This is a genomic window from Variovorax sp. Varisp41 (assembly GCF_047325085.1).
Lineage (GTDB): Bacteria > Pseudomonadota > Gammaproteobacteria > Burkholderiales > Burkholderiaceae_C > Variovorax.
The window spans coordinates 2,325,771-2,778,391 of record NZ_CP168540.1 but is presented as its reverse complement, the minus strand read 5'-3'; the positions used below and the strand labels follow the sequence as shown (position 1 = coordinate 2,778,391).

The window sequence follows — 452,621 nt, the reverse complement described above, 5'->3', positions numbered from 1 at the left end:
GACCATCTGGCCCAGGCTGTTGCGCACGCTCCAGCGGTCGATGTCCGAGGGCAGCATGCGGAAGTCGGTGTCGCCCTGCATGTAGACGCGCTTCACGCGGCCCTTGTCGAGGAAGTCGTTGATGTAGGTGCCGCCCATGGCGCTCGACAGCGTGCTGTCAATGTCGGCGGTCGCCAGGCTCAGCGCGCCGGCACGCGCGTCGTCGATGTCGACCGCGAACTCGGGCGTGTCGTCGAGGTTGTTGCTGCGCACGTTCGCCACCTCGGGCCGCTGGCCCAGCAGCTCGATGGCCTGGTCGCGCGCCTTCACCAGCGCGTCGTGGCCCAGGCCGTTGATGTCCTTCAGGTGGAAGTTGAAGCCGGCATTGGCGCCCAGGCCGCGCACGGCCGGCGGCAGCAGCACGAAGATGCGCGCATCGCGCACGGTCGACAGGTCCTTGTTGGCGCGGCGCGCGAGTTCGGCCGCCGACTGGCCCTTGCCGGTGCGCTCGGCCCAGTCCTTGAGCTTGACGAAGGCGCGCGCCGAGCTCTGGTCGCCGTTCTGGCCGGTGATGACGTTGACGCTCAGCACCTCGGGCTGCTTGGCGAAGTACTGCTGCACCTGCTGCGTCACGGGCTGCAGCCGCGCGTTCGAGGCGCCCGGCGGCAGCGTCACCTGCACCTGCAGGAAGGCCTGGTCCTCGTCGGGCAGGAAGGAGGTCGGCAGCCGCATGAAGAGCAGCGCCATCACCCCCGCGATCAGCAGGTAGACCACCAGGCTGCGCTTGCCGCGCCGCACGATGCCGCCGACCACGCCCTCATAGCGCGCGGCGTTGCGGTCGAAGCCGCGATTGAAGGCCGCGAAGAAGCGGTCGACCCGGCCCAGCAGGCCGGCGCGCGGCGCCGCGTGCCCGCCCTTGGCGACCGGCTTGAGCAGCGTGGCGCACAGCGCGGGCGTGAGCGTGAGCGCCACGAACACCGACAGCGCCATCGCCGAGACGATGGTGATCGAGAACTGGCGGTAGATCACGCCGGTGGAGCCGCCGAAGAAGGCCATCGGCACGAACACCGCCGACAGCACCAGCGCGATGCCCACCAGCGCGGGCGTGATCTCGGCCATCGACTTGCGCGTGGCCTCCTTCGGCGAGAGCCCTTCCTCGTGCATCACGCGCTCGACGTTCTCGACCACCACGATGGCGTCGTCCACCAGCAGGCCGATCGCCAGCACCATGCCGAACATGGTGAGCGTGTTGATCGAGTAGCCGGCCATCGACAGCACGCCGAAGGTGCCCAGCAGCACCACCGGCACGGCGATCGCGGGGATCAGCGTGGCGCGGAAGTTCTGCAGGAACACATACATCACCAGCACCACCAGCAGCATGGCCTCGAGCAGCGCCTTCACCACCTCGTCGATCGAGGCGCTGACGAAGGGCGTGGTGTCGTAGCTCACGAAGGTCTGCAGCTGGTTCGGGAACAGCGGCTTGAGCTCCTCGACCTTGGCCTTCACGGCCTCGGCCACCTGCACCGCGTTGGCGCCGTCGGCCAGCACCACGCCGAGGCCGGCGCCGGGCCGGCCGTCGAGCTGCGAGCGCACCGTGAGGTTCTCGGCGCCGAGCTCGACGCGCGCCACGTCCTTCAGCCGCACCACGGCGCCGTCGGGCGTCACGCGCAGCACCACGTTCTCGAACTGCTCCGCGGTCTGCAGCTTGCTGCGCGCGGTGATGGTGGCGTTGAGCTGCTGCTGCGCCGCCGCCGGCAGCGCGCCGAGCTGGCCGGCCGACACCTGCGCGTTCTGCGCGGTGATGGCGGCGTTCACGTCCGAGGGCATCAGCGCGTACTTGCGCAGCTTGTCGGGGTCGAGCCACAGCCGCATGGCGTAGCCGGTGCCCAGGGTCTGGACCTCGCCCACGCCGTCGATGCGGCTGATGACGTCGACCAGGTTGCTGCTGATGTAGTCGCCCACGTCCACGGCCGAGGCGCTGCCGTCGCCCGAGAACATCGAGACGATCATCAGGAAGTCGTTGCCGCCCTTGGTGACGGTGACGCCGCGGCTCTGCACCTGCTGCGGCAGCCGCGACATGGCCTGCTGCAGCTTGTTCTGCACCTGCATCTGCGCCACGTCGATGCTGGTGCCGGGGTTGAAGGTCAGCGACAGCCGGGCCACGCCCGAGGAGTTGCTGGTCGACTGCATGTACAGCAGGTTGTCCAGCCCCTTGAGCTGCTGCTCGATCACCTGCGTGACCGAGTCCTCGACCGTCTTGGCCGAGGCGCCGGTGTAGGTGGCGTTGATCGACACGCGCGGCGGCGCGATGTCGGGGTACTGCTCGAGCGGCAGCGTGCGGATCGCCATCAGGCCCGCGAGCATGACGACGATGGAGAGCACCCACGCGAAGATGGGTCGGTCGATGAAGAACTGCGCCATGGCCCGACCTCAGCGCGCCACGGGATCGGTGGCGGCGTCGGCCGCGTCGGGCGCGACGGCGGCCACCGGGCCGGCCGCGGCGCGGGCGCCGAGGTCGACCACCTTGACCTTGTCGCCGACCTTCACGCGCTGCGAGCCCTCGGTCATCACGCGGTCGCCGGGGGCGAGGCCCTCGAGCACCTGCCAGCGCGTGCCGATCGCGCGGCCGACCTGGATCGGGCGCTTCGCGACCTTGTTCTCGGCATCGATCACCAGCGCCGAGGCGCTGCCGTCGGGCGCGCGCGTCACGGCCTGCTGCGGCACCAGCAGCGCGGCGGCGTTCACGCCCTCCTGCAGCACGGCGCGCACGTACATGCCGGGCATCAACAGCCGGTCGGGGTTGGGCACCACCGCGCGCAGGGTCACGCTGCCGGTGCCGGCATCGACGGTGACGCCGCTGAAGGTCAGGCGACCGGGGTGCGGGTACTTGCTGCCGTCCTCGAGCACCAGCTGGATGCGCGCCTCGGCATCGCTGGCGCGCTGCAGCCGGCCGCTGGCGAGCTCGCGCTTCAGGCGCAGCAGCTCGCTGCTCGACTGGGTGACGTGCACGTGGATCGGGTCGAGCTGCTGCACCGTGGTCATCGCGGTGGCCTGGTTGGCCGTGACCAGCGCGCCCGGCGTGACGCTCGAGAGCTCGGCCCAGCCGCTGATCGGCGAGGTGATGCGGGTGTAGCCGAGCTGGATGCGCGCGGTCTGCTCGGCCGCGCGTGCCACGCCGAGGTCGGCCTCGGCCTGCTGCTCGGCGGCCTGCGATTCGTCGAACACCTGGCGGCTGATGGCGTCGATCTTCACCAGCTCGGCATTGCGGCGCGCCACGGTGCGCGCGGTGGCGAGCGCCGACTCGGCCTTGCGCACGCTGGCCTGCGCGCTGGCATGGGCCGCCTGCAGCGAGGCCGGGTCGAGCTGGTAGAGCACCTGGCCGGCCTTGACCTGCGAGCCTTCGGTGAACAGCCGCTCCTTGAGGATGCCGCCGACCTGCGGCCGGATCTCGGCGATGACCGGGGCCGCGGTGCGACCCGGCAGCTCGGTGCTCAGCGCCAGCGTCTCGTGCTTGAGCGTGACGGTGCCGACTTCCCGTTCGGGCGCCGCGGCCGCCACCGGCTTTGGTGCGGCGGCCTCGTTGCGCGAGCAGCCGGCGAGCGTGATGGCGGCGGCCAGTGCGAGGGCTGCGATGGGCAGCAGGAAGGGACGGCGTAGGTGATCGGGCATGGGCAGGGGGAAGTGACGAAGGCCCCAAATGGAGCGAACGGGCGCTCCCGAGTTCAATGCGGCGGGAGGCCGGAAGCGAGCTTTACAGAGAGGCCCTGCAAGTCCAGTGCCAAAGATTGACAAAGTCCTGTGACAGACGCTTTGCCGGAATGCAAAGTTAGATGTACTTGGGGCGCCTTCAGGCGCGCTTCATGCGCGTTGAAGCGCGCGCGTGACCATGTCGTCGGGCGCGAGCCGCAGCAGGTGCGGCAGCAGGCCCACGGCCTTGTCGCGCTCGCCCGCGTGCAGCAGGCCGTTGGCGCACACCGACAGCGTGTCGGCCAGCTCGGGATGGTCGGGCGCGGTCTTCAGCAGGATGGTGCAGAGCCGGCGCGCGTCCTCGAACTGGCGGATGCGCACGAAGCGGCGCGCGAGCCGCGCCGTGTCGTCGAGCTTGAGGCGCACGCCGGGTTTCGCCTGGTCGAGGTAGGTGGTGAAGCTCGCATGCTGCAGCGCGAGCGTGTCGGGGTCGGTGGCGTTCAGGCGGAAGATGCGCCGCGCCGCGGCATGGAAGTCGTCGCCGGCCGGCTGCAGCCGCGCGGTGTTGAACCAGGCGCGCAAGGTGTCGGCGTCGTTCGGGCGCAGCGCCGCGGCGGCGCGCCATTCGACGCTGGCCGACTCGAACTTCATCGCCGCGCCGAGCCGCCGTGCGTTGGCGACGCGGCGCTGGAACTCGCCGTCGCCGTCCCCATCACGGCCGCGCTCGGTCGCCAGCGCCTCGGGCGCCTTCACGCGCCCGAGCGCCAGCGCGAGCGTCATCAGTGCCGCACCGCTGAGCAGCCCGCCCAGGTGCGCCATGTAGGCGATGCCCTGGCCGCCCACCAGGTGCTGCAGCAGCTCGTTGGCGATCCAGGCCGGCAGCAGCAGCAGGGCCGGCGCCGTGACGTAGTTGAAGTAGAAGAACAGCTGGTAGAAGAAACGGATGCGCCGCAGCCGGTACATCACGGCATACATGCCCATCAGCGCCGACACCGCGCCCGAGGCGCCGAGGCCGTAGCTGCCCTTGCCCGCATAGGCCCAGTCGGCCAGCGCCGAGGCGCCGACGGCGCCCAGCAGGTAGAAGCTCAGGAAGGTGGTGCGTCCGAGCGCCAGTTCGACCGAGAAGCCGAACAGGAACAGGAACAGCATGTTGCCCAGCAGGTGGCCGGTGCTGCCGTGCAGGAAGGCGGCCGTGATCCAGGTCCAGGGCTTGAACTCGGCGTCCTTCGCGTAGTCCTGCGCCCAGCGCTCGGTGAAGGGCGCGGGCCACTGGGCATCGAACTCCCGGCGGTCGCGCTTCCATTCGTCGAAGCGCGGATGCGCGGGCGTGATCACCTCGTCGGCGCGCAGCTGGCGCAGGAAGACGCGCTCGTGCTGCAGGCCCTCGAGCAGCTCGCCGGTGCGCTTGCGCTCGAGCAGCTGCCGCGCGGCCTCGGCGCGCGGCGACCGGGTGCGCTCGAGCCAGTCGACGAAGGCCGGCAGCTCGAGCGCCGGCAGCGAACTCTTCGCGTAGTAGCGCGCGGCGCGCTCCTGCGCGTTCTCCTCGCTGCGCTGCGGGCCCCAGAACACCAGCATGTTCACGAGGATCAGCAGCACCGTCATCCACGGCGGGTTGCGCCAGCTCGGGCGGTTCTCGAGCGGGATGGCGTAGAACATGGCGGGGCCCCGCGGTGCCGAGGGCCGGTGCGGTCAGCCGAGGCGGGCGCGGTGGCGCGCGATCTGCGCCTTGACCTGCGCGGGCGCCGTGCCGCCGAGGATGTTGCGTGCGTTGAGCGAGCCGCGCAGGCTCAGCACGTCGTACACGTCCTTCTCGATCTTCGGGTTGAACTGCTGCAGCACCGCCAGCGGCAGCTCGGCCAGGTCGACCTTGTGCGAGGTCGCGGCCTTGACCGCGTGGGCCACGATCTCGTGCGCGTCGCGAAACGGCAGGCCCTTCTTCACCAGGTAGTCGGCCAGGTCGGTGGCGGTGGCGTAGCCGCGCAGCGCGGCCAGTTCCATCGCCTCGGGTTTGACCGTGATGCCGCCGATCATCTCGGCGAAGATGCGCAGCGTGTCCTTGAGCGTGTCGACGGTGTCGAACAGCGGCTCCTTGTCTTCCTGGTTGTCCTTGTTGTAGGCCAGCGGCTGGCCCTTCATCAGCGTGATCAGCGCCATCAGGTGGCCGACCACGCGGCCGGTCTTGCCGCGCGCCAGCTCGGGCACGTCGGGGTTCTTCTTCTGCGGCATGATCGACGAGCCCGTGGTGAAGCGGTCGGCGATCTGGATGAAGGCGAAGTTCTGGCTCATCCAGAGGATCAGCTCCTCGCTCATGCGGCTGATGTGCACCATGCACAGGCTGGCGGCGGCGCTGAACTCGATCGCGAAGTCGCGGTCGCTCACGGCGTCCAGGCTGTTCTGGCACACGCCTTCCATGTTCAGCGTCCTGGCGACCAGCTCGCGGTCGAGCGGGTAGCTGGTGCCGGCCAGCGCGGCGGCGCCCAGCGGCAGGCGGTTGACGCGGCGGCGCACGTCGGCCAGGCGCTCGGCGTCGCGGCTGAACATCTCGACGTAGGCCAGCATGTGGTGGCCGAAGCTCACGGGCTGCGCCACCTGCAGGTGGGTGAAGCCCGGCAGGATCACCTCGACGTTCTTCTCGGCGATGTCGACCAGCGACTTCTGCAGGGTGACCAGCAGCTCGGCGATCAGGTCGATCTCGCCGCGCAGCCACAGGCGCACGTCGGTCGCGACCTGGTCGTTGCGGCTGCGCCCGGTGTGCAGCCGCTTGCCGGCGTCGCCCACGAGCTGGGTCAGGCGGGCCTCGATGTTCAGGTGCACGTCTTCCAGGTCGAGCTTCCACTCGAAGGCGCCGGATTCGATCTCGGCGCGGATCTGCGCCATCCCACGCTCGATCTCGGCGTGGTCCTGCATGGTGATGATCCCCTGCGCGGCCAGCATGCCGGCATGGGCGAGCGAGCCTTCGATGTCGGCCTGCCACAGGCGCTTGTCGAAGAAGACGCTGGCGGTGTAGCGCTTCACGAGGTCGCTCATGGGTTCCGAGAACAGGGCGGACCAGGCTTCGGATTTCTTGTCGAGTTGGTTTTGGGTCATGGGAGCCGTTCGGGAGGCAATAATGGGCTGGTTACCCAATGTATCTGCGAATGCGCAAGCCGGCGATTTTATCGGCCACCCCATCCGCCGCGTCCTCCGACCGCACGCGCCCGTCCGCGCGCGCGCAGGCCGTGCTGTTCGACGCCTGCCAGATCGGCGTGGTGCTGCGCACCGTGGTCTTCGTCGAGGCGGTGGTGGGCGTGGCCGCGATGTTCGTCTCGGGCTCGCCCGGCGAGTGGCTGGTGCAGGCCGCCACCGTCACGGGCGGCGCGCTGCCGGCCACCCTGCTGTGGCTGGTCGCGGCCTGCGGGCTCAAGAAGCCGCTGCGGCGGCTGCCGGTTGCATGGCAGTACGCGGTGGGCGCGGTGCTGGGCGCCATCTCGGCGCTCTACGGCTGTGGGCTGCTGCGGCTCACGGGCGTGCTGGGCAGCGCGCCCTGGTTCGCGAGCGCGCTGGCCGGCGCCTTCTTCGCGGGCATGGTGATGGCGGCGATGGTGCTGCGCGCGCGCGGCCAGACACCGGCCGCCACCACCGCGCGGCTCGAGGAGCTGCAGTCGCGGATCCGGCCGCACTTCCTGTTCAACACGCTCAACAGCGCCATTGCGCTGGTGCGCGAGGAGCCCGCCAAGGCCGAGACCATGCTGGAGGACCTGAGCGAACTGTTCCGCCAGGCGCTGGCCGATCCCGGCGAATCGGGCACCCTGGCCGACGAGGTCGCGCTGGCCGAGCGCTACCTCGCGATCGAGCAGGTGCGCTTCGGCGAGCGGCTGCGCATCCGCTGGGACCTCGATGCCGCGGCCAGCGACGCGCGGCTGCCGCCGCTCTTGCTGCAGCCCCTGGTCGAGAATGCGATCAAGCACGGCGTGGAGCCGAGCCCGGACGGTGCCAGGCTGCGCATCCGCACCGAGCGGCGCGGCTCGATGGTGGTGATCGAGGTGGTCAACAGCCTGCCGCCGCTGCGCTGGGCCGACGAACCGCTGCCGCGCGGCCACGGCATCGCGCTGGCGAACGTGAGGGACCGGCTGCGGCTGCTGCACGACATGCGCATGCAGTTCAGCGCCGGCATGGACCAGAAGAGCTACCGGGTGCGCATCGCGATACCCGCCGAATCATGAACGCATGCCATTGCGTGGGGGGACATGAATGAGCCTGAGGACATTGATCGTCGACGATGAAGCGCTGGCCCGCTCGCGGCTGCGCACGCTGCTGCGCGACTGCAGCGCGCCCGCGGCCGAGGTGGTGGCCGAGGCCGCGCAGGGCGCCGAGGCGCAGGCGCAGCTGGCGTCGATGAAGCTCGACGTGGTGCTGCTCGACGTGCACATGCCCGGCATCGACGGCATCGAGGTGGCGCGTGCGCTGCGCGAGCGCGCCGACGCGCCGGCCGTGGTGTTCGTGACCGCCCATGCGGCGCATGCCGTCACCGCCTTCGAGCTCGACGCGGTCGACTACCTCACCAAGCCCGTGCGCGCCGAGCGGCTGCAGCAGGCGCTGCAGAAGGCCGAGCGCTACCTCAAGGAGCGCGCCAGCGACAAGGTGGCGCAGGAGAGCGTGCTGATCCAGGACCGCGGCCGCGCCGAGCGCGTGCCGCTGGCGGAGATCGTCTACCTGAAGTCCGAGTACAAGTACCTCACGGTGCGCACGGCCGCGCGCAGCCACATCCTCGACGGCTCGCTCAACGATTTCGAGGAGCGCTATCCCCAGCGTTTCCTGCGCGTGCACCGCAACGCGCTGGTGGCGCGCAGCGCGATCCGCGCGCTCGAGCGCTACGACGACGGCGAGGACGCCGAGGGCTGGGCGCTGCGCCTGTCGACCGTGCCCGAGCTGGTCGCGGTGTCGCGCCGGCAGCTGGCGGCGGTGCGCGAAGTCATCAAGGACGCACGATGAACGACAAGGCGCGCGAGGACGACGACGCCCCGCGGCCGCCGGCCGCGCCGGAGGAGGTGCCCGCGCCCGACCTTGCGCCGCAGCCCGAGGAGCCCGTGGTGGCCGCGGTTTCGCCCGCGCCCGCGCTGCGCCCCGAGCCGCCGCCCGCGCCGAAATCCGAGGCCGATGCCGAGCGCGACCTGCCGGTGCTGCGCGTGCCGGTCGACGTGCGCAGCTTCTCGCTGGTGGTGCTCGCGGTGCTGGCCAGCGTGTTCGCGCTGCAGTGGGCGCAGTCGGTGTTCATCCCGCTGATGCTGAGCCTGCTGCTGAGCTATGCGCTGTCGCCGCTGGTCGACCGGCTCGAGCGCTGGTGGCTGCCGCGCTGGATCGGCGCGGCCGTCATCCTGCTCGGGCTCAGCGGCGCCATCGGCTGGACCGGCTATTCGCTCTCGGGCAGCGCCTCGGCGCTGCTCGATTCGCTGCCGGCCGCGGCGCAGAAGCTGCGCCAGGCCACGCGCACCGACAAGAGCACCGGCGGCACGCTCGACAGCGTGCAGCAGGCGGCCTCGCAGCTCGAGCGCGCGGCCGAGGAGAACTCGCGCGCGCTGGCACGCCGCGGCGTCGCGCGCGTGGTGATCGAGCGGCCGCCGTTCAACGTGCGCGACTACCTCTGGACCGGCACGGTCGGCCTGCTCGGCGCGGCCGGGCAGCTCACGCTGGTGGCCTTCCTCACCTACTTCGCGCTCTGTTCGGGCTCCACCTTCCGGCGCAAGCTGATCAAGATCTCGGGCTCCAGCCTCGAGAAGAAGAAGATCACCGTGCACGTGCTCGACGACATCACGCGCAACATCGAGCGCTACCTGCTGGTGCAGATCTTCACCAGCGTGCTCGTGGGCGTGGCCACCGGCCTGGCCTTCTGGGCCATCGGGCTGCAGAACGCGGCCGTGTGGGGCATCGTGGCCGGCGTCACCAACCTCATTCCCTACATCGGCTCGGTGATCGTGCTCTCGGCCGCGGGCCTGGTGGCCTTCCTGCAGTTCAATACCCTCGAGATGGGCATCCTGGTGGCCGGCACCTCGCTGCTGATCCACACCCTGGTCGGCAACCTGCTGATGCCCTGGCTCACCAGCCGCACCAGCCGCATGAACCCGGTCGCGGTGTTCGTCGGCGTGATCTTCTGGGGCTGGCTCTGGGGCGTCTGGGGGCTGCTGCTGGGCATCCCGATCACCATGGTGATCAAGGCCATCTGCGACCGGGTCGAGGACCTGCAGCCGATCGGCGAATTGCTGGGCGAGTAGGCCGCGGGCAAGGCCGTCGAGGCCCTGTGATACAAGAGCCGGACACCTGATCTTCATCGTTTCTGTTCCGGGGTAGTTCAGTGGCAGAACGCTCGGCTTGTAACCGAGAAGGCGCTGGTTCAACCCCAGCCCCCGGACCCCACTCATTTCGCATGACCATGGAAGACGATCCGTCCCTGGCGGCCGGCGGTTACTCGGCTTTCCAGCTGGCCCGCGCGCTGGCCGCGACCGAGCATGCCGACGAGACGGTGCGCCGCAACGCCGCGAAGCGCGTGCGGCAGTGGACTGCCGTGATCGAGGGGCAGCGCGGCGGCGCGATCGCCACGGGCTCGCGCACGCCGCTCAAGGACATGCCCGCCTGGGTCACGCCCGAGGTGGCGACCGGCGGGTTCGCGACCGGCGCGCTGCTGGCGGGCGGGGCGTTCCAGGCGCATGAACGCACGTTGCGCGACGAACTCGCGCCGGGCGTGCCCGAGGCCGATGCACGAGGGGCACTGAACAGCTTCTTTCTCACGGACGCGGGCCTCGAGCGGCTCGGGCTGCTGCTCGATGCGGGACGCTTCGAGGTCGCGGTGCCCGAGGAGGGAGCCCTGCTCGCGGTGGCATGGCTGCTGCGCGCTGGCCATGTGGAGCAGGCCTGGGAACTGGTGGAGGCGATCGCGCCCTGGTTCTCGCGGCTGCGCTTCTACCCGGTCGAGCTGGCCGAGGCGCGCACGCAGGGCACGCTCCTGTGGGTCGACGATGTCGCCACCGTGATGCAGCGCTTGCGCGCGGTGAAGCCGAACGCGGCGATCCTGGCGCAGAAGGAAGCCGTCGAGGTCTGGGCTCCGCTGCATGACCGCATGGCGGCGCTGCTGTTCGAGACCGTGCGGGGCGATGCCCCCATCGCGCTGCGCACCGCCGATGGCGCCTGGCAGCGCGGCGAGGCGAACAGTTTCGTCGTGTCCGGAGGCTGGCCCTGTGCCCACTATCCCGAAGGCTGGCACGAGCGCGCCGCGATGCTGCTCGACCAGTACCGGCAGGCACGCGCGCTGCACGCGCGATGCGGGCGGCCGGAGCGCGAAGGTGACAGTTTCTTCACGCTTCGCGAAGGGTTGCGGCGCTGCGTCGAGAAGCCCGCGGCCTTGAGCGGTAGGGAGGTGGGGCGGCTGCGACTGGTTCTCGCGCGCTACCGCGCGACACACGGCCTGCCCGGCGCTGCCGAACGCCTGACGTTCAGGCAACGCCAGCGCGACGAAGCGGGCGCGCCTCCCTTCGAGCAGATCGGCCGCCAGGTTGCGCACCGGCTCGAGGCTGTGCCGCCCGAAGCGGGGCTCGACGACATCGAGCCCTTTCTGGCCCCTGTCGATGCATCGGAGGCCGCGGCGAGCGGCATCCGCGAAGGAACGACCATTCCGCACTCGGTTCGCCGCAAGCTTGCGCGCGCCCTCGAGGGAACCGCCGGCGAGCTCGTCGAGCGCGGCGCGATTCCCTCGGGCGAGGCGCTGGCCCGCGTGCTGCCTCGATGGACCGCCGCGCTGCGCGCCGCCGATATCGCCGACCCGGCGCTGCGGCGGCTCCAGGCCGCCATCGACCAGGCGTTTCGCCGTCGGCGCTCGCTGCTGCTGCTGAGTCTGGAACGACAGGTGCAGCTGGCGGAACTGCCCTGGGTGGCCGCGACCGCGCGTTTCCGCGCGCCGGGTTCGGCCTCGCGCGAGGCGGCGCGGCAGGCGCTGACCGAGATCGCGCGCCTGGCCCTGACGTCGTTCCCGCAGGCGATCCTGCCGAACAAGCTGCTGCAGGAGCTGGGGGCCCTGGCCGAGATGGCCGGGCTGCCACTGCCATTCGTCGAGGAGATCGCGGCCGACATCTTCATGGGTCGGTTCTCGCCGAAGTTCCTCGAGGCCGCCAGGCTGGCCGCGGATGTCGTGGAGGGCAGCCTCTATGCCCGCTACTACGGCATCGACGGCCCGGTGTTGCGGGCGCTGCGCGCGCCGCAGGACGCCGCATCCAAGCGAGGGGCGAAGGACGCGATCGATGTCCTGGCCCGCCTGGGCGCGTCGCGCGCGGGCATCGAGTGGCCGGCGCGGAACGTGGTGCGCAACGGCATGGTGATCGAGCAGGTGCAGGTGCTGACCACCCACAACCTGGCGCCCCTGCTTGCCGGGTCGGGCCTGCGCGAAAGCCTTGCCGCGCAACTGCCCGCGATGGCACGCCGATGCTTCGAATGGATCTGCGCGCAGCTCCAACTGCCCGCGGCGGACCGGCATGCGAGCCTGATCCGGATCAAGGGCTCGGCCTATGCCTGGCGCCAGATGGTCTTCTTCCTCTCGCAGTGCCGCGACGACGAAGTCATCGAGTTCCTGGGCTGGTCACGGGCGTGCCTGGGCGGGCAGGCGAAGGCCTTCAAGCGCCGCTTCGAGCCGATCCTCTCCGGATTGGTGGCCGCCACCACCACGGAGGACCCGCGCGTCCAGCCTTTCATGGGATGGACCGAAGGAACGCATTGGTTGATGCAGGACGACAACCCCGGCCGCTGACACGGATGCCGCCTAGGCGGTGCCGCGCGCGGCCTTCGGTTGCAGCTTTTTGACGAAGGTCGCCGCCGGCGCCAGCGGCTTCCCGTCGTGCGTGCGCAGATCGATGCGCTTCACCGGCTTGCCGCTCTCGCGCTCGACCAGCACCGAGTGCGGCTCGCCCTTGGCATAGAGGTGCTGCTCGCCCCAGTGGCGCAGCCCCACCACGACCGGGAAAAGCCCCTCGCCCCTGGGCGTCAGCAGGTACTCCTGGTAGAGCGAACCGTCGGAGGCCGGCGCCTGGCTCAGCACGCCTTCGTTCACCAGGTTCTTGAGCCGGTCCGCGAGGATGTTCTTCGCCACGCCCAGGCTCTGCTGGAACTCGCCGAAGCGCTTCATGCCGTCGAAGGCGTCGCGCACGATCAGCAGCGACCAGCGGTCGCCGAGGATGTCGAGCGTGCGCGCCATGGGACAGGCGTCTTCCTTGAGGCTTTTGCGGCGGGCCATGGCGATGCGTTGCGGGTGGATGTGGTTGCAGGATTAAACCATTTCGGCGCTGGCCGCATGCGCGCTGCCGCAAGACCTTGCGGCGTGGCGGGGCTGGCCGGCCCATCAGGTTGCAAACAAAAACCGATCTGCCTACGATCAATAAGGTTTCAAATAAAAACCAGATAGCCGATTCGATCCATCCCTTTGCCATTGCGCAGAAAGCCATCCATGACCGCTTCATCCGATACGCAACCGTCCCCCGCCGCCGGCATCGCCCGCGGCGCCGATGCCGTTCCCGGCCTGCGCGCCAGCCCCGTGCGCGTGGCCGTGGTGCAGTTCGACCCGCAGGTCGGCGTGGAGAACCTCGCGCGCAACAGCGCGGCGATCTACCAGCGGCTCGATGCCGCGGTCGCCAACGGCGCGCAGCTCGTGGTGCTGCCCGAGCTCGCGACCACCGGCTACTGCTTCAGCGGCCGCGCCGAGGCCTATGCCCATGCCGAGCCCGTGCCCGGCGGTGCCACGGTGCAGGGGTGGGTGTCGTATGCGGCGAAGCACGGCATCCACATCGTCGGCTGCCTGGTCGAGCAGGACGGGCTGCAGCTGTTCGACACCGCGGTGCTGGTCGGGCCCGAGGGCTACATCGGCCGCTACCGCAAGACCCATCTGTGGAACAACGAGAAGCTGTGGTTCACGCCCGGCGACGAGGGCTATCCGGTGTTCGAGACCCGGATCGGCCGCATCGGCCTGCTGGTGTGCTGGGACATCTGGTTTCCCGAGGTGCCGCGCATCCTCGCGCAGCTGGGCGCCGACATCGTCTGCGCGCCCACCAACTGGGTCTGGACGCCGCCGCCGCTGTACGACGCCAGCGGCACCTGCATGGCGGCCTACCTCACGATGACGGCGGCCCATGCCAACGGCATCTTCATCGCGACGGCCGACCGCATCGGCACCGAGCGCGGCGCGGGCTTCATGGGCAACTCGCTGATTGCGGGCACCAACGGCTGGCCGATCGGCCGCATCGCGGGCCCCGACGAGGACACCATCCTCCATGCCGACGTCGACATCGGCGCGGCGCGCTCGGCGCCGATCTGGACGCCGCTCAACGACCTGCACCGCGACCGCCGCACCGACCTCTACGACCCGCTGCTCGGCTACGTCGGTGCGCGGGCGCTGCCGCGATGAGCGAGACCTTCGGCTTCTTCGCGCGGCAGACGATCGCCGCGCTCGCGAACGACCTGCGCGCGGGCCGGCGCACCTCGGCGCAGCTGGTCGAGGCCTCGCTGGCCGCGATCGAGTCTCGGAACCCGCGGCTCAATGCCTTCGTGCGCGTGGATGCGCAGGGCGCGCGCGCCGCCGCCCTGCGTGCCGACGACGAGCTGCGGCAAGGCATCGACCGCGGTCCGCTGCACGGCATGCCGGTGGCGATCAAGGACCTGATCGACATCGCGGGCCAGCCCACCACGCAGGGCTCGGCGCTGTACCTCGAGCACGTGGCGCATGACGACGCGGCCTGCGTGCGGCAGTTGCGCGCGGCCGGCGCGGTGCCGGTGGGCAAGACCACGCTGCACGAGTTCGCCTACGGCGCCACCGGCGACCGCTCGGTGCAGGGCGCGGCGCGCAATCCGCATGCGAGCGCGCGCATGTCGGGCGGCAGCAGCGGCGGCAGCGCGGTCGCGGTGGCCGCGGGCATGGTGCCGCTGGCGCTGGGCACCGACACCGCGGGGTCGGTGCGCGTGCCCGCGGCGCTGTGCGGCGTGGCGGGCTTCAAGCCGGCCCATGGCGCGATCTCGTGCGAGGGCGTGCGGCCGCTGGCCGCGTCGCTCGACCACGTGGGGCTGTTCGCGCGCGACGCCGGGGACGTGGCGCTGGCCTATGGCTGCCTGGCATCCTTCGATACGGAGGTTGCGCCGGCGGCGCGCATCGGCTGGATCGTTCCTTCGCTGCTCGCGCGCACCGATCCACGCATCGCGCGCGCCGTGCGCGAACGCCTCGGTGCCGCCGGCCTGCCGGTCGACGAGGTGGACCTGCCCGTGCGGCTGCCGCAGGCGCACGAACTGTTCGAGCTCTTCTCCACGCTGCAGGCCAGCGAGGCCTTCGCCGTGCATGCGGACGATGTGGCGCGCGGCGCCGAGGCCATCGATGCCGAGGTGCTGCAGCGCCTGCGCCGCGGCGAGGCGATCCCGGCCTGGCGCTATGTGCGCGCGCTCGCGCAGCGCGAGGCCGTGGCGCGCGCCGTGGCCGAGCTGCTGCGGCGGCACGAGGTGCTGGCGCTGCCGACCGTGCCGATGCTGGCGCCCGCCATCGGCGAGCGAACGCCCCGCATCGATGGCGCGGCCGTCGAGGTGCGCGCCGCGCTGCTGTCGCTCACGAGCCCGTGGAACCTGGTCGGGCTGCCCGCGATCAGCGTGCCCGTGGGGCGCATCGACGGCCTGCCGATCGCGCTGCAACTGGTGGCCGCGGCCGGCAGGGAAGCCGTGCTGTTCCGCCTCGCTTCCACCCTCGAAGGAGTCGCCTGACATGCCCTATCTGCAACTCGACGTGAACGGCCGCCATGCGGCCACCGACAAGCGGCGGCTCGCGCAGCGCCTGTGCGAAACCTATGCCGCGATGATGAGCGTCGACATCCGGCGCATCAGCGTGGCGGTGCGCGAGGCGGGCGAGGGCGGCGTGTGGCGCATGGTCGATGGCCAGCCGGTCGAGGTCTCGGTGCTGATGTGCGACATCCGGCGCGGCCGTTCGGCCGAGCTGCGGCTCGCGGTCGCGAAGGCGCTGTGCCGCGACTGCGCGGAGATCCTCGGGCTGCGCGAGGACCGGCTCAACGTCGAGTTCACCCAGCATGCGGGCGACGAGATGTACCACCCGACGCTGGGCGGCTACAGCCCCGAGTGGGCGCAGGGCGAGGGCGGCTGAGGACGCTCAGCGCGGTGGCCTGGCCAGCCGCGCGAAGCGCGCGATCATCAGCGGCCCGAGCAGCGCGCCCAGTCCGACCGTGGTCCATGCCGCCACCCAGCCGTGGGTGCTGCCCACGCCGAAGCGCGCCTGCCCCCAGTCGAGCGCGAGGCCGAACACCCAGGGGCTGACCGCGCCCGCGCCGAAGCCCATCACCGAACGCACCGAATAGGCCACGCCCAGGCGATGCGGCGCCACCACGTCGGCCAGCGCGGTCGAGTAGACCGAGGAGTCGGCGATCGCGAACAGGTTGTAGAGCGCGGCCGCCGCCGCCAGCAGCCACAGCGGCCAGCTCCACATCCAGCCGAAGGCGAAGGACATGCACAGGCTCGCGAGGGTGGCGACCATCATCACGCGCGCGCGGCCCCAGCGGTCGGAGGCGGCACCGCCCGCGATGCTGCCGAACACGCTGACCAGGTGCGCCAGCGCCGCGAGCGCGATGCCCGCGCCCTTCCAGGCCGCGGGCACATCGCCCGACGCGGCCACGAGGTAGGCGGGCAGCCAGGCCCACAGCGCCATCAGCTCCCAGCAATGGAAGGCATAGGCCCAGTTGCCGGCCATCGCGGGCTTGTCGCGCACCGTCTCGGCCAGCGCGCGCAGCGTGCTTTCGCGCGCGGCCTGTGGCGGTGCCGTAGGCAGTTGCATGCGGCGCAGCGCGGGCACGGTGAGCAGCGCGCCCACCGCGGTGCACAGCGCCGCCGCGATCAGGCCATGGCGCCAGTGCGCGAGGCTCGCGAGCGCGGCCACCACCGCGAGCGAGAGCGCATAGCCGAGCGACGAGGCGCCGAGGAACAGCCCCATCGCGCGGCCGCGCACGGCGGGTTCGGCATTGCGCGCGAGCAGCTGCAGCCCCGGCGTGTACGAGGCACCGGCGCACAGCCCCGCGAGCCCGTACAGCAACAGCGCCGAGCGATGGCCGCTCGCGAACAGCGCGAAGCCCAGCGCCGCGATCGCGCTGACCGCGCTGCCGAGCAGGAACACGCGGTGCGCGCCGAAGCGGTCCGCGAGCAGGCCTACGGCGAACAGCGAACTCATGTAGCCCACGTGCCAGGCGCTCTGGATCGAGCCGGCCTGCGCGGCGCTCATCCGCCAGTCGACCATGGTGAAGGGCAGCACGCCGGCATAGGCCGTGACGATCATGGCCTGCAGCAGCCGGCTCGCGCAGAGCATCGCGAGCCAGCCCGGCGCGGGCAGGGATGGCTGTGCCGCCATCAGGCCAGCGCGCGCTGCATCAGCACGGTGTCGACCCAGCGGCCGAACTTGAAGCCCACGTCGCGCAGCACGCCGACCTGTTCGAAGCCCAGGCTCTCGTGCAGCCGCGTCGAGCCCGCGTTGCCGCTGTGGCCGACCACCGCGACCATCTGGCGCAGGCCCCGCGCGGCGCAGCGTTCGATCAGCGCCGCGAGCAGCGCCTTGCCGATGCCGCGGCCGTGTTCGCCCTGCGCGACGTAGATCGAATCCTCGACCGTGTGGCGGTAGGCGGAGCGCGCGCGGTAGGCGCCGGCATAGGCATAGCCGACCACGCGGCCCTCGCGCAGCGCGACCAGGTAGGGCAGGCCCAGGCGCAGCACCTCGAGGCGGCGCGACAGCATCTGCGCCACGGTCGGCACCTGTTCCTCGAAGGAACAGAGGTCGTGCAGCACGTAGTGGCTGTAGATGGCCTGGATCTGGTCCAGGTGCTGGGGCTCGGCGTCGGCGATCTCGAACGCGGCGGGAGCGGCGGAAGCGGAAGAAGGGTCGGAAGAAGGCATGGCGCGATCTTGACGCGCGGCGATCGATAAATGAAGCTTAGATCACCTATGCAAGCCATGAGAAAAACTTTGGACAAGCCGCTGCAGCGCTCGCTCAACCTCGACCAGCTGCGCGCCTTCGGCCTGGTGGTGGAGACCGGCAGCTTCTCGGCCGCGGCCGAACGCCTGGGCCTGACCCAGCCCGCGGTGAGCCTGCAGGTGCGCCAGCTCGAGCGCCGCCTCGCGGTGCGGCTGGTGGAGCGCGTGGGCCGGCGCGCGCGGGCCACGGCGGCCGGCAGCGAGCTGCTGCGGCATGCGCAGCACATCGATGCGGCGGTCGAGAACGCGATCGAGGCCTTGGGCGACCATGCGAGCGCGGTCGCGGGCCGCGTGCGGCTGGGCACCGGCGCCACGGCCTGCCTGCACCTGCTGCCGCCGCTGCTGCGCGCGCTGCGCGAGCAGTACCCCGCGCTCAGCGTGGTGGTGAGCACCGGCAACACCGACGACTGCGTGCGCAAGGTGGAGGAGAACAGCATCGACCTCGCGCTCGTCACCTTGCCGGCCACGGGGCGTTCGCTCGAGGTGATGCCGGTGCTCGACGACGAGTTCGTGGCCATCGGCCGCGCCGACCTCGCGCCGCTGAAGGCGCGCGTGGGACCGGCCGACCTGGCGCCGCTGCCGCTGGTGTTGTTCGAGCCCGCGGCCAACACGCGCCGGCTGGTCGACCGCTGGTTCGCGGCCGAAGGGCTGCAGCCGCAGCCGGTGATGGAACTCGGCAGCGTCGAGGCGATGAAGGAGATGGTGGCCGCGGGGTTGGGCTACGCCATCGTGCCCGGCATGGCGATGCGCGGGCGCGGCGCCCATCCCGAACTCAAGATCAGCCGGCTGGTGCCGCCGCTGTCGCGCAGCTTGGCGATCGTGCTGCGGCGCGACAAGCCGGTGGGCAAAGGCCTTCGCGTGGTGCTCGATGCGATCGCGCGGGCGGGGGCCGAAGGCAAACGGCCGGGCACGCCACGCGGGCGTCCCGGCCGTTGAAGGGAAGGCTGCCGCTCAGGCCGCCACGGCGGCGCCGCGCGCACGGCCCAGCGTGACCACGATCAGCGCCGCGACCAGCACCAGTCCGCCGCTCATCACCATGGTGCTCGAGATGCCCCAGCCGTCGACCACGCGACCGCCGAGCAGCGCGCCCGAGGCGATCGCCACCTGGAAGCCGCTGACCAGCAGCGCCTGGCCGGCCTCGGGTGCGTCGGGCACGGCCTCGAGCATCCAGCCCGTGAGCGCCACCGGGATCAGGCCGAAGGCCACGCCCCAGATCACGACCACCACCGCGCCGGCCACCAGGCCGGTGCCCAGCAGCGTCGACAGGATCAGCGCCGTGGCCAGCAGCAGCGCGGCCAGCAGGGTGGTGCCGCGCACGCTGCGCGCCACCATGCTGCCGCCCAGGAAGGTGCCGAAGAAGCCCACGGCGCCGTAGACCAGCAGCAGCGTGGTCACGCCGTTGGGGTCGAGGCCGAAGACCTGCTGCAGCAGCGGCTTGAGGTAGGTGTAGGCGGCGAAGTGGCCGGCGATGAAGAACAGCACCGCGAGCAGCCCGACCTGCGCCATGCGCCGCGTCAGCGGGATCAGCAGGTCGCGCGCGCCGATGGCCCGTGCCGAGGGCAGCGGCGGCAGCAGCCACAGCTGCACCAGCAGCACGGCCCCGGCCAGCGCGCCGGTGGCGGCGAAGGAGGCGCGCCAGCCGAAGGTGGTGCCGAGGAAGGCACCGGCCGGCACGCCGAGCACGGTGGCGGCCGACACGCCGGCCAGCACCAGCGACATCGCGCGCGCCTGCTGGGCCGGCGGCACCAGTTGCGTGGCGGCCGGCGGCGCGAAGGTCCAGAAGCCGCCCACGCACAGGCCGAGGATCAGCCGCGCGATCAGCATGGTGGCGAAGTTGGGCGCGAAGGCCGCGAGCAGGTTCGAGGCGATCAGCGCCACGGTGAGGCCGATCAGCAGGGTGCGGCGGTCGAGCCGGCCCGAGGCCACGATCAGGCCCGGCCCCGCGAAGGCCGCGAGGATGCCGGGCATGGTGATCATCAGGCCCGCCGTGCCGTTGGAGACGTTGAGGGTGCTGGCGATGTCGGTGAGCAGGCCGATCGGCATGAACTCGGTCGAGACCATGGCGAAGGAGCCGACCGAGAGCGAGCCGACCGCGAGCCAGGTCGAGCGCGAGGTCTTCGCGGAATCGGGCGGCAGCGCGTCGATGCAGGGGGCGCCGCTGGGTGCGTTCATCATGAGGAGGAAGTCCGGTGGGCATCGGCCGGCGCGGCGGTCGATGCTTGTTGCAAAGGGCTTCGCAGTGTGGTCGCACGGGCGCCCGCGACAAAGGGGCCGCGCGGCAGTTGTCAGTTTCCCGGGGGCGAACAATCGAGGGGTTTGCGTGTCCTCGACCGCACGCAGGCGGCGATTTGCCGCCAACCGAGGCAAATGCGCGCTCAGGGCTTCGGCGGCGCGCCTTCGGCGAACGAGGGCAGGTCCTCGCCGCAGGCCATCCATGGCACGTCGTGCGAGCGCCAGATGTGCTGGCTGGGCCGCACGCCGGGATCGTCGTCGAGCGAGCCCACGCGCAGGATCACCTGCGGCTGGGCCACCCACTCGGCCACGAGGTGGCTGCCGCAGCGGCGGCAGAAATGGCGCAGCTTGCCGGGCGTCGACTCGAAGGCCGCGAGCGCGTCGTCCTGGCCGCGCAGCCAGCGGAAGTCGGCGCGGTCCACGCGCGCCGTGCTCGCGAAGGCGGCCGCATGCGCCTTGCGGCAGGTCCGGCAGTGGCAGTGGCCGATCGGGCCCGCGAGCTTCGCGGCCTCGTAGGCCACGGCGCCGCAGAGACAGGAGCCTTGCATGCCGTGCCTCCTCAGCCGGTGTTGCGCAGGCCGGCGGCCACGCCGTTGATCGAGATGTGGATGCCGCGCTGCAGCCGCTCGCCGCCGTCGCCCGCGCGGTAGCGCCGCATCAGCTCGACCTGCAGGTGGTGCAGCGGGTCGATGTAGGGGAAGCGGTGGCGCACCGAGCGCTGCATCTCGGCATTGCCCTCGAGCCGCTGCTTGGCGCCGGTGATCAGCGTGAGCGCGTCCGAGGTGCGGTGCCATTCGGCATCGATCATCGAGAACACCTTCTGGCGCAGCTTGCGGTCGCTCACCAGTTCCGCATAGCGCGATGCCAGCGCGAGGTCGCTCTTGGCGAGCACCATGTCCATGTTCGACAGCAGCGTGCGGAAGAAGGGCCACTGCGCGTACATGCGCTGCAGCAGCGCCTGGCGCTCCTTGCGGCCCGCGGCATTGCCGGCGGCCGCGAGGAACTGCTCCACGCCCGAGCCGAAGCCGAACCAGCCCGGGATGGTGAGGCGGCACTGGCCCCAGCTGAAGCTCCAGGGCACGGCGCGCAGGTCGTCGATCTTGTGGCTGGGATTGCGCGAGGCGGGGCGCGAGCCGATGTTGAGCTCGGCGATCTCGCGGATCGGCGTGGCGCTGAAGAAGTACTCGCCGAAGCCCGGGGTCTCGTAGACCAGCTTGCGGTAGGCCGCCATGCTCGCGCTCGAGAGCTCGCCGGCCGCCGACAGAAAGGTGGCGGGCGCCGACTTGCCCTGCGGCAGCAGCGTGGCCTCGAGCGTGGCGGCCACCAGGGTCTCGAGGTTGCGCCGGCCGATCTCTCGGTTGGCGTACTTCGAGCCGATGACCTCGCCCTGTTCGGTCAGGCGGATCTGGCCGCGCACCGTGCCCGGGGGCTGTGCGAGGATCGCCTGGTAGCTCGGGCCGCCGCCGCGCCCCACGGTGCCGCCGCGGCCATGGAACATGCGCAGGCGGATGGGGTTGGCCTTCTTCCTGTTGAGCTCGTCGAACAGCGCCACCAGCGCGATGCCGGCGCGGTAGAGCTCCCAGTTGCTCGTGAAGATGCCGCCGTCCTTGTTGCTGTCGCTGTAGCCGAGCATCACGTCCTGCTCGGCGCCCGAGCGCTCGATCAGCGCCTGGATGTTCGGCAGCGCATAGAAGGCGCGCACGATCGGCGCGGCATTGCGCAGGTCCTCGATGGTCTCGAACAGCGGCACCACGATCAGGTCGCAGGTGGCGTCCTTGTCCATCGCGCCGCGCAGCAGGCCCACTTCCTTCTGCAGCAGCAGCGCCTCGAGCAGGTCGCTCACGGTCTCGGTGTGGCTGATGATGTAGTGGCGGATCGCCGCGTTGCCGTAGCGCGCGCGGGCCGCGCGCGCGGCCGCGAAGATCGCGAGTTCGCTGCGGGCGAGCGGCGAGTAGTCGGCATCGGGCACGCGCAGCGGGCGCGCGTCGTCGAGCAGCTTGAGCAGCAGCGTCTGCTTGGCTTCCTCGGCCAGCGAGGCATAGGCGGGCTCGATGCGCGCGGTGGCCAGCAGCTCGGCGATCACGGCCTCGTGCTTGTCGGAGCTCTGGCGCAGGTCGACCGTGGCGAGGTGGAAGCCGAACACCTCGACCGCGCGGATCAGCGGCTTGAGGCGCGGCGCGGCCAGCAGGCTGCCGTGTTTCTCGCCGAGCGAGTCCTCGATGGTGCGCAGGTCGGCGAGGAACTCCTCGGCCGTGGCATAGGGGTTCTGCGGTGCCACCGCGTGGCGCGCGGCCTCGCCGCCCGTGAGCTCGCGCAGCGTGGCCGCGAGCCGCGAGTACACGCCGGTCAGCGCGCGGCGGTAGGGCTCGTCCTTGCGGTGCTCGCTGGTGTCGGGCGAACGCTCGGCCAGCGCCTGCATCTCGACCGAGACATCGATCAGGGTGGCCGAGAGCGACAGTTCGCCGCCCAGGTAGTGCACCTCGGTGAGGTAGTGGCGCAGCGCCAGCTCGGCCTGGCGGCGCAGCGCGTACTCGAGCGTCTCGGCCGTGACGTTGGGGTTACCGTCGCGGTCGCCGCCGATCCACTGGCCCATGCGCAGGAAGGTCGCGACCGAGGGCGTCTGGCCGCCCTGCGCCAGTGCCTTCTCGAGGTCGGCGTAGACGCGCGGGATCTCGCGCAGGAAGGTGGCCTCGTAGTAGCTCAGCGCGTTCTCGATCTCGTCGGCCACGGTGAGCTTGGAGAAGCGCAGCAGGCGCGTCTGCCACAGCTGCGTGACGCGGATGCGGATCTGCGCCTCGTTGTCGGCGAATTCGAGCGGCGACAGCGCGTCGGTGCCGCCGGCATAGGCCTGCTGGCGCAGGCGGATCTCGTCGCGCGTGGTCAGCAGCAGCGCGATGGCGCGCTCGGCGTCGAGGATGCTCTTGCGCTGCACCTCGGTCGGGTGCGCGGTGAGCACCGGCGACAGGTAGCTGTGGGCCAGCGTGGCCACGATCTCGTCGGGCTTCACGCCGGCCTTGCGGATGCGCGCCAGCGCGGTCTGCAGGTCGCCGTCGGCGCTTTCGCCGGCGCGCTCGGCCTCGGTGCGGCGGCGGATCAGGTGGCGGTCTTCCGCCAGGTTGGCCAGGTGGCTGAAGTAGCTGAAGGCGCGGATCACGCGCACGGTCTCGGCCGCGGTCAGGCTCTTGAGCAGGTTCTTGAGCGCGCGGTCGGCAGTCTGGTCGGCATCGCGGCGGAAGGCCACCGACAGCGTGCGGATCTTCTCCACCAGTTCATAGCTCTCCTTGCCCTCCTGCTCCCGGATCACATCGCCGAGGATGCGGCCCAGCAGGCGGATGTCGTCGATCAGCGGCTGGTCTTCGGCTTGCCTGCGCTTCGGTGGGGCGACAGGGGTCTTGCTGGCTTTCATTCGATGTTGTTCCTGGAGACTTGGAGTGCTGTTGGAATGGAGCGTCGCCGCCGTTGCTGCGGCGCAACATGCTAGCATCCCGCCGGTTTCTGTTCATGTACTTTTCGGGGGCGGTTTTGAGCAATATCGTGATTGCCACGCGCGAAAGCCGGCTGGCCTTGTGGCAAGCCGAGCACGTGCAAGCGCTGTTGCAAGACAAGGGCCACACGGTCCGCCTGCTGGGCATGACCACGCGTGGCGACCAGATCCTCGACCGCACGCTGAGCAAGGTCGGCGGCAAGGGCCTGTTCGTGAAGGAGCTCGAGCTCGCGCTCGAGGAAGGGCGTGCCGACATCGCGGTCCATTCGCTCAAGGACGTGCCGATGGAACTGCCCGAGGGCTTCGTGCTGGCCTGCGTGCTCGAGCGCGAGGACCCGCGCGACGCGCTGGTGTCGCCGCGCTATGCCTCGCTCGACGAACTGCCGCAGGGCGCCGTGGTCGGCACCTCGAGCCTGCGCCGCGTGATGCTGCTGCGCGCGCGCCGGCCCGACCTGCGCATCGAACCGCTGCGCGGCAACCTCGACACCCGCCTGCGCAAGCTCGACGAGGGCCAGTACGACGCCATCGTGCTCGCCGCCGCGGGCCTCAAGCGCCTGGGCCTCGAGCAGCGTATCCGCATCGCCTTCGAGCCCGAGACCATGCTGCCGGCCGCGGGCCAGGGCGCGCTGGGCATCGAGGTGCGCGCCGACCGCGCCGACCTGATCGAACTGCTGGCGCCGCTCGCGCACCGCGGCGACTGGCTCGCCACCGCCGCCGAGCGCGCCGTGAGCCGCGCGATGGGCGGCAGCTGCTCGATGCCGCTGGCCGCGCATGCGCGCTGGCAGCCCGACGGCAGCCTGCGCATCGACGCCGCCTGGGGCGACCCCGAGGGCGCCGAGCCGATGCTGCAGGTGAGCGCGCGCGCCGAGGCCGGCGATCACGCGCAGGCCGATGCGCTCGGTTTGCACGCGGCCTCGCTGCTGCGCGACGCGGGCGCCCACTGAGGCGCGTGGGGACCGTGGCGACGACCGTCCTCGTGACACGGCCGGCGCGCGAGGCTCCCCCGTGGATCGATGCCCTGCGCGACGCGGGCTTCGACGCGCGTGCGCTGCCCTTGATCGAGATCGCGCCGGTCGCCGATGCCGCGCCGTTGCGCGCGGCCTGGAACGACGCCCATGCGGCGCGGATGTTCGTGAGCGCCGCGGCGGTCGACCGCTTCTTCGAGGCCAACGCCGGCGCCGCGCCGCCAGCCGGCTGCCGCTTCTGGGCCACCGGCCCCGGCACCGCGCGCGCGCTGCAACGCAACGGTGTTCCGCCCGAGGCCATCGACACGCCCGCGGCCGACGAAGGCCGCTTCGATTCCGAAGCCTTGTGGGCGATCGTGGGGCCGCGGCTCGTGCCCGGCATGCGCGTGCTGATCGTGCGCGGCGGCGACGCGCAGGGCCTTCCCGCGGGCCGCGACTGGCTCGCGCAGGCGCTCGACCATGCGGGCGCCCAGCGCGACACGGTGGTTGCCTACCGCCGGCTCGTGCCCGTGCTCGACGACGCCCAGCGCCGGCTGGCCGGGGAGGGCGCGGCGGGCCGCGCGCTCTGGCTCTTCAGCAGTTCCGAGGCGATCGCCAACCTGCGCGCCGCGCTGCCGGCCACCGATTGGCGAGCCGCGCGCGCCATCGCCACCCACCCGCGCATCGCGCAAGCCGCGCGTGGCGCGGGTTTCGGCACGGTGCGCGAGAGCGCGCCGCTGCTGGAGGCGCTGGTCGCGTCGATAGAATCCCTCGCATGAGCGCCGTGCCTCCGTCCGACGAGTCTTCTTCCGCCTCCGCCGCACCCCAGGCACCCGTGCCGGCTCCGCTGACGACTTCCTCCCAATCTCCCGCCGCCCTCGCCGCGGCCGCCACCACCCTCACGCGCATCGGTCTCGGCTTGCTGGCCCTGGTCTCGCTGGGCGCGCTGCTGACGTCGATCGCGCTGTGGCAGAAGGTCGGCAACATGAAGGAGCAGCTCGCGCGCCAGAGCAGCGAGGCGCTGATGCAGTCGCTCGAGGCGCGCACGCTGGCACGCGAGGCCAAGGACACGGTGCGCGACACCGCCGCGCGCGTGGCGCTCACCGAGACCCGGGTCGCCGAGGTCGCGCTGCAGCGCTCGCAGCTCGAGGAACTGATGCAGAGCCTCTCGCGTTCGCGCGACGAGAACCTGGTGGTCGACATCGAATCCACGCTGCGGCTCGCGCTGCAGCAGGCGCAGGTCACGGGCAGCGTCGAGCCGCTGCTGGCCGCGCTGAAGGCCGGCGACCTGCGCATCGCGCGCGCCGCCCAGCCACGGCTGGCGCCGTTGCAGCGCGCCATGCAGCGCGACGCCGACCGGCTGCGCAGCACCGCCAGCGCCGATGGCGGCGAGGCGCTGCAGAAGCTCGACGAACTGATGCGCGGCGTGGACGACCTGCCGCCGCTCAACGCGGTCGCGATGCGCGGCACCGGCCTCAATGCCTGGCAGTCCGACCCGGTGCCGGCCGACGCGCCCTGGTGGGAGCGCGCGCTGCTCACGGTGCGCAACGAGGCGCGCTCGCTGGTGCGCGTGGGCCGCATCGAGCGGCCCGAGGCGATCCTGCTGGCGCCCGACCAGACCTACTTCCTGCGCGAGAACCTCAAGCTCAAGCTGCTCAACGCGCGCCTGTCGCTGCTGTCGCGCCAGGTCGACGTCACGCGCAGCGAGCTCGCCACCGTGGCCGCCTCGCTCAACCGCTATTTCGATCCCGCGTCGCGCCGCACGCAGGCGGCCGCCACGCAGTTGCAGCAGCTGCAGGCGCTGGTGAAGACCACCGAGCCGCCGCGCATCGACGACACGCTCGCCGCCCTGGCCACCGCCGCGGCCGGACGCTGAGGAGGCAGGGCTTTCCATGCGCGCCGCACTCTGGCTCCTCGCGCTGTTCGCCGTCGCCGCGGCTGTCGCGCTGTTCGCCGGCAACAACCAGGGCACGATCACCGTGTTCTGGCCGCCCTGGCGGGTCGATCTCTCGCTCAACCTCGTGCTGGTGATCCTGCTGACGCTGTTCGTGCTGCTGCACGCGGCGCTGCGCGCGCTGGCCGCGCTGTTCTCGCTGCCAACGCAGGCGCGCCAGTGGCGCATGCAGCAGAAGGAACGCATGCTGCATTCGGCGCTGCTCGATGCGATGGTGCAGCTGATCTCGGGCCGCTTCTCGCGTGCGCGCAAGGCCGCACAGGCCGCGCTCACGCAGGAGAAGACCCTGGCCGCGCTCGGCGCCAGCCTGCCGCAGGCGCAGCAGGTGCGCGTGCTGTCGCACCTGCTCGCGGCCGAGAGCGCGCAGGCGCTGCAGGACCGCCCGGCGCGCGACGCCCACCTGCAGCAGGCGCTCAACGAGAGTGCCGACCGCAACCTGCTGGCCAGCCCCGAGACCCGCGAGGGCGTGCAACTGCGCGCCGCGCGCTGGGCGCTCGAAGACCGCGATCCAGCCGCCGCGCTCGCGCGGCTCGAGGAACTGCCGCAGGGCGCGCAGCGCCGCACGCTGGCGTTGCGGCTGCGGCTGAAGGCCGCGCGCCAGGACCGCCGCACGCTCGAGGCGCTCGAAACCGCGCGGCTGCTGGCCAAGCACCGTGCCTTCTCGGAGGCCGCCGCGCAGAGCATCGTGCGCGGGCTCGCGACCGAGCTGCTGACGGGTGCGCACGATCCGGCGCAGCTGCTGCGCGCCTGGTCCGAACTCGAGACGGCCGAACGCGAGATGCCCGAGGTCGCCATCCACGCCGCGCAGCGCATGGTGCTGCTCAAGGGCGACCTGCCGGTGGCGCGCGGCTGGCTGCTGCCGGTCTGGGAGCGCATGGTGTCGGTGCCGCGCGGTCTCGGCGACGCGCTGCGCGTCAAGCTCGCGCTGGCGCTCGAGGCGGGGCTCGATCCGGTCGATGCCGACTGGCTCGCACGCATCGAGAGCGCCCAGCGCAACAACCCGCGCGATGCCAACCTGCAGTACCTCGCGGGCATGGCCTGCATGAAGCGCCAGCTCTGGGGCAAGGCGCAGCAGCTGCTGTCGCAGGCCGGCATGGGGCTGCAGGATCCCGAGCTCTACCGTCGCGCCTGGCTCGCGCTCGCGCAGCTGGCCGAGGACCGCGGCGATGCCGAGCAGGCCGCGCTGGCCTGGCGCAACGCGGCGCAGATCGAGAACCACCCGGTTTCGTTGCGATAGCTCAGGGACGCGAGGCGCAGGCGACCGCCGGCCGCCTGCTTCCGCCGTGGAAGGCCAGCGCGCTCAGCGCCGCGAGCATCCACACGCCGAGCGCGCCGTAGAGCATCACCCCGCCGAAACCCCGCAGCAGTGCCGCGTGGGCGATGGTGCCCGAGGGGTCGAGCGCGGCAAGCGCCGGAAACTCCCGGTGCAGCGTCGCGAGGTGCCCGGCCGCGATCCGCTCGGCGAGCGCGGGCAGCGACACGGCCAGTTCCGGCAGCGCGCGGCGCAGCGCGTCGGCGATGCCCGCGAGCAGCAGGAAGCCCATCAGCGCGATGTTGACCGCCAGCGTGATGAGCCGCGCGCTCATGTCGATGCCCGAGGCCATGCCGGCGCGGCTCGCGGACACCGAGCCGGTGGTGGTGTTGGTCACCGGCGTGTTGATCACGCCCAGGCCGAGGCCCGCCAGCAGGCAGCCCGGCAGCAGCGTGAGCCAGCTCGCGTCGGCGGCGCCGCTGCCCCAGCGCCTCAGCAGGAAACCCGCGCCGATGGCGAACAGGCCGGCCGGGATCACGATGCCGGCGCGAAAGCGAGTGGCGAGCCGCTCGCCCAGCGGCGGCGCGAGCAGGGTCGGCAGCGTGTAGGCCAGCAGCGCCGTGCCGGCCTGCACCGCGTCGTAGCCCAGGCCGGCCTGGAAGTAGATCGGCAGGTAGATCATGAAGGGCCAGAAGCTGAAGTTCATGCCGACCGAGCCGAGGATCGCGCCCGAGAACGCGCGAATGCGGAACACCGAGAAGTCGAACATCGGATGGGTGCGGCTTCGCTCGATCGCCACGAAGGCCGCCAAGCTCGCGGCCGCGGCGCCGAGCAGGGCCAGAGCCGCCGCGCTCGCGAAGCCGAGCCCGGGCCCCTGCGTGATGTAGCCCGTGAGGCCGAGCACCGCGAGCGACAGCGTGACGATGCCCGCGAGGTCGAGCCGCTTCGCCTCGGGGTCGCGCGACTCGCCGATGCTGACGGCGGCCAGCAGCCAGGCGATGGCGGCCAGCGGCGCATGGACCAGGAACACCCATTCCCAGCGCCACAGCGCGGCGATCGCGCCGCCGACGATCGGCCCGAAGCCCAGGCCGACGCCGAACACCACGCCCCAGATCGCGAAGGCCCGGCTGCGCTCGCGGCCCTCCTGGAATTGATGCGAGAGGATGGCGATCTGGCAGATCAGCATGGTGCCGCCGCTCAGGCCCTGCAGGAAGCGCGCGCCGATCAGCAGCGGCGCGCTCGGCGCCAGCCCGCAGGTCAGCGAGGTGAGGCCGAACAGCAGCAGGCTGATCGCCAGCACGCGCTTGCGACCGTAGCGGTCGGCCAGCGTGCCGGCCGCCATCAGCACCGTGGTGCAGGCGATGGTGTAGGCATTCATGATCCATTGCATGGCCTCGAAGTCGGCGTGCAGCGTCTTCTCGAGCGTGGGCAGGATCACGGGAATGCTGGAGATCTCGAGGCCGAACATCGCGGCGACGAGGCAGAGGGCGACCAGCGCGAGGCGGTTGCGTGCGGTGGGTGAGAGGGTCATGGGGCGTCCGGTTGGCGCGGCGCGGCGAGGAGGCCGGCCGTGAGGAGCGCGATTCTGGGCAAAGGGTCTTCATGAGGGAAATGATTTAATTTCGTGAGATTCATTAATCTCCATCACTACTCGAACGACCCGCCCGCCCCGCCATGGACTTCGATCCCACCCTGCTGCGCGCCTTCGTGGCCGTGAAGGAGACCGGCAGCTTCACGCGCGCCGCGCAGCGCCTGCACCTGACGCAGTCGGCCATCAGCCACCAGATCCGCCGGCTCGAGGAGCAGGTGGGCCGCGCGCTGCTGCACCGCACGACGCGCCGCCTCACGGTGACGGAGGACGGCGAGGATTTCCTGCGCTATGCCGAGCAGATCCTGACGACGCTCGATGCCATGACGCAGCGCTTCCAGCCCTCGCCGATCTCGGGTGTGGTGCGTTTCGGCGCACCCGACAACTTCCTGGGCGAGCGCCTGGCGCCGCTGCTGTCGCAGTTCGCGCGCGCCTTTCCGTCGGTGCGCCTGGAGGTCTGCGTGAGCATGCACGTCGACCTGCGCGCGGCGATCAAGGCCGGCGAGCTCGACCTCGCGGTCGTGATGTCGCCGCCCGAGGTGGAGGAGGGCACGCGGCTGCGGCGCACGCAGCTGGTCTGGGCCGCGGCCGAGACCTTCGAGCCGCCCAGGGGTGGCTCGCTGCCGCTGGCCTTCTTTCCCAAGCCCTGCGTCTACCGGCAGGTGGCCGGCTCGGCGCTCGACCTCGCGCCGATCGACTGGCACGTGGTGTTCACCTCGGCCAGCCCGCAGGGCATTCGCGCGGCGGTGCTCGCGGGGCTCGCGGCAACGGTGATCACGCGCGAGGACGTGGAGCCGGGCATGAAGATCGTCGACGGCCGCTATGGGTTGCGGCCCTTGCCGAGCGTGGACTTCTCGCTGATCTGGAGCGAGAACGGCCGCACGCCCTGCGCCTGCCGCTTCGGAGAGCTGATCCTCGAGATGCCGGCCCCATGAAAAACGGCGCCCGAGGGCGCCGTCTTCATGGCAGTCGAGCGGATGCTCAGAGCGTGCGCTGCTCCGGCTGCGCTTCGCCAGCGGGCTGCTCGAACGGCAACGTCATCGCGGCCAGTTCGCGGCGGGTTTCGACCAGCACCAGCGGGCCTTCGTCGAGCACGATCACCGGCGGGCGCTCGCGCGGCACGTGGACCGGCTTCGGCTCGGCGGCGATCGCGGCGCGCGCCTGCGCGATGCGTTCGGCGTCGGAGTTGACCCACTGCAGGCCCGAGCTCTGAGCGATCTGCGCGAGCTCGTCGAGCGGCAGTTCGAAGGACTGGACCTTCGGCAGCGCGCGGCCGTTGGCGGCCGGCTGCGGAGCGCTCGCGCGTTCGACCACGATCGGTGCCGCGGGCGCCGCGGGTTGCTGCGGCTGCTCGAAGCGCGCTTGGGGTGCGGGCTCGCGCACCTGCGGCGCGGCGACCGGGGCTTCGGCGACGACCGCGACGCTGTCGGCGGCCTGGGCCACCGCTTGCTCCGCGAACGGCTGCGGCTGGCGCGCGACGGGCGCGTCCTGCAGGTTCTGCGCCTCGGCGGGCGCGCCGTCGAAGGCGGCCACGGGTTGCTGCGCTTCGCCTTCTTCGCGCGGGGCGCGTTCGCGGCGGTCACGACCGTAGCGGTCGCGCGAACGGCCGCGGCGCTCCTCGCCGTCGCGGCGCGGTGCCTGCTCGGCGCCGTCCTGCGGTGCGGCTTCGCGGCCGGCTTCGGCGTCGGCCGATGCGGTGGTGGCGGCTTCGCCTTCCTCGTTGAAGCGGGGCTGGCCGTCGTTGCGGCGCTCGCGGCGGCCGTCGTTGCGTTCGCCACGCGGGCCACGCTCTTCGCGGCCGTTGCGCGGCGCGCGCTCGGTGCGTTCGCCTTGCGCGGCGTTGCCGTCTTCGCCGGCGGCTGCTTCGCTGCGCGGCGCTTCGCCGTTCAGGTTGCGCTCGCCGCGGTCGCTGTTGCGTTCACCACGTTCACCACGCTCGCCGCCACGTTCACCCCGTTCGCGACGGGCGCGCGGTGCGCGTTCGCCGCCAGCCGTGCCTTCCTCGCCCGGCACCGCGTTCGGTGCGAGCTGCTGGGCTTCGAGGCTGACGCCTTCGAGCGCTTCGGCCGGCACGTTGCGACCTTCGCCCTCGCGGCGTTCGCCGCGACCGCGGCGCTGATCGCCCTCGCGCGGCGGACGGCCTTCGCGGTTGTTCTCGCGCGGCTGGCCATCGGCGCGCAGCTCGGCGCCGCGGTTGTCGCGACCTTCGCGACCTTCACGGCCCTCGCGACCGCCTTCGCGGCGCTCGCCATTGCGGCCGCCGCCACGGCGTTCGCCGTCGCGGTTGCCCGAACGGGCACCGTTCTCGCCACGGCCTTCGGCATTGCGGCCTTCGCCGCCGCGGCCGCCACGGCGCTGTTCGCCGTCGCGTGCGCCGCGCGCTTCGCCATCGCGGCCCGGACGGCCGTCACGGCCTTCGCGGCGCGCGGGCTTCGGCGGCTCGACCGGAATGGCCGAGGGCGTGGGTGCCGGCGCGGCCGCCGGCGTGCCGCCGCCGAACCAGCTCTTGATGCGGGCGAAGAAGCCCAGCTCGGCCGGCGCGGGCGCCACCGCCACGGGCGGTGCGACCGGCGCGGGTGCGGCGACGGGCGCGCGCACCGGCTCGGGCTTGACCGGCACCACGGGTGCCGGCGCGTCGGGCAGCACGCCCTTGATGACCGGCGTCTGCTTGTTGGTGGGTTCCTGCGAACGGCGCGTGACCGAGGTCGGATCCTCGATCTCGTCGGCCATCTTGTAGCTGGCCTCGATGTGGTCGAGGCGCGGGTCGTCGTGCTTCAGGCGTTCGAGCTTGTAGTTGGGCGTCTCGAGCGTCTTGTTCGGCACCATCAGCACGCTCACGCGCTGCTTGAGCTCGATCTTGGCGATCTCGGTGCGCTTCTCGTTGAGCAGGAAGGACGCGACTTCCACCGGCACCTGCACGTGCACGGCGGCGGTGTTGTCCTTCATCGACTCTTCCTGAATGATGCGCAGGATCTGCAGCGCGCTCGATTCGGTGTCGCGGATGTGGCCCGAGCCGCCGCAGCGGGGGCAGGGGATCGACGAGCCTTCGCTCAGCGCCGGCTTCAGGCGCTGGCGGCTCATTTCCATCAGGCCGAACTTGCTGATCGAGCCGAACTGCACGCGCGCGCGGTCCTGGCGCAGCGCGTCGCGCAGGCGGCTTTCGACCTCGCGGCGGTTCTTCGACTCGTCCATGTCGATGAAGTCGATGACGATCAGGCCGCCGAGGTCGCGCAGGCGCATCTGGCGCGCCACTTCGTCGGCGGCTTCGAGGTTGGTGCGGGTCGCGGTTTCCTCGATGTCGCCGCCCTTGATGGCGCGGGCCGAGTTCACGTCGACCGAGACCAGCGCCTCGGTGTGGTCGATCACGATGGCGCCGCCCGAGGGCAGTTGCACGGTGCGGGCGTAGGCCGATTCGATCTGGTGCTCGATCTGGAAGCGGCTGAACAGCGCGGCATCGTCGCGGTAGCGCTTCACGCGGGCGGCATGCTCGGGCATGACGTGCGCCATGAACTGCTGCGCCTGGTCGTAGATGTCGTCGGTGTCGATCAGGATGTCGCCGATGTCGTGATTGAAGTAGTCACGGATCGCGCGGATCACGAGCGAGGATTCCTGGTAGATCAGGAAGGCGCCCTTGCCGCCCTTGGCCGCGCCGTCGATGGCGCTCCAGAGCTTGAGCAGGTAGTTCAGGTCCCACTGGAGTTCGGGCGCCGAGCGGCCGATGCCGGCGGTGCGCGCGATGATGCTCATGCCCTTGGGGTACTCGAGCTGGTCCATCGCCTCCTTGAGCTCGGCGCGGTCGTCGCCCTCGATGCGGCGCGAGACGCCACCGCCGCGCGGGTTGTTCGGCATCAGCACGACGTAGCGGCCGGCCAGCGAGATGAAGGTGGTGAGGGCCGCGCCCTTGTTGCCGCGCTCTTCCTTCTCGACCTGGACGACCAGTTCCTGGCCTTCCTTGATGACGTCCTGGATCCGGGCCTGGCTGGCCGAGACGCCTTCGGCGAAGTATTGCTTGGAGATTTCCTTGAACGGCAGGAAACCGTGGCGGTCCTCGCCGTAGTCGACGAAACAGGCTTCGAGGCTGGGCTCGACGCGGGTCACGACGGCCTTGTAGATGTTGCCCTTGCGCTGTTCGCGTCCCTCGATCTCGATTTCGTAGTCGAGGAGCTTCTGCCCGTCGACGATGGCCAGGCGGCGTTCTTCGGCCTGCGTGGCATTGATCAGCATCCGCTTCATGATGCGTTGTCCTTATATGTATCGTTCTACCGGCCCTGGAGGGCCAACGATGCACGGACGACGCCCGCGAAACTTGGGGAATTGCCGCTTGGCTCCGGATGCTGGGTGCCGCGGCGCGCGAGCGCGAGCGGCCGTCTCGAGCGTCAGCTCGGTGACGACAGCCGGAGTGGGGGCGCGTGGATGGGGGCGAGCCCTTCGTGGTGCTGAGAAGCTGTCTGTTCGACAACTCGTTGCGCAAGGGTGGCGCGCGGTTCTGGCGATTCGATGCCCGAGGCCGCTGGTCGGGACCAGGTCAGCCAGCGCAGGCACATTTGAATCAGCAGCATCAGCACAAAGGGACTCGCTTCGATCCGCCGGCAGCTGAAGGCTGCAGGCTGGTATTCCGTATCGGTGTTTCGTGGGTGTCGGCTTGACTTGGGCGTCTGGCCTGCCACTTTGCGCAGTTGCGCGGGGTTTGCAGGCTCGTCGCCAAAGCGGCATCGACCTCGCAGCGCCGCCGGGGTGTTTGACAGCAGTGCTCTAAACTTCTGTCTAATCAAGCACTTACACGACCGCGCTGGTGAAAAACATTATAGGTGCGAAGCAAGCCCCCGCGGCTAAGGAGTTTGCCGGACAGCCGGCGGCCATCCGCTTGCTCACGATCGATGCCGAGTCGGCCGGGCAGCGCCTCGACAACTTCCTCTTCCGCCATCTGAAAGGCGTGCCGAAGACCCACGTCTACCGGATCATCCGGTCGGGCGAGGTGCGCATCAACAAGGGGCGGGTGCAGGCCGAGACCCGCGTCGAGGCCGGCGACGTGGTGCGGCTGCCGCCGATCCGCGTGGCCGAGCGCGCCGAGGAGGCCGCGAGCGCGGCGCCGGCGCGCGAATTCCCGCTGCTGCTCGAGGACGAGGCCGTGCTGGCCGTCGACAAGCCCGCCGGCGTGGCGGTGCATGGCGGCAGCGGCGTGAGCTTCGGCGTGATCGAGCAGCTGCGCACCGCGCGCCCGGGCGCGAAGTTCCTCGAGCTGGTGCACCGGCTCGACCGCGAGACCTCGGGCATCCTGCTGGTCGCCAAGAAGCGCAGCGCGCTGGTGGCGCTGCAGGAGCAGTTCCGCGAGCGCGAGACCGGCAAGACCTACCTGGCGCTGGTCGAGGGTGCCTGGCCCGCCAACAGGAAGGTGCTCGACGCGCCGCTCGCCAAGTACCTGCTGCCCGATGGCGGCACCGGCGCCGGCGAGCGCCGCGTGCGCGTGGTGGCCAAGGACCATCCCGACGCGATGCGCGCCGTGACGCTGGTGCGAGCGCTGGCCACGCTGTCGCTGCCCGGCGATGCCACGCCGATGTCATTGCTCGCCGTCACCATCAAGACCGGCCGCACGCACCAGATCCGCGTCCACCTGGCGTCGGCCGGCCATCCGATCGCCGGCGACGACAAGTACGGCGAATCCGAGCGCCGGCGCGCGCTGCAGAAGCTGGGCCTCAAGCGCATGTTCCTCCACGCCTGGCGGCTGCAGTTCAACCATCCCGCCACCGGCGAACGCGTCGCACTGCAGGCCGAGTTGCCGCCCGAGCTGCGCTCGCTGATGCCGCCCGCCGCGCTCGACGCGATGGCGCTCCACCCCACGCCCACGACCCCATGACCGAACCTCTCGCCAACGACCGTCCCCCGCGCTTCGACCTGATCGCCTTCGATTGGGACGGCACCCTCTACGACTCCACGCGCCTGATCGTGCGCTGCATCCAGGCCGCCGTGGTCGACGTCGGTGGCGCCAAGCCCAGTGAGGACGACGCCGCCTGGGTCATCGGCCTCGGGCTGGCCGAGGCGCTGGCGCGCGCCGCGCCCGACGTGCCCAAGGAGAAGTACCCCGAGCTCGGCGCCCGCTACCGCTATCACTACCTGCAGCACCAGGACGACATCGTGCTGTTCGACGGCGTGCTGCCGATGCTCGATGCGCTGCGCGCGCGCGGCCACAAGCTGGCCGTGGCCACGGGCAAGTCGCGCCGCGGCCTCAACGAGGCACTGAAGACGGTGGCGCTGCGCGACCGCTTCGACGCCTCGCGCACCGCCGACGAGACCTTCGGCAAGCCGCATCCGCGCATGCTGCTCGAGCTGATGGAGGAACTGGAGGTGCCCGCCGAACGCACGCTGATGATCGGCGACACCACCCACGACCTGCAGCTGGCGGTGAACGCGGGCTGCGCCGGCGTGGGCGTGAGCTACGGCGCGCACGAGCCCGACAGCTTCGCCGAGTTCAAGCCGCTGCACATCGCGCATTCGATCGCCGACCTGCGGGACTGGCTGCTGCGCAACGGCTGAATCGGGACAATGGGGTCATGAGCGACGACAGCATTCCACTGTGCAGTTCGGCCGACCTGGCCGAGGGCGGCCGGGCCGTGTCCTTCGACGTGGTCTACGGCGGCGAGACCTGCCGCGCCTTCGCGGTGCGCTTCGAGGGCCAGCCGCATGCCTACCTCAACCGTTGCAGCCATGTGGCGATGGAGATGGACTTCCAGCCCGACCGCTTTTTCGACGACACCGGCCAGTGGCTGCTGTGCGCCACCCACGGCGCCGTGTATCGGCCCGACACCGGCGAATGCGCGGGCGGCCCGTGCCGCGGCGGCCTGGTGAAGATCGCGCTGAGCGAACGCGACGGCGTGGTGCACTGGCATACTGCCTGGAACCTCCAACCCTTCAATTTCTAGCATGCGCCGCGCTTCGCGACTGCCTGTTCGCCCGCCGCTCCCATGAACGACCAGAACCGCACCGATCCCCAGGGTTTCGAGCCTTTCGAGCCGAGCCCGCCCTCGCTTTCGTCCTCGACCGACCCCCAACGCACCATGTCCAAAGATCCCACTCAGCGCGCCGGCTGGGAACGCGCCACGCTCGAGAAGCTGGCCTTCGCGGCCCTCAACGAGCAGAAGGCCACGCGGCGCTGGAAGACCTTCACGCGGCTGGCCTGGCTGGCCTTCTTCATCTTCCTGGCCTGGTTCGCGCTGTCGCGCGGCACGCCGAGCACCGCCAAGACCACGGCCCACACCGCGGTGGTCGAGATCAAGGGCGAGATCGCCAACGGCGGCGATGCCAGCGCCGAGTTCGTCGTGGCGGCCATGAAGTCCGCCTTCGAGGACGACGGTGCCAAGGGCGTGGTGCTGCTGATCAACTCCCCGGGCGGCAGCCCGGTGCAGGCCGGCATCATCAACGACGAGATCAAGCGCCTGAAGGCCAAGTACAAGAAGCCGGTCTACGCCGTGGTCGAGGAAACCTGCGCCTCGGCGGCCTACTACATCGCCGCCGGCGCCGACAAGATCTACGTCGACAAGGCCAGCATCGTGGGCAGCATCGGCGTGCTGATGGACGGCTTCGGCTTCACCGGCGCGATGGAGAAGGTCGGCGTCGAGCGCCGCCTGCTGACCTCGGGCGAGAACAAGGGCTTCCTCGACCCCTTCAGCCCGATGAACGACGCCCAGCGCGAGCACGCGCAGAAGATGCTCGACCAGATCCACGAGCAGTTCATCGGCGTGGTGAAGGCCGGCCGCGGCGACCGCCTCAAGCTCGACACCCCGGGCCTGTTCAGCGGCCTGTTCTGGAGTGGCGAACAGGCCGTGAGCTACGGCCTGGCCGACCAGCTCGGCAACGTCGACTACGTGGCGCGCGAGGTGATCAAGGCCGAGGAGGTCATCGACTACACCCGCCGCGACAACGTGGCCGAGAAGCTGGCCAAGAAGTTCGGCGCCGCCATGGGCGACGCCACGATCCGTTCGCTGAAGTCGGTGCCGGCGCTGCGCTGAGGCCTGCGCGGTCTCAGCGGGCCGGCTGGTCGGCCGCGGCGTAGCGCGCCGAGGCCGCCAGCGCGATCGCGAACACCACCACCACGTAGAGCGCCGCCGTCAGCGAGGTGGCGCGCGCGATCAGCCCGATGACCGCCGGGCCCGCCATGAAGCCCAGGTAGGCGATCGCCGAGACGGCCGCGATGCCGCGCGCCGGCTCCACGCCCGGCACCTTGGCCGAGGCCGCGAACAGGATCGGCACCACGTTCGCGAAGCCGATGCCCACGCCCGCGAAACCCACCAGCGCGAGCCAGGGCCAGTCGGTGAGCAGCGCGAGCGTCATCGCCGCCGCTGCCAGCAGGCCGCTGCCGCGCAGCAGCACCGCGGGCGCGAAACGCGCGCGCAGCGCGTCGCCGCCGAAACGCGCCGCCGCCATGGCGGCCGAGAAGCTCGCATAGGCGAGGGCGGCCTGCTTCTGCGGGCTGCCCAACTCCTGCTGCAGGTAGAGCACGCTCCAGTCGTAGATCGCGCCTTCGGCGATCAGCCCCAGTGCCGCGAGCACGCCCAGCACCGCGAGTGCGCCGCGCGGCAGGCGGAAGCCGTGATCGGCCTCGGCCGCTCCGGGCGTCGCGGGCGGCTTCGGCAGCATGCGCGTGGCCGAGAGCGCGACCAGCGCCACCATCGCGGCAGACACCAGCAGCAGATGGTTCTGCGGGGCCAGCCCGGCCGCGAGCGCCGCGCTGCCACTGGCCGCGCCGGCCATGCCGCCGAGGCTGAACATGCCGTGCATGCCGCTCATCAGCGGCTTGCCGTCGCGCAGCTCGCGCGGCGCGGCCTCGGTGTTGATCGCCACGTCGAACACGCTGGTGACCAGGCCGAACACCGCGAGCAGGCCCAGCAGGGCGGCGTAGCCCGGCATCGCGACCAGGCCGCAGAGCAGCAGCGCGTAGACGCAGCCGCACAGCGCGGCCATGCGGCGCGGCCCGTGGCGGCCGATCCAGCGGCCGGCGCTGGTCAGGCCGTACATCGCGCCGGCGCCGGCCGCGAGCATCGCGAGGCCGAGCTGGGCCTCGTCGATGCCGTAGTGCCCCTTGACCGTGGGCACGTGCACGCCCCAGGTCGCGAAGATGAAGCCCGAGGCGAAGAATTGCGCGCGCGAGGCCCAGCGCGTGGCGGCGGTCACGGCCATCGTCAGCGCCCGATCGCGAACACGGCGGGCAGGCGTTCGTCGACGCCGGCCGGCGGCTTGTTGGCGCGCCAGCCCTTGATGGTCTCGCTACGCAGGTTCGCCTCGGCCAGCGTGAGCCCGCGCGCCACCGCCAGCCGCGTGTTGTGCTGCAGCGTCTGCACCAGGGCCTGCAGCAGCGCGGCGTTGCGATAGGGCGTCTCGATGAACAACTGGGTCTGCCCGGTCTTGAGGGCCAGCGCCTCGAGCTCGCGGATGCGGCGCTGGCGCTCGTCGGCGTCCTGCGGCAGGTAGCCGACGAAGGCGAAGTTCTGGCCGTTGAGGCCACTGGCGGCCAGCGCCAGCAGCAGCGAGACCGGGCCGATCAGCGGCACCACCGAAATGCCCAGGTCGTGCGCCGCGCGGGCCACCGACGAGCCCGGATCGGCCACGGCCGGCATGCCGGCTTCGCTGAGCAGGCCGATGTCGTGGCCCTCGAGCGCCGCGGCCAGCAGCGGGCGGGCGTCGAACTGGCCGGCGTGGTCGCCTTTTTTGTGCACCTCGCGCGGCAGCTCCTGGATCGACTGCGCCTGCAGCGGCGCCGCCAGCGGGGCCACGGCGTCGATGCGCTTGAGGTAGGCGCGCGCGGACTTGGCGTTCTCGCAGATCCAGTGCGTGATGCCGGCGGCGGTCTGCAGCGTGCCGAGCGGCAGCGCGTCCTGCAGCGGGGCCTGGGTGTCGCAGCCGAAATCGAGCGGCGCCGGCACGAGGTAGAGCTTGCCGCGGCTCACAGCAGGTCGATCCCGGCGGCACGCAGCATGCGGGCGGTGCGGATCAGCGGCAAGCCCACCAGGGCGCTGGGATCGTCGCTGTCGATGGCCTCGAGCAACGCGATGCCCAGGCCTTCGCTCTTGGCGCTGCCCGCGCAGTCGTAGGGCTGCTCGGCCAGCAGGTACTGCTCGATCGCGGCGTCGCTGAGTTCGCGGAACACCACGCGCACGGGTGCCAGGTCGCGCTGGACGAAGCCGGTGGCCTGGCAGACCACCGCCACCGCGGTCTGGAAGACCAGCGTCTGGCCACGCATGCGCCGCAGCTGGGCGGTGGCGCGCGCATGGTCGCCGGGCTTGCCGAGCGATTCGCCGGCCAGGTCGGCCACCTGGTCGGAGCCGATCACCACGGCGTCGGGGAAGCGGGCGGCCACGGCGTTGGCCTTCTCGAGCGCGAGCCGCTGGGCCAGGGCCTGCGGGGCCTCGCCGGCCCGCGGCGTTTCGTCGACTTCGGGCGCATGCACCTCGAAGGGCAGGCGCAGGCGGGTGAGCAGCTCGCGGCGGTAGCGCGAGGTGGAGGCGAGGATCACGGTGCGTTGCATGCGGCGATTGTGAAGGAGGCGCCGCAACCCTTCGGGGTCGGCCCGACGGGCAAGCCGGCGTCGGCGCGCTAGACTGGGGCGGATGAAGAGAGAATTTGCCCCTGGCCGGCTCGATGTCGCCGGCTTTGCCGCCGCGGCGGCCACCCTGTCCGCCGACGATCCGGTGCGCAACTACACCCGGCTGGTCGACGAGATGGCGGCCGAAGCCCCCGATGCCGTGGTGCACTGGGAGGCCGACGGCGAGCAGCGCGTCGGCGCGGACGGCCGCGAGGAGCCCTGGCTGCATCTGACGGCCGAGGCCACGGTGCCGCTGGTCTGCCAGCGCTGCCTGTCGCCGGTCGACACGCCGGTGCAGGTCGACCGCTGGTTCCGCTTCGTGGCCGACGAGGAGACCGCGGCGGCCCAGGACGAGGACTCCGAGGAAGACCTGCTGGTCGCGAGCCGCGATTTCGACCTGCATGCGCTGATCGAGGACGAGCTGCTGATGGAGATTCCCGTCATGCCGGTGCACGAGGTGTGCCCCGCGCCGGTCCGGCTCTCGGCCGTCGACCCCGATTTCGAGTCGCCCGACAAGGAGCGCGAAAACCCCTTCGCCGTGCTCGGGGCGTTGCGTTCGCGCAAGCCCGGGCAGGGCGACTAGCCCGATCCGGGCAGTCTGGGCTATAATCATGGGCTTCGCGCGCGCCGCCGTACGCAGCAGTGCGGGTTCCGGTCAAGAACCTCGGAACCTGGGCATGTCCTTCATGCCGCCTCACTGCTTCAGCCTGAGCCCGCATCCTCTCACCCACCTTACCGTCCAGGAGCCATCATGGCCGTCCAGCAAAACAAGAAGTCGCCTTCCAAGCGCGGCATGCACCGTTCCCACAATGCCCTGGGCGTGCCCGGCATCGCCGTCGAGCCGACCACCGGCGAAACGCACCTGCGTCACCACATCAGCCCCAACGGTTTCTACCGTGGCCGTCAGGTGCTCAAGAACAAGTCCGAAGCCTGATTTCGCACTCCAAGGCCAAGGCCCGAAGCTACTTTTTTTGTAGCATCGGGCCTTTGTTTTGATGGCTACGCCTTCCTCTTCCCCGGCTTCCACTGCTGCGCCTTCGGCAATCACGCTCGCCGTCGATTGCATGGGGGGCGACCATGGCCCGCGCGTCACGCTCGCGGCCTGCCGTGCCTTTCTCGAGCGCCATCCCGAGGCCTCGTTGTTGCTGGTCGGCGCGCCCGCCGCGCTGGCCGGTTTTGCCGCGCATCCCCGCGCCCGGGTCGTTCCGGCCAGCGAGGTGGTCGGCATGGACGATCCGATCGAGATCGCGCTGCGCAAGAAGAAAGACTCGTCGATGCGGGTCGCGATCCAGCAGGTGAAGGACGGCGCGGCCCAGGCCGCGATTTCCGCCGGCAATACCGGCGCGCTGATGGCGATCGCGCGCTACCTGCTCAAGACGCTCGATGGCATCGACCGGCCCGCGATCGCGCCGCAGTTGCCCAACGCGAAGGGTGGCGCCACCACGGTGCTTGACCTTGGCGCCAACGTGGATTGCGATGCCGAGGACCTGCTTCAGTTCGCCGTGCTTGGCTCGGCGCTGGTGTCGGCGCTGACGGGCAACGAGTCGCCTTCCGTCGGCCTGCTCAATGTGGGCGAGGAAGCGATCAAGGGCAGCGAAACGATCAAGAAAGCCAGCCAATTGCTGCGTACGGCAGCCAACTCCAAGGATCTGAACTTCTACGGCAACGTGGAAGGCAACGACATCTTCAAGGGCACGACGGACATCGTGGTCTGCGATGGCTTTGTCGGCAACGTGGCGTTGAAGGCCAGCGAGGGCGTGGCTTCGATGATCGGCGAGTTCATCCGCGTCGAATTCTCGCGGAGCATTTTCACGAAGATTGCTGCTATCGTTGCTTATCCGGTTCTAAAAGCGTTCAAAAGCAGGTTGGATCACCGTCGTTACAACGGCGCGGCGCTGTTGGGCCTGCGTGGGCTGGTTTTCAAGAGCCATGGTTCGGCCGACGAGACGGCTTTCGGCCATGCGCTGGATCGCGCTTATGATGCCGCTCGCAACAACCTGCTCGACCGCGTTCGGGCCCGCATCGCCCACGCCGCGCCTTTGCTCGCGCGGCAGGAATCGGCGGCGACGGCCGACGCGGTCTAGCTTCACGTTTTGATGAGCCCATATTCACGCATCACCGGCACCGGCAGCTACCTGCCGCCGCGCCGGGTGACCAACGACGATCTCGCCAAGGAACTGGCGGCGCGCGGCATCGAGACCTCCGACCAGTGGATCGTCGAGCGCACCGGCATCCATGCGCGCCATTTCGCGGCGCCCGACGTGGGCAGCAGCGACCTTGGCCTGCATGCCGCCCGCCATGCCCTCGAGGCGGCCGGGCGCAAGGCCGGCGACGTCGACCTGATCATCGTCGCCACCTCGACCCCCGACATGGTGTTCCCCTCGTCGGCGGCCATCCTCCAGAACAAGCTCGGCATCGCCGGCTGCCCGGCTTTCGACGTGCAGGCCGTGTGCAGCGGTTTCGTCTATGCGCTGACCGTGGCCGACGCGATGATCCGCACCGGCAGCGCGCGCTGCGCGCTGGTGATCGGCGCCGAGGTGTTCTCGCGCATCCTCGATTTCAACGACCGCACCACCTGCGTGCTGTTCGGCGACGGCGCCGGCGCGGTGGTGCTGGAAGCCAGCGACGAGCCCGGCATCCTGGCGACCGACCTGCATGCCGATGGCAAGCACGTCGGCATTCTTTGCGTGCCCGGCCACGTGTCGGGCGGCAACGTGCTCGGCACGCCGCTGCTGCACATGGACGGCCAGGCGGTCTTCAAGCTCGCGGTGCGCGTGCTCGAGGAAGCCGCGCGCGCCACCCTGGCCAAGGCCGGCAAGACCGAGGCCGACATCGACTGGCTGATCCCGCACCAGGCCAACATCCGCATCATGGAAGGCACGGCCAAGAAGCTGAAGCTGCCGCGCGAGCGGCTGGTCGTCACGGTCAACGAGCACGGCAACACGTCCGCGGCCTCGATTCCGCTGGCGCTCGACGAAGCGGTGCGTTCCGGCAAGGTGAAGAAGGGCGAAACCCTCATGCTCGAAGGCGTGGGTGGCGGTTTCACCTGGGGCGCGGTGCTGCTGAATCTGTAGTTATTAGTGGGCGAGACAGCCGGTCCTGCCTTGGCGGGCCGCGCGACGTGACGCATACAACAATGAAATCCTTTGCTTTTGTCTTTCCGGGTCAGGGTTCGCAGGCGGTCGGCATGCTCGATGCCTGGGGCGATCACCCGGCCGTGGCCGAAACGCTGCGCGAAGCCTCCGAAGCGCTCGGCGAAGACATCGCCGCGCTGATCAAGACCGGCCCGAAGGAGGCGCTGGCGCTCACGACCAACACCCAGCCCGTGATGCTGGTGGCCGGTGTGGCCGCCTGGCGCGCCTGGCTGGCCGAAGGCGGCGCCACGCCGTCGGTGGTGGCCGGCCATTCGCTCGGCGAATATTCGGCGCTGGTGGCATCGGGCGTGCTGACGCTCGCGCAGGCAGCGCCGCTGGTGCGCTTTCGCGCCCAGGCGATGCAGCAGGCCGTGCCGGTCGGCACCGGCGCCATGGCCGCTATCCTCGGGATGGAAGCCGCCAAGGTCATCGCCAACTGCCAGGAAGTCACCGCCTCGTTCGGCGCCGGCAGCGCCGAAGTGGTGGAGGCCGTGAATTTCAACGACCCGATGCAGACCGTGATCGCTGGCAGCAAGGCGGCGGTCGAGAAGGCCTGCGAGACGCTCAAGGCCAACGGCGCCAAGCGTGCGCTGCCGCTGCCGGTGTCGGCCCCGTTCCATTCGAGCCTGATGAAGCCCGCGGCCGAGGCGCTGCGCGAGAAGCTGGCCTCGGTGACGCTGGCCGCGCCGCAGATTCCGGTGCTCAACAACATCGACGTGGCGGTCGAGACCGACGCCGACCGTATCCGCGACGCGCTGGTGCGCCAGGCCGCCGGCCCGGTTCGCTGGGTCGAAAGCGTGCAGGCCTTGAAACTGCGCGGTGTAGCCGCCATCATCGAGTGCGGTCCGGGCAAGGTGCTGGCCGGCATGGCCAAGCGCATCGCCCCCGAGCTCGAAGCCGCGTCGGTGTACGACCCGGCCACGCTCGCCGACGTTCGACAATCGCTCGCCGGCTGACCGGTGCCAGGCCCCAAGACCTTCTTCTTTTTATGAGCATTCCCAAATTCGAAGGGCAAGTCGCCCTGGTCACCGGCGCATCGCGCGGCATCGGCGCGGCCATCGCGCTGGAGCTCGCGCAGCGCGGCCTCAAGGTGGTCGGCACCGGCACCACGGAAGAGGGCGCGTCCAAGATCACCGCCATGCTCAGCGCCTACGACGGCCGCGGTCGCGCGCTGAACGTGAACGACGGCGCGGCCGTCGAGGCGCTGATCGACGAGATCGTGAAGGCCTACGGCGCGATCCACGTGCTGGTCAACAACGCCGGCATCACGCGCGACACGCTCGCGATGCGCATGAAGGACGACGACTGGGATGCGGTGCTCGACACCAACCTGAAGGCCGTCTTCGGCCTGTCGCGCGCCGTGATCCGTCCGATGATGAAGCAGCGCTACGGCCGCATCATCAGCATCACCAGCGTGGTCGGCGCCTCCGGCAATGCCGGCCAGGCCAACTACGCGGCCGCCAAGGCCGGCGTGGCCGGCATGACGCGCGCGCTGGCGCGCGAGCTCGGCAGCCGCAACATCACGGTCAACTGCGTCGCCCCCGGTTTCATCGAGACCGACATGACGGCCAGCCTGCCCGAAGCACAGCAGCAGGCGCTGCTGCAGCAAATCCCGCTGGGCCATCTGGGCAAGCCCGCCGACATCGCGCATGCGGTGGCGTACCTCGCATCTCCCCAGGCCGCCTACGTGACGGGGCAGGAACTGCACGTCAACGGCGGCATGCACATGTAAGCCGCAAGGCGCCAAGCTTTTCGTCGTGCCGGGCCTGCGGGGAAGCTCGCAATCCGCCCGGCTAAAATCCACCGGTTACCTACAACCCTCAGAGGGAATCAAATGAGCGATATCGAAGCACGTGTCAAGAAAATCATCGCCGAGCAGCTCGGCGTGGAAGAGTCCCAAGTGACGAACGAAAAGGCTTTCGTGGCCGACCTCGGCGCTGACTCGCTCGACACGGTCGAACTCGTGATGGCACTCGAAGACGAATTCGGCATCGAGATCCCCGACGAAGACGCCGAGAAGATCACCACGGTGCAAAACGCCGTCGACTACGCCACCAAGAATCAAAAGGCCTGATCGGCCCCAACTGACGACACTGCGGCGGCCGGCGGTCTTTTCCCAGACCCGCATGCGCCGAACGCACGTCGTCCAGCGCTTCCAGAAAGGTTTGCCGGCATGACCAAACGCCGCGTCGTCGTGACCGGACTCGGTTGCATCGCTCCCGTCGGAAACACGGTGGCCGATTCCTGGGCCAACCTGTTGGCGGGAAATTCGGGCATCGCGAACATCACCGCGTTCGATGCGAGCGCCTTCGCCTGCAAGTTCGCGGGCGAGGTGAAGGGTTTCGACATTGCCCAATACATCTCCGAGAAGGAAGCGCGCCACATGGACCGCTTCATCCACCTCGGGATGGCCGCCGCGATCCAGGCGGTGCAGGACAGCGGGCTCAAGACCGGCGAGGAACTGCCGTACGAGGAAGCGGTCCGCATCGGCTGCAACATCGGCTCGGGCATCGGCGGCCTGCCGATGATCGAGGCCACGCACGGCGAGCTGGTGAACCGCGGCCCGCGCCGCGTGTCGCCATTCTTCGTGCCGGCGTCGATCATCAACATGATCTCGGGCCACGTGTCGATCAAGTACGGCTTCAAGGGCCCGAACATCGCCGTGGTCACCGCCTGCACCACCGGCCTGCATGCCATCGGCACCTCGGCGCGCATGATCGAGTACGGCGACGCCGACGTGATGATCGCGGGCGGCGCCGAGTCGACCATCTCTCCGCTCGGCATCGGTGGCTTCACCGCGCCGCGCGCGCTCAGCACGCGCAACGACGATCCCGCCACGGCCTCGCGCCCGTGGGACAAGGACCGCGACGGCTTCGTGCTCGGCGAGGGTGCCGGCGTGGTCGTGCTCGAGGAGTACGAGCATGCCAAGGCGCGCGGCGCCAAGATCTACGCCGAAGTCGCGGGCTTCGGCCTGACGGGCGATGCGTACCACATGACGGCGCCCGACGTCGACGGCCCGCGCCGCTCGATGGTCATGGCGCTCGCCAATGCGGGCGTCAACCCCGATCAGGTGCAGTACCTCAATGCGCACGGCACCTCGACGCAGCTCGGCGACCTCAACGAGACGAACGCGATCAAGAACGCCTTCGGCGACCATGCGAAGAAGCTGGTCGTGAATTCGACCAAGTCCATGACCGGCCACCTGCTGGGCGGCGCGGGCGGCATCGAATCGGTGTTCACGGTGCTGGCCCTGCATCACCAGAAGAGCCCGCCGACGATCAACATCTTCAACCAGGATCCGGAGTGCGATCTCGACTACTGCGCCAACGAGGCGCGCGATCTGAAGATCGATGTCGCGGTCAAGAACAACTTCGGCTTCGGCGGCACCAACGGCACGCTGGTGTTCAAGCGCGCTTGAGTCTTCACCTCCCATGCACGGCGCACCGTCGGTGACCTATCCGGTGGGGCGCTCGCGTGGCGCTGCCCGCCTCCTGACCGTGGTCTGGGCCCTGGGCGCGCTTTGCGCCGGGGCGTCCTGCTACTTTTTCGATAGCATCGGCTGGCGCCACGCGCTGTTGTTGCTCAGCGTGCTGTTCGCGGGCGCGGCCGCAGGCATCGGCCTGCGCCGCGACGGAGCCGGTTTTCTTCATTTCGACGGCCGCGTCTGGTCGCTGGCGCCCGCGGCCTCCGACGCCGCGGACCCGGCGCGCTCGGTCCTGGCCGCGCGCGCTTTCGTCGCGCTCGACCTGCAATCGCTGCTGCTGTTGCGCCTGAGCGAGCCGGGCCGGCCGCAGCGCTGGCTCTGGGTCGAGCGGGAGGCGATGCCCGAGCGCTGGCGCGATCTGCGCCGTGCGGTATATTCGCGCCCCCCCGCTGCCGACACCGGCGGCGATGTCTGGCGCGCGACCGCACCCGCCGACGCACCTTGAAATCCCCCTCTCGATGACCACGTCCCCGCCGCCCGTGCCGCCGGATTCCGGCCTGACCGACGCCGCGGCGGCGCCGCGTCCGGGCGAGGTCGACTTCCAGCTCGTGCAGCGCACGGTGGCGGGCGACCAGAAGGCCTTCGAACTGCTGGTCATGAAGTACCAGCGCCGCATCGAGCGCCTGATCGGGCGCATGGTGCGCGACGTCGACCTGGTCGAGGACATCGCGCAGGAAACCTTCATCCGCGCCTATCGTGCACTGCACCAATTCCGCGGCGAGGCGCAGTTCTACACCTGGCTCTACCGGATCGCGGTGAATACGGCGAAGAAGGCGCTGGTCGACATGAAGCGCGACCCGACCATCTCGGAAAGCGCCCTGCGGCCGTCTTCCGAGGACGACGATGAAACTTACCGTCCGGGAAACGAACCAACCACCGACGAAACCCCCGAATCCGTCATGGCGGCCAACGAAATCGCGGCCGCGGTCGAGTCCGCCATGGAAGCGCTCCCCGCGGAGTTGCGCCAGGCAGTCACGCTGCGCGAGATCGAGGGCATGAGTTACGAAGAGATTGCCGAGGTCATGGATTGCCCCATCGGCACCGTGCGTTCCCGGATCTTCCGTGCGCGCGAGGCCATTTCGGCCAGGGTCAAACCGCTGCTCGACAACCAGTCGGGCAAGCGTTGGTAAGCAAAATCAGGTGAACGAAATGAATCAGACGATGACGGTTCGAGAACAGGTGTCGGCGCTCGCGGATGGTCATTTGCAGGGCGACGAGTTCGCGCAGGCCATCGACAAGGTCTGCGGCGACGAGGAATACCGCGCGGCGTGGCAGGCCTACCATGTGGTGGGCGACGTGCTGCGTTCGGGTTCCACCACGGCGTGCAGCGACGGCAATGCCTTCCTCGCGCGCTTCCAGCAGCGGCTGGCGGCCGAGCCGGTGGCGATCCGGCCCGTGGCGGCCGTTCCCGAAGCCCAGGCGGTGCCGCTCCAGCGCCGCGCCGACGCGGCCAACGAGCCGGTCTTTCGCTGGAAACTCGTGGCCGGTGCCGCCTCGCTGGTGGCCGTGGCCGCCATCAGCTGGAGCTGGGTCGGCAGCGGTGTCGTCAACGGCCCGGCCGGCGCCCAGCTCGCGCAGCAACAACCCGTGTCGGGCCCGGTGCTCGCATCGGCCGCGCCCAGCGGCGTGCAGCAGGCCTCGACGCTCACGCCCACGCGCGTGATCGTGGGCAACGGCAAGCCGCAGGTGATGCTGCGCGATCCGCGCCTGGACCAGTTGCTCGAGGCGCATCAGCAGGCCGGTGGGGCCTCGCAGATGCCTTCCGGTTTCCTGCGCAACGCCACCTTCGAAGGACCCACGCGCTGAGCGCGCGACACCGCCTCCTTCCCTGCCAATGACCGTTCAGATGCCGATCTCCGCACGCGCGTTCGTGCTCGTGCTTGCCGCCTTTTGCCTCGCGCAGATCGCCTCCGCGCAGACCCGTTCCAGCGCGGCGAACACCCGGGGCGCGGCATCGGCCCAGGCGGCGGGCGAGCCGCCCGGCATGAGCGTGACCGAGTGGCTGCAGCGCATGCACGCCGGCGCGCGCCAGCGCAACTACGTCGGCACCTTCGTGGTGTCCGCGCCCGGCGGCGACCTGTCGAGTGCGCGCATCTGGCATGTGCGCGACGGCGAGCAGCAGATCGAGCGCATCGAGGCGCTGAGCGGCCCGCAGCGCTCGACCTTCCGCCGCAACCAGAGCGTGATGACCTTCCTGCCCGAGGCGAAGGTGGTCAAGGTCGAGAAGCGCGAGAACCTGGATCTCTTTCCCAACCTGCCCGACAAGCAGGACTCGTCGATCGGCGAGTTCTACGACGTGCGGCCCATCGGCAAGGACCGCGTGGCCGGCTTCGATGCCGACGTGGTGCAGCTGAATCCGCACGACGGCCTGCGCTTCGGCTACCGCATCTGGAGCGAGCGCCGCACCGGCCTCGTCGTCAAGCTGCAGACGCTCGACGACCAGTCGCGCGTGGTCGAGCAGTCGGCGTTCTCCGAGCTGCAGCTCGACGTGCCCGTGAAGGCCCAGGCGCTGGCCCAGATGATGGCCAACACCGCGGGCTACCGCATCGAGAAGCTCGAGCTCGAGCGCACCAGCGCGCAGGACGAGGGCTGGACCCTGAGCGCGCCGGTGGCAGGCTTCAAGCCGCGCAGCTTCTTCCGGCGGCCCGCGGCCGACGGCGACAAGAATGCCGCGACGCAGGACCGCACCGTGCAATGGATCTTCTCCGACGGCCTCGCCTCGGTGTCGCTGTTCATCGAGCGCTACGACGCCAAGCGCGCGCCGCGCGACGGCGTGCTGACCATTGGCGCGACGAATGCGATCCGCAGGCGCCTGCCCGAGCCGGCCAACGACTGGTGGCTGACCGCCGTCGGCGAGGTACCGCAATCGACCCTCGACGCATTTGCCCAGAGCCTTGCACGCACGCGCTGACGGGCGCGAATTGCATGGAACCAAGTCCATGGTTCGACTCATAGTCTTTGTTGTTGCAACCGCTCTTTGATCTTTTGAAAGAAAACCCATGATGTTCAAAGTCGAGGGACACAAGCTCCGTTCCTGCCTCTTCGCATTCGGCCTGGCGTGTTCCGTCGCCGTGGGGTTCCTGCCGGCGGCGCCGGCCAGCGCGCAGACGCGCGGACTGCCCGATTTCGCCGACCTCGTGGAGCAGGTCGGTCCCGCGGTCGTCGGCATCCGCACCGTCGAGAAGGTGTCGACGCGCGGCAGCGGCGAGATGGACGAGGAGATGCAGGACTTCTTCCGTCGCTTCTTCGGCCAGCCCCTGCCGGGCAACCCGCGTCCGGGGCCGCGCCAGAACCGTCCGCAGCAGCAGCCTCAGGAAGAAGAGCGTCCTCGCGGCGTGGGCTCGGGCTTCATCCTCACGGCCGACGGCTATGTCATGACCAACGCGCACGTGATCGAGGACGCGTCCGAGATCATCGTCACGCTGACCGACAAGCGCGAGTTCAAGGCCAAGCTCGTCGGCGCGGACAAGCGCAGCGACGTCGCGGTCGTGAAGATCGAGGCCACGGGCCTGCCGGTGGTGAAGATCGGCGACATCTCGAAGCTGCGCGTGGGCGAATGGGTGATGGCGATCGGCTCGCCGTTCGGCCTCGAGAACACCGTGACCGCAGGCATCGTGAGCGCCAAGCAGCGCGACACCGGCGAGCTGGTGCCGCTGATCCAGACCGACGTCGCGATCAACCCGGGCAACTCGGGCGGCCCGCTGATCAACCTGCGCGGCGAAGTGATCGGCATCAACAGCCAGATCTACTCGCGCTCGGGCGGCTACATGGGCATCTCGTTCTCGATCCCGATCGACGAGGCGATCCGCGTCAGCGACCAGCTGCGCACCACCGGGCGCGTGTCGCGCGGCCTGATCGGCGTGTCCATCGGCTCGGTCTCGAAGGACGTGGCCGAGTCCATCGGCCTGGGCAAGGCGCGCGGCGCGCTCGTGAGCGCCGTGGTGCCGGGTTCGGCGGCCGAGAAGGCCGGCGTGCGCGAGGGCGACATCATCACCAAGTACGGCGACAAGGTCATCGAGACGCCGAGCGACCTGTCGCGCTCGGTGGCCAGCACCAAGCCGGGCGTCAAGAGCACGCTGACCGTGTTCCGCAACGGCGCCTCGCGCGAGCTTTCCATCACCGTGGCCGAGGGCGATGCCGAGGCCAAGCCCGCCAAGAAGCCGGCCGATCGCGAAGAGCCGCAGGCGAAGCCCTCCGCGGCGGGCAAGTCGCTCGGCCTCGCGGTCAGCGATCTGACCGAGGCGCAGAAGAAGGAGCTCAAGGTCCGCGGCGTGCGCATCGACGCCGCCACCGAGGCCGCCGCGAAGGCCGGCCTGCGCGAGGGCGACGTGATCCTGTCGATTGCCAACTCCGAGGTGGGCAGCGTCAAGGAATTCGAGGCCGCGGTGGCCAAGGCCGACAAGAGCAAGCCGGTCAGCGTGCTGTTCCGTCGCGGCGAATGGGCGCAGTACGCGCTCATCCGGCCCGCACGCTGATCCCGGCGGTGCCGTCAAGTGGCCCCACCCGTCAGTCGGGTTTGGGGCCATTTTTTTGAGCTGTTTGCGACGCTTCGGCGCGCCGCTTTAAAAAAATCTGCATCGATCCAAAGCCGTCGATTTGTCAGTATTTACTAACTTAAAGAAGGGCTAAGGACCATTTTCGGTAGAATAGCGGCCTCTCGGCGGCCAGTCGGCGCATAAGCGGGACAGTCTCCTCCACCATGCGAGATGTCAGGTGACAGTCCACCGACGCTCCACAGATCGCCCACAAGTTGTTCAGAGAGTGCTCCACCAAGCCTGTTGATAAGTTGTTTATAAGTTGCTTGTTGTTGACCCGCAACGACCCGTTTGGACCCTGTTCCTGGATGTACGCGCTTCCCTTTTTGCCTACAATGAAGTTCCAACTACTGCAGTTGCCATTGCTTGTTGGTTCAGGGCGCGTCTCCGGGAGACGCGCCCTTTTTTCTTGCCTGCTGCCCTCTGTGCACGAGCCAATTCAAGTACTTAAGCGTTCCCGTTGATGAATCACATCAGAAATTTTTCGATCATTGCGCACATCGACCATGGCAAGTCGACGCTCGCTGACCGTTTGATCCAACGCTGCGGCGGCCTCGCGGAACGCGAGATGGAAGCGCAGGTGCTCGACTCGATGGACATCGAGAAAGAGCGTGGGATAACCATCAAGGCGCAGACCGCCGCACTGCACTACAAGGCACGCGATGGACAGGTCTACAACCTCAATCTGATCGACACGCCGGGCCACGTCGACTTCTCGTATGAAGTGAGCCGTTCGCTGTCGGCATGCGAAGGCGCGCTGCTCGTCGTCGATGCATCGCAAGGCGTCGAAGCGCAGACGGTGGCCAACTGCTACACCGCGCTCGACCTCGGCGTCGAAGTGGTGCCCGTGCTCAACAAGATGGATCTGCCGAACGCCGATCCCGACAACGCGCGCACCGAGATCGAGGACGTGATCGGCATCGACGCGACCGATGCGATTCCATGCTCGGCGAAGACCGGCATGGGCATCGACGACATCCTCGAGGCGATCGTGCACAAGATGCCGGCGCCGCGCGGCAATCCCGACGCCGCGCTGCGCGCGATGATCGTCGACAGCTGGTTCGATCCGTACGTCGGCGTCGTGATGCTGGTGCGCGTGGTCGACGGCCGGCTCGCGAAGGGCGACCGCATCAAGATGATGGCCTCGGGCGCCAGCTACAACGCCGACAACGTCGGCGTCTTCACGCCGGCCAACGAGCCGCGCGCCTCGCTCGAGGCGGGCGAGGTGGGCTACATCATCGCGGGCATCAAGGAACTGCAGGCCGCGAAGGTCGGCGACACCGTCACGCTGATCAAGCCGGGCACGGGCGGCGCGGCCGCCACCGCGACCGAGGCGCTGCCGGGCTTCAAGGAGATCCAGCCGCAGGTGTTCGCCGGTCTCTATCCGACCGAGGCCAGCGAGTACGACTCGCTGCGCGATGCGCTCGAGAAGCTCAAGCTCAACGACTCCTCGCTGCGCTACGAGCCCGAGGTGAGCCAGGCGCTGGGCTTCGGCTTCCGCTGCGGCTTCCTCGGCCTGCTGCACATGGAGATCGTGCAGGAGCGCCTGGAGCGCGAGTTCGACCAGGACCTGATCACGACCGCGCCGAGCGTGGTCTACCAGGTGGTGCGCAGCGACGGCGAGGTCATCATGGTCGAGAACCCGTCCAAGATGCCCGAGGTCGGCCGGATGAGCGAGATCCGCGAGCCGATCGTGACCGTGCACCTGTACATGCCGCAGGAATACGTCGGCGCCGTCATGACGCTGGCCAACCAGAAGCGCGGCGTACAGATGAACATGGCCTACCACGGCCGCCAGGTCATGCTGACCTACGAGATGCCGCTCGGCGAGATCGTGCTCGACTTCTTCGACAAGCTGAAGTCGGTCAGCCGCGGCTATGCCTCCATGGACTACGAGTTCAAGGAGTACCGTGCCTCCGACGTGGTCAAGGTCGACATCCTTCTCAACGGCGAGAAGGTCGACGCGCTCTCGATCATCGTGCACCGCACGCAGTCGCAGTACCGCGGCCGCGCGGTGGTGTCGAAGATGCGCGAGATCATCTCGCGCCAGATGTTCGACGTGGCCATCCAGGCCGCCATCGGGGTCAACATCATTGCGCGTGAGACAATCAAGGCGCTGCGCAAGAACGTGCTGGCCAAGTGCTACGGCGGCGACATCACCCGCAAGAAGAAGCTGCTCGAGAAGCAGAAGGCGGGCAAGAAAAGAATGAAGCAGATCGGCTCGGTCGAGGTCCCGCAAGAGGCCTTCCTCGCGATCCTGCAAGTCGAAGACTGATCAACATGGCATTCATCACCTCCCTCATCCTCGCGGCATTCGCCGGCTACATCGGCGCCTGGTACTTCGGAGCGATCGAGGGCAACTTCGCCTTGCTGTTGTTCCTGGCCACGGTGGTCACCGGCCTCTATTGGCTGGCGGAGCGCTTCTACTTCCTGCCGCGGCGCGAGCGCGCGGCCGCCGAGCTCGAGAGCTCGCTGGCCGAGCGCAATGCACGGCTGGCCGGCCAGGGCATCAAGCAGGTCGACACCGCCGATGCCAAGGCCAGCGAGCGGCTGCTGATGCAGCCCTGGTGGCTCGACTGGACCGCCGGGCTGTTCCCCGTGATCCTGGTCGTGTTCCTGCTGCGCTCCTTCCTCTACGAGCCGTTCAAGATTCCCTCGGGCTCGATGATGCCCACGCTGCTCACCGGCGACCTGATCCTGGTCAACAAGTTCACCTACGGCCTGCGGCTGCCGGTGATCAACACCAAGATCACCGACGGCACGCCGCTGGCGCGCGGCGACGTGGTGGTGTTCCGCTACCCGCCCAAGCCGAGCCAGGACTACATCAAGCGCGTGGTCGGCATTCCCGGCGACGAGGTGGCCTACCTGAACAAGAAGCTCACGATCAACGGCCAGCCGGTCTCGAAGGAGGCCGCGCCCGACTACCTCGATGGCGAGTCGATGCGCCTGCTCAAGCAGTTCGACGAGAACCTCGCGGGCAAGCAGCACAAGATCCTCAACGACGACGCCGGCCCCGCCTTCGTGCCCGGCGCCAGCGACTTCCCCTTCCGCGAGAACTGCCGTTACTCGGTCGAGGGCGTCACCTGCAAGGTGCCGGCCGGCAACTATTTCATGATGGGCGACAACCGCGATAATTCGGCCGACTCCCGTTTCTGGGGCTTCGTGCCGGACAAGAACATCGTGGGCCGGGCCTTCTTCGTCTGGATGAACTTCGGCGACCTGGGACGCATCGGTCCATTCCAATAAGTCAGCAAATCGTTCGAGGGGTATGAGGGTATGAGAGCTGTTCGGTCGATCCGGAACAGTGCGGCGCGCCAGCGCGGCATCTCGTTCATCGGTCTCGTGTTCGTGGCCGTCGTGCTGGCCTGCGTGGGCGTCGTCGTCGCCCAGGTCATCCCGACGCTGATCGAGTACCAGGCGATCTACAAGGCCGCCAACAAGGCCAAGGAAGGCAGCACCGTGCCCGAGATCCGCGCCATCTTCGACCGCGCCCAGGCCATCGACGACTTCACGTCGGTCACGGGCAAGGACCTCGACATCAAGAAGGTCAACGACAAGGTCGTGGTGGCCTTTTCCTACGAGCGCGAGATCCCGCTGTTCGGCCCCGCCTACCTCGTGCTCAAGTACAAGGGCGAGACCAACTGAACGCCCAGGGAAGCAAGGTGGACGGCGGCCTCACGGCGCTCCAGTCGCGCCTGAAGTACACGTTCGCCGACCCGCGGCTGCTGCAGCTCGCGCTCACGCACCGCAGCTTCTCCGCCGACCACAACGAGCGCCTCGAGTTCCTCGGCGACTCGGTGCTGAACCTGGCGGTCTCGCACCTGCTCTACACGCGTCTCGCGGCCCTGCCCGAAGGCGACCTGTCGCGCGTGCGCGCCAACCTCGTGAAGCAGGACACCCTGCACCGGCTGGCCGTGGGCCTCGCGCTCTCGCCGCTGCTGCGGCTGGGCGAGGGCGAAGCCCGCTCGGGCGGTCCGAACCGGCCGTCGATCCTGGCCGATGCGCTCGAGGCGCTGATCGGCGCGGTCTACCTCGATGCCGGCTTCGCGGCCGCGCAGGCGCTGGTGCACCGGCTCTACGAGGCGGTCGAGATCAATCCGCGCATGGAGGCGGTGGGCAAGGACCCGAAGACCGAATTGCAGGAATGGCTGCAGGGTCACAAAATGAAGCTGCCCGTCTACCGCGTCGCGGGGACACTGGGGGCAGCGCACAAGCAGACCTTCGACGTCGAGTGCGAAGTGCCCGAGCTGGGCCTTCGCGAACGCGGCATCGGCGGTTCGCGCCGCGCCGGCGAGCAGGCGGCAGCCGCCGCCATGTTGATCCGCCTCAAGGCACGCGGCGGCGCGTGAAAACGAAATGAACGACGCTATCAAATCAGCAGCACAGCCCCAGGACCCAGCGGGCGAATCCAAACCGGCGGAAGCCACGGGCCCGCAGCACTGCGGCCTGGTGGCCATCGTCGGCAAGCCCAACGTGGGCAAGTCCACGCTGCTCAACGCGCTGGTCGGCCAGAAGATCAGCATCACCTCGCGCAAGGCGCAGACCACGCGCCATCGCATCACCGGCATGCGCACGATCGGTGCCACGCAGTTCGTGTTCGTCGACACGCCGGGCTTCCAGACCCTGCATGGCAACGCACTGAACAAATCGCTCAACAAGACCGTGCAGGGCGCGGTCGGCGACGTCGACCTGATCCTGTTCGTGGTCGAGGCCGGCAGCTTCACGCCGGCCGACGAGCGCGTGCTCAAGCTGCTCGGCAAGGGAATCCCGACGATCCTGCTGGCCAACAAGCTCGACAGCGTGGGGCGCCGCGCGGACGTCGCGCCCTGGCTGCAGCAGATGCAGGCCAAGCACGAGTTCGCCGAGTTCGTGCCGATGTCGGCCAAGAACGCGAAGGACGTCGAACGCCTGTTCGGCATCTGCGAGAAGTACCTGCCCGAGCAGCCCTGGTTCTACGACGAGGACGAGCTCACCGACCGCAGCGAGAAGTTCCTCGCCAGCGAGCTGGTGCGCGAGAAGCTGTTCCGCCTCACCGGCGACGAGCTGCCCTACACCTCGACCGTTGTCATCGACAAGTTCGAGGAAGAAGCGCCGCAGAAGAAGGGCCACAAGCGTCTGCTGCGCATCGCCGCCACCATCGTGGTCGAGCGCGACAGCCACAAGGCGATGGTGATCGGCGACAAGGGCGAGCGCATCAAGCGCATCGGCATGGAGACCCGCGTCGAGCTCGAGAAGCTGGCCGACGCCAAGGTGTTCCTCGAACTCTGGGTCAAGGTGCGTTCGGGCTGGGCCGACGACGAGGCCCGCGTGCGCTCGTTCGGCTACGAATGAAGTGGCCGCCGCCCATCGCGTTTCGCACGAACCGGCCTATGTGCTCCATCGCTACGACTGGAGCGAGTCGAGCCTGATCCTCGAGGTCTTCACCCGCCACCATGGGCGCATCGCGCTCGTGGCCAAGGGGGCGAAGCGGCCGAGCTCCAACTTCCGCCCGGTGCTGCTGCCGCTGCAGCCGCTGGAGATCAACTACGGCGGCGATGCCGAGATCCGCACCCTGAAGGGCGCCGAATGGATGGGCGGCCACGTCATGCCCACCGGCGATGCGCTGCTGTCGGGCTACTACCTCAACGAGCTGCTGCTGCGCCTCTTGGCGCGCGACGACGCGCACGAGGCCCTGTTCGACGCCTACGGCGGCGTGGTGCAGGTGCTGGCCGGCGACCACGGCGGCGCCCAGGCCACCACCCAGGCGGCCGCGTTGCGCGCCTTCGAGCTGCTGCTGCTGCGCGGGGTCGGCCTGCTGCCGCAGCTCGACGTGCAGACCCTGACGCTCGAGGCGCTCGAAGCCGGCACCCGCTATGCCCTGGTCGCCGAAGCCGGCCTGCGCGCGGCGGCCGACGACGAGGCCGCGCTGGCCGGTGCCGACTGGCAGCGGCTGCAGGCCGCGCTCGACGACCGCGCGCCGTTCACGGCCACGCTGCGGCTGGTCGCGACCCTGAGCAACGGCAGCAACAGCGCGCTGCGCAACCAACTGCGCGTGCTGCTCAACTACCATTGCGGCGTGTCCATGCTGCGTACGCGGCAGTTGATGAGAGATATCCAAGCACTATGAGCACTTCCTCCGTCTCGGCCGGCACCACCGCGCTGTCGGTCAATCTCAACAAGGTCGCGCTGGTGCGCAACACGCGGCACCTGGGCATCCCGAGCGTGACGAGGGCCGCCACCCTGTGCCTGCGGGCCGGCGCCCAGGGCATCACCGTGCATCCGCGCCCCGACGCGCGCCACATCCGCGCCCACGACGTGCACGACCTCTCGGCGCTGCTGGCGAAAGATTGGCCCGGCATCGAGTTCAACATCGAGGGCAACCCGTTCCAGAACCTGATGGACTTCGTGCGCGAGCTGCGCCCCCACCAGGCCACCTTCGTGCCCGACAGCGAGACCCAGTCCACCAGCGACCATGGCTGGACCTTCCCCGACGACGCCGAGCGCCTGCGCCCGCTGATCGCGGAAGCCAAGGCGCTGGGCGTGCGCGTCAGCCTCTTCATGGACCCGATCCCCGAGATGATGGCCGCGGCCAAGGCCGTCGGCGCCGACCGCGTCGAGCTCTACACCGAATCCTTCGCGGCCTCGCGCGGCACGCCCGACGAACAGGCCGTGCTCGAGCGCTACGCGGCCACGGCGCGCGCCGCGCTCGCCGCCGGCCTGGGCCTGAACGCCGGCCACGACCTGAGCCGCGACAACCTCACGCCCTTCCTGAAGGCGGTGCCCGGCGTGCAGGAGGTCTCGATCGGCCATGCCTTCGTGGCCGACGCGCTCGAGCTGGGCTACGAGGCCGCCACGCGCGACTACCTGCGCTGCATCGCCGAGGCCCACGCCGCCGCATGATCTACGGCATCGGCACCGACATCTGCGACGTCCGGCGCATCGCCGCGACCTTCGAGCGCCAGGGCGAGCGCTTCGCGCGCCGGGTGCTCAGCGACACCGAATTCGCGGTCTGGAAGGCCCGCAGCGAGCGCTGGCCCAAGCGCGGCCTCAGCTACCTCGCCACCCGCTTCTCGGCCAAGGAGGCCTTCAGCAAGGCCATCGGCATGGGCATGCGCATGCCGATGAGCTGGCGGCTGTGCGAGATCGCCAACCTGCGCAGCGGCAAGCCGGTGATCGTGCTGCACGGCGAGCTCAAGACCTGGTTCGAGGCGCAGAACCTCACGGCCCACGTCACCGTCACCGACGAAACCGAATACGCCGCGAGCTTCGTGGTGGTCGAACGCAAGGATGGGCCCGCGCCATGAGTGCGAAGACCGAAGACGTGCTCCTTTCGCCGCTGGTCGTCGACGTGGCCGGCATGGCGCTGACCGACGACGACCGCCGCCGCCTGGCGCATCCGCGCGTGGGCGGCGTGATCCACTTCGCGCGCAACTGGGAAAGCCGCGCGCAGATGACGGCGCTCAACGCCGAGATCAAGGCGATCCGGCCCGACCTGCTGATCTGCGTCGACCACGAGGGCGGGCGGGTGCAGCGCTTTCGCAGCGACGGCTTCACCCACCTGCCGACGATGCAGTCGCTGGGCGAACTCTGGATGCGCGACGCGATGCGCGCCACCCAGGTCGCGACCGCGGCGGGCCAGGTGCTGGCCGGCGAACTGCGCGCCTGCGGCGTCGACTTCAGCTTCGCGCCGGTGCTCGACCTCGACCATGGCCGCAGCACCGTGATCGGCACGCGCAGCTTCCACCGCGATCCGCGCGTGGTCGCGCTGCTGGCCAAGAGCCTGATGCACGGCATGCTGCTCGCGGGCATGCGCAACTGCGGCAAGCACTTTCCGGGACACGGCTGGGTCAATGCCGATTCGCATGTGGAGATCCCGGTCGACCGGCGCAGCCTCAAGGCCATCCTGGCCGACGACGCGCGGCCCTACGACTGGCTCGGCGGCGCGTTGGCGGCGGTCATGCCGGCGCACGTGATCTATCCGAAGGTCGACAGCCGGCCCGCGGGCTTCTCGCCGCGCTGGCTGCGCGAGATCCTGCGCGGCCGCTTCGGCTTCGACGGCGCCATCTTCAGCGACGACCTCAGCATGGAGGCCGGCCGCTACATCGACGGCGAACTGCTGAGCTTCGCCGACGCGGCGCTGGCCGCGCTGGGCGCCGGCTGCGATCTCGCGCTGCTGTGCAACCAGAGCATCGGCGAAGGCCGGCTGCTCGACGAGTTCCTCGACGGCTTCGAAGCCGCCGAACGTGCCGGCCGCTGGCAGCCCGGTGCCGAGGCGCGCGGCAGCGAGACACGGCGCCGAGGGCTGCTGCCGCAAGGCGAGCCGATCGACTGGCAGGCGCTCACGAGCTCGCGCGGGTACCTCTATGCGCGCCGCTTGCTCGACAGCTAGCGCCACGCCCTCGGCGCCGACGGCGATCCGTTGCTTGGAGTGACCCATGCCCCTGTGCCTCAGCCTGTTCCAGCGCGCGGACGAGGCGGTGCTGCGCAACCACGCGCACTACTGCCGTCTGTTCGGCTATCCGCACCAGTGGGTCGACACCGAGCGCATCGCCCATCCGGCACTGCGCGCGAGCGCCAGGTACAGCCAGATCCTGCGCCACCTGCGCACGCTGGCCGAGGGTGACTGGCTGCTGTTCCTCGACGGCGACTCGGTGGTGTTCCACCCGGTCGCGGTCGAGGCGCTGATGCAGGAGCGCGACCTCGTCGCGCTCGAGGGGCCATCGACCGGCGACCGCGCCGGTCCCGCCATGACCAACATGCTGGTGCTGCGCAACACGCCCGGCAACCGTGCGCTGCTGCATCAGCTGATCATCGATGCGGGCCACGTGGTCGCGCTCGAATCGCCGCGGCTCGACGAGACCGCACGCCTGGCGCCGGCGGGGCTGCTGCCCTGCAACAGCGTGCTGGCCGAGGCCTACGTCAACGTCTCGTGGCGCGTCCCGCAGTGGCACGACGCGCGGGTCTTCGTGGTGAACCTCGCCGCGCTGCCGGTGCCGCTGCCTGGCGGCGGCTGGCGCGACGAGATCCTGCACGACCTGAACCTGCAGGCGCTGCTGGTGCGCGAGGTCAACGGCGCCCTGATGCAGGGCCGGCCGGTGCTGCAGCCGCCCGCTTATCCAGCGCTGTCCGACGACGCACTCACGAGCTTCAATCCGCAGGCGCGCATCGCCTTCCTCACGCTCTACACGCACCATGTCGCGACCTACGCGCGCGTGTCGGAGCACAACGTGCGCCGCTACTGCGAGCGCCACGGCCATGCGTACCACGTGTACCGGGCGCTGCCCGAGGCGATCGGGCCCGGCATCAACGGCTCGTGGGTGCGCACCTGGCTGCTGCAGCGGCACCTGGCGCAGCACGACTGGGTGATCTGGATCGATGCCGACGTGATCTTTCGCAACCCCGCGCGTTCCATCGAACCCCTGCTACAGGGCCGCGACCTGCTGCTGGCCAAGGATGTCGGCGCCTGGCGCTTCAATTCGGGCGTCATGGGCTTTCGCAACACGCCGGCCAATCTCGCGCTGCTCGAACGCATCTGGGCGCGCATCGGCGAGGTGGCCGACAAATCCCAGGTCTACAGCAGCCTGGGCGACCAGCACTACACCAACGAGGTGCTGAAGGAGGAGGGCCTGCTCGGCGAGCACAGCGTGCTGGACAACCTCAGCCTCAACACGCCGCCGCTGCTGGCCGACGAGGACACGCTGCTGGTCCATTTCGTGAGCTTGTCCGAGCCCTACCGCTCGGTGTACATGGCGGCCATGGACGCGGCCTCGCAGAAGAGCCGCTAGCCACCAGCCGCGGCGGTCAAAGCCCGCGCAACCGTGCAGAACCTGACGCCGCGACGGCAGCCTCGCCGGGGTGTTCCTGTACAGTCGTACGCCCCAGAACAGCAGCGAAAAGCGGAGGGATTCCCATGGCGCACATAGGCTATTCCTGGCCGACCTTCGACACCCTGACGCAGGAGATCGTGCGGGCGATCGGCCCGCAGCGCATCCTCGACATCGGCGCCGGCGGGGGCAAGTACGGTGCGCTGCTCAAGGACATCGTTCCGGACTGCGAGCTCACCGCGCTCGAGTGCGACGAAGCCGCCTTCCCGGGCCTGCGCGAAACGGGCTACCACCACATCCTGCCGATCACCGCCGATGGGCTCTACAAGCGCAGCAGCGACCTGTACGACGTCGTCATCCTCGGCGATGTCATCGAGCACATGCTGCATTCGCAGGGCCGCGACCTGCTGGAGTTCCTCAACTACCGCTCGCGCTACATCCTCATCTCCACGCCCGAGTGCATGCCGATGAGCCGTCCCGTCTTCTTCGAGGGCCACAACTCGCTCTGGCGGCCCGACTCCTTCTCGTGGCACGACTACTGGGCGCACCAGCAGTGCGGCGTGATGCATTTCTACCTGCTGCGCGGCCACGACAATTGGGCCGGCCCCGGCCTGGCGGAAGTGGTCGAGAAGGTGAACGGCGCGGGCATCTTCAACCGCTACCAGGACGAGAAGACCCAGCCGGTGCAGCTCGAGGTCCGGGACACGCGCTTCAAGCAGCCCGCGGGCGACGACAACTTCATCCTCTACCGACCCTTCTGAGGGGAGCAGCGCCATGGCCGAAGCGACCAAGACCTCCCTGCGCGACATCGACATCATCGTGTCGTACCGCGAGGCCAACGAGGAGCGGCGCGAAAACCTCTACACCGTGCTCGCGCACCTGGCGCGCACCTACACCGACTACCGGCTGTGGCTGCTCGAGGCCGCGGCCATGCCGAGCTTCGACTGGAACCGGCTCGGCGATCCGAACATCCGGCATGTCTTCGTGCCGCACGACGGCCCGTTCCCCAAGTCGATGCTCTACAACACCGGCGTGCGGCTCGCGCGCAGCCCGGTGATCTGCTTCCACGATGCCGATTCGATCGCCATGCCTTGGGCGATGCGTGCCTGCGTCGATGCACTGCTGGAAGGTCCGGACAGCGATGCGCTGTGTCCCTACTGGTCGGTGATCAACATCGCCGGTGCGCTCAAGCAGGACTTCATGGCCGATCCGGACCATGCGCGTCTGGCCGCGATCGATCCGAAGAACCTGCCCGAGGACGCGATCGTGCTCTACCCCAATGCAAACGGCGGGATCGTGTTTTTCAAGCGCGGCGAATACATCCGCGTGGGCGGCTACAACGCGCGGCTCGAAGGCTGGGGCGGCGAAGACGACGAACTGCTGCGCCGCGCCTCGCGGCTCGGCGTGCGCTGGCATTCGATGGACGTGCCCCTGTTCCATCTGCACCACGATTCGGCATCGCGCCAGGAGCACAAGGAGAGTATTCGAGACACGCAGAACCAGCGCGCCCCGGAGGCGATCGTCGACATGTCGCAGGATGAAGTCGAGGCCTTGGCGCGCGAGTTGTCGGGATTCTTCGGCGGCAACTGATCAGGACGCTGCACCGGCCGCCAGAGTCCAGGCGCGCCACGCGAAGAAATCCGCGAGTGCGGGCCCCAGAACCGCGGTCTGCGGCCGCGCACGGAACGCCTCGAAGCCCAGATGCGCCAATCGTTGGCGCAATCCAGGGGCGCTGGTCAGCAGCAGCGCCATGTCCGCCAGTTCATCGAGGGCGACGCCGGCCACGGCATGCCGAAGCTCCGGATAAAAGATTTCGCTGTCCGGATAGAACTCGCACAGCACGGCTTTGCGACGTCTGAAGAGCATCGCGAGTCGGGGGATCTCCACGATGCGCGAGTTGTCGAAGAAATGCATGTTGAGGACCAGCTTGGCGCGCCGAATCATCTGGTCGCGATGCGCGCTGTCCCAGAGCATGTTCTCGTTGGAAACCACCCGCAGCCCCCTTCTGCGCATCGCATCGAGGACCTGGGCGCGTCTCTGATTGAGAGAGCCAAAGAAAAGCACGTCGATGTCCTGCAATGCTTCGGGGAGCAAGTCCTCGACGCTGACGTTGTCGCCGGCGTCTTCTTCGTAGCCCAGAGGGACGTGATGGCCGTTGGGAATGCCCAGCGCGGCATAGCGGGCGAGGTTGTGCCGGCTGTAGTCCCAGACGTAGTGATTGCGCAGCAGCGTCAGATAGGATTCGTTGAACGCCTGCGAGCCTGCGACGAGCTGCTCGAAGTTCAGCACGATGCAGTTGGTATCCATGCCCTGCAGAACTTCCGGCGCCAGGTGGTGCGCGAAGCACACCACGTTGATGGCGTCGTGGCGCACGGCGGCGTGCTCGGTGCTGACTTCGTAGCCCAGCTTCCTGGCGGCGGCGACGAACACATCGACCACGTCGCCGACCATATGCCGGTCCGCCAGCGAGGTGAAATGCAGCGGGACCGGCGCCGTCATCTCGTGTACCGTCCCGCGGGCTGCCGTCTACTGCAGGCCAAGAATGTTGCGCTTGTGGTAGTAGTCGGCCAGTGCGGCGCGCAGTTCGTTGGCCTTGTTCACCGTCTCGGCGGAGGCTCCCTTGCCCAGGCCGAAGAAGTAGAGGTCATGGCTCGTGTGGTCGTAGTAGAACGACCAGACCGAGAACCAGGCATCGCAGGGAATGATCGCCTTGAAGTCTTCCTCGACCAGGTTCTGGTAGTAGTTCTGCTGCTTTTCCATGGTCAGCGGCGAATCGGTCGGCGCGTATTCGACCGTGCCGTGCTGCCGCCGTCCCGTCGAGGCGCAGGTCATCACCACGAGACCGGAATCCTTGGTCAGCCGGAGCATGTTGAGCCAGGTCTTTCGCCAGCCGGGGTTGTGCTCCATCGCCTCGCAGGAGATCACCACGTCGAATTCGTTGGCCTTGCCGCCGTAGTCCTCGCCGTAGCAGACGAGATCGACTCCCTTGCCTTCGCCCACATCGAGGCCGATGTACTCGCAGTCCTCGAAGAAGCTGCGCACGGAGCCGTTGATATCCAGGCTGCCGATCTCCAGCACCTTGGTGCGTTGAAAAAGTTCACCCAGGAACTGCTTGATGCCACCGACAAAGAACAATTGCTGGGGATGCGACACGTCGGGCCTCCGGGGCGGAAAACTCGGCAGTGTAGGGTCGCGGCCATGTGGAATAGCGCGAAGCGAATTCAGCAACCCAGCGCTGGTGGGGAAAAGTTTACGATTTGCTCAGGGCTCGTTCCGAATTCTTGCCAGCAAGCTCCGCGCTCCAGAGCGGTGGGCCGTTCGACTCCAGGTGCGTCAGGTACAGCCGCAGATCGAACTCCAGCTGGTGGTAGTCCGGCTCCATGTGCGTGCACAGCGCATAGAAGGCCTTGTCGTGGTCGCGCTCCTTCATGTGCGCGAGCTCGTGCACGACGATCATGCGCAGCCAGGGTGCCGGCACGGCCTTGAACAGGTTCGCGACGCGGATCTCCTGCTTGGTCTTGAGCTTGCTGCCCTGCACGCGCGAGACGGTGGTGTGGGTGCCCAGCGCATGGCGGATCACGTGCAGCTTGCTGTCGAAGATCACCTTCGACAGCGGGCCGGCCTTGCGCATGAACTCGTTCTTGAGCCCGGTCGTGTAGAGGTAGAGCGCCTGGTCGGTCTGCACGGCATGCGCGCCCTCGGGATAGCGCTCGCGCAGCCAGGTGCCGAGGCGCTCTTCGTCGAGCAGCCGGCGCACCTGTGCCTGCAGCGTCGCCGGATAGGCCGAGAGGTACTTCATGCGCGATGGCGCGATCGATGAGGCAGGGCGCGCCGCTCAGCGCGCCGCGAAGGCCAGCCCCGAGGCGACGCCGCCGAACAGGTCGCCTTCGACCAGCGGCACGCCCGCGAAGCTCTTGCGCAAGGCCTGCTGGAAGGGCCGCAGCGCCGAGGAGCCGCCGGTGAGGTAGATGGCATCGAGCTCGTTGCTGCGCAGGCCGGCGCGCTTGACGCAGGCATGGGCGCAGGCGATCACGGCCTCGAACTGCGCCGCGAGCTGCTGCGCCATGTCGGCCGGCGACAGGGTGCTCGTGAGGCCGGGCTCGGCGCAGTCGAGGTCGATGGTGGCGGGTGCATCGCCGACCGAGGCGTCGATCTTGGCCTGCTCCACCGCGCCGAGCACGCGATGGCCGTGGCGTTCGTCGAGCACCGCCATGAGCCGGTCGTGCAGCCGCGTGTCGGCATAGCTGGTGCGCAGCTCGCGCGCCTGCCGGGTGGCTTTGGCGAGGTAGAGCCAGTTGATCAGGTGCCAGGACGACAGGTCGAAGAACACCTTGCTCGGCACCTCGCGGCCCTGCGGCCCGTGATGGCCGAAGCCCAGCAGCGGCATCACGCGGTCGAGGTTGAGCCGCTGGTCGTAGTCGGTGCCGCCGATGTGCACGCCGGTCGTGGCCAGCACGTCGTCGCCGCGCTCCTCGCGCGCGGCGCGCTCGGGGCCCAGGCGCACCACGGTGAAGTCGGAAGTGCCGCCGCCGATGTCGACGATCAGCACCAGCGATTCCTTGCGCACGCGCTGCTCGTAGTCGAAGGCGGCGGCGATCGGCTCGAGCTGGAAGGCGATGTCGCGGAATCCCGCGGCGCGCGCGGCGGCGCGCAGGCTCTGCTCGGCGCGCTCGTCGCGCTTGTTGTCGTCGTCGACGAAGTGCACCGGACGGCCGATCACCACGCGTTCGGGCAGGCGGCCCATCTCGCGCGCGGCCCGCTCCGCCATCTCGCGCAGGAAGCGCGCGATGATGTCCTCGAAGCTCACGAGGCCGTCGAAGATCGCGGTCTTCTCCTGCATCAGCGGGCTGCCCAGCAGGCTCTTGAGCGAGCGCATCAGCCGGCCTTCGACGCCGGCGAGGTAGAGCGCGATCGCGTCGCGGCCGAAGTGCGTGCTGCGGTCTTCGGCGTTGAAGAAGATCGCGGTGGGCAGGGTGGTGGCCGCGCCTTCGATCGGCAGCAGCCGGGTGGCGCCCGCGATGCGGCAGGCGACGGCCGAATTCGAGGTTCCGAAGTCGATGCCGATCGCGGTGGCGTTCGCGGCCGCGGTGCTCAAGATTCCCTGCGCAGCGCGGGGAACAGGATCACGTCGCGGATGCTCGGCGAGTCGGTCAGCAGCATCATCAGGCGGTCGATGCCGATGCCGCAGCCGCCGGTGGGCGGCATGCCGTACTCGAGCGCGCGCACGAAATCGTGGTCGTAGTACATGGCCTCGTCGTCGCCGCCGTCCTTGGCCGCCACCTGCGCGTTGAAGCGCGCGGCCTGGTCCTCGGCGTCGTTGAGCTCGCTGAAGCCGTTGCCGAACTCGCGGCCCGTGATGTAGAGCTCGAAGCGCTCGGTGACCTCGGGGCGCTCGTCGTTGGCGCGCGCCAGCGGCGAGATCTCGGTCGGGTGCTCCATGATGAAGGTCGGCTGCCAGAGCTTCTCTTCGACGGTCTCCTCGAAGTACATCACCTGCAGGCTGGCCAGGCTGCGCTGCGAGAGCCTGTCCTTCTCCTCGCTCAGGCCGAGCTTGCGCAGGGCGTTGACGAGCCAGGCGCTGTCGTCGACGCCGTCGCCCGCATCGGTGTACTTGAGGATCGCCTCGCGGATCGTCAGGCGCTCGAAGGGTTGCGTCAGGTCGACCGGCTTGCCCTGGTAGCTGAGCTGCAGCGTGCCCACGGCCTTGTCGGCGATGGTGCGGATCAGCGTCTCGGTGAAGTCCATCAGGTCGCGGTAGTTCCAGTAGGCCGCGTAGAACTCCATCATCGTGAACTCGGGGTTGTGCCGCACCGAGATGCCCTCGTTGCGGTAGCTCCGGTTGATCTCGAACACGCGCTCGAAGCCGCCCACGATCAGGCGCTTGAGGTAGAGCTCGGGCGCGATGCGCAGGAACATCTCCTGGTCGAGCGCGTTGTGGTGCGTCTTGAAGGGCTTGGCGTTGGCGCCGCCCGGAATGGGGTGCAGCATCGGCGTCTCGACCTCGAGGAAGTCGTTGGCCACCATGAATTCGCGCAGCGCGCTCACGGCCTTGCTGCGCGCGGTGAAGCGCACGCGCGCCGACTCGTCGGTGATCAGGTCGACGTAGCGCTGGCGGTACTTCTGCTCCTGGTCGGCCATGCCGTGGAACTTGTCGGGCAGCGGGCGCAGGCTCTTGGTCAGCAGGCGCAGCGCGGTGACCTTGACCGACAGCTCGCCGGTCTTGGTCTTCATCAGCGTGCCTTCGGCGCCGAGGATGTCGCCGAGGTCCCAGCGCTTGAACTCGGCATAGACCTCTTCGCCGACCGCGTCGCGCGTGACGTAGAGCTGGATGCGGCCGGTGGCGTCCTGCAGGGTCGCGAAGCTGGCCTTGCCCATCACGCGCTTGAGCATCATGCGGCCGGCCACGCTCACGGCGACGTTCTGCGCCTCGAGCGCTTCGGCTTCGACGGCGTCGTGCGCCTCGACCAGCGCGGCGGCGCGGTGGCCCGGCTTGAAGTCGTTGGGGAACGCGACGCCCTTGCCTTCGGTCTGCGCGGTGCGCAGCAGCTTGAGCTTCTCGCGGCGTTCGGCGATGAGCTGGTTGTCGTCGACGGCGGGCGTGGTCGCGGCCGGAGCAGGGGTGTGCGGCTGTTGTTCGGACATGGGGAGGCGGTGGGGGAGGCGCGCGCAGGAAGGAAGAATCGGCGCGAAAGGCGGGATTTTAACTGAGGCAAAGGCGAGCGAATCCCCGCCCGCACGTCGCCGCCCGTGCGCTGCCAGCTATCAAATCCGAAGCGCGAAACGAGGCTGGGCGTGCCTTCAGGCGATACCGGTGCGCGCCAGCAGATCGCTGACCAGCTCCAGCCGCATCAGCGGACTCTCGAGCTCCATCAATCGCTGCCGCAGCTCGAGCTGCATCGGCACCAGCTCGCACCAGCGGTTGGCGACCCAGCCGCAGTCGTCGTAGCGGTAGGGCGCGCCGATCGGCAGGCGCACCGGCGGCGAGCCGGTGGCGTCCTGCGCGCGCTTGCGTTCCTCGAGCGTGTCGACCAGCCGGCGCAGCGCGGTGGCGGTGTGCCGCAGGTCCTCGGGGATCTCGAGCGCGACGTCGTCGGCGAGGATCGCGACGTCGGCGATCCACAGGCCATGCTTCTGCAGCTCGCTGTGGCGCACGCGAAAGCGCTGCGTGCCCACGCACTCGATCTGCAGCAGGCCGCTTTGCGGCGATTCGAATTCGCGGATCACGGCCAGCGTGCCGACCTCGGCGAAGCGCTCGGCCTGCGCGCCAGCCTTGCGCACCTCGGTGCCGCTCGTGAGGTTCACCACGCCGAAGGGCACGCCGCCCTTGCGGCACTTGCCGATCATGTCGAGGTAGCGCACCTCGAAGATGCGCAGCGGCAGCAGGCCGCCGGGGAAGAGGACCGTGCCGAGCGGGAACAAAGGCAGGGAGTTCAGAAGGGGTTGTGTCGTCATCGAAGAGCCTTGCGTGGCTATCATCGCACTCCGCTTCACCTCGCGCGCCATGCTCTATCAGATCCCATCGTTCCTCCTCGACGTGATCGTCGGCCTGCTCGGCGGCGCCTGCCTGCTGCGGCTCTACATGCAGTACCACCGCGTGCCCTTCGGCAATCCGCTGGGCCGCTTCATCTTCGCCATCACCGACTGGATCGTGCTGCCGCTGCGGCGCCTGCTGCCGGCCGTCAAGAAGTGGGACCTCGCGAGCGCCGTGGCCGCCTGGCTGCTGGTGATCGCCAAGTTCCTCGTGCTGTGGCTCTTGATCGGCAACCTCGGGCGCATCGGCGCGCTGCCGCTGGTCTCGTTCATCGGCCTGCTGCAGCTCGCGGTGTCGGGCCTGACCGCGCTGCTGGTGGTGTACGCGGTGCTCTCGTGGGTGCCGGGCGCTTCGCCGATGCTGCTCGACCTGATCTCGCGCCTGGCCGAGCCGCTGGTGCGGCCGTTTCGCCGCGTCATTCCGCTGCTCGGCGGTGTCGACCTGTCGCCGCTGGCGGCGATCGTCGTGCTGCAGGTGATCGCGATCGTGCTGAACAACCTGCTGGTGCTGGCCTACCGGCTCTGACCGTTTGCAGTCCCCATGAAAAAAGCGCCCGGAACCGCGAGGTTCCGGGCGCTTCGTCTTTCGGGAAGCGGAGGCTTCAGCTCACCGCATCCGCCGGCTGGCGCAGCAGCATCGCGAGCGTGCTGGCGATGGTCTTGCGCAGTTCGCGGCGGTCGCTGATGAAGTCGATCGCGCCCTTGGTCTGCAGGAACTCGGCGCGCTGGAAGCCTTCGGGCAGGGTCACGCGCACGGTCGATTCGATCACGCGCGGGCCGGCGAAGCCGATCAGCGCCTTGGGCTCGGCGATCACCACGTCGCCCATGAAGGCGAAGCCGGCCGACACGCCGCCCATGGTCGGGTCGGTCAGCACGCTGATGTAGGGCAGGCCCTTCTTCGCGAGGCGCGTGAGCGCGGCATTGGTCTTGGCCATCTGCATCAGCGACAGCAGGCCTTCCTGCATGCGCGCGCCGCCGGTGGCGGTGAAGCAGATGAACGGCACCTTCTGCTCGATGGCGGTCTCGACGCCGCGCACGAAGCGCTCGCCGACCACGCTGCCCATGCTGCCGCCCATGAATTCGAACTCGAAGCAGGCGACCACCACGCTGATGCTGTGGACCGAGCCACCCATCACGACCAGCGCGTCGGTCTCGCCGGTGTTCTCCAGGGCTTCCTTCAGACGCTCGGGGTACTTGCGGCTGTCCTTGAACTTGAGCGCGTCGACCGGCAGCACTTCCTGGCCGATCTCGTAGCGGCCCTCGGCATCGAGAAAAGCGTCGAGGCGCGGACGCGCGCCGATGCGGTGGTGATGGCTGCAGCTCGGGCAGACGTTCTGGTTGTGCTCGAGGTCGGTCTTGTAGAGCACCGTCTCGCAGGCCGGGCACTTGATCCACAGGCCCTCGGGCACCTGGCGGCGCTCGGCGGGGTCGGTCTGGGCGATCTTGGCGGGTAGCAGTTTTTCAAGCCAGCTCATGGGCATTCCTAGGTTCGCGCGAAGGCGGGAGAGCCTTCGGGGCCGTCAGGGCCCCTTTCGTGCTTTTTCGCATGACGAAAGGGGCCTGACGAGGGCAGCGGCGATTATCGGCCAGCCGCATTCTTCGCGGTAGCCGCCGGCAAGGCATCGAGCGCCTCGCGGATGCCCGCGAGGAATTCATGCACCGCGGGCACCACCTGCTCGCGCGGCTGGCCGTCGATCAGCTGGATAATCTTGGTGCCGATCACGACCGCGTCGGCCGCCGAGCCCACCGCCTGCGCGGTGTTGGCGTCGCGGATGCCGAAGCCCACGCCGACCGGGATGCCCACGTGCTGACGGATGCGCGGGAGCATGCGGCCGACCGCCTCGGTGTCGAGGTGGCCGGCGCCGGTCACGCCCTTGAGCGACACGTAGTAGACGTAGCCGCTCGCGATGCGCGCGACCTGCGCCATGCGCTCGTCCGTGCTGGTGGGTGCCAGCAGGAAGATCAGGTCGATGCCGGCTTCGCGCAGCTCGGCGGCGAACTGCTCGCACTCCTCGGGCGGATAGTCGACCACCAGCAGGCCGTCGACGCCGGCCGCGGCCGCGTCGCGGATGAAGGCCTTCTTGCCGTGCACGAGGTCGTAGCGCTCGACCGGGTTGGCATAGCCCATCAGCACCACGGGCGTGCGCGTGTCCTTCGCGCGAAAGGCCGCGACCATCGCGAGCACCTGCTTCGTGCCGATGCCCAGCGCGAGCGCGGCTTCGCCGGCCTGCTGGATCACCGGGCCGTCGGCCATCGGGTCGGAGAAGGGCACGCCGAGCTCGATCACGTCGGCACCGGCCGCGACCATGCCGTGCATGAGCTCGGGCGTGATGTCGGCATAGGGGAAGCCGGCGGTGACGTAGGGGATGAGCGCGCGGCGCCCGTCCTTCTTCAGTGCCTCGAAGGTGGCTGCGATGCGGCTCATCACTTGCCTCCCTTCACGCTCAGGCCGCGCATCGACGGCCGGTCGTAGAAGTCGACGCCCGCGAGGTCGGCGACGGTGCCGATGTCCTTGTCGCCACGGCCCGAGAGGTTGACCAGGATCGACTGGTCGGGGCGCATGGTCTTCGCGAGCTTCAGCGCGTGGGCCACGGCGTGGCTGGATTCGAGCGCGGGAATGATGCCCTCCGTGCGGCACAGGTAGTGGAAGGCCTCGAGGGCCTCGATGTCGGTGACGCCCACGTACTCGGCGCGGCCGATGTCGGCCAGGTACGCATGCTCGGGGCCCACGCCGGGGTAGTCGAGGCCGGCGCTGACGCTGTGCGTCTCGGTGATCTGGCCGTCCTCGTTCTGCAGCAGGTAGGTGCGGTTGCCGTGCAGCACGCCCGGGCTGCCGCGCAGGATCGAGGCGGCGTGCTTGCCGCTGTCCAGGCCTTCGCCGGCGGCCTCGACGCCGATCAGCCGCGTGCCCGCGAACGGGATGTAGGGATGGAAGATGCCGATCGCATTGCTGCCGCCGCCCACGCAGGCGACCACCGCATCGGGCTGCTTGCCCTCGGCCTCGCCGGTGATGCCGTCGGCCGCCAGCATCGCGGGCATCTGCTCGATGCACTCGGTGCCGATCACGCTCTGGAAGTCGCGCACCATCATCGGGTAGGGGTGCGGGCCGGCGACGGTGCCGATGATGTAGAAGGTGTTCTCCACGTTCGTGACCCAGTCGCGCATCGCCTCGTTGAGCGCGTCCTTCAGCGTCTTGCTGCCCGATTCCACCGGCACCACCGTGGCGCCGAGCAGGTTCATGCGGTAGACGTTGGGGCTCTGGCGCTTCACGTCCTGGCTGCCCATGTAGACCACGCATTCGAGGCCGTAGCGCGCGCAGATGGTGGCCGTGGCCACGCCGTGCTGGCCGGCGCCGGTCTCGGCGATCACGCGCGGCTTGCCCATGCGGCGCGCGAGCATCGCCTGGCCGATCACGTTGTTGATCTTGTGGGCGCCGGTGTGGTTGAGGTCCTCGCGCTTGAGGTAGATCTGCGCGCCGCCCATCTCGCGGCTGGTGCGCGCGGCGTGGTAGATCGGCGAGGGCCGGCCGACGAAGTGCTTGAGCTCGTAGTGGAATTCGGCCAGGAAGGCCGGGTCTTCCTTGTACTTCGCGTACGCGTCGCGCAGCTCGTTGATCGCGTGGGTGAGCGTCTCGCTCGCGAAGGTGCCGCCGTAGTTGCCGAAATGGCCGGTGGCGTCGGGTTGCTGGTAAGTGCTTTGCATGGTTCTCGATCGTTGGGCCGCGGCCCGGTCGACAACCGGGTGCGGCGGCTAACTGGAGAAGGACGAGGCGTCGGCCGCTCTCACCGCGGCGACGAATTGCCGGATCTTGCCGGCGTCCTTCAGGCCCTTGTTCCCGGGACCGTCGATCTCGACGCCCGAGCTCACATCAACGGACAGCGTCTTGCAGCGTGTCCGCAACGTGCGAATGCCATCGCCCACGTTTGCAGGTGTGAGTCCACCACTCAAGACGAGGTGAGCGTCGACGGCGGGTGGAAGAAGTGACCAATCGAATGCCTTGCCGCCACCGCCATAACCGTCGACATGGGCGTCGAGCAGGATGGCCTGGGCGTTTGAGAAATCGGACGCGTATTTTACGAGGTCGAAGCCGGCACCGGCCTCGCCGAGGGGAATGCGCGCCGCGCGCATGAAGCGGAAGCGGCCGTTTCCGCTCGCCGCGATGCAGTCGGCGGGCGTTTCATCGCCATGGAACTGGGCGATGGCGCCCGGCACCCGGGCCAGGGCGGCGATGGCCTCGGCGGGTTGCGCATCGACGAACAGCAGCACCGGCGTGACGAAGGGCGGCAGGCGCGCGGCCAGCACGGCCGCGCGTTCGGGCGCGATGGCGCGCGGGCTCTTGGGGTAGAGCACGAAGCCGACGGCATCGGCGCCGGCTTCCACGGCGGCATCGAGGTCGGCTTCGCGCGTGAGGCCGCAGATCTTGATGCGGGTGCGCGGCGGGAGAAGGCTCATGGCGGGTCATCATAGGCCGCGCGGGCGGCCTGGAAGGTCGCCTCGGCCGGCAGGCCCCACTTGGCGTCGTACAACGGGCCGAGGAAGTACAGCCCGTCGGGCGAGAAGGTCGGTGCCGCCGCGTCGCGGCTGCGCGCGGCGAGCACCTCGCCGATCCACTCGGGCGACTCGGCGCCCCGGCCCACGCGCACCAGGCAGCCCATGAGGTTGCGGATCATGTGGTGCAGGAAGGCATCGGCCTCGAACTCGAACTGCCAGCGGCAGCGCTCGCCCTCGCCGTGGCGCGTGATCTCGATGCGCCGCAGGTTCTTGACCGGCGAGCGCGCCTGACAGGCCGAGGCGCGGAACGAGCTGAAATCGTGTTCGCCGATCAGCAGCGCGGCCGCGGCGCGCATCGCGTCGCCGTCGAGCAGGTTCATCGACCAGCCGACCCGGCCCGCATCGAGGCTGGGGCGCACCGGTGATTGCGAGAGCACGTAGACGTAGCGCCGCGCGAGGGCGCTGGCGCGGCAGTGGAATTCGGCCGGCACCGGGTGTGCCCACTGCACCGCGATGTCGTCGGGCAGGTAGCGGTTGGTGCCGCGCATCCAGGAGAAGGGTTCGCGCTGCACCTCGGTGTCGAAGTGGATCACCTGCATCAACGCATGCACGCCGGCGTCGGTGCGGCCGGCGCAGAGCGTGGAGATGCGCTGGGCGGCGAACTGGGACAGCGCCTTCTCGAGCTTGTCCTGCACCGTGCGGCCCGAGGACTGGCTCTGCCAGCCGTCATAGGCCTGGCCGTTGTAGCGGATGCCGAGCGCCAGCCTCACGAAACCAGAAACGAAGAGGCCGGCGCCGCGCGCTCAGCGCAGCTCGGCGAGCAGCTGCCGCGCCTGCGACTTGAGTTCGCCGGCGCTTTCGGCTTCGACTTCCTCGACCAGCGAACGCGCGCCCTCGACATCGCCGATGGCCTGCAGCTCGCGCGCCAGCGACAGCTTGACGGCATGCGGGCTCTCGTCGTCCTCGTGGGCCGAGGCCGACGGCGCGGCATGGTCGGCACCGTTGCCCGCGCGGGCGGGCAGGCCGGCCAGGGCGCTCATGTCGAACTCGATGAAGCCCGAGTCGGCCGGCAGGCCGGCACCGCCGCGCAGCACGGCCGGGCGGGTGTTGTCGGCGTCGTTGAGCGAGCCGGGCAGGGTGTCGAGCTGCAGCGCGCCGGGGGCGGTGTCGAAATCGTTCTCGAGATCGACCGTCGGCTGCACGCCGAGGCTGGCGGACGGGGGCGTCGTCGGCTGCGCGGCCGGGGCGGGCGCATAGGCCGACATCGGCAGGCTGGCGCCGACCGGTGCCAGCGGCGGTGGCGCGGGCGGCTGGCTCAGGTCCAGGTCGAAATCGAGCGGTGCCACCGAGGGCACGAAGGCAGGAGCGGCCGCCACCGGCGCGGGGGCGGGCGCGGGCTTGGCGGCGGCCGGCGGGCGGGCCGATGCGGCCGCCAGCGCGCTCGCGAGCGCGGCGCTCTCGGCGGGCGTGGCGCTGCGCGGCGTGCCCGATTCGTACAGCGGATTGCCCGGGTCGAGTTCCTTGCCCATGTCGACCACGCGGGTCCAGTCGGCACCATTGCCGCCGGTGAGCTTGTGCACTTCGGTGGCGAGGCTCTCGTAGGCGCGCAGGTCGCGGCGCTTGGCGTGGATCTCGAGCAGCTTCAGGTGGATCGCGGTGCGGTCGGGATTCACGCGCAGCGCTTCGCGCAGGATTTCCTCGGCCTGCAGGTCGCGGCCATACGCCAGGTAGACGTCGGCCTCGGCCACCGGGTCGACATCGCCGGCGTCGAGCTGGCTCGGCGAGTACGAGAGCGACGAGACGGTGGAATCGCCGCGGTTCTTGGTGTCGACCGACTCGCCGCCGCTGGCGCCGAAGAAGGAGTCCTTCGGGATGCGGCTCTCGAGGAACACGCTCTCGCTCATTTCCTCGCGCCGACGGCCCAGCACGCGGTAGAGCAGGAAGCCGATCAGCAGCGCGATCAGCGCGATACCGCCCAGCATCAGCGGGTTGTCGAGCAGTTCGTCGAGGAAGCTGCGTTCGGGCGGCGGTGGGGGCGGTGCCACGACCTTCTTGGGCGCCGGCTTGGGAGCAGGTGCCGCGGCGCTGGCCGCGGGACTCGGGGCGGGCGCACCGGTGGCTGCGGCGCCCTCGGCGGGAGTGGCGGCTGCGACGGCGGCCGCTGCTGCTGCTGGCGCGGCCTCGGCGGCGGGCGTCGTTGCGGCTGGGGCCGGCGCGGCCGCGGCCGCAGGCGTGGGCGCGGCAGCGGGAGCTGGTGCGGGGCTCGGAGCGGCGGGCGCCACGGTGGCGGCCGGGCCGGCGACGGGCACCGGAATGCCAGGCGTCGCGGCGGGCGCGGCCGCTGCGGGCGCAGGCGCTGCCGAAGGCGCCGCGGCGGTCGAGCCACCCGCGGCCTTGAGCTTGTTGAGCTCCTCGATGTTCTTCGACAGCTCGGCGACGCGGTTGCTGCGGTCTTGCGCCTGGCGGGTCTGCGCGACCTTTTCCTCGGCGGCGCGCGCGGTGGCGTTGCCTTGCGAGATGGTGAGCTTGTCGGGCGCCGTGGCCGCGGCATTGCGGTCCTCGACATTGGCCTGCACCCGGCCGCCGGCGCGGCGGCTGGCGGCGGCGACGTTCGAGGTCGGGGCGTTCTCGGCCAGCCGCTGGCGATAGGCGCTGAAGTCGCGGCTCTGGGCCGTGACCGTGCGGCGGGCTTCCGCGGCCGGCACCGCGCCGGCCTCGGTGGCGCTCGGCAGGTCGAGCACGGCACCGGCCCGGATACGGTTGACATTGCCGCCGATGAAGGCATCGGGATTGGCCATCAGCAGCGCGACCAGCATCTGGTCGAGCGAGATGTCGGCCGGCTTGTTGGCCGCGGCGATCTTGCCGGCGGTGTCGCCACGCTGCACCGTGACCTGTTCGCCGCTGCCCGCGGGGCGGGGCGAGCGGGCCGTGGGTGCGGGGGAGGAGGCTGCCGACGGCGCCGGTGCCACGGCGACCGGCGCGGGCGCTGCAGCGGGCTCGCGGCGCGTGCGCGCGACCACCGGGCCGGGGCGCTCGGCGGGCGCCGCAACCTGTGGCGCTACCGGAGCGATCGGCGTGCCGGCATCGGCCGCGGTGCGCGCGGTGGGCGGATCGAGCAGCACGGTGTAGTCGCGCACGATGTGGCCGGTGCTGCCGTTGGCCTCGAGCAGCAGGTCGATGAAGGGGTCGTTGAGCGGACGACTGCCGTTGAGGCGCACCACGTACTGGCCGCCGGCGCGGCGCTGCAGCGTCGCGCGCACGTCGCGCAGGGCCGGGTTGTAGGGAACGCCGGCCGTCTTGAAGGCGTCGGCGGTGGCCACGTTGATCTTGAGGCTGTCGGCCTCGGCCGCCGTGATCTCGGTCACGTCGATCTCTGCCCGCAGCGGTTCGCCCAGCGCCGACTGCACCTTCAGCGGACCCAGCGCCAGCGCGCTGGCATCGGTGCTGGCCAGACCCATCGCCACGGCCACCGCCGCACTCAGGACCGACAGACGAACGCCGTTCAGGGGAAGGGGGGAGCGAGCGGCCGATGGGCGGGCCGCGGGCAACAGATGTCTTGTCATGCTGATAGGGGGCGGCTCAGGCCCAGAAATTGTAAGAGGACGTTAGCATCATCACCCCCTACTGACAAGGCAATGCGCCCGTTCTACCCAGTGCGCGCATACTTACGAACACATCTTCTGTCGCCTTTCGACAACAAGGGGGTAGGCAACGGGCGCGAACTGCCCCCATCAGGCTTCCAGCAGGATGCGCAGCATGCGGCGCAGCGGTTCGGCGGCGCCCCAGAGGAGCTGGTCGCCGATGGTGAAGGCACCGACGTACTCCGGGCCCATCGCCAGCTTGCGGATGCGGCCGACCGGGATGCCCATGGTGCCGGTCACGGCCACGGGCGTCAGGTCCTGCAGGGTGGCTTCGCGGGTGTTCGGCACCACCTTCACCCAGGCGTTGTCGGCGGCGATCATGGCTTCGATGTCGGCCACCGGCACGTCCTTCTTGAGCTTGAAGGTCAATGCCTGGCTGTGGCAGCGCATGGCGCCGATGCGCACGCAGAAGCCGTCGACCGGCGTGGCCGCGGTACCGAAGCCCGCGCCCTGGCCGAGGATCTTGTTGGTCTCGGCGCCGCCCTTCCACTCTTCCTTCGACATGCCGTCGCCCAGGTCCTTGTCGATCCAGGGGATCAGCGAGCCGCCGAGCGGGGCGCCGAAATTGGCGGTCTCGGCCGCGCTGAGGTTCTGCTGCTTGTGCAGCACCTTGCGGTCGATCTCGAGGATGGCGGACTTGGGGTCGTCGAGCAGCGAGCGGACCTCGGCGTTGAGCGTGCCGAACTGCGTCAGCAGTTCGCGCATGTGCTGCGCGCCGCCGCCCGAGGCGGCCTGGTAGGTCATGCTGGTCATCCACTCGACCAGGCCGGCCTTGTAGAGCGCGCCCACGCCCATCAGCATGCAGCTCACGGTGCAGTTGCCGCCGATCCAGTTCTTGCCGCCGTTGGTCAGCGCGTTCTGGATCACGGGCAGGTTGACCGGGTCGAGCACGATGATCGCGTCGTCCTTCATGCGCAGCGTGGAGGCGGCGTCGATCCAGTGGCCGTTCCAGCCGGCGGCGCGCAGCTTGGGGAACACCTCGGTCGTGTAGTCGCCACCCTGGCAGGTGATGACGATGTCGCACTTCTTCAGGGCCTCGATGTCGTGCGCGTCCTTGAGGGCGGTCTCGTTCTTCGCCATCGCCGGGGCCTTGCCGCCGGCGTTGGAGGTCGAGAAGAAGACCGGCTCGATGAGGCCGAAGTCGTTTTCGGCCTGCATGCGGTCCATCAGGACCGAGCCGACCATGCCGCGCCAGCCTACGAGGCCGACCAGAGGTTGAGATGCGTTCGCCATTTGAGTGTGCCCTTTAAGAAAAAAGAAAGTCGCTGGTTTCTCTTTGCGCCCGACTCGTCAGGAGCCGGGTGGGCGTGACGAAGCGGGCTGCGGTTAGCCGGTAATCGTCTTTTTGGTGATCGAGGCCGAGAGTGCCGCCACCACGGCGTCGCCCATCTCGATGGTGCCGACCTTGCGGGTGCCCTCCGACCAGATGTCCCCCGTGCGCAGGCCGGAGGCCAGCACATGCTTGACCGCCGACTCGATCCGGTCGGCAGCTTCGGCTTGATTGAGGGAGAAACGGAGCATCATGGCAGCGGACAGTATTGTAGCCAGGGGATTGGCAACCCCTTTGCCGGCAATGTCGGGCGCGCTGCCGTGGCTGGGCTCGTACAGGCCCTGGTTGCTGGCATTGAGCGAGGCCGAGGGCAGCATGCCGATCGAGCCCGTGAGCATCGCGGCCTCGTCCGAGAGGATGTCGCCGAACATGTTGCCGGTGACCACCACGTCGAACTTCTTGGGCGCCTTCACGAGCTGCATGGCGGCGTTGTCGACGTACATGTGGTCGAGCTCGACGTCCGGATAGTCCTTGCCGACCTCGGTCACCACGTCCTTCCAGAACTGGAAGGTCTCGAGCACGTTGGCCTTGTCGACGCTGGTCACGCGCTTGCTGCGCTTGCGGGCGGCCTCGAAGGCCACGCGCGCGATGCGCTCGATCTCGGGGCGCGAGTAGCGCATCGTGTCGAAGGCTTCCTCGGCGCCCGGAAAGTGGCCGTCGGCCGCGGTGCGGCGGCCGCGCGGCTGGCCGAAGTAGATGTCGCCGGTCAGCTCGCGGATGATGAGGATGTCCAGGCCCGCGATCAGCTCGGGCTTGAGGCTCGAGGCGTCCACCAGCTGCTCGTAGCAGATGGCCGGGCGGAAGTTGGCGAACAGGCCGAGGTTCTTGCGCAGGCCCAGGATGGCCTGCTCGGGGCGCAGCGGCCGGTCGAGCTTGTCGTACTTCCAGTCGCCCACCGCGCCGAACAGCACCGCGTCGGACTCCTTGGCGAGCTTGAGCGTCGAATCGGGCAGCGGGTGGCCATGGGCCTCGTAGGCGGCGCCGCCGACCAGGGCGGTCTCCATCTCGAACTTCAGGTCGAGCGCCTGGAGCACCTTGACGGCTTCCGCCACGATTTCGGTGCCGATGCCGTCACCAGGGAGAACTGCGATTTTCATTGGGTGGTTGTCGAAGGAAGTGAAACGGAAAACGCCTCAGGCGTTGGCGAGCATCGTGTGCGCGAGCCAGGGCTTCTGCGCCAGCCGCTCGGCCTCGAAGGCCTTGATCTTGTCCTTGTGGCGCAGCGTGAGGCCGATGTCGTCCAGGCCGTTGAGCAGGCAGTACTTGCGGAAGGCCTGCACGTCGAAGGCGAACTCCTGGCCGTCGGGCTTCACCACCACCTGGCGCTCGAGGTCGATCGTCAGCGAGTAGCCCGGGAAGGCGAAGGTCTCGTCGAACAGCTGGGCCACCTGCGCCTCGGGCAGCACGATCGGCAGCAGGCCGTTCTTGAAGCTGTTGTTGAAGAAGATGTCGGCGTAGCTCGGCGCGATGATGGCGCGGAAGCCGTACTGGTCGAGCGCCCACGGCGCGTGTTCGCGCGAGGAGCCGCAGCCGAAGTTCTTGCGCGCCAGCAGCACCGAGGCGCCCGCGTAGCGCGGCTGGTTCAGCACGAAGTCGGGGTTCGGCTTGCGGCTGGCCGGGTCCTGGCCGGGCTCGCCCGGATCGAGGTAGCGCCATTCGTCGAACAGGTTCACGCCGAAGCCGGTGCGCTTGATCGACTTGAGGAACTGCTTCGGAATGATCGCGTCGGTGTCGACGTTCTCGCGGTCCATCGGGGCCACGAGACCCTTGTGCACGGTGAATTTCTGCATGTCTTGTTCTCCTGGTCAGGCGAAGGTGCGCACGTCGACGAAATGGCCGTGCACGGCGGCCGCGGCGGCCATGGCCGGGCTCACGAGGTGGGTGCGGCCACCCGCGCCCTGGCGGCCTTCGAAGTTGCGGTTGCTGGTCGAGGCACAGCGCTCGCCGGGCTCGAGGCGGTCGGCGTTCATCGCCAGGCACATCGAGCAGCCGGGCTCGCGCCACTCGAAGCCCGCGGCCTTGAAGATCTGGTCGAGCCCTTCGCGCTCGGCCTGTTCCTTCACCACGCCCGAGCCGGGCACCACGAGCGCCAGCTTCACGTTCTTGGCGACCTTCTGGCCGAGCTTCTTCACCACGGCCGCGGCCTCGCGCATGTCCTCGATGCGGCTGTTGGTGCACGAGCCGATGAACACCTTGTCGATGAAGATGTCGTTCATCGCCTTGTTCGGCTCCAGGCCCATGTAGACCAGCGCGCGCTCGATGGCGCCGCGCTTGCTGCCGTCCTTTTCCTTGTCGGGATCGGGCACGCGGCCGTCGATCGCCACCACCATCTCGGGCGAGGTGCCCCAGGTGACCTGCGGCTTGATCTGCGTCGCGTCGAGCTCGACCACGGTGTCGAACTTCGCGCCGGGGTCGGACTGCAGCGTGCGCCAGTAGGCCGCGGCCTGGTCCCATTCGACGCCGCTGGGCGCCATCGGGCGGCCCTTGATGTAGCCGATGGTCTTCTCGTCGACCGCCACCAGGCCCGCGCGCGCGCCGGCCTCGATCGCCATGTTGCACACCGTCATGCGGCCTTCCATGCTGAGGTCGCGGATCGCCGAGCCGGCGAACTCGATCGTGTAGCCGGTGCCGCCGGCGGTGCCGATCTTGCCGATGATGGCCAGCACGATGTCCTTGGCCGTGCAGCCCAGGGGCAGCTTGCCCTCGACCTTCACGAGCATGTTCTTCGCCTTCTTGCCCAGCAGCGTCTGCGTGGCCATCACGTGCTCGACCTCGCTGGTGCCGATGCCGTGCGCGAGCGCGCCGAAGGCGCCGTGCGTGGAGGTGTGCGAGTCGCCGCAGACCACCGTCATGCCCGGCAGCGTGGCGCCGGTCTCGGGGCCGATCACGTGCACGATGCCCTGGCGCTTGCTCAGGAACGGGAAGAACGCGGCGGCGCCGAACTCGGCGATGTTGTGGTCGAGCGTGGTGACCTGCTCCTTGCTGGTCGGGTCGGCAATGCCTTCGTAGCCGCGCTCCCAGCCGGTGGTCGGCGTGTTGTGGTCGGCCGTGGCCACCACCGAGCTGATGCGCCACAGCTTGCGGCCGGCTTCGCGCAGCCCTTCGAAGGCCTGCGGGCTGGTGACCTCGTGCACCAGGTGGCGGTCGATGTAGAGGATCGCGGTGCCGTCTTCCTCGGTGTGGACGACGTGTTCGTCCCAGATCTTGTCGTAGAGCGTGCGTGCCATGTCGGTCTCTTCTCTTTCGTGGGGAAATGGATTGTCTTGGGTTTCAGGCCGCGAGCCGGTCGGCGCCGGCTTCGGCCTCGGTGGAGGAGGCCGCGTGCAGGTGGTTCACCAGCGTGCGGGCCGCCACCGGCAGCGTGGAGAAATCGCGCGCCACCAGCCGGATCTCGCGCGCGGCCCAGGCGTCGGACAGCGCCACGCTGACCAGCCCGCGGCCGATGCCGTCCTGCATCAGCTCGAAGGCGCGCTGCGGCATCACGCCGATGCCCAGGCCGTTCTGGATCATCCGGCACATCGCATCGAGGCCGGTGACATGGATGCGCAGCTTGACGCTGCGGCCCGCGAGCAGCGCGGCCTCGTGCATCGCCACGTAGATCGAGCTGTTGGTGTGCAGGCCCACGTGGTCGTAGTCGAGCGCGGCGATGAACTCGATCGCGCCCTGCTCGGCCAGCGCATGGCCCGCGGGCACGATCAGCGCCAGGCGGTCGTGCCGGTAGGGCAGGCTCTGCAGCTCGCCCGCGCCGCCGGCCACGTGGCACACGCCGAGGTCGGCCGCGCCTTCCTGCACCGCGCGGATCACCTCGGTGCTCAGGTGCTCCTCGAGGTCGATCTTGATCGCCTCGTGGGCGCGCGTGAACACGCCCAGGTCTTCCGGCAGGAACTGCACGATGGCCGAGATGTTGGCGTGCACCCGCACGTGGCCGCGCACGCCGTCGGCGTACTCGCTGAGTTCGCCCTGCATCTTCTCGAGGCTGTAGAGCACCGAGCGGGCGTGGTGCAGCAGACTTTCGCCGGCCGGCGTCAGGTCGACGCCGCGCGCATGGCGGTAGAGCAGGGTGGTGCCGAGCGTGGCCTCGAGGTCCGACAGCCGCTTGCTGATGGCCGAGGCGGCGATGAATTCGCGCTCCGCGGCGCGGCCGATGCTGCCCAGCTCGCACACGGCCACGAACAACTGCAGCGACGTGAGGTCGATGCGGCGGGCAAAGTTGCGTTCGGACGTGCTCATGGGGCTGTGGGCATCGCGTCTGGCGATGAGTTGGCTATTTTCTTCCTGTTTTCATGCGGTTGCCATCGTGATATGAGATGGCATTGCTGCCCGAGCGCGAGGAGGGGCATGCCGAACGGGCAATAAAAAAAGCTGCCCGAAGGCAGCTTTTGCAGGGAGCGGTCGGAAGAGCCGATCAGCGGGCCGAGATCGGCTTCACGTCGCGCTTGGGCGAGCCTTCGAACAGCTGGCGCGGACGGCCGATCTTGTACTCGGGGTCGCCGATCATTTCGTTGAGCTGGGCGATCCAGCCGACGGTGCGGGCCAGCGCGAAGATCGCGGTGAACAGCGGCACCGGGATGCCGATGGCGCGCTGCACGATGCCCGAGTAGAAGTCGACGTTCGGGTAGAGCTTGCGCGACACGAAGTACTCGTCTTCGAGCGCGATCTTTTCCAGTTCCTTGGCGAGCTTGAACAGCGGGTCGTTTTCCAGGCCCAGCTCGGTCAGCACTTCGTTGCAGGTTTCCTGCATCAGCTTGGCGCGCGGGTCGTAGTTCTTGTACACGCGGTGGCCGAAGCCCATCAGCTTGACGTTCGAGTTCTTGTCCTTGACCTTCTTGATGAACTCGCCGATCTTCTCGACGCCACCTTCCTTCTGGATGTCGTAGAGCATGTTGAGCGCCGCTTCGTTGGCGCCGCCGTGGGCCGGGCCCCAGAGGCAGGCCACGCCGGCCGCGATGGCCGCGAAGGGGTTGGTGCCCGACGAGCCGCACAGGCGCACGGTCGAGGTCGAGGCGTTCTGCTCATGGTCGGCGTGCAGAATGAAGATGCGGTCGAGCGCGCGCTCGAGCACCGGGTTCACCTTGTACTCCTCGCAGGGCGTGGCGAACATCATGTGCAGGAAGTTGCCCGCATAGCTGAGTTCGTTCTTCGGGTACATGTACGGCTGGCCGATCGTGTACTTGTAGGCCATGGCCACGAGCGTGGGCATCTTCGCGATCAGGCGGATCGCGGCGATCTCGCGGTGCTCGGGATTGTTGATGTCCGTGCTGTCGTGATAGAAGGCCGACAGCGCGCCCACCAGGCCGGTCATGATGGCCATCGGGTGTGCGTCGCGGCGGAAGCCGCGCAGGAAGAACTGCATCTGCTCGTTGACCATCGTGTGGTTGGTCACGAGCTTGGTGAAGTTGGCCTTCTTGGCCGCGTCCGGCAGTTCACCGTACAGCAGCAGGTGGCAGGTCTCGAGGAAGTCGCAGTTGGTCGCGAGCTGCTCGATGGGATAGCCGCGATACAGCAGCTCGCCCTTGTCGCCGTCGATGTAGGTGATGGCCGACTGGCAGGCCGCGGTGGACATGAAACCCGGGTCGTAGGTGAACATGCCGGTCTGCGCGTACAGCTTGCGGATGTCGATCACGTCGGGACCGACGGTGCCCTTGTAGATCGGCAGTTCGACCTTGTCGGCACCGTTGCTGAACGATAGCGTGGCCTTGGTATCGGAGGCTTTCATTTCGGGTTTCTTTCAGAGGATTGTTCGGGAGGGCGAGGAGGAAGAGGTCGTGGAGGCTGCGGGCCGCTGCGCACCGTCGGCGCGCATCAGCTGCAGAAGCTCGACCACCTCGGCCCCGGCCCATGCGGGCTCGGGCTCCTTTCTGCGAAGGAGAAGATCGAGCAAATCGTTGTCCGAGAGGTCCATCAGAACCTCCATCGCGCCGGCCTGGCCGACGGTGATGCGAGATTCGTGCCGCTCGAAGAAGCGGGCGATGAACAAGTCGTTTTCGAGCAGGCCGCGCCGGCAGCGCCACTTGAGCTTGCTGAGCGCCCGTTCGTCGAGCGGCTCGGCCGCCGCGCTTCCCGAGGAAAGCGCCGAGGGCGATGGAGTGCCGGGCAAAGCAGCCATGTCGGGTCAGATGGCGCGACGCACCATCAGTTCCTTGATCTTGCCGATGGCCATGGTCGGGTTCAGGCTCTTCGGGCACACGTCGACGCAGTTCATGATCGTGTGGCAGCGGAACAGGCGGTACGGGTCCTCGAGGTTGTCGAGGCGCTCGGCGGTGGCTTCGTCGCGGCTGTCGGCGATGAAGCGGTAGGCCTGCAGCAGGCCGGCCGGGCCCACGAACTTGTCGGGGTTCCACCAGAAGCTCGGGCAGCTCGTCGAGCAGCTCGCGCACAGGATGCACTCGTACAGGCCGTTGAGCTCCTCGCGCTCTTCGGGCGACTGCAGGCGTTCCTTCTCGGGCGGCACGGTGTCGTTCTGCAGGTACGGCTTGATCGAGTTGTACTGCTTGAAGAACTGGGTCATGTCGACGATCAGGTCGCGGATCACCGGCAGGCCGGGCAGCGGCTTGAGCACCACGGTGCCCTTGAGCGTGTTCATGTTGGTCAGGCAGGCCAGACCGTTCTTGCCGTTGATGTTCATCGCGTCGGAACCGCAGACGCCTTCGCGGCACGAGCGGCGGAACGACAGCGTCGGATCCTGCGCCTTGAGCTTCATCAGGGCGTCGAGCAGCATGCGTTCGTGGCCGTCGAGTTCGATCTCGATGGTCTGCATGTAGGGCTTCGCGTCCTTGTCCGGGTCGTAGCGGTAGATCTGGAATGTGCGCTTCATCGTTGTGACCTTGTGAATGCTTTTACGTGGCTGATCTGAGCTGGCGCTTAGAAGGTGCGAACCTTCGGCGGAACCGAGGCGACCGTGAGCGGCTGCAGCTTGACGGGCTTGTAGGAGAGGCGGTTGTCGGCGCTGTACCAGAGCGTGTGCTTCATCCAGTTGGCATCGTCGCGGCCCAGCGGCGCGACCGGATCGTCGGCCGGGCGCTCATAGTCCTCGACGGTGTGGGCACCGCGGCATTCCTTGCGGGCCGCGGCCGAGACCATGGTGGCCTGCGCCACTTCGATCAGGTTGTCGACTTCCAGCGCCTCGATGCGCGCGGTGTTGAACACCTTGGACTTGTCCTTCAGGCCGATGGCCTTCACGCGCTCGCGCACTTCGGCGATCTTGACCACGCCTTCGTCCATCGAGGCCTGCTTGCGGAACACCGCGGCGTGCTGCTGCATGGTCGAGCGGATCTGGTTGGCCACGTCCTGCGCGTACTCGCCGCCGGTGGAGTTCTGCAACTCGTTGAGGCGCTCGAGCGTGCGGTCGGCGGCATTGGCCGGCAGCGGCTTGTGTTCCTTCAGCTTGTCGTTGAATTCGACGATGTGGTTGCCGGCCGCGCGGCCGAACACCAGCAGGTCGAGCAGCGAGTTGGTGCCCAGGCGGTTGGCGCCGTGCACGCTCACGCACGAGCATTCGCCCACGGCGTAGAGACCGTTGACGACGGAACTGTTGTCCTCGCCCTTCTGGATCACGACCTGACCGTTGATGTTGGTCGGGATGCCGCCCATCTGGTAGTGGATGGTGGGCACCACGGGGATCGGCTCCTTGGTGATGTCGACGTTGGCGAAGTTGACGCCGATCTCGTACACCGAAGGCAGGCGCTTGTGGATGGTCTCGGCACCGAGGTGGTCGAGCTTCAGCAGCACGTAGTCCTTGTTGGGACCGCAGCCGCGGCCTTCCTTGATCTCCTGGTCCATCGAGCGCGAGACGAAGTCGCGCGGTGCCAGGTCCTTCAGCGTGGGCGCGTAGCGCTCCATGAAGCGTTCGCCGTTGCTGTTGAGCAGGATCGCGCCTTCGCCGCGGCAGCCTTCGGTCAGCAGCACGCCCGCGCCGGCCACGCCGGTCGGGTGGAACTGCCAGAACTCCATGTCCTGCAGCGGGATGCCCGAGCGCGCGGCCATGCCGAGGCCGTCGCCGGTGTTGATGAAGGCGTTGGTCGAGGCCTGGAAGATGCGGCCCGCGCCGCCGGTGGCCAGCAGCACGGTCTTGGCCTGCAGGATGTGCAGGTCGCCGGTTTCCATCTCGAGCGCGGTCACGCCGACCACGTCGCCTTCGTCGTCGCGGATCAGGTCGAGTGCCATCCATTCGACGAAGAACTGGGTGCGCGCTTCCACGTTCTTCTGGTAGAGCGTGTGCAGCATCGCGTGGCCGGTGCGGTCGGCCGCGGCGCAGGCGCGCTGCACGGGCTTCTCGCCGTAGTTGGCTGTGTGGCCGCCGAACGGACGCTGGTAGATCGTGCCGTCGGGGTTGCGGTCGAAGGGCATGCCGAAGTGCTCGAGCTCGTACACGACCTTCGGTGCCTCGCGGCACATGAACTCGATCGCGTCCTGGTCGCCGAGCCAGTCGGAACCCTTGATCGTGTCGTAGAAGTGGTAGTGCCAGTTGTCCTCGCTCATGTTGCCGAGCGAGGCGCCCACGCCGCCTTGCGCAGCGACGGTGTGCGAACGGGTGGGGAACACCTTGGAGAGCACGGCCACGTTGAGGCCCGCGCGCGCCAGTTGCAGCGAGGCGCGCATGCCGGAACCGCCGGCACCGACGATCACGACGTCGAACTTGCGCTTGGTGATTTGTTCTTTTGTGTAGGTCATGGTGGGGATGGGGTCGTCAGATTTTCCAAAGCACTTGAATGGCCCAACCCGCACAACCGACCAGCCAGACGATGGTGAAGATCTGGAGCACGAGGCGGATCGCGACGGGCTGGATGTAGTCCATCCAGATGTCGCGCATGCCGACCCACACGTGATAGAGCAGCGACACGATGACGCAGAAGGTCAGGACCTTCATCCACTGGGCGGCGAAGATGCCGGCCCACAGGTCGTAGCCGATCGGGCCGCGCGTGAAGATCAGCTGCGCCAGCAGGATGATCGTGAAGAGCGCCATCAGGGCGCCCGTGACGCGCTGGCTGAGCCAGTCGCGCAGACCGTAGTGCGCGCCGACGACGATGCGCTTGGAGCCGTAGTTCACAGACATTTCAGGCTCCTTCTCAGTACAGGCCGAACAGCTTGGCGCCGAGCACGACGGTCAGCAGGACGCTCGCGGCCAGCGTGAAGATGGCCGAGCTCTTGCCGAACTCCTTGGTCACGGCCTTGTGGCTCACGTCCATCCAGAGGTGGCGCACGCCGGCGATGAAGTGGTGCAGGTAGGCCCAGATCAGCGCGAGCACCACGAGCTTGAAAAACCAGCCCGGAACGAAACCAAGGCCGCTGTTGAAGGCGGCCTTGAACTTGGCGAACGAATAGTCGGACGAGAGCGAGGTGTCGAACATCCAGATGATGAACGGCAGCAGCAGGAACATCAGCGCGCCGCTGACGCGGTGCAGGATCGACACGATGCCGGCCGGAGGCAGACGGTAGGTCGTGAGATCGGTGAAGGCGTTGATGTTGCGGAATTCGCGACGCCGTGGTGTGGAGGAGGATGCAAGCTCTGTCATGGAGGGGCTTTCGTGGCTTGTTGATTGACTTGTTCTGAGAGCGAACGCTTTTGTTTTCTCTTCGGGAAATGCAAACAACGCAAAATTCTATTGCAATGCACCATCGCGCATCGGTCGCGCTCGCGTCGACGCACCGCCGCAGTCGGATGCTCTTGACTTCATAGCGTGTTGCGCGCGCCGCACGGCGGCTCGAAGCGTATTCATTGCGTGGTCCATCGTGAGGCGCATTCAGCCGAGCTGGTTGCGATAGTGGTGCGTGTCGGTGCGATAGAGACCGCGGCGCAGTTCCATCGGCATGTCGTGGTACGTGTGGGCCACGCGTTCGACGCTCAGCAGCGGCATCTGCGGCGTGACGTCGAGCAGTTGCGCCTGCTCGGCATCGGGCAGCACCGCGCGAATCTTCTCTTCGGCGCGCACCATGCGCACGCCGAATTCGGTTTCGAACAGCGCATACATCGGACCGGGCCAGGCGCGCAGCCGCTCGGCCGTGAGGCCCTTGAACGGCGTGCCCGGCAGCCACAGGTCCTCGAGGATGGTCGGCACGCCGCCGTAGGCGAGCACGCGCCGCACCTGCAGCACGGCGTCGCCGGTGCGCAGGCCCAATGCGCGCGCCACGTCGGCCGAGGCGCGCAGGCGCTTGCAGTCGACGATGGTGCGTTCGGCCGGACCTTCCGCGTTCGGATGGCCGGTGTCGGGCACCAGCTTCAGGAAGCGGTACTGCACATGCTGCTCGGCATGCGTGGCGACGAAGGTGCCCTTGCCCTGGCGTCGCACCACGAGGTTCTCGGCCGCGAGCTCGTCGATCGCCTTGCGCACCGTGCCCTGGCTGACGCGAAAGCGCACGGCCAGGTCCATCTCGCTCGGGATCGGCTCGCCCGGCTTCCACTCGCCCGCCTGCAGGCTCTGCAGGATCAGGGTCTTGATCTGCTGGTAGAGCGGGCTGAACGAGGGCGTCGTGGGCTCGTCGAGGGTGGTGGTGGGGCTGTTCATGGCAGGGCGTGGGTAAGCGCCGTAGCGGAACCCGGAGGATATCTTATATAAGACATAAGACGGGGCTCATCGAATCGGCTTAAAATGCCCGCCGTTCCCGCGCCGCGGCCGTCCGGCCCGTTTCGGACCTTCCGGCCGCCCCGCGAGACTTCCGCCGCCGCGTCTCGCGCGTGCGTCGACACCGTCACATCACTTCTGGAGTCTTCCCATGAGCAAAAAGCCCGTCCGCGTTGCCGTCACCGGTGCCGCCGGTCAAATCGGTTATGCCCTGTTGTTCCGTATCGCGTCCGGCGAAATGCTCGGCAAGGACCAGCCGGTCATCCTGCAATTGCTCGAAATCCCCGACGAGAAGGCCCAGAAGGCGCTCAAGGGCGTGATCATGGAGCTCGAGGACTGCGCCTTCCCGCTGCTGGCCGGCGTGATCCCCAGCGGCGACCCGCTGGTGGCCTTCAAGGACGCCGACTACGCGCTGCTCGTGGGTGCCCGTCCGCGTGGCCCCGGCATGGAGCGCGCCGACCTGCTGGCCGCCAACGCGCAGATCTTCACGGCCCAGGGCAAGGCGCTCAACGCCGTCGCCAGCCGCGACGTCAAGGTGCTGGTGGTCGGCAACCCGGCCAACACCAACGCCTACATCGCCATGAAGAGCGCGCCGGACCTGCCGCGCAAGAACTTCACCGCCATGCTGCGCCTGGACCACAACCGTGCCGCCAGCCAGATCGCCGCCAAGACCGGCACCGCCGTGGGCGACATCGAGAAGCTCACCGTCTGGGGCAACCACTCGCCCACGATGTACGCTGACTACCGCTTCGCCACCGTCGGCGGCAAGAGCGTCAAGGACCTGATCAACGACCAGGTCTGGAATGCCGACACCTTCCTGCCCACCGTCGGCAAGCGCGGCGCCGCGATCATCGAAGCGCGCGGCCTGTCGTCGGCCGCCTCGGCCGCCAACGCCGCCATCGACCACATGCGCGACTGGGCCCTGGGCTCGAACGGCAAGTGGGTCACGATGGGCATCCCGTCGGACGGCCAGTACGGCATTCCGAAGGACGTGATCTTCGGCTTCCCGGTCACCACCGAAAACGGCGAATACAAGCTGGTCGAAGGCCTGGCCATCGACGAATTCAGCCAGGAACGCATCAACAAGACGCTGAAGGAACTGCAGGACGAGCAGGCCGGCGTCGCCCACCTGCTGTAAGCCAGGCACCGGCATGCTCGACTGGAACCCCGCGCTCTATCGTCGCTACGAGGACGAGCGCACCCGCCCCGCGCAGGAACTCCTGGCGCGGGTGCCTCTGGCGGAGGCGGCCCGCGTGGTCGACCTCGGCTGCGGTCCGGGCAACTCCACCGAGCTGCTGGTCCACCGGTTCCCGAAGGCCGAGGCCCTCGGGACCGACAACTCCGAAGCCATGCTGGTCAGCGCGCGCGAGCGCCTGCCCGGCGCGCGCTTCGAGCTGAGCGACATCGCGACCTGGGCGCCTTCCGCGGAAGCGGCGCCCGACCTCATCTATGCGAACGCGTCGCTGCAATGGGTGCCCGATCACGAAACGCTGATCCCGCGCCTGTTCGACGCGCTCGCCCCCGGCGGCGTGCTGGCCATCCAGATGCCCGACAACCGCCAGGAACCCACGCACCGCCTGATGCGCGCGCTCGCGGCCGAAGCGCCCTGGGCCGAGCCCATCGGCGATGCCGACCGGCTGCGCACCAGGCTGCTGCCGCTGGGCGGCTACTACGACCTGCTCGCGCCGCGCGCGGCCAACGTCGATGTCTGGCACACGATCTACCAGCACCGCATGGCCGATGCCGCCTCCATCGTCGAATGGGTGCGCGGCACGGGCCTGAAGCCCTTCGTCGACCGGCTGCCGCCCGACCTGCAGGCCAGCTACCTGGCCGAATACGAGCGCCGCGTGAACGAGGCCTACCCGGCACGCACCGACGGCAAGCGGCTGCTGGCCTTCCCGCGCATGTTCATCGTGGCGCAGAAGAAGGCGTGACCACCGTGAGCGAACGCGCCCCCGCCCATCCCGCCCAGGTGCTGCTCGGCGCGCAGGCCGGCGCCGTCAGCCTGCCGGTGTGCGACCACTACAGCGGCGTCGAGGCGCGCATGAAGAAGAGCCTCGCGCTCCAGGCCGAGATGGCCGAGGAGTTCGGCGCCTGCGTGTTCGACGTCACCCTCGACTGCGAGGACGGCGCCCCGGTGGGCGGCGAGGCCGAGCATGCCGCGCTGGTCACCGAGCTGGCGCTGGCCGCCAGGCCCGGCATGCGCGTCGGCGTGCGCGTGCATCCGGTCGACCACCCGGCCTTCGCGGGCGACGTGGTCACCATCGCGGGCCGTGCCGGCCAGCGGCTGAGCCACCTGATGGTGCCGAAGGTCGAGTCGGTGGCCGATGTCGAGCAGGCCGTGGCCGCGCTCGATGCCGCCGATGCGGAAACGCTGCCGCTGCACGTGCTGATCGAATCGCCCCTGGCCGTGCACAACGCCTTCGACATCGCCGCCCATCCGCGCGTGCAGTCGCTGAGCTTCGGCCTGATGGACTTCGTCTCGGCCCACGCCGGCGCCATCCCCGCCGAGGGCATGGGCGCCGCGGGCCAGTTCACGCATCCGCTGGTGGTGCGCGCCAAGCTGGCGATCGCCTCGGCCGCGCATGCGCACGGCAAGGTGCCCTCGCACTGCGTGGTGACCGAGTTCAACGACATGGACGCCATGCGCACCGCGGCCCGCAAGGCGGCCCGCGAATTCGGCTACACGCGCATGTGGAGCATCCATCCGAACCAGATCCGGCCGATCCTCGAGGCCTTCGCGCCCGACGAGGCGCAGATTCAAATTGCCACAAATATCCTGGTCAAGGCGGCGGCCGCGGATTGGGCGCCGACACAAATTGATGGCACATTGCACGACCGCGCGAGCTACCGTCATTTCTGGCAGGTACTGACGCGTGCCCACGCAACAGGGCGCGCGTTGCCGCCAGAGGCCCAGGCCTGGCTGACGCCCGCGGTCTCCTGAAACCTCCGAACCAGCCTCAAGGAAACCCTCACATGAAGAAAATCGCCCTGATCGCCGCAGTGGCCCTGGCTCTGCCGTTCGGTGCGCTGGCCCAGAGCAGCAGCACGCCCGCCAAGCCGGCCGCTGCCAAGCCCGCCGCCAAGTCCGCCGAAGCCAAGAAGGCACCGCCCAAGCGCCAGGTCACCCGCAAGGCCGCCAAGGCCGTCGAGGAAGTCACGCCGATCAGCGACGACACCAACATCGTGCTCACCGAGTCCGACCTCGAGGTCGCCAAGCGCGTGTCGACCGGCAAGGCCCAGTGCGAACTCGGCGCCGACGTGACCGTGACCGAGGACGAGAAGAAGCCCGGCTTCTTCACCGTGACCACCAAGGGCCTGCGCTACCGCATGCACCCGGTCGAAAGCCGCACCGGCGCCATCCGCCTCGAAGACCCCCGTGCCGGCGCCATGTGGCTGCAGCTGGGCAACAAGTCGATGCTGATGAACCAGAAGGCAGGCCTGCGCATCGCCGACGAATGCCAGACGCCGGCCCAGATCGCCTTTGCCGAAGAAATGAAGAAGAACCCGCCGAAGAGCCTTTTCGAAGGCGCTGACGGCGACAAGAAGTAAGTCGACCCCACGAGGGACGGCGCGGCTCTTGCTTGCCGACCGGCGAAAGCCGGACGGCGGGTCGAACACCGCGCCGCATGCCCTCCAGCCCCAAGTTTCCGGAGAAAAGAAGATGTTGCAAGCCTACGTTGACCATGTCGCCGAGCGCGCCGCGCTCGGTATCCCGCCGCTGCCCCTGAGCGCGAAGCAGACCTCTGAAGCGATCGAGCTCCTCAAGAGCGCGAACGAAAAGGACGGTGCCTTCCTGCTCGACCTGCTGACCCACCGCGTGCCCGCGGGCGTGGACGACGCTGCCAAGGTCAAGGCCAGCTATCTCGCGGCCGTGGCGCATGGCACCGAGAAGAGCGCGTTCATCACGCGCGCCCGTGCCACCGAACTGCTCGGCACGATGCTCGGCGGCTACAACATCAGCCCCATGATCGACCTGCTGGACGACGCCGAAGTCGGCGCCGTCGCGGCCGAGGGCCTCAAGAAGACGCTGCTGATGTTCGACCAGTTCCACGACGTCAAGGAAAAGGCCGACAAGGGCAATGCCAACGCCAAGGGCGTGCTGCAGAGCTGGGCCGATGCCGAGTGGTTCACCAGCCGCCCCGAAGTGCCGCAGAGCATCACCGTCAGCATCTTCAAGGTGGCCGGCGAGATCAACACCGACGACCTGTCGCCCGCGCCCGACGCGACCACGCGTCCCGACATCCCGATGCACGCCCTGGCGATGCACAAGAACGCGCGCCCCGGCATCGTTCCTGAGGAAGACGGCAAGCGCGGCCCGGTGAAGTTCATCGAGGACCTGCGCGCGCGCGGCCACCTCGTGGCCTACGCCGGCGACGTGGTCGGCACGGGTTCGTCGCGCAAGAGCGCCACCAACTCGGTGCTGTGGTTCACCGGCGAAGACATCCCGTTCGTGCCCAACAAGCGCTTCGGCGGCGTCTGCCTCGGCGGCAAGATCGCGCCGATCTTCTACAACACGATGGAAGACTCGGGCGCGCTGCCGATCGAGCTCGACGTGACGCAGATGAACATGGGCGACGTGGTCGAGCTGCGTCCCTACGAAGGCAAGGCCCTGAAGGACGGCCAGGTCATCGCCGAATTCACCGTGAAGAGCGATGTGCTGTTCGACGAAGTGCGCGCCGGCGGCCGCATTCCGCTGATCATCGGCCGCGGCCTCACGGCCAAGGCGCGCGAAGCGCTGGGCCTGCCGGTCTCCACGCTGTTCCGCCTGCCGCAAAGCCCGGTCGACACCAAGAAGGGCTTCTCGCTGGCACAGAAGATGGTCGGCCGCGCCTGCGGCCTGCCCGAAGGCCAGGGCGTGCGCCCGGGCACGTACTGCGAACCCAAGATGACCTCGGTCGGCTCGCAGGACACCACCGGCCCGATGACGCGCGACGAGCTGAAGGACCTGGCCTGCCTGGGCTTCTCGGCCGACCTCGTGATGCAGTCGTTCTGCCACACGGCGGCGTACCCGAAGAAGGTCGACGTCAAGATGCACCATGAACTCCCCGAGTTCATGGCCAACCGCGGCGGCGTTTCGCTGCGCCCGGGCGACGGCGTGATCCACAGCTGGCTCAACCGCCTGCTGACCCCCGATACCGTGGGCACCGGCGGCGACAGCCACACCCGCTTCCCGATCGGCATCAGCTTCCCGGCGGGCTCGGGCCTCGTGGCCTTCGCGGCCGCCACCGGCGTGATGCCGCTGGACATGCCCGAGTCGGTGCTGGTGCGCTTCAAGGGCAAGATGCAGCCCGGCGTCACGCTGCGCGACCTGGTCAACGCGATTCCCCTGTACGCCATCAAGTCGGGTCTGCTGACGGTGGCCAAGCAAGGCAAGAAGAACATCTTCTCGGGCCGCATCCTCGAGATCGAAGGCCTGCCCGACCTCAAGGTCGAACAAGCCTTCGAGCTCAGCGACGCCTCGGCCGAACGCTCGGCCGCCGGCTGCACGGTGCACCTGAACAAGGAACCGATCATCGAATACATCAACAGCAACATCACGCTGATGAAGTGGATGATTGCCGAAGGCTACGCGGATGCCCGCACGCTGGCACGCCGCATCGCCGCGCAGGAAGCCTGGCTCAAGGACCCGCAATTGCTCAAGGGCGATGCCGACGCCGACTATGCCGCCGTCATCGAGATCGACCTGGCGGAGATCCACGAACCGATCGTGGCCTGCCCGAACGACCCGGACGACGTGAAGACGCTGAGCGACGTGGCCGGTGCCGCGATCGACGAAGTGTTCATCGGCTCGTGCATGACCAACATCGGCCACTTCCGCGCCGCGTCGAAGCTGCTCGAAGGCAAGCGCGACATCCCGGTCAAGCTGTGGATCGCGCCGCCGACCAAGATGGACGCGCAGCAGCTGACCGAGGAAGGCCACTACGGCGTGTTCGGCAATGCCGGTGCCCGCACCGAGATGCCGGGCTGCTCGCTGTGCATGGGCAACCAGGCCCAGGTGCGCGAAGGCGCCACGGTCATGTCGACGAGCACCCGCAACTTCCCGAACCGCCTGGGCAAGAACACCAACGTGTACCTGGGTTCGGCCGAGCTGGCCGCCATCTGCTCGCGCCTCGGCCGCATTCCGACCAAGGAAGAGTACATGGCCAGCGCCGGCGTGCTCGATGCATCCAGCGCGCAGATCTACCAGTACCTGAACTTCGACAAGATCGAGGACTACAAGGGCGTGGCGGATTCGGTCACGGCCTGAGCCTGAGGACAGGCCGGACGGTCCCCGGGCCGGCCCGGCCCGCGTCGACGAAGCCCCGCATCCGCGGGGCTTTTTTCATGGCGCGCGCGCTGGCATTCAGAGCGCCGGGGGGCGGTTCGGGCTCAGGTACTGCGTGCCCTTGAGTTCCATCGCCGCGCCCGCGGGTCCGCCCACCGCGTGCGGCAGCGAGGTCGTGAGCGAGGTCGCGAAGTCGCCGCGGTAGAGCTTGGCGCCCTGGTGCGTGAGGTTGGAGTTGGCGTCGATGTGGATCGCCTCGCCCAGGCCCGACCAGAGGCGGCAGAAGCCGTAGTCCTCCGAGAGGTAGCGGCGCGTCACGGGGTCGACCATCACGTCGAAGAAGCGGTAGTGCAGGCCGAGGTCGGCCTCGCCGATGCTGTCGGGCACGTAGCTGAGCTCGGGATAGCTCGCCATCAGCCGCTCGAACACGCCGCGTTTGATCGCCATGAAGCCCGTGGGCGCCTCGGTCATCTTCATGAAGCCGTCGGGCTGCACCTCGAGCTCGACCTTGCCGCTGATCTCGGAGGCGTTGGCGTTGACGGTGTAGCGCGTGAACGTCGCTTCGAACTGCGCGCGCGTGGTGCCGGCCGCGACGCCTTCGTGCGGCCAGTCCTCGCGCTTGAGCGGATAGACGCCGGCCGCGATGTCGTAGTCCGAGAGCAGCAGCCGGAACGCCGCCTGCGCCGAAAAGCCGATGTCCGCGTCGATCCAGAACAGGTGGGTCCATTCGGGGTTGGCGAGGAACTGGGCCACGCAGTTGTTGCGCGCCCGGGTCACGAGGCTTTCGCCCTGGTGGAACAGCACCTGCATGCGCATGCCGGCGCGCTCGGCCTCGATGGCGAAGTTCATCATCGACATCACGTAGTTCTGGAAGAACTTGCCGTCGTGGCTCGGCGTGACGATCACGGGAAAGAAGCGCTGGAGGGCGGAGGGTTCGAGCATGGCGGCTCCGGTTATCGGGCGGGGCGCTGCATCAGGCCGAGCAGCAGCGTGTTGTACACCTCGGTGGCGGCCGCGTTGCCGGGCAGGTAGCGGTCGATCAGGCCGCGCTGGCGCTCGCGGTAGGCGAGCGACTGCGCATCGTGCGTGTCGATCGCCTCGAGCACGCGCGCGCTGCCCGCGGCCACGTCGTTGGCTTCGTAGTAGTAGCCGAGGTCCGCGCACAGGTGGGCGTTGTGCACCAGCGGATAGCCCTGCCAGCAGGTCTCGAGGTAGAAGTAGTTGAGCGGGTTCTCCCACTGGTGCGAGATCACGATGTCGGTGTTCTGCGCCAGGAAGGTCGGCGTGTCGTGCCGGCCCAGGAACACGGCCTTGTGCTCGCGCACCAGGTCGAGCTGGTTCATCAGGGTGATGAATTCCATGTTCTCGCGCGCCATCTTCTCGGCGTTGGCCACCTGCAGCAGCGCGATCGCCTCGCGCCGCGCGCGGTAGGCCAGTTCGGCGACCAGGATCGGGTAGAGGCAGAACTTCACCACGTTGATGTTCGGCTCCATCACGCTGAGGCGCCGCGGGCCGACGCGCGGCTGGTAGACGCCGCCCTCGGGCAATCCGCGCGTGCGCTCCTCGAGGAACACCGGGCTCCAGACGAAGGGCACGGCGCGCGCCTCGATCCGGCGCAGCACCTCGAAGTAGGGCTGGCTGATGTGCGCCACCTGCGGAACCATCCAGATGTCGTCGTAGCGCTGGTTGACGAACAGGTTACGGCCCCATAGCGGCTTGTTGAACAGCATCGATTCCATCGCGTGCACGTACTCGAAGCCGCAGCAGTACGACACCAGCCGGGCGCCGCGCTGTTTGAGGTAGTCGGTCTGCAGGTGGTCGATCTGGCCGCCCAGCTCGATCAGCACGTCGACGCTGTCCTTCGCTCCCTCGAAGTTCGTCGTGGGCCAGCGCGCCTGGTCCCAGGGCAGGGCCGACGTGATCGGCGTGGCCGTGGTGTTGACCAGCACCACCGAGGCCACGCCCGGGCAGTGCTTGAGCGCCTCGGCCAGAAACACGGCGTTCTGCTTGATGCCGTTGTTCCAGAGGGTTTCGGCTTCGTGGTGGAGGCCGATGGTGATGCCGATGCGGAGGCGGTTGGTTGAATTCACTTTTGTTGCCCAATTGTTAATTGATGCCGCCTGTGCTTTGTGGTGAGAAATAAATCACAGGTGAATAAGTTGTTATGTGAACAAGTTCCAAATTGGACTGGCATCGAGAGCGATTTCGCTCAATTCATCAAGCCATGCGCTGCGATGGCGATGTGAATTAATTCCATACGATTGAGAAAAAGTCCTTACGAAACATGGGCTTGCGGCGTGACTGTCACTGGTTTTGGCTGGCATCGAGATTCTATGTTTTCGCAGCCAAGAGACTATCAGGAGACAATTGTTAATCAGTGTGAATGTTAATTTCACGCTGTTCTGTGAACTAAATCATCGAAATTTTTCAAGCAATTTTTCTCGATGCATTTCGAATGTAAACAAGTATGTACATTCCACCGCTCTTGTGAACAGCGCGGTGATTGAGATCTCGGCGACGAGCGTCAAGCACGACCCTTTCACATTTTTTCCGGGACCTCCCGCGCCGGTCCCGAGATTCCACACGCAGTTGGCAGTCAATGAACAAGTCATATAGAAGTATCTGGAATGAGTCGCTCGGTGCATGGGTGGCTGCTTCGGAAATCACTTCCGCCCGAGGCAAGCGCAGCAGTTCGGCTGCCGTGATCTCGGGTGCCGTGCTGAGCGTCGCCCTGGCGTCCTTCGGTTTGATGGAGAGCGCGAACGCCTACATCGTCGGACCGCCGAACGGCGCCTGCAACACGGGTGCGAACACCGGCCCCGATGGCAAGGCCTACCCGGCGACGGTCGATCCGGTCGACGGCTCCGGCGTGTACTCGACGGTGGTGGGCGGGTGCTCGGCCAATGGCGGGGGCTTCCTGGGCGTCACGATGTTCGGGTCGTTCACGACCGCCCGGGGCAAGGGCTCGAGCATGTTCGGCATGGGGTCGACCGCGGGGCAGTACGCCGCGGCCTTCGGCCTCCAGGCCAATGCCTTCGGTATCGCCAGCATCGCGATGGGCCAGAACGCGCTCGCCGCGAGCAACAACAACATCGCCATCGGCGCGGGTGCCAACGCGGCTGCGGTCAGCGCGGGCACCGCCATCGCGATCGGTGCCAATTCCGTCGCCTCGTCCAGCACCACGGGCGGTGACCCGCTGGCTTTCGGCACCGGCGCCAAGGCCACGGCGCAGGACGCAGTGGCGATCGGCGGCCAGGCCAATGCGAGCGGCACCAATTCCCTGGCCATCGGCGGCAACGAGGGTGGCGCGACCGGCACCAATTCGTCGGCCATTGGCGTGGGCGCCAACGCAACGAGCAACTACGCGACGGCGGTGGGTGCCGGCGCGACCGCGAGCGGCGCCGGTTCGACGGCCATCGGTGCCAGCGGCACCGCCGCGGCCCGGGCCCTGGGTGCCAATGCGGTGGCGATCGGCGGCCAGGCCGTGGTCGGCAGCGCGGCCGACGCGGGTGTTGCCATCGGCCTCAACGCCAATGCGCAGTCGAACGCCACGCTCGCCCTGGGAAGCGGGGCAACGGTCGGCACCGGCGCGGATTCGAGCATCGCCATCGGCGCGAACGCGAGCGCGACCAGCAAGACCAACAACCTGGCGATCGGTGCCGGTGCCAAGGCGAACGGCGGCGGCGCGACGGCCGTCGGTGCCGGCGCCAACGCGGCCTTCGGCAACGACATGGCCTTCGGCACGAATGCGACGGCGCGTGGCGACGCCTCCAGCACGGCACCTTCGACGGCCTTCGGCAACAACGCCAACGCCTGGGGCGGCAGTTCCACGGCGTTTGGCGTGTTCGCGCAGGCCTGGGGCAAGACCTCGGTGGCCTTCGGTTACTCCTCGAACGCTGGCGCGGAGAACGCCCTGGCGGTCGGCACCCTGGCGAACGCCTTCGGCAATCGCAGCACCGCGATCGGTGCCGGTGCAACGGCCACGGGCGACTTCTCCTCGGCCCTGGGCCGCACGGCGAGCGCCACCGGCGCCGGTGCCCTGGCTGCCGGTACCAATTCCGTCGCGGGCGCCTCCGCAGCCGCCACCGATTCGATCGCGCTCGGCGGCCAGTCCAGCGTGGTGTCGGCGGCAACGTCGGGCATCGCGGTCGGCCGCGGTGCGATCGTCAACGGTGCCTTCGGCATCGCGCAGGGCGACGGCGTCGTCAGCGGCGCCACGGGACAGAACGTCGCGATCGGTTCGTCGGGCACGACCGCGAACTCCAGCACCGCCGCAGGCGGCGCGGTGGCCATCGGCCGCGGCCAGAAGGCCACGGGCGACGGCGCGGTCGCCATCGGCGATCCCAACGTCTCCAACGGCACCGGCGCCGTGACGATGGGTGCCAACAACACCGCCGCCGGCAGCCTGGACGGTACGACCGCGGCGAGCGGCGTGGTGGCCATCGGCAATTCCAACAATGCGATCGGGCAGGGCTCGGTCGCGCTGGGCAACAAGTCCAACGCCACCGCCGCCGGCACGCTCGCCTTCGGCGACGCGGCCAGCGCATCGGCCGCCAACGCCATCGGCTTCGGCACCGGCGCGAACGCCGCGGCCGCGGCCGCCGTCGCCATCGGGCAAAGCGCCCTGGCCTCGGGCAACGCCAGCGTCGCGCTGGGCTCCGGTGCACGCTCGATCGCGGATGGCGCCATCGCCATCGGCAAGAACGCCGCCATCGGCTCGAACACCGACGTCAACACCATCGCGATCGGGACCAACGCGAACAGCTGGGGCGGCAGCATCGCGCTGGGCACCGGCGCATCCGCCGACCAGATCGGGGTGGCGCCGCAGAACGCCTCGATCGCGATCGGCGGCAATGCAACGACCGACGACCGGACCACCCGCAGCATCGCGATCGGCAACGGTGCCGTCGTCAAGTCGGCGGACCTGTCGGTCACCGATGCGGCGATCGCCTTCGGCGCCAACGCGATCAGCCTGGGCTCGAATGCGGTGTCGATGGGCACGGGCGCCAACGCCGCCTATGCCAACAGCGTCGCGCTGGGCGCGGGCAGCGTGACGGGCGCCAAGGCGCCGACCGGCAACGGCTTCCTCACCGGCACCAACGCACCCGCCTCCGAAGTCTCGGTGGGCTCGTCGTCGGCCCTGCGGCGCATCACCAACGTGGCCGATGGTGCGGCGCTGCAGGACGCCGTGACGGTGGCGCAGCTGAGCACGGGCATGAGCACGACCGCCAGCAGCATCGGCAGCCTCTCGACCTCGACCTCGACCGGCCTGAGCACCGCGACCAGCAGCATCGGCAGCCTGTCGTCGGGCCTGAGCACGACGAACAGCCGGGTGTCGAGCCTGTCGACCTCGACATCGACGGGGCTGAGCACCGCCACCAGTTCCATCAGCAGCCTGTCGACCTCCACCTCGACGGGCCTGAGCACTGCGACGAGCAGCATCGGCAGCCTGTCGTCGGGTCTGAGTACGACGAACAGCAGCGTGTCGAGCCTGTCGACTTCGACGTCGACCGGGTTGAGCACGGCGACCAGTTCCATCGGCAGCCTGTCGACCTCGACCTCGACGGGCCTGAGCACGGCCACGAGCAGCATCGGCAGCCTGTCGTCGGGTCTGAGCACGACGAACAGCAGCGTTTCGAGCTTGTCGACTTCGACATCGACTGGATTGAGCACGGCGACCAGCGCCATCGGCAGCCTGTCGACCTCGACCTCGACGGGCCTGAGCACTGCGACGAGCAGCATCGGAAGCCTGTCGTCGGGTCTGAGCACGACGAACAGCAGCGTGTCGAGCCTGTCGACCTCGACGTCAACGGGGCTGAGCATCGCGACCAGCGCCATCGGCAGCCTGTCGACCTCGACCTCGACGGGCTTGAGCACGGCCACGAGCAGCATCGGCAGCTTGTCGTCGGGGCTGAGCACGACGAACAGCCGCGTGTCGAGCCTGTCGACCTCGACATCGACAGGGCTGAGCACGGCGACCAGTTCCATCGGCAGCCTCTCCACGTCGACTTCCACCGGCTTGAGTACGGCAAACAGCCGCATCGATGGCCTGTCGACCGGACTGAGCACCACGACCAGCAGCATCGGCAGCCTGTCGTCGGGCTTGAGCACGACGAACAGCAGCGTGTCGAGCTTGTCGACTTCGACGTCCACCGGCTTGAGCACGGCCACGAGCAGCATCGGCAGCCTGTCGACCTCGACTTCGACTGGCCTGAGCACTGCGGCGAGTTCGATCGGTAGCCTCTCGACGTCCACTTCGACAGGCCTGAGTACCGCGACCAGCTCCATCGGCAGCCTGTCGTCGGGTCTGAGCACGACGAACAGCAGTGTGTCCAGCTTGTCGACTTCGACATCCACGGGGCTTAGCACCGCCACGAGCTCCATCGGTAGCCTCTCGACGTCGACTTCGACGGGCCTGAGCACGGCCACCAGCAGCATCGGCAGCTTGTCATCGGGTTTGAGTACGACGAACAGCAGCGTGTCGAGTCTGTCGACATCGACATCGACGGGTCTCAGTACCGCGGCCAGCAGCATCGGTAGTCTGTCTACCTCGACTTCCACCGGCTTGAGCACGGCCACGAGCAGCATCGGCAGCCTGTCCACGTCGACCTCGACAGGCCTGAGCACTGCAACCAGCTCGATCGGCAGCCTGTCGACCTCGGCCTCCACCGGTCTGAGCACCGCCACGAGCTCAATCGGTAGCTTGTCGTCGGGTCTGAGCACGACGAACAGCAGCGTGTCGAGCCTGTCGACTTCGACGTCCACTGGCCTGAGCACTGCGACAAGTTCGATTGGCAGCCTGTCCACATCGACGTCGACCGGTCTGAGCACGGCAACGAGTTCGATCGGCAGCCTGTCGACCTCCACGTCGACGGGTCTGAGCACGGCCACGAGCAGCATTGGCAGCCTGTCCACATCGACGTCTACCGGCTTGAGCACGGCGAACAGCCGGATCGATGGCCTGTCGACAGGACTGAGCACCACGACCAGCAGCATCGGCAGCCTGTCGTCGGGCCTGAGCACGACGAACAGCAACGTGTCGAGCTTGTCGACTTCCAGTTCCACCGGTTTGAGCACGGCCACGAGCTCGATCGGTAGCCTCTCGACCTCGACGTCCACGGGCTTGAGCACCGCGACCAGCAGCATCGGCAGCCTGTCGACCTCCACCTCGACGGGTCTGAGCACGGCCACGAGTTCCATCGGCAGCCTGTCGACTTCGACCTCCACGGGTCTGAGCACTGCGACGAGCAGCATCGGTAGCCTCTCGACCTCCACGTCGACTGGCTTGAGTACGGCGACGAGTTCCATCGGTAGCCTGTCCACCTCGACCTCCACGGGCCTGAGTACCGCGACGAGCAGTATTGGCAGCCTCTCGACCTCGACGTCGACCGGTTTGAGCACGGCAACGAGTTCCATCGGCAGCCTGTCCACGTCGACCTCGACGGGGCTGAGCACCGCGGCAAGCAGCATCGACAGCCTGTCGACTTCTACCTCGACTGGGTTGAGCACGGCGACGAGCTCCATCGGTAGCCTGTCCACATCGACGTCTACCGGCTTGAGCACGGCGACCAGCAGCATCGACAGCCTCTCGACTTCGACGTCGACGGGCCTCAGCACGGCAACGAGTTCGATCGGCAGCCTGTCGACCTCCACGTCGACGGGTCTGAGCACGGCCACGAGCAGCATTGGCAGCCTGTCCACATCGACGTCTACCGGCTTGAGCACGGCGAACAGCCGGATCGATGGCCTGTCGACAGGACTGAGCACCACGACCAGCAGCATTGGAAGCCTGTCGTCGGGCTTGAGCACGACGAACAGCAGCGTGTCGAGCTTGTCGACTTCCAGTTCCACCGGTTTGAGCACGGCCACGAGCTCGATCGGTAGCCTCTCGACCTCGACGTCCACGGGTTTGAGCACTGCGACCAGCAGCATCGGCAGCCTCTCGACCTCGACGTCTACCGGCCTGAGCACCGCGACGAGTTCCATCGACAGCCTGTCGACCTCGACGTCGACCGGTTTGAGCACGGCCACGAGCTCCATCGGCAGCTTGTCGACGTCCACCTCGACGGGCTTGAGTACGGCAACGAGTTCCATCGGCAGTCTGTCCACGTCGACTTCGACGGGTCTGAGCACCGCCGCGAGCAGCATCGATAGCCTGTCTACCTCGACCTCCACGGGTCTGAGCACTGCAACGAGCTCTATCGGAAGCCTCTCGACGTCCACGTCGACGGGCCTGAGCACTGCGACGAGTTCCATCGGCAGCCTGTCCACGTCGACCTCCACGGGCCTGAGCACTGCAACCAGCAGCATCGACAGCCTCTCGACCTCGACGTCGACCGGTTTGAGCACGGCCACGAGTTCCATCGGCAGCCTGTCCACGTCGACTTCGACGGGTTTGAGCACCGCGACTAGCAGCATCGATAGCCTCTCGACTTCGACGTCGACTGGCCTCAGCACGGCAACGAGCTCCATTGGCAGCCTGTCGACCTCCACGTCGACGGGTCTGAGCACAGCGACGAGCAGTATCGATAGCCTCTCGACTTCGACGTCGACTGGCTTGAGCACCGCAACGAGCTCGATCGGCAGCCTGTCCACCTCGACCTCCACGGGCCTGAGCACAGCGACCAGCAGCATCGATAGCCTGTCGACCTCGACGTCGACTGGCTTGAGCACGGCAACGAGTTCGATCGGTAGCCTGTCGACCTCTACGTCGACGGGTCTGAGCACCGCGACAAGCAGCATCGATAGCCTCTCGACCTCGACGTCCACTGGCCTGAGCACGGCAACGAGCTCCATCGGCAGCTTGTCCACCTCGACCTCGACGGGTCTGAGCACCGCTACGAGCAGCATTGGCAGCCTGTCGACTTCGACCTCCACGGGTTTGAGCACGGCGACCAGCAGCATCGATAGCCTGTCGACATCCACTTCGACTGGCCTCAGCACTGCAACGAGCTCGATCGGTAGCCTGTCCACGTCGACGTCGACCGGCCTGAGCACCGCCACGAGCAGCATCGGCAGTCTCTCGACCTCGACGTCTACTGGCCTGAGCACTGCCACCAGCAGCATTGGTAGCCTGTCCACCTCGACGTCCACTGGCCTCAGCACTGCAGCGAGCTCCATTGACAGCCTGTCGACCTCCACGTCGACAGGTCTGAGCACGGCAACGAGCTCGATTGGCAGCCTGTCTACCTCGACCTCGACTGGCTTGAGCACTGCGACGAGTTCCATCGACAGCTTGTCGACCTCGACGTCCACCGGCCTCAGCACTGCAACGAGTTCCATCGGCAGCTTGTCCACCTCGACCTCGACGGGTCTGAGCACCGCGACGAGCAGCATCGACAGCTTGTCGACCTCGACGTCGACTGGCCTGAGTACGGCAACGAGCTCGATTGGCAGCCTGTCCACATCGACGTCGACCGGATTGAGCACGGCGACCAGTAGCATCGACAGCCTGTCGACCTCCACGTCGACGGGGCTGAGCACCGCGACGAGTTCCATCGGGAGCCTGTCCACCTCCACCTCCACGGGCCTGAGCACGGCGACCAGCAGCATCGGTAGCTTGTCGACCTCGACCTCGACTGGCTTGAGCACCGCGACGAGTTCGATCGGCAGCCTATCGACCTCCACGTCGACGGGTCTGAGCACGGCAACGAGCTCTATCGACAGCCTGTCGACTTCGACCTCCACGGGGTTGAGCACCGCGACGAGTTCGATCGGCAGCCTGTCGACGTCCACGTCGACCGGTCTGAGCACGGCCACGAGTTCCATCGGAAGTCTGTCCACGTCGACCTCGACGGGTCTGAGTACTGCGACGAGCAGCATTGGTAGCCTGTCCACCTCGACTTCCACGGGGCTGAGCACCGCAACCAGCAGCATCGATAGCCTGTCGACTTCGACCTCCACCGGCTTGAGCACTGCGACGAGTTCCATTGGTAGCTTGTCGACCTCGACGTCGACTGGTCTGAGCACGGCAACGAGTTCCATCGGTAGCCTGTCCACCTCGACCTCCACGGGCCTGAGCACCGCGACCAGCAGCATCGATAGCCTGTCGACCTCCACGTCGACTGGCCTGAGCACGGCAACGAGCTCGATCGGTAGCCTGTCCACCTCGACATCTACGGGCCTGAGCACCGCGACGAGCAGCATCGATAGCCTCTCGACTTCGACGTCGACTGGTCTGAGCACGGCAACGAGCTCGATCGGTAGCCTGTCCACCTCGACCTCTACGGGCCTGAGCACCGCGACCAGCAGCATCGATAGCCTGTCGACCTCCACGTCGACTGGCCTCAGCACAACAACGAGTTCGATCGGCAGCCTGTCCACGTCGACTTCGACGGGTCTGAGCACCGCGACGAGCAGCATCGATAGCCTGTCGACCTCCACGTCGACTGGTCTGAGCACGGCAACGAGCTCGATCGGGAGCCTGTCCACCTCGACCTCTACGGGCCTGAGTACCGCGACGAGCAGCATCGATAGCCTCTCGACTTCGACGTCGACCGGTTTGAGCACGGCGACGAGTTCCATCGGTAGCCTGTCGACCTCGACCTCCACGGGCCTGAGCACGGCAACGAGTTCCATCGGCAGCCTCTCGACCTCGACTTCGACGGGGCTGAGTACGGCGACCAGCAGCATCGATAGCTTGTCGACATCGACTTCGACTGGCCTCAGCACGGCAACGAGCTCGATCGGCAGCCTGTCGACCTCGACTTCCACGGGCTTGAGCACGGCCACGAGTTCCATCGGTAGCCTGTCCACCTCGACCTCCACCGGCTTGAGCACTGCGACGAGTTCCATTGGTAGCTTGTCGACATCGACTTCGACTGGCCTCAGCACAGCAACGAGTTCGATCGCAAGCCTGTCCACGTCGACTTCGACGGGTCTGAGCACCGCGACGAGCAGCATCGATAGCCTCTCGACTTCGACGTCGACTGGTCTGAGCACGGCAACGAGCTCGATCGGTAGCCTGTCCACCTCGACCTCTACGGGCCTGAGTACCGCGACGAGCAGCATCGATAGCCTCTCGACTTCGACGTCGACTGGTCTGAGCACGGCAACGAGTTCGATCGGCAGCCTGTCCACGTCGACTTCGACGGGTCTGAGCACCGCGACGAGCAGCATCGATAGCCTGTCGACCTCCACGTCGACTGGCTTGAGCACGGCAACGAGCTCCATCGGTAGCCTCTCGACGTCAACCTCGACAGGTCTGAGCACCGCCACGAGCAGCATTGGCAGCCTGTCCACGTCGACCTCGACGGGTCTGAGCACTGCCACCAGCAGCATCGATAGCCTGTCGACCTCGACGTCGACTGGCCTGAGCACGGCAACGAGCTCGATCGGTAGCCTGTCCACGTCGACTTCGACGGGTCTGAGCACCGCAACGAGCAGCATCGATAGCCTGTCGACCTCCACGTCGACTGGCCTGAGCACGGCAACGAGCTCGATCGGTAGCCTGTCCACGTCGACCTCGACTGGTCTCAGCACCGCCACGAGCAGCATTGGCAGTCTCTCGACCTCGACGTCTACTGGCCTGAGCACTGCCACCAGCAGCATCGATAGCCTGTCGACCTCGACGTCGACTGGCCTCAGCACGGCAACGAGCTCGATCGGCAGCCTGTCCACGTCCACTTCGACGGGTCTGAGCACGGCGACCAGTAGCATCGGCAGCCTTTCGACTTCCACGTCGACCGGCCTGAGCACCGCGACGAGCTCCATTGGCAGTTTGTCCACGTCGACCTCGACGGGCCTGAGCACGGCCACCAGCTCTATCGGCAGCTTGTCGACCTCGACGTCGACTGGCCTGAGCACCGCGACCAGTTCGATTGGCAGCCTGTCCACATCGACCTCGACCGGCCTGAGCACGGCCACGAGCAGCATTGGCAGCCTCTCGACCTCGACGTCCACTGGCTTGAGCACGGCAACGAGCTCTATCGACAGCCTGTCTACGTCGACCTCAACGGGCCTGAGTACGGCAACGAGCGGCATCGACAGCCTCTCGACTTCCACGTCGACCGGTTTGAGCACGGCAACGAGCTCTATCGGTAGCTTGTCCACGTCGACTTCGACGGGTCTGAGCACCGCCACGAGCAGCATCGGTAGCCTCTCGACCTCCACGTCGACTGGCTTGAGCACGGCGACCAGTTCTATCGGCAGCTTGTCGACCTCGACGTCCACGGGCTTGAGCACGGCAACGAGCTCCATCGGCAGTTTGTCGACCGGCCTCAGCACCGCCACCAGCAACATCGACAGCCTCTCGACCTCGACCTCCACCGGCCTGAGCACGGCGACCAGTTCCATCGGCAGCCTGTCGGTCGGCCTGAGCACCGTCAGCAGCGGCATCGGCAGCCTGTCGATCGGCCTGAGCACGACGAACAGCACCGTCAGCAGCCTGTCGACCTCCACGTCGAGCGGCCTGAGCACTGCGACGAGTGGCATCAACAGCCTGTCGACGTCCACCTCGAGCGGCCTGAGCACGGCGACGAGCAGCATCAACAGCTTGTCGACCTCGACGTCGACGGGCTTGAGCACGGCGACGAGCAGCATCAACAGCTTGTCGACCTCGACGTCGACGGGCTTGAGCACGGCGACCAGCAGCATCAACAGCCTGTCGACATCGACCTCGACCGGTCTGAGCACGGCCACGAGCAGCATCGGCAGCCTGTCGACCGGGCTGAGCACCGCGACCAGCAACATCGGCAGCCTGTCGACGGGCCTGAGCACGACGAACAGCAATGTCGCGAGCCTGTCGACCTCGACCTCGACCGGCCTGAGCACCGTCACCAGCGGCATCGGCAGCCTGTCGAGCGGGCTGAGCACGACGAACAGCAACCTCAACAGCCTTTCGACCGGCATCAGCAGTTCCGTCAGCGGCGTGAGCAGCCTGTCGACCGGCCTGAGCACCACCAACAGCACCGTCACCAACATCTACAACAACGGCACGAAGTACTTCCACGCCAACTCGACCGCAGGCGACTCGCAGGCCACCGGCCAGGAGTCGGTGGCGATCGGGCCGCAATCGGTGGCCAGCGGCGCGAACTCCTTTGCCGCGGGCAACGGCGCGAAGGCGACGGCCGACGGCGCGGTGGCGGTGGGCTTCGGGGCGCAGGCCACGGGCACGAACGCGATCGCGATCGGCAGCGGGGCACTGGCCACCGGTTCGCAGGCGATCGGTGCGGGCGCCAGCGCGGGCGGCAAGGGCGTGGCGATCGGCGACAGCGCGGACGCGGGCGGCACCTCGAGGAGCGCGGCGCCCAACGTCTCGAACGGCACGGCCGTCGGCTTCAACGCGGTGGTCCAGCAGACCGGCGGCGTGGCCCTGGGCTCGGGCTCGGTGGCCTCCAGGGGCGCGGGCGTGGCCGGCTACGTGCCAGGCAGCGCCACCGCGGCGCAGGAGGCGGCGATCAAGGCCACCACCAGCACGCAGGGCGCGGTGTCGGTCGGCGATGCGGCCAACGGCCAGTTCCGCCAGATCACCGGCGTGGCCGCGGGCTCGGCCGACAGCGACGCCACCAACGTGGCGCAGCTCAAGGCGGCCTCGGCGGCTTCGAAGGCCAGCAGCGTGCAGTACGAGACCAACCCCGACGGGTCGGTCAACTACAACCAGATCACGCTGGGCGCCGGCCAGGCGGCGGGCGGCACGCGCATCAGCAACGTGGCACCGGGCATCCTGCCGGGCGACGCGGTCAACGTGCAGCAGCTGAACGACGTGCGCAACCAGATCGGCGACGTGGCGCGCGTGGCCTACTCGGGCACGGCGATGGCGTTCGCGATGTCGGGCACCTACCTCCCGACCCTCTACCCCGGCGAGAAGACCGTGGGCGTGGGCTTCGGCAGCTACAAGGGCTACAGCGCGGTGGCGCTGACCTTCAAGGCGCTGTCGGACGACGGCAAGATGTCCTGGGGCGCGGGCCTCTCGACCACGGGCAAGGAATGGGGCATCAACGCCGGCATCGGCTGGAAGTGGAAGTAAGTCACAGGGAGAGAAAAGCCCCCGCGAAGGCTCCCGCGCCCCAGGGTGCGGGGGCCTTCCTTTTTTGAGGGACACTCATCGCCCATGCGCATCGGTATTTCAGTCCTCACCCACGCCGGTCAGAACATCTGGGAGAACGGCATGGGGCAGAACGTGCTGTTCCTGGCCCGGCTGCTGCAGCGGATCCCCTTCGTCGAGTCGGTCACGCTGATCGACGCGGGCGACCAGTCGGTGATGCCGCCGCAGGTCGACCTCGCGGCCCGCGGGCTCGCCATCGGCCGGGCGCGCGAGCTCACCGATGCGCTCGACGTGGTGTTCGAGATGGCGGGCGCGCTCGAGGTCTCGTGGCTGTCGTATTTCCGGGCCCGCGGCGGGCGCGTGGTGTTCCATTGCGTGGGCCAGCCCTTCGTGTCGCTGGCCGAGCCGATCGTGTTCTCCGACAAGGGGCACTTCAGCCGGCCCGACCGCTGCGACGAGGTCTGGCTGCTGCCCAAGGACGAAACCTTCGCGCCGATGATGCGCGTGTACAACCGCTGCCCGGTGCACGTGGTGCCCTACCTCTGGTCCCCCGAGTTCCTCGCGCAGCGCGTGGTCGAGGTCGAGGCGGCGGGCTTCCGCTTCGGCTACGTGCCGCGCACGGCCGAGCAGCCGGGTTTCCGGGTCGCGATCTTCGAACCCAACATCTCGGTGGTGAAGGCTGGCACCCTGCCGATGCTGATCTGCGACGGCGCCTACCGCGCCGATCCGAAGGCGGTGAGCTGGATGCATGCGCTCAACACGCTGCACATGAAGGACCACCCGACCATGCTCTACCTGGCGAACTCGCTCGACATCGTGCGCGAGCACAAGGCGATCTTCCATGGCCGGCACGACTTCGCGGGCTTCATGGTGCAGCATGCCGACGCGGTGGTGTCGCACCAGTGGCAGAACGACCAGAACTACAGCTACCTCGACGCGCTCTACGGCAACTACCCGCTGGTGCACAACTCGCCCTGGCTGCGCGACGCGGGCTACTACTACCCGGGCTTCGAGGTCGGCGCCGGCGTCGAGCAGCTGCTGAACGCGGCGCGCCATCACGACGCGCAACTCGACGACTACAGGGCCCGCTCGCAGCGCGTGTTCGACGCGCTCGATCCGCTGGCGAGCGCCAACGTCGAAGGCTATGCGCAGCGGCTGCTGCACCTCGTGGACGGCGATGAGAACTTCCGCGCCGGAGGTGCCGCGCGATGAACGCCATGCCCGGCAAGCTGCGCGTCGGCGTCTCGATCTTCATCCGCAAGGGCGAGCAGAGCCTGTGGGAGAACGGCGTCTACCAGAACTGCCTGTTCCTCGTGATGCTGCTGCTGCGCTCGCCGCGCGTGGCCAGCACGGTGCTCGTGGCCGGCGGCGGCGACGGCGCGCCGGCCGATGCGGCCGGTTTCCTGGCCGATTCGCCGGTGCCGATCATCGACATGGCGACCGCCGCGCAGGAACTCGACGTGATGATCGAGATGAGCGCCCAGCTCGGGCGCGACTGGGCCGTGGCCTTCCGCGAGCGCGGCGGCAAGATCGTGTCGATGCGCGTGGGCAACGACTACGTGATCGACATCGAGCGCATGATCTTCGACAAGCCGCACGGCCTGCTGCTGACGCTCGCGCCCTACCACGAGGTCTGGACGCTGCCCGAGTACGAGGCCACCTGCAAACCCTATTTCGAGGCCGCCTTCCGCACGCCGGTGCGCCTGATGCCGCATCTGTGGAGCCCGATGGTGCTCGAGCGCGCGCTGGCGCGCAGCGGCGGCGGCAAGCCCTTCGCCTACGAGCCCGGGCGCCGGCACTGGCGCGTGGCGATCTTCGAGCCCAACATCTGCATGGTGAAGACCAGCTTCATCCCTATGCTGGGCTGCGAGGCGGCGCACCGCGCGCAGCCCGACCTGATCGAGCGCCTGTGGGTCTACAACAGCTTCCACCTGCGCGAGAAGCCGCTGTTCGTCGGCTTCGCCCAGAGCCTGGACCTGGTGCAGCACGGGCTGGCCTCGTTCGAGGGGCGTTTCCCGGTCTACCAGGTGGTGCCGCCCAATGTCGACTGCGTGTTCGCGCACCATTGGGAGAATGGCCAGAACTACCTCTACTACGAGGCGCTGTACGGCGGCTATCCGCTGGTGCACAACTCGCACCTGATCGGCGACTGCGGCTACCGCTACCAGGGCTTCGACTGCGAGGACGGCGGCCGGGCGCTGCGGCGCGCCTTCGCCGAGCACGACGCCGACCTGCCCAACTACCGCGAGCGCGCGCGGGCGCTGCTCGAGCGGCTGGACCCCGAAGGCGAGGAGAACGTGCGCATCTACACCGCCGCGATCGAGGCGCTCTACGCCTGAACGCGGCCGACTTCGGAACGACCCCCATGACCCCGACATCGCTTCTCCTTCGTCTGCTGCCGTGCGCCGCGGCCTGCACCCTGGCGGCCACAGCCTTCGCGCAGGGCGTGCTCGTGCCCCAGGCACCGCCCGCGCCGCCGCAGGACACCCTCACGCGCGCGGCCACCAGCGTGGGCGTCAAGCGCTGCCTGCCGGCGATCACGCGGCTGTCCTCGCTGACCGTGCAGGGCAGCCGCAGCCACGACGTGCTGCTCGACTGGGACCGCAAGCGCCCCGACAGCGGCCCGGTGTTCTCGCTGATCGGCATCGAGTTCCCGAATGCCGGCGTGGCGGGTTCGATCACCGCGATCCCCGACGACAGCGGCGCCTGCACCGTGGCGGCCGAGCGCATCTCGGTGGCGCCCTTCACCTGCGCGAGCATCGCCCAGCAGGAACTGCCGAACTACCGCGCGACCAAGCTGCTGCCGGTCTACACGGTCTACACCGACGACAAGGAGCCGACCTCGTCGGTGTCGCTGATCGATTCGCCGCCGGGCTGCCTGGTGATCCGGCGCTATGTCGAATACGGCTGGCGTGATCCGGCGGCTGCTGCGGCCGCGCCGGCAGCGGCGCCCGCACCGGCGGCACCGGCCGGGCAGCAGGCGCCGAAGCGGCGCTGAGCCGCGCGGCGCCGCGCGCGCCGGCAATGCAAGCCCGTCTCCGACACGCGCGGTCGTCCTCGGCCGGCCGGGCCCGGGCCGCCCCGGTCGCACCATGGTAGAGCGCCGCGCGCCTGCCTCGCGGCGAAGGAGACACGCATGCCACTGGCCTCGTTGATCGGCCGCTGGGCCATGAAGCCTTTCTCGAAGGCGTTGCCGCCGTTGGGCGACACCGAACGCGCCGCGCTCGAAGCGGGCACCGTCGGTTTCGAAGGCCAGCTGTTCGCCGGCCGCCCCGATTTCGATGCGCTCGCCGCCTTCGGGCCCAACCGCCTGACCGAGCGCGAACAGGCCTTCATCGACCGCGAGGTGCGCACGCTGTGCGCGATGCTCGACGACCATGCGATCGACGAAGCGAAGGACCTGCCGCCCGAGGTGTGGCGCTACCTGCGCGAGCAGCGCTTCTTCGGAATGATCATTCCCGAGGAGTTCGGCGGCCTGGGCTTCGGCCACCATGCGCATGCCACGGTGGTGGCGCGCATCGCCACCGTCAACGTCGCGACGGCGGTCACGGTGATGGTGCCCAACTCGCTCGGCCCAGCCGAGCTGCTGCTGCGCTACGGCACCGACGGCCAGAAGCAGCACTACCTGCCGCGCCTGGCCGATGGCCGCGAGCTGCCGTGCTTCGGCCTGACCTCGCCCTACGCGGGCTCCGATGCCGCCTCGATCCCCGACCGCGGCGTGCTGGTGGAGCGCGAGTTCGAGGGCCGGCCAACGCGCGGCTTCCTGGTCGATTTCGACAAGCGCTACATCACGCTGGCGCCCGTGGCCACCGTGGTCGGCCTGGCCTTCCACGCGGTCGACGAGAGCCGGCCCGAGGGCCAGCGCGATCTCGGCATCACCTGCGCGCTGATCCCGGTGCCGCACGCGGGCATGGAGATCGGCCGGCGCCATCGCCCGATGGACAGCGCCTTCATGAACGGCCCGATCCACGGCCGCCAGGTCTTCGTGCCGATGGACTGGGTGATCGGCGGCGAGCCGCAGGTCGGCCAGGGCTGGCGCATGCTGATGGAGTGCCTGGCCGCGGGCCGCGCCATCTCGCTGCCGGCGCTCGGCTCGGCGATGCAGCAGACCGCGCTGTTCGTGAGCAACGGCTATGGCCGCATCCGCGAGCAGTTCGGCCTGCCGGTGGGCAAGTTCCACGCGGTGGCGGGGCTGGTGGCGCAGATGTCGGCCGAGCTCTATGCGAGCGACGCCGCGCGCCGCTTCACCGCCTGCGCGCTCGATGCCGGCGAGCGGCCCAGCGTGGCGAGCGCGATCCTCAAGGTGCAGCTGACCGAGGCCGGCCGGCGCGCGGTCAACCACGGCATGGACATCCTCGGCGGCAAGGGCATCATCTCCGGTCCCTCGAACCTGCTGGGCGTGGCCTATAGGCAGGCGCCGATCGCGATCACGGTGGAGGGCGCCAACATCCTCACGCGCGCGCTGATCGTGTTCGGCCAGGGCGCGGTGCGCTGCCATCCGCACGTGCTCGACGAGATGGCCGCGGTGCAGGCCAACGACGAGAGCGCGCTCGGCAAGGCGCTGATGGCGCATGGCGGGCACGTGGCGCGCAACCTCTGGCACAGCCTGTTCGGCGCGCCGGTGCTGGGCCGCCCGCCCGAGGCGCTGGCGCCCGAGGCCCGGTTGATCGCGCGCATGAGCGCCAAGTACGCGCTCACCGCCGACCTGGCCATGGGCATGCTCGGCGGCAAGCTCAAGCGCATGGAGCTGCTGTCGGCGCGGCTCGGCGACGTGCTGGCCCACCTCTATCTCGCCAGCGCCTGCGTGTGGCGCTATGGCGTGGAGGCGGCGCCCGAGATGCTGCCCTTCGCCCAGGCCGCGATACGCGTGCAGCTCGACCAGGCGGCGGCGATCCTGCACGACCTCTATGCCAACCTGCCCACGCCGGGCCGGCGCTTCATCGGCGCGCTGGTGCTGTGGCGCACTGCGCACCTGGCGCCGCTGCGCGACGTGCAGCTGCTGGCGCTGGCCGAGACGCTGCGCACCCGGCCCGAGGTGGTCGAGCGGCTGGTGCCCGATCTCAGCGAGCCCGCGGCTGGCGGCCTGCGCGACCTGATGAGCGCGCTGGAACTGGGCGACCGGCTCGGCGAGGAAACCGCGGCGCTCAACAAGGTGCTGCGGCGCACGAACTCGCTCGAGGCCGCGGCCCGCGCGGCCGCCGATCCGGCGCTCGCGCTGGCTTACCTGCGCGCGGCCGACAAGGTGATCCAGGTCGACGACGTGCCGGGGCCGAAGGCGCGCGACGAAGACAAGGCGGGGGAGGGCGCGCTCAGCCCGCCGCAGCCGCCTGCGCCTTCGCCTGCGCAGCCAGCGCCGTCAGGGCCGCCGCCGTCTGCGCATCGGCCGGAAAGAACGACTCCACCGCGAGTTCCTGCAACGTGATGTCGACCGGCGTGCCGAAGATGGTGGTGGTGCTGATGAAGCTCAGCACGCCGTTGGGCGTCACGAGCTGGAACGGCACCACCACGCCCGACAGCTCGCCACCCGCGGGCGGGGTGTCGTGGCCGACGTGGGGCACGGGGTAGGCCGCGAGCTCGTCGTGCAGCTCGACCAGCACGCGGTCGCCGGTGGCGGCGATCTGCTGCTGCAGCCGCTCGAGCAGGTGGGCGCGCCACTGCGCGAGGTTGGCGATGCGCGAGGCCAGCCCGTCGGGCCGCAGGCTCAGGCGCAGCACGTTGACCGGCGGCGTCACCAGCTCGGCCGACGCGCCTTCCATCAACAGCGGCACCAGTGCGTTGTAGGCCACCAGGTTCCAGTGGCGGTCCACCGCCAGCGCGGGGAAGGGTTCGTGGCCCTTGAGCACCAGGTCGACCGCGCGGCGCGCCGAAGCCATGGCCGGGTCGTCGAGCGAGCGCTGGCGGTACATGGGCGCGAAGCCCGCGGCCACCAGCAGCGCGTTGCGCTCGCGCAGCGGCACCTCCAGCCGCTCGGCCAGCCGCAGCACCATCTCGCGGCTGGGCGCGGCACGGCCGGTTTCCACGTAGCTCAGGTGCCGGGTCGAGACCTCGGCCTCCTGCGCCAGGTCGAGCTGGCTCAGGCGGCGGTGCGTGCGCCAGTGCCGCAGGTGCACGCCGAAGGGATCGCGCGCGCCCGGCTGGCCGGGCTTCGTGGGGTGGGGGCGGGGGGTGTTCATGGGGCCGCATTCTGGCGCGCGGGCCGCGCGTCGCCATGACCTGGCAGGTCATGGACGCTGTGCGCCGGTCCCGGAATCATCGACCCCAACGCAGCAGGACAGTCTTGCGGCGTACCACCCGAACCGAAGGAGAAACCTCATGACCGCACGTTCCACGCTCTTCGCCTCGCCGCGTTTCCTGCCCCGCGTGATGTGGGCCGACGCCGCCTCCTGCGCCGGCACCGGCGCGCTGCAGGTCGCTTTCACCGACACCCTGGCCCGCCTCACCGGCCTGCCGGCCGCGCTGCTGCTGGGCACCGGGGTGTTCCTGCTGGTCTATGCGGCGGCCGCCGCCTTCATGGCCAGCCGCGCCACCCCGCCGCGCACGCTGATCGGCGTGGTCATGCTCGGCAACCTGGGCTGGGCCGTGGGCTGCGCCGCCTTGCTGGCCGGCGGCCTGTTCCCGGTGACGGCCCTGGGCGTGGCCTGGGTGCTGGCGCAGGCGGTCTGCGTGCTGGTGCTGGCCGAGCTGCAATGGAGCGGACTGCGCGCGAGCCGGCCGGCGGCCCGGATGGCACTGGCCTGAACGCCTTCCGTCCGCATGCCGTCGAGGCGCCCGCGGGGCGCCTTTTTCATGGCCGCTCGAGAGGGCTTTTTGTCAATGGCGGCCATAGCCTTCGGTGGCCTTCCGAAGCGATGCCTGACTACAGCAATTGACATTCATCCCTGCTAACCTTTGAGGCGCTTCACGAACACATTCCCCAAGGAGTCCCACACATGGCCAAAGCACCGGCTCACGCCTTTGCGTCCACCCTCAAGACCTTCAAGACCGCATCGGGCAAGGCCGGCAAGTACTGGTCCCTCAAGGAACTGGCCAAGCAGCACCCGAGCGTCGAGCGGCTGCCGGTGTCGATCCGCATCGTGCTCGAGTCGGTGCTGCGCAACTGCGACGGCCAGAAGGTGTCGGCCAAGCATGTCGAGGAACTGGCCCACTGGGCGCCGAACGCCGAGCGCACCGACGAGATCCCCTTCGTCGTGACCCGCGTGGTGCTGCAGGACTTCACCGGCGTGCCGCTGCTGGCCGACCTGGCCGCCATGCGCAGCGTGGCCGCCAAGCTCGGCAAGTCGCCCAAGACCATCGAGCCGCTGGTGCCGGTCGATCTGGTGGTCGACCACTCGGTGATGGTCGACTACTACGGCACGCCCAAGGCGCTCGACCTCAACATGAAGCTCGAGTTCCAGCGCAACAACGAGCGCTACCAGTTCATGAAGTGGGGCATGCAGGCCTTCGACACCTTCCGTGTCGTGCCGCCCGGCTTCGGCATCGTGCACCAGGTCAACCTCGAGTACTTCGCGCGCGGCGTCTACTCGAACCCGAACGACAAGGGCGACGTCCCGGTCTACTACCCCGACTCGCTGGTCGGCACCGATAGCCACACGACCATGATCAACGGCGTGGGCGTGGTCGGCTGGGGCGTGGGCGGCATCGAGGCCGAGGCCGCGATGCTCGGCCAGCCGGTCTACATGCTCACGCCCGACGTGGTGGGCTTCGAGCTCACCGGCAAGCTGCGCGAGGGCGTGACCGCCACCGACCTGGTGCTCTACGTCACCTCGATCCTGCGCGCCGAGAAGGTGGTGGGCAAGTTCGTCGAGTTCTTCGGTCCGGGCGCCGCCTCGATCGCCGTGCCCGACCGCGCCACCATCGGCAACATGGCGCCCGAGTACGGCGCCACCATGGGCTTCTTCCCGGTCGACGAGATGACCGTCGCCTACTTCGAGGGCACGGGCCGCACCAAGGAGGAGGTCGAGCGCTTCGAGGCCTACTACAAGGCGCAGGGCCTGTTCGGCATGCCCAACCCCGGCGACATCGACTACACCAAGGTCGTGCGCCTGGACCTCGGCACCGTCTCGCCGAGCCTGGCGGGCCCGAAGCGGCCGCAGGACCGCATCGACCTGGGCCACCTGTCGACCAAGTTCTCGGAGCTCTACAGCAAGCCCAACGACGCCAACGGCTTCAACCAGCCGGCCGACAAGCTCAAGCTGCGCTATCCGCTCGCGCCGGCCGGTGCCGGCAACGACGAGGAAACCGCCGCGCCCGCCCCGGGCGCGCCGCGCGACCTGGTCGAGATGGTGGCCAACCGCACGACCAAGGCGGCCGCGCACGTGAGCGCCACCGCGCCGGCGGCGCCGTCCAAATCCAAGGGCGAGGTGACCATCGGCAACGGCGACGTGCTGATCGCCGCGATCACCTCGTGCACCAACACCTCGAACCCGAGCGTGATGCTGGCCGCGGGCCTGCTGGCCAAGAAGGCGGTGGAAGCCGGCCTCTCGGTCAAGCCGCACGTCAAGACCTCGCTGGCGCCCGGCTCGCGCATCGTGACCGAGTACCTCGAGAAGGCCGGCCTGCTGCCCTACCTCGAGAAGCTGGGCTTCTATCTCGCGGGTTACGGCTGCACCACCTGCATCGGCAACGCGGGCGACCTCACGCCCGAGATCAACGAGATCATCACGAAGAACGACCTGATCGGCGCGGCCGTGCTCTCGGGCAACCGCAACTTCGAGGCGCGCATCCATCCGAACCTCAAGGCCAACTTCCTGGCCTCGCCGCCGCTGGTGGTGGCCTTCGCGATCGCGGGCAACGTGATGGTCGACCTGATGACCCAGCCGGTGGGCAAGGGCAAGGGCGGCAAGGACGTCTACCTCGGCGACATCTGGCCCACGCCGAAGGAGATCGACGAGAACCTGCGCTATGCGATGAACGCCAAGTCGTTCCGCGCCAACTACGACAAGGTCAAGACCGACCCGGGCAAGTTCTGGAGCAGCATCAAGGGCACCACGGGCCAGGTCTACGACTGGCCCACCTCGACCTACATCGCCGAGCCGCCGTTCTTCGAGGGCTTCAAGATGAAGCCGCATGCCGCGGACGCGGGCTTCAAGGGCGCGCGCATCATGGCGCTGTTCGGCGACTCGATCACCACCGACCACATCTCGCCGGCCGGCTCGATCAAGGAAAGTTCGCCCGCGGGCATCTGGCTCAAGGCGCACGGCGTGCCCAAGGCCGACTTCAACAGCTACGGCTCGCGCCGCGGCAACCACGACGTGATGATGCGCGGCACCTTCGCCAACGTGCGCATCAAGAACCTGATGATTCCGCCGGACGCCAACGGCACGCAGGAAGAGGGCGGCGTCACGCTGTTCCAGCCCGGCAACGAGAAGATGTTCATCTACGACGCGGCCATGAAGTACATCGCCCAGGGCACGCCCACGGTGGTGTTCGGCGGCGAGGAGTACGGCACCGGCTCGTCGCGCGACTGGGCCGCCAAGGGCACGCAGCTCTTGGGCATCAAGGCCGTGGTGGCGCGCAGCTTCGAGCGCATCCACCGCGCCAACCTGGTCGGCATGGGCGTGCTGCCGCTGCAGTTCCGCGGCGCCGATTCCTGGCAGACGCTGGGCCTCACGGGCGACGAGCAGATCGACGTGGTGATCGGCGGCGAGCTCAAGCCGCAGATGGACGTGAAGCTGGTCGTGCACCGCCCCGACGGCACGCACCAGGAGGTGACGGTGCGCCTGCGCATCGACACGCCGATCGAGGTCGACTACTACAAGCACGGCGGCATCCTGCCCTTCGTGCTGCGGCAGCTGCTGGCCGCCTGATCCGGTGACGCGCGTCGGATTGATCTCCGACACCCACGGCCTGCTGCGCCCGCAGGCCGTGGCGGCCCTGCAGGGCTGCGACTTCATCGTGCACGGCGGCGACATCGGCAGTCCCGCCATCCTCGAGGCCCTGCGCGCGATCGCGCCGCTGACCGTGGTGCGCGGCAACAACGACCGCGAGGCCTGGGCCGAGGGCATTGCCGAGACCGAGCGCGTGGCCTTCGGCGGCGTGCATCTCTATGCCATTCACGACCTCGCGCAGCTCGCCATCGACCCGGCCGCGGCCGGCGTGCGCGTGGTGGTCTCGGGCCATTCGCACAAGCCCAGGATCGAGGAACGCGGCGGCGTGCTCTACGTGAACCCGGGCAGCGCGGGGTCGCGGCGCTTCAGCCTGCCGATCGCGGTCGCCGAACTGCGCATCGAGGGCGGCGCGGTCGATGCGCGTATCGTCGAACTGCCGGTCTGACCCGTCCTGTCACAGAGCTTTCATTACCATCCGGTAAGAAAAGCCCATCGGATGAGAATGGTTCTTGTTTGATGGGTTATCCTCGTCCGCTCCTCCGTGGAGTCGACATGCAGCGTCGCTGATCGCGCCGGTTCCGGAGGGCTCCTCTCGCCCTGATTTCCGAAGCCGATGCTTATCCCCTTTCTCATCATGCTACGCGAAGGCATCGAAGCCGCGCTGATCGTCGGCATCGTCGCCAGTTACCTCAAGCAGAGCGGGCGCGGCGCGCTGATGCCCGCGGTGTGGGTCGGCGTGCTGCTGGCCACCGCGCTGTCGCTGTTCGCGGGCGCCGGGCTGCAACTGCTCGCGGCCGAGTTCCCGCAGAAGCAGCAGGAGCTGTTCGAGGGCGTGGTCGGGCTGATCGCGGTGGTGATGCTCACTTCGATGGTGTTCTGGATGCGCAAGGCCGCGCGCTCGATCAAGGGCGAGCTGCAGGCCTCGATCGACCAGGCGCTCGCCAAGGGCTCGGACGGCCAGGGCTGGGCGCTGATCGGCATGGTGTTCCTCGCGGTCGCGCGCGAAGGCCTGGAGTCGGTGTTCTTCCTGCTCGCGATCTTCCAGCAGAGCAGCGGCTGGGAAGCGCCCGTGGGCGCGCTCGCCGGCATCGCGGTGTCGGTGGTGGTCGGCTACGGCCTCTATTCGGGCGGCGTGCGGCTCGACCTGCGGCGCTTCTTCCGCTTCACCGGCCTGTTCATCCTGCTGGTGGCCGCGGGCCTGCTGGCCGGCGTGCTGCGCAAGCTGCACGAGGGCGGCGTCTGGAACCACCTGCAGACGGTGGTCTTCGACATGAGCGAGGCCCTGCCGATGGACAGCCCGCTGGGCGCCGTGCTGTCGGGCCTGCTCGGCTACCAGGCCGCGCCCGTGGTGGGCGAGGTCGTCGTCTACCTGGCCTTCCTGGCCCTCGCCCTGTTCTTCTTCCTGCGTCCGGCCGCGCCGGCGCCACGCGCGGCCGCGGCCCGCTGAAATCCCCTCGATGTCCTCTTCCTCTCCCGAATCCAAGGCACCTTCTTCCCACCTGATGCGCGTGGCGGTCGCCGCGTCGGCCTTGCTGGCGCTCGCCGGCCTCGCGGCCTTCTGGTATGCCTCCAACCACGCGCGCCAGGCGCCGCCGAAGGCTGCCGACAACGCGGTCACCGTCACGATCCGCGGCAATGTCTGCGAGCCCAACGAGATCACGGTGCCGGCCGGGCGCACCACCTTCACCATCGTCAACCAGTCGAACCGCGCGCTCGAGTGGGAGATCCTCGACGGCGTGATGGTGGTGGAGGAGCGCGAGAACATCGCGCCGGGCTTCTCGCAGACCATGACGGTGAAGCTGCAGCCCGGCGATTTCGCGATCACCTGCGGCCTGCTGAGCAACCCGCGCGGCAAGCTGCGCGTGACGCCCTCGGCCGCCTCCGAGGCCGAGGCGGCGCGGCCTTCGCTGGTCAACTACGTGGGCGCGCTGGCCGAGTACCAGACCTTCCTGCGCCTGGAGGCCGGCTCGCTCGAGGACGCGGTGCGCGCGCTGGCCGACGCGGTCCAGGCCGGCGACCTGCAGCAGGCGAGGGCGCTCTATGCGCCCGCCCACCAGGCCTACAAGCGCATCGAGCCGATGGCCGAGCTGTTCGCCGACCTCGACACGCGCATCAACGCGCGCGCCGACTACTTCGAGAAGCGCGAGGCCGATGCCGGCTTCACGGGCTTCCACCGCATCGAGTACGCGCTGTATGGCCAGAACGACCTGAAGCCGCTCGCGCCCGTGGTGGCGCAGCTGATCGCCGACATCGGCGTGCTCAAGGAGCGGCTGCGCGGCCTGAACATGCCGCCCGAGCGGCTCGCGAGCTCGGCCTCGAAGCTGCTGCGCCGCGTGGCCGACAACCTGCCCGCGGGCGGCGAGGACCACTACGGCCATGCCGAACTCGCAAACCTGCAGGGCAGCTACGAAGGCACGAAGAAGATCGCCGACCTGCTGCAGCCGCTGCTGGTGAAGGCCGCGCCCGCGCTGCAGAAGAGCCTGGACGAACGCTTCGCCGCCTTCGACGCCGCGCTCGCGCCGTACCGCGAAGGCGAGGGCTTCAAGCCCGCGCCGCTCGACGAGGCGCAGCGCAAGGCCCTGGCCGAACCCGTGCGCGCGCTGGCCGAGGAACTGGCCAAGGTGAATGCCGCGCTCGGCCTGGAATGAGGCTGCTGCCGACCGACCTCTCATGACCACGAAGAACGAATCCCTCCCCACCGACGGGCCACCCGCCTCCCCGCACCGCCGCCGCATGCTCGGCGCGGCCGGTGCCGCCTTCGCCGGCCTGGCCGCGGCCGCGCATGCCGCCGCGCCCTCGGGCCCGCCCAACGGGCCCGATGCCGGCGCCCAGGTCACCGACGCGCCGCAGAGCACCCACACGCAGGACCGCGTGCCCTTTCGCGGCAAGCACCAGGCCGGCATCGTCACGCCGCGACCGACGGCCGGCATGATCGCTTCGTTCTACGTGCTGGCCGAGAACCGCGCCGACCTCGAGCGCCTGTTCCGCACCCTGACCGAGCGCATCGCCTTCCTCACGCAGGGCGGCCCGCAGACCGATCCCGATCCCAAGCTGCCGCCCGCGGGCTCGGGCATCCTCGGGCCGGTGGTGCAGCCCGACGGGCTCACCGTCACCGTCTCGGTCGGCACCTCGCTGTTCGACGAACGCTTCGGCCTCGCGTCGAAGAAGCCCAGGCGGCTGAACCAGATGCAGCGCCATCCGAACGACGCGCTCGATGCCGCGCTGTGCCATGGCGACCTGTCGATCCAGTTCTGCGCCAACACGCCCGACACCAACATCCACGCGCTGCGCGACATCATCAAGAACACGCCCGACCTGCTGGTGCTGCACTGGAAGCAGGAGGGCACCGTGCCGCCGATCCCGGCCGTGCCCGGCAAGCCGGCCGAGAGCGCGCGCAACTTCCTCGGTTTTCGCGATGGCTCGGCCAATCCCGATTCGGCCGACGACACGCTGATGGACCGCATCGTCTGGGTGCCGGCCGGCGGCGACGAGCCGGCCTGGGCCGTGGGCGGCAGCTACCAGGCGGTGCGCATCATCCGCAACTTCGTCGAGCGCTGGGACCGCACGCCGCTGCAGGAGCAGGAGGCCATCATGGGCCGGCTCAAGCCCACGGGCGCGCCGATGGATGGCGGCAGGACCGAGCACGACGTGCCCGACTACGCGAAGGACCCCGAGGGCAAGACCACGCCGCTCGACGCGCACATCCGGCTGGCCAATCCGCGCACCAGGGCGTCCGACAAGAACCTCATGCTGCGGCGGCCCTTCAACTATTCGAACGGCGTCACCAAGTCGGGCCAGCTCGAGATGGGCCTCTTGTTCATCTGCTACCAGGCCAACCTCGAGGACGGCTTCATCGCGGTGCAGACGCGCCTCGACGGCGAGCCGCTCGAGGAATACATCAAGCCCATCGGCGGCGGCTTCTTCTTCACGCTGCCGGGCGTGCGCGACGAGGCCGACTGGCTCGGGCGCAGCCTGATGGCGGCCTGAGCGCGCCGCGCGCCCCCAAAAAGTTTTTTCACCACCGTCAGAACCCAAGGAGATCCATGACCGTGCAGTTCCGCCGTCGCTTCCTCGCCACCTTCCTCGCAGGCATCGCCGGCCTCTACGCCGCCGGCGCGCAGGCCGCGGTGTCGCCGCTCGAGCTGGTCGGCCCGATCTCCGACTACAAGATCTACGTGGCCGAGAACGTGCGCAAGCTGGCCGCGGACACCCGTGCCTTCACCGCCGCGGTGAAGGCCGGCGACATCGAGAAGGCGAAGAAGCTGTACGCGCCGACGCGCACGAGCTACGAGCGCATCGAGCCGGTGGCCGAGCTGTTCAACGACCTCGACAAGTCGATCGACTCGCGCGCCGACGACCACGAGAAGGCCGAGAAGGATCCGGCCTTCGGCGGCTTCCACCGCATCGAGTACGGCCTGTGGGTGCAGAAGAGCACGAAGGAACTGAACCCCGTGGCCGACAAGCTGCTGGCCGACGTGCTCGAGCTGCAGAAGCGCCTGGGCGCGCTGACCTTCCCGCCCGAGAAGGTGGTGGGCGGGGCCGCCGTGCTGATGGAGGAGGTCGCGGCCACCAAGATCTCGGGCGAGGAGAACCGCTACAGCCACACCGACCTGTGGGACTTCCAGTCGAACTTCGAGGGCGCCTTCAAGATCGTCGAGCTGCTGCGCCCGCTGGTGGTGAAGGAGAACAAGGCCTTCTCGGACAAGGCCGACGCCAACTTCAAGGTGGTGTTCGACACGCTCGCGAAGTACCGCACGCCCGACGGCGGCTTCGAGACCTATTCGAAGCTCAGCGAGCGCGACCGCAAGCTGCTGGCCGGCCGGGTCAACACGCTGGCCGAGGACCTGTCGAAGCTGCGCGGCATGCTCGGCCTGAACTGACCCGGTTCCGCCGGGGTCGAAACGGCCCGGCGCACGGCGCGGTCGGCGCGTTTGTGGGGTCTTGGTCAGGTTTACGCGATTGAGAATTGATAGCATCCTGGTTTTGCTAACTGGCGCTCCCGGGGTTCCGAGCGCACTCCCACCGTGCAAACCAACAACACTGCGGCTACGCAGGCCTCCGCAGGCCTGCGCCTCGACCAGCTTCCCGATCATCAGTGGGCCACCGTGCTCGACGTCGCCCGCCCCGACGGCGCGGAGGACCGCGAGCTGGTGCTGCGCCTGACCGAGATCGGCTTCGTGCCGGGCGAGTCGGTGCGCATCGTCGCCAGCGGCATGCCGGGCCGCGAGCCGATCGCGGTGCGGCTGGGCCACACCACCTTCGCGCTGCGCCGCCACGAGGCCGCGCTGATCCACGTGGCGCCGGGCGCCGAGGTGGCCGGAGGTGCGCGCCATGGTTGAAGCCGTGATCCAGGGCCCGGGCGGTTTCGCCGCCACCGGCCAGCCCAACCGCATCGCGCTGCTGGGCAATCCCAACTGCGGCAAGACCGCGCTGTTCAACCTGCTGACCGGCAGCCGCCAGAAGGTCGCCAACTACGCGGGCGTGACCGTCGAGCGCAAGGAAGGCAGCTTGCGCACGCCCGCGGGCCGCCGCGTGTTCGTGCTCGACCTGCCCGGTGCCTACAGCCTCAACGCGCTGTCGGCCGACGAGGCCGTCACGCGCGACGTCGTCACCGGCCAGAGCCAGGAAGCGCTGCCCGACCTGCTGGTCTGCGTGACCGACGCCACCAACCTGCGCCTGAACCTGCGCCTGGTGCTCGACGCCAAGAAGCTCGGCCTGCCGATGGTGGTCGCGCTCAACATGACCGACATGGCGCGCAAGCAGGGCATCGCGGTCGACACGGCCGTGCTGTCGCGCGAACTCGGCCTGCCGGTGATCGAGACCGTGGGCGTGCAGTCCGGTGGCGCGAAGGAATTGCTGGCCGTGCTCGACACCCCCGTGGCCGCGGCCACGCCGCAGCCCTGGCATGCGCCCGGCCTCGACGACGTGCTCGCCACCCAGCGCGAGGTGCGCCGCATCCTCGGCCTGGCGGTGAAGGAGCCCGCGAGCAGCCTGGTCACCAGCGACCGCATCGACCGCATCGTGATGCATCCGGTCTGGGGCATGCTGGTGCTCGCGGTCACCATGTTCCTGATGTTCCAGGCCGTGTTCAGCTGGGCCAACGTGCCGATGGACGCCATCAAGGCGGCCACCGAAGGCCTGGGCGAGCTGCTCAAGGCCCACATGCCCGAGGGCATGCTGCAGAGCCTGCTGGTCGACGGCGTGATCGCGGGCGTGGGCGGCGTGATCGTCTTCCTGCCGCAGATCCTGATCCTGTTCCTGTTCATCCTGGCGCTGGAGGATTCCGGCTACCTGCCGCGCGCGGCCTTCCTGCTCGACCGCGTGATGGGCACCGTGGGGCTGTCGGGCCGCTCGTTCATTCCGCTGCTGTCGAGCTTCGCCTGCGCCATCCCGGGCGTGATGGCCACGCGCACCATCAGCAACTGGCGCGATCGCATCACCACCATCATGATCGCGCCGCTGATGACCTGCTCGGCGCGGCTGCCGGTCTATGCGCTGCTGATCGCGGCCTTCATCCCGGCGCGCACCGTGGGCGGCGTGTTCAACCTGCAGGGCGTGGTGCTGTTCGCGCTCTACGTCTTCGGCATCGTCTCGGCGATGCTGGTGGCCTGGGTGATGAAGCGTTTCCGCGACAACACGCAGCGCTCGTCGCTGATGATGGAACTGCCGGCCTATCGCTGGCCCAATCCGCGCAACCTGCTGCTGGGCCTGTACGAGCGCGCATGGATCTTCATCCAGCGCGTGGGCACGATCATCCTCACGCTGACCATCCTGCTGTGGTTCCTCTCGACCTTCCCGTCGCCGCCCGAGGGCGCGACCGGACCGGCGATCCAGTACAGCCTGGCCGGCATGATCGGCCGCGGCCTCGAGCACATCTTCGCGCCCATCGGCTTCAACTGGCAGATCTCGATCGCGCTGGTGCCGGGCATGGCCGCGCGCGAAGTCGCGGTGGGCGCGCTGGGCACGGTCTACGCGCTCTCGGCCACCGGCGACGACGTGGCCGGCGCGCTCGAGCCGCTGATCGCCGGCAGCTGGTCGCTCGCGACCGCGCTGTCGCTGCTGGTCTGGTACGTGTTCGCGCCGCAATGCATCTCGACCCTGGCCACGGTCAAGCGCGAGACGGGGCAATGGAAGTACGTGTGGATCATGGCGGGCTACCTGTTCGCGCTGGCCTACATCGCGTGCTTCATCACCTACCACGTTGCGGTGGCTCTCGGGGCGGGGTAAAACCGCCTCTGAAAGGCTAGCTTCCATGGCACAAGAACTGATCGTCGGATTGATCGTCGCGAGCGCCGCGTTCTACGCGGTCTGGCGCTGGATGCCCGCGGGCTGGCGCCGCAGCGCCGCGCGCAAGGTCGCCACCGGCACGCAGCGCGCCGGCCTCGTCGATGCCGAGCGCGCCGAGCAACTGGCGGCCTCGCTCGCCAAGACCTCGGGCTGCGGCTCGTGCGACAGCTGCAACAGCTGCGGTCCCAAATCCCCCCAGGCCCCGGCTTCCTCCTCCGCCTCTTCGTCCTCCGCGCGCTGAGGCCGATGCCCGCGCACATCCTCGTCGCCGGCGGCGGCATCGGGGGGCTGGCCACCGCATTGGCGCTGGCCGGCGGTGGCCATCGCGTCGACGTGTTCGAGCAGGCCGCCGCCTTCGGCGACATCGGCGCCGGCGTGCAGCTCGGCCCCAACGTCACGCGGCGCCTGTCGCAGCTCGGCCTCGAAAACTCCCTCGCCCAGGTCGCCGCGCAGCCCGAAGCACTGGTGGTGCGCAGCGCCGGCAGCGGCGCCGAGATCGGCCGGCTCGCGCTCGGCGCCGCCATGCGCCAGCGCTACGGCGCCCCCTACCTCTGCATCCATCGCGCCGACCTGCATGGGCTGCTGCTCGATGCCGTGCGCGCGCGCGGCACCGGCGCGCTCGTGACCGGCGCGCAGATCGAGCGCGTGGAGCTCAGCGACGAGCTCGTGTGCGTCTCGAGCAGCGACGCGCGTGCCTGGGAGGGGGAGGCGGTGGTCGGTGCCGACGGCCTCTGGAGCGTGGTGCGGCGACGCCTGGACGCGGCCTCGGCCGGCCAGCCGCCGCGCATCACCGGCCACACCGCGTGGCGCGCGCTCGCGCGGCAGGACACGCTGCCGCCCGCGCTGCGCCGCGGCGGGGTCGAGGTGTGGCTCGGGCCGCAGCTGCATGCGGTGGCCTATCCGGTGCGTGCCGGCGAGTGGCTCAACGTGGTGGTCATCGCCGAATCGGCGCCGGCCGGCAATGCGCACGATTGGGACCAGGCCAGCAGCCTCGCGGCGCTGCAGGCCGCCGCGGGCCGCACGGGTTCCTCGTTGCAGGCCTTGCTCGAAGCCATGCCGGGCTGGCGCGCCTGGAGCCTCAGCGATCGCCCGCCGCTGATCTCGGCCGCCGAGATGGCGCACGAGCGGCTGGCGCTGGTCGGGGATGCCGCGCATCCGATGGTGCCGTACCTCGCGCAGGGCGCGGGCATGGCGATCGAGGATGCGATGGCGCTGTCGGAAGCGCTTGGCGATAGTGGCGCGGCCGCCGTGCCCGCCGCCTTCGCGCGCTACGCGGCCGCGCGCTGGCAGCGCAATGCACAGGTGCAGGCGAAGGCGCGGCGCAACGGCCAGATCTTCCATGCCAGCGGGCCGGTGCGGCTGGGCCGCGACCTCGCGATGCGCGCGCTCGGCGAGCGGCTGCTCGACCAGCCCTGGCTGTACGGCGGCTAGATCCGCGGCGGCTAGAGCCTGAACGACTGCAGGTGCTCGATGCGCTCGGCCAGCCCCTCGGGCCCGAGGTAGTGCCCCATCGAGCCGCTGCGCACCTGCATCAGCGTGCCCTCGAGCTCGGCCAGCAGCGCATCGCGGTCGACGATGAAGGCGGCCGGCACGTCGATGCCCGCGCGCGCGCAGGCCTCGGCGATCAGCCGCGCGCTCGCGGGCGCGCCGCAGGCCACGCAGGCGACCACGGCCGTCATGTTGGGCTCCGCCCCATTGGCCAGCAGCGCGGTCGTGAGCTCGGGCGAGATCTGCCCGTCGATGTTCGCGAGCACCTCGGCCGAGACCGGTGCCCCCGCGCGCACCAGCGCCGCCGCGGCCGCATAGGCGCTGCGACTCACCGCCATGTCGGTGGCCAGCGCGCTGCCCTGCAGCGGTCCTTCGAAGCGCACGCCCGCGGCCGCGAGCTCGACCACCAGCGCCGCGTCGTCGACCGCAATCGCATGGCGCAGCGCCGTGCGCGCCACCGCGGGCTGGCGGCGCAGGCTGCCCTCGGCCAGCGGCGTGCGCCAGTCGACCACGGCGCGGCAGTAGAAGGTGACCAGCTTGTCCATCAGGTCGATGTCCAGCCCGTGGGCCTGGTGGCGATCGTCGACGTAGGCCAGCAGCGCGTGGCCCGAGTAGCAGTCGCCGGTGGGCGCGAGCGGGTCCTCGTCGAGGTGCAGCGCGGCGAAGGCGCCGAACAGGTCGCTCGCGACCACGCTCAGGCCGTCCTCGTGCAGCGCATGGGTCCAGGCCGGCGGCAGGCCCTGCTTCCAGGCCACGACCTGCCCGTGCTCCGCGCCCGGCTCGACCACCGTGTAGATGCGGTCGCAGTACTCGAAGCCGCCGAAGGGCAGGTGCGCGAGCTTGCCGCGCCAGCGCAGGCCATGGGTCTGCGCGCCTTCCTCGGCCAGTTCCTGCTCGTGCTCGATCCAGCCCTGCAGGTCGCGGTAGCCGTCGCTGCCGTCCCAGAACAGCTCCGACCAGCTGATGTTCTCGATGTTGCCGTTCATCTCGAGCGCGAGGTCGTAGTCGAGGCGCCCGCCGGCCGTGAGCCGCCACAGCGCGAGCAGCGGTTCGGGCAGCGGGCCCGCGCACATCGCCTGGATCGCCGAGATGCGGTGCGCCGGCATCGGCGGCTGCGCCTCGAAGATCACCCGCTCCGCGAACAGCACCACGCCGTGTTCGCGCAGGGTGTCGAGCTCATCGGCCGAAAACTGGATGTCGTTCATGGCGGCGCCTCCGTGGTTCCCAAAAATGTAGCGTGCTGGGCGGGAGCGGCAAGGGGTGGCACCCGGGGGTGCCGCCGAGAATCTACAGGTCGGTGCGCAGCTTCCAGATCTCGGGGAACAGCACCACGTCGAGCATCTTGCGCAGGTAGCTCACGCCGCCGGTACCGCCGGTGCCGCGCTTGAAACCGATCACGCGTTCGACGGTGGTGACATGGCGGAAGCGCCAGAGCCGGAAGGCATCCTCGATGTCGGTGAGCTTCTCGCCGAGCTGGTAGAGGTCCCAGTGCCGGTGCGGCTCGCGGTAGACCTGCAGCCAGGCCGCCTCGACGCCGTCGCTGGCCTCGTAGGGCTGGGTCCAGTCGCGCTCGAGGCGGTCGGCGGGCACCGGCAGGCCATGGCGCGCGAGCAGGCGCAGCGACTCGTCGTAGAGCGAGGGCGAGCGCCAGGCGGCTTCGACCTGGGCCAGCAGGTCGGGGCGGTGCGCATGCGGCTTGAGCATGGCGGGGTTCTTGTTGCCGAGCGCGAACTCGATGCAGCGGTACTGCGCGCTCTGGAAGCCGCTCGAGCTCGCGAGATAGGGGCGCATCGCGGTGTACTCGGGCGGGGTCATGGTCGACAGCACGGTCCAGGCACCGACCAGCTGTTCCATGATGCGGCTCACGCGCGCCAGCATCTTGAAGGCATCGGGCAACTGCTCGCTCGCGATGCAGGCGGTGGCGGCGCGCAGCTCGTGCAGCATCAGCTTCATCCAGAGCTCGCTGGTCTGGTGCTGCACGATGAACAGCATCTCGTCGTGCGCGGGCGAGAGCGGATGCTGGGCGTTGAGGATCTCGTCGAGGTGCAGGTAGTCGCCGTAGCTCATCGACGCGCTGAAATCCAGCTGCGCCTTCTCTTCGTGGACGATCTCTTCGGGGCGCTTCTCGGTGCTCATGTCACTGCGTTCTTGCGGTTGAATTCGGGGCGCCGCCACTCGCCGGTCTCGAGCACCTGCACCAGCTGTTCGACGGAGTTCCAGACGTCCTCGAAGCCGAGGTAAAGCGGCGTGAAGCCGAAGCGCAGGATGTCGGGCATCTGCGCGTCGCCGGCGCGGAAGTCGCCGATCACGTTGCGTGCGATCAGCGCCTGCACGATCGCATAGGCGCCTTCGTCGCGGCTCAGGCACACCTGCGAGCCGCGGCGCGCATGCTCGCGCGGCGTGACCAGCGACAGGCCGTGGCCCGCGCAGCGCTCCTCGACCAGCGCGATGAACAGGTCGGTGAGCGCGAGCGACTTGGCGCGCAGCGCGCCCATGCCGCCGCGTTCGCCGTCGAAGGGCTCGGCCGCGAGCACGGTGTCGAGGCCGCATTCGAGCGCCGACAGCGAGACGATCGGCTGCGTGCCGCAGAGGTAGCGCGCCACGCCCGGCGCGGGCCGGTAGTGCGGCGTGAACTCGAACGGCGCTGCATGGCCCCACCAGCCCGACAGCGGCTGCTCGAAGCGATCGGCATGGCGCGTGTGCACCCACGCGAAGGCCGGCGCGCCGGGGCCGCCGTTGAGGTACTTGTAGCCGCAGCCGATGGCGTAGTCGGCCTCGGCCTCGTTGAGCGCCACCGGCACCGCGCCCGCGCTGTGGGCCAGGTCCCAGACCGCGAGCGCGCCGGCCTCGTGCGCGGCGGCGGTGATGGCCTTCATGTCGTGCATGGCGCCGGTGCGGTAGTTGACGTGCGTGAGCATCAGCACCGCGACCTCGTCGGTCAGCGCGCCGGGCAGCTCGTCGGCCTCGATCAGCTTGAGCGTGAAGCCGCGCTCGCGGCACAGCGACTCGGCGATGTAGAGGTCGGTCGGGAAGTTGCTGCGCTCGCTCACCACCAGCTTGCGGCCGCTGTCCTTCTGCTGCGAGAGCGCGGCGAACAGCACCTTGTAGAGGTTGACCGAGGTGCTGTCGGTGCACACGACTTCGCCGGGCGCGGCGCCGACGAGGCGCGCGACCTTGTCGCCCAGGCGCTGCGGCAGGTCGAACCAGCTCGCGGTGTTCCAGGAGCGGATCAGGCCTTCGCCCCATTCCCTGGCCACCACTTCGGCGATGCGCGCGGGCGCGGCCTTGGGCAGCACGCCGAGCGAGTTGCCGTCGAGGTAGATCACGCCGTCGGGCAGCGTGAACTGGTCGCGCAGGGCGCGCAGCGGGTCTTGCGCGTCGAGCGCGCGGCAGTCTTCGAGGGTGGTCGTCATGGGTCTTGGCGGATCAGAGTTCGCGCAGCACGGCGCGAACGGGGGAGGCATCGGCGCTCACCAGCCTGAGCGGCAGCGCGATGAGTTCGTAGTCGCCCTCGGGCACCTCGTCGAGCACGAGGTTCTCGAGCACGCGCAGGCCGCGGCGGCGGATCGCCTGGTGGCTGTCGAGCGTCTTGCTGTCGGCCGGATCGATGCTCGCGGTGTCGATGCCGATGAGCTTCACGCCCATGGCCGCGAGGCGCTCGACCGTGGAGGGCGCATAGGCGGCGAGCTGGCCGTCCCAGCGATCGACCGGCATCGCGGCATAGGTACGCACCAGCACCCGCGGCGGCAGCTGGCTCGTGATCGCGTGGGCGATGTGGGCCCATTCGACCAGCGGGCCGCGGCCGATGGCGTGGATCACGCGGCAGGGGCCGATGAAGGCGTCGAGCGAGACGTCGCCGATGGTGGCGCCCTCGGGGTCGTAGTGCAGCGGCGCATCGGCGTGCGAGCCCACGTGCGGCGACATCGTGATCGCGCTCACGTTGACCGGACAGCCCGGCCCGATGGTGGCGCACCACTGTTGCGTATAGGGCGTGTCGCCCGGAAACACCGGGCTGCCCGCGTGCACGGGGGCGGAGATGTCCCAGAGTCGTCGTGGTGCGGTCATGGTGGCTGAATCGGTGTCACGAAGGGTGGGGTTCGGGTGGCAACAATGCCGGTGGGCCGAGGCAGCCAGTGTGGGCCGGATGCCGGCTTGCCACAAGCCGTTGCGCGGAGCCGGATGCTATTCGCAAGGGTGGCCATAAGTCGAGAAGTTATCCATGGGTTCGAATGAAATTGGATAATCCATTCTCAAACGACCAAATCTGGAAAAAATCATGCAAGCCGACCTCGATCGCACCGACCTCCAGCTGCTGCGCGCGCTGCAGGACAACGCCCGCCTGACCTCGGGCGAGCTCGCGCAGATGGCGCACCTGTCGCAGTCGCCGTGCTGGCGGCGCGTGAAGAAGCTCGAGGACGACGGCGTGATCGGCGGCTACCACGCGGGCCTGAACCGGCGCGCGCTGGGCTTCGGCGTGATGGCCTTCGTGATGGTGGGCATCGACCACCAGACCGAGATCTTGTCGCGCGCCTTCGAGGACGCGGTCTGCGCCATCCCCGAGGTCGTGATGTTCCACGGCATCTCGGGGCCCGAGGACTTCATGCTGGTGGTGGTGGCGAAGGACCTCGACGCCTATTCGGAGCTGCTGCAGCGCAAGCTGCACCGCCTGCCGGGCGTGCGCCACGTGCAGACCTATTTCTCGCTGCAGGAATTCAAGGGCCGCGTGGGCGGCCTGCCGGTGCCGGCGACCTGATCAGTGCAGGGTGTCGGGCAGCGCGCCGAGCCCGTGGCGCAGCCGCGCGCGCTGGCAGGCGTCGCTGCCGGCCTGCAGCTCGTGGCAGGGATTGGGCCGCCACTCGTAGATGCCGCAGGCCACCGACTGGCCGATCTTGCCGGTGAGGGCCGCGCAGCGCGCGGGCGTGTGGTCGGTGCCGCGCATGCGGCACAGCGTGTCGTTGACCTCGACGGCCAGGCCCGAAGGCACCCGGCCGCCGTTGTCGTCGAGCTCGTGCACGCTGAAGTCGACGCGGTAGCTGGCGCAGCAGGCGCCGCATTGCTGGCAGGCGTTCATGGCGGGCCGGTGCTGCCGAAGCGGAAGAAGAGGGCGCTCAGAGCCTGCCGAGCAGCAGGAACTCCATCAGCGCCTTCTGCGCATGCAGGCGGTTCTCGGCCTCGTCCCAGACCACCGACTGCGGGCCGTCGATGACCTCGGCCTGCACTTCCTCGCCGCGGTGCGCGGGCAGGCAGTGCATGAACAGCGCGTCGGGCTGGGCCCCGCGCATCATCTCCTCGTCCACGCACCAGTCGGCGAAGGCCTTGCGGCGCGCCTCGTTCTCGGCCTCGTAGCCCATGCTGGTCCAGACGTCGGTGGTCACCAGGTCGGCGCCGCGGCAGGCTTCCATCGGGTCCTTGTAGACCTTGTAGCTGTCGCCCGAGCGGATGCCGGCGATCGACTGGTCGACCTCGTAGCCGCTGGGCGTGCTCACGTGCACGGTGAAGCCGAGGATTTCGGCGGCCTGCAGCCAGGTGTTGGCCATGTTGTTGCCGTCGCCCACCCAGGCCACCGTCTTGCCCTGGATCGAGCCGCGGTGCTCGATGTAGGTGAAGATGTCCGCGAGGATCTGGCAGGGATGGAATTCGTTGGTCAGGCCGTTGATGACCGGCACGCGCGAATGCGCGGCGAAGGCATCGATCTTGGTCTGCTCGTAGGTGCGGATCATCACCAGGTCGACCATGCGGCTGATGACCTTGGCGCTGTCCTCGATCGGCTCGGCGCGGCCGAGCTGGCTGTCGCCCGTGGTCAGGTGCACCACGCTGCCGCCGAGCTGGTACATGCCGGCCTCGAAGCTCACGCGGGTGCGCGTGCTGGCCTTCTCGAAGATCATGGCCAGCGTGCGGTCGGTCAGCGGCTGGTGCTTCTCGTAGGTCTTGAACTTCTTCTTGATGACCGCCATGCGGTCGAACAGGTAGGCGTACTCGTCGGCCGAGAAGTCCGAGAACTGCAGGTAGTGGCGGATGGCTGGCGTCGCGCTGGCACTCGTCATTTGGGGGCGGGCTCCGAGAGGAAGGTCTTCACGATCGGCGCGAGGATGGCGACGATCTCGTCGGCCTCGGCGATGCTCAGGATCAGCGGCGGCACCAGGCGGATCACGCTGTCGGCGGTCACGCTCAGCAGCAGGCCGGCGTCGCAGGCGCGGTTGAGGATCGCGCCGCAGGGACGGTCGAGCTCGATGCCCAGCATCAGGCCCTGGCCGCGCACTTCCTTCACGCCGGGCAGGCCGCCGAGTTCGCGCTCGAGCGCGGCCTTCAGGTGGGCGCCGACGTTGGCGGCGTTCTCAAGCAGCTTCTGCTCCTCCATGATGCGGATGGTCTCGATGCCGGCGCGCATGGCGAGCGGGTTGCCGCCGAAGGTGGTGCCGTGGTTGCCGGGGCCGAAGATGTGGGCAGCCTTGGGGCCGGCCACCACGGCGCCGATCGGCACGCCCGAGCCCAGGCCCTTGGCCAGCGGCATGACGTCGGGCTTGATGCCGGCCCACTGGTGGGCGAACCACTTGCCGGTGCGGCCCATGCCGCACTGCACCTCGTCGATCATCATGAGCCAGTCGCGCTCGTCGCACAGCGCGCGCACCTGCTTCAGGTACTCGATGCGCATCGGGTGGATGCCGCCTTCGCCCTGGATGGTCTCGAAGAACACGGCGACCACGTTGGGGTTGCCCTCGGTGGCCTTCTTCAGGGCCTCGATGTCGTTGAGCGGCACGCGGATGAAGCCCTCGACCAGCGGGCCGAAGCCCTTCTGCACCTTGGGATTGCCGGTGGCCGACAGGGTGGCGATGCTGCGGCCGTGGAAAGCGGCTTCATAGACCACGATCTCGGGGCGCTCGATGCCCTTGTCGTGGCCGAACTTGCGCGCCAGCTTGAGCGCGGCTTCGTTGGCTTCGAGGCCGGTGCAGCAGAAGAAGGCGTTGGTCAGGCCCGAGATCTCGGTCAGCTTGGTGGCGAGCTTCTCCTGGCCGGGCACGTGGTAGTAGTTGGAGCTGTGGATCAGCTTGCTGACCTGGTCCTGCAGCGCGGGCACCAGCTCGGGATGGTTGTGGCCCAGCGTGTTGACCGCGATGCCGCCGAGGCCGTCGAGGTAGGCGCGGCCGTTCGTGTCCCAGACTCGGCAACCCTGACCGTGCGACAGCGCGATCGGAAGGCGGCCGTAGGTGTTCATGACGTGGGGCGAGGTGGGCTCGACGGTAGCGCTCATTCGGTTCTCCAGTAAGGGAAGGCGGATTCTAGGCGGCGAGTTTGACGCTGGCGTTGAGGATTCCGCATCACAGCAATGCCCTGCGCCCGGTGGGAAGGGGGAGGGCGCGGATAGAATCCTTGTTGCACCGCAACAGCTCGCTACGGCGTGCGGTCGCCTCTTCCCAAACGATGATTTCCCCCACCGCCACCGAGATCTTCATCCAAGGCATCACGCACGACGGCCGCACCTTTCGCCCGAGCGACTGGGCCGAGCGGCTGGCCGGCGTGATGTGTTCCTTCCGGCCCGGCGGGGCCTATCCGGGCAGCCACCTGAGTTACTCGCCGTGGTGCGTGCCGACCACCATCAATGGCGTGAAGTGCGTGGTGGTGAACAGCGCGCTGCGCGAGGCCGAACCCATGGCCTGGGACTTCTGCGTGAACTTCGCGCGCGACAACGACCTGCAGGTGGCCGAGGCCTGCCTGGTGCCCGATCCGGATCACCAGCACAAGGACGGGCTCCAGCGGACCCCGCCGACGCCGGTCAAGAAGCCCTGAGCGGTCGACCGCTTTTCCTTTTTCGACAAACCGTTCGCCCATGAAAAAACCGCCCGAAGGCGGTTTTTCACTTTGCTGCAGCGCACCCCGATCAAACGGCGGACCGGCGCGAACCGGTCCGGGCTTGCCTGACAGGTGTCAGGCGGCGGCCTTTTCAGGCGCGAGGGCCAGGGCCTTGACCTTGGCCGACAGGCGGCTCTTGTCGCGAGCAGCCTTGTTCTTGTGGAAGATGCCCTTGTCGGCGACCGTGTCGACGATGCTCTGGGCCTTGGCGAACAGCTCGGTCGCCTTGGTCTTGTCGCCGGCCAGAACAGCCTTTTCGACGTTCTTGACTGCCGTGCGGTACTTCGAACGCAGCGAGGTGTTCGCTGCGTTCAGCTTGGTGTCCTGGCGGACGCGCTTGCGGCCCGACGCCAGGCGCGGGTTCTTCTTCTTGGGCTTGGTAGATGCCATGGTAGTGTTCTCTCAGTGTCTGAGGATGATGCAGCAAAGCCCTCCATTATAGGCCGGGCGGCGAAATCTGGCCAGAACCGCCATTTCACGGGCTTTGCGGGGCCTACACTCCCCCCGTGTCGCTGCTCAAATCCGCCTCCACCGTCTCCCTGCTGACCCTCGCCTCGCGCATCACCGGCCTCGTGCGCGACGTGCTGTTCGCCTCGGTGTTCGGCGTCAGCGCATTGACCGACGCCTTCAACGTCGCCTTCCGCATTCCGAACCTGTTCCGCCGGGTCTTCGGCGAGGGGGCGTTCAGCCAGGCCTTCGTGCCGGTGCTGGCGGCCACCCGCACCGAGCGCGGCGACGCCGGCGCCAAGGAACTGGTCGACCATGTCGCCACGCTGCTGACCTGGATGCTGGTGCTGGTGTGCGTGGTCGGCGTGGTCGGCGCGCCGTGGCTGGTCTGGGCCATGGCCAGCGGCCTCGCGGGCTTCGATGCCGCGGTGGTCATGACGCGCTGGATGTTCCCCTACATCGGCTTCATGTCGCTGGTGGCGCTGGCGGGCGGCATCCTCAACACCTGGCGCAAGTTCGCGGTGCCGGCGGCCTCGCCGGTGCTGCTCAATATCGCGCTGATCCTGTCGATCCTGTTCGGCGCGCCGCTGTTCCGCCGCTGGGGCATCGAGCCGATCTATGCCCAGTGCGTGGGCGTGATGGTGGGCGGCGTGCTGCAACTGGCGCTGCAACTGCCCGCGCTGCGCAAGCTGGGGCTGCTGCCGCGCATCGGCGCGAGCTTCAAGGCGCTGCGCACCGCCTGGGCCGACCCCGACACGCGCAAGATCGCGCGCCTCATGTTGCCCGCGCTGCTCGGCGTGAGCGTGGCGCAGATCTCGCTGCTGATCAACACGCAGATCGCCTCGCACCTGGCCACCGGCAGCGTGACCTGGGTCACCAATGCCGACCGGCTGATGGAGTTTCCGACCGCCATGCTGGGCGTGGCGCTGGGCGTAGTGCTGATGCCGCAGCTGGCCGGCGCGCGCGCGGCCAAGGACGACGCGCGCTATTCGTCGCTGCTCGACTGGGGCCTGCGCCTGGTGCTGCTGCTCGCGGCGCCGTGCGCGGTGGCGCTCCTGCTGTTCTCGCAGCCGCTGGTGGCGGTGCTGTTCCACAACGGTGCCTATGGGGGCGAGGACGTGCGCCGCACCACCGTCGCGCTGATGGGCTACGGCGTCGGGCTGGTCGGCATCGTGGCGATCAAGGTGCTCGCGCCGGGCTACTACGCCAAGCACGACACCCGCACGCCGATGCTGATCGCGGTCGGCGTGCTGATCCTGACCCAGGTGCTCAACCTGTTCCTGGTGCCGGTGCTGCAGCACGCGGCGCTGACCCTGACCATCGGCATCGGCGCGCTGGTCAACGCGAGCTGGCTGCTGGCGGGCCTGATCCGCCGCGGCAGCTACAAGCCCGAGCCCGGCTGGGGCCGCTTCGCGCTGCAGGTGCTCGCGGGCTCGCTGGTGCTGGCCGCGCTGCTGGCCTGGGCCTCGGGGCATTTCGACTGGATCGGCCTGCGCGAGCAGCGCTTCTGGCGCATCGGCCTGCTCGCGATGCTGGTGACCGGCGCCGCGCTGCTCTATTTCGCGGTGCTGGCCGCCGCCGGCGTGCGGCTGCGCAGCTTCATGCGGCGCTGAGCCTCCGACGATCGGCACCGCCGGATGCCTTGGCAATCCGCATGTCCCCCGCCTTGACGCTGCCGGCCCCGCTCCTCTACAAAGCCACATGACGACGTTCAGCTTCCAGGTCCCCACCACACTCGAGTATTTCGAGTCGCTCGTGCAGAGCGACGACCAGTTCCCGCTGCTCGAGGCCGCCGCCAGCATCGCGCAGGACGAATACCCCGACCTCGACGTCCAGCAGGTGCTCGGCGATGTCGACCAGCTGCTGGCCCGCCTCAAGCGCCGCCTGCCGTCCGACGCCGCACCGCTCGCGCGGCTGCGCGCGCTCAACCAGTTCTTCTTCAACGACCTGAACTTCGGCGGCAACGTCAACGACTACTACGACCCCGACAACAGCTACCTCAACGCGGTGCTGCGCACGCGCCGCGGCATCCCGATCTCGCTCGCGGTGCTGTGGATGGAGCTGGCGCAGGGCCTGGGGCTGCAGGCGCGCGGCATCGGCTTCCCGGGGCACTTCATGCTCAAGGTGACGCTGCCCAAGGGGCAGGTGGTGATCGATCCCTTCACCGGCAAGTCGCTCTCGCGCGAGGAACTCAGCGAGCGGCTCGAGCCCTACAAGCGCGGCAACGGCCTGGTCGGCGAATTCGACGTGCCGCTGGGCCTGTACCTGCAGCCCGCGAGCTCGCGCGAGATCATCGGCCGCATGCTGCGCAACCTCAAGGAAGTGCACCGCGCGCAGGAGGACTGGCAGCGGCTGATCGCCGTGCTCGACCGCATCATCGCGCTGCTCCCCGAGGCCTGGGGCGAGTACCGCGACCGCGGCATCGCCCATGCCGAGCAGGGCAGCACGGCCGCCGCGGTGCGCGACCTCGAGGCCTACCTGGCCCATGCCGAGGACGCGCTCGACATCGACGCCATCGCGGAGCGCGTGGCCGCGCTGCGGCGCGCCGCCAGCTGATGGCCACCCGGGCGGGCCCCACCGGCGCGCCCGCCCTCGGCGCCGTGCACGGCTTCCATGGCATGGAGCCGGTGCTGCCGGTGGCCGACGTCGGCCGCGCTGCGCGCTGGTTCTGCGAGGTGCTGGGCTTCGAGCTCGACTTCATCGCGGGCGAACCGCCGAGCTACGGCCGCGTCAGGCAGCTGCCGGCCGGCGCCGGCCAGCCGATCTACCTGCGCCTGTGGCAGACCGGCGCGCGCGAGCCGCGTCCGTGGCGCGGCGAGTTCGTGATCCAGGTCGGCCACGACATCGACGGCCTGCATGCGGCCTACCTGAAGCGCGGCGTCACGGTCATCGAGGCGCCGGTGTCGCAGCCCTGGGGCACGCGCGAGTTCGCGATCCGCGAGCCCGACGGGCATGTGCTGCGCTTCTGCGGCCGTCCGTAGCGGCCGGCTCGCCGAAATTGAAACGCTTTTTTACAACTGGGCCGGTCGATTCCTGTCGATCCGGCCGGCCGTCGCTCGACGTGTCAACAGGAGCAGGCAGATTCGAGGCTTCGACGCCGTTCCCGATTTCCACTTCCAACCCCCCTCTAGGAGCAACGACATGCGATTCATGATTCTGGTCAAGGCCAATGCGGATTCCGAAGCCGGCGTGATGCCCAGCACCGAGATCCTCACCGCGATGGGCAAGTACAACGAGGAACTGGTGAAGGCCGGCGTGCTGCTGGCGGGCGAGGGCCTCCATCCCAGCTCGAAGGGCGTGCGCGTGCGCTGCGAGGGCCCGACCAAGCGCACCGTCATCGACGGCCCTTTCGCCGAAACCAAGGAACTGCTGGCCGGCTTCTGGCTGTTCCAGGTGAAGTCGAAGGAGGAGGCCATCGAGTGGATCAGGCGCAGCCCGTTCCAGGAAGGCGAGATCGAGATCCGCCAGGTCTTCGAGGCTGCCGACTTCGGCGATTCGATGACGCCCGAGCTGCTCGCGCAGGAAGACCGCCTGCGCGCCGAGACCGAGGCCCGCACCAAGCCCGGCCACTGAATCCAGGAGAACCGCCATGCGATTCATGCTGCTGATGATCCCCCTCGGCTACGAGAACGCCGCGCCCGGCACCATCCCCGACGACGTCGACGCGGTGTCGGCCATGATGGCCTACAACGCATCGATGCAGGAGGCGGGCATCCTGATCAGTTGCGACGGCCTGCATCCACCCTCGATGGGCGCGCGCGTGAGCTTCCCGGGCCGCAAGCCCACGGTGGTCGACGGCCCCTTCGCCGAGGCCAAGGAAGTGCTCGGCGGCTTCTGGATCATCGACGTGCCCTCGCGCGCCGCCGCCATCGAATGGGCCACGCGCTGCCCCGGCGGCGAGAACGAGGTCATCGAGGTGCGCCAGATCCAGGAGGTCGAGGACTATCCGGCCGAGGTTCAGGCGCTGACCGCCGAGGCCTTCCCCTCGATGCAGACCCTCAAGAAGCCCGCGAACTGAGCCGGTGAGCCACGACCCGCGCACCGCCGCGATCCATCGCACCGTCGAGGCGGTGTGGCGCATGGAGTCGGCCAGGATCATCGCCACCGTCGCGCGCATGGTGCGCGACGTGGGCCTGGCCGAGGAACTGGCCCAGGACGCGCTGGTCTCGGCGCTCGAGCAGTGGAGCGAATCGGGCGTGCCCGACAACCCCGCGGCCTGGCTCACCGCCGTGGCCAAGCGCCGCGCGCTCGACCGCCTGCGCCACCTGCAGCTGGCCGAGCACAAGGCCGGCGAGATCGGCCGCGAGCTCGATGCGCGGCACGAGATCGCGCAGGCCGACTTCGCCGAATCGGTCGACACCGCGCTCGACGACGACATCGGCGACGACCTGCTGCGGCTGGTCTTCACCGCCTGCCACCCGGTGCTGTCGACCGAGGCGCGCGTGGCGCTCACGCTGCGCCTGCTCGGCGGCCTCGCCACCGACGAGATCGCGCGCGCTTTCCTGGTCACCGAGCCCACCGTCGCGCAGCGCATCGTGCGCGCCAAGCGCACCCTGGCCGAGGCGCGCGTGCCCTTCGAGGTGCCGCGCCGCGCCGAGTTCGAGCCGCGGCTGGCCTCGGTGCTCGAGGTGCTCTACCTGATCTTCAACGAGGGCTATGCCGCCACCGCGGGCGACGACTGGATGCGCCCCGCGCTGTGCGAGGAGGCGCTGCGCCTGGGCCGCATCGTGGCCGAGCTGATGCCCGCGGCGTCGGAGGTGCACGGGCTGGTCGCGCTGATGGAGATCCAGGCCTCGCGCACCGCCGCGCGCGTCGGGCCCTCGGGCGAGCCGGTGCTGCTGCTCGAGCAGAACCGCGCGCGCTGGGACCACGTGCTGATCCGCCGCGGCCTGGCCGCGCTGGCACGCGCCGAGGCGCTCGGCGGCGCGCTCGGCCCCTATGCCCTGCAGGCCGCCATCGCCGCCTGCCATGCGCGGGCGCGCACGGCCGAGCAGACCGACTGGGGCCGCATCGCCGCGCTCTACGACGCGCTGGCCCAGCTCGCGCCTTCGCCGATCGTCGAGCTCAACCGCGCGGTCGCGCTGTCGATGGCCTTCGGCCCGGCCGCGGGGCTCGAGGTGGCCGATGCGCTGCTGGCCGAGCCTGCGTTGCAGGGCTACCACCTGCTGCCGGCGGTGCGCGGCGACCTGCTGTTCAAGCTGGGCCGGCTCGACGAGGCGCGGCGCGAGTTCGAGCGCGCGGCCGGCCTGACGCGCAACGGCCGCGAGAAGGCGCTGCTGGCGGCGCGCGCACGCGCCTGCCTGGGCTGACTCAGCCGCGCGCCAGCCCGGCCGCGTCCGACGGCGAACCCGGCAGCCCGAACTGGTGCCAGGCGCGGCGCAACTGCGTGTCGGAACCGAAGCCCGACAGCTCGGCCGCCCGCGTGACGCTGGCGCCCGAGGCCAGCGCCAGTTGCGCGGCCGCCAGCCGCAGCCGGCGCAGGTAGGCCAGCGGCGCCACGCCCGCATGCTCGACGAACAGCCGCGTGAGGTGGCGCGCCGAGGTGTGGGCCACCTCGGCCATGCGCGGCACGTTCCAGTCGGCCTGCGGCCGTTCGCTGACCGCGTCCTGCACCCGGTGCAGGGCGGCGTGCAGGTGGTTGCGGTAGGCCAGGAAGGGCGACAGCTCCGGGTCGTGGGGGCCGCGCCGCAGCGCCACCACCATGGTCTGCGCGACCTGCGCCGCCAGCGCCTCGCCGCAGGTGTCGGCGATGCGGTGCAGCAGCAGGTCGATGCCGGTGGTGACGCCGGCACTGCTGTAGACCGGCGGGTCGAGCACGAACACCCGGTTGCCCACCACCTCGCAGCGCGGCTCCACGGCGCGCAGCTCGCCGAGGTGATGGTGGTGCGTGGTGGCGCGCCGCCCGGCCAGCGCGCCGGCATGCGCGGCCAGCAGGCTGCCGGCGCAGATGGTCAGCAGCTCGAGCCGCCCCGCCTCGAGCCGCAGGCCGCGCAGCCAGTGCAGCAGGTCCTGGGTCTCGGGCGTGTCGATCGGGATCGTGTCGCCCGGCATGCCGACCAGCACCACCCAGGCGGCGCCGTCGACACCATCGGCGGTGAGCAGGTCCGGCAGCGGCGCCAGCCCGGTCAGCGCGATGCCGACCGAGCCGACCGTGTCGGGCCGCGGGCTCGCGAACTCGATCGCGAAGCGCGGCGGCGCCCCGCTGGCGCGCAGCCGCTGGTTGGCGATGCGCAGCGCTTCGGCCGGCCCGGCCCAGTCGAGCACCAGGCTGCCGGGCAGCAGCACGAAGACGACGCGGATCAGGGTGGGTTGTGCGTCCATGCGTAGTCCATCTGGCGCGCGGTGCGCTCGGCCAGTTCGCGGCCGGCCAGGCGCTCGACCAGGTGCAGGCTCACGTCGATGCCGGCGCTGATGCCGGCCGAGCTCAGGATCCGGCCCCCGTCGACCCAGCGCACGCCTTCGCGCACCTCGAGCGCCGGGAAGCGCTCGCGCAGATCGGCCAGGTCCTCCCAGTGCGTGGTGACGGCCTGGTCGGTGACCACGCCGCTGGCCGCGAGCAGGAAGACGCCGGTGCAGACCGAAGCCACCAGCCGCGCGCCCGCGGCCTGCCGCGCGATCCACTGCAGCGTGGCGGCGCTCGCGAGCGGCGCGTCGACCACGCCGCCGGGCACGAGCAGCAGGTCGGCCTGCGGCGCGTCGGCCAGGTCGTGCGCGGCCAGCAGCCGCAGCCCGGCGCGCGCCTGGACCGGCCGCGCGGGCGCGCCCTCGGCCACGGCCGCGACCTCGAAGAGCGCCGGTTCGTCCGGCCGCAGTCGCCGGTGCACGCGGGTCGCGGTGGTGAACACCTCGAACGGGCCCGCGAAGTCCAGGGCCTCGATGCCGTCGAAGGCCAGGATCAGCACGCGCAGCGCGGCGGCCGGCGACGGACTCATGCCGCGCGTTCCAGCGCCTGCGCCACGCCGCAGATGGTCGCGAAGCGCCCCGCCAGCACGGTCGCCGTGCGGGCCTTGATGTCGGCGGCCGAAAGCGGCTTGCCGTCGGGCTGCACCATGTCGAAGGTCAGCGTGGCGTCGGTCACGTAGTCGACCTCCCAACCCAGGTCGGAGGCATGGCGGGTGGTGGTCTCGCAGCACTGCTCGGTGCGGATGCCGCTCACGATCAGCCGGCCGATGCCCTGCTGGGTGAGCCAGATGTCGAGCCCGCTGTTGACCAGCGCGCTGTGGCGGTGCTTGGTGAAGGTGGCGGCGGCGTCGAAGCCGGCCAGGCCCTCGATCGGGCGCACGAAGCCCGATTCGACCGCGAAGGGGTTGGCGGCGGTGGTCGGGCCGTCGACGTGGTAGACGCGCACGATCGGCAGGCCGGCCTCGGCCGCGCCCGCGATCAGCGCGTTCTGGGCCGCGAGATAGGGCGCCGCGAGGCTTTCGTCCCAGTACGGGCGCTGGCGGAACGATTCCTGGGCGTCGATCACAATCAGACAGGTCTTCATGGCGGATTTTCCGAAGGCGAAGTGGATGATGCGCCCGATTCTTGGCGGTTTCACGCCTGAGGGCCGCTCCGGAGCGGACCAGAATCGATCAGATCAGGACATCGCCAGGCGCGCGGGGCGCCCGCCGCCTCAGACCAGGCCGCCGGCCTGCAGCTCTTTCTTGAGGTAGGCGTAGAACAGCGGCGCCGCCACCAGCCCGGCCGGGCCGAACACCGCCTCGGCCACGAACATCACGGCCAGCAGCTCCCACACGCTCATCTGCGTGCGGCTGCCCACCACCTTGGCGTTGATCACGTACTCGGCCTTGTGGATCAGGATCAGGAAGGCCAGGCAGGCCGCGGCCGTGACCGGCGACACCGACAACGCCACCAGCGTGATCACCGCGTTGCACACCAGGTTGCCCACGATCGGCACCAGCCCGGCGACGAAGGTCAGCGTGATCAGCGCGGGCGTGTAGGGCAGGTGCGGGCCCCACAGCGGCATCAGCACCAGCAGGAAGATGGCGGTCAGCAGCGTGTTGAAGGCCGCGATCCAGAACTGCGCCGCGACGATCTGGCCGAAAGCCTGGCCGAACATCGTGATGCGCTGGTGCAGCTCCTCCGCCAGCGGCCGGCGCGGTCCGCGCGCATGCGCCACCGCGGCCAGCCCGCCGATGATCAGCCCCACGTAGGCGAACAGCAGCGCCCCGAGCCAGGCGCGGCCGGTGAGTGCCAGCATGCCGGCCTGGGCGCGCATGTAGTTCGCCACCATGCGCTGGATCTCGGCCGCGCCCTCGGGCAGGTAGACCGCGATCTCGGGCGGCAGCTTCAGCCGCAGCTCGAGCACGGTGCGCGCCGTGTAGTCGAGCAGCTCTCGGTACTGGTCGGGTGCGTCGATGACGTATTCCCGCGCCTGCGACAGCCCCACGGTGACCAGCGCGATCGGCGCCAGCAGCACCAGCGTGACCGCCAGCACGCGCGCGATGCCGTCGCCGCGCGTGCGCAGCGGGGCGAAGCGCGCCAGGCCGCGGCCGATCAGCCGCGCGAAGAAGCGCGTGGCCAGGAAGCCGATGCAGGCGCACAGCAGCCCCGGCAGCAGGTGCTGCCACATCACGAGCATCAGGCCCGCGAGCATCAGCAGGTAGCTGGCGATCACCACGTTGCGCGGGGCGCTGCGTGGCGGCACGGGGGCGATGGGAGCGGTGGGCAGGGGCTTGGTCATCCGGGAGGGCGCTTGCGCGTCGAAACCCGGTGGGTTCAGGCGACGACCACGGCGGCGCCTTCGCCGCGCTCGGCGATCGCGCCGATCTCGTGCACCGTCTCGCCGGCCGCGCGCAGCGTGGCGGCGCAGGCGGCGGCCTCGGCTGCGTCGATCACCACCACCATGCCGATGCCGTTGTTGAAGGTGCGGTTCATCTCGATGTCGTCGATGCCGGCCACCTTCTGCAGCCAGGCGAACAGCTCGGTCTGCGGCCAGCTGCCCTTCTTCAGGTGGGCGGCGGTGCCCTCGGGCAGCACGCGCGGGATGTTCTCGAGCAGGCCGCCGCCGGTGATGTGGGCCAGCGCCTTGATCGGGTGCTTGCCGAGCGCCTCGAGCACCGGCTTCACGTAGAGGTGGGTGGGCTCCATCACGGCCTCGCGGAAGGGCTTGCCGTCGAGCGTGGCGGGCAGCTCGGCGCCGGCACGTTCGATCACCTTGCGCACCAGGCTGAAGCCGTTGGAATGCACGCCGGCCGAGGCCAGGCCCAGCACCACGTCGCCGGGCTTGACGTTCTGGCCCGTGAGGATCTTCGACTTTTCGACCGCGCCGACCGCGAAGCCCGCCAGGTCGTACTCGCCGGCCGGGTACATGCCGGGCATCTCGGCGGTTTCGCCGCCGATCAGCGCGCAGCCCGAGAGCTCGCAGCCGCGCGCGATGCCGCCCACCACCGCCGCGGCGGTGTCGACGTCGAGCTTGCCGCAGGCGAAGTAGTCGAGGAAGAACAGCGGCTCGGCGCCCTGCACCAGCACGTCGTTGACGCTCATGGCCACGAGGTCGATGCCGACCGTGTCGTGCATGTTCCATTCGAAGGCCAGCTTGAGCTTGGTGCCCACGCCGTCGGTGCCGCTCACCAGCACCGGCTCCTTGTAGCGCTTGGGCACCTCGAACAGGGCGCCGAAACCGCCGATGCCGGCCAGCACGCCTTCGCGCAGGGTCTTCTTCGCGAGCGGCTTGATGCGGTCGACCAGCGCGTCGCCGGCATCGATGTCGACGCCGGCGTCCTTGTAGCTGAGCGGAGTGGGCAGAGGGGAGGTCATGGCTGGTTGGAAGCGAGAGGAATGGAAAGCGCACCGGCCGCGATGGCACCCCGGGGGGAGGGTCAAAGGGCGAAACGGCCGGGCCGATAGAATTCCGGACGATTTTACGGGCGTTGACCGCCCCCTCCATGAACCTTCCCGGGATGAAACAGCTCGCGCTCGATATCGGCATCGCGACGGGCCCCAGCTTCGACGCCTTCTTTGCCGGCCCGAACGAGGCGGCGCTGCGGCACCTGCAACTGTGGGTGGGCGGCGCCGGCAGTCCGGCGCTCCACTCGCCCGTGCCCACCTACCTGTGGGGCGAAAGCGGCAGCGGCAAGACCCACCTGCTCGAATCGGTGCGCGTGGCGCTGCGCGAGCAGGGCGCCAGCGTGGGCTGGCTGCACGCCGGCCTGCTGGAGCCGCCCGAGTTCGACGAGCGCTGGGTCGCCGTGCTGCTCGACGAGGTGCACCTCTACACCGCCGTGCAGCAGCACGCGGCCTTCAACTGGTTCGTCAATGCGCAGAGCCTGCAGCGCGGCGTGGTGGCCGCGGGCGCGCTGCCGCCGGCCGACCTGCCGCTGCGCGAGGACCTGCGCACCCGCCTCGGCTGGGGCCACGTGTTCCACCTGCAGGTGCTCGGCGAGAGCGAGCGGCGCGCCGTGCTGCGCCAGGCCGCCGATGCGCGCGGCGTGATGCTGTCCGACGATGTGCTCGACTACATGCTGCACCGCTTCAGCCGCGACCTCGGCAGCCTGATGGAGCTGCTCACGCAGCTCGACGGCTATGCGCTGCAGACGCAACGCGCGATCACCATTCCGTTGATCCGCTCCATGCTCGAAAACGAATAAGAAGAACCCTTCTCAACCAATGATCAAGAAATTCATCGACAAGCTGCTCGGCAAATCCGCCGGCGGCGCACAGGGAAAGAGCCGCTTCGGCAAGCGCGAGGAAGTGCCGGCGGAGGTTCACCGGATCGATCCGGCCCTGGTCGACGAACGCGCGAAGAACGTGGTCACCACCCTGCAGCAGGCCGGTTTCGAGGCCTACGTGGTGGGCGGCGCGGTGCGCGACCTGCTGCTCGGCCTGCGGCCCAAGGACTTCGACGTGGCGACCAATGCCACGCCCGAGCAGGTCAAGGGGCTGTTCCGCCGCGCCTTCATCATCGGGCGGCGCTTCCGCATCGTGCACGTGGTGTACGGGCGCGGCCGCGAGCACGAGGTGATCGAGGTCTCGACCTTCCGCGCCTACATGGACGCGGCCGCGGCCGGCCAGGTCAGCGGCAACGAGCGGACCAGCAAGGGCGAGCTCGCGGGCATGACCCATGCCGTGGACGCCAGCGGCCGCGTGCTGCGCGACAACGTCTGGGGCCCGCAGGAGGAAGACGCCGCGCGCCGCGACTTCACCGTCAACGCGATGTACTACGACCCGGCGCGGCAGGTGGTGATCGACTACCACCACGGCATCCGCGATGCCCAGAAGCTGGTGCTGCGCATGATCGGCGACCCGGCCGTGCGCTACCGCGAGGACCCGGTGCGCATCATCCGCGCCATCCGCTTCTCGGCCAAGCTCGCGGCCCTGGGCTTCAAGCTCGAGCCCAAGACCGGCGCGCCGCTGGTCGAGTCGAGCAAGCTGCTGGCCGACGTGCCGCAGAGCCGCCTGTTCGACGAGATGCTCAAGCTGCTGCAGACCGGCCATGCGATCGCCACCGTCGAGCAGCTGCGCAAGCTGGGGCTGGCCAGGGGCATCTACCCGCTGCTCGACGTGGTGGTGGAGCGTGCCGACCTGCCGTTCGTGAAGGCCGCGCTGCAGGACACCGACCGCCGCGTCGGCGAGGGCAAGCCGGTGGCGCCTAGCTTCCTGCTGGCCTGCGTGCTGTGGGCCGACGTGCGCGACGGCTGGGCCCAGCGCCAGGAAGGCCGCAACGGCCAGCGCGCGCAGCCGCCGTTCCCGGCGCTGCAGGACGCGATCGACGACGTGTTCAACGCGCGCATCGGCGACGTCTCGGGCCGCGGCAAGCTGGCCGCCGACATGCGCGAGATCTGGATGATGCAGCCGCGCTTCGACAAGCGCACCGGCTCCACGCCCTACAGCCTGGTCGAGCAGGCGCGCTTCCGTGCCGCCTTCGACTTCATGCGCCTGCGCGCCGACGTGGGTGAGGTGAGCGAGGCCATCGCCGAGTGGTGGCAGGAGTTCAGCACCTCGGACGACACGCGGCGCCAGGACCTGCTGGACCAGGTGCGCGACGAACAGAAGACACGTCAGCGCGTGCGGGTGCGCAACACCGCGCCCGCGGCCGGTCCCGTGGTCGTCAAGAGCGCCGCCGCGCGCGGCGACGAGCGCGCGGACGACGAGGCGGCCGACGGCGAAGCCGGTGCTGCCGTGCCGCCCGATGGCGAGGCGGCCGCGCCGCGCAAGCGCCGGCGCCGCCGCAAGCCGCGTACCGGTGGTGAGGGCGGCGCGCCAGCCGCGTCCGAATGAGTACCGCAGGGCGCCCGCCGGGCGGCAAGGGCGCGGGCGGCCGCAAGCCCGCGGGGGGCGGCGAGGGCCGTCGCCAGGCACCGCGCGATGCCCGCGATGGCGATCGCAAGCCCGGCGGCCGCGGCGCCAGTTCCGCCGGCCCGGCCCGCAAGGGCGCCGCGCCGGCGCGCAGGCCGGCCGGTCGCTCGGGCGGCTCCGGCCCGGCCCGGCCTCCGAGCCGGTCCCGCGACGAGTACCCCACGGTCCAGGCCTTCATCGCGATCGGTGCCAACCTCGGCGATGCCGCCGCGGCGGTGCGCGCCGCCGTCCTCGCCATCGGCGCGATCGAGCGCACCACCGTGACGGCCAGCTCCTCGCTCTACCGCAGCGCGCCGGTCGATGCCACCGGCCCCGACTTCATCAATGCCGTGGTCGCGGTGCGCACCGGCCTCACGGCCGAGGCGTTGCTGGCCGACCTGCAGCAGCTCGAGCTCGAGGCCGGGCGCGAGCGGCCGTTCCCGAATGCGCCACGCACCCTCGACCTCGACCTGCTGACGCACGGCAACACGGTCAAGGACACGCCCGCGCTCACGCTGCCGCATCCGCGCATGCGCGAGCGCGCCTTCGTGCTGAAGCCGCTGGCGGAGATCGCGCCCGACAAGGTGCCGCGCGCCGCGCTGGCGCGCGTGTCGAAGCAGGTCATCGAGCGGCTGCGCGACACCGATCCCCAGGCTTGAGCGCGCCGCCGGGGCGGGCCTCGATCCCGCCGGCGTCGCGCCGGTGATGCTGCTGGCGGCAGCGCGGCAGCCACGCCGCGCGCATATACAACGAAAAGATCAACCCCCCAAGGTCCGGATCGCACGATCCGCCCGTTTAAACTTCGCGGGTTTTTCATCAAGGCGTCATGAAACTGTGATTGACGTCCTCCAGGAGTCGCCATGTTCGGCAAGCTGCTGCCCCGCGAGGGCAATTTCTTCGAGATGTTCAACCAGCACGCCGAGCGCATCGTCGAGGCGGCCCGGGCGTTCGAGCAACTCGTCACCAACTACAACGACGTGCACCTGCGCGAGCAGTACAACCGCGACGTCGACAACGCCGAGCGCGCGGCCGACCGCGTCACGCACGACGTCAACCGGCTGATCCACAAGACCTTCATCACGCCGATCGACCGCGAGCAGATCCACAAGCTCATCAACACCATGGACGACGTGGCCGACCTGATCCAGGACTCGGCCGAGACCATGGCGCTGTACGACGTGCGCCACATGACCGACGAGATCGTGCGCCTCACCACGCTGAGCGTGAAGTGCTGCGACCGCCTCAAGGACGCCGTGAAGTACCTCGGCAAGATCGCCGACCCGGCCGTGGCCGAGGCCACCCTGAAGACCTGCGAGGAGATCGATCGCCTCGAGTCCGACGCCGACCGCGTGATGCGCAGCGCCATGAGCAAGCTGTTCCGCGAGGAGCCCGACGTGCGCGAGGTCATCAAGCTCAAGGCGATCTACGAGCTGCTCGAGACGATCACCGACAAGTGCGAGGACGTGGCCAACGTGATCGAGGGCATCGTCCTCGAGAACTCCTGAGCGGGCACGACCGATGGCAACGGTGCAGGTCGCCCTCTGGGTGGTGATGGTGCTGGTCGCGCTGGCGATCCTGTTCGACTTCATGAACGGCTTCCACGATGCCGCCAACTCGATCGCGACCGTGGTGTCCACGGGCGTGCTGCGGCCCGGCCAGGCCGTGGTGTTCGCCGCCTTCTTCAACCTGATCGCGATCTTCGTCTTCCACCTGAGCGTGGCCGCCACCGTGGGCAAGGGCATCGCCCAGCCCGGCGTGGTCGACGTGCACGTGGTGTTCGGCGCGCTGATCGGCGCCATCAGCTGGAACCTCGTCACCTGGTACTACGGCATCCCCAGCAGTTCCTCGCATGCGCTGATCGGCGGCATCGTCGGCGCCGTGATCGCCAAGACCGGCACCAGCGGCCTCGTCGCCTCGGGCATCTGGAAGACCGTGGCCTTCATCTTCGTCTCGCCGGTGCTGGGCTTCCTGCTCGGCTCGCTGATGATGGTGATCGTGGCCTGGACCTTCCGCCGCGCCACGCCCTCGCGCATCGACCGCTGGTTCCGGCGGCTGCAGCTGGTCTCGGCCGGCGCCTACAGCCTGGGCCACGGCGGCAACGACGCGCAGAAGACCATCGGCATCATCTGGATGCTGCTGATCGCCACCGGCTACGCCTCGGCTGGCGAGGCAGAACCGCCGACCTGGGTCATCGTGAGCTGCTATGCCGCGATCGCGCTGGGCACCATGTTCGGCGGCTGGCGCATCGTCAAGACCATGGGCCAGAAGATCACCAAGCTCAAGCCCGTGGGCGGCTTCTGCGCCGAGACCGGCGGCGCGCTCACGCTGTTCCTGGCCACCGCGCTGGGCATTCCCGTGTCGACCACCCACACCATCACCGGCGCCATCGTCGGCGTGGGCTCGGCGCAGCGCGCGAGCGCGGTGCGCTGGGGCGTGGCGGGCAACATCGTGTGGGCGTGGATCTTCACGATCCCGGCATCGGCGTTCGTGGCGGCGATTGCTTACTGGGTGAGCTGGCAGATCTTCTGAGCGCGGTCCTTCGCGGATCTCGCTCGGGCATATCGGTCCCGCATTGGATTTGCCGATCAGCCGATAGTGGTGCGAATTTCGATGGTCTCTTGGACGCGAAGGATTCGAATGCGGGCCTTGCGGGCCGTGGCCCAAGAAGGCTCCTGAGGCCGCAGTTCGATCTCGCCCGCGCCGCTCGCGTTCTGCACGGAGGCCTGGCCCACTAAGATTGCCTTGTTGTTCGCGATATCCATGGCGAAGCGTCCTGGTGTCGCGAAGCGAATGGAAAAGCCTGGGGTCGTTGCATCGCGACCTCGCCTTTCTATCTTCAGCAGCCGCAGATGCCGGCCTTGAGCTTCCGCCCAAATGCGTTCTGTCTGGTGCCCAGATTCGTTTTCGATAACGATCTGTCTCGACCGGTGCATCTCGGTCACCACATACCGGGTCTCTTGCCTGTCGATCGCTGAGTAGGTCCAGGAACTTCCGAGCACGATTTGCGAGGGTTCATGCACCAGATCCAGTGTGTGGGTGCTGGCGCGGATCGCTCCCATCTGATGCATCTCCGTATAGAAGCCGTTGAGACCTACGAATCCCTGCGGGGAGCGGACTCTTTCGGCAACGTCATATGTCCTCTCGTTGATCCGAACGGTGGTTCCTGGTCCCGCGAGGCAACTTTTGCCGCGCCACATGAGAGGCAAGCTGCTCTTCGGCGAGTGCCTGCCGGGATCGGTCAACCCACCTCGGGTGCCATCGGGCGCTGATGCCGCCACCACGCGAAGCAGGATGGTTTCGTTCGCCAAAGACGTGAAGCGGACCGTGATGCACGGTCGTTCGGGCGTGCCTTCCTGATCCACGTTCACCTCGCGATACACCGTTTCTCTGCCTTCGAAAGCCTGCGCTTCGATGTGGGTCGCTCTGTCGTTGACGTGATCGATCTGTGTCTGGTCGTGGCGCGTCAGGATGGCCCGGACTGAGGTCGATGCCGAACCCTTTCGATGAATCATTGCCTCCACGGCCTCGTATTCCGGATGACCTCGAAAGTAAGCGATGACATGAACATCGTCGGATTCGAAGCGCATGTCGAAAGGTTGGACGATGCCGGTTGGAAGCAGCAACCCATGCGTGGGAGGGGAATGAGCCTCGCCGAGGCCGGCGTCGGGTTTCGTCGCGGGCTTCGATGGCGCACCTTGGGCGTGTGCGAGGCGGACCGGTGTTTTCATATGAAGATCTTCGATCACACAATTGCATTCGACAAGTGCAATGATTGAATTCGATACATGCACCATATGAAGCGATTCGATTTGAACCTTCTCTACACGCTCGATGCATTTGCGAAAGCCGGAAGCGTCAAGGCAGCGGCAGAGATGCTGAATCTCAGCGCACCCGCCATGAGTCATGCGCTTGCGCGGCTTCGCGATGTGACTGGGGATCCGCTGCTCGTTCGGGCCGGGCGCAGGCTGGTTCCCACGCCGCGGGCGATGACGATGATCGAAGAGGCGCGCGACGTGGTGGAGAGGGCGAGCGCGATTCTGGCGCCTGGCATCGACGACGGGCGATGGTCGTCGGCCAAACGAGAATTCGCGGTCATCGCTCCGGACGAACTCTCAACGACCTATGGTGCTCGTTTGCTGGGCGCGATCCGGGCGAAGATGCCAAATGCCACGCTCAGCTTGCGGCCGGCCGTGAGCGCCGATGCCGATCGGTTGAGGCAAGGCGCCGTCGACGTCGAGATTGGCGCAATAGGAAAACTTCCGCCCGAGATGCGAGTGGAGGTCCTCCGTAAACAGCAGGCGGTCGTGGTCGTTCATCGCTCGCACGAACTGGTCCGGCAGAGGATGACCTTGACGCGGTACATCAAGGCGGATCATGTTTGCCAAGCGCCACACGATGGACTCGACCAGTTGGTGGAACGGGCTCTCGCGGGCGCCGGCGTATCCCGCAATTCCGTGCTGCGCGTAGCCACGTCCTATGCCGCCTTGGCGGCTGCGTCGCAGTCTCCCTTGGTCGCGACCGTGCAGGACTCGATGGTTCAGGCAGTCGCGAAAAATCTGGGTCTTGTTTCCGTGCCGTTCCCGCTCGGCCTCGAACCGCTTCATGTCGGGCAGGTCTGGCATCCCAGGGCGGACCTGGATCCTCAGCACGTGTGGCTGCGAACCTGCATCAGAACTGTTCTGGGAAGACGCTGATCGATCGAGTGCGCCAGCTGTCCACGCTTGGCCGCAACGCCTTTGCGCAGCGCAGTGCGTTTCAGCACAACTTTCTGAGCGTGTTGTTATCGCGCCAAAGAGTCCCGTTTCCGTGAACGGACTCTAAGGGTTGTCACGGACTCTTCACCCGCGCACGAGACCATCACTGCACCCGATTGCAGATGCATCGCGTGCAAGGTCGCTCGGAGCCGGTCCCACGCCGGCGCCGCATGAAACGCGATCCGATGCACGCGAGAAACCGCGGCGAGCCGCCGCGGAATCCCCGGTGTCCCCCCGTTCCGGGGTGGTTCCTCGAAGAACCGCCCAGGACGCTTGTTGTGCTTAAGAAAGAGGAAGCTGAAATGAAAAAATCCCTGGTGGCATTGGCCGCCGTGCTGGCGGCCGGCGGAGCGGCTGCTCAATCGTCGGTGACGCTGTTCGGCGTGGTCGATGCGAGCGTGAGCAACTACTCGACCAAGAGCGAGTACCGTGGCACGAACCCGCTGCTCTACGGCGCTTCGCGCAAGCAGAGCCAGACGGCCCTGGCGAACGGCAGCAGCAGCTCCAGCCGCCTCGGTTTCCGCGGCACGGAAGATCTGGGCGGTGGCCTGGCAGCGAGCTTCTGGCTCGAATCGGGCATCACCAACGATGACGGCAAGACCGGCGTGGCCGCGTTCGACCGTCGCTCCACCGTGAGCCTGTCGGGTGGCTTCGGCGAAATCCGCCTCGGCCGCGACTACACGCCCACCTACTGGAACGACAACGTGTTCGATCCCTTCGGTCTGCGTGGCGTGGGCACGAGCCTGATCAGCCGCGTCGGCGACTCGCTGTCGCGCAAGGCAGGCACCGCGCCCAACGGCGCTTCGGCCAGCGACAACTACGCGCGCGCCAGCAACAGCATCGGCTACTTCCTGCCGCCGAACCTCGGTGGCTTCTATGGCCAGTTCCAGTACGCGCTGCACGAGAACGTCAAGTTCGACGAGAACGTGATCGAGTCGCCCTCGAAGCGCGGTTCGTACTTCGGCGGCCGCGTCGGCTATGCCAACGGCCCGCTGGACGTCGCCGTTTCCTACGGCCAGGACAACAAGGACACCACGCCGCTGACCGCGACCACGGTCCTGACCCCGGCGCTGGCTTCGCAAGCGTTCAAGAACCGCATCAACACCTTCAACCTCGGCGCGAGCTACGACCTCGGCGCGGCGAAGCTGTTCGGCGAGTACTCGCAAGTCCGCAACAAGTTCGACACGGCCACCGCCCTGGGCGCCCTGACCTTCGTCGACAGCGTGACCGACAAGTACGACGGCTTCCTGCTCGGCGTCAGCGTGCCGGTGGGCCCGGGCCAGATCAAGGCTTCGTACGGCTACGTGAAGTACAAGGCCGGCCAGAACGGCTTCGTGAACCCGGCCACCGCGCTGTTCGGCAACCCCGAGCTGTCGACCAAGGCCAACCAGTTCGCGCTGGGCTACGTGCACAACCTGTCGAAGCGCACCGCCCTGTACGCCACGATCGCCCGCGTGCGCATCAAGGATGGCCAGAACAACACGGCCGTGTTCAACCGCGTGACCACCGGTGGCGCTCCGGCCTACCTGGCGACCGCCGGCTGGGCACCGCGCTCGTCGACGGGCTACGACTTCGGGCTGCGCCACAGCTTCTGATTCCCGCGTCTTTTTTGTCTCCAAGGTTTGCCACCCGGCTCTGGTCGGGTGGTTTTTTTGGTTGGTACCCGGCGTCGGCGCCGGGTGCCAATCCCCGGATCTACTGGGAAATCTTCCGTCCCTCTTCGACCTGGTGCTCGAAGTAGCGCTGGAAGCTGAACACGATGCTCGCCATGAGGATCGTGCTGCCGAAGAACAGTGCCAGCACCACCGCGCCGATGGTGGCCCAGCTCGTGCGACCCGGTTCCGCGTCGGGTGCCGCGCCCGCGTTGTAGCGCGCATTCCACTTCTCGGGCGTCATCAGGCCGTAGACGATGGCCGTGAGCGCGCAGCCGGCGATGGTGAAGCCGAGGAAAGGGATCAGCACCCAGCTCCAGCCGTCGTCCACGCCGAACATGCGCACGCGCTCGATGCCGTAGAGGCCCAGCGCGGTCGGGATCGGCAGCAGCCAGCCGAGCCAGTCGCCCAGTCCGCGCAGGTAGAAGCGGTGCAGGCCCAGCGGGCCGCCCAGGAAGGCCAGCCAGGCCGTGGTCGTCTTGCTTTTCATGCGGTGCTCGATCCTGCTTTCGTTGCTTCGTTCATTCGGGATGGGTGCTGCTGCCCGCGCCGATGCTCTTTTCCATCAGCACGACGTCGCGCCACTGGCCGAACTTCCAGCCGCAGTCCTTGAGCACGCCGACCTGGGTGAAGCCCTGGCCGCGGTGCACGCCGATCGAGCCGGCATTGGCCGAGTCGCCGATCACCGCGATCAGCTTGCGCACGCCGGCGGCCTCGGCCGCCTCGCACAGGGCGGCCAGCAGCCGCGCGCCCAGGCCCTGGCCGCGCGCGGCCTCGGCCAGGTAGATCGAGTCCTCGGCCGAGAAGCGGTAGGCCGGGCGCGGCTTGAACCAGTTGCAGTAGGCGAAACCCAGCAGCGCGCCGTCGCGCTCGGCGACCAGGTAGGGCAGCCCCTTGCCCAGCACGTCGGCACGCCGGGCGGCCATCTCGGTGGGGGAGGGCGGCTCGGTCTCGAAGGTGCCGGTGCCGTGCAGGACGTGGTGGGCGTAGATGGCGGCGATCGCCGGGATGTCGTCTTCCCGGCTGAGGCGGATCGTTGTCATGAGGGGAAATTGGGGAGGCGAAATGGCCGTAAACGGGCCGGAAACTGGCCAGTGCAGGCAAGAATTCTCGGCCGGAACGCGGTGCGGGCTATAATCGTGGGCTTTTCAGCGTGTCGCTGGCCGGGTGGCCATGTCGCGTGTCTCGACGCTGGAAGAACATCGTGAGCAGGTTTTCATCTTCAAACACGAAGGCCTGCGACCCACCCAAGGATAAATCATGGTCGTCATTCGACTCTCCCGTGGCGGTGCCAAAGGCCGTCCGTTCTTCAACATCGTCGTGTCGGACAAGCGCGTTCGCCGCGATGGCCGTTTCATCGAGCGCCTGGGTTTCTACAACCCGACCGCCAAGGAAAACGAAGAAAGCATCCGTATCGCTCAGGACCGCCTGACGTACTGGAAGAGCGTCGGCGCCCAGCCCTCGCCCACCGTCGCGCGCCTGATCCGTCAAGCCGCCGCGGCCGCTCCCAAGGCTGCCGCCTAAGCAGCCCGGCCACCGGCGATGCTGCCCGCGCTCGAAGCCGCCGAATTGCCGGCGGACGCGATCGAAGTAGGCCGCATCGCCGATGCCTGGGGCATCAAGGGCTGGTTCAAGGTCCTGCCCCATAGCGCCCAGCCCGAGGCGCTTTTTTCTTCCAAGCGCTGGTTCCTGCAGGCCCCCGGGGCTTCGGCCGCCACCGCTTTCCGGCTCGCGATCAGCGAAGCCAAGGAACATTCCGACTGCATCGTCGCCTCGTCGCGTGACGTGCCCGACCGCAACGCGGCCGAGGCGCTGCGTGGCGCGCGCGTGTTCGTGCCGCGCTCGAGCTTTCCGAGCACCGCCGACGACGAGTACTACTGGGTCGACCTGATCGGCCTCGAGGTGGTCAACCGCGAAGGCATCGTGCTCGGCGCGGTGCGCGAACTGCTCGCCACCGGCCCGCAGACCACGCTGGTGATCGCGGCCGAGCAGGACGGCAAGGCCATCGAGCGCATGGTGCCTTTCGTCTCGGCCTTCGTCGACGGCGTCGACCTCGCGGGCCGGCGCATCACGGTCGACTGGCAGCCCGACTACTGATCCCGGCCCCGCCGCCGCGGTCCGCGCGCATGCGCTTCGACATCCTCACGCTGTTTCCCGAACTGTTCGCGCCTTTCATGGCCAGCGGCGTGACGCGCCGCGCCTACGAGTCGAAGCAGGTCGAGGTGGTGCTGTGGAATCCGCGCGACTACGCGAACGGCAATTACAAGCGCGTGGACGACCGCCCATTCGGCGGCGGCCCCGGCATGGTGATGATGGCCGAGCCGCTGTCGGCCTGCCTCGCCGCGGCGCAGGCCGCGCGCGGCGTGCCGGCGCCGGTGGTGCTGTTCTCGCCGATCGGCGAGGCGCTGCGCCACGAAGCGGTCGAGCGCTGGTCGGCCAGCGAGGGCGCGGTGCTGATCTGCGGCCGCTACGAAGGCATCGACCAGCGCTTCATCGACGCCCATGTCACGCACCAGGTCAGCCTCGGCGACTTCGTGCTGTCGGGCGGCGAGATCCCCGCGATGGCGTTGCTCGACGCGGTGGCGCGGCTGCAGCCCGGCGTGCTCGGCGACGAGGCCAGCCATGTGCAGGACAGCTTCAATCCCGCGCTGGACGGCCTGCTCGACTGCCCGCACTACACGCGGCCCGAGCAGTGGAACGGGCAGGGCGTGCCGGCGCCGCTGATGTCGGGCCACCATGCGCAGATCGAGCGCTGGCGCCGCGACCAGCGGCTGGCGATCACCGCCCGGGAACGCCCCGAATTGATCGACGCGGCCCGCTCCGCCGGACGCCTGAACGCCGCCGATGAGGCGGTGCTCAAAAAAAAGCTATAATCGCGGGCTCCCCGATCCTCTGGCCGGCCGCGTCCGGTGCGAAGTCATCCCGCATGACTGCGCCAACGACGCCTTTTGTGCAGCGCGGACACGATCGATATCAGGAAATCATGAACCTCATCCAGACTCTCGAGCAGGAAGAAATCGCCCGCCTCGGCAAGACCATCCCCGATTTCATGCCCGGTGACACGGTCATCGTCAGCGTGAACGTCGTCGAAGGCACCCGCAAGCGCGTGCAGGCCTACGAAGGCGTGGTGATCGCCAAGCGCAACCGTGGCCTCAACAGCGGCTTCACCGTGCGCAAGATCTCCAGCGGCGAAGGCGTGGAACGTACCTTCCAGACCTACAGCCCGCTGATCGCCAACATCGAAGTCAAGCGCCGCGGCGACGTGCGCCGCGCCAAGCTGTACTACCTGCGCGACCGCAGCGGCCGTTCGGCTCGCATCAAGGAAAAGCTGCCCGGCAAGTCGTCGAGCGCCGCGGCCGCGTAAGCTGCCCGCAGGCTTGCCTGTTGCGAAAAAGCCGCCGCTCTGGCGGCTTTTTGCGTTTTGCCCCCGTTTCCCTTTCGTCCGTTCACCCTTCGCCTCACGATCGATCACTTGACCGCCTCCAGCGCCGCCCCGTCCATGTCCTCCGCCACCTCCGAACCCGTCAATGCCGTCGTGCCCACGATGCTGCCGCCATTCGACCCGCGCAAGGTCCCGGTGGTGGGTGGCGGCACGGCCGACGGGCTGCCCGCGGTGGCGCTGGAGCAGCTGACGGCGCAGGCGCTGCGCGCGCGCTTCGCTTCGCCGCCGGCCTGGGCGCCCGAACTGCGCCGCGAGCCGCGCATGACCGGCCGCGAGCCCGCGCAGGCGGCCGTGCTGGTGCCGATCGTGCAGCGCCCGCAGGGCCCGACCGTGCTGCTCACCGAGCGCACCGCGAACCTCTCGACCCATTCGGGACAGGTCGCGTTCCCGGGCGGCCGCGTCGATCCCGAGGACGCCAACATCGCGGCCGCCGCGCTGCGCGAGGCCTGGGAAGAGGTCGGCCTGTCGGCCAGCTACATCGAGGTGCTCGGCAGCCTGCCGACCTACACCACGGTGACCTCGTTCATCGTCACGCCGGTGGTGTCGCTGGTCGAGCCCGGCTTCGAGCTCACCATCAATCCCTACGAGGTCGCGCAGGCCTTCGAGGTGCCGCTGGGCTGGCTCATGGACCCGGCCAACCACCGCCGCCATGCCGTGCCCGCGGGCGACGGGACGCAGCGGCACTGGTACTCGATGCCCTACCAGGACGGCAGCGAGGAGCGCTTCGTCTGGGGCGCGACGGCCGGCATGCTGCGCAATCTCTACCGCTTCCTGAGCGCCTGAGCCGCCTGAAGAAACGGCGAGTTCTGTCGGCCTCATAGGCCCGCAAGCCCCGAACGACGGGGCTGTCTCGCTATCATCTCTGGATGAGCTTCTTCGCCATCCTGTGTGCGTTGCTGATCGAGCAGGTGCGGCCGCTGGCCCCGCACAACCCCGTGTATGGCGGCGTGCTCGCATGGACGCGCTGGACCAGCCGCAACTTCGACGCGGGCAAGCCGCACCATGGATGGATCGCCTGGGGTCTCGCGGTCTTCGTGCCGACGCTGCTCGCGCTCGGCATCCACTGGCTGCTGGTGCTCACGCTGGGGCTGCCGTTCGCGGTGCTCTGGAGCATCGCGGTGCTCTACGTCACGCTGGGCTTTCGCCAGTTCAGCCACCACTTCACCGACATCCGCGACGCGCTCGACGAAGGCGACGAGCCGCTCGCGCGCTCGCTGCTCGCGCACTGGCAGGGCGTGGACGCCGCCGAGCTGCCGCGCAGCGAGATCGTGCGCCATGTGATCGAGCATTCGGTGATCGCCGCGCACCGCCACGTGTTCGGCGTGCTGGCCTGGTTCTCGGTGCTCGCCGCGGTTGGCCTGGGGCCGGCCGGCGCGGTCTTCTACCGCATGAGCGAATTCGTCGCGCGCTACTGGGCGCACAAGAACGGCGCCGCCGTGCAGCCCTCGAGCGAATCGGTGCAGCAGGCCGCCGAGGGCGCCTGGCATGCGATCGACTGGCTGCCCGCGCGCATCACGGCGCTGGGCTTCGCGGTGGTGGGCAGCTTCGAGGAAGCGATCGACTGCTGGCGCAACGACGCGCGCCGCTTTTCGAGCGAGAACGACGGCGTGATCCTCGCGGCCACCTCGGGCGCGGTCAACGTGCGCCTGGGCGGCGGCCGGCTGCGGCCCATCCCCAGCGTCGATCCGCTGCCGCGCGCGCAGGCCGGCGAATCCTTCGCCGACACCCGGCGCACCGACAGCGGCAGCACGCCGGGCCGCGAGCCCGAGCCCGGCCACCTGCGCAGCGTGGTGGGCCTGGTCTGGCGCTCGGTCGTGATGTGGATGGTGCTGCTCGCGCTGCTCACGCTCGCGCGGCTGCTGGGCTGAGCCCATGGCCGATTCGATCGATCCGGTGGCGAAGCGCGCGCCTTCGTTCTGGAGCCCGCGCATCGCGGACCTCGAGCCCTACGTGCCCGGCGAGCAGCCGCGCATCCGGGACCTCGTGAAGCTCAACACCAACGAGAACCCGTATCCCCCGTCGCCGCGCGCCATCCAGGCGATCCGCGAGGCGGCCGAGAACGGCCTCGAGCTCTACCCCGACCCCACCTCGCTCGCGCTGCGCGAAGCCGTCGCGCGCCGCCACGGGCTCGCAGTCGAGCAGGTCTTCGCGGGCAACGGTTCCGACGAGGTGCTGGCCCACGCCTTCTTCGCCTTCTTCCAGCAGCGCGAGCCGCTGCTGATGCCCGACATCAGCTACAGCTTCTACCGCGTCTATGCGCAGCTCTACGGCATCGGCTGCGAGCAGTTGCCGGTCGACGAGGGACTGCGCATCGACGTCGATGCCATGGCCGATCGCGCGCGCGAAGGCTGCGCGGGCGTCGTGGTCGCCAATCCGAATGCCCCCACCGGCATCGGCCTGCCGCTGGCGCGCATCGAGGAACTGCTGCGCGCCTGTCCCGAGCGCGTGGTGCTGGTGGACGAGGCCTACGTCGATTTCGGCGCCGAGAGCGCGCTCCCGCTGATCCCGCACCATGCCAACCTGCTGGTGGTGCAGACGCTCTCGAAGTCGCGTTCGCTGGCCGGCCTGCGCGTGGGCTTCGCCTGCGGACAGGCGCACCTGATCGATGCGCTGGTGCGCGTGAAGGACAGCTTCAACTCCTACCCGCTCGACCGGCTCGCGAGTGCCGGCGCCGTGGCGGCGCTCGAGGACGAGGACTGGTTCCGCAAGACGCGCGACGACGTCGTCGACACCCGCGAGGGACTGGTGCTGCAGCTCGAGGACCTGGGCTTCGAGGTGCTGCCGTCTCAGACCAATTTCGTGTTCGCGCGGCATCCGTCGCGCGATGCCGCCGAACTGGCCGCCGCGCTGCGCGAGCGCGCGGTGCTGGTGCGGCACTTCCGCCAGCCGCGCATCGCGCAGTACCTGCGCATCAGCATCGGCACGCGCGCGCAGTGCAGCGTGCTGGTGGAGCGGCTGCGCGAAATCCTGCAGGCTCAGTAGCGCGTCTCGCTGAGCTCCGCGAACAGGTCGCCGTAGATCTTGTAGCGCGAGGCGCTGATCGGCCCGTCGTTGGCCGCCGATTCCACGTGCGCGATCACGCCGCAGCCCGGCTCGTGCAGATGGGTGCAGTTGTAGAACTTGCACTCGCCCGCATGCTCGGCGATGTCGGGCATCAGGCCCGCGAGCTGCATCGGCGCGATGTGGTTGAGGCCGAATTCCTGGAAGCCCGGCGAGTCGATCAGCGCGGTGCTGCGCGCCGCGTCGACCCAGTACCAGGTGGTGCTGGTGGTGGTGTGCTTGCCCGAATTGAGCGCCTGCGAGATCTCGCCGGTGAGCGCGGTGGCGCCCGGCACCAGCAGGTTGATCAGCGTGCTCTTGCCCGCGCCCGAGGGGCCGAGCACCAGCGTGGTCTTGCCCGCGAGGCGCTGCATGAGCGAGGCGTGGTCGACCTCGCCCGAGGCCTTGAGCGACAGCGGCAGCACGCCGTGGTGCATGCGCCGGTAGGGCGCGAGCTTGCGCCAGGCGCGTTCGAAGGGCTCGACCAGGTCGCTCTTGTTGAGCGCGATGATCGGCGTGATGCGCTCCGCCTCGGCCGCGATCAGGGCGCGCGCGAGCTGGTGTTCGGAGAACTCGGGCTCGGCCGCGATCAGGATCAGCACATGGTCGAGGTTGGCCGCGAAGGACTTGGTGCGGATGTCGTCCTGGCGGTAGAACAGGTTGCGCCGCGGCACCACCTGCTCGATCGTGCCTTCGTCCTCGCTGGCCTGCCAGCGCACGCGGTCGCCGACCACGGCCTGGCTCTTCTTGCCGCGCGGATGGCAGATGCGTCGTTCGCCTTCGGGCGTCTCGACCAGGCAGTGGCGGCCGTGGCTGGCCACCACGAGGCCGTCGTGCAGCGCATCGGCCGAGGCTCGGCCCTGCTGGCGCTCGCGGCCCGGCTTAGCCAAAGGCGATCGCTCCGGTCATGCCGTGGGCGCGGCCGCCAGCAGCGCATCGGCCTGGCGTGCGCAGTCGAAGTCGGTGACCGAGATGCCACCGACGTCGTGCGTGTTGAAGCGCACCACGCAGCGGTTGTAGTGCACCGACAGGTCGGGGTGGTGGTCCTGCGTGTGGGCCACCATCGCCAGCGCGTTCACGAAGGCGATGGTCTCGAAGTAGTTCGTGAAGTGGTAGGTCTTCTCGATCGCGACGTTCGCGCCGTCGCCGCTGAGCTTCCAGCCTTCGAGCCGCGCCAGCGCCGAGACGATCTCGGTCGCGCTCAGCGCCTTGCGGGGGATGGACTTCCAGTCCTTGATCTTCAACATGCTGGCGGTGCTCATGGCGCTGCTTTCGAAAAGAGGTGCGGGGAGACGGAAAAGAGATGGCACTCAGGCGGTCGCCAGCATGCGCGCGAGGCGCTCGGAGGCGGGCGGGTGGGAGTAGTAGAACTTGACGAACACCGGGTCGGGCGTGAGCGTCGAGGCGTTGTCCTGGTAGAGCTTGAGCAGCGCGGCCGAGAGGTCGGCGCCGCTGGTCTGGGCGATGGCATAGGCGTCGGCCTCGAACTCGTGCCTGCGCGACAGCCGCGCCGACAGCGGCGCGACGAAGAAGCCGAACACCGGCACCGCGAGCATGAACAGCAGCAGCGCCAGCGCGCTGTTGGGCGCCGCCGTCGACATGTTGGGCTGCACGCCCAGGCCGGTGTAGAACCAGGCCTGGGTCGAGACCCAGCCCAGCAGCGCGAAGCCCGCGAGGCTCAGCGCGAACATCGCGACCAGCCGCTTGACGATGTGGCGGTGCTTGAAGTGGCCGAGCTCGTGCGCGAGCACCGCCTCGACCTCGCCGGCGTTGAGCTGGCGCAGCAGGGTGTCGTAGAACACCACGCGCTTGCTGGCACCGAAGCCGGTGAAGTAGGCGTTGGCATGTGCGCTGCGGCGGCTGCCGTCCATCACAAACAGGCCCTTGGCGCGGAAGCCGCAGCGGCTCATGAGCGCGGTGACGCGGGCCTTGAGCGTCGGGTCGTCGAGCGGCTGGAACTTGTTGAAGATCGGCGCGATGAACATCGGGTAGACCAGCATCAGCAGCAGGTTGAAGCCCATCCACGCGGCCCAGGCCCAGAGCCACCACAGCGTGCCGGTCGCGCCCATGATCCACAGGATCAGCGCCGCGATCGGCAGCCCGATGGCCGCGCCGATCAGCGTCGAGACGACGGTGTCGCGCAGCCACAGGCCCCAGGTCATCTTGTTGAAGCCGAAGCGCTCCTCGAGCCGGAAGGTCTGCCACAGCGTGAACGGGAGTTCGAGCAGGCCGCCGATGGCCGCGAAGGCCGCCAGCAGCACCAGTTGCTGCACCATGCCGCCGCCGAGCCAGGCCAGCAGCAGCTTGTTGAGCAGGTCGAGGCCGCCGAGCAGGGTCCAGCCCAGCAGCAGCGCCGTGCCCCAGGCCATCTCGATCAGCCCGAAGCGCGCCTTCGCCACCGTGTAGTCGGCCGCCTTCTGGTGCGCCGAGAGGCTGATCGTCTGCGCGAAGGCCTCGGGCACCTCGCCGCGATGCCGCGCCACGTGCCGGACCTGCCGCGAGGCCAGCCAGAACTTCACGAGCAGGCCGGCCACCAGCGCGGCGGCGAAGGCGAGGGTGAAGAGGAGCGAATAGGACATAGGGGGCGGAGTTTAGTCCCCGCATCCAAGGCCCCAGGACCATCGGCGACAATCCCGCGATGCCCGAATCCACCGCCTCCACGGCCGCCGCAGCGGTCCCCACCCTGAAGAAAAGCGACCAGAACCTGGTCTGGCTCGATTGCGAGATGAGCGGGCTCGATCCCGAGAAGGAACGGCTGCTCGAAATCGCCGTGGTCATCACCGGCCCCGACCTCACGCCGCGCATCGACGGCCCGGTGCTGGTCATCCACCAGAGCGACGCCGTGCTCGACGGCATGGATGCCTGGAACAAGGGCACGCACGGCCGCAGCGGCCTGATCGACAAGGTCAAGGCCTCCACCGTCGACGAGGCCGCTGCCGAGCAGCAGCTGATCGAATTCATCGCGCGCTACGTGCCCAAGAGCGGCTCGCCGATGTGCGGCAACACCATCGGCCAGGACCGGCGCTTCCTGGTCAAGTACATGCCCAGGCTCGAGGCCTACTTCCACTACCGCAACCTCGACGTCAGCACGCTCAAGGAGCTCGCCAAGCGCTGGAAGCCCGCGGCCTACAACGCCTTCAAGAAGCAGCAGGCCCACACGGCGCTGGCCGACGTGCACGAATCGATCGAGGAACTGGCGCACTACCGCGAGACCTTCCTGCGCCTGACCGACTGAGGCCTGGTGGGCCGGAACAACGGCCAAAAATCCCATTGCACGCGGGGATTAGGTAAAAACCCCGATGCATGTCATAATCGTGGGCTTCGCTGACCGGGGTGCCCGGCCATTCTTTCAAAAAGGATGGCGCGTGCATGAGCAGAATCGGTTCCCCGCCGGCATATCCCGCATCTCCCTATCTTGCACACCGCGCCCGATCGCATGGATCGATCAAAAAGGGCCGCAGCCTCGGGTTTCAGAACCGGAAGCTGAATGTCGTTGGATGGTTGATGTTTTTAACCACCAACGGGGCGCCGCCCACGGCAGCGCTCGCGTTTGAAATTTGACATTCATGACCGACGCTTTTGAAGCGCAGGGCGAGCTCGCGCCTGTGCAATCGATTCACAACAACGAATTCTCCGCTGTCACCTCCGAAGTGCCCGTGCTCGAGGCGCTCGACGCCGCCAGCACCGAGGCCAACGAAGTCCTCGAAGTCGCCGATCAGGACGCGCAGACGTCCGACGCGCCCGAGGCACCGCGCGGCCCCAACGGATTCATTCCGCTGGGCCTCGCACCCGAACTGATCGCCGCCGTCGAGGACCTGGGCTTCCACCAGCCCACGACCGTGCAGGAAAAGGTGATCCCGCTGGCCCGCGGCGACGAATCGGCCCGTTTCGTCGACCTGATGGTCTCGAGCCAGACCGGCAGCGGCAAGACCGCGGCCTTCCTGCTGCCCGTGCTGCACACGCTGATCCGCCGCCAGGCCGAAGCAGCCGCCGCCGAGCGCGCCGAATTCGAGCGCCTGACGGCCGAAGCCGCCGAACGCGGCGAAGCGCCGCCCAAGCGGCCCAAGCGCGTCAACCCGACCAGCAACCGCAACTTCAAGGCCGCCACGCCCGGCGCCCTGGTGCTGTGCCCGACGCGCGAACTCGCGCAGCAGGTCGCGCACGACGCCATCGAGCTGGTGCGCCACTGCCGCGGCCTGCGCATCGCCAACGTGGTGGGCGGCATGCCCTACCAGTTGCAGATCGCGCGCCTGCAGAACGCCGACCTCGTGGTCGCCACGCCGGGCCGCCTGCTCGACCTGCAGCGCTCGATGCAGATCAAGCTCGACAAGGTCAAGTTCCTGGTGGTCGACGAGGCCGATCGCATGCTCGACCTGGGCTTCGCCGACGACCTGGCCGAAGTCAACCAGCTCACCATCGAGCGCCAGCAGACCATGATGTTCAGCGCCACCTTCGCGCCGCGCATCCAGCAACTGGCCACCCGCGTGATGCGCGAACCGCAGCGCGTGACCATCGACAGCCCGCAGGAAAAGCACGCCAACATCAAGCAGGTGCTGTTCTGGGCCGACAACGCCACCCACAAGCGCAAGCTGCTCGACCACTGGCTGCGCGACACCAGCATCAACCAGGCGATCGTGTTCGCCAGCACCCAGGTCGAGTGCGACGGCCTCGCCAATGATCTGCAGCAGGACGGCTTCAGCGCCGTGGCGCTGCACGGCGCGCTGAGCCAGGGCCTGCGCAACCGCCGCCTGATGGCGCTGCGCCAGGGCCAGGTCCAGATCCTGGTGGCGACCGACGTGGCCGCGCGCGGCATCGACGTGCCGACCATCACCCACGTCTTCAACTTCGGCCTGCCGATGAAGGCCGAGGACTACACCCACCGCATCGGCCGTACCGGCCGTGCCGGCCGCGACGGCCTGGCGATCACCTTCGCCGAGTTCCGCGACCGCCGCCGCATCATGGACATCGAGCAGTACAGCCGCCAGCAGTTCAAGGCCGAGGTGATCCCCGGCATGGAGCCGCAGCAGCGCATGCCGCAATCGCGCCCGCAGGGCGACTTCGGCGGCCGCGGCCGTGGCGGCGATCGTCGCCAGGGCAACGGCGGCGGTGGCTACCGCGGCGGCAATGGCGGCGGCTATGCCAACGCCAGCGGCTTCAACGACCGCAATGCACGCGGCCCGGCCGGCGGCGCGCCGCGCGGCGGCTTCGGCGGTGGCCAGAACGCCGGTTTCGGCGGCGGCCGCGACCGTGACGAGTCGGCCGGCTTCGGCCGCAAGCCGGGCTGGGGCGACAGCGCACCGCGCGGCAATGCCGGCGGCAGCCGCAACGAAGGCTTCGGCGCCCGCAGCGGCGGCCCGCGCAACGAAGGCGGCTTCGCGCCGCGCAACGACGGCTTCGCGCCCCGCAAGGGCCCGGGCCACGCCGGCGGCCCCGGCAAGGTGTTCGTGCCGCGCGACGCGCAGAAGCGCGCGTTCAAGCCCAGCCGCTGATCGCTTCCTCCCCTTCGCAAAGCCCGCGTTCTCCGGATCGCGGGCTTTTTGCATTGGGAGTTTGCGAGCAGTCGAAGGCGTCGATTTTGGTTGACGTCTGAATTGATGAAAAGTAATGTATTGGACGCGCGCAGTCCTGCATTCCGGTTCCGCATCGTCGGTGGCCGGTTCATCAACCTCAGCTTTTCGACCCTTCGACCATGAAAATCGCGATCCTGGGTGGCGGCCATGGGGCCTATGCGGCCGCCGCCGATCTGTCCGAAGCCGGGCATGAAGTGCGGCTGTGGCGCCGCGACGCGGCCGCGCTGCAGCCGGTCATCGACAGCGGCAGCATCGTGCTCAAGGATGCGCGCGGCGTGCGCGAGGTGCCGATCGCGCTGCCCACCGCCGACATCGGCGCGGCGCTGCGCGATGCGGAACTCATTGTGCTGCCGACCCCGGCCATCGCGCAGGACTTCATCGCGCGCGCCATGGCGCCGCACCTGGTCGACGGCCAGGTGGTGTTCCTGCCGCCCGGCACCTTCGGCAGCTACGTGATGGCGCGCACCGTGTGCGAGGCCGGCAACCGCGCCGACGTGGCCTGGGCCGAGACCGGCACCTTGCCCTACCTGGCGCGCAAGCATGGCGAGCGCGAGGTCAACGTCACGATCCGCGCGATCCGCCTGCCCACCGGCGTCTATCCGGCACGCAAGGCCGCGCAGGCGATCGACATCATCCGCGTGGCCTACCCGAGCGTGCACGGCTGCGGCGACGCGCTCTCGGGTGCGCTGATGAATGCCGGCCCCGTCATCCATCCGCCGCTGATGGTGATGAATGCCGCGCCGCTGCAGCACTTCGAGCGCTGGGACATCCACAACGAAGGCACGCAGCCCGCGGTGCGCGCCGTGACCGACCGGCTCGACCGCGAGCGCATCGCGGTGCGCGAGGCCTTCGGCCACGGCGGCCCGCACTATCCGCTGGCCGACCACTACGACAACGACCGCTGGATGTACGGCGATGCCCACAAGCAGCTCGTGAAGTCGGGCGACTGGCGCGAGAACATCGACCTGCACGGCCACCGCTACATCACCGAGGACACCGAGCTCGGCCTGGCCTTCCTCGCCTCGGCCGCAAGGCATGCGGGCGTCGACGCGCCCATCGCCCATGGCCTCCTCGCGATCGTCGGCGGCTTCCTCGGCCGCGACCTGCGCCAGGGGCCGCGCAGCTTCGAGGCCCTGGGCCTCGCGGACCTGCCGGCCGACGCGCTGCGCCAGAGGCTGCACGATGGCGAATGAGCCGGTCCGCTTCGCCGCGGTCGGCGCGGGGCGCATGGGCCGCGGCATCGCGATCGCCTTCGCCTACGCGGGCCACCGCATCGCGCTGGTCGACCTGCGCGTGCGCAGCGAGGAGGCCTGGAACAGGCTGCACGACGAGGCGCGGCAGGAGATCGCCGCCAGCCTCGCGGGCCTGGCCCAGCTCGGCGTGATCGATGCGGCGCAGGCCGAGGCCATCGCCGCGCGCGTGCAGTACGTGCGCGCCGCGCAGGCACCGGCGGCGCTCGCGCAGGCCGAGCTGGTGTTCGAGGGCGTGCCGGAAACGCTGGCGGCCAAGCGCGAGGCCTTCGAGCAGATCAACGCCCATTGCAGCGACGACGCGATCCTGACCTCGACCACCAGCAGCATCCTGGTCACGCAGCTCGCGGCGCTGGTGCGCAGGCCCGAGCGCTTCCTCAACATGCACTGGCTCAACCCGGCCTACGTGATCCCGGTGGTCGAACTGAGCTGCCATCCGGGCACCGACCCCGCCGTGCTGGCGCGCACGCGCGAGATCATGGAGGCGATCGGCAAGCTGCCCGTGGTGTGCGGGCCCACGCCCGGCTACATCGTGCCGCGGCTGCAGGCGCTGATCATGAACGAGGCCGCGCGCATGATCGAGGAGGGGGCCGCCACCGCCGAGGAGATCGACAAGGCCACGCGCCACGGCCTGGGCCTGCGCTTCGCGGCGCTCGGCGTGGTCGAGTTCATCGACTTCGGCGGCTGCGACATCCTGCACCACGCGAGCCGCGAGATGTCGGCCTCGATCGACAAGGGGCGCTACACCGCGCCGGCCATCGTCGACCGCATGGTGCAGGAGGGGCGGCTCGGCCTCAAGAGCGGCAGCGGCTTCTATGCCTACGAAGGCACCGACACCTCGGCCTATCGCCGCGACGTGCTGTCGCGCACGCTCGGCATGCTGCGCCATGCGGGCCTCTGGCGGCCCGCGGCCGAACGCACACTGCCATGACGCGGGCCATCCGCCGCGCCTTCGCCGATCTGTCGGTCGGTCAGGTGCACTACGCGAGCTGCGGCGCCATCGATGCACCGCCCGTGCTGCTGCTGCATCAATCGCCGCGCAGCTGGCGCGAGTACGAGACGGTGCTGCCGCTGCTCGGCGCGCGGCATCGCGCGATCGCGATGGACACGGTGGGCTTCGGCGATTCGGCCGCGGGCAGCGAGCCCGCCTCGATCGCGCACTGGGCCCGCGTCGCGGCCGAGCTGCTCGATGCGCTGCGCATCGAACGCGTCGCCGTGGTCGGCCATCACACGGGCGGCGTGATCGCGATCGAACTCGCGGCCGCGCTCGGCGAGCGCGTGCGCGCGCTGGTGCTGTCCTCGACGCCCTACACCGACGAAGCCTTTCGCCGCGCGCGCGCCGAGCGTCCGCCGATCGACGAGGTCGAGCCCAGCGAAGACGGCAGCCATCTCGCGGCACTGTGGGGCAAGCGGCAGGGCTTCTATCCGCCGAACCGGCCCGAGCTGCTCGAGGCCTTCGTGCTCGATGCGCTCAAGGTCGGCCGGCGGCTCGAGGAAGGCCATCGCGCCGTGGCCTCGTACCGCATGGAAGAACGCATCGATCGCGTGACGCAGCCCGTGCTGATCGTGCGCGCGCCCGAGGATCCGTTCGCTTCGCCGCATGCGCAGGAACTCGCGCGACATTTGCGCCACGCGGCCAGCGTGCGCATCGCCGACATCGAAGGCGGCATGGTGCCGCTGCCCGACCAGTTGCCCGAGGCCTTCGCGCGCTGCGTGGGCGACTTCCTCGCGCGCTGAGCCTTCAGCGCTCCTCGTCGTCCTCGTCCTGCGCCGCGTCCGACGGCGCATGCGCATGCAGCTGGATCATCAGCCGCAGCGTGTTCTTGAGTTCCTCCGCGCGCGTGAGGCCGAAGGGCTCGAGCACGCGGCGCTCGTGCTCGCTCGCGAGCTGCATCAGATGCTCCACCTTGGCCGCACCCTTGCGGGTGATGCGCACCAGCGTGATGCGGCGATCGCTCTCATGGGGAATGCGCTCGACCTGGCCCTGCGTCTCCATGCGGTCGAGCAGCCGCGTCACGGTCGGCTGCTTGGTCACGGTGATCTGCGCGAGCCGGCCGATGCTCACCGCATCGCCGCCCGCGAGCGAGGCCATCACGCGCCACTCCGACACCGAGAAACCCTCCTGCCGCGCCACCTCGTGGAACTCCGAGGAGATCAGCTGGCTGGCCTGCGCGAGCAGCGCGGGCAGGTAGTTGTCGACGAAGCGCTGCGGCTTCCTTTCAGTGCTTCCCATGCGTTCTCCCGATGCACATCGAACGACCCGAAAGTGGCACGCGGCTTGCGTGTCTAGGGTTATTCATGATTGTGGATAGATTCATTTCTAAACAGTATACGTACCAAGGCCCGTCCAGGCATTCATCGCTTTATCGCAGGTGATGCATGAACGGGCCACCGCCCACACGGTGAGGGCTATCGAGGAAAAGAGCAAGCCATGGCCGAGCGTTCGTTTGTCGAAGAAGTGAAGAAACTGCGGCTGTCCGCCGGCGAAGTGTTCCGCGGCGAAGGCATCCTCGCCGTCACCAAGGCGCTGCTCGAATCGGGCGTGTCGTACGTCGCGGGCTACCAGGGCGCGCCGATCTCGCACCTGATGGACGTGCTGGCCGATGCGCAGGACATCCTCGCCGACCAGGGCATCCGCTTCGAGAACAGCGCGAGCGAGGCCACGGCCGCCGCCACGCTCGCGGCCTCGGTCAACTATCCGCTGCGCGGCGCCGTGACCTTCAAGGCCACGGTCGGCACCAACGTCGCATCCGATGCGCTGGCCAACCTCGCCTCGGGCGGCGTGACCGGCGGCGCGCTGGTGATCGTGGGCGAGGACTACGGCGAAGGCTCCTCGATCATGCAGGAGCGCAGCCATGCCTTTGCGATGAAGTCGCAGATGTGGCTGCTCGACCCGCGGCCCAACCTGCCGAGCATCGTCGAGGCCGTGAAGCAGGGCTTCGAGCTCTCCGAGGCCAGCAGCACGCCGGTGATGCTGCAGCTGCGCATCCGCGCCTGCCACGTGCACGGCCAGTTCGTCGCCGCCGACAACCGCCGCGCCGCCTACTCGGTGCAGGAAGCGGCCGAGAACCCGCGGCGCGACGTGAGCCGCATCGTGCTGCCGCCCGCGAGCTTCGTGCACGAGCAGGAAAAAGTGAAGGAACGCTGGCCCGCGGCCGTGCGCTTCATCGAGGAGCGCGGCCTCAACGAGTTCTTCGCCGACGGCGCCGACGACATCGGCATCGTGGTGCAGGGCGGCAGCTACAACACGCTGGTGCGCGCGCTCGAGCGCCTGGGCCTGGCCGACGTCTACGGCAACAGCCGCATCCCGCTGTACGTGATGAACGTCGCCTACCCGGTGATCGACAGCGAGGTGGTGCGCTTCTGCGAAGGCAAGCGCGCGGTGCTGATGGTGGAGGAGGGCCAGCCCAACTTCATCGAGCAGAACATCGCGACCATCCTGCGCCAGCGCGGCGTGACCACCGCGCTGCACGGCAAGGACATGCTGCCGGTGGCCGGCGAGTACACGGCCGCCGAGCTGCTGCAGGGCGCGCGCGTCTTCTGCGAGCGCTACGGCCGCCTCGCGCCGCAACCGGCCGCGCCCGTGCCGGCCCCTGTGCGCAAGGTGATCCCGCTGATCGAACTGCCGAGCGAGCCGGCCGCGCCGCTGGCCGACAGCGTGCACGCGCGCCCGCCGGGCTTCTGCACCGGCTGCCCCGAGCGCCCGATCTTCAGCGCGATGAAGCTGGTCGAGCGCGAGCTCGGTCCGCACCACGTGAGCGCCGACATCGGCTGCCACCTGTTCTCGATCCTGCCGCCGTTCCACATCGGCAACACCACCATGGGCTACGGCCTCGGCGGCGCGGGCGCGGCCGCCATGGGCGCGCCGCGCGGCAAGCGCGCGATCGCGATGATGGGCGACGGCGGCTTCTGGCACAACGGCCTCACGAGCGGCGTCGCCAACGCGGTGTTCAACCAGAGCGACAACCTCACGATCGTCGTCGACAACAACTACACCTCGGCCACCGGCGGGCAGGACATCCTGTCGTCGAAGGCCGTCAACGCCACCCGCAGCACCGGCCACGCGATCGAGCGCGCGGTGCGCGGCGTGGGCGTGAACTGGGTGCGCACCATCCGCCGCACCTACGACGTGGCCGGCATGCGCGACGCGCTCAAGGAGGCGCTGACCACCAAGGAGAAGGGCCCGAAGGTCCTGATCGCGCAGTCCGAGTGCATGCTCAACAAGCAGCGGCGCGAGAAGCCGCTGGTGCGCAAGGCCATCGCCGACGGCAAGCGCATGGTGCGCGAGAAGTTCGGCGTCGATGCCGACACCTGCACCGGCGACCACTCCTGCATCCGGCTCTCGGGCTGCCCCTCGCTGTCGATCAAGACCAATCCCGATCCGCTGCGCACCGACCCGGTCGCCACCGTGCTCGAGAGCTGCGTGGGCTGCGGCAACTGCGGCGACGTCTCGCACGCGGCCGTGCTGTGCCCCTCGTTCTACAAGGCGCGCATCGTCAGCAATCCCACCGGCTGGGACCGGCTGCGCGAGCGCGTGCGGGGGGCCGTCATCGGCTGGCTGCAGCGCGGCGCTGCGCGCCGGCGCGAGGCCTATTCGTTCTGAGCGCGCCGATGACCACGCAACAACCGATCAAGATCGCGATCCTCGCCATGGGCGGCGAGGGCGGTGGCGTGCTGGCCGACTGGATCGTCGACATGGGCGAGGCCAACGGCTGGGTCGCCCAGACCACCTCCGTGCCCGGCGTGGCGCAGCGCACCGGCGCCACCATCTACTACGTGGAGCTGTTCCCCGAGGCCGCCGCGCGCGCCGACGGCGGCCAGCCGGTGCTGGCACTGATGCCGCTGCCGGGCGACGTCGACCTGGTGCTCGCCTCCGAGCTGATGGAAGCCGGCCGCGCGGTGCAGCGCGGGCTGGTCACGCCAGACCGCACCACGCTGATCGCCTCCACGCACCGCGTCTATTCGATCGCCGAGAAGAGCGCGATGGGCGACGGCCGCGTCGACAGCCGCGAACTGCTCGCGCATGCGGGGCGCGCCGCGCACCGCTTCATCCGCTTCGACATGGCGCAGGCCGCCGAAGACGCGGGCAGCGTGATCAGCGCCGTGCTGTTCGGCGCGCTCGCGGGTTCGGGCGTGCTGCCCTTCGGCCGCGCCCAGTTCGAGGCCACCATCGAGCGCGGCGGCGTCGGCGTGAAGCCCAGCCTGCGCGCCTTCGGTGCCGCTTTCGCCCGTGCCCAGGCCGAGGAGGGCGAAGCGCCCGCGGCGGCCCTGCCGCCGGCCGCGCCGCCGCAGCCGCGCCATCCCGCGGTGCGCGCGCTGGTCGAGCGCGTGCAGAAGGACTTCGCGCCGGCGCAGCAGGCGCTGCTGCTCGAAGGCGTGCGCCGCCTCATCGACTACCAGGACCCGGCCTATGCGGGCCTCTACCTCGACCGCGCCGCCGCGCTGCAGTCGCTCGGCAGCCCGGCGCTGCTCGAGGTCGCGGCGCGCCACCTGGCGCTGTGGATGTCCTATGAGGACACGGCGCGCGTGGCCTCGCTCAAGATCCGCGCGACCCGCTTCGACCGCGTGCGCGACGAGTCGCGCGTGCAGGCCGACCAGCTGCTCGCGATCCACGAGTACATGCATCCGCGGCTGCAGGAGATCTGCGAGACCCTGCCCGCAGGCCCGGGCCGCTGGCTCATGCGCACCGGCTGGGCGCGCGGCCTGGTCGAGCGCTTCACGCGCAAGGGCCGCGTGGTGCAGACCAGTTCGCTGCACGGCTACCTGCTGCTGTTCACCGTGGCCGGCATGGGCCGCTGGCGCCGTTCCACGCTGCGCTATGCGGACGAGAACCGGCGCATCGAGGCCTGGCTGGCCGAGATCGCCGCCACCGCCGCGCGCAACACCGAGCTCGCGATCGAGGTCGCGCAGTGCCAGCGGCTGGTCAAGGGCTACAGCGACACGCACGAACGCGGCCTGCGCAACTACGACACCGTGATGGCGGCCCTGCGCCGTGCCGGCGATGCGCTCGCGCCGGCCACCTTGCGCGAGCTGCGCAATGCCGCGCTGGCCGACGAGCACGGCCACCAGCTGCAGGCGGCGCTGGTACGCCACGCACTGGCCTGAACGACGAAGAAGAGACGACACCATGGCCTCCGATCCCACGACCCTTCGCCTGCGCGTCGCCGAGGCGCGCGAACTCAATCCGCTGGTCCGGCTGTTCCGCCTGCGCGCCGACGACGGCGCCGCGCTGCCGGGCTTCGAGGCCGGCGCCCACATCCGCGTGCGCGTCGACCTCGGCAATGGCCAGTCGGACTGGCGCCACTATTCGCTGATCGACTTCGCGGCCGGCGGCCAGCAGGCGCCGGCCGAGTACCTGATCGCGGTGCGCAAGGAGGCCGCGGGCCGCGGCGGCTCGCGCTTCATGCACGAGCGGCTGCGCGAGGGCGACACCATCGAGGCCGAGCCGCCGAAGAACGACTTTCCGCTGCACGCCGGCGCGGGCCGCGCGGTGCTGCTGGCCGGCGGCATCGGCATCACGCCGCTCGCGAGCATGGCCGCGCACCGCCGCGCGCGGGGCCTGCCGGTGGAACTGCACTACGCGGGCCGCAGCCGCGCGCAGATGGCCTTCCTGCCGGAGCTCGGCGAGCTGCTGGGCACCGACCTGCTGCTGCACGACGACGAAGCCAAGGGCGCACCCTTCGACGTGGGCGCGCTGCTCGCGCGTTGCGACCCGGCCGACCAGCTCTATGTCTGCGGCCCCAAGCCCATGCTCGACGCCGTGCTGGCCCAGACCCAGGCGCGCGGCTGGAACAGCGACCGCGTGCACTTCGAGCTCTTCACCGCGCCCGTGGTGGAGGAGGGCGACCATGCCTTCGAGGTCGAGCTCGCCATGTCGGGCCAGCGCTTCACCGTGCCGGCCGACCAGAGCATCCTCGACTGCCTGATCGAGCATGGCTGCGACCCGATGTTCGACTGCAAGCGCGGCGAATGCGGCGTGTGCGCCGTGCCCGTGATCGACGGCGAGATCGACCACCGCGACTACGTGCTCACGGCACGCGAGAAGGCCGCGGGCAACGTGATCCAGATCTGCATCTCCCGCGCCAAGGGCCAGCGGCTGGTGCTCGACCTCTGAACCCAAGGAGTCCACGCATGACCAGCTACCGAGGCAATCCCGATGCGGTCCGCGCGCTGGTGCGGCCCGACCGCGTGCACCGCGACCTCTACATCAGCGAGGAGATCTTCGCGCTCGAGCAGGAGCACTTCTTCGCCAACACCTGGAACTACGTCGGCCACGAGAGCCAGTTGCCCAAGCCCGGCGACTACATCACCAACGAGATCGCGGGCCGGCCGCTGATCGTGGTGCGCCATGCCGACGGCAGCGTGCGCGTGCTGATGAACCGCTGCGCCCACAAGGGTTCGCGGCTGGTGAGCGCGCCCTGCGGCAACACCGGAAAGTTCTTCCGCTGCCCCTACCACGCCTGGACCTTCAAGACCGACGGCTCGCTGCTGTCGATCCCGCTGAAGAACGGCTACGAGGGCACGCAGCTGCACGACTGCGAGGCCTCGAAGGGCCTGGTGCCGGTGGCCGGCGTGCGCAGCTACCGCGGCTTCGTCTTCGTGAAGATCAACGACGTCGGGCCCTCGTTCGAGGAGTACTTCGGCGACTCGCTGAGCTCGATCGACAACATGGCCGACCGCTCGCCCGAGGGCGAGCTCGAGATCGCCGGCGGCTGCCTGCGCTTCACGCACCAGTGCAACTGGAAGATGTTCGTGGAGAACCTCAACGACACCATGCACCCGATGGTGGCGCACGAGTCCTCGGCCGGCACCGCCAAGACCATGTGGGCCGGCAAGCCCGCCGACGAGCCCAAGCCGATGGCGATCGAGCAGTTCGTGCCCTTCATGTCGGACTACAAGTTCTTCGAGGACATGGGCGTTCGCACCTACGACAACGGCCACAGCTTCACGGGCGTCAACTTCAGCATCCACAGCAAGTACAAGGCGATCCCCGCGTACGACGATGCGATGAAGGCCCGCTACGGCGAGGAGCGCACGGCGCAGATCCTCGGCATGGCGCGCCACAACACGGTCTACTACCCGAACCTCACGATCAAGGGCGCGATCCAGGCGATCCGCGTGGTCAAGCCGGTGTCGGCCGGCATGTCGATCGTCGAGAGCTGGACCTTCCGCCTCAAGGGCGCGCCGCCCGAGCTGCTGCAGCGCACCACCATGTACAGCCGGCTCATCAACTCGCCGTTCTCGGTGGTGGGGCACGACGACCTGCAAGCCTACCGCGGCATCCAGGCCGGCCTGCATGCCAGCGGCAACGAGTGGGTGAGCCTGCACCGCAATTTCGAGGACGGCGAGGCCGAGCGCAGCGGCGAGGCCACCACCGTCGGCACCAGCGAGCTGCCGATGCGCAACCAGTACCGCAGCTGGGCGCGCTACATGACGGAGACGATGTGATGAGCGCCACCGTCACGCGCCAGCAATTGGTCGACTTCGTGGTGCGCGAATGCCGCCTGCTCGACGCCAAGCGCTACGAGGAGTGGAACGCGCTCTTCACCGACGACGCCTTCTACTGGGTGCCGCTGATTCCCGACCAGGAGGACGGCATCAACCACACCTCGCACATGTACGAGGACAAGCTGCTGCGCGAGCTGCGCATCGAGCGCCTGAAGAGCCCGCGCGCCTTCTCGCAGCAGCCGCCGAGCCGCTGCCACCACCTGCTGCAGGCGCCCACGGTCGAGGAGTTCGACGAGGCCGCGAACCGCTACGTGGTGCGCACGGAGTTCCACTACACCGAATGCCAGGGCGACGAGCTGCAGTTCTACGTCGGCACCTTCTTCCACCACCTGCTGTGGCAGGACGGCGCGCTGCGCATGACGCTCAAGCGCGTGAACCTGCTGAACTGCGACGCGGCGCTGCCCGCGGTGCAGCTCTTCATCTGAACGGACGACCGCGATGACGCATCCCACCGTCCATGCCGCCTTCGCCGCCTCGGCGGCGCGCACGCCCGAGGCCGAGTTCCTGTGCGTCGAGCCGGTCACGGCCGCGAGCTATGGCATCGAGGCCGGCAGCATCCGCTGGCGCGAGGCCGTGGCCGAGGTCGACCGGCTGCGCGAGGCCTATGCACGCGCGGGCTACGGCCATGGCCACCGCATCGGGCTGCTGCTCGAGAACCGGCCGGCCTTCCTGTACCACTGGTTCGCGCTCAATGCGCTCGGCGTGAGCGTGGTGCCGATCAATGCCGAGATGCGCGCGGCCGAGCTGGCCTACCTGATCGGCCACAGCGGGATCGAGCTCGCGGTGAGCCTGCCGCAGCGCGCCGACGACCTGCGCGCGGCGGCGCAGCGCGAAGGCGCCACGCTCGACGTGATGCAGGCCTCGGACCCCGAAGTGCCGCCGGCCCGCGGCCCCGCACCGCGCGCGCACGAACCCGTCGGCCCGAACACCGAATGCGCGCTGCTCTACACCTCGGGCACCACCGGGCGCCCCAAGGGCTGCATGCTGGGCAACGAATACTTCATCCGCGCGGGCGAGTGGTATGCGGTGCTCGACGGCGTGTGCGAGGTGCGGCGCGACCGCGAGCGGATCATCACGCCGCTGCCGCTCAACCACGTGAACGCGATGGCCTTCTCGACCATGGTGATCCTGGTGGCCGGCGGCTGCCTGATCCAGCTCGACCGCTTCCATCCGAAGAGCTGGCTGCACAGCGTGCGCGAGACCGGCGCGACCATCGTCCACTACCTCGGCGTGATGCCCGCGATGCTGCTGGCCGCGCCCGCGTCGCCCTCCGACCGCGAGCACGCGGTGCGTTGGGCCTTCGGTGCCGGCGTGGACCGGCGCAACCATGGCGTGTTCGAGGAACGCTTCGGCTTCCCGCTGGTCGAGGCCTGGGCCATGACGGAGACCGGTGCCGCCGCCTGCGTGATGGCGAACCACGAGCCGCGCCACATCGGCACGAGCTCCTTCGGCCGGCCCGAGGATTTCGTCGAGCTGCGGCTGATCGACGAGGCCGGTGCCGACGTGCCGGTGGGCGCGCCGGGCGAACTGCTGGTGCGCAGCGCGGGCCCCGATCCGCGCCGCTATTTCTTCTCGGGCTATCTCAAGGACGAGGCAGCGACCCAGGAGGCCTGGGCCGATGGCTGGTTCCACACGGGCGACATGGTGCGCCGCGAATCCGACGGCAGCCTGTGCTTCGTCGACCGCAAGAAGAACGTGATCCGCCGCAGCGGCGAGAACATCTCGGCGGTGGAGGTCGAGAGCGTGCTGAACCAGCACCCGGCGGTGAAGAGCTCGGCCGTGGCCGCGACGCCCGATGCGGTGCGCGGCGACGAGGTGCTGGCCTGCATCGTTCTGCACGAGGCGGTGAATGAGGATGCCCGCTCCGCCATGGCGCTGAGCATCGTGGCGCATGCGCTCGACCAACTCGCCTACTACAAGGCGCCTGGCTATGTGGCGTTCGTCGATGCCTTGCCGCTCACGGCGTCTCAAAAGATCCAGCGCGGGGAGTTGCGTGTGCTGGCCCAGGGTTTGCCTGGGCAGGTGCATTGCATCGATACGCGTGGGTTGAAGAAGAGGCAGGGGTGACTATGGAAATCCTCTGCGTTGTTCGTTCGGGACGGGCTCACGCCGACGGGGTACTCCCCTCCGCGAATGTCCCCCGGCCTGCGGCCTCCTCCTTTATTTCGCTGCGGGGAGTACCCCATCGACGTGAGCCTGGGACGCGCAGGTTGAACCGGCTCGCACCACTGCTGCGCCTCCGTGCACAGGGCAGTGGGTGCTTCCCGCAGCGAAATAAAGGAGGAGCCGAAGGCGGGGGACATTCGCGGAGGGAAGTACCCGCTGTCCTGTGCACGCGCCCCCGGCCGAACAAAGTGGAGCCCAAACAATGACCCGCCGCCAATCCTACGAAGGCGTAGCCGTAGCGGTCCCCGTCACGGTGCCCTACCAACGCTACTCCACGCTCACAGCGCACTGGTTCCTGGGCCAGGCCATCGAGGCCCTCGTCAAGGACAGCGGCATCGAAAAAGACGCAATCGACGGCCTCTGCATCAGCAGCTTCTCGCTCGCCCCCGACACCGCGGTAGGCGTCACCCAGCACCTCGGCCTCTCGCCACGCTGGCTCGACCACGTACCCACGGGCGGTGCCTCGGGCGTGATGTGCCTGCGCCGTGCCGCGCGCGCGGTGCAGAGCGGCGATGCCGACGTCGTGGCCTGCGTGGCGGCCGACACCAACCATGTCGATTCCTTCCGCCAGACCCTCGGCAGCTTCAGCAACTTCGCGCGCGATGCCACCTATCCCTACGGATCGGGCGGACCCAATTCGATCTTCGCGATGATCACCGCGCACTACATGCGGCGCTTCGGTGCGAAGCGCGAGGACTTCGGCCGCATCGCGGTGGACCAGCGCACCAATGCGCTGCGCAATCCCAATGCCATGTTCAAGAAGCCGCTCACGCTCGACGAGTACATGGACGCGCGGCCCATCGCCGAGCCCCTGCACCTGTTCGACTGCGTCATGCCCTGCGCGGGCGCCGAGGCCTTCCTCGTGATGAGCGAGGAGCGTGCGCGCGACCTCGGCCTCGCCCACGTCGCGATCCGTGGCGCCATCGAACGCCACAACGCCTATTCGGAAGACCCGGTGATGGTGCAGGGCGGCTGGCGCCGTGACCGCGACGACCTCTATGCCCAGGCCGGCGCCACGCCCGCGCAGGTCGACTTCATCCAGACCTACGACGACTATCCCGTGATCGCCATGATGCAGTTCGAGGACCTGGGCTTCTGCGAGAAGGGCGAGGGCCCGGCCTTCGTGCGCTCGCACACCATGACCTGCGAAGGCAGCTTTCCCAACAACACCAGCGGCGGCCAGCTGTCCGCGGGCCAGGCCGGTGCCGCGGGCGGCTTCCTCGGCATGACCGAGACCATCCGCCAGCTCACCGACACCGCGGGCGCGCGCCGCGTGCCCGAGGCCAAGCTGGGCCTCGTGGCCGGCTTCGGCATGGTCACCTACGACCGCTGCCTGTGCACCGGCGCCGTCCTCCTGGGGAGAAGCCAATGACCATGCCCCTCATGCGCCCCCCGCGCAAGAATCCCGTGCTGCGCACGCGGCAGATGAACCTGCCGCCCTGGCAGCGCGGCCGCATCGCACTGGGCATCACCGCCGCCGCGGCCGAGGGCCGCTTCGAGCTGCAGACCTGCGAGGACTGCGGCACCGTGCAGTACCCGCCGCGCGCGGCCTGCCACAAGTGCCTGTCGCCGCACCTCGCCTGGCGCGAGCAGGACGGCGCGGGCGAGCTGCTGAGCAGCACCACGCTGCATCACAGCAACGACCTGTTCTTCCGCGAGCGCCTGCCCTGGCGGCTGGGCCTGGTGCACCTCGATGCCGGCCCGACGCTGATGGTGCACCTGCACGGCGAGGTCGGCGAGGCGCCCTCGCGCGTCAAGGTGGGCGCGCGGCTCGACCGCGCGGGACAGGCGGTACTGATCGGATTCCCGAACCAAGGAAGTGCACACATGGCCGACGACAGGATGCTCAGAGAAATGACCAGCGACCCCAAGTTCCGCAAGGTGCTGGTGACCGACGGCAAGACCGAGGTCGGGCAGGCGATCGTGCGCGCACTCGTCAAGGCCGGTGCCGACATCGTCTGGGTCGGCCATGCCGAACCGTGGAAGAAGCTCGGCGACGGCCTCGACGACATCGGCGCGCTGCCGCAGGTCACGCTGGTGCCGCTCGACCTCACCAACGGCCGGCAGGTGACCGAGCTCGCGGGCTCCATCGGCGGCAAAGTCGACATCGTCATCAACAACGCGGAGGTGCATCGCACCTTCGGCATCGCCTCGCGGCGCGGCACCGACGTGGCCAAGGCCGAGATGGACATCAACTACTTCGGCGCGCTGCGGCTGGCGCAGGAGTTCGGCCCCGCGCTCAAGGGCCGCTCGGCCGACGGCACCACCGGCGCCACCGCCTGGGTCAACCTGCTGTCGATCTATGCGCTGAGCAACTACCCGGCGCACGGCACCTTCAGCGCCTCGAAGGCCGCGGCCTATTCGCTCGCCCAGTGCCTGCGCGCCGAGATGCGACCGGCCGGCATCCGGGTCGTCAACGTGTTCCCGGGCCCGATCGACGACGAGTGGAACCAGCACATGCCGCCGCCCAAGCTCGGCGCCCCGGCGCTCGCGAGCGCGATCGTGAAGGCGCTTCGCGACGGCGTGGAAGACGTCTACCCCGGCGACGTGGCGCAGGAGTGGCTCGAGCGCTGGCGCGACAACCCCAAGGTGCTGGAACGCGAACTCGCGGCCGGCGGCAGCTGAAGACAGATCGAAAGAGACAGGAGCGCTCCCCGATGACCCCCAGCAACCCCACGCTCACCCCGGCGCAGATCCTCGCGGGCCTGGCCGGCGCCCTGGCCGGCGGCGGCATCCGCGTGATCGACCTCACCCAGACCCTGACGCCAGAGTTCCCGCAGATCGCGCTGCCGCCCGAGATGGGCCAGTGCTGGCCGTTCCGCATCGAGGAGGTCTCGAAGTACGACGAGCGCGGGCCCGGCTGGTACTGGAACAACTTCTCCTGCGGCGAACACACCGGCACCCATTTCGATGCGCCGATCCACTGGATCTCGGGCCGCGACCTGCCGAACAACTCGGTCGACACCATTCCCGTGCAGCACTTCGTGGCGCCGGCCTGCGTCATCGACTGCTCGCCGCAGGTCAAGGACGATCCCGACTACCTGCTCACGCCCGCGGACATCGAGGACTACGAGGCGAAGCACGGCCGCATTCCGGCCGGCGCCTGGGTGCTGATGCGCACCGACTGGTCGAAGCGCCACGACCCCGAGGCCTACCAGAACTTCGACGAGACCGGCCAGCACACGCCGGGCCCGAGCACCGAGGCCGTGCGCTTCCTGGTCGAGCAGCGCGACGTGCTGGGCTTCGGCTCCGAGGCCATCGGCACCGATGCCGGCCAGGGCTACCACCTGCGCCCGCCGTACCCCTGCCACTACTACATGCACGGCGCGGGCCGCTACGGCCTGCAGTGCCTGAGCAACCTCGACCTGCTGCCGCCCGCGGGCGCGATGCTGATCTGCCCGCCGCTGAAGATCGAGAAGGGCAGCGGCAGCCCGCTGCGCGTGCTCGCGCTGGTGGGAGCGAGCGCATGAGCGACGCACCGAAGACCGCCGTCGTCACCGGCGGCAGCGCCGGCATCGGCAAGGCCATCTGCCTCGACCTGCTCGAGCAGGGCTACGAGGTCGTCTCGCTCGCGCGCCGCAAGGCCGAGATCGACCATCCGAAGCTGCACAGCATCGAGGTCGACCTGGCCGACCGCGCGGCCACGGCCGCGGTCGCGAAGGAACTCGTGTCGCGCTTCGAGGTGACCACCGTGGTCCACAACGCCGGTGTGATCCGCGCCGCGCTGCTGCCCGAAGTCCAGCTGTCCGACCTCGACGCACTGGTCGACCTGCACCTGGGCTGCGCGATCCAGCTCGTGCAGGCCGCGCTGCCCGCGATGCGCGCGCGCCGCTTCGGCCGCGTGGTGCTGCTGTCGTCGCGCGCCGCGCTGGGCCTGGCCACGCGCACCAGCTACTCGGCCACCAAGGCCGGCATGCTGGGCATGGCGCGCACCTGGGCGCTCGAGCTCGCGCCCGAGGGCATCACCGTCAACGTGGTGGCGCCCGGGCCGATCCGCACCGACATGTTCTACGACGTGGTCGAGGCCGGCAGCGAGAAGGAACGCGCGCTGGCCGCCAGCGTGCCGGTGCGCCGCCTCGGCGAATCGGCCGACGTGGCACGCGCCGTGCGCTTCTTCGCCGACCCCGCCAACAGCTTCGTCACCGGCCAGGTGCTCTACGTCTGCGGCGGCACCAGCGTCGGCAGCCTCGCGCTCTGAATCCCCACCACCGAGTTCCCGTCACCCACCCCCTCACTCCAGGAGAAGAAGCATGACAGTCATGACCCGAATCCGTGCCCTCGCGGGCCTCGCCGTGGCCGCGGGTGCGCTCGCGGTATCGAACGCCTGGGCGGCAGACCTCAAGGTCGGTTTCATCACCTCGCTGTCGGGGCCGGTGTCCTCGCTCGGCATTCCCTACGACAAGGGCATCAAGGCCGCGCAGGCCTACAAGTCCGAGGTCGGCGGGCGCAAGGTGCAGCTGATCGCGCTCGACGACGCCTCCGATCCCTCGACCGCCGCGCGCAACGCGCGCAAGCTGATCGAGGAGGACAAGGTCGACGTCATCATCGGCACCGCCGGCGCGCCGGGCTCGCTGGCCATCGCCGGCGTGGCGCGCGAGACCAAGACCCCGCTGATCTCCATCGCCAACGCCGACCTGCCGGGCGAGGAGGGCGCATGGATGGTGACGCTGCCGCAGCCCGCGCCGCTGATGATGGGCGCGATGGTCGAGAAGATGAAGCAGGCGGGCGTGAAGAGCGTGGCCTACATCGGCTACTCCGACGCCTGGGGCGACCTGGTCTACGACGCGCTCAACAAGGCCGCGCCCGCGGCGGGCATCAAGGTAGTGAGCAACGAGCGCTATGCGCGCAGCGACTCCTCGGTCGCCGGCCAGGTGCTGAAGATCGTCGCGCTGCGCCCCGACGCCGTCATCACCGGCGCCTCGGGCACGCCCGGCGCGCTGCCCTACCTCGCGCTGACCGAGCGCGGCTACAAGGGAAAGATCTACGGCATGCACTCGCTGATCAACCCCGACTTCATCCGCGTCGGCGGTCCCTCGGTCGATGGCCTGCTCGCGCCCACGGGCCCGGTGGTGGTGGCCGAGCAGCTGCCCGACACCAACCCGATGAAGAAGATCGCGCTCGACTTCCGCGCCGCCTTCCAGAAGGCCAACGGCGCGCCGCCGACCGACACCTTCTCGGCCTACAGCTTCGATGCCTGGCTGATCTACCTCGACGCCGCGCAGCGCGCGCTCGCCACCAAGGCCGAGCCCGGCACGCCGCAGTTCCGCCTCGCGCTGCGCGACGCCATCGTGAGCACCAAGGAGCTGGTGGGCACGCACTCGGTCTACAACTTCAAGCCCGACAACCGCTACGGCTCCGACGACCGCTCGCGCGTGGTGGTGCGGCTCGACAAGGGCCAGTGGAAGCTGGTGCCTTGAACGCCGAGCGGCCCGCCTCGCCGATGAACGCCATCGCTTCGCACCGCCCGCGCGCCCGGACCGTGGCCGGCGCGCTGCTGGCCGCGGCCTGGCTTGCCGGCTGCGCCACGCAGGCGCCGCCGGCCGGCGAGGTCACGATCAAGCGCGACGGACACGGCGTGCCGCACGTCTACGCCGGCACCACCTACGGCCTGTTCTACGGCTTCGGCTACGCGGTGGCCGAGGACCGGCTCTACCAGCTCGAGATGGCCAGGCGCTCGGGCAACGGCAGCGTGGCCGAGGTGCTCGGGCCGGACTACGTGGCGGTCGACACCGCCACGCGCTCGAACATCGACCCGGCGAGCATCCGGCGCCAGATCGATGCGCTGGGCACCGACGACCGCGCTCTGTTCGAGGGCTATGCGGCCGGCGTCAACGCGCGCATCCGCGAAGTGCTGGCCGACCGCGCGCGGCTGATGCCGCGCCAGTTCATCGACAACGGCTTCGTGCCCACGGCCTGGTCCGCCGACGACGTGGCGCTGGTCTGGATCGGGCTGATCCTCAACCGCTTCTTCGCCGGCACGGCCGAGGTCGCGAACCTCTCGCTGCTGCAGCAGCTCAAGGCGGCGCGCGGCGACGCGGCGGGCCTGCAGCTCTACGAGCAGTTGCGCTGGCTGGAGGATCCGACCGCGCCCACCATCGTGCCGCGCGGCGTGCCGTCCCCGCGCACGAGCGCGCGCGCCGAGCCCGGCGACGCGGCGCTCGCACCGCTGTCGCCCGTGGCGGCCGCCGACTTCCGCGCGACGCAGGTCGCGCGCCTGGGCCTCGCGGCGGCAGAGCAGATGCCGACCGCCAGCAATGCCTGGGTGCTCGGGCCCGGCCGCACCCGCGAGGGCGTGGCGGTGCTCTACAACGGGCCGCAGCAGGGCTTCAACAATCCGTCCTTCGTGCATGGCATCGGCCTGCACGGCGCGGGCTACGACCTGACCGGCCTCACGCCCGTGGGCCTGCTGCCGGTGCTGTTCGGCACCAACGGCACCATCGCCTGGGGCTCGACCGTGGGCTCGCTGGACACCAACGACAGCTACCAGGAAGAGCTGTCGCCCGCCGACCGCTACAGCTACCGCTACCAGGGCGCCTGGCGGCCGATGACGCGGCGGGTCGACGAGATCCGCGTCAAGGGCGAGGCGCCGCGCCGCATCGAGGTCCTTTCGACCGTGCACGGCTTCGTGCAGAGCTGGGACCTGCCCAACCAGCGCGCCTACACCGTGCGCAGCAGCTGGCAGGGCCATGAGGTCGAGACCATGCTGGGCTGGGCCCAGGCGGCCCGTGCGCGCGACTGGCCGCAGTTCCTCGCGCAGGGCGCGCGGGTCAGCGCCTCCATCACCTGGTTCTATGCCGACGTGGCGGGCAACATCGGCGTCGCCGGCCTGGGCAGCCAGCCGCGCCGGCCGGCCGCGCAGGACATCCGCTTTCCCGCGCGCGGCGACGGCAGCATGGAGTGGCAGGGCCTGCTGCCCTTCGAGGCCAATCCGCGCAGCTTCAATCCGGCGCAGGGCTATCTCGCGAGCTGGAACAACCAGATCGCCGCGGGCCTGCGCGCCGACGGCGCGAACTTCTCGCACGTCGACCGCGTGGCGGAGATCCATGCGCAGCTGCAGGGCGACGCGAGGCTCGACGCCGACCAGGTCTGGCGCGTGAACGAGAACGCCGCGCTGGCCGACCTCAACGCGCGCTACTTCGTGCCGAAGATCGTCGAGGCCGCGGCGCGGCTGCCGCAGAACGATCCGGTGCGCCGTGCGGCCGACCTGCTGGCGCGCTGGGACTTCAAGAACCGGGCCGCGCCCGGCGACGCGGTCTATGCCGACAACGCCACCACCGTGCTGCGCGCCTGGCTCGCCGCCATGGGCCGCCGGCTGCTGTCGCAGGACCTGCCGGCGCCGGTGCTCGCGAACTACGCCAACCTCGGCTATCCCACGCTCACGCCGCGCGGCTCGCCGGGCAGCGTGCAGCCGGCCGCGGTGTCCAAGCTGATCTGGAATGCGCTCGCGGGCCCGGCCTCGGGCGTGCCGCAGCGCATCGACTTCCTGCATGGGCAGGACCCGCAGGCGCTGGTGCGCGCGGCACTGGCCGACGCGGTGGCCGAGCTGTCGGCCGCGCGCGGCCCGGACATGGCGCGCTGGACCACACAGGTGGTGCGGCACCGCTTCTCCAGCATCAACGCGATCGGCGTGCCCTGGGCCGGTGCCGACGAGCAACCCGAGACCAGCCCCTACATGAACCGCGGCACGCTGAGCTACCGCGTGGTGCTGCGCCCGGGCGCGGTCGGCATGTGCTCGGTGGCCGCGCCGGGCCAGAGCGGCTTCGTCGATCCGGCCGGCCGGCGCGACAGGCACTACGGCGACCAGCTCGCGCTGTTCCAGGACTTCGGCTGCAAGCCGGAGCGGCTCACTCCGGCGCAGCTCGACGCCGACCTCGAATCCACGCGCACGCTGCGCTACTGACCCGCCCCCAGAAAGGACCACCCCCGTGACCCATCTCTTCCCCCGCCTGGCCACCGCCGTGCTGGCCGCCTGCATGGTCGCCGGCGCCGCCGCCGCCGACCTCAAGGTCGGCGTCATCAGCTCGCTCTCGGGCCCGGTCTCGGCGCTCGGCATTCCCTACGAGAAGGGCATCCGCGCCGCGCTCGCACAGCAGCCGACCATTGCCGGCCACAAGGTCGAGCTGATCGTGCTCGACGACGCCTCCGATCCCACCACCGCCGGGCGCAACGCGCGCAAGCTGGTGACCGAGGACAAGGTCGACGTGCTGATCGGCACCTCGGGCGTGCCCGGCGCGATGGCGATCGCGGCGGTGGCGCGCGAGCTCGGCACGCCGCTGATCTCGCCCACGCCGGTGTCGCTGCCGGGGCCGGAGAACGTGTGGACGGTGTCGGTCTCGCAGCCCTTCGAGCTGATGGTGGCGGCGGTGGTCAAGCGCATGCAGCAGGCCGGCGTGAAGTCGGTGGCCTTCATCGGCTTCTCCGACGCGCTCGGCGACCTCGCCTACGACTCGCTGATGAAGAGCGCGGCCGCCGCGGGCATCAAGGTGGTGGCGAACGAGCGCTATGCGCGCAGCGACTCCTCGGTGGCCGGGCAGGTGCTCAAGATCGTGGCGGCCAGGCCCGACGCGGTGTTCGCGGGCAACTCGGGCACGCCCGGCGCGCTGCCCTACCTGGCGCTGGCCGAGCGCGGCTACAAGGGCCAGATCTACGGCACGCACGGCCTGATCAACGCCGACTTCGTGCGCGTGGGCGGCAAGTCCATCGAGGGCCTGCAGGTGCCCAGCGGCCCGGTGCTGGTGGCCGAGCAGCTCGATGCGGCCAACCCGATCCGCAAGGTGTCGATGGACTTCCGCGCGGCCTACCAGAAGGCGCACGGCGCGGCGCCGGTCGATGCCTTCTCGTCGTACACCTACGATGCCTACCTGCTGCTGGCCAACGCCGCGGCGCGCGCCAAGGGAGAGCCGGGCACGCCGGCCTACCGCAGCTCGCTGCGCGATGCGATCAACAGCACCAGGGAGCTGGTCGGCACGCACGGCATCTACAACTTCAAGCCCGACAACCGCTACGGCTCGGACGAGCGCGCGGTGGTGATCGTGCGCATGGAAAAGGGCCAGTGGAAGCTGGTGCCCTGAGCGCCCGCATCCGACGCACGCCATGAGCCGCTACCGCGAACACCCCGAGGCGATCCGCGCGCTGGTCGAGGACCGGCGCGTGCACCGCGACGTTTACCTGAGCGAGGAGCTGTTCGCGCTCGAGCAGGAGCGCTTCTTCGCGCGCACCTGGCTGTTCGCGGGCCATGCGAGCGAGGTGCCCAAGGCCGGCGACTACCGCACGCTCGAACTCGCGGGCCGACCGCTGGTGATGGTGCGGCAGGCCGACGGCGCGCTGCGGGTGTTCTACAACCGCTGCGCCCACAAGGGCAGCCAGCTCGTGAGCGACGAGCGCGGCAACGCGGGCAAGTTCTTTCGCTGCCCGTACCACGCCTGGACCTACAAGCTCGACGGCGCGCCGCTCGCGCTGCCGCTGAAGTCGGGCTACGAGAACACCGGCCTGGCGCAATGCGAGTCGGGGCGCGGCCTGTCGCCCGTGGCGGGCCTCGCGGTCTACCGCGACTTCGTGTTCGTGCGCCTGTCGCCGCAGGGCCCGAGCTTCGAGGACTATTTCGGCGGCGTGCTGCACGCCATCGACAACATGGTCGACCGCTCGCTCGAGGGCCGGCTCACGGTGGCCGGCGGCGTGTTGCGCAACATCGTCCACTGCAACTGGAAGATGTACCTCGAGAACATCAACGACACGGTGCATCCGATGTCGACGCACGAATCGGCCACCGCCGCTGCCGAGGGCCTGTGGGCCGGCATCACGGCGGCGGAGCCCGAGGCGGCCAAGCCGATGGCGATGGAGCAGATCCTGCCCTTCGGCGCGGGCTACGACTTCTTCGACCGCATGGGCGGGCGCGTCTATCCCAACGGCCACAGCGTGCTGGGCATCCACTTCAGCATCCACTCGAACTACGCGCAGCTGCCGGGCTACGAGGCCGCGATGCGCGCCGCGCACGGCGAGGAACGCGCTACCGAGATCCTGCAGCGCTCGCCGCAGAACTCGATGCTGTTCCCGAGCCTCTCGGTCAAGGGCTCGCCGCAGGCCATCCGCGTGATCCGCCCGCTCGCGGCCGACCGCACGCTGATCGAGGCCTGGAGCTTCCGCGCCGAGGGCGCGCCCGAGCTGCTGCTGGAGCGCTCCATGAACTACAACCGGCTCGTGTTCTCGCCGATGTCGGTGGTGGCGCACGACGACGTGCACCTGTTCGAGAGCATGCAGAAGGGCCTGCGCGGCGAGGGCAACGAATGGGTGAGCCTGCACCGCGACTTCGATCCGGCCGAACTGGCGCAGGGAACGGCCGAGACCAACGGCACCAACGAGCTGCTGATGCGCAACCAGTTCCGCGCCTGGGCGAAGTTCATGGGCGAGCAGGGGGAGGGTGCATGAACGACGCCATCGACCTCGTGGTGCGAGAGGCCGCGCTGCTCGACGCGCGCCGCTTCGACGACTGGCTCGCGCTCTACGACACCGAGTGCCTCTACTGGGTGCCGCTGCTCGGTGCGGCGCAGGCCGATCCGCGCAGCCACAACGCCATCGCCTGCGAGGACCGGCTGCTGCTGCAGTTGCGTGTCGACCGGCTGAAGAACCCGCGCGCGCATTCGCAGCATCCCGCGAGCCATTGCCAGCATGTGCTGCAGCGCTCGGTGCCGGAGGCCGACGAGGCCGGCGAAGGCGGCGAGGCCGTGCTGCGCACTCCGTTCATCTACATCGAGGCGCGCGGCGAATCGCAGGTGCTGCTCGCGGGCAGCTACCGCCATCGACTGGTTCGCATCGAAGACGGCTGGCGCATCCGCGAGAAGCGCGTCGACCTGCTCAACCCGGGCCAGGCATTGCCGGCCATCCAGCTTTTCATCTAGTTCCCTCCCTCGTTCCACTCCCCACCCTTTCCTCCAGGAGCTTCGACATGACCCGCTTGATGCAGTCCCTTCGCCACGCCGCCGTGCTCGCGCTGGCCGCCGGCCTCGGCGCCGCCGCCTTCGCGGCCGACCTCAAGGTCGGCCTGAGCGTGTCGCTGTCGGGCCCGAACTCCTCGCTGGGCGTGCCCTATGCCAAGGGCATGCAGGCCGCGCTGGCCTACAAGGGCGAGATCAGCGGCCGCAAGGTGCAGCTGATCGTGCTCGACGACGGCTCCGACCCCACCACCGCGGGCCGCAATGCGCGCAAGCTGGTGGACGAGGAGAAGGTCGACGTGCTGATGGGCACCTCGGGCGTGCCGGCCGCGATCGCGATGGCGCAGGTCGGGCGCGATGCCAAGGTGCCGATGATCGGGCTCACGCCGATCCTGCTCGACCCGGCCGAGAACGGCTGGGTGATGACGGTGGCGCAGCCCACGCAGCTGATGATCGACGCGGTGGTCGAGCGCATGAAGAAGGACGGCGTGAAGTCGGTCGGCTACATCGGCTTCTCCGACGCCTGGGGCGACCTGGTCTACAACGCGCTGATGAAGGCCGCGCCGGCCGCCGGCATCCAGGTGCTGGGCAACGAGCGCTATGCGCGCGCCGACGCTTCGGTCACGGGCCAGGTGCTGAAGCTGCTCGCGATGAAGCCCGAGGCCGTGATGACCGGCGGCGCCGGCACGCCGGGCGCGCTGCCCTTTCTCGCGCTGCAGGAGCGCGGCTTCAAGGGCAAGGTGTACGGCCAGCACGGCCTGATCAACCCCGACTTCGTGCGCGTGGTCGGGGCCGCCGGCCAGGACGCGCTGATGCCTACCGGCCCGATCATCGTCGCCGAGCAGCTGCCGGCCGACCATCCCACGCGCAAGATCGGCCTCGAGTTCCGCAGCATCTTCCAGAAGGTCAACAACGCGCCCACCAGCGACGCCTTCTCGGCCTATTCCTTCGACGGCTACCTGGTGTTCGCCGATGCGGCGGCGCGCGCGCTCACGAAGGCCGAGGCCGGCACGCCCGAGTTCCGGGTCGCGCTGCGCGACGCGATCTTCAGCACCAGGGAAGTCGTGGGCACGCACGGCGTCTACAACTTCAAGCCCGGCGATCTCTACGGCGTGGACCAGCGCGCGCGCGTGATCGTGAAGCTCGACAAGGGCCAGTGGAAGCTGGCGCCTTGAGCGCGGCGTCCTCCATCCTCCATCCACCCAAAGCAAGCGAGAAGCGAGAGCGATGACGAAGCGAAGGACTGTGCAATGACCTGGGACGTGGCCCTCATCCTGGGCATCGACGGGCTGGCCAACGGGGCCATCTACCTGCTGGCCGGTCTCGGCCTGGTGTTGATCTTCTCGGTGACCCGGGTGGTCTTCGTGCCCTTCGGCGACATCGCGGCCTTCGCTGCGCTGACGCTGGCGGCCTTCGAGACCGGCAAGCTGCCGCCGACCATCGGCCTGGTGGCCGTGCTCGCGGCGCTGGCCGTGCTGACCGAGGTCGGCAGCCTGGTGCGGCGCGGCGAGGCGCGGCGCATTCCGAAGGCCGTGCTGGCCTGGGGCGTGCTGCCGCTGGTGCCCTGCGCCATCGCCTGGGCCGCGGCGAGCGCCGGCGTGCCGGCGCCGGTGCAGCTCGCGGTGTCGGTGCTGCTGGTGGTGCCGGTGGCGCCGCTGCTGGCGCGCGTGGTGTTCCAGCCGATCGCCGATGCCTCGGTGCTGGTGCTGCTGATCGTCTCGCTGGCGCTGCACTTCCTGCTGTCGGGCCTGGGGCTGCTGTTCTTCGGGCCGGAAGGCTCGCGCACCAGCCCGCTGGCCTCGGGCACGCTCACGCTGGGCGACGGCTTCACCGTCAGCGGCCAGGTGATCCTGATGGTGAGTTCGGCGATCGTGCTCAGCGGCCTGTTCTTCCTGGTGTTCGAACGCACCGTGATGGGCAAGGCGCTGCGCGCCACGGCCGTCAACCGCGTCGGCGCGCGGCTGGTCGGCATCCGGCCCGCGCGCACCGCGCTCTTGGCCTACGGCTGCGCCTCGCTGCTGGCGGGGCTGATCGGCGTGCTGATCGCGCCGGTGACCACCATGTACTACGACTCGGGCTTCATCATCGGCCTGAAGGCCTTCGTGGCCGCCATCATCGGCGGCCTCGTGAGCTACCCCATGACCGCCATCGGCGCGTTGGCCGTCGGCGTGGTCGAGAGCTTCGCCTCGTTCTGGAGCGGCGCACTCAAGGACGTGATCGTCTTCAGCCTGCTGATCCCCGTGCTGATGCTGCGCTCGTTCATGGCGCGGCACGTGGAAGAGGAAGAAGAGGAGGTGGACCAATGAGCCGCCGCCCGATGATCCTCTGCGCCGTGGTGATCGCCGCGCTGGCCGTGGTGCCGGCGCTGTTCGGCAGCTTCACCGTCTCGCTGCTCAACGACATCGGCATCGGCGCGCTGGTCGCGCTCGGGCTGGTGCTGCTCACCGGCGTGGGCGGCGCCACCTCCTTCGGGCAGGCGGCCTTCGTCGGCATCGCGGCCTACGCCACGGCCTGGCTCAGCACCACGCAGGGCTATTCGCCGTGGATCGGCCTGCTGTTCGCGCTGCTGCTGACCGGCCTCTCGGCGCTGGCCATCGGGTTGCTCACGCTGCGCCTGGGCGGGCACTTCCTGCCGCTGTCGACCATCGCCTGGGGCCTGTCGATCGCCATGCTGTTCGGCAACGTCGACGCGCTGGGGCGCCACACCGGGCTGTCGAACATACCGCCGCTGTTCATCGGCGGCTGGTCGCTGGCCGATCCGCGTGCCATGTACTACCTGATCTGGGCGATCGTCGGGCTGGCCTTCCTGTTCAGCCACAACCTGTTGCGCTCGCGTCCCGGCCGCGCGATCCGCAGCCTGCGCGGCGGCGCGACCCTGCTGGCGAGCGTGGGTGCCGATGCCTACCGCGTGCGGCTGTCGCTGTTCGTGACGGCGGCGCTGTTCGCCGGGCTCGCGGGCTGGCTCTATGCGCACATGAACCGTTTCGTGAGCCCCTCGCCCTTCGACGTGCGCGCGAGCATCGAGTACCTGCTGATGGCGGTGGCCGGCGGGCTCGGCAGCCTGGTCGGCGCGCTGGTGGGCGCGGGCCTGGTGCTGGTGCTCAAGAACGGGCTGCAGGACGTGCTGCCGCTGATCACCCAGCGCGCCGGCCAGCTCGAGGCGGTGGCCTTCGCGGTCTTGTTCATCGCGCTGCTGCACTTCGCGCGCGGCGGGTTGATGGGCTTCGTGCGGCGGCTGCGCGGGCGCAAGGGCTCGGGCGCGGCGCGCCCAGCCGCGGCGCCGCTGGCGGCCGTCGAGCCGCTGCCGCATCGCGCGCTGCCGGCACGCGGCACGCCCATCCTCTCGGTGCAGGGCGCGGTCAAGCGCTTCGGCGGGCTGGTGGCGGTCAACGACGTGAGCTTCGACGTGGCGGCCGGCGAGATCGTGGGCCTGATCGGGCCCAACGGCGCCGGCAAGTCGACCATGTTCAACCTGCTGACCTGCACCCTGCCGATGAGCTCGGGCAGCGTGCGCTTCCTGGGCCAGGACATCGCCGGCATGCCGCAGCGCGAGGTGGCGCGGCTCGGGCTGGCGCGCACCTTCCAGCACGTGAAGCTGCGCCCGCAGATGAGCCTGCTCGACAACGTGGCGCTGGGCGCGCATTCGCGCACGCGTTCGGGCGTGCTGCGCGCGGGGCTGCGGCTCGATCGCGCCGAGGAGCGGCAGATCCTGCAGGAGGCGCAGCGCCAGCTCGAGCGCATCGGCCTGGGCGATCGCGCGCACGAGCTCGCGGGCAGCCTGCCGCTGGGCACGCAGCGCATCCTCGAGATCGCGCGTGCGCTCGCGGCCGACCCGGTGCTGCTGGTGCTCGACGAGCCCGCGGCCGGCCTGCGCCGCAAGGAGAAGATGGCCCTGGGCGAGCTGCTGCGCAAGCTGCGCGACGAGGGCGTGACCATTCTGATCGTCGAACACGACATGGACTTCGTGATGAAACTCGTGGACCGCCTGGTGGTGATGAACTTCGGCGCCAAGCTGGTGGAGGGCGCGCCGGCCGCGGTGCGTGCCGACGAGCGGGTGCAGGCGGCGTACCTGGGGAGCGTGGCATGAGCACGACGACCCCGATGCTGGAGATCGGCGACCTGCATGTGTCCTATGGCCAGGTCGACGCGGTACGTGGCGTGTCGCTCGCGATGCAACCGGGCCAGATCGTCTCGGTGATCGGCCCCAACGGCGCCGGCAAGACCACGCTGCTCGCGGCCGCGATGGGCCTCTTGCCCTCGAAGGGCGTGCTGCGCTTCGAGGGCGAGGACCTGCACGGCCTGGACGTGGAGGCGCGCGTGGAGCGCGGCCTGTGCCTGGTGCCCGAGAAGCGCGAGCTGTTCGGCGAACTCTCGGTGCTCGACAACCTGCAGCTCGGCGCCTTCTCGCGCCGGCTGCGCGGCAGCGTGCTCAAGAGCCGGCTGCAGGGCGTGTACGACCGCTTCCCGCGGCTGGCCGAACGCCGCGCGCAGCGCGCCGACACGCTCTCGGGCGGCGAGCGCCAGATGCTGGCCGTGGGGCGCGCGCTGATGTCCTCGCCACGCCTGCTGATGCTCGACGAGCCCAGCCTCGGGCTGGCGCCGCTGATCGTGCGCGACATCCTCGCGATCGTGCGCAAGCTGCGCGAGGACGGGGTGTCGATCCTGCTGGTGGAGCAGAACGCGCGCGCGGCGCTCGAATCCTCCGACCACGGCTACGTGCTGGAAACGGGCGAGATAGCGCTCGATGGCGCCTCGCAGGACCTGGCCTGCGATCCGCGCGTGCAGGCCACCTACCTCGGTGGAGGCACGCACGATGAGGACTGAGCCGGGCCCGCTGCCGCCCGCGCGCCGCACCTTGCCGGCGATGCTCGAGCGGCAGGCGGCGCTGTTCGGCGACAAGCCGCTGCTGTCGATCGCCGGTCGGCAATGGGTGCATGCGGATGCGCGCGCGGCCGCCGCATCGCGCGCCGGCGCGCTGACCGCGGCGGGCGTGGAACGTGGCGATCGCGTGGCGCTGATGAGCGGCAACCGGCTCGAGGTGCTCGAGACGCTGGGCGGCTGCGGCTGGCTGGGTGCTGCGATGGTGCCGATCAACACCGCCTCGATGGCGCCGCAGATCGAGTACTTCCTGGCCGACAGCGCGGCGCGGCTGCTGGTGATCGAGAGCGCCTTCCTCGACCGGCTGGCCGGCGTCGACCTCGCGCGCACCGCGCTGCGCACGGTGTGGGTGATCGGCGAGGGCGAGATCGCGCTCGAGGGCGTGGCGGTGAAGGCCTGGCCGGCCGAGGGCGAAGCGATCGCCGCGGCCGAGGTGCAGCCGGGCGACACGCTCGCGATCCTCTACACCTCGGGCACCACCGGCCCGGCCAAGGGCGTGACCTGCCCGCATGCGCAGTACTACTGGTGGGGCGTGAACAGCGCGGCCGTGCTCGGCGTGGGCGCCGACGACGTGCTGTGCACCACCTTGCCGCTGTTCCACATCAATGCGCTCAACACCTTCGCGCAGGCCGCGATCACCGGCTGCCGCGTGGTGTTCGAGGCGCGCTTCTCGGCCTCGGGCTTCTGGGAGGCGATGCGCGCGCACGAGGCCACCGTGGTCTACCTGCTGGGCGCGATGGTGCCGATCTTGCTGGCCCAGCCCGAGGGGCCGGGCGAGCGCGCGCACCGGGTGCGCGTGGGCCTGGGCCCGGGCGTGCCGGCGCATGCGATGCAGAGCTTCCTGGCGCGCACGGGCGTGCGGCTGCTCGAGGGCTACGGCTCGACCGAGACCAACTTCGTCATCAGCACCGCGCCCGATTCGCCGCGCGGCGGCGTGATGGGCTGGGTGCGCCCGGGTTTCGAGGCGCGCGTGGCCGACGCGCACGACGTGGAACTGCCCGACGGCGAGGCCGGCGAGCTGCTGCTGCGCGCGAGCGAGCCCCATGCCTTCGCGAGCGGCTACTTCAACATGCCGGCCAAGACCGTCGAGGCCTGGCGCAACCTGTGGTTCCACACCGGCGACCGCGTGGTGCGCGAGGCCGACGGCGCCTTCCGCTTCGTCGACCGGCTCAAGGACGCGATCCGCCGGCGCGGCGAGAACATCTCCTCCTTCGAGGTCGAGCAGGTGCTGCTGAGCCATCCGGGCGTGGCGGCGGTGGCGGTCTACCCGGTGCGCTCGGAGCTGGCCGAGGACGAGGTGATGGCGGCGCTGATCGCGCGCCCCGGCACGGCGGTGGCGCCCGCCGAGCTCGCGGCCTTCTGCGAGGCGCGGCTGCCGTACTTCGCGGTGCCGCGCTACATCGACATCCTCGAGGACCTGCCGCGCACCGAGAACGGCAAGGTCCAGAAGTACAAGCTGCGCGAGCGCGGCGTGACGACCGGCACCTGGGACCGGCAGCCGGCGCGGCGTACCTAGGCCTGTGGCCGATGTCCAGGGCGGCAAAACGCTAGAATGGTTTAGGACTAAATATTATTGCCATGCAAGCAAATTCTCTTTCCGGCCGCCATGCCCTGGTCACGGGTGCCGCGCGCGGCATCGGCGCCGAGATCGCGCGCACCCTCGCGGCCGAGGGCGCGGTGCTCACGCTGCTGGGGCGCGACCGCGAGGCGCTGCAGCGCGTGGCCGACACGCTGCCCGCCGCCGCCTCGCACCGCGTGGTGGCGGCCGACGTGGCCGACCCGGCGGCCGTGCAGCAGGCCTTCGCGCAGGCGCGCGCCGCGCTCGGGCCGCTTGCGATCCTGGTCAACAACGCGGGCGCGGCCGAGAGCGCGCCTTTCCTCAAGACCTCGGTCGAGCTCTGGCAGCGCATGCTGTCGGTCAATCTCACGGGCAGCTTCCTGTGCACCCAGGCGGCGCTGCCCGACATGCTCGAGGCCGGCTGGGGCCGCATCGTCAACATCGCGAGCACCGCGGGGCAGAAGGGCTATGCCTACGTCGCGGCCTACACGGCGGCCAAGCACGGCGTGATCGGGCTGACGCGCTCGCTGGCGCTCGAGGTGGCGCGCAAGGGCGTGACGGTGAACGCGGTCTGCCCGGGCTACACCGACACCGACATCCTGCGCAACAGCGTCGCCAACGTGGTCGGCAAGACCGGCCGCAGCGAGGCCGACGCGCTGGCGGAGTTCTCGAGCGTGAACCCGCAGCGCCGCATCGTGCAGCCCTCGGAGGTGGCCGACGCGGTGCGCTGGCTGTGCGGCGAGGGCGCCGCCTCGGTCAACGGGCAGTCGATCTCGGTCTCGGGCGGGGAGGTCACATGAAGCACAACGATGCCTCGCATGCCGCGCTGAGCGACGCGGAGGAACTGGGCCACGAGGCGCGCGCGCGCACCGAGGACCATGCGGCCCTCAAGCTGTGGCTGCGCATGCTGGCCAGCACCACCCAGATCGAGGCCGAGATCCGGCGCCGGCTGCGCGAGCGCTTCGGCATCTCGCTGGCGCGCTTCGACTACATGGCGCAGCTCTACCGCCACAAGGAAGGGCTGAAGATGCGCGTGCTCTCGCGCTACCTGATGGTGACCGGCGGCAACGTCACCGGCCTCACCGACGAACTGGAGCGCGAGGGCGTGGTGGCACGCGCGCCCAGCCCCGAGGACCGCCGGGCCTGGATCGTGAGCCTCACGCCCAAGGGCCGGACCAGCTTCGAGGCGATGGCCAGCGAGCACGAGCAGTGGATCCTCGAGATGTTCTCGGGCCTGGACATGAAGACCATCAAGCAGATGCATGCCCAGCTCGGCGAGCTGCGCGTGCACGTGATGCGCAGCGAGCCCGCGGGCGAGGAGGGCTGAGCGATGGCCGAGACGCCCATGCGCTTCACCGAGTTCAGCCGGCCGCGGCTGATCCGCTTCTCGGACTGCGATCCGGCCGGCATCGTCTTCTACCCGCAGTACTTCGTGATGCTCAACGGGCTGGTCGAGGACTGGGTCAACGAGGAGCTCGGCATCGGCTACGACGCGCTGGTCACCGGCCGCCGCGTCGGGCTGCCGACCGTGAAGCTCGAGGCCGATTTCCGCGCCGTGAGCCGCATGGGCGACCGGGTGGCGCTGGGGTTGGCGGTCGAGCGGCTCGGTTCGCGTTCCCTGAGCTTGCGGCTGCGCTGCTTCGAGCCGGTGTCGGGTGAAGTGCGCATGCAGGTCGGCCAGGTGCTGGTGACCACTTCGCTGGAAACCCACAAGGCAATCGAGATCCCGGCCGACCTGCGCGCGGCGATCCTGAAGGGCGCGATGCCTTCTTAAGCCCCGGGGAATGTCGATCCCTCTAAAGGAGGAGTTCCCCCGGGCTTGTACTACCAGCGTACTGCTCCCACAATTCCGGGCCTGGGAAAATAAGGCGGAGATGAATGGGAACGGTTGATGAGAATCCTGCTGGTTGACGATCACGGCCTCGTGCGCGAGGGCGTGGCACTTCTTTTGCGCTCGCTCGACCCCAAGATCGGCGTGCACCAGACCGCCGACATCCACGATGCGATCGCGGCCATGCGCACGCATGGCCCCTTCGACATCGTGCTGCTCGACCTCGAGATGCCCGGCATGCGCGAGCTCGACTCGCTTCACCTGTTCCGCGGCCAGTTCCCCGAGCAGGCGGTGGTCGTGCTGTCGGCCAACGAAGACCCCAACACGGTGCGCCGCGCGATCGACGACGGCGCCATGGGCTACGTCAAGAAGTCGCTCGACCCGGCGACCATGATGCAGGCGCTGCGCGTGGTGCTCGACGACGGCATCTACGTGCCGCCGGTGTGCCTCGAGCCGCCGCGCACCGACGAGCCCTCGCCGGCCGACCGGCTCGCGAGCCTGCGACTGTCGCCGCGCCAGGAAGAGGTGCTGCTGCGCCTGGCCCACGGCAAGTCGAACAAGGCGATCGCGCGCGAGCTCAACATCTCCGACACCACCGTGAAGTCGCACCTGAAGGTGGTGTTCGAGATCCTCGACGTCCACAGCCGCACCCAGGCCATGTACGAGCTCTCCCGCCTCGGCTGGCGCGCGATGGAAGCCGGATGAGGAACCGGGCCGCGGCGCTGGTCGCCGAGCAGGTTGGATTGCTGGCGACCCAGTCGCGCAACGCCGTCCTCGGCTTGCTGGTCGGCTGCTCCTTCGTCTCCGCGATCCTCGCGCGGCACGTGTCGTGGGTGCTGATCGGAGCCTGGCTGGCGCTGTTCATTGGCGCCAACGCCTACCGCATGCGGCTGGGCGCGCGCCTGCTGAGCGACCGCGAGCCGCGCGATGCCGCGGCGCTGAGCAAGTTCTTCTACATCGCGCTGATCAACGGCATCTGGATCGGCCTGCTGCCCGTGATGTTCTTCGGCGTGCTGCCCGACGAGTCGCGGCTCGCGCTGACCGTGATCGTGCTGCTCGCCGCGGCCGGCGGGGCCGCCACCTATGCCTCGTTCGCGCGCGGCTACCTGTGCTTCCTGCTGGTCGGCGTGCCGCTGGTGGCGCTGGGCTGGGGGCTGCACGGCGGTCCGCGTGCCTGGGCGGTGGTGCTGTCGCTGCTGATGTACGCGGTGGTGATGGCGCGCTTCTCGACCTATCTGGCGAGCGTGTTCGAGCGCTCGGTGCTGATCCGCTTCGAGGCCGACGCGCAGCGCGAGCAGGCCGAGCGGATGCGCGTGGTCGCCGAGGAGGAGCGCGGCAAGGCCGAGGAGGCGCGCCACGTGGCCGAGGAGGCGAGCGTCTCGAAGTCGCGCTTCCTGGCCAATGCCAGCCACGACCTGCGCCAGCCGGCGCAGGCGCTCGCGCTCTACACGGCGGTGCTGACGCACAACGCCGAGACCGACGAGCAACGCCAGATCGCGCGCAGCATCGCCGAGGCCAGCCGCGTGCTGGGCGACCTGCTCGACAACCTGCTCGACATGTCGCGCCTCGATGCCGGCGCGGTGCAGCCGCGCGCCCAGGCGGTCGACATCGGCCAGATGCTGGCGCGCCAGGGCACCGAGGCGCGCGCCATGCTGGCCGGGCGCAACGTACGGGTGGAAGTGGAGGGCGGCGCTTTCGTGGCCCAGACCGACCCGGTGCTGCTCGAGCGCGCGCTGCGCAACATCGTGGGCAACGCGGTGAAGTTCACCACCTCGGGCCTGATCGCGATCCGCGCCCACATCGTCGGTCCGGTGATCCGCTTCGAGGTGGAAGACACCGGCCAGGGCATCGCGACCGAACACCAGACGCTGATCTTCGAGGAGTTCTTCCAGGTCGACAACCAGGAGCGCGACCGGGCCCGCGGCCTCGGCCTCGGGCTGTCGATCGTGCGCCGGCTGATCCACATGCTCGGCGGCGAGGTGAAGGTGGAATCGGCGGCCGGCAAGGGCTCGAAGTTCACGCTGACCATTCCCGCGCTGTTCACGCGCGCGCCCGACGAATCCGACCTGCGGCCGCGCCCCTCGGTGCCGATGCCCGATCTGCGCGGCCGGCGCGTGCTGGTGATCGACGACGAGCAGATGGTGAGCAACAGCCTGAGCGCGCTGCTCCAGACCTGGGGCGCCGACGTGGACACCGCCGACGGCCTGCATGCCGCGCTCGCGCTCGGGCCGCCCGGCAACTGGCAGCTGTGCCTGTGCGACCTGCGCCTGCGCGGCGGCGAGGACGGCATCTCCACGGCGGCGCGGCTGAACCGCGATGCGCCCGACCTGCCGATCGTCTTCATCACGGGCGACACGGCCCCCGCGCGCATCGAGCAGGCGACCCGCACCGGCCGGCCGCTGATGCACAAGCCGGTGGACGAAGTCCAGCTCGCGAGGCAGGTGCGCGCCTTGCTCTGAGTCCGGATTCGCCCCCCAGGTCCACCGTCGGCGGGCCACGATTTCCTCTCTCCCGTTTCCCGCCGTCCCATGTCCTCGCCCACCGCGCAGCCGCTGTCCATTCCCTTCGACGAATGGAAGCCTCCCGAGCCGCTGCAGCTCGATGCCGTCGTGATCGGCTCGGGCTATGGCGGCAGCGTGGCCGCGCTGCGGCTCGCGCAGGCCGGCCGGCGCGTGGTGCTGCTCGAGCGCGGCTCGGAGTTCCTGCCGGGCGAGTTCGCCAACGACGTGGGCCAGCTGCCCAAGTACCTGCGTTTCCAGGGCCCGCAGGGGCCGATGGGCAGCCCCTGCGGCCTGTTCGAATGGCGTGTCGGGCCGGGCATGGCTTCGCTGGTGGCCAACGGTTTCGGCGGCGGCAGCCTGATCAATGCCGGCGTGCTGGTGCAGCCCGACGACGACGTCTTCGCCCAGCCCGCGTGGCCGGCCCAGATCCGCCATGCGCTCGACGACGACAGGCCCGGCCTGCGCCTGCCGTCGGCCTTCGCGCGCGCCAGGGAACAGCTGCAGGGCACGCGCTTCTCGATCCGCACCGCGGACGGCGCCGAGGCCGAACCGCTGCCCAAGTCGCAGGCGCTGGCGAAGCTCTGCGAGACGCTGCAGCGCGACAAGACGCTGCGCAAGCACGCGCCACGGGTGCACGCGGCAACGCTGACCATCGACCCGGCGCGCTGCAGCCATTGCGGCGACTGCTTCACCGGCTGCAACACGCCCGGCGCCAAGCACACCCTGCCCACCACCTACCTGAAGCAGGCCGGCGAGCTGGGCGTGCAGTTCGTGAGCCGCTGCACCGTCTATGCCCTCGAGCCGCAGCGCAAGACCGGCCGCTGGCGCTTCACCGCGGTGGAGACCGAACGCAGCCGCGACCTGCGCAACATGGCCGACCTGGTGACGCAGCACGGCCGCAGCTTCGAGGCCGCGCTGGTGGTGGTCGCGGCCGGTACCTTCGGCAGCACCGAGCTGCTGATGCGTTCGCAGAAGGTGCACGAGCATTTCACGCTGTCGCCCACGCTGGGCACGCGCGTGAGCGCCAACGGCGACAGCGTGAGCGTGATCGCCGACCTCGAGACGCCGGTGGACAACGTGGGCCGCGGCGCGCTCCCCGAGGCCCAGGCCGGCCGGCCCGTGGGGCCGACGATCACGACCCTGCTCGACCTGCGCGGCAGCGGCGACGACCGGCCGCCGCTGCAGGAGCGCGTGATGCTGCAGGACGGCGCCGTGCCCGGCCCGCTGTCGCGCCTGTACGAGGAGATGCTGGCCATCGCCTGGACCCTGCGCCACATCGGCGCGCGCGCGCCTTCGCCGCGTGCTCATGGGCGGGGCATCGACCCGCTGGCCGCCTCGCCCGAACTCGCCGCCCACAGCCAACTGCTGCTGGCGATGGGCCACGACAGCTCGCAGGGGCGGGCGGTCTGGGTGCCCGAGATGGACGGCATCGCCCCCTACTGGCCGCGGCCGCAGGAGGCGCCCACCTACGCCGCGCAGCAGCGCATGTTCGATGCGGGCACGAGGCGCGACGGCGTGCACCTGCACCTGCCGACCTGGCAGGCGCTGCCGCCGGGCGCCGCGACCTTGCTGTCCGGGCCGAAGCCCGATGCGCTCGCGATGACGGTGCATCCGCTCGGCGGCTGCCCGATGGGCGACAACCACGACTCGGGCGTGGTCGACCACCTGGGGCGGGTCTGGCGCGGCGACAACGAACTCTGGCACGGCCTCTACGTGCTCGACGGTTCGATCGTCCCGACCTCGCTGGGCTGCAATCCGCTGTGGACCATCACCGCGCTGGCGGAACGCGCGATGGCGCACCTGGCGCCCGGGCTGCGCGTGGCCGGCCCGACCGCCACGCCGACGCCCGCGCCGCAGCGCGGCCTGCCGCGCTCCACCGCGGGCTGGTCGCGGCCCGGGCCGATGCGGGTCGAGGCCCGCGCGCGCGAGCGGCTGGAGTGCCGCGCGCTGCCGCTGCGGGGTCCGCTGCGCCGCATGCTGGGCACGCCGACCGCCGACTGCGACATGGTGGTCAGCATGCACACCTTCGACTGGCAGCAGCTGTGGAGCGATGCGCGGCATCGCTTCACGGGCGTGCGCGGGCTGTTGCGCTTCGAACCCCTGGTCGAGGGCACGGCCCCCGATGCCAGGCCGGCCAGCGAGCGCTTCGTCAGCTACAAGATCCGCGGCGGCGCGGTCTCCATCCTCGCGGTGGAGCCCGGCGGTTCGCTCGCGACCCTGCGGCGCATCGCCAGCCTGCCGCGCACGGTACTGACCTGGTTCATCTTGCGCGGCTACCTCGACTGGCGGCGCGGCGACACCGAGATCACGCTCGAGCGCAGCCGCAACATGTTCTGGGCCTGGTGGGCCGCCACCGAGATCCGGCATGTGGAGTACGACCTCGGGCTGACGCTGCGCCCGGGCGGCGTGCCTCGGCCCGATCCGGTCCGGCGGCTGCGGCTGCGCGGCACCAAGGAGATCGTCTATGCCGCGAGCTGGCCGCAGCTCGTGGGGCATGGCGCGCGGCGGCTGTGGCAATGGCGGTGGGCCGACGACCGTCCGGGCAAGGCCGTGCCGGCCGACCTGCGGCCCGACCTGTTCACCCAGCTCACCTGCCCGGTCATCACGCTCGATGCCGACGACCGGCCGGCACCCTGGTGGTCGCCGTGGCGCAACCGTGTGGCGAAAGCGCACTTCGCGTTCGACGTGGCGCGCGCGGTGCGCGACACCCCGATAGAACTGCTCGGCGGCGCCGACGCCAGCTCGGCGATGGGCACGCTGGTGGCCTATCCGGCGCTGCTCGCGCGCTTCGCGCTGCAGTCGCGCATGCTCGATTTCCGGCTGCCCGACTACAGCGGCAGCCCGCTGGTCGACGTCGCCAGCCGCGAGGACCTGAAGCTGCGCGGCGAGGCCTGCGGCGGCACGCAGGGCGACGTCCATCCGCAGGCGCATTCGCTGTGGGTGCGGCGCGGCCGCTCGTCGAGCGACGACGGCACCGAGGCCGTGGAGAACGTGCAGCTTCGGCTGTGGCGCTACCGGCGGCCCGGCGCCGACGGGCTGCCCGAGTTCCTCGACGGCCAGTGGTGCGGCGTGCCCGTGCGGCGCGCGCGCTCGGTGCTGCTGACCCATGCCTTCGGCATGTCGGGCCACACCTTCACCTTCAAGGGCACGACGCAGAACTTCGCCGAGCACCTGTATGGCCTGGGCTGGGAGGTCTGGGTGCTCGACACCCGGCTGAGCCCGCGTTCGCGGGCCTCGCAGGAGCCGGGTACCGCCGACCAGGTCGCGATGGTCGACATCCCGGAGGCGGTCGATTTCGTGCTCGACCTGCTGCGCAACGAGCGCGACCGGGTCGTCGGTCCCGAGGCCGGGCTGCCGCTGCAGCTCCATGCCTTCGGCCAGTGCCTCGGCGCGGCGGCCTTCCAGATGGCGCTGCTGGCGGGGCGGCTGTCCTATCCGATCGAGAGCGCCGGCTACGTGTCGGCCACCGGTGTGCGTCCGCTGCTGCCGAAGCTCGCGGGCCTGGTGAGCGCGCAGACGCACCTGTTCACGGTGGGTTCGCGCTCCTCGCAGGGCAAGACCTGGCTGCCGGCCTTCATCCGCAACCTGGCGGGCCGCACCACGGTGCCGCTGGCGGTGCGCGGGCCGGTGGAGTCGCTGGTCGAATCGCTGGTCGACCGCCTGTTCGCGGCGCTGCCGGTGCCGCCCGGCGAGCACTGCCCGGGCGAGGGCACGCTGGGCCGGCCGCACGACGACGACTGCGCGACCTGCAGGCGCGTGCGCTTCCTCGACGCAGAGCTGTTCAAGCACCGCAACCTCAACGCCCGAACCCACCGCGAACTGCCCAAGCTGTTCGGCAACGCCTCGGTGCGCGTGTTCGCGCATGCGGCGCGCTTCGTCGAATACGAGCGGCTGGTCAGCGAGGACGGCTTCAACGTCTACGCCAACGACAGCGCGATCGCGCGCCACATGGCGCTGCCGATCCGCTTCGTGCACGGCTGCGAGAACGAGCTGTTCGACAAGGAAGGGGCGCTGCGCTCGTCGCTGCAGTTCGCGCAGATCCATCCCGACTGGGTGCCGCTGTTCGGCAAGGCGACCGACGGGCAGCCGCCGCACATGTGCGACCTGATCGCGGGCCATGGTCACCTCGATCCGCTGATCGGCCAGGCGGCGATGGATCGCGTCGACGGCGAGGCCAGTCCCTACGAACGGCTGGCGGCCTTGCTGAACCAGGCCTGGGGATCGCGCGAACATGGGCCGGCCGTCGCCGCGCCCGGCGTCGACGAGGACATCCCGCCGGCGAGCCCGCATCCGAACCACGAGGTGCGCTTTCCGCGCGCCGGCCCCTGGGTCGGGCCGATGGAGCCGATGGACGTCGACCCGCAACTGGCCCTGTACTGCGCCATGCCGCCGGGCCCGTCGCGCGGCGTGCGCGTGGCCTTCGTGGTCGACGACACCGCCGCCGACGCGCTGCTCAGCCGCGGGCTGGCGGCCAGCGCCATCGTGCACCTGGGGTCGCGTCTCTATCGCGTGCCGCTGGAGATCGTCGACTTTCCCGCGCCGATGGTGGCGCGCGACGGTTTCCTGCTGCCGCCGCCGCGGCGGCCCTGGGTGCTCGGCAGCGCGCAGGGCCGCACCGATGGCAGCAGCGCGATCCGCGTGGCCTGCGGCAGCATTCCGCTGCCCGAGGGCGGGACGTGGGAGCGCGCGCGCATCGAGTGCGTCTCGCACGCACCGGCGCTCGATGCACGGACCGCGAGCCGGCCACTGCAGCGGCTGCCCGATGAGGTCGTGGAAGGGCCGCCGGTGGCGTTCTCGGCCGCCGCGGAGGCGGCGGAGCTGATGGCGCTGCAGGGCTCGATCCGCTTCGCGGCCGAAGCGGCGGTGCGCGAGCGCGAGGTGGGGCGCGGGCCCTTTCCCGCCTCGCTGTCGCACCAGCGTCGCAATGCACCGCTGGCGGAACACCGCTGGATCCGCCTCAGGCCGCGCATGCTGGCCGCGCGCGAGGGCGCGCTCTGCATCGCCATCGGCAGCTGCAGCTACCCGGGCTTCTCCTTCGACAGCGAACCGGCCTCGGCCTCGTTCGAGCGCTTGTTGAAGACCGTGCGCAAGCTGGGAGCGGGTGGCCCCGAGATGCTGTTCATGCTCGGCGACCAGATCTATGCCGACGCGACCGGCGGCATCATCGATTCGACCAATCCCGTCGAGCGCTACACCGACCGGCACCAGCGGGCCTTCACGCGGCGCGCCTTGCAGCAACTGCTGGCGCGGGTGCCGTCGGTGTGCACGGTGGACGACCACGAGTTCACCGACAACTACCCGCTGGCCCGCTCGCTGTTCAAGCCGCATCTCGCGCGCCGCGGCTACAGCCGCCTGCGCGAGCAACATGCGCTGCAGGCCGCGCAGAACGCGTTGACCGCCTACCAGCTGATGCACGGCAGCGAGAGCATGCGTCGCTTCGGCTTCGCGCGCTACGAGCGCGGCGGCGTGCGCTTCTTCGTGGCCGACACGCGACGCTGGCGCAAGGCCGCCCGGCACAGCGCGCCGGGCAAGCCGGTCGCGGTGCGCACCCTGTCGGACGAGGCGCGCGCGGCCTTCCACGCCTGGGTGGAGGAGGGCCGCGACAGCGACGCCTTCCATTGCCTGCTCACGGGCAGCGTGCTGCTGCCGGGGCTGGTGCCGGGCTGCGATCCCGCGAATCCCGGCCCGCCGGACTCGATGCAGGCCGCGCCGGCAGAACGCGCCGAGCTGCTGGGCCGACTGGCCGATGCGGTGCCGGGGCGCTTCGCCTGCATCTCGGGCGACTACCACCTGAGCTTCTCGGGCGCGGTCACGGTGGATGGCGTGCGCGTCGGTGCGGTGATGCTCGCGCCGGCCTTCTACGCGCCCCTGCCGTACGCCAACTGCTCGCCCGGCGATCTGTGGCTCGACGAGGACCTTTCATTGCCCGACGGTCGCACGTTGCGGCTCGAGGCGATCGATGGCGAGCTGCCGCAGCGTGGATCGGGCTACGGCCTGCTGCGCTTCGAGCGATGCGCCGAGGGCTGGTCGGCCGCGCTGTCGACCGACCTGCTGGTGCTCGAGGAGGGCGCGACCAGGAAGCGCTTCGACTGGCCGCGCGTCGACCTCTCGTAGCGCCGCGCGGCGTTTCTCCTCCAATTGGGGCATGCGCGCGGCGCGACGATGAACTCCAATCCCCGCATGCCGTGACAGGGCCGCGCGGGCCCCGCGTGCGGCGCATTGCAGTCATCAAAGAAAGCGCTCATGCCGGGACGGTTGGTTTCGATCGATGTGCCCTCGATCTACAAGGTGGCAGGCCAATGGCTCGCGCTGCCGCGGCCCCTGGCCTGGTGCACGCCCGACACGCGGCGCGCGCTCGCCGCGATCCGCAAGGAGGTCGAGCGCCGCGGCGGACGCCTGCTGCTGTCCGACCTGTTCCATGACCGGGCCGCCGGGCCCGGCCGGCAGCCATCGCTCGGCGCGTGCACGGGCGACGGCATGCACGAGGCCGGCCGCGCCTTTGACGTCGACCTCGGTGCGCTGCGCATGCCGCTGGCCGAGTTCTGGGCGCTGGCGCGCGGCTTCGGCGTGGTGCCGATCCATCGCACGCCCGACCCGGCGCTCAGCGAGGCCTGGCACTTCGAATGCCGCGGCAGCCATCAGCGCGTGTACGAGCAGCATGCGTCGAGGCCCGCGGGCCCGTTCAGGACGCCGTACCTCGCGATGGCGGCCAGCGCCATCCTCGCGGCCGGCCTGCCGCACGACCTGTTCGTTCACAACGCCGACGAGGCGCGCCTGCAGAGCGGCCTGATCCGCCTGGGGTACGACATCGGCGGGATCGACGGCCTGATCGGCTTCCGCTCGATGCGGGCGTTGCGCGCCCTGGCCCTCGATGGCCTGTCGCTCGAGGCGCAACTGAGTGGCGTCGAGTGGTGGCTGCGGGGGATGTACCCGTCGGAGTACGGCGACGAGGCAGCGGTGGAGACGGCGCTTGCGGCCTAGCTTCGAGGCGTCACTTCTTGTCCGCCGCGACGGGCCCCGCGTCTTCGGCGATCTTCTTCTTGAGCCAGCCGCCGAGTTCGCGCTTGCCCTTGGCATTGGCGGCACGCCAGGCTTCGCGCGCCATCGCGACGAAGCGCTCCTCGGCCTCGTCGGGCACTTCGGAGGGCCGGTCTTCCCGGTCGAGCCAGCCGGCCTCGACCTCGCAGTGCCGCTCGATCTGCCGCGCGAGGTTGTCGCCGATCGGCCGCGCGCTCTTGATCTGGCTCCACATGCTCGGCGACACCTCGATCTTCCGCGCGAAGGCCTGGTCGAGTCCCTTGGCGGGCAGGCCGGCGGCCACGGACGCCTCGAGAAAACGGCGATGCAGCGCGAGCACATTGCGGCGGCGTGCGACGGTGAGTTGGGGCACTGTTCAAAAACAACAACAAGACAAAAAAAGATTGTCCCGGTTGTTGACGCCCTCGTAAAGACTCTTTACAGTGCAAGGCACTCGCAGGCCCAGGCCGCGAGAGGCCCGATCCCTCCACCCCTTTTCAAAGCGCGACAGCTTCCACCAAGGTCCCATCGTGAACACCGCACGCCAACTCTCCAGCATTCGACCCGTCTCGGGCCGGGCGCTCGTGCGCGCGGGTTTCAGCAAAGGATTCGACCTGCCGTCGCCCGCCGCGAACCTGGGTCGCTCGTACGCCATGCATTCGCTGAACCACGCGAAAGCGCGCGTTGATGCATTCGAGGGTCGACTGCCACCGGGTGGAGGTTGCGCTTAGGCGCATGCCCTCCCAAGCTCTCTCACCAGAGGCCCGGACACCGAAAGGTTCCGGGCCTTTTTGTTTTTCGCGGCCATCGTGCCGCGGCGGTGGCGTCCACGGATGCCGCCGGTGTTCTTCGACAACTTGCCGCGAGGCGCAGCCGTCACTGGATCGGCGCGCAGCTTCGCCATTTCGGGTGTGCCTTCACCACACCGCCAGGATGAGCCGCGTGGACGGTCTGGCGGGATGTGCAGGAGCGTGGACCACTCCTGTGCGGCGATGTCGCACGGGGCCTCGAGCGAGAGCGCGGGGCCTGTCGCGTGAGGACACAACCGAAATGGAAAGCGCCTTTTCCTCGATCACGTTCCGCTAACTCAGCGGCCAGAGTGCCTCCCTGTCCAGGAGGAAGCCAGGGGTTCGAGTCCCCTGCGGAACGCCAATGCTGTCACCACATCGCTCAACCCATACAACAAGGAGTCATCGCATGCGCAAGCGCAACAGCCCCATCCGCATGATCGCCGTGCATCCCGCGCCGGCGCGCAAGCCCTTCGTGTCCGCGCTGGCGCGGCGCCTGGGCTTCGGTCGCAAGACCGATGTCCTGCGCGAGCCCGGCTCGTTGCGCGAGCTGCGGCTCGATCAGCTCGACCTCGACCAGCGTGTGCGCGAAGTCGGGGAGTGGTAGCGGATCCTTCTTTCGTTTTTCCATGGTGCGCGTAGCTCAATGGCAGAGCCGCGGGTTGTGATCCCGCTGACGACGGTTCGATTCCGTTCGTGTACCCCAGACTTTTTCGACCATCGTTCGACATCGCCGCGAAAGGAGGCGAGCCATGCATTCACACGTCCTGCAACTCGACATCCAGGGCACGCCGCAAGCCTGGGTCTCGCTGGAGCAGGCGGTGCTGCACTACGCCTGCGACGACGTGGCCTGGGAAGACGGCGCCGCGCCGCTGGCCACCCTGCGCGGCGGCTTCAACGTGGCGCGCGGCGTGCAATCGCGCATCGAGGTCGCGCCGATCATCGCGCTGCGCGGGGCCTCGAAGATCAACCTCTTCGATGTCGTGCCCGGCCTCACCAAGCGCAAGCTGCTGCGCCGCGACCGCCATACCTGCGCCTACTGCGCGGGCGTGTTCGCGGAGCAGGTGCTGCAGTGCGAGCACGTGCTGCCGGCATCGCGTGGCGGTGCCTGGAGCTGGACCAACCTCGTGACAGCCTGTGCCGCGTGCAACGGCCGCAAGGCCGCGCGCACGCCCGAGGAGGCCGGCATGCCGCTCGTGTACCTGCCGTACGTGCCGAGCCGCTTCGAGAACTTCCTGCTCGAGGGCCGCCACATCCGCGCCGACGTGCACGAGTGGCTGGCCAGGCGGCTGCCGAAGGGATCGCGGCTGCAATGAACCGGTGCCAACGCAAAGGCCCGCCGTCCTCGCGGACGGCGGGCCTTTTTCATGAGTGTGTTCAGCGGCCGAGTCCGAAGTAGCGGTAGGCAATCGCACCGGCCGCCGCGAGGCCGCCGACGATCGCGAAGAGGACCCTGGCGGTGCGCCCGTTGCGGCGCCTGGAGCGGTGCCAGTGTTCCGGCCCGATCAGATCGATGGGCACGGTGGGTTTGCCGATGTCGGAAGCCTTTTCCATGGGGCGGAAATATAGCGTAGGCCCGAAAAGCCACCCGCGTGGCGGCGCATCGGACGGCGTTTCATTGGCGCGTGCACGGGCAAAAAAATACCCGCCGAGGCGGGTGTGGCAACGAGCTTTTCTGGCTTCGGTTTCTGGTCCCTGTGGTCATTGTTATGGGGCGCTGTGTGACAGCAACAGCAAGATGCCATGGGGCACGCGACCCGCCACTGCATGGCCAAGGGCGGCGATGCAGCCGTCATTCAAAAATGTGAAATAGTGTGGAAATGGACAAGGAAATCATCCTCAAGGCCCTGAAGGCCGCGATGCAGAGCTGGATCCGCAGTGCCTCGCCGGCGCAGCTGTGGCGTGTGCATCAGAAGGGTGGACTTGGCGCGATCGTCGAGGTCGATGGCGACGACGTGCGCGTGCGCATCGCGCTCGACGGTCCGCGCAGCATGCTGTCGGAGATCGGCATGACGGGCGGGTGGCTGCCCATCACCGAGGCCTTCCGCGGCGAGGACGGCGCCACCTGGGGCACGCCGCCACCCCTGGGCAGCGGCGAGCGCGAGCGCTGGTTTCTTGCGAGTGAGCTCGCGCAGGCGCATGCGCGGCAGTACCTGGATGCGGAGGTGGTCGACAGGGAAGCGTTGCTGGCTGCGTACGCCTCCGATTGGCTGGCGCGGCGCTCGGCGGGTTAGGGCGAGACGCGCCGGTTGCTCTTGGCACTAACGCAGCGAAGGCTCGGATCGCGAATCTTCGAATCGCATCGCGCGTTTGAGATCCAGGCGCTGGCGCAGCGTCAACAACCGGACCTTCTTGCATCGGCCGCACTGATAGGCCTTTCTGCCGATGAAGAATCGCATCCACCAAAGGCGTTTGACTCGACGAAGCGCGGGGGATGCGCAGTTGCACGACGAAAAGATGGACATGGCGGTGGGTTTGAGAGCCGGCAGGTTGACTAGGAGACGGCTTCGAGAATTTCCAGCGGCCTGTCGCTCGTGCTCTGGCACTGCTTGAGGAAGACCGCGACCAGCATGGCGGCAGCCCGCTCGTCGCAAATCGCATCGTTGAGCATCGACCGGGATGTCCGGCCCGTGAGTCCTTGAAGATCGATGACTTCGAGCAGGACCTCGGTCAACATGTCCACATCGGTCCGGTAGCTTCCGCTCGGTCCGACCATCCATTGGTTGAGCTCGTTCCGCGGAATGCAACGGAATACGGCCTTCACCGCGATGACCTGCCGGCGCGCTCGCACGAGAAAGGGCAGATCGATGTCGCTCGCAAACGTTTTCGCGCAATGCGACCCGAAGGCTGCTGAGGCGGTAGGTTGAACCATCGACAATCTGTGCTTTCTGTCCGGAATATCGCTCCAGCCGTGCAGCGTCCGTCCCCCGTAGGTATCCCTCGAATGCCGTTCTTTTTTCTCCCCGAAGGCCGGCCTCTCGTTCTTGCCGTGCGTTCGAAAAACGATTCCTGAACGGGATTCTTAAGCGGTCCCGTGACACCCACAACAACGGCAATCGGTGGAATGCGCGGTTTGTTGTAAAACTTCCATACTCCTTTTGGTCAGTTGGCGGTAAGCATACGGTTGTCTTTGGTAGACGATCTGTTCCTGACGTGGTAAGGCTATCTCGCTGTGGATCGGTCGAGACCCGGATCAGGGGAACAGGCGAGGAAATGAAGCCGCGCTTGCGCGAAGGCAAAGAAAAAGGCCTCGACGGGCGAACCGTCGAGGCCTCACGTATCGCGAAGACAAAAAAATAGCGCGGAGACCGCGCTATTTAAGGTGTTGGTGGTGGGCCCTGAGTGACTCGAACACTCGACCTACGGATTAAGAGTCCGCTGCTCTACCAACTGAGCTAAGAGCCCTTGCGTTGAAAACATATTCGTTTTCAGGCAAGTCTGCGAGTATAGCGTAGAAATTCGTTGTTCTCAAAATTTTTGTATGCGGCGTGTGTGGCGGATTAGCATTCGGCACCGACGAAGGGGGTTCGCCCCCTCTCTTTCCCATTCAGGAGAACTTCCATGAGCGATGCCAACACCGCGCCGCATGTCGTGATCACCGGTGCCGCGGGCGCACTCGGGCGCGCCGTTGCACAACACTTCCTCGCACAGGGCGCGCGCGCCGCGCTGATCGACCACCACGCCGGGCGCCTGTCCGAAGTGTTCCCGGGCCTCGACAACTCGCAGCACCTGCTGCTGGCCGGCGACGTGACCTCTGCCGCCTCGATGGCCGGCCTGTCCGAGCAGATCCTCAAGGCCTTCGGCCGCGTCGATGCGCTGGTGCACATCGCCGGCGGCTTCGAGATGGGCGAGGCGACGCACGCGCTCACGCGCGAGAGCTGGGACCGGATGATGAACCTCAACGCCTGGTCCTTCGTGGCCGTGACGCAGTCGTTGCTGCCCTCGATGATCGAGCGCCGCGCCGGCCGCATCGTCGCGGTGACGGCGAAGGTCGCGGCGCGCGGTCTTCCCGCGATGGCGTCGTACATCGCGTCGAAGAGCGCGCTGCAGCGGCTGGTGGAGGCGATGGCGGCCGAGGCGGCGCCGCATGGCGTCAATATCAACAGCGTGGCGCCCAGCGTGCTCGACACGCCGGCCAACCGGCAGGCGATGCCCGATGCGAACCCGGCCGAATGGGTGTCGACCGCGGTCGCCGCGCAGACCATCGGCTTTCTCGCGTCGCCCGGCGCGGCGGCGCTGCACGGCCAGCACCTCGCGCTCGACTGATACGCGATGCACCAAAGCAAAAGGGCCTTGGCGGATGCCAAGGCCCTTTTTTGTCGGTTGGTGGAGAGGAGGAGGATCGAACTCCCGACCTCCGCATTGCGAACGCGGCGCTCTCCCAGCTGAGCTACCCCCCCAACGCGAGGCGAATTTTAGCCGGAACTCGCGGCAGCGTGCTCGCCGCATGCCAAGATGCGCGCCTCCCAGAAACGGCACCGGACCCCGGCAACCCCATGACCCCCTCGCGCGACCCCGCCTGGCTCGAAGGCATGTACAACAACCTCGCGCGGGTGAAGGAACACCCGGCGTACTTCGCGCGCTGGGCGCGCGAATCCGCCGCGGCGCGCGATGCGCTGCCGAGCCGGATCGACCTGCGCTACGGCGAGGGCGTCAACGAAACGCTCGACGTGTTCCCGGCGCCCGTGCCCGACGCGCCCGTGCTGGTCTTCATCCACGGCGGCTACTGGCGCGCGATGGACAAGAAGGACCATTCCTTCATCGCGCCCGCCTTCAACGACCGCGGCGTCTGCGTGGTGCAGCCCAACTACGCGCTGTGCCCCGGCACGCCCGAGCAGCCCGTGACGGTGCCGGGCATCGTGCTGCAGATGGTGCGCGCGCTCGCATGGACCTGGCGCCACATCGCGGCGCATGGTGGCGATCCCGCGCGGATCACGGTGGCGGGGCATTCGGCCGGCGGCCACATGGCGGCGGCGCTGCTGGCCTGCGACTGGAAGGCCGTGGCACCGGACCTGCCCGAGCACCTGGTGCGCAATGCGCTGTCGATCTCGGGCCTGTACGACCTCGCGCCGCTGCAGCGCACGCCCTTCCTCGAGCAGGTGCTGCGGCTCAGCGACGAGGACGTGCGCCGCGCGAGCCCCGCGTACTGGCCGGCGCCGAAGCGCGGGCTGCTCTACGCGGTGGCGGGCGGCAACGAGAGCGAGGAGTTCATCCGCCACAACGCGATGATCCGCGAGGCCTGGGGCTCGCGGGCGGTGCCGGTGTGCGAGCTACTGCCGGGCCTCGACCACTTCGGCGTGGTCGACGCGCTGGCCGATTCCTCGCACCGGCTGCACCGGCTCGCGGTGCAGCTGCTCGAGTCCTGAAGGCCTACATCAGCAGGTGTTCGCCTGCGTTGTCGCCGCCCAAGGTGACGTAGTTGACCTTGCGGATGTCCATCAGCGTGCGGCCGCCCGCGTAGCTGATCGAGCTCTGCACGTCCTGCTCCATCTCGATCAGCGTGTCGGCCAGCTTGCCCTTGATGGGCTCGAGGATGCGCTTGCCCTCGACGTGCTTGTACTCGCCCTTGTTGAAGTCGCTGGCCGAGCCGTAGTACTCCTTGAACAGCGCGCCGTCGACCTCGACGGTCTGGCCCGGCGATTCCTCGTGGCCCGCGAACAGCGAGCCGATCATCACCATCGAGGCGCCGAAACGCACGCTCTTGGCGATGTCGCCGTGGTCGCGGATGCCGCCGTCGGCAATGATCGGCTTGGTCGCCACGCGCGAGCACCACTTGAGCGCGCTGAGCTGCCAGCCGCCGGTGCCGAAGCCGGTCTTGAGTTTGGTGATGCAGACCTTGCCCGGGCCGATGCCGACCTTGGTTGCGTCCGCACCCCAGTTCTCGAGGTCGATCACCGCCTCGGGCGTGCCGACGTTGCCGGCGATCACGAAGGTCGCGGGCAGCTTCTGCTTGAGGTAGCCGATCATGTTCTTCACGCTGTCGGCATGGCCGTGCGCGATGTCGATCGTCACGTACTCGGGCACCAGGCCCTGCGCGACGAGCTGGTCGACCGTGTCGTAGTCGGCCTTCTTCACGCCCAGCGAGATCGAGGCGAACACGCCATGGCCCTGCATGCGCTTGACGAGCGCGACGTTGTCGAGGTCGAAGCGGTGCATGACGTAGAAGTAGCCGTTCTGCGCCAGCCACAGGCAGATGGACTCGTCCACCACCGTCTTCATATTGGCGGGCACCACCGGCAGGCGGAAGGTACGGCCGCCGAGCGTGACGCTGGTGTCGCACTCGGAGCGGCTCTCCACGCGGCACTTGCGCGGCAGCAGCAGGATGTTGTCGTAATCGAAGATTTGCATGAAACCAAGCTCCTGGAGGAAGTCGTTGAAAACGAGTGAGCGCTTGGTCTGGCCGGCTTCGGCGGCGTCGCTGCGAAAGCCCCTGCGGGGGCGGGCGACGCGCACAAAAAACCGGGCACAAAAACTTGGGCCCGGTGATTGATTCTACGCAGCCTCCCGTGGGGAGGTCTTCCGGAACTTCATATAACCCGCATACGCCGTGGTTTCTACAATCGACGGATGTTCGAAGAATTCGCGGCCGATGACCGCACCCCGCCGCCGGTCGACCTGCCGCTGCTGCACAACCTCAACGCCGAGCAGCTCGCAGCGGTCACGCTGCCGGCCGGCAACGCGCTGATCCTCGCGGGCGCCGGCTCGGGCAAGACCCGCGTGCTCACCACCCGCATCGCCTGGCTGCTGCAGACGCGCCAGGTGTCCGCCGGCGGCATCCTGGCCGTGACCTTCACCAACAAGGCCGCCAAGGAGATGATGACGCGGCTCACGGCGATGCTGCCGGTCAACGTGCGCGGCATGTGGATCGGTACCTTCCACGGCCTGTGCAACCGCTTCCTGCGTGCGCACTGGAAGCTGGCCAACCTGCCGTCGACCTTCCAGATCCTCGACACGCAGGACCAGCTCTCGGCCATCAAGCGGCTGATGAAGCAGTTCAACGTCGACGACGAGCGCTTCCCGGCCAAGCAGACGCAGTGGTTCATCGCGGGCGCCAAGGAAGACGGCCTGCGCCCCGACGCGGTCGAGATCCGCAGCGAGGACGACCGCAAGAAGGTCGAGCTCTACCGTCTCTACGAGGAGCAGTGCCAGCGCGAGGGCGTGGTCGACTTCGGCGAGCTGATGCTGCGCAGCTACGAGCTGCTGCGCGACAACGAACCGGTGCGCGAGCACTACCAGCGGCGCTTCCGCCACATCCTGATCGACGAGTTCCAGGACACCAACCGACTGCAGTACGCCTGGATCAAGATGCTCGCGGGCAACACCGTCGCGGGCCAGTTCGTGCCCGGCGACAACAGCGTGGTTGCCGTGGGCGACGACGACCAGAGCATCTATGCCTTCCGCGGCGCGCGCGTGGGCAACATGGCCGACTTCGTGCGCGAGTTCGATGTGCGCCACCAGATCAAGCTGGAGCAGAACTACCGCAGCTACAGCAACATCCTCGACTCGGCCAACGAGCTCATCAGCCACAACAAGAAGCGCCTGGGCAAGAACCTGCGCACCGATCAAGGCCCCGGCGAGCCGGTGCGCGTCTACGAGTCCTCGAGCGACCTCGCAGAGGCGCAGTGGATGGTCGAGGAGATGCGCCAGCTGGTGCGCGACGGCATCGACCGCAAGGAGATGGCCGTGCTCTACCGCAGCAACGCGCAGAGCCGGGTGATCGAAACCGCGCTGTTCAATGCCTCGGTGCCGTACCGCGTGTACGGCGGCCTGCGCTTCTTCGAGCGCGCCGAAATCAAGCATGCGCTGGCCTACCTGCGCCTGCTCGAGAACAAGGACGACGACACCAGCTTCCTGCGCGTCGTCAACTTCCCGCCGCGCGGCATCGGCGCGCGCACGCTCGAGCAACTGCAGGACGCCGCGCGCGCCGCGGGCCGCTCGCTGCACGACGCCGTGCACGCGGTCGGCGGCAAGGCCGGCTCGAACCTCACGGCCTTCGTCGCCAAGATCGACGTGCTGCGCGAACAGACGCAGGGCGTGAGCCTGCGTGAGATCATCGAGCTGGTGCTCGATCACAGCGGCCTGGTCGAGCACTACCGGGCCGACCGCGAAGGCGCCGACCGCATCGAGAACCTGGAGGAACTGGTGAATGCGGCCGAGAGCTTCGTCACGCAGGAAGGCTTCGGCCGCGACGCGGTGGCGCTGCCGGTCGACGAGCTGCGCCAGTCGCCCGCGAGCCAGGGCATCGACCCGGGCCGGCCGCTGCTCGACGAGCCGCTGGCGCCCGACGCCGAAACCGGCGAAACGCTGAGCCCGCTCGCGGCCTTCCTCACGCACGCGGCGCTCGAATCGGGCGACAACCAGGCCCAGGCCGGCCAGGACGCGGTGCAGCTGATGACGGTGCATGCCGCCAAGGGTCTCGAGTTCGACTGCGTGTTCATCACCGGCATGGAAGAGGGCCTGTTCCCGCACGAGAACTCGATGAGCGACTACGAGAGCCTCGAGGAGGAGCGCCGCCTGATGTACGTGGCGATCACGCGCGCGCGCAAGCGGCTGTACCTGAGCCATTCGCAGACCCGCATGCTGCACGGCCAGACCCGCTACAACGTCAAGAGCCGCTTCTTCGACGAGCTGCCCGAGGGCGCGCTCAAGTGGCTCACGCCCAAGAACCAGGCCTTCGGCAACTCGGCCTTCGGCTATGGCAACGGCTATGGCAGCACGCGCGGCGCGGGTGGCGGCGGATACAGCGGCAAGTCCTACGGCGGCGGCGCCGGCAAGGAGACCTTCGCGAGCCCGCCCGTGCCGCCGCAGAAGGCCGCGCCCTCGCACGGCCTGCGCTCGGGCATGCAGGTGTTCCACAACAAGTTCGGCGAAGGCACGGTGACCGCGCTCGAGGGCAGCGGCGACGATGCGCGCGCGCAGGTCAAGTTCACGCGCCACGGCGTGAAGTGGCTGGCGCTGTCGGTGGCCAAGCTCACGCCGGTCTGAGCTGGGGCGCGGCCCGCGGGGCCCCCCGGCTCAGTTCGGGTCGAAGCTGTCGCGGAAGGTGAACCAGGTCGAGGCCAGCGACATCGCCGCCAGCACCAGCGCCGTGCCCACGATCAGCACGGTGCCGATCGCGGTGGCGCCCGAGCCTGCGCCCACGGCGCCGACGCCCACCAGCACGGTGGCGATCAGGCCGACCGCGATGCCGGCCAGCAGGAACACGCCGAACCAGGCGATGCCGAACAGCGCATAGGCGCCGAAGTTGCGGAACAGCGCCACGATGCTGAAGAAGATGCTCTTCACCGGCTCCACGCGGTGCCAGTGCACCAGCGCCGGCGCATGCCACATCGCGAGCGACAGCGGCAGGTTCAGGCACAGGTGGACCATGCGCGCGACCTGGAACTCGCTGCTGGCCAGCACCTCGGGCGAGAGCGCCTCGTCGAGCAGGTAGGCACGCGCGAGCTGGCCGCCGTCGACCAGCGCGGTGGCCAGCACCGCGAGCACGAAGTACACGGCCGAGATCAGGCCCAGCACCACCAGCGGGCGCCATTCGGCGCGCAGCGCGGCGAAGACCTCGACGAACATCGCCGAGCCGGTGGGCCGGCGAGTGCCGGCCACGCCGTCGTTGCCGGCCTGCTCGTCGTCATAGGCCACCGCGGTGGCGACCATCAGCCCCAGCGTCATGAACGGCAGCAGCACCGGCGCCAGCACGCTGCCCAGCAGCGGCACCACCGACAGCGTCGAGATCAGCGCCATCAGCAGGAAGAACAGCGACACGAAGGCCAGCGGCTGCCGCCAGAAGGTCTTGAGTCCGAGGCGGACCCATTGGGCGCCGGTCTTGGCCGGCACGAGGTGGAGTTTCATGGGGTACGGGTCAGGCGGCCACGGGCTCGAGGGCGCGGGCCATGACGTGCGGGTGCCGCACGCGCTCGCGCAGCACGCGCTCGAAGTGCGTCGGGTCGTGGGGCTTGAGCATGCTGGCCTCGCGCGGCAGGTGGAAATCCCAGAGGCGGGAGATCCAGAAGCGCAGCGCCGCGGCGCGCAGCATCGCGGGCAGCAGGGCGCGTTCCGAGGCGTTGAGCGGGCGCACGCCCTCGTAGGCGGCGAGCAGCGCGTCGGCGCGCTCCTCGTCGTGGCGGCCGCTCGGCAGGTCGATGGCCCAGTCGTTGAGGCACACGGCGAGGTCGAACAGCCAGGTGTCGGTGCCCGCGAAGTAGAAGTCGAACACGCCGGTCAGGCGCGGGGCGGCACCTTCCTCATGGCCGGTCTCGAACATCGCGTTGTCGCGGAACAGGTCGGCATGCACCGGCCCGCGCGGCAGGGCCGCATAGGCCGAGGACTCGGCCACGTGGTTCTGGTAGGCCAGCTCGCCGCGCAGCAGCGCCGACTGGGCCTCGTCGATGTGGGGCAGCACCACCGGCACGGTGTCGTTCCACCAGGGCAGGCCGCGCAGGTTGGGCTGGATGCGCGGGAAGTCGCGTCCCGCCAGATGCATGCGCGCCAGCAGCGCGCCGAGTTCGGCGCAGTGCGCGGGGCCCGGCGCGAGCTCGCTGCGGCCCGCGAGCTTGCGCACCAGCGCGGCCGGCTTGCCCGCCACCTCGAGCAGCAGCTCGCAGGGCGCGTTGGCCGGCACCGACAACGGATGCGCGTCCTGGGCGGCTATCGGCTGCACGGCCGGGTCGGCCACCGGCTCGGGCACCGGCAGGCCGCGCGCGGCCAGGTGCTTCATCAGGCAAAGGTAGTAGGGGAGCTGCTCGGCGCTCAGGCGCTCGAACAGCGTGAGAACGTACTCGCCCGACTCGGTGGTGGCGAAGTAGTTGGTGTTCTCGATGCCGCCCTCGATGCCGCGCAGTTCGCGCAGGGGGCCCAGGCCGAGGCGCTGCACGAGCGCGTCGGCCTCGCCGAATTCGACTTCGGTAAAGACTGCCATGGAAAGCGCCCTCAGCGCGGTTGGGATGCGGCTGCCGCTGCGATGCGTCGCACGGTCAGAACTTCATGACGTTCCAGACCCGGGGCGAGGTGCCCGCGGGGCCGTCGGCCGCGTTGGGACGCGCGCCGGACGGATCGTTCGGCAGCACCTGGTAGCCGGGCATGTTGGCCTTGGGCGTCACGTTGATGCTCTGGGTGCGGCCGCCGTAGCGGACCTCGTCGACCGAGGCGCCGCTGTCCTCGGTGTGCAGGTGCTCGATCTTCTGGTTGCGTCGGGCGTCGGACTGCTGCTCCTGATTCTGTAGCGAAGGGTCCGCTGCAGCCGGCGCGGCCGCGGGCGCGTTCTGCGCTTGCACGGCGGCGAAGGGGGTGGCGAGGGCCAGCGCCAGCAGGAGGCGGCGGGCAACCAGGAGTGTGGAGTCGGGCATGCACGGATTGTAGGCGGCGCGCCGTACCGGGGTTGTCGTCGCAGGCCTCGCGGCGGCGTGGTCCGCAAGGACATTCGGGCGGCCATGGAGGCAGGCAAAATGCCCCGATGACCGACAAGAAAACGCTGCTGCTCGTCGATGGATCGAGCTACCTCTATCGCGCCTTCCACGCCATGCCCGACCTGCGGGCCGTGCCCGGCGATCCGAAGAGCCCGGCCACGGGCGCGATCCGGGGCATGATCAACATGATGACGGCGCTGCGGCGCGAGGTGCGCGCCGACTACGCGGCCTGCATCTTCGATGCCCCCGGCAAGACCTTCCGCGACGACTGGTATCCCGAGTACAAGGCCAACCGCTCGCCGATGCCCGACGACCTGCGCAGCCAGATCGACCCCATCCACGAGGTGGTCAAGCTGCTCGGCTGGCCGGTGCTCAGCGTGCCCGACGTGGAGGCCGACGACGTGATCGGCACGCTCGCCAAGGTGGCGGCCGCGCAGGGCGTCGAGGTGATCGTCTCCAGTGGCGACAAGGACCTGAGCCAGCTGGTCGACGAGCACATCACCATCATCGACACGATGAACGGCAAGAAGCGCGACGTGGCCGGCGTCACGGCCGAGTTCGGCGTGCCGCCGAACCTGATGGTCGACTACCAGACGCTGGTGGGCGACTCGGTCGACAACGTGCCCGGCGTCGAGAAGGTCGGTCCCAAGACGGCCGCCAAGTGGCTGCTCGAATACGGCTCGCTCGACGCGCTGATCGAGCGCGCGGCCGAGGTCAAGGGAGCCGCCGGCGAGAACCTGCGCAAGGCGCTCGGGCAATTGCCGTTGAGCCGCAGGCTCGTCACGATCCGCACCGACTGCGACCTGGCCGGGCACGTCGAGGGCCTGCCCTCGCTCGAAGGCCTGCCCGTGGGCGCGCCGCAGACCGGTGAGCTCAAGCCTTTCTACGAGAAGTTCGGCTTCAAGAGCCTGGTGAAGTCGCTCGAGGCGCAGGAGGTGCCGCCCGAGCTGATCGAGGAGAACATCAAGAAGCAGAAGTCCAAGGGCGGCGCCGCGAGCACCGACCAGGGCGGCCTGTTCGACGAGAGCACCGAGCTCGGCGCGCTCGAGGCCGCCGCGCCCGCGAGCAACCTGCAATACGACACCGTCTTCACCTGGGAGCAGTTCGACACCTGGCTCGCACGCCTCGAGGCCGCCGAGCTCACGGCCATCGACACCGAGACCACCTCGCTCGACGAGATGGTGGCGCAGATCGTCGGCATCAGCTTCAGCGTGAAGCCCGGCGAGGCGGCCTACATACCGCTCACGCACAACTACCCCGACGCGCCCGCGCAGCTGCCGATCGACGAGGTGCTCGCCAGGCTCAAGCCCTGGCTCGAGAACGGCGCGAAGAAGAAGCTCGGCCAGCACATCAAGTACGACCGCCACGTGTTCGCCAACCACGGCATCGAGGTGCAGGGCTACGCGCACGACACCATGCTGCAGAGCTACGTGCTCGAGGTCCACAAGCCGCACGGCCTCGCCAGCCTGGCCGAGCGCCACCTGGGCCGCAGCGGCATCTCCTACGAGGACCTCTGCGGCAAGGGCGCGCACCAGATTCCGTTCAGCCAGGTCGACATCGCCAAGGCCGCCAAGTATTCGTGCGAGGACAGCGACCAGACGCTCGACGTGCACGGCACGCTGTGGCCGCAGCTCGAAACCAACGAGAAGCTGCGCTTCATCTACCAGCTCGAGATGGACTCGAGCGAGGCGCTCTACCGCGTCGAGCGCAACGGCGTGCTGATCGACAGCGCCACCCTGGCCGCGCAGAGCCACGAACTCGGCACGCGCATCATGGCGCTCGAGCAGGAGGCCTACGACATCGCGGGCCAGCCCTTCAACCTCGGTTCGCCCAAGCAGATCGGCGAGATCTTCTTCACCAAGCTCGGCCTGCCCGTGGTCAAGAAAACGCCGAGCGGCGCGCCCAGCACCGACGAGGAAGTGCTCGAGAAGCTGGCGGAGGACTATCCGCTGCCCGCCAAGATCCTCGAGCACCGCGGCCTGTCGAAGCTCAAGGGCACCTACACCGACAAGCTCGGCCAGCTCGCCAATCCGCGCACCGGCCGCGTGCACACGCACTATGCGCAGGCCGTGGCCGTCACCGGGCGCCTGTCGAGCAACGACCCCAACCTGCAGAACATCCCGATCCGCACGCCCGAAGGCCGGCGCGTGCGCGAGGCCTTCGTGGCACCCGCGGGCAGCGTGATCGCGAGCGCCGACTACTCGCAGATCGAGCTGCGCATCATGGCCCACATCAGCGGCGATGCATCGCTGCTGCGCGCCTTCACCGAAGGCATCGACGTGCACCGCGCCACCGCGGCCGAGGTGTTCGGCTCCACGCCCGACCAGGTGTCGAGCGAGCAGCGCCGCTATGCCAAGGTCATCAACTTCGGCCTGATCTACGGCATGAGCAGCTTCGGGCTGGCGAAGAACCTCGGCATCGAGACCAAGGCCGCGGCCTCCTACATCGAGCGCTACTTCGCGCGCTACCCGGGCGTGAAGGCCTACATGGACGAGACCAAGGCCTCGGCCAAGGAGCAGGGCTATGTCGAAACCGTGTTCGGCCGCCGCCTGTACCTGCCCGAGATCAACTCGCCCAACGGCCCGCGCCGCGGCGGCGCCGAGCGCGCGGCCATCAACGCGCCGATGCAGGGCACGGCGGCCGACCTGATCAAGCTCAGCATGGTCAAGGTGCAGGACGTGCTCGACGCCGAGAAGCGCGGCACGAAGATGATCATGCAGGTGCACGACGAACTGGTGTTCGAGGTGCCGGAGGCCGAGGTCGAATGGGTGCGCACCGAGATCCCGCGCATCATGGCCAGCGTGGCCGATCTCAAGGTGCCGCTGCTGGCCGAGATCGGCGTGGGACCGAACTGGGACAAGGCGCATTGAGCCTGGCGCGGGCCCTCGCCGCGGCGGCCATCCTCGCCGCATGGATCGCGGTGCCTGCAGCCGCGCAGCCCGCGCTTTCCAAGGTGCCGCCCACCGGCGTGCGCACCTGCCTGGGCTTGACGAAGGAAGGCTGGCCCACGCCCCAGGCCTGCGCCGACGCCGGGCCGCTGGCCCTGGTTCCCAAGCAGGACGGCCGGCAGGGCGCGGGTCCGCTGGCCTACGAGGCCGTGCCGGGCCAGCCGAGAACAGCCTGCGTGCGCGACCGCGTGTCGGGCCTGGTCTGGGAAGGCAAGCGCGACAACGGCCGGCCCACCGACGTCATGGCCTACGTGGCGCAGGTCAACGCGAGCCGGCTGTGCGGTTACGCCGACTGGCGCCTGCCCACGGTGGCCGAGCTGCACGGCCTGGTCGACCTGGGCAAGGAACGCGTGCCCGAGGTGCGCCCCGACCGGCCGCTGGCCGAGCAGTCGATCATCGACGCGCGCTGGTTTCCGAACACCGTGCCGGCCATCTACCTGAGCTCCGACATGCGCGATCCCGTGAGCCCGTGGTGCGTGAACTTCGCGAACGGCTTCGTCTACGACTGCGACCCCGACATGAGCCGCGAGCCGCCGCTCTTCGTGCGCCTGGTGCGCGGCCCCGAGGCGCCGAAGTCCGGCCGCTGGCGCGAGCTGCCCGACGAGCGCGGCGTGCCCGGCGGCGCGGTCGAGGATCGCCACACCGGCCTGGTGTGGCGCCGCTGCGAGGAGCCGCAGACCTGGAACGGCAAGCGCTGCACCTGGAGCGCGAAGCGCTACGACTACGTGCAGGCCCTGCAGCGCGCCGGCGAGCAGGCCGGCTGGCGCCTGCCCACCATCAAGGAAATCGACAGCCTCGCGCGGCGAGAGGCCGATCGCTTCGAGCTGCCTCCGTCGGACTTTCCGGCGCAGGGCAAGGAGGCATTGCGCGCGGGCCAGTGGTCTTCCACCGTCTGCAACTCCAGCCCCGAGACATCGACGGCCCGCGCATCGATCAGCGCCTGGGTGCTGAGCCGCGAGGGCGCCATCTATTGCGAGGCACGCATCATGCATCTCGGCGTACGGCTCGTGCGCGAATGAGAGGGTCGCATCGCGACGGCGCCCGTGCTTGAATCCGCCATTCGACCGTCATCATCGTCAGGAGACCAGAACATGCATTTCCACCCCTCCCGCTTCTTCGCGCGCGCACTGCTGCCGATGCTGCTGGCCGGCGCCGCCGCCACGGCCGCCGCCGCGCCCGACGCGCGCATCGCCGAACTCGCCGCCGCGCAGAAGCAGCCGCTGCTCGATTCGCTCTCGCAACTGGTGGCCATCGAGTCCGGCAGCCGCGACCTCGAGGGCCTGGAAAAGATCTCCGACCTGATCGCGTCGAAGCTCAAGGCGCTCGGCGGCGAGGTCGAGCTGATCGACCCGAGCGCCGAGGCCTACCGCATGGAGGACACGCCCGAGAAGATCGGCCGCGTGGTGCGTGCCACCTTCAAGGGCACGGGCACGAAGAAGATCATGCTGATCGCCCACATGGACACGGTCTACACCATCGGCATGCTCAACAAGCAGCCGTTCCGCGTCGAGGGCGACAAGGCCTACGGCCTGGGCATTGCCGACGACAAGCAGGGCGTGGCCGTCATCCTCCATGCGGTGGCGATGCTGCAGGCGCTCAAGTTCAAGGAGTACGGCACGCTCACGGTGCTGATCAACGGCGACGAGGAGATCAGCTCGCCCGGCTCGCGCGCGCTGCTCACGCGCCTGGGCGGCGAACACGATGCGGTGCTCTCCTTCGAGGGCGCCTCGGTCAAGGACGACAAGCTCTCGCTGGCCACCGCCGGCATCGCCTCGGTCACGCTCAACGTGAGCGGCAAGGCCTCGCACGCGGGCTCGGCACCCGAGCTCGGCGTGAACGCGCTCTACGAGCTGTCGCACCAGATCCTGCAGATGCGCGACCTGTCCGACCCGGCCACCGGCCTCAAGATGAACTGGACCATCTCGAAGTCGGGCAGCAACCGCAACGTGATCCCGGCCTCGGCCACCGCGGGCGCCGACGTGCGCGTGCTCAAGGTCGCCGACTACGACCGCATCGAGCAGCAGGTCAACGAGCGCGTGAAGAAGCAGCTGATTCCCGAGGCCAAGGTCGAGCTCAAGTTCGAGCGCCGCCGTCCGCCGCTCGAGGCCACCGATGCCTCGCGCGCGCTCGCCAGGCATGCGCAGGCGATCTACAAGGACGAGCTCGGCCGCCCGCTGGGCGCCGACGACAAGGCCGCCGGCGGTGGCACCGACGCGGCCTTCGCCTCGCTCAAGACCAAGGCGCCGGTGATCGAGCGCTTCGGCCTGCAGGGCTTCGGCGCGCATTCGGCCGATGCCGAGTACGTGCTGATCGATTCCATCGAGCCGCGGCTGTACCTGGCCACGCGCATGGTGATGGACATCGCGCGCGGCAAGACCAGCGTGCGCTGATCCCGCCATGCGGCTGCGCCACATCGAGGTCTTCAACGCCATCATGCTCACGGGCAGCGTGAGCGCGGCGGCACGGCTCATCAACATCACGCAGCCGGCCGTGAGCCGCACGCTGCAGCATGCCGAGCTGCAGCTGGGCTTCCCGCTGTTCCAGCGCGCCAAGGGGCGGCTCACGCCGACCACCGAGGCGCTCACGCTGTACCCGCACATCGAGCGGCTGTTCGCGCAGCTCGACGAGGTGCAGCGGCTCGCGGCCAACCTGCGCGCGGGCGCCGACACCGGCGAGCTGCGCATCCTCAGCGTGCTGGCGCTGAGCTACGAGATCCTGCCGCGCGCGCTCAAGGCCTTCCGCGAGAAGCATCCGGGCTACGCGATCAGCGTGGAGTCGCTGCATTCGCCGCAGATCATGTCGGCGCTGCTGCTGCAGGAGGCCGACGTCGGCTTCGCGTTCAGCCCGGCCGTGCATCCCTCGCTCACGCAGGACACGGTGGCCGACAGCCGCATGGTCTGCATCGCGCCCAAGGGCATGCTGCCGCGCATGCTGGTGCGCAACGGCTCGGTGGCGCTGCACGACCTGGCCGAGCGGCCGGTGATCGGCCTCGACAGCCGCGACCCCGTGGGCACCAGCCTGAGCCAGGCCTGCCGCCAGGCCGGCGTGGGCTTCCAGCAGGCGGTGGTCACGGTGCAGACCTACCACGCGGCGCTGGCGATGGCGCACCACGGCCTGGGCGTGGCGCTGGTCGACGGTTGCACCGCGCGCTCGGCCGACAGGGCCAAGGTCGACGTGCTCATGCTCGAGCCGCACATCCCGGTGCCGATCCGCGCGCTGCGCTTCACGGGCCGGCCCGATTCGGTGGCGGTGCGTGGCATCACGCGCTGCATGCAGCAGGCGATCGTGGAGGCGGGGGTTTAGCGGAATCGGGAGCGGACAACCGAACGCAGAGGGCGCGAAGGTTTCGCAGAAGTCGCAGAAGGAACAGCCGGAAAAATGGATGTTCTTCTGCGACTTCTGCGCTTCTTGGTTTGCCTTCTGCGTTCGGCTATCCGATCCCGTGTTCGAGTGCGGCAGCGATGCGTCCCGCCGACCCGAAGGCCAGCGTGAAGCCCAGCGCGCCGTGGCCGGTGTTGAACAGCATGTTCGAGGGCGCGCCCTCGAGCCGGCCGACGATCGGCAGGCCCGTGGGCGTGGCCGGGCGCATGCCGGTCCAGGGATGCAGCTCGGCCAGCCGGCTCGCGCGCGGGAACACGGCGCGCGTGGCCTCGGCCAGGGTGTCGATGCGCGTCGCGGGAATGCTCGCGTCGTGCCCCACGAGTTCGGCCATGCCCGCCACGCGCAGGCGCGAGCCGATGCGCGCGAACACCACCTTGCGCGCGCTGTCGGTCACGTTCACCGTGGGCGCGGCGCCGGGCGCGGGGTCGACGTCGAGCGTGATGCTGTAGCCCTTGAGCGGATAGACCGGCAGGTAGGCGCCGAGCGAGCGCCCGAGCTTGTGCGAGGCGGTGCCCAGCGCCATCACGTAGGCATCGGCCTCGATGTCGCCCGCGGCCGTGCGCACCGCGGCGATGCGCCCGCCGGCCTGCGCGAAGCCGCGGGCCTCGGTGCCGAGCTCGAAGCGCACGCCGCGCGCGCGCAGCACCCGCATCAGCTCGGCGCAGACCTTGAGGCAGTCGGCCGCGCATTCGCTGGGCGTGTAGACCGCGCCCGCGATGCCGCGCGCGTAGTCGGCGAGCGCGGGCTCGATCGCCACGCACTCGTCGGGGCGCACGATGCGCTGTTCGCTGCCCATGGTGCGCTGCAGTTCGAGCTGCGCGCGCGCGCCGGCCAGCGACGCTTCGCTCGCATACAGCACCAGCTTGCCGGTGGCCGAGAAGTCGCAGTCGGGTGCGGCATCGGCCTGCATGGCCTCGAAGCCGGCGCGGCTCTCGGCCGCGAGCGCCAGCAGTTTTTCGGTGGTGTCGCGCGAGGTGCGCGCGTTGCAGGCCGCGAGGAAGGCCAGGCCCCAGCGCCATTGCAGCGGATCGAGCTGCGGGCGCAGCTTGAGCGGCGAAGTTGGCGAGAGCAGCAGCTTCGGCAGCTGCCGCCAGATCGCGGGATCGGCCAGCGGCTGCACGTACGAGTAGCTGAGCTGCGCGCCGTTGCCGCCGCTCGCGCCCGCGCCGGGGGCCGCGCGATCGACGACGCTGACCTGGTGGCCCTGGCGTTCGAGTTGCCAGGCGGTGGCCAGGCCCACGATGCCGGCGCCGAGCACGCACACATGCATGAGAGGCAACTTTCGGGAACGAAGAGGGAAGGGGTGAGCCTCGACTGTAGGCGTGCCGCCGCCGGCGCGGAAATGCAAAAAGAGGCGTGGCCCATAGCCAAAGGGCATGACCCCCGTCGCCGCCGTCCCCGGACTCAGTGGCCGCGCGCCGCGCACTCGGGCGCGGCCGTGTCGAGCACCTCGACCAGCCGCGCGATCAGCCGCGCGGTGTAGGGCGGGCGCGGATGCAGGCCGTCGGCCTGGATGTCGGCCGGATCGGCCGCGACCGACCCCCAGTCGGCGAACAGCGCGCCGGTTTCCGCGGCGACGCGGCGCATGGTCGCGTCGTGCGCGTCGCGCAGCGCGATCGGATGGCCGGGCGCCTGGCGCGTGAGGCCCGTCAGCACCACGCCGCGGCCCTCGGCCTGTGCGAGGCCCACCATCGTGCGCAGCGGGTATTCGATCTGCCAGCCGCGCATCGCGTCGTTGATGCCGCGCTGCAGCACCACGAAGCGCGTGGTCAGCCGCACGCGCGGGAAGGCGGTGGCACGCAGCGTGGCGGTCGAGCCGGCCACCGAGTTGTCGACCACCGCATAGGCCGGCCGCAGGCGCATCAGCAGCGCGGCGCCGCCGTCGAACATGATCGAGTCGCCCTCGAGCGTGACCGAGCAGTCGGGGCGTGGCGGCGGCATGGGCGCGGCGGCCGTGCGTCCGCCCGGCGCATCGCGGCCGCAGCCGGACAGCGCGAGCGCGCAGGCGCAGGCCAGCGCCGCGCGGCGCCAGGTGGGAAGCGAGAAGGGACTTGTCATGGCGAAGGCTCGGGAAGAATTCGGTCGGCGCGCGCGAGCGGGCCTTGCGCGCACTCGGGCGCCGCGGCATCGAGCACGGCCACCAGCCGCTCGATCAGCCGCGCGGAATAGGGCGTGCCGGGATGGATCCAGTCGGCCATGTCCTCGGGCCGGCCCTCGACCGCGCCCCAGTCGGCGAACAGCGCGCCGCGTGAACGCGCCACCTCGCGCGCGGTGGCGTCGTAGGCATCGCGGCGGCGCACCTTGCGCGCGCCGAACTGGCGCGCGAGACCGGTCACGATCGGCACGCGGCCCTCGGCCTGCACGCGCTCGACCATGCGCCGCAGCGGCGGCGCGAGGGCGGTGGCGTTCTGGGCGTCGTTGATGCCGTGCTGCAGCACCACGAAGCGCGTGCTGCGCCGCTCGGCGGCGAAGGGCCGTGCCCGCAGCGCGGCGGTGAGGGCGGGCACCGAGTTGTCGACCACCGTGTAGGCGGGCCGCAGCCGGTGCAGCAGTGCGGCCGGCGTCTCGGGCAGGCGCGGGCCGGGCACGAAGCCGCCGTACAGGATCGAGTCGCCCTCGAGCGTGACCGAGCAGCCCGCGCGCTCGGCCGGCGTGGCCGCGACCAGCGGGGGTTCGGGCATCGGCGGCGCGGCTTCGGTGTCCGCCGGCGGGCCCAGGCCGCTGCCGGCGCCGCCGCCGCAGGCCGCCAGCGTGAGCAGCCATGCGGCGCAGCCCGCCAGCGCGAGGGAACGCGGGCCTGGCCGCGGCGGGTTCGGGTCGGTCTTCGAGGTGGACATCACCCCGTTGCCGAGCGAACGCCCCGATACCGCAACGCGGCTTCAGGAAACGGGCGGGGTTTTCCCTCCCCATAACCTTTGGGTATGGCCCAGGCCGCTATTGGAATTGCCGCCTTGAGTCACTCTTTCTTACACTGGGCCTCCTGTTCAACCTCCCTCGAAGAAGGCACGCATGAAACTCTCCGCATTGATGGCCGCCGCCGCCACGGTCCTGCTCGCTGCCACCGGCGCCCAGGCCGCCGACACGCTGGCCAAGATCGCCGAGTCCGGCAAGATCACGCTGGCCTACCGCGAGTCGTCGGTACCGTTCAGCTACCTCGACGGTCCCAACAAGCCGATCGGCTTCGCGGTCGAGATGTCGAACGCCGTGGTCGAGGCGGTGAAGAAGAAGCTCAACAAGCCGAACCTGCAGGTGCAGCTGATGGCCGTGACCTCGCAGAACCGCATCCCGCTGATCACCAACGGCACGGTCGACCTCGAGTGCGGCTCGACCACCAACAACACCGCGCGCGGCAAGGACGTGTCCTTCGCGGTCAACCACTTCTACACGGGCACGCGCCTCTTGGTGAAGAAGTCCTCGAAGATCAAGGACTACGCCGACCTCGCGAAGAAGACCGTGGCCAGCACCACCGGCACCACCAACGCGCTGGTCATGCGCAAGTACAACACCGAGAAGAACCTCGACATGAACATCGTGCTCGGCAAGGACCATGCCGACGCCTTCCTGCTGGTGGAGAGCGACCGCGCCGTCGCCTTCGCGATGGACGACATCCTGCTGTTCGGCCTGATCGCCAACTCGAAGAACCCGGCCGACTACGAGGTGGTGGGCGAGTCGCTGCAGGTCGAGCCCTACGCCTGCATGCTGCCCAAGGACGACCCGGCCTTCAAGAAGCTGGTCGACGACACCTTCATCGGCATGATGAAGAGCGGCGAGTTCGAGAAGCTCTACACCAAGTGGTTCATGTCGCCGATCCCGCCGAAGAACCTGCCGCTGAACCTGCCTATGAGCCCGCAGCTCAAGGAGAACCTCAAGGAATTCAGCGACAAGCCGGCGACCTGAGCACGCCGCGATCGGACGCAAGGACATGGTCTCCACGCAGGTCGTAGGCATCCTGGGCGGCATGGGTCCGGCCGCGGGCGCCGACTTCGTGCGGCTGTTCGTGCAGGCCTGCGCGCAGCAGATGCGCGCGCGCGGCGAACCGGTGCGCGACCAGTCCTTCCCCGAGCACTGGCTCGCGCAGGTGCCGGTGCCCGACCGCACCGGCGCATTGCTGTCGAGCGCCGAGAACGGCGCGCACCAGCCGCTCGAGCCGATGCTGCAGGCGCTGGGCCGGCTGGCCGCGCTCGGCAGCCGCACGGTGGCGATCGCCTGCAACACCGCCCATGCCTGGCATGCGCGGCTGCAGGAGCGCTTTCCGCAGGTCGAGCTGCTGCACATGGCGCGCGAGACCGCGCAGCACCTCGCGGCGCAGGGCGCGGGCGAGGTGGCGCTGATGGCCACCGAGGGCACCTACCGCATCGGTCTCTACGAGCAGGCGCTGGCCGAGGCCGGCCTGGGCTGCCACGTGCCCAGCGAGGACGAGCGCCGCACCATCGCGCGCGGCATCTTCGAGGGCGTGAAGGCCGGCGACATGGCGCTGGCCGAGCGCTGCTTCTCCGAGGTTGCGCTGCGGCTGGCCGAGCGCCACGGGCCGGTCACCATCATCATGGGCTGCACCGAGGTGCCGCTGGGGCTCGCGGGCTCGCCGGCGGTGGCGGGGCTGCGGCTGGTCGATCCGGCGCAGGTGCTGGCGGCGGCGCTGGCGCGCCGGGCCTACGAGCCGCGCTGAGCGGTTCCCGCGCGGGGGCATCAACCCCGCGAACAGGGAGGACGGGCCGTTATCGCCTACATTGCGGCGTGCGTTTTTTCGCATCTGCCCCTTGTCCGACGATCCCTCACCTGGAGCCCTCCTCATGCCCCAACTCGACGACCGCCGTTCCGACCTGCAATCCGACTTCGATTCGCTGCGCCCCGGCGACAGCACCGAACAGGGCGCGACGCGGCGCACCGCGCTCAAGGCCGCCATCGGCGTGGGCTATGCCGCCGCCGTGATGCCGGTGATGGCGCAGACCGCCATCAGCACCCCGGCCGACGGCCTCAAGGCCGGCCCGATCAAGTACACGGTCAACGGCTTCGAGGTGCCGGCCTACGCCGCCGCGCCGGCCAACAAGACCGGCCTGCCGGTGATCCTGGTGGTGCAGGAGATCTTCGGCGTGCACGAATACATCGCCGACACCTGCCGCCGCTTCGCCAAGCTCGGCTACCTCGCCATCGCGCCCGAGCTCTATGCGCGCCAGGGCGATCCGCGCGGCTACACCGACATCCCCAAGCTGCAGGCCGACATCGTGAGCAAGGTGCCCGACGCGCAGGTGCTGGCCGACCTCGACGGCGCGCTGCAGTACGCCGCGGCCAACGGCGGCGACACCTCCAAGGCCGGCATCACCGGCTTCTGCTGGGGCGGCCGCATCACCTGGCTCTACGCCGCCACCGGCAAGGTCAAGGCCGGCGTCGCCTGGTACGGCCGGCTGGTCGGCCAGGCCAGCGACCTGAACCCGAAGCACCCGGTCGACATCGCCGCCAACCTGCAGGCGCCGGTGCTCGGCCTGTACGGCGGAAAAGACCAGGGCATCCCCCTTGACACCGTTGATAAGATGAAATCGGCCCTGGCAAATGGCTCTCCGGCTGCCAAGGCGTCGAGCTTCGTCGTGTATCCCGAAGCAGGCCATGCGTTCCATGCCGACTACCGTCCCAGCTACGTCAAGAGCGCGGCCGACGACGGATGGCAGCGAGCCACCGCCTGGTTCAAAGCCAACGGCGTCGCCTGAGCGATCAGCGCCCAGGACGACCCCAGAGCCAGCTTCCGCCGAAGGCCGTCCCCGCAAGGGGCGGCCTTTTTGCTTTTAATGAATGGAACTGGGCGCATCGGGCGTCCTTATTGCGTAAGCAGCTATGAACTTGATAGTGATCATCTTGGCGACCCTGGTCGCCGGCATTGGCAGCGTGTGGCTCGCGGCGCTGCTGTTGCGCGTGGGCGTGCGCAGCGGCTCGGGCGGCGTGAATCCGCAGCACCTGCTGAGCCTGGCGGCCGGCGCGCTGCTCGCCACCGCCTTCATGCACCTGTTGCCCGAGGCCTTCGAAAGCCGCATCGAGCCAGCGCTGCTGTTCGCGGTGCTGCTGTTCGGCGTGGTGTTCTTCTTCCTGCTCGACAAGGCCGAGCTGTGGCACCACGGGCACGAGCACCATCACGGCGGCGACACCGCCGGGCAGCCGGCGCAGCTCGGCCCCATCTACGACAACCACGGCCACCACGATCACGCGCACGGCCACGACCATGCGCACCACGGCCACGGCCACGGCCACGACCACGGCCCGCGCGCCGGCGGCTGGGCCGTGCTCACCGGCGACAGCGTGCACTGCTTCGGCGACGGCATCCTGATCGCCTCGGCCTTCATCGCCGACCTGCGCCTGGGCCTGGTCGCCGCCCTCGCGGTGCTCGCGCACGAGGTGCCGCACCACATCGGCGACCTCGTGGTGCTACGCCAGAGCTCGGCCAACCAGCGCGCCGCGCTCGTGAAGGTGTCGCTGGCCGGCACCATGACCATGCTCGGCGGCATCGCGGGCTGGTGGCTGGTCGACCAGCTGCATGGCTGGCTGCCGTACTTCCTCGTGCTGGCCGGCAGCAGCTTCGTCTACGTCGCGCTGGCCGACCTGATCCCGCAGCTGCAGAAGCGCCTGCCGATGCGCCAGACCCTCGGGCAGATCGCCTGGCTGATCGCGGGCATCGCGCTGGTCACGGGCGTGAGCCGGCTCGCGCACAGCGGCGAGCATGGCCACGACCACGGGCACGACCACGCCGCGCATGCGCACGAAGAAGGACACGACCACGACCACGCGCACGAAGGCGAGGCCAAGCCTGGGGCGAACAAGGACGCGGCGAAGAACTGATCGTTTGCACAGGTGCGGGCGCGGGCGATACCTCCGGTCACCCGCGCCGACTTCCGGATGACGCGAAATCGGCGCAACATAGGGGCCTGCTTCGTCCTGCCATCCGTGAGAAAACGTGAGGAAACGACCATGACCACCCGTGCCGCCGCCACCAGCGCGCGCCCCGCGCCGATCCCCGAGGAAGTCGACGAGGACCTCGATGCCGACGGCCTGCCCGAGGACGACTTCGATGCCATCGACGCGGAAGCCGCCGATTCCCTGTCCGAGGAAACCGGCATCGACCTCACCGATGCCAGCGAGCTCGATGCCGACAACGTGCCGGCCGACGAGGAATTCGATCGCGTGATGAACGCGCCCGACTGAGGGCGCCTCTCCCGGGGGCCGCTCGCTAGGCCGATGCGGGATGCAGCCAGCCCTGGTGCTTCTCCATCAAGGCGCCCACCACCTTGCGGATCTCCTCCATCGCCGCCCGCGCGATCGCCGACGTGCCGCCCTGCCTGCGCGTGACCATCCCGACCGAGCGCAGCGGCCCGTCTGAAATCGACGAGATCTTCATTCCCCGCAGGCTCACCATCGGCATCATGCCCAGATAGGGCAGCACGGCGACGCCCAGCCCTTCCTTGAGGAAGCCCGCGATCGTGCCGACCTGGTCGAGCTGCATCTTCGGCCGGAACTCCACGCCGCGCTGCAGGAAGGCGGCGCTGATGTAGCGCATCGCGGTGCTGGCGTCGGTCATGCTGATGACCGGCAGCCGCAGCAGTTCGTCGAGCATGACCTCGTCGGCGATGCGCTTGCGCCAGGCGCCGCACGACAGCAGCACGAACTGGTCGCGCAGCAGTTCCTCGTATTGCAGCTCCGGGTGCGAGGGCATGACGGACGCCAGCGCGAAATCCACCTGGTAGTTCAGCAGCCGCTGGATGCTCGCGCTGTTGGAGCAGTCGTGGATGGCGATGCGCGGCTGCGCGAAGCGCCGCTCGAGCGCGCCGCAGGTGGCGGGAAGGATCACGCTGGCCAGCGACGGCAGCGAGGCGATGCTCAGTTGCTGCGCCTCCTGCTCGGCCGATGTGCGCATGCGTTCGAGGCCGCTGTCGAATTCCCCGATCACGCTGCGCGCCATGCTGGCCAGCCGCGTGCCGCTCGCGGTGAGATGCACGCTGCGCGTGGTGCGCTCGAACAGCACCAGGCCCAGCGCCTCCTCGAGATCGCGGATCGCCTTGCTCAGCGAGGGCTGGGTCATGAACAGCTGCTCCGCGGTCTTGCTGAAGTTCAGCGATTCGCTGAGCGCGAGGAACAGGCGCAACTGGCGCGGGGAGATATTCATTCCTTGATTCTATAAATCGATAGATAGAAAGAATTTCAAAGATAAATGGGTTCTTCCTACGATCGCCGCTCAGGCAAATCGAAGGAGACGACAAGGTGCTGGATCTGAAGGGAAAAGTCGCGCTGGTCATGGGCTGCGGCGCCGTGGCCGATGGCTGGGGCAATGGGCGCGCCACCGCGGTGCTGCTCGCGCGGCAGGGCGCGAAGGTGTTCGGCACCGACCTCGTGCTGGCCAACGCCGAGGCCACGCGTGCCCTGGTCGTGGCCGAGGGCGGCGAGGCCGAGGTTCAGGCCTGCGATGCCACCCAGTCGGCGCAGGTCGAGCAGGCGGTGGCCGCCTGCATCCAGCGCTTCGGGCGCATCGACATCCTGGTCAACAACGTCGGCGTCTCGCAGCCCGGCGGTCCCGTCGACATGGACGAAGCGGTGTGGGACGCGCAGATCCAGGTCAACCTCAAGAGCGCGTTCCTCGGCTGCAAGCACGTCATCCCGCACATGCGCGCGCAGGGCGGCGGCGCCATCGTCAGCGTGGCGTCCGTGGCCGGCCTGCGCTACATCGGCAAGCCGCAGGTCGCCTATGCCGCGGCCAAGGCGGGGCTGCTGCAGTTCACGCACACCTCGGCCGTCATCCATGCGCACGAAGGCATCCGGCTCAACTGCGTGGTGCCGGGGCTGATGCACACGCCGCTCATCGAAGGGCTGGCGGCGAAGTACGCGAAGGGCGACACGCAGGGCTTCATCGACCACCGCAACAACCAGGTGCCCATGAAGCACATGGGCACCGGCTGGGACACGGCGCACGCGGTGCTGTTCCTCGTGGCGGACGAAAGCCGCTACGTGACCGGCACCGAGATCGTCGTCGACGGCGGCCTGGTCGCGGCCACGCGCTGACGGCCCGCTGCCTTCCCACCGCTTCCCTCAAAAACAAGGAGACACACCATGCTCGAGACCGGGCGACGACTTCTGTTGGCCTGCGCATTCGCGACGGCCGCCGCCGCGCTGATGCCGGCCGCCCATGCGCAGGGCTATCCGCGCCAGCCCATCCGCCTCATCGTGCCGTTCGCACCGGGCGGAGCGGTCGACCAGACGGCACGCATCATCGGCAACACCCTGGGCGAGAAGCTGGGCCAGACGCTGGTGATCGACAACAAGCCCGGCGCCAGCGGCTCGCTGGGCGCGGGCGACCTGCATCGCGCCAAGCCCGATGGCTACACCCTCATGCTCGCGCTCGATTCGCAGGCGGTGAACCACCTCACGGTGAAGAACCTGCCCTTCGACACCTTCAAGGACTTCGACTACCTGAGCCTGCTCGTCACCACGCCGCAGGTGCTGGTCACGCGCAACGACCTGCCGGCGAAGAACTTCGACGAGCTGGTGGCGTACCTCAAGGCCAACCCCAAGAGTTCCTACGGCTCCGCGGGCACCGCCTCGGCCGGGCACGTGAACAGCGCGCAGCTCTCGCTGGCCAAGGGGCTGCGCACCGAGCACGTGCCCTACAAGGGCGCGGGCCCGCTGCTCACCGACATGCTCGGCGGCCACATCGACTACGCGTTCGCGGGCCTGTCGGTGATGCTGCCGCAGATCAAGGCCGGCAAGGTCCGGGCGCTGGCCGTGAGCTCGCCGCGGCGCTCGGCGATGCTGCCCGACGTGCCCGCGATGAACGAGCTGATCCCGGGTTTCGAATACCCCACCTGGATCGGCATCGTCGCGCCGCCGGGGATGCCGGCCGAGGTGCGCCAGAAGATCCTCAAGGCCGTGCGCGAGACGATGCACGATCCTCAGGTGGAGAAGCGCTTCGCCGAGAACGCCTACGACATCGTGAACGGCACGCCCGAGCAGTTCGCGCAGCGCGTGAAAAGAGACGCCGAAGTCATGGACGACCTGGTCAAGCGCAGGATCGTCACCAGCGACTGAACCCGATCCCCGAAGAAAGGAACACCCCATGGCCCGGATCCCCTACGCGGACAGCCAGAACCCCGCCGTCAAGCCGCTGGCGGATCGCATCGTCGCCGAGCGCGGCGAGGTGCTGCATCTCTATCGCATGCTGCTCAACAGCCCGCCCGTGGCCGAAGGCTGGCTCCACTACCTGACCGCGATCCGGCAGAAGTCCTCGCTGCCCGGCGCGCTGCGCGAGATGGTCATCATGCGCGTGGCGCAGCTCAACCACGCGCCCTACGAAGCGGACCAGCACGCGCCGATTGCGCTGAAGGAAGGCATGTCGCAGCCGCAGCTCGATGCGCTGCAGGACTGGGCGCGAAGCGACCTGTTCAGCGAGCGCGAGCGCGCGGTGCTGGCCTATGCCGACGCCATGACGCTCCACGTGCAGGTGCCCGATGCGATCTTCGCCGCGGTGTCGGCGCAGTTCGAGCCGCGGCAGCTGGTGGAACTCACGGCGACGGTCGCGGCCTACAACATGGTCTCGCGCTTCCTCGAAGCGCTGCAGATCCATTCGCACGACGCGCGTTGAGAGCTGCCCCCGGCGTCAGCTCGTCTGCCGCACGATCACCTGCCCGTTGCGCGCACCGCTGTGCGCCCCATCGCGCCAGGTCAGCGCGCCATTCACGATCACCGCCTCGATGCCTTCGGCCGCCTGTGTCGGCTCCTGGTAGTTCGCGGTGTCGCGCACGGTCTTCGCATCGAACACCACCACGTCCGCGTGGTGGCCGGGCTTGAGCGTGCCGCGCTCGTGCAGGCCGAAATTGCGTGCCGTGAGGCCGGTCATCTTCCACACGGCGGTCTCGAGCGGGAACAGGCCGACGTCGCGGCTGTAGTGGCCCAGCACGCGCGGGAAGGTGCCCCACAGCCGCGGGTGCGGCTTCTCGCCGAGCGGAATGCCGTCGGAGCCGATCATGGTCTCGTCGAAGGCGAGGATGCGCTGCACGTCGTCCTCGTCCATCATGAAATAGATCGCGCTGCCGGGCTGCAGGCGCTTCGCAGCCTCCTCGCCCGACACGCCCCAGTCGGCCGCGATGTCCTTCAGGTCGCGGCCCGCGCACTCGGGATGCGGCACGCTCGAGGCGATCAGTACGCGGCCGTCCATCATGCCGCGGTCGGTGCGGATCATGGTCGAGCCGGCCGTGTAGGGATAGCAGTCGAGGCCGATGCACTGGTGCTTCATCGCCTCCTGGATGAAGGGCAGCGTGACCTTGGTCTTGCCGTGGTTCTGCACGTTCTGCACCTTGTGGTGCGACACCACCACCGGGATGTCGAGCGCGCGGCCGATGGCGAAGGTTTCCTCGAGCGATTCCATCACGCGGTCGGCCTCGTCGCGCATGTGGGTCACATAGAGCGCCTTGCGCGCCGTGAGCGGGCGCCCCACCTCGATGATCTCCTCGGTCGTGGCCTTCACCGCGGGCGGGTAGAAGGTACCGGTCGACAGGCCGATGGCACCGGCCTGCATCGCTTCCTCGACCAGCGCCTGCATCGCCGCGATCTCGCTCGCGGTGGCTGGGCGGTCGAGGTCGGCCATGGTCACGGCGCGCAGCGTCGAGTGGCCCACCATCGCCGCCACGTTGACCGAGGAGGGCGTGGCGCGCAGCGCATCGAGGTAGGCCGCGAAGGTGGTGAAGCGGCCCTCGACCGGCGAGTCGAGCAGGCTCAGCGGCATCGGCAGGTCCATGTCCTCGCGCAGCGGCGCGGCGCTGATGCCGCAGTTGCCCGCGATCACCGTGGTCACGCCCTGCGACACCTTGAACGGCATCTGCGCCTGCGACAGCACCGCCTGGTCGTCGTGCGTGTGCGAGTCGATGAAGCCCGGCGCCACGATGCGGCCCGTGGCGTCGAGCACCTGGTCGGCCGTGTGGCCGTCGAGCTGGCCGATGGCGGCGATGCGTCCGCCCGAGATGGCCACGTCGGCCTCGAAGCGCGGCGCCTTGGTGCCGTCGATCACGGTGCCGCCGCGGATCAGCAGGTCGTGGTGGGTGGGGTTCGACATCGCGTTTTTTCCTTCGTCTGTTGTGAGTGCGTGTTCAGCGGAAATGGCAGGCCACCAGATGGCCCTCGGCCTCGCGCGGCGTGAGCACGGGCTGCTGTTCCTTGCACACCGCCTGCGCCATCGGGCAACGGGTGTGGAAGCGGCAGCCCGAGGGCGGGTTCGCGGGGCTCGGCGGATCGCCCTGCAGCAGCATCCGTTTGGCAGGCGTGCGCGGGTTGGGCACCGGCACCGCCGACAGCAGGATCTCGGTGTACGGGTGGCGCGGCGCCGAGAACAGCGTGTCGCGGTCCGCGATCTCGACGATGTGGCCCAGGTACATCACGGCCACGCGGTGGCTGATGTGGCGCACCACCGCGAGGTCGTGCGCGACGAACAGGTAGGCGATGCCGAACTCGGCCTGCAGGTCCATCAGCAGGTTCACCACCTGCGCCTGCACCGACACGTCGAGCGCCGACACCGGCTCGTCGCAGACGATCAGCTTGGGCTGCAGTGCCAGTGCGCGCGCGATGCCCAGCCGCTGGCGCTGCCCGCCCGAGAACTCGTGCGGATACTTCTTCGCCGCCTCGGGCCGCAGGCCCACGCGCGAGAACAGCCAGCGCACGCGCTCCTCGCGCGCGGCCGCGTCGGCCCCGCCGAAGTTGCGCAGCGGCTCGGCCACGATCTCGCCCGCGGTCAGGCGCGGGTTGAGCGAGGCGTAGGGGTCCTGGAAGATGATCTGCAGGTCGCGCCGGCGCTGGCGCATCTGCGAGGGCGACAGTCCCACCAGTTCCTCGCCGTCGAGCTGCACCGAGCCTGCGCTCGGCTCCACCAGCCGCAGCACCGACTTCGCGGTGGTCGTCTTGCCGCAGCCCGATTCGCCGACCAGCGCGAGCGTCTCGCCGCGCGCCACCGAGAACGACACGCCATCGACCGCCTGGATCGGGGGCCGCGCCGGCCGCAGCCAGCGCTTGGGCGAAACATAGTGCTTGCGCAGCTCGTGCACGCGCAGCAGCGGCGCGGCATTGGTTGTCGTCGTTGTTGTCGTGCTCATGCGGCCATCTCCTGTTCGACCGAAGCCGTGGCCCAGCCTTCCTGCACCGCGAAGCAGGCCACCACGTGGCCGCCGTCGGCGTCGTTCGCATCGCCCTGGCGCGTGAGCCGCGGCGTCTCGTGCCGGCAGCGTTCGCGCGCCGAGGCGCAGCGCGCCGCGAAGGCGCAGCCGCGGCCCAGCTCGTGCGCGGCCGGCACCAGCCCCGGGATTTCGGTGAGCCGCGCGCTCGCGGTGTTCATCGCGGGCATCGAGGCCATCAGCGCGCGCGTGTAGGGATGCAGCGGCCGGTCGAACAGCTCGACCACCTCGGCTTCCTCCACCTTCTTGCCCGCATACATCACGACCACGCGGTCGCAGCTCTCGGCCACTACGCCCAGGTCGTGCGTGATCATCACCACGCCCATGCCCAGCTCCTTCTGCAGCCGCTTGATGAGGTCGAGGATCTGCGCCTGGATCGTCACGTCGAGCGCCGTCGTGGGCTCGTCGGCGATCAGTACCTCGGGGTTGCAGGCCAGGGCCAGCGCGATCATCACGCGCTGGCGCATGCCGCCCGAGAGCTGGTGCGGGTACTCGTTCACGCGCCGCTCGGGCTCGGGGATCTGCACCAGCCGCAGCATCTCGACCGCGCGCTGCAGCGCCTCGGCGCGGCTGGCCTTCTGGTGCAGCTGCACCGTCTCCGCGATCTGCCGGCCCACGGTCAGCACCGGGTTCAGCGAGGTCATCGGCTCCTGGAAGATCATCGAGATGCGGTTGCCGCGGATCTGGCGCATCTCGCGCTCGCTCAGCTGCATCAGGTCGGTGCCGCGCAGCCGCACCGCGCCCGCGTGGTGGCCCGGCGGCGTGGGCACCAGCCGCAGGATCGACAGCGCGGTCACGCTCTTGCCGCAGCCCGATTCGCCGACCACGCCGAGCGTGCGGCCGGCGCGCACGGTGTAGGACACGCCATCGACCGAGCGCACCACGCCGGCCAGCGTGTGGAAGTGGGTGCGCAGCGCGTCGACCTCGAGCAGCGGCTCGCCGGTCGCGAGCGCGACGCGGGACAGGGGAGTGGTCATGGGGCGTCGTCCCTCAGAGTTGGCGCGCCAGGCGCGGATCGAGCGCATCGCGCAGCCCGTCGCCCACGAGATTGATCGCGAGCACCGTGGCCGCGAGCAAGAGGCCCGGGTACAGGATGATGTGGAAGGCCACGGCGACGAAGTTGCGCCCCTCGGCCATCATGTTGCCCCAGCTCGGCGTCTGCGCGGGCACGCCCACGCCGAGGAAGGACAGCGCCGCCTCGGTCAGCACCGCGGCGGCCGCGACGAAGGTCGACTGCACGATCAGCGGCGCCACCATGTTGGGCAGCACGTGGCGCCACAGGATGGTCGGCAGCCGCGTGCCCACCGCATGCGCGGCTTCCACGAACAGTTGCTCGCGCAAGGTGAGCGCCAGCGAGCGCACCAGCCGCACCACGCGCGGTATCTCGGGAATGGTGATGGCCACGATCACCGTCGTGAGGCTGGCGCGCGTGACCGCCATCAGCGCGATCGCCAGCAGGATGCCGGGGATCGCCATCAGCCCGTCCATCACGCGCATCACGAAGCCGTCGATGCGGCGCACGAAGCCCGCCAGCAGCCCCAGCACGATGCCGAAGACGGTGGCCAGCACGGCGACCGAGGCGCCGACGATCATCGACACCTGGCCACCCCACACCGCGCGGCTGAACACGTCGCGGCCCAGCGCGTCGGTGCCGAACCAGTGCTCGGCCGAAGGCGGCTGCATGCGCGCCAGCGGGTCGATGTCCTGCGGATCGTGGGTGGCGATCCAGGGCGCGGCGATCGACAGCGCGGCCACCGCGAGCAGCAGCAGCAGGCCGACGATCAGCGTCGGGTGCTTGCGCAGCCAGCGGAAGCGCGGCGGGACGAAGGGCGAGATGTCGGCCTCGGTGCTGGCCTGGATGGGGGGCGTGTCGCTGTCGCTCATGGGGAGTACGGTGGACATGGCGCGGTTCAGTACTGGATGCGCGGATCGAAGAAGCGGTAGCTCAGGTCGATCAGCAGGTTGATCAGCACGTACACGCCGGCCGACAGCAGCAGCACGCTCTGGATCACGGGATAGTCGTGGCGCTGCACCGAATCGATGACCAGCCGGCCCACGCCGGGGATCGCGAACACGGTCTCGGTGACCACCACGCCGCCGATCAGCAGCGCGATGCCCACGCCCACCGTGGTGGCGATCGGGATCGCCGCGTTGCGCAGCGCATGGCCCAGCACCGGCAGCACCCCCAGGCCCTTGGCGCGCGCGGTGCGGATGTAGTCCTCGTGCAGCACCTCGAGCACGGTGGCGCGCGTCATGCGCGTCACCAGCGCGATGTAGACCAGCGCCAGGTTCACGCACGGCAGCACCAGCCCGAGCAGCCAGTCGGCCGGGCTCTGGCCGAAGCGCACGTAGCCCTGCACCGGAAACCACGGCAGCTGGATCGCGAAGGCGTAGATCAGCAGGTAGCCGACCAGGAACACCGGCACCGAGAAGGCCAGCACCGCGAACAGCATCACCAGCCGGTCGATCCAGGTGCCGGCGCGGTAGGCCGCGAGCGTGCCCAGCGGCACCGCCACCACCAGCGTGATCGCCATGGTGAGCAGCGCGATCGACACCGTGGGCTCGAGCCGCTGCCCGAGCAGCTGCGACACCGGCACCTGCGTGAAGATCGAGGTGCCGAGGTCGCCGGTGGCGAGCCGGCCGAGCCACAGCGCGAACTGCTGCCACAGCGGCAGGTTGAGGCCGAGCGCGGCGCGCAGCTTCTCGATGTCCTCGCCGGTGGCGAGGTCGCCCGCGATCAGCGCGGCCGGATCGCCGGGCGACAGGTGGATCAACAGGAACACCACCACGGCGACCACCGCCATGACCGGGAGCGTCGAGAGGAACCGACGGAGGATGTAGCCCATGGCTTCGAGGTTCTCGTGGCTGGGGGGAAGGGCTTACTTGTCGAGCATCCAGACCGTCGGCATGCCGGCCCAGAGCTTGTCCACGCCCTTGAGGCTGGAGCGCGCGGCGAACGCGGCCGAGTACTGGCCCGCGTTGATGTAGGGCACGGCCTCGTAGGCGCGCGACTGGAAGGCGTCGAGCAGTTCCTTGCGCTTGGCCGGCACCGTCTCCTTGAGCCAGGCCGTGCGCAGCTCGTCGAGCTTCTTGTCGCAGGGCCAGCCCGGCAGGCTGTTGCCGCAGGCCGCGCTCAGGTAGGCGTTGGCGATCGGCGAGTTGGCGTCGAACTCGCCGGCCACCGTCACGTACATGTTCCAGCCGCCGGCCTCGGGCGCATCGCGCTTGGCGCGGCGCGCGCCGATCGAGGCCCAGTCCATGGTCTGCGCGTCGACGTTCAGGCCGATGCTGCGCATGGTCTGCGCGGCCATCAGCGCCTCGGCGTTGAGGTAGGGCACGTCGCTGGGCACCAGCAGCACCACCTTCTCGCCCTTGTAGCCGGCGTCGGCCAGCATCTTCTTGGCCTTGGCCACGTCGGCCTTGCGGAAGGGCTCGGCGCCGGCCGCGGTCTCGTTCGGGCTGCCGCAGATGAAGTAGGTGGCGCAGTAGCTCATGCGCATGTCGAGCGGATAGCCCATGGCCGCGACGAAGCGTTCCTGGCTCACCGCCTGCAGCAGCGCCTGGCGCACCTTCGGGTCGTTGAAGGGCGCGTGCAGCTGGTTCATCACCAGGAAGGCCTGGTAGGCGCCGCCCGAGCCGATCTTGACGTTGCTGTCGGTGCGCAGCGGCGCGATGTAGTCGGGCGGCAGCTGCTCGACCAGGTCGACCTCGCCGCGCTTGAGCGCCGCGACCGCGCTGTTGGCGTCGGGCAGATAGAGCCACTCCACGCGGTCGAAGCTGGTCTTCTTGCTGCCCGAGAGGCCGCTCGGCGGCTCGCTGCGCGCCACGTAGTTGGTGTTGCGCACGAACACCGCCTTGTTGCCGGGCACCCATTCGTCGCGCTTGAAGACGAACGGGCCCGAGCCCACGACCTCGGTCAAAGGCGCCGTGGCCGGCATCTTCGCGATGCGCTCGGGCAGGATCACCGGCGGAAAGCCCGAGGGCTTGGCCAGCCCGTCGAGCACCATGCCGAAGGGCTCGGTCAGCGTGAGCGTGAAGCTGTGGGCGTCGACCGCCTTCCATTCGGCGCCGCTGGCCACCATCGCGCGGCCCAGGCTGTCGCGCGCGGCCCAGCGCTGCAGCGAGGCGATCGCGTCGGCCGAGGTCACGGCGCTGCCGTCCGAGAACTTCAGGCCCGGGCGCAGCGTGAAGCTCCACTGCTTGCCGTCCTTCGAGGTGCTGTACTTCTCGACCATCTGCGGCTGCGGCTTGCCGTTCGCGTCTTGCGCGAACAGCGTGTCGTAGACCATGTAGCCGAAGTTGCGCGAGATGTAGGCCGTGGTGAAGGTCGGGTCGAGGATCTTCAGGTCGGCATGCGCGACCACGCGCAGCGTCTTGGGCTGCTGCTGGGCCGGCGCGTGCAGGCTCGCCGTGGCGAGGGCGAGTCCGCCGAGACAGGCGGCGAGAAGGCGGCGTGGTGAAGTCATCGCGGAACTCCGTGGCTGAGGAAAAGGGAAGGGAACGAGGGAGAAAGAAAAAAACGAGGCGTCAGGCCGTGGCGCCGATCGGCCACTTGGGCAGCCGCGCCTTGCGGTAGGGCAGGGTGCTGAGGTCGAGCGTGACCGCGCCCGGCGCGCCCGCGTAGATCACATGCTTGGCGACCTTCGAGTACGAGGCATAGAAGTGCTGCGAGGACTTCACCACCACGATCTTCCTGGCCGCCAAGTCGCAGCCCAGTTGCGTGAAGAGGTCGGTGCCCATCGCCTGGTTGCGCAGCGTGATCAGCACGATCTCGATGCCGTTGGCTTCCACCAATGCGCTGTCGCCCATCAGCACCGGCGTGCCCGCCAGGCCGGTCATCACCAAGTCGCGCTGCAGCGCCTTCACCGTGCACTCGAGGTCGATCGGGTCGCCCGAGAGCGGGCTGATCTTGCCGCCGATGCGCATCGTGAGCTTCGCGCCCACGCCCGCGTCGAAGGCGATGCGCACCGCGATCGGGTCCCACATCGGGCCCAGCGCCGCATTGGTGATGCCGCGCTCGACCATGCGGCGCAGGATGAAGGTCGAATCGCTGGCCGCGCCGCCGCCGGGGTTGTCGGCGCCATCGGCCAGCACCACCGGGCCGCCGTCGAAGGCCAGCGCCGCGTCGAGCGAGGCGTCGATGCCGGGGTAGGGGACCGTGAGTTCGTCGCGCATCGCGATCACCTCGTCGGCCAGTTGGCGCGCCAGGGCCTGCGCCTTGGCCGCGTCGCCGTCGGTGTAGACCAGCAGCTTGGTGCCCATCTCGGGCACGTCGCCCCACGAGAAGCCGTGCGTGAGCGAGACCGAGAGCACGCCGTCCTTGCCCTCGAGCGACTGCATGCGTTCGACGAAGCCGCGCGCCGGCTGGCGAGAGGTGTGGACCGTCACGATCATGTCGCAGTCGACCATCGCGGCCACCGGCTTCACCTTGCCCTCGACCTGTGCCGCGCAGATGTCGACCAGCTCCATGCCGCGCTCGAGCACGTCGGTGTGCGGGTACTCCTTGAACGAGATCATCAGGTCGGCGTTGGCCACCATCTCGGGCGTGAGGTGGTTGTGCGGATCGAGCTCGGCGCCGATCACCACCTTCGGGCCCACGATCTCGCGCACCCGCTTCAGCAGGTCGCCTTCGCAGTCGTCGTAGCCGTCGGCCACCATCGCGCCGTGCAGGCCCAGCAGCACCATGTCGACCGGCAGCACCGCGCGCAGGTCGGCCAGCAGCTCGTCGCGCAGCGTCTCGTAGGCGTGGCGCGTGGTAGTGCCGCTGGGCTGCGCGCCGGCCACCATGCCTTCGAACAGCGTCCAGCCGCGCTCCTTGCCGCGGATGCGCGCGGCCCACAGCGGGCCCGAGAACAGCGTCATCGCTTCGGGATGCTTGCCGGCGGGGAAGTAGCCGCGGTCCTTGAACGAGGCCAGGCCCGTGGGCATGGGCGCGAAGGTGTTGGTTTCGGTGGCGAGGGAGGCACTGAAGACACGCATGGGGTTTCTCTTGTTCTCGGGGTGGAGGGAAGAAGGAAGGAAAAGGGGCGTCGCTACGTCAGGCCGCGACCTTGCTGCGCAGCCGCTGCGGCCCGAGCATCTCGGCCGTGAGCCCGAAGCCCGCGATGCGCTCGGGCAGCGGCAGCCCGCGTGCCAGCGCCGCGCAGGCCTCGCCCATCGCGGCCGAGGTCTGGATGCCGTAGCCGCCCTGCGCCGCGACCCAGAAGAAGCCCGGCGCCTCGGGATCGAAGCCGCCGACCAGGTCGCCGTCGGCCACGAAGGAACGCAGGCCGGCCCAGGTGCGCGTGGGGCGGCGGATCGAGAGCGTGGTCACTTGCTCGATGCGGTCGATCGCGATCGCGATGTCGAGCTCCTCGGGCTGGATGTCCTGCGGTTCCACCGGATCGGCATTGGCCGGCGAGCCGAGCAGCATGCCGGCGTCGGGCTTGATGTACCAGTCCTCGTCGGCGCCGAACACCATGGGCCAGCGCGCGGCCGTCGCGGCCTCGCCTTCGGGCGGCGCGAAGATGAAGGCCGAGCGCCGGCGCGGCTCGATGCCGATGGGCGGCACGCCCGCGAGTCGAGCCACCGTGTCGACCCAGGCGCCCGCCGCATTGAGCAGCACCGGTGCCTCGTAGCTGCGCCCGCCGGCCTGCACGCGCCAGACCTCGCCCACGCGCTCGATGGCCGTCACGCCCGCATCGCACACCAGTTGCCCGCCCGCGCGCCGCATGCCGCGCAGGTAGCCCTGGTGGATCGCATGCACGTCCATGTCGGCCGCGTCGGGTTCGTAGACCGCGCCGATCACCTGCTCGGGCCGCAGCGCCGACACCATCGCGCATGCTTCGTCGGCACCGAGCCGGCGCGGATCGCCGGGCATGCCCTGCAGCACCTGCCAGTGCTCCTCGAGCTGCGCCTCCTGCCCCGGGCCCGCGATCATCATCGCGCCGCGCGGCGTGAGCAGCGGATGCTCGGCGAAGCCCGGCGGCGGGTTCTCGAGAAAGGCGCGGCTGGCCATCGTGAGCGCGCGCACCTGCGGCGTGCCGTAGCTCTCCATGAAGAGCGCGGCCGAGCGGCCCGTGGAGTGGTAGCCCGGCTGGTTCTCGCGTTCGAGCAGGATCACGCGGGCATGCGGCGCGAGCCAGTGCGCCACCGAGGCGCCGGCGATGCCGCCGCCGATCACGAGGAAGTCGGCGGTGGCGGTGGTGTGTTCGGTCGTTGTCATCGCGGCGCAGTGTAGGAACAAATTTGCGTATACGCAAATTATCGAAAGCCCTGAGTTCCTTTGGCATCGTCTCGTGCAGAGTGAGGACGCTGCGAAGGGCCCAGGACGTTCGTTGCACCATGGCGGTGAAATTTGCGTACTTGCAATTTGCGCATACGCAAATTTCGGGCCCGGCCGCGGCGGCCCGGCGGTGGAGGGGCGGCGGATGGACTGGCAGAATCCTGCGCATCACAAGAGAGAGCCAAGCGTGAATCCACATACAGGGACCAAGCAGGCGGCGAAGCCGAAGGAGGCCGCGCCCACGCTGGACCGCACCACTTTCGGTTATCGCCTGCGCACCGCGCGCAAGCGTTTCGGCTGGACGCTGGCGCAACTGGCCGAGCGTTCGGGCGTGTCGATCACCACCATCTCGCGCGCCGAGCGCGGCCAGCTCGCGCTGGGCTACGAGAACTTCACCGCCCTGGGCCGCGCGCTCGACATGGACATGAACGCCATGTTCGCGGGCGCCGGCGTCAAGCCCGCCCAGTTCGACGGCCCCGTCGTCACGCGCGCCGGCAAGGGCGTGGTGTACCGCGGTCTATCGATCGCCTACGAGTTCCTCGGCACCACCGCCGCCGGCAAGCAGATGAGCCCCATCGTCGGCGTGGTGCACGCGCGGCGCATCCACGGCCCCGAGGACTTCGTGCGTCACTCGGGCGAGGAGTTCGCCTATGTGCTCTCGGGCGAGATCGAGGTGCACTTCGACAACGGCGAGGTGGTGCGGCTGGGTCGCGGGGATTCGCTCTATTTCGACAGCCGGCTCGGGCATGCGTACATCAGCGTGAGCCGGCAGCTCGCGAAGATCGTGGGGATGACGATCGGGGAGAGCGGGCACATGAAGTCGGCGCGGGAGGCGCCGGAGGTGGAAGCCGTGGAGGCGGTGGTGAAGAAGAAGGCCAGGAGCAGCGGCAAGGCTTGATGGCAGTGGAAAGCGCCGGCTGCGACAGAATCCGGCATGCACTTTGAATCCGTTGGCCAGTACCACGATGCCTTGGCCGCCATCGTCCTGTCTGCACCGGATCGGTTTCAGTCTTTCGATGACGAAGCGGTTGACCAGAACCTCGAACTCGAACGGCGCTTTCGAGACCTGCGAGATCAGTTCCACTGGGTCGAAAAGAAGCTGAAGGAGCCTCGCCTCGCCCGCATTTGTCGAGAACTGATCGACATTTCCCACGAAGCTTACAAGGCCGGTGATGCAAAGCGCGGAGCGCACACGCTTCAAGAATGCGAAGGCTTGATCTGGAAAAACCGTCACGTTCGCCTCAAACACGTAGTCGAGGCCGAGCGGCGAGCCTTCGAGAGTGTCGAACTCTTCAAGGATGTGATCGTTTCGCCCTATCCGTATGAGGGCAGTGAAGCCGATCTCGGAGATGTGCAGCGACGGCTATGGTTGCAATTGGAAAGTGAATACCAGCACAAGCTGAACGAGCCAGACGGCATTCGGCAGCTGTGGGGCATGCAGCGCGATGGTTCGATCAGCTTGGTAAAGGCGAGATCGTTCAAGGCCGCGCGTGAGCAAGTCAGCGAACGAATCGAGCGCGGTGAGCTCATCGGCATAGCCACGGCTGAATTACTGCCTCATGGAGGGCTTCGTGTCTTCGATATCGAGGAGTCGGGGCGCGCGCTCGTCAGTGTTCGCATTCTTCGAAAAGCAGGGAGTGATGAGGCTCCGAGATTTCATCTGGATGCGCCGGTAGCGTTCAAGGCAAGAGGCAACCCAGGATCTGTTTAGCACTCTTGCTCAGGGTTTGTTCTTCGCGCTCGCGTTGACTGCTGGTTCAGTACAACGCACAGCGCATCTGCAACCGGCATTACTATCCGAGCATGAGGTCGTGGCGGCGTTCGCATACGCGCTGTACGACATGGAATTTGAGGCGTCGGGCTTCTTGAGGGGTAAAGGTCAAACGCTTCTTGTAGCGGCTGCGTCAACTTGACGAGCCAAAGGGGCCGTGGCGAAATTTAGGTTGGTTAGATCCATCGCAGCCATCCCTGCCCTTAAGGGATTGCTGCTCGGTACAGTTCTAGACTTGATGTTTCTTGTCGAGGACATATGGCAGCAAGTGAAGATGATGATCTGCTTCCGTTGGATACGACGCCAATCCAGATCTGTGGCGCTGCTGTCGGGCGACTGGCCGAGGTGTGGGATCAGATCGCGGGCAGAACGGGTGGGGGCCAGGGGAGATTCATTGAAGAAGTGTTCGGAGGCATCTGGCGTGATGGCAACACCGGACAAGAGTTCGAGGCCGAGATTCGCCGGTGGGACGAGCAATCTGAGGAGATGAGGCCTCTGGGCATTTTGCAGGCGATGTTTGTTGCCTGTGCATTTGCCTGCCAAGGAATGAAGGCGCAAGAGAGCGATGATTTGAATCGAGCGTGGCAATACACTTCTCGGTGCGAGTACTGGCTTGGCATCGTTGTCGGAACTTGGTCACTAAGAAGCCTTCAAGGAGACTCGGAAAATGCGTTTGCCAAAATGGGAGCAAGCGCTCGACATAGAGAGAACCGAGAAATGAAGGCTCAGGTTCTGGCGTGGTACGCGGCGAACGCCGGAACTGTAGGTAGTAAAGATGCGGCCGCTGAAGCAATTGCTGGAAAACTGGTCCCAGTAAAGTTCAGGACGGTTAGAGATTGGCTAAAGGGCGCATAGCTACCACCTGCGGCGTGCCGGCACGGCGCTCTCCGTGCTGGCAAAGCGCCCGACATGCACGTAAGGCGCTCTGTCTACTTGCAAGCCGACTTCAAGGCGCGGCGCTTTACTTCGAGCATGACGCCTATGCAGAAACATATGGGGCCGCAAGTATCGGGACTAGCCCACCCGCAGCCTACTGCTGATCTCAGTATCAGCACACAACTAGAGCGCATCGCGGCATTGCGCGCCATCTGTGATCGCAATAGTAGCGGGACTTCATCAGCGCAACGTGCTCGTCTGTTGGAAGCACTTCGATCCATGAAGTATGTGACGACATTTGAGGCCATGCGGTATCTGGACATTTTTGATCCTCGGCCGCGCAAGCTAGAGTTGACGCGCAAGGGCTACCGGATCGTCACCACTTGGTGCGTCGTGAAAACTGAGTCCGGATACCACCATCGGATTGGTGTCTATTCGTTGGGATGAATATTTATTCCTCGAATTGAAAGATGGGCGTCGCGCGAGGTCATGTCGACGTCTCGCGCAGGAGGACGGAGCAAAAGTCAGTCCGCGTCTTGACCTAGCCAGCCAGGACCACTACGGAGCGAGTCGTCGTGCTCGTCAAAGGCCGACAAGTTGGATCGGAAGATCGGCGAGCCCCCTTGCGTCGTCTGTTTTGCCTGGCCTGCCAAGCTGGCGAAGAGGTCGGAGTAGCCGGGCCAGAACGTGGGATCTCGCCAGCCCGTCGGTCCATTGGCTTCGCTGCGCTCTTGCGCAATCACAAGTGCGGACAGGAAAGCCTCCTGATTGGCAGGCGTGAACGTTCGAGCGTCAAGGCAGCTATAGAGATGGACGCTGGCGTTTTCATCCGAGAGCCATGTTGCAAGTGCATCGTGACCGCGTTCCGCGAGGACCTGCGAAATCTCGCTCAAGATCGTGCGATAGACCCAACCAGCACACCCTATTCCCACGTTTTCAGCGGCGATCAGTACAGCCATGGGGTCTCCGTGATTTGATCCGGCAAAGTGTCGACCAGCATTCGACTCAGGTATCTCCAAGCCGAACTCCCATCTAATTTTCGCCGCGTACCATCCGCGCCGCCCACGATGAAGCGATGCGCCGTACGCAAACCCGGCCGGGCAGGATGGACGAATGAACACGAGAAACAAGATCGCGACGCTGCTGGTCGTCGCGGCTGCTGCCGTTGGCGCGGCCCTTGCCTATGCGTGGGAGCCGGCCATCGCGGCCTTGCCCGCGCCACCGCCGCCCGGCGGCGATCAGGCGCTGCTGGTGCGAGGCTCGCACGTGGCCAGCACGGGCGACTGCATGGTGTGCCACACGGCCGCCAACGGCAAACCCTTCGCGGGCGGCCTGCCGCTCAACACGCCCTTCGGCACCATCTACAGCACCAACATCACGCCCGATGCCGAGACCGGCATCGGCACCTGGTCGCTCGAGGCCTTCACCCGCGCCATGCGCGCCGGCGTGTCGCGCGACGGGCACCTGCTGTACCCGGCCTTTCCCTATCCGCACTTCACGCGCATGTCGGACGACGACATCGGCGCGCTCTATGCGTACCTGATGGCGCGCACGCCGGTGCATGCGCCGGCCAAGGCCAACCAGCTCACGTTCCCGCTCGGCTTCCGGCCGCTGGTCGCGGGCTGGAACCTGCTGTTCCTGCAGAAGGGCTCGCTGCCCGCGCCCGCCACGGCGCAGTCCGACGAATGGCTGCGCGGCCGCTACCTCGTGGAAGGCGCGGCGCACTGCGCGGCCTGTCACACGCCGATGAACCTGCTCGGCGCCGAGAAGGGCAGCCAGTCCTTCGCGGGCAACCTCATCGACGGCTGGGAAGCGCCGCCGCTGAATGCGCTGGCCGGCGCGCCCAGGCCGTGGACGAAGGAGCAGCTCGTGTCCTACCTGCGCACCGGCCTGGCGAGCGAACACGGCGCGGCCGCGGGGCCGATGCTGCCGGTGACGCAGCACCTGGCCGACGTGCCCGAGTCGGACGTGCGCGCGATCGCGACCTACATCATGAGCATGCAGTCCGCGGCCCCTGCCGCCGCACAGGCCGAGCCGGCCAAGACGACGGCATCCGCCTCGATCGCCGCTGCGGCAGTGCCCACGGGCCAGCGCGTCGATGCCGGTGCCGCGCTGTTCAACGGCTCGTGCGCCGGCTGCCACGGCGCCGCTGCGCCCATGCGCACCATCGGCGACCGGCCCGCGCTCGGCCTGAGCACGGCGGTCAGTGCCGACAGCGCGCGCAACGCCATCAACCTGGTGCTGGGCGGCAACCCGTGGGGCGGTTCGGCATCGGCGCACTACATGCCGCCGTTCGCGGATGTTCTGAGCGACGAGCAGATCGCCGAGGTGCTGCGCTACGTGCGCGCCAGCGCCACGCAGCGCCAGGCCTGGCCCGACCTGCAGAACGAGGTTGCGAAGGTCCGAAAGGAGAAGGAGGCACTGCCGAAATGATCACGCTCACCGTCAACGGCGTCGACCACGCGCTCGACATCGATCCCTCCATGCCGCTGCTGTACGCGCTGCGCAACCACCTGAAGCTCAACGGCGCCAAGTACGGCTGCGGCCTCGGCCAGTGCGGCGCCTGCACCGTGATCGTCGACAAGCGCCCCGTGTTCTCGTGCCTGATGCCGGTGTCGGCGGTGGGCAAGCGCGCGGTGCGCACCATCGAGGGCCTGGGCAGCGCCGACAAGCCGGCGCCGATCCAGCAGGCCTTCATCGAGCAGCAGTCGGCCCAGTGCGGCTACTGCATCGCAGGCATGGTGATGCGCGCGCAGGCGCTGCTCGACGAGCGCCCGGGCGCCGACGAGGAAGAGATTCGCCAGCACATGCAGCCCAACCTCTGCCGCTGCGGCACCCACATGCGCATCGTGGCCGCGATCGTCGAGGCCTCGAAGACGCTGGCCGGCAGCGCGCGGCAAGGAGCATCGCGATGAGCCGTCCCGCACAGCGGCAGGACGCCGCGCTGCGCAACCCGAGCCGGCGCTACTTCCTGGCCGCGGGCTCGCTCACCGTGAGCTTCTCGCTCTGGCCCGGTGCGGCAGTGCTGGCCCAGCAGGGCAAGCAGGCCACCGAGGCGGGCGCGCCGAGCGCGCTCGACGCCGGCACCGCCAAGCTGCCGGGCGACCTCACCGGCACGCCCATGCTCGACGCCTGGATCCGCATCGACGAGCAGGGCCGCATCACCGTGTGGACCGGCAAGGCCGAGCTCGGCACCGGCATCCGCACCGCCTTCACGCAGATCGCCGCCGAGGAGCTGGGCGTGGCCTTCGAGGCGGTGCACCTGGTGACGGCCGACACCGCCGTCACGCCCAACGAGGGCTACACGGCCGGCAGCCATTCCACGGCCGACAGCGGTACCGCCATCCTCAACGCGGCGGCGCAGGTGCGCGTGCTGCTGGTCGGCTCGGCCGCCGGCAAGCTCGGCGTGGCGGCCGACACCCTCAGGCTGCGCGACGGCGTCATTTCCGCCCCCGACGGCCGCACCCTGAGCTACGGCCAGGCCGTGAGCGGCCTCGACCTGCACCGGCGCGCCGAGCCGCGCTCCGAGCTGGTCGATCCGAAGCAGCACCGCGTCATCGGCCAGTCGCGCCGGCGGCTCGACATCCCGGGCAAGGTCACCGGCGGCGCAAGCTACGTGCAGGACATGCGCCTGCCGGGCATGGTGCATGCGCGCATGGTGCGGCCGCCGTCGTATGGCGCCGTGCTGACCGGCGTCGACAGCGCGGCCGTCGAGAAGATGCCGGGCGTCGTCAAGGTGGTGCGCGACGGCAGCTTCCTGGCCGTGGTGGCGCAGGACGAGTGGCAGGCCATCCAGGCCATGCGCGCGCTCACCGAGGCCGCGCGCTGGCAGGAGAGCGCCGCGCTGCCCACGCCGGCCACCATCCACGACACCCTGATGAAACTGCCCCGGCAGGAGATCCATGTCGGCGACCGCCACGGCGAGACCGTGCCCGCGGCCAGGACCCTGCATGCGCGCTTCACCAAGCCCTACCTCGCGCATGCTTCGATCGGCCCCTCGTGCGCGGTCGCGCAGTTCGATGCGCAGGGCAAGCTCACCGTGTGGACCCATTCGCAGGGCGTGTTCCCGATGCGCGGCGCGCTGTCGGAACTGCTCTCGATGAAGCCCGAGGACATCCGCTGCGTGCACGTCGAAGGCTCGGGGTGCTACGGCCACAACGCCGCCGACGATGCAGGCGCCGAGGCCGCGCTGATCGCGCGCGCCGTGCCGGGTCGGCCGGTGCGGCTGCAATGGATGCGCGAGCATGAGTTCACCTGGGAGCCCTTCGGCCCCGCGATGGTTACCGACGTGAAGGCCTCGCTCGACGCCAGCGGCCGCGTGGTCGACTGGCAGTACGAGATCTGGAGCAACTCGCACAACCAGCGCCTGGACAACGCGGGGCGCTTCATCTCCGCGCAGTACCTCGCCAAGCCCTTCACGCCGGCGCCGCCCAAGCCCATTCCCATGCCCGAGGGCGGTGGCGACCGCAACAGCCTGCCGCTGTACAACTTCGCCAACTACAACGTCGAGCACCACTTCCTGCCCGACATGCCGGTGCGCGTATCGGCCATGCGCGGACTCGGCGCGTACATGAACGTCTTCACCATCGAGAGCTTCATGGACGAGCTGGCCGCCGCCGCGGGCGCCGATCCGGTGGAGTTCCGGCTGCGCCACCTCGACGATCCGCGCGGGCGCGACGTGGTACAGCTCGCGGCGAAGAAGTTCGGCTGGGACCCCAAGCGCAAGCGCGTGCCGAACCGCGGCGTGGGCTTCTCATTCGCCCAGTACAAGAACCTGATGAGCTACCTCGCGCTCGCGGTCGAGGTGTCGATCGTGCCGGAGACCGGCGAGATCCGCATCGAGCGCGCCGTCGCCGCCATCGACTGCGGCCAGGTCGTCAACCCCGACGGCGTGCGCAACCAGGTCGAGGGCGGCATCCTGCAGTCGGCCAGCTGGACCCTGTACGAGCAGGTGCAGTACGACGCCCAGCGCATTCGCAGCTACGACTGGAGCCGCTATCCGATCATGCGGTTCTCGGACGTGCCACGGAAGGTGGAGGTGCACATCATCGATCGGCCTGGGGCGCCGTTTCTGGGGACCGGCGAAGCTTCGCAGGGGCCGGCGCCTGCGGCGTTGGGGAATGCGATTGCGGATGCTACGGGGCGGAGGTTGCGGGGGTTGCCGTTGGCGGCGGGGCGGAGGCTCAAGGAATACAACCAGAGCTGAGGCCGTGGAAGTTGGCGGCGGGCGCCGCGCGCCGGCAGAGGTCGATCCGTAGGTTGATGACGAGCGCAGCCAAGCGATAGTGGCTCGTGAGGCTGGACGGAGGATGCAAGCGGCCGATATGGCGGCAATCCCAAGGGGCGCGGAGATATTCGCTTCTTGTCGAAAGCAGTCATCCGGAAAGAGTGATCTTCGGATCGGTTTCGCCCGAACGTCGTTTCTCCAGCCGAACGTCACCATCCCCCAGGTCTTGCTCGCGTCCCCAGCCGAGATGCCGATAGACGCCGGCAGCACGGCTGCTTCTTGCCGTCTCGAGCCAAACGACAGGATGCAGGTCGAACAAGGCAGCTTCGCAGACCTGGACGAGGCGCTTTCCGATGCCTTGGCCCTCGAACTCCGGCAGCACGAACACGGCGAACAGGCAGGCCGTTTCGAGATCCACCATGGCGAAGCCGACGACATCGCCCTGAATTTCACCGACCCAGGCGCAAGCCGCGCTTTCGACGGCCAGGGCGATGGCTGCCGGTGTCACGCCAATCCCGGCGAGTTCCTCGATGGTCATCGCGTTCTCTCGCACCGTCGTTCTGACGTTGAACATGGCGTCTACATCGGCGATGGTCGCCGGACGGATGAGCGGATGGGTCGAGGTGGTCATGCCGCGAGCTCTCGCGCGATCCTTGGCTTGCCGAAGGCGGCAGGCCCGTCGATGAGAACGAGCTTCATGACGCCGGGTGCGTTGTCGGCTGCACGGGATGCAGGGACCCAGGCCACTCACTTCCCACGACGCGGCTCCATCCCCAGCGACGGCCCCTGCCGAATGGGATTGCGAACCAGCTGCGCCAGATCCAGGCTCGGGTAGCGTTGATTCACGACTTCCTCCAGGCTCGGGTAGCGCGGATCCACGGCTCCCGTGGCGCCGCTTCTCTCATACATCCCATCGGCATACATGGGTGGCACTGATTTGGACCCGATGCCACAGGCCTGATGGAAGTGCCCGATATAGACAGGCTTGCCAGCCTCCGCCACGAAGACTCTGTTTTCCGGCAGGCCGTCCGCAGGAACGACTTCCGGGTAGCCATCGCTCCAGCCGCTCGCCGGTGCGCGGCGAGCGGTCATGCCGGCTTCGATGGTGTGGCTCTGCAGGGTATAGCGGCCGCTGGGAATGACGTAGGCGACCGGCAAATGCGCATATGCAGTCTGCTTGGGTATCGTAGGTTGGGCTGCTGCCTTGGCGGCCCATTCGGCATCGGTTCTGGGAATGCGGATGCGCAGCGTTTTCCCGTGATCGTCGAGGAAGGTGAGTTCCTGAATGCGCGAGCCCTTGGGTGGCAGGCTGTCGGGGTTGCACATGGGCTCGATGTACGTCGTCACGGAGGCAATGACGACGGCATTGCGCCCGGTGAACCGCTGCGCGAGTTCCTCGCGTTCCGTGCCCGGGGTGAGGTAGGTGCCGACCGTGTCGGCATCGTTGGCGGCATGTGCGAGGGGCAGTGCCAGTGCAAGAAGAAGATTCAAGGCGAGTGCGCGCATGGGTCTTGTGAGTCCGCGAGGATTCGTACAGTCGATCGGCCGAGTATTGCCGATGCCGTTCGACGCACCTCGCGCTACTCCCTCATCGCCTCGCACTGCGCCTCGATCCGCGCATGAAGCAACCCCAGCGACACCGCAACGAAGCGCTGCAGCGAACCGCGCTGGCACGTATCGAGCAAAGGGGCAGGGTCGGTATCAGATGACTCGGCATCGCGCAGCTCTTCATCCCACTGCAGCAGTTGAACCAGCAACAGCGCGCCTTGCACCACATCGCGCGCATCGTTCAAGAAGGCGGCTTGATGCTGTCGGCTGGGATCGAGTCCCCGAGGAGGAACCCATTCGAAGGGTTTGAACTGAGAGACGGGGCGTGCCCCTGAATCACCGGCGTCGGTGCCTGCATTGAAGTCTTTGGCCATGTGGGCCTCCAAAGTGAATCGCAGGATGTCTTCAGGCCGCCAAACCCGGCCTCGTTCACACGAGGCGAGGGCACTGTAGGTGGTCGCGGCGAGGGCCGTCAAGTTTCGTGTCCGGCGGCGCAACATTGCTTGAGCCGACCGGCGAACCTGTCGCCCATTTGCTCCGCATTCCGCCCCGCCTCGCTATCCTTCCGCTCGCCATTCACTTCAACAAAAGGGGACCCTCATGACTCAATCTTCCTCATCCATCTTCTCGCTGCGCTCCATCGCGCTGGCCTGCACCTTCGCCCTCGGCGCCGCGACCGCTGCTCACGCCGCCCCCGACGCCAAGCTGCTCGCCGCGGCCGAGAAGGCGCAGCCGGCGGTGATCGAGAACCTCAAGGAGATGGTGCTGATCGAGTCGGGCAGCCTCAATGTCGATGGGCTGATGAAGATGGCCGACGTGGTGGAAGGCCGGCTCAAGGCGGCCGGCTTCAAGGTCGAGCGGCGCAAGGCGACGGCCGGTGCGGGGGCAGACATCGTGATCGGCACGATGAAGGGCAACGGCAAGCGCAAGATCATGCTGCAGGGCCACATGGACACGGTCTATCAGCCCGGCATCCTCAACTCGCAGCCCTACAAGGTCGACGGCAACCGCATCTACGGGCCCGGCATCGCGGACGACAAGGGCGGGCTCGCGGTGATGATGGCCTCGCTCAAGATCCTGGCCGACGCGGGCTGGCGCGACTACGACACGCTCACGGTGCTCATGAATCCCGACGAGGAAGTGGGCTCGGTGGGTTCGGGCGAGCTGATCGCGACGACGGCCGACCTGCACGACACGGTGCTGTCGTTCGAGCCGACGGCGGCGAAGTCGGTGGTGAAGGGCGAATCGCTGCTGCTCGGCGCGGCCGGCATCGCGCAGGCCACGCTCGAGGTGAAGGGCCGCGCCTCGCACGCGGGCGCGGCGCCCGAGCTGGGCCGCAATGCGCTGTACGAACTCTCGTACCAGATGCTGCAGACCAAGGACCTCGCGAAGGACATCCCGGGCGTGACGCTCAATTGGACGGTGGCGCGCGCGGTGGGCCCGATCAACCAGATCACCGAGAAGGCGCAGGCGCTCGGCGACGTGCGCATCACCGAGCCCGGCGCGGAGAAGAAGCTCGACGCGGCGCTGCAGGCGAAGATCGCGAGCGGCAAGCTGATTCCCGACACCGAGACGACGGTGAAGGTGGAGGTGGGCCGCCCGGCCTTCGTGGCGGGCGAGAAGGGCCGCGCGCTGGCCGAGAAGGCCCAGGCGATCTACAAGGAGATCGACCGCGAACTCGCGCTCACGCCGATGACCGGTGGCGGCACCGACGCGGGCTACGCGGGGCGCTCGGGCAAGGCGACGGTGGTCGAGAGCTTCGGCCTCGCGGGCTTCGGCTACCACGCGCGCGACGAGTACATCGAGGTCGACTCGATCGTGCCGCGGCTGTACCTGGTGACGCGGCTGCTGACGGAGATCGGCAAGGGCCGCTGAAGCACGCCGCACTCGACGACATGAAAAAGGCGCGTGCGAAGGACTCGCATGCGCCTTTTTGCTGGGGGCTGAAGGCTTCGATCGGGCGGCGCACCGGGGCGCCTGCCGTCACTGCGGACGCTGATCGCCGGGCGGGCGGTTGCGGTGCGCGGCGGCCTGGGCTTGTGCCTGGGCCTGCGCTTGAGCCTGCGCTTGAGCCTGCGCCTGCCGTTGCTGCATCTGCTGGGCCTGTTGCTGCTGGCGCTGCGCGGCCTGCTGCTGAGCCTGTTGGGCCTGCTGCTGTTGGCGTTGCATCGCCTGCTGCTGGGCTTGTTGCGCCTGCTGTTGCTGGCGTTGCATGGCTTGCTGCTGAGCTTGTTGCTGCTGGTGCTGCATGGCCTGTTGCTGCGCCTGCTGCTGACGGCGCATCTGCTCCTGTTGCTGCTGAGCCTGCTGCTGCTGACGCTGCATCGCCTGTTGCTGTTGCTGCGCCTGCTGGGCGGCCTGCTGCTGTTGCTGCTGCCGTGCCTGGTTCTGCGCGGCCTGCTGTTGCTGCATCTGCTGGCGGCGCATCTGCTCCTGCTGGGCCTGCTGCTGTTGGCGTGCCTGGTTCTGCTGGGCTTGCTGTTGCTGCTCTTGCTGGCGACGAGCCTGTTCCTGCTGCGCCTGTTGTTGTTGCTGCTGCCTGCGGCCCTGGTCTTGCTGAGCCTGCTGTTGCTGGCGTCGCGCCTGTTCCTGCGCCTGTTGTTGCTGCTGCTGTTGTTGGCGTCGCGCCTGTTCCTGTTGCGCCTGCTGCTGGCCGGCCTGGTTCTGGGCCAGTTGCTGCTGGCGACGGGCCTGTTCCTGCTGCGCTTGCTGCTGCTGCGCCTGCTGGCGCGCGGCCTGGGCCTGCTGGGCTTGCTGCTCGCGCGTCTGCTGTTGCGACATCAGCTGCTGGCGCCGCGCCTGTTCCTGCTGCGCCTGTGCCTGTGCCTGCTGTGCTTGGGCCTGTTGCTGATGCGCCTGCTGCTGCATCTGCTGTTGGCGTGCCAGGGCGGCCTGCTGCTGCGCTTGTTGCTGCTGGGCCTGCAGTTGCTGGCCGTGTTGCTGCTGCATCTGCTGCATCTGCAATTGGCGCGCCTGCTGTTGTTGCGCGAGCAGCGCGGCGGCCTGCTGTTGCTGGGCCTGCTGCTGCATCGCGAAGTTGGGCGACTGCCCCGGATGCGCGGCCTGCCAGGCGGCCACGCCCGCATCGCCGCGCGGACGGTCACGGTCGCGGCCACCGCCGTTGTTGTTGTAGACGTTGTTGACGACGGTGGTCGAGCGCGAGACGTAGGTGTTGTTGTTGTAGACCACGGCCGGGCGATAGGCCGGTGGCGGCGGCGCGGCGCGCGGGTAGTCGCGGTCGCGCGGACGGCCCCAGTTCACATTCCAGGAGTTCCAGCCCCAGCCATGGCGCTCGAGTGCCGAGGCCACGACCACGCCGGCACCGAAGGCCAGCACGCCGGCCGTGGCGACCTGGGCGCCGCTGTAGCCGCGGTCGACGTAGACGGGCTGCGGTGGCGGTGCATAGGCATAGCCGGGGTAGACCGGCACGGGATCGCCGTAGATCTCCTGCGGGTTGTAGCTCGGCACGTAGACCACATCGGGCTGCGCCTGCTGGATGGTGATGAGCTGCTGCGGCGGCTCGACGATGAGCGGGCCCGCATAGGCGCCCTGCGGATCGGGCGCGGGCGTGTAGTTGGCCGGTGCCGCGGCGGTGGCGACCTTGATCTTGTCGTTGTTCTTGAGCCGGCCGGCCTTGGAGGCGCGCTGGCGCATGACCTGGATGGCATTCATCACATCGGCCGGGTCGTTGTAGTAGGCCTTGCCCAGTGCCTCGGTCCAGGGCAGGTTGCCGGCCATCTGGTCCATCACGTTGCGGAAGGCGGTCAGCGACTTCACGCTCGGGTCCCAGGGCTGCTGGTTGACGGCATCGGCCAGCGCGCCGGCCTTGAGCGTGGGGTTCTGCTTGAGCCAGTCCTGCGCGGCGGTGATCTGCTCGGGATAGGTGGCGCCGGCCAGCACCTGCGCCACGAGCTTGTCGGGGTACAGCGCGATGGGGGCGACCATCTGGTAGAGCTCCTCGGCCGCGGGTGGCACGTAGGCCACGGGCATGGGGGCCGCGGGTGCCGGTCCTGCGGCGGCGGGTACCGAAGCCGCTGCCTGTGGCGCGGGTGCCGCGGCGTTCTGCGCGGCGGGCGTCTCGGACTTGTCGCAGCCCGCGAGCACCAATGCTGCGGTGCACAGCGAGAGCGTGAGCGCACGCGCGAGGGGGGTGGGGTTGGAGGGGATCATGTGGGCCTTCCTGGGACGCTGTCGTGGCGCCCGCCCGTAGAGAACGGCTGCCGCAACTGAAGCGATGACGAAGGATGGCCCCAGGATGCAACGGCCTGTGTCGTCTGCCGGGCGCAGGCCGGGTAGGAACAGGCCTGTCAAGAAAGGTGAAGGGCCGGTGAATGCCGGCCCCTCTCGAACAGTCAGCTGGCGGTCAGAGCCGCGCGCAACCTACTTCGATCCGCCCGTGTACTTGGTGACGCTGCTCGCGCTCACGTGGTAGCCGCTCACGCCCATCATCGAATCGTTGCGCAGGGTCTGCAGCTTGCCCGTGACCCACACGGTGTCCATGGCGCGGAACTTGGCGCCCTTCTGCGGCACCACGTGCAGGATCTGGTTGGCCGGCGGCGGCGGGGTGTGGATGCAGGCGCCGAAGTAGGGCACGAGCAGGAACTCGGTGACCTCGCCCTTGGCCTCCTCGAGCGGCACGATGAAGCCGGGGATCTTCACCTCCACGCCGTTCATCGCGGGATTGGTCGGCGCGTTGTTCGACACCTCCTGCATCTTCATCAGCAGCTCGTTGGCGCGCGGGTCGCCGTCGTCGAGGGCGCTGAGGTCCATGCCCTTGAACTCCTTCGACGGGTCCCAGTCCTTGGGCACCAGTTCTTCCCAGGTGATCTGGCGCGGCTGGCCGGCCGGGGCCTTGGCGGTGGCCGCGGGCGCGGCCTTGCCGCCGAGCGGGTTGGTGGCGGTGGTGTCCTTGGGCGCGGGCTCGGCGGCCCAGGCGGCGGCCGCGAGGCTGGCGCCGGCCATCAGCAGGGCGAAGCGCTTCGAGGCCTGGACGGCGGGATGGAGAGTCTTTGCGTGGCGCATGGGATCAGATCCTCGGTGAAAGCCCGTCGGCGAGCGAGAGCCGGTAGGCGCGAATGCCGGGCAGCAGGCTCGCCAGCCAGCCGGCGGCCAGCAGGCTCGCGAGCAGCAGCCATTCGTTCAGTGTAGGTTCGGAAAGCCGCAATGTCAGCCCGAACTGCGACTGCAGCCAGGGCGCGAGGCCGGCGATGCCCAGCACCGCCATCAGCACGCCCACGACCACGCCGAGCACGGTGACCAGCGCGCCCTCGAGCGCGAGCAGCGCCAGCACGTGGCGCAGGCCCGCGCCCACGGCGCGCAGCACGGCCAGTTCGCGCCGCCTTTCGTTGAGACCGGCCATCACCACCGACACCAGGCCCGCGAGGCTCACGAGCGCGACCAGGCCCGACATCAGCAGCAGCGCGTTCTCGCCCACGCCGATCACGCTCCAGAGCTCGTCGAGCGCCACGCCGGGCAGGATCGCCATCAGCGGCTCGCCGGTGTAGGTGGAGATCCAGCGCTGCACCGAGAACACGGCGGCGCGGTTCTTCAGGCCCACGAGCGCGGCCGTCACGTTCTTGGGCGTGAGGTCGAACTTGCGCACCTGCTCGGCCGGGATCTTCACGCCGGGCATGGGCGCGCCGCCCACCCATTCGAGGTGGATCGCCTCCATGGCCGCGAGGCCGATGTGCACCGTGCGGTCGACCGGCGTGCCGGTGCGCGCGAGCACGCCCACCACGGTGAAGGGCTTGTCGGCATGCTCGGCCACGTTGAGCTCGCCGCTGCCGTGCGCCAACGTGATCTTCTGGCCCACGTGGTAGCCGAGCTTGTCGGCCACCTCGGCGCCCACCACGGCGTCGAACAGCTCGCTGAAGGGCTTGCCTTCGCGCAACGCGAGCGACTGGCGGTCGCCGTAGCGAAAGCGCGTGAAGTACTCGGGCGAGGTCGCGAGCACGGCGAAGCCGCGGTGCGAATCGCCGAGCGACAGCGGCACCACCCAGTCGACGCCGGGGTGCGCCTGCAGCGCCTGCACGCTCTTCCAGGAAATGTTGTTGGTGGCCGCGCCGATGCGGAACACGGAGTACAGCAGCAGCTGGGTGGAGCCGGTGCGCGCGCCCACGATCAGGTCGGTGCCCGAGACCGAGGAGGCGAAGTTCTCGCGCAGCTCGGTGCGGATGCGCTCGACGCCCAGCAGCAGGAAGGTCGACAGCGCGATCGAGAACACGGTGAGCGCGAGCGTGAAGCGGCGGTTCCAGGCGCTGCGCCAGGCGATGGAGAACAGGGCCTTCATGCGTCGGTCGCCATCGTCGCGCTCGAGGCGCGGTTGATCTCGGGGAGCAGCACATGGCGCGCGAAGCGCTGCGCGATGCGCTGGTCATGGCTCACGAACACCAGCGCGCTGTCGTTCTCGGCGCAGGCGGTCAGCAGCACGTCGAGGAAGGCTTCGCGCCGGTCCTCGTCGAGCGCGGAGGTGGGTTCGTCGGCGATCACCACCTCGGGCTGGCCGATGAGCGCGCGCGCCGCTGCCACGCGCTGCTGCTGGCCCACCGAGAGCTGCATGGCCTGGCGCTGCCAGAGCTTGCGGTCCAGGCCCATCTGGTCGAGCAGGTGCTCGGCTTCCTCGCGCGCGCCGCGCTGGCGCGAGGCCTGCTCGCGGCGCCGTGCCGAGAAGCGGCAGGGCAGCAGGACGTTGTCGACCACGCTCAGATAGGGCAGCAGGTTGAACTGCTGGAAGATGTAGCCCACGTGCGCCACGCGGCAGCGGTCGCGCGCGGCGCCCGAGAGCTTCGACCAGTCGTGGCCCAGCAGGCACACGCGGCCCTCGTCGGCCACCAGCACGCCGGCCAGCAGCGACAGCAGGGTGCTCTTGCCGCAGCCGCTGGGGCCATGCAGGAACACCGATTCGCCGGCCGTGATGCGGAAGGCCTCGATGTCGATGCAGGGCGTGGCGCTGCCGGGCCAGGAGAAGCGCAGCGATTCGGCCGAGAGCACCACGCGCAGCGGCGTGGATTCGGCCTGCGAAGGAAGGCTCACGACCTCACTTGCCCCAGGTCAGGCGGGCCGGTTGCGCGGCCTGCGCGCCGGCGGGGCGCTTGAGCTGGCGCTTGAACTGGCCTTGCGCGGAAGCGATCTGCGCATCGATCTGGCGCGTGCCCTTGAAGGCGGCGAACAGGCCGATGTCGATGTACTTGGCGGCGGCGGCGTTGGCGCAGTTGAACGAGAAGGTGGCGTCGAGGTCGGCATGGCCCTCGGGCTCGTTCGGATCGGGCTTGCCCAGGCCGAGCGCGGCCGATTGCAGCTCGACCGGGCCGAGCTTGCAGCTCGCGGCGGGGTCGATGGCGAACAGCTTGTCGGCCGCGCGCAGCTGGACCACGGCGTCCTCGACGGTCTTCTTCTCGGCATCGGTCTTGGGCGCGCGCTCGAAGCCCACGATGTTGTCGAGCGGCGACTCCATCGCGATCACGACCGTGGGGCCGTCGATGGCGACGTCGAGCTTGATCTGGCCGTGCACGTGGGCGTGCTGCTGCTGGGCCTGCGCGGCGGCGAACGGGGCCGAGGCGATCAGGGCGATGGCGGCGGAAGCGAGGATGCGTCGGAGAGCGCGTCGGTCGGTGCTGGATCGGATCAGGGTCATGGTTGGGCGCCTTGCCGGGTCGGCAGCCCCGGGGTGTTGCTCCATTCGCTCCAGCTGCCGGCATAGAGCGCGGCCGTTCCGAGCCCCGCGATGCGCATCGCGAGCAGGTTGGGAACGGCGCTCACGCCGCTGCCGCACTGGTGGACGACCGTCGCCGGATCGCGGCCTTCGAGCAGCGTTTCGAACTCGGCGCGCAGTTGCGCGGCGGGCTTGAACTTGCCGTCGGGACCGAGGTTCTCGGCGAAGGGGCGGTTGAGTGCCCCGGGGATGTGACCGGCGATCGGGTCCAGAGGTTCCACCTCGCCGCGATAGCGTGCACCGGCCCGCGCGTCGATCAGGTTCTGGTCAGGCTGGCCCAGCTGGCGCACCACGGTGTCGGTGGTCACGAGGCGCACCAGCGGCTCGCCCATGACGAAGTTCGACTGGAAGCGCGCGGGCTCCTCGCGGTCGGTGACCTCGCCGCCCTCGGCCTGCCAGCCCTGCAGGCCGCCGTCGAGCACGGCCACGGCATCGTGGCCCATCCACTTGAGCATCCACCACAGGCGTCCGCAGTAGTTGGCGCCGTTGCGGTCGTAGACCACGGCCTGCATGTCATTCGAGAAGCCGATGCCGCTGAGCCAGGCCGCGAAGCGTTCGCGGCTGGGCAGCGGATGGCGCCCGCCCGAGGCCGGCACGCCGTCTTCCTGCGCCACCACCACCTCGCCGTGCGCGCCGGGCTTGCCATGCCTGGCGCTGAGGTCGGTGTCGAGGTCGGCATGCAGCGCGCCCGGGATGTGCGAGGCCGCGTACTGCTGGGCGCCGGCTTCGGGCTTCATGAGGTCGAAGCTGCAGTCGAACACCATGAGCGGCGTGCCGGCGGCCTGCAGGGCGCGCAGCTCGGCGGCGGAAACGAGGGTGGTGAAGGTCATGGCGAAGAACTCCTTGGCGCATGGGCCGCGCAACGGGCGCGGCGGACGGTGAAGGGACTGCGAACCGGCCTCAATGTTCCTCGGCCGGCGCTTGCGGAACTGTACGCTGACGCAACACGGTTGCGGCAACGCCGCTCGCGATGATGAGCGCCATGCCGGTCCAGCCGGCGGCGTCGATGCGGTCGTCGAACAGCACCACGCTGTAGAAGGCCGCGAAGATGATGCCCGAGTACTGCAGGTTGGCCACCACCAGGGTGCCGCTCTGGGTCTTGGCGGTGGCGTAGGCGCGCGTCATGCAAAGCTGTCCGAGAGCGGCCAGCAGGCCGATCGGCAGCAGCCACAGGCCGTGGCGCCAGTTCCATTCCGAGAAGCCGGTGAACGCGGTGGCCAGCGCCCCGGCCACGGCCGAGCCGAGCGCGAAATAGAACACCGTGCGCATCTCGGGCTCGCCGATGCGCGAGAGCGCCACCACCTGCATGTAGGCGAAGGCGGCGGTCAGGCCCGACAGCAGGCCCAGCAGGCCGGCGAAGCCCTGGCTCGAATCCACGCTGGGCTTGAGCATCAGCACCACGCCGACGAAGCCGGTGAGCACGGTCAGCACCAGCGGCGCCTGCAGCGGCGGGCGCGAGACGCGGCCGTCGCGGCCCGGCACCGGCATCCAGGCCAGCAGCGCGCCGCCGACCAGGAAGGCGGCGATCCAGACGCTGCTCATGTAGTTGAGGGTGACGGCCGTGGCCAGCGGCATGTGGGCGATGGCATAGAACCACGCGCCCAGCGAGACCACGCCGATCAGGCTGCGCCAGGCATGCATGCCCGGGTACCGGGTGGCGAGCGAGACGCCGCGGCTGCGCGCGAGCAGCCACAGGAAGACGATGCCGATGACGCCGCGCCACAGCACCATCTCGCCGCTGGTGAACCAGGCCGAGGCGATCTTCACGGCCACGCCCATGGTGGCGAACAAAAAGGCGCCGAGCACCATCCAGAGCGCTTGCATCGTCTTGACTTCTTACAAAAGAAAAATAGCTGAAACGCCCGCCAATCGGACGTGTTCAGCTATCAAGAGAATAGCAGGAAACGAGGCGGAAGCAGTCGCTTCGGCGCCTCAGCCGGCGGCCTGCAGCTCGCGCCGGTACCACTCGTGGAACTGCTGCATGCCGTCTTCCATCGGGCTCTGGTAGGGGCCGGTCTCGTTGTCGCCGCGCAGCATCAGCGCGCGGCGGCCGGCGTCCATGCGCTCGGCGATCTCGTCGTCTTCCACGCAGGTCTCCATGTAGGCGGCGCGCTGAGCCTCGACGAACTCGCGCTCGAAGGCGACGATTTCCTCGGGGTAGAAGAACTCCACCATGTTGAGCGTCTTGGTGGGGCTGACCGGGTGCAGCGTCGAGACGGTGAGCACGTGCGGATACCACTCGATCATCACGTGCGGGTAGTAGGTGAGCCAGATCGCGCCGTACTTGGGCGGCTTGCCCTCGCGGTACTGCAGCAGCTGTTCCTGCCACTTCTGGTAGACCGGGCTGCCCGCGCGGCCCAGGCGGTTGGCCACGCCCACCGTCTGCACCGAGTAGTTGCGGTTGAACTCCCAGCGCAGGTCGTCGCAGGTGACGAAGCTGCCCAGGCCCGGATGGAACGGGCCGACGTGGTAGTCCTCGAGGTAGACCTCGATGAAGGTCTTCCAGTTGTAGTTGCACTCGTGCAGCTCGACGTGGTCGAGCGCGAAGCCCTCGAACGAGAGGTCGGCGCGCGGGCCCAGGCCGGCCATGTCGGCCGCGATGTCGCGGCCGTTGGCCTCGAACAGCAGGCCGTTCCACTCGGTGAGCGGGTAGTTGTGCAGGTTCAGGCAGGGGTCCTGCGCGAAATGCGGTGCGCCGATCAGCGTGCCGGTGGTGCGCGCGTCGGCCGCGGCATAGGTCCAGCGGTGCAGCGGGCAGACGATGTTGCCGCCGGTGCGCGCGTCGAGTTCGCCGCGGCCCTGCAGGATCACGGCCTGGCGGTGGCGGCAGACGTTGGAGATCAGTTCCACGCCCTTGGGCGTGTGGACCAGCGCGCGGCCCTGGTGCTCGTGGGGCAGCGTGTGGAAGTTGCCGGCCTCCGGCACGGCAAGGCGGTGGCCGACATAGCGGGGGCCACGGGCAAAGAGCGTTTCCATCTCGCGGGCGAAGAGCGCCTCGTCGAAGTACGCGGAAACCGGAAGTTGGCTCGTGGCCTGCTGCAGTTGAAGACTTAAATCAGACATGGAGGACCTGACCAAGCTCCCCACAGGGAGGAAAACAAAATTGAAACGGAAGGTACCGACGACAGGAGAGGCGTGCCGGCCCGAGAGTTGCGCCGGCGTAACCGGCTGGGGGAGGGTGATTGTACCCGGGGGGCCTTCCTTGTGGCCCCTGGGGCTTTCACCCTGGTCGGGGCGGGCGTCCTGTACGGCCGTGCATGACGTCGCGGGCAGGTGTCGCGCAGGCCGTCGATGCGTCACTGGCCGAGACCTAAAATGCGCGGTTTCATCCTCGTTGCCCCCGCATGCCCAAGGTGCCTTCCTCTCCCGCGTCCAGTCCGGCGCCCACGCCCGACACGGGCCCGATGCCCGTCAGCTACGAAGCGGGACTCCAGGAACTGGAGCAACTGGTCGCGGAACTCGAATCGGGCCAGCTGCCGCTCGACCGGCTGCTGGGCAGCTACCAGCGCGGCGCCGCGCTGCTGGCCTTCTGCCGCGACCGGCTGCAGGCGGTGGAGGACCAAATCAAGGTGCTCGACGCGGGCAGCCTCAAGCCGTGGGCCGCCGAATGACCGCGGCCACCACGTCCTCCGCCTGGGATCAGGCCCGCCTCGCGCTCTGGAGCCGTCCGCACCTCGAGCGCGTCGAACAGGCGCTGTCGGGCTGGGTCGGCGTCGATTCGCCGGTGCTGCTCGGCGAGGCCATGCGCTATGCGGTGCTCGACGGCGGCAAGCGGCTGCGGCCGCTCTTGGTGCTCGCGGCCAGCGAGGCGGTCGGCGGCAATGCGGCCGCGGCGCTGCGCGCGGCCTGCGCCACCGAGCTGATCCATGCCTATTCGCTGGTGCACGACGACCTGCCGTGCATGGACAACGACGTGCTGCGCCGCGGCAAGCCCACCGTGCACGTGAAGTTCGGCGAGGCCGATGCACTGCTCGCGGGCGACGCGCTGCAGGCGCTGGCCTTCGAGCTGCTCACGCCCGATGGCGACGAGGTGCCGCCCGCGATGCAGGCCACGCTGTGCCGCATGCTGGCGCGCGCCGCCGGCAGCCAGGGCATGGCCGGCGGCCAGGCGATCGACCTCGCGAGCGTGGGCGTGGCCTTGAACGAAGCGCAGTTGCGCGAGATGCACCGGCTGAAGACCGGCGCGCTGCTGCAGGGCAGCGTCGAGATGGGCGCGGCCTGCGGCACCGGCGTTTCGGCGGCGGCGCTGGCCGCGCTGCGCGGCTATGGCGCGGCGATCGGCCTGGCCTTCCAGGTGGTCGACGACATCCTCGACGTGACGGCCGATTCGCAGACCCTCGGCAAGACTGCCGGCAAGGATGCCGCGGCCGACAAGCCCACCTATGTGTCGCTGCTGGGGCTCGAGGGAGCCCGGGCCCAGGCTTCGCAACTGCTCGACGACGCGCTCGCCGCGCTCGATGCGAGCGGCCTGAACGACACCGCGGCGCTGCGCGCCCTGGCCCACATGGTCGTCGCCCGCGACCGCTAGACAAGAACGAACACCACGATCCATGGCCGCTCCGCTGCTCCCCACGCTCCACGATCCGTCCCCCATCCGCCAATACGACCGGGCCCAGCTCAAACAGCTGTCCGACGAGGTGCGCGCCTGCGTGCTCGACAACGTCTCGCGCACCGGCGGCCACCTGAGCTCGAACCTCGGCACGGTGGAGCTCACGGTCGCGCTGCACCACGTCTTCAACACGCCGCACGACCGGCTGGTGTGGGACGTGGGCCACCAGACCTATCCGCACAAGATCCTCACGGGCCGGCGCGAGCGCATGCCCACCCTGCGCCAGCTCGGCGGCATCTCGGGCTTCCCGCAGCGCAGCGAGAGCGAGTACGACACCTTCGGCACCGCGCACTCGTCGACCAGCATCTCGGCCGCGCTCGGCATGGCCATGGCCGCCAAGCAGAAGGGCGAGGACCGCTTCACCGTGGCCATCATCGGCGACGGCGCGCTCACGGCCGGCATGGCCTTCGAGGCGCTCAACAACGCGGGCGTGTGCGATTGCCGGCTGATCGTGATCCTCAACGACAACGACATGTCGATCAGCCCGCCGGTGGGCGCGCTCAACCGCTACCTCGCGCAGCTGATGAGCGGCAACTTCTACGCCGCCGCCAAGAACGTGGGCAAGAGCGTGCTGCGCGCCGCGCCGCCGCTGTTCGAGCTGGCCAAGCGCTTCGAGCAGCATGCCAAGGGCATGGTGGTGCCGGCCACGCTGTTCGAGCAGTTCGGCTTCAACTACGTGGGCCCGATCGACGGCCACGACATCGACTCGCTGGTGCCCACGCTCGAGAACCTCAAGCACCTCGAGGGCCCGCAGTTCCTGCACGTGGTGACCAAGAAGGGCCAGGGCTACAAGCTGGCCGAGGCCGATCCCGTGGCCTACCACGGCCCCGGCAAGTTCGATCCGCAGGTCGGCCTGGTCAAGCCCGCGTCGGCGCCCAAGAAGACCTTCACGCAGGTCTTCGGCCAGTGGCTGTGCGACACGGCGGCCAAGGACGGCCGGCTGGTCGGCATCACGCCGGCCATGCGCGAAGGCTCGGGTCTCGTCGAGTTCGAGCAGCGCTTCCCCGACCGCTACTACGACGTCGGCATCGCCGAGCAGCATGCCGTGACCTTCGCCGCGGGCCTGGCCTGCGAGGGCCTGAAGCCGGTGGTGGCGATCTACTCGACCTTCCTGCAGCGCGGCTACGACCAGCTGGTGCACGACGTCGCGATCCAGAACCTGCCGGTGGTGTTCGCGCTCGACCGCGCGGGCCTGGTGGGCGCCGACGGCGCCACGCATGCGGGTGCCTACGACATCCCGTTCCTGCGCTGCATCCCGAACATGAGCATCGCCTGTCCCGCCGACGAGCGCGAGACGCGGCAGCTGCTGACCACCGCCTACGAACAGGACCACCCGGTGGCCGTGCGCTATCCGCGCGGCGCGGGTGCCGGCGTCGAGCCGCACCTCGCGCTCGACGGCCTGCCCTTCGGCAAGGGCGAGCTGCGCCGCCAGGGCCAACGCATCGCCATCCTGGCCTTCGGCACGCTGCTGTATCCGGCGCTCACGGCCGCCGAGGCGCTCGACGCCACGGTCGCCAACATGCGCTGGGCCAAGCCGCTCGACGTGGAACTGTTGCTCGAGGTGGCGCGCTCGCACGAGGCGCTGGTCACGCTCGAGGAAGGCGCGTTGATGGGCGGTGCGGGCAGCGCGGTGCTCGAGGCGCTGCAGGCCGCCGGCGTGCAGATGCCGGTGCTGCAGCTGGGCCTGCCCGACCGCTTCATCGAGCACGGCGACCCGGCCAAGCTGCTGGCCTCGATCGGGCTCGATGCGCCCGGCATCGAGCAGTCGATCCGGCAACGCTTCGGCGCTGTCGCAGGGTAAACCCCCGCCGCCCGTGTGTAAGGGCGTTTTTACAATCGTCCAGGCCTGTCGATGCACAGGCCTTCAGAACGTGTTCATGGTCTTTTCATGGTGCCCGTTGCCCCGCAAAGCTGGCAGGTGCAAGGCGCAAAGCGCAGCCGGGCTGGTGGCCCGGCGAGCATTTGCAACGCCGCAGATGCCAGCTTTGCGGGGCAACCCGAAGGGCAAGGCAGCAAAGCGCCGCACTCGTCGTTGCGCACCTTGTCCAGGCATCAGCCTGGACGGCGGCGCGCGCCTAGATTGCGACGCTTTGCTGCCTTGCGGGCACCATGAAAAGACCATGAGCACGTTCTAGACTTACAAAAGTCCCCAACGCGGTCACAAGCCGCGTTTCGTTTTTCTTGAAGCACTCGGAGTGAAATCAATGGATCGTCGTTCCCTCATCAAAAACGCCGGCATCGCCGGCGTTCTGGCTGCCGGCATCGCGCCTGCCGTTCATGCGCAGGCCGCGGTGCGCTGGCGCCTGGCGTCGAGCTTCCCCCGCTCGCTCGACACCATCTTCGGCAGTGCCGAAATGCTTTCGAAGACGGTCAAGGCCCTGTCGGGCGGCAAGTTCGAAATCTCCGCGCACCCCGCGGGCGAACTGATGCCCGCGTTCGGCGTGGTCGATGCGCTGCAGGGCGACACTCTGGAGATGGCCCAGTCCGCGGCCTACTACTTCACCGGCAAGGATCCGATCTTCGCCTTCAGCTGCGCGGTGCCCTTCGGCCTGACCGCCCGCCAGACCGATTCGTGGAAAGAGTACGGCAACGGCCGCAAGCTGCTCGACGCCTTCTTCGCCAACTACAACTTCCGCACCGCCAGCGCCGGCAACACCGGCACGCAGATGGGCGGCTGGTACCGCAAGGAAATCAAGACCGTCGAGGACCTCAAGGGCCTGAAGATGCGCATGGGCGGCGGCGTGTTCGGCGAGGCGATGGCCAAGCTGGGTGTGGTGTCGCAGAACATGCCCGCCGGCGACGTGTACCAGGCGCTCGAGAAGGGCACGCTGGACGCGGCCGAATTCGTCGGCCCGCACGACGACGAGAAGCTGGGCTTCAACAAGGTCGCTCCCTACTACTACTACCCCGGCTGGTGGGAAGGCGGCGCCGACCTCGAGTTCTTCATCAACAACAAGGCCTACGCCAAGCTGTCGGACGAGAACAAGGCCATCCTCGACGCGGCCACCAAGGTGGCGGCGCGCGACATGATCGCCAAGTACGACGCCTACAACCCGGTCGCGCTGAAGAAGCTGGTGGCCGCCAAGACCCAGCTCAAGGCGTTCCCGAAGGCCGTGATGGATGCCGGCTTCAAGGCCTCGATGGACACCTTCGCCGAGCACGAGGCGAAGTCGCCCGAGTTCAAGAAGATCCACCAGGACATGCGCGCCTTCCAGCGCGACCAGATCCTGTGGAACCGCTTCTCGGAGTACCCGTTCAACCAGTACATGAACTCGGTCAAGATCTGAGTTCAACGGCCGGGAGGGCGCCAGCCCTTCCCGGACCGGGCCACGAAAAAGGCCGGCCGCTCGCGAGAGTGGCCGGCCTTTTTCTTGAGGGGCGCCCCGGAGGGCGCCGCCCGCGCGTCAGGGCTTCTTGTCGCCCTGCTTGAGCGCGTCCTCCATCGCCTTGAGCGGATCGCTCTCGGCCGGCTCGGCCGGGGGCGTCGGCGTTTCCGTGCCCTGCGGCGCGCCGGCATCGGGCGTGCTGCCCGGCGCCGCGTCGGGCGAGGCCGGCTGGTCGTTGCCGTAGGGCTCGGAGGACGGGGCGCCGTCTTCCGACTTCAGGCTGTCGCGCATCTGCGCGCCGATGTCCTCGAGGTTGACGTTGACCTCCTTGTCGAGGCTGCCGGTCACCAGTTGCGGGAAGGCGATCAGGATGCCCACCATCGTCAGCTGGATCAGCACGAAGGGGATCGCGCCCTTGTAGATCTGCATCGTGGTCACGGGCTCCATGACCTTCTGCGTCACGCGGTCCACGTACTGCTTCTCGGGCGCGACCGAACGCAGGAAGAACAGCGCGAAGCCGAAGGGCGGGTGCATGAACGAGGTCTGCATGTTCACCGCCAGCAGCACGCCGAACCAGATCAGGTCGATGCCCAGCTTGTGGGCCACCGGCGCCAGCAGCGGCACCACGATGAACGAGAGCTCGAAGTAGTCGAGGAAGAAGGCCAGGAAGAACACCAGCACGTTCACCGCGATCAGGAAGCCCACCGGGCCGCCGGGCAGCGCCGACAGCAGGTGCTCGACCCAGATCGGGCCGTCGGCGGCCTGGAACACCAGGCTGAAGACCGTGGCGCCGATCAGGATGAACATCACGAAGCTCGAGAGCTTGGTGGTCGAGGCCAGGCCCTGCTTGAGCAGGGTCATGTTCATGCGCCCGCGCAGCCAGGCCATGACCAGCGCGCCCACCGCGCCCATCGCGCCGCCTTCGGTCGGCGTGGCCACGCCCAGGAAGATGGTGCCCAGCACCAGGAAGATCAGCAGCAGCGGCGGGATCAGCACGAAGGTGACGCGCTCGGCCAGCCGCGACAGCAGGTTGAGCTTCAGGCCCTTGTTGACCAGCGCGATCACCAGCGCGACGAACACGCCGCCGCACATGGCGACCACGACCTTCTCGTCGGTCGCGACCGAGGTCACTTCCTCGCCCTGGAACCAGGTGTGCACGGCCGCCATGTTGCGCGCCAGCACCACGGCCACCACGGCCGAGAGGGCCGTGAGCGCCACCAGCGAGACGTAGCCGCCGCTGCCGTTGGGTTCGCGGAAGGTGCGTGCCTCGGGCGGCAGCGCGGGCACCTGGGCGGGCTTGAAGATCGCGAGGAAGACCACGTACAGCACGTACAGGCCCATCAGCATGAAGCCGGGCAGGAAGGCGCCCTTGTACATGTCGCCGACGCTCTTGCCGAGCTGGTCGGCCATGATGATCAGCACCAGCGAGGGCGGGATGATCTGGGCCAGCGTGCCGGAGGCCGCGATGACGCCGCTGGTGAGCCGCCGGTCGTAGCCGTAGCGCAGCATGATCGGCAGCGAGATCAGGCCCATCGAGATGACCGAGGCCGCCACCACGCCGGTGGTGGCCGCCAGCAGCGCGCCGACGAAGATCACGGCCAGCGCCAGGCCGCCGCGCATCGGGCCGAACACCTGGCCGACGGTGTCGAGCAGGTCCTCGGCCATGCCGCTTCGCTCGAGGATCAGCCCCATGAGCGTGAAGAAGGGGACCGCCAGCAGCGTGTCGTTGGCCATGATGCCGATGAGCCGCTGGGGCAGCCAGGCCATCACCGAGGACTGGAACACGCCCAGCTCGATGCCGATCAGGCCGAAGAACAGGCCGCAGGCGCCGAGGCTGAAGGCCACGGGAAAGCCCAGCAGGAGGAAGCAGATCAGCCCCGCGAACATGATCGGGGCGAAGTTGGCGACGATGAATTCCATGGTGTGTGTCTGGTGCGCTCAGTGCTGCGGCTTGGCCGAGGTGCCGGCCTTGGCGGCATCCGCCTCGGCCTGCAGGCGCAGGGCTTCGATGAGTTCGGCCTCGGCCGTCTTGTCGGTCAGGCGGCCCATGGGATCGGGTCCCTGGCCGCGCAGGAACGCGATGCGCTTGATCAGTTCGGACCAGCCCTGCAGCAGCAGCAGCACGAAGCCCACCGGCAGCGCCGCCCACACCGGCCAGCGGATCAGGCCGCCGGAATTGCCGGACACCTCGCCCGACTGGTACATCTGGATCACCACCGGGGTCGAGAGGTAGAGCACCGCCAGGCACAGCGGCGTGAGGAAGAAGGCGAAGCCGATGATGTCGATCCAGACCTGCTTGCGCTTGGACAGGCGGCTGTTGACCACGTCGATGCGCACATGCTCGCGGTGCAGCAGGGTGAAGCCCGCGGCGATCAGGAACGACCACGCGAACAGATACCACTGGACCTCGAGGAACGCGTTCGAGCTGGTGTTGAAGACCTTCCGCACGAGCGCGTTGACGGCGCTGATCACGGTGGCGGCCAGGATGAGCCAGATGGCGTATTTGCCCACTTGGGCGTTGAGCCAGTCGATGGCCCGGGACAGCTTGAGCAAGCCTTGCATCACATCTCCATTTTTGTAGTGGAAGCCGCCCCGATACGAATGCACCCGACGCACCGACGTTGTGCGCCGGCGGGTCGGGTGCGGGGAAGCGGGCTGAATTCTAATGAACTACCCCGGGGATTACCTTCAGGGGCTACCCCGGGGGCGGTGGCCATAATGGGCCATGGCCCAGACACCGCGCCCCGCGTCCGACCCGGCGGTTTCCATGCCCGCCAGCATCGACTCCCCCGACATGCTCCGCGCCGGCCGCGAACTGCTGTCGCTGGCGCTGATCGATGCGCGCAACCACACGCTGCACCTGCTGTCGCTCTACGAGCAGGCGCTGGGCTCGGCCGCGCTGCCGGTGCCGCCCGAGCTGCAGCGCGAGGAGGGCATGCAGCCGCCGGTCTGGCTGGCCGGCCACATCGGCTGGTTCGCCGAATGGTGGATCGGGCGCAACACGCAGCGTGCCTTCGGCGCCGACTGTCCGGTGCGGCCGACGCGGCTCGCGGCCATCGATCCCGGGGCCGACGACTGGTGGAACCCCGCGCAGATCGGCCCCGAGCGCCGCTGGGCACCCGGGCTGCCGGACCTGGCTCAGACCAAGGCCTACCTGCTCGAGACGCTCGAGAGCACGCTCGAACTGCTCGAGCATGCGGCCGAGACCGATGCGGGCCTCTACTTCTACCGCCTCGCGCTGTTCCACGAGGACCTGCGCGGCGAGCAGTTCGTGGTGATGGCGCAGACCCTCGGGCTGCCGCTGGGCATCGAGCAGGCGCCCGTGAGCGTGGTGCGCGAGCCGCTGGCGCTGCCGGCCACGCGCTGGGAGCTGGGCCGCGGCGAGGCCGGCTTCGCCTTCGCGCAGGAGCGCGGCGCGCACCGCGTCGACGTGCCCGAGTTCGAGATCGATGCCCAGCCGGTCACCTGGAACCAGTTCACCGAATTCGTCGACGACGGCGGCTACGACCGCGAGGAGCTCTGGCACGGCGAGGGCTGGCGCTGGCTGGCCGCGCAGGCCGAGGGCCGGCGCGGGCCGCGCCACGTGGAGCAGATCGGCGCGGCGCGCAGCGCCACCGGCGGCTCGGTGCTGCAGCAGCGCTTCGGCGCCACCGTGCGCGCGGCCGGCCACCACAGCGCGGTGCACCTGAGCTGGTGGGAGGCCGATGCCTGGGCGCGCTGGGCCGGCCGCCGCATCGCGACTGAGGTCGAGTGGGAGATCGCGGCGCATGCCGCGGCGCGGCGTGGTTTCCGCTGGGGCGACGTGCACGAATGGACCGCGGGCACGCTGCAGCCCTGGCCCGGCTACCGCGCCGATCCGTGGAGCGGCGGCGGCGAGTTCGATCCCGCCGCGGGCTTCGGCCGCGCGCGCGTGCTGCGCGGGGCCTCGTTCGCCACGCGCGCGCGGCTGCGCTCGATGCGGCGGCGCGGCTTCGCACTGCCGTGGCGCGACGACGGCTTCCTGGGCTTCAGGACCTGCGCGCTGTAGCCGGCGTGGCGTTCAGTCCATCCGCTGCAGCTGCACGTCGGTGACGGCCACGCTGCCCGAACCCTTCGGGAAGCGCAGCGTGACCTGCCGGATGTGCGCGAGGTCCACGCCATGCAGCGCGAAGGCCTTCAGCGGAACCGCCACCATGTTCAGCAGCGGCCGGGTGGTGCCGGTGTCGGCATAGATCGCGTCCTCGGGCGCGTCGACCAGCGGGATCGCGCCGTCGGGCTTGCGCGCGATGCCGTAGAGCGCATCGCTGAAGTCGCTGCCCTTGAGCGCGGCCTTGCGGCCCTGCGTGTCGACGAGCGCGATCTCGACCTCCTGGCCGATCGGGGCCAGCACGGCGACGCGCACGCTCAGCGTGTCGAAGCCCTGGGTTGAAAGATCGCCGGTGTCGATGGCCACCGTGGGGCCGGCCGTTTTCCACTGCAACTGGGCCTGATCCGTGATCGACCAGATCAGCAAGGTCTTGGCATCGTAGGAGGACGGGTTGTATTTCTCGCCTTCGGTGAACAGGCGCTCGACCGGACGCTGGCTCACGGGATCGGTGCATGCGGCACTGCGCGGGGGCGAACCGCCGAGCTGCAGGGTCTGGCACTGCACGGCCTTGCCGAAGTTCTCGAAAACGGTCGCCAGGCCGTTGGCGTTCTTCGCGCTCGCATCGGCACTGCGGAAGTTCTGCAGCAATCGGCGCTGGCTCGCGGGCTGATGGATGGTCAGCACCACGCGCTCGTCGCAACGGGTCTCGCCCACCGGGCAGCCCGCGGACGGTACGGGCGCCTGTCCCTTCCAGTAGGGCGCGAACTGGAACTCGTCGCCCACGAAATAACGCAGGAAGGACTCCATCAGGAACATGCCATTGCGTCGTTGGTCGGTCGGACTCAGGCGCAGCGTCTCGATCTTTCCGGCCTTGCAGTAGAGCGGTGCCCTTCCTTGGGCATCGTCGGTTTCGGACCAGTGGGCGTTGTAGAAATTGTGGTTGGCGCCGCGCAGCGCGATCTGGAACTTGGGAGCGCTCTCGTCGGATGCCGTGTAGCGGCTGTCGTCGAAGATCTGCGCGCCGTTGAGTGTGTAGACATCGCCGTCGCAGGTGGGCAGCAGGGTCGCGAACGGCACATGGGTCACGCGCGAGAGCTGCCTGGCATTGATGGGCGCCAGCGAGAAGACGGCGCGGATCCGGTGCGGCGCTTCGGTGGCGGAAGGCAGCACGACGCCGGACTGCCGCAGGGCTTCGGGCGATGTGACCTGCCCGAGCCATTTCTCGCTCTCCGAGTTGATCATCCGGGAGAACGAGTTCACGTTCCGGTACTTGGCGGACACCTCCTCCAGCGCGGCCTGCTCGGCGGCGAGCCGGGCTCGCGCCTGGGTCGTTTCGCTCAGCAATTTCTGCATCGACTGCGTCAGGAAGTCGATCAGGGACGCCGGCGCGGGCGGCGACTGGCTCTGCGCCGCCTGCAGCATGGCCTTGGCCAGGAACAGCTTCACGTCGAGGTCGGAGGCGACGGCGGTGGCGGCGTCGACCCGCTTGCGGGCCTTGTCCCTTTCGGCCTCGGCCTGCACGACGGCTTCGCGGCTGCGGCGCGCCGTCTCTACATCCTGGTAGCTGATGCCCACGCGCTGCTTGTTCAGCTCCACCGCATACGCGACGGCCTCGGCGCCTCGGGAGTGGCCGACGATGCCCACGCGGTCGAGGTCCAGCTTCCCCTTGAGCCCGGGCAGTTCGACGCCGTTGAACACGCCCGTCGCATTGCCGGCGCGCAGCAGGTCGAGCGTGGTCATCAGCAACTGGCCGCGCGCGAGCGCGCCGGCGTCGGATGCGTTGATGTTGTTGAGGCCGTTGATCTTGCCCGCGTCGATCGAGAAGGCCACGTAGCCGTTCTCGGCCAGGCCCTTCTGCAGGTAGTCGTAGCCCTTGGCGTTGTTGAGGTCGGAGGCGTCGTGCATGCCGTGCAGGAACACCACCACCGGATGGCCGCCGGCGGCGGAGGGTTGCACCTTCGACGCGCCCGGCGCACCGGCCTGAGCCATCGGATAGCGCACCGTGCCTCGCAGCGGCACGGTATAGATCACGTCCTTGTACTTGGCATCCGACACCGCCGTGGTGCCGAAGCCGTAGACGATCTGCTCGGACGACAGGTAGCTGCCTTTTTCCCCGAACGGCACGGTCGAGGTGAAGCGCGTGATCGCCGTGGGGTCCGCCGGGTTGGGCGGCGCGGTCACGGAGATCGTCGGCGCGGGGTCGGCGGGTGCGATGGGCGGGACCGCGAGCGGCCGCACGGCCGTGTCATCGCCGCCGCCGCATCCGCTCGCGAGCACGCAGGCCAGGAGCATCGCGCAGGCTGCCGCCGCGCGTGTCGAACGCTTTGTTTTCAATTGCTTTCTCCCAAGATTTCTTAAGAATCGAGGCGAATCGCGACGGGGTTGCAACGCGCCTCTGGCGATGTCCGGATCGCGAAAGCAATGAATCGAAGACGGGGGCGTCGACGTTTGTAGGAGTCCTGCATCTCGCGGTGCGGACCGCGAGGCCGAAGCAAGTCACATGCCTTGCCGGTGCCGTGCCACGGTGCAGACGCAACCGCGTGGCGATGGCCGCGCCGGGCCTCAGCGCTCGCCGCCGTGCTCGGAGGCCAGCGGCGGTGCCACTTCCTCGAGCGGCTTGCGTTCCGCGTCGGCCGCATAGCGCAGCGCGAGCAGCCCGGCCACCACCACCAGCACCGAGGCCAGGCAGTAGCCGACCATCACCGCGCCGCGGCTGCCGGTCTCGATCAACAGGCCGAACAGCAGCGGCGCCGCGAAGCCGCCCGCGCCCATGCCGATGGCATAGAAGATCGCGATCGCCATCGCGCGCATCTCGAGCGGGAACACCTCGCTGACCGTGAGATAGGCCGAGCTCGCGGCGGCCGAGGCGAGGAAGAACACGGCCGACCAGCACAACGCCTGGCTGCGCGCATCGAGCCAGCCCTGCATGAAGGCCCAGCCGGTGAGGGCCAGCCCCACGCCCGCGAGCACATAGGTCAGCGCGATCATGCGGCGCCGGCCCACGCTGTCGAACAGCGGGCCCAGCAGCAGCGGCCCCAGCACGTTGCCGAGCGCGAACGGGAAGATGTAGAGCGCCACGCTGGCCTCGGGCACGGCGTAGAAGCGCGTCAGCACCAGCGCATAGGTGAAGAAGATCGCGTTGTAGAAGAAGGCCTGCGCGATCATCAAGGCGAGCGCGACCACGCTGCGCTGCCGGTAGTGCTGCAGCAGCACGCGCGCCACCTGCCGCATCGGCGGGCTCTCGCGGCGCGCGGCCGTGTAGTCGACGTAACTGCGCGGCGCGGACAGCGGCCCGTGCTGCGCCGAGACTTCGGCCTCGATGGCGCCGACGATGCGCTCGGCCTCGTCGGCGCGGCCGTGCGCGATCAGCCAGCGCGGGCTCTCGGGCACATGGCGGCGCACCAGCAGGATCGCCACCGCGAGCACCGCACCCAGGCCGAAGCCGGCGCGCCAGCCCCACACCGGGCCGATCACGCGCGCGTCGAGCAGCACCAGGCTCAGCCCGGCGCCGAGCGCGGCGCCGATCCAGAAGCTGCCGTTGATCGCGAGGTTGACGCGGCCGCGCACGCGCGCGGGGATCAGCTCGTCGATGGCCGAGTTGATGGCCGCGTACTCGCCGCCGATGCCCAGCCCGGTGACGAAGCGGCACAGCGCGAAGAAGGCGAAGTCGGGAGAGAAGGCCGTGGCCAGCGTGCCCAGCGTGTAGACCACCAGGGTGACCAGGAACAGCTTCTTGCGTCCGAGCCGGTCGGTGAGCCGGCCGAACAGCAGCGCGCCGAGCACGGCGCCGGCCACGTAGATCGAGCCCGAGAGGCCGATCTCGCCGGCCGTGAGCCCGAGCGTGTCGGGTCGCTCGAGCACGGCGCCGATCGAGCCCACCAGGGTGACCTCGAGGCCGTCGAGCACCCAGGCCACGCCGAGGGCGATCACCACGCGCCAGTGCCAGCGCGACCAGGGCAGGCGGTCGAGGCGGGCGGGGATGTCGCTGCGCAGCGCCGTCATGCGCCCGATTATGGGAAGCGTGCCGTGCCCCGCGTTGTAGGACCGGCGCTGCAATGCGCCGGTGCCATGCGTTGTCCGTTCAGGCCGCGACGGCGGCCGATGCCTGCCGGATGCCCATGGCCTCGAGCGTCTCGGTGATGGCGGCGACCGCGCCCGGAATGCCCGCGTCGCCGAAGTGCCCCATGCAGCCCACGCGGAAGGTCTCCACCTGCGTGAGCTTGCCGGGGTAGAGGATGTAGCCGCGCTTCTTGACCTCGTTGTAGAAGGTCTTGAAGTCGTAGCGCGGATCGTCGGGCGCATGGAAGGTGACGATGATCGGCGCCTGGATGGCCGGGTCGAGGAAGGCGCGCAGGCCCAGCGCGGCCAGCCCGCCCACCAGCGCCTTGCAGTTGCGCGCATAGCGGCCGCCGCGCGCGGCCAGGCCGCCTTCCTCCAGGTACTGCGCGATCGCGGTGTCGAGCGCGGCCACCACGTGGGTGGGCGGCGTGAAGCGCCACTGCGTGGTCTTCTCCATGTAGACCCACTGGTCGTACAGGTCCAGGCTCAGCGAGGGGCTGTGGCCTTCGCATTGCTCGAGCGTGCTGCGCTTGACGATCACGAAGCCCATGCCCGGCACGCCCTCGAGGCACTTGCCCGAGGCCGCGACCACGGCATCGAACGGCGTCTTGCGCGCGTCGATCTCGAGCGCGCCGAAGGAGCTCATGGCATCGACGATCAGGCCGCGCCCGTGCTTCGCAACGACCAATGCGATCTCGTGCAGCGGGTTGAGCACGCCGGCGCCGGTTTCGCAGTGCACCACCGCGACATGGGTGATGCCGGGATCGGCCGCGAGCGCGCGGTCCACGTCGGCGGGCGAGATCTGCTTCTCCTCGGTGTAGTCGATGGTGGTCAGCTTGCGGCCCAGCACCTTGCAGATCTTCGCGAGGCGCTGGCAGTAGGCGCCGTTGCTCGGCACCAGCACATGGCCGTCGCGCGGCACCACGGTGCCGATGGCGGCCTCGACCGAGAAGGTGCCGCTGCCCTGCAGCGGAACGCATTCGTGCGTGCCCGTGCCGTGCACGATCTCCAGCACCTGGCGGCGGATGCGCGCGGTGATCTGGTTGAAGTCGCCGTCCCACGAACCCCAGTCGCGCAGCATCGCCTGGCGCGTGCGCTCGGACGTGGTCAGGGGGCCGGGGGTGAGCAGGATCGGATGCGGGGCTTGACTCATGGTGTCTCCAGGCAGGGAAGGGGAATGAGATGGGCTCTTCAGCTACGGCCCAGGTTGCGCCAGGCCTGCGTGCGCGCGAGCAGCACGCGCGTGAGCAGCGCATAGGCGATGCACACCAGGGTCGAGGTGACCACGATCAGGCTGGCCAGCGCGGCGGCCGGGCCGATGTCGCCGGCGTCGTCCATGTGCATGATCGCGACCGACGCGAGGATGGTCTCGGGCGTGTAGAGGAAGATGGCGCACGACAGGCTGGCCATCGACACCACGAAGAAGTAGCGCCCGATGTCGAGGATGGCCGGCAGGCATACCGGCACCGTGACGCGCAGGAAGGTCTTGAAGAACGGCACCTTGAGCGAGGCCGAGACGGCCTCGAACTCGTTGTCGATCTGCTTGAGCGCGGTGACGGCCGTGAGGTGGCTCGAGGTGTAGTAGTGCACCACCATCGACACGATCAGGATCGCCATCGTCTGGTAGAGGAAGTTCAGCGGGTTGGCCGGATGGTTGAAGAACATCACGTAGCCCAGGCCCAGCACCAGGCCCGGCACCGCCATCGACAGCACGGCCATCAGGTGCATGCCCTTGCGCATCAGGCCGAGGCCGCGCGTCTTCTCGATCAGGTAGGCGCCCGTGAACACGATCAGCGAGCCGGCCACCGCGGTGGCCATGGCCACCAGCAGGCTGTTGCCGTAGGCCGCGGCCATGTCGCTCTCGACCAGCACGAAGTGGTAGTGCTTGAGCGTGAACGACTGGTCGTAGGGCCACAGCGCGATCAGCGAGGTGTAGACCGCCATGCCGATGGTGGCCAGCAGGAAGGCGCAGACCACGGTGCAGAACAGCGTGAGCAGGGTGTCGGCCACGCGCCGGCGCTTCGGGCTGTAGGGCACCGAGCGCGCGGTGAGCTGCGCCTTGAGCTTGCGCCGGACCACGTAGTCGATGACGAAGGAGACGATCGACGGCAGCAGCAGCAGCATGCCGACCACCGCGCCGATCGAGAAGTTGTGCTGCCCGACCACCTGTTTGAAGACGTCGACCGACAGCACGTTGAAGTTGCCGCCGATCACCTTGGGCGCGCCGAAGTCGCTGACCACGTAGGTGAAGACCACGGTGGCCGCGCTGATCAGGCCGTACTTGCACGAGGGCAGGGTGATGGTCATGAACTGCCGCAGCGGCCGCGTGCGCAGCGCGGTGGCGGCCTCGTAGAGCCGGCCGTCGGCCAGCGACAGGGCAGTGACCAGGATCATCAGCGCATGCGGGAAGGTGTTGTAGACCTCGGCCAGGATGATCCCGGGCGCGCCGTAGATCGAGGTGCCGCCCAGCAGGAACTTGAGCGCGCCCTGGTTGCCGAACCACTGCACGAACGAGATCGCCGACAGCAGCGAGGGCGCGAGCAGCGGGATCAGCGCGATGAGCCGGAACACGGCCTTCAGCGGTGCCGGCATGCGGCTGCGCGTGAGCGCATAGGCGAACACGAAGGCCGTGGGCACCGAGATCGCGACCACCGCGGCCGCGACCCAGACCGAGTTCCAGGCGGCGCGCAGCAGGCTCGGCGTCTGGAAGTAGGTGATGAAGTGGGCCAGGCCGACGAAGCGGCCGTCCTTGTCCTGCACCGCGTGCGCGAGGATGGTGAGCAGCGGCGCGACCAGGAACACGAACAGCATCGCCATCACGACGCACAGCACGGCGCGCGCGATGGTCTCGTCGCGGCTCCAGCGCAGGGCGGGCCGCGTGCTCATGGCCGGCTTGGCGGCGAGGGGATGGGCCAGCGTGTTCATGGTTGCGGCGCGCGCGCTGCGGAGAAGGCGCGGATGCGGTTGGCGCGCAGCGCGATGTCGACCGTGTGGCCCTCGCGGATGCCCAGGTCGTGCAGCTGGTTGAGCGAGAAGTGCAGCCCGAGCGTCTGGCCGTGCAGCGCGTCGGCCGTCACCTCGGCGATGCACAGGCCGCCGAGGAACTCGACCTTGGTGACCATGGCGCGCAGCCGGTTGGCCGTGTCCTCGCGCAGGTGCTCGACCGCGCGGTCCTCGGGCCGCAGGTAGAGGTTGACCGCCTCGCCGGGCTCGAAGGCGCCGTCGCAGGCATCGCACTGCAGCTCCATGTCGCCGACCTGGAAGCGGTGGTTGCCCAGCGCCACCGAGCGCAGCACGTTGACCTTGCCGACGAAGTCCGCCACGAAGGGCGTGGCCGGCTGCTCGTAGACCTCCATCGGCGTGCCGACCTGCTCGATCACGCCGTGGTTCATGACCACGATGCGGTCGGCCATCGACAGCGCTTCTTCCTGGTCGTGCGTGACCATGATGGTGGTGATGCCGACCTGCTTCTGCAGCCGGCGGATCTCGCCGCGCAGGCGGATGCGCTCGAGCGCGTCGAGCGCCGACAGCGGCTCGTCGAGCAGCAGCAGGCCGGGCCGGGTGGCAAGCGCGCGCGCCAGCGCCACGCGCTGCTGCTGGCCGCCCGAGAGCTGGCTCGGGTACTTGGCGCCCGAGGTCGGCAGGCCGACCAGCTTGAGCAGCTCGTCGACGCGCGCCTTGACCTCGGCGCGTCGGGCGCGGCCGTTGACCAGGCCGTAGCCGATGTTCTCGGCGATCGTGAGGTTGGGGAACAGGGCGTAGGACTGGAACACGATGCCGTAGTCGCGCCGGTCGGGCGGCAGCCACGAGACGTCCTTGCCGTTCTGCAGGATCTGGCCCGCGGTCTGGGTCTCCAGCCCCGCGATGATGCGCAAGAGCGTGGTCTTGCCGCAGCCCGAGGGGCCGAGGAAGCACAGCATCTCGCCGGGGTTGACGCGCAGGTGCACGTCGCGCAGCGCGCTGAAGGTCTCGAAGTCCTTGCGGACCCCGATGACCTCGAGCGCCGCGGCGCCGCTCGCGGGCCGCCGGCCGGCCATGAACGGGGTGTCGGTCGTATCCATTGTTCGCACTCGTCGTTGGCGGACGCGGCGGGGCGCGTGTCCGCGGGTTGGAGGAAGACGGCAGGCGGGAGAGGCGGGGCGAGCTCTTACTTGGGTTCGGCCTTGCCCTCGTAGCGCTTGCTCCACTCGGCCAGGATGCGTTCGCGGTTCTTGGCGGCCCAGTTCAGGTCGTTCTTCGCGAGCAGCTTCTCGTAGTTGTCGGGAATGCCCTCGAGCTTCGAGACCACGCCGGGGTAGGCCACCACGGCCCACCAGCGTGCGCTGATCTGGTTGGCCTCCTTGCTCGCCATCCAGTCGGCGAAGCGCCTGGCCTGCTCGAGCTTGGTGCTGGTCTTCATGAGGCTGGTGGCCTCGATGTCCCAGCCCAGGCCTTCCTTCGGGAAGATCAGGTCGACCGGGGCGCCCGACTTCTTGACCTGGTGGGCGCGGAACTCGAAGGAGATGCCGATCGGGAACTCGCCCGCGCCGGCCTGCTTGCAGGGCTTGGAGCCCGAGTGCACGTACTGCGCGATGTTCTGGTGCAGCGCGTCCATGTACTTCCAGCCCTCGGCATCGCCCCACAGCTGCAGCCACGAGGAGACGTCGAGGTAGCCGGTGCCGCTGGAGGCCGGATGCGGCATCGAGATGGCGCCCTTGTAGACCGGCTTGGCGAGGTCCTTCCAGCTCTCGGGCTTGGGCAGGCCCAGCTTCTGCGCCTCGACCCGGTTGAAGCAGATGGTGGCGGCCCAGACGTCCATGCCGACCCAGGCAGGCGGGCGCGCGGCATCGGAGTAGGCGGGGTTCAGTTCCTTGAAGCCCTTGGGTTCGTAAGGCAGCAGCATGCCTTCCTGCTGCAGCAGCGCGAGGCTGCTGGCGGCCAAGCCGGCCACCACGTCGGCCTGCGGATTGGCTTTCTCGGCCAGCAGCTTGGCGGTGACGATGCCGGTGGAGTCGCGCACCCACTTCACCTCGATATCGGGATTGGCCTTCTCGAAGGCGTCCTTGTAGAGCTTCATGGCATCGGTCTCGAGCGCGGTGTAGACCAGGAGCGAGGTCTTCTGCGCCCAGGCGGCGCCACTGGTCGCGAGGCCGAGCGCCGCGGCGCACAGGACGGCCGCGAGACGGCGCGAGCTTGGTTTCATCGTCATCTGTTTCTCCTGAGAGGGCTTGCTGTCACGAAAGGGTGAGTGGCGGGCGTCCGGGGCCTGGCGGCCGGGATCCGGTGAAAGCAATGTAGATTGCCAACTTAATACTGTCAATAAAAAATTGTTGACAGTTTTCAATCCGAGGCTGGAGAATGCGTTCCATGGTCACCAGCAATCCCTCCTCCGCCCTCGCGTTCCTCCAGTCCAGCTCGCTGCCGATGCTGATGCAGGAGGAGATCGAGCGATTGATCATGACGGGCGAGCTCCCGGTGGGCAGCCGCATCAACGAGAGCGAGCTCTCGCAGCGCTTCAACACCAGCCGCGGCCCGATCCGCGAGGCGCTGCGCGCGCTGGAGGAGGCGGGCCTGGTGCGCAACGAGAAGAACCGCGGCGTCTTCGTGCGCGAGATCGCGTTCGAGGAAGCGGACGAGATCTACGAGCTGCGCGAGGCGCTGGAGGAAATCATCGGCCGCCGCGTGGCGCTGGCGATCAAGCCCGATGCCGTCGAGCGGCTGCGCGCCATGCTCGACGCCATGCGCTCGGCGGCCCAGGCGCAGGACGTGGAGCAATACGCGCAGCTCAACCTGCAGTTCCACGAGATCCTGCTCGACACCGCGGGCAGCAGGAAACTGACCGAGACCTACAAGCGCCTCGTGAAGGAGCTGCACCTGTTCCGCATGCGCGCGCTCGACAGCGGCGGCGGCCTGCGGGTCTCGGCCGACGAGCACCGCGACATCGTCGAGGCCATCGCCAGCGGCGACCCCGACATCGCGGGCCGCGCGCTGCGCCGGCATGTCGCGGGCAGCCGCGCGCGCATGCACAAGGCCTTCGGCCGCGCCGATGCCGAAGCCGCCACCACGAACAACCCACCAAAGGAAGTCTGAAATGACACCGGAGACCCTCGAAGTCAATGCCAGGAGTTATCGCTGGATGGCGCGCCCGATCGTGGTCGTGTGCGTGGACGGCTGCGAGCCGGCCTACCTCGACGCGGCCATCGCCGCCGGCGTGGCGCCGTACATCGGCCGCATGCGAAAGGAGGGCGCCGACCTGCTGGCCGACTGCGTCGTGCCGTCCTTCACCAACCCGAACAACCTGTCGATCGTGACCGGCGCGCCGCCCGCGGTGCACGGCATCTGCGGCAACTACTTCTTCGACCGCGAGCTGGGCCAGGAAGTGATGATGAACGACCCCAGGTACCTGCGCGCCGGCACCGTGCTGGCCGCCTTCGCCGACGCGGGCGCCAAGGTGGCAGTGGTCACGGCCAAGGACAAGCTGCGCAAGCTGCTGGGCCACCGCATGAAGGGCATCTGCTTCTCGTCCGAGAAGTCGGACCAGGTGACGATGGAGGAGAACGGCATCGACGACGTGCTCGGCATGGTCGGCATGCCGGTGCCCTCGGTCTACAGCGCCGAGCTCTCCGAGTTCGTGTTCGCGGCCGGCGTGAAGCTGATGGAATCGCGCCGTCCCGACCTGATGTACCTCTCGACCACCGACTACGTGCAGCACAAGGCAGCGCCCGGCAGCGAGCAGGCCAATGCCTTCTACGCGATGATGGACCGCTACCTGGCGCAGCTCGATGCGCTCGGCGCCACCATCGTGCTGACCGCCGACCACGGCATGAACGACAAGCACGGCGCCGACGGCTCGCCCAACGTCATCTACCTGCAGGACGTGCTCGACGGCTGGTACGGCACCGGCACCGCGCGCGTGATCCTGCCGATCACCGATCCCTACGTGGTGCACCACGGCGCGCTCGGCTCCTTCGCCACGGTCTACGCGCCCGACGAGGGCAGCGTGCCGGGCTGGATCGAGCGCATCCGCCAGGTGCCGGGCATGGAGTCGGTGCTGTCGCGCAAGGAAGCGGCGCAGCGCTTCGAGCTCCCCGCCGACCGCATCGGCGACATCGTGGTCGTGAGCGAGAAGAACACCGTGATCGGCACCGCGGCCAGCCGCCATGACCTGTCGGCGCTTGAGGTGCCGCTGCGCTCGCACGGCGGCGTGTCGGAGCAGCGCGTGCCGCTGATCTGCAACCGCCCGGTGGCGGGCATCGCCGCCGGCCGCCGCCTGCGCAACTTCGATGCGCTCGACATCGCGCTGAACCACGCCCAGTAACCGACCGCCGGAGCACCCATGAGCCAAGCCACGCTGAAGCCAGGCACCATCCACCGCGAAGCCCTGCGCATCGCCGGCGAGCGCGTCTACCGCGACCGCACGATCGAGGTCACCTATCCCTACACCGGCGAGGTGATCGCCACCGTGCCCAAGGCCACGCTCGACGACGTGCGCAACGCGCTGCGCATCGCGCGCGACTACAAGCCCACGCTCACGCGCTACGAGCGCTACAAGATCCTGATGCGCGCGGGCGAGATCATTGCCTCACGCCTCGACGAGATCTCGCGCACCATCACGCTCGAATCGGGCCTGTCGCGCAAGGACTCGCTCTACGAGGTGGGCCGCGCCTCCGACGTGCTGCTGTTCGCGGCCAACCAGGCGCTGGTCGACGACGGCCAGGTGTTCTCGTGCGACCTCACGCACCACGGCAAGAGCCGCAAGGTCTACACGCTGCGCGAGCCGCTGCAGGGCGCGATCACGGCCATCACGCCGTTCAACCATCCGCTCAACCAGGTGATCCACAAGGTGGCGCCGGCCGTCGCCACCAACAACCGCATCGTGCTCAAGCCCAGCGAGAAGACGCCGCTGGCGGCCTTCCTGCTGGCCGACATCCTCTACGAGGCCGGCCTGCCGCCGCCGATGCTGTCGGTGCTCACCGGCGACCCGCGCGAGATCGCCGACGAACTGCTGACCAATGCCGACGTCGACCTCGTCACCTTCACCGGCGGCGTGCCGATCGGCAAGTACATCGCGGCCAAGGCGGTCTACAAGCGCCAGATCCTCGAGCTCGGCGGCAACGACCCGATCATCGTGATGGACGATGCCGACGTCGAGGAGGCGGCCACGCTCGCGGCCAGCGGCTCGTACAAGAATTCGGGCCAGCGCTGCACCGCGATCAAGCGCATGCTGGTGCACGAATCGGTGGCCGACCAGTTCGTCGAACTGCTGGTGGCCAAGACCCGCGCGCTCAAGTACGGCGACCCGATGGATCCCGACACCGACATGGGCACGGTGATCGACGAGGCCGCCGCGAAGCAGTTCGAGGGCGTGGTCAACGAGGCCATCGCGGCCGGCGCGAAGCTGCTGTACGGCAACGAGCGCCGCGGCGCGCTGTATTCGCCGACCGTGCTCGACCGCGTCGATGCCGGGATGACGGTGGCGAAGCACGAGACCTTCGGGCCCGTGTCGCCGGTGATCCGCTTCAAGACCATCGACGAGGCGATCCGCATCTCGAACGGCACGGCCTACGGCCTGTCGTCGTCGATCTGCACCAACCGGCTCGACCACATCACGCGTTTCATCCGCGAGCTCAACGTCGGCAGCGTCAACGTGCGCGAGGTGCCGGGCTACCGGCTCGAACTCACGCCCTTCGGCGGCATCAAGGACTCGGGCCTGGGCTACAAGGAAGGCGTGCTCGAGGCGATGAAGAGCTTCACCAACACCAAGACCTACTCGCTGCCCTGGTAACCATGAGCCTGAGCCTTCCCGACATCGTCGGCCTGTTCGAAACCAAGGGCCATGCCCAGTACGACGGCGAGCCCGTCACGCAGCTCGAGCATGCGCTGCAATCGGCGCACCTGGCCGAGCAGGAGGGGGCGGACAGCGCGCTGATCGCCGCCTCGCTGCTGCACGACCTGGGTCACCTGCTGCACGACTTCGGCGGCACGCCGACGCAGCAGGGGCTCGACGACCTGCACCAGTACCGCTGCCTGCCGTTCCTGCGCGCGCTGTTCGGCCCGGCCACGCTGGAACCGATCCGGCTGCACGTCGATGCCAAGCGCTTCCTGTGTGCGCGCGAGCCCGGTTATCTGGAGGCACTGTCGCCCGATTCGCAGCGCAGCCTGCAGCTGCAGGGCGGCGTGTTCGATTCGGCGCAGGCCAGTGCCTTCGAGGCGCTGCCTTACGCGAAGGACGCGGTGCGGCTGCGGCGCTGGGACGACACGGCCAAGTGCGCCGACGCGAAGACGCCGGACCTCGCGCATTACGTGCGGCACCTGGAGGCCGCGTTGAAGCCCTCCGCCATCGCGGCATGAGCGCTACGCCACCGGTCGTGATGGCGCGCCGCCCGGCCACGCGGGAGGACGTTCCCTTCCTGCTCGCGCTGCGGCAGCGCACGATGAACGGCCACGTGGTGGCGTCGGGCGCCGAGGTCAGCGATGCGCACCACATGGCGCGGCTGATGCACCGCTTCGAATGCGCCGAGCTGCTGCTGCACGAGGGCGAGCCGGTCGGCCTGCTCAAGGTGTCGCGCGATCCGCACGAGTGGGTGCTGATCCAGATCCAGCTCGCGCCGGGCTATCAGGGCGGCGGCATCGGCACCGGGCTGCTGGCCGAGGTCGTCGCCGAGGCCGAGCGCGCCTGCGTGGACCTCACGCTCAGCGTGCTCAAGGCGAATCCGGCCCGCGCGCTCTACGCGCGCTTCGGCTTCGTCGTCGAGCGCGAGTCCGAGTTTTCCTACGAGATGCGGCGCAAGCCCTGACCCCTTCACGGAGCCGCCATGCGCCCCTTCTGGATCGAACAGGCCCTGTTCAACGACGGCGACCTCGCGCCCGCGCTGCAGGGCGAATGCGAGGCAGACCTCTGCATCGTCGGCGGCGGCTTCACCGGCCTGTGGACCGCGATCCAGGCCAGGCAGCAGGCGCCCGCGCTCGACATCGTCATCCTCGAGAGCGACCTCTGCGGCGCCGGCGCGAGCGGGCGCAACGGCGGCTGCCTGCTCACCTGGTCGGCCAAGTTCCTGACCCTGCGCCGGCTGTTCGGCGAGGACGAGGCGGTGCGCCTGGTCAAGGCCTCGGAGGCGGCGGTGCAGCACATCGCCGACTTCTGCGCCGCCCACGGCATCGACGCCGAGCTGCGCCAGGACGGCACGCTCTACACCGCCACCTCGCCGGCCCAGGTCGGCACGCTCGATCCGATGATGCGCGCGCTCGAGGCGCGCGGCATCCATTCCTACCGCACCCTGCCGCCCGAGGAAGTGGCGCGGCGCTCGGGCTCGGCGCGCAACCTCGCGGGCGTGTATTCGCCGATCGCCGCCACCGTGCATCCGGGCAAGCTGGTGCGCGGGCTGCGGCGCGTGGCGCTGGCGATGGGCATCCGCATCCACGAGCGCACGCCGATGCTCGATTTCTCCACCGCCCATCCGGTCGTGGTGCGCACGCCGGCCGGCAGCGTGCGCGCGCAGAAGCTGGTGCTCGCGATGAATGCCTGGATGGCCAGCCGCTTCGCGCAGTTCGAGCGCACCATCGCCATCGTGTCGAGCGACATGGTGATCACCGAGCGCTGCCCCGAGCTGCTCGCGCGCAGCGGCCTGACCGACGGCGTGTCGGTGCTCGATTCGCGCACCTTCGTCTATTACTACCGCAGCACGGCCGATGGCCGCCTCATGCTGGGCAAGGGCGGCAATACCTTCGCCTGGGGCGGGCGCATGGCCAAGGTGTTCGACGAGCGCTCGCCCTACGAGGCCGAGCTCACGCAGGCGCTGCGTTCCTTCTTCCCGGCCCTGAGCGAAACGCCGATCACCGCGAGCTGGAACGGCCCGTCCGACCGCTCGGTCACGGGCTTCCCGTTCTTCGGCCGGCTCGATGGGGCGCCGCACATCTACTACGGCTTCGGCTACTCGGGCAACGGCGTCGGGCCGACCTACATGGGCGGGCAGATCCTGTCGTCGCTGGTGCTCGACCAGGACAACGCCTGGACGCGCAGCCCGATCACGAAGGGGCCGCTCGGCTACTTCCCGCCCGAGCCGGTGCGCTACGTGGGATCGATCGTGGTGCGCAATGCGATCCGCCGCAAGGAACTCGCCGAGGACGAGAACCGCCAGCCGTGGCTGGTGGACCGCATGCTCAGCAAGCTCGCCAACGCCGCGGGCAAGGCCGACAAGGCGTGACAACCACCCCCGAATCTCCGCGCACTTCGTGTCGCTCCGGATCCCCCCTCGAGGGGGCGCACTCGGCGGCCCGGCAAAGCCGGTTCCGCGAGTGCCCGCGAACGAGCAGCTTCGGCACGGTGGGGTGTACCGTGGTCGATCTCGTATCGAGGTTCAGGCCGTCTCCGCCAGCGCGTCGCCCAGCGCATTGATCATGCGATCGATCTCCGCCTTCTCCGAGATGAACGGCGGCGCGAGCTGGATGGTGTCGCCGCCGTAGCGCACGTAGAAGCCCTTCTTCCAGCAGTTCATCGCGATCTCGTAGGGACGGCGCGCCGGTTCGCCGGGCAGCGCGGCGATGGTGAGGCCGGCCGCGAGGCCGAAGTTGCGGATGTCGGCGACGTGCTTGCTGCCCTTGAGGCTGTGCACGGCGTTCTCGAAATGCGGCGCCAGCGCCTTCACGCGCGCGGGCATGTCTTCCTTCTGCAGCACGTCGAGCGCGGCGATGCCGGCGGCGCAGGCCACCGGGTGGGCCGAGTAGGTGTAGCCGTGCGGGAACTCGAGCATGTAGTCGGGGCCGCCCGCGGCCATGAAGGTGTCGTAGATCTCCTTGCTGGCGATCACGGCGCCCAGCGGCTGCGCGCCGTTGGTGATCTGCTTGGCGGCGTTCATGATGTCGGGCACCACGCCGAAGGCATCGGCGCCGGTGAGCGTGCCGCAGCGGCCGAAGCCGGTGATGACCTCGTCGAAGATCAGCAGGATGTTGTTGGCGGTGCAGATGTCGCGCAGGCGCTGCAGGTAGCCCTGCGGCGGGATCACCACGCCGGCCGAACCCGCGAAGGGCTCGACGATGACGGCCGCGATGTTCGAGGCGTCGTGCAGCGCGATCAGGTCGAGCAGGCGGTCGGCCAGCTCGGCGCCGTTCTCGGGCATGCCGCGCGTGAAGGCATTGGCCGCGAGCTGGGTGTGGGGCAGGTGGTCGGCCTCGACGCCCTGGCCGAACAGCTTGCGGTTGGCCCCGATGCCGCCGACCGAGATGCCGCCGAAGTTGACGCCGTGGTAGCCCTTCTCGCGCCCGATCAGCCGGGTCTTGCTGGCCTGGCCCTTGGCGCGCCAGTAGGCGCGCGCCATCTTGAGCGAGGTGTCGGCGGCCTCGGAGCCCGAGCCGGTGAAGAAGACGTAGTCGAGGCCGGCGGGCGTCAGTTCCTTGAGCCGGTTGGCGAGCTCGAAGGACAGCGGATGGCCGAACTGGAAGGCCGGCGAATAGTCGAGCTTGGCGATCTGGCGGCTCACCGCCTCGGTGATCTCGGGGCGGCCGTGGCCCAGGCCCGAGCACCACAGGCCCGAGAGGCCGTCGAAGATCTTGCGGCCTTCGTGGTCGGTGAAGTAGGCGCCCTTGGCCTCGACGATCAGGCGCGGGTCGGCCTTGAACTGGCGGTTGGCGGTGTAGGGCATCCAGTGCGCCTCGAGCCAGGCGGCATCGGTGCGCGGGGCCGGGTTGGCGAGGTCGGGCGTGGCGAGGGTCATGGGTGCGTCCAGGTTGGGTGGGAAAGGTGACGCGACTATTGTTGGCAAGCCATTCAGTGTGGAGAATGGCGCAATATCAATGTTCACTTGACGGTCCATGCAAGTAAAAGAAGGCGCCTCCACGGCCCGCAGCCGTGCCGTTCTGGGCCAGCTCAGCGACATGGACCTGCGCCTGCTCAAGGTGTTCAAGAGCGTGGTCGACTGCGGCGGCATGGCGGCCGCCGAGCTCGAGCTCAACATCGGCACCTCGACGGTGAGCCGCCACGTGAAGGACCTCGAGACCCGGCTCGGCCTGGTGCTGTGCCGGCGCGGCCGGGCCGGCTTCGCGCTCACGGCCGAGGGCCAGCGCGTCTACGACGAGACGCTGCGGCTGCTCGCTTCGGTCGACGCCTTCCGCGGCAGCATCGACGACATCCACAACCGCATGGGCGGCCAGCTCGAGGTGGCGCTGTTCGACAAGACCGCGACCAATCCGCAGGCGCGCATCGGCGAGGCGATCGCGCGCTTTGCCGAGGTGGCGCCCGAGGTCAGCCTGGCGGTGCACGTGGGTTCGATCAACGCGATCGAGCAGGGCGTGCTCGAGGGCCACTTCCAGATCGGCATCATCCCGGCGCACCGCAGCTCGAAGAGCCTGATCTACGAGGAGCTGTTCGGCGAGACCATGCTGCTGTACTGCGGCCGCGGCCATCCGCTCTTCGAGGCCAGCCATGCGAAGCTCACCTGGCCCAAGCTGCGCGAGCACCATTTCGCGGGCCTGGGCTACCACTCGCCCAACATGGAGCTGAGCCACCGCGCGCAGCTCTCGCGCAAGGCCACGGGCTTCGACCAGGAGGCGATCGCCACGCTCATCCTGTCGGGGCGTTTCCTGGGCTTCCTGCCCGACCACTATGCGCAGGTGTTCGAGCAGCGCGGGCTGATGCGCCCGGTGCTGCCCGAGCGCTTCCATTACGAATGCCGCTTCGTGAGCCTGCTGCGGCGTTCGCCGAAGCCTTCGCGCGCGGTGCTGGCGTTCCAGGCCTGCCTCACGGCGGCGCACCGCGGCAAGTAGGAGGCGCGCTCAGCGCTGGGCGTTGGGCACCAACAGATGCTTGGCGCCGATGTGCGCCTCCATCTCGTGCATGTGCTGCTCGGCGTCGACCATGTGCTCGCTCATCAGCCGCTGCACCGTCGCGGCGTCCTCCTTGCGGTAGGCCGCGAGCAGCTGCGTGTGGTAGTCGACGTTGGCCTCGCCGAAGTGGTGGTGGTCGAGCGCCTTCTTGTAGACCACGAGGTCGCGCAGCAGGTCGTTGAGGAAGCGGCACATGAAGGACAGCACCGGGTTGGGGCAGGCCTCGGCCAGGATGGTGTGGAAGGCCAGCTCGGCCTCGCGCTGGATGCGCTGCTCGTCCTCGGAGGCCGGTTCCTTCGTGCACAGGCGCACGTTCTCCTCGAGCCGCTCGAACATCTCGGGCGTGAGCCGGCCCACCACGCTGACCGCGAGCTCGGGTTCGAGCGCCTTGCGCAGCTGGTAGATGTGGTGGCCGTCGAGGTGGTGGAAGTGCAGGAAGTTGCGCAGCGGCTCGGACGCATGCTCGACCGACACCTGCTGCAGGTAGGCGCCGCCGCCGGGCCCGGTGCGGATCGAGATCAGGCCGCTGACCTCGAGCGCCTTGAGCGCCTCGCGCACCGTGCTCTTCGAATAGCCGAACAGCTCGATCAGTTCCTTCTCGTTCGGCAGCCGGTCGCCGGGCTGCTTGCGCTCGGCCACGATCCAGCGCTTCACGTCCTCGACGATGACGTCCGAGAGCTTTTGTCGCTTCGGGCGGTGTTGCCCCACTGTCATGCCCACGCTCGATGTCCCTCGGGAGATGCGCGGAATGCGCAACAGCGCGCGATCTTACCCAGCGGTACTGGGTGCATCGGCGTGGTGCACGCGGGCGGGGCGAGGGGGCCGCGAAGTCGGTGGTTTTTGGGCACGAGGATTGCTAGCGGGTTTTTACCAGCATATTAATCCTATTTATCCGCTTAAATTCGCCGCGACCGCGGACGCCCATCCCCTCCACCCTCACCACGACGGAGTTCCTCTTGCAACGCAGACGCCTTCTCCAACTGGCCGCCCTGTCGGCCGCTCCCGCTTCCCTGCTGGCCGGCCGTTCGGCTTTCGCGCAATCGGCCGACGCGATCCGCTTCGGTTGCCCGGTGCCGATGTCGGGCGCCTTCGCGGCCAACGGCAAGTTCGCCGACCTCGGCATGAAGCTGGCGATCGAGCAGTACGGCAGCGTGCTCAAGCGTCCGCTGGCCTACACGGTGCTCGACACCGAGGGCAAGCCCGCGACCGCGGTGCGCAAGGTGCAGGAAGCCTCGCAGCAGCAGGGCGCGAAGTTCTTCGCGGGCGGCATCCTGTCGTCGGAAGCGCTGGCCATGGGCAAGGAGGCCGAGAAGGCCGGCGGCCTGTTCATCACCACCGCGGGCGCCGACGAGATCACCGGCAAGGACTGCAACCCCGCCACCTTCCGCTGGTCGGTGCCCACCTTCGGCGCCATCGAGCAGACCGTGCGCCCGCTGGTCGCGCAGATGCCCAAGGCCAAGCGCTGGTACACGATCACGCCGCAGTACGTGTTCGGCGACGGCCTCTTGAGCGCGGCCAAGACCATCTTCCAGGAGAAGGGCATCGAGCACGTGGGCAACAGCTACCACTCGCTCAACGAGAAGGAGTTCAGCGGCTACCTCACCAACGCGATGGCCGCCAAGCCCGACGTGCTGCTGCTCCTGAACTTCGGCGCCCAGTCCTCGGCCGCGCTGCGCCAGGCGGTGAGCTTCGGTATGCACAAGAACATGACGATCCTGATGGCCTGGGCCTCGGGGCTCGAGCAGTTCGACGAGCTCGGTGCCGACCTCTGCGACGGCGTGTACTTCGGCGCGCAGTACTGGCACACGGTGGATACGCCGCTCAACAAGGAGCTGGTGAAGCGCACCGCCGACAAGCTCAAGATCGTGCCCAACTACAGCCTCGCGGGCTCGTACGTCTGCACCAAGATCCTGATCGACGGCATCGTGAAGGCCGGCACGGTCGACCAGAAGGCCGTGATCGCGGCGCTCGAGGGCATGAAGTTCGACGGCCTCACGGGCAGCGAGGAGATCCGCAAGGCCGACCACCAGGTGGTGAAGGACTACTACCTGCTCAAGGGCAAGGCCAAGTCGAAGATGAAGGACGCGGCCGACTACGTCGAGGTGGTGAGCTCCGGCAAGTCCTTCCTGCCGGTCGACAAGACGGGCTGCAAGCTGGCCTGAGTCACGCCGGTTCCGCGATCTCGTCCGCGCCATCACGGTGGCACGGCGGAGCGCGGTCCGCCCGCACGCTCCATTTCCCACACCCATGTCCGTCTACCTGCTCCAGACCATCAACGGCATCGGCATCGGCATGCTGTACTTCCTGCTGGCCGTCGGCCTGTCGATCGTGTTCGGCCTGCTGCGCTTCGTGAACTTCGCGCACGGCGCCTTCTACCTGCTGGGCGCCTACCTGTGCTTCCAGGCGCTGCAGTGGGGCCTGAACTTCTGGGCCGCGCTGGTGCTGGTGCCGCTGGCCGTCGGCGCGCTCGGCTGGCTGGCCGAGAAGCTGCTGCTGCGCCGCGTGTACGCGAAGGCGCATGAATTCCACATCCTCGTCACCGTGGGCCTGGCGCTCGCGGTGCAGGAGATCGTGATCGTCTTCTGGGGCCCGCTGGGCAACAGCGTGCCCACGCCCGACCTGCTGCAGGGCGTGGTGATGTGGGGCAGCTTCATCTATCCGAAGTACCGGCTGTTCGTGATCGGCTTCACCGCCGTGCTCGCGGTGCTGCTGTGGTGGGTGCTCGAGGGCACGCGCCTGGGCAGCGCGGTGCGCGCGGGCAGCGAGTCGACCGAGATGGTCTCGCTGCTCGGCATCAACGTGTTCCGCGTCTTCAGCCTGGTGTTCGCGCTCGGCGCGGCCACGGCGGCGCTGGCCGGCGTGCTGGCCGCGCCGATCCGCGGCGCCGAGCCCTTCATGGGCGTGGAGGCGCTCGGCGTGGCCTTCGTGGTGGTGGTGATCGGCGGGCTCGGCAGCTTCGGCGGCGCGCTGGTCGGCGGCCTGCTGATCGGCATCGTGCAGAGCCTGATGAGCACCCTGTGGCCGCCCGGTGCGAGCCTGATGATCTACATCGCGATGGCGGCCGTGCTGCTGCTGCGCCCGCATGGCCTGCTCGGCCGCAGAGGATGAACGCCATGCCCAGAAAAATCACTTTCCTGCTGGCACTGGCCGTCACGCTGGCGCTGCCGCTTTTCATGCGCTCGGGCTCGCTCGCGAGCGAGGTGCTGATCTACGCGCTCGCCGCGCTCGGCTGCAACCTGCTCTTGGGCTACACGGGCCTGCTGTCCTTCGGCCAGGGCATCTTCTTCGGCCTGGGCAGCTACACCATCGCGATCCTGCTCACGCGGCTCGCGCTGCCGATGCCGCTGGCGCTGCTCGCGGCCATCGGCATGGGCGCGCTCGGCGCGGCGCTGGTCGGCTGGGTCGCGATTCGCCAGCGCGGCACCTACTTCGTGATGCTCACGCTGGCTTTCGCGCAGATGTTCTATTTCGTGGCCTACACGGCCTCGGGCCTGACCGGCGGCGACAACGGCCTGCTCGACGTGCCGCGCCCGGCCTTCATGGACACGCCGTGGAAGTACTACGCCTTCGTGGCCGTGATGTTCCTGATCGCTTTCGGCCTGCTGCTGCGCGTGACCGATTCGGTGTTCGGCCGCACGCTGCTGGCGATCCGCGACAACGGCGACCGCGCCGCCGCGGTGGGCTACGACCTGCGGCGCTTCAAGCTGCTGGCCTTCGTGATCTCGGGCGCTGTCACCGGCCTCGCGGGCGGACTGCACGCCATGATGACCGGCATCGCGCCGCTGTCGAACGCCGAGTACCACACGAGCGAGATGATCCTGGTCATCACCGTGATCGGCGGCACCGGCAACCTGTTCGCCTCGGTGCTGGGTTCGGCCTTCTACGTGCTGCTGGCCGACTGGCTCTCCACGCTGTGGCCGCGCTGGCTGCTGCTGCTGGGGCTGCTGCTGATCGGCGTGAGCATCGGCATGCAGCGCGGCCTCTGGGGGCTGGGCGAGAGCGCCTGGCGACGCATCTTCGGGAAGGGCGCGCAAGGCGCCGGCGCCACCGCCGCGCAGGGAGAAAAAGCATGAGCGACGTCCTCATCGAAGCCGTCGGCGTCACCAAGCACTACGGCAAGTTCGCCGCGCTCGGCGGCGTCGACTTGAAGATCCGCCGCAACACGGTGCACTCGGTGATCGGCCCGAACGGCGCGGGCAAGACCACGCTGTTCCACATGCTCACGGGCACCGGCACCACCACCGGCGGGCGCATCCTGTTCGACGGCCACGACGTGACGCGCGAGCCCGACCACCGCCGCGTGCAGCGCGGCATGGCGCGCTCGTTCCAGGTCACGAGCCTGTTCGGCAGCCTCGCGGTGCGCGAGAACCTGCGCGTGGCGGCGCAGGGCATCGCGCCGCGCCAGGCCATGAACTGCTGGCGCGCGCCGGTCGGCGAGATGGCCTGCAAGGCGATCGTGGAAGAGGTGCTGCAGCGCGTGGGCCTCGAGCGCTTCGCCCACGTGCCGGCGGCCGAGCTCTCGCATGGCCAGCAGCGGCGGCTCGAGGTCGGCATGGCGCTGGCCGCGCGGCCGAAGGCGATCTTCCTCGACGAGCCGACCTCGGGCATGGGCATCGACGACCTCGACGACATGAAGCAGCTGATCCGCGGCCTGCGCGAGGAGCACACCGTGGTGCTGATCGAACACAACATGAACATCGTGATGGACATCTCCGACACCGTGACCGTGATGCAGCTGGGCCGCGTGCTGGCCGAGGGGCTGCCGGGCGACATCCGCGCCGATGCGCGCGTGCGCAGCGCCTACCTCGGCAACATGATCACGGGAGGCAAGGCATGAGCACCAGCCACATCCTCGAGGTCGAGGGCCTGCATGCGCACTACGGCAAGAGCCATGTGCTGCAGGGCGTGTCGCTGCGCGTGGGCGAGGCCGAGCTGGTGACGCTGCTGGGCCGCAACGGCGCGGGCAAGTCGACCACGCTCAAGAGCATCGCGGGCGCGGTCACGCCCACGGCCGGGCGCGTGCGCTTCCAGGGCGCCGACATCGCGGGCCAGCCCGCGCACCGCATCGCCGCGCGCGGCGTCTGCCTGGTGCCCGAGCACCGCGGCATCTTCAAGCTGCTGACGGTCGAGGAGAACCTGCTGCTCGGCCAGCGGCGCGAGTCGCCGTGGCAGCTCGACGACATCTACCGCATCTTTCCGCGCCTGAAGGAGCGACGCCGCAACGGCGGCGGCCAGCTCTCGGGCGGCGAGCAGCAGATGCTGGCGATCGGCCGCGCGCTGATGAACCACCCGCGCCTCCTGATCCTCGACGAGCCGGTCGAGGGCCTGGCGCCGGTGATCGTGGAGGAGATCGTCGCGCAGCTCCAGACCATCAAGGCCGCGGGCGTCGCGATCCTGCTGGTGGAACAGAACCTCGAGGTCTGCGTGCAACTCGCCGATCGCCACTACATCGTCGAGCAGGGCCGGATCGTGCACGAGGCCGGCAATGCCGCCTTCATGGCCGACCACGACGTGAAAGACCGCTACCTGGGCGTGGGCCTCGCCTGAGGCGCCCCCATCGATTCAGAGAAAACCATGACACCACACACCGAACTGCGTATCGACGGCCAGCGCCTCTGGCGCTCGCTGATGGAACTGGCGCGCCTGGGCGCCACCGAGAAGGGCGGCGTCTGCCGCATCGCGCTGACCGAACTCGACCGCCAGGGCCGCGACCTGTTCGTGCGCTGGGCGCGCGAGGCGGGCTGCGAGGTGCGCGTCGACGCCATCGGCAACATCTTCGCGCGCCGCGCCGGCCGCAACGCCGCGCTGCCGCCGGTCACCACCGGCAGCCACATCGACACCCAGCCCACGGGCGGCAAGTTCGATGGCAACTACGGCGTGCTGGCCGGACTGGAAGTGATCCGCTGCCTCAACGACGCAGGCGTGCAGACCGAGGCGCCGATCGAGGTGGCCGTGTGGACCAACGAGGAGGGCTCGCGCTTCGTGCCCGTGATGATGGGCTCGGGCGTGTTCGCCGATGCCTTCACGCTCGAGCATGCGCTCGCGCAGCGCGACACCGAGGGCGTGAGCGTGGCCGAGGCGCTCGCGGCCATCGGCTACGCGGGCAGCGTGCCGGCCTCGGCGGCTTCGTCGCCGGTCGGCGCCTACTTCGAGGCGCACATCGAGCAGGGCCCGGTGCTCGAGGCGCACGAGCGCGTCATCGGCGTGGTCGAGGGCGCGCTGGGCCAGCGCTGGTACGACGTGGTGCTGCAGGGCATGGAGGCGCATGCCGGTCCCACGCCGATGGAGCTGCGCAAGGACGCGCTGCTCGCGGCCGCCGAACTGGTGACCGAGGTCAACCGCATCGCGCTGGCCCATGCGCCGCACGGGCGCGGCACGGTCGGCTGGATCGATGCCTATCCGAACTCGCGCAACGTGATCCCGGGCCGCGTGAAGCTCAGCGTGGACCTGCGCGCGGCCGACGACGTGGTGCTGTCGGCGATGGACGCCGCGCTCAAGGCCGCGGTGCAGCGCATCGCGGGCACGTCGAAGGTGGAGGCGACGCTCGAGCAGGTCGTGTACTTCCCGCCGCAGCCCTTCACGCCGGCGCTGGTGTCGGCGGTGCGCGAAGCGGCCGAGGCGCAGGGCCTGGGCTGGATGAACGTGATCAGCGGCGCCGGCCACGACGCGGTGTACCTGGCGCGCGTGTGCCCCGCGGCGATGATCTTCGTGCCCTGCCGCGACGGCATCAGCCACAACGAGATCGAGGACGCGCAGCCCGATCATCTCGAGGCCGGCTGCAATGTGTTGCTGCAGGCGATGCTCCGCAGCGCCGGGGTGGCCGCATGAAGGTGCTGATCGCGCGTCTCAACCACGAGACCAACACCTTCTCGCCCGTGCCCACGCCGCTCGCGGCCTTCGGGCCCGACGGCCCGACCTTCGGCGCGCAGGCCTACCGCGACAACAAGGGCATGCGCACCGCGATGTCGGCCTTCATCGACCTGGCCGAGGCGGCCGGCGCCGAGCTGGTCACGCCGGTGTCGGCCTCGGCCAACCCGAGCGGGCCGGTCGACGCGCGTGCCTACGACGCGCTCACGCAACGCATCGTCGATGCGGCGCCGGGCTGCGACGCGATCCTGCTCGACCTGCATGGCGCGATGGTGGCCCACAACAGCGCGGACGGCGAGGGCGACCTGCTGGTGCGGCTGCGCGCGGCCGCGCCCGGCGTGCCGATCGGCGTGGCGCTCGACCTGCATGCCAACGTTACGCCCGCGATGGTGGAGAACGCCGACGTGATCGTCGGCTTCAAGACCTATCCGCACGTCGACATGTACGAGACCGGCGAACACGCGGGCCGGCTGCTGCTCGACCTGCTGGCGGGGCGCGGGCGGCCCGCGATGCGCTGGCATTCGCTGCCGCTGATGGCCCACACGCTGCGCAGCGCCTCCTACACCGGCGCGATGCAGCACGCCATCGACGCCGCGCGCGCGGCCGAGGCCTCGGGCGAATCGCTCGCGGTGTCGATCCTCGCGGGCTTCTCGCTGTCGGACATCGAGGCGCCGTGCATGAGCGTGATCGTGGTCGACGCGCAGTCGGGCGAGCGCGCGCAGGCCACGGCCGACCGCATCGCGGCGCAGATGTGGAACGAGCGCGAGGCCTTCGTCTACGACAGCGAGCCGCTGGCCGACTCGGTCGCGCGCGCGAAGCAGCTGGCCGAAGGCGCCGAGCGTCCGGTGCTGCTGCTCGACCATGGCGACAACTGCATGTCGGGCGGCAGCTGCGACACCATGGACGTGCTGCAGGAGGCGCTGGCCCAGGGGCTCGAGGGCATCGGCGTCGGGCCGCTGTGCGATCCCGATGCGGTGGCCGAACTGGTCGCGGCGGGCGAGGGCGCAACTGCGACGGTGGCGCTGGGCAACAAGGTCTCGCTGGCCGGCATCGGCCGCGAGAACGCGCCGGTGCGGCTCACGGGCACGGTGCGCACGATCTGCGACGGCGAGTACGTCATCACCGGCCCGACCTACACCGGCCAGCGCGCCAGCATGGGCCGCACGGTGCTGTTCGACATCGGCGCCGCGCGCATCGTGGTCACCGAGCGCACGCAGGAGCCGTGGGACATCGGCGTGTTCGCATGCACGGGGCTCGATCCGCGCCGCGAGCGCTTCCTGCTGCTGAAGTCGCGCATGTACTGCCGGCCGGTGTTCGAGCCGCTCGCGGCCGCGCTGGTGGAGTGCGACAGCCGCGGCGTGACCAGTTCGGACTACGGCCTGTTCCCGTTCGGCAAGGTGCGGCGGCCGGTGTTTCCGCTCGACCCGATCTGAAGGCTTTCATGACCTCCCACGTCATGGACCCCGAGCGCCGCTGAAACGACCATTCCTTCACCCCGCAACGTCGCGGGATTCAACGAAAGGAATCGTCGCCATGAACACCGCCGCCCACGACCCCGCCGCCATCGCCCAGGGCTATATCGCCGTCTGGAACGAGACCGATCCCGCGCGCCGCGCCGCGCTGCTCGAAGCCGGCTGGTCGGTCGACGCGCAGTACGTCGACCCGCTCATGCAGGGCAGCGGCCATGCGCAGATCAGCGCGCTGGTCGGCGCCGTGCACCAGCGCTACCCGGGCTTCCGCTTCAACCTGCTGGGCAAGGCCGACGCGCACGGCGACCATGTGCGCTTCTCGTGGACGCTCGGGCCGAGCGGCGCCGAGGACCTGATCCAGGGCACCGACTTCGTGCGGCTGGACGCGGGCAAGCTGCGCTCGGTGACCGGCTTTCTCGACAAGGTGCCGGTCGGCGCCTGAGTCAGTCCGCGGTGCCGGTGCCGCGCCCGCGCCAGAGCTTGCGGTAGACGGTAGCGCGGCTGATGCCCAGCGCGCGCGCCGCCTCGGCCACGTTGCCGCGGGCATCGGCCACGGCCTTGCGGATCAGCGCGGTTTCCACGTCGCGCAGCCGCGGTCGCGGCTCGGGCGCGGCGGCGCCGTGGCTGCTGCCGTCGCCGCGCTGGGGCCGCACCTGCACCCGCAGGCCCGACCACAGCGGCACCTCGAGCACCGCGTCGCCGCGCCGCGCGGCATCGAACAGCATGTCGAGCGGCAGCGCGAACAGGTCGTTGCAATGCAGGCCGCCCTGGCTGCGCGCCAGCGGCTGGTGCAGCATTTGCCGCGCCGCAGCATTGGCGCCCGTGACGTTGCCGCCGCCGTCGATGCACAGCAGGCCCTCGGCCGCCTCGCTGGTGGCGCAGCCGGGCCAGGCCAGGCGCAGCAGCATCGCACAGGGCGCGCGCAGCACCAGCGCGTTCTCGATGCTGCGCGCCGACAGGGTCGCGAGGTGGCGCAGCTCGGGCCGCTCGGCCACCTGCACGCCGGTCAGGTCGAGCATGCCGATGCAGTCGCCCTGGGGACCGAACAGCGGCGCGCCGGCGCAGCTGTAGACGCTGGTGTCGTCGAAGAAATGCTCGCCGCCGTGCAGCCAGACCGATTCCTGCTCGGCCAGCGCGGTGCCGATCGCGCTGGTGCCGATGGCGCGCTCCGACAGGTCGACGCCGATGCGCCCGATGTTGCGCGCATAGCGGCTCGCGTCGTCGGTGCCGTCGGGCAGCACGCCGAGGTCGACCACGATGCCCTCGGCATCGGTGAGCACGGCGAAATAGCGGGTGTCGGCGATGGCGCGCGACAGGCGTTCGATCACCGGACGCGCGGCCGACACCAGGGCGCGGTTGCGTTCCATCACCTCGCGCTGGACGCCGCGGCCCACGGGCTCGAAGCTCACGCGCTGCTGCGGCTGCTGGCCGGCCTCGATGCAGCGCTGCCACGAGCGGGCGATCCAGGGTTCGATGCGGCTGCCGGGCGGAACGCGGAGATCGGCGGCATCGCCATGGATCAGGGCCTGTCGGGCCTGGGCGATGGCCAGCGAGCGCTCGGGTGTCGGCAGGGCGTTGGAAGCGAGCATCTTGTTTGCGGGGCGCGTGGGACGCCCGTTTTGGGGACCTGCCGAACGGCAAGCTGTTTCATTTTGAGAATTTCAGGCCCCCGGCGCAAGCGTCGAGGGTTTTGCCTAGGATAGTGCAGGGGGTCGGCATCCAAGATGCCCACGGGGCCCGCCCATGCCGCCACGCCGCAGCGTGGGTGCGGGCCCGTCAGCCATCACCCTTCACGGAGACAGCCACATGCAGGTAGCCCTCAAGGTCAACGGCCGCTCGGTCACCGTCGACGCGCCACCCAACACCCTCCTCGTGCACGCGATCCGCGAGCACCTCCACCTCACCGGCACCCACGTCGGCTGCGACACCGCCCAGTGCGGCGCCTGCACCGTCCACGTCGACGGCCGCGCCGTCAAATCGTGCAACATCCTGGCGGCCCAGGTGGCCGGCGCCGAGATCACCACCATCGAGGGCGTGGCCCAGCCCGACGGCACCATGCACCCGATGCAGGCCGCGTTCAAGGAATGCCACGGCCTGCAATGCGGCTTCTGTACCCCGGGGATGGTCATGAGCGCCATCGACCTGTGCACCCACCACCCCAAGTCGAGCGAATCCGAGATCCGCGAGCTGCTCGACGGCAACCTGTGCCGCTGTACCGGCTACCAGAACATCGTCAAGGCCGTGCAGATGGGCGGCGAGGCCATGGCCTCGGGCAAGCCGGTTCCGGTCCAGGCCACGGCCGCGGCCTGAGGAGAGCGACATGGGTGCCTCCGACTTCGCGAACCTGCCGCACATCGGCAACGCGCTGCGGCGCAAGGAAGACTACCGGTTCCTGACCGGTGCGGGCAACTACACCGACGACATCACGCTGGCGAACCAGTCGCACGCGGTGTTCGTCCGCTCCCCGCACGCGCATGCGCGCATCGTCTCGGTCGACATCGTCGACGCGCTCACGATGCCCGGCGTGGTCGGCATCTTCAGCGGCAAGGACATCGAGGGCAAGATGGGCGGGCTGCCCTGCGGCTGGCTGATCAACAACCCCGACGGCACGCCGATGAAGGAGCCGATGCACCCGATCCTCGCGATCAACAAGGTGCGCTACGTCGGCGACCATGTCGCGATGGTGGTGGCCGAGACGGTCGAGCAGGCGAAGAACGCCGCCGAGGCCGTGGTGGTCGAGTACGAGGTACTGCCCGCATTGGTCGGCGTGGCCGACGCGGCGAAGAAAGCCGGCGGCGTCACGATCCACGACGAGGCGCCCGACAACCAGTGCTACAAGTGGGCGCTGGGCGACAAGGCGGCGGTCGATGCCGCCTTCGCGGGCGCCGCGCACGTCACGAAGCTCGACCTGGTCAACAACCGGCTGATCCCCAACCCGATCGAGCCGCGCGTGGCCATCGGCAGCTACAGCCGCGGCACCGACGACTACACGCTCTACGTCTCGAACCAGAACCCGCACGTCGAGCGGCTGCTGATGACGGCCTTCGTGCTGGGCCTGCCCGAGCACAAGGTGCGCGTGATCGCGCCCGACGTGGGCGGCGGCTTCGGCTCGAAGATCTTCCTCTACGCCGAGGACGTGTGCCTGACCTGGGCCGCCAAGCAGCTCAACCGCAACATCAAGTGGACGGCCGAGCGCTCGGAATGCTTCCTGTCGGACGCGCACGGCCGCGACCACGTGAGCCATGCCGAGATGGCGATGGACAAGGACGGCAAGTTCCTCGCGATGCGGGTCCACACCGATGCCAACCTCGGCGCCTACCTGTCGACCTTCTCGACCGCGGTGCCGACCATCCTCTACGCCACGCTGCTCGCGGGCCAGTACACCACGCCGCAGATCTACGTCGAGGTCGATGCCTGGTTCACCAACACGGCACCGGTCGACGCCTACCGCGGCGCCGGCCGGCCCGAGGCCACCTACCTGCTCGAGCGGCTGGTCTCGCGCTGCGCCTGGGAAATGAACCTGGGCCAGGACGAGATCCGCCAGCGCAACTTCATCACCGCCTTCCCGTACCAGACGCCGGTGGCGCTGCAGTACGACACCGGCGACTTCCATGCCTGCATGGACAAGGCGCGCAAGCTGGCCGAGGTCGAGGGCTATGCCCAGCGCAAGTCGGCCAGCGAGGCGGCCGGCAAGCTGCGCGGCATCGGCTACTCGAGCTACATCGAGGCCTGCGGCATCGCGCCATCGAACATCGCGGGCGCGCTCGGCGCGCGCGCGGGCCTGTTCGAGTGTGGCGAGATCCGCGTGCACCCGACCGGCAGCGTGACCGTGTTCACCGGCTCGCACAGCCATGGCCAGGGCCACGAGACCACCTTCGCGCAGGTGGTGGCGGCGCGCCTGGGCATCGCGGTCGAGGCGGTCGACGTGGTGCACGGCGACACCGGCCGCGTGCCCTTCGGCATGGGCACCTACGGCTCGCGCTCGATCTCGGTCGGCGGCGCGGCCATCATGAAGGCGCTCGACAAGATCGAGGCCAAGGCCAAGAAGATCGCGGCCCACCTGATGGAGGCGAGCGACGCCGACATCGAGTTCGCCAACGGCGAGTTCACGGTCAAGGGCACCGACAAGAAGATCCCGTTCGGCCAGGTGGCGCTGACGGCCTACGTGCCGCACAACTACCCGCTCGACAAGCTCGAGCCGGGCCTCAACGAGACCGCCTTCTACGACCCGACCAACTTCACCTTCCCGGGCGGCACCTACATCTGCGAGGTCGAGATCGACAAGCAGACGGGCGAGGTGCGCGTGGACCGCTTCACCGCGGTGGACGACTTCGGCACCATCATCAATCCGATGATCGTCGAGGGCCAGGTGCACGGCGGGCTGGTGCAGGGCATCGGCCAGGCGCTGCTCGAGAACTGCGTCTACGACAACGAGACCGGCCAGTTGCTCACCGGCAGCTTCATGGACTACGCCATGCCGCGCGCGGCCGAGTTCCCGCAGTTCAAGCTCGACACCGTCTGCACGCCCTGCACCCACAACCCGCTGGGCACCAAGGGCTGCGGCGAGGCGGGCGCGATCGGCTCGCCGCCGGCGGTCATCAACGCCGTGCTCGATGCGCTGGCACCGCTGGGCGTGAAGGACTTCGACATGCCGGCCTCGTCGAGCCGCGTCTGGGAAGCGATGCAGAAGGCAGGCGCTGCCGCCTGATCACCCCCATATCTATAAATAAAGAAGGAACCACCCCATGTACGCCTTCACGTTCGAACGGCCCGCGGCCCTGGCCGACGCCGTCAAGCTGGCCGAAGCCGGCGGCAAGCCCCTGGCGGGCGGCCAGACCCTGCTGGCCTCGATGAAGCTGCGCCTGTCGGCGCCCGAGCAGCTCGTCGACCTCGGCGGCATCAAGGAACTCACCGGCATCCGGAAGGATGGCGATGCCCTCGTCATCGGTGCCATGTCGCGCCACCTCGACGTGGCCAACAACGCCGAGGTGAAGGCCGCCTTCCCGGCGCTGGCCGACCTGGCCTCGCGCATCGGCGACCGGCAGGTGCGCGCGATGGGCACCATCGGCGGCTCGGTGGCCAACAACGATCCGGCCGCCTGCTATCCGAGCGCGGTGCTGGCAACGGGCGCGACCGTGGTCACGAGCAAGCGCGAGATCGCGGCCGACGACTTCTTCCTGGGCCTGTTCACCATCGCGCTCGAGGATGGCGAGCTGATCACCGCGATCCGCTTCCCGATCCCGAAGCGCGCGGTCTACGAGAAGCTGCGCCAGAAGGCCTCGCATTTCCCGCTGGTCGGCGTGTTCCTCGCGCAGTACGACAGCGGCGTGCGCGTGGCCATCACCGGTGCGGGCAACGGCGTGTTCCGGCACGCGGGGCTCGAGGATGCGCTGAACAAGAGCTTCACCGCCGCCGCCGCGGCCGGCGTGAAGATCGACCCCAGCGAGCTCAACACCGACCTGCACGCCACGGCGGCCTACCGCGCCAACCTGATCAACGTGCTGACGCAGCGCGCGGTGACGAAGGCGCTGGGCTGATCCAGCAGCCGTCGAACACGGGCTGACCGGACGCGAAGAACGCGAAGGTTTCGCGAAGGGCGCAAAAGAACATCCGAAGAAGTTTTTCGGTTTCCCTTTCGCGCCCTTCGCGAAACCTTCGCGTCCTCTGCGTCCGGATGTCCGCTTCCCGGCGTCCTCCCTGCGGCCGTGCATTACCCTAGGCCATGACCTTCGAGACCATCGACTCCCTCACCGACGGCCTGCTGCGCGCCGGCTACTACGCCGACCGCCGGCTCGCGACCGCCGTGTTCCTCGCGCTGAAGCTGCAGCGCCCGCTGCTGCTCGAGGGCGAGCCCGGCGTGGGCAAGACCGAGCTCGCGAAGGCGCTGGCCAAGGCGCTGCAGCGCGAGCTGCTGCGGCTGCAGTGCTACGACGGCCTCGAGCAGCGCGAGGCGCTCTACGAATGGAACTACGCGGCGCAGCTGCTGCACATGCGCGCGGTCGAGGCCTCGGGCGCGGTGCGCGACGTCGAGGCCGAGGTCTACCAGCCGCACTACCTGATCCGTCGCCCGCTGCTGCAGGCGCTGCAGGCGCCGGCCCCGGGCGCGGTGCTGCTGATCGACGAGGTCGACCGCGCCGACGAGCCCTTCGAGGCCTTCCTGCTCGAGTACCTCGGCGAGTACCAGGTCAGCATTCCCGAGCTCGGCACCATCCGCGCCGAGGTGGCACCGGTCACCATCCTCACGAGCAACCGCACGCGCGAACTCAACGACGCCGTGAAGCGGCGCTGCCTCTACCACTGGCTCGACTATCCCGAGCGCGAACGCGAACTGGCCATCGTGCGTGCCCAGGTGCCGGGCGTGGGCGAGAAGCTGTCGGCGCAGGTGGCCGATTTCGCGGCCCGTCTGCGCAGCGCGCCCTTCGTCAACGCCTTCCAGCGCGCGCCCGGCATTGCCGAGAGCGTGGAGTGGGCGCGCGCGCTGATCGCGCTTGACACGGTCGAGCTCGATCCCGAGGTGGTGTCCGACACCGCCGGCATCCTGTTCAAGCAGCGCGACGACGTGGCGGCGCTGACGCGCGAGCTGGCGAGCGAGCTGCTCAAGCCCGAGGAAGCGGGGGCATGAAAGCCGAACGCAGAAGGAAGCCGAAAGCAGCGCAGAAGTCGCAGAAGAAATCCTTGGATTTTCTTTTCTGCGACCTCTGCGAAACCTTCGCGACGTCTGCGTTCGGTCCCCGCTCCCGTATTCAGAGATGCAACAGCTAGGCGACGCCCGCACCGGCAAGCTGGCCGGCAACATCGCCGCCTTCGGCCGGGCGCTGCGCCGCGCGGGCGTGCGCACCGACGCCGCGCGCATCGCGCTGGCCGAGGAGGCCGCCACGCTGGTCGGCGTGGAGCGCAGGATCGACCTCAGTGCCGCGCTCGAGGCCGTGATGGTCAGCCGCGAGCAGGATCGGCTGGTGTTCCGCGAGCTGTTCGACGCCTGGTTCCGCGACCCCGAGCTCGCCAACAAGCTGCTCGCGCAGATGCTGCCGAGCGCCGAGGGCAAGGCCGAGCCCTCGAAGCGCCGGCCGCGCGTGCGCGAGGCGCTGGCCGCGCCGCGCGATCCGCACAAACCGCCGCTGGCTGCGCTGCCCGACAAGGAGGTCGAGTTCGACGCCGCCATGACCGCGAGCGATCGCCAGCGGCTGCACCATGCCGACTTCAATGCGCTGGGCGCGGCCGAGTACCGGCTGGTCGAGCGGCTCGCGCGCGACATCTCGCTGCCGGTGCCGCGGCTGCCCACGCGGCGCCTGCGCCCGGCCGGCGAGAGCGGCCGCCATGCGCGCATGCACTGGCCCGGCGTGCTGCACGAGGCGGCGCGCACCGGCGGCGAGATGCTGCGCCTGCCGCGGCTGGCGCGGCGCGAACAGCCGCTGCCGCTCTTGGTGCTGGTCGACGTCTCGGGCTCGATGGAGCGCTATGCGCGGCTGCTGCTGGCTTTCCTGCACGCGGCCACGCGGCGCGCGGGCCGGCGCGACGTGTTCGCCTTCGGCACCGGGCTGACCGATCTCACGCCGGCCTTCCGGCTGGCCGACACCGACGACATGCTGGCCGCGGCCAGCCTCGCCATCGACGATTTCGCGGGCGGCACGCGGCTCGGCAGCTCGCTGGCCGAGCTGCGCCAGCGCCACGCGCGCCGGCTGATCGGCCGCCGCACGCTGGTGCTGGTCATCAGCGACGGGCTCGACACCGGCGAGCCGGCCCAGCTCGCGCAGGAACTGCAGTGGCTGAAACGCCATTCGCGCCGGCTGCTGTGGCTCAACCCGCTGCTGCGCTTCGAGGGCTACGCCCCTTTGGCGCGTGGGGCCGGCGTGCTGCACCGCCATGCGGACGCGATGCTCGCGGTTCACAATCTCAGCGCGCTCGAACAGCTGGCCGCGAGTCTCGCGGCGCTGATGCGGTCGGGGCGCTAGCCGCCTTCGGGCCGCGGGACAGGATCACAAGAAGGAAAGACCACCATGGAAATGCTCGGTAACCGCCGGCTCGCCATCACCCAGCAACAGGCCTGGGAGGCGCTCAACGACCCGGAAACGCTCAAGAAGTGCATTCCCGGCTGCGACAAGTTCGAGCTGACGGGAGAGAACACCTACAGCGTGGGCCTCGCGGTCAAGATCGGCCCGGTGTCGGCCAAGTTCAGCGGCAAGGTGATGCTGTCGGACATCGTCGCGCCCGACGGCTACAAGCTCACCTTCGAAGGGCAGGGCGGCGTGGCCGGCTTCGCCAAGGGCTCGTCGAGCGTGACCTTGCGGCCGCTGGCCGATGCCGCGCCGGCCGCGCCCACGGATGCACCCGCGGCCGAGGGCGCCGAGGCGGCCCCGGCCGTCGCCCCCGCCGGCTGCGAGCTCGACTACACGGTGCAGGCCCAGGTCGGCGGCAAGATCGCCCAGCTCGGCCAGCGCCTGATCGACGGCGCGGCCAAGTCCACGGCCGACGATTTCTTCAAGCGCTTCGAAGCCGAGATGCAAAGCCGCTACGGCCCGCCGCCGGCCGCGGCGCCCGAGAACGCGGAGGCGCCGGCCGAGAAGACCGGCGCGGTGGCCGGCTTCATGAAGAAGATCGGCCTCGGCAAGAAATCGGACAAGGACGCCGAGCCCGGTGCAGGCGGCGAAGCCGGCGGCGGCTGAGACGGCCGACAGGCGCCGCTTTCCACGAAAGAAGACGCGATGGAAAACCTCGACGTGATGGTGCTTCGCACGCTGCGCGACTGGCGGCGTGCCGGCAAGCGCGCGCTGCTGACCACGGTGGTGCGCACCTGGGGCTCGTCGCCGCGGCCCGTGGGCTCGATCATGGCGCTGGCCGAAGACGGCGCGGTGGTCGGCTCGGTCTCGGGCGGCTGCATCGAGGACGACCTGATCGCGCGCTACAGCCATGCCCACGGCCAGGCCCAGGAGGTGCCGCTGGGCGCGCCGCCCGCGCTGGTGAAGTACGGCATCACGGCCGACGAGGCGCACCGCTTCGGCCTGCCGTGCGGCGGCACGCTCGAGCTGCTGCTCGAGTACGCGCCCGACGCGGGCGCGCTCGACACGCTGGTGTCGCAGCTCGAACAGGGCCGGCTGATGCGGCGCACCGTCGAGCTGGCCACGGGCGTGGTGCGGCTCGAGGAAGCCAAGGCGCCCGACGAACTCACGGTCGACGACACCGAACTGGCCAACACCTTCGGCCCCGAGTACCGCATGCTGCTGATCGGCGCCGGCCAGCTCGCCGAGTACCTCGCGACCATGGCCAAGTTCAGCGGCTTCGCGGTCACCCTGTGCGATCCGCGCGCCGAGTACCGCACCGCCTGGTCGCTGCCCGGCGTGCAGATCACCACCGAGATGCCCGACGATGCGGTGCTGGCCTTCCGGCCCGACCGCCGCAGCTGCGTGGTGGCGCTCACGCACGACCCCAAGCTCGACGACCTCGCGCTGCTCGAAGCGCTGCAGAGCGATGCCTTCTATGTGGGCGCCATCGGTTCGCGCCGCAATGCCGACGCGCGGCGCGACCGCATGATCGAGCACTTCGACCAGACCGCCGAATCGCTGGCGCGGCTGCGCGGGCCGATCGGCATCTACATCGGCAGCAAGACGCCGCCCGAGATCGCGGTCAGCGTGATGGCGGAGATCCTCGCGGTGAAGAACGCCGTGCCGCTGCCGCGCGAGATGGAAGTGGCGCGCGCCAAGGAACGGCTGCTGCCGGCCTGAGCCGCAGGGGTCTACTCGACCCCGAGCAGGTCGTAGATGCGCCGCACGTAGAGGCCGAACTCGGCGCTGGTCTTGATGTGCAGCGTGCGCGGCGCTGGCAGCTCGATCGGAAAGAAGTCGGCCATGCGCGCCGGCCCCGCCGTGAGCACCGCGCAGTGCGAGCCGAGGAACACCGCCTCCTGGATGCTGTGCGTGACCACCACGAAGGTGGTGCGGCTGCGCTCCCAGATCCGCAGCATCTCGAGGTTCATCTTCTCGCGCGTGAGCGCATCGAGCGCGCCGAAGGGCTCGTCCATCAGCACCAGCTTGGGTTCGTGGATCAGCGCGCGCGCGATCGCGGCGCGCTGCTGCATGCCGCCCGAGAGCTCGTAGGGCCGCTTGTCGGCGAAGCCCGCGAGGCCGACCATCTCGAGCAGTTCGTGCGCGCGCTGCGTCGCGGCCTTGCGGTCGAGGCCCAGGATATCGGCCGGCAGCAGCACGTTCTCGAGGATGGTGCGCCACTTCAGCAGCAGCGGCTGCTGGAACACCATGCCCACGTCGCGGCCCGGCTCGAAGGCCTGGTCGCCGCCGATCTCCAGCGTGCCGCCGTCGTGGCCGTGCAGCCCGGCGAGGATCTTCAGCAGCGTCGACTTGCCGCAGCCCGAGGGGCCGACCAGCGACACCATGTCGCCCGCGTGGATGTCCATCGTGACGTCGGAGACCGCGAGGAACTCCTGGTCGCGGCGGCGGTAGACCTTGCGCAGGCCGCGCATGCGGATCAGCGGCACTTCGACCTCGGCGCGAACGGCGGTCGCGGTCATGCCAGCCACCGTGCGAGGTTGTCGCGCACGAAGGCATCGTCGGCGAGGTCGCCGTGCGCGGCGTACACGCGGTCGATCTCCACCGACTGGCCCGCGCCCAGCCCTTCGGCCGGGTCGAGGCACCAGATGCCCTCGAGCAGCCCCTGGCGCCGCAGCACCTCGTGGCAGCCCGCGATGCAGCCGTGGAAATTGTTCGCCACGTCGAAGAAGGCGGCGTTGCAGTCGGTCACGCGCGCATCGAGCGCGAGCAGCTCGGGGCTCAGCGTGCCGTGGCCGGCCGCCAGCTCGGCCTGGATGCGCGCGAGCAGTTGCACCGCGCCCGCGGTCCAGACCGACCAGTGGCCCAGCAGCCCGCCGCGAAAGCGCACCTGCACCGGCGTGCCGTCGCGCATGGCCGCGAAGGGCAGGGCGAGGTCGAGCACGATGTGGTCGTCGTTGCCGGTGTAGAGGAACACGCGCTCCTCGGCGCGCGCCTCGACCACGCCGCGCACCACGTCGATGGTGCGGTAGCGGTTGAAGGGCGCGACCTTGATCGCGAGCACGTTCGGGATCGAGGCGAAGCGGCGCCAGAAGCCGCTCGACAGCACCGGGCCGCCGACCACGGTCTGCAGGTAGAAGCCGATGAGCGGGATCTCCCGCGCGACCGCCTCGCAGTGGGCGATCAGCGCGTCTTCCGAGGCGCCGGCCAGCGCGGCCAGGCTCAGGAGGCCCGCGTGGTAGCCGAGCGAGACGGCGGTGCGCGCCTCGGCGCTCGCCTGCGCGGTGGGGCCGCAGAGGCCGGCGATCATCGCCATCGGCCGGTCGCTCCAGGCCAGGCGGTCGGCCATCGCGGCCTCGAGCACCTCGGCATAGAGGCCGCGCTCGCGGATCGCGAACTGCGTGGTGTGCACGCCGACCGCGAGCCCGCCCGCGCCGGCATCGACGTAGTAGCGCGTCAGCGCGCGCTGGCGCCGGCGGTCGAAGCGGCGTTCGGCATCGAGCGCGAGCGGATGGGCCGGGATCACGGTGCCCTTGGCGAGCAGCGCGAGCACGTCGGCGGGCAGGTCGGAGCGGTTCAATGGCATGTGCGAAGTCCTCAGCCGAACTCGGGGCCGGCAATGGCGTGGATGAACGAGGGATGACCAGCCGGCGCCGCCGTGCCCGCGGGCGGCAGCGCCATGCGCGCGAAGCCGCGCTGGGGTTCGAAGCCGGCCGCGCGCAGCGCCTGCGCGAGTTGCGCGCGGCCGTCGGGCACGTCGATCAGCACCGGGCCGGCGATACCGGCGAGCGCGCGCGGCAGCAGCGCGCGGGCATGGGCCTCGTCGGCAGCGAGCAGCGGGCCGATGTGATGGGCGACGCGGCCTTCGCGCACGAGGGCGAAGGCCAGGCCATCGCGCACACAGCGGCTGCCCGGGCGCGCGAGCAGGTCGGCGAGCACCTGGGGGCGGGCGAGGCCCAGGGCCTCGGTGTCGAGCGCGGCGAGCGCGGCAAGCGGTGCGGCATCGGGCCGGTCGACCGGCGCCGGACCGGCCGCCTGCGCGAGCGCCTCGCGGCGCCAGCGCGTGAGCCGCCACAGCGGCGCGAACCCGAAGCTCGCATAGAGCGGCTCGCCCTGCGGCGTGGCATCGAGCATCGCGACGCGGCCCTGCGCGCGCACGCGCTCGAGGCAGTGCGCGAACACCGCGCGGCCCAGGCCCTGTCCGCGCGCGGCGGGCGCCACGAGGATCATGCTGATCCAGGCGGCGCCGGGCTGGTTGCGTGGTGCGTCGGCTGCGCGCTCCAGCGGCAGCACCGCGCCGCTCGCGACGATCGTTCCTTCACCGTCGCGTATCGCGTGCACGCTGCCGAGCCGCTCGAACAGCCGCCAGTCCGCCGCGAGCTGGTTCCAGCCGCTGGCCGCGACCAGCGCGTCCAGCTGCGGCAGCTCGCGCGGCGAGAGCGCGTCCAGCGTTTCGACGAGGGCGGTGGCGGGCACGGTGTCTTCCTTCAGTACTTGCCGTCGCGCGATTCGAACTTGGTCGGCTTGCCGTACTGGCGCTGCTCGCGCGCGATCCAGTCGGCGACCCAGCCCACGAGCTGCGACAACGGCACGCGCGGATAGCCGAACAGCCGCTCGGCCTCGCCGGTGTTCATGAGCCAGGCGGTGGGCGCCTCGCTGCCCGCGATCTGCACCGGCTTGCCGAAGCGGCGGCCGAACTCCTCGGCCAGCCAGCGGATCGAGGTGGTCTCGGGGCCGCTCACGTTGAGCGGCGAGGTCGGCACCGTCGCGGCCGCGAGGCAGCGCAGCGCCTGCGCGTTGGCGTCGCCCTGCCAGATCACGTTGACGTGGCCCATGGTCACGTCCACCGGCTCGCCGCGCCAGACCTTGCCGGCCACGTCGGCCAGCACGCCGTAGCGCAGGTCGATGGCGTAGCTCAGGCGGAACAGCCGGCCCGGCGTGCCGTGGCGCTGCGAGAAGTACTCGAACATGCGCTCGCGGCCCACGCAGGAGTTGGCGTACTCGCCGGGCGGATTGGGCGCCTCGCTCTCGTGCGCGCCCTGGCCGATCACCGGCACGAAGGGATAGACGCAGGCGGTGGAGAAGGCCACGATGCGCGAGCCGCTGAAGTGCTGCGCCACCAGCGCCGGCACGTGCGCGTTCATGGCCCAGGTCAGCGGGTTGTCGGCGTCGGCGCCGAACTTGCGCCCGGCCATGAAGACCACATTGGGCGTGCGCGGCAGCTGCGCGATCGCCTCGGCGTCGAGCAGGTCGCAGGCCAGGGTCTCGATGCCGTGCGCCTCGAGCGCCTCGCGCACGCCGGCCTCGCTGAAGCGCGCCACCGCGATCACGCGCCGGCCCGACATCGCGTTCTTCGCCAGCCGCGCGAGCGTCGGGCCCATCTTGCCGCCGACGCCGAGCACCATCAGGTCGCCGTCGATGCGCGCCATGTCGCGCAGCAGGTCGCGCGATGGCGTGGCGAGGTAGTCCTCGAGCGCGGCCTCGGTGTCGAAGCGTTCGGGGAAGGGGAGGTCGTCGAGCACGGGCGTGGTGGTGTTCATTGGATTCGGGCGTCCTGGGTGATGAAGAGGCGCTCCAGCAGCAGCACCAGCAGGTAGAGCAGCACGCCCAGGCCGGTGATGAGGAGCACGGCCATGAAGACCGCGGGGGTGTCGAGCGAGGCCTGCACCTGGATCATCAGGTAGCCCAGGCCGCGCTCCGACGCGATGAACTCGCCCACCACGGCACCCGCGACCGCGAGGATGGTGGCGACCTTCATGCCCGAGAACACGTAGGGCAGCGAGCCCGGCAGCTGGATGTAGCGAAACAGCTGCCAGCGCGAGCCCTTGAGCGCGCGCACGAGGTCGAGCAGCTCGGGCTCGGTCTCGTTGAGGCCGCGGATGGTGGTCAGCAGGATCGGGAAGAAGCACAGGCTGAAGGTGATCAGGATGTTCGGTCCGATGCCGTAGCTGAACCACACGATCACCAGCGGGCCCATCGCCACCTTCGGGATCATGTTGAGCGTGACCAGCAGCGGGAAGGCCACCAGCATCAGCCGCCGGCTGGTGACGAACAGCAGCGCGCAGAGGATGCCGAGCACCAGGCCCAGCACGTAGCCGCCGAACACCTCGAGTGCGGTGACGCCGGTGTTCATGAGCCAGGCGTGCTGCGGATTGGCCAGCGTGGCGAGCACCTTCGAGGGCGCCGGCAGCACGAAGGGCTGGATCTGGAAGGCGCGCACCGCGAACTCCCACAGCAGCACCGCCGCGATGTGCACCGCGACCACCACGGCCCAGCGCTGCCAGGCGGGGCGTTCGCCGGACAGCGGCGCGGAGCTTGCGGTGGGCGGGGAGGCGCCGTCGGATGCCGTCATCTCAATTCCTGTGGAAGGAAACAATGCGGCGGATCATAGGCAGACCCGACGATCGAGTCAACCAACTAGTTGATAAAAAGCGGCGCGAGGGCCGCGGGCGCTCAGGGCCGCAGCGCGTTGAGCGCGAACTCGATCACGTGGCGCCGGCGCTTGAGCAGCGCGCCGCGCGCGTCGAGCGGCGTGCCGAAGATGGCCGACAGCGTGTGGTTGTTCGAGAAGAAGAAATAGGAGATGCCGGCGATCGAGATGTAGAGATTGATCGCGTCGAAGTCGGCGCGGAACACGCCCGCGGCCACGCCGCGCTCGAGCGTGGCCTCGAGCATCTCGATGAAGGGCGAGTGCATCTTCTGCAGCCGTTCCGACTCGTGCAGGTGCTCGCCGCGGTTGCGGTTCTCGTCGGCCAGCATGGCGATGAACTCGGGATGCTCGGCCAGGTAGTCGAAGGAGAAGGCCACCAGCTGCGCCATCGCCTCGCGCGGCTCGAGCGCGCCGAGCTCGAGCTTCTGTTCCTTCTCGCGGATCTCGGCATAGACCGATTCGAGCGCCACCAGGTACAGCCCCTGCTTGCTCTCGAAGTAGTGGTAGACGAGCTGCTTGTTCACGCCCGCGGCGGCGGCGATCTCGTCGACGCGCGCGCCCGCGAAGCCCTTGGTCGCGAACTCGGCGACCGCGGCGGCGATCAGCGCCTGCTTGGCGGCGACGGGGTCGCGCTCGCGGCGCGTGGCGACAGGAGCCGAGGGGGTGGCGGCGGGTGCGGCGGACTTGCGGGAGGTGGCGGAAGGCATGGTCGGATTCTGTCTCCAGGGCGGGAAGGCTTCGATTGCCTGTCAACCAAACAGTTGGTAATATGAATTTCAGGATCCGTTTTTACCTTCTTTTGGAGTGAGCTGCATGAAAAAGCTGTTGTCGGTGGCTGGCGCCGCCGCCGTTCTCGCGCTGCAGGGGCCCTCGGCATTCGCCGCCGATTCCATGAGCCTGATGCTCAACTGGACGCCCACGGCGGACCATGCGCCGCTCTACTACGCCAAGTCCAAGGGCTGGTATTCGAAGGCCGGCATCGACCTCAACATCGAGGCCGGCAAGGGCTCGGCCGTGTCGGCGCAGCGCGTGGGCACGGGCGGCAGCGAGCTCGGCATCTCCGACCTGCCGACCACCATCCAGGCCCGCGGCAAGGGCGCCGACGTGAAGGCGCTGATGGTGATCTACGCCAACAGCCCGCAGGGCTTCTACTGGCTCAAGTCCTCGGGCATCCAGGGGCCGAAGGACTTCGCGGGCCGCAAGATCGGCAACCCGCCGGGCGACGCCGCGCGCCTGATGTGGCCGGCCTTCGCGAAGAAGACCGGGCTCGACCCGGCCAGCGTGAGCTTTGTCAACGTGAGCCCGCAGGCCAAGGTGGCGGCGCTCAAGAGCAAATCGGTCGACATCATCAGCGACTTCTACAACGAGCACGACCTCAAGGTGCGCGAGTTCGGCGACGACCTCGGCTTCCAGCCCTGGCGCACGGCGGGCGTGAACGTCTACGGCAACTCGCTGATCGTCAACGGCGCCTACCTCGCGAAGAAGCCCGAGCAGGTGAAGAAGTTCGTCGCCGTCACACAGCGTGCCTACGCAGCCTGCGTGAAGGACTTCGCGCCCTGCCTGCAGGCGCTGACCGCGAGCGTGAGCGGCCTGTCGCCCGACAACCAGCGCGACCAGTGGGAACGCATCAAGCAGCTGATGCGCGACGACACCACCACCAAGGTGGCGCTCGGCGCCTTCGACGGCGCGCGCGTGAAGGCCGACTACGAGCTGGTCTCGTCGCTGATCGGCATCGAGAAGCCCTACGACCCCGCGCTGCTGTTCAGCAACGACTTCCTCGACAGGAACGTGCGCATGGCGCCCTGAGCGCCTGGCACGCCGCGGGCCTTCAGCCCTTGTAGGGCGGGATCGGCCCCTGGTCCGAGGGCGCGGGCGGCGGCACGTCGCCGTGCTTCTGCCGCTCGCGGAACAGCGCGGCGCGCATCAGGAAGATGGTGGTGACGGGCGTGGTGAGCGCCACGAACAGCGCGATCAGGGTCGCGTGCAGGAACAGGCTGTGGCTCTGCACCGAGAAGTAGACGATGGTCGCGACCATCATCGACCACACGCCGCCGGTGGCGCCCAGGGTGGGCGCGTGGATGCGGCGGAAGAAGCTCGGCAGCCGCACCAGGCCGAAGGAGCCGATGGCCGCGAAGGCCGCGCCCAGCACGGCGAACACGCCGGTGACGACCTCGGCCCACAGCGGCAGCGGCCCCACGATGAAATCGCTCATTCGATGACCTCCCCGCGCAGCAGGAACTTGGCCATCGCCGTCGAGCTGACGAAGCCGAACAGCGCGATCAGCATCGCGGCGCCGAAGTACACGTCGCTCGCGTAGACGATGCCCAGCACCAGCATCATCAGCATGCCGTTGATGTAGAGGCAGTCGAGCGCCATCACGCGGTCCTGCGCGGTGGGGCCGATCAGCAGGCGCGCGACGGCGCACAGCATCGCCACCGCGAGCAGGAACAGCGCGAACTTGAGCGACCAGAAGAGGATGGGCGTCATGATTCGAAGATCTCCATCAGCGGACGTTCGTAGCGGCTCTTGATCTGCGCGATGAAGGCCGCCTCGTCGTCGAGGTCGAAGACGTGGATCAGCAGGGTGCTGCGGTCGAAGGCCACCTCGCCCCAGGCGGTGCCGGGCGTGAGGCACATGATCATCGCGAGCACGGCGAGGCCGTTGGGGTCGCGCAAATCGAGCGGTATGCGCAGGAAGTTCGAATGGATCCGGTCGCTGCGGCGCGTGAGCAGCGCGCGCGCCACCGCGAACACCGACAGCGACATGTCGTAGAGCACGACGGCCGACAGCCGCAGCGCCACGCCGGGCCGGCGCATGCGCACGGTGGCGGGCCGCAGGCCCTTGGTCAGCAGCGGCACGACGACCGCCAGCAGCAGGCCCGACACCAGCGTGCTGGCCTCGAGCGACTGGTTGAGCAGCAGCCAGACGACGAACAGCGCGACCGACAGCGGCGGGGAGGGGATCAGGCGCTTCATGGCGTGCCGGCCTTCGTATCGCCCTTGGGCGCCGGGTTCGGCACCTGCCGCGCGCCCATCACCGCTTCGCGGTAGGCGCTCGGCGTGCGCAGGCCCTCGGCGGTGGCCATCGCGTGGCGCAGCACCGGCTCGGACCAGACGGTGAGCGCGATGCAGGCCGCGATCAGCCCGGCCACCGGCAGCACCTCGAGCGCGGGCAGCGAGGGCAGGTTGCCGTGCGGCTGGGTCCAGAAATGGCGGATGCCGGTGCGGGTCAGCGCGATCAGCGCGAGGAAGCCCGAGGCGATCAGCAGCACGAGGAAGGTCCAGTCGGCGGCGGTGAGGGCGGCGCTCGAGCCCATCAGCCCCGAGAGCATCGCGAACTTGCCGACGAAGCCCGACAGCGGCGGCAGGCCCGTGAGCAGCAGCGTGCAGATCATGAAGCTCAGGCCCAGGAAAGCCACGCCGGCCGGAATGGCGCGGCCGTAGAGCGCCTGCGCGTCGTCGTCGAGGTTCACGTCGCTCAGCGCGCTCAGGTCCTCGGCCAGGAAGGGGGCGGTGCCGGCGGCCTCGTGCGGCGCCACGCTCATGCCGGCGTTGCGCCAGCGCTCGATCATGTCGATCAGCAGGAAGAAGGCCGCCACCGCGAGGGTGGAGCTCAGCATGTAGAACAGCGCGCCGGCCCAGACATCGGGCTGACCCAATCCCACGGCGGTGAGCAGCGTGCCGGCCGAGATCAGCACGCTGAAGCCCGCGAGGTTCGACAGCCGCTGCGTGCCGACGATGCCGATGGCCGCGACGAACAGGGTGGCGATGCCGGCGCCGATCAGCACCACCTGGCCGAACTCGGCCGAGGCGCCGGTGTCGGGCGCGAACAGCACGGTCCACAGCCTCAGCACGGTGTAGACGCCGAGCTTGGTGAGCAGCGCGAACACCGCGCCCACCGGCGACACGGCCGCGCTGTAGGCCGGTACCAGCCAGAAGTTGAGCGGCCAGGCCCCGGCCTTGGCGAAGAAGGCGGTGAACAGGATGGCCGCGGCCGCGTGCACCAGGCCGCGGTCGCCGGGCGCGAGCTGGGCGATGCGCAGCCCCAGGTCGGCCATGTTGAGCGTGCCGGTGGCGCCGTACAGCATGGCCGCGCCGATCAGGAACAGCGAGGAAGCCGCGAGGTTGATCGCGATGTAGTGCAGCCCGGCCTGCACCCGCAGCCGGCCCGAGCCGTGCAGCAGCAGGCCGTAGGAGGCGGCCAGCATGACCTCGAAGAACACGAACAGGTTGAACAGGTCGCCGGTGAGGAAGGCGCCGTTCAGGCCCATGAGCTGCAGCTGCAGCAGCGGATGGAAGTGCACGCCCGCGCGGTCCCAGCGCGAGGTGGAGTAGATCGAGGCGGCGAAGGCGATCACGCCGGTCAGCGCCACCATCATGGTCGAGAGCCGGTCGGCCACCAGCACGATGCCGAAGGGCGCGCGCCAGTTGCCCGGCAGGTAGACGCCGATCGAGCCCGGGCCGCCGCCGGTGTCGGCCGCGTTGACCCAGCGCAGCAGCGCCAGCGCGGCCATGAGGCCCACCAGGCCCGAGACCACGCTGAGGAAGGACTTGGTGCGGCGGCGCTGCTCGCCCAGCAGCAGCATCAAGGCGGCCGTGAGCATCGGCACCAGGATCGGCACCGCCACCAGGTGCGGCATGCTGATGTCGAGCAAGCGGTCGAGCAGGCTGAAGAGCTCGGTCATTCGCGCGCCTCCTCCTGCTCCTGGCGTTCCTCGCCGTCCACGTGGTCGGTGCCGGTCAGGCCGCGCGAGGCCAGCAGCACCACCAGGAACAGCGCGGTCATCGCGAAGCCGATCACGATCGCGGTGAGCACCAGCGCCTGCGGCATCGGGTCGGCGGTGTTGGCCAGGGTGGCCGCGAAGCCGGGGATCAGCACCGGCTCGCTGTCGACCTTGAGCCGGCCCATGCTGAAGATGAAGAGATTGACCGCGTACGAGATGAGCGTGAGGCCCATGATCACCTGGAAGGTGCGCGGACGCAGCAGCAGGTAGACACCCGAGCCGGTCAGCACGCCGATCGCGAGGGCGAGCACGATTTCCATCAGCGCGCTCCCTCCGGCGTGGCGCCGGCCGCCAGCGCATCCGCTTCGGCCTGCGCCTCCTTCTCGGCCTGCTCGTCGGCCCAGCGATGGCTGCGCACCGACTGGTGCGCGAGCGCGGTGAGGATCAGCATGGTGGCACCGAGCACCAGCGCGAACACGCCGATGTCGAAGAACAGGGCGCTGGGCACGTGGATGTCGCCGAGCACCGGCAGGTGCAGGTGGGCGGTGTGCGTGGTCAGGAAGGGGTAGCCGAAGAAGACAGCGCCGCCGCCGGTGCCCAGCGCGAACAGCAGACCGATCGCGATCCAGCGGCGCGGGTAGATGCGCAGGTGCTCCTCCACCCACTCGGTGCCCGAGACGATGAACTGCAGCACCAGCGCCACCGACATCACCAGCCCCGCGACGAAGCCGCCACCGGGCGCGTTGTGGCCGCGCATGAAGAGATAGACCGCCACCAGCACCGACAGCGGCAGCAGCAGGCGCACCAGCACCGCGGGCACCATCAGGTAGCCGACGGCGGTGTCCTTGGCGCGGCGCGGGTTCAGCAGGTCGCTGCTGCCGTCGTCGGCCTGGGCGCGCTGCTGCGGCGGCAGCGCCATCGATTCGACCGCGGGCCGGAAGCGGCGCAGCAGCGCATAGACGGTGAGCGCCACCACGCCGAGCACGGTGATCTCGCCGAAGGTGTCGAAGCCGCGGAAGTCGACCAGCATCACGTTGACCACGTTGGTGCCGCCGCCCTCGCTGAGCGCGCGCTCGAGGAAGAAGGGCGAGATGCTCTGCGGGAAGGTGCGCGTCATCATGGCCCAGGCCAGCGCCGCCATGCCGCAGCCCGCGACGGTGGCCACCAGCAGGTCGCGGCCGCGCCGGCCCCAGGGGCGCAGGCGCGCGCTCGCGGTCTGCACTGCGTCCTTGCTGCGCATCGGCAGCCAGCGCAGGCCCAGCAGGATCAGCACGGTGGTCACGGCCTCGACCACCAGCTGCGTGAGCGCGAGGTCGGGCGCCGAGAACCAGATGTAGGTGACGCACGAGACCAGGCCCGCGCCCGCGGCCAGCATCAGCGCCGCGAGCCGGTGGAACTTGGCCTGCCAGGCGGCGGCCAGCGCACAGACGCCGCCGATCAGCCAGGTCATGGCGAACATCGGCGAGAAGGGCAGCAGTTCGCGCGTGCCGGCGGCCGCGGGTGTCTGCTCGAGCGCCGCGAAGGCGCCGGCCACGGCCACCACCACGAGCAGCAGCAGCTGGGTCTGCATGCGGCGCGTGCCGAACAGGCGCCGGCTGCGGCGGCCGGCCTCGCTCAGCAGCGCGATCAGGTGCTCGAAGATCACCTGGCCGTCGAAGCGGTGCAGGAGCGGCGTGTTCTCGAGGCCGCCGGCCGCGCGCTGGCGGCGCTGCAGCAGGTAGAGCCCGGCGCCGCCCGCCAGGGCGACGAAGCTCATCAGGAGCGGCAGGTTGAAGCCGTGCCACACGGCCAGGCTGTACTCGGGCAGGATGCCGCCGACCACGGGCGCGGCCGCGGTGGCCAGCATCGGGCCGACCGACCAGGCCGGCGCCACGCCCACCACCAGGCAGATCAGCACCAGCAGCTCGACCGGCACGCGCATCCAGTGCGGCGGCTCGTGCGGCGGCTTGGGCACCTCGTTGCCGCAGGGCGCGCCGAAGAACACGTCGAACACGAAGCGCGCCGAGTAGGCCACGCTGAAGATGCCGGCCAGCGTGGCGATCAGCGGCAGGCTGAAGTCGACCCAGGGCGTGGCCTGGATGAACACCGTCTCGGCGAAGAACATCTCCTTCGAGAGGAAGCCGTTGAGCAGCGGCACGCCGGCCATCGAGGCGCTGGCGATGATGGCCAGCGTGCCGGTGATCGGCATCAGCTTCATCAGGCCGCTGAGCTTGCGGATGTCGCGCGTGCCGGTCTCGTGGTCGATGATGCCGGCGGCCATGAACAGCGAGGCCTTGAAGGTCGCGTGGTTCATGACGTGGAACACCGCCGCCACCGCCGCGAGCGGGCTGTTGAGGCCCAGCAGCAGGGTGATGAGGCCGAGGTGCGAGATGGTCGAGTAGGCCAGCAGTGCCTTGAGGTCGCGCTGGAACATCGCGATGAAGCCGCCGAGCAGCAGCGTGATCGCGCCCGCGCCGCCCACCAGCCAGAACCACTGCTCGGTGCCCGAGAGCACGGGCCACAGCCGCGCCATCAGGAACACGCCGAGCTTCACCATGGTGGCCGAGTGCAGGTAGGCCGACACCGGCGTGGGCGCGGCCATGGCGCGCGGCAGCCAGAAGTGGAACGGGAACTGCGCGCTCTTGGTGAAGGCGCCCAGCAGGATCAGCACCAGCGCCACCGGGTACAGCGCATGGGCGCGGATCACGTCGCCCGAGGCCAGCACCACGTCGAGCTCGTAGCTGCCGACGATGCGGCCCAGCACCAGCACGCCGGCCAGCAGGCACAGCCCGCCCGCGCCGGTGACCGTGAGCGCCATGCGCGCGCCGCGCCGGGCATCGCGCCGGTGGTGCCAGTAGCCGATCAGCAGGAAGGAGAACAGGCTGGTGAGTTCCCAGAACAGCACCATCTGGATCAGGTTGCCCGAGAGCACCACGCCCATCATCGCGCCCATGAACGCGAGGAAGAACGAGAAGAAGCGCGGCACCGGATCGGAGGCCGACATGTAGTAGCGCGCGTAGAGCACCACCAGCGTGCCGATGCCCAGCACCAGCATGCAGAACAGCCAGGCGAAGCCGTCCATGCGGAACACCAGGTTCAGGCCCAGCGCGGGCAGCCATTCGATCTCGTGGCGCAGCACGTTGCCGTTGGCGAGCCGCGGAAAGAGCCACGCCGTCTGCACCGCGCAGCCCAGCGCGACCAGCCCCGCGAGCGTGGACTCCCGGTTGCGCGCGTTCGACGGCATCAAGGCCGCCAGCACGCTGGCAAGGAACGGGAGTGCGACGAGCAGGACGAGGGGCATTGCGGTCGATTCTATCGGCCGCCTCTATCGGCGCCGGTATCTATAACCGCAGGACATAAGGCGGTTTTTTCGTGGTCGCTCAGGCCGACAAGACCTGCACGGTGCGGATGCCCAGCCAGGTCAGGCACAGCGATCCACCCAGGTGGGCGGCGGCCGTGACAAGGGCCACGCCGAGCCGGCCTTCGAGCAGCATGGTCGTGACTTCGGCCGAGAAGCTCGAGAAGGTGGTGAGGCCGCCGAGGAAGCCGGTCACCAGCGCGAGCCGCCAGACCGGATCGAGGTTGGGCAGCAGCTGGAAGGTGGCGACGGCCAGGCCGACCAGGTAGCCGCCGATCAGGTTGGCGGCCAGCGTGCCCCAGGGCATGAGGCCGCCGACACCGAGCCAGAGCGCGAGACCCCAGCGGGACAGGGCGCCGATGGAGGCGCCGACGCAGATCGCGAGAATCGGAACGAGCATGCGGCGATTGTCGGCCCGGGGCGTGAAAGCTTCAGGGCGCCATCTGCTGCGGTAGCCAGGTCACGAGCTGCGGCACGAAGTAGATGAGCAGCACCGCGGCCACCATCAGGAAGAACATCGGCAGCGTCACGCGCGCGATGTACAGCAGGTCCTTGCCGGTCATGCCCTGCAGCACGAACAGGTTGAAGCCCACCGGTGGCGTGATCTGCGCCATCTCGACCACCAGCACGATGAAGATGCCGAACCAGATCGGGTCGATGCCCGCCGTGGTCACGGTCGGCATGATCACGCCCATGGTCAGCACCACCATCGAGATGCCGTCGAGGAAGCAGCCCAGCACGATGTAGAACAGCGCGAGCATCGCCACCAGCTGGAACTTCGACAGGCCCAGCGAGCCGATCCATTCGGCCAGGTGGCGCGGCAGGCCGATGTAGCCCATGGCCAGCGTGAGGAAGGCCGCGCCCGCGAGGATCAGCGCCATCATGCAATAGAGGCGCGTCGCGCCCAGCAACGCTTCCTTGAAGCTGTGCCAGGACAACGAGCCCTGCACGCCCGAGATCACCATCGCGCCCACCACGCCCACGGCCGCGGCCTCGGTGGCCGTGGCGATGCCCGCGTAGATCGAACCCAGCACCGCGGCGATCAGCAGCGCCACCGGGATCAGCGACATCGAGGCCTTGAGCTTCTCGGCGAAGGGCAGCCTGGCGTCCGCGGGCGGCACGCGCTCGGGATGGCGCAGGGCCCAGAACGCGATGTAGCCCGAGAACAGCAGCGCCAGCAGGATGCCCGGCACGATGCCCGCGATGAACAGCCGCGCGATCGACACGTCGGCGCTGACGCCGTAGACGATCATGATGATCGACGGCGGGATCAGCAGGCCCAGCGTGCCGGCGCCGGCCAGCGTGCCGATCACCATGTCGTCGGGATAGCCGCGGCGCTTGAGCTCGGGCAGGCTCATCTTGCCGATGGTGGCGCAGGTCGCCGCGCTCGAGCCCGAGACGGCCGCGAAGATCGCGCAGCCCACCACGTTGGTGTGCAGCAGCCGGCCCGGCAGGGCCTGCATCCAGGGCGCGAGGCCCTTGAACATGTCCTGCGACAGCCGCGTGCGGAACAGGATCTCGCCCATCCAGACGAACAGCGGCAGCGCGGTGAGCGTCCAGCTCGAGGCCGAGCCCCAGATGGTGACCGCCATCGCGTCGCCCGCGGGGCGCGAGGAGAAGACCTGCATCGCGATCCATGCGACGCCCGAGAGCGTGAGGCCGATCCACACGCCGCTGCCCAGGATCAGGAACAGCGAGAGGATCAGCAAGCCGGCGATGGCGATGTCACTCATGGCGCAGCGCCTCCGTTCCGGCCGCCCTGGCCGGGCGGCCCCGCCACTCGATCACGAACTCGTCGATCGCGGCGATCGCGAAGACGACGACGCCGAGTGCCATCGACAGCTGCGGGATCCACAGCGGGGTGGCGTCGTTGCTCGTGGAGATGTCGTGGTAGTCGAACGATTGCCAGGCCAGGCGCACGCTGTACCAGGCGAACAGCAGCGCCAGCAGCGCCGCCGCGCCCATGGCCCAGCGCTCGAGCCAGCGCTGCGCGGCGGGGGGCAGGTTCTGCAGCACCAGCGTCACGCGGATGTGCTCGGCGCGCTTGAGCGTGTGCGCCAGCGCGAGGAAGCCCGCGCCGGCCATCATGTAGCCGGCATAGGCGTCGATGCCGGGAATGTTGAAGTGAAGCTGGCGGCCGATGATGGACAGGAGCACCGCCACCAGCAGGCCCACCATGAAAAGCGCCGCCAGGGCGGCGGCGCTCATGTAGAGAAAGTCGAGCGTCTTGCGCATCGGGTGCCGTCGGGACGCTCGCTCACATCTTCTTGTAGGCGTCGACCACGGCCTGGCCCTCGGGGCCGGCCTTCTCGGTCCATTCCTTGATCATGGTGTCGCCGACCTTCTTCATGTCGGACTTGAGCTGGGCCGAGGGAACGTGCACCGTCATGCCGTTCTTCTTGAGCAGGTCGAGGTACTCGAGGTTCTTCTTCTTCGACAGGTCCCAGCCGCGCTTCTCGGCATCGGCGGCGGCCTTGAGCACGGCGTCCTGCGTGGGCTTGTCGAGCGCGTCGAAGGCCTTCTTGTTCATCAGCACCGCGTTCTTCGGCAGCCAGGCCTGGGTGTCGTAGAAGTTCTTGATGTACTCGTAGGTCTTGGTGTCGTAGCCGGTGGAACCCGAGGACATGTACGACTCGATCACGCCGGTGGCCATGGCCTGCGAGAGCTCGGCCTGCTGCACGGTGACGGGCTGCGCGCCGACCAGTTCGCCGATGCGCGCGGTGGCGGGACTGTAGGCGCGCCACTTCACGCCCTTGAGGTCGGCGGCCGAGGCGATCTCCTTCTTGACGAAGATGCCCTGCGGCGGCCAGGCCACCGTGTAGAGCAGCTGGATGCCCTGCTCGGCGAGCTTCTTCTCGAGCGCGGGCTTCTGCGCCTGGTAGAGCTTCCAGGCCGCGTCGTAGCTGTCGGCCAGGAAGGGGATGCCGTCGGCACCGAAGAGCTGCCACTCGTTCTGGTAGTTCACCAGCAGGATCTCGCCGAGCTGCGCCTGGCCGCCCTGCACCGCGCGCTTGATCTCGGGCGCCTTGAACAGCGAGGCGTTCGAATGCACCGTGATCTTGAGCTTGCCCGCGCTGCCCTTGTCCACGTCGCTCGCGAACTGCGTGATGTTCTCGGTGTGGAAGTTGCTGGCCGGATAGGCGGTAGGCAGGTCCCACTTGGTCTGGGCGAAGGCCGCGGCGCCGAGGGTGAGGCCCGCGAGGGCAATGCCGAACTTGTGATTCATGAGCGCTCCGGTTCGTGTGAAAGTGAAAACGAAAGCGAGCATACGTGCAAATTCCGGGCCACTTGCTGAGGCCTTTCCCTGTCATGGTGCGCGCCGGCGTTGCGTTCGCGGCATGACTTCGGGATGAAGAAAGCCGCCGCGCGGAGGGCTCCGCGGGCGGCCCTGGCGAGGCCGGCTGCGCGGCCTCGCGAACCCGTCATGGGTCTGCCGATGCGGGTCTCGATCGGCCTCGTTCGTTATTGCTTGGCGGCGCTCTTCACCGCCTTGTCGCTCCTGGCAGCCACGGGTGCCTCGCCGCCCGCGTAGGCCTTGCCGTTGACCGTGAGGCCCTCGGCCGAGAGCCTGGCCGCGGCCTTTTCCTTCACGCCCTTCACGCGCTGCATGAGATCGGCCCAGTCCTTGAACTCGCCCTGCTTGCGCGCGTCGAGGATGCGCTTGGAGAGCGCGGGCCCCACGCCCTTCAGGCCGTCGAGATCGGCTTCGCTGCCCTTGTTGACATCGACCGCCGCGAACGATGCGGCGGCGAACAGCAGGGCGGCCGTGGCCACGATTTGCTTGAACATGTTTGAACTCCCTCGTTGATGCTTTTGATGCGCCGACAAGACGTCGGCTTCGGCTCAACGAGGGCTTCGAACGGGGCGTTGACGGCCGCGTGCGAGCGGCCACCATTGTTCAGCAAGGTGATCGAAGCTGCTCAGAGCTCTTCGACGCGGCGCGGCGGATAGCTGTCCCAGGCCTGGCAGCCGGGGCAGTGCCAGAAGTGCTGGTGCGCCTCGAAGCCGCACGCCGCGCAGCGGTAGCGCATCAGCGGCCGCGTGGCCTGGTCGAGCGCGCGCTGCACCTGCGGATGGAACTGCTCGTGCTCGAAGCGTTCGCCCGCGAGCCAGCGCGAGGCCGCGACCAGCGAGGGCTGGTGCGCGAGATGCGCGATGTAGCCGTCGCGCGGCACGGGCTGCGCGCCCTCGGCCTCGGGTGCGGTGTCGGCGGGTGCGCCGCCGAGCGCGATCAACGCCTCGAGCACGTCGATCGACGGCGATTCGGCATAGCGCCGCTGCAGCAGCGCGAGCGCCTCGGGCGTGCGCTGCGCGGCCACGGCGGCCTGCTGCAGCGCGGCGGCGTACAGCGGCAGCGCGAGCGGCGCGGTGTCGCTCAGCGCCACCAGGGTGTCGAAGGCGGCGCCGGCCTCGCCGCTGCGCAGCTGCAAGGTCGCGGTGTCGATGGCCGGGCGCGGTGCCTGCGGCGCCTGGGCCACGGCCTGCTCGAGCAGGCGGCGCGCGGCCGCGAGGTCGCCCATGCCGACCTGTTCGGCGGCCTGCTCGCACAGGTGGTGCGCGCGGCGCGTGCCGTAGCTGGCCTGGTCGGATTCGTCGAGCTTGCGCGCCACGTCGGCGGCCTGGCTCCATTCGCGCGAGCGTTCGTAGATGGCCAGCAGCGCGAGCCGTGCCTCGTTCTCGTAACGCGTGCCTTCGAGCTTCTGCAGCGCGGCCTCGGCGCGATCGAGCAGGCCGGCGCGCAGGAAGTCCTGCGCCAGCGCGTGCTGGGCGCGCTCGCGGTCGCCGCGGCTCAGGTCGCCGCGGCCGAGCAGGTGCTCGTGCACGCGCACCGCGCGCTGGTACTCGCCGCGGCGGCGGAACAGGTTGCCGAGCGCGAAGTGCAGCTCCTGCGTGTCGGGGTCGTTCTGCACCGCCTCGATGAAAGCGTCGATGGCCTGGTCCTGCTGTTCGTTGAGCAGGAAGTTGAGGCCGCGGAAGTAGGCCTTGGGGGCCTGGCGGTTCTCGAGCTTGAGCTGGCGGATGTCGAAACGGGAAGCCAGCCAGCCCAGGACGAAGGCGACGGGCAGGCTGATCAGCAACCAGCTGGGATCAAAGTCCATGTTGGCGTACGGCGGGAAGGTCGGTGGCGGCGATGGTCGGCGCCGGGGTGGTGGCCGGCACGGCGGCCGTCGCGGTGGGCGTGGGGTTGCCCGCGGTCGTGGCCGGCAGTTGCGCGGCGGCGCTGCGGTGCTTCCACCAGCCCGGCAGCATGCCGAGCGCGCCCACCACGAGGCCGCCCGCGAAGGCGGCCAGCACGACCAGCACCAGCGGCGCGCGCCAGTAGGTGCCGAAGAAGAAATAGACGGTCGCGTCGTGCTGGTTGTTCAGCGCGAAGGCGAAGAGCGTAAAAAAAATGGCTGCCTTGAGCAGCCACAGGAGGTATTTCATGCGCGGTCCCGTTGGCGGGACGATTCTACGTTTGCACCTGCGCCGGATGGTCCGCGCCGATGGGGGCCGGGTTCAGGCCTTCGGCGTCGTCTTGATGCCGAGTTCGGCGCTGCGGGCGTCGACCGCCTCGCGCAAGGCCTTGCCGGGCTTGAAGTGCGGCACGCGCTTCTCGGGAATCTGCACGCTCTCGCCCGAACGCGGGTTGCGGCCGATGCGCGGCGGACGCCGGTTGACCGAGAAGCTGCCGAAGCCGCGGATCTCGATCCGGTGCCCGCGCACCAGGGCATCGCTCATCGCGTCGAGGATGGTCTTGACGGCGTATTCGGCATCCCGGTGGGTGAGTTGCGCAAAGCGCGCTGCGAGTTCTTCGACGAGGTCAGAGCGGGTCATAGGTCAAAGCAAAAAGCAGGGGCGAAAAAAAAGACAGAGAGGCCACCAGGGCCTGCTCTGTCTTCGGGCGACGGCTTACTTGTCGCTGTTGTCCAGCTTGGCGCGCAGCAGGGCGCCCAGGCTCGTCGTGCCCGCGTTCTCGCGTGCCGACTGCTGGCTCAGGCTGGCCATGGCGCCTTGCTCGTCGACCATGTCCTTCTGCTTGATCGACAGCTGGATGTTGCGGGTCTTGCGATCCACGTTCACGACGATGGCCGTGACTTCGTCGCCTTCCTTCAGCACGTTGCGGGCATCTTCGACGCGGTCGCGCGAGATTTCCGAAGCACGCAGGTAGCCGATGATGTCTTCGCCCAGGTCGATTTCAGCGCCGCGGGCGTCGACCGTCTTGACCTTGCCGGTCACGATCTGGCCCTTGTCGTTGACCGTGGTGAAGGTGGTGAACGGGTCGCTGTCGAGCTGCTTGATGCCCAGCGAGATGCGCTCGCGGTCCACGTCGACGGCCAGCACGATCGCTTCGACTTCCTGGCCCTTCTTGTAGTTGCGAACGGCGGTTTCGCCGGCTTCGTTCCACGAGAGGTCGGACAGGTGAACCAGGCCGTCGATGCCGGCAGCCAGGCCCACGAACACGCCGAAGTCGGTGATCGACTTGATCGGGCCCTTGACGCGGTCGCCACGCTTCGTGTTCTGAGCGAACTCTTGCCACGGGTTGGCCTTGCACTGCTTCATGCCCAGGCTGATGCGGCGCTTGTCTTCGTCGATCTCGAGGACCATGACTTCGACTTCGTCGCCCAGCGAGACGATCTTGTTCGGAGCGATGTTCTTGTTGGTCCAGTCCATTTCCGAGACGTGCACCAGGCCTTCGATGCCGGGTTCGAGCTCGACGAACGCGCCGTAGTCGGCAATGTTCGTGACCTTGCCGAACAGGCGGGTCGATTGCGGGTAGCGGCGCGAAACGCCCATCCACGGGTCGTCGCCCATCTGCTTGAGACCCAGCGAGACACGGTTCTTCTCGGTGTCGAACTTGAGGATCTTGGCGGTGATTTCCTGGCCGGCTTGAACGACTTCGCTCGGGTGGCGGACGCGGCGCCATGCCATGTCGGTGATGTGCAGCAGGCCGTCGATGCCGCCGAGGTCCACGAACGCACCGTATTCGGTGATGTTCTTGACCACGCCGCGGACAACAGCGCCTTCCTTCAGGGTTTCCATCAGCTTGGCGCGTTCCTCGCCCATGCTGGCTTCGACCACGGCACGGCGCGACAGCACGACGTTGTTGCGCTTGCGGTCGAGCTTGATGACCTTGAATTCGAGGGTCTTGTTCTCGTACGGGGTCAGGTCCTTGATCGGACGCGTGTCGATCAGCGAGCCCGGCAGGAACGCGCGGATGCCGTTGACGAGCACCGTGAGGCCGCCCTTGACCTTGCCGCTGGTGGTGCCGGTGACGAAGTCGCCCGATTCCAGCGCCTTCTCGAGGGCCAGCCACGAAGCGAGGCGCTTGGCGGTGTCGCGCGAGAGGATGGTGTCGCCGTAGCCGTTTTCAACGCTGCCGATGGCAACGGAAACGAAATCGCCGGCCTGGACTTCGAGCTCGCCCTTGTCGTTCTTGAACTCTTCGATCGGCACATACGCTTCGGACTTCAGACCGGCGTTGACGACGACGTGGTTGTGTTCGACACGCACGACTTCGGCCGTGATGACCTCGCCGGTGCGCATTTCGGAACGCTTCAGGGACTCTTCGAATAGGTCGGCAAAAGATTCAGACATTTATGGTTCCTTCCGTCAGGCAGGGTTGGCAGGCGCTCTTGCGACATTGCGTGCGACTGCACTGGATCTGGAGACGGCGGTTGGTTGTGGGCGGAAGCCCGGTTGGTTGAACAACCAGAAGGCCGGTGCGCTGTCGCGCGAAGGGAGCCTTCTGGAGCGGTAGGCGCCTCCCGGAACACCCGGTGGGCGCGAGCCTTTCAAGCGGACTCGAAAGGCTGCACTTGTCGCCACCAGTCCAACACCGTGTCGATCGATTGCTCGATCGAGAGCTGGGAGTTGTCGAGGTGGCGCGCGTCCTGCGCCGGCTTCAAAGGGGCGACACTGCGGGACGAGTCCCGGGCGTCGCGCGCCTCCAGATCGGAGCGAAGACTGTCGAGTGTAGTCGAAATACCCTTTGAAATCAACTGCTTATGGCGCCGCTCGGCGCGCTGGGCGGCGCTCGCGGTCAGGAACACCTTGAGCGCGGCGTCGGGGAAGATCACCGTGCCCATGTCGCGGCCGTCGGCCACCAGGCCCGGCAGCTGGCGGAAGCGCTGCTGCAGGCCCAGCAGGGCCTCGCGCACGGCCGGCAGCGTGGAGACGCGCGAGGCGTCCATGCCGGCGGCCTCGGAGCGGATGTCCTCGCTGACGTCCTCGCCGTCCAGCAGTACCTTGCCCTCGACGAACTGCAGCGGCAGGGCGGCGGCCAGCGCGGCGATCCGCGCCTCGTGCGCGGCGTCGGCGCTCAGGCCGGCGCGGCGCATGGCCAGCCCGGTCACGCGGTAGAGCGAGCCCGAGTCGAGGTAGTGGTAGCCCAGCAGGCGCGCCACTTCGGAGGCCAGCGTGCCCTTGCCCGAGGCGGTCGGGCCGTCGATGCTGATCACCGGGATGTCGGCGGCCGTGGAGACCGAGAACAGGGTCTCGAAGTAGTCGGGGAAGGTCTTGGCGACGCAGTGCGGCTCGAGGATGCGCACCGGCACCCGCGCCGGGTTGAAGGCGGCGAGCGAGAAGCACATGGCGACCCGGTGGTCGTCGTAGGTGCGGATGCTCGCGGGCCGCCAGCCGGCCGGCGCCAGCGGATGCACGCGGATGAAGTCGGGCCCGGCCTCGACCGTGGCGCCGAGCTTGCGCAGCTCGTTGGCCATGGCGTCGATGCGGTCGGTTTCCTTGACGCGCCAGCTCGCGATGTTGCGCAGGGTGCTGGGGCCGTCGGCGTAGAGCGCCATCACGGCCAAGGTCATCGCCGCGTCGGGGATGTGGTTGGCGTCGAGGTCGATGGCCTTGAGCGGCCAGGCCCCGCGGCGCACCGCGAGCCAGTTCGGGCCGCTGTCGATCTCGGCGCCCATCTGGCGCGCGGCGTCGACGAAACGGATGTCGCCCTGGATCGAATCGGCGCCCACGCCCTCGATCCGGATGCCGTCGGGCCCGGACGCGGCCGTTGCGATGGCACCCAGCGCGATGAAATAGCTGGCGGACGAGGCGTCGGCCTCGACATGGATGTCGCCCGGCGAGCGGTAGCTGCTGCCGGCGGGAATCGTGAAGCGCTCCCAGCCGTCGCGCCGCACCGCGATGCCGAAGCGCGCCAGCAGGTTCAGCGTGATCTCGATGTAGGGCTTGGAGATCAGCTCGCCGACGACCTCGATCGTGATGTCGCTCGCCGCTGCGAGGGGCAGCGCGAGCAACAGGGCGGTGAGGAACTGGCTCGAGACGTCGCCGCGCACGCGGATCGGGGCGTCGAGCACCAGCTCGCCGTGCGGCACCGGATGGATGCGAAGCGGCGGGTAGCCGGGATTGCCGAGGTAGTCGATGCGGCAGCCCAGCTGGGTGAGGGCGTCGACCAGGTCGCCGATCGGGCGCTCGTGCATGCGCGGCACGCCGCGCAGCTCGAATTCGCCGCCCAGCAGCGACAGTGCCGCGGTCAGCGGCCGCATCGCGGTGCCGGCGTTGCCGAGGAACAGCGACAGCAACTCGGTGTTGCCGATCGCCCGGCCGCCGATGCCGGTGATGCGCACCTGCTTGCCGGCCGGCTCGACGCCGCAGCCCAGCGCGCGCAGCGCATCGAGCATGACGCGCGTGTCGTCCGAATCGAGCACGTCGTGCAGGGTGGTGGTGCCGCTCGCGAGCGCGGCCAGCAGCAGCACCCGGTTCGAGATGCTCTTGGAGCCGGGCAGCTGCACCGTGCCCGAGGCGCCGGTCAGCGCGGGGAGATCGAGGAAGGCCGAGGCGTACATCTCAAGCGTCCTGCTGCGAATCGGGTGACGACGAGGCGCCGGGCTGCCAGGCGGCCCGAACCCGGCGGGCGCGCGCGATCGACTGCTCGAGGGCCTGCGATTCGCCCTCGGCCATGGCGTTTTCCATCTCGAGCAGCGCGGCGCGGAAGGCGCGCGACTGCGCCAGCACCTGCTCGCGGTTGGCCAGCAGCACGTCGCGCCACATCACGGGGTCGCTCGCGGCGATGCGCGAGAAGTCGCGAAAGCCCGGGCCCGCGAGGCCCAGGAAGCGATCGCCCTGCGGCTGGCCGGCGAGGCCGTTGACGTAGGCGAAGGCCAGCAGGTGCGGCAGGTGGCTCACGGCGGCGAAGGCGCCGTCGTGCTCCTCGTGGGTCATGGTGAGCACGTTGGCGCCGATGCCGCTCCAGACCTGCGAGGCGCGCTGCACGTTGGAGCGCAGCGTGGACTTGATCGGGGTGAGCACCACTTGCCGGCCGGTGAACAGCGAAGCCTCGGCATGCTCGATGCCCGAGACTTCCTTGCCCGCGATCGGGTGCGCCGGCACGAAGTTGCCGAGCTGCCCCTGCAGGCCACGGCGCGCGGCTTCGATGACGTCGCCCTTGGTGGAGCCGACGTCCATCACCAGCGCGTCGCTGCCGATGCCGTGGCGGATCGCCTTGAAGGTGGCTTCAGAGGCCGCCACCGGCACGGCCAGCAGCACGATGTCGGCGCCCGACACCGCCAGCAGCGCCGAGGGCGCGGCGACGTCGATCACGCCGAGCTGCCGGGCCTTCTCGGTGGTGGAGGGCGACTTGCTGTAGCCCACCACCCGTTTCACCAGCCTGGCGCGCTTCAGCGCCAGCGCGAAGGAGCCGCCCATCAGGCCGCAGCCGATCAATCCCAGTTGCTCGAACATGTGCTTGCTTGCGACGGACTCAGGCCTTGACGGGGTAGGCGCCGAGCACCTTGTAGAACGCGCAGAGACCGCGCAGCTCGGCCAGCGCCGCGGCCACGTTGGGCTGCGAGGGATGGCCGTCGAGGTCGATGTAGAAGTAGTACTCCCACTGCCCGGTGCGCGCGGGGCGCGACTCGAAGCGGGTCATCGACACGTTGTTGACCTTGAGCGGCACCAGCAGGTCGTGCACCGCGCCCGGCCGGTTGGGCACCGACACGATCAGGCTGGTGCAATCGCGCCCCGAGGCGGGCGGCATCGCGAGCGTCTGCGGCAGGCAGATCACCGAGAAGCGGGTGCGGTTGTAGGAGTCGTCCTGGATCGCGTGGGCCACGATGTGCAGCCCGAAGCGCGTGGCCGCGCGTTCGCCGGCCAGCGCCGCGAAGGCCGGGTTGCCGGCCGCGAGGCGTGCGCCCTCGGCATTGCTCGACACGGCGCGGCGCTCGGCATGCGGCAGGTGCTTGGTCAGCCAGCCCTGGCACTGGGCCAGCGCCTGCGGATGGGCCAGCACGGCTTCGACGCCCTCGAGCGAATTGCTGCTGCGCAGCAGGTGGTGGCGCACCAGCAGGCTGACCTCGCCGACCACATGCGTGGGCGAGTGCAGGAACAGGTCGAGCGAGCGCGTAACCACGCCCTCGGTCGAATTCTCGACGCCGACCACGCCGTACTGGGCGCTGCCGGCGGCGGTGGCGTGGAAGACCTCGTCGAAGCTGGCGCAGTAGATCAGGTCGGCGGCGCCGCCGAAGTACTCGATGGCGGCCTGCTCGCAGAAGGTGCCCTCGGGGCCGAGCACCGCCACGCGCTGCGGCGACTCGAGCGCCAGGCAGGCCGACATGATCTCGCGCCAGATCGCCGCCACGTGCAGGTCCTTGAGCGGACCGCCGTTGCTCTGCTGCATCTTGTCGATGACATGGGCCACCCGGTCGGGGCGGAAGAACGGCGTGCCTTCGCGTTTCTTCACTTCGCCGACCAGCTCCGCCACGTGGGCCCGCTCGTTGAGCAGGCGCAGCAGTTGCTGGTCGAGCGAATCGATCTGCACGCGCAGATCGGCGAGGCTTTCGGAATGGTCGGGGGAGGAGGGCGGGGTAGGAGCTGGGGCGGTCATCGGTGAGGTGCGCGCGCGTCTAGGCGTGCGACCGCTCGAATTCTCGCATGTAGCTCACCAGGGCCTGCACGCCTTCCAGGGGCATGGCGTTGTAGAGGCTGGCGCGCATGCCGCCCACCGACTTGTGGCCCTTGAGCTGCAGCAGTCCCGCTGCGCGGGCTCCGGACAGGAAGGCCTCGTTGCGGGCTTCGTCGCGCAGGAAGAACGGGATGTTCATGCGCGAGCGGCAGCCCGGGTCGATCTTGTTCAGGTAGAAGGACGACGCGTCGATGAAGTCGTACAGCAGCTTCGCCTTGGCGATGTTGCGCTGCTCCATCGCGGCCACGCCGGTCAGCGCGCCTTCGGTCTGCTCGCGCAGCCACTGGAACGTGAGCCCCGCCATGTAGATGCCCCAGGTCGGCGGGGTGTTGTACATGGACTGGTTGTCGGCCACGGTCTTGTAGTTGAACGCGCTCGGGCAGATCTCGAGGGCATGGCCCAGCAGGTCGTCGCGCACGACGACGATCGTGAGGCCGGCCGGACCGAGGTTCTTCTGCGCGCCGCCGAAAGCCAGGCCGACACGGCTCCAGTCGACGCCGCGCGAGGCGACGTGGGAGGAGAAGTCGATCACCAGCGGCGCCTTGCTGCCGAGGGCGGCGAGGTCGGGCAGCTCGTGGAACTCGATGCCGTTGATGGTCTCGTTGCTGCACAGGTGCACGTACGAGGCGTCGCCGGACAGCTGCCAGCCCGCGGGATCGGGCAGGCGCGTGTGCTGGTCGTCGGCGTTGCTCGCGGCCACGCGCGCGTTGCAGTAGCGCTGCGCTTCCTTGTGCGACTTGACGCTCCAGCTGCCGGTGACCACGAAGTCGACCGTGCCGCCGCGCGACAGGTTCAGCGGGACGATGGCGTTCTCGCCGAGGCCGCCGCCCTGCATGAACAGGATCCGGAAGTTGGCGGGTACCGCCAGCAGCGCGCGCAGGTCGGCTTCGGCCTGCGCATAGATCTCGCCGAACTCCTTGCCGCGATGGCTCATCTCCATCACGCTCATGCCGCTGCCGTGCCAGTCGAGCATCTCGGCGGCGGCGCGTTGCAGCACCGCCTCGGGCATGGCGGCGGGGCCCGCGGAGAAGTTGTAGGGGCGCGGGCCGGCCGGTTCTTGCAGGGTGTGCGGGGCGTTCACGTCACTTCTTGGCGGGAGCCTTGGCCGGTGCCTTGGCGGGGGCGGCCGGCGCTTCGGTCGGGGCGCCCAGTGCCTTGGCGACGCTGGTGTCGAGGGCCTGCATCTTCGGCTCGATGGTGGCGCGGGTCTCGGCCACCAGCTTTTCCGTCAGCGCGGTCTGCATCTTGGGGTTCAGGTCCTGGTACTTCTTGCTCAGCGGCGAGTTGATCCAGGCCAGCAACTGCTTGAGTTCGTCTTCGGTGAAGGACTGCTCGAGCAACGGGCTCAGCGTGGCCGGGGCCAGCTGCACGGCCTTGTCGCGCACGATCGGATAGGCGTCGTCGTAGTACTTCTTGAGCTCGGCATCGGCGGCCTTGGCGGCGGCTTCGCGCTTGGCCTCGGGCACCTGGGTCTGCAGGTACTGCGAACCGGCCTGCGCGATCGGGGCGCTCGACTGCTCGACCAGGCCACGGGCCAGGGCTTCGATGCCGGGGCGCTGCAGGTCGAGGAACTGCTTGATGAGCGTGGCCTTGTCCTGGGCCAGGGCGCCCATCGAACTGCCGGCCAGGGCGACGGTCAGGAGTGCGAGCTTGATTTGTTTTTTCACTGAGGATTCTCCGTTGAAGATGTGGAAGTGTCGTCTGCGCCGGGCTCGGGTTCGCCATTGGCATCGTTTTCGACGATCCGTTGCAGCCCGCTGAGTTTGGCACCTTCGTCGAGCCCGATCAGCGTAACGCCTTGCGTCGCGCGACCCAGTTCACGAATCTCGGCGACCCGGGTGCGCACCAGCACGCCCTTGTCGGTGATGAGCATGATCTCATCGTCCGAATGCACGAGTGTGGCGGCAACGACCTTGCCGTTTCGCTCACTCTGTTGAATAGCGATCATGCCTTTGGTTCCACGGCCATGGCGCGTGTATTCGGTAATGCTTGTTCGCTTTCCGTAACCATTTTCCGTGGCCGTGAGCACGCTCTGCTGCTCGTCCTCGGCCACCAGCATGGCGATCACGCCCTGGCCTTCCTCGAGCATCATGCCGCGCACGCCGCGCGCGTTGCGGCCCATCGGGCGCACGTCGTTCTCGTCGAAGCGCACCGCCTTGCCGCCGTCGCTGAACAGCATCACGTCGTGCTTGCCGTCGGTGAGGGCGGCGCCGATCAGGTAGTCGCCGGCATCGAGGTCGACCGCGATGATGCCGGCCTTGCGCGGATTGCTGAACTCGTCGAGCGCGGTCTTCTTGACCGTGCCCATCGAGGTCGACATGAACACGTACTGGTCGGCGGGGAAGTTGCGCTTCTCGCCCGTGAGAGGCAGCGCGACATTGATCTTCTCGCCCTCGGCCAGCGGGAACATGTTGACGATCGGGCGGCCGCGCGAGCCGCGCGAGCCCGCGGGCACCTCCCACACCTTGAGCCAGTAGAGCCGGCCGCGGTTCGAGAAGCACAGGATGTAGTCGTGCGTGTTCGCGATGAAGAGCTGGTCGATCCAGTCGTCTTCCTTGGTGGTGGTGGCCTGCTTGCCGCGGCCGCCGCGCTTCTGTGCCCGGTATTCGCCGAGCGGCTGGCTCTTGATGTAGCCGCTGTGCGAGAGCGTCACCACCATGTCGGTGGGCGTGATCAGGTCCTCGGTGGAGAGGTCGAAGGCGCTGTGCTCGACGAGGCTGCGGCGTGCGCCGATCTTCGACTGGCCGAACTCCTGCTTGAGCGCGCCGAGCTCGTCGCCGATGATGGTCGAGACGCGCTCGGGCTTGGCCAGGATGTCGAGCAGGTCGTCGATCTCGGCCATGACTTCCTTGTACTCGGCGACGATCTTGTCCTGCTCCAGGCCGGTCAGGCGCTGCAGGCGCATCTGCAGGATTTCCTGAGCCTGCGTCTCCGAGAGGCGGTAGAGGCCGTCGTTGCCCATGCCGAACTCGCGCTCGAGGCCTTCGGGGCGGTAATCGTCGGCGCTGATCGTGCCACCATCGGCGCGCGTGCGGGTGAGCATCTCGCGCACCAGCTTGCTGTCCCAGCTGCGCGCCATCAGCTCGGCCTTGGCGACCGGCGGGGTCGGGGCGTTGCGGATGATGGCGATGAAGTCGTCGATGTTCGCCAGCGCCACCGCCAGGCCTTCGAGCACGTGGCCGCGGTCGCGGGCCTTGCGCAGGTTGAAGACGGTGCGGCGCGTCACCACTTCGCGGCGGTGCTGCAGGAAGACCTCGATCAGGTCCTTGAGGTTGCACAGCTTCGGCTGGCCGTCGACCAGCGCCACCATGTTGATGCCGAAGGTGTCCTGCAGCTGGGTCTGCTTGTAGAGGTTGTTGAGCACCACCTCGGGCACTTCGCCGCGCTTGAGCTCGATGACGAGGCGCATGCCCGACTTGTCGGACTCGTCCTGGATGTGGCTGATGCCCTCGATCTTCTTCTCGTGGACCAGCTCGGCCATGCGCTCCTGCAGCGTCTTCTTGTTGACCTGGTAGGGGAGCTCGTCGACGATGATCGCCTGGCGCTGGCCGCGGTCGATGTCCTCGAAATGGCACTTGGCGCGCATCACGACCTTGCCGCGGCCGGTGCGGTAGCCGTCCTTCACGCCGTTGATGCCGTAGATGATGCCGGCCGTGGGGAAATCGGGCGCCGGCACGATCTCCATCAGCTCGTCGATGCTGGCCTGCGGGTTGCGCAGCAGGTGCAGGCAGGCGTCCACCACTTCGTTGAGGTTGTGGGGCGGAATATTGGTGGCCATGCCGACCGCAATACCGCCGGAGCCATTGACCAGCAAATTCGGCAGCCGGCTCGGCAGCACGGCCGGTTCTTTTTCGGAGCCGTCGTAATTGTCCTGGAAATCGATCGTTTCCTTGTCGATATCGGCCAGCATTTCATGCGCGATTTTGGCCAGCCGGATTTCCGTATACCGCATTGCGGCCGCGTTGTCGCCATCCACGGACCCGAAGTTGCCCTGGCCGTCGACCAGCATGTGGCGCATCGAGAAGTCCTGGGCCAGCCGCACGATCGTGTCGTAGACCGACTGGTCGCCGTGCGGGTGGTACTTGCCGATCACGTCGCCGACGATACGGGCCGACTTCTTGTACGGCCGGTTCCAGTCGTTGTTGAGCTCGTGCATTGCGTAGAGCACGCGGCGATGCACGGGCTTGAGGCCGTCTCTCGCGTCGGGGAGGGCGCGGCCCACGATCACGCTCATGGCGTAATCGAGATAACTGCGGCGCATTTCCTCTTCGAGACTGATGGGCAGGGTTTCTTTGGCGAAGGACGTCATTGAGCGAGAGGCTGGCGGCAGGAAGGCGAAATTTTACGCTGCGAAGGGTGTCGCACCGCCGCAACACAAGGGCTCTATTCCGCCTCCGTCCTACGCTTCGTGGCCGCCGTGCGGCCTGTTTGCCAAAGACCCTATGGCACAATCGCCTCAACGTTTTGGGTGGTGGTCACTTAAAGCGTCCTTGATTCGCAGCGCGGCTGCGGCTTTTTCCCCAAGAGGAGAACCATGAAGAAACTGAATAAAGTGGCGATGATGTTTGCAGTCGCTGCGCTCGCCACTGCCGCCGGCGCGCAGACCCGTGTCACCGCTGCGAATGGCGGTCCTACGATCGACAACTGGCAAAACGGCACCGGCGAACTGGTTTGGAAGAACGGCACGAACGAACTGTGCTGGCGCGATGCCAACTGGACGCCCGCCACGGCTGCTGCCGGTTGCGACGGCGCTCTGGTTCCCCCGGCTGCTGCGGTTCCCCCGGCTCCTGGCGTGGTTCCGCCGCCCGCCGCTCCCGCTCAACCCCCGGCTGTCGCCGCTTCGAAGGTGACCTTCGCTGCCGACGCGTTCTTCGACTTCGACAAGTCGGTGCTGAAGCCTGAAGGCCGCGCGAAGCTGACCGACCTGGTCGAGAAGATCCGTGGCGTGAACCTCGAAGTGATCATCGCCGTCGGCCACACCGACTCGATCGGTTCGGACGCCTACAACCAGCGTCTGTCGGTGCGTCGCGCCGAGGCCGTCAAGGCCTTCCTGGTCTCGAAGGGCATCGAACGCAACCGCGTCTACACCGAAGGCAAGGGCGAGAAGCAGCCTGTGGCTGACAACCGCACCAAGGAAGGCCGCGCCAAGAACCGTCGCGTGGAAATCGAAGTGGTCGGCACCCGCGCCAACTGATAGCTCGATTCGATCGACCCTAAAACCCCGCCTCGGCGGGGTTTTTTTATGCCTGAATCAATGCAGGCTGAAAGTTTTCAAGCCGGCCCTTTCGTCATGGGCAGGTCATCGTCCGTTTCATAATCCGTCATATGACAGAAAACGTGAATGCCGACCCGGCCGAACTCGCCAAATTTTCGGAACTGGCCCACAAGTGGTGGGATATGGAAGGCGAATTTCGCCCTTTGCACGAAATCAATCCTTTGCGCCTGGAATGGATTGAAGGTATTGCGCCGATTTCCCGGCGGCGCGTGGTGGATATAGGCTGCGGCGGCGGAATTCTTTCGGATTCGATGGCCCGCAAGGGCGCGGACGTGCTCGGTGCCGACCTCGCGGGCAAGGCCCTGAAGGTGGCGCAGTTGCACGCCCTCGAGGCCGGCACACGCGGCGTGAAGTACCGCGAGGTCAGTGCCGAGGCGCTCGCCGCCGAGCAGCCCGGCAGCTTCGATGTCGTCACCTGCATGGAGATGCTCGAGCACGTGCCGGATCCGGCATCGGTCATCCGGGCCTGCGCCACGCTGGTCAAGCCCGGTGGCTGGGTCTTTTTCTCGACCATCAACCGCAACCTCAAGTCCTTCATGCTTGCGATCGTCGGCGCCGAGTACGTGATGGGCATGCTGCCGCGCGGCACCCACGAGTACGCGAAGCTGATCCGCCCCAGCGAACTGGCGGCCTATTGCCGCGCCGCCGGCCTCGACCTGCGGCACACGCGCGGCCTCGAGCACAACCCGATCACGCGGCGCTACTGGCTCAGTGCCGATACCAGCGTCAACTACATGATCGCCACGCAGAAGCCGGCGGAAGTCCAGGCATGAAGGGCTTGCCGACCCGTGCCGTGCTGTTCGACCTCGACGGCACGCTGATCGACAGCGCCCCCGACCTGGGGGCCGCAGCGGACCAGATGCGCACCGCCCGCGGGCTGCCCTCCTATCCGCTCGAGCGCTACCGCCCCATGGCGGGCGCGGGCGCGCGCGGCATGCTCGGCGTGGCCTTCGGCATCACGCCCGATGCGCCGGAGTTCGATGCGCTGCGCGAGGAGTTCTTCGTGACCTACGAGCGCTGCATGTTCAACACGCAGGCCTTCGATGGCGTCGCGCCGCTGATCGAGGCGCTGGTCGCGCGCGGGCTGCGCTGGGGCGTGGTCACGAACAAGTCGAAGCGCTTCGCCGAGCCGCTCACGCAAGCGATGCCGCTGTTCGCGAGCGCGGGCGCGGTGGTGAGCGGCGACACCACGCCGTACGCCAAGCCGCATCCCGAGCCGCTGCACGAGGCGGCCCGGCGGTTGGGTGTGCCGTCCGAGCATTGCATCTACGTCGGCGACGACGAGCGCGACATCGTCGCGGGCCGCGCGGCGGGCATGCGGACCGTGGCCGCGGCCTACGGCTACATGGGCGCGCAGGCCGATGCGACCCGCTGGGAAGCCGATGCCTTGATAACTTCTCCGGGCGAGCTCTTGAAACTGCTGGATAGCGCCTAAAATACGCCCCCTTGGGGCTGCACTGGTTTCGACGCGGGTTCGGAGTCGCAGCGGGGCATGTCGAGCTGAATGCGCTCGTAAAACAGATTCAAACAAACTAACTGCAAACGACGAACGTTTCGCACTCGCTGCTTAATTGCCAGTGAGCCTTGCAACAGCAGGCCGATGGGCTGGGCAAGGGGGTTCTGAGCAATCAGTGCCTCCCGGCTGCAAGGATAATTACATCGGCTGGCTTCGATCCGGGTACCTTGGGTCGGGGCAAGAAAATAGGGTGCTGGCGTCCGGTGTAGCGTGCGACTGCGCGACTCCGGAAGCGAGACTTAAATCAGATCGCTAAACATGTAGAACTGCGCGATGAAGGCTTGCGGACGGGGGTTCGAATCCCCCCAGCTCCACCACATTGCCTAAGGCTGGTTCGGACCGATCCGAGCTTGGCGACCCGGGAGGCACTCACGGGTCGGCCACACGGCCAAGACCCCCTCCATGGATCAGGCACGCGTTTCACCTGCGTGAAGCGCGTGTTCGTGCGTGAAAAGAGCGAGGGGAGAGCGGCAAGGCCGCATGCCTGGTCTCGACGGCGCCGAGCCCAGGTGGCCGTCGGCCAGGGGCGTTATCGCGCCAGTCGGTCGCCGTCGCTGCCCGGCTTGGGCATCGGGCCGTTCGGCCCGCGTTCGGCGCGGATGGCCGACATGACGGCTACCAGCATCGCCCCGACGGCGACACCGGCCAGGAAGACCGACAGAACGAAGGATGGATCGGAGAACTGCATGGTCAGAACGCCGATTTGTACACCCAAAGGTCGCACTTGACGCCGCGAGTCCGGAAGGTCGCGGCATTGTCTTACATGCGGCGGTCCCTCGGAGTTGAGCCCCTCCAGGACAACCCGCCCCCGGCTCTTTTCACTGCCGCGCAGGGCTATATTCGGCGGGCGCCGGCGTTCCACGATTCCGCGCGTTTCCCTCGCATCTTCCTGAAAAGGCTGCCCGTGCCCGACTCCCTGACTTCGGTTCTGACGAGCTACTACGACGAGGTGCCCTACGACTCGCACCCGTTCCCGCAGACGGCGGTGGAGCACCTGGAAGCCACGGCATTTCTCTTCGGCCTCGAAACGCCCGCGCCCGCCGGCGCGCGCGTGCTCGAACTGGGCTGCGCGGCGGGCAACAACATCATCCCCTTCGCCGAGCGCCACCCCGGCGCGCGCGCGCTCGGCCTCGACCTCTCGTCGGTGCAGATCGCGCAGGGCGTGAAGGCGATTGAGCGGCTGGGGCTGTCGAATGTCGAGGTGAAGACCTTCAACATCGCCGAGGTCGACGCCTCGCTCGGCCAGTTCGACTACATCGTCTGCCACGGCGTCTACAGCTGGGTGCCGGGGCCGGTGCAGGACGCGATCCTGCGCGTGTGCTCCGAGAACCTCGCGTCGAACGGCGTGGCCTACGTGAGCTACAACGTGTACCCGGGCTGGAAGGCGCGCGAGATCGTGCGCGACGCGATGATCCTGCGCGGCGGCCCGCGCGACACGCCCGAGGAAAAGCTGTCCTATGCCCGCGGGATGATCGAGTTCCTCGCGCAGTCGGCGCGTCCCGACAGCGTGCTCAAGAAGACGCTCGACGAAACCGCGCCGATCGTGCGCGACGGTGCCACCTCGTACCTGCTGCACGAATTCCTCGAGCCTTGCAATGCGCCGTGCTACTTCAAGGAGTTCGTCGCGCGCGCCGAGAGCCATGGCCTGGCTTACCTGGCCGAGGCCGAGCCATCGACGATGTTCGTGCAGAACTACGGCACGCAGGTGCGAGACCCGCTGCTGCGCGAATGCGGCGGCAGCCAGGTGCTGATGGAGCAGTACCTCGATTTCCTGGTCAACCGCACCTTCCGCCAGACGCTGCTGGTGAAGCAGGGCCAGGCGCGCCACATCCGCTACCGGCTCGACGCCACGCGCATTCGCGGCCTGCTGTTCGCGGGCGTGTTCCATGGCGACGACGGCGCGCCGCTCACGCTCGACACGCGCGAGCAGAGCTGCACCGCGATCCGCAACGTGAAGGTCACGCTGCGCCAGCCCGTGCACAAGGCGGTCGCGCATGCGCTCGACAGCCACTACCCGCTCGCGCTGAGCGCCGAGGCGCTGGTCGCCTGCGTGTTGCCGCTGCTGAACCAGCCGCGCGAGGCGGTCGAGCCCGCGGTGATGGCGATGCTCGAGGAGATGCTGATCCTCGGCGCGCTGCGCATCCGTCGCACGCCGGTGCCCTCGGTGGCGCAGGTGCCCGCACGGCCGCAGGCCGCGGCCTCGGTGCGCAACGCGCCGGGCCTGGCGCCGGGCCAGGCCCCGTCGGTCGCGGTCTGCAACGGCTGGCACGAGACGGTGGCGCTGTCGCTGCTCGAGCGCGCGTTGCTGCCGCTGCTCGACGGCACCCGTTCGCACGAGGCGCTGGTCGAACACCTCGAGGCCGAAGTGCGCGCCGACCGGCTGCGCTTCGTGCGCAATGACGAACGGATGACCGATCCCGAGGCGCTGAGCGCCTTCGCCCGCGAGCAGGTGGCGCTGGCGCTGCGCGACCTGCGGCGCAAGGCGCTGCTCGCCGGCTGAACCTCGCACCACACACAACCTCCGCAACCAACGACATCTCAAGAGGAGACTTCCAGATGCAACAACTTCCCTCGACCCCGAAGCTGCGCGCGGCGATCGCCGCCGTGCTCGCGCTGGCCGCTGGCGCGTCGCAGGCCGCTTCGCAGGCGCCCGTCGCGGCCGAACACGGCATGGTGGTGAGCGCCCAGCACCTCGCTTCCAAGGTCGGCGTCGACGTGCTCCAGCGCGGCGGCAATGCCGTCGACGCGGCCGTGGCCGTGGGCTACGCGCTCGCTGTGGTCTATCCGGCCGCGGGCAACCTCGGCGGCGGCGGATTCATGACGGTGCAGCTGGCCGACGGCCGCAAGACCTTCCTCGACTTCCGCGAGAAGGCGCCGCTGGCCGCCACGGCCAACATGTACCTCGACAAGGACGGCAACGTCATCAAGGGCCTGAGCACCAACGGCCACCTGGCCGTCGGCGTGCCGGGCACGGTGTCGGGCATGGAATACGCGCGCGAGAAGTACGGCACGATGAAGCGCGCCGACCTGATCGCGCCCTCGATCCAGCTCGCGGAGAAGGGCTTCGCGCTCGACCAGGGCGACATCGACATGCTCTGGACCTCGACCGCCGACTTCCAGAAGGACCCGGTCTCCGGCGCGATCTTCCTGAACAAGGGCCAGCCCTTCCAGGTCGGCCAGAAGCTGGTGCAGAAGGACCTGGGCAAGACGCTGCGCGCCATCAGCCAGAACGGTCCCGACGGCTTCTACAAGGGCTGGGTGGGCCAGGCCATCGTGGCCTCGAGCCAGGCCGGCAAGGGCATCATCACGCAGGCCGACCTCGACCAGTACAAGACGCGCGAACTGCCGCCCGTCGAATGCGACTACCGCGGCTACCGCGTGATCTCGGCGCCGCCGCCGAGCTCGGGCGGCGTGATCATCTGCGAGATGCTCAACATCCTCGAGGGCTATCCGCTCAAGGACCTGGGCTTCCGCTCGGCGCAGTCGGTGCACTACCAGATCGAGGCCATGCGCCATGCCTACGTCGACCGCAACAGCTACCTGGGCGACCCCGACTTCGTGAAGAACCCGCTCGAGCGCCTGCTCGACAAGGGCTATGCCGAGAAGATCCGCGCCGCCATCGACCCGAAGAAGGCCGGCGTCTCCAAGGACATCAAGCCCGGCGTCGCGCCGCACGAGGGCAGCAACACCACCCACTACTCGATCACCGACCAGTGGGGCAACGCGGTCTCGGTCACCTACACGCTCAACGACTGGTTCGGCGCCAAGGTCACGGCCGCCAAGACCGGTGTGCTGCTCAACAACGAGATGGACGACTTCACCTCGAAGGTCGGCGTGCCCAACCTCTACGGCCTGGTGCAGGGCGAGGCCAACAAGATCGAGCCGGGCAAGCGCCCGCTGAGCTCGATGAGCCCGACCATCGTCTCGAAGGACGGCAAGCCGGTGTTCGTGGTCGGCACGCCGGGCGGCAGCCGCATCATCACGGCCGTGCTGCACACCATCCTCAACGTGGTCGACTACGGCATGAACGTGCAGGAAGCGGTCGATGCGCCGCGCTTCCACCAGCAATGGCTGCCCGACGTCACCAACGTCGAGACCTTCGCGCTGAGCCCCGACACCCGCAAGATCCTGACCGACATGGGCCACAACCTCGGCGTGCCGCAGCCGGCCAACCACCTGGCCGCAATCATCGTGGGCGCGCCCACCCTGGGCGGCAAGCCGGTGGGCAACAACCGCTTCTACGGCGCCAACGATCCGCGCCGCAACACCGGGCTGGCCGCGGGCTATTGAGCGCCGCGAGGAGGGCGCCGGACCGGTCCGCGCCTTCTGAGACACTCCAGGGCGGGCGCGGGGGCAGCCCCGCCGCCTTTTCTTTTCGCCATGCAACTGCAAGACATCCTCTATTCCCAGGGCTTCGGCACGCGGCGCGTGTGCGCCGGCCTGGTTCAACAGGGCCTCGTGACCATCGCCGGCGCGGTGGTCGACGATCCCGCCACCGATCTGGACGCGGAAGGCCTGCAGTTCACCGTGCAGGGCACCGCCTGGGCCTACCACGAGAAGGCCTACCTGATGCTGCACAAGCCCGCCGGCACCGAGTGCTCGCAGAAGCCCTCGACCTATCCGAGCATCTACACGCTGCTGCCGTCTCCGCTGCGGCTGCGGCCCAACAAGGGCGCGGTGCAGGGCGTGCAGGCCATCGGCCGGCTCGACCAGGACACGACCGGACTGCTGCTCCTGACCGACGACGGCCAGTTCATCCACAAGATGGGTTCGCCCAAGCACCACGTGCCCAAGGTCTACGAAGTGACGGCCAAGCATCCGATCGACGACAAGCAGATCGCCCGCCTGCTGGCCGGCGTGGTGCTCGACGACGATCCGAAGCCGGTGCGCGCGGCCGCCTGCGAGTCCGACAGCCCGCTGCACCTGCGGCTCACGCTGACCGAGGGCAAGTACCACCAGGTCAAGCGCATGCTGGCCGCGGTGGGCAACCGCGTCGAGGCGCTGCACCGCTCGCGCATCGGCACGGTGACGTTGCCCGCGGACCTCGCGCCCGGCCAATGGCGCTGGCTGGCGGCGGACGAGGTCGCCACCTTGCGCGCGCCCGCGAAATAACTGTCAACCATCCACCTTTTCGGCGGCTGGCGGTCAGCCAGTCGTCGGTTCGGATCGTTAACATTCGAAGCCCCTTTTCCGGAACTTCCCTTGCGTTTTCCTTCCCGCTCGACCGGTCGCGCCGCGGCCCTGCTGTCCGCCTGCCTGCTCGGCGCGATCGCCTTCCTGGCCCCGGCCGCCGCCTCCGCGGCCCCGCCGGAACCCCCGCCGATCTTCGTGCTCAACTCGCTCGACGCCAGCGTCAGCGTGATCAACCCGGTCGACTGGACCGAGAAGCAACGCATCGCGACCGGCAAGGAGCCGCACCACATCTACATGACGCCCGACGAGAAGTCGGTCATCGTGGCGAATTCGGCCGGCGACTCGCTGACTTTCCTGAACCCGCGCACCGCCGAGGTCCAGCGCGTGGTCTACGGGATCATCGATCCCTACCAGCTGCAGTTCTCGCGCGACATGAAGTGGTTCGTGACCGCGGCCAACCGGCTCAACCACGTCGACGTCTACCGCTGGGACGGCAAGGACCTCAAGCTCGCCAAGCGCATCGTCACCGGCAAGACGCCCAGCCACATCTGGATCGACAACACCAGCACCATCGCCTACGTGACGATGCAGGACAGCGACGAGCTGATCGCCGTCGACCTGCCGACGCAGACCATCCGCTGGCGCGTGGCCACCGGCCCGATGCCGGCCGACATCTACGGCGTGCACAACGACAAGACCCTGCTCGTGGGCCTGACCGGCAGCGACGGCGTGCAGGTGTTCGACGTGGCGGGGCCGCAGCCGAAGCTGGTGGGCAAGATCCCGACCGGCAAGGGCGCGCATGCCTTCCGCTCGGCCGGCGACGGCAAGAGCGTGTTCGTGAGCAACCGGGTGGCCAACTCCATCAGCCGCATCGATCTCGCCACGCTCAAGGTCGGCGACACCTACCCGGTGCCCGGCGGCCCCGACTGCATGGACGTGTCGGCCGACGGCAAGACCCTCTACGTGACCTCGCGCTGGGCCAAGAAGCTCAGCGTGGTCGACCTCGCCAGCCGCAAGGTGGTGCGGCAGGTCAATGTCGGCCGCTCGCCGCACGGCGTCTGGACGCTCGACCATGCGAAGCGGATCTAGCCCGCGCCGGCGCGCGGTGGCGGCGCTCGCCGCGCTGCTGGCCGCCGCGGTGGCGATCCCCGCCGGGGCCCAGGGTGCCGCGGCGAGTTGCGAGAAACCCGTCTACCTGACCTTCGATACCGGCCACATGGGCATCGCGCCGCTGGTGGCCGAGGTGCTCAAGCGCCAGCAGGTGCACGTCACCTTCTTTGCCGCCGCCGAGCGCACCCAGACCGAGGGCGACAGCCTCGACAACCACTGGGCCGCCTGGTGGAAGGCGAGGGCGGCCGAGGGCCACGAGTTCGGCTCGCACACCTACGACCATGTCTACTGGCGCGCCGACCTCAAGGGCGTGACGCCGAGCTTCCGCGTCAGGCCCTCGGCGGGCGCGCTGGCCGGGCGCGAATTCACCTGGAGCGCGGCCGAGTACTGCGCCAACATCCGCAAGGCCTCCGAGCGGCTCGAGCTGATCACCGGCAAGAAGCCGCTGCCGCTGTACCGCGCACCCGGCGGCAAGACCTCGCCCAAGCTGCTGGCCGCCGCGCGCGACTGCGGCTATGCGCACGTGGGCTGGGCGCCCGCGGGCTTCCTCGGCGACGAGCTGCCGAGCGAGAAGTTCAGCAACGAGAAGCTGCTCACGCAGGCGCTCGACACCATCCGCCCCGGCGACATCCTGCTCGCCCACCTGGGCATCTGGTCGCGCAAGGATCCGTGGGCGCCTGCCAACCTCGAGCCGCTGATCGTCGGCCTGAAGGCCAAGGGCTTCTGCTTCCAGACGCTGCGCCAGCATCCCGACTACCGCGCCTGGATCGCATCGCACCCCTGAGGCGGTTTCCGTGATCGACTGGCTGACGGATCTCTTCTCCTCGCTGCAGGGCTGGTTCTTCGAAACCGTCGTGCAGCCCTTCGTCTATGCGATCGGCCTCGGCGGCTGGACCGAGGACGCCTTCGACGCCACCGGCTGGCTGTTGGTCGGCCTGATCCAGATCGTGGTGCTGGTCGCGCTGATCGGCCCGCTGCAGCGCTGGCGCGCCGTGGAACCGGTGACCGACCGACGCGCGATCCGCATCGACGTGCTCTACACGCTGATCCACCGGCTGGGCCTGTTCCGGCTCGCGATGTTCTTCACGCTGCAGCCGGTGTTCGACGAGCTCATGGGCAGCCTGCGCGCGGCCGGCTGGGGCACCTTGCATCTCGACGAGCTCTGGCCCGGCGTGACCGATGTGCCGGTGGTCGCGTTCGCGATCTACCTGGTGGTGCTCGATTTCGTCGGCTACTGGATCCACCGCGGCCAGCACCAGTTCAACTGGTGGTGGGGGCTGCACTCGCTGCACCACTCGCAGCGCCAGATGACCATGTGGAGCGACGACCGCAACCACCTGCTCGACGACGTCCTGCACGACACGCTGATCGTGATCGTGGCGCAGCTGATCGGCGTGGCGCCCGGCCAGTTCATCGCCTTCGTCGCCTTCACCCAGCTCAGCGAGAGCCTGCAGCACGCCAACCTGCGCCTGAGCTTCGGCGCCCTCGGCGAACGGCTGTGGATCAGCCCGCGCTTCCACCGGCTGCACCACAGCATCGGGCTGGGCCACGAGTCGAACGGCAAGAGCACGCTCGGTGGCCACAACTTCGGCGTGCTGCTGCCCTGGTGGGACATGCTGTTCGGGACCGCCAACTTCGAGAACCGCTACGACCCGACCGGCGTGCGCGACCAGGTCGAGCCTGATGCGGCCGGCAAGGTGCGCGACTACGGCCAGGGTTTCTGGGCCCAGCAGTGGCTGGGGCTCAAGCGCATGGTCGGCCGCGGTTGAGCGCGGCGGCTTCTCTCCAACTGCCCCACCTTCGCGCGGCGCGCGCGCGAACCGGCGAATCGCCCGGCCGTCGGCTCTGGCTTCACGGCCGCGCGGGGCGCGCCGGGTTATCCTCCGGCCCGATGCGCCTGCTCCTCGACTCCTTCTGGCGCGCGGTCGCCTATTGCATGCTGCCGCGCGTGATCGTGCTGTCGTTGCTGCCGCTGGGCCTGATGGTGCTGCTGGCCGCCGTCTCCGGCTATTTCTACTGGGATGCCGCGGTCGCCTGGACGCGCGGCGCGCTCGAGTCCTGGCCGCTGCTGGCCAGCTTCTGGAGCTGGATCGGGCGGCTGTTCTCGGGCGACGTCACCTCGATGCTCGCGCCGCTGGTGGTGGTGTTCGCCGCCACGCCGCTGATCGTGGTGCTGGCGCTCGTCATCGTGGCCGGCTTCATGGCGCCCGCGCTCACGCGGCTGGTGGCCGAGCGCCGCTTTCCCTCGCTCGAGCGCAAGAAGGGCGCTTCCTTCTTCGGCAGCGTCGCGCGTTCCATCGGCCTGACCGTGCTGGCGCTGCTCGCGCTGGTGGTCTCGATGCCGCTGTGGCTGATCCCGCCGCTGGTGCTGATCCTGCCGCCGCTGATCTGGGGCTGGCTCACCTACCGCGTGATGAGCTTCGATGCGCTGGCCGAGCATGCCAGCGCCGAGGAGCGCGCCACCTTGCTGCGCGCGCACCGGCTGCCGCTGCTGTGCATCGGCGTGCTCTGCGGCTACCTGGGGGCGGCGCCGAGCATCGTCTGGGCCTCGGGCCTGCTGTTCGCGGCTGCCTTCTTCGTGCTGGTGCCGCTCGCGATCTGGATCTACACCCTGGTCTTCGCCTTCTCGGCCCTGTGGTTCGGCCACTACTGCCTCGATGCGCTCGCGCAGCTGCGCGGCCAGCGCGCGGCCGCCGCGGCGGCAGCCATTCCGGGCGACGCCGCCGCCATCGAGGCCGACCAGGCCGTTCTCTCCCAATGGAAATCCCCATGACCCGTGAATTCGGCCTGATCGTCGTCGGCGACGAGATCCTTTCGGGCAAGCGCCTCGACAAGCACATGCCCAAGGTGATCGAGCTGCTCGCGGCGCGCGGCCTGCAGCTGGGCTGGGCCGAGTACGTGGGCGACGTGCCCGAGCGCATCACCGCCGCGCTGGCGCGTGCCTTCGCCTCGGGCGACATCGTCTTCTCGACCGGCGGCATCGGCGCCACCCCCGACGACCACACCCGCCAGTGCGCCGCCAAGGCGCTGGGCGTGCCGCTGGCGCTGCATCCCGAGGCCGAGCTGCTGATCCGCGAGCGCATGCAGGACACGGCGCGCGAGCAGGGCGTGGCCTACGAGCCCGACCGGCCCGACAACATCCACCGGCTCAACATGGGCGTGTTTCCCGAGGGCGCCCGGATCATCGCCAACCCCTACAACAAAATCCCCGGCTTCAGCGTGGGTGACGTCCATTTCGTGCCCGGTTTCCCGGTCATGGCCTGGCCGATGATCGAGTCGGTGCTCGACGCCCGTTATGCCGATCTTTTCGTCCGGACCCGGGTCCTGGAGAAGTCCGTGATCGTTTTCGGTGCCATGGAGGCCACCCTCACGCCCCTGATGCAGGCGATCGAGGAGCGCCATGCGCGCATCAAGGTTTTCAGCCTGCCGAGCGTCGATCACCCCCAGTACGGCCGTCATATCGAGCTCGGCGTCAAGGGCGATCCGGACCTGCTCGACGCGGCCTACGGCCAGCTCATCGAAGGCCTGCACACTTTTAATGCACAACTTGGCCCAGAATTGGTGCGTTGATTCCGATGGCACCAATTTGGTGAATTCGATCGCGTTCCAGGCCCCCAAAGTGCCCGCCGCCACGCGTTCGACGCAGGCGACAATGGCACAGAAACTGCATCCCGCATCCCTGTATTCCCAACCACCCATCCAACTCAGGAGAAATTGATGGCAAAGACCGTCGCCGACGTCATGAAGCTCGTGAAGGAAAACGAGGTCAAGTTCGTCGACTTCCGTTTCACCGACACCCGCGGTAAAGAACAACACGTGACCGTGCCCGTGTCGCACTTCGACGAAGACAAGTTCAGCTCGGGCCACGCGTTCGACGGCTCGTCCATCGCCGGCTGGAAGGGGATCGAAGCGTCGGACATGCAGCTCATGCCCGACCCGAACACCGCCAACATCGATCCCTTCTTCGAAGAGACCACGATGATCCTGACCTGCGACGTGATCGACCCGACCGACGGCAAGCCGTACGAGCGCGATCCCCGTTCGCTGGCCAAGCGCGCCGAAGCCTACATGAAGGCCTCGGGCCTGGGCGACACGGCCTACTTCGGTCCGGAACCCGAATTCTTCGTGTTCGACGGCGTGCGCTGGAAGAACGACATGTCGGGCTGCTTCGTGAAGATCGAGTCCGAAGAAGCTTCGTGGAACACCGACAAGGAATACGAGCACGGCAACACCGGCCACCGTCCCGCGGTGAAGGGCGGCTACTTCCCGGTTCCCCCGGTCGACAGCTTCCAGGACATGCGCTCGGAAATGTGCCTGGTGCTCGAATCGCTGGGCATCCCGGTCGAAGTGCATCACCATGAAGTGGCCAACGCCGGCCAGATGGAACTCGGCACCAAGTTCAGCACGCTGATCCAGCGCGCCGACTGGGTCCAGCTGCAGAAGTACGTGATCCACAACGTGGCCCACGCCTACGGCAAGACCGCCACCTTCATGCCCAAGCCCATCGTCGGCGACAACGGCTCGGGCATGCACGTGCACCAGTCGGTCTGGAAGGACGGCAAGAACCTGTTCGCCGGCGACGGCTATGCAGGTCTCTCGGACTTCGCGTTGCACTACATCGGCGGCATCATCAAGCACGCCCGTGCCCTGAACGCCATCACGAACCCCGGCACCAACAGCTACAAGCGCCTGGTGCCCGGCTTCGAAGCCCCGGTGAAGCTGGCCTACTCGGCCAAGAACCGCTCGGCCTCGATCCGCATCCCGTTCGTGTCGAACCCGAAGGGCCGCCGCGTCGAAGCGCGCTTCCCCGATCCGCTGATGAACCCGTACCTCGGTTTCGCCGCGCTGCTGATGGCCGGCCTCGACGGCGTGGAAAACAAGATCCACCCGGGCGAAGCCGCGAGCAAGGACCTCTACCACCTGCCGCCGGAAGAAGACGCGCTGATCCCGACCGTCTGCCACAGCCTCGACCAGGCCCTCGAGTACCTCGACAAGGACCGTGCCTTCCTGACCAAGGGCGGCGTGTTCACCGATGCGTACATCGATGCCTACATCGACCTGAAGATGCAGGAAGTCACGCGCTTCCGCATGGCCACGCACCCGGTCGAATTCGACATGTACTACTCGCTCTGATCGCGGTTTTCCGCTCGGAGTAACACGAAAGGACGGCCTCGGCCGTCCTTTTCGTTGGGGCCGGAACATCCTGTCATCGGGGGCGTCGAATTGCATGAAAATGCGCCTTTTCGCGCTTCCCCGGGCCCTCGAGGTCCCCAAGATCCCATGAAGACTGCCGCACCACTCCTCCTCCTGGCCGCTTCCCTGCTTGCCCTGCCGGCACTCGCGCAGGAGCGCGTCTGGCGCTGCGGGAACGAATACACCAACAACGCCACCGTCGCGCAGCAGCGCGGCTGCAAGGTGATGGAGGGCGGCAACGTCACCGTCGTGCAGGGCGCCTCGCGCGCCGCGCTCGGCGGTGCCGCCGCATCGACCTCCGCGGCCCGCTCGCCGGCCGGCAGCCCGCGGGTCGAGGGCGCCGACCAGCGCGCGCGCGACGGCGAAGCGCGCTCGGTGCTCGAGTCCGAACTGCGCAAGGCCGAGGCCCGCCAGTCCGAGCTGCAGAAGGAATACAACAACGGCGAGCCCGAGAAGCAGGGCAGCGAAGGCCGCAACTACCAGAAGTACCTCGACCGCGTGGCCGAGATGAAGGCCGAGCTGGCCCGCAACGAAAGCGACATCGCCGGCATCCGCCGCGAGATCAGCCGCCTGCCGGCCCCCAAGAACTAACCCGTTCCTGCATCGGCAGGAAGAACACCACAGGATTTCCATGGCTTTCGGAAAGAAGGCGGCAAGCGCCAGTCCGCGCTTTCAGGCCTTCGACCTGCTGTCGACCCTGATCGCGGTCGTCAACGGCAAGGGCTCGGTGCTGTTCGCCAATGCCGGTCTCGAAGATGCGCTGGGCACCTCGCGCCGCACGCTCGAGGGCTCGCAGTTCGGCGCCTGCTTCCACGAACCCCAGGTGCTGCGCACCGCCATCGATGGCGCGAGCGCCAACGACTTCGCCACCCTGCGCTACGAGGCCTTCCTGCGCCGCGTGAACCACGAGCTGATGCCCGTGCAGGTCACGCTGGCCAAGGGCGAGAAGGCCGGCGAACTGATCGTCGAGATGCTGCCGCTCGAGCACCAGGTGCGGCAGGACCGCGAGGAGCGGCTGCTCGACCAGGCGCAGGCCAACAAGGAGCTGATCCGCAATCTCGCGCACGAGATCAAGAACCCGCTCGGCGGCATCCGCGGCGCCGCGCAACTGCTGCAGATGGAGGTCGAGTCGCGCGACCTCATCGAATACACCCAGGTCATCATCCACGAGGCCGACCGGCTGCAGACGCTGGTCGACCGCCTGCTGGCGCCGCACCGCCGCCCGCACGTGGTGGGCGACGTCAACATCCACGAGGTCTGCGAGCGCGTGCGCTCGGTGATCCTCGCGGAGTTCCCGCGCGACCTGCACATCGAGCGCGACTTCGACGTCTCGATCCCCGAGTTCCGCGGCGACCGCGAGCAGCTGATCCAGGCCACGCTCAACATCGTCCACAACGCCGCGCAGGCCCTGGCCGAGCGCCGCGCGGCGGGCGATGCCTGCATCACTTTCAAGACCCGGGTCGCGCGCCAGGTGATCTTCAACAAGCAGTGGTATCGATTGGCACTGGAATTGCATGTCATCGACAATGGACCGGGCGTGCCGGACGCGATCAAGGACCGAATCTTCTATCCGCTGGTGTCGGGCAGAGAGGGTGGTACAGGGCTGGGTTTGACGCTCGCACAGACTTTTGTGCAACAGCATCACGGCGTGATCGAGTGCGACAGTGTCCCGGGCCGAACCGATTTCAAGATATTGATTCCGCTGCCCTAGCAGCCACCGGCAACAAGGAGATGCATGAAGCCGATCTGGATAGTTGATGACGACCAATCGATCCGCTTCGTGCTGGAGAAGGCCCTGCTTCGGGAGGACCTCCCGACCCGCAGTTTCACCAACACGCGCGAAGTGCTGGCGGCCCTCGAACAGGCCGCCGAGGACGAGCAGCAGGGCCCGCAGGTCCTGGTGAGCGACATCCGCATGCCCGGCGGTTCCGGGCTCGAGCTGCTCGACAAGATCAAGGCCAAGCATCCGGGCCTGCCGGTCATCATCATGACGGCCTTCTCCGACCTCGACAGCGCCGTCTCGGCGTTCCAGGGCGGCGCCTTCGAATACCTGCCAAAGCCCTTCGACCTGCCGCGCGCGGTCGAGCTGATCCGGCGCGCCGTCGACGAGAGCCAGCGCGAGGAAGTGGCCGAGGAACGCATGGTCGCCGCGCCCGAGATGCTCGGCCAGGCGCCCGCGATGCAGGACGTGTTCCGCGCCATCGGCCGGCTCTCGCAGAGCAACGTCACGGTGCTGATCACCGGCGAATCGGGCTCGGGCAAGGAGCTCGTGGCGCGCGCGCTGCACAAGCACTCGCCGCGCGCCAACGGCCCCTTCGTCGCCATCAACACAGCGGCCATCCCCAAGGACCTGCTCGAGAGCGAACTCTTCGGCCACGAGCGCGGCGCCTTCACGGGCGCGCAGACCATGCGGCGCGGCCGCTTCGAGCAGGCCGAGGGCGGCACGCTGTTCCTCGACGAAATCGGCGACATGCCCTTCGACCTGCAGACGCGCCTGCTGCGCGTGCTCAGCGACGGCCACTTCTACCGCGTGGGCGGCCACAACTCGGTCAAGGCCAATGTGCGCGTCATCGCGGCCACCCACCAGGACCTCGAGCAGCGCGTGAAGCTCGGCGGCTTCCGCGAAGACCTGTTCCATCGCCTCAACGTCATCCGCCTGCGGCTGCCCGCGCTGCGCGAGCGTGGCGAGGACGTGCCCGCGCTCACGCGCCACTTCCTGCAGCAGAGCGCGCGGCAGCTCGGCGTCGAGCCCAAGCGCATCTCCGATGCGGCGCTGGCCAAGCTCGCGGGCTTCAATTTCCCCGGCAACGTTCGCCAGCTCGAGAACATCTGCCACTGGCTGACCGTGATGGCGCCGGCGCAACTGATCGAGGCCAAGGACCTGCCGCCCGAGGTGCTCGCCGCCGGCGGCGCGCCGCTGCTGTCGCCCGACAGCCACGCGGGCGAGCCCGCGGTGGCCGTGCCCGTGGCGTCTCATGCGCCCGCGCCTTTCGTGGGGACGGCGGTCGACAGCGTGGTGCCGGCACCCGCCGTCGCGGCGCCCGCGCCCGGGGACGCGGCCGGCAACTGGGAAAGCGGCCTCGAGGCCGAGGCCCAGGCACTGCTCGCGGCCGGTCGCACCGACGTGTGGGACGTGCTGTCGCGCCGCTTCGAATCGCGGCTGATCCTCACGGCGCTGTCGAGCACGCGCGGCCGCCGCATCGAGGCCGCGCAGAAGCTCGGTATCGGCCGCAACACCATCACGCGCAAGATCCAGGAACTCGGCATCGAGTGAGCGATGCCCGGCGAGCCGGCGGCCTCGTTGCCGCCCGGCTCGTCTGCTGCTTCAGCGGCTGCGCTGCCCCTGCGTCAGCGAATCGAGCTGGAACTTCCCGCTCTTGTCCCAGAGCCAGGTGTCGATGTAGGTGTGGCCGCCGAGCTTGCCCGGGTTGGGCAGCGGCGAGGCCGCCTTGATCAGCTCCTCGATCATCGGTGGCACCTCGGGCGCATGGCTCGGGATGCGGCTGAAGGTCACGCCCGTGACCTTGCCGTTCGCGTCGATGTCCGTCTCGACCACCACCACCGCGTAGACCAGCGGCGGGATCTTGCCCTTGTAGATGCGTTGCGCGTACTTCGTGTAGATGTGGCGCGCGCCGATCTTGCGGTAGGCCCGGACCACGGGCGTCTGCGTCGTGATGAGGCGCACCGTGGGCACCTCGGACTTGGCGGGCGGGCCGTCGTCGGGCGCGGTGGCGGTACCGCCGGGGCTCGCGGGGCTCTCGCCGCCGCCCGCGGGCTTCTTGTCGAACACGCCGCAGGCCGCGAGCGACAGTGCCAGCAGGGCAATGGTGGCTGTCCTGGCGATCGCCACGCCGGGCTTCCTGGCCTCAGCCACCGAGGTCCACGTCGAGCACCACGGGCGCATGGTCGCTGGGCTTTTCCCATTTGCGCGGCACGCGGTCGATGACGCAGCCCCGGACCTGCGGCTTGAGCGCGTCGCTCACCAGCACGTGGTCGATGCGCAGCCCGCGGTTCTTCTGGTAGCCGAGCATGCGGTAGTCCCACCACGAGTAGCTCTTCTCGGGCTGCTCGAACATCCGGAAGCTGTCGGTCAGGCCCAGGCCGAGCAACTGCTTGAAGTGGTCGCGCTCCTCGGTCGTGTGGTGGATGGTTTCCTTCAGGCCCACCGGGTCGAAGCTGTCGCGGTCCTCGGGCGTGATGTTGAAGTCGCCCAGCAGCACCAGATTCGGGTTCGCGGCCAGTTCGGCGCGCAGCCACTCGCGCAGCGCGTCGAGCCACTTCATCTTGTAGGCGAACTTGTCGGAGCCCGGTGCCTGGCCGTTCACGAAGTAGCCGTTGACCACGCGCACCGGCCCGCGCGGCGTGTCGATGGTGGCGGCGATCACGCGCGACTGGTCGTCGGTGAAGCCGCCGATGTTCTTCACCACGTCGCGCACCGGTGCGAGGCTCAGGATCGCGACCCCGTTGTAGGTCTTCTGCCCGAACACCGCCGCGTCGTAGCCGGCCGACTTGAGGATCTCGAGCGGGAACTTGTCGTCGCTCATCTTGAGTTCCTGCAAGCACAGCACGTCGACCGGGTTGGCGATCAGCCAGTCGAGCACGTGCTGCAGGCGGGCGGTGAGGGAGTTGACGTTCCAGGTGGCGATTTTCATGATGAAGGCGTGCGTTCCTGCATAGCGCCGGATTGTGGCTGCGGCATGCAGGATGACGGATGGAAGCTGTTGCAGGATGTAGCGATGACGCAGGCCAAGCGCAGCGGCAGCTTATCAAATGCCTTGCATGGAAGCGCGTATCGGTGGCGACTGACTAGCGCTCGCGGGTCCCGGTCGGACCTCTAATGACAGCACCTGCCTGCCGGTCAGTGAACCGCGGCGATCGCAATCGTCTTGCGCATCACGGGGCGGCGCACGTCGCCCTCTATGCGCTCAAGTTTCAATCCGAAGGCGCGCCGCATCACGCCGTCGAGGATGCCCAGGCCGAACTGGAATTCGTTCTCGCACGATTGAGCGAACTGATCTCCATCCAGGTACATGCAGGATCCTCCGCACAACTGGAGCACCGGACAGTGGCTGCAATGTTCCCGATACGCCCAGTGGGTCGAGGTGTCGAGCTGGACTTCTTCCATTCGCAGGGCGGAGCCCAGTCCATGCTTGGAGGTCGCGCCGGTGTTCTGGCAGGTCAGCACGTTGGAGTGCAGGTCCACGGCGAGATGGTCGCTGCGGTCCATGCCGCATTTCTGGCCCATGGAGGATGAGGGCGTTCCCTGCTCGATGAACTTGAGAAAATTCCGCGCTCTCTCGAGCAAGGCGGGCATCCTGAGGGCCTCGCCGGTCTCGAAGGATTTGGCCACCGAGGTTCTGAGGCGCTCATATTGCTCGCTGCTCCATATGCCGGGTCCCGCGAGCGCGCGGTCGTCATGCGTTGCGACCACGCCCTCGAAAGAAGTGACGACATCCTCGTCGTCCAGTTTCCGCGCGAACCACTGTCGCATGGCGGTCGGATCGCAGTTCTCCGGCGTGAGCACGGAGCTGAAGATCATCCGTTGCCGAGGCTTCCGTTCGGTCCACAGGGCGCGAATGAAACCGAAGCGCTGCGGATCGTCGAAAGGGTCGGCGCCCCGGACGTGTTGACCGGGACCATCGTGCGAGAGCGTGATCCGGATGTCGTAGGCGGCGATGAAGTCGACGATCTCCTGGGTCAGGAGACTGCCATTGGTGACCATGGAGAACTCAGCGTCCGGAGATCGTCGGTCGAGTTCGGGGACGAGTACTTGGAGTTTTCTGAAGTAAAGCAGCGGCTCGCCGCCCCAGAATTCGATCTGGTCTGGCGCGCCTTCGAGCCAGTTGTCGAGGTCGTTCAGAAAGGACTGGGCATCGGCCGTCCTGGTCAACGCCATCGAGTCGACCTGGCTGGCCTGGTTGCAGTAGGAACAGCTGTAGTTGCAACCCAGGCCCAACTGGATCTTGAGAACCACGGGATCTGTCCGTTTCGTTCCCGGCTGCGAGGGGCTGACGCGGACTGCGTCCTCGAAGGGGGGCGGGCGGCCCGGCTCTGCCTTCCCGGCAAGCACCGGACTGCCGTCCTGGTTGGTCAGTGCGCTCGCATGGGGGTCATAACGCAGGCGCACGGACTCTCCGGCCGCATTCGTGCAGTGAAGAATGAACATCCGGAGCGTCCTTGGGTCGCCGGCTCAGCGTTCGCTGACGCGTTGGGTGCGACGCTTGCTGCGCGCGGGCTGTGGCAGCGGCGAGATCGCGCTGCAGTCGTTGCCCGAGCCGGCAACGAAGAGCGCTTCGTCTCGCAGGAAATCGATGTTGGATGCTTCCACGACGATCTTGCACTCCAGCTGTTGCGGAGCCCGGCGGTTTTCGACGGCGTTGTTGACGAGATGGTTCTTCATGAAAAACTCCTTTTGTTGGATCGATGGGCGAAGAGAACTGGAACAGGATCTGGTTTCTATAAGTCGTCTCCCTGAGTAGGTTTGTCAGGTGCAAGGATGGACATCGCGTCCCGCGCGCACTGCCGCGTGCAGCGCGATGCCCGAGAGCGCGCGCAGCCCCAGCGGCTCGACGCCGGCACCGAACCAGATAGGCAGCAAGCCCTTCACGAACGCTCGCGCGACATGCAGCGGCGTGCGCCCCTGGTCGAGCGCCGCCGACGGCGGTGTCAGGTCGCAGAACAGCACATCCAGCTTCAGTCCGATCAGGTGGTCGAGCAGCCGGGGGCCATCGGAAGGAAGGCGTTGCGCCGACACGTCCTGTATCGAGATCGAGGTGGGGCTCTCGAGCAGCCAGTCGGCGTTGCGGAATTGAGCACGGGTGTTGAAGAAATCGCCATGCTGGCTTGCCTGCTTCACATCGACGGGTTGCATCGACGGATGCACGGGGCGGCCATACCGCTGCTGGATGCGGCTCTCGGCTTCGCCGAGGGCCGAGTCCACTGCTTCGTCGAAGTTGAAGCCCGCGGCCGTCGTGAGCGAAGTCATCGCCGACCCGGCGTTCTGCGCGAAGACGGCGACCACCGGCAGATGGACCGACGGGAGCTGATGCAGCGAGACGGCATAGCCCGCGGTACGCAGGCACTTCAGGCGTTCGCGCAGGGAAGCATCGATGCCCGCCTCGTGGATGCGTGGCGGGGGAGAGCGTGAAAGCCATGCTCGAACGAAAGCATCGCGTTCCACCAGTTCGACCAGCGCACGCACGCGCGCCGTTGCCATGTCGGTGAAGGCGGCCACGCCGGAGGTGCTGGCATTCGTGTAGAGCGCAACGGTGTCGCGGCGCGACAGCGCGCTCGATGCGTACACGCATTGCGACAGGATCCATGCGATTTTGCCGTCGCGCGCATCGGTCGCCGGACTCCAGGCGTGCGTTCGCCGGGTGGAGAACGCTCGGAACGGGAAGTCCGCGCGACGGTACTGGGCGTCGGAGTAGGCGACGAGTTCCCGCGGATCCACCGCATGCTCGATCGCGTCGAAGCGGTCTCTGCGGGGCTCTTGAGACACCGTGGACCATCCGATGCGCTCCCAGCCCTCGGCTTCGGCCTTGATGGCCGCGATGCGCGGATTTTCCGAGCGGCCCGTCGCCCACAGCACATGGCCGGATGCGCGGCCCAGGGGAATCGGCCCCGCCACGGCGACACGCACCGGCAGCGGCAGCTTCAGCGTGTGCATCGGAAACGGATGCAGCGGGACCCGCTCCTGTGCCTGCCGGGCCAGCCGCTGCTGGTCGCGCGTGGGCGTGGCTCCGAGCACGATGGCGGGAAGCGGGTAGAGCGAATGCCCGAGGCCGAACAGCGATTGGACTTCCATCTCCACGGTGTCGCCGCGAACGATCGTCGACATGCTTTCCTCGAGCGCCGTCAGCGCGGCGTTCTGCAGTGCATGCCCGGCTTCGATGAGCGCCAGCGTGAGCGAGCGATTGCCATATTTCTGGCCCACGAACTCGAGATCGGCCACGGGGTAGACGGCGGCGTGTGCGAAACGCAGAACCCCTGGCGTCAGCAGCGTGTTCCAGGCGTCGTCGATGGCGCCCGGAACCGCGCGCAGCGATATCGCGCCACCGAACTCCCCGGTCGCGTGGTAGTCGACCTCGTACAGGGCCGCCGCGTACCTGCCCGTGGGGCGGAACAGCGCAAGGAACCACCGCAGGCCATAAAGCGCGCCGCCGGAGGGCACCGTGCGGCGCACCCGCTCGCCGTCCGCCTCGAGAACGCCGTACAGCGACCACAGGACATTCACGATGGATTGCAGCGGCAGCGCGCGGTCGTCGAAGGTGCGCACGCTCTCGCGGGCGCGAAGGGCGCGCGCGAGCGCCGTGTCGGCGGGGCGCAGCAGTTCGCCCGCGGAGGCTTCGCGCCGCAGCCTGCGCTCGGTGCTTTCCTTGAGCGCATGCAGCGCCGCGGGGTCCTGAAGTGGTGCCGCGAGCGGCTGTGGTGCCCAGCCAAGCCGCGCGTGCTGCGCGAGGGCCTGCCCGGCTTCGACGATCACGCCCTGGTCGAGCATCGTCCGCAGGCAGGCGTCGACCTCGGTGACCGGCCAGCGCTCGCTCAGGTCGCGATGCACGGCCTGCCACTCGGTCCGGCCGTCGCATTGCCGCTCCACGGCACGCAGGAACTCGGCCGGCGCATGCACGCGCAGCCTCTTCAGCGGCAGCTCGCACAGCATGCCGTCCCTGCCGTAGGTCCAGCGGCCCGCGGCAACGGGCCATCGGGGCGTCGCAAACGGGCGCGGGTACTGGGAGGTCTGTGAAGTCATGCCTCGACGGCGCTGGCCAGCGCCATGCTGCTGGGTGCGGGATCTCGGTATCGGATATCGAACAGCGATGCAAGCATGGGTCCATAGCCGGTGGGCGGCAGGATGGGATTGGAATTGGCCTCCAGCCACCAGACCTCGTCGCTCGCGTCCACCACAGCGTCGAGCGCATACAGCACGGGCAAGCCCAGCTCGGTGGTCAGTGCATCGTGCATGCATGCGCCCATGCGTTCCACCTGCGTCCGCACCGCCAGAGAAAGGGCATCGAGATCGCTGTCCGAATGGGCCTGGATCGGGCTGTCCGCATAGAGGCGCCCGTATCTGAATTCGATCCATGCCTCCTGGCCGATCGGCAGGACGCTGTCGAGCCCCAGCCCCTGGAACGCCAGCGACGACACCAGCCACGGCCGGTCTGCCGTCTCCGGCACCCGGCGGTCGAGACGGCCCAGCCTCGTGGCGACCAGCGCTTCGATCGTGGACGCACCGTCACCCGCAACGACAGGCCGCTCGTGCAGATGGGCGTGAAACGGCCTGTCTCCCCAGAACCAGACCTTCAGGTTCCTGCCGACGACGAACTGCTCCGCGAACAGCCCCTGCTCCAGGCGAGCGGCATGCCCATCGGATTTCCACGCCTCGACGCCTGCGCGATAAGGCCCGAAAACAGCCTGGCCGAACGAGCCGACGGGCAGCTTCAGCAGATGGTTCTGATCGACGTTGCCTGGCAGCTTCCATGAGCCCGGTGTCCGAAGCTGGTTGTGCGCGAGGAATCCCTTGAACGCGAGCTTGTCGCTCGACAGTGGCCAGCGCAGCGGGCGGTAGGGCAACCAGCCGATGAACCCCGAGACCGACGGGCTGAGGACGGTGGCATAGCTCAGCGAGCTGCCGCTGCCATTGAGGAACTGCGGGTGCAACTGGCAGCGCGCGCCCTCCCATTCGACGTCGACGCGGAACGTCTTCATGTCCAGGCGCAGCTCGGCCTGGTGCGCGATGCCCCAATCCTGCAATGCCCGGAAATGATTCAGCGTGACCCCGATGTACGACACGAAGCGTTCTCAATGAAAAAGGGCCGACGCGGCCCTGGTCAGGCAAGGTATCCGTCGCATCGCGGAATCGTTTAGGGGTTGTTGATGAATTCACTCGGATTTCTAAACAAATCCGTCAAGGAACGGATTTCTTGCCGAGAACCGCGTGCCGAGGGCATGAAGCTGGAAGGGTGTCCTCGGGCATGTGCCGCCGAGGATCGTTCCGATGTGCGTCCGTCGGCCGCGTGGTTCGTCATCTCCAACCAGATCGCGAACGGACAGAAATCATGGTAGCCATCGTCAGCGGCAACAGCCTGGGTTTGAGCCTGACCTCCCTCAATACGCTGGGCCAGCGTGGAGCCCTCGGGGCGGCGGGGCAGGGGCGCAACGCGGAGCAGGCGTACGTCAACATCGCCAACGGCAACCTGGTGCTGCAGGATCTGGACGACAAGCTGGTGGCGCGCGGAGCCGACATCGGTGTCGTGCGCACGTACAACAGCCAGGGGCTGCTGAACGACGACAACGGCGACAACTGGGTCGTGGGCGCCTATGGGCAGCAGGTCAGACTCACGGGCACGGTCGGTACGGCCGGCAGCACGCTCGCGCGCATCGACCGCGACGGGGCTAGCGCCACCTACGCCTGGAATGCGGCACGCGGCCTGTACGTCAGCAGCGCCGGGTCCGGAGCCTTCGACACGATGGCCTACGACGCGGCCAACGCGCGCTACGTCTGGACCGATGGCGCCACCGGGCTCGTCGAGCGCTACGAGACCACCGGCCAGGGCCGGCTGCTGTCGGTGGCCGATCCGGCGGGCAACACCATCGGCTATGCCTACAACGCCAACGGCACGCTGCAGAGCATGGTGAACGCCAACGGCGAGACCACCTATTTCGACTACACGGGCACCAACCTCGCGCAGGTCCGCACGGTCGCCACGGGCGGTGCGGTGCTCACGCGGGTGCGCTACGCCTACGACAGCGCCAACCGGCTGTCCAGCGTCACCGTCGACCTCAGCCCGGAAGACGGCAGCGTTGCCGACGGCAAGACCTACGTCACGACCTACACCTACGACGGCACCAGCAAGCGCATCGCCTCGGTCACCCAGAGCGACGGCACCAGCCTCGCCTTCACCTACCAGTTGGTGGGGGCGGACTACCGCGTCGCGAGCGTCAAGGACGGCCTCGGCCAGCTCACGACCTATACCTACGACACCGCGGCGCGCAGCACCAAGGTCAAGGATCCGCTGGGACTGGAGACCACCTACGTCTACGACACGGCCGGCCAGCTGGTGCAGATATCGTCGCCGCCCGTGGGCGGCACGGCGCAGGTCACCCTGTTCAGCTACGACGCCGACGGTAACGTCATCCGGGTCACCGACCCGCTGGGCCAGGCCGTCGACATGCTGTACGACGCCAACGGCAACCAGCGACTGCAGCGCGACGCCGCGGGCAACACCGTCACGCGTACCTTCGATGCCCGCAACCAACTGCTGACGGAGACCGTCTATCTCACGCCCGATCCGGACGCCGCCGACACCGGGGTGGCGCCCTCGCAGCCGCTGACCACGCGCTACGTCTACGACGCCGCCGGCAAGAACCTGCTGCGCTTCGTGCTCACGCCCGAGGGGCGGGTCGTCGAGTACCGCTACGACAGCTATGGCCAGCGCACCAGCAGCCTCGAATACGGCGCGGGCAAGTACAACGTCGCGGCGCTGGGCGCCACGGCCGTGCCCACCGAGGCTGAGCTGACGACCTGGGTCGGTACCCAGGACCGCACCCAGGCCAGCCGCACCGACACCGTCTACGACGCGCGCGGCCAGGTCCAGAAGGTCACCGTCTTCGGCCGGGTCGACGCCAGTGGCAACGGCGTGGCCGATGCCAGCCAGTCCATCACGCAGTACGTCTACGACCGCGCGGGCCTGCTGCTCAGCACCATCAGCGCCACCGCCGGCACCACCACCTTCACCTACGACGGCAAGGGCCGCCAGCTCTCGGCCCAGGACGCGCTCAACCAGACCACGCTCACGAGCTACGACGACGCGAACAACAAGACCGTCGTCACCCTGGCGAACGGGCTGATCTCCACCAGCGCCTACGACAAGAATGGCCGGCTGCTGAGCGTGACCCAGGGAACGGCCCAGACCGCGAACCTCGGCACCACCACCTACGGCTACGACAAGAACGGGCGCCTCTACCAGCAGACCGATCCCACCGGGGTGCGCGTCGCGCGGCTGTACGACGAGGCCGGGCGCCTGGTCGGCGAGGTCGACGGCCTTGGCCGCCTCACCGAATACGTCTACGACCGCACCGGCCAGCTGACCCAGAAGATCGTCTACGCCACCGCGGTCAACGCGCCCGCGCTCGCCGCCTATTTCACCGACCCCAACGCGTCGCCGGTCAATCGCCTGGGCACCCTGCGGCCCGCGTCAACCGCGGCCGACCAGAAGTCCTGGCGCGTCTACGACAGCGCCGGGCGCCTCGTGCGCACCGTCGACGGCACCGGCGCCGTGGTCGATACCCGCTACGACGGGGCGTCGCGCATCGTCGGCACCACCCGCTACAGCCAGGTGCTCGCCGCCGCCACCGTGGCCGCGCTCGGTGCCGCGCCCACGCTGGCCGCCACCGCGCCGACGGCAACCGCCGCGAGCGACCGCGTGAGCCGCCGCTTCTACGACAACGACGGTCTGCTGCTGGGCACCCTCGATGCCGAGGGCTACCTCAGCGAATCGCGCTACGACGCGCAAGGCCGGCTGGTGCTGCAGATCTCGTACGCCACGGCGACCACGGCCAGCCTGCGCGCGGCCGGCACGCTCGCACAACTGATCCCCGCGGCCAGCGCGCAGGACCAGAGCGCGCGCTGGCTCTATGACGCGCAGGACCGCATCGTCGGCCAGGTCGACGCGGAGGGCTTCCTGACCGAGAACGTCTACGACGCCAGCGGCAACATCACCTCCTCGATCCGCTACGCCACCGCGCTCGGCGCCACCGTGCTGGCGCAGATCACCGGCGCGAGCACCGTCGCGAGCGTGCGCCCGGCGGCCAGCGCCGCGGATCGCACCACCACCGCCGTCTACGACAAGCTCAACCGGGCCACCCAGCGCACCAATTTCGAAGGCACGGTCACTCAGTACGCCTACGACAAGCTCGGCAACGTGGTGACCACCACGACCGCCGCCGGCACCACCGATGCGCGCATGGCCAACGCGCGCTACGACGCGCAGGGCCGCCTCGTGGGCGAGCTCGCGGGCGTGGGCAGCGCCCTGCTGGTGGCGGGGCTGACCCAGGCGCAGATCGACGACATCTGGACCCAGTACGGCGTCACCCATGCCTACGACCTGGCGGGCCGGCGCATCAGCACCACCGACGGCTACGGCAACAAGACCCTGTTCTTCTACGACGCCAACGGCCAGCTCACCCACACCGTCAACGCGCTGGGCGAGGTCTCGGAGCGCCAGTACGACACGCTCGGCCAGCTTGCCGCCACCATCCAGTACGGTACGCGCCTGGCCAGCCTCGCGGGGCTGACGGGCGGGCTCGCCGGCAGCGCGCTCACGACCGCGATCGCCGCCATCAGGAACGCGGCGCTCGACTCGAAGCAGAGCTTCACCTATACCGTGCGCGGGCAGGTGAGCGTCGCCACCGACGCGCTGCTCAACAAGACCGCATCGACCTACAACGCCTTCGGCGAGCTCGTGGGGCGCACGCAGGACCTCGGCGTGGGCGCGCAGCGCGTCCAGACCCTGAGCGTGGATCGCCGCGGCCTCGTCACCGGGACCGTGACCGACGCCTCGGGCGTGAACGCGATCACCAGCGCCGTGTACGACGCGTTCGGGCGGCTCACGCGCAGCACCGACGCCAACGGCAATGTGCAGCAGCAGGGCTTCGACCGCCTCGGGCGCGTGGTCAGCACCACCGATGCGCTCGGTGCGGTGCGCTCGAGCACCTACGACGCCTTCGACCGCGTGCTCACGCAGACCGACGCGCTCGGGCGCGTCACGAGCTTCGCCTACGACAAGACGCTGCGCACCGTCACGGTCACGACGCCGGAGAACCTCAGCGTCAAGACCACCTACACGCGCCAGGGGCAGAAGCTCAGCGTGGTCGACGGCAACGGCAACACCACCAGCTTCGCCTACGACAAGAACGGCAACCTGCTGAGTACCACCACGGCGCTGACCGTCGCCACCAATACCTACGACCGCACGAACCGCCTGGTGCAGACCAAGGATGCCAACGGCAACCTGGTCGAGCTGGCCTACGACGCCGCCAACCGGCTGCTCACGCGCACCGTCGACAAGACCGGCCTGAACCTGGTCACCGCCTATGGCTACGACGCCAAGGGACAGCAGATCAGCATCACCGATCCGAACGGCACGGTCACGAAGATCTACTACGACCTGAACGGCCAGGTGCTGCGCAGGGAGGTCGATCCGACGGGGCTGAACCTGGTCACCCAGTACACCTACGACGGCGTGGGCAACACGCTCACGGTGATCGATCCCAATGGCGTGACCGCCCAGTACGTCTACGACAAGCTGGGGCGGCGCACCCAGGAGCGCGTCGATCCGGCGGGGCTGAACATCACGCGCGGCTACGTCTACGACAAGAAGGGCAACCTCACCAGCAGCACCGACGCGAACGGGCAGGTCACGCGCTACGCCTACGACGCCGCGGACCGGCTGGCCTATACCCTCGATCCGCTGGGCAACCTGCTGCGCACGCGCTACGACGCCGAGGGCCGCACCGTCCAGACCGTCGGCTATGCGACGCCGATCGACATGACGGGCCTGCCGGCGGCGCCGGCGGCACTGACCATCGCCCAGCTCGACGCCAAGGTGGTGGCCAACGCGGCGCGCGACAGCGTCGAGCATCGCGTGCTCGACAAGGACGGCCGGCTCGCGGCCACCGTCAACGGCCTGGGCGAGGTGGTCAAGTACCTCTACGACGCCAACGGCAACGTGATCGACCGTATCGCCTACGCCAACCGGATCGCGCTGGCGAGCTGGACCGTGGGCAGCTTGCCCGCGCCCACCGCCGACGCCGCGCGCGACCAGCGGTTGCGCACGGTCTACGACCAGCTCAACCGTGCGATCTACACGATCGACGGCGTGGGCGCGGTCAAGCGCACCATCTACGACGCCAACGGCAACGTGGTCGAGCGCTTGGCCTATGCCACCACGGTGCCGGTGGCCACCGCGGCCACGGCCAGCGCGCTGGCGGCTGCGATCAACCTCGCGACCAATCCGCAGCAACTGGGCAACAACCTGCTCACGCAGAGCGAGTTCACCAACGGGTTGACCGATGCGCCGGCGCGCGGCGGGGCCGTCACGGCAGCGACCATGACGGGGCTCGGCGGCGCGATCCGGCTGGCCTCGGATCCGGCGGGTTCCTATGCCTACAAGACGCTCGCGGTCGTTGCCGGCGTGAGCTACACCTTCTCCGTGATCGTGGAGATGGAGGACGGCCAGCCGCCCTCGTTCGCGAGCGCGAGCGTCGCCAATGCCGCGAATTCGTTTGGGCTGGTGATGTTCACGAGCGCGACCAGCCCGTCGAAGTATGTGGTGCAGGACCTGGGCAACGGCCGCTATCGCGTGTCGGTGACGGGGATCGCCCCGGCGTCGCCCGCCCCGGGGTTCGGCGTCAGCAAGTACGCCGCCAATGACGCCCGCGCTTTCCGCGTCTCCGGCTTCCAGCTCGAGCAGGCCGACAGCGCCAGCCGCTACACCGCCACCACCACGGCCCCGGTCGTCCAGGTGGCCCCCGGCAGCCGCGAGCGCTTCACCTACGACCGCGCCAATCGCCTCGCCTGGAGCGTCGACGGCGTGGGTGCCGTCATCCAGCGCCAGTACGACAAGAACGGCAACCTGCTCAAGACCATCGAGTACGCGGTGCCGGTCGCCGCCGGCGTCGCGCCCTCCCTGGTCTCCACCGCGACCAACGCGCGCATCACCGATCGCGTCTACGACCGGGCCAACCGCCAGGTCTTCCAGACCGACGCGCTTGGCGGCCTCACCGAGACCGTCTACGACAATAACGGCAACGTCACGACCCGCTATGGCTTCTCCAAGGCCATCGCCGTGCCGACCACCACCAGCGCGCTCACCGAGACGCAGGTGCGCGCGGCGCGCGTGTACGACTACGCTGGCGCCGACCGGGTGGCGCGCGCCGCCTACGACGCGGCCAACCGGCAGGTCTTCGCGGTCGATGCCACCGGCGCGGTCGTCGAGACCAGCTACGACGCACTCGGCAATGTCGTGCGGACCCTGAGCTACGCCACGCTCATCAACCTCGGCACACTGCAGAACAACTGGACCGCCAGCGTGGGCACGGTGCGGGCCCTGGTGGTCGCGAGCGCGAGCGCCGATCGCACTGTCAAGCGGGCCTTCGACGCGGCCGGCCGCCTGGTCTACAGCGTCGATCCGCTGGGCTACGTCACCCGCTCCACCTACGACGGACTCGACCGGGTCACGCAGACCACGCTGTTCGCGCAGCCGATCGCCGCCGCCACCGCCAACACCACCGCCGCCATCGCAGCGGCGATCGTGGCGCAGGCTACGCTGGACCGCTCGAGCAGCTTCACCTACGACGCGGCGGGCCGCGTGGCCTCGACCACTGATGCACTGGGCTACACCGAGAGCTATGTCTTCGACGGCCTGGGCCTGAAGACCTCCTTCACCAACAAGAAAGGTTCGGTCTGGACCTACGTCTACGACGCCGCAGGGCGCATGACGAAGGAAACCTCGCCGGCGGTGGAGGTGACCACGGTGATGCCGAACGCCGGCGGCAGCCTGGTCGTGGACGCCACCCGCTCGGGCAGCGCGAGCCTGGTCACGCAGATGACCTACGACGCGCTCGGCAACCTGAAGTCGCGCACCGAGGCCGTGGGACGCGCCGAGCAGCGCACCACCAGCTACGAGTACGACGCCGTCGGCCACCAGGTGCGCACGATCTTCCCGCCGGTGGGCGTGTACAACCCCGCGGGCGACACGCTCGCGACCAACGGCGCGAGCGGCCTGGCCACGCGCACCGAGCAGACCAAGACCCTGGACACGCTCACGACCTACGACGTCTTCGGCAATGCCATCGCCAACCGCGATGTCTCGGGCAACTTCAGCTACAAGGCCTACGACGTGCTCGGCCGCGTGCGCTACGAAGTCGACGCGCTCGGCTTTGTGACCGGTTATCTGTACGACGTCTGGGGGCAGGTGAGCGAGCTGACCCGCTACGCCACGGCGACCACGCTGGTCAACGGCAATCCTGCCAGCCTGAGTGTTGCCCAGGTCAAGGCCGCCGCCGAGGCTGCTGGCACGGACGTCGGCAAGAACCGCGTGCTGCAGAACACCTACGACCGCGCCGGACGCGTGATCAAGGTGATCGAGCCGCAGACCTACGTGTACGACTCCTCGGCCGGCGCCGGCGCGCAGTACGCCACCGCGGGCCGCACCACAGCGAACACCTACAACGCCTTCGGCGAGCTCACGCGCGTCGCGTTGCTGAAGAACGCGGGGCAGAACGCCTGGGTCTACACCAACAACTACTACGACCTGCGCGGCCAGCAGGTGGCCACCGTCGATGCGATGGGCTACCTGACCACGCAGGCCTTCGACGGCGCGGGCAACGTCACCCGCAAGACCGAGTTCTCCAGCGCCATCGCCGGCTGGAACGGCGCCAGCGCGCCGGCCGCCGCGCCCACGGCCACCGCCGACGCGAGTCTGGATCGCCAGACCACCTACGTCTACGACCGCGGCGGGCGCAAGACCAGCGAGACCCGCGTCAACGTCGAGAACAGCACCTCCAGCAACGGCACGAGCACGCGCTCCAACCTGGTCACGAGCTACGCTTACGACGCAGTAGGCAACCTCACGCAGACCACCGACGCTGCCGGCGGCGTCACCGTCAGTTACTACGACGCACTGGGTCGCGTGCGCGCCACCGCATCGCCCGCGACGACGGCCGACAACCTGACCGCGGTGACGAAGTTCCAGCGCGACGCCTACGGCAACGTGGTGGTCAAGACCGAGACCCATGTCTACAAGCTGACGGCGACGGCGGATGCGCTCGCGGCGATCGGGCCGAACACCCTCGTGCCGGGGCAGAACCTCACGCAGGGCCAGAACATCTACTCGGCCGACGGCCGCTACATCTTCACCCTGCAGACCGACGGCAACCTGGTGGTCTACGACCGCCACAACGGCCTGCAGGCCGTGTGGAACTCGGGCACCGGCGGCAGCGGGGCGGACAAGTTCTCCTTCCAGGCGGACGGCAACCTCGTGCTCTACAAGGGCACGACCGTGGTGTGGAATGCCGGCAAGGCCGGCCAGGGCGGCACCAGCCTCGCGATGCAGGCCGACGGCAACCTCGTGCTCTACACGGCCAGCAGCGCCGCGCTGTGGTACACGGGGGCCGACGGCGACTGGCAGATCAATGCAGACCGCACGACGCTGACCCAGTACAACGTCATGGGTCACGCGACCCAGAGCACCGATGCCGGCGGCGTCAACCATTACAGCTCCTACGACGCGGCGGGCCGCATCGCCAAGGAGTGGCAGCTCGTCACCGACGACGCCACCGCGCGCACGCTGTTCCGTGTCTACCAGTACGACAAGCTGGGGCAGCAGACCCACGTCATCGATCCGGCATCGACCAGCAAGGTCAGCGGCGGCACCGTCACCACCGTCACCCAGACGGCGGCCGGCATGAACGACACCGCACTCGAGTACAACGCCTTCGGCGAGGTGACGCGCAAGGGCGTCAACGGCGGGCGGCAGGAGTACTTCGACTACGACAACGCGGGCCGCGTGTGGCGCACCAACACCGGCGACGGCGTCGACAAGATCGCGCTGTACGACCTGCTGGGCAACCAGACCGCCAAGCTCACGAGCTACGGCACCACGTCGGGCAACACGGACCTGAAGACCTACGCCACGCCCGACCAGGCCGCGCTCGCCAACCTGCGCCGCACGGACATGGTCTACAACGCGCTGGGCCGCCTGACGACCACCGTCGGCCCGCAGCGCGACGAGTACACGGGCGGCATTGCCGTGAGCCGGCTCTTCACGCAGGGGGCGGTCAGCGCTTCCGGCACGCCGACGCGCAACGAGTCGGGCCAGGTCAACGGCTGGACCGGCACCAACACCGTGAACCTCTCGTGGTCGGCGCTGCGCAATCTCGGCAGCGGCGATCTCAAGGTGGTGGTCGAGTACGCCACCAAGACCTACACGGTGAACCCACAGCCGACCGACGAGAACGGCAACCCGGTCAACACGGGCGAGTCGGGCCAGCCGCTTCCCACGCCGCAGACGGCCGGCGGCGTGACGCGCACGCGCGAGCAGATCATCACCAACGCGGCCGAGGGCACGAACAGCTACACCATGAGCTGGACCGACCCTTCCGGCGAGCTGCAGGGCGGCATCGACCGCGTCACCAAGGTCACGATCTACAAGAAAGACGCCTTCGGCTACTGGCAGCCCGTGATCAACCAGGGCACGCTGGGCTACAGCGGCCAGGTCATCGACATCGATGCGCCGGACGATCCGACCACCGCCATTCGCCTGCAGATCCGCCCGGCGGGCAGCACCGGCGAGACCGGCTGGACCGACGGCACGCTGGTCAATTTCGGCGACATGCTTCGCTACAACGCGAGCAGCCTGCCGCCCGGCGCCTACGAATACCGCGTGACGCAGACCACGCGCGCCGGCGTCAACACCGTCACCGCGAGCGGCAAGGTCACGCTGACCTCGCCGCCGCTGTCGCTGATCAGCGTGCCGATCGGCTTCTACCAGACCGGCCTGAACACCCTGGGCCTTCTCACCTGGCAATCGCCCGGCAATACCGTGGAGCAGGTGTTCCGCTTCCGGCCCGCGGGCAGCACCGGCGCCTGGGAATCCCGGGTCGTGACCTCGCGCGGCAACGGCAAGGACGGGGTCGACCTCTCGCTGATCGCAGCCGGCAACTACCAGTACGAGCTGCTGTGGATCCATGCCGGCGAGGGCGTGCCCTACGCGCATGCGACCGGCGCGATCACCTCCACCGGCATCACGCCGCCCCAGTGGGTGCCGCCGAAGAACCTGCCCGTCATCTCGGGCGTGGCGATCAAGACCGTCGGCACCAACGGCAACGACGAGTCGGGCAACCCGATCGGCGCCGTGTCCCAGTACCTGCTCGAGTGGCCCTACAACGGCATCACCGGCGGTGCCAACACCACCGTCACCTTCCGCTACCGCCTCGAGGGCAGCAGCCAGTGGAACACGCTGCCCGTGAGCGGCGGCACGACCGAGTCGGGCATCCCGGTCGGGACCCAGCAGGTCAACTTCACCGCGCTGGCGCAAGGCCGCTACGAGTACCAGGTGCTCGCGACGCAGAACAACGGCACGCCGGTCCAGGTCGGACAGGCCACCGGCATCCTGATCAACAACCGCGCGGCGATCTTCGAGACCCGCACCGGCGTGATGGTGGTGCCGGTCCAGGTGCAGGTCGGCTCCGACCCGATCTACGCGCGCGACGAGTCCGGCAACATCGTCTACGAGACCGTCTACGAGCCGCAGACCCGGACCCGCACCGTGCCCGTGTATGGCTGGGTGCCGACCACCTACAACGAGCCGTACTACGTCACCGTGCAGGGCTCGCCGATCGTGATCGGCACCGACGAGCAGGGCCAGCCGATCTACCAGCGCGACGCCTGGGGCAACATCCAGTACAACCAGGTGCAGGAGCTTCGCTGGCGCACGGTGACCAACAACGTGTGGACCATCACCGGCTACCGCGACGAGACCTACACCGAGCAGGTGCCGGTGCAGAAGCCGGTGATCACCGGCTACCAGCCGCGCTACGAGACCCGCTACGACTCCGTGCCCTACACCTACCAGGTGCAGGTGGGCACCAGCACGCCGACCGTCCAGGACACCACGCCGCCATACAGCCCGGGCTACTGGACGCCGCCGCTGCCGCCGCTGTTCAACGCCACCGTCACCACGGCGGCCGGCAGCGCCGCGGTCAGCGAGAACAACACCGACGGCGCCAACGCCACTCTGGCCACCGTGGTGCAGGGCGCGGGCAGCGCCGTGCGCCCGGTGGTGAACCAGAACACCGACCGCTGGGGCAACGTGGTCTCGATCAGCGACCCGCGTTCGGCCGCCTGGGTCACGACCTACCGCTACAACGCCGGCAACCAGCTGGTGGAGCAGAAGCAGACCGACTCCGACGGCAACGCGGGCACGGCCGGCGCCGCTACCACGCAGCTCTTCTACGACAAGCTGGGCCGCCAGGTGGCCGTGAAGGATGCCAACGGCAACGTGAACGGGCAGGTCTACGACGCCCGCGGCAACCTGTTGCAGGAAGTGCATGCCGACACCGGCGTGGTGCGCAACACCTACAACGTCTTCGGCGACAAGGTGGGCAGCACCGACGCCATGGACAAGGTGACCACCTTCACCTACGACGGCATGTCGCGCCTCTTGACCACCGCGCGCGGCGTGGCGCAGATCTACAAGGCCAATGCCGTCCTCACCGCGCCGCAGCTGGTGGCCACGCGCGCCATCGTCGAGACCAACACCTGGGACCAGGCCGGCCGCAAGCTGAGCCAGACCAACGGCAACGGCGAGACCGTGCGCTACGTCTACGACATGCAGGGCCGCGTGGTGCGCACCATCCAGCCGCTGGGCCAGAGCACCAAGGTGGCCTACGACGCCTTCGGCAACAAGGTCGCCGAGGTCGACGGCAACGGCTACATGGCGACCTGGAGCTACAGCTACTTCGGCAAGGTGCTCACCCACACCGACTTCGGCGGCCGGACCTATGCCTATACCTACGACAACGCCGGCCAGCTCACGCGCGACAGCGGCCTGAACCGCAACTACACCTACAACAGCGAAGGCCTGCTGGCGCGCGTCTACGACGCGACCACCGGCCAGGACCAGCGCTACGAGTACGACCTCGCGGGCAATCGCGTGCGCGAGTGGATGGGACAGTCGGGCGTGGTCTACCAGGACAACCGCATCGCCTACGACGCGCTGGGCCGCATGCGCTGGGTGGCCGACGGCCGCGCCTACGTCACCATCGACTACGACAAGGTCGGCAACCGCACGCGCATCCGCACCCACGTGCTGAGCCAGGACACCACGCTCGACACCGACCAGTTCTTCCAGTACGACAAGATGAACCGGCAGACCGTGGTCGACGCGATCGATGCCGCGGGCAACCTGGGCGTGAACGGGCACGCGATCACCTACGACAAGAACGGCAACCGCACCAGCGACAAGTGGTGGGGCAACCGCGTGATGACCGTGGACGGCCAGAGCCGCATCGTCGGCTACAACGAGCAGGGCGAGGCGATCTACAACACCACGCCCACGACCTACGTCACGAGCCTGGGCTACACCACCGAGCAGTACCGCTACGACGACCTCAACCGCCTGACGGGCGTGGTGCGCGATGGCGTGCAGACCGATGCGCGCCTGTACGACGGCGCGAGCCGCGTGGTGCAGACCGGGCCCGCCGGCTCGCTGCCGCAGGCCTACATCAACGCGCTGAACGGCGTGAACTGGCAGGGCCAGACCCTGGCCGGCACCGGCAGCGAGACCCGCATCAACCGCTACAACGCCAATGGCCAGATTCTGAGCCAGGACGTCTACAAGAGCGACAACACGCCGAAGTACACCGTGGTGTACGAGGCGCTGGCCGCGGCGCCGAAGCCCGGCGTGGGCACCGCGGGCGGCTACGACGGCGCCGGCAACCTGCAGGGCTACACCGTCTACGACTGGGGCAGCGGCTCCGTCACCAACTACGCCAACGTCTACGGCCGCGCCGAGGGCTACCGCCAGCAGAGCACCACCGGCACCGGCACCAGCACCGTGACCAACCCGGGCGGCACCGTCTGGACCTATGGCAATGGCGGCGAGATCACCGCCATCACCGACGTGACCAAGGCGATCAACAACCGCAAGTTCGTCAGCGACATGCAGGGCAACATCCTGTATTCGGAACAGGCGGGCCAGGAGCAGCGCCAGCTGGTCGTGAACGGCCAGGTGCTGGGCCGCTACGGCCAACTGCGCGACGACAACAACACCGTGCTGCCGGGCGGCGTGCCGCTGTTCCAGATCAAGGCGGACTTCAACTTCGGCTACCAGCCGATCGACGGCAACTACCCATCGTCCAGCCCCGGCACCTACGCCGTGAGCGCGGGCGACACCATGCAGGGCATCGCGCGCGGCGCCTACGGCGACGAGAGCCTGTGGTACCTGATCGCCGACGCCAACGGCCTGACCAGCAACGCCGACCTGAAGCCGGGCCAGGTGCTGACGATCCCGACGAAGGTGGGCTCGGCGAACAGCGCGAGCACCTTCAAGCCTTATGACCCGAGCAAGGTGGTTGGGGATACGAGTCCCAACATGCCGGTGCCGCAGTCGAACAAGGGGGAGAAGTGCGGGGGGCTGGGGCAGATCATCATGGTGGTGGTCGCCGTCGTCGCAACGATCTGGACTGCCGGCGCCTTGAGCGGTGTAACGAGTGGGTTCATGTCAACGATGAGCGCGGGCGTAAGCACCCTGGGAGGTGTCGCGGGGTCGCTGGGAACCGGGACCATAGCGGCGAGCCTTGGCACGGTGGGGACGGCGATGGTCGCTGGCGCCGTCGGATCTGTCGTCAGCCAGGCAGTCGGCATCGGGATCGGCGCCCAGGACGGATTTAGCTGGAAGGCTGTCGCGCTCTCGGCTATTGGCTCAGGCGTGAGTTCGGGGCTCGCTGGTGCCGGCTTCCTGCCTCAGACCGGCAATGTCTTTGTGGATGGAGCGATCCGCGGTGCCGTCGGCAACAGCATGACGCAGGGCATTGCCGTTGTCACTGGACTTCAAAGCAGTTTTAGCTGGAAGAACGTTGTTGCCAGCGCTGCCGGCGCCGGTGTCGGCGCCGCGATAAACCAGGCACTGGGCCCGCAGGCATTGCCGTCCGGTCAGTTCGGGCCGCCTGCCCCAGGAGTTTTCGATGATGCAGGTGTGTTTGGTGAGCGATTGATTCGAGGGACGCTTTCGGGCTTTGGGGGAGGGCTGGTGACTTCTGCGCTTCGTGGGGGGCGCATAAATGCTACCCAAGTTGCGGCGGATGCCTTTGGCAATGCGTTAGGAAATAGTCTTGCGGAAATTAATACAAATCAAGATATTTCCGACGCTGCGAATAGAACCGAGCGTGCCCAAATCATGAGGTATTTCGATGGTTCTGGTTTAGCTACTATTTCTGGCGGCGACGATAGTCACAGTGTTGGTTGGTACTCGGATTTTGGGCAAAGAAAAATTATTGAAGAGATGACCGGGCGCCAGATAGTTACTGATATTGATGAAGATCTTTCCTCACGAGGGATAGGGACTGAAAAAGATCGGTTCGCGGCTGCGGGATCTGTTAAGTTTATGAACAAGCCTCAGGCCGCACCTGATAGCTTTGACGTTGTTGAAAGCAAACGACTTGCAACCAGAACAAGAGCGCAGCTTGAGGAGCGGCTGCAGGACTCCGCTCAAGAATGGGGTTATCTCGGGTCAAAAAGAAATGCCCTCAATGAGCAGCCGTTTGACATAGATAATCCTCGAGAGGCTGCCGAGCGTGTGGCGAGTATTGATGCTGTTCCTCGCGAGATACTATCTTGGAATTCTGAGCGAGTAACATTGCTTGAAGAGCTTAAGCAGAATGGTGGGACAACTCAAGATCAAGAAATTGAACTGAGGAGGCGCAGGGCTGTTGGCGGCTTGGGAGTAGCCATCGGCGGGATTTCTGGTGCCTTTTTGGGAGGAATGACTGCGACCGGGCCGATAGTCAAGCGACGTTCAACGCCAAATGCCACTGAGCAACGATTGGCACCCGATCCAAATCGGATGTTGCCGGAAGCGGATTTTAATAGCGGTGCAGTTACGGGGCGGCCTGCGATATCACCTGCGCAAAATAGATCCAGGGTTTCCATTAATAGTTTTGATGAGTATGTTGCCATTAATCAAGGCGAATTGCGTCCAAATACCGTTTATGAATTTAGAGGTAATGAATTTGAAACTGATGCGTTGGGTCGATCTATAAGCACTAGAGGATTTGTTAATACCGCAAATGCCGGGCAGCGCTTGCCGGAGATTGATCGAGCAATCGGAAAACTGCCGGATGCAAGCGAATTTGATGTTGGATTTCACCGGGGTGCGGATGCCTTGGGGTTTCCTGGTGGAAAATTGAATGTCAATCCAGGAAATGGGGTGCCGGATTCCGTGGGGTTTCCTGGTATTCCAAATCTTAATCAAGGGCCATATAAGCGATTGGAAAATTCATTAAAATCCCTGGCTGAAATCCCTGGAAATAGAGTGTACGCTGACTTTCGCGCAATTTTCAATGAAGGAAACTTGACGCAGCGGCCCGATGCATTTAGTATCACGTATCGAGTGAATGATAGAGCGTCAGTGATGCAGCGATTTACTAATCGGCCAGGAGGTTGAAGTGAAAGATCTTGATCAGTTTGAGATCATGCAAAAAATTGCAGACAGCGCCTTGTCTACTATAGAGGCTGGCTGGAGTGAGTTAATAGTAAATTACTTTGTTGAGGATTCTAGAAGTGGTTTTGTTAATTCTTATTTGATAAAAGAGAATGGCGCGCTCGTAGAAAAATCCCTTCCGGTTGCAGATGATTTGGATTCTTGGCTTAGAAAGCTTCAAACGCATTTGGCGCAAAATCAAAGGCCATTATTCACGAGATGTAAGCTTCACATTGGGGCGAATGGAAAATTTGATGCGTCGTATGGATATGAAAAGGTGGATTGGGATGCGTTGTTGGCGCCTGAATGGAATTTTCTTCCGGAAAGCTGAATTTTTGCAATTTGGCGTTTTTTATGCTGTTTGAAGAGTTGATTTCTGCCGGGGTCACTGCGAGTCAAGCGGGGGATAGCCATCAGGCCATCGACTTGTTTTGCAGCGCCAGTAGCCAAAATTTGAATTCGGCTCTTCCTCAGTTTTTAATGGGTGCCGAATTCGCCGCCCTGGGCGACATGACCCAAGCCGAAGCCGCCTTCGCGAACGCCACCAGGCTCGCCCCCGAATTCCCCATGGCGCGCTATCAACTGGGCCTCGTCCAGTTCAGCTCGGGTCGCGCCGCGATGGGCCTGCTGACCTGGCAGCCGCTGCTCGATCTTCCCGATACCGACCCGTTGCCCCATTTCGTCAACGGCTTCGCCGCGCTCGCGCAGGATCGCTTCGAGGAAGCGCTGGCTTTCTACGAGCAGGGCCTCGCGCGCAATACCGCCAATCCGCCGCTGTCGGGCGACATCGAGAAGGTGATGGCCGGCATCCGCGACGCGATGGCCCGCAACGCCGAAGCCGAGCGCGCATCGAATGCCGATGCGGAGTCGGCGGATGCGGCGGACGCTTCCTCCAATGCCCACATCCTCCTGGCCAACTACCAGCAGAACGGGCCCGGGCACTGACCGGCATGCAACAAGAAAAGCGGCGTCTTCCCGGTCCCGAGACCGCGTCCCGCCGCCGCGCCCCGCCATGATCGACCCCTCGACCCAGCTCGCCGCGATGATCCGCGCCCAGTTCGCGGCGCAGTTCCGCGCGCAGGCGAAATCCTCGTCGGAGCGAGGCGGGGTCGCGGATCGCCAGGCGGCCCTGCGCGACGCGGCGGCGGGCACGCCGGGCCGCAAGGTCGACGGGCAGGGCGGTGGCAGCCCCGCCCATTCGAATGCCCAAGCCCCAGCCTCCTCCAAGGACGCAGAGAGCGCGCGGCTGCAGCAACTGGTGGCGCTGCGCGTGCGCGCGCTGTCGCCCGATGATCCCCAGCGCGAGCGCAAGGCGTTCAGGCTGTTCCTCGAATCGGTGCTGGTCCAGGCCTTCGGGCGCGATCGGCTCGATGACCGGGGTTTCGACCAGATGATCGACACCGTCCTCCATCGCATGGAAGGCGACGCCGAACTCCACGCCGCGTTGCGCGAGGCCGGGGGCTTGCTGCTCTCGGAGGCGCAACCCGTTCCCAAGGCGCCGTCGGGGCGCTGAACCGGACGGGGAGAGCGGCCGTCCCGCAGCCGTTCGCTGCTGTTCTTCGCCGAGGCCCGTCCGGCCGCTCGAATCAGTTTCCGTCGCCGCCCGGCGGCGCGTTGGCATCGGGCGCACCGGCGTCGACGAACATCTGCCCCATGTCCCCACCGAGCGGCGCGCTGCGGCCGCCGAGCAGCCGACGCGCGAGCCGTTGCAGGTCCTTCGCGTCCTTGACGTCGCCCGACAGCAGCGCCTGCGCATAGCGGCCCGAGACGTTCGCCTTGTCCAGGCGCAGCGCCAGCTCGGCCTGGGCCTGCGCCTGCTCGCGCTCGCCCTGCATCGCGAGCACCACGGCCAGTCCGCCATGGCTCTCGCCGAAATTGCGATCGAGCGCGATCGCGGTCTCGAAGCTCCTGCGCGCCTCGGCCAGTTGCCCTTGCAGGATCTGGGTCCAGCCCTGGCCGTGCCAGGTGCCGATGTGCCGGCCCATGGCGGCGAGCGCGCGCCGGAAGGCTTCGCTCGCGCCGGCGAGATCGTTGGCGAGCAGGGCGGCGAAACCGCGGGTCGACCAGGCGCGGCCGTCGCCGGGGTGGCGCTGCAGCGCGGCGTCGGCGAAGCGCCGGGCCTGCTCCGCGTCGCGCGCGGCCAGCGCGAGCGAGGCCTGGGTGACGAAGGCCTCGGGCGGCGGTGCGTCGTCCGGGCCGCCGTTCGAAAGGCTCAGCGCGGCCCAGCGCTGGGCCGCCGGGAAATCTTCCGCGTCGATGGCCACGAGGCTGGCGACGCCGGCCGCCTGCGGATCGAGCAGGCCCCGCCGTTCGGCGCCCACCGTCCAGGCCATGGCGCGATCGAGCTGCACCTCGTGGTGCAGGGCACGCAGCCAGAGTTGTTGCAAGGCCCGCGTGGCGACCGGGGGATGTCCAGCGGCGCCTGCGGCATCGGCAGCGGCCTGCGCATCGAGCGAAGGCGCCAGGCGCTCGACACAGGCGGCGAGGTTGCCGCGCCGCAATTCGACGAAAGCGAGGTTGTGGAGCAGCACGTCCGCGAAGCCGGGCGGCGGATTGGGCGTGCCGCTCAAGGCCTCGAGCACGGCCAGCGCCTCGTCGTAGCGCTGCTGCGCGAGCCAGAAATCGCCTTCGCGCAGCCGCCAGGCGAGCGCGTCGGCCTGCAGCGCCTGGGCATGCCGGAGATGGAATTCCGCGCGCTCCCACTCGCCGCAGGACAGGGCTGTCTCGAAGGCATCGATCAGCAAGGCGTTGTTGCGCGGGTCCTCGCGCAGAAAGCCATCGAGCCGGTCGAGCCGCTGGCGTGCGGCGGCCAGCCGGGGATCGTGGCGCGGCGGGTCGCCAGGGAGCATGGTGGAGGTCGATTCAGTCATGGCCGATGGTGATGGAAGGGAGGATGGCGTGAACGGTGGCGGGCTACCAGGAAACATCGATGCGCGCATCGCCGGCGAGCAGATCGCGCAATCGCAGCAGCGCCTGGCGGTGCAGCTGCGACACGCGGCCGCGCGAGACATTCATCATCGCCGCGATCTCGTCGAACGGCACTTCCTGCAGGTAGTGCTGGCGGATCACGGTGCGCTGCTGCTCGCCGAGCTGCCCCACCAGGCCGCGCAGCACGCCGCGCAGCTGGTCGATCTCGGACTTGCGGAAATAGCTGACCTCGGGCGATGGCGCCCGCACGTCGCTGTCGAAGGCCTGGCCGTCGACCATGCCGGTGTCCTCGAGCATCACGCCCAGCGCGATGCCGATGCCGACCTCGGCGAGATAGCGAAACAGCCTGTCGGCGCCGCGCGATGGGGCGGGCGCCGTCGGATCGGCGTCGGACGGCGCATCGGACGCGTCGGCCGCGGCCGCCTTCACCGCTTCCAGGCGTTCCTGCCGCAGGCGCATGGCGACGCCGATCTGCTGGTTCTTCTCGGTGAAGTGGGCCAGCCCGTTGAGCATCGCGCCCTGCACGCGCTTGGCTGCAAAGGTCCTGAACTGCGCGCCCTGGCCGGGGTCGTAGCGGTCCACGGCCTCGAGCAGGCCGACCCGCGCGAACTGGAGGTAGTCCGCGAACTCGACGTCGTCGTGGGTGCGCCGGCCGTAGAGCTTGGCGGCGAGCATGCGCGCATAGGGCAGGTGATGCGTGACCAGCAGCTCGCGCGCATGCATGTCGCGCTGGCCGCACCAGCGCTGCCAGAGGGGCGCGGTGCCGTCGGAATCCTCGGCCTGCTGCCCGGGCCCGGAAGGAGCGACCGTACGGGCGCCGGCGGGCAGCGGATGCTGTTGCGCGGGCGCGGAACCGAGGCGAGGCATGGGCGTGCGAACGGACGGCGGCGGAACGGTCAGTGGAAGCTGCCGACCAGCGACTTGAGCACCAGGCTCCAGCCGTCCACCAGGATGAACATCAGCACCTTGAGCGGCAGCGCGATGGTGGTGGGCGGCATCATCATCATGCCGAGCGCCATCAGCACGCTCGAGACGATCAGGTCGATCAGGAGGAAGGGCAGGAAGATCACGAAGCCGATCTGGAAGGCCGAGCGCAGCTCCGACAGCATGAAAGCCGGAATGAGCTGCACGTTGCCGATGTCGTCCATGGAGCGCGGCATCGGTGCCTTCGACAGCTCGACCATCAGCGCGAGGTCGGCCTCGCGCGTTTGCCGCACCATGAATTCGCGCAGCGGCGCCACGCCCTTCCTGTAGCCGTCCTCCGTCGAGAGCTTGCCGGCCATGAAGGGCTCGAAGGCCTCCTGGTTCACCTTCTGCAGCACCGGCGACATGGTGAACAGCGTGAGGAACAGCGCGAGGCCGATCAGCACGGTGTTGGGCGGCGTCTCGTTCATGCCGATGGCATGCCGCAGCATCGACAGCACGACGATGATGCGCAGGAAGCTGGTCAGGCACACGAGCATGGCGGGCAGCACCGCGAGCACGGTGAGGCCCAGCACAACGCGCAGCGCCTGCGAGATTTCGGTGGCCGGCGTGCTGAGCGGTGCGTTCGAGGCCTGGGGCGAGGGCGTGGAGGCGCTGTTGGCGGCAGCCGGTGTCTTGGCGCGAGGCGCGGGTGGCGTCGCGGCGGGTGGCGGTACGGTGGTGACCGGTGCCGCTGGCGTGGCGCTGGATGGCGAAGGCGGACTGGCGCTCGATGCGGGCTCAGGCGCATTCGGCGTGCCGACGACGGCGGGCGCGACGGGCGCCTGGACTGTGGGCGGTTCCATCGGCGTTTCAGTCGACGTCGGAGCGGTGGCCGGCGCCCCTTCGGACAACGCAGGCGTTTCCGTCGATGGCGACTGGGCGAAGCCCGCCGAACCGAAGAGCGCGGCGGCGGCGAGCGTGCCGGCGGCGAGCAGCACCCGCGGCCAGGTCCAGCGCACGCCGCGGTCCTTGGCGAGCATGCGCAGCATCACGAGCGAACCTCGCTCGGCGGCGTAGCGGGCGCTTCGGACAGCAGTTGCACCGATTGATCGGTGCAGCCCAGCAGCAGCTGGCGGCCATTCCACTCGACCACGTGCAGGCTGTGGCGCGGCGTCAGCCGGGTGCTCGCGATGCGGCGGATCTCGCGTTGCGCCGTGGTTTCGGGCAGACCGGTCCAGCGCGTCAGCCAGGCCGGCGCGGCCGCCTGGCCCGCTGACTTGCGGCGCACGGCGACGAAGCCCCAGCCCGCCAAGCCGGCAATGAAGACGGCTGCGATCCACCAGCGTCCATCGGCATCGTCCGAGCCGCCGGCGACGTTGTCGCGCTTCACGGGGATGCTGGGCGGCAGGCTGCCGGATGCCGCGTTCGGCGATTCCTGCGCACGAATGCCCGGCGCGCCGATCAGCAGGGCCGCGGCCAAGCCGAGGCCGATCCATCCAGCGCGCCAGGCCTTGGCCTTCGCATGCCACCGATCCCTCATGCTTCAGCTTCCCGATCCGAGGCCTAGTGCGACCGGCAGTTCGGTGATGCGCACGGCGAAGTGACCGTCGACCGCCACCAATTGGCCGCGTGCCACGACCTTGCCTTCGATGGTGAGGTCCACCGGCTGGTCGATGCCGCGGTCGAGCCGCAGCACCTGGTGCTCCTTGGCGCCGAGCAGTTCGCCCACCGTCAGCGTCGCTTCGCCGACGCAGACCTGCAGCCGGGCCTTGATCTGGTGCAGCGGGTTCCAGTCCTTGAGCACGGCGGCGCCGCCGGCCGATGCGCCGCCGTCGCCTTCCGCGCCCGCATGCAGGTCGGGCAGCGAGATGATCTGGGCGGTCGGCACGCGGCTTTCCGCGCGTTGTTCATTGGCGCTCGGCGATGCGCCGACGCGGTGGGTGGCGGCAATGCCTTCCATGGCTTGGGTCATGACTTTCCTTCCTTCGATGGCGGTGTGCGCGGCGATGCGCCGGCGGGAGAGACGGTGGATGAAGAGGCGGCAAGCCGCGTGAGCTCGATCGCGACGCGGCCCTCGCTCTGGCCGAGCCAGCCGTCGCAGACCTGCTGGCCGTCGGTGCCGACGACGATGGCCGGCGTGTCGAGGCGATGCGCGAGCGGCACGACGTCGCCGAGCCGCAGGCCCTGCAACTGGCCGAGGTTGAGTTCGGCGCCCTCGAGCAGCACGCGCAGCGTCACGGGCTGATCGGAGAGGGCGCGGTCGAGGCGTTCCTTCGGCGACGCGGCCGGCTTTTCCGCCGGCTCGGAAGGACTTGCCTGCGCGGAGCCGAGCAGCGCGGCCACGGCCTCGTACGGCAGGTCCAGCGTCCACAGTCCGGCACACCAGGACCAGCGCACGCGCAGCGCGCCCGACCATGCGTGCGAAGGCGTCTCGGCGGAAAGGGTGGCCGAAGGGCTTCGCGGCGCGAGCGCGAACCCGTTGAGCGCGGTGTCGAGGCGATGAACCCAGTCGTTCCAGGCCGCGAGCGCGATGCGGTCGGCGATGCAGCCCGCGGATGCCGGGCCGGCATCGGCACCGAACATCACCGTGCCGATCGCGAGCAGCGCCGGGTCGTGAGGCGCGCTGATGCCCGAGGCGCGGCGCGAAGCGGGCGCGAAAGTCCATGAAGCCGCGGCGTTCGATTCGCCGGCCGCTTCGATGACCTGCACCTCCGGCTCGCGCGCACTGGTGTCGCGCAGCGGCAGCCACTCGGTAGCCCAGTCCTGGTGCAGCGCGGCGATGCGCCAGCGTAGATGCTCCTTCTGCGACGCCGACCAGCTGCGCAGGGGCCGCGCCTCGAGCGCGGATGCCGCCAGGTCGAGCAGGGGCGAGGCGGCTTGCGGAAAAACGAAGGCCGCGCTCATTTGCTCTTCATCGAGAACAGCTGCTGCAGCATCTCGTTGGCGGTCGAGATCACCTGCGAGCTTGCCTGGTAGCCGCGCTGCATGATCACGAGGTCGCTGAATTCCTGCGACAGGTCGACGTTGGAGATCTCGACCCGGCCCGAAGCAATCTTGCCGAAGGCGCCTTCGCCCGCGCTGCCCAGGCGCCAGGCGCTCTTGTCGAGCACGTCGAACTGGTTGCCGCCCAGCGACTCCACCGCATCGGGCGAGCTGAAGCGCGCCAGCGCCAGACGGGCGCCTTTCACCGTCTGGCCGTTGGTGTAGGTCATGCGCAGGGTGCCGGTCTCGTCGAAGACCGCGCCGCTCAGGGTGCCGGGCGCAACGCCGTCCTGCGATGCCATCTTGATCTGCGTGCCGCCCGAGAACAGGACCACGTCGGTGCCGAAGTCCAGCGTGAGCGCCATCGGCGGCTGCCCCGCGGGCGAGTAGGTGACCGGGATCCTGGCGGTGGCCGCGACCGGCTTGCCGTCGGAGAAGACCAGTGCGTTGGTCGCGATCACGACCGTGCCGTCCAGGATCTCGACCTTGACCGACATGCCTTCCGGCGTCGAGGTGGCCTGATAGAGCTTCATGGTCAGGGCGTGGCTCTGGCCGGAGGCGTCGATCACCTGCAGCCCGCCGACCACCAGCGCATCCGTGCCGGAGGCCGGCACGGTGCCCGTGAACGTCAGCTTGGTGGTCGTCTTGCCGGGGTTCATCATCTGGCCGGCCAGCGTGATCGGCACGAAGGCGTCGCCCTCGCCGAGCGCCATCACCTTCTCCCCGCCCACGCGGTTCACCAGCGCGCCGTCGGTGTCGAACTTGAACTGGCCGGCCCGGGTATAGCTGACCTTGCCGTCGGCGTTCTGCAGCACGAACAGCCCCTGGCCGTCCACCGCCATGTCGAGGTCGTTGCCGGTCTGCCGCAGCTCACCCTGCTTGAACGAGATGCTCGTGCCCGCGGTGTTGAGGCCGAAACCGAGCTGGTTCTGCCCCTGGTTCGCACCGGTGTTGCCGCCCGACAGGTTGCCGCCGGTGTAGAACAGGTCGGTGAACTGCAGGCTCGAGCTCTTGAAGCCCGGCGTGTTGAGGTTCGCCGTGTTGTTGGCGATCACGCGCAGCCCGCGCGAGTAGCCGAGCAGGCCGGTCATGCCGACGTAGATGGATTCAAGCATGGTGGTTCCTCGGGGATCGGAAAGGGCCGGGCCTCATCGCACGGCCACGAGCTGGGCCAGCGAGATGTTGTCGATCACGGTGCCGGCGGTGGTCTTCACGCTGATCAGCGGCGTGTCGCCCGACAGCGAGAGCGCGCTGACGGTCCCGGTGACCGTGCCGGTGGGCGTGGTCACGTCGACGGTCTTGCCGATCAGGCCCACCGACTGCAGCGCGGCCTGGTTGGTGATCAGCGTCTTGATGTTGTCGTTGAGCTGCTGCGTCTGCTGCAGGTTGGTGAACTGCGCCATCTGTGCCATGAACTGCTGGTTGTCCATGGGCTTCAGCGGGTCCTGGTAGGTCAGCTGGGTCAGCAGGATCTTGAGGAAGTCCTCCATGCCCAGGCTGGCGGATTGCAGGTTGGTGCCTGCCGAAGCGCTCACTGCGTCGATGGCCATCAGATGATCTCCTTGGAACCGGTCGGGTCGTACATGGGGTGGTGGGGGGAATCGCCCTCGGTGAACCTGCCGTCCTGCCAGACCAGGCGTCCGTTGCAGACGACCTGGTACAGCTGGCGGCCTTGCCGCGACTGGGCACGCTGCAGGTCGAGCACGAGCTGCGGCAGCAGCGCGGCGAGTGCCTGGTCGTCGGCACGCATCGCGATCCAGAGCGCCTGGCCCGAGGGCATCGATTCCTCGTGGATGCGCAACGGGGCCTGGGCTTCGGCCTCGGGGGCGGCGGGTTCGGTATCGTTGGCCGGGTGAACGGCGTGCGACGGCATCGCGGTGTCGGGCGGCAACCATGGCAAGGGAGCCGGCGGGCGCATGCCCTGGTGGGCAGTGACGAGCACCTCGTCGGCGGGCACCGCATCGCCCTGCGGCTGCGCATCCGCCGAAACGCCCGGGTGTTCGGGCATGGACGGCGGCTGCATGCCGTAGAGCCCGGCTGCCGCGAGCTGCGGCAGGACCAGCGGCCAGTCGGCGCGCGGCCACGGCATGGCGGCGGCAGTGGCGGCCTGGTGCGGCGAGCCGTGGCCGACGCGGGCATGCCGCGCGGCGGCCTGCGGACGTTCGGCGTTTCCTTCGCCGGACGGCGCGGATGCGACGTCCGCGCGTGCCTGGCGGGCCGCGGTGAACCACGCCGACAACTGGGCCCGCTCCATTTCGCGCTGCCAGGCGAGCTGTTTCTGCGCGCTGTCGCCGGCGTCCGCGAATGCCGCGCGGTCGTGCGGCGACGGCCACTCCGCCGGCGGCAACCCCGCGCCTATGTGTGCATCGGTCATCGTTGAATTTCCTCCCTCATGGCCACGGGGGCGCGAGAGCGCGCCAGCCAGTCCCGGTCCTGCTCGTTGGCATTGCGCTGGCGGATCTCGTGCGCGAATTCGGCCAGCGCGTCTTCCTTGTGGCGGTCCAGGCCATCGAGGCGCAGCCGCCGCTCGGTGCATTCGCGGCGCAGTTCGTCGCGTGCGAGGCGCTGCGTGTCGCGCAGGGTCTCGACCTCGTTCGAGCGCTCGCGCAGGTGCGTGAGATAGCCGAGCGCGCGCCGGTGGGCACCGGGGTCGAGGCGCCGCAGCGTTGCTTCGCTCAGCGCGCGGGCCTGCCCATCGTGGGTCTCGCGCAACTGCTTCAATTGCACCTCGGTCTGGTCGAGCAGCTTCTGCGCGCGGCCCAGCGCGGCCAGGCAGCGGTCGAGTTGCCACTGTTGTCGCTGCCGTACCGGTTCGAGCGGGTAGGAGAAACCGCGGATATCGACGTCGCGCGCAGCGGTCGAGGGTGTCGATGCGGTGGCGTTCATGGCTTGGCTCCGCCTCGCGTGGGCATCTGCATCTGCATGGGGGCGGGCATCGCCAGCGGCGACGGCGCTGGCGCGGCCGCCGGGCCGAACAGTTCCTGCAGGCCGCGCATCGATTCCGCATGCGGTACACCGCCCGTGCTCTGCCGCAGCCAGGCCAGCAGCCGGGGCTCGAGCGCGATGGCTCGGTCCAGCTCGGCATTGGCGCCCTGTTCGTAGGCGCCGATGTCGATCATCTGGCGGTTGCGCTCGAGCACCGCGAGGTATTGCACCGCCGTTGCCGCCAGCGCGCGCTGGCGCTCGTCGGCCAGGTCGGGCATGAGGCGGCTCACGCTCTTGAGCACGTCGATGGCGGGATAGTGGCCGCGGTGCGCGAGCTGGCGCGACAGCACGATGTGGCCGTCGAGGATGGCGCGCAGCGCATCGGACACCGGCTCGTTGAAATCGTCGCCTTCCACCAGCACGGTCAGCAGCGCGGTGATCGAGCCGCCGCCCGGCGCGGTGCCGCAGCGCTCGCAGAGTTCGGGCAGCTCGGCGAACACCGAGGGCGTGTAGCCGCGCGCGGTCGGTGGCTCGCCGGCCGACAGGCCGACCTCGCGCCGCGCCATCGCGAAGCGCGTGATCGAATCCATGGTGAGCAGCACGTTGCGGCCGTCCTCGCGGAAATATTCGGCGATCGCGAGCGCGGCATAGGCCGCGCGCAGCCGGGCCAGCGCGGGCTGGTCGGAGGTCGCGACCACGACCACCGAGCGCGCGAGGCCCTCGGGGCCCAGCTGGTTCTCGATGAATTCGCGCACCTCGCGGCCGCGCTCGCCGATCAGCGCGATCACGTTGACGCTGCCGCGCGGGTCGTTTCCTCCGTATGCCTTCACATGGCGCGCCAGCAGGCCCAGCAGCGTGCTCTTGCCGACGCCGCTGCCCGCGAAGATGCCCACGCGCTGGCCCTGGCCCAGCGTGAGCAGGCCGTCGATGCTGCGGATGCCGGTTTCCATCACGCGCCGGATCGGCGGGCGCTGCATCGGATTGATCGGTGGCGCCTTGAGCGGCCGCCGCGCGACCACGGTGGGCGCGGGCTGGCCGTCGAGCGGGTTGCCGAAGCCGTCGATCACGCGCCCGAGCAGGGCCGGCCCGACGCCGAGTTGCGATTCCACGCCAAGCGCGCGAACCTCGCAGCCGGCCGCGATGCCGTCGAGCGCGCCATAGGGCATCAAGGTGACGCGGCCCGGCTTGAGGCCGACCACCTCGGCCAGCACGCCGGCCGCTTCGCTGGCCGGGTCCGTCGATGCGTCGCCGCGAACCATGATGCGGCAGAGCTCCCCCACGGCCGCATCGGGGCCCGTGGCATCGATCGCCAGCCCCTGCATCTCGCGCACCCAGCCGATGCGCCGACGCAGGTCGGTGGCGCGCAGGGTCTGGCGGGCGGTGGCGAGCGCGTTCATGGGTGTCAGCGTCCGGTGGTCGAAGGCTGGACGGTCGCGCGGGCCGCGGTGCGCGATTGCGCGAGCAAGCGGGCCAGCGCGCGCAACTGCGTCTCGAGCCGCGCGTCGATCCCGCCCTGCGGCGATTGCAGGATGCAGCCGCCGAGCGCGAGCGCGGGATCGGCGACCCATTGCACCTCTCCGTCCTCGGCGGACAGCGTGCCGCCGGTCGCGGTATCGCGCAGCACGGCGAGGTCGTCGGGATGCAGGTGCACGGCCACCAGCGGCTTGCCGCGCAGGTCCGCCCTGACATGCGCCAGTTGCGCGCGAATGCCTTCGGGCGTGACCGCGTGGGTTCCGAGGATCTTGCAGACCGACTCGAAGCACAGCGCCAGCATGTCGTCCTCGGCATCGGCCAGCCGCGCCTCGATCTGCGCGGGCACCGCGGCGAGCAGCGTGTCGAGCTTCTGCAGCCGCGCTTTCAGCGTCGCCTGCTCCTGTTCGCCGCGCTCGCGCGCGGCCTGTGCCTGCTTTTCGAAGCGGGCCTCGAGCTCACGCGTGGCCTTCTGCAGCGCCTGGTCCGCGCGCGCGGCGGCCTGGCGCGCCTCCTCGGCAGCCTGGGCGCGGCCCTGGGCCAGCCCTTCTTCGTAGCCGCGGCGCTCGGAGGCGCCGCCGTCGTTGGCGCTGGCGGGGCCGGTCGCCGCGGGCTGCGGCTGGGGCGCCGCGACATTCGGCTCGGTCCGTCGCGCCGGCTGGACGGGCACGACGTTCGGTGCATGCGCGCGCGCGGTTCCTTCCGCCGGCCGCGCCTCGCTCGCGCGCGGCCGCGCGAGCGAGACCTGGCCGCGCACCGCCACGTCGCGCAGCACGACCGAATGCACCGCTGCCTGTGCTTCGGTGTCGCGAGGAGCGGGTGCCTGCGGCCGTTCGTTCATCGCTGTGCTCCGCGTGCCATGGCGTCGGGACGCAGCAGCCGGCTCAGCGATTGCTTCCAGCCCGCGACCCGCTCGCGTGCCGGCGCGGGGGCAGCCGGCTGCTGGCGCAGTCGTTGCGCGACGGCTTCGACCAACGCCGCGCGCAGGGCCGGTGGCAGGTCAGCGGCATTCGAGGCCTCGTCGATCGCGCTCTCGACGCGGCGCCGCTGCACCGGATCGAGCGCCTGCAGCAGGGCATGGCGCCAGGGCCAGTCGCTCAGGCGAAGGAACTGGACGACCAGGCCCGGCGGCTCGCCGCGCAGGCTGGCCGCGAGCAGCGGCATCTGACTGTCGGCGAGGCGGCGCAGCCAGGCTTCGTCGGACACGGGCGTTTCGAGCCAGGCGTCGTCGATGCGGTCGCCGAGGCCGGTCGGGGTGGCCGGTGCCGCGGCGGCGGTGGCTTCTGCGATCAGGCTCGGATCGCGCTCGATGCCCAGTTCTTCGAGCTCGCGCAGCAGCGCCAGCACCCCGTCGCGTTCCGCGGGCTGCAGGCTGGCCAGCACCCAGTCGCGATCGGTCGGCGCCATGGCGTGCAGCAGCAACGCCGCATGGCGCGCGCCGCCGGCGCCCAGGGCGTCGGCGCCGGTTGCCTGCGGGAGCGATGCCGCGAAGTTCGGGTTCATCCCGGCTGCCTCCTGTTTCCGGCCGAGGTCGACCCGGCCGGCTCGCGCACCCAGTCGCGCACGCGGCGCAACGCGGCGGCGCGCTCGGCCTCCGACAACGGCGCGGGGTCGCGGCGCTCGCGCGGGGCGGGCGCACGCCGGCCGGCGCGCAGCACCAGGAAGGCGAGCCCCACGATCACGATTGCCGCGATCAGCCAGTGCAGCAGTTCTGGCGCCGATTTGTCGTTGCCCGGCACGCCGGCGGCCGGCGCGGAGTCGCCGCCGGTGACGGTGGGTGCGAGCGCGGCCGCCGGTTCGGCCGACTGCATCGCGGCGCCCGCGAGCGACTGCACGACGACGGTGTCGCCGCGTTCGAGCGTGGCCCCGACGGCGGCCGCGATGACCTTGCGCAACTGGTCTTCCTGCGCGGCATCGAGCGCCTTGCGCACCACCGCGACCACCTGTACGCGGCGGATCGAGCCGGGCTGGCTCACGACCTGTTCGACGCGCCGGCCCACCGCGTATTCCACGTCGCGCTGGGCGCTGCCGCCGCGCGGGCCGCCGCTGTCGGTCACGCGCGTGTCGAGCGCGGAGCCCGCGTCGCGCAGCGTTTCGCGCTCACGCACGACCACGCCGGTCGACTGCAGGCCCGCGCGGTTCGCGGCCGGCAGCACGTCCTCGGTGGTGGTGCGGATCTGGTCCATGTTGAGCGTCACGTCGACGCTCGCGAGGGCCTGGCCCGGGCCGAAGCTGCGGTCGAGCACCGCCGTGACCTTGCGCGACAGGTAGGCCTCGGTGTCGCGTTTGAGATCGAGGCGTGCGCTGCTCGCGTCGCCTTCGGCATTGCCGGTTTCGTGGCGCGTGAGCGCGACGCCGTGGCTGTCGACGATGGTCACGTCCTGCATCGCCATGCCGGGCACCGCCGCGGCCACCAGCCGCTGCACGCCCACCACCTGTTCGGGCCGCAGCGCCAGGCCCTGGCGCATCGTCAGCGTGATCGACGCGGTCGCCTTCGAGGTCGCCTGCTTGAACAGGCCCTGCTCGGGCAGCGCCAGCAGCACGCGGACCTCGCGCACCTCCGACAGCGACTGGATCGTGCGCGTCAGCTCGCCCTGCAGCGCGCGCTGGTAGTTGATCTTTTGCGCGAACTCGGTCATGCCGAAGTCGGTGTTGTTGAACAGCTCGAGGCCGACCGCGCCCTGCAGCGGCAGTTCCTTGCCCATGAGCTTGATGCGCGTGGCGTGCACCGTGGCCTTGTCGACCAGGATGGCCGTGCCGTTGTCGCCGAGCCGGTACGGGATCTTCAGCCGCTCCAGCTCGGTGGTCATGGCCTGCGCGTCCTGCGGCTTGAGGTCCGCGAACAGCACCTGGTACTCGGTGCGGAAGGTCCACCATGCCAGCGCCGCGGTGGCGAGCAGGATGAGCACGATGCCCGCGACCAGGCCGGCGCGGGCGCGCTGCGTGAGTCCTTGCCAGAAAGTCATATCGGCATCTTCATGACGTCTTGATAGGCCTCGAGCAGGCGGTTACGCACCTGCATCATGAGCTGGAAGCTCACGCGGCTTTCCTCCAGGTTGATCATGATCTGGTGCAGGTTCTGCGCGTCGCCGACCGCGAGCTTCTGCAGGTCGACCTGGCTCGAGATCAGCTGGTCGTTGACCTTCGAGAGGCCATCGGTGACGAGCTGGCCGAACGAGCCGCCGGTGCTCGCGGTGGCGGCGGGCGCTTCGGCGGCCGCCGTGCCGCCGGCCAGCGATTGCGCGGCCGTGGCCATGGCCTGGGCCTGCGGCGACAGCGCGGCGATCGCCTCGACGGGAAGGAAGCCGCTCATGCGTTGCTCCCGATGTCGAGGGCGCGCAGCGCCAGCGTGCGGCTGGTGTTCATGGCCGACACATTGGCTTCGTAGGCGCGCGTGGCGCTCATCATGCTGACCATCTCGGTGGCGGTGTCGACGGGCGCATAGGCCACGTAGCCGCGCGCGTCGGCCAGCGGATGCCCGGGTTCGTAGACCAGCCGCGGCGGCACCTGGGACGCGACGACCTGCACCAGCGGCGCGGCCATCGGCACGGCGCCGCCATCGAGGCCCTGGTCGACCAGGGCGCCGAAGGCACCGGCCGCGGCGTCGCCGCCGGCGGCGAGCGACTGCGCCTGCGCGACCACGCGCAGCGGCTGGTAGCTGGCGCCGCCCACGCCCTGCACCGTGTTGGCGTTGGCGAGGTTGAGCGCCGCCACGTCCACGCGGGTGCGCTCGATGTTCATGCCGATCGCGCTGATCGCGAAGGATTGGTTGTAGTCCATGGTCATTTCCTGCCGTCGCCGGCCGCCATCGAAAGAATGGAGAGATGCCGCGACAGGCCCTTGACGAGCGCCTGGTAGTGCACCGCGTTGCGCGCCATCTCGGCCGCCTCGACGTCGAGCTGCACCGGCTGCGGCGTGCCGTCCGCGTCGACCGCGGGTTCGATGTGCGGGCGCACCTGGCTCAGCGCGAAGCTGTCGAGGCGCCCGGTCTGCGCCATGCCGCGGCGCGCATCGAGCAGCTGTGCCTCGAAGCTCACGCGCTGCGGCACGTAGTCGATCACATTGGCATTGGCGATGTTGGTGGCGATGGCCTGCTGGCGCAGGCTGGCTGCGTCGAGCGCCAGGGCCAGCGCCGAGCGGGTCACGGCTTCGATTCCGTCGATCATGTCGGTCTCCGGGAAAGGGTTGTCTGGGTTGCGTGAAGGAGGGGCCGGGTCATTGCACGATCAGTTCGCCGTGCAGCGCGCCCGCGGCCTTGACCGCGCGCAGGATCGAGATCACGTCGCGCGTGCTGGTCTTGAGCCGGGCCAGCGACTGCACGAGGTCGGACACCGTGTTGGAGCCGGTCACGAAGCCGGTGCCGGCGGGTTCGTCGACGTCGATGCGCGTGTTGGTGACGATGGCGGTGCGGATGTCGGGACCGCCGCCCCAGACGCCGTAGGGCTGCGAGGCGGTGTTCTGGTTCGAGATCGCGATCTTGATGTCGCCGTGCGAGATCGCGACCCTGGAGATGCGCACGTCGCCGCCCGACACCACCGTGCCGGTGCGCTCGTTGATCACCACCTTGGCGCGGCGGTCGGGCTCGACCATCACGTTCTCGATGCGCGTGAACAGGCCGACCAGTTCGTCGCGCTGGCCGGGCGGTACCGCGATCTCGATGCCCGAGGCGTCGCGTGCCTTGGCGAAGCCGCCGCCGAGCTGGCTGTTGATGGCGGCCGCCACGCGGTTGGCGGTGGTGAAGTCGGGTTCGGTCAGCACGAAGGTCACGCTCTGGCGCTCGTCGAGCATCGCGGCGCGCACGCCGACCTCCACCGTGGCGCCGTTGGGCACCGAGCCGGCGGTCGGGTGGTTCTTCTGCACCACGTTGCCGTTGGCGTCGTAGCGGTAGCCGCCGACCGAGAGGCCGCCTTGCGCCAGTGCATAGACGCGCCCGTTGGCACCCTTGAGCGGCGTGAGCAGCAGCGTGCCGCCGACCAGGCTGCGCGCGTCGCCGGCCGAACTCACCGTGACGTCGAGCGTGTCGCCCTCGCGCGCGAAGGTCGGCAGCGTGGCGCTGACCATGACCACCGCGACGTTGCGGCTTTGCACCTGCTCGGGCGCGATCGTCAGGTTGAACTGCGACAGCACATTGGCCAGCGACTGGCGCGTGGTGCGGTTCGAGGGCGAGTCGCCCGTGCCGGCCAGGCCGGTGACGATGCCGGTGCCGAACAACGCGTTGTCGCGCCAGCCCTGGAGCTTGCCGAGGTCCTTGACGCGGATCGCGTCGGCGGCGCTGGCATTCATGACACCGCCGCAGAGGGCCGAGGCCACCAGCGCGGCGCGCAGCAGGCCCGAGGCCAGGGTGAAGATGGATGGCTTCATCAGAATCCCCAGATGTCCAGGACGCGGCGCCACAGGCTGCGACGGGCGCGGTCGGAGACTTCGCCCTCGCCCACGTAGGTGATGCGCGCATCCGCGAGCCGCGTCGACAGGACCACATTGCCGTCGGAGATGTCCTGTGGCCGCACGCGGCCTTCGAGGTTCACCTTCTGCAGCTCCTCGTTCACCATGAGTTGCTGCTCGCCGGCCACGCGCAGTTCCTGGTTCGGCAGCACCTCCTTCACGGTGACGGTGAGCGTGGCAAGCAGCTTGTTGGTGCGCTGGGTGCGCCCGCCGCCGTCGAACTCGCCGGCGATGCCGATGCCCAACTGGCCGACCACGCGGTTGCCGGTCTGCGTGACCGAGCCGCTGATGTCGTTGGCGCGCCGGGTGCCGGTGTTGGCGCTGCTGCTGGCGGAGGAGTTCTCGAACACCTGGATCGTCAGCGAATCGCCGACGCGGAAGGCCTTGTTGTCGGCCGTCAGCGGGCGGAAGCTGCCTTCCTGATAGAGGCTTTCCGAGGCGGCCGGCAAGGCGATGCCGCAGCAGAGCGCGAGCCCGATGGCCGCGAGCTTCAGGCCGCGCTTCACGGTTGCACCTCCACCTGGCCGGGGCCGGTGACGCGCGCGACGACCTCGCCGCCCGCGCCCGGCACCTTGACGCGCACGAGCTGTCCCCGGCGGCCGTCCTGCAGCACCTCGACCCGGCTTTCGACCGTGACATTGCCGCTGTGCGCGAGCAGTTGCGCCCAGTTGCCGCGCGTGACCGCGGGCATGGGCTCGAGGTGAGCGTCGGTCAGCACCTCGCCGGGTTTGAGCGCGCGGCGCAGCCGCTGGCCGGTCGCTTCGGGTGCGGAGGACGTGGCCAGCGGCACGCCCTGGCGGAGTTCCGCGAGATTGACTTCGCGCGAGGTGGTCGCGCCGCGCAGCGTGACGGCGTCGACCGCGGTCCCGCTGTCGAGCCGCGCGGCCGCCACCGTGGCCGGCGCCCAGGCGGCCACATCGAAGCTGATGGCCGTGGTGCGCACGAAGCGGTCGTCGACCCAGGCATCGACCCAGACCAGCATGCGGCGCGACGGCGTGGCCGCGGCGGACAGCGGCCGCACGCGCAGCACGGCGTTGCCTGCCGGCAGCGTGAGATCGCGCGCGGTGGACACGGCCTGCACCTCCGCGCGCAGGCTGCGCTGGGAGAGCCAGTGCATGAGCGCCGAGCGCGCGGCGTCGACCACGGTATCGCCTGGCAGTTCCTGCGCGGCGGCCTCGATGGCGGTTTCGCCCGCGCCGCTCCAGCGAATGGCGGGACCCGTGCCGTCGCCCGTATACAGGCCGCTGCGCGCGGCGACCCAGCGCTCGAGCGTGTCGCGTTCGAGCAGCGCCGGCGAGCCCGGCCGCGGCGCGGCGCCGACGGGCAGCGCCATCAATTGGCGCAGCATGGGCAGGTCGCGCGCGGTGAGGTAGGCGATGTCGCCGAGCCGCACCTGGCCCTGCGCCACCTGGACGCGGGGACGCAGTTCGATCGACACGGCGGCATTGCCGTCGGCCACTGCGGTCGCGGGCAGCGCCGTCATCGCGGCCAGCAGCGCCAGCGCCGCCGCCGCGTTTCTACTTGCGCAGCGCATTGACCATCCCCAACATTTCGTCCGACGCCTGCATGACCTTCACGTTGGCCTCGTAGACGCGCTGGGCGACCATCAGGTTCACCATTTCCTCGTTGAGCTTGACGTTCGAGCCCTCTAGGAAGCCCTGCGCCAGGCTGCCCATGCCGTCCTCGGAGGCCTTGGCCAGGATGGCGTCGCCCGAGGCCTGGGTCGAGCGGTAGAGGCCGTCGCCCTGCGACTGCAGGCCCGAGGGATTGGTGAAGCGCACCAGGTCGAACTGGCCCGCCTCGACCGGCGTGCTCTGGCCCGCCACCTGCACGCGCACGCGGCCGTCGCCGTCGATCTGCATGTTCTGCGCGTTCTCGGGGATCGCGATGTTGGGCTTGAGCGGAAAGCCGCCCGGCGTGGCGAGCAGGCCGTCGCGGTTGATCTTGAAGGTGCCGCCCCGGGTGTAGGCGCTTGAGCCGTCGGGCATGGTCACCTCGAGAAAGCCTTCGCCCTGGATCGCGATGTCGTAGGCCGACTCCGTCTTCTTGAGGTCACCTATGTCGAACAGCTTCGACACGGCGGTGATGCCGACGCCGGCGCCCAGCCGGCGCTCGGCGCCGAGCAGGCCGATGTCTTCGGCGGCCGGCGCGAGGCGGCTGGCCTCCTGCACCATCAGGTCGGAGAAGCCGACCTTGGCGCGCTTGTAGCCGGTCGTGTTCACGTTGGCCAGGTTGTTGGCGATGGTGTCGACATTGAGCTGCTGGGCCTGCATGCCGGTGGCGCTGATGTAGAGGGCGTCGAACATGGTGCGGTTGCGAGGTGGAGGTGGAAGAGGGGAGGTGCCGGGATCAGCCGAGGTCGCCGAGCTTGCGCACGGCGGCGCCGATCATGTCGTCGTAGCCCAGCGCGACGCGCTGCATCGATTCGAAATGGCGCATGGACTGGATGAGCTGCGACATCTCCTGCATCGAGCTGACGTTGGAGTTCTCGAGGAAGCCCTGGCGCAACTGCACTTCGGCGTCGGGCACCTGCGCGGGCGCTTGCTCGGCCGACATGAGGCCGTTGCCCAGGCGCAGCAGTGCCGCGGGATCGTCGAAGCGCACGACCTTGAGCTGCGCGATCGGCGTGGCCTCGGCACCGCCGCCGGGGCGGGACTCGAAGACCTGGCCGGTGGCGTCGATCACCGGGTTGGGCCGCGAGAGCACGATCTCGCCGCCCACGCCCATCACCGGATGGCCCTGCGGCGTGACGAGGCGGCCGCGGCCGTCGAGCTGCCAGCTGCCCTGGCGCGTGTAGGCGAGGCCGGCATCGGTGGCGATCTCGAAATAGCCGGGCGTGGCCAGCGCGACGTCCAGGCTCTGGCCCGTGGTCTTGAGCGTGCCCGGACGCAGGTCGGGGCGCACCATGAAACTGCCGGGCGTCGTTCGCGCGCCGCCGGTGGCCACCCCCAGCGAGGCGGCGGCATCGCGCATCGCGCCGGTGAAGCCGCCCGCCGCGGCGTTCGTGCCCACGGGCAGCGACACCGCGACCTCGCGCTTGTAGCCGGGCGTGGTGGCGTTGGCCATGTTCATGCTCACGCGCTCCAGGCGTGCCATGTCCTGCTGCATGCTGAGGAGGCTGATTGCGAGTACGTCGCTCATGCGTGGCCCTTGGTGAGTGGTCTCAGAGTTGAACGATGCCGAAGGACTTCAGCTCGATGGTGTGCGGCACTTCCGTCATGGACAGCACGCGCAGATGCGGCATCACGCGCTCGGACAGCGCGCGCACGTGGCGGCGCAGCTCGGGCGCGCACAGCAGCACGGGCAGCAGGTTGCTCTTCATCATGCGTTCGGCGTGCTGCACCAGCCGCTTCACGAGCTGTTCCGACAGCCGCGGATCGAGCACGAAGGGCTGCGCGCCGCCGCCTTCGCTCGCGACCTGGATGCTCTGCAGGAACTGGCTCTCGATCGCGGGGTCGAGCGTGAGCACCTGCAGCGAGGTGGCCTCGCCCAGCAGGCCCTGGCAGATGGCGTGGCCGAGGCGCTGGCGCACCATCTCCGTCAGCAGGTGGGCGTCGCGCGTGGTGCGCCCGGCATCGGCCAGCGTCTCGAGGATGGCCTCGATGTGCCGGATCGAGACCTTCTCGCGCAGCAGGTTCTGCAGCACCTTCTGCACGTCGCTCGAGGACAGCACGGTCGGGATCAGTTCCTCGACCAGGCCCGGCTGGCTCTGGCGCACGCGCGCGAGCAGCCGATCGACCTCGGCGCGCGTCAGCAGCGTGGCCGACTCGCGCCGCAGCATCTCGGTCAGGTGCGTCATGAAGACGGTGGCGGCATCGACCAGCGTGAACTTGGCCTGGCTCGCGGCCTCGCGCTGGCCTTCCTCGATCCACAGCGCGGGCAGGCCGTAGGTCGGGTCGCGCGTGGGTTCGCCCGGGATCGACCTGGTGTCGCCCGCGGGATGGATCGCCAGCAGCCGGTCGGCGCGCGCCTCGCCCTTGCCGACCACCACGCCGTCGAGGTGGATCTCGTAGCGGTCGGCCGACAGCCGCGCCGAATCCTTGAAGCGCACGCGCGGCAGCACCAGGCCGAACTCCTGCGCATGCTGCTTGCGGAAGGTGCCGATGCGTTCCATGAACACGCTGCCGGGCTGGTTGATCAGCGGCACCCAGTTGCTGCCGAGGTGGATCTCGATCGGCTCGACGCGCAGCAGCGCATAGGGATCGTCGGTGCTGGCGGCCGGCGCGCCGTCGCCGTCGGTACCGATGGCATCGAGGGCCGCGTCGCCGCCCGCCGCGGGCTGCGTGGCGGCAGCATCCTTGGCCTTGGCGAAGCGGTAGAGCAGCGTGGCGGCCAGCAGGAAGCAGGCCGTGAGCGCCAGCGTGGGCAGCGCCGGAATGCCCGGCAGCAGCAGCAGGCCGCCGAGCGCCATCGACACCAGCAGCAGCGTCTTCGGGAAAGAGCCGACCTGGCGCAGCGCCTCGCGGCTCAGGTTGGCGTCGGACGAGGAGCGCGTGACGATGATGCCGGTGCCCACCGCGATGACCAGCGCCGGCACCTGGGTCACGATGCCGTCGCCGATGGTCAGCAGCGTGTAGGTCTGCAGTGCCTGGCCCCAGGGCATGCCGTGCTGCATCACGCCGATCACCAGGCCGCCGATGATGTTGATCAGCAGGATGATGATGCCGGCGATCGCGTCGCCCTTGACGAACTTGCTGGCGCCGTCCATCGCGCCGTAGAAGCCCGCTTCCTTCTCGAGGTTCTTGCGCCGGCGCTGCGCCTCGGCCTGGTCGATGAAGCCCATGTTGAGGTCGGCATCGATGCTCATCTGCTGACCGGGCATGCTGTCGAGCGTGAAACGCGCCGCGACCTCGGAGACGCGCTGCGCGCCGCTGGTCACGACCACGTACTGCACCACGATCAGGATCAGGAACACGATCAGCCCGATCACGTAGTTGCCGCCGACCACGAAGGCGCCGATCGCGCCGATCACGCGGCCCGCGTCGCCGTCGGACAGGATCAGCCGCGTGGCCGCCACGTTGAGCGACAGCCGGAACAAGGTGGCGATCAGCAGCAGCGAGGGGAAGGTGGAGAACTCCACCGGCCGCGCCATGTAGAAGGTCAAGAGCAGCACCAGGAAGGCGAAGCTGAAGTTGCTCAGGATCAGGAAGTCGAGCAGCCCGCTGGGAATGGGCGCGAACAGCACCACCAGCACGCCGAGCACCAGCGCCACCAGCGCGATGTCGCTGTTCTTGCCGAGGATGCGGCCCAGGGCGTTCATGGCCGGCCTCCCGCCGCGGTGCCGGCCTGCCGTTGCTGTTGTTGTTCGCGCATCGCGAACACCCAGACGATGATGCGCGCGACCTGCGCGTAGAGCTCGGGCGGCACCGGCTGATTGACCGGCAGTTCGCGGTAGATGCGGCGCGCGAGCGCGGGGTTCTGCACCACCGGGATCCGGTGCCGCGCCGCGATCTCGCGCATCGCGGCCGCCATGTGGCCGGTGCCCTTGGCCAGCAGCTGCGGCGAGACCATGCGCCCGTGTTCGTACTTGAGCGCCACCGCCACGTGCGTGGGGTTGGTGATCAGCACGTCGGCATTGCGGGTCTGGCTCAGCGCCTGGCTGCGCTTGAGCATCTCGCGGCGCAGTTCCTTCAGGCGCGCGCGGATGCGCGGATCGCCTTCGCGGTTTTTGACCTCGTCCTTGAGCTCGCGCTGGCTCATGCGCATCTTCTTCGCGAACTCGTGGCGCGTGTACATCCAGTCGACCAGCGCGATCAGGCCCAGCACCAGGGCCATCTTGAGGCCCACGCTGGAGAGGTCGTCGATCAGCATGCGCAGGTAGCCGATGGGTGCGAGCGAGGCCAGGGCGTAGAACTGGTCGGTCAGCGCGCGCAGGCTCAGCACCGCGACCAGCGTGAGCAGCACGAGCTTGATGACGGCGCGCGCCGTGTCGAACAGCACGCGCATCGAGAACAGCCGCTTGAGGCCGGTGACCGGGCTGACGCGGGAGAAGTCCATCTTCACCGGCTCGAACGAGAACACCGGGCCGGTCTGCATCAGGTTGCCGAGCACGGCCGCCAGCATCGCCACCGCGAAGAACGGCGCCATGATCATCAGCCCCGCGCGCAGCGCGCGCTCGATGGTCGGCCAGAGGCCGACGCCGGCCGCGTCCATGCGGCTGGCATGGATCAGCAGCGCCTGGTCGAAGCGGAACTGCTCGGCCGCCACGCCGAAGCCACGCCAGGTGAGGTAGACCACCGCGGCGAAGAACACCATCGCCGACACCATGTCCACGCTCTTGGCCACCTGCCCGCGCTCGCGCGCGCGCTGCAGCTTGTAGGGCGTGGCCGCCTGGTTGCGGTCCAGATCCTGCTCGGCCATCAGCGTGCTCCTCCGGGAGCGGCTGGCGCGGCGGCGAACATCTGGTCCCAGCTCGTGGCGATGCCCGCGTAGACGCGCGTCATCACGCCGCCGATGCCCGTGAACCAGAGCGACAGCGCGAGCAGTCCCGCGATGATCTTCACCGGGATGCCCATCGCGAACATGTTCATCTGCGGCAGGTTGCGCCCGACCACGCCCAGCACGAATTCGACCAGCAGGATGCAGAAGACCACCGGCGCGGCGAGCGCGAAGCCGAGCGTGAAGAGCCCGGCCGCCTGCTTGAGCACGGGCAGGGCCGCATGGGCCACCGACCAGGAGGCGCCGACCGGAAAGCGCTCGATGCTGAAACCCAGGCCGCGCAGCAGCGCGTGATGGCCGTTGAGCACGAAGAACACCAGCACGGCCAGGTAATTGAAGGCGGTGGTCAGGATCGGCGTGGGGCGCTGGGTGACGGGATCGAACACCTGCGCGATGCCGAAGCCGAGCTGCACGTCGAGCAACTGGCCGGCCACCGAGAACGCGCCGAAGGCGAGCAGGATGCCCAGGCCCAGCGTGGCGCCGAGCGCGACCTCGGCCAGGGCGGAGGCGAGCAGCGCACTCCAGCCGTTCCAGCTCGCGTTCGAGGCGGGAAGGCCGGCCGCCAGCGCGACGGCCAGCGACAGCAGCAGCAGCGCACGGACCGTGGTGGGCAAAGGCACCGCGTAGAAGACGGGTGTCATGAGGAAGGTGGCGGCCACGCGCAGGCTCAGGAGACCGGTGGAAATCAGCCAGCCGCTACCGAGTCCGGAGACCATCGCGTCGGGCAGCGAGCTCGCTGCGTTCATGGAACTGTGGGCCGAGGCGAAGGAGGAAGGCGGGCGGCGGTCGCGCTCAGAACATCGCCGGGATGCTGTTCCAGAGGTTCGTCGTGAACTGCGTGAGCTTGCGCAGCATCCACGGCCCCGCGACGACCAGCACGGCACCCGCCGTGAACAGCTTGGGGACGAAGGTCAGCGACATTTCCTGCACCTGCGTCACCACCTGAAGCACGCTGATGACCACGCCGACGAGCATGGTCAGGCCCAGCAAGGGCAGGCAGATCAGCAGGCCCGTCATGAACAGGTCCGCCATCATCTTGAGCGCTAGATCGGCGTGCAATTCGAATTCCCCGTGACCCGCTCGCGATGCACTCGACGGTGCGCAATCTGGGTCGAATGTAAGTCTTGTGTGTTTTTGAACGGCCTGCTGAATCGGTCGTTGACCAACAGGTCGTAGGCTGGTTCCTACATTGAGCTTACACCTTTAGAGGGAGGCTCCAATGACCGTTACAGCCTCCATTTGGAGGAGGGCGAGACGCCGGTCTTATGACTTAGGTAATAAGTAACACTAATACACAAAATGTAAGACGAATAAGTGCAAGGTCTACAGCGCTCGGTGTTTGCTTTCGTTGCGGGTGTGAGACAGGTGTCGCCTGATACTGCCGCCATCGCCCGATCGACTAAGATGAGAACAATTCTTATTCATGAGGCCGCGATCCCCGCACGCCGTTCGGAAGAATGAACGCCGATTCCGCCCTTCACCCGCACCCCCATGCACATGTCCACGCCCTCTACCGCGGCCACCACGGTTGGCTGCTGGGCTGGCTGCGCGGCAGGCTGGGCAATTCCTTCGATGCCGCGGACCTGGCGCAGGACACCTTCCTTCGCATCCTCGCCGCGCCCGACCACACGCCCGAGAAGCAGGGCGACTGGCAGCTGCGCGAGCCGCGTGCCTACCTGACGGTCGTCGCCAAGCGCCTGCTTGCGAACCTGTACCGGCGGCGCTCGCTCGAGCAGGCCTACCTCGACGCGCTGGGCGCGATGCCCGAGCCGCTGGCGCCATCGCCCGAGCAGCAGGCGATCATTCTCGAGACGCTGCAGGAGATCGACGCGATGCTCGACGGCCTCGCGCCAGCGGTGCGGCAGGCCTTCCTGATGGCGCAGCTCGAAGGGCTGGGCTATGCCGAGATCGCGACGCGGCTGGGCCTGAGCGAGCGCACGGTGAAGCGCTACATGGCCGAGGCGATGGCGCACTGCATCGTGCTGGTGGCGTGAGACATCCGGTGGTCGACAAGGCCGTCGCCACGGAGGCCGCCCAGGGCTTCCTGCTGCTGCAGTCGGGCGAGGCCACGGCCACCGAGCGCGCGCGCTGGACGCAATGGCGCGCGGCCGATCCGGCCCATGAAGACGCCTGGCAGCGCGCCGAGCAGGTGAGCCGCAAGTTCGGCCTGCTGCCGGGCGCGCTCGCGATGCCCGCGCTGGGACGCACGGTGCGGGCCGACCGCCGCGCCGCGGTCAAGGCGCTGGCGCTGCTGCTGGCCGCCGTACCCGCCGGCTGGGTCGCGTGGCGCGCCTCGGCGGCGCGCGAATGGCTGGCCGACCACCGCACCGCCACCGGCGAGCGGCGCGAGGTGCGCCTGCCCGACGGCACGCGCATCCAGCTCAACACCGCGACGGCGATCGACGTGGCCTACGACGCCACGCTGCGGCGGGTGCGCCTGCGCGCGGGCGAGATCCTGGTCGACACCGCGCCCGACCGCGTGCCCGCCGGCGACCCCGCCTATCGCCCCTTCGTGGTCGAGACCGCGCAGGGACGGCTGCACGCGCTGGGCACGCGCTTCGTGGTGCGGCAGCACGAGGACCGGCGCAGCCACGTGGGCGTGCTCGAGGGCGCGGTCGAGGTCCGGCCCGACGATGCGCAGGGTCTCGCGGTGGTGGTGCGCGCCGGCGAGCAGGCCGGCTTCTCCGCCTCGGCGGTCGATGCGTCGCGCGCGCTCGATCCCGGGGCCGACGACTGGTCGCGCGGCGTGCTGCGCGTGAAGAACATGCGTTTGCACGACTTCCTCGCCGAGCTCGGCCGCTACCGGCCCGGGGTGCTGCATTGCGACCCGGCGGTGGCCGAGCTGCGCGTTTCGGGCGTCTTCCAGTTGCGCGACACCACGCCCGTGCTCGACAGCCTGCCGCAGGCCCTGCCGGTGCAGGTGCTGTCGCGCACGCGCTATTGGGTGACGGTGGCACCGGCCTGCGACTGAGGGCGCGCGAGCGCGCCGGGCCGGCCGGCAAAAAAATCCGCCGCGCCGTGTCCCTTTTCTTCTTCTCGCGTGTGAAGCCTTGAGGAACAGCCACTTCACACCTTCTTGCGAGATCTCTCCTCATGGCCCGTCGCCCTCCGTTTTTCTTCGATTCCCGCATCGCGCGCGCGGTGCATGGCGCCTTGCTCGCCATGGCCTGCGCCGCCGGCGGCACCGCGGCCCAGGCGCAAGGCGCCGACGCCACGGCCCAGGCCGAACAGCCCAGGAGCTACAGCATCGCCGCCGGCCCGCTCGACGACGCGCTCTCCAGCTTCGCCGCCGCCGCGGGCCTGAGCCTCACGATGCCGCCGGCCCTGGTGCGGGACAAGCGATCGCCTGGCCTGCAGGGCAGCCATGGCGTGCGCGAAGCCTTCGCTCGCCTGCTCGCGGGCTCGGGGCTCGAGGCCGCCGGCGGCGCGGGCGGCGCCTATGTGCTGCGTCCGGCCGCGGCCGGCACCGCGAGCGATGCAGCCGGCCCCACGCTGGCACCGGTCACCGTCACTGCCGAGGCCGACCGCAGCGGCACCACCGAGGGCACCGGCTCGTACACCACGCGCGCCACCGCCGCGGCCACCGGCCTGGCGCTGTCGCCGCGCGAAACGCCGCAGTCGGTCACCGTGCTCACGCGCCAGCAGATCGAGGACCAGAACCTGCTCTCGCTCGGGCAGGCCATGAAGAGCGTCACCGGCGTGTTCGCGGTCAGCTCCGACAGCGACCGCACCGACCTCTACGCGCGCGGCTTCTACATCGACAACTACCAGTACGACGGCGTGCCGACCACGGTCACCACCGACTTCTTCGGCGCCTCCAACAACGACCCGGTGCTGTACGACCGCATCGAGATCGTGCGCGGCGCTACCGGCCTGCTGACCGGCGCCGGCAATCCCTCGGCCTCGGTCAACCTGGTGCGCAAGCATGCCGACAGCAAGGTGTTCGCCGGCAGCGCCTCGCTGGCGCTGGGCTCGTGGAACCTGCGCCGCGGCACCGTCGACCTCTCGACCCCGCTGACCGAGGACGGCCGCGTGCGCGCCCGCGTCATCGGCATGACCGAGGACCGCGACTCCTTCCTCGAGCGCTACCAGGGCCGCAAGCACGTGCTGTATGGCGTGGTCGATGCCGACCTCACGCCCGACACCTCGCTGAGCGTGGGCATCGACTCCCAGGCCAGCCGCCCGAACGGATCGACCTGGGGCGGCCTGCCGCTGACCTTCGGCGACGGCGGCCCCGCGAACTGGGCCGCTTCGAAGAGCATCGGCACGCCCTGGACCCACTGGGACGCGACCAACACCACGCTGTTCGCGAACCTCACGCACGCCTTCGGCAACGGCTGGAAGCTCAAGGCCAATGCCTCGCACCGCCATAGCAAGCAGAACGCCAAGCTGCTCTACCTGTTCGGCGACCTCGACCGCCTCACCGGCACGGGGCTGGGCTCGCTACCTGGCTACTTCGAGCACGAATTCCGCCAGAACAGCCTCGACCTGCAGGCCACCGGCCCGTTCGAGCTGCTGGGGCGCCGGCACGAGCTGGTGCTGGGCCTGAGCAACACCCAGTCGCGCTACGTGCAGGCCAACCACGTGCGCCTGAGCGCGCTGCCCGAGGTCGGCAATTTCTACCTCTGGAACGGCGGCTATCCCGAGCCGAGCTGGGGCGAACTCAAGGTGTCGGGCATCGACAAGCTGCGCCAGACCGGCTACTACGGCGCCGCGCGCTTCTCGGTCACCGATTCGCTCAAGTTCATCCTCGGCGCGCGCCAGAACGACTGGCGCGCCACCCGCCTCACGGCCGACGACCGGACCACGCGCCGCCACGAAGTGCTGACGCCCTATGCGGGCCTGGTCTACGACCTGGGCGAGCACTACTCGGTCTACGCGAGCTACACCGACATCTTCCAGCCGCAGAACTACCGCGACACCAGCGGCAGGTACCTCGACCCGGTGACCGGCAAGAGCTACGAGATCGGCCTCAAGGGCGAACACCTGAACGGCAGGCTGAACAGCTCGCTCGCGCTGTTCCGCTCCGAGCAGGAGAACGTGGCGCAGCGCGACGGCACCCGCCTCGTGCCCGGCTCGACCGATGGCGCCTACTACGGCGCGCGCGGCGTCGTCACCAAGGGCATCGAGCTGCAGCTGTCGGGCGAGCTGGCCGAGGGCTGGCAGGTCAACGCAGGCATCGCGCGCACGCTCGGGCGCGAGGGCAGCGGCGACCGCATCAACCCCACCATGCCGACCACGCTGGCCACGCTGTTCACCACCTACCGGCTGCCGGGCCGCTGGCACCAGCTCACGGTCGGCGGTGGCCTCAACTGGCAGAACCGCGTGTACTACCCGTTCAGCGTGGGCGACGTCGACATGCGCTACACGCAGGGCTCGCGCGCCGTCTTCAGCCTGATGGCGCGCTACGCGGTCTCGCCTCAGCTGTCGCTGCAGCTCAACATCGAGAACCTGTTCGACAAGCGCTACAACGTCAACATCGACGGGCAGGCCTTCGCGGGCACGCCGCGCCATGCGGTGGCGACGCTGAACTACAAGTTCTGAGGGTGCGAGAAGGGAAGCCGGGCGCGATCGGACATTCGTCCAATGGCGCGAAAAGGCGTCCCGGCCGACAGTAGCGGCTCCCGTCACTCCCTTGCCAAGACCCTCTCATGAAGCACTTCCAACGCCTCCAACTCGCCGCCGCCGCCCTGGCCGTCGGCCTCTCGTTCTCCGTCACGGCCGCCAGCGCGGCGGGCCCGACCGCGGCCGCCGCCGCCAACGCATCGCCCAGCGTGGTGCTGGTGCACGGCGCCTTCGCCGATGGCTCCGACTGGGCCAAGGTGATCCCGCTGCTGCAGGCCAAGGGCGTCAACGTCGTCTCGGTGCAGAACCCGCTGACCTCGCTCGAGGACGACGTGGCCGCCGCCAGGCGCGCCATCGATGCCCAGCCCGGCAAGGTGGTGCTGGTCGGCCACTCGTGGGGCGGCACCGTGATCACCGAGGCCGGCGGCAACGACAAGGTCGCCTCGCTGGTCTACGTGGCGGCCTTCGCGCCCGACGCGGGCCAGAACTCGGGCGAGCTCGGCAAGGACTATCCCGCGCCGCCCGGCTTCGCGCACATCGCGGCCGATGCCTCGGGCTTCCTGCGCCTCACGCCCGAGGGCATGAGCCAGCATTTCGCGCAGGACCTGCCGGCCGCGACCACGCGCGTGATGGCCGTGACGCAGGGCCCGATCCAGGCCAAGGCCTTCGAGCAGAAGGTGTCGGCCGCCGCCTGGAAGACCAAGCCCTCGTGGTACATCGTGAGCAGTTCCGACCACATGATCCATCCCGCGCTGCAGCGCGACATGGCCAAGCGCATCGGCGCGCACGTGACCACGCTGAACACCAGCCACGTGCCGCAGCAGTCGCAGCCCGCGAAGGTGGCCGAGGTGATCCTGGACGCCGTGCGCCAGTCGAAGTAAGGTGCCGGCGCCCCGCCGTCTACCGGATCCATTGCCTTGCAGCCCATCGCCCACGTCCCGCTCTTCGATGCCATCAAGGCGCTCGCCTTCGTCGGCGACCTCAGCATGGGCCAGCCCATCGACCACTCGGCGCGCGTGGCCTGGATCGCCGCGCGGCTGGCACAGGCGATGGGCCGGGACGAGGTGGCGCAGGGCCACGCGGCCTGCGTCGCGCTGCTGCGCTGGTCGGGCTGCACCGCCAATGCGCCCGAGTTCTCCGACCTGCTCGGCGACGACGTCGGCGGGCGCCGCGCGATGCTCGCGACGGCCTCGGCGCGCGAGGCCGCGGCCTTCGCGGGCACGGTCGGCTCGCTGGCCGAGATCCATTGCGAGGTGTCGGGCGAGATCGCGCGCTTCCTCGGCCTGCCCGAGGCGGTCGAGCGGCCGCTGCGCCACATGTTCGAGAACTTCGACGGCAGCGGCAAACCCGCGGGCCTGGCCGCGCCGCATATTCCGGAGGCGGTGTACCTGGCCACGCTCGCGGGCGATCTCGAGATCTTCTCGCGCACGCATGGCCTGCAGAGCGCGCTGCGCCAGATCGCCGAGCGCGCCGACGGGCGCTATCCCGCGGCGCTGGTCCAGGTCGCGCGGCAGCACGCGGTCGACTGGCTGCACGCGCTCGACCAGGGCGCCGCGGCCGACCTGCAGGCGCCCGAGGGCGCGCTGCGCGATGCGGTGGCGCCGCTCGAGCTGATCGCCGACGTGATCGATCTCAAGCTGCCGTGGATGACCGGCTTCTCGCGCCGCGTGGCCGAAGCGGCCGCCGCCTGCGCCGCTGGCCTGGGGCTCGATGCCGCGGCCTGCGAGCAGGTGCGGCGCGCCGCGCTGATCCATGGCATCGGCCGTGCCTCGGTGCCGAACGCGGTCTGGGATTCGCCCAGGCTGCGCAGCGAGGCCGACAAGGAGCGGCTGCGCCTCGTGCCCTACTGGACCGAACGCGCCGCACGCCGCATCGAGACCTTGCGGGCCGAGGCCGAGATCGCTTCCTTCGTCGACGAGCGGCTCGATGGCTCGGGCTTCTTCCGCGGCGTGAAGGGCGCGGCGATCGGCACGGCCGAGCGCGTGCTGGCCGCGGCGGTGCACTGGGTGCTGCTGCACACGGGCGCGCCGGGCCGGCCCGCGCTGGCGGCCGCGGAGGCGCAGGCGCAGCTGCGTCGCGAGGCGGAGCAGGGCCGGCTCGATGCGGCCGCCGTCGCCGCGTTGACGGGGCGAGAGTCGGTGGCCGCGAAGACGCCTGCCGCGGAGGGCGAAGCCAATGCCTTGCTCTCGTCGCGCGAGGTCGAGGTGCTGGGCCGCATCAGCCTCGGCGAGAGCAACAAGGAGGCGGCGCGCACGCTCGGCATCAGCCCGAGCACGGTGCGCGCGCACCTCGAGAACATCTTCCGCAAGCTCGGCTGCACCACGCGCGCGGCCGCGACCCTGAAGGCGATGACGCTCGGTCTGCTCTGAGGTTTCAGCCCGGCTCGGGGCCGGTCTCGGGCGCATTGCCCGTCATCATCTGGCTCAGCAGGCCGGCGAGCGCCTCGCGCTGGCCGGTGTCGAACATGCGCAGCAGATGCAGCTCGGCGGCGGCGTGCTTGGGCATCGTCTCGTCGGCCAGCCGCATGCCCTTGGCCGTGAGCTTCACCAGCACGCCGCGGCCGTCGTCGGGATGGATCGAGCGCTTGACCAGCCCTTCCTGCTCGAGCCGCTTGAGCAGGTTCGACAGCCCGCCCGAGGTGAACAGCAGCGTGCTCTGCAGCCGCGAGGGCGACAGCCGGTAGGGCGCGCCGGCCACGCGCAAGGTCGCGAGCACCGCGTACTCCTGGTACTTGATGCCGAAGGGCTGCAGCACCGCGTTGATGGTGCGCAGCACCACCTCCTCGAGCCGCAGCAGCCGGCCGACCACCGCCTTGCCGCTGCTGTCGATGTCGGGCCGCTCGGTGCGCCACTGCCGGATGCCGCGCTCGACGAGGTCGCCGCCGGTCGCGGGTTGCAAGGCCTTGGGCGCGGGAACCTCGAGCGCTTCGCGCGCCTTGGCACCGCGGGGTCGCGGCGGGCTCTTCGATGCATCGTCCTTGTGCTGCATGGCGTCCTTTCGATGGCGATTTGCGTGCGTTCGCGATGCGTCTTGGTGCATCGCGCGGCAGCGGGTTGGTACCTATCTTAAATGCCTTGCGTTTATCTTTTGCAAAAGATAAAGTGAATCGCATCGCGCTTCGATCCCCTCCAGCCTTCGATCTCACAGGAGTCGCTTCCATGAAAACCGCGCTCGCACGTTGCCTGTCCCTGGGCTTTGCCTCCTTGCTGATGTCGGGTGCGCTGCACGCCGAGGAGCTGGTGGTCGGCATCTTCGGCGGCTCCTTCGCCGACGACTCGAAGACCTGCCACATCGCCTCGTTCGAGAAGAAGACCGGCGCCAAGGTGGCGCTCAAGCTCGGCAGCTCCTCGCAGTTCGCCGCGGCCATCCGCGCGACCGGCGGCAAGTCCGACTTCGACGTGGTCTACATCGACAATTCGCTCGCGGCGCAGCTCAAGAACGAGAAGCTGCTCGAGACCATCGACAAGTCCAGGCTCGCGAACGCCGCCGACATCTCGCCGCGCGCGCTCGACAAGGACGGCCAGTACGTGGTGTTCATGACGGGCGCCACCGTCATCGTCTACGACACCAAGCAGATCAAGACCCCGCCCACCTCCTGGGCCGATCTCGCCAAACCCGAATACGACGGCCGCCTCGCCATCGGCGACATCAGCGGCACCTCGGGCTCGCAGTTCCTGATGGCGCTCAACCGCATGAAGGGCGGCGAGCTGAGCAACATGGACGCCGGCTTCGCGGCCGTGAAGCCGATCGCCAAGGCCTCGGTCACGCTCTACACGCAGGCCGACCAGATCGTCTCGCTGTTCGAGCGCCAGGAGATCGCCGCCGCCGTCTGGTACCCCGACCGCGCGGGCTCGGCCATCGACAAGGGCCTGCCGCTCGCGATCGTCTATCCGAAGGAAGGCGCGGTCGGCATCCTGCCCGCGCTGGTGATTCCCAAGGGCGCGAAGTCGCCGGCGCTCGCGCTCAAGTACATCGACGAGGTGCTGTCGAAGGAAGGCCAGGCCTGCTTCGCCGAGCGCAAGTACGCGGGCCCGGTCAACACCCAGGTCAAGCTCAGCGACAAGGCCGCGAAGATCGTTCCGTACAAGGAGACCTTCGACAAGCTCTGGCTGCCCGATCCCGAGCAGGTCGCGAAGTCCATGCCCGAATGGACCCGCCGCTGGCAGCGCGAAGTCGCGCGCTGAGCGCCGCCGCCGTTCCCACGATCCCGTACGCCCAATGCCCGCACTCACGCTGGAGCGCCTCGAGAAGCGCTACCCCGGACACGTCGCCGCCTCCTCGGTCTCGCTGTCGGTCCACGACGGCGAATTCATCTCGCTGCTCGGCCCCTCGGGCTGCGGCAAGACCACGGTGCTGCGCATGGTGGCGGGCCTGATCGAGCCCACGGGCGGCCGCATCCTGATCGACGGCCGCGACGTCACGGCGCTGCCCACCAACAAGCGCAACATCGGCCTGGTGTTCCAGTCCTATGCGCTGTTCCCGCACATGAGCGTGTTCGAGAACGTCGCCTTCGGCCTGCGCCGCCAGGGCGTGCAGGGCGCGGAGCTCACGCGCCGCGTCGAGCAGGCGCTGGCCAGCGTGCGCCTCTCGGCGCTGGGCGACCGGCTGCCGCGCCAGCTCTCGGGCGGCCAGCAGCAGCGCGTGGCGGTGGCGCGCTCGATCGCGCCGCGCCCGAGCATCCTGCTGTTCGACGAGCCGCTGTCCAACCTCGATGCCGCGCTGCGCGACGAGATGCAGATCGAGCTCAAGCGGCTGCAGCGCGAGGTCGGCATCACCACGCTGTTCGTCACGCACGACCAGGGCGAGGCCATGTCGATGTCCGACCGGGTCTGCGTGCTGGCCCATGGCGTGGTGCAGCAGTTCGACACGCCCGAGGCCATCTACCACCGCCCGGCCACGGGCTTCGTCGCGAGCTTCATGGGCCGGCCCAACCGGCTCGGCGGCAAGCTCGCGCGCGCCGGAGCGGGGGGCGCTACGGTGCAGCTGCGCGACGGCCCGGTGCTCGCCGTGGCCCAGGCCGAGGGCATTGCCGATGGCGCCGCGGTCGACGTGGTCGTGCGCCAGGAGGACATCCGCTTTCTCGGCGCGCAAGACCTCTCCGACGCCGCGAACCTGCCGCGCTACGAAGCCCGCGTCGCGATGCGTTCCTTCGTCGGCTCGCGCGTGCAGTACCTGCTGGCCCTCGGCGGCATCGAGCTGATCGCCGAGGCCGCCACCAATGGCCCGCATGCCGGCCTCGAGGTCGGCGCGCCGGTCGGTGTGGCGATCGATCCGCGCCATGTCTACGTGAACGCCGCGGCATGAGATCGCGCCACACCGCCGGCGCCTTGCTGGCCTCGCCCCTGCTGCTGGTGCTGCTGCTGGCCTTCGTCGCGCCGGTGCTGCTGATGGTGCCGCTGAGCCTGCATCCCTACGTGCCCGGCAGCGGCATCGCCAGCGGCTGGACGCTGGCCAACTACACCAGCATCCTCACCGACGAGTACTACCGTGAGGTGGTGCTGCGCACGCTGGTGCTGGGCTTCGGCGTCACCGCGATCTGCCTCGTGCTCGGCTATCCGCTGGCCTACTACATCGCCAACGCGGGCCCGCGCATGCGGCTCGCGCTGACCATGCTCGTGATCTTCCCGATGCTGCTCAACCTCGTGGTGCGCTCCTTCGGCTGGATCGCGCTCCTGGCCAACCGCGGCCTCATCAACAACCTGCTGATCGACGTCGGCCTGATCGAGCGCCCGATCCGCATGATGTTCAATCTGTTCGGGCTGCTGGTCGGCATGTCGCACATCTTCCTGCCCTTCATGGTGCTGATGCTGGTGCCCGCGATCCAGGCGATCCCGAAGGACGTGCAGTCGGCTGCCTACACCCTGGCCGCGAGCCGGCTGCGCGTGTTCTGGTCGATCACGCTGCCGATGAGCGCGCCCGGCATCCTCTCGGGCTCGATCCTGGTGTTCGTGCTCACCATCAGCGCGTTGGTCACGCCGCGCATGCTCGGCGGTGCCACCTACAAGGTCATGGCCACGCTGATCTACGACGACTTCCTGCAGACGCTCGACTGGCCGGCCGGTGCCGCCATGTCCTTCGTGCTGACCGCGCTCACGCTGGCCGTGATCGCGCTGTCGAGCCGGCTGCTCAAGCGCTGGGGAGGCCAGGCATGAGCACCCCGAGCGAAACGCAGCGCCAGGGCCTGGGCCTCACTGCCACCGCCATCGCGGTGGTCGTGTTCCTGCAGATCCCGGTGCTGGTGGTGGTGCTCGCGGCCTTCAGCAAGACCGCCTACCTCACGATCCCGCCCAAGGGCCTGACCCTGCACTGGTTCGAGGTGGTGCTGCGCGATCCCGAATACCTCTCGGCCGCCTGGACCAGCCTCTGGCTCGCCGCCGCCTCGACCGCCGCCGCGCTGGTGCTGGGCCTGATCGCCGCCTATGCGATCCACCGCCGCATGGTGCCGGGAGCGGCCGCGCTGACCTCGCTGTTCATGGCGCCGCTGGTGCTGCCCTCGGTGGTGCTCGGCGTGGCGCTCTTGCAGTACTACACGATGACCGGCCTGCGCGGCAACTCGCTGGGCCTGTGGCTCGCGCATGTGGTCATCACCGTGCCCTACGTGGTGCGCGCCAGCCTCGGCAGCCTGGCGGCGGTCGACGAGTCGCTCGAAGACGCGGCGCGCGTGCTCGGCGCCGACGGCTTCACGAGCTTCCGGCTGGTCACCCTGCCGCTGGTCAAGCCCGGCCTCGTGGCCGGCGGCCTGTTCGCCTTCATCACCTCGCTCGACAACGTGCCGGTGTCGGTGTTCCTGCTCTCGGCGAGCCAGACCACCCTGCCGGTGAAGATCTTCACCTCGGTGGAGCAGGGCGTCGACCCGAGCGTCGCCGCGGTCTCCACCCTGCTGATCGTGGCCACCGGCATCGTGCTGCTGCTGGCCGAACGCTGGACCGGCTTCCACAAGCACGTCTAGGCCCTTCTTCCTCTTCTTCCCCAGGACTTCGCGATGCCCACCACGAGCAAAGGCTTCCCGCTCATGCTGACCTTCGACCTCGACGCCGAGACCATGTGGACCGGCCGCGATCCCGCCAACGCGCAGCGGCCGATCCTGATGTCGCAGGGCGCCTACGGCTGGAAGGTCGGCATGCCGCGCATCCTCAAGCTGCTGGAGCGCTACGGCATCCACTCCACCTTCTTCGTGCCGGGCGAGGTGGCCGAGAAACATCCCGAACTGATGCGCGAGGTGATCGACCGCGGCCACGAGGTGGCGCACCACAGCTACAGCCACCGCTGGATCGTCGGCCTCACGCCCGAGGAGGAGCGCGAGGAGATGGAGAAGGGCCTCGAGGTGCTGACCCGCCTGACCGGCAGCCGCCCGCGCGGCTGGCGTTCGCCCGCGGCCGAGTTCAGCGCCATCACGCTCGACCTGATCAAGGAGTACGGCTTCGACTACTCCTCGAACTTCTTCGACGACGACTCGCCCTACCTGCTCGAGATCGGCGGCCAGCGCACCGACATCGTCGAGCTGCCGTTCCGCTGGGTGCTCGACGACGCGCCCTTCTTCCAGTACTCGATCACGCTGCCGGGCCGCACCTTGCAGGCGCCCTCGGCCGCGCTCGAGGCCTGGAAGAGCGAGTTCGACGTGCTGCATGCCGAGGACCGCATGATGATGGTCGGCATGCATCCGCAGATCATCGGCCAGCCCTCGCGGCTCAAGGTGCTCGAGGGCCTGATCGAGCATGCGCTCGCGCATTCCGACGTGTGGATCGACCGCTGCGACCGCATCTCCGACGACATGCGCCCGCGCCTGCAGGCCGCGGTGGCCGCATGAATGCCGTCGCTGCCAATCCGGCGGCGCCGCGCCAGCTGATCGTGAGCGGCGGTGCCAGCGGCATCGGCCTCGCGGTCGCGCGCATGGCGGTGGCGCGCGGCGCGCGCGTGGCGCTGCTCGACCGCGACACGGCCGCGCTCGCCGACGCCGTGCGCCTGCTCGGCGAGGCGGCGCTGGCGCTCGAATGCGACGTGAGCGACGCGCCGGCCGTGCGCACTGCGGTGGACCGCGCCGCGCAATGGCTGGGCGGCGTCGACGCGCTGGTCAACTCGGCCGGCATCGATGCGCTGAAGTCGCTCGAGGCCACCAGCGACGAGGAGTGGGCACGCGTGCTGGCCGTCAACCTCACGGGGCCGATGCTGGTGTGCCGCGCCGCGCTGCCGCACCTGCGCGCGGCCGGTGGCGGCAGCATCGTCAACATCGCCTCGGGCGCCGGCTTGCGGCCGCTGCCCAACCGCACCGCCTACTGCGCGAGCAAGGCCGCGGTCATCATGTTCGGCAAGTCGCTCGCGATCGAGACCGCGGCCGACGGCATCCGCGTCAACGCGGTCTGCCCGGGCGCGATCGACACGCCGCTGTTCCGCACCAGCTACGAGAACGCCGACGATCCCGAGCGCGCGCTGGCCGAGATCCGCGAGCGTTATGCGCTCGGCCGCATCGCCGCGCCCGAGGAGGTGGCCGAGGCCGTGCTCTACCTCAGCGGCCCGGGCGCCAGCTACATCACCGGCACCGCGCTCGCCGTCGATGGCGGCCGCACCTTCCACTGAAAGGCCCGCGATGACATTCGATCGGCGCGTGGCGGTGGTCACCGGGGGCGGGCAGGGCATCGGTGCCGCCGCGGTGATGGAGTTCCTGGGACGGGGTGCGCGCGTCGCGGTGCTCGACCTCGACTGCGCGCCGCTCGACGCGCAACTGGCCGGCGACGGCGTCGCGCCCGGCCTGGCCTCGCGCTGCCTGCGCGTGAGCGGCGACTGCACCGATGCGGCGGTGGTCTCGGCCTTCTTCGACCGCGTGGAAGCGGACTTCGGCCCGGTCGACATCCTCTTCAACAACGTCGGCCAGAGCGCGCGCGAACGCGGCGCGCCCTTCGTCGAATCGCGGGAGGAGGTCTGGCGCTTCGTGCTCGAGGTCTCGCTGCTCACGGCCATGCGCGCCTCGCGCCGCGTGGCGCCCGGCATGAAGGCGCGCGGCTTCGGCCGCATCGTCAACATGAGCACCGACGCGGCCTTCGTCGGCGACGTGGGCCTGGCCGACTACGCGGCCGCCAAGATGGGCGTGGTGGGCTTCACGCGCTCGCTGGCGCGCGAGCTGGCGCCGCACGGCGTCACGGTCAATGCCGTGTGCCCCGGCGCGATCCGCACCCGCGCGCACGACCAGCTGAACCCCGAGGTGCTCGCGCGCATCGTGGCCGACACGCCCGTGGGCTTCATCGGCACGCCACGCGACGTGGCCGCGGCCGTGGCCTTCCTGGCGGGCGACGACGCCCGCTTCATCACGGGCCAGACGCTGCTGATCGACGGCGGCCGCTGGATGCTCTGACTTCCGACTTCGAGGAACAACATGGATCTGATGGACCACGGCGCCGTGGCGCTGGCCGCGCTGGTGCGGCGCAAGGAAGCCTCGCCGGTGGAGATCGTGCAGGCCGCGCTCGCGCGCATCGAGGCGCGCCGCGAGCTCAACGCCTTCATCACCGTCACTGCCGACGAGGCGCTGGCCGACGCGCGCCGCGCCGAGGCAGCCGTGATGGCCGGTGAATCGCTGGGCCCGCTGCATGGCATTCCCTATTCGGTCAAGGACCTGACGCTGACGGCCGGCGTGCGTACCACCATGGGCTCGGCGATCCACGAGGACTTCGTGCCCAAGGACGACGCGGTGGCCGTGGCGCGCGCCAAGGCCGCGGGCGCGATCCTGATCGGCAAGACCCTGACGCCCGAGTTCGGCCACAAGCAGGTGCCGACGGCGCCGCTGTTCGGCCGCACGCTGAACCCCATCAACCCCGCCTACACGCCCGGCGCCTCGAGCAGCGGCGCCGCTGCCGCGGTGGCGGCCGGCATGGGTCCGCTGGCGCTGGGCACCGATGGCGGCGGCTCGATCCGCATTCCCGCGGCCTGCTGCGGCATCGTCGGCCTCAAGGCCACGCTCGGCGTGGTGCCGCACCTGCAGGCCCCTGACCTCTATTCGGCCAACTCCTTCACCGGCCCGATGGCGCGCGACGTGGCCGACACCCGGCTGCTGTTCGAGGCCATCGCGGGCTTCGACGCGCGCGATCCCTGGGGCGCGGGCAGCGCGCCGCCGCGTCGTGCCGCGCCCGTCTCGCTGCGCGGCCTGCGTGTGGCCTGGCTGCCGAGCGCGGGCAACCGCGTCGATCCCGAGGTGGAGGCCATCGCCGGTGCCGCCGTGCAGGCGATGGCGCGCGAGGGCGCGATCGTCGAGACCGTGCAGCTCGATTTCGTCTCGCTCGAGAAGCACTTCCTGGTCGTGCTGCAGTCGCTGCTGGCCGCGCGCGTGGGCGCCAACCTCGAGCGCTTCGGCAACCGGCTCGATGCCTCGCTGATCGACGCGGTGCAAAAGGGCCGCCGCCACACGGCCGTCGATTTGCACGAGGCCACCTTCGCCAAGACCCGCTGCTTCAATGAGCTGCAGGCGCTGTTCGAACGCTTCGACGTGCTGGTGTCGCCCACGCTGGCGGCACCGCCGCTGCCCATCGACATGGACGTGAGCGGCGAGATCGAGATCGCCGGCCGGCCCGCGGGCACCGTGCGCGGTGCCTGGTATCCCTACACCTACCCGATGAACCTCACGGGCCATCCCGCGCTGTCGATGCCCTGCGGCCGCAGCACCATCGGCCTGCCGATCGGGCTGCAGCTCGTGGGCCGCTGGCACGACGACCACTATCTGCTCGATCTCGCAGCGCTGGTCGAGCAGGCGCTCGGTTGAGCGATCCCCCTTACTTTTTTTCACCGCGAGGTCTTCCATGCCGTCCTTCATCCGCCGATCCCTTGCCGTCGCGGCCTTCGCGGCCTGCCTCCTTCCGGCCGCGCAGGCCCAGTTGCCGCCGGGCCTCGCGGGCGGCAACCTGCGCATCGTCGTCGGCTATGCGGCCGGCGGCGCGGCCGACACGGTCGCGCGCCTCTATGCCGAGCAGCTCAAGGACGCGGGCTTCGGCAGCATCGTGGTCGACAACAAGCCCGGCGCCTCGGCGCGCCTGGCCTGGGACACGGTGAAGAAGGCCAAGCCCGACGGCCTCACGCTCTACCTCGCGCCGTCGCCGCTGCTCACCATCCTGCCGCTGACCTACAAGACGCCGGGCTACGACGCCGACAAGGACCTGGTGCCGGTCGCGCTGCTGGTCGAGATTCCCACCGCGGTCGTCACCGGCGCCGGTCAGCCCTACAGCTCGATGAAGCAGTACGTCGAATGGGCGAAGAAGAACCCGAGCAAGGCGACGCTGGGCCTCGCGACCATCGGCAGCTCGGGCCACCTGGGCGCCTTCGCGCTCGCCAAGGCGCAGGGCTTCGAGCTCACGCCCGTGGCCTACCGCGGCGCCTCGCCGATGCTGATCGACGTGGTCGGCGGCGAGCTGTCGATGGGCTGGGACGCGGCCGCCAGCATGATGCCGCTCTACAAGGGCGGCAAGATCAAGTTCCTGGGCCTCAGCGGCGACAAGCGGCTGCCGGCGCTGCCCGACGTGCCCACGGCCAAGGAGCAGGGCTTCGGCGAGTTCGTCGCGGCCACGAGCTGGTATGCGGTCTATGCGCCCGCGGGCACGCCGGCCGCCGTGCTGTCGGCGCTGGAGCGCGGTTTCCTCGCCGCCGCGGCCAAGCCCGAGCTCGCGCGCAGCCTCGAGGCGGCCGGGCTGGTCGCCCATGCCGAGGGCCGCGCCGAGCTCGCGCAGCGGGCGCAGCGCGAGCGCAGGAACTGGGAGCCGATCGTCAAGGCGGCCGGCATCGTCATCGACGAATAGCACGCACGAAGGCTCGATGCCCATGTCCGACGATTCGCTTTTCTTCACGCCCGCGACCGAGCTGGCCGGCCTGATCCGCGCGCGCCAGCTCTCGCCGGTCGAGCTGGTGACGGCGGTGCTCGCGCGCGCCGAGCGCCTGCAGCCCACGCTCAACTGCTTCATCACCCTGACGCCCGAACGCGCGCTAGCCGAGGCCCGTCGCGCCGAGAACGCCATCGCGGCCGGCCGGCCGCTCGGCGCGCTGCACGGCATTCCTTTCTCGGTCAAGGACTTGGTCAACACCGAGGGCGTGGCCACCACCTTCGGCGCCGTGATCCACCGCGACAACGTGCCCGCCGAAGACGCCGTGAGCGTGGCGCGGCTGCGTGCCCAGGGCGCGATCCTGATCGGCAAGACCACCACGCCCGAGTTCGGCTCGGGCCCGCTGACCAACTCGCCGCTGTTCGGCAGCACGCGCAACCCGTGGAACCTCGCGCGCACCTGCGGCGGTTCGAGCGGCGGCGCCGCGGCCGCGGTCGCCGCGGGCATCGCGCCGCTCGCGGTCGCCACCGACGGCGGCGGCTCCACGCGCATCCCGGCCGCCTGCAACGGCGTGGTCGGCATCAAGCAGTCGGTCGGCGTGATCCCGCACAGCCAGGCGCAGGACCTCTACGGCAACCAGACCTACGTCACGCCGATGACCCGCACCGTGGGCGACACCGCGCTGATGCTGCAGGCGATGGCCGGGCCGTCGCCGGTCGATCCCTGGTCCATCGGCCTGCGTTCGCACGACTACGTGGCGGCCGCCGCCGACCTCGGCGACCTGCGCGGCCGCCGCGTGCTGTGCTGCGCCGCGCCGCCGGGCCGGCCGGTGTCCGCCGACGTGGCGCGCAACTTCGAGGCCGCGCTGCGCACGCTGAAGGATCTGGGTGCAAGCATCGAATACTTCGACGGCGCAGGCTTCGAGGTCGAGCCGATCTGGCGCGCGATCAACCACACGGTGTGGCGCGCGCGCTTCGGCCCGCTGGTCGAGCGGCATCCCGACAGCTTCAGCGAGACCTTCCGGCGCCAGGTCGAGTCGGCGGCCGGCGTGAGCGGCGTCGAATACCAGGAGGCGATGTTCGCGCGCTCGCAGCTGTTCAAGCGCGTGCAGGCGCTGTTCGAGCGCGCCGACCTGCTCGCCATGCCCACGCTCACGCGCTCCGCGGTGGCGCTCGAGCAGGACCTGTTCGCACCGCTCGACATCGACGGCCAGCCGTACGAGAACGTGCGCGCGCACTGGTATCCGTGGACCATGCCCTTCAACATGACCGGGCATCCGGCCATCAGCCTGCCGAGCGGTTTCGGCGGCGACGGCATGCCGCTGGGCCTGCAGCTCGTGGGCCGCTTCCAGGACGACGCGGCGCTGCTGGGCGCGTCGGCCGCCTTCGAGGCCGCCACGGGATTCGCGGCGCGGCGGCCCGAACTCGCTTGAAGGGAGCCGCCGATATCATCGGCGCATGAAGCAACACACCCGCTGCAGCTGGGCCGAGGGCGATGCCCTGATGAGCGCCTACCACGACGCCGAATGGGGCGTGCCCGAGCGCGATCCGCGCATGCTCTGGGAGACGCTGATGCTCGAGGGCTTCCAGGCCGGCCTGGCCTGGATCACCGTGCTGCGCAAGCGCGACACCTTCCGCGAGGCCTTCGCGGGCTTCGATCCGAAGCAGGTCGCGCGCTTCGACGAAAAGGACATCGAGCGGTTGATGGGCAACCCCGGCATCATCCGCGCGCGCGCCAAGATCGAGGCCACCATTCGCGGCGCCCAGATCTACAACGAGATGGCAGCGCGCGGCGAGAGCTTCACCGACTTCTGCTGGTCCTTCACCGGCGGCAAGGTGATCGAGAACGACGGCAAGACGCGCACCGTGTCGTCCGAGCTGTCCGAGCGCGTGTCGAAGGAGCTGAAGAAGCGCGGCTTCAAGTTCGTCGGCCCGACCATCGTCTATGCCTGGCTGCAGGCGGTGGGCATCGTCAACGACCACGACGCGGCCTGCTTCCGGCGCGCGCAGGTCGCGAAGGCAGCCAAGGCGGGCTGAACGCCGCGCGCCGGGGCCGGCGCGCCTTTCTCGTCGCTTCTTTCGTCTCTTCCGACGATGCGGCACCCACCGGGCAGCGACAAGATCGTCCTCCACACAGAAAAGGCCGCCCGCGGCCAAGGAGACGGACGATGCCGGGCCCATTGCAAGGATTGCGCGTGGTCGAGATGGCCGGCCTCGGCCCCGGTCCCTTCTGCGCGATGCTGTTCGCCGACATGGGCGCCGAGGTGCTGCGCATCGAACGGCCCGGCACGCCGCGCAACCCCCACGACATCCTCGCGCGCGGCCGCAGCCTGCTGCAGATCGACCTGCGCGCCGAGGGCGCGGCCGCCACCGTGCGCGACGCCATCGCGCGCGCCGACGTGCTGATCGAGGGCTTCCGCCCCGGCGTGATGGAGCGCCTGGGCCTGGGTCCGGCCGACTGCCTCGCGCTCAATCCGCGCCTGGTCTACGGCCGCATGACCGGCTGGGGCCAGCACGGCCCGCTGGCGCAGGCGGCCGGCCACGACATCAACTACATCGCGCTGAGCGGCGCGCTGCACGCGGTCGGTCGCGCGGGCGAGCCGCCGGTGCCGCCGCTCAACTACGTCGGCGACTTCGGCGGCGGCGCCATGTTCCTGGCCTTCGGCATCCTCGCGGCACTGCACGAGGCGAAGGCCTCGGGCCAGGGCCAGGTGGTCGATGCCGCCATGACCGACGGCGCCGCGCTGATGTCGGCCATGATGTACGGCCTCAAGGCGGGCGGCCGGTGGAGCAACCAGCGCGGCGAGAACCTGATCGACGGCGGCGCCCACTTCTACGACACCTATGCCTGCGCCGACGGCCGCTACGTGGCCATCGGCGCCATCGAGCCGCAGTTCTATGCGCTGCTGCGCGAGCGCTGCGGCATCGCCGACGACCCGGCCTTCGATGCCCAGATGGACGCCGCGCGCTGGCCGCTGCTCAAGCTGCGCCTGGCCGACGTTTTCCGCACCCGCACGCGCGACGAATGGTGCGCCCTGCTCGAGGGCAGCGATGCCTGCTTCGCGCCGGTGCTCGACTGGGACGAGGCGCCCGCGCATCCGCACAACGTGGCGCGCGGCACCTTCGTCGAGGTCGACGGCGTGGTGCAGCCCGCGCCCGCGCCGCGCTTCAGCCGCAGCGTGCCGCCCGCGCTCTCGGGCGAGCCGCGCGAAGAAGGCGCGGCGCTGCTGCGGCGCTGGGGCGCGGGCGAGGACAGCGCGCCATCGCTGCGCGCGGCCTGAGCACGGCCCCGCGGGCGCGCATCGGCATCGGCAAGACAGAGGAGGCTCCCATGTACCTGACCCAGTCCCTTCACAAGGGCCGCCGCGAGAAGGGCGAGGCCACCGCCATCGTCAGCGGCGCGCACCGCCTCGGCTTCGGCGAATTCACCGACCGCGTCGCGCGGCTCGGTGCCGCGCTGCAGCAGCTCGGCATGGCGCGCGGCGACCGCGTGGGCATGATGAGCCTCAACTCGCACCGCTTCGTCGAATACTTCTTCGGCACCTGGTGGGGCGGCGGCGTCGTCAACCCCGTCAACATCCGCTGGAATCCGAAGGAGGTCGCCTACTCGCTCGACGACTGCGACACCCGCATTCTGCTGGTGGACGACCTGTTCGCGCCGCTGGTCGGCGAGCTGCGCCGGCTCTCCACGTCGCTGCGCACCGTGGTCTATTGCGGCGAGCGCGAGGTGCCCGAGGGCATGGTCGGCTACGAGGCGCTGCTGGCCGGCACCGCGGCCATCGACGACGCGCCGCACACCGGCGACGAGCTCGCGGCCGTGATGTACACCGGTGGCACCACCGGCCGGCCCAAGGGCGTGATGCTGAGCCACGGCAGCCTCTGCATCAATGCGCTGGCCACCGTCGCGGCCCTGCCGCGCGATGGGCACGAGGCGGTCTCGATCGTCGCCGCGCCGATGTTCCATGTCGCCGGCTGCGGCATCGCGATCCAGAACATGCTGCGGCTGGTGCCCATGCACGTGGTGCCGATGTTCGACGAGCTCGCGGTGCTCGATACCTTGCAGCAGGCGCGCGTGACCGAGATGTTTTTGGTGCCGACCATGATCAAGCGCGTGATCGAGCACCCGCGCTTCGGCGAGTTCGACCTGTCGCGGCTGAAGCTGCTGTTCTACGGCGCCGCGCCCATCGATGCCGCGCTGCTCGACCAGGCCATGCGCGCGCTGCCGGCCACCGCCTTCGCGCAGGTCTACGGCATGACCGAGCTGTCGCCCGTGGTCACGGCGCTGCCGCCGCGCTGCCATCTGCCGGGCCCCGACCGCGACCGCCTGCTGCGTTCGGCCGGCACGCCGATCGCCATCGCCGAGGTGCGCATCGTCGACGGCGAGGATCGCGAGCTGCCCGCGGGCCAGGTCGGCGAGATCGTCGCGCGCGGGCCGATGGTGATGCAGGGCTACTGGAACAAGCCGGCTGAGACCGAGGCCGCGCTGCGCGGCGGCTGGATGCACACCGGCGACGGCGGCTACATGGACGCGCAGGGCTTCGTCTTCGTGGTCGACCGCATGAAGGACATGATCGTGAGCGGCGGCGAGAACGTCTACTCGGCCGAGGTCGAGAATGCCATCGCGCAATTGCCGCAGGTGCTGATGTCGGCCGTGATCGGCGTGCCCGACGATAAGTGGGGCGAACGCGTGCATGCCGTGATCGTGCGGCGCGAGGGCATGGCGCTCGAGGCCGAGGCCGTGATCGCGCACTGCCGCGCGCAGATCGCGAGCTACAAGTGCCCGCGCAGCGTGGAGTTTCGCGATGCGCTGCCGCTGTCGGCCGCGGGCAAGCTGCAGAAGTTCCAGCTGCGCGATCCCTACTGGGCCGGCAGGCAGCGCCGCGTGGGTTGAAGCCGCGCACAGAACATCAACGAAGAGACGAACGAGGACACGCCAGACATGACGATCGATTTCCGCCGCTCCTGGAGCGATGAGGACCTGGAGCGCTACCGCGACACCGTGGTGCGCTTCATCGAGGCCGAGATGGTTCCGCACGACGAGGAGGCGCGCAAGCGCGGCCACGTCGGCCACGAGATCTGGCGCAAGGCCGGCGCCCTCGGCCTGCTGTGCGCCGACATCCCGGAAGAATACGGCGGCGCCGGCGGCGACTTCCGCCACGAGGCCGTGTTCTACGAGGAAGCCGCGCGCCGCGGCCTCAGCGGCATGGCGACCTCGGTGCACAGCATCGTCGCGCACTACTTCCTCAACCACGGCACCGAGGCGCAGAAGCAGCACTACCTGCCGCGCATGGCGCGCGGCGAACTGGTCGGCGCGGTGGCCATGACCGAGCCCGGCGCCGGCTCCGACCTGCAGGGCGTGCGCACGCGCGCCGAGAAGAAGGACGGCGGCTACGTCATCAACGGCTCCAAGACCTTCATCACCAACGGCTTCCTCGCCGGCGTGGTGCTGGTGGTGGCCAAGACCGATCCCGCGCAGGCCGCCAAGGGCACCTCGATCCTGATCGTCGAGACCGAGGGCTGCGCGGGCTTCCGTGTCGGCCGCGTGCTCGACAAGATCGGCATGAAGGCGCAGGACACCTCCGAGCTCTTCTTCGACGACGTGCGCGTGGCGGCCGATGCCGTGCTCGGCGGCGTCGAGGGCCAGGGCTTCTTCCAGCTCATGGGCGACCTGCCCTACGAGCGCACCATCATCGGCGTCAGCGCGCTCGCCACCATGGAGGGCGCCTACCAGGCCACGCTCGACTACGTGCGCGACCGCAAGGCCTTCGGCAAACCGATCGCCGAGTTCCAGAACACCAAGTTCAAGCTCGCCGAGATCGCGACCCAGATCAAGGTCGGCCGCGCCTTCATCGACCGCTGCGTCGAGGACCTCGTCGCCGGCAGGCTCGACACCGCCACCGCCTCCATGGCCAAGCTCTGGGGCTCGGAGGCGCAGGGCAGGGTGGTCGACGAATGCCTGCAGCTGTTCGGCGGCTACGGCTTCATGAACGAGTACGTGGTGGCGCGCATGTATGCGGATGCGCGGGTGCAGCGGATCTATGGCGGGACCAACGAGATCATGAAGGAGGTGATCTCGCGGGCGTTGTGAGCGGGCGCTCCCGGCCTTCTAGAATCCGCGGCGGCCATGGGCCGCGAGGAGAACAGGATGTTGCTGGGAGTGGGTGGGAAGCGTTGGGTCCGTGTCTGTGTGGTGGCTGCCGCCGGCGTGCTGGCGTGTGCGGGGAGTGGTGCCCAGACGCCCGCGGCGTCGAATTGCGGGCCCGGATCGGGAGGCTCGGTGACCGTGAGGATCGGGCACGTCGCGCCGATGACCGGCGCGCTGGCTCATCTCGGCCGTGACAACGAGCACGGTGCCGTGCTGGCCATCGAGGACCTGAATGCGCAGTGTTTCCTCATCGGTACCAAGCGCGCCCGGTTCGAACTCGTGGCCCGCGACGACGGCGCCGATCTGCAGATGGGCGCCCGCGCGGCACTGTCGCTGGTGGCTGCGGGCGTGAACGGGGTGGTCGGGCATCTGACTTCGAGCGTCACCATTCCGGCCGCGAAGATCTACCACGATGCGGGCATCGTCCAGATCTCTCCAAGCGCCAGCAGACCGCCCTACACCCAACTGGGCTATGCCACGGCGTTCCGGGTGATCGCGCACGACGATCGGCTCGGCGAACTGCTGGGCCGCTATGCGGTCGAGGTGGCCAGGGGCCGGAGGATTGCAGTGGTCGACGACCGCTCGGACTACGGCAGCGACGTCGCCGACGCCTTCGAGGCCGGCGTGCTGCAGGCCGGTGGCACGGTGTTGCGCCGCGATCAGGTGATGGACGACGGCGAGGAGCTTGGCGATCTGGTCGCCAAGCTGCGCGCCTCGAAGCCCGATCTGGTCTTCTATAGCGGCATGGACACGGTTGCCGGTCCATTGTTGCGCCAGATTCACGGAGCCGGCCTGAATCCTGTCTTCATGGGTAGCGACGGCATCTGTACCGGTGAATTGCCACGGCTCGCCGGCGCCAAGGCGATGCGGAGCACCGTGCTGTGCGCCGAAACCGGTGGCACCGAGGAGAAATACCAGCCGGCCCTGCGCGCGTTCATGGACCGGTTAACGCAGCGTTTCGGCACGCCGGTTCAGCTCTTCTCACCCCATGTCTACGATGCCGTGCAGGTGATGGCGCGGGCCATGCGCAACGCGGGCTCGATCGAGCCGGCCAAGTACCTTCCGGAGCTCAAGGCGATCTCGTTCACTGGCGTGACGGGCGAAATCTCCTTCGATGACCGGGGCGACCTGCGCGACGGGCCGATCATTCTCTATTCCTACAACGGCATGCGCCGCGTCAGGGTGGCGGTGCTGCGCTGACGATGGATGGCGGCTGCGGGGCGGGGGTGCTTCGTGATGGCGGGTTTCTCCTCGAGATACAGGAATCTCGTTGGCGGACCGCCTCGGGCGCTCCCTACCGGATCACTCCCAGCCGCCGCGCAATCGCCACCGCCTGCGTCCTGCTCTTCGCATCGAGCTTCATGTTGATGTTGCGCAGGTGCGTGCGCACCGTGCTGTCCGACACGAACAGCTTCTCGGCCATCGCGCCGTTCGAATAGCCCTCGGCCAGCAGCTGCAGCACGCGGATCTCCTTGCGCGTCAGCGGCTCGCTGGCCGCGAGGCCGTCGGTGCCCGCGGCGTCCGGGCTCTCCGGCTCGCCGCCATCGGGCAGGGCCATCGGCCCGGCCGCCTGCAGCAGCCGCTGCACGTACTCGCCGAGGATCGGGTCGCTGCTGCCGCGCGCGGTGGCGCTGTCGTGCAGCGCGTGCGCGAAGCGCTGCGCCAGCAGCGCGGCGGCCGGGCCCTCGTCGAGGATCAGCCGCATGTAGCCCTCGTGGCTCGCGGTCTTGAGCACCTCGGCGGCTTCGGCGATGGCCTCGGCCAGGCTGCCCGCGCGCTGCAGTGCCAATGCACGCAGCAGCCGCAGCTTGAGCACGCGCCGCAGCCGCGCGACGGCGAGGGCGGCATGCAGCTCGGCGTCGATGCTGTCGAGGGCCGCGCGCGCGTCGCCGAAGGCGATCTCCCAGCGTGCGCGCGCCAGGGTCAGGTAGTCGAGCTCGTGCGCGGGCAGGCGCTGGAGCTTCTCGCGCGCCCACAGGGCCGGGTCGTCGGCGCGCGCGAGTTCGTCGCGCGCGGCGGGGCCGTTGCCCTGCAGCAGCAGCATGCGCGAGCGCTCGAGCTTGGCGCCGGCCACCACGCGCGGCAGCTGGCGCTGGTGGCCCAGGTACTCGAGCTCGGTCAGGGCCTGGAACGCAGCATCGATGTCGCCCGCATGGAAGGCGATGCGCGAGCGCATCGCGTGGCTGAGGATCATGTGGTCGGGCAGGCCCACGTCGCGCGCCAGCGGCAGGTAGACGTTGAGCAGGTGCTCGGCCTGCAGCAGCTGGTTCGACTCGTAGACCGAACCCGCATAGAGCACACCGGCCCAGGCGTTGCCGTGGCTGTGGTTGTACGACACCGCATGGGTCGCATCGACCGCCATGCGAAAGCGCGCGGTGGCCTGGCGCAGCCGGCCTTCCTGCAGGTCGAACAGGCCGGCCAGCGACTCGGTGTACATGCGGTTGAAGGTGCTGCTGCCCTGCTGGCGCCGCGCGGCGTCGAGCAGGCGCTGCGCCTCGTGCTGGTCGCCGCGCACCGCGAGGATGTGCGCCATCGCGTTGAGCAGCACGCTGTCGGCGAAGGGCAGGCCGGTGGGCAGCCGCGCCAGGCTCAGGCGGCCGGCCTCGTAGGCCTCGTCGTGCCGGTCCTGCATCGCCAGCAGCAGCGGAATCAGCGTCTGCGCGCTCGCGCGCACCGCGGGCGTGGGGCTGTCGAGGCAGCCCGAGCTCTCGAGCTGCTGCATCGCTTGCCAGGGGCCGTGCGTGAAGCAGGTGGCCCACAGCGCGATCGGCTGCAGCGCGGGATGCTCGCGCAGCTGATGCTCGGGGATGGCCGAGAACCAGCGCGCGAGCATGCGCATGCGGCCCTGCTCGAGGAAGCGGCCGGCATAGCTGTCGAGCAGGGTCAGCGCATGCGGATGGTCGCCGCCCTCGATCGCATGGTCGATCGCGGGCACCGGCCGCTGCTGCGATTCGTACCAGCCCGAGGCCGCGAGATGCAGCCGCGCGATCTCGCCGGGCATCTCGCGCGCCAGCTGGGCGCGCAGGAAGTCGGCGAACAGGCTGTGGTAGCGCCAGGCGCCGTCGCCGTCCGCGCCGCCGTTCACCGGCGTCAGGAACAGGTTGGCCGCGGCCAGCCGCTCGAGGATGGCCGCGCTGTCGGCGCGCGGGTTGAGCGCCTGGCACACCGAGGCATCGAGCTGGCGCAGGATGCTGGTGCGCAGCAGGAACTCGCGCACCTCGGCGGGCTGGTGCGCGAGCACGTCCTCGGCCAGGTAGTCGGCCACCGCGCGGTCGGAGCCCGAGAAGCGTTCGACGAAGCCGGTCGCGCTGCCATGGCGCTCGAGCGCCATCGAGGCCAGCCAGATCGCCGCGATCCAGCCCTCGGTCTTGCGGTGCAGCTGCGCGAGCAGTTCGTGCGGCAGGGCCTGCGCGGCGGCGTCGCCGGCGTGCGGCCGCAGGCCGAAGAAGGCGCCGGTCTCCTCGAGGCTGAAGCGCAGCCGGTCGGTGTCGATCTCCTCGAGCTGGCCGCGTGCGCGCAGCCGGCCCACGCCGAGGTCGGGCAGGCCGCGCGAGCCGATCACCAGCTTGCCGCCGCGAGGCAGGTGCTCGACGATCTCGCGCACCAGCCCGATCACCGCGGGCTCCTGCACGCCCTCGAAGTCGTCGAGGAACAGCACGAAGGGCGCGTCGTGCGCGGCCAGCGCGGCCACCGCGTCGAAGGGCGTGCGGGCGCGCGGCTCCTCCACGCCGAGGCGCAGCACGGCCTCGCCGAGGCCGGCCAGGAAGCGCGAGACGTCGTTGTCGGCGCGGTCCAGCGTGATCCAGGCGGTGGCGATGCCGCGCGCCTCGATGCGCTCGCGGCTCTGCGCCATGGTGGTGGTCTTGCCGAAGCCCGCGGGCGCGCGCACCAGCACCAGCTTGACCGCGCTGGCCGCGATGCGTTCGCAGATCGCGTCGCGAAGCACCTGCGTGGCGGCGAAGGCCGGAGGGCTGAGCTTGGTCTCGAGGATGCGGGCGGAAGGAGCGGACGACATCGCGAACGGCGGAGTGGGGCGCGGGCCGTGCGGTTGCCGCGAGGGAAAGTGGATACCGTCGGTTCCGACGATGCCCGCGTCGATTCTGCTTCCTAAACTGGCCGGCGCCAAACCATCCAGCAAGGACCTCCGAAGATGCAACTCGATTCCCGCATTGCCGCCGTCGTCACCGGCGGCGCCTCCGGCCTCGGCGCGGCCACCGCGCGGCGCCTGGCCGGCCATGGCGTGAAGGTCGCGCTGTTCGACCTCAACGCGGCGCAGGGCGAGGCGCTCGCGGCCGAGATCGGCGGCGTGTTCTGCCAGGTCGATGTCACCTCCGAGACGCAGGTCGACGCGGCCTTCGAGCGCGCGCGCGCCGCGCACGGCCAGGAGCGCGTGCTGGTCAACTGCGCGGGCACCGGCAATGCGGTGAAGACCGCGAGCCGCGACAAGGCCACGGGCGAGATCAAGCACTTTCCGCTCGCCAACTTCGACCGCATCATCCAGATCAACCTGGTGGGCACCTTCCGCTGCATCGCCAAGTCGGCCGCCGGCATGCTCACGCTCGACATGCTCGAGGACGGCGAGCGCGGCGCCATCGTCAACACCGCCTCGGTGGCCGCGCAGGACGGCCAGATGGGGCAGGCGGCCTACACCGCCTCGAAGGCCGGCATCGTCGGCATGACCCTGCCGATCGCGCGCGACCTCATGAGCGAGGGCATCCGCGTCAACACCATCCTGCCGGGCATCTTCGACACGCCGCTGTTGCAGGGCGCGCCCGACAACGTGAAGGCCGCGCTGGCGGCCTCGGTGCCGTTCCCGAAGCGGCTGGGCAACCCGGCCGAGTACGCGGCGCTGGCGGAGCTGATGATCACCAACGGCTACTTCAACGGCGAGAGCGTGCGGCTCGACGGGGCGATTCGCATGGCGCCGCGCTGAGGCCGCGCGGCTTCACGCTTCCTCGGCCGGCTCCTCGGCCCCGCCCTGCCGGTCGTCCACCTTCTGCATGTTGTCGAGGATCTTCAGCAGGTAGTGCAGGGTGTGGGTCACGTCGTTGACCGAGAAGCCCTCGAGCACCTGCTCGTAGTAGGCGTAGATCTTCGGCTGCGCCTCGACCACCCACACATGCTGTCCCGACTCGCTCATCGTCACCAGGCGTGAGCGCCGGTCGCGCCCGTCGGGCGCGGTCTTCACATGGCCGTCGCGCTCCATGCGGCTCAGCAGGCCCGAGAGGTTCTGCCGGCTCACCTTCAGGTAGCGCGCCAGGTCGCCCACGCTCATTCCCCCCTTCGCCTCGTCGCGCGACAACGCGCCGAGCACCGCCCATTGCTGCGTGGTCAGGCCTTCATTCTCGACCGCACGGGTGCCTGTTTTATGCAACATGTTGGCGCATTGGTAGAGACGGAAGAAAACCCTGTTGGCCAGCGCCATGCGGGCGGAAGCGTCATTTTCATTAGGGGAAACCATAGATATCTTCGTGAACTGGGTTGCACGGCGAAGCTATGCCAACGCATAATACGTCAACATCTTTACCTAAATGCCGATTCGAAGCCGGCGCGACCGGCCAACGATAGCAAGCCCGCGGATCCAAGGAGAACCTGATGCAACGATTCGAAGACAAGACAGTGGTCGTCACCGGCGGCGGTGGCGGCATCGGCGGCGCGACCTGCCGCCGTTTCGCCCGCGAAGGCGCGCGGGTGGCGGTGCTCGACCTGAACCCCGGCGCCGCCGAAACGGTCGCCGCGCGCATCGAGGCCGAGGGCGGCCGCGCGCTCGCGCTGCGCTGCGACATCACCGAGCGCGCGAGCGTCGATGCCGCGGTGGCCGCGGTGCTCGAGCGCTTCGGCGCGATCGACGTGCTGGTCAACAACGCGGGCTGGGACGTGTTCCGGCCCTTCACGAAGACCGAGCCCGCGCAGTGGGAGAAGCTGATCGCCATCAACCTCACGGGAGCGCTGCACATGCACCATGCCGTGCTGCCGGGCATGGCGGCGCGCAAGGCGGGGCGCATCGTCAACATCGCCTCGGACGCGGCGCGCGTGGGCTCCTCGGGCGAGGCCGTGTACGCGGCCTGCAAGGGCGGCCTGGTCGCGTTCACCAAGACCATCGCGCGCGAGCATGCGCGCCACGGCATCACCGCGAACGTGGTGTGCCCGGGCCCGACCGACACCGCGCTGTTCGCCGACTACAAGGAAGGCGCGGGCAATCCCGAGAAGCTGATGGAGGCCTTCACGCGCTCCATCCCGCTGGGCCGCATCGGCCAGCCCGACGACCTGCCGGGCGCGATCCTGTTCTTCGCGAGCGACGACGCGGCCTTCGTCACCGGCCAGGTGCTCAGCGTCTCGGGCGGCCTGACGATGAACGGCTGACCCCGGCCCCCCACGGATTCCTAAGGAGCAATACATGCAGTTCGAAGACATCCTCTACGACGTGCGCAACCGCGTGGCGTGGATCACCATCAACCGGCCCGAGAAGATGAATGCCTTCCGCGGCCAGACCTGCGACGAGATCATCCGCGCGCTCAACCGCGCGGGCTACGACCGCGAGATCGGCGCCATCGTGCTGGCCGGTGCCGGCGAGAAGGCCTTCTGCACCGGCGGCGACCAGTCGGCGCACGACGGCAACTACGACGGCCGCGGCACCATCGGCCTGCCGATGGAGGAGCTGCACGACGCGATCCGCAACGTGCCCAAGCCGGTGATCGCACGCGTGCAGGGCTTCGCCATCGGCGGCGGCAACGTGCTGTGCACCATTTGCGACCTGACCATCGCCTCCGAGAAGGCCGTCTTCGGCCAGGTCGGCCCGAAGATGGGCTCGGTCGACCCGGGCTACGGCACCGCCTTCCTGGCGCGCGTGGTCGGCGAGAAGAAGGCGCGCGAGATCTGGTACTTGAACCGCCGCTACAGCGGCGCCGAGGCCGTGGCCATGGGCCTGGCCAACGCGGTGGTGCCGCACGAGCAGCTCGACGCCGAGGTGCAGAAGTGGGCCGAGGAGATCTGCGAGCGCAGCCCCACGGCGATCGCGATCGCCAAGCGCAGCTTCAATGCCGACACCGCGCACCAGGCCGGCATCGCGGGCATGGGCATGTACGCGCTCAAGCTCTACTACGACACCGAGGAATCGCGCGAGGGCGTGAAGGCGCTGCAGGAACGGCGCAAGCCCGAGTTCCGCAAGTACGCGAAATAGCCGCGCAGCGAAGAACACCGCGATGAACCCCTACATCGACGACGACCTCGCCGCGCTGGCCGAGCATGCGCGCCGCTTCGCCACCGGCCGCGTGGCGCCGGGCTTCCTCGAGCGCGACGCCACGCGCGTGCTCGACCGCGCGCTGATGCGCGAGATGGGCGAGATGGGCTTCATCGCGCCCGAGCTCGCCGAGGAACACGGCGGCCAGGGCATGGGCTGCCTCGCGGCCGGCGTGATCCACGAGGAGATCGCGCGCGCCGACCTGAGCTTGAGCTACATCAACCTGCTGGCCTCGCTCAACGGCCAGATCCTCGCCGAGCACGGCCGCCCCGAGGTGGCGGGACCGTGGCTGCGGAAGCTCACGCGCGGCGAGGCGCTGTTCGCGATCGCGCTGACCGAGCCGCGCGGCGGCTCGGACGCGGCCAACCTGCGGCTGCGCGTGGAGCGCGCGGGCGACCACTACGTCATCAACGGCGAGAAGACCTCGATCTCGGCGGCCGACCAGGCCGACGCGGTGGTGGTGTTCGGCCGCACCGGCCCGGTGGAATCGGGCGCGCACGGCGTGACCGCGCTGCTGGTGCCCGCCGATGCGCCCGGCCTCACGCGCAACCGCTTCGACTGCCACGGCCAGCGCGCCATCGGCCGCGGCTCGCTGTTCTTCGAGAACGTGCGCGTGCCGCTCGACCATCGCCTGGGCGAGGAGAACAAGGGCTTCGTGCAGGTGATGCAGGGCTTCGACTTCTCGCGCGCGCTGATCGGCCTGCAGGTGCTGGCCGTGGCGCGCGTGGCACTCGAGGAGACCTGGGACTACGTGGCGCAGCGCGAGGCCTTCGGCAAGCCGCTGTCGGCCTTCCAGGGCGTGTCGCATCCGCTCGCCGACTTCGACACCCAGGTCGAGGCCGCGCGCCTGCTGTGCCTGCAGACGCTGTGGCTCAAGGACCGTGGCGCGCCGCACACGGCCGAGGCCGCCATGTGCAAGTGGTGGGCGCCGAAGCTGGCCTACGACGCCATTCATCAGTGCCTGCTGATGTTCGGCCATGGCGGCTACGACCGCGGGCCGATGGAGCAGCGGCTGCGCGACGTGCTGGGCTTCCAGATCGGCGACGGCACGGCCCAGATCATGAAGACCATCGTGGCGCGCACGCGCGCCGGGCGCTCGGCCGTGCCGGCCTGAGCCTGGTCTTGCCCCGGTTTCGCACGACAACGAGGAGACACGACATCATGGAATTCGACGCCGTACTGCTGCCGCCGCGCCGCGCGCGCATGATCGCCGAGGGCCTGTGGCACGAGCGCACCATCAACGACGCGCTCGATGCCTGCATCGCGGCCACGCCCGACAAGTTGGCGCTGAGCGCGATGCGCATCGAGGACGGTTCCATCCAGCGCTTCAGCTACCGCGAGCTCGGCCGCATGGCCGACCGCATCGCGGTGGGCCTGTCGCGCCTGGGCGTGGGGCGCGACGACGTGGTGGCCTGCCAGCTGCCCAACTGGTGGCAGTTCACGCTGACCTACCTGGCCTGCTCGCGCATCGGCGCGGTGATCAATCCGCTGATGCACATCTTCCGCGAGCGCGAGCTCTCGTTCATGCTGAAGCACGGCGCGGCCAAGGTGATGATCGCGCCGGCGCGCTTCCGCGGCTTCGACTTCGAGGCCATGGTCACGGGCCTGCAGCCCGAGCTGCCCGCGCTGCGGCAGGTGGTGATCGTGGGCGGCGCGGGGCCGAACAGCTTCGATGCCCTGCTCTCGGGACCGGCCTGGGAAGACGCGCCCGATGCCGCCGCGATCCTCTCGCACAGCCGGCCCGGGCCCGACGACATCACGCAGCTGATCTACACCTCGGGCACCACCGGCGAGCCCAAGGGCGTGATGCACTCGGCCAACACCACCATGGCCAACATCGTGCCTTACGCGCAGCGCCTGGGCCTGGGCGCGGACGACGTGGTGCTGATGGCCTCGCCGATGGCGCACCAGACCGGCTTCATGTATGGGCTGATGATGCCGATCATGCTCGGTGCCTCGGCCGTGCTGCAGGACGTCTGGGACCCGAAGCAGGCCATCGCCGCGATCAACGCCGAGCGCGCGAGCTTCACCATGGCGTCCACGCCCTTCCTCTCGGACCTCGCGAAGACGGTGGCCGAGACCGGCACCGAGGTGCCGTCGCTCAAGGTCTTTCTCTGCGCGGGCGCGCCGATCCCGGGCGCGCTGGTCGAGCAGGCGCGGCGCGCGCTCGGCGCCAAGATCGTCTCGGCCTGGGGCATGAGCGAGAACGGCGCGGTCACGCTGACGCGGCTGGACGACGACGACGAGCGCTCGATCCAGACCGACGGCTGCCCGCTGCCCGGCGTGGAGATCCAGGTGGTCGACGTCGACGGCCGGCGCCTGCCCGCGGGCGAGGTGGGCCGGCTGCTGCTGCGCGCCTGCTCCAACTTCGGCGGCTACCTGAAGCGCCCGCAGCTCAACGGCACCGATGCCGACGACTGGTTCGACACCGGCGACCTCGCGCGCATCGACGAGCGCGGCTATGTGCGCATCGCGGGCCGCACCAAGGACGTGATCATCCGCGGCGGCGAGAACATCCCGGTGGTCGAGATCGAGTCGCTGCTCTACCGCCATCCCGGCATCGCGATGGCCGCCATCGTGGCCTATCCCGACGAGCGTCTGGGCGAACGCGCCTGCGCGGTGGTGGTGCCGCGGCCCGGCTGCCAGGTCGACCTGCCGTCGATCTCGGACTTCCTCAAGGCGCAGAAGGTGGCGCTGCAGTACATCCCCGAGCGGCTGGTGCTGCGCGAGACCATGCCCTCGACGCCCTCGGGAAAGATCCAGAAATTCAAACTGCGCGAGCTGTTGCGCGCGGAAGAGGCGAACGAGGCGGGCACGGCGGGCTGAGCCCGGCGCGGACCCGAGAACGACAGCACCCCCCAAAACACAACGGAGACAAGACATGGCCATTTCGTTCCCGGCCCCGGCGCGCCTGCGCCGGGCCTTCATCGCGCTCGGCTGCCTCGCGCTCGCGGGCGCCGCCTTCGCGCAGTCGCCCACGGCCTGGCCCACCAAGCCGATCCGCGTGGTCGTGGGCTTCGCGCCCGGCGGCAGCACCGACGTGATGGCGCGCATCCTCGCGCAGTCGCTGACCGAGTCGCTGGGCCAGACCGTGCTGATCGACAACAAGCCCGGCGCCAGCGGCAACATCTCGGCCGCCGAGGTGGTGCGCGCGGCGCCCGACGGCCACACCTTCCTGATCGCGCCGACCTCGGTCGAGACCGCGAACCCGTCGCTGTTCAAGTCGACCCTGCTGCCCTCGCGCGACCTGTCGCCGGTGGCGACCGTGGGCCGCACCCAGATGTACCTGGTGGCCAAGCCGCAGATGAACGCGAAGGATGCGCGCGAACTGGTCGCGCTGGCGCGCGCCAAGCCCGGCACCTTCTCGTACGCCTCGGCCGGCACCGGCACGCCGCCGCACCTGGCCTGCGAGCTGTTCAAGCAGGCCACCGCGGTCTCGGCCACCCACGTGCCGTACCGTGGCGCCGCGCCCGCGCTGCAGGACGTGCTCTCGGGCCAGGCCGACTTCGTCTGCGACCCGGGCATCGCCTTCCCGCACATCCGCACCGGCAAGGCCAAGCTGCTGGGCATCGTGAGCGCCAAGCGCTCGCCCTTCTTCCCCGAGGTGCCGACCATCGGCGAGCAGGGCTTCCCGGGCGCCGACCTCGACATCTGGTTCGGCATGTGGGCGCCCAACGGCACGCCGCCCGAGGTGCTGGCGCGCATGAGCCGCGAGATCGGCAAGGCGCTCGCGCAGCCCGCGCTGAAGTCGCGCTATGCCGACCTGGGCGCGGAGCCGGTGGCGATGGACACGCCCGAGTTCCGCAAGCTGCTGGCCGAGGAGGGCGCGGTGCTGTCCGCGCTGATCGCCCGGCAGAAGATCGTGGTCGACTGAACGGGAGCCGGCCCGCATGCAGCTGGAAGCACCGATCCTCGTGCGCGCCGAGGGCCGCGTCGGCGTCGTGACGCTGAACCGCCCGCGGCAGATGAACGCGCTGAACGACGCGCTGATGGACGCGCTCGGCACCGCGCTGCTGGCCTTCGATGCCGATGCCGGCATCGGCGCCATCGTGCTGACGGGCGACGAGCGCGCCTTCGCGGCCGGCGCCGACATCGCGGCCATGGCCGAATGGGACCATGCCGAGGTGGTCGCGCAGGAGTTCATCACGCGCAACTGGGAGACCATCCGCCGCGTGCGCAAGCCCGTGATTGCCGCGGTGGCGGGCTTCGCCTATGGCGGCGGGTGCGAGCTCGCGCTGGCCTGCGACATCGTGCTGGCGGCCGAGTCGGCACGCTTCGCGCTGCCCGAGGTCAGGCTCGCGATGCTGCCGGGTGCGGGCGGCACGCAGCGGCTGCCGCGTGCCATCGGCAAGGCCAAGGCGATGGAGATGTGCCTGGGCGCGCGCGTGCTCGATGCGCACGAGGCCGACCGCTACGGGCTGGTGTCGCGCGTCGTGCCTTCCGCCTCGCTGATGGACGAGGCGCTGGCGCTGGCCACGCGCATCGCCGGCTTCTCGCTGCCGGCGCTGGTCGCGATCAAGGAGTCGGTCAACCGCGCCTGGGAGTCCTCGCTGTCCGAGGGCATCCTGTTCGAGCGCCGGCAGCTGCATGCGCGCTTCGCGACCGAGGATGCGCGCGAGGGCATGCGGGCCTTTCTCGCCCGGCGCGAGCCGGTGTTTCGCCACCGTTGAGGCCGCGCCCAAAATCGTCCGATCCGACGACGCCCGCCTTATCCTGGGGGCCAACAATTCCCCGAGTCACACCAAGCCCCAGGAGAACCCATGCCCGAAGCCTATATCGTCGCCGCCGCCCGCACCGCTGGAGGCCGCCGCAACGGCCGCCTGGCCGGCTGGCATCCCGCCGACCTCGCCGCGCAGGTGCTCGATGCGCTGGTCGCGCGCACCGACGTCGATCCCGCCGCCATCGAGGACGTCATCATGGGCTGCGTCGGCCAGGCCGGCGAGCAGTCCTCGAACATCGCGCGCAACGCGGTGCTGGCCTCGCGCCTGCCCGAGTCGGTGCCGGCCACCTCGGTCGACCGCCAGTGCGGCTCGTCGCAGCAGGCGCTGCATTTCGCGGCCCAGGCCGTGATGTCGGGCAGCATGGACGTGGCGATCGCGGCCGGCGTCGAGAGCATGACGCGCGTGCCCATGGGCCTGCCGACCACCTTGCCGCTGAAGAACGGCCTGGGCTTCTATGTCAGCCCCGGCATGCAGAAGCGCTACCCCGGCGTCGAGTTCAGCCAGTTCACGGGCGCCGAGATGATCGCCGCCAACTACGGCATCGCGCGCGCCGAGCTCGATGCCTATGCGCTGCGCAGCCACCAGCTCGCGGCCGCGGCCACGCGCGCCGGCCACTTCGAGCGCGAGATCGTGCCGGTGGCGGTGCGGCTGGCCGATGGCAGCGAGCCCGGCGAGATGCACCTGGCCGACGAGGGTATCCGCGGCGACGCGACGCTCGAGAGCATCGGCGCGGTCAAGCTGATCGCCGAGGGCGGGCGCGTGACCGCCGCGACCGCGAGCCAGATCTGCGACGGCGCCAGCGGCGTGATGGTGGTCAACGAGCGCGGCCTCAAGACCTTCGGCCTGAAGCCGCTCGCGCGCATCCACCACATGAGCGTGATGGGCCACGACCCGGTGATCATGCTCGAGGCACCGATCCCGGCCACGCAGCGCGCGCTGCAGAAGGCCGGCATGAAGATCTCCGACATCGACCTGTTCGAGGTCAACGAGGCCTTCGCGCCGGTGCCGCTGGCCTGGCTGCAGGTGACGGGCGCCGATCCCGAACGGCTCAACGTCCACGGCGGTGCCATCGCGCTCGGCCATCCGCTGGGCGCCTCGGGCACCAAGCTCATGACCACGCTGGTGCATGCGCTGGGCCAGCGCGGCAAGCGCTACGGGCTGCAGACCATGTGCGAGGGTGGCGGCATGGCGAACGTGACGATCGTCGAGCGGCTTTGAACGCGGGGCGCTTCAGCCCAGTCCGTTCCAGTCGCAGCGCAGGCGATAGCGCTGGCCCGCGAGGGTCAGCGTGCCGCGCGCGTTGGCGATGCGCAGCGTTGCCGTGCGAGACGGCCGGTCGACGCTGGTGCCGCTCGCCTGCACGGTGCGGCGCGCGTAGTCGATGGACCGGCGCCGTGGCGTGAATCGTTCGGATGAGAGATCGCCGTGCTTCTCGCGCGCGACGATCAGCCCGGTCAGCTCGCCGGTCGACAGGCTGAACTGCACCTCCACCGCATAGGGCCGTCCTGCGCAGGACAGGCTGCCGTTGGCGAAGGCCGGTGCGGCGCAGGCCAGCCAGGCGGCCGCGCAGAGGATCGAGGCACGCAGTCCCGCGAGGGTCGGCATCCGCATGTCAGGCAAAGGGGTAGGGCCCCTGCATCGGCCCGATGTGGCTCAGGTGGCTCACCATGCCGTGCGTCTCGTCCCACAGGTGCAGCAGGCAGCCGGGCCGGCCCAGGTAGGAGGCCGGTGCTGCGTCGCTCGCGAGCCGCAGCGCGATCTCGGTGGTGGTGCTCGGCGCGCTGCACACCACGGTGCCGGCCCAGCGCCGCAGCATGCCGCGGTGCACATGGCCGCACAGCACGCGCTCCACGTTGCCGGCCGCGCGCACCACGGCTTCGAGCGGCTCGGTGTCGATGCAGCGGTAGGCATCCATGTACGGAATGCCGCTCATGAACGGTGGGTGGTGCAGCATCAGCAGCGTGGGCTTGGTGCGGTCGGCCTCCAGCGTGCGCTGCAGCCAGGCGAGGCCCTCCGCGTCGGCCAGCCCATGGTGCAGGCCGGGCACGCAGACATCGAGCGCGACGATGCGCACCGGGTGGTCGTCGATGCAGTAGTGCAGCGCGCCCGTGGCCGGCAGGTAGCCGTGGTCGGCGAAGGCCGCGCGGAAGTGCTCGCGGTGGTCGTGGTTGCCGGGCATCACGAGCAGCGGCACTTCGAGCGTGGCCAGCAGCCGGCGCGCCTGCGCGTATTCCTCGGGCCGGCCCTCGTCGACCAGGTCACCGGTCAGCAGCACCAGGTCGGGCCGGCGATCGAGCGCATGCAGGTGGGCGATGGCCTCCTCGAGCATGCGGTTGGAATCGACCACGCCCTGGTAGAGCACGCCGGCGGGGCGCACGTGCGGGTCGGAGATCTGGGCGATGAGCATGGACATGGGGCGGGCATCCGGTGGTTTCGCATCATCACGCAGATTCCGTTCCCGCCGCGCGCCCTCAATCGTCCGTTCCGACGATGCCGCCCCGGCGCGCTGCTGCCACGATGCGGCGGCCCCCAGCACAGGAGACGCCCCCATGTTCGGATTGATGCAGGACCGCCCGCTCTTGATCTCGTCGCTGATCGAGCATGCCGCCACCTTCCACCCGCACACCGAGATCGTGGTGCGCAGCGTCGAAGGACCGATCGTGCGCACCGACTACGACGCGGTGCACCGGCGCGCGAAGCAGGTGGCCCACGCGATGGCGCAGCTCGGCATCGCACCCGGCGACCGCGTGGGCACGCTGGCCTGGAACACGCACCGGCACCTGGCGCTGTACTTCGGCGTTTCGGGCGCGGGCGCGGTGCTGCACACCGTCAACCCGCGGCTCTTTCCCGAGCAGATCGACTACATCGTGAACCACGCCGAAGACAAGGTGCTGTTCTTCGACACCAGCTTCGCGCCGCTGGTCGAGAAGCTCGCGCCGGGCCTGCGCTCGGTGCGTGCCTTCATCGCGATGACCGACCGCGCCCACATGCCGGCGATCGACGTGCCGAACCTGCTGTGCTTCGACGAGCTGATCGATGCGCAGAGCGAGGACTACGACTGGCCCGAGTTCGACGAGCGCACGGCCTCGTCGCTGTGCTACACCTCGGGCACCACGGGCAATCCCAAGGGCGTGCTCTATTCGCACCGCTCGACCGTGCTGCACTCGCTGATGGAGTGCACGCCCGACACCTTCGGCGTGAACTCGGGCATGACCTTGCTGCTCGCGGTGCCGATGTTCCATGCCAATGCCTGGGGCATGCCGTACGCGGCGGCGATGGCCGGCGTCAAGCTGGTGATGCCCGGCCCGCATCTCGACGCGCAGAACCTCTACGAGCTGATGCGCGACGAGAAGGTCAGCATCTCGCAGGCCGTGCCCACCGTGTGGCTGATGCTGTTCCAGTACTTCGATGCCCATCCCGAACTCGATCCGCGCGCGCTGGGCCTCAAGCGCATCGGCCTCGGCGGCGCCGCCACGCCGCGCAGCATGATCGAGCGTTTCGAGCGCGACTTCGGCGCCGACTTCGTGCAGGGCTGGGGCATGACGGAGACCAGCCCGATCGGCGTGATCGGCAACCTGCTGCCCAAGCATGCGGCCTTGAGCGAGGACGAGAAGATCGGCATCAAGATGAAGCAGGGCCGCGGCGTCTGGGGCGTGGCGCTCAAGATCGTCGGCGAGGACGGCCGGCGCCTGCCGCACGACGGCAAGGCCTTCGGTCACCTGCATGTGCGCGGGCCGTGGATCGCGAGCGGCTACTTCCGCGGCGAGGGCGGCGGCGTGCTCGATGCCGAGGGCTTCTTCCCGACCGGCGACGTGGCCACCATCGATGCCGACGGCTATGTGCAGCTGGTCGACCGCGCGAAGGACGTGATCAAGTCGGGCGGCGAATGGATCTCGTCGATCGACCTCGAGAACGCGGCCAGCGCCCATCCGGCGGTGGCCGAGGCCGCGGTCATCGGCATCCCGCATCCGAAGTGGACCGAGCGGCCGCTGCTCATCGTGGTGAAGCGGCCCGGCAGCGAAGTGACCGCTTCGCAGCTGCGCGATTTCCTCGCGCAGCGCGTTGTCAAGTGGTGGCTGCCCGAGGATGTGGTCTTCGTCGACAGCCTGCCGCATACGGCCACCGGAAAGTTGCTCAAGACCCGCCTGCGGGAAATGTTCAAGGGATATGTCGCGGCCAAGTCGGTTTGATGACTTGTTCGATTTTTCTGTGGACAACTCTGTGGGTTGTGCGGGGAGCGGATTCGCGAAGCGAGGATTGGCGGGGCTTCCCGCCACATTGCCTGTTGAATAGGCAGGGGTGCGCGGGCGTGCAAAAAAGACTGCGCCACCCCGCGGTTCCGTCCGAAAAATCGTGGTAGAGCGACGGAAATCCGGGGGCGGTTTCAGCGCTGCAGTGCACCACGCAAGAAGGCGAGCATGCGTGGCCACGATGCACTGCGCGCCCGCGCATTGCCCTCGGGCGTGCCGCCCATGTCCATCGTTTCGCCGGATATCGCATGGACCGAGCGCGTCATGGTGGTCGGCGCGTTCGGCCACGCGATCGAATGGCCGGCGCGCGGGTAGCTCAGGTGCTCGGCGCGGTGCGGAAATCTTTTCTCGAGCAGGCGTTGCAGCGCGAAGTCGGCGAGATCGGTCGAGGGCCACAGGCCATCGGCCTCGCCCGAGATCAGCAGCACCGGGCCGTTGATCTTCTCGACCTTGATCGAGCTTCGCTCCAGCAGCGTGGGATCGCGCAGCGGGATCAGGTACCAGTCGAAGCTGTCTTCTCGCGCAAGGCCCTTGGCGACGGCTTCGTCCCACTGCGCATGCGTGAGCGTCGAGGCGAAAGCGATCTCCTGGCCGTCCAGCGTCCATGCGCCATGGCCGCTCGCGGGATAGGCGGGCCACACGATGCCGCTGGGCACATAGCCGATCACGCAGCCGATGGCGGGAAAGTGCGCGCCGAGCAGCAGCGCGAGTTCGCCGCCGCGCGACACGCCCACGGTGCCGATGCGGTCGGCTCGCACGCCGGGCTGTTCGGCCAGCCATTCGAGCGCCGTGCCGAAGTACTCGAGCGGAATGCGGTCGAGCGTGGGCGGCAGGCCCTCGGCCGCGAAGTAGGCCAGCGCCAGCGCGGCGAAGCCATGCGAGGCGAGCAGCGCGGCCATCTCCTGCGACCACGCCAGGCCGCCGTTCGATCCGCCGAGCACGAGCACGGCCGGATGCGGACCCGCGCCCGCGGGTTCGAACAACCGGCCGACCAGGCCGCGTTCCCTGACCTCCCTTTGGCGCACGCCGTCGCCGACATACACGCGGCGGATCGAGACCGAGACCGCGCTGCCGTCGCTCTCGCGCACCGCGCTGAGCGTGGCGGTCAGCGGATCGTCGTGCAGGACCGCGATGCCGCCGATGCGCTCGGGCGGCACCAGCGCGCGCGACCAGAACAGGCCCATCGCGTCGGCGCGCTCGTAGCTGCCCGCGACCGGCGACTGCCGCGCGGGATCGACCGTGCCGCTGGCGTCGGCCACGAAGTGGGCCTCCGATTGCATCACCTGATGGCCGAAGCGGTTGCACAGCTGCAGCACGACGCGCTCGCCGGGTGCGAGACCGCGCAGGCGGATCTCCAGCGATTGGTCGACGAGGCACTGCGATGGCAGGGGATCGAATTTCATGCCCGCATTGTCCCCGCGCCACCTTCGGCGCACCTTCAGAAGAACTCGTCGAGCAGGCAGTAGAACGCGATGCGCTCGGCATCCGGCGCGATGCCGTAGCGTTCGAAGAAGGGCGCGGTCCAGGCCTCGCCGAGGTTGAAACCGATGCTGCGCGCGGCCAGTGCGAGGTCCTGCCAGCGGTCGGCCACGCCGACGCGGCCGCAGTCGATGAAGCCCGTGAAGCCGTCGGCCGTTGCCATCAGGTTCGGCAGGCAGGCATCGCCGTGGGTCACGACGAGGTCCTCGTTCGCGGGCCGCGTCGCGCGCAGTCGCTCGAACAGATCGAGGGCGGTCCAGCCCGCGCGCTCGTCGTCGAAATCGCTCTCGTCGACCAGGCCGGCCACGGCGCGCGCGTGCGCGTCCTCGATCCGTTGTGCCAGGCGATGGTCGAAAGGGCAGGTGGCGACCGGCACCCGGTGCAGCAGGCGCAGCGCATCGGCCATGTGCACGACGATCTCGCCCGGGCGGAACGGGCCCGATGCGAGATCACGGCCCGGCACGGCGCTCATCAGCAGCCAATGGCGGTCGTGTTCGAGGGCCTGGTCGAGCACCGCGGGCGCGGGCAGGTCCTGGCGCGCGAGCCATGCGAGCCGCGCGATCTCGCCCGGCAGTTCAGCGAGGGGCGCCACGGGCTCGGACTTGAGGAACAGGAGCTCGCCATCGGCGGTCTCTATGCGAAACACATCGGCGCCCGATTCGCCGATCGTCTGGCGCTGCCAGTGGGCATCGGCCAGGCGGGCGCGCCAGGCGTGAGGAAAAGGGGGCAGCGGATTCAAGCGCAAAGGACTCCAGGGCGTGGCGCGGATGGCGCGGCACGCATCGTCGTCGCTCGCGCCCGCCTTTTCAAGCAAGCCACCACCGGCCCGCGGGCCGTTTCGCGCTAGTCCTTCTTCGGCGCGTCGGCGGCGTCCTCTTCCGCGTGGCCCAGCACGATCTGGCCCTCGGTGACGAAGCGATCGAACTCGATGCGCGGGATCGCGGCGGTCAGCGGATTGCCGTCCTCGGTCCAGGTCAGCACCACGCTGTCGTCCGCGACCAGCGCCTGGCAGACGCCTTCGGGAATGCGGATCTGCGGGCCATCGCCCGCGCGGAACTCGACCACGCCGGCGATGCGGGCGTCGAGGCGTGAAGTGGCGGTGGTATTCATGGTCGTGGAGGTCCTCGGGTTGGAAGTCCAAAGCCTCGCCGAAGACAGGGGGAGGCCGGCGTGGGACGACATCGCCGATGCGCGCAGGCGCAGCGTCGCGAGGCCTTTGGTGTTGTAGGCGGATTCCTGCACGGGGACGCGAAATCGTCCTCGCAAAAGCTGGCGCGCGGCGCGCTCTAGTCGGCGCGACGAAACAAGATGCAACCCGCTGGAGACAAGAGAGATGAACTTCGAAGGAATCTATTGCTTCGACACCGCCACGGTGCGCTTCGCGTTCTACCCGCATGGTCCGCAGGGCCAGCGCGTGCTGGCCGAGATCACGGAAGACGCGCTGCACGATGAATTCGGCGTGCGCGAGGGCGGCCCCCAGTTGCTCGAGGCCTGCCGCGCCTATTTCGACGCGATCGAGGCCAAGGCCCGGGAACGCTACCGCGACGAGCCGCGCTGCCTGATCTCGCTGACCTCGGAAGACTTCATCCGCATTCCCCGCTGAGGCGGGCGCCCTCGCGGCGACGGCCCAGGGCGCGTGTTGTCCTACGCGCCGGGGCGGGCCGCTTTCCAGAATGGATGAATGCACCGAGTGCTTTCCCTTTCTGGAAGGAGAACCCCATGGCCTCGAAGACCGACACCCGCGACCCCAAGGACACCAGCAAGCCCTTTCCGTTTCCCACCGCCGAGTCGCACGGCAAGCCCGCCCCCGAACACGACAAGCCCACCCACGAGGCACCGAGCGAGGACGCGCTCGACAGCGGCGTGGAAGAGTCCTTTCCCGCCAGCGACCCGGTGTCGGTGACGGTCACCAAGGTCAAGCTGCCGCCGGGCAAGGCCGACTCCTGATCCGGGCCATCGCTTCCGGACTACGCGCACAAGCGCTGGCGGCGACTGTCGGGTAGCCGGACCGATCCCGAAGATCGGCTCACGATGCCACAGACCGCCGCCACAGCCACACTCTCTCGCGAGGCGGACCGCACCGACGCCGCCTCCGTTCCCCAAGGCCTCTGGCGCCGCTGCAAGCGTTGGGCGTTGCCCGCGCTCGGCATCGTGGTGCTGGGCCTCCTGCTCTCGCATGCGCACAAGGTCGATTGGGCCGGCGCCTGGCATGCGCTGCAGCGCTATCCGCTCGGGCTGCTGCTCGGCGTGCTCGCGCTCTCGACCGCCAGCCATGCGCTCTACGGCTGCTTCGACCTGCTCGGCCGGCTGCACACGCGTCACAAGCTCGGCGCGCTGCGCACCTGGGCCATCGCGGTCACGAGCTATGCCTTCAACCTGAACCTGGGCTCGCTGGTGGGCGGCGTGGCGATGCGCGCGCGGCTCTATGCGCGCGCGGGCCTCGACGAGGCCACGGTGGCGCAGATCGTGGGCGTGAGCCTCGCCACCAACTGGCTGGGCTACGGCCTGCTGGCGGGCGGCCTGTTCGCCGCCGGCGCGATCGATCCGCCGCGCGAGGCGCACCTGGGCGTGATCGCGTTCCGTGCGCTCGGCGTGCTGATGATCGCGCTGGCCATCGGCTACGTGATCGCCTGCGGCGTCGCGCGCGGCAAGCGCTGGACCCTGCGCGGGCGCAACGTGCGATTGCCCTCGGCGCGGCTTGCGCTGCTGCAGATCTCGCTGTCGGCCTGCAACTGGGCGCTGATGGGCGCGGCGATGTACCTGCTGCTGGGACAGAAGGTGCCGTACGCGACCACGCTGTCGGTGTTGATGGCGGCCTCGATCGTGGGCGTGTTCACGCCCATTCCCGCCGGGCTCGGCGTGCTCGAGGCGGTGTACCTCGCACTGCTGTCGGGCAGCGTGCGGCAGGGCACGCTGATGGGCGCGGTGCTGGCCTACCGCGCGCTCTACTACCTGCTGCCGCTGGGCGGCGGGGTGCTGATGTACCTGCTGCTCGAACGCCATGCGTCGAGCCATCCGGCCGCGGCCGAGACGGGTTGAACGCGGCGGTGTGCGCCTCGGCTTGTGCGCGCAAGGGGCGGCTTCCTACGTCCGCAGCCGCATGGCGGGCGCAGCGTGGTCCCAGGTGGCCATCGCCGGCCCGTGGCGAGCCTTCCGATGGCCTTGTCCTCCCATTGCAGATCGCGAGGTCCGGCATGCATTCCATTTCGACGCTCCGCCATTCGTCCCGGGGACGGGCCCGCGCGATCGCGTGCGCCATCGTGCTCGGCGGCGTGGCATCCACGCCCACGGCCTTCGCGGCCGAACCTGCCGTGCAGGTCGCCCAGGCCGGCGCGCTCAGCGCACCCGACCGCAGCCTGATGAACCTGGCCGCCGGCGCCGGGCTCTACGAGGTCGAGGTCTCGAAGCTCGCCGCCTCGAAGGCCGTGAGCGCGGAGGTGAAGGACTACGCGCTGATGCTCGCGAAGCATCACGGCGAATCGAACGAGGCACTGCGCCGGCTGGCCGCGCGCAAGTCGGTGCCGCTGGTGGCCGAGATCCCGGCCGACAAGAAGGCGCGCATCGAGGCGCTGCAGGGCCTGTCGGGCGAGGGTTTCGACCGGGCCTATGTGGACCGCGTGGGCATCCAGGACCACGAGGCCGACATCCGCCTGTTCGAGAACATGGCGCGCGACGCCAACGATGCCGACCTGCGCGCCTTCGCCGAGAGGACGCTGCCGGCACTCAAGGAGCACCTGAACGCCGCCAAGACGATGGCGGGCAACCGGCGGCAGGCGCCGGCATCGCAGTGACACCCGCTCCCGCATGGCGCGCACCGCCGCACTGAAGCGCTACCAGGCCAAGCGCAATTTCGACATCACGCCCGAGCCCGCCGAGGGCGGCGAGTCGCTGCCCGGCGCATTGCAGTTCGTGGTGCAGAAGCACTGGGCGCGCAGCCTCCACTACGACTTCCGCATCGAGATCGACGGCACCATGAAGAGCTGGGCCGTGCCCAAGGGGCCGAGCTACGACCCGCACGACAAGCGCATGGCGATGCATGTGGAAGACCACCCGGTGTCGTACAACGCCTTCGAGGGCGAGATTCCCGCGAAGCAGTACGGCGCGGGCAAGGTGATCGTCTGGGACAAGGGCTTCTGGGTGCCGCTGGGCAATCTGCGCAAGGACTACCGCGCGGGCCACATCAAGTTCGAGCTGCATGGCCACAAGCTGCGCGGGCGCTGGGCGCTGGTGCGCATGAAGGCGCGCAAGGAGGGCCGCGGCGATCCGTGGCTCCTGATCAAGGAGCGCGACGAGTTCGCGCGCGAGGCCGCGGAATTCAGCGTGGTCGACCAGTTCCCCGACAGCGTGGCCGCGCTCGCGATGCCGCGGGCGAGCTCGGTGTCGAAGCCCGCCGCGAAGAAGGCGGCGCGAAAGCGGTCCCAGTGGCCCGACGGTGCCGTCGAGGCCGAGCCTCCGCCCAAGCTCGCGCCGGTGCTCGCCACGCTGGTCGACGGGCCGCCGCCCGATCCCGGCGACTGGGTCTACGAGATCAAGTTCGACGGCTACCGGCTGCTCGCGCGCATCGAGGGCAAGACGGTGCGGCTGTTCACGCGCAACGGCCACGACTGGAGCGAGCGTATGCCGCACCTGGTGCGCGCTATCCAGCGCCTGAAGCTGAAGCCGGGCTGGCTCGACGGCGAGATCGTGGTGCTCGACGAGGCCGGCCGCACCGACTTCCAGGCGCTGCAGAGCGCCTTCGACAGCACGCGCACCCAGGACATCGTCTATTTCCTGTTCGACCTGCCGTACTACGACGGCCACGACCTGCGGGCCGTGCCGCTGGTCGAGCGGCGCGCGCTGCTCGAGCGGCTGCTCGCCGATCCGCCGCCCGAGATCCGCTTCAGCGCGGTCTTCGACGCACCGCCCCAGGACATCGTGGCCTCGGCCTGCCGCATCGGGCTCGAGGGCGTGATCGGCAAGCGGCGCGACAGCGCCTACCGCTCGCGCCGGTCGCCCGACTGGATCAAGCTCAAGTGCGCGCGCAGGCAGGAGTTCGTGATCGCCGGCTACACCGACCCGCAGGGCTCGCGCACGGGCTTCGGCTCGCTGCTGCTCGGCGTGCATGACGAACACGGCGAGCTGGTGTTCGCGGGCGGCGTGGGCACGGGCTTCAACGAGCGCTTGCTGGCCGAGATCTTTGCGCGGCTCGAGCCACTCGCGGTCGACCAACGCCCGTTCAAGCAGCGCATCGAGAACGAGCGCCGCGCGCACTGGGTGAAGCCGGTGCTGGTGGCCGAGGTCACGTTCTCCGAGTGGACGCAGGACGGCCATGTGCGCCACCCGGTGTTCCATGCGTTGCGCAGCGACAAGCCCGCGAAGCAGATCGTGCGCGAGGCGCCGGTGCCCGCGCGCGCGGCGGACCGGGAGCAGGCGAAGACCCAGACGAAAGGGCCGGCCGCCACCTTGCCCGCGAACTTCAAGGTCTCGCATGCCGAGCGCGTGGTCGATGCGTCGAGCGGCATCACCAAGGTCGAGGTGGTGCGCTTCTACGGCCTGGTCGCGCCGCTGATGATGGAGCACCTGCGCGGCCGGCCGGTGTCGCTGGTGCGCGCGCCGCGCGGCATCGGCGGGCAGCTGTTCTTCCAGAAGCACCTCGAGGACGGCAGCATCGAGGGCGTGCGCCAGCTCGATGCCGCGCTGTGGCCCGCGCATCCCGCGCTGATCGAGGTGGCGGCGGCGCTCGGCCTGCCGGGCGCGGCGCAGATGAACGTGATCGAGCTGCACACCTGGAACGCCGTCAAGTCCGCGATCGACAAGCCCGACCGCATGACCTTCGACCTCGACCCCGGCGAGGGCGTCGACTGGCCCGCGATGCTGCAGGCGGTGGAGCTGATGCGCGTGATCCTGGTCGAGCTCGGGCTCGTGCCCTTCTGCAAGACCAGCGGCGGCAAGGGCCTGCACGTGGTGGTGCCGTTGCGCCGCGTGCACGGCTGGGATGCTGTGAAGGATTTCTCGCAGGCCATCGTGCGTCACATGGCGCGCACCTTGCCGCAACTCTTCGTGGCGAAGAGCGGACCCTCGAACCGCGTGGGCCGCATCTTCATCGACTACCTGCGCAACGGCTTCGGCGCGACCACGGTCAGCGCCTGGTCGCTGCGCGCGCGGCCGGGCATGGGCGTGTCGGTGCCGGTGGCATGGGACGAGGTGCCCGAGCTGCGCGGCGGCGCGCACTGGACCTTGCGCGACATCCATACGAGGCTCGATCGCGGCAATGCGCCGTGGGAGGGCTATGCGAAGGCGGCGCGCAGTCCGAATGCGGCGATGAAGATGCTCGGCTTCGATGCGAAGAAGGCCGGTGGCCGCGGGCGTTGACGCGCGGGTCCCGCGCGATCAGAAGGCGTGCCGGATGCCGACGTCGTAGCCGGTCGCGCCGCGCGGTTCCATGCCGCCCCCGGTGACGTAGGCCGCCTGCGGAAAGATCGCCGGCAGGCTCAGCACCAGCGGGGTGACACCCATCACGCCCGGGTTGTTGTGGCCGTCGCGGATGGCGATGCGCGCCACCGTCGCATAGAGCGCGGTGCGCCTGGACAGGTTGTGCACGTAGCCCAGCGCCAGCTTGTCGACCGAGGCGTTGCCGCCGGGCACACCGTTGCCGTTGCCGAAATTCACGCGCGCGAACGAGGCGCGCACGATGCCCGGCCCCACCGGCATGTTCAGGCCGGCGACGAAGCCGTCGTAGCGGTCGGTGGCCCGGCTGCCGAACAGGCCGGCGTCGTCGCGCGCATTCCGCACGCGCGACCATTCGCCGAACAGCTTCACCGCGCCGAAGTCGTAGGAGCCGCCGAGGTTCAGGCTCCTGATCTTCTCGCCGCGGGGCGCGGCGCTCACGAGCGTGCTCTCGCCGTAGCCCAGCGCCACGTCGGCCGGACCGCCGGTCCATCCCACGCGCGCGCCGGCATAGCGGCCGCGCCCGGACGGGCTGTCGCTCGCGTCGCTCGCCTTCACGTTCTCGTGGAAGGCGTACTGCACCTGGCCGTAGAAGCCGCCGAGCCCCGGCGGCAGGAAGTAGCTGAGGGCGTTGCTGGTGCGCAGGTAGCTGTCGGTGCCGGCGGAGAGCGCGCCGTTGAGCAGGCCGCCGGTGGCGAGCGCCCGCGAGGCGGCGAGGTTGCTGTTGACCACGGCGATCAGGTTGGTGCCGACGCCATTGACGCCGAAGGGATCGAACACGCCGTCGTTCCAGAACGAGGCGGTGTAGTCGCGGCCCAGGCGCAGCTCGCCGAACGGTCCCGAGAGGCTCAGGGTGGAACGGCGGCCGAAGTTGCCGATGCCGCCGCCGTTGTCGTTGGCCAGCGGCGCCTCGAGCCAGAAGCCGGCCGCGAGGCCGCCGCCCAGGTCCTCGGTGCCGCGAAAGCCCAGCCGGCTGGACGCGTAGCCCGAGGGCGAGAGCGCGGTCTGGCTCTGCGTGACCTGGCGCGGCGCCGCGAGGCCCCAGGACCGGCTGCGGGTGCTGTAGTGGCTGATGCCGGCGTCGACGACGCCGAACACGGTGAGGGAGGATTGCGCGGCGGCACCGCCCGTCGCGGCCAGCAGCGACAGGGCCAGCGTGGTGGTCTTCATGGCGGGCTTCCTCAGGGGACCAGCACGGTCGATCCGGCCGTCTGGCGCGACTCGAGCGCGCGATGGGCCTGCGCCGCATCGGCGAGCGCGAAGCTGCGTTGCGGCTCGCTGACGATGCGCCCGGCCAGCACGTGGTCGAACAGCTCGCGCGCCATCTCGAGCATGTGGGCGCGCGGCTGGATGTAGTGCGCCATCGCCGGCCGCGTCATCCACAGCGAGCCCTTGGCCGCGAGCAGCTGCGAGTCGATCACCACCGAGCCCGAGGAGGTGCCGTTGCTGACCAGCGTGCCGCGCGGCTGCAGGCAGTCCAGCGAATCCATCAACGTGTCCTTGCCCACCGAGTCGTAGACCACCGGCACGCCGCGGCCGCCGGTGATCTCGCGCACGCGCTCGACGGTGTTCTCGCGCGCGGTCACGATGACGTGGGCGCAGCCGGCGGCCCGGGCGAGCGCCGCCTTCTCGTCGGTGCCGACGGTGCCGATCATGGTGACGCCCAGGGCGCGCGCCCACTGGCAGGCGATCAGGCCGACGCCGCCGGCGGCCGCGTGGTAGAGGATGGTCTCGCCGGCCTGCAGCGGACGGACCTGGCGGAACAGGTACTGCGCCGTCATGCCCTTCATCATCAGCGTGGCGGCGGTGCGATCGGGGAGGCCCTCGGGCAGCGGGATCAGCACCGCGGCGGGCATCACGCGGACCTGCGAGTAGGCGCCCTGCGGACCCGTGAGATAGCCCACGCGATCCCCGGGCCTGACCTCCGTCACGCCGGGGCCGACGGCCTCCACCACGCCGACCGCGTCCGAGCCCAGCCCGTCGGGCAGCGCCAGCGGATAGCGGCCGGTGCGGAAGTAGATGTCGATGAAGTTGACCGCGATGAAGCTGTGGCGCACGCGCGCCTGGCCGGGACCGGGGTCCGCGACCTCGACGTTCTCGAGCCGCAGGACCTCGGGACCGCCGGTCTCATGGAAGCGGATGGCTTGGGGCATGGCGATGTCTCCTCGTTGTTCTGGATGGTCTTCAGTTCAGGCGGATGTCGTAGCGCTTGACGATGCCGGCGTTGCGGGTGAACTCCTCGCGCAGTGCCTCCTGCGCCTGCGCGGGCGTGCGGTCCGCCATCGGCTCGAAGCCGGCGTTGGCCACGCTCGCGCGCACCGCCGGGTTGGCCGCGACCTTGCGCAGCACCGCGTGGATCTTCTCGACCAGCGGCGCCGGCATCTGCGAGGACGCGATCACGCCGGTCCAGTTGGCGAAGTCGAGCGCCGGGTAGCCGAGTTCGGCGAAGGTGGGCACGGCGGGAAATTCGGGCAGCCGGGCCTGGGTCGCGACCGCCAGCAGCCGCACCCTGTTGGCGGCGATCAGCGGCCGGGCCGTGACCGAGCCGTCGAACATCAGCGGCACCTGGCCGCCCATGACCTGCGCCAGCGCGGGCGCGGAACCGGGGTAGGGAACGTGCTGCATGTCGAGCCCGGCCGCCTGGTTGAGGATGGCGCCCGCGTACTGCGAGGCCGTGCCCGCGCTGTAAGAGGCGTAGGAGACCTGGCCCGGATGGGCCTTCACATAGGCGATCGCCTCCTTCGCATCCCTGGCCGGGAACTGTGGCGAGGCGATCAGCAGCAGCGAGGAGCGCGCCATCAGCGCGACCGGCTGCACGTCCTTGAGCGGATCGAAGCCGCCCTTGAGCACGTGCGGCACCTCGGTGAGCACGTTGCTGGCGGTCATCATCAGCGTCTGGCCGTCGGCCGGCTGGGACAACAGGTACTTGACGGCGATCGCCCCGCCGGCGCCCGGCCTGTTCTCGACCACCACCGGCTGGCCGATGTCGCGCGAGAGCTGGTCGCCCACGATG

At 69.1% G+C, this 452,621-nt stretch carries 402 protein-coding genes, 5 tRNA genes, 1 other RNA gene and 2 pseudogenes (2 of these 410 cut by a window edge); 231 read left to right on the top strand and 179 right to left on the bottom strand.

Annotated elements, in window-relative coordinates; translation table 11 throughout:
- The 4 genes from ACEN9J_RS13000 to argH form a co-directional block, all read right to left on the bottom strand.
- Positions 1–2,400, bottom strand: the 5' portion of a protein-coding gene (locus ACEN9J_RS13000) for an efflux RND transporter permease subunit (RefSeq protein ID WP_261208770.1). It extends 774 nt beyond the left edge of the window; 2,400 of the gene's 3,174 nt are visible here — the first part of the coding sequence; it begins with the start codon at positions 2,398–2,400; its stop codon lies off the left edge, out of view.
- A 9-nt stretch (positions 2,401–2,409) separates the two neighbouring features.
- Positions 2,410–3,648 carry an efflux RND transporter periplasmic adaptor subunit gene (locus ACEN9J_RS12995; RefSeq protein ID WP_413764265.1) on the bottom strand — a complete coding sequence of 413 codons (1,239 nt, stop codon included), beginning with the start codon at positions 3,646–3,648 and terminating at the stop codon, positions 2,410–2,412.
- 189 nt (positions 3,649–3,837) lie between these two features.
- Entirely contained in the window at positions 3,838–5,322 is a 1,485-nt protein-coding gene (locus ACEN9J_RS12990) for a rhomboid family intramembrane serine protease (protein WP_413764264.1), read from the bottom strand.
- Between the two features lie 33 nt (positions 5,323–5,355).
- On the bottom strand, positions 5,356–6,753 hold the full coding sequence (gene argH, locus ACEN9J_RS12985) for an argininosuccinate lyase (protein ID WP_093348594.1): 1,398 nt from the start codon (positions 6,751–6,753) through the stop codon (positions 5,356–5,358).
- Positions 6,754–6,803: 50 nt separating this feature from the next.
- Between argH and ACEN9J_RS12980 the strand changes: the two genes are divergently transcribed.
- From ACEN9J_RS12980 to ACEN9J_RS12960, 5 genes are all read left to right on the top strand, one after another.
- Entirely contained in the window at positions 6,804–7,868 is a 1,065-nt protein-coding gene (locus ACEN9J_RS12980) for a sensor histidine kinase (RefSeq protein ID WP_413764263.1), read from the top strand.
- Positions 7,869–7,896: 28 nt separating this feature from the next.
- A complete protein-coding gene (locus ACEN9J_RS12975; RefSeq protein WP_057592325.1) occupies positions 7,897–8,637 on the top strand; it encodes a LytR/AlgR family response regulator transcription factor in 741 nt (246 codons plus the stop codon).
- A complete protein-coding gene (locus ACEN9J_RS12970) occupies positions 8,634–9,914 on the top strand; it encodes an AI-2E family transporter (RefSeq protein WP_413764262.1) in 1,281 nt (426 codons plus the stop codon). Before ACEN9J_RS12975 ends, ACEN9J_RS12970 begins: the two co-directional genes overlap by 4 nt.
- Before the next feature lie 66 nt (positions 9,915–9,980).
- Positions 9,981–10,052 (top strand) — tRNA-Thr (locus tag ACEN9J_RS12965).
- Between the two features lie 14 nt (positions 10,053–10,066).
- On the top strand, positions 10,067–12,433 hold the full coding sequence (locus ACEN9J_RS12960) for a hypothetical protein (protein WP_413764261.1): 2,367 nt from the start codon (positions 10,067–10,069) through the stop codon (positions 12,431–12,433).
- A 12-nt stretch (positions 12,434–12,445) separates the two neighbouring features.
- Here the strand turns inward: ACEN9J_RS12960 and ACEN9J_RS12955 are convergent, their stop codons facing one another.
- Complete coding sequence (locus ACEN9J_RS12955) at positions 12,446–12,916, bottom strand: winged helix-turn-helix transcriptional regulator (protein WP_057592322.1); 471 nt, start codon at positions 12,914–12,916, stop codon at positions 12,446–12,448.
- 210 nt (positions 12,917–13,126) lie between these two features.
- Here ACEN9J_RS12955 and ACEN9J_RS12950 point away from each other — a divergent pair, with 210 nt between their 5' ends.
- From ACEN9J_RS12950 to ACEN9J_RS12940, 3 genes are read left to right on the top strand one after another with little or no spacing between them, the layout of a single operon-like run.
- A complete protein-coding gene (locus ACEN9J_RS12950; RefSeq protein ID WP_261208762.1) occupies positions 13,127–14,080 on the top strand; it encodes a nitrilase family protein in 954 nt (317 codons plus the stop codon).
- The gene (locus ACEN9J_RS12945) at positions 14,077–15,414 is read left to right on the top strand and encodes an amidase (RefSeq protein WP_413764260.1); all 1,338 of its coding nucleotides are present in this window, start codon (positions 14,077–14,079) and stop codon (positions 15,412–15,414) included. Before ACEN9J_RS12950 ends, ACEN9J_RS12945 begins: the two co-directional genes overlap by 4 nt.
- Before the next feature lies 1 nt (position 15,415).
- A complete protein-coding gene (locus tag ACEN9J_RS12940; RefSeq protein ID WP_057592320.1) occupies positions 15,416–15,808 on the top strand; it encodes a hypothetical protein in 393 nt (130 codons plus the stop codon).
- 6 nt (positions 15,809–15,814) lie between these two features.
- Here ACEN9J_RS12940 and ACEN9J_RS12935 read toward each other — a convergent pair whose 3' ends face one another.
- Both ACEN9J_RS12935 and ACEN9J_RS12930 read right to left on the bottom strand, forming a co-directional pair.
- Positions 15,815–17,059: an MFS transporter gene (locus ACEN9J_RS12935; RefSeq protein ID WP_413764259.1), complete on the bottom strand. Its 1,245-nt coding sequence runs from the start codon at positions 17,057–17,059 to the stop codon at positions 15,815–15,817.
- The gene (locus ACEN9J_RS12930) at positions 17,059–17,598 is read right to left on the bottom strand and encodes an N-acetyltransferase family protein (protein ID WP_413764258.1); all 540 of its coding nucleotides are present in this window, start codon (positions 17,596–17,598) and stop codon (positions 17,059–17,061) included. The genes ACEN9J_RS12935 and ACEN9J_RS12930 overlap by 1 nt, the downstream gene beginning before the upstream one ends.
- Before the next feature lie 48 nt (positions 17,599–17,646).
- On the opposite strand from ACEN9J_RS12930, the gene ACEN9J_RS12925 reads away from it, so the two are divergent.
- Positions 17,647–18,612 (top strand): LysR family transcriptional regulator, encoded by a 966-nt coding sequence (locus ACEN9J_RS12925; RefSeq protein ID WP_413764257.1) that lies wholly within the window; start codon positions 17,647–17,649, stop codon positions 18,610–18,612.
- Positions 18,613–18,627: 15 nt separating this feature from the next.
- Here ACEN9J_RS12925 and ACEN9J_RS12920 read toward each other — a convergent pair whose 3' ends face one another.
- The 3 genes from ACEN9J_RS12920 to ppc all read right to left on the bottom strand — a co-directional run bounded on the left by ACEN9J_RS12920 (position 18,628) and on the right by ppc (position 23,314).
- On the bottom strand, positions 18,628–19,851 hold the full coding sequence (locus ACEN9J_RS12920; protein ID WP_082321871.1) for an MFS transporter: 1,224 nt from the start codon (positions 19,849–19,851) through the stop codon (positions 18,628–18,630).
- A 200-nt stretch (positions 19,852–20,051) separates the two neighbouring features.
- Positions 20,052–20,456: a GFA family protein gene (locus tag ACEN9J_RS12915; RefSeq protein ID WP_057592316.1), complete on the bottom strand. Its 405-nt coding sequence runs from the start codon at positions 20,454–20,456 to the stop codon at positions 20,052–20,054.
- An 11-nt stretch (positions 20,457–20,467) separates the two neighbouring features.
- Positions 20,468–23,314 carry a phosphoenolpyruvate carboxylase gene (gene ppc, locus ACEN9J_RS12910; protein ID WP_413764256.1) on the bottom strand — a complete coding sequence of 949 codons (2,847 nt, stop codon included), beginning with the start codon at positions 23,312–23,314 and terminating at the stop codon, positions 20,468–20,470.
- 95 nt (positions 23,315–23,409) lie between these two features.
- Between ppc and hemC the strand changes: the two genes are divergently transcribed.
- The 4 genes from hemC to ACEN9J_RS12890 are packed head-to-tail and all read left to right on the top strand — an operon-like array spanning position 23,410 to position 27,527.
- Complete coding sequence (gene hemC / locus ACEN9J_RS12905; RefSeq protein WP_057592314.1) at positions 23,410–24,336, top strand: hydroxymethylbilane synthase; 927 nt, start codon at positions 23,410–23,412, stop codon at positions 24,334–24,336.
- A gap of 14 nt (positions 24,337–24,350) precedes the next feature.
- Entirely contained in the window at positions 24,351–25,115 is a 765-nt protein-coding gene (locus ACEN9J_RS12900; RefSeq protein ID WP_413764255.1) for a uroporphyrinogen-III synthase, read from the top strand.
- On the top strand, positions 25,112–26,212 hold the full coding sequence (locus ACEN9J_RS12895) for a uroporphyrinogen-III C-methyltransferase (protein ID WP_413764254.1): 1,101 nt from the start codon (positions 25,112–25,114) through the stop codon (positions 26,210–26,212). The genes ACEN9J_RS12900 and ACEN9J_RS12895 overlap by 4 nt, the downstream gene beginning before the upstream one ends.
- 16 nt (positions 26,213–26,228) lie before the next feature.
- Positions 26,229–27,527 (top strand): heme biosynthesis protein HemY, encoded by a 1,299-nt coding sequence (locus tag ACEN9J_RS12890; protein ID WP_057592311.1) that lies wholly within the window; start codon positions 26,229–26,231, stop codon positions 27,525–27,527.
- A gap of 1 nt (position 27,528) precedes the next feature.
- Here ACEN9J_RS12890 and ACEN9J_RS12885 read toward each other — a convergent pair whose 3' ends face one another.
- The gene (locus ACEN9J_RS12885) at positions 27,529–29,073 is read right to left on the bottom strand and encodes an MFS transporter (protein WP_413764253.1); all 1,545 of its coding nucleotides are present in this window, start codon (positions 29,071–29,073) and stop codon (positions 27,529–27,531) included.
- Positions 29,074–29,216: 143 nt separating this feature from the next.
- Here ACEN9J_RS12885 and ACEN9J_RS12880 point away from each other — a divergent pair, with 143 nt between their 5' ends.
- Entirely contained in the window at positions 29,217–30,065 is an 849-nt protein-coding gene (locus tag ACEN9J_RS12880; protein WP_296730636.1) for a LysR family transcriptional regulator, read from the top strand.
- A gap of 46 nt (positions 30,066–30,111) precedes the next feature.
- On the opposite strand, the gene ACEN9J_RS12875 is transcribed toward ACEN9J_RS12880, so the two are convergent.
- On the bottom strand, positions 30,112–33,363 hold the full coding sequence (locus ACEN9J_RS12875) for an Rne/Rng family ribonuclease (RefSeq protein ID WP_413764252.1): 3,252 nt from the start codon (positions 33,361–33,363) through the stop codon (positions 30,112–30,114).
- 559 nt (positions 33,364–33,922) lie between these two features.
- Between ACEN9J_RS12875 and ACEN9J_RS12870 the strand changes: the two genes are divergently transcribed.
- From ACEN9J_RS12870 to ACEN9J_RS12855, 4 genes are read left to right on the top strand one after another with little or no spacing between them, the layout of a single operon-like run.
- On the top strand, positions 33,923–34,984 hold the full coding sequence (locus ACEN9J_RS12870; RefSeq protein WP_057592307.1) for an RluA family pseudouridine synthase: 1,062 nt from the start codon (positions 33,923–33,925) through the stop codon (positions 34,982–34,984).
- Complete coding sequence (locus ACEN9J_RS12865; RefSeq protein WP_413764251.1) at positions 34,981–35,661, top strand: HAD family hydrolase; 681 nt, start codon at positions 34,981–34,983, stop codon at positions 35,659–35,661. Before ACEN9J_RS12870 ends, ACEN9J_RS12865 begins: the two co-directional genes overlap by 4 nt.
- Before the next feature lie 17 nt (positions 35,662–35,678).
- Positions 35,679–36,047, top strand: a complete 369-nt coding sequence (locus tag ACEN9J_RS12860; protein WP_057592305.1) for a Rieske (2Fe-2S) protein — start codon at positions 35,679–35,681, stop codon at positions 36,045–36,047.
- A 42-nt stretch (positions 36,048–36,089) separates the two neighbouring features.
- Positions 36,090–37,133 (top strand): S49 family peptidase, encoded by a 1,044-nt coding sequence (locus ACEN9J_RS12855; protein ID WP_296730630.1) that lies wholly within the window; start codon positions 36,090–36,092, stop codon positions 37,131–37,133.
- Positions 37,134–37,146: 13 nt separating this feature from the next.
- Here the strand turns inward: ACEN9J_RS12855 and ACEN9J_RS12850 are convergent, their stop codons facing one another.
- Genes ACEN9J_RS12850 through ACEN9J_RS12840 form a run of 3 tightly spaced genes read right to left on the bottom strand, consistent with a single transcriptional unit; the run spans position 37,147 to position 39,646 of the window.
- Positions 37,147–38,301 (bottom strand): MFS transporter, encoded by a 1,155-nt coding sequence (locus ACEN9J_RS12850; RefSeq protein ID WP_413764250.1) that lies wholly within the window; start codon positions 38,299–38,301, stop codon positions 37,147–37,149.
- 2 nt (positions 38,302–38,303) lie between these two features.
- Positions 38,304–39,068, bottom strand: a complete 765-nt coding sequence (locus ACEN9J_RS12845; RefSeq protein ID WP_413764249.1) for an SAM-dependent methyltransferase — start codon at positions 39,066–39,068, stop codon at positions 38,304–38,306.
- On the bottom strand, positions 39,065–39,646 hold the full coding sequence (locus tag ACEN9J_RS12840; RefSeq protein WP_261208726.1) for a Maf family protein: 582 nt from the start codon (positions 39,644–39,646) through the stop codon (positions 39,065–39,067). Before ACEN9J_RS12840 ends, ACEN9J_RS12845 begins: the two co-directional genes overlap by 4 nt.
- Before the next feature lie 82 nt (positions 39,647–39,728).
- Here ACEN9J_RS12840 and ACEN9J_RS12835 point away from each other — a divergent pair, with 82 nt between their 5' ends.
- The 25 genes from ACEN9J_RS12835 to ACEN9J_RS12715 all read left to right on the top strand — a co-directional run bounded on the left by ACEN9J_RS12835 (position 39,729) and on the right by ACEN9J_RS12715 (position 62,249).
- A complete protein-coding gene (locus tag ACEN9J_RS12835) occupies positions 39,729–40,286 on the top strand; it encodes a YceD family protein (RefSeq protein ID WP_296730621.1) in 558 nt (185 codons plus the stop codon).
- 168 nt (positions 40,287–40,454) lie between these two features.
- On the top strand, positions 40,455–40,637 hold the full coding sequence (rpmF, locus tag ACEN9J_RS12830) for a 50S ribosomal protein L32 (protein ID WP_057592299.1): 183 nt from the start codon (positions 40,455–40,457) through the stop codon (positions 40,635–40,637).
- A gap of 61 nt (positions 40,638–40,698) precedes the next feature.
- Positions 40,699–41,787 (top strand): phosphate acyltransferase PlsX, encoded by a 1,089-nt coding sequence (gene plsX, locus ACEN9J_RS12825; protein ID WP_082321870.1) that lies wholly within the window; start codon positions 40,699–40,701, stop codon positions 41,785–41,787.
- Positions 41,788–41,799: 12 nt separating this feature from the next.
- The gene (locus tag ACEN9J_RS12820) at positions 41,800–42,777 is read left to right on the top strand and encodes a beta-ketoacyl-ACP synthase III (RefSeq protein ID WP_296730617.1); all 978 of its coding nucleotides are present in this window, start codon (positions 41,800–41,802) and stop codon (positions 42,775–42,777) included.
- A gap of 62 nt (positions 42,778–42,839) precedes the next feature.
- Positions 42,840–43,793 (top strand): ACP S-malonyltransferase, encoded by a 954-nt coding sequence (gene fabD, locus ACEN9J_RS12815; RefSeq protein WP_057592296.1) that lies wholly within the window; start codon positions 42,840–42,842, stop codon positions 43,791–43,793.
- Between the two features lie 32 nt (positions 43,794–43,825).
- Positions 43,826–44,569: a 3-oxoacyl-ACP reductase FabG gene (gene fabG, locus ACEN9J_RS12810; protein WP_057592295.1), complete on the top strand. Its 744-nt coding sequence runs from the start codon at positions 43,826–43,828 to the stop codon at positions 44,567–44,569.
- Positions 44,570–44,671: 102 nt separating this feature from the next.
- A complete protein-coding gene (gene acpP / locus ACEN9J_RS12805) occupies positions 44,672–44,911 on the top strand; it encodes an acyl carrier protein (RefSeq protein ID WP_007830471.1) in 240 nt (79 codons plus the stop codon).
- A gap of 99 nt (positions 44,912–45,010) precedes the next feature.
- Positions 45,011–46,255 carry a beta-ketoacyl-ACP synthase II gene (gene fabF, locus ACEN9J_RS12800; RefSeq protein ID WP_057592294.1) on the top strand — a complete coding sequence of 415 codons (1,245 nt, stop codon included), beginning with the start codon at positions 45,011–45,013 and terminating at the stop codon, positions 46,253–46,255.
- A 13-nt stretch (positions 46,256–46,268) separates the two neighbouring features.
- Positions 46,269–46,766, top strand: a complete 498-nt coding sequence (locus ACEN9J_RS12795; RefSeq protein ID WP_413764248.1) for a hypothetical protein — start codon at positions 46,269–46,271, stop codon at positions 46,764–46,766.
- Between the two features lie 13 nt (positions 46,767–46,779).
- Positions 46,780–47,451 carry an RNA polymerase sigma factor RpoE gene (rpoE, locus tag ACEN9J_RS12790; RefSeq protein ID WP_057592292.1) on the top strand — a complete coding sequence of 224 codons (672 nt, stop codon included), beginning with the start codon at positions 46,780–46,782 and terminating at the stop codon, positions 47,449–47,451.
- A 19-nt stretch (positions 47,452–47,470) separates the two neighbouring features.
- On the top strand, positions 47,471–48,127 hold the full coding sequence (locus ACEN9J_RS12785) for a sigma-E factor negative regulatory protein (RefSeq protein ID WP_413764247.1): 657 nt from the start codon (positions 47,471–47,473) through the stop codon (positions 48,125–48,127).
- Between the two features lie 28 nt (positions 48,128–48,155).
- Positions 48,156–49,232 (top strand): MucB/RseB C-terminal domain-containing protein, encoded by a 1,077-nt coding sequence (locus ACEN9J_RS12780; RefSeq protein ID WP_057592290.1) that lies wholly within the window; start codon positions 48,156–48,158, stop codon positions 49,230–49,232.
- Positions 49,233–49,320: 88 nt separating this feature from the next.
- Positions 49,321–50,796 carry a DegQ family serine endoprotease gene (locus tag ACEN9J_RS12775; protein WP_057592289.1) on the top strand — a complete coding sequence of 492 codons (1,476 nt, stop codon included), beginning with the start codon at positions 49,321–49,323 and terminating at the stop codon, positions 50,794–50,796.
- A gap of 523 nt (positions 50,797–51,319) precedes the next feature.
- Complete coding sequence (gene lepA / locus ACEN9J_RS12770; protein ID WP_057592288.1) at positions 51,320–53,131, top strand: translation elongation factor 4; 1,812 nt, start codon at positions 51,320–51,322, stop codon at positions 53,129–53,131.
- Between the two features lie 5 nt (positions 53,132–53,136).
- Positions 53,137–54,102 carry a signal peptidase I gene (gene lepB, locus ACEN9J_RS12765; RefSeq protein ID WP_057592287.1) on the top strand — a complete coding sequence of 322 codons (966 nt, stop codon included), beginning with the start codon at positions 53,137–53,139 and terminating at the stop codon, positions 54,100–54,102.
- Positions 54,103–54,132: 30 nt separating this feature from the next.
- Positions 54,133–54,501 carry a DUF4845 domain-containing protein gene (locus tag ACEN9J_RS12760; protein ID WP_057592286.1) on the top strand — a complete coding sequence of 123 codons (369 nt, stop codon included), beginning with the start codon at positions 54,133–54,135 and terminating at the stop codon, positions 54,499–54,501.
- Positions 54,502–54,518: 17 nt separating this feature from the next.
- A complete protein-coding gene (rnc, locus tag ACEN9J_RS12755; protein WP_057592285.1) occupies positions 54,519–55,205 on the top strand; it encodes a ribonuclease III in 687 nt (228 codons plus the stop codon).
- A gap of 7 nt (positions 55,206–55,212) precedes the next feature.
- Positions 55,213–56,187, top strand: coding sequence for a GTPase Era (gene era / locus ACEN9J_RS12750; RefSeq protein ID WP_413764246.1), 975 nt, complete (start codon positions 55,213–55,215; stop codon positions 56,185–56,187).
- Position 56,188: 1 nt separating this feature from the next.
- Positions 56,189–56,962, top strand: coding sequence for a DNA repair protein RecO (gene recO / locus ACEN9J_RS12745; RefSeq protein ID WP_413764245.1), 774 nt, complete (start codon positions 56,189–56,191; stop codon positions 56,960–56,962).
- On the top strand, positions 56,959–57,735 hold the full coding sequence (locus ACEN9J_RS12740) for a pyridoxine 5'-phosphate synthase (RefSeq protein ID WP_413764244.1): 777 nt from the start codon (positions 56,959–56,961) through the stop codon (positions 57,733–57,735). Before recO ends, ACEN9J_RS12740 begins: the two co-directional genes overlap by 4 nt.
- Positions 57,732–58,139: a holo-ACP synthase gene (gene acpS / locus ACEN9J_RS12735; RefSeq protein WP_261208686.1), complete on the top strand. Its 408-nt coding sequence runs from the start codon at positions 57,732–57,734 to the stop codon at positions 58,137–58,139. Before ACEN9J_RS12740 ends, acpS begins: the two co-directional genes overlap by 4 nt.
- Positions 58,136–59,224, top strand: coding sequence for a beta-N-acetylhexosaminidase (gene nagZ, locus ACEN9J_RS12730; RefSeq protein ID WP_413764243.1), 1,089 nt, complete (start codon positions 58,136–58,138; stop codon positions 59,222–59,224). Before acpS ends, nagZ begins: the two co-directional genes overlap by 4 nt.
- Before the next feature lie 46 nt (positions 59,225–59,270).
- A complete protein-coding gene (locus ACEN9J_RS12725; protein WP_413764241.1) occupies positions 59,271–60,620 on the top strand; it encodes a galactosyl transferase GMA12/MNN10 family protein in 1,350 nt (449 codons plus the stop codon).
- Positions 60,621–60,745: 125 nt separating this feature from the next.
- On the top strand, positions 60,746–61,420 hold the full coding sequence (locus ACEN9J_RS12720) for a hypothetical protein (RefSeq protein WP_413764240.1): 675 nt from the start codon (positions 60,746–60,748) through the stop codon (positions 61,418–61,420).
- 13 nt (positions 61,421–61,433) lie between these two features.
- On the top strand, positions 61,434–62,249 hold the full coding sequence (locus tag ACEN9J_RS12715) for a glycosyltransferase family 2 protein (RefSeq protein WP_296735648.1): 816 nt from the start codon (positions 61,434–61,436) through the stop codon (positions 62,247–62,249).
- Here the strand turns inward: ACEN9J_RS12715 and ACEN9J_RS12710 are convergent, their stop codons facing one another.
- From ACEN9J_RS12710 to ACEN9J_RS12685, 6 genes are all read right to left on the bottom strand, one after another.
- Positions 62,250–63,158, bottom strand: a complete 909-nt coding sequence (locus ACEN9J_RS12710) for a hypothetical protein (RefSeq protein WP_413764239.1) — start codon at positions 63,156–63,158, stop codon at positions 62,250–62,252. It abuts the gene before it with no gap.
- 27 nt (positions 63,159–63,185) lie between these two features.
- The gene (locus ACEN9J_RS12705; RefSeq protein ID WP_216087362.1) at positions 63,186–63,812 is read right to left on the bottom strand and encodes a class I SAM-dependent methyltransferase; all 627 of its coding nucleotides are present in this window, start codon (positions 63,810–63,812) and stop codon (positions 63,186–63,188) included.
- A gap of 97 nt (positions 63,813–63,909) precedes the next feature.
- Positions 63,910–64,458, bottom strand: a complete 549-nt coding sequence (locus tag ACEN9J_RS12700) for a YgjP-like metallopeptidase domain-containing protein (protein WP_296735653.1) — start codon at positions 64,456–64,458, stop codon at positions 63,910–63,912.
- 36 nt (positions 64,459–64,494) lie between these two features.
- Positions 64,495–65,754: an Hsp70 family protein gene (locus ACEN9J_RS12695; protein WP_413764238.1), complete on the bottom strand. Its 1,260-nt coding sequence runs from the start codon at positions 65,752–65,754 to the stop codon at positions 64,495–64,497.
- Entirely contained in the window at positions 65,751–67,301 is a 1,551-nt protein-coding gene (lysS, locus tag ACEN9J_RS12690) for a lysine--tRNA ligase (protein WP_413764237.1), read from the bottom strand. The genes ACEN9J_RS12695 and lysS overlap by 4 nt, the downstream gene beginning before the upstream one ends.
- Positions 67,302–67,457: 156 nt before the next feature.
- Positions 67,458–68,111: an LON peptidase substrate-binding domain-containing protein gene (locus ACEN9J_RS12685; protein WP_413764236.1), complete on the bottom strand. Its 654-nt coding sequence runs from the start codon at positions 68,109–68,111 to the stop codon at positions 67,458–67,460.
- A 49-nt stretch (positions 68,112–68,160) separates the two neighbouring features.
- On the opposite strand from ACEN9J_RS12685, the gene ACEN9J_RS12680 reads away from it, so the two are divergent.
- The gene (locus ACEN9J_RS12680) at positions 68,161–68,715 is read left to right on the top strand and encodes a YggT family protein (protein WP_057592332.1); all 555 of its coding nucleotides are present in this window, start codon (positions 68,161–68,163) and stop codon (positions 68,713–68,715) included.
- 76 nt (positions 68,716–68,791) lie between these two features.
- Here ACEN9J_RS12680 and accD read toward each other — a convergent pair whose 3' ends face one another.
- The 18 genes from accD to ACEN9J_RS12590 form a co-directional block, all read right to left on the bottom strand.
- Positions 68,792–69,664: an acetyl-CoA carboxylase, carboxyltransferase subunit beta gene (accD, locus tag ACEN9J_RS12675; RefSeq protein WP_057592272.1), complete on the bottom strand. Its 873-nt coding sequence runs from the start codon at positions 69,662–69,664 to the stop codon at positions 68,792–68,794.
- A 104-nt stretch (positions 69,665–69,768) separates the two neighbouring features.
- Positions 69,769–70,614: a tryptophan synthase subunit alpha gene (gene trpA, locus ACEN9J_RS12670; protein WP_413764235.1), complete on the bottom strand. Its 846-nt coding sequence runs from the start codon at positions 70,612–70,614 to the stop codon at positions 69,769–69,771.
- Positions 70,614–71,891 (bottom strand): tryptophan synthase subunit beta, encoded by a 1,278-nt coding sequence (gene trpB, locus ACEN9J_RS12665; RefSeq protein ID WP_057592270.1) that lies wholly within the window; start codon positions 71,889–71,891, stop codon positions 70,614–70,616. The genes trpA and trpB overlap by 1 nt, the downstream gene beginning before the upstream one ends.
- 48 nt (positions 71,892–71,939) lie before the next feature.
- Positions 71,940–72,641 carry a phosphoribosylanthranilate isomerase gene (locus tag ACEN9J_RS12660; RefSeq protein WP_413764234.1) on the bottom strand — a complete coding sequence of 234 codons (702 nt, stop codon included), beginning with the start codon at positions 72,639–72,641 and terminating at the stop codon, positions 71,940–71,942.
- Positions 72,638–73,450, bottom strand: coding sequence for a tRNA pseudouridine(38-40) synthase TruA (gene truA, locus ACEN9J_RS12655; RefSeq protein ID WP_413764233.1), 813 nt, complete (start codon positions 73,448–73,450; stop codon positions 72,638–72,640). Before truA ends, ACEN9J_RS12660 begins: the two co-directional genes overlap by 4 nt.
- A gap of 33 nt (positions 73,451–73,483) precedes the next feature.
- Positions 73,484–76,138: a FimV/HubP family polar landmark protein gene (locus tag ACEN9J_RS12650; protein ID WP_413764563.1), complete on the bottom strand. Its 2,655-nt coding sequence runs from the start codon at positions 76,136–76,138 to the stop codon at positions 73,484–73,486.
- Between the two features lie 273 nt (positions 76,139–76,411).
- On the bottom strand, positions 76,412–77,554 hold the full coding sequence (gene asd / locus ACEN9J_RS12645) for an aspartate-semialdehyde dehydrogenase (RefSeq protein WP_057595813.1): 1,143 nt from the start codon (positions 77,552–77,554) through the stop codon (positions 76,412–76,414).
- 93 nt (positions 77,555–77,647) lie between these two features.
- Positions 77,648–78,748, bottom strand: coding sequence for a 3-isopropylmalate dehydrogenase (gene leuB / locus ACEN9J_RS12640; protein WP_261208654.1), 1,101 nt, complete (start codon positions 78,746–78,748; stop codon positions 77,648–77,650).
- A gap of 36 nt (positions 78,749–78,784) precedes the next feature.
- Complete coding sequence (leuD, locus tag ACEN9J_RS12635) at positions 78,785–79,441, bottom strand: 3-isopropylmalate dehydratase small subunit (protein ID WP_057595815.1); 657 nt, start codon at positions 79,439–79,441, stop codon at positions 78,785–78,787.
- A 15-nt stretch (positions 79,442–79,456) separates the two neighbouring features.
- Positions 79,457–80,878 carry a 3-isopropylmalate dehydratase large subunit gene (gene leuC, locus ACEN9J_RS12630; RefSeq protein ID WP_057595816.1) on the bottom strand — a complete coding sequence of 474 codons (1,422 nt, stop codon included), beginning with the start codon at positions 80,876–80,878 and terminating at the stop codon, positions 79,457–79,459.
- A gap of 43 nt (positions 80,879–80,921) precedes the next feature.
- A complete protein-coding gene (locus ACEN9J_RS12625; RefSeq protein ID WP_261208650.1) occupies positions 80,922–81,881 on the bottom strand; it encodes a LysR substrate-binding domain-containing protein in 960 nt (319 codons plus the stop codon).
- 175 nt (positions 81,882–82,056) lie between these two features.
- Positions 82,057–83,367, bottom strand: a complete 1,311-nt coding sequence (gene gltA, locus ACEN9J_RS12620) for a citrate synthase (RefSeq protein WP_057595818.1) — start codon at positions 83,365–83,367, stop codon at positions 82,057–82,059.
- A gap of 12 nt (positions 83,368–83,379) precedes the next feature.
- Positions 83,380–83,757: a succinate dehydrogenase assembly factor 2 gene (locus ACEN9J_RS12615; RefSeq protein ID WP_064262389.1), complete on the bottom strand. Its 378-nt coding sequence runs from the start codon at positions 83,755–83,757 to the stop codon at positions 83,380–83,382.
- 6 nt (positions 83,758–83,763) lie between these two features.
- Positions 83,764–84,465: a succinate dehydrogenase iron-sulfur subunit gene (locus tag ACEN9J_RS12610; RefSeq protein ID WP_057595819.1), complete on the bottom strand. Its 702-nt coding sequence runs from the start codon at positions 84,463–84,465 to the stop codon at positions 83,764–83,766.
- A gap of 47 nt (positions 84,466–84,512) precedes the next feature.
- Positions 84,513–86,321 carry a succinate dehydrogenase flavoprotein subunit gene (sdhA, locus tag ACEN9J_RS12605; protein ID WP_057595820.1) on the bottom strand — a complete coding sequence of 603 codons (1,809 nt, stop codon included), beginning with the start codon at positions 86,319–86,321 and terminating at the stop codon, positions 84,513–84,515.
- Positions 86,322–86,337: 16 nt separating this feature from the next.
- Positions 86,338–86,703, bottom strand: a complete 366-nt coding sequence (gene sdhD, locus ACEN9J_RS12600) for a succinate dehydrogenase, hydrophobic membrane anchor protein (protein WP_057595821.1) — start codon at positions 86,701–86,703, stop codon at positions 86,338–86,340.
- A gap of 13 nt (positions 86,704–86,716) precedes the next feature.
- Positions 86,717–87,163, bottom strand: a complete 447-nt coding sequence (sdhC, locus tag ACEN9J_RS12595) for a succinate dehydrogenase, cytochrome b556 subunit (RefSeq protein WP_261208645.1) — start codon at positions 87,161–87,163, stop codon at positions 86,717–86,719.
- 228 nt (positions 87,164–87,391) lie between these two features.
- Positions 87,392–88,153 carry a GntR family transcriptional regulator gene (locus tag ACEN9J_RS12590; protein WP_057595823.1) on the bottom strand — a complete coding sequence of 254 codons (762 nt, stop codon included), beginning with the start codon at positions 88,151–88,153 and terminating at the stop codon, positions 87,392–87,394.
- Between the two features lie 208 nt (positions 88,154–88,361).
- Here ACEN9J_RS12590 and ACEN9J_RS12585 point away from each other — a divergent pair, with 208 nt between their 5' ends.
- The 5 genes from ACEN9J_RS12585 (at position 88,362) to ACEN9J_RS12565 (ending at position 94,460) form a co-directional block, all read left to right on the top strand.
- Positions 88,362–89,348, top strand: coding sequence for a malate dehydrogenase (locus tag ACEN9J_RS12585; protein ID WP_057595824.1), 987 nt, complete (start codon positions 88,362–88,364; stop codon positions 89,346–89,348).
- Between the two features lie 13 nt (positions 89,349–89,361).
- Positions 89,362–90,144: a trans-aconitate 2-methyltransferase gene (gene tam, locus ACEN9J_RS12580; RefSeq protein ID WP_057595825.1), complete on the top strand. Its 783-nt coding sequence runs from the start codon at positions 89,362–89,364 to the stop codon at positions 90,142–90,144.
- A complete protein-coding gene (locus ACEN9J_RS12575) occupies positions 90,141–91,154 on the top strand; it encodes an HpcH/HpaI aldolase/citrate lyase family protein (RefSeq protein ID WP_057595826.1) in 1,014 nt (337 codons plus the stop codon). The genes tam and ACEN9J_RS12575 overlap by 4 nt, the downstream gene beginning before the upstream one ends.
- Positions 91,155–91,186: 32 nt before the next feature.
- A complete protein-coding gene (locus ACEN9J_RS12570) occupies positions 91,187–91,762 on the top strand; it encodes a hypothetical protein (RefSeq protein WP_057595827.1) in 576 nt (191 codons plus the stop codon).
- Between the two features lie 112 nt (positions 91,763–91,874).
- Complete coding sequence (locus ACEN9J_RS12565) at positions 91,875–94,460, top strand: bifunctional aconitate hydratase 2/2-methylisocitrate dehydratase (protein WP_057595828.1); 2,586 nt, start codon at positions 91,875–91,877, stop codon at positions 94,458–94,460.
- 96 nt (positions 94,461–94,556) lie between these two features.
- Here ACEN9J_RS12565 and ACEN9J_RS12560 read toward each other — a convergent pair whose 3' ends face one another.
- Both ACEN9J_RS12560 and ACEN9J_RS12555 read right to left on the bottom strand, forming a co-directional pair.
- Positions 94,557–95,420 carry a hypothetical protein gene (locus ACEN9J_RS12560; RefSeq protein WP_057595829.1) on the bottom strand — a complete coding sequence of 288 codons (864 nt, stop codon included), beginning with the start codon at positions 95,418–95,420 and terminating at the stop codon, positions 94,557–94,559.
- A gap of 11 nt (positions 95,421–95,431) precedes the next feature.
- Positions 95,432–96,568: a DUF2827 domain-containing protein gene (locus ACEN9J_RS12555; protein ID WP_057595830.1), complete on the bottom strand. Its 1,137-nt coding sequence runs from the start codon at positions 96,566–96,568 to the stop codon at positions 95,432–95,434.
- 509 nt (positions 96,569–97,077) lie between these two features.
- Here ACEN9J_RS12555 and ACEN9J_RS12550 point away from each other — a divergent pair.
- Positions 97,078–97,161 (top strand): annotated as a pseudogene (locus ACEN9J_RS12550) (ESPR domain-containing protein); the annotation flags it as partial.
- 149 nt (positions 97,162–97,310) lie between these two features.
- Here ACEN9J_RS12550 and ACEN9J_RS12545 read toward each other — a convergent pair.
- Positions 97,311–97,811 carry a hypothetical protein gene (locus tag ACEN9J_RS12545; RefSeq protein WP_172705768.1) on the bottom strand — a complete coding sequence of 167 codons (501 nt, stop codon included), beginning with the start codon at positions 97,809–97,811 and terminating at the stop codon, positions 97,311–97,313.
- A 27-nt stretch (positions 97,812–97,838) separates the two neighbouring features.
- A complete protein-coding gene (locus ACEN9J_RS12540; RefSeq protein WP_172705767.1) occupies positions 97,839–98,309 on the bottom strand; it encodes a hypothetical protein in 471 nt (156 codons plus the stop codon).
- On the opposite strand from ACEN9J_RS12540, the pseudogene ACEN9J_RS12535 reads away from it, so the two are divergent.
- From ACEN9J_RS12535 to ACEN9J_RS12510, 6 genes and pseudogenes are all read left to right on the top strand, one after another.
- Positions 98,209–108,126, top strand: a pseudogene (locus ACEN9J_RS12535) (hypothetical protein); the annotation flags it as partial. The gene ACEN9J_RS12540 and the pseudogene ACEN9J_RS12535 sit on opposite strands and share 101 nt — an antisense overlap.
- Positions 108,127–108,444, top strand: coding sequence for a YadA-like family protein (locus ACEN9J_RS12530; protein ID WP_413764562.1), 318 nt, complete (start codon positions 108,127–108,129; stop codon positions 108,442–108,444).
- Between the two features lie 84 nt (positions 108,445–108,528).
- A complete protein-coding gene (locus tag ACEN9J_RS12525) occupies positions 108,529–109,674 on the top strand; it encodes a DUF2827 domain-containing protein (RefSeq protein WP_413764232.1) in 1,146 nt (381 codons plus the stop codon).
- Positions 109,671–110,801 carry a DUF2827 domain-containing protein gene (locus ACEN9J_RS12520; protein WP_057597659.1) on the top strand — a complete coding sequence of 377 codons (1,131 nt, stop codon included), beginning with the start codon at positions 109,671–109,673 and terminating at the stop codon, positions 110,799–110,801. Before ACEN9J_RS12525 ends, ACEN9J_RS12520 begins: the two co-directional genes overlap by 4 nt.
- Positions 110,802–110,827: 26 nt before the next feature.
- Entirely contained in the window at positions 110,828–111,460 is a 633-nt protein-coding gene (locus ACEN9J_RS12515) for a hypothetical protein (protein ID WP_057597658.1), read from the top strand.
- Between the two features lie 138 nt (positions 111,461–111,598).
- A complete protein-coding gene (locus ACEN9J_RS12510; protein WP_413764231.1) occupies positions 111,599–113,884 on the top strand; it encodes an acyl-CoA dehydrogenase in 2,286 nt (761 codons plus the stop codon).
- Here ACEN9J_RS12510 and ACEN9J_RS12505 read toward each other — a convergent pair.
- Complete coding sequence (locus tag ACEN9J_RS12505) at positions 113,772–114,635, bottom strand: helix-turn-helix domain-containing protein (protein WP_261208632.1); 864 nt, start codon at positions 114,633–114,635, stop codon at positions 113,772–113,774. The two genes, ACEN9J_RS12510 and ACEN9J_RS12505, sit on opposite strands and share 113 nt — an antisense overlap.
- A gap of 139 nt (positions 114,636–114,774) precedes the next feature.
- On the opposite strand from ACEN9J_RS12505, the gene ACEN9J_RS12500 reads away from it, so the two are divergent.
- From ACEN9J_RS12500 to ACEN9J_RS12450, 11 genes are all read left to right on the top strand, one after another.
- On the top strand, positions 114,775–115,200 hold the full coding sequence (locus ACEN9J_RS12500) for a hypothetical protein (RefSeq protein WP_057590684.1): 426 nt from the start codon (positions 114,775–114,777) through the stop codon (positions 115,198–115,200).
- A gap of 191 nt (positions 115,201–115,391) precedes the next feature.
- A complete protein-coding gene (locus tag ACEN9J_RS12495; protein WP_057590683.1) occupies positions 115,392–118,268 on the top strand; it encodes an aconitate hydratase in 2,877 nt (958 codons plus the stop codon).
- 4 nt (positions 118,269–118,272) lie between these two features.
- Positions 118,273–118,734, top strand: a complete 462-nt coding sequence (locus tag ACEN9J_RS12490; RefSeq protein ID WP_413764230.1) for a metallophosphoesterase family protein — start codon at positions 118,273–118,275, stop codon at positions 118,732–118,734.
- Positions 118,735–118,902: 168 nt separating this feature from the next.
- Positions 118,903–119,736: an iron uptake transporter permease EfeU gene (efeU, locus tag ACEN9J_RS12485; RefSeq protein ID WP_057590681.1), complete on the top strand. Its 834-nt coding sequence runs from the start codon at positions 118,903–118,905 to the stop codon at positions 119,734–119,736.
- 10 nt (positions 119,737–119,746) lie between these two features.
- A complete protein-coding gene (gene efeO / locus ACEN9J_RS12480; protein ID WP_413764228.1) occupies positions 119,747–120,937 on the top strand; it encodes an iron uptake system protein EfeO in 1,191 nt (396 codons plus the stop codon).
- Between the two features lie 22 nt (positions 120,938–120,959).
- Positions 120,960–122,276 carry an iron uptake transporter deferrochelatase/peroxidase subunit gene (gene efeB / locus ACEN9J_RS12475; protein WP_413764227.1) on the top strand — a complete coding sequence of 439 codons (1,317 nt, stop codon included), beginning with the start codon at positions 120,960–120,962 and terminating at the stop codon, positions 122,274–122,276.
- 56 nt (positions 122,277–122,332) lie between these two features.
- Entirely contained in the window at positions 122,333–123,169 is an 837-nt protein-coding gene (gene efeO, locus ACEN9J_RS12470) for an iron uptake system protein EfeO (RefSeq protein WP_296780224.1), read from the top strand.
- A 144-nt stretch (positions 123,170–123,313) separates the two neighbouring features.
- Complete coding sequence (locus ACEN9J_RS12465; RefSeq protein WP_261208616.1) at positions 123,314–123,628, top strand: FeoA family protein; 315 nt, start codon at positions 123,314–123,316, stop codon at positions 123,626–123,628.
- On the top strand, positions 123,621–125,516 hold the full coding sequence (gene feoB, locus ACEN9J_RS12460; protein ID WP_413764226.1) for a ferrous iron transporter B: 1,896 nt from the start codon (positions 123,621–123,623) through the stop codon (positions 125,514–125,516). The genes ACEN9J_RS12465 and feoB overlap by 8 nt, the downstream gene beginning before the upstream one ends.
- A 25-nt stretch (positions 125,517–125,541) precedes the next feature.
- Positions 125,542–125,817, top strand: a complete 276-nt coding sequence (locus ACEN9J_RS12455) for a DUF6587 family protein (protein ID WP_057590677.1) — start codon at positions 125,542–125,544, stop codon at positions 125,815–125,817.
- A 5-nt stretch (positions 125,818–125,822) separates the two neighbouring features.
- Positions 125,823–127,007, top strand: coding sequence for an FAD-dependent monooxygenase (locus ACEN9J_RS12450; RefSeq protein WP_413764225.1), 1,185 nt, complete (start codon positions 125,823–125,825; stop codon positions 127,005–127,007).
- A gap of 11 nt (positions 127,008–127,018) precedes the next feature.
- Here the strand turns inward: ACEN9J_RS12450 and ACEN9J_RS12445 are convergent, their stop codons facing one another.
- The 4 genes from ACEN9J_RS12445 to kynB form a co-directional block, all read right to left on the bottom strand.
- A complete protein-coding gene (locus tag ACEN9J_RS12445) occupies positions 127,019–128,269 on the bottom strand; it encodes a hypothetical protein (RefSeq protein ID WP_057590675.1) in 1,251 nt (416 codons plus the stop codon).
- Positions 128,270–128,351: 82 nt separating this feature from the next.
- Positions 128,352–129,200 carry a tryptophan 2,3-dioxygenase gene (kynA, locus tag ACEN9J_RS12440; RefSeq protein ID WP_057590674.1) on the bottom strand — a complete coding sequence of 283 codons (849 nt, stop codon included), beginning with the start codon at positions 129,198–129,200 and terminating at the stop codon, positions 128,352–128,354.
- The gene (gene kynU, locus ACEN9J_RS12435; protein WP_057590673.1) at positions 129,197–130,477 is read right to left on the bottom strand and encodes a kynureninase; all 1,281 of its coding nucleotides are present in this window, start codon (positions 130,475–130,477) and stop codon (positions 129,197–129,199) included. The genes kynA and kynU overlap by 4 nt, the downstream gene beginning before the upstream one ends.
- Positions 130,478–130,490: 13 nt before the next feature.
- Positions 130,491–131,129, bottom strand: coding sequence for an arylformamidase (kynB, locus tag ACEN9J_RS12430; RefSeq protein WP_057590672.1), 639 nt, complete (start codon positions 131,127–131,129; stop codon positions 130,491–130,493).
- Between the two features lie 211 nt (positions 131,130–131,340).
- Between kynB and ACEN9J_RS12425 the strand changes: the two genes are divergently transcribed.
- On the top strand, positions 131,341–131,817 hold the full coding sequence (locus ACEN9J_RS12425) for an Lrp/AsnC family transcriptional regulator (RefSeq protein ID WP_413764224.1): 477 nt from the start codon (positions 131,341–131,343) through the stop codon (positions 131,815–131,817).
- On the opposite strand, the gene ACEN9J_RS12420 is transcribed toward ACEN9J_RS12425, so the two are convergent.
- From ACEN9J_RS12420 to ACEN9J_RS12410, 3 genes are read right to left on the bottom strand one after another with little or no spacing between them, the layout of a single operon-like run.
- On the bottom strand, positions 131,818–132,135 hold the full coding sequence (locus tag ACEN9J_RS12420) for a YkgJ family cysteine cluster protein (protein ID WP_093348847.1): 318 nt from the start codon (positions 132,133–132,135) through the stop codon (positions 131,818–131,820).
- A 37-nt stretch (positions 132,136–132,172) separates the two neighbouring features.
- A complete protein-coding gene (argF, locus tag ACEN9J_RS12415; RefSeq protein WP_261208607.1) occupies positions 132,173–133,108 on the bottom strand; it encodes an ornithine carbamoyltransferase in 936 nt (311 codons plus the stop codon).
- Complete coding sequence (locus ACEN9J_RS12410) at positions 133,105–134,313, bottom strand: aspartate aminotransferase family protein (RefSeq protein ID WP_057590668.1); 1,209 nt, start codon at positions 134,311–134,313, stop codon at positions 133,105–133,107. The genes argF and ACEN9J_RS12410 overlap by 4 nt, the downstream gene beginning before the upstream one ends.
- A 170-nt stretch (positions 134,314–134,483) precedes the next feature.
- Between ACEN9J_RS12410 and ACEN9J_RS12405 the strand changes: the two genes are divergently transcribed.
- Entirely contained in the window at positions 134,484–134,849 is a 366-nt protein-coding gene (locus ACEN9J_RS12405; protein ID WP_057590667.1) for a DUF3579 domain-containing protein, read from the top strand.
- Between the two features lie 138 nt (positions 134,850–134,987).
- Here the strand turns inward: ACEN9J_RS12405 and rpsT are convergent, their stop codons facing one another.
- On the bottom strand, positions 134,988–135,302 hold the full coding sequence (gene rpsT, locus ACEN9J_RS12400; RefSeq protein ID WP_057590666.1) for a 30S ribosomal protein S20: 315 nt from the start codon (positions 135,300–135,302) through the stop codon (positions 134,988–134,990).
- Positions 135,303–135,418: 116 nt separating this feature from the next.
- On the opposite strand from rpsT, the gene murJ reads away from it, so the two are divergent.
- The 6 genes from murJ to ACEN9J_RS12370 all read left to right on the top strand — a co-directional run bounded on the left by murJ (position 135,419) and on the right by ACEN9J_RS12370 (position 140,668).
- The gene (murJ, locus tag ACEN9J_RS12395; protein WP_413764223.1) at positions 135,419–136,972 is read left to right on the top strand and encodes a murein biosynthesis integral membrane protein MurJ; all 1,554 of its coding nucleotides are present in this window, start codon (positions 135,419–135,421) and stop codon (positions 136,970–136,972) included.
- Between the two features lie 88 nt (positions 136,973–137,060).
- Entirely contained in the window at positions 137,061–137,915 is an 855-nt protein-coding gene (locus ACEN9J_RS12390; RefSeq protein WP_413764222.1) for a SirB1 family protein, read from the top strand.
- Complete coding sequence (locus ACEN9J_RS12385; protein ID WP_057590663.1) at positions 137,915–138,340, top strand: bleomycin resistance protein; 426 nt, start codon at positions 137,915–137,917, stop codon at positions 138,338–138,340. The genes ACEN9J_RS12390 and ACEN9J_RS12385 overlap by 1 nt, the downstream gene beginning before the upstream one ends.
- A 160-nt stretch (positions 138,341–138,500) precedes the next feature.
- On the top strand, positions 138,501–138,932 hold the full coding sequence (locus tag ACEN9J_RS12380; RefSeq protein WP_057590662.1) for a YciI family protein: 432 nt from the start codon (positions 138,501–138,503) through the stop codon (positions 138,930–138,932).
- A 16-nt stretch (positions 138,933–138,948) separates the two neighbouring features.
- Positions 138,949–139,377 carry a YciI family protein gene (locus ACEN9J_RS12375; RefSeq protein ID WP_413764221.1) on the top strand — a complete coding sequence of 143 codons (429 nt, stop codon included), beginning with the start codon at positions 138,949–138,951 and terminating at the stop codon, positions 139,375–139,377.
- A gap of 61 nt (positions 139,378–139,438) precedes the next feature.
- On the top strand, positions 139,439–140,668 hold the full coding sequence (locus ACEN9J_RS12370) for an RNA polymerase sigma factor (protein ID WP_413764561.1): 1,230 nt from the start codon (positions 139,439–139,441) through the stop codon (positions 140,666–140,668).
- Position 140,669: 1 nt separating this feature from the next.
- Here ACEN9J_RS12370 and ACEN9J_RS12365 read toward each other — a convergent pair whose 3' ends face one another.
- The 5 genes from ACEN9J_RS12365 to purM form a co-directional block, all read right to left on the bottom strand.
- Positions 140,670–141,680, bottom strand: coding sequence for a GlxA family transcriptional regulator (locus ACEN9J_RS12365; protein ID WP_413764220.1), 1,011 nt, complete (start codon positions 141,678–141,680; stop codon positions 140,670–140,672).
- Positions 141,659–142,291 (bottom strand): DJ-1/PfpI family protein, encoded by a 633-nt coding sequence (locus ACEN9J_RS12360; RefSeq protein ID WP_413764219.1) that lies wholly within the window; start codon positions 142,289–142,291, stop codon positions 141,659–141,661. Before ACEN9J_RS12360 ends, ACEN9J_RS12365 begins: the two co-directional genes overlap by 22 nt.
- Complete coding sequence (locus ACEN9J_RS12355) at positions 142,288–142,845, bottom strand: cysteine hydrolase family protein (protein ID WP_413764218.1); 558 nt, start codon at positions 142,843–142,845, stop codon at positions 142,288–142,290. Before ACEN9J_RS12355 ends, ACEN9J_RS12360 begins: the two co-directional genes overlap by 4 nt.
- A gap of 129 nt (positions 142,846–142,974) precedes the next feature.
- A complete protein-coding gene (locus ACEN9J_RS12350; RefSeq protein ID WP_413764217.1) occupies positions 142,975–144,045 on the bottom strand; it encodes an AI-2E family transporter in 1,071 nt (356 codons plus the stop codon).
- A gap of 35 nt (positions 144,046–144,080) precedes the next feature.
- Positions 144,081–145,121, bottom strand: a complete 1,041-nt coding sequence (gene purM, locus ACEN9J_RS12345) for a phosphoribosylformylglycinamidine cyclo-ligase (protein ID WP_057590655.1) — start codon at positions 145,119–145,121, stop codon at positions 144,081–144,083.
- A gap of 143 nt (positions 145,122–145,264) precedes the next feature.
- Here purM and hda point away from each other — a divergent pair, with 143 nt between their 5' ends.
- From hda to ACEN9J_RS12320, 5 genes are all read left to right on the top strand, one after another.
- Complete coding sequence (hda, locus tag ACEN9J_RS12340) at positions 145,265–145,951, top strand: DnaA regulatory inactivator Hda (protein ID WP_314733633.1); 687 nt, start codon at positions 145,265–145,267, stop codon at positions 145,949–145,951.
- A gap of 19 nt (positions 145,952–145,970) precedes the next feature.
- A complete protein-coding gene (gene pcnB / locus ACEN9J_RS12335; protein ID WP_261208599.1) occupies positions 145,971–147,581 on the top strand; it encodes a polynucleotide adenylyltransferase PcnB in 1,611 nt (536 codons plus the stop codon).
- Positions 147,578–148,297, top strand: coding sequence for a 2-amino-4-hydroxy-6-hydroxymethyldihydropteridine diphosphokinase (gene folK, locus ACEN9J_RS12330; RefSeq protein WP_413764216.1), 720 nt, complete (start codon positions 147,578–147,580; stop codon positions 148,295–148,297). The genes pcnB and folK overlap by 4 nt, the downstream gene beginning before the upstream one ends.
- 201 nt (positions 148,298–148,498) lie before the next feature.
- Positions 148,499–149,143 carry a DUF47 domain-containing protein gene (locus tag ACEN9J_RS12325; protein ID WP_057590652.1) on the top strand — a complete coding sequence of 215 codons (645 nt, stop codon included), beginning with the start codon at positions 148,499–148,501 and terminating at the stop codon, positions 149,141–149,143.
- 13 nt (positions 149,144–149,156) lie between these two features.
- Positions 149,157–150,167, top strand: a complete 1,011-nt coding sequence (locus ACEN9J_RS12320; RefSeq protein ID WP_057590651.1) for an inorganic phosphate transporter — start codon at positions 149,157–149,159, stop codon at positions 150,165–150,167.
- 56 nt (positions 150,168–150,223) lie between these two features.
- Here the strand turns inward: ACEN9J_RS12320 and ACEN9J_RS12315 are convergent, their stop codons facing one another.
- Complete coding sequence (locus ACEN9J_RS12315; protein WP_413764215.1) at positions 150,224–151,366, bottom strand: hypothetical protein; 1,143 nt, start codon at positions 151,364–151,366, stop codon at positions 150,224–150,226.
- Positions 151,367–151,432: 66 nt separating this feature from the next.
- Here ACEN9J_RS12315 and ACEN9J_RS12310 point away from each other — a divergent pair, with 66 nt between their 5' ends.
- Complete coding sequence (locus tag ACEN9J_RS12310; RefSeq protein WP_413764214.1) at positions 151,433–152,332, top strand: LysR family transcriptional regulator; 900 nt, start codon at positions 151,433–151,435, stop codon at positions 152,330–152,332.
- A gap of 362 nt (positions 152,333–152,694) precedes the next feature.
- Complete coding sequence (locus ACEN9J_RS12305) at positions 152,695–153,987, top strand: porin (RefSeq protein ID WP_057590650.1); 1,293 nt, start codon at positions 152,695–152,697, stop codon at positions 153,985–153,987.
- Between the two features lie 100 nt (positions 153,988–154,087).
- Here the strand turns inward: ACEN9J_RS12305 and ACEN9J_RS12300 are convergent, their stop codons facing one another.
- Both ACEN9J_RS12300 and ACEN9J_RS12295 read right to left on the bottom strand, forming a co-directional pair.
- Positions 154,088–154,534 carry an NINE protein gene (locus tag ACEN9J_RS12300; RefSeq protein ID WP_057590649.1) on the bottom strand — a complete coding sequence of 149 codons (447 nt, stop codon included), beginning with the start codon at positions 154,532–154,534 and terminating at the stop codon, positions 154,088–154,090.
- Between the two features lie 31 nt (positions 154,535–154,565).
- Positions 154,566–155,087 carry an N-acetyltransferase family protein gene (locus tag ACEN9J_RS12295; RefSeq protein ID WP_413764213.1) on the bottom strand — a complete coding sequence of 174 codons (522 nt, stop codon included), beginning with the start codon at positions 155,085–155,087 and terminating at the stop codon, positions 154,566–154,568.
- 217 nt (positions 155,088–155,304) lie between these two features.
- Here ACEN9J_RS12295 and rpsP point away from each other — a divergent pair, with 217 nt between their 5' ends.
- The 7 genes from rpsP (at position 155,305) to hisC (ending at position 160,468) form a co-directional block, all read left to right on the top strand.
- The gene (gene rpsP / locus ACEN9J_RS12290; RefSeq protein ID WP_057590647.1) at positions 155,305–155,568 is read left to right on the top strand and encodes a 30S ribosomal protein S16; all 264 of its coding nucleotides are present in this window, start codon (positions 155,305–155,307) and stop codon (positions 155,566–155,568) included.
- 18 nt (positions 155,569–155,586) lie between these two features.
- Positions 155,587–156,141: a ribosome maturation factor RimM gene (rimM, locus tag ACEN9J_RS12285; RefSeq protein ID WP_057590646.1), complete on the top strand. Its 555-nt coding sequence runs from the start codon at positions 155,587–155,589 to the stop codon at positions 156,139–156,141.
- Positions 156,142–156,170: 29 nt separating this feature from the next.
- Positions 156,171–156,917 (top strand): tRNA (guanosine(37)-N1)-methyltransferase TrmD, encoded by a 747-nt coding sequence (trmD, locus tag ACEN9J_RS12280; RefSeq protein ID WP_261208589.1) that lies wholly within the window; start codon positions 156,171–156,173, stop codon positions 156,915–156,917.
- 110 nt (positions 156,918–157,027) lie between these two features.
- The gene (gene rplS / locus ACEN9J_RS12275) at positions 157,028–157,408 is read left to right on the top strand and encodes a 50S ribosomal protein L19 (RefSeq protein ID WP_057590644.1); all 381 of its coding nucleotides are present in this window, start codon (positions 157,028–157,030) and stop codon (positions 157,406–157,408) included.
- 135 nt (positions 157,409–157,543) lie between these two features.
- Positions 157,544–158,269 carry a CoA pyrophosphatase gene (locus ACEN9J_RS12270; RefSeq protein ID WP_261208588.1) on the top strand — a complete coding sequence of 242 codons (726 nt, stop codon included), beginning with the start codon at positions 157,544–157,546 and terminating at the stop codon, positions 158,267–158,269.
- Between the two features lie 83 nt (positions 158,270–158,352).
- Complete coding sequence (locus ACEN9J_RS12265) at positions 158,353–159,354, top strand: CobD/CbiB family protein (protein WP_057590642.1); 1,002 nt, start codon at positions 158,353–158,355, stop codon at positions 159,352–159,354.
- Between the two features lie 4 nt (positions 159,355–159,358).
- Positions 159,359–160,468, top strand: a complete 1,110-nt coding sequence (hisC, locus tag ACEN9J_RS12260) for a histidinol-phosphate transaminase (RefSeq protein ID WP_413764212.1) — start codon at positions 159,359–159,361, stop codon at positions 160,466–160,468.
- On the opposite strand, the gene rsgA is transcribed toward hisC, so the two are convergent.
- From rsgA to ACEN9J_RS12245, 3 genes are read right to left on the bottom strand one after another with little or no spacing between them, the layout of a single operon-like run.
- The gene (gene rsgA, locus ACEN9J_RS12255; RefSeq protein WP_413764211.1) at positions 160,462–161,415 is read right to left on the bottom strand and encodes a ribosome small subunit-dependent GTPase A; all 954 of its coding nucleotides are present in this window, start codon (positions 161,413–161,415) and stop codon (positions 160,462–160,464) included. The two genes, hisC and rsgA, sit on opposite strands and share 7 nt — an antisense overlap.
- A 15-nt stretch (positions 161,416–161,430) precedes the next feature.
- A complete protein-coding gene (locus tag ACEN9J_RS12250; protein ID WP_413764210.1) occupies positions 161,431–161,787 on the bottom strand; it encodes a 4a-hydroxytetrahydrobiopterin dehydratase in 357 nt (118 codons plus the stop codon).
- Positions 161,788–161,835: 48 nt separating this feature from the next.
- Entirely contained in the window at positions 161,836–163,104 is a 1,269-nt protein-coding gene (locus ACEN9J_RS12245; protein WP_413764209.1) for a M48 family metallopeptidase, read from the bottom strand.
- Between the two features lie 59 nt (positions 163,105–163,163).
- Between ACEN9J_RS12245 and orn the strand changes: the two genes are divergently transcribed.
- From orn to ACEN9J_RS12220, 5 genes are all read left to right on the top strand, one after another.
- Complete coding sequence (orn, locus tag ACEN9J_RS12240; protein ID WP_261208570.1) at positions 163,164–163,760, top strand: oligoribonuclease; 597 nt, start codon at positions 163,164–163,166, stop codon at positions 163,758–163,760.
- Positions 163,761–164,091: 331 nt separating this feature from the next.
- Positions 164,092–166,014 carry a DEAD/DEAH box helicase gene (locus tag ACEN9J_RS12235; protein ID WP_261208561.1) on the top strand — a complete coding sequence of 641 codons (1,923 nt, stop codon included), beginning with the start codon at positions 164,092–164,094 and terminating at the stop codon, positions 166,012–166,014.
- Between the two features lie 200 nt (positions 166,015–166,214).
- Complete coding sequence (locus ACEN9J_RS12230) at positions 166,215–167,288, top strand: NAD/NADP-dependent octopine/nopaline dehydrogenase family protein (RefSeq protein WP_296730551.1); 1,074 nt, start codon at positions 166,215–166,217, stop codon at positions 167,286–167,288.
- Positions 167,278–168,276 carry a 3-hydroxybutyryl-CoA dehydrogenase gene (locus tag ACEN9J_RS12225; RefSeq protein ID WP_413764208.1) on the top strand — a complete coding sequence of 333 codons (999 nt, stop codon included), beginning with the start codon at positions 167,278–167,280 and terminating at the stop codon, positions 168,274–168,276. The genes ACEN9J_RS12230 and ACEN9J_RS12225 overlap by 11 nt, the downstream gene beginning before the upstream one ends.
- Positions 168,273–169,082 carry an alpha/beta fold hydrolase gene (locus tag ACEN9J_RS12220; protein WP_413764207.1) on the top strand — a complete coding sequence of 270 codons (810 nt, stop codon included), beginning with the start codon at positions 168,273–168,275 and terminating at the stop codon, positions 169,080–169,082. The genes ACEN9J_RS12225 and ACEN9J_RS12220 overlap by 4 nt, the downstream gene beginning before the upstream one ends.
- Before the next feature lie 4 nt (positions 169,083–169,086).
- Here ACEN9J_RS12220 and ACEN9J_RS12215 read toward each other — a convergent pair whose 3' ends face one another.
- Positions 169,087–169,578, bottom strand: a complete 492-nt coding sequence (locus ACEN9J_RS12215; protein ID WP_413764206.1) for a MarR family winged helix-turn-helix transcriptional regulator — start codon at positions 169,576–169,578, stop codon at positions 169,087–169,089.
- A gap of 198 nt (positions 169,579–169,776) precedes the next feature.
- Between ACEN9J_RS12215 and ACEN9J_RS12210 the strand changes: the two genes are divergently transcribed.
- The 27 genes from ACEN9J_RS12210 to ACEN9J_RS12080 all read left to right on the top strand — a co-directional run bounded on the left by ACEN9J_RS12210 (position 169,777) and on the right by ACEN9J_RS12080 (position 206,696).
- Positions 169,777–171,948 carry an indolepyruvate ferredoxin oxidoreductase subunit alpha gene (locus ACEN9J_RS12210; protein WP_261208492.1) on the top strand — a complete coding sequence of 724 codons (2,172 nt, stop codon included), beginning with the start codon at positions 169,777–169,779 and terminating at the stop codon, positions 171,946–171,948.
- An 8-nt stretch (positions 171,949–171,956) separates the two neighbouring features.
- Positions 171,957–173,450, top strand: coding sequence for an indolepyruvate oxidoreductase subunit beta family protein (locus tag ACEN9J_RS12205; protein WP_413764205.1), 1,494 nt, complete (start codon positions 171,957–171,959; stop codon positions 173,448–173,450).
- A 22-nt stretch (positions 173,451–173,472) separates the two neighbouring features.
- The gene (locus ACEN9J_RS12200) at positions 173,473–174,459 is read left to right on the top strand and encodes a PDR/VanB family oxidoreductase (RefSeq protein WP_413764204.1); all 987 of its coding nucleotides are present in this window, start codon (positions 173,473–173,475) and stop codon (positions 174,457–174,459) included.
- A gap of 17 nt (positions 174,460–174,476) precedes the next feature.
- The gene (locus tag ACEN9J_RS12195) at positions 174,477–175,793 is read left to right on the top strand and encodes an aromatic ring-hydroxylating dioxygenase subunit alpha (RefSeq protein WP_057590628.1); all 1,317 of its coding nucleotides are present in this window, start codon (positions 174,477–174,479) and stop codon (positions 175,791–175,793) included.
- Entirely contained in the window at positions 175,793–176,278 is a 486-nt protein-coding gene (locus ACEN9J_RS12190; RefSeq protein WP_413764203.1) for an aromatic-ring-hydroxylating dioxygenase subunit beta, read from the top strand. The genes ACEN9J_RS12195 and ACEN9J_RS12190 overlap by 1 nt, the downstream gene beginning before the upstream one ends.
- Before the next feature lie 13 nt (positions 176,279–176,291).
- Positions 176,292–177,920 (top strand): AMP-binding protein, encoded by a 1,629-nt coding sequence (locus ACEN9J_RS12185; RefSeq protein ID WP_413764202.1) that lies wholly within the window; start codon positions 176,292–176,294, stop codon positions 177,918–177,920.
- Between the two features lie 301 nt (positions 177,921–178,221).
- On the top strand, positions 178,222–179,391 hold the full coding sequence (locus ACEN9J_RS12180; protein ID WP_413764201.1) for a thiolase family protein: 1,170 nt from the start codon (positions 178,222–178,224) through the stop codon (positions 179,389–179,391).
- The gene (locus ACEN9J_RS12175) at positions 179,388–180,644 is read left to right on the top strand and encodes an SDR family NAD(P)-dependent oxidoreductase (RefSeq protein ID WP_413764200.1); all 1,257 of its coding nucleotides are present in this window, start codon (positions 179,388–179,390) and stop codon (positions 180,642–180,644) included. The genes ACEN9J_RS12180 and ACEN9J_RS12175 overlap by 4 nt, the downstream gene beginning before the upstream one ends.
- Before the next feature lie 32 nt (positions 180,645–180,676).
- Positions 180,677–181,489, top strand: a complete 813-nt coding sequence (locus ACEN9J_RS12170; protein WP_296730529.1) for a cyclase family protein — start codon at positions 180,677–180,679, stop codon at positions 181,487–181,489.
- Positions 181,486–182,217 carry an SDR family NAD(P)-dependent oxidoreductase gene (locus ACEN9J_RS12165; protein ID WP_413764199.1) on the top strand — a complete coding sequence of 244 codons (732 nt, stop codon included), beginning with the start codon at positions 181,486–181,488 and terminating at the stop codon, positions 182,215–182,217. The genes ACEN9J_RS12170 and ACEN9J_RS12165 overlap by 4 nt, the downstream gene beginning before the upstream one ends.
- A gap of 52 nt (positions 182,218–182,269) precedes the next feature.
- Complete coding sequence (locus ACEN9J_RS12160; RefSeq protein ID WP_057590621.1) at positions 182,270–183,436, top strand: ABC transporter substrate-binding protein; 1,167 nt, start codon at positions 182,270–182,272, stop codon at positions 183,434–183,436.
- Between the two features lie 23 nt (positions 183,437–183,459).
- Positions 183,460–185,919 (top strand): penicillin acylase family protein, encoded by a 2,460-nt coding sequence (locus ACEN9J_RS12155; protein WP_413764198.1) that lies wholly within the window; start codon positions 183,460–183,462, stop codon positions 185,917–185,919.
- A 73-nt stretch (positions 185,920–185,992) separates the two neighbouring features.
- Entirely contained in the window at positions 185,993–187,090 is a 1,098-nt protein-coding gene (locus tag ACEN9J_RS12150; RefSeq protein WP_413764560.1) for an ABC transporter substrate-binding protein, read from the top strand.
- A 22-nt stretch (positions 187,091–187,112) separates the two neighbouring features.
- The gene (locus ACEN9J_RS12145; protein WP_413764197.1) at positions 187,113–188,444 is read left to right on the top strand and encodes an aromatic ring-hydroxylating dioxygenase subunit alpha; all 1,332 of its coding nucleotides are present in this window, start codon (positions 187,113–187,115) and stop codon (positions 188,442–188,444) included.
- On the top strand, positions 188,441–188,914 hold the full coding sequence (locus ACEN9J_RS12140; RefSeq protein WP_413764196.1) for an aromatic-ring-hydroxylating dioxygenase subunit beta: 474 nt from the start codon (positions 188,441–188,443) through the stop codon (positions 188,912–188,914). The genes ACEN9J_RS12145 and ACEN9J_RS12140 overlap by 4 nt, the downstream gene beginning before the upstream one ends.
- 47 nt (positions 188,915–188,961) lie before the next feature.
- Positions 188,962–190,122, top strand: a complete 1,161-nt coding sequence (locus ACEN9J_RS12135) for an ABC transporter substrate-binding protein (RefSeq protein ID WP_413764195.1) — start codon at positions 188,962–188,964, stop codon at positions 190,120–190,122.
- Between the two features lie 75 nt (positions 190,123–190,197).
- Complete coding sequence (locus ACEN9J_RS12130; protein ID WP_203204956.1) at positions 190,198–191,253, top strand: branched-chain amino acid ABC transporter permease; 1,056 nt, start codon at positions 190,198–190,200, stop codon at positions 191,251–191,253.
- Positions 191,250–193,034: an ABC transporter permease subunit gene (locus tag ACEN9J_RS12125; protein ID WP_413764194.1), complete on the top strand. Its 1,785-nt coding sequence runs from the start codon at positions 191,250–191,252 to the stop codon at positions 193,032–193,034. The genes ACEN9J_RS12130 and ACEN9J_RS12125 overlap by 4 nt, the downstream gene beginning before the upstream one ends.
- Positions 193,031–193,771 carry an ABC transporter ATP-binding protein gene (locus ACEN9J_RS12120; RefSeq protein WP_057590614.1) on the top strand — a complete coding sequence of 247 codons (741 nt, stop codon included), beginning with the start codon at positions 193,031–193,033 and terminating at the stop codon, positions 193,769–193,771. The genes ACEN9J_RS12125 and ACEN9J_RS12120 overlap by 4 nt, the downstream gene beginning before the upstream one ends.
- Positions 193,761–195,341, top strand: coding sequence for an ATP-dependent acyl-CoA ligase (locus ACEN9J_RS12115; protein ID WP_413764193.1), 1,581 nt, complete (start codon positions 193,761–193,763; stop codon positions 195,339–195,341). The genes ACEN9J_RS12120 and ACEN9J_RS12115 overlap by 11 nt, the downstream gene beginning before the upstream one ends.
- Before the next feature lie 62 nt (positions 195,342–195,403).
- Positions 195,404–196,183: an SDR family NAD(P)-dependent oxidoreductase gene (locus ACEN9J_RS12110; protein WP_057590612.1), complete on the top strand. Its 780-nt coding sequence runs from the start codon at positions 195,404–195,406 to the stop codon at positions 196,181–196,183.
- Positions 196,180–196,710 carry a MarR family winged helix-turn-helix transcriptional regulator gene (locus tag ACEN9J_RS12105; RefSeq protein ID WP_093348989.1) on the top strand — a complete coding sequence of 177 codons (531 nt, stop codon included), beginning with the start codon at positions 196,180–196,182 and terminating at the stop codon, positions 196,708–196,710. The genes ACEN9J_RS12110 and ACEN9J_RS12105 overlap by 4 nt, the downstream gene beginning before the upstream one ends.
- 3 nt (positions 196,711–196,713) lie before the next feature.
- On the top strand, positions 196,714–197,157 hold the full coding sequence (locus ACEN9J_RS12100; RefSeq protein ID WP_413764192.1) for an acyl-CoA thioesterase: 444 nt from the start codon (positions 196,714–196,716) through the stop codon (positions 197,155–197,157).
- Positions 197,158–197,274: 117 nt separating this feature from the next.
- Complete coding sequence (locus tag ACEN9J_RS12095) at positions 197,275–197,919, top strand: response regulator (RefSeq protein ID WP_064262281.1); 645 nt, start codon at positions 197,275–197,277, stop codon at positions 197,917–197,919.
- On the top strand, positions 197,916–199,673 hold the full coding sequence (locus ACEN9J_RS12090; protein ID WP_413764191.1) for a hybrid sensor histidine kinase/response regulator: 1,758 nt from the start codon (positions 197,916–197,918) through the stop codon (positions 199,671–199,673). Before ACEN9J_RS12095 ends, ACEN9J_RS12090 begins: the two co-directional genes overlap by 4 nt.
- Before the next feature lie 69 nt (positions 199,674–199,742).
- Positions 199,743–205,829 carry an FAD-dependent oxidoreductase gene (locus ACEN9J_RS12085; protein WP_413764190.1) on the top strand — a complete coding sequence of 2,029 codons (6,087 nt, stop codon included), beginning with the start codon at positions 199,743–199,745 and terminating at the stop codon, positions 205,827–205,829.
- A 129-nt stretch (positions 205,830–205,958) separates the two neighbouring features.
- Positions 205,959–206,696: a hypothetical protein gene (locus tag ACEN9J_RS12080; protein ID WP_172705669.1), complete on the top strand. Its 738-nt coding sequence runs from the start codon at positions 205,959–205,961 to the stop codon at positions 206,694–206,696.
- A gap of 10 nt (positions 206,697–206,706) precedes the next feature.
- Here ACEN9J_RS12080 and ACEN9J_RS12075 read toward each other — a convergent pair whose 3' ends face one another.
- Positions 206,707–207,105, bottom strand: coding sequence for a hypothetical protein (locus ACEN9J_RS12075; RefSeq protein ID WP_057590605.1), 399 nt, complete (start codon positions 207,103–207,105; stop codon positions 206,707–206,709).
- A gap of 703 nt (positions 207,106–207,808) precedes the next feature.
- Here ACEN9J_RS12075 and ACEN9J_RS12070 point away from each other — a divergent pair.
- The 4 genes from ACEN9J_RS12070 (at position 207,809) to ACEN9J_RS12055 (ending at position 208,836) form a co-directional block, all read left to right on the top strand.
- Positions 207,809–207,884: transfer RNA gene (locus tag ACEN9J_RS12070), tRNA-Asp, on the top strand.
- A 45-nt stretch (positions 207,885–207,929) separates the two neighbouring features.
- Complete coding sequence (locus ACEN9J_RS12065; protein ID WP_261208293.1) at positions 207,930–208,127, top strand: short-chain dehydrogenase; 198 nt, start codon at positions 207,930–207,932, stop codon at positions 208,125–208,127.
- Between the two features lie 25 nt (positions 208,128–208,152).
- A tRNA-His gene (locus ACEN9J_RS12060) sits at positions 208,153–208,226 on the top strand.
- Between the two features lie 46 nt (positions 208,227–208,272).
- The gene (locus ACEN9J_RS12055) at positions 208,273–208,836 is read left to right on the top strand and encodes an HNH endonuclease (RefSeq protein WP_057590603.1); all 564 of its coding nucleotides are present in this window, start codon (positions 208,273–208,275) and stop codon (positions 208,834–208,836) included.
- A gap of 61 nt (positions 208,837–208,897) precedes the next feature.
- On the opposite strand, the gene ACEN9J_RS12050 is transcribed toward ACEN9J_RS12055, so the two are convergent.
- Positions 208,898–209,074 carry a hypothetical protein gene (locus ACEN9J_RS12050; protein WP_172705668.1) on the bottom strand — a complete coding sequence of 59 codons (177 nt, stop codon included), beginning with the start codon at positions 209,072–209,074 and terminating at the stop codon, positions 208,898–208,900.
- A 266-nt stretch (positions 209,075–209,340) separates the two neighbouring features.
- Here ACEN9J_RS12050 and ACEN9J_RS12045 point away from each other — a divergent pair, with 266 nt between their 5' ends.
- Complete coding sequence (locus ACEN9J_RS12045; RefSeq protein WP_413764189.1) at positions 209,341–209,754, top strand: hypothetical protein; 414 nt, start codon at positions 209,341–209,343, stop codon at positions 209,752–209,754.
- Between the two features lie 260 nt (positions 209,755–210,014).
- Here ACEN9J_RS12045 and ACEN9J_RS12040 read toward each other — a convergent pair whose 3' ends face one another.
- Positions 210,015–210,392, bottom strand: a complete 378-nt coding sequence (locus tag ACEN9J_RS12040; protein ID WP_413764188.1) for a hypothetical protein — start codon at positions 210,390–210,392, stop codon at positions 210,015–210,017.
- Between the two features lie 457 nt (positions 210,393–210,849).
- Positions 210,850–210,925 (bottom strand) — tRNA-Lys (locus tag ACEN9J_RS12035).
- Positions 210,926–211,081: 156 nt separating this feature from the next.
- Here ACEN9J_RS12035 and ACEN9J_RS12030 point away from each other — a divergent pair.
- A complete protein-coding gene (locus ACEN9J_RS12030; RefSeq protein WP_413764187.1) occupies positions 211,082–211,786 on the top strand; it encodes an SDR family NAD(P)-dependent oxidoreductase in 705 nt (234 codons plus the stop codon).
- A 58-nt stretch (positions 211,787–211,844) separates the two neighbouring features.
- On the opposite strand, the gene ACEN9J_RS12025 is transcribed toward ACEN9J_RS12030, so the two are convergent.
- Positions 211,845–211,920, bottom strand: a tRNA-Ala gene (locus ACEN9J_RS12025).
- A gap of 96 nt (positions 211,921–212,016) precedes the next feature.
- On the opposite strand from ACEN9J_RS12025, the gene ACEN9J_RS12020 reads away from it, so the two are divergent.
- On the top strand, positions 212,017–212,886 hold the full coding sequence (locus ACEN9J_RS12020; protein WP_057589485.1) for an alpha/beta hydrolase: 870 nt from the start codon (positions 212,017–212,019) through the stop codon (positions 212,884–212,886).
- Between the two features lie 4 nt (positions 212,887–212,890).
- Here ACEN9J_RS12020 and ACEN9J_RS12015 read toward each other — a convergent pair whose 3' ends face one another.
- A complete protein-coding gene (locus tag ACEN9J_RS12015; RefSeq protein WP_413764186.1) occupies positions 212,891–213,868 on the bottom strand; it encodes a GMP reductase in 978 nt (325 codons plus the stop codon).
- Between the two features lie 219 nt (positions 213,869–214,087).
- Here ACEN9J_RS12015 and ACEN9J_RS12010 point away from each other — a divergent pair, with 219 nt between their 5' ends.
- Entirely contained in the window at positions 214,088–216,505 is a 2,418-nt protein-coding gene (locus ACEN9J_RS12010) for a UvrD-helicase domain-containing protein (RefSeq protein ID WP_057589486.1), read from the top strand.
- 30 nt (positions 216,506–216,535) lie between these two features.
- Here the strand turns inward: ACEN9J_RS12010 and ACEN9J_RS12005 are convergent, their stop codons facing one another.
- Genes ACEN9J_RS12005 through ACEN9J_RS11995 form a run of 3 tightly spaced genes read right to left on the bottom strand, consistent with a single transcriptional unit; the run spans position 216,536 to position 218,859 of the window.
- The gene (locus ACEN9J_RS12005) at positions 216,536–217,366 is read right to left on the bottom strand and encodes a BPSS1780 family membrane protein (RefSeq protein ID WP_208508839.1); all 831 of its coding nucleotides are present in this window, start codon (positions 217,364–217,366) and stop codon (positions 216,536–216,538) included.
- Positions 217,367–217,376: 10 nt separating this feature from the next.
- Complete coding sequence (locus ACEN9J_RS12000) at positions 217,377–218,432, bottom strand: homoserine kinase (RefSeq protein ID WP_057589488.1); 1,056 nt, start codon at positions 218,430–218,432, stop codon at positions 217,377–217,379.
- 55 nt (positions 218,433–218,487) lie between these two features.
- Positions 218,488–218,859, bottom strand: a complete 372-nt coding sequence (locus ACEN9J_RS11995; RefSeq protein ID WP_057589489.1) for a hypothetical protein — start codon at positions 218,857–218,859, stop codon at positions 218,488–218,490.
- A 107-nt stretch (positions 218,860–218,966) separates the two neighbouring features.
- On the opposite strand from ACEN9J_RS11995, the gene polA reads away from it, so the two are divergent.
- From polA to ACEN9J_RS11975, 4 genes are all read left to right on the top strand, one after another.
- The gene (gene polA / locus ACEN9J_RS11990) at positions 218,967–221,789 is read left to right on the top strand and encodes a DNA polymerase I (protein WP_413764185.1); all 2,823 of its coding nucleotides are present in this window, start codon (positions 218,967–218,969) and stop codon (positions 221,787–221,789) included.
- Complete coding sequence (locus tag ACEN9J_RS11985) at positions 221,786–222,886, top strand: DUF1566 domain-containing protein (protein ID WP_413764184.1); 1,101 nt, start codon at positions 221,786–221,788, stop codon at positions 222,884–222,886. Before polA ends, ACEN9J_RS11985 begins: the two co-directional genes overlap by 4 nt.
- Positions 222,887–222,958: 72 nt before the next feature.
- Positions 222,959–224,257, top strand: a complete 1,299-nt coding sequence (locus ACEN9J_RS11980) for a M20/M25/M40 family metallo-hydrolase (RefSeq protein ID WP_057589492.1) — start codon at positions 222,959–222,961, stop codon at positions 224,255–224,257.
- A gap of 7 nt (positions 224,258–224,264) precedes the next feature.
- Positions 224,265–225,170, top strand: coding sequence for a LysR family transcriptional regulator (locus ACEN9J_RS11975; protein ID WP_057589493.1), 906 nt, complete (start codon positions 224,265–224,267; stop codon positions 225,168–225,170).
- 127 nt (positions 225,171–225,297) lie between these two features.
- On the opposite strand, the gene ACEN9J_RS11970 is transcribed toward ACEN9J_RS11975, so the two are convergent.
- From ACEN9J_RS11970 to ACEN9J_RS11960, 3 genes are all read right to left on the bottom strand, one after another.
- Complete coding sequence (locus ACEN9J_RS11970; protein WP_057589494.1) at positions 225,298–226,518, bottom strand: D-amino acid dehydrogenase; 1,221 nt, start codon at positions 226,516–226,518, stop codon at positions 225,298–225,300.
- 134 nt (positions 226,519–226,652) lie between these two features.
- Positions 226,653–227,306, bottom strand: a complete 654-nt coding sequence (locus ACEN9J_RS11965) for a GDSL-type esterase/lipase family protein (RefSeq protein ID WP_261208189.1) — start codon at positions 227,304–227,306, stop codon at positions 226,653–226,655.
- The gene (locus ACEN9J_RS11960) at positions 227,303–228,085 is read right to left on the bottom strand and encodes an SGNH/GDSL hydrolase family protein (RefSeq protein WP_413764183.1); all 783 of its coding nucleotides are present in this window, start codon (positions 228,083–228,085) and stop codon (positions 227,303–227,305) included. Before ACEN9J_RS11960 ends, ACEN9J_RS11965 begins: the two co-directional genes overlap by 4 nt.
- A 172-nt stretch (positions 228,086–228,257) precedes the next feature.
- On the opposite strand from ACEN9J_RS11960, the gene ACEN9J_RS11955 reads away from it, so the two are divergent.
- From ACEN9J_RS11955 to ACEN9J_RS11935, 5 genes are all read left to right on the top strand, one after another.
- On the top strand, positions 228,258–229,145 hold the full coding sequence (locus ACEN9J_RS11955) for a transporter substrate-binding domain-containing protein (RefSeq protein ID WP_057589497.1): 888 nt from the start codon (positions 228,258–228,260) through the stop codon (positions 229,143–229,145).
- 25 nt (positions 229,146–229,170) lie between these two features.
- Positions 229,171–229,914, top strand: coding sequence for an aspartate/glutamate racemase family protein (locus ACEN9J_RS11950; RefSeq protein WP_296730382.1), 744 nt, complete (start codon positions 229,171–229,173; stop codon positions 229,912–229,914).
- Positions 229,915–230,038: 124 nt separating this feature from the next.
- Positions 230,039–230,950, top strand: a complete 912-nt coding sequence (locus ACEN9J_RS11945) for a dienelactone hydrolase family protein (protein ID WP_296781622.1) — start codon at positions 230,039–230,041, stop codon at positions 230,948–230,950.
- Positions 230,951–231,074: 124 nt separating this feature from the next.
- Positions 231,075–232,070 carry a ZIP family metal transporter gene (locus tag ACEN9J_RS11940; protein ID WP_413764182.1) on the top strand — a complete coding sequence of 332 codons (996 nt, stop codon included), beginning with the start codon at positions 231,075–231,077 and terminating at the stop codon, positions 232,068–232,070.
- Between the two features lie 129 nt (positions 232,071–232,199).
- Positions 232,200–232,433: a hypothetical protein gene (locus tag ACEN9J_RS11935; RefSeq protein WP_172705367.1), complete on the top strand. Its 234-nt coding sequence runs from the start codon at positions 232,200–232,202 to the stop codon at positions 232,431–232,433.
- A 25-nt stretch (positions 232,434–232,458) separates the two neighbouring features.
- Here ACEN9J_RS11935 and ACEN9J_RS11930 read toward each other — a convergent pair whose 3' ends face one another.
- Positions 232,459–233,391 (bottom strand): LysR family transcriptional regulator, encoded by a 933-nt coding sequence (locus tag ACEN9J_RS11930; protein ID WP_413764181.1) that lies wholly within the window; start codon positions 233,389–233,391, stop codon positions 232,459–232,461.
- A 95-nt stretch (positions 233,392–233,486) separates the two neighbouring features.
- Between ACEN9J_RS11930 and ACEN9J_RS11925 the strand changes: the two genes are divergently transcribed.
- The 3 genes from ACEN9J_RS11925 to ACEN9J_RS11915 are packed head-to-tail and all read left to right on the top strand — an operon-like array spanning position 233,487 to position 235,857.
- A complete protein-coding gene (locus ACEN9J_RS11925) occupies positions 233,487–234,281 on the top strand; it encodes an SDR family NAD(P)-dependent oxidoreductase (RefSeq protein WP_413764180.1) in 795 nt (264 codons plus the stop codon).
- A gap of 48 nt (positions 234,282–234,329) precedes the next feature.
- Entirely contained in the window at positions 234,330–235,304 is a 975-nt protein-coding gene (locus ACEN9J_RS11920) for a Bug family tripartite tricarboxylate transporter substrate binding protein (protein ID WP_413764179.1), read from the top strand.
- A gap of 28 nt (positions 235,305–235,332) precedes the next feature.
- Positions 235,333–235,857, top strand: a complete 525-nt coding sequence (locus tag ACEN9J_RS11915) for a carboxymuconolactone decarboxylase family protein (protein ID WP_413764178.1) — start codon at positions 235,333–235,335, stop codon at positions 235,855–235,857.
- Positions 235,858–235,872: 15 nt separating this feature from the next.
- On the opposite strand, the gene ACEN9J_RS11910 is transcribed toward ACEN9J_RS11915, so the two are convergent.
- The 8 genes from ACEN9J_RS11910 to ACEN9J_RS11875 all read right to left on the bottom strand — a co-directional run bounded on the left by ACEN9J_RS11910 (position 235,873) and on the right by ACEN9J_RS11875 (position 245,636).
- Entirely contained in the window at positions 235,873–237,324 is a 1,452-nt protein-coding gene (locus ACEN9J_RS11910; RefSeq protein ID WP_413764177.1) for an N-acyl-D-amino-acid deacylase family protein, read from the bottom strand.
- 34 nt (positions 237,325–237,358) lie between these two features.
- The gene (locus tag ACEN9J_RS11905) at positions 237,359–238,354 is read right to left on the bottom strand and encodes an ABC transporter ATP-binding protein (RefSeq protein ID WP_413764176.1); all 996 of its coding nucleotides are present in this window, start codon (positions 238,352–238,354) and stop codon (positions 237,359–237,361) included.
- Positions 238,351–239,409, bottom strand: coding sequence for an ABC transporter ATP-binding protein (locus ACEN9J_RS11900; protein ID WP_413764175.1), 1,059 nt, complete (start codon positions 239,407–239,409; stop codon positions 238,351–238,353). The genes ACEN9J_RS11905 and ACEN9J_RS11900 overlap by 4 nt, the downstream gene beginning before the upstream one ends.
- Before the next feature lie 13 nt (positions 239,410–239,422).
- Positions 239,423–240,334 (bottom strand): ABC transporter permease, encoded by a 912-nt coding sequence (locus ACEN9J_RS11895; RefSeq protein WP_413764174.1) that lies wholly within the window; start codon positions 240,332–240,334, stop codon positions 239,423–239,425.
- Positions 240,335–240,342: 8 nt separating this feature from the next.
- Positions 240,343–241,278, bottom strand: a complete 936-nt coding sequence (locus tag ACEN9J_RS11890; protein WP_208508820.1) for an ABC transporter permease — start codon at positions 241,276–241,278, stop codon at positions 240,343–240,345.
- A 33-nt stretch (positions 241,279–241,311) separates the two neighbouring features.
- A complete protein-coding gene (locus tag ACEN9J_RS11885) occupies positions 241,312–242,898 on the bottom strand; it encodes an ABC transporter substrate-binding protein (protein WP_093349074.1) in 1,587 nt (528 codons plus the stop codon).
- A gap of 61 nt (positions 242,899–242,959) precedes the next feature.
- Positions 242,960–244,411 (bottom strand): M81 family metallopeptidase, encoded by a 1,452-nt coding sequence (locus ACEN9J_RS11880; RefSeq protein WP_413764173.1) that lies wholly within the window; start codon positions 244,409–244,411, stop codon positions 242,960–242,962.
- A gap of 58 nt (positions 244,412–244,469) precedes the next feature.
- Positions 244,470–245,636, bottom strand: coding sequence for an NAD(P)/FAD-dependent oxidoreductase (locus ACEN9J_RS11875; RefSeq protein ID WP_057589518.1), 1,167 nt, complete (start codon positions 245,634–245,636; stop codon positions 244,470–244,472).
- 247 nt (positions 245,637–245,883) lie between these two features.
- On the opposite strand from ACEN9J_RS11875, the gene ACEN9J_RS11870 reads away from it, so the two are divergent.
- The 4 genes from ACEN9J_RS11870 to ACEN9J_RS11855 all read left to right on the top strand — a co-directional run bounded on the left by ACEN9J_RS11870 (position 245,884) and on the right by ACEN9J_RS11855 (position 248,790).
- The gene (locus ACEN9J_RS11870; RefSeq protein WP_413764172.1) at positions 245,884–246,594 is read left to right on the top strand and encodes a helix-turn-helix domain-containing protein; all 711 of its coding nucleotides are present in this window, start codon (positions 245,884–245,886) and stop codon (positions 246,592–246,594) included.
- Between the two features lie 36 nt (positions 246,595–246,630).
- The gene (locus tag ACEN9J_RS11865; RefSeq protein ID WP_413764171.1) at positions 246,631–247,407 is read left to right on the top strand and encodes a hypothetical protein; all 777 of its coding nucleotides are present in this window, start codon (positions 246,631–246,633) and stop codon (positions 247,405–247,407) included.
- A 318-nt stretch (positions 247,408–247,725) separates the two neighbouring features.
- Positions 247,726–248,322: a hypothetical protein gene (locus ACEN9J_RS11860; RefSeq protein ID WP_413764170.1), complete on the top strand. Its 597-nt coding sequence runs from the start codon at positions 247,726–247,728 to the stop codon at positions 248,320–248,322.
- 78 nt (positions 248,323–248,400) lie between these two features.
- On the top strand, positions 248,401–248,790 hold the full coding sequence (locus ACEN9J_RS11855; RefSeq protein ID WP_413764169.1) for a helix-turn-helix domain-containing protein: 390 nt from the start codon (positions 248,401–248,403) through the stop codon (positions 248,788–248,790).
- Positions 248,791–248,867: 77 nt separating this feature from the next.
- Here ACEN9J_RS11855 and ACEN9J_RS11850 read toward each other — a convergent pair whose 3' ends face one another.
- Positions 248,868–249,302 (bottom strand): hypothetical protein, encoded by a 435-nt coding sequence (locus ACEN9J_RS11850; RefSeq protein WP_413764168.1) that lies wholly within the window; start codon positions 249,300–249,302, stop codon positions 248,868–248,870.
- Between the two features lie 154 nt (positions 249,303–249,456).
- On the opposite strand from ACEN9J_RS11850, the gene ACEN9J_RS11845 reads away from it, so the two are divergent.
- From ACEN9J_RS11845 to ACEN9J_RS11835, 3 genes are read left to right on the top strand one after another with little or no spacing between them, the layout of a single operon-like run.
- On the top strand, positions 249,457–250,776 hold the full coding sequence (locus ACEN9J_RS11845; RefSeq protein ID WP_413764167.1) for a c-type cytochrome: 1,320 nt from the start codon (positions 249,457–249,459) through the stop codon (positions 250,774–250,776).
- The gene (locus tag ACEN9J_RS11840; protein WP_413764166.1) at positions 250,773–251,258 is read left to right on the top strand and encodes a (2Fe-2S)-binding protein; all 486 of its coding nucleotides are present in this window, start codon (positions 250,773–250,775) and stop codon (positions 251,256–251,258) included. Before ACEN9J_RS11845 ends, ACEN9J_RS11840 begins: the two co-directional genes overlap by 4 nt.
- Positions 251,255–253,549, top strand: a complete 2,295-nt coding sequence (locus ACEN9J_RS11835; protein ID WP_413764165.1) for a molybdopterin cofactor-binding domain-containing protein — start codon at positions 251,255–251,257, stop codon at positions 253,547–253,549. The genes ACEN9J_RS11840 and ACEN9J_RS11835 overlap by 4 nt, the downstream gene beginning before the upstream one ends.
- Positions 253,550–253,718: 169 nt before the next feature.
- On the opposite strand, the gene ACEN9J_RS11830 is transcribed toward ACEN9J_RS11835, so the two are convergent.
- The 3 genes from ACEN9J_RS11830 to ACEN9J_RS11820 all read right to left on the bottom strand — a co-directional run bounded on the left by ACEN9J_RS11830 (position 253,719) and on the right by ACEN9J_RS11820 (position 255,492).
- Positions 253,719–254,201, bottom strand: coding sequence for a GNAT family N-acetyltransferase (locus ACEN9J_RS11830; RefSeq protein ID WP_413764164.1), 483 nt, complete (start codon positions 254,199–254,201; stop codon positions 253,719–253,721).
- Positions 254,202–254,317: 116 nt separating this feature from the next.
- Positions 254,318–255,076 (bottom strand): hypothetical protein, encoded by a 759-nt coding sequence (locus ACEN9J_RS11825; RefSeq protein WP_413764163.1) that lies wholly within the window; start codon positions 255,074–255,076, stop codon positions 254,318–254,320.
- A 74-nt stretch (positions 255,077–255,150) separates the two neighbouring features.
- Positions 255,151–255,492, bottom strand: a complete 342-nt coding sequence (locus ACEN9J_RS11820) for a hypothetical protein (RefSeq protein WP_413764162.1) — start codon at positions 255,490–255,492, stop codon at positions 255,151–255,153.
- A gap of 226 nt (positions 255,493–255,718) precedes the next feature.
- Between ACEN9J_RS11820 and ACEN9J_RS11815 the strand changes: the two genes are divergently transcribed.
- Positions 255,719–256,993, top strand: coding sequence for a M20/M25/M40 family metallo-hydrolase (locus ACEN9J_RS11815; RefSeq protein WP_413764161.1), 1,275 nt, complete (start codon positions 255,719–255,721; stop codon positions 256,991–256,993).
- Between the two features lie 108 nt (positions 256,994–257,101).
- Here ACEN9J_RS11815 and ACEN9J_RS11810 read toward each other — a convergent pair whose 3' ends face one another.
- From ACEN9J_RS11810 to ACEN9J_RS11775, 8 genes are all read right to left on the bottom strand, one after another.
- The gene (locus ACEN9J_RS11810) at positions 257,102–259,288 is read right to left on the bottom strand and encodes a DUF3300 domain-containing protein (protein WP_413764160.1); all 2,187 of its coding nucleotides are present in this window, start codon (positions 259,286–259,288) and stop codon (positions 257,102–257,104) included.
- A gap of 210 nt (positions 259,289–259,498) precedes the next feature.
- The gene (locus ACEN9J_RS11805; protein WP_413764159.1) at positions 259,499–260,140 is read right to left on the bottom strand and encodes a DUF3299 domain-containing protein; all 642 of its coding nucleotides are present in this window, start codon (positions 260,138–260,140) and stop codon (positions 259,499–259,501) included.
- A gap of 4 nt (positions 260,141–260,144) precedes the next feature.
- On the bottom strand, positions 260,145–261,407 hold the full coding sequence (locus tag ACEN9J_RS11800; protein WP_413764158.1) for an ABC transporter permease: 1,263 nt from the start codon (positions 261,405–261,407) through the stop codon (positions 260,145–260,147).
- Positions 261,404–262,150 carry an ABC transporter ATP-binding protein gene (locus ACEN9J_RS11795; RefSeq protein WP_208508806.1) on the bottom strand — a complete coding sequence of 249 codons (747 nt, stop codon included), beginning with the start codon at positions 262,148–262,150 and terminating at the stop codon, positions 261,404–261,406. The genes ACEN9J_RS11800 and ACEN9J_RS11795 overlap by 4 nt, the downstream gene beginning before the upstream one ends.
- Before the next feature lie 4 nt (positions 262,151–262,154).
- Positions 262,155–262,751: a DUF2796 domain-containing protein gene (locus ACEN9J_RS11790; protein ID WP_413764157.1), complete on the bottom strand. Its 597-nt coding sequence runs from the start codon at positions 262,749–262,751 to the stop codon at positions 262,155–262,157.
- Entirely contained in the window at positions 262,748–263,659 is a 912-nt protein-coding gene (locus ACEN9J_RS11785) for a sulfurtransferase (RefSeq protein WP_057589700.1), read from the bottom strand. Before ACEN9J_RS11785 ends, ACEN9J_RS11790 begins: the two co-directional genes overlap by 4 nt.
- A 70-nt stretch (positions 263,660–263,729) precedes the next feature.
- Entirely contained in the window at positions 263,730–264,653 is a 924-nt protein-coding gene (locus ACEN9J_RS11780; RefSeq protein WP_057589541.1) for a DMT family transporter, read from the bottom strand.
- A gap of 108 nt (positions 264,654–264,761) precedes the next feature.
- Complete coding sequence (locus ACEN9J_RS11775; protein WP_057589543.1) at positions 264,762–265,892, bottom strand: aromatic ring-hydroxylating oxygenase subunit alpha; 1,131 nt, start codon at positions 265,890–265,892, stop codon at positions 264,762–264,764.
- Positions 265,893–266,173: 281 nt separating this feature from the next.
- Between ACEN9J_RS11775 and xseB the strand changes: the two genes are divergently transcribed.
- The 4 genes from xseB to ACEN9J_RS11755 all read left to right on the top strand — a co-directional run bounded on the left by xseB (position 266,174) and on the right by ACEN9J_RS11755 (position 270,725).
- Positions 266,174–266,440 (top strand): exodeoxyribonuclease VII small subunit, encoded by a 267-nt coding sequence (xseB, locus tag ACEN9J_RS11770; RefSeq protein WP_057589545.1) that lies wholly within the window; start codon positions 266,174–266,176, stop codon positions 266,438–266,440.
- Complete coding sequence (locus ACEN9J_RS11765) at positions 266,437–267,357, top strand: polyprenyl synthetase family protein (protein ID WP_413764156.1); 921 nt, start codon at positions 266,437–266,439, stop codon at positions 267,355–267,357. The genes xseB and ACEN9J_RS11765 overlap by 4 nt, the downstream gene beginning before the upstream one ends.
- A gap of 22 nt (positions 267,358–267,379) precedes the next feature.
- Positions 267,380–269,239, top strand: coding sequence for a 1-deoxy-D-xylulose-5-phosphate synthase (gene dxs / locus ACEN9J_RS11760; RefSeq protein ID WP_413764155.1), 1,860 nt, complete (start codon positions 267,380–267,382; stop codon positions 269,237–269,239).
- Positions 269,240–269,642: 403 nt separating this feature from the next.
- The gene (locus ACEN9J_RS11755; protein ID WP_057589550.1) at positions 269,643–270,725 is read left to right on the top strand and encodes a TRAP transporter substrate-binding protein; all 1,083 of its coding nucleotides are present in this window, start codon (positions 269,643–269,645) and stop codon (positions 270,723–270,725) included.
- Between the two features lie 117 nt (positions 270,726–270,842).
- Here ACEN9J_RS11755 and ACEN9J_RS11750 read toward each other — a convergent pair whose 3' ends face one another.
- A complete protein-coding gene (locus ACEN9J_RS11750) occupies positions 270,843–272,684 on the bottom strand; it encodes a TRAP transporter large permease (protein ID WP_057589551.1) in 1,842 nt (613 codons plus the stop codon).
- A gap of 18 nt (positions 272,685–272,702) precedes the next feature.
- Complete coding sequence (locus tag ACEN9J_RS11745) at positions 272,703–273,326, bottom strand: TRAP transporter small permease subunit (RefSeq protein ID WP_057589552.1); 624 nt, start codon at positions 273,324–273,326, stop codon at positions 272,703–272,705.
- A 205-nt stretch (positions 273,327–273,531) separates the two neighbouring features.
- Here ACEN9J_RS11745 and ACEN9J_RS11740 point away from each other — a divergent pair, with 205 nt between their 5' ends.
- Entirely contained in the window at positions 273,532–274,791 is a 1,260-nt protein-coding gene (locus tag ACEN9J_RS11740) for an SUMF1/EgtB/PvdO family nonheme iron enzyme (protein WP_261207920.1), read from the top strand.
- Positions 274,792–274,803: 12 nt separating this feature from the next.
- On the opposite strand, the gene ACEN9J_RS11735 is transcribed toward ACEN9J_RS11740, so the two are convergent.
- The 6 genes from ACEN9J_RS11735 to ACEN9J_RS11710 form a co-directional block, all read right to left on the bottom strand.
- Positions 274,804–277,122 carry a hypothetical protein gene (locus ACEN9J_RS11735; protein ID WP_413764154.1) on the bottom strand — a complete coding sequence of 773 codons (2,319 nt, stop codon included), beginning with the start codon at positions 277,120–277,122 and terminating at the stop codon, positions 274,804–274,806.
- Between the two features lie 270 nt (positions 277,123–277,392).
- Entirely contained in the window at positions 277,393–278,832 is a 1,440-nt protein-coding gene (locus tag ACEN9J_RS11730; protein WP_261207894.1) for an MFS transporter, read from the bottom strand.
- A gap of 79 nt (positions 278,833–278,911) precedes the next feature.
- Complete coding sequence (locus tag ACEN9J_RS11725; protein ID WP_413764153.1) at positions 278,912–280,042, bottom strand: 2-aminoethylphosphonate--pyruvate transaminase; 1,131 nt, start codon at positions 280,040–280,042, stop codon at positions 278,912–278,914.
- 38 nt (positions 280,043–280,080) lie between these two features.
- Complete coding sequence (locus ACEN9J_RS11720; RefSeq protein WP_413764152.1) at positions 280,081–281,814, bottom strand: putative 2-aminoethylphosphonate ABC transporter permease subunit; 1,734 nt, start codon at positions 281,812–281,814, stop codon at positions 280,081–280,083.
- Positions 281,811–282,950 carry a putative 2-aminoethylphosphonate ABC transporter ATP-binding protein gene (locus ACEN9J_RS11715; protein ID WP_413764151.1) on the bottom strand — a complete coding sequence of 380 codons (1,140 nt, stop codon included), beginning with the start codon at positions 282,948–282,950 and terminating at the stop codon, positions 281,811–281,813. Before ACEN9J_RS11715 ends, ACEN9J_RS11720 begins: the two co-directional genes overlap by 4 nt.
- An 86-nt stretch (positions 282,951–283,036) precedes the next feature.
- Positions 283,037–284,077, bottom strand: a complete 1,041-nt coding sequence (locus ACEN9J_RS11710) for a putative 2-aminoethylphosphonate ABC transporter substrate-binding protein (RefSeq protein ID WP_413764150.1) — start codon at positions 284,075–284,077, stop codon at positions 283,037–283,039.
- A 158-nt stretch (positions 284,078–284,235) separates the two neighbouring features.
- Between ACEN9J_RS11710 and ACEN9J_RS11705 the strand changes: the two genes are divergently transcribed.
- From ACEN9J_RS11705 to ACEN9J_RS11680, 6 genes are read left to right on the top strand one after another with little or no spacing between them, the layout of a single operon-like run.
- Positions 284,236–284,958 (top strand): phosphonate utilization associated transcriptional regulator, encoded by a 723-nt coding sequence (locus ACEN9J_RS11705; protein ID WP_261207860.1) that lies wholly within the window; start codon positions 284,236–284,238, stop codon positions 284,956–284,958.
- A 1-nt stretch (position 284,959) separates the two neighbouring features.
- Positions 284,960–286,186, top strand: coding sequence for a phosphonoacetate hydrolase (gene phnA / locus ACEN9J_RS11700; protein ID WP_057589561.1), 1,227 nt, complete (start codon positions 284,960–284,962; stop codon positions 286,184–286,186).
- A gap of 18 nt (positions 286,187–286,204) precedes the next feature.
- A complete protein-coding gene (phnY, locus tag ACEN9J_RS11695; protein WP_413764149.1) occupies positions 286,205–287,653 on the top strand; it encodes a phosphonoacetaldehyde dehydrogenase in 1,449 nt (482 codons plus the stop codon).
- A 2-nt stretch (positions 287,654–287,655) separates the two neighbouring features.
- A complete protein-coding gene (locus ACEN9J_RS11690) occupies positions 287,656–288,219 on the top strand; it encodes a phosphonate degradation HD-domain oxygenase (protein WP_057589563.1) in 564 nt (187 codons plus the stop codon).
- Positions 288,216–288,665, top strand: coding sequence for an N-acetyltransferase family protein (locus ACEN9J_RS11685; RefSeq protein ID WP_413764148.1), 450 nt, complete (start codon positions 288,216–288,218; stop codon positions 288,663–288,665). The genes ACEN9J_RS11690 and ACEN9J_RS11685 overlap by 4 nt, the downstream gene beginning before the upstream one ends.
- Before the next feature lie 18 nt (positions 288,666–288,683).
- On the top strand, positions 288,684–290,072 hold the full coding sequence (locus ACEN9J_RS11680; RefSeq protein ID WP_413764147.1) for an FAD-dependent oxidoreductase: 1,389 nt from the start codon (positions 288,684–288,686) through the stop codon (positions 290,070–290,072).
- A 153-nt stretch (positions 290,073–290,225) separates the two neighbouring features.
- On the opposite strand, the gene ACEN9J_RS11675 is transcribed toward ACEN9J_RS11680, so the two are convergent.
- Entirely contained in the window at positions 290,226–291,578 is a 1,353-nt protein-coding gene (locus tag ACEN9J_RS11675) for an aspartate aminotransferase family protein (RefSeq protein WP_413764146.1), read from the bottom strand.
- Between the two features lie 97 nt (positions 291,579–291,675).
- Here ACEN9J_RS11675 and ACEN9J_RS11670 point away from each other — a divergent pair, with 97 nt between their 5' ends.
- Positions 291,676–292,626 carry a LysR family transcriptional regulator gene (locus ACEN9J_RS11670; protein ID WP_057589568.1) on the top strand — a complete coding sequence of 317 codons (951 nt, stop codon included), beginning with the start codon at positions 291,676–291,678 and terminating at the stop codon, positions 292,624–292,626.
- Positions 292,627–292,635: 9 nt separating this feature from the next.
- On the opposite strand, the gene ACEN9J_RS11665 is transcribed toward ACEN9J_RS11670, so the two are convergent.
- Positions 292,636–293,400: a FadR/GntR family transcriptional regulator gene (locus ACEN9J_RS11665; protein ID WP_057589569.1), complete on the bottom strand. Its 765-nt coding sequence runs from the start codon at positions 293,398–293,400 to the stop codon at positions 292,636–292,638.
- Between the two features lie 242 nt (positions 293,401–293,642).
- On the opposite strand from ACEN9J_RS11665, the gene ACEN9J_RS11660 reads away from it, so the two are divergent.
- The 8 genes from ACEN9J_RS11660 (at position 293,643) to ACEN9J_RS11625 (ending at position 301,464) form a co-directional block, all read left to right on the top strand.
- Complete coding sequence (locus ACEN9J_RS11660) at positions 293,643–294,848, top strand: ABC transporter substrate-binding protein (RefSeq protein ID WP_413764145.1); 1,206 nt, start codon at positions 293,643–293,645, stop codon at positions 294,846–294,848.
- A gap of 85 nt (positions 294,849–294,933) precedes the next feature.
- On the top strand, positions 294,934–295,794 hold the full coding sequence (locus ACEN9J_RS11655; RefSeq protein WP_057589571.1) for a branched-chain amino acid ABC transporter permease: 861 nt from the start codon (positions 294,934–294,936) through the stop codon (positions 295,792–295,794).
- A gap of 5 nt (positions 295,795–295,799) precedes the next feature.
- Positions 295,800–296,759, top strand: a complete 960-nt coding sequence (locus ACEN9J_RS11650) for a branched-chain amino acid ABC transporter permease (protein ID WP_413764144.1) — start codon at positions 295,800–295,802, stop codon at positions 296,757–296,759.
- Positions 296,756–297,523: an ABC transporter ATP-binding protein gene (locus ACEN9J_RS11645; protein ID WP_413764143.1), complete on the top strand. Its 768-nt coding sequence runs from the start codon at positions 296,756–296,758 to the stop codon at positions 297,521–297,523. The genes ACEN9J_RS11650 and ACEN9J_RS11645 overlap by 4 nt, the downstream gene beginning before the upstream one ends.
- Positions 297,520–298,233 carry an ABC transporter ATP-binding protein gene (locus ACEN9J_RS11640; protein WP_057589573.1) on the top strand — a complete coding sequence of 238 codons (714 nt, stop codon included), beginning with the start codon at positions 297,520–297,522 and terminating at the stop codon, positions 298,231–298,233. The genes ACEN9J_RS11645 and ACEN9J_RS11640 overlap by 4 nt, the downstream gene beginning before the upstream one ends.
- Before the next feature lie 27 nt (positions 298,234–298,260).
- Positions 298,261–299,514, top strand: a complete 1,254-nt coding sequence (locus ACEN9J_RS11635) for a Zn-dependent hydrolase (protein ID WP_413764142.1) — start codon at positions 298,261–298,263, stop codon at positions 299,512–299,514.
- Entirely contained in the window at positions 299,511–300,986 is a 1,476-nt protein-coding gene (locus ACEN9J_RS11630) for a M81 family metallopeptidase (RefSeq protein ID WP_413764141.1), read from the top strand. The genes ACEN9J_RS11635 and ACEN9J_RS11630 overlap by 4 nt, the downstream gene beginning before the upstream one ends.
- 100 nt (positions 300,987–301,086) lie before the next feature.
- Positions 301,087–301,464 carry a nuclear transport factor 2 family protein gene (locus tag ACEN9J_RS11625; RefSeq protein WP_413764140.1) on the top strand — a complete coding sequence of 126 codons (378 nt, stop codon included), beginning with the start codon at positions 301,087–301,089 and terminating at the stop codon, positions 301,462–301,464.
- Position 301,465: 1 nt separating this feature from the next.
- Here the strand turns inward: ACEN9J_RS11625 and ACEN9J_RS11620 are convergent, their stop codons facing one another.
- Positions 301,466–302,611: a helix-turn-helix domain-containing protein gene (locus ACEN9J_RS11620; RefSeq protein WP_296730227.1), complete on the bottom strand. Its 1,146-nt coding sequence runs from the start codon at positions 302,609–302,611 to the stop codon at positions 301,466–301,468.
- A gap of 217 nt (positions 302,612–302,828) precedes the next feature.
- Here ACEN9J_RS11620 and ACEN9J_RS11615 point away from each other — a divergent pair, with 217 nt between their 5' ends.
- From ACEN9J_RS11615 to ACEN9J_RS11585, 7 genes are all read left to right on the top strand, one after another.
- Positions 302,829–303,332, top strand: coding sequence for a (2Fe-2S)-binding protein (locus ACEN9J_RS11615; protein WP_057589578.1), 504 nt, complete (start codon positions 302,829–302,831; stop codon positions 303,330–303,332).
- A 10-nt stretch (positions 303,333–303,342) separates the two neighbouring features.
- Positions 303,343–305,730 (top strand): xanthine dehydrogenase family protein molybdopterin-binding subunit, encoded by a 2,388-nt coding sequence (locus ACEN9J_RS11610; protein ID WP_413764139.1) that lies wholly within the window; start codon positions 303,343–303,345, stop codon positions 305,728–305,730.
- Positions 305,731–305,767: 37 nt separating this feature from the next.
- The gene (locus ACEN9J_RS11605) at positions 305,768–306,559 is read left to right on the top strand and encodes an FAD binding domain-containing protein (protein WP_413764138.1); all 792 of its coding nucleotides are present in this window, start codon (positions 305,768–305,770) and stop codon (positions 306,557–306,559) included.
- 185 nt (positions 306,560–306,744) lie between these two features.
- Positions 306,745–307,644 carry an AAA family ATPase gene (locus ACEN9J_RS11600; RefSeq protein ID WP_413764137.1) on the top strand — a complete coding sequence of 300 codons (900 nt, stop codon included), beginning with the start codon at positions 306,745–306,747 and terminating at the stop codon, positions 307,642–307,644.
- A 127-nt stretch (positions 307,645–307,771) separates the two neighbouring features.
- The gene (locus ACEN9J_RS11595; protein ID WP_413764136.1) at positions 307,772–308,974 is read left to right on the top strand and encodes a vWA domain-containing protein; all 1,203 of its coding nucleotides are present in this window, start codon (positions 307,772–307,774) and stop codon (positions 308,972–308,974) included.
- Between the two features lie 45 nt (positions 308,975–309,019).
- Positions 309,020–309,685, top strand: coding sequence for a CoxG family protein (locus ACEN9J_RS11590; protein ID WP_413764135.1), 666 nt, complete (start codon positions 309,020–309,022; stop codon positions 309,683–309,685).
- 39 nt (positions 309,686–309,724) lie between these two features.
- A complete protein-coding gene (locus ACEN9J_RS11585) occupies positions 309,725–310,741 on the top strand; it encodes an XdhC family protein (protein WP_057589584.1) in 1,017 nt (338 codons plus the stop codon).
- Between the two features lie 11 nt (positions 310,742–310,752).
- Here ACEN9J_RS11585 and ACEN9J_RS11580 read toward each other — a convergent pair whose 3' ends face one another.
- From ACEN9J_RS11580 to ACEN9J_RS11555, 6 genes are all read right to left on the bottom strand, one after another.
- Positions 310,753–311,541, bottom strand: coding sequence for an ABC transporter ATP-binding protein (locus ACEN9J_RS11580; RefSeq protein ID WP_413764134.1), 789 nt, complete (start codon positions 311,539–311,541; stop codon positions 310,753–310,755).
- Positions 311,538–312,605 (bottom strand): dihydrodipicolinate synthase family protein, encoded by a 1,068-nt coding sequence (locus ACEN9J_RS11575; protein ID WP_413764133.1) that lies wholly within the window; start codon positions 312,603–312,605, stop codon positions 311,538–311,540. The genes ACEN9J_RS11580 and ACEN9J_RS11575 overlap by 4 nt, the downstream gene beginning before the upstream one ends.
- A gap of 11 nt (positions 312,606–312,616) precedes the next feature.
- Positions 312,617–313,495: a GNAT family N-acetyltransferase gene (locus ACEN9J_RS11570; protein WP_413764132.1), complete on the bottom strand. Its 879-nt coding sequence runs from the start codon at positions 313,493–313,495 to the stop codon at positions 312,617–312,619.
- Between the two features lie 11 nt (positions 313,496–313,506).
- The gene (locus ACEN9J_RS11565) at positions 313,507–314,559 is read right to left on the bottom strand and encodes an NAD-dependent epimerase/dehydratase family protein (protein ID WP_413764131.1); all 1,053 of its coding nucleotides are present in this window, start codon (positions 314,557–314,559) and stop codon (positions 313,507–313,509) included.
- Positions 314,556–315,371, bottom strand: a complete 816-nt coding sequence (locus ACEN9J_RS11560) for an ABC transporter permease (protein WP_209541145.1) — start codon at positions 315,369–315,371, stop codon at positions 314,556–314,558. Before ACEN9J_RS11560 ends, ACEN9J_RS11565 begins: the two co-directional genes overlap by 4 nt.
- A 101-nt stretch (positions 315,372–315,472) precedes the next feature.
- On the bottom strand, positions 315,473–316,156 hold the full coding sequence (locus ACEN9J_RS11555) for a TetR family transcriptional regulator (RefSeq protein ID WP_413764130.1): 684 nt from the start codon (positions 316,154–316,156) through the stop codon (positions 315,473–315,475).
- 106 nt (positions 316,157–316,262) lie between these two features.
- Here ACEN9J_RS11555 and ACEN9J_RS11550 point away from each other — a divergent pair, with 106 nt between their 5' ends.
- Positions 316,263–317,255 (top strand): ABC transporter substrate-binding protein, encoded by a 993-nt coding sequence (locus ACEN9J_RS11550; protein WP_413764129.1) that lies wholly within the window; start codon positions 316,263–316,265, stop codon positions 317,253–317,255.
- A 22-nt stretch (positions 317,256–317,277) separates the two neighbouring features.
- Here the strand turns inward: ACEN9J_RS11550 and mnhG are convergent, their stop codons facing one another.
- From mnhG to gyrA, 21 genes are all read right to left on the bottom strand, one after another.
- Positions 317,278–317,661 (bottom strand): monovalent cation/H(+) antiporter subunit G, encoded by a 384-nt coding sequence (mnhG, locus tag ACEN9J_RS11545; RefSeq protein WP_261207600.1) that lies wholly within the window; start codon positions 317,659–317,661, stop codon positions 317,278–317,280.
- The gene (locus ACEN9J_RS11540; RefSeq protein WP_057589592.1) at positions 317,658–317,936 is read right to left on the bottom strand and encodes a K+/H+ antiporter subunit F; all 279 of its coding nucleotides are present in this window, start codon (positions 317,934–317,936) and stop codon (positions 317,658–317,660) included. Before ACEN9J_RS11540 ends, mnhG begins: the two co-directional genes overlap by 4 nt.
- Positions 317,933–318,424 (bottom strand): Na+/H+ antiporter subunit E, encoded by a 492-nt coding sequence (locus ACEN9J_RS11535; RefSeq protein WP_057589593.1) that lies wholly within the window; start codon positions 318,422–318,424, stop codon positions 317,933–317,935. The genes ACEN9J_RS11540 and ACEN9J_RS11535 overlap by 4 nt, the downstream gene beginning before the upstream one ends.
- Positions 318,421–320,133, bottom strand: coding sequence for a monovalent cation/H+ antiporter subunit D (locus ACEN9J_RS11530; RefSeq protein WP_057589594.1), 1,713 nt, complete (start codon positions 320,131–320,133; stop codon positions 318,421–318,423). Before ACEN9J_RS11530 ends, ACEN9J_RS11535 begins: the two co-directional genes overlap by 4 nt.
- A complete protein-coding gene (locus ACEN9J_RS11525; RefSeq protein WP_057589595.1) occupies positions 320,130–320,492 on the bottom strand; it encodes a Na+/H+ antiporter subunit C in 363 nt (120 codons plus the stop codon). The genes ACEN9J_RS11530 and ACEN9J_RS11525 overlap by 4 nt, the downstream gene beginning before the upstream one ends.
- Positions 320,492–323,452 (bottom strand): monovalent cation/H+ antiporter subunit A, encoded by a 2,961-nt coding sequence (locus tag ACEN9J_RS11520; protein ID WP_413764128.1) that lies wholly within the window; start codon positions 323,450–323,452, stop codon positions 320,492–320,494. Before ACEN9J_RS11520 ends, ACEN9J_RS11525 begins: the two co-directional genes overlap by 1 nt.
- A 79-nt stretch (positions 323,453–323,531) precedes the next feature.
- Positions 323,532–323,909, bottom strand: a complete 378-nt coding sequence (gene crcB, locus ACEN9J_RS11515; protein ID WP_057589597.1) for a fluoride efflux transporter CrcB — start codon at positions 323,907–323,909, stop codon at positions 323,532–323,534.
- A 31-nt stretch (positions 323,910–323,940) separates the two neighbouring features.
- Positions 323,941–325,242, bottom strand: a complete 1,302-nt coding sequence (locus ACEN9J_RS11510; RefSeq protein WP_413764127.1) for a TRAP transporter large permease — start codon at positions 325,240–325,242, stop codon at positions 323,941–323,943.
- On the bottom strand, positions 325,235–325,744 hold the full coding sequence (locus ACEN9J_RS11505; RefSeq protein ID WP_057589599.1) for a TRAP transporter small permease: 510 nt from the start codon (positions 325,742–325,744) through the stop codon (positions 325,235–325,237). Before ACEN9J_RS11505 ends, ACEN9J_RS11510 begins: the two co-directional genes overlap by 8 nt.
- Positions 325,745–325,766: 22 nt before the next feature.
- Positions 325,767–326,735: a TRAP transporter substrate-binding protein gene (locus ACEN9J_RS11500; RefSeq protein WP_057589600.1), complete on the bottom strand. Its 969-nt coding sequence runs from the start codon at positions 326,733–326,735 to the stop codon at positions 325,767–325,769.
- 236 nt (positions 326,736–326,971) lie between these two features.
- On the bottom strand, positions 326,972–327,298 hold the full coding sequence (locus tag ACEN9J_RS11495) for a ComEA family DNA-binding protein (RefSeq protein WP_413764126.1): 327 nt from the start codon (positions 327,296–327,298) through the stop codon (positions 326,972–326,974).
- 131 nt (positions 327,299–327,429) lie between these two features.
- Positions 327,430–328,608 (bottom strand): lipopolysaccharide assembly protein LapB, encoded by a 1,179-nt coding sequence (gene lapB, locus ACEN9J_RS11490; RefSeq protein WP_261210203.1) that lies wholly within the window; start codon positions 328,606–328,608, stop codon positions 327,430–327,432.
- Positions 328,598–328,936 carry a lipopolysaccharide assembly LapA domain-containing protein gene (locus ACEN9J_RS11485; protein ID WP_261210205.1) on the bottom strand — a complete coding sequence of 113 codons (339 nt, stop codon included), beginning with the start codon at positions 328,934–328,936 and terminating at the stop codon, positions 328,598–328,600. Before ACEN9J_RS11485 ends, lapB begins: the two co-directional genes overlap by 11 nt.
- Positions 328,937–329,008: 72 nt before the next feature.
- Positions 329,009–329,326 (bottom strand): integration host factor subunit beta, encoded by a 318-nt coding sequence (locus tag ACEN9J_RS11480; RefSeq protein WP_057589604.1) that lies wholly within the window; start codon positions 329,324–329,326, stop codon positions 329,009–329,011.
- 75 nt (positions 329,327–329,401) lie between these two features.
- Positions 329,402–331,087, bottom strand: coding sequence for a 30S ribosomal protein S1 (rpsA, locus tag ACEN9J_RS11475; protein WP_057589605.1), 1,686 nt, complete (start codon positions 331,085–331,087; stop codon positions 329,402–329,404).
- Between the two features lie 197 nt (positions 331,088–331,284).
- Entirely contained in the window at positions 331,285–333,297 is a 2,013-nt protein-coding gene (locus ACEN9J_RS11470; protein WP_413764125.1) for a bifunctional 3-phosphoshikimate 1-carboxyvinyltransferase/cytidylate kinase, read from the bottom strand.
- A 1-nt stretch (position 333,298) separates the two neighbouring features.
- Entirely contained in the window at positions 333,299–334,192 is an 894-nt protein-coding gene (locus ACEN9J_RS11465) for a prephenate dehydrogenase (protein ID WP_057589607.1), read from the bottom strand.
- 19 nt (positions 334,193–334,211) lie between these two features.
- Complete coding sequence (gene pheA, locus ACEN9J_RS11460) at positions 334,212–335,333, bottom strand: prephenate dehydratase (RefSeq protein ID WP_057589608.1); 1,122 nt, start codon at positions 335,331–335,333, stop codon at positions 334,212–334,214.
- 19 nt (positions 335,334–335,352) lie between these two features.
- A complete protein-coding gene (serC, locus tag ACEN9J_RS11455) occupies positions 335,353–336,492 on the bottom strand; it encodes a 3-phosphoserine/phosphohydroxythreonine transaminase (RefSeq protein WP_413764124.1) in 1,140 nt (379 codons plus the stop codon).
- A gap of 1 nt (position 336,493) precedes the next feature.
- Positions 336,494–337,078, bottom strand: a complete 585-nt coding sequence (locus ACEN9J_RS11450) for a DUF2059 domain-containing protein (protein ID WP_261210215.1) — start codon at positions 337,076–337,078, stop codon at positions 336,494–336,496.
- Entirely contained in the window at positions 337,075–339,720 is a 2,646-nt protein-coding gene (gene gyrA, locus ACEN9J_RS11445) for a DNA gyrase subunit A (protein ID WP_057589610.1), read from the bottom strand. Before gyrA ends, ACEN9J_RS11450 begins: the two co-directional genes overlap by 4 nt.
- 225 nt (positions 339,721–339,945) lie before the next feature.
- Here gyrA and ompA point away from each other — a divergent pair, with 225 nt between their 5' ends.
- The 4 genes from ompA (at position 339,946) to ssrA (ending at position 342,519) form a co-directional block, all read left to right on the top strand.
- Positions 339,946–340,605 (top strand): outer membrane protein OmpA, encoded by a 660-nt coding sequence (gene ompA, locus ACEN9J_RS11440; RefSeq protein ID WP_057589611.1) that lies wholly within the window; start codon positions 339,946–339,948, stop codon positions 340,603–340,605.
- A 131-nt stretch (positions 340,606–340,736) separates the two neighbouring features.
- Positions 340,737–341,459, top strand: coding sequence for a bifunctional 2-polyprenyl-6-hydroxyphenol methylase/3-demethylubiquinol 3-O-methyltransferase UbiG (gene ubiG, locus ACEN9J_RS11435; RefSeq protein WP_413764123.1), 723 nt, complete (start codon positions 340,737–340,739; stop codon positions 341,457–341,459).
- Complete coding sequence (locus ACEN9J_RS11430) at positions 341,456–342,121, top strand: HAD-IA family hydrolase (protein ID WP_296737575.1); 666 nt, start codon at positions 341,456–341,458, stop codon at positions 342,119–342,121. Before ubiG ends, ACEN9J_RS11430 begins: the two co-directional genes overlap by 4 nt.
- 13 nt (positions 342,122–342,134) lie before the next feature.
- Positions 342,135–342,519, top strand: a transfer-messenger RNA (tmRNA) gene (gene ssrA / locus ACEN9J_RS11425).
- Positions 342,520–342,731: 212 nt separating this feature from the next.
- On the opposite strand, the gene ACEN9J_RS11420 is transcribed toward ssrA, so the two are convergent.
- Positions 342,732–342,890, bottom strand: a complete 159-nt coding sequence (locus ACEN9J_RS11420; RefSeq protein WP_172705375.1) for a hypothetical protein — start codon at positions 342,888–342,890, stop codon at positions 342,732–342,734.
- A gap of 216 nt (positions 342,891–343,106) precedes the next feature.
- On the opposite strand from ACEN9J_RS11420, the gene ACEN9J_RS11415 reads away from it, so the two are divergent.
- The 12 genes from ACEN9J_RS11415 to ntrC all read left to right on the top strand — a co-directional run bounded on the left by ACEN9J_RS11415 (position 343,107) and on the right by ntrC (position 356,912).
- Positions 343,107–344,702 carry a methyltransferase regulatory domain-containing protein gene (locus ACEN9J_RS11415; RefSeq protein ID WP_413764122.1) on the top strand — a complete coding sequence of 532 codons (1,596 nt, stop codon included), beginning with the start codon at positions 343,107–343,109 and terminating at the stop codon, positions 344,700–344,702.
- Between the two features lie 56 nt (positions 344,703–344,758).
- Positions 344,759–346,492, top strand: coding sequence for a gamma-glutamyltransferase (gene ggt / locus ACEN9J_RS11410; RefSeq protein ID WP_261210230.1), 1,734 nt, complete (start codon positions 344,759–344,761; stop codon positions 346,490–346,492).
- Between the two features lie 90 nt (positions 346,493–346,582).
- On the top strand, positions 346,583–347,314 hold the full coding sequence (locus tag ACEN9J_RS11405; RefSeq protein WP_413764121.1) for a pseudouridine synthase: 732 nt from the start codon (positions 346,583–346,585) through the stop codon (positions 347,312–347,314).
- Between the two features lie 90 nt (positions 347,315–347,404).
- Positions 347,405–348,424 carry a YncE family protein gene (locus ACEN9J_RS11400; RefSeq protein ID WP_057589616.1) on the top strand — a complete coding sequence of 340 codons (1,020 nt, stop codon included), beginning with the start codon at positions 347,405–347,407 and terminating at the stop codon, positions 348,422–348,424.
- Complete coding sequence (locus ACEN9J_RS11395) at positions 348,408–349,229, top strand: polysaccharide deacetylase family protein (RefSeq protein WP_057589617.1); 822 nt, start codon at positions 348,408–348,410, stop codon at positions 349,227–349,229. The genes ACEN9J_RS11400 and ACEN9J_RS11395 overlap by 17 nt, the downstream gene beginning before the upstream one ends.
- Before the next feature lie 10 nt (positions 349,230–349,239).
- Positions 349,240–350,214 (top strand): sterol desaturase family protein, encoded by a 975-nt coding sequence (locus ACEN9J_RS11390; RefSeq protein WP_057589618.1) that lies wholly within the window; start codon positions 349,240–349,242, stop codon positions 350,212–350,214.
- Positions 350,215–350,336: 122 nt separating this feature from the next.
- The gene (locus tag ACEN9J_RS11385; RefSeq protein ID WP_413764120.1) at positions 350,337–351,218 is read left to right on the top strand and encodes an EI24 domain-containing protein; all 882 of its coding nucleotides are present in this window, start codon (positions 350,337–350,339) and stop codon (positions 351,216–351,218) included.
- On the top strand, positions 351,215–352,015 hold the full coding sequence (locus ACEN9J_RS11380; protein ID WP_057589620.1) for a competence/damage-inducible protein A: 801 nt from the start codon (positions 351,215–351,217) through the stop codon (positions 352,013–352,015). Before ACEN9J_RS11385 ends, ACEN9J_RS11380 begins: the two co-directional genes overlap by 4 nt.
- A 147-nt stretch (positions 352,016–352,162) precedes the next feature.
- Complete coding sequence (glnA, locus tag ACEN9J_RS11375) at positions 352,163–353,578, top strand: type I glutamate--ammonia ligase (protein WP_057589621.1); 1,416 nt, start codon at positions 352,163–352,165, stop codon at positions 353,576–353,578.
- A gap of 147 nt (positions 353,579–353,725) precedes the next feature.
- On the top strand, positions 353,726–354,229 hold the full coding sequence (locus tag ACEN9J_RS11370; RefSeq protein WP_057589622.1) for a hypothetical protein: 504 nt from the start codon (positions 353,726–353,728) through the stop codon (positions 354,227–354,229).
- A gap of 40 nt (positions 354,230–354,269) precedes the next feature.
- Complete coding sequence (gene glnL, locus ACEN9J_RS11365) at positions 354,270–355,349, top strand: nitrogen regulation protein NR(II) (protein WP_057589623.1); 1,080 nt, start codon at positions 354,270–354,272, stop codon at positions 355,347–355,349.
- Positions 355,350–355,373: 24 nt separating this feature from the next.
- Positions 355,374–356,912 carry a nitrogen regulation protein NR(I) gene (gene ntrC, locus ACEN9J_RS11360; RefSeq protein ID WP_057589624.1) on the top strand — a complete coding sequence of 513 codons (1,539 nt, stop codon included), beginning with the start codon at positions 355,374–355,376 and terminating at the stop codon, positions 356,910–356,912.
- 51 nt (positions 356,913–356,963) lie between these two features.
- Here ntrC and ACEN9J_RS11355 read toward each other — a convergent pair whose 3' ends face one another.
- From ACEN9J_RS11355 to ACEN9J_RS11330, 6 genes are all read right to left on the bottom strand, one after another.
- Positions 356,964–357,488, bottom strand: a complete 525-nt coding sequence (locus ACEN9J_RS11355; RefSeq protein WP_413764119.1) for a hypothetical protein — start codon at positions 357,486–357,488, stop codon at positions 356,964–356,966.
- Positions 357,489–357,504: 16 nt separating this feature from the next.
- Positions 357,505–358,290, bottom strand: a complete 786-nt coding sequence (xth, locus tag ACEN9J_RS11350) for an exodeoxyribonuclease III (RefSeq protein ID WP_057589626.1) — start codon at positions 358,288–358,290, stop codon at positions 357,505–357,507.
- Between the two features lie 206 nt (positions 358,291–358,496).
- A complete protein-coding gene (locus ACEN9J_RS11345) occupies positions 358,497–359,804 on the bottom strand; it encodes a radical SAM protein (protein WP_413764118.1) in 1,308 nt (435 codons plus the stop codon).
- 24 nt (positions 359,805–359,828) lie between these two features.
- The gene (locus ACEN9J_RS11340) at positions 359,829–360,038 is read right to left on the bottom strand and encodes a hypothetical protein (protein ID WP_413764117.1); all 210 of its coding nucleotides are present in this window, start codon (positions 360,036–360,038) and stop codon (positions 359,829–359,831) included.
- 84 nt (positions 360,039–360,122) lie between these two features.
- The gene (locus tag ACEN9J_RS11335) at positions 360,123–362,390 is read right to left on the bottom strand and encodes a YcaO-like family protein (RefSeq protein ID WP_413764116.1); all 2,268 of its coding nucleotides are present in this window, start codon (positions 362,388–362,390) and stop codon (positions 360,123–360,125) included.
- Positions 362,387–363,430 carry a hypothetical protein gene (locus ACEN9J_RS11330; protein WP_413764115.1) on the bottom strand — a complete coding sequence of 348 codons (1,044 nt, stop codon included), beginning with the start codon at positions 363,428–363,430 and terminating at the stop codon, positions 362,387–362,389. The genes ACEN9J_RS11335 and ACEN9J_RS11330 overlap by 4 nt, the downstream gene beginning before the upstream one ends.
- 266 nt (positions 363,431–363,696) lie before the next feature.
- On the opposite strand from ACEN9J_RS11330, the gene ACEN9J_RS11325 reads away from it, so the two are divergent.
- The 4 genes from ACEN9J_RS11325 to ACEN9J_RS11310 all read left to right on the top strand — a co-directional run bounded on the left by ACEN9J_RS11325 (position 363,697) and on the right by ACEN9J_RS11310 (position 380,413).
- Positions 363,697–378,864: a LysM peptidoglycan-binding domain-containing protein gene (locus tag ACEN9J_RS11325; protein ID WP_413764114.1), complete on the top strand. Its 15,168-nt coding sequence runs from the start codon at positions 363,697–363,699 to the stop codon at positions 378,862–378,864.
- A gap of 1 nt (position 378,865) precedes the next feature.
- Positions 378,866–379,231 carry a hypothetical protein gene (locus ACEN9J_RS11320; RefSeq protein ID WP_413764113.1) on the top strand — a complete coding sequence of 122 codons (366 nt, stop codon included), beginning with the start codon at positions 378,866–378,868 and terminating at the stop codon, positions 379,229–379,231.
- Positions 379,207–379,845 carry a hypothetical protein gene (locus ACEN9J_RS11315; protein WP_413764112.1) on the top strand — a complete coding sequence of 213 codons (639 nt, stop codon included), beginning with the start codon at positions 379,207–379,209 and terminating at the stop codon, positions 379,843–379,845. Before ACEN9J_RS11320 ends, ACEN9J_RS11315 begins: the two co-directional genes overlap by 25 nt.
- Before the next feature lie 67 nt (positions 379,846–379,912).
- Entirely contained in the window at positions 379,913–380,413 is a 501-nt protein-coding gene (locus ACEN9J_RS11310; protein WP_413764111.1) for a hypothetical protein, read from the top strand.
- A 73-nt stretch (positions 380,414–380,486) separates the two neighbouring features.
- On the opposite strand, the gene ACEN9J_RS11305 is transcribed toward ACEN9J_RS11310, so the two are convergent.
- From ACEN9J_RS11305 to ACEN9J_RS11180, 26 genes are all read right to left on the bottom strand, one after another.
- A complete protein-coding gene (locus ACEN9J_RS11305) occupies positions 380,487–381,749 on the bottom strand; it encodes a hypothetical protein (RefSeq protein ID WP_413764110.1) in 1,263 nt (420 codons plus the stop codon).
- Positions 381,750–381,813: 64 nt separating this feature from the next.
- A complete protein-coding gene (locus ACEN9J_RS11300) occupies positions 381,814–382,695 on the bottom strand; it encodes a sigma-70 family RNA polymerase sigma factor (RefSeq protein WP_413764109.1) in 882 nt (293 codons plus the stop codon).
- Between the two features lie 29 nt (positions 382,696–382,724).
- Complete coding sequence (gene fliP / locus ACEN9J_RS11295; RefSeq protein ID WP_413764107.1) at positions 382,725–383,783, bottom strand: flagellar type III secretion system pore protein FliP; 1,059 nt, start codon at positions 383,781–383,783, stop codon at positions 382,725–382,727.
- On the bottom strand, positions 383,783–384,274 hold the full coding sequence (locus ACEN9J_RS11290) for a FliO/MopB family protein (protein WP_413764106.1): 492 nt from the start codon (positions 384,272–384,274) through the stop codon (positions 383,783–383,785). The genes fliP and ACEN9J_RS11290 overlap by 1 nt, the downstream gene beginning before the upstream one ends.
- Positions 384,275–384,277: 3 nt before the next feature.
- Positions 384,278–384,706: a FliM/FliN family flagellar motor switch protein gene (locus ACEN9J_RS11285; protein WP_413764105.1), complete on the bottom strand. Its 429-nt coding sequence runs from the start codon at positions 384,704–384,706 to the stop codon at positions 384,278–384,280.
- Entirely contained in the window at positions 384,703–385,638 is a 936-nt protein-coding gene (locus ACEN9J_RS11280; protein WP_413764104.1) for a FliM/FliN family flagellar motor C-terminal domain-containing protein, read from the bottom strand. The genes ACEN9J_RS11285 and ACEN9J_RS11280 overlap by 4 nt, the downstream gene beginning before the upstream one ends.
- Positions 385,635–386,831, bottom strand: a complete 1,197-nt coding sequence (locus ACEN9J_RS11275; RefSeq protein ID WP_413764103.1) for a flagellar hook protein FlgE — start codon at positions 386,829–386,831, stop codon at positions 385,635–385,637. The genes ACEN9J_RS11280 and ACEN9J_RS11275 overlap by 4 nt, the downstream gene beginning before the upstream one ends.
- A gap of 33 nt (positions 386,832–386,864) precedes the next feature.
- Complete coding sequence (locus tag ACEN9J_RS11270; RefSeq protein WP_413764102.1) at positions 386,865–387,266, bottom strand: flagellar hook assembly protein FlgD; 402 nt, start codon at positions 387,264–387,266, stop codon at positions 386,865–386,867.
- On the bottom strand, positions 387,266–388,090 hold the full coding sequence (locus tag ACEN9J_RS11265) for a hypothetical protein (RefSeq protein WP_413764101.1): 825 nt from the start codon (positions 388,088–388,090) through the stop codon (positions 387,266–387,268). Before ACEN9J_RS11265 ends, ACEN9J_RS11270 begins: the two co-directional genes overlap by 1 nt.
- Positions 388,087–388,602 carry a hypothetical protein gene (locus ACEN9J_RS11260; protein WP_413764100.1) on the bottom strand — a complete coding sequence of 172 codons (516 nt, stop codon included), beginning with the start codon at positions 388,600–388,602 and terminating at the stop codon, positions 388,087–388,089. Before ACEN9J_RS11260 ends, ACEN9J_RS11265 begins: the two co-directional genes overlap by 4 nt.
- The gene (locus tag ACEN9J_RS11255) at positions 388,599–390,038 is read right to left on the bottom strand and encodes a FliI/YscN family ATPase (protein WP_413764099.1); all 1,440 of its coding nucleotides are present in this window, start codon (positions 390,036–390,038) and stop codon (positions 388,599–388,601) included. The genes ACEN9J_RS11260 and ACEN9J_RS11255 overlap by 4 nt, the downstream gene beginning before the upstream one ends.
- 5 nt (positions 390,039–390,043) lie before the next feature.
- Entirely contained in the window at positions 390,044–390,952 is a 909-nt protein-coding gene (locus ACEN9J_RS11250) for a FliH/SctL family protein (RefSeq protein WP_413764098.1), read from the bottom strand.
- Positions 390,949–391,614, bottom strand: a complete 666-nt coding sequence (locus ACEN9J_RS11245; RefSeq protein ID WP_413764097.1) for a hypothetical protein — start codon at positions 391,612–391,614, stop codon at positions 390,949–390,951. The genes ACEN9J_RS11250 and ACEN9J_RS11245 overlap by 4 nt, the downstream gene beginning before the upstream one ends.
- Complete coding sequence (fliF, locus tag ACEN9J_RS11240; protein WP_413764096.1) at positions 391,611–393,077, bottom strand: flagellar basal-body MS-ring/collar protein FliF; 1,467 nt, start codon at positions 393,075–393,077, stop codon at positions 391,611–391,613. Before fliF ends, ACEN9J_RS11245 begins: the two co-directional genes overlap by 4 nt.
- The gene (fliE, locus tag ACEN9J_RS11235) at positions 393,074–393,424 is read right to left on the bottom strand and encodes a flagellar hook-basal body complex protein FliE (protein WP_413764095.1); all 351 of its coding nucleotides are present in this window, start codon (positions 393,422–393,424) and stop codon (positions 393,074–393,076) included. The genes fliF and fliE overlap by 4 nt, the downstream gene beginning before the upstream one ends.
- A complete protein-coding gene (flgC, locus tag ACEN9J_RS11230; RefSeq protein ID WP_413764094.1) occupies positions 393,421–393,891 on the bottom strand; it encodes a flagellar basal body rod protein FlgC in 471 nt (156 codons plus the stop codon). The genes fliE and flgC overlap by 4 nt, the downstream gene beginning before the upstream one ends.
- Before the next feature lie 2 nt (positions 393,892–393,893).
- On the bottom strand, positions 393,894–394,277 hold the full coding sequence (locus ACEN9J_RS11225) for a flagellar basal body rod protein FlgB (RefSeq protein WP_413764093.1): 384 nt from the start codon (positions 394,275–394,277) through the stop codon (positions 393,894–393,896).
- A gap of 49 nt (positions 394,278–394,326) precedes the next feature.
- On the bottom strand, positions 394,327–395,472 hold the full coding sequence (locus tag ACEN9J_RS11220; RefSeq protein WP_413764092.1) for a flagellar basal body P-ring protein FlgI: 1,146 nt from the start codon (positions 395,470–395,472) through the stop codon (positions 394,327–394,329).
- Positions 395,472–396,059 (bottom strand): flagellar basal body L-ring protein FlgH, encoded by a 588-nt coding sequence (locus tag ACEN9J_RS11215; RefSeq protein WP_261210303.1) that lies wholly within the window; start codon positions 396,057–396,059, stop codon positions 395,472–395,474. Before ACEN9J_RS11215 ends, ACEN9J_RS11220 begins: the two co-directional genes overlap by 1 nt.
- Entirely contained in the window at positions 396,056–397,087 is a 1,032-nt protein-coding gene (flgA, locus tag ACEN9J_RS11210; RefSeq protein WP_413764091.1) for a flagellar basal body P-ring formation chaperone FlgA, read from the bottom strand. The genes ACEN9J_RS11215 and flgA overlap by 4 nt, the downstream gene beginning before the upstream one ends.
- On the bottom strand, positions 397,071–397,859 hold the full coding sequence (gene flgG, locus ACEN9J_RS11205) for a flagellar basal-body rod protein FlgG (protein WP_413764090.1): 789 nt from the start codon (positions 397,857–397,859) through the stop codon (positions 397,071–397,073). Before flgG ends, flgA begins: the two co-directional genes overlap by 17 nt.
- A gap of 43 nt (positions 397,860–397,902) precedes the next feature.
- Complete coding sequence (locus tag ACEN9J_RS11200) at positions 397,903–398,694, bottom strand: flagellar hook-basal body protein (protein ID WP_413764089.1); 792 nt, start codon at positions 398,692–398,694, stop codon at positions 397,903–397,905.
- A 22-nt stretch (positions 398,695–398,716) separates the two neighbouring features.
- The gene (flhA, locus tag ACEN9J_RS11195) at positions 398,717–400,813 is read right to left on the bottom strand and encodes a flagellar biosynthesis protein FlhA (protein ID WP_413764088.1); all 2,097 of its coding nucleotides are present in this window, start codon (positions 400,811–400,813) and stop codon (positions 398,717–398,719) included.
- A complete protein-coding gene (locus ACEN9J_RS11190; protein WP_413764087.1) occupies positions 400,810–401,913 on the bottom strand; it encodes a flagellar biosynthesis protein FlhB in 1,104 nt (367 codons plus the stop codon). The genes flhA and ACEN9J_RS11190 overlap by 4 nt, the downstream gene beginning before the upstream one ends.
- Positions 401,913–402,737 (bottom strand): flagellar biosynthetic protein FliR, encoded by an 825-nt coding sequence (locus ACEN9J_RS11185; protein WP_413764086.1) that lies wholly within the window; start codon positions 402,735–402,737, stop codon positions 401,913–401,915. Before ACEN9J_RS11185 ends, ACEN9J_RS11190 begins: the two co-directional genes overlap by 1 nt.
- Positions 402,738–402,783: 46 nt before the next feature.
- Positions 402,784–403,050 carry a flagellar biosynthetic protein FliQ gene (locus ACEN9J_RS11180; protein ID WP_256222543.1) on the bottom strand — a complete coding sequence of 89 codons (267 nt, stop codon included), beginning with the start codon at positions 403,048–403,050 and terminating at the stop codon, positions 402,784–402,786.
- Positions 403,051–403,448: 398 nt separating this feature from the next.
- Here ACEN9J_RS11180 and ACEN9J_RS11175 point away from each other — a divergent pair, with 398 nt between their 5' ends.
- The 5 genes from ACEN9J_RS11175 to ACEN9J_RS11155 all read left to right on the top strand — a co-directional run bounded on the left by ACEN9J_RS11175 (position 403,449) and on the right by ACEN9J_RS11155 (position 409,925).
- A complete protein-coding gene (locus tag ACEN9J_RS11175; RefSeq protein ID WP_413764085.1) occupies positions 403,449–403,985 on the top strand; it encodes a sigma-70 family RNA polymerase sigma factor in 537 nt (178 codons plus the stop codon).
- Between the two features lie 8 nt (positions 403,986–403,993).
- Positions 403,994–404,962 carry a FecR domain-containing protein gene (locus tag ACEN9J_RS11170; protein ID WP_413764084.1) on the top strand — a complete coding sequence of 323 codons (969 nt, stop codon included), beginning with the start codon at positions 403,994–403,996 and terminating at the stop codon, positions 404,960–404,962.
- 122 nt (positions 404,963–405,084) lie between these two features.
- Entirely contained in the window at positions 405,085–407,535 is a 2,451-nt protein-coding gene (gene fhuE, locus ACEN9J_RS11165; RefSeq protein WP_413764083.1) for a ferric-rhodotorulic acid/ferric-coprogen receptor FhuE, read from the top strand.
- 107 nt (positions 407,536–407,642) lie between these two features.
- Complete coding sequence (locus tag ACEN9J_RS11160; RefSeq protein ID WP_413764082.1) at positions 407,643–408,437, top strand: alpha/beta fold hydrolase; 795 nt, start codon at positions 407,643–407,645, stop codon at positions 408,435–408,437.
- Between the two features lie 36 nt (positions 408,438–408,473).
- Positions 408,474–409,925, top strand: a complete 1,452-nt coding sequence (locus ACEN9J_RS11155; protein WP_413764081.1) for an HD domain-containing phosphohydrolase — start codon at positions 408,474–408,476, stop codon at positions 409,923–409,925.
- Between the two features lie 4 nt (positions 409,926–409,929).
- Here ACEN9J_RS11155 and ACEN9J_RS11150 read toward each other — a convergent pair whose 3' ends face one another.
- A complete protein-coding gene (locus tag ACEN9J_RS11150) occupies positions 409,930–410,544 on the bottom strand; it encodes a MarR family winged helix-turn-helix transcriptional regulator (protein ID WP_413764080.1) in 615 nt (204 codons plus the stop codon).
- Positions 410,545–410,714: 170 nt separating this feature from the next.
- Between ACEN9J_RS11150 and ACEN9J_RS11145 the strand changes: the two genes are divergently transcribed.
- From ACEN9J_RS11145 to ACEN9J_RS11075, 15 genes are all read left to right on the top strand, one after another.
- Positions 410,715–411,740, top strand: a complete 1,026-nt coding sequence (locus ACEN9J_RS11145) for an ABC transporter substrate-binding protein (RefSeq protein WP_413764079.1) — start codon at positions 410,715–410,717, stop codon at positions 411,738–411,740.
- 34 nt (positions 411,741–411,774) lie between these two features.
- Positions 411,775–412,860: an ABC transporter ATP-binding protein gene (locus ACEN9J_RS11140; protein WP_413764078.1), complete on the top strand. Its 1,086-nt coding sequence runs from the start codon at positions 411,775–411,777 to the stop codon at positions 412,858–412,860.
- Positions 412,857–413,708, top strand: coding sequence for an ABC transporter permease (locus tag ACEN9J_RS11135; RefSeq protein ID WP_208509146.1), 852 nt, complete (start codon positions 412,857–412,859; stop codon positions 413,706–413,708). The genes ACEN9J_RS11140 and ACEN9J_RS11135 overlap by 4 nt, the downstream gene beginning before the upstream one ends.
- Positions 413,705–414,505, top strand: a complete 801-nt coding sequence (locus tag ACEN9J_RS11130; RefSeq protein WP_413764077.1) for an ABC transporter permease — start codon at positions 413,705–413,707, stop codon at positions 414,503–414,505. The genes ACEN9J_RS11135 and ACEN9J_RS11130 overlap by 4 nt, the downstream gene beginning before the upstream one ends.
- A gap of 33 nt (positions 414,506–414,538) precedes the next feature.
- The gene (locus tag ACEN9J_RS11125) at positions 414,539–415,363 is read left to right on the top strand and encodes a polysaccharide deacetylase family protein (RefSeq protein ID WP_057589642.1); all 825 of its coding nucleotides are present in this window, start codon (positions 414,539–414,541) and stop codon (positions 415,361–415,363) included.
- Complete coding sequence (locus tag ACEN9J_RS11120) at positions 415,360–416,130, top strand: SDR family NAD(P)-dependent oxidoreductase (RefSeq protein WP_413764076.1); 771 nt, start codon at positions 415,360–415,362, stop codon at positions 416,128–416,130. Before ACEN9J_RS11125 ends, ACEN9J_RS11120 begins: the two co-directional genes overlap by 4 nt.
- A gap of 10 nt (positions 416,131–416,140) precedes the next feature.
- Positions 416,141–416,902, top strand: coding sequence for an SDR family NAD(P)-dependent oxidoreductase (locus tag ACEN9J_RS11115; protein ID WP_413764075.1), 762 nt, complete (start codon positions 416,141–416,143; stop codon positions 416,900–416,902).
- Between the two features lie 21 nt (positions 416,903–416,923).
- Entirely contained in the window at positions 416,924–418,300 is a 1,377-nt protein-coding gene (locus tag ACEN9J_RS11110; RefSeq protein ID WP_413764074.1) for an amidase, read from the top strand.
- Positions 418,301–418,337: 37 nt separating this feature from the next.
- Positions 418,338–419,327, top strand: a complete 990-nt coding sequence (locus ACEN9J_RS11105) for a Bug family tripartite tricarboxylate transporter substrate binding protein (RefSeq protein ID WP_413764073.1) — start codon at positions 418,338–418,340, stop codon at positions 419,325–419,327.
- A 22-nt stretch (positions 419,328–419,349) separates the two neighbouring features.
- A complete protein-coding gene (locus ACEN9J_RS11100) occupies positions 419,350–420,780 on the top strand; it encodes an amidase (protein ID WP_413764072.1) in 1,431 nt (476 codons plus the stop codon).
- A gap of 25 nt (positions 420,781–420,805) precedes the next feature.
- Positions 420,806–421,384, top strand: coding sequence for a DNA-3-methyladenine glycosylase I (locus ACEN9J_RS11095; RefSeq protein ID WP_413764071.1), 579 nt, complete (start codon positions 420,806–420,808; stop codon positions 421,382–421,384).
- 131 nt (positions 421,385–421,515) lie between these two features.
- On the top strand, positions 421,516–422,628 hold the full coding sequence (locus ACEN9J_RS11090; protein ID WP_413764070.1) for a CaiB/BaiF CoA transferase family protein: 1,113 nt from the start codon (positions 421,516–421,518) through the stop codon (positions 422,626–422,628).
- A gap of 50 nt (positions 422,629–422,678) precedes the next feature.
- Positions 422,679–424,238, top strand: a complete 1,560-nt coding sequence (locus ACEN9J_RS11085; protein ID WP_413764069.1) for a long-chain-fatty-acid--CoA ligase — start codon at positions 422,679–422,681, stop codon at positions 424,236–424,238.
- Between the two features lie 48 nt (positions 424,239–424,286).
- The gene (locus tag ACEN9J_RS11080) at positions 424,287–425,435 is read left to right on the top strand and encodes an acyl-CoA dehydrogenase family protein (protein ID WP_093343300.1); all 1,149 of its coding nucleotides are present in this window, start codon (positions 424,287–424,289) and stop codon (positions 425,433–425,435) included.
- 36 nt (positions 425,436–425,471) lie between these two features.
- Positions 425,472–426,692 (top strand): branched-chain amino acid ABC transporter substrate-binding protein, encoded by a 1,221-nt coding sequence (locus tag ACEN9J_RS11075; protein WP_413764068.1) that lies wholly within the window; start codon positions 425,472–425,474, stop codon positions 426,690–426,692.
- 94 nt (positions 426,693–426,786) lie between these two features.
- Here the strand turns inward: ACEN9J_RS11075 and ACEN9J_RS11070 are convergent, their stop codons facing one another.
- Positions 426,787–429,507 (bottom strand): LuxR C-terminal-related transcriptional regulator, encoded by a 2,721-nt coding sequence (locus ACEN9J_RS11070; RefSeq protein ID WP_413764067.1) that lies wholly within the window; start codon positions 429,505–429,507, stop codon positions 426,787–426,789.
- Between the two features lie 135 nt (positions 429,508–429,642).
- Here ACEN9J_RS11070 and ACEN9J_RS11065 point away from each other — a divergent pair, with 135 nt between their 5' ends.
- Positions 429,643–430,425, top strand: a complete 783-nt coding sequence (locus ACEN9J_RS11065; RefSeq protein WP_057589659.1) for an SDR family NAD(P)-dependent oxidoreductase — start codon at positions 429,643–429,645, stop codon at positions 430,423–430,425.
- A gap of 12 nt (positions 430,426–430,437) precedes the next feature.
- Here the strand turns inward: ACEN9J_RS11065 and ACEN9J_RS11060 are convergent, their stop codons facing one another.
- Complete coding sequence (locus ACEN9J_RS11060) at positions 430,438–430,953, bottom strand: MarR family winged helix-turn-helix transcriptional regulator (RefSeq protein ID WP_057589660.1); 516 nt, start codon at positions 430,951–430,953, stop codon at positions 430,438–430,440.
- Between the two features lie 134 nt (positions 430,954–431,087).
- Here ACEN9J_RS11060 and badH point away from each other — a divergent pair, with 134 nt between their 5' ends.
- The 7 genes from badH to ACEN9J_RS11025 all read left to right on the top strand — a co-directional run bounded on the left by badH (position 431,088) and on the right by ACEN9J_RS11025 (position 438,671).
- Positions 431,088–431,855 carry a 2-hydroxycyclohexanecarboxyl-CoA dehydrogenase gene (gene badH / locus ACEN9J_RS11055; RefSeq protein WP_209541101.1) on the top strand — a complete coding sequence of 256 codons (768 nt, stop codon included), beginning with the start codon at positions 431,088–431,090 and terminating at the stop codon, positions 431,853–431,855.
- Between the two features lie 34 nt (positions 431,856–431,889).
- On the top strand, positions 431,890–432,672 hold the full coding sequence (gene badI / locus ACEN9J_RS11050; protein WP_208511040.1) for a 2-ketocyclohexanecarboxyl-CoA hydrolase: 783 nt from the start codon (positions 431,890–431,892) through the stop codon (positions 432,670–432,672).
- A 22-nt stretch (positions 432,673–432,694) separates the two neighbouring features.
- Positions 432,695–433,846, top strand: a complete 1,152-nt coding sequence (aliB, locus tag ACEN9J_RS11045) for a cyclohexanecarboxyl-CoA dehydrogenase (RefSeq protein WP_413764066.1) — start codon at positions 432,695–432,697, stop codon at positions 433,844–433,846.
- Positions 433,847–433,893: 47 nt separating this feature from the next.
- On the top strand, positions 433,894–435,558 hold the full coding sequence (gene aliA, locus ACEN9J_RS11040; protein ID WP_413764064.1) for a cyclohexanecarboxylate-CoA ligase: 1,665 nt from the start codon (positions 433,894–433,896) through the stop codon (positions 435,556–435,558).
- 55 nt (positions 435,559–435,613) lie between these two features.
- Positions 435,614–436,606 (top strand): Bug family tripartite tricarboxylate transporter substrate binding protein, encoded by a 993-nt coding sequence (locus ACEN9J_RS11035; RefSeq protein WP_413764063.1) that lies wholly within the window; start codon positions 435,614–435,616, stop codon positions 436,604–436,606.
- A gap of 16 nt (positions 436,607–436,622) precedes the next feature.
- Positions 436,623–437,402: an enoyl-CoA hydratase-related protein gene (locus ACEN9J_RS11030; RefSeq protein ID WP_413764062.1), complete on the top strand. Its 780-nt coding sequence runs from the start codon at positions 436,623–436,625 to the stop codon at positions 437,400–437,402.
- A gap of 90 nt (positions 437,403–437,492) precedes the next feature.
- Positions 437,493–438,671 carry an acetyl-CoA C-acetyltransferase gene (locus ACEN9J_RS11025; protein WP_208508608.1) on the top strand — a complete coding sequence of 393 codons (1,179 nt, stop codon included), beginning with the start codon at positions 437,493–437,495 and terminating at the stop codon, positions 438,669–438,671.
- 12 nt (positions 438,672–438,683) lie between these two features.
- Here ACEN9J_RS11025 and ACEN9J_RS11020 read toward each other — a convergent pair whose 3' ends face one another.
- Together ACEN9J_RS11020 and ACEN9J_RS11015 are read right to left on the bottom strand one after the other, a co-directional pair.
- Positions 438,684–439,064: a hypothetical protein gene (locus tag ACEN9J_RS11020; RefSeq protein WP_413764061.1), complete on the bottom strand. Its 381-nt coding sequence runs from the start codon at positions 439,062–439,064 to the stop codon at positions 438,684–438,686.
- 1 nt (position 439,065) lies between these two features.
- On the bottom strand, positions 439,066–439,866 hold the full coding sequence (locus tag ACEN9J_RS11015; protein ID WP_413764060.1) for a phosphodiesterase: 801 nt from the start codon (positions 439,864–439,866) through the stop codon (positions 439,066–439,068).
- A gap of 136 nt (positions 439,867–440,002) precedes the next feature.
- Here ACEN9J_RS11015 and ACEN9J_RS11010 point away from each other — a divergent pair, with 136 nt between their 5' ends.
- Positions 440,003–441,643, top strand: a complete 1,641-nt coding sequence (locus ACEN9J_RS11010) for a long-chain-fatty-acid--CoA ligase (protein WP_413764059.1) — start codon at positions 440,003–440,005, stop codon at positions 441,641–441,643.
- Between the two features lie 194 nt (positions 441,644–441,837).
- On the opposite strand, the gene ACEN9J_RS11005 is transcribed toward ACEN9J_RS11010, so the two are convergent.
- The 3 genes from ACEN9J_RS11005 to ACEN9J_RS10995 all read right to left on the bottom strand — a co-directional run bounded on the left by ACEN9J_RS11005 (position 441,838) and on the right by ACEN9J_RS10995 (position 444,292).
- On the bottom strand, positions 441,838–443,106 hold the full coding sequence (locus ACEN9J_RS11005) for an acyl-CoA thioesterase/bile acid-CoA:amino acid N-acyltransferase family protein (RefSeq protein WP_413764058.1): 1,269 nt from the start codon (positions 443,104–443,106) through the stop codon (positions 441,838–441,840).
- 35 nt (positions 443,107–443,141) lie between these two features.
- On the bottom strand, positions 443,142–443,921 hold the full coding sequence (locus ACEN9J_RS11000; protein ID WP_413764057.1) for an APH(3')-II family aminoglycoside O-phosphotransferase: 780 nt from the start codon (positions 443,919–443,921) through the stop codon (positions 443,142–443,144).
- A gap of 104 nt (positions 443,922–444,025) precedes the next feature.
- A complete protein-coding gene (locus ACEN9J_RS10995; protein WP_057589671.1) occupies positions 444,026–444,292 on the bottom strand; it encodes a hypothetical protein in 267 nt (88 codons plus the stop codon).
- 223 nt (positions 444,293–444,515) lie between these two features.
- Here ACEN9J_RS10995 and ACEN9J_RS10990 point away from each other — a divergent pair, with 223 nt between their 5' ends.
- The 5 genes from ACEN9J_RS10990 (at position 444,516) to ligD (ending at position 449,533) form a co-directional block, all read left to right on the top strand.
- Entirely contained in the window at positions 444,516–444,785 is a 270-nt protein-coding gene (locus ACEN9J_RS10990) for a hypothetical protein (RefSeq protein WP_057589672.1), read from the top strand.
- Between the two features lie 116 nt (positions 444,786–444,901).
- Positions 444,902–445,129, top strand: coding sequence for a hypothetical protein (locus ACEN9J_RS10985; RefSeq protein WP_057589673.1), 228 nt, complete (start codon positions 444,902–444,904; stop codon positions 445,127–445,129).
- Positions 445,130–445,213: 84 nt separating this feature from the next.
- Positions 445,214–446,221 (top strand): lysylphosphatidylglycerol synthase domain-containing protein, encoded by a 1,008-nt coding sequence (locus ACEN9J_RS10980; protein ID WP_413764056.1) that lies wholly within the window; start codon positions 445,214–445,216, stop codon positions 446,219–446,221.
- A gap of 155 nt (positions 446,222–446,376) precedes the next feature.
- Positions 446,377–446,973, top strand: coding sequence for a DUF4142 domain-containing protein (locus tag ACEN9J_RS10975; protein ID WP_413764055.1), 597 nt, complete (start codon positions 446,377–446,379; stop codon positions 446,971–446,973).
- Positions 446,974–446,986: 13 nt separating this feature from the next.
- On the top strand, positions 446,987–449,533 hold the full coding sequence (gene ligD / locus ACEN9J_RS10970; protein WP_413764054.1) for a DNA ligase D: 2,547 nt from the start codon (positions 446,987–446,989) through the stop codon (positions 449,531–449,533).
- Between the two features lie 18 nt (positions 449,534–449,551).
- Here the strand turns inward: ligD and ACEN9J_RS10965 are convergent, their stop codons facing one another.
- The 3 genes in view from ACEN9J_RS10965 to ACEN9J_RS10955 are tightly spaced (at most 31 nt apart) and all read right to left on the bottom strand, a layout consistent with a single transcriptional unit that may run on beyond the window.
- Positions 449,552–450,778 carry a porin gene (locus ACEN9J_RS10965; RefSeq protein ID WP_413764053.1) on the bottom strand — a complete coding sequence of 409 codons (1,227 nt, stop codon included), beginning with the start codon at positions 450,776–450,778 and terminating at the stop codon, positions 449,552–449,554.
- A gap of 11 nt (positions 450,779–450,789) precedes the next feature.
- Complete coding sequence (locus ACEN9J_RS10960) at positions 450,790–451,761, bottom strand: quinone oxidoreductase family protein (RefSeq protein ID WP_057589678.1); 972 nt, start codon at positions 451,759–451,761, stop codon at positions 450,790–450,792.
- A gap of 31 nt (positions 451,762–451,792) precedes the next feature.
- Positions 451,793–452,621: the 3' portion of a Bug family tripartite tricarboxylate transporter substrate binding protein gene (locus ACEN9J_RS10955; protein ID WP_413764052.1), read on the bottom strand. 143 nt of this gene lie beyond the right edge of the window; the window shows 829 of its 972 coding nt (coding positions 144–972); its start codon lies off the right edge, out of view — the gene reads right to left on this strand; it ends in the stop codon at positions 451,793–451,795.

Excerpts from the sequence above, each read along its gene's own strand:
- ACEN9J_RS12995 (WP_413764265.1), bottom strand. The coding sequence starts at position 3,648 with ATGCCCGATCACCTACGCCGTCCCTTCCTGCTGCCCATCGCAGCCCTC.
- ACEN9J_RS12990 (WP_413764264.1), bottom strand. The coding sequence starts at position 5,322 with ATGTTCTACGCCATCCCGCTCGAGAACCGCCCGAGCTGGCGCAACCCG.
- argH (WP_093348594.1), bottom strand. The coding sequence starts at position 6,753 with ATGACCCAAAACCAACTCGACAAGAAATCCGAAGCCTGGTCCGCCCTG.
- ACEN9J_RS12980 (WP_413764263.1), top strand. The coding sequence starts at position 6,804 with ATGCGCAAGCCGGCGATTTTATCGGCCACCCCATCCGCCGCGTCCTCC.
- ACEN9J_RS12975 (WP_057592325.1), top strand. The coding sequence starts at position 7,897 with ATGAGCCTGAGGACATTGATCGTCGACGATGAAGCGCTGGCCCGCTCG.
- ACEN9J_RS12970 (WP_413764262.1), top strand. The coding sequence starts at position 8,634 with ATGAACGACAAGGCGCGCGAGGACGACGACGCCCCGCGGCCGCCGGCC.
- ACEN9J_RS12960 (WP_413764261.1), top strand. The coding sequence starts at position 10,067 with ATGACCATGGAAGACGATCCGTCCCTGGCGGCCGGCGGTTACTCGGCT.
- ACEN9J_RS12955 (WP_057592322.1), bottom strand. The coding sequence starts at position 12,916 with ATGGCCCGCCGCAAAAGCCTCAAGGAAGACGCCTGTCCCATGGCGCGC.
- ACEN9J_RS12950 (WP_261208762.1), top strand. The coding sequence starts at position 13,127 with ATGACCGCTTCATCCGATACGCAACCGTCCCCCGCCGCCGGCATCGCC.
- ACEN9J_RS12945 (WP_413764260.1), top strand. The coding sequence starts at position 14,077 with ATGAGCGAGACCTTCGGCTTCTTCGCGCGGCAGACGATCGCCGCGCTC.
- ACEN9J_RS12940 (WP_057592320.1), top strand. The coding sequence starts at position 15,416 with ATGCCCTATCTGCAACTCGACGTGAACGGCCGCCATGCGGCCACCGAC.
- ACEN9J_RS12935 (WP_413764259.1), bottom strand. The coding sequence starts at position 17,059 with ATGGCGGCACAGCCATCCCTGCCCGCGCCGGGCTGGCTCGCGATGCTC.
- ACEN9J_RS12930 (WP_413764258.1), bottom strand. The coding sequence starts at position 17,598 with ATGCCTTCTTCCGACCCTTCTTCCGCTTCCGCCGCTCCCGCCGCGTTC.
- ACEN9J_RS12925 (WP_413764257.1), top strand. The coding sequence starts at position 17,647 with ATGCAAGCCATGAGAAAAACTTTGGACAAGCCGCTGCAGCGCTCGCTC.
- ACEN9J_RS12920 (WP_082321871.1), bottom strand. The coding sequence starts at position 19,851 with ATGATGAACGCACCCAGCGGCGCCCCCTGCATCGACGCGCTGCCGCCC.
- ACEN9J_RS12915 (WP_057592316.1), bottom strand. The coding sequence starts at position 20,456 with ATGCAAGGCTCCTGTCTCTGCGGCGCCGTGGCCTACGAGGCCGCGAAG.
- ppc (WP_413764256.1), bottom strand. The coding sequence starts at position 23,314 with ATGAAAGCCAGCAAGACCCCTGTCGCCCCACCGAAGCGCAGGCAAGCC.
- hemC (WP_057592314.1), top strand. The coding sequence starts at position 23,410 with ATGTACTTTTCGGGGGCGGTTTTGAGCAATATCGTGATTGCCACGCGC.
- ACEN9J_RS12895 (WP_413764254.1), top strand. The coding sequence starts at position 25,112 with ATGAGCGCCGTGCCTCCGTCCGACGAGTCTTCTTCCGCCTCCGCCGCA.
- ACEN9J_RS12890 (WP_057592311.1), top strand. The coding sequence starts at position 26,229 with ATGCGCGCCGCACTCTGGCTCCTCGCGCTGTTCGCCGTCGCCGCGGCT.
- ACEN9J_RS12885 (WP_413764253.1), bottom strand. The coding sequence starts at position 29,073 with ATGACCCTCTCACCCACCGCACGCAACCGCCTCGCGCTGGTCGCCCTC.
- ACEN9J_RS12880 (WP_296730636.1), top strand. The coding sequence starts at position 29,217 with ATGGACTTCGATCCCACCCTGCTGCGCGCCTTCGTGGCCGTGAAGGAG.
- ACEN9J_RS12875 (WP_413764252.1), bottom strand. The coding sequence starts at position 33,363 with ATGAAGCGGATGCTGATCAATGCCACGCAGGCCGAAGAACGCCGCCTG.
- ACEN9J_RS12865 (WP_413764251.1), top strand. The coding sequence starts at position 34,981 with ATGACCGAACCTCTCGCCAACGACCGTCCCCCGCGCTTCGACCTGATC.
- ACEN9J_RS12860 (WP_057592305.1), top strand. The coding sequence starts at position 35,679 with ATGAGCGACGACAGCATTCCACTGTGCAGTTCGGCCGACCTGGCCGAG.
- ACEN9J_RS12855 (WP_296730630.1), top strand. The coding sequence starts at position 36,090 with ATGAACGACCAGAACCGCACCGATCCCCAGGGTTTCGAGCCTTTCGAG.
- ACEN9J_RS12850 (WP_413764250.1), bottom strand. The coding sequence starts at position 38,301 with ATGGCCGTGACCGCCGCCACGCGCTGGGCCTCGCGCGCGCAATTCTTC.
- ACEN9J_RS12840 (WP_261208726.1), bottom strand. The coding sequence starts at position 39,646 with ATGCAACGCACCGTGATCCTCGCCTCCACCTCGCGCTACCGCCGCGAG.
- ACEN9J_RS12835 (WP_296730621.1), top strand. The coding sequence starts at position 39,729 with ATGAAGAGAGAATTTGCCCCTGGCCGGCTCGATGTCGCCGGCTTTGCC.
- rpmF (WP_057592299.1), top strand. The coding sequence starts at position 40,455 with ATGGCCGTCCAGCAAAACAAGAAGTCGCCTTCCAAGCGCGGCATGCAC.
- plsX (WP_082321870.1), top strand. The coding sequence starts at position 40,699 with ATGGCTACGCCTTCCTCTTCCCCGGCTTCCACTGCTGCGCCTTCGGCA.
- ACEN9J_RS12820 (WP_296730617.1), top strand. The coding sequence starts at position 41,800 with ATGAGCCCATATTCACGCATCACCGGCACCGGCAGCTACCTGCCGCCG.
- fabD (WP_057592296.1), top strand. The coding sequence starts at position 42,840 with ATGAAATCCTTTGCTTTTGTCTTTCCGGGTCAGGGTTCGCAGGCGGTC.
- fabG (WP_057592295.1), top strand. The coding sequence starts at position 43,826 with ATGAGCATTCCCAAATTCGAAGGGCAAGTCGCCCTGGTCACCGGCGCA.
- acpP (WP_007830471.1), top strand. The coding sequence starts at position 44,672 with ATGAGCGATATCGAAGCACGTGTCAAGAAAATCATCGCCGAGCAGCTC.
- fabF (WP_057592294.1), top strand. The coding sequence starts at position 45,011 with ATGACCAAACGCCGCGTCGTCGTGACCGGACTCGGTTGCATCGCTCCC.
- ACEN9J_RS12795 (WP_413764248.1), top strand. The coding sequence starts at position 46,269 with ATGCACGGCGCACCGTCGGTGACCTATCCGGTGGGGCGCTCGCGTGGC.
- rpoE (WP_057592292.1), top strand. The coding sequence starts at position 46,780 with ATGACCACGTCCCCGCCGCCCGTGCCGCCGGATTCCGGCCTGACCGAC.
- ACEN9J_RS12785 (WP_413764247.1), top strand. The coding sequence starts at position 47,471 with ATGAATCAGACGATGACGGTTCGAGAACAGGTGTCGGCGCTCGCGGAT.
- ACEN9J_RS12780 (WP_057592290.1), top strand. The coding sequence starts at position 48,156 with ATGACCGTTCAGATGCCGATCTCCGCACGCGCGTTCGTGCTCGTGCTT.
- ACEN9J_RS12775 (WP_057592289.1), top strand. The coding sequence starts at position 49,321 with ATGATGTTCAAAGTCGAGGGACACAAGCTCCGTTCCTGCCTCTTCGCA.
- lepA (WP_057592288.1), top strand. The coding sequence starts at position 51,320 with ATGAATCACATCAGAAATTTTTCGATCATTGCGCACATCGACCATGGC.
- lepB (WP_057592287.1), top strand. The coding sequence starts at position 53,137 with ATGGCATTCATCACCTCCCTCATCCTCGCGGCATTCGCCGGCTACATC.
- ACEN9J_RS12760 (WP_057592286.1), top strand. The coding sequence starts at position 54,133 with ATGAGAGCTGTTCGGTCGATCCGGAACAGTGCGGCGCGCCAGCGCGGC.
- era (WP_413764246.1), top strand. The coding sequence starts at position 55,213 with ATGAACGACGCTATCAAATCAGCAGCACAGCCCCAGGACCCAGCGGGC.
- ACEN9J_RS12740 (WP_413764244.1), top strand. The coding sequence starts at position 56,959 with ATGAGCACTTCCTCCGTCTCGGCCGGCACCACCGCGCTGTCGGTCAAT.
- acpS (WP_261208686.1), top strand. The coding sequence starts at position 57,732 with ATGATCTACGGCATCGGCACCGACATCTGCGACGTCCGGCGCATCGCC.
- nagZ (WP_413764243.1), top strand. The coding sequence starts at position 58,136 with ATGAGTGCGAAGACCGAAGACGTGCTCCTTTCGCCGCTGGTCGTCGAC.
- ACEN9J_RS12725 (WP_413764241.1), top strand. The coding sequence starts at position 59,271 with ATGCCCCTGTGCCTCAGCCTGTTCCAGCGCGCGGACGAGGCGGTGCTG.
- ACEN9J_RS12720 (WP_413764240.1), top strand. The coding sequence starts at position 60,746 with ATGGCGCACATAGGCTATTCCTGGCCGACCTTCGACACCCTGACGCAG.
- ACEN9J_RS12715 (WP_296735648.1), top strand. The coding sequence starts at position 61,434 with ATGGCCGAAGCGACCAAGACCTCCCTGCGCGACATCGACATCATCGTG.
- ACEN9J_RS12710 (WP_413764239.1), bottom strand. The coding sequence starts at position 63,158 with ATGACGGCGCCGGTCCCGCTGCATTTCACCTCGCTGGCGGACCGGCAT.
- ACEN9J_RS12700 (WP_296735653.1), bottom strand. The coding sequence starts at position 64,458 with ATGAAGTACCTCTCGGCCTATCCGGCGACGCTGCAGGCACAGGTGCGC.
- lysS (WP_413764237.1), bottom strand. The coding sequence starts at position 67,301 with ATGTCCGAACAACAGCCGCACACCCCTGCTCCGGCCGCGACCACGCCC.
- ACEN9J_RS12685 (WP_413764236.1), bottom strand. The coding sequence starts at position 68,111 with ATGACGACACAACCCCTTCTGAACTCCCTGCCTTTGTTCCCGCTCGGC.
- ACEN9J_RS12680 (WP_057592332.1), top strand. The coding sequence starts at position 68,161 with ATGCTCTATCAGATCCCATCGTTCCTCCTCGACGTGATCGTCGGCCTG.
- accD (WP_057592272.1), bottom strand. The coding sequence starts at position 69,664 with ATGAGCTGGCTTGAAAAACTGCTACCCGCCAAGATCGCCCAGACCGAC.
- trpA (WP_413764235.1), bottom strand. The coding sequence starts at position 70,614 with ATGAGCCGCATCGCAGCCACCTTCGAGGCACTGAAGAAGGACGGGCGC.
- trpB (WP_057592270.1), bottom strand. The coding sequence starts at position 71,891 with ATGCAAAGCACTTACCAGCAACCCGACGCCACCGGCCATTTCGGCAAC.
- ACEN9J_RS12660 (WP_413764234.1), bottom strand. The coding sequence starts at position 72,641 with ATGAGCCTTCTCCCGCCGCGCACCCGCATCAAGATCTGCGGCCTCACG.
- ACEN9J_RS12650 (WP_413764563.1), bottom strand. The coding sequence starts at position 76,138 with ATGGGTCTGGCCAGCACCGATGCCAGCGCGCTGGCGCTGGGTCCGCTG.
- asd (WP_057595813.1), bottom strand. The coding sequence starts at position 77,554 with ATGGCGAACGCATCTCAACCTCTGGTCGGCCTCGTAGGCTGGCGCGGC.
- leuB (WP_261208654.1), bottom strand. The coding sequence starts at position 78,748 with ATGAAAATCGCAGTTCTCCCTGGTGACGGCATCGGCACCGAAATCGTG.
- leuD (WP_057595815.1), bottom strand. The coding sequence starts at position 79,441 with ATGCAGAAATTCACCGTGCACAAGGGTCTCGTGGCCCCGATGGACCGC.
- leuC (WP_057595816.1), bottom strand. The coding sequence starts at position 80,878 with ATGGCACGCACGCTCTACGACAAGATCTGGGACGAACACGTCGTCCAC.
- ACEN9J_RS12625 (WP_261208650.1), bottom strand. The coding sequence starts at position 81,881 with ATGAGCACGTCCGAACGCAACTTTGCCCGCCGCATCGACCTCACGTCG.
- gltA (WP_057595818.1), bottom strand. The coding sequence starts at position 83,367 with ATGAAAGCCTCCGATACCAAGGCCACGCTATCGTTCAGCAACGGTGCC.
- ACEN9J_RS12615 (WP_064262389.1), bottom strand. The coding sequence starts at position 83,757 with ATGGCTGCTTTGCCCGGCACTCCATCGCCCTCGGCGCTTTCCTCGGGA.
- ACEN9J_RS12610 (WP_057595819.1), bottom strand. The coding sequence starts at position 84,465 with ATGAAGCGCACATTCCAGATCTACCGCTACGACCCGGACAAGGACGCG.
- sdhA (WP_057595820.1), bottom strand. The coding sequence starts at position 86,321 with ATGACCTACACAAAAGAACAAATCACCAAGCGCAAGTTCGACGTCGTG.
- sdhD (WP_057595821.1), bottom strand. The coding sequence starts at position 86,703 with ATGTCTGTGAACTACGGCTCCAAGCGCATCGTCGTCGGCGCGCACTAC.
- sdhC (WP_261208645.1), bottom strand. The coding sequence starts at position 87,163 with ATGACAGAGCTTGCATCCTCCTCCACACCACGGCGTCGCGAATTCCGC.
- ACEN9J_RS12590 (WP_057595823.1), bottom strand. The coding sequence starts at position 88,153 with ATGAACAGCCCCACCACCACCCTCGACGAGCCCACGACGCCCTCGTTC.
- ACEN9J_RS12585 (WP_057595824.1), top strand. The coding sequence starts at position 88,362 with ATGAGCAAAAAGCCCGTCCGCGTTGCCGTCACCGGTGCCGCCGGTCAA.
- tam (WP_057595825.1), top strand. The coding sequence starts at position 89,362 with ATGCTCGACTGGAACCCCGCGCTCTATCGTCGCTACGAGGACGAGCGC.
- ACEN9J_RS12570 (WP_057595827.1), top strand. The coding sequence starts at position 91,187 with ATGAAGAAAATCGCCCTGATCGCCGCAGTGGCCCTGGCTCTGCCGTTC.
- ACEN9J_RS12565 (WP_057595828.1), top strand. The coding sequence starts at position 91,875 with ATGTTGCAAGCCTACGTTGACCATGTCGCCGAGCGCGCCGCGCTCGGT.
- ACEN9J_RS12560 (WP_057595829.1), bottom strand. The coding sequence starts at position 95,420 with ATGCTCGAACCCTCCGCCCTCCAGCGCTTCTTTCCCGTGATCGTCACG.
- ACEN9J_RS12545 (WP_172705768.1), bottom strand. The coding sequence starts at position 97,811 with ATGGCCGACGAATTGGTGCCGGTCGCGCCACCCTCGTTGCCGCCGATG.
- ACEN9J_RS12525 (WP_413764232.1), top strand. The coding sequence starts at position 108,529 with ATGCGCATCGGTATTTCAGTCCTCACCCACGCCGGTCAGAACATCTGG.
- ACEN9J_RS12520 (WP_057597659.1), top strand. The coding sequence starts at position 109,671 with ATGAACGCCATGCCCGGCAAGCTGCGCGTCGGCGTCTCGATCTTCATC.
- ACEN9J_RS12515 (WP_057597658.1), top strand. The coding sequence starts at position 110,828 with ATGACCCCGACATCGCTTCTCCTTCGTCTGCTGCCGTGCGCCGCGGCC.
- ACEN9J_RS12510 (WP_413764231.1), top strand. The coding sequence starts at position 111,599 with ATGCCACTGGCCTCGTTGATCGGCCGCTGGGCCATGAAGCCTTTCTCG.
- ACEN9J_RS12505 (WP_261208632.1), bottom strand. The coding sequence starts at position 114,635 with ATGAACACCCCCCGCCCCCACCCCACGAAGCCCGGCCAGCCGGGCGCG.
- ACEN9J_RS12500 (WP_057590684.1), top strand. The coding sequence starts at position 114,775 with ATGACCGCACGTTCCACGCTCTTCGCCTCGCCGCGTTTCCTGCCCCGC.
- ACEN9J_RS12495 (WP_057590683.1), top strand. The coding sequence starts at position 115,392 with ATGGCCAAAGCACCGGCTCACGCCTTTGCGTCCACCCTCAAGACCTTC.
- efeU (WP_057590681.1), top strand. The coding sequence starts at position 118,903 with ATGCTTATCCCCTTTCTCATCATGCTACGCGAAGGCATCGAAGCCGCG.
- efeO (WP_413764228.1), top strand. The coding sequence starts at position 119,747 with ATGTCCTCTTCCTCTCCCGAATCCAAGGCACCTTCTTCCCACCTGATG.
- efeB (WP_413764227.1), top strand. The coding sequence starts at position 120,960 with ATGACCACGAAGAACGAATCCCTCCCCACCGACGGGCCACCCGCCTCC.
- efeO (WP_296780224.1), top strand. The coding sequence starts at position 122,333 with ATGACCGTGCAGTTCCGCCGTCGCTTCCTCGCCACCTTCCTCGCAGGC.
- feoB (WP_413764226.1), top strand. The coding sequence starts at position 123,621 with ATGGTTGAAGCCGTGATCCAGGGCCCGGGCGGTTTCGCCGCCACCGGC.
- ACEN9J_RS12455 (WP_057590677.1), top strand. The coding sequence starts at position 125,542 with ATGGCACAAGAACTGATCGTCGGATTGATCGTCGCGAGCGCCGCGTTC.
- ACEN9J_RS12450 (WP_413764225.1), top strand. The coding sequence starts at position 125,823 with ATGCCCGCGCACATCCTCGTCGCCGGCGGCGGCATCGGGGGGCTGGCC.
- ACEN9J_RS12445 (WP_057590675.1), bottom strand. The coding sequence starts at position 128,269 with ATGAACGACATCCAGTTTTCGGCCGATGAGCTCGACACCCTGCGCGAA.
- kynA (WP_057590674.1), bottom strand. The coding sequence starts at position 129,200 with ATGAGCACCGAGAAGCGCCCCGAAGAGATCGTCCACGAAGAGAAGGCG.
- kynU (WP_057590673.1), bottom strand. The coding sequence starts at position 130,477 with ATGACGACCACCCTCGAAGACTGCCGCGCGCTCGACGCGCAAGACCCG.
- kynB (WP_057590672.1), bottom strand. The coding sequence starts at position 131,129 with ATGACCGCACCACGACGACTCTGGGACATCTCCGCCCCCGTGCACGCG.
- ACEN9J_RS12425 (WP_413764224.1), top strand. The coding sequence starts at position 131,341 with ATGCAAGCCGACCTCGATCGCACCGACCTCCAGCTGCTGCGCGCGCTG.
- ACEN9J_RS12420 (WP_093348847.1), bottom strand. The coding sequence starts at position 132,135 with ATGAACGCCTGCCAGCAATGCGGCGCCTGCTGCGCCAGCTACCGCGTC.
- argF (WP_261208607.1), bottom strand. The coding sequence starts at position 133,108 with ATGACGAGTGCCAGCGCGACGCCAGCCATCCGCCACTACCTGCAGTTC.
- ACEN9J_RS12410 (WP_057590668.1), bottom strand. The coding sequence starts at position 134,313 with ATGAGCGCTACCGTCGAGCCCACCTCGCCCCACGTCATGAACACCTAC.
- ACEN9J_RS12405 (WP_057590667.1), top strand. The coding sequence starts at position 134,484 with ATGATTTCCCCCACCGCCACCGAGATCTTCATCCAAGGCATCACGCAC.
- rpsT (WP_057590666.1), bottom strand. The coding sequence starts at position 135,302 with ATGGCATCTACCAAGCCCAAGAAGAAGAACCCGCGCCTGGCGTCGGGC.
- ACEN9J_RS12390 (WP_413764222.1), top strand. The coding sequence starts at position 137,061 with ATGACGACGTTCAGCTTCCAGGTCCCCACCACACTCGAGTATTTCGAG.
- ACEN9J_RS12385 (WP_057590663.1), top strand. The coding sequence starts at position 137,915 with ATGGCCACCCGGGCGGGCCCCACCGGCGCGCCCGCCCTCGGCGCCGTG.
- ACEN9J_RS12380 (WP_057590662.1), top strand. The coding sequence starts at position 138,501 with ATGCGATTCATGATTCTGGTCAAGGCCAATGCGGATTCCGAAGCCGGC.
- ACEN9J_RS12375 (WP_413764221.1), top strand. The coding sequence starts at position 138,949 with ATGCGATTCATGCTGCTGATGATCCCCCTCGGCTACGAGAACGCCGCG.
- ACEN9J_RS12370 (WP_413764561.1), top strand. The coding sequence starts at position 139,439 with ATGGAGTCGGCCAGGATCATCGCCACCGTCGCGCGCATGGTGCGCGAC.
- ACEN9J_RS12365 (WP_413764220.1), bottom strand. The coding sequence starts at position 141,680 with ATGGACGCACAACCCACCCTGATCCGCGTCGTCTTCGTGCTGCTGCCC.
- ACEN9J_RS12360 (WP_413764219.1), bottom strand. The coding sequence starts at position 142,291 with ATGAGTCCGTCGCCGGCCGCCGCGCTGCGCGTGCTGATCCTGGCCTTC.
- ACEN9J_RS12355 (WP_413764218.1), bottom strand. The coding sequence starts at position 142,845 with ATGAAGACCTGTCTGATTGTGATCGACGCCCAGGAATCGTTCCGCCAG.
- ACEN9J_RS12350 (WP_413764217.1), bottom strand. The coding sequence starts at position 144,045 with ATGACCAAGCCCCTGCCCACCGCTCCCATCGCCCCCGTGCCGCCACGC.
- purM (WP_057590655.1), bottom strand. The coding sequence starts at position 145,121 with ATGACCTCCCCTCTGCCCACTCCGCTCAGCTACAAGGACGCCGGCGTC.
- hda (WP_314733633.1), top strand. The coding sequence starts at position 145,265 with ATGAAACAGCTCGCGCTCGATATCGGCATCGCGACGGGCCCCAGCTTC.
- pcnB (WP_261208599.1), top strand. The coding sequence starts at position 145,971 with ATGATCAAGAAATTCATCGACAAGCTGCTCGGCAAATCCGCCGGCGGC.
- folK (WP_413764216.1), top strand. The coding sequence starts at position 147,578 with ATGAGTACCGCAGGGCGCCCGCCGGGCGGCAAGGGCGCGGGCGGCCGC.
- ACEN9J_RS12325 (WP_057590652.1), top strand. The coding sequence starts at position 148,499 with ATGTTCGGCAAGCTGCTGCCCCGCGAGGGCAATTTCTTCGAGATGTTC.
- ACEN9J_RS12320 (WP_057590651.1), top strand. The coding sequence starts at position 149,157 with ATGGCAACGGTGCAGGTCGCCCTCTGGGTGGTGATGGTGCTGGTCGCG.
- ACEN9J_RS12315 (WP_413764215.1), bottom strand. The coding sequence starts at position 151,366 with ATGAAAACACCGGTCCGCCTCGCACACGCCCAAGGTGCGCCATCGAAG.
- ACEN9J_RS12310 (WP_413764214.1), top strand. The coding sequence starts at position 151,433 with ATGAAGCGATTCGATTTGAACCTTCTCTACACGCTCGATGCATTTGCG.
- ACEN9J_RS12305 (WP_057590650.1), top strand. The coding sequence starts at position 152,695 with ATGAAAAAATCCCTGGTGGCATTGGCCGCCGTGCTGGCGGCCGGCGGA.
- ACEN9J_RS12300 (WP_057590649.1), bottom strand. The coding sequence starts at position 154,534 with ATGAAAAGCAAGACGACCACGGCCTGGCTGGCCTTCCTGGGCGGCCCG.
- ACEN9J_RS12295 (WP_413764213.1), bottom strand. The coding sequence starts at position 155,087 with ATGACAACGATCCGCCTCAGCCGGGAAGACGACATCCCGGCGATCGCC.
- rpsP (WP_057590647.1), top strand. The coding sequence starts at position 155,305 with ATGGTCGTCATTCGACTCTCCCGTGGCGGTGCCAAAGGCCGTCCGTTC.
- rimM (WP_057590646.1), top strand. The coding sequence starts at position 155,587 with ATGCTGCCCGCGCTCGAAGCCGCCGAATTGCCGGCGGACGCGATCGAA.
- trmD (WP_261208589.1), top strand. The coding sequence starts at position 156,171 with ATGCGCTTCGACATCCTCACGCTGTTTCCCGAACTGTTCGCGCCTTTC.
- rplS (WP_057590644.1), top strand. The coding sequence starts at position 157,028 with ATGAACCTCATCCAGACTCTCGAGCAGGAAGAAATCGCCCGCCTCGGC.
- ACEN9J_RS12270 (WP_261208588.1), top strand. The coding sequence starts at position 157,544 with ATGTCCTCCGCCACCTCCGAACCCGTCAATGCCGTCGTGCCCACGATG.
- ACEN9J_RS12265 (WP_057590642.1), top strand. The coding sequence starts at position 158,353 with ATGAGCTTCTTCGCCATCCTGTGTGCGTTGCTGATCGAGCAGGTGCGG.
- hisC (WP_413764212.1), top strand. The coding sequence starts at position 159,359 with ATGGCCGATTCGATCGATCCGGTGGCGAAGCGCGCGCCTTCGTTCTGG.
- ACEN9J_RS12250 (WP_413764210.1), bottom strand. The coding sequence starts at position 161,787 with ATGAGCACCGCCAGCATGTTGAAGATCAAGGACTGGAAGTCCATCCCC.
- ACEN9J_RS12245 (WP_413764209.1), bottom strand. The coding sequence starts at position 163,104 with ATGTCCTATTCGCTCCTCTTCACCCTCGCCTTCGCCGCCGCGCTGGTG.
- orn (WP_261208570.1), top strand. The coding sequence starts at position 163,164 with ATGCCCGAATCCACCGCCTCCACGGCCGCCGCAGCGGTCCCCACCCTG.
- ACEN9J_RS12235 (WP_261208561.1), top strand. The coding sequence starts at position 164,092 with ATGACCGACGCTTTTGAAGCGCAGGGCGAGCTCGCGCCTGTGCAATCG.
- ACEN9J_RS12230 (WP_296730551.1), top strand. The coding sequence starts at position 166,215 with ATGAAAATCGCGATCCTGGGTGGCGGCCATGGGGCCTATGCGGCCGCC.
- ACEN9J_RS12225 (WP_413764208.1), top strand. The coding sequence starts at position 167,278 with ATGGCGAATGAGCCGGTCCGCTTCGCCGCGGTCGGCGCGGGGCGCATG.
- ACEN9J_RS12220 (WP_413764207.1), top strand. The coding sequence starts at position 168,273 with ATGACGCGGGCCATCCGCCGCGCCTTCGCCGATCTGTCGGTCGGTCAG.
- ACEN9J_RS12215 (WP_413764206.1), bottom strand. The coding sequence starts at position 169,578 with ATGGGAAGCACTGAAAGGAAGCCGCAGCGCTTCGTCGACAACTACCTG.
- ACEN9J_RS12210 (WP_261208492.1), top strand. The coding sequence starts at position 169,777 with ATGGCCGAGCGTTCGTTTGTCGAAGAAGTGAAGAAACTGCGGCTGTCC.
- ACEN9J_RS12205 (WP_413764205.1), top strand. The coding sequence starts at position 171,957 with ATGACCACGCAACAACCGATCAAGATCGCGATCCTCGCCATGGGCGGC.
- ACEN9J_RS12200 (WP_413764204.1), top strand. The coding sequence starts at position 173,473 with ATGGCCTCCGATCCCACGACCCTTCGCCTGCGCGTCGCCGAGGCGCGC.
- ACEN9J_RS12195 (WP_057590628.1), top strand. The coding sequence starts at position 174,477 with ATGACCAGCTACCGAGGCAATCCCGATGCGGTCCGCGCGCTGGTGCGG.
- ACEN9J_RS12190 (WP_413764203.1), top strand. The coding sequence starts at position 175,793 with ATGAGCGCCACCGTCACGCGCCAGCAATTGGTCGACTTCGTGGTGCGC.
- ACEN9J_RS12185 (WP_413764202.1), top strand. The coding sequence starts at position 176,292 with ATGACGCATCCCACCGTCCATGCCGCCTTCGCCGCCTCGGCGGCGCGC.
- ACEN9J_RS12180 (WP_413764201.1), top strand. The coding sequence starts at position 178,222 with ATGACCCGCCGCCAATCCTACGAAGGCGTAGCCGTAGCGGTCCCCGTC.
- ACEN9J_RS12175 (WP_413764200.1), top strand. The coding sequence starts at position 179,388 with ATGACCATGCCCCTCATGCGCCCCCCGCGCAAGAATCCCGTGCTGCGC.
- ACEN9J_RS12170 (WP_296730529.1), top strand. The coding sequence starts at position 180,677 with ATGACCCCCAGCAACCCCACGCTCACCCCGGCGCAGATCCTCGCGGGC.
- ACEN9J_RS12165 (WP_413764199.1), top strand. The coding sequence starts at position 181,486 with ATGAGCGACGCACCGAAGACCGCCGTCGTCACCGGCGGCAGCGCCGGC.
- ACEN9J_RS12160 (WP_057590621.1), top strand. The coding sequence starts at position 182,270 with ATGACAGTCATGACCCGAATCCGTGCCCTCGCGGGCCTCGCCGTGGCC.
- ACEN9J_RS12155 (WP_413764198.1), top strand. The coding sequence starts at position 183,460 with ATGAACGCCATCGCTTCGCACCGCCCGCGCGCCCGGACCGTGGCCGGC.
- ACEN9J_RS12150 (WP_413764560.1), top strand. The coding sequence starts at position 185,993 with ATGGTCGCCGGCGCCGCCGCCGCCGACCTCAAGGTCGGCGTCATCAGC.
- ACEN9J_RS12145 (WP_413764197.1), top strand. The coding sequence starts at position 187,113 with ATGAGCCGCTACCGCGAACACCCCGAGGCGATCCGCGCGCTGGTCGAG.
- ACEN9J_RS12140 (WP_413764196.1), top strand. The coding sequence starts at position 188,441 with ATGAACGACGCCATCGACCTCGTGGTGCGAGAGGCCGCGCTGCTCGAC.
- ACEN9J_RS12135 (WP_413764195.1), top strand. The coding sequence starts at position 188,962 with ATGACCCGCTTGATGCAGTCCCTTCGCCACGCCGCCGTGCTCGCGCTG.
- ACEN9J_RS12130 (WP_203204956.1), top strand. The coding sequence starts at position 190,198 with ATGACCTGGGACGTGGCCCTCATCCTGGGCATCGACGGGCTGGCCAAC.
- ACEN9J_RS12125 (WP_413764194.1), top strand. The coding sequence starts at position 191,250 with ATGAGCCGCCGCCCGATGATCCTCTGCGCCGTGGTGATCGCCGCGCTG.
- ACEN9J_RS12120 (WP_057590614.1), top strand. The coding sequence starts at position 193,031 with ATGAGCACGACGACCCCGATGCTGGAGATCGGCGACCTGCATGTGTCC.
- ACEN9J_RS12115 (WP_413764193.1), top strand. The coding sequence starts at position 193,761 with ATGAGGACTGAGCCGGGCCCGCTGCCGCCCGCGCGCCGCACCTTGCCG.
- ACEN9J_RS12110 (WP_057590612.1), top strand. The coding sequence starts at position 195,404 with ATGCAAGCAAATTCTCTTTCCGGCCGCCATGCCCTGGTCACGGGTGCC.
- ACEN9J_RS12105 (WP_093348989.1), top strand. The coding sequence starts at position 196,180 with ATGAAGCACAACGATGCCTCGCATGCCGCGCTGAGCGACGCGGAGGAA.
- ACEN9J_RS12100 (WP_413764192.1), top strand. The coding sequence starts at position 196,714 with ATGGCCGAGACGCCCATGCGCTTCACCGAGTTCAGCCGGCCGCGGCTG.
- ACEN9J_RS12095 (WP_064262281.1), top strand. The coding sequence starts at position 197,275 with ATGAGAATCCTGCTGGTTGACGATCACGGCCTCGTGCGCGAGGGCGTG.
- ACEN9J_RS12090 (WP_413764191.1), top strand. The coding sequence starts at position 197,916 with ATGAGGAACCGGGCCGCGGCGCTGGTCGCCGAGCAGGTTGGATTGCTG.
- ACEN9J_RS12085 (WP_413764190.1), top strand. The coding sequence starts at position 199,743 with ATGTCCTCGCCCACCGCGCAGCCGCTGTCCATTCCCTTCGACGAATGG.
- ACEN9J_RS12080 (WP_172705669.1), top strand. The coding sequence starts at position 205,959 with ATGCCGGGACGGTTGGTTTCGATCGATGTGCCCTCGATCTACAAGGTG.
- ACEN9J_RS12065 (WP_261208293.1), top strand. The coding sequence starts at position 207,930 with ATGCGCAAGCGCAACAGCCCCATCCGCATGATCGCCGTGCATCCCGCG.
- ACEN9J_RS12055 (WP_057590603.1), top strand. The coding sequence starts at position 208,273 with ATGCATTCACACGTCCTGCAACTCGACATCCAGGGCACGCCGCAAGCC.
- ACEN9J_RS12050 (WP_172705668.1), bottom strand. The coding sequence starts at position 209,074 with ATGGAAAAGGCTTCCGACATCGGCAAACCCACCGTGCCCATCGATCTG.
- ACEN9J_RS12045 (WP_413764189.1), top strand. The coding sequence starts at position 209,341 with ATGGACAAGGAAATCATCCTCAAGGCCCTGAAGGCCGCGATGCAGAGC.
- ACEN9J_RS12040 (WP_413764188.1), bottom strand. The coding sequence starts at position 210,392 with ATGGTTCAACCTACCGCCTCAGCAGCCTTCGGGTCGCATTGCGCGAAA.
- ACEN9J_RS12030 (WP_413764187.1), top strand. The coding sequence starts at position 211,082 with ATGAGCGATGCCAACACCGCGCCGCATGTCGTGATCACCGGTGCCGCG.
- ACEN9J_RS12020 (WP_057589485.1), top strand. The coding sequence starts at position 212,017 with ATGACCCCCTCGCGCGACCCCGCCTGGCTCGAAGGCATGTACAACAAC.
- ACEN9J_RS12015 (WP_413764186.1), bottom strand. The coding sequence starts at position 213,868 with ATGCAAATCTTCGATTACGACAACATCCTGCTGCTGCCGCGCAAGTGC.
- ACEN9J_RS12010 (WP_057589486.1), top strand. The coding sequence starts at position 214,088 with ATGTTCGAAGAATTCGCGGCCGATGACCGCACCCCGCCGCCGGTCGAC.
- ACEN9J_RS12005 (WP_208508839.1), bottom strand. The coding sequence starts at position 217,366 with ATGAAACTCCACCTCGTGCCGGCCAAGACCGGCGCCCAATGGGTCCGC.
- ACEN9J_RS12000 (WP_057589488.1), bottom strand. The coding sequence starts at position 218,432 with ATGGCAGTCTTTACCGAAGTCGAATTCGGCGAGGCCGACGCGCTCGTG.
- ACEN9J_RS11995 (WP_057589489.1), bottom strand. The coding sequence starts at position 218,859 with ATGCCCGACTCCACACTCCTGGTTGCCCGCCGCCTCCTGCTGGCGCTG.
- polA (WP_413764185.1), top strand. The coding sequence starts at position 218,967 with ATGACCGACAAGAAAACGCTGCTGCTCGTCGATGGATCGAGCTACCTC.
- ACEN9J_RS11980 (WP_057589492.1), top strand. The coding sequence starts at position 222,959 with ATGCATTTCCACCCCTCCCGCTTCTTCGCGCGCGCACTGCTGCCGATG.
- ACEN9J_RS11975 (WP_057589493.1), top strand. The coding sequence starts at position 224,265 with ATGCGGCTGCGCCACATCGAGGTCTTCAACGCCATCATGCTCACGGGC.
- ACEN9J_RS11970 (WP_057589494.1), bottom strand. The coding sequence starts at position 226,518 with ATGCATGTGTGCGTGCTCGGCGCCGGCATCGTGGGCCTGGCCACCGCC.
- ACEN9J_RS11965 (WP_261208189.1), bottom strand. The coding sequence starts at position 227,306 with ATGACAAGTCCCTTCTCGCTTCCCACCTGGCGCCGCGCGGCGCTGGCC.
- ACEN9J_RS11960 (WP_413764183.1), bottom strand. The coding sequence starts at position 228,085 with ATGTCCACCTCGAAGACCGACCCGAACCCGCCGCGGCCAGGCCCGCGT.
- ACEN9J_RS11955 (WP_057589497.1), top strand. The coding sequence starts at position 228,258 with ATGAAACTCTCCGCATTGATGGCCGCCGCCGCCACGGTCCTGCTCGCT.
- ACEN9J_RS11950 (WP_296730382.1), top strand. The coding sequence starts at position 229,171 with ATGGTCTCCACGCAGGTCGTAGGCATCCTGGGCGGCATGGGTCCGGCC.
- ACEN9J_RS11945 (WP_296781622.1), top strand. The coding sequence starts at position 230,039 with ATGCCCCAACTCGACGACCGCCGTTCCGACCTGCAATCCGACTTCGAT.
- ACEN9J_RS11940 (WP_413764182.1), top strand. The coding sequence starts at position 231,075 with ATGAACTTGATAGTGATCATCTTGGCGACCCTGGTCGCCGGCATTGGC.
- ACEN9J_RS11935 (WP_172705367.1), top strand. The coding sequence starts at position 232,200 with ATGACCACCCGTGCCGCCGCCACCAGCGCGCGCCCCGCGCCGATCCCC.
- ACEN9J_RS11930 (WP_413764181.1), bottom strand. The coding sequence starts at position 233,391 with ATGAATATCTCCCCGCGCCAGTTGCGCCTGTTCCTCGCGCTCAGCGAA.
- ACEN9J_RS11920 (WP_413764179.1), top strand. The coding sequence starts at position 234,330 with ATGCTCGAGACCGGGCGACGACTTCTGTTGGCCTGCGCATTCGCGACG.
- ACEN9J_RS11915 (WP_413764178.1), top strand. The coding sequence starts at position 235,333 with ATGGCCCGGATCCCCTACGCGGACAGCCAGAACCCCGCCGTCAAGCCG.
- ACEN9J_RS11910 (WP_413764177.1), bottom strand. The coding sequence starts at position 237,324 with ATGTCGAACCCCACCCACCACGACCTGCTGATCCGCGGCGGCACCGTG.
- ACEN9J_RS11905 (WP_413764176.1), bottom strand. The coding sequence starts at position 238,354 with ATGAGCACGACAACAACGACGACAACCAATGCCGCGCCGCTGCTGCGC.
- ACEN9J_RS11900 (WP_413764175.1), bottom strand. The coding sequence starts at position 239,409 with ATGACCACTCCCCTGTCCCGCGTCGCGCTCGCGACCGGCGAGCCGCTG.
- ACEN9J_RS11895 (WP_413764174.1), bottom strand. The coding sequence starts at position 240,334 with ATGTCCACCGTACTCCCCATGAGCGACAGCGACACGCCCCCCATCCAG.
- ACEN9J_RS11890 (WP_208508820.1), bottom strand. The coding sequence starts at position 241,278 with ATGGGCTACATCCTCCGTCGGTTCCTCTCGACGCTCCCGGTCATGGCG.
- ACEN9J_RS11885 (WP_093349074.1), bottom strand. The coding sequence starts at position 242,898 with ATGACTTCACCACGCCGCCTTCTCGCCGCCTGTCTCGGCGGACTCGCC.
- ACEN9J_RS11880 (WP_413764173.1), bottom strand. The coding sequence starts at position 244,411 with ATGCGTGTCTTCAGTGCCTCCCTCGCCACCGAAACCAACACCTTCGCG.
- ACEN9J_RS11875 (WP_057589518.1), bottom strand. The coding sequence starts at position 245,636 with ATGACAACGACCGAACACACCACCGCCACCGCCGACTTCCTCGTGATC.
- ACEN9J_RS11865 (WP_413764171.1), top strand. The coding sequence starts at position 246,631 with ATGCACTTTGAATCCGTTGGCCAGTACCACGATGCCTTGGCCGCCATC.
- ACEN9J_RS11860 (WP_413764170.1), top strand. The coding sequence starts at position 247,726 with ATGGCAGCAAGTGAAGATGATGATCTGCTTCCGTTGGATACGACGCCA.
- ACEN9J_RS11850 (WP_413764168.1), bottom strand. The coding sequence starts at position 249,302 with ATGGCTGTACTGATCGCCGCTGAAAACGTGGGAATAGGGTGTGCTGGT.
- ACEN9J_RS11845 (WP_413764167.1), top strand. The coding sequence starts at position 249,457 with ATGAACACGAGAAACAAGATCGCGACGCTGCTGGTCGTCGCGGCTGCT.
- ACEN9J_RS11840 (WP_413764166.1), top strand. The coding sequence starts at position 250,773 with ATGATCACGCTCACCGTCAACGGCGTCGACCACGCGCTCGACATCGAT.
- ACEN9J_RS11835 (WP_413764165.1), top strand. The coding sequence starts at position 251,255 with ATGAGCCGTCCCGCACAGCGGCAGGACGCCGCGCTGCGCAACCCGAGC.
- ACEN9J_RS11830 (WP_413764164.1), bottom strand. The coding sequence starts at position 254,201 with ATGACCACCTCGACCCATCCGCTCATCCGTCCGGCGACCATCGCCGAT.
- ACEN9J_RS11825 (WP_413764163.1), bottom strand. The coding sequence starts at position 255,076 with ATGCGCGCACTCGCCTTGAATCTTCTTCTTGCACTGGCACTGCCCCTC.
- ACEN9J_RS11820 (WP_413764162.1), bottom strand. The coding sequence starts at position 255,492 with ATGGCCAAAGACTTCAATGCAGGCACCGACGCCGGTGATTCAGGGGCA.
- ACEN9J_RS11815 (WP_413764161.1), top strand. The coding sequence starts at position 255,719 with ATGACTCAATCTTCCTCATCCATCTTCTCGCTGCGCTCCATCGCGCTG.
- ACEN9J_RS11810 (WP_413764160.1), bottom strand. The coding sequence starts at position 259,288 with ATGATCCCCTCCAACCCCACCCCCCTCGCGCGTGCGCTCACGCTCTCG.
- ACEN9J_RS11805 (WP_413764159.1), bottom strand. The coding sequence starts at position 260,140 with ATGCGCCACGCAAAGACTCTCCATCCCGCCGTCCAGGCCTCGAAGCGC.
- ACEN9J_RS11800 (WP_413764158.1), bottom strand. The coding sequence starts at position 261,407 with ATGAAGGCCCTGTTCTCCATCGCCTGGCGCAGCGCCTGGAACCGCCGC.
- ACEN9J_RS11790 (WP_413764157.1), bottom strand. The coding sequence starts at position 262,751 with ATGACCCTGATCCGATCCAGCACCGACCGACGCGCTCTCCGACGCATC.
- ACEN9J_RS11785 (WP_057589700.1), bottom strand. The coding sequence starts at position 263,659 with ATGACCTTCACCACCCTCGTTTCCGCCGCCGAGCTGCGCGCCCTGCAG.
- ACEN9J_RS11780 (WP_057589541.1), bottom strand. The coding sequence starts at position 264,653 with ATGCAAGCGCTCTGGATGGTGCTCGGCGCCTTTTTGTTCGCCACCATG.
- ACEN9J_RS11775 (WP_057589543.1), bottom strand. The coding sequence starts at position 265,892 with ATGTCTGATTTAAGTCTTCAACTGCAGCAGGCCACGAGCCAACTTCCG.
- xseB (WP_057589545.1), top strand. The coding sequence starts at position 266,174 with ATGCCCAAGGTGCCTTCCTCTCCCGCGTCCAGTCCGGCGCCCACGCCC.
- ACEN9J_RS11765 (WP_413764156.1), top strand. The coding sequence starts at position 266,437 with ATGACCGCGGCCACCACGTCCTCCGCCTGGGATCAGGCCCGCCTCGCG.
- dxs (WP_413764155.1), top strand. The coding sequence starts at position 267,380 with ATGGCCGCTCCGCTGCTCCCCACGCTCCACGATCCGTCCCCCATCCGC.
- ACEN9J_RS11755 (WP_057589550.1), top strand. The coding sequence starts at position 269,643 with ATGGATCGTCGTTCCCTCATCAAAAACGCCGGCATCGCCGGCGTTCTG.
- ACEN9J_RS11750 (WP_057589551.1), bottom strand. The coding sequence starts at position 272,684 with ATGGAATTCATCGTCGCCAACTTCGCCCCGATCATGTTCGCGGGGCTG.
- ACEN9J_RS11745 (WP_057589552.1), bottom strand. The coding sequence starts at position 273,326 with ATGCAAGGCTTGCTCAAGCTGTCCCGGGCCATCGACTGGCTCAACGCC.
- ACEN9J_RS11740 (WP_261207920.1), top strand. The coding sequence starts at position 273,532 with ATGCCCGCCAGCATCGACTCCCCCGACATGCTCCGCGCCGGCCGCGAA.
- ACEN9J_RS11735 (WP_413764154.1), bottom strand. The coding sequence starts at position 277,122 with ATGCTCCTGGCCTGCGTGCTCGCGAGCGGATGCGGCGGCGGCGATGAC.
- ACEN9J_RS11730 (WP_261207894.1), bottom strand. The coding sequence starts at position 278,832 with ATGACGGCGCTGCGCAGCGACATCCCCGCCCGCCTCGACCGCCTGCCC.
- ACEN9J_RS11725 (WP_413764153.1), bottom strand. The coding sequence starts at position 280,042 with ATGAGTCAAGCCCCGCATCCGATCCTGCTCACCCCCGGCCCCCTGACC.
- ACEN9J_RS11720 (WP_413764152.1), bottom strand. The coding sequence starts at position 281,814 with ATGAACACGCTGGCCCATCCCCTCGCCGCCAAGCCGGCCATGAGCACG.
- ACEN9J_RS11715 (WP_413764151.1), bottom strand. The coding sequence starts at position 282,950 with ATGGATACGACCGACACCCCGTTCATGGCCGGCCGGCGGCCCGCGAGC.
- ACEN9J_RS11710 (WP_413764150.1), bottom strand. The coding sequence starts at position 284,077 with ATGACGATGAAACCAAGCTCGCGCCGTCTCGCGGCCGTCCTGTGCGCC.
- ACEN9J_RS11705 (WP_261207860.1), top strand. The coding sequence starts at position 284,236 with ATGGTCACCAGCAATCCCTCCTCCGCCCTCGCGTTCCTCCAGTCCAGC.
- phnA (WP_057589561.1), top strand. The coding sequence starts at position 284,960 with ATGACACCGGAGACCCTCGAAGTCAATGCCAGGAGTTATCGCTGGATG.
- phnY (WP_413764149.1), top strand. The coding sequence starts at position 286,205 with ATGAGCCAAGCCACGCTGAAGCCAGGCACCATCCACCGCGAAGCCCTG.
- ACEN9J_RS11690 (WP_057589563.1), top strand. The coding sequence starts at position 287,656 with ATGAGCCTGAGCCTTCCCGACATCGTCGGCCTGTTCGAAACCAAGGGC.
- ACEN9J_RS11685 (WP_413764148.1), top strand. The coding sequence starts at position 288,216 with ATGAGCGCTACGCCACCGGTCGTGATGGCGCGCCGCCCGGCCACGCGG.
- ACEN9J_RS11680 (WP_413764147.1), top strand. The coding sequence starts at position 288,684 with ATGCGCCCCTTCTGGATCGAACAGGCCCTGTTCAACGACGGCGACCTC.
- ACEN9J_RS11675 (WP_413764146.1), bottom strand. The coding sequence starts at position 291,578 with ATGACCCTCGCCACGCCCGACCTCGCCAACCCGGCCCCGCGCACCGAT.
- ACEN9J_RS11670 (WP_057589568.1), top strand. The coding sequence starts at position 291,676 with ATGCAAGTAAAAGAAGGCGCCTCCACGGCCCGCAGCCGTGCCGTTCTG.
- ACEN9J_RS11665 (WP_057589569.1), bottom strand. The coding sequence starts at position 293,400 with ATGACAGTGGGGCAACACCGCCCGAAGCGACAAAAGCTCTCGGACGTC.
- ACEN9J_RS11655 (WP_057589571.1), top strand. The coding sequence starts at position 294,934 with ATGTCCGTCTACCTGCTCCAGACCATCAACGGCATCGGCATCGGCATG.
- ACEN9J_RS11650 (WP_413764144.1), top strand. The coding sequence starts at position 295,800 with ATGCCCAGAAAAATCACTTTCCTGCTGGCACTGGCCGTCACGCTGGCG.
- ACEN9J_RS11645 (WP_413764143.1), top strand. The coding sequence starts at position 296,756 with ATGAGCGACGTCCTCATCGAAGCCGTCGGCGTCACCAAGCACTACGGC.
- ACEN9J_RS11640 (WP_057589573.1), top strand. The coding sequence starts at position 297,520 with ATGAGCACCAGCCACATCCTCGAGGTCGAGGGCCTGCATGCGCACTAC.
- ACEN9J_RS11635 (WP_413764142.1), top strand. The coding sequence starts at position 298,261 with ATGACACCACACACCGAACTGCGTATCGACGGCCAGCGCCTCTGGCGC.
- ACEN9J_RS11630 (WP_413764141.1), top strand. The coding sequence starts at position 299,511 with ATGAAGGTGCTGATCGCGCGTCTCAACCACGAGACCAACACCTTCTCG.
- ACEN9J_RS11625 (WP_413764140.1), top strand. The coding sequence starts at position 301,087 with ATGAACACCGCCGCCCACGACCCCGCCGCCATCGCCCAGGGCTATATC.
- ACEN9J_RS11620 (WP_296730227.1), bottom strand. The coding sequence starts at position 302,611 with ATGCTCGCTTCCAACGCCCTGCCGACACCCGAGCGCTCGCTGGCCATC.
- ACEN9J_RS11615 (WP_057589578.1), top strand. The coding sequence starts at position 302,829 with ATGCAGGTAGCCCTCAAGGTCAACGGCCGCTCGGTCACCGTCGACGCG.
- ACEN9J_RS11610 (WP_413764139.1), top strand. The coding sequence starts at position 303,343 with ATGGGTGCCTCCGACTTCGCGAACCTGCCGCACATCGGCAACGCGCTG.
- ACEN9J_RS11605 (WP_413764138.1), top strand. The coding sequence starts at position 305,768 with ATGTACGCCTTCACGTTCGAACGGCCCGCGGCCCTGGCCGACGCCGTC.
- ACEN9J_RS11600 (WP_413764137.1), top strand. The coding sequence starts at position 306,745 with ATGACCTTCGAGACCATCGACTCCCTCACCGACGGCCTGCTGCGCGCC.
- ACEN9J_RS11595 (WP_413764136.1), top strand. The coding sequence starts at position 307,772 with ATGCAACAGCTAGGCGACGCCCGCACCGGCAAGCTGGCCGGCAACATC.
- ACEN9J_RS11590 (WP_413764135.1), top strand. The coding sequence starts at position 309,020 with ATGGAAATGCTCGGTAACCGCCGGCTCGCCATCACCCAGCAACAGGCC.
- ACEN9J_RS11585 (WP_057589584.1), top strand. The coding sequence starts at position 309,725 with ATGGAAAACCTCGACGTGATGGTGCTTCGCACGCTGCGCGACTGGCGG.
- ACEN9J_RS11580 (WP_413764134.1), bottom strand. The coding sequence starts at position 311,541 with ATGACCGCGACCGCCGTTCGCGCCGAGGTCGAAGTGCCGCTGATCCGC.
- ACEN9J_RS11575 (WP_413764133.1), bottom strand. The coding sequence starts at position 312,605 with ATGCCATTGAACCGCTCCGACCTGCCCGCCGACGTGCTCGCGCTGCTC.
- ACEN9J_RS11565 (WP_413764131.1), bottom strand. The coding sequence starts at position 314,559 with ATGAACACCACCACGCCCGTGCTCGACGACCTCCCCTTCCCCGAACGC.
- ACEN9J_RS11560 (WP_209541145.1), bottom strand. The coding sequence starts at position 315,371 with ATGACGGCATCCGACGGCGCCTCCCCGCCCACCGCAAGCTCCGCGCCG.
- ACEN9J_RS11555 (WP_413764130.1), bottom strand. The coding sequence starts at position 316,156 with ATGCCTTCCGCCACCTCCCGCAAGTCCGCCGCACCCGCCGCCACCCCC.
- ACEN9J_RS11550 (WP_413764129.1), top strand. The coding sequence starts at position 316,263 with ATGAAAAAGCTGTTGTCGGTGGCTGGCGCCGCCGCCGTTCTCGCGCTG.
- mnhG (WP_261207600.1), bottom strand. The coding sequence starts at position 317,661 with ATGAGCGATTTCATCGTGGGGCCGCTGCCGCTGTGGGCCGAGGTCGTC.
- ACEN9J_RS11540 (WP_057589592.1), bottom strand. The coding sequence starts at position 317,936 with ATGACGCCCATCCTCTTCTGGTCGCTCAAGTTCGCGCTGTTCCTGCTC.
- ACEN9J_RS11535 (WP_057589593.1), bottom strand. The coding sequence starts at position 318,424 with ATGAAGCGCCTGATCCCCTCCCCGCCGCTGTCGGTCGCGCTGTTCGTC.
- ACEN9J_RS11530 (WP_057589594.1), bottom strand. The coding sequence starts at position 320,133 with ATGACCGAGCTCTTCAGCCTGCTCGACCGCTTGCTCGACATCAGCATG.
- ACEN9J_RS11525 (WP_057589595.1), bottom strand. The coding sequence starts at position 320,492 with ATGGAAATCGTGCTCGCCCTCGCGATCGGCGTGCTGACCGGCTCGGGT.
- ACEN9J_RS11520 (WP_413764128.1), bottom strand. The coding sequence starts at position 323,452 with ATGCCCCTCGTCCTGCTCGTCGCACTCCCGTTCCTTGCCAGCGTGCTG.
- crcB (WP_057589597.1), bottom strand. The coding sequence starts at position 323,909 with ATGCTCGTTCCGATTCTCGCGATCTGCGTCGGCGCCTCCATCGGCGCC.
- ACEN9J_RS11510 (WP_413764127.1), bottom strand. The coding sequence starts at position 325,242 with ATGAGTGACATCGCCATCGCCGGCTTGCTGATCCTCTCGCTGTTCCTG.
- ACEN9J_RS11505 (WP_057589599.1), bottom strand. The coding sequence starts at position 325,744 with ATGCGCAAGACGCTCGACTTTCTCTACATGAGCGCCGCCGCCCTGGCG.
- ACEN9J_RS11500 (WP_057589600.1), bottom strand. The coding sequence starts at position 326,735 with ATGAATCACAAGTTCGGCATTGCCCTCGCGGGCCTCACCCTCGGCGCC.
- ACEN9J_RS11495 (WP_413764126.1), bottom strand. The coding sequence starts at position 327,298 with ATGTTCAAGCAAATCGTGGCCACGGCCGCCCTGCTGTTCGCCGCCGCA.
- lapB (WP_261210203.1), bottom strand. The coding sequence starts at position 328,608 with ATGGACTTTGATCCCAGCTGGTTGCTGATCAGCCTGCCCGTCGCCTTC.
- ACEN9J_RS11485 (WP_261210205.1), bottom strand. The coding sequence starts at position 328,936 with ATGAAATACCTCCTGTGGCTGCTCAAGGCAGCCATTTTTTTTACGCTC.
- ACEN9J_RS11480 (WP_057589604.1), bottom strand. The coding sequence starts at position 329,326 with ATGACCCGCTCTGACCTCGTCGAAGAACTCGCAGCGCGCTTTGCGCAA.
- rpsA (WP_057589605.1), bottom strand. The coding sequence starts at position 331,087 with ATGTCTGAATCTTTTGCCGACCTATTCGAAGAGTCCCTGAAGCGTTCC.
- ACEN9J_RS11470 (WP_413764125.1), bottom strand. The coding sequence starts at position 333,297 with ATGTACGCCTCGGCCTTCCTCGATCTCCCCGCGCTGACCGGCGCCTCG.
- ACEN9J_RS11465 (WP_057589607.1), bottom strand. The coding sequence starts at position 334,192 with ATGTTCGAGCAACTGGGATTGATCGGCTGCGGCCTGATGGGCGGCTCC.
- pheA (WP_057589608.1), bottom strand. The coding sequence starts at position 335,333 with ATGACCGCCCCAGCTCCTACCCCGCCCTCCTCCCCCGACCATTCCGAA.
- gyrA (WP_057589610.1), bottom strand. The coding sequence starts at position 339,720 with ATGACGTCCTTCGCCAAAGAAACCCTGCCCATCAGTCTCGAAGAGGAA.
- ompA (WP_057589611.1), top strand. The coding sequence starts at position 339,946 with ATGAAGAAACTGAATAAAGTGGCGATGATGTTTGCAGTCGCTGCGCTC.
- ubiG (WP_413764123.1), top strand. The coding sequence starts at position 340,737 with ATGACAGAAAACGTGAATGCCGACCCGGCCGAACTCGCCAAATTTTCG.
- ACEN9J_RS11430 (WP_296737575.1), top strand. The coding sequence starts at position 341,456 with ATGAAGGGCTTGCCGACCCGTGCCGTGCTGTTCGACCTCGACGGCACG.
- ACEN9J_RS11420 (WP_172705375.1), bottom strand. The coding sequence starts at position 342,890 with ATGCAGTTCTCCGATCCATCCTTCGTTCTGTCGGTCTTCCTGGCCGGT.
- ggt (WP_261210230.1), top strand. The coding sequence starts at position 344,759 with ATGCAACAACTTCCCTCGACCCCGAAGCTGCGCGCGGCGATCGCCGCC.
- ACEN9J_RS11405 (WP_413764121.1), top strand. The coding sequence starts at position 346,583 with ATGCAACTGCAAGACATCCTCTATTCCCAGGGCTTCGGCACGCGGCGC.
- ACEN9J_RS11395 (WP_057589617.1), top strand. The coding sequence starts at position 348,408 with ATGCGAAGCGGATCTAGCCCGCGCCGGCGCGCGGTGGCGGCGCTCGCC.
- ACEN9J_RS11385 (WP_413764120.1), top strand. The coding sequence starts at position 350,337 with ATGCGCCTGCTCCTCGACTCCTTCTGGCGCGCGGTCGCCTATTGCATG.
- ACEN9J_RS11380 (WP_057589620.1), top strand. The coding sequence starts at position 351,215 with ATGACCCGTGAATTCGGCCTGATCGTCGTCGGCGACGAGATCCTTTCG.
- glnA (WP_057589621.1), top strand. The coding sequence starts at position 352,163 with ATGGCAAAGACCGTCGCCGACGTCATGAAGCTCGTGAAGGAAAACGAG.
- ACEN9J_RS11370 (WP_057589622.1), top strand. The coding sequence starts at position 353,726 with ATGAAGACTGCCGCACCACTCCTCCTCCTGGCCGCTTCCCTGCTTGCC.
- glnL (WP_057589623.1), top strand. The coding sequence starts at position 354,270 with ATGGCTTTCGGAAAGAAGGCGGCAAGCGCCAGTCCGCGCTTTCAGGCC.
- ntrC (WP_057589624.1), top strand. The coding sequence starts at position 355,374 with ATGAAGCCGATCTGGATAGTTGATGACGACCAATCGATCCGCTTCGTG.
- xth (WP_057589626.1), bottom strand. The coding sequence starts at position 358,290 with ATGAAAATCGCCACCTGGAACGTCAACTCCCTCACCGCCCGCCTGCAG.
- ACEN9J_RS11345 (WP_413764118.1), bottom strand. The coding sequence starts at position 359,804 with ATGTTCATTCTTCACTGCACGAATGCGGCCGGAGAGTCCGTGCGCCTG.
- ACEN9J_RS11340 (WP_413764117.1), bottom strand. The coding sequence starts at position 360,038 with ATGAAGAACCATCTCGTCAACAACGCCGTCGAAAACCGCCGGGCTCCG.
- ACEN9J_RS11335 (WP_413764116.1), bottom strand. The coding sequence starts at position 362,390 with ATGACTTCACAGACCTCCCAGTACCCGCGCCCGTTTGCGACGCCCCGA.
- ACEN9J_RS11325 (WP_413764114.1), top strand. The coding sequence starts at position 363,697 with ATGGTAGCCATCGTCAGCGGCAACAGCCTGGGTTTGAGCCTGACCTCC.
- ACEN9J_RS11315 (WP_413764112.1), top strand. The coding sequence starts at position 379,207 with ATGGAATTTTCTTCCGGAAAGCTGAATTTTTGCAATTTGGCGTTTTTT.
- ACEN9J_RS11310 (WP_413764111.1), top strand. The coding sequence starts at position 379,913 with ATGATCGACCCCTCGACCCAGCTCGCCGCGATGATCCGCGCCCAGTTC.
- ACEN9J_RS11305 (WP_413764110.1), bottom strand. The coding sequence starts at position 381,749 with ATGCTCCCTGGCGACCCGCCGCGCCACGATCCCCGGCTGGCCGCCGCA.
- ACEN9J_RS11300 (WP_413764109.1), bottom strand. The coding sequence starts at position 382,695 with ATGCCTCGCCTCGGTTCCGCGCCCGCGCAACAGCATCCGCTGCCCGCC.
- fliP (WP_413764107.1), bottom strand. The coding sequence starts at position 383,783 with ATGCTGCGCATGCTCGCCAAGGACCGCGGCGTGCGCTGGACCTGGCCG.
- ACEN9J_RS11290 (WP_413764106.1), bottom strand. The coding sequence starts at position 384,274 with ATGAGGGATCGGTGGCATGCGAAGGCCAAGGCCTGGCGCGCTGGATGG.
- ACEN9J_RS11285 (WP_413764105.1), bottom strand. The coding sequence starts at position 384,706 with ATGACCCAAGCCATGGAAGGCATTGCCGCCACCCACCGCGTCGGCGCA.
- ACEN9J_RS11280 (WP_413764104.1), bottom strand. The coding sequence starts at position 385,638 with ATGAGCGCGGCCTTCGTTTTTCCGCAAGCCGCCTCGCCCCTGCTCGAC.
- ACEN9J_RS11275 (WP_413764103.1), bottom strand. The coding sequence starts at position 386,831 with ATGCTTGAATCCATCTACGTCGGCATGACCGGCCTGCTCGGCTACTCG.
- ACEN9J_RS11270 (WP_413764102.1), bottom strand. The coding sequence starts at position 387,266 with ATGGCCATCGACGCAGTGAGCGCTTCGGCAGGCACCAACCTGCAATCC.
- ACEN9J_RS11265 (WP_413764101.1), bottom strand. The coding sequence starts at position 388,090 with ATGACCGATGCACACATAGGCGCGGGGTTGCCGCCGGCGGAGTGGCCG.
- ACEN9J_RS11260 (WP_413764100.1), bottom strand. The coding sequence starts at position 388,602 with ATGAACGCCACCGCATCGACACCCTCGACCGCTGCGCGCGACGTCGAT.
- ACEN9J_RS11255 (WP_413764099.1), bottom strand. The coding sequence starts at position 390,038 with ATGAACGCGCTCGCCACCGCCCGCCAGACCCTGCGCGCCACCGACCTG.
- ACEN9J_RS11250 (WP_413764098.1), bottom strand. The coding sequence starts at position 390,952 with ATGAACGAACGGCCGCAGGCACCCGCTCCTCGCGACACCGAAGCACAG.
- ACEN9J_RS11245 (WP_413764097.1), bottom strand. The coding sequence starts at position 391,614 with ATGAACCCGAACTTCGCGGCATCGCTCCCGCAGGCAACCGGCGCCGAC.
- fliF (WP_413764096.1), bottom strand. The coding sequence starts at position 393,077 with ATGACTTTCTGGCAAGGACTCACGCAGCGCGCCCGCGCCGGCCTGGTC.
- fliE (WP_413764095.1), bottom strand. The coding sequence starts at position 393,424 with ATGAGCGGCTTCCTTCCCGTCGAGGCGATCGCCGCGCTGTCGCCGCAG.
- flgC (WP_413764094.1), bottom strand. The coding sequence starts at position 393,891 with ATGGACTACAACCAATCCTTCGCGATCAGCGCGATCGGCATGAACATC.
- ACEN9J_RS11225 (WP_413764093.1), bottom strand. The coding sequence starts at position 394,277 with ATGATCGACGGAATCGAAGCCGTGACCCGCTCGGCGCTGGCCCTGGCG.
- ACEN9J_RS11220 (WP_413764092.1), bottom strand. The coding sequence starts at position 395,472 with ATGAAGCCATCCATCTTCACCCTGGCCTCGGGCCTGCTGCGCGCCGCG.
- flgA (WP_413764091.1), bottom strand. The coding sequence starts at position 397,087 with ATGCGCTGCGCAAGTAGAAACGCGGCGGCGGCGCTGGCGCTGCTGGCC.
- flgG (WP_413764090.1), bottom strand. The coding sequence starts at position 397,859 with ATGTTCGACGCCCTCTACATCAGCGCCACCGGCATGCAGGCCCAGCAG.
- ACEN9J_RS11200 (WP_413764089.1), bottom strand. The coding sequence starts at position 398,694 with ATGAGCGACGTACTCGCAATCAGCCTCCTCAGCATGCAGCAGGACATG.
- flhA (WP_413764088.1), bottom strand. The coding sequence starts at position 400,813 with ATGAACGCCCTGGGCCGCATCCTCGGCAAGAACAGCGACATCGCGCTG.
- ACEN9J_RS11190 (WP_413764087.1), bottom strand. The coding sequence starts at position 401,913 with ATGGCCGAGCAGGATCTGGACCGCAACCAGGCGGCCACGCCCTACAAG.
- ACEN9J_RS11185 (WP_413764086.1), bottom strand. The coding sequence starts at position 402,737 with ATGAACGCAGCGAGCTCGCTGCCCGACGCGATGGTCTCCGGACTCGGT.
- ACEN9J_RS11175 (WP_413764085.1), top strand. The coding sequence starts at position 403,449 with ATGAACGCCGATTCCGCCCTTCACCCGCACCCCCATGCACATGTCCAC.
- fhuE (WP_413764083.1), top strand. The coding sequence starts at position 405,085 with ATGGCCCGTCGCCCTCCGTTTTTCTTCGATTCCCGCATCGCGCGCGCG.
- ACEN9J_RS11160 (WP_413764082.1), top strand. The coding sequence starts at position 407,643 with ATGAAGCACTTCCAACGCCTCCAACTCGCCGCCGCCGCCCTGGCCGTC.
- ACEN9J_RS11150 (WP_413764080.1), bottom strand. The coding sequence starts at position 410,544 with ATGCAGCACAAGGACGATGCATCGAAGAGCCCGCCGCGACCCCGCGGT.
- ACEN9J_RS11145 (WP_413764079.1), top strand. The coding sequence starts at position 410,715 with ATGAAAACCGCGCTCGCACGTTGCCTGTCCCTGGGCTTTGCCTCCTTG.
- ACEN9J_RS11140 (WP_413764078.1), top strand. The coding sequence starts at position 411,775 with ATGCCCGCACTCACGCTGGAGCGCCTCGAGAAGCGCTACCCCGGACAC.
- ACEN9J_RS11135 (WP_208509146.1), top strand. The coding sequence starts at position 412,857 with ATGAGATCGCGCCACACCGCCGGCGCCTTGCTGGCCTCGCCCCTGCTG.
- ACEN9J_RS11130 (WP_413764077.1), top strand. The coding sequence starts at position 413,705 with ATGAGCACCCCGAGCGAAACGCAGCGCCAGGGCCTGGGCCTCACTGCC.
- ACEN9J_RS11125 (WP_057589642.1), top strand. The coding sequence starts at position 414,539 with ATGCCCACCACGAGCAAAGGCTTCCCGCTCATGCTGACCTTCGACCTC.
- ACEN9J_RS11120 (WP_413764076.1), top strand. The coding sequence starts at position 415,360 with ATGAATGCCGTCGCTGCCAATCCGGCGGCGCCGCGCCAGCTGATCGTG.
- ACEN9J_RS11115 (WP_413764075.1), top strand. The coding sequence starts at position 416,141 with ATGACATTCGATCGGCGCGTGGCGGTGGTCACCGGGGGCGGGCAGGGC.
- ACEN9J_RS11110 (WP_413764074.1), top strand. The coding sequence starts at position 416,924 with ATGGATCTGATGGACCACGGCGCCGTGGCGCTGGCCGCGCTGGTGCGG.
- ACEN9J_RS11105 (WP_413764073.1), top strand. The coding sequence starts at position 418,338 with ATGCCGTCCTTCATCCGCCGATCCCTTGCCGTCGCGGCCTTCGCGGCC.
- ACEN9J_RS11100 (WP_413764072.1), top strand. The coding sequence starts at position 419,350 with ATGTCCGACGATTCGCTTTTCTTCACGCCCGCGACCGAGCTGGCCGGC.
- ACEN9J_RS11095 (WP_413764071.1), top strand. The coding sequence starts at position 420,806 with ATGAAGCAACACACCCGCTGCAGCTGGGCCGAGGGCGATGCCCTGATG.
- ACEN9J_RS11090 (WP_413764070.1), top strand. The coding sequence starts at position 421,516 with ATGCCGGGCCCATTGCAAGGATTGCGCGTGGTCGAGATGGCCGGCCTC.
- ACEN9J_RS11085 (WP_413764069.1), top strand. The coding sequence starts at position 422,679 with ATGTACCTGACCCAGTCCCTTCACAAGGGCCGCCGCGAGAAGGGCGAG.
- ACEN9J_RS11080 (WP_093343300.1), top strand. The coding sequence starts at position 424,287 with ATGACGATCGATTTCCGCCGCTCCTGGAGCGATGAGGACCTGGAGCGC.
- ACEN9J_RS11075 (WP_413764068.1), top strand. The coding sequence starts at position 425,472 with ATGGGCCGCGAGGAGAACAGGATGTTGCTGGGAGTGGGTGGGAAGCGT.
- ACEN9J_RS11070 (WP_413764067.1), bottom strand. The coding sequence starts at position 429,507 with ATGTCGTCCGCTCCTTCCGCCCGCATCCTCGAGACCAAGCTCAGCCCT.
- ACEN9J_RS11065 (WP_057589659.1), top strand. The coding sequence starts at position 429,643 with ATGCAACTCGATTCCCGCATTGCCGCCGTCGTCACCGGCGGCGCCTCC.
- ACEN9J_RS11060 (WP_057589660.1), bottom strand. The coding sequence starts at position 430,953 with ATGGTTTCCCCTAATGAAAATGACGCTTCCGCCCGCATGGCGCTGGCC.
- badH (WP_209541101.1), top strand. The coding sequence starts at position 431,088 with ATGCAACGATTCGAAGACAAGACAGTGGTCGTCACCGGCGGCGGTGGC.
- badI (WP_208511040.1), top strand. The coding sequence starts at position 431,890 with ATGCAGTTCGAAGACATCCTCTACGACGTGCGCAACCGCGTGGCGTGG.
- aliB (WP_413764066.1), top strand. The coding sequence starts at position 432,695 with ATGAACCCCTACATCGACGACGACCTCGCCGCGCTGGCCGAGCATGCG.
- aliA (WP_413764064.1), top strand. The coding sequence starts at position 433,894 with ATGGAATTCGACGCCGTACTGCTGCCGCCGCGCCGCGCGCGCATGATC.
- ACEN9J_RS11035 (WP_413764063.1), top strand. The coding sequence starts at position 435,614 with ATGGCCATTTCGTTCCCGGCCCCGGCGCGCCTGCGCCGGGCCTTCATC.
- ACEN9J_RS11030 (WP_413764062.1), top strand. The coding sequence starts at position 436,623 with ATGCAGCTGGAAGCACCGATCCTCGTGCGCGCCGAGGGCCGCGTCGGC.
- ACEN9J_RS11025 (WP_208508608.1), top strand. The coding sequence starts at position 437,493 with ATGCCCGAAGCCTATATCGTCGCCGCCGCCCGCACCGCTGGAGGCCGC.
- ACEN9J_RS11020 (WP_413764061.1), bottom strand. The coding sequence starts at position 439,064 with ATGCGGATGCCGACCCTCGCGGGACTGCGTGCCTCGATCCTCTGCGCG.
- ACEN9J_RS11015 (WP_413764060.1), bottom strand. The coding sequence starts at position 439,866 with ATGTCCATGCTCATCGCCCAGATCTCCGACCCGCACGTGCGCCCCGCC.
- ACEN9J_RS11010 (WP_413764059.1), top strand. The coding sequence starts at position 440,003 with ATGTTCGGATTGATGCAGGACCGCCCGCTCTTGATCTCGTCGCTGATC.
- ACEN9J_RS11005 (WP_413764058.1), bottom strand. The coding sequence starts at position 443,106 with ATGAAATTCGATCCCCTGCCATCGCAGTGCCTCGTCGACCAATCGCTG.
- ACEN9J_RS10995 (WP_057589671.1), bottom strand. The coding sequence starts at position 444,292 with ATGAATACCACCGCCACTTCACGCCTCGACGCCCGCATCGCCGGCGTG.
- ACEN9J_RS10990 (WP_057589672.1), top strand. The coding sequence starts at position 444,516 with ATGAACTTCGAAGGAATCTATTGCTTCGACACCGCCACGGTGCGCTTC.
- ACEN9J_RS10985 (WP_057589673.1), top strand. The coding sequence starts at position 444,902 with ATGGCCTCGAAGACCGACACCCGCGACCCCAAGGACACCAGCAAGCCC.
- ACEN9J_RS10980 (WP_413764056.1), top strand. The coding sequence starts at position 445,214 with ATGCCACAGACCGCCGCCACAGCCACACTCTCTCGCGAGGCGGACCGC.
- ACEN9J_RS10975 (WP_413764055.1), top strand. The coding sequence starts at position 446,377 with ATGCATTCCATTTCGACGCTCCGCCATTCGTCCCGGGGACGGGCCCGC.
- ligD (WP_413764054.1), top strand. The coding sequence starts at position 446,987 with ATGGCGCGCACCGCCGCACTGAAGCGCTACCAGGCCAAGCGCAATTTC.
- ACEN9J_RS10965 (WP_413764053.1), bottom strand. The coding sequence starts at position 450,778 with ATGAAGACCACCACGCTGGCCCTGTCGCTGCTGGCCGCGACGGGCGGT.
- ACEN9J_RS10960 (WP_057589678.1), bottom strand. The coding sequence starts at position 451,761 with ATGCCCCAAGCCATCCGCTTCCATGAGACCGGCGGTCCCGAGGTCCTG.